Source organism: Streptomyces sp. NBC_00377 (assembly GCF_036075115.1).
GTDB lineage: Bacteria > Actinomycetota > Actinomycetes > Streptomycetales > Streptomycetaceae > Streptomyces.
Genome location: NZ_CP107958.1, coordinates 1547343 through 2005146 on the forward strand (window position 1 = coordinate 1547343; position 457804 = coordinate 2005146).

At 71.2% G+C, this 457804-nt stretch carries 409 protein-coding genes, 2 tRNA genes, 11 pseudogenes and 1 riboswitch (2 of these 423 only partly in view); of the genes and pseudogenes, 185 read left to right on the forward strand and 237 right to left on the reverse strand.

Annotation, left to right across the window (positions count from 1 at the left end; all coding sequences use genetic code 11):
* The 3 genes from OHS71_RS06825 to OHS71_RS06835 form a co-directional block, all read right to left on the reverse strand.
* Window positions 1-506 carry the beginning of an SDR family NAD(P)-dependent oxidoreductase gene (locus tag OHS71_RS06825; RefSeq protein ID WP_328477833.1) on the reverse strand. Its footprint begins 877 nt before the window's first position, so 506 of the gene's 1383 nt are visible here — the first part of the coding sequence; the start codon lies at window positions 504-506; its stop codon lies off the left edge, out of view.
* A gap of 44 nt (window positions 507-550) precedes the next feature.
* Window positions 551-622: transfer RNA gene (locus OHS71_RS06830), tRNA-Glu, on the reverse strand.
* A gap of 220 nt (window positions 623-842) precedes the next feature.
* The gene (locus OHS71_RS06835) at window positions 843-1088 is read right to left on the reverse strand and encodes a WhiB family transcriptional regulator (protein ID WP_328477835.1); all 246 of its coding nucleotides are present in this window, start codon (window positions 1086-1088) and stop codon (window positions 843-845) included.
* Between the two features lie 329 nt (window positions 1089-1417).
* Here OHS71_RS06835 and OHS71_RS06840 point away from each other — a divergent pair, with 329 nt between their 5' ends.
* Entirely contained in the window at window positions 1418-2209 is a 792-nt protein-coding gene (locus tag OHS71_RS06840) for a VOC family protein (protein ID WP_328484420.1), read from the forward strand.
* Between the two features lie 79 nt (window positions 2210-2288).
* Here OHS71_RS06840 and OHS71_RS06845 read toward each other — a convergent pair whose 3' ends face one another.
* Both OHS71_RS06845 and OHS71_RS06850 read right to left on the reverse strand, forming a co-directional pair.
* Entirely contained in the window at window positions 2289-3314 is a 1026-nt protein-coding gene (locus OHS71_RS06845; RefSeq protein ID WP_328477837.1) for a LacI family DNA-binding transcriptional regulator, read from the reverse strand.
* Between the two features lie 199 nt (window positions 3315-3513).
* Window positions 3514-4608: a multicopper oxidase domain-containing protein gene (locus tag OHS71_RS06850; protein ID WP_328477840.1), complete on the reverse strand. Its 1095-nt coding sequence runs from the start codon at window positions 4606-4608 to the stop codon at window positions 3514-3516.
* 199 nt (window positions 4609-4807) lie between these two features.
* On the opposite strand from OHS71_RS06850, the gene OHS71_RS06855 reads away from it, so the two are divergent.
* Window positions 4808-7285 (forward strand): ThuA domain-containing protein, encoded by a 2478-nt coding sequence (locus OHS71_RS06855; RefSeq protein WP_328477842.1) that lies wholly within the window; start codon window positions 4808-4810, stop codon window positions 7283-7285.
* Between the two features lie 89 nt (window positions 7286-7374).
* A complete protein-coding gene (locus tag OHS71_RS06860; protein WP_328484421.1) occupies window positions 7375-9519 on the forward strand; it encodes an OmpL47-type beta-barrel domain-containing protein in 2145 nt (714 codons plus the stop codon).
* 10 nt (window positions 9520-9529) lie between these two features.
* On the opposite strand, the gene ligD (OHS71_RS06865) is transcribed toward OHS71_RS06860, so the two are convergent.
* The gene (gene ligD / locus OHS71_RS06865) at window positions 9530-10567 is read right to left on the reverse strand and encodes a non-homologous end-joining DNA ligase (protein ID WP_328477844.1); all 1038 of its coding nucleotides are present in this window, start codon (window positions 10565-10567) and stop codon (window positions 9530-9532) included.
* Window positions 10568-10683: 116 nt separating this feature from the next.
* On the opposite strand from ligD (OHS71_RS06865), the gene OHS71_RS06870 reads away from it, so the two are divergent.
* Window positions 10684-11760, forward strand: coding sequence for an ATP-dependent DNA ligase (locus OHS71_RS06870; RefSeq protein ID WP_328477846.1), 1077 nt, complete (start codon window positions 10684-10686; stop codon window positions 11758-11760).
* Between the two features lie 163 nt (window positions 11761-11923).
* Here OHS71_RS06870 and OHS71_RS06875 read toward each other — a convergent pair whose 3' ends face one another.
* Complete coding sequence (locus tag OHS71_RS06875) at window positions 11924-13114, reverse strand: zinc-dependent alcohol dehydrogenase (protein ID WP_328477847.1); 1191 nt, start codon at window positions 13112-13114, stop codon at window positions 11924-11926.
* Window positions 13115-13317: 203 nt separating this feature from the next.
* On the opposite strand from OHS71_RS06875, the gene OHS71_RS06880 reads away from it, so the two are divergent.
* On the forward strand, window positions 13318-14331 hold the full coding sequence (locus tag OHS71_RS06880) for a DUF3048 domain-containing protein (RefSeq protein ID WP_328477848.1): 1014 nt from the start codon (window positions 13318-13320) through the stop codon (window positions 14329-14331).
* 124 nt (window positions 14332-14455) lie between these two features.
* On the opposite strand, the gene OHS71_RS06885 is transcribed toward OHS71_RS06880, so the two are convergent.
* Window positions 14456-14920: a MarR family winged helix-turn-helix transcriptional regulator gene (locus OHS71_RS06885; protein ID WP_328477850.1), complete on the reverse strand. Its 465-nt coding sequence runs from the start codon at window positions 14918-14920 to the stop codon at window positions 14456-14458.
* Between the two features lie 212 nt (window positions 14921-15132).
* Here OHS71_RS06885 and OHS71_RS06890 point away from each other — a divergent pair, with 212 nt between their 5' ends.
* Genes OHS71_RS06890 through pcaDC (OHS71_RS06910) form a run of 5 tightly spaced genes read left to right on the forward strand, consistent with a single transcriptional unit; the run spans window position 15133 to window position 19253 of the window.
* A complete protein-coding gene (locus OHS71_RS06890) occupies window positions 15133-15402 on the forward strand; it encodes a hypothetical protein (RefSeq protein WP_328477852.1) in 270 nt (89 codons plus the stop codon).
* A 16-nt stretch (window positions 15403-15418) separates the two neighbouring features.
* Window positions 15419-16192, forward strand: a complete 774-nt coding sequence (gene pcaH, locus OHS71_RS06895; RefSeq protein ID WP_328477854.1) for a protocatechuate 3,4-dioxygenase subunit beta — start codon at window positions 15419-15421, stop codon at window positions 16190-16192.
* Window positions 16193-16198: 6 nt separating this feature from the next.
* Window positions 16199-16804 carry a protocatechuate 3,4-dioxygenase subunit alpha gene (gene pcaG, locus OHS71_RS06900; protein WP_328477856.1) on the forward strand — a complete coding sequence of 202 codons (606 nt, stop codon included), beginning with the start codon at window positions 16199-16201 and terminating at the stop codon, window positions 16802-16804.
* Window positions 16801-18132, forward strand: coding sequence for a 3-carboxy-cis,cis-muconate cycloisomerase (gene pcaB / locus OHS71_RS06905; protein ID WP_328477858.1), 1332 nt, complete (start codon window positions 16801-16803; stop codon window positions 18130-18132). The genes pcaG and pcaB overlap by 4 nt, the downstream gene beginning before the upstream one ends.
* Window positions 18129-19253 (forward strand): bifunctional 3-oxoadipate enol-lactonase/4-carboxymuconolactone decarboxylase PcaDC, encoded by a 1125-nt coding sequence (pcaDC, locus tag OHS71_RS06910; protein ID WP_328477860.1) that lies wholly within the window; start codon window positions 18129-18131, stop codon window positions 19251-19253. The genes pcaB and pcaDC (OHS71_RS06910) overlap by 4 nt, the downstream gene beginning before the upstream one ends.
* 529 nt (window positions 19254-19782) lie before the next feature.
* On the opposite strand, the gene OHS71_RS06915 is transcribed toward pcaDC (OHS71_RS06910), so the two are convergent.
* Window positions 19783-22497 (reverse strand): ATP-binding protein, encoded by a 2715-nt coding sequence (locus OHS71_RS06915; protein WP_328477862.1) that lies wholly within the window; start codon window positions 22495-22497, stop codon window positions 19783-19785.
* 285 nt (window positions 22498-22782) lie between these two features.
* Between OHS71_RS06915 and OHS71_RS06920 the strand changes: the two genes are divergently transcribed.
* Entirely contained in the window at window positions 22783-23793 is a 1011-nt protein-coding gene (locus tag OHS71_RS06920; protein ID WP_328477864.1) for a DUF2510 domain-containing protein, read from the forward strand.
* 182 nt (window positions 23794-23975) lie between these two features.
* Here OHS71_RS06920 and OHS71_RS06925 read toward each other — a convergent pair whose 3' ends face one another.
* The gene (locus tag OHS71_RS06925; protein ID WP_328477866.1) at window positions 23976-24590 is read right to left on the reverse strand and encodes a TetR/AcrR family transcriptional regulator; all 615 of its coding nucleotides are present in this window, start codon (window positions 24588-24590) and stop codon (window positions 23976-23978) included.
* 222 nt (window positions 24591-24812) lie between these two features.
* Here OHS71_RS06925 and OHS71_RS06930 point away from each other — a divergent pair, with 222 nt between their 5' ends.
* Together OHS71_RS06930 and OHS71_RS06935 are read left to right on the forward strand one after the other, a co-directional pair.
* Window positions 24813-25616 carry a phosphatase PAP2 family protein gene (locus OHS71_RS06930; protein ID WP_328477868.1) on the forward strand — a complete coding sequence of 268 codons (804 nt, stop codon included), beginning with the start codon at window positions 24813-24815 and terminating at the stop codon, window positions 25614-25616.
* Entirely contained in the window at window positions 25613-26560 is a 948-nt protein-coding gene (locus OHS71_RS06935) for a hypothetical protein (RefSeq protein ID WP_328477870.1), read from the forward strand. Before OHS71_RS06930 ends, OHS71_RS06935 begins: the two co-directional genes overlap by 4 nt.
* A gap of 67 nt (window positions 26561-26627) precedes the next feature.
* Here the strand turns inward: OHS71_RS06935 and OHS71_RS06940 are convergent, their stop codons facing one another.
* Together OHS71_RS06940 and OHS71_RS06945 are read right to left on the reverse strand one after the other, a co-directional pair.
* A complete protein-coding gene (locus OHS71_RS06940; protein WP_328477872.1) occupies window positions 26628-27446 on the reverse strand; it encodes a phospholipid scramblase-related protein in 819 nt (272 codons plus the stop codon).
* Between the two features lie 91 nt (window positions 27447-27537).
* On the reverse strand, window positions 27538-29592 hold the full coding sequence (locus tag OHS71_RS06945; RefSeq protein ID WP_328477874.1) for a phosphocholine-specific phospholipase C: 2055 nt from the start codon (window positions 29590-29592) through the stop codon (window positions 27538-27540).
* Window positions 29593-29993: 401 nt separating this feature from the next.
* On the opposite strand from OHS71_RS06945, the gene OHS71_RS06950 reads away from it, so the two are divergent.
* Entirely contained in the window at window positions 29994-30767 is a 774-nt protein-coding gene (locus OHS71_RS06950) for an SDR family NAD(P)-dependent oxidoreductase (RefSeq protein ID WP_328477876.1), read from the forward strand.
* Between the two features lie 104 nt (window positions 30768-30871).
* Here the strand turns inward: OHS71_RS06950 and OHS71_RS06955 are convergent, their stop codons facing one another.
* Entirely contained in the window at window positions 30872-31240 is a 369-nt protein-coding gene (locus tag OHS71_RS06955) for a glycosyl hydrolase 53 family protein (protein ID WP_328477878.1), read from the reverse strand.
* Window positions 31241-31696: 456 nt separating this feature from the next.
* Between OHS71_RS06955 and OHS71_RS06960 the strand changes: the two genes are divergently transcribed.
* A complete protein-coding gene (locus tag OHS71_RS06960; RefSeq protein ID WP_328477880.1) occupies window positions 31697-32413 on the forward strand; it encodes a FadR/GntR family transcriptional regulator in 717 nt (238 codons plus the stop codon).
* Window positions 32414-32649: 236 nt separating this feature from the next.
* Here the strand turns inward: OHS71_RS06960 and OHS71_RS06965 are convergent, their stop codons facing one another.
* Window positions 32650-34113: an aldehyde dehydrogenase family protein gene (locus OHS71_RS06965; protein ID WP_328477882.1), complete on the reverse strand. Its 1464-nt coding sequence runs from the start codon at window positions 34111-34113 to the stop codon at window positions 32650-32652.
* A gap of 145 nt (window positions 34114-34258) precedes the next feature.
* On the opposite strand from OHS71_RS06965, the gene OHS71_RS06970 reads away from it, so the two are divergent.
* The 5 genes from OHS71_RS06970 (at window position 34259) to OHS71_RS06990 (ending at window position 39727) form a co-directional block, all read left to right on the forward strand.
* Entirely contained in the window at window positions 34259-36703 is a 2445-nt protein-coding gene (locus OHS71_RS06970; RefSeq protein WP_443046870.1) for a SpoIIE family protein phosphatase, read from the forward strand.
* Between the two features lie 165 nt (window positions 36704-36868).
* Window positions 36869-37204: a response regulator gene (locus OHS71_RS06975; RefSeq protein ID WP_328477886.1), complete on the forward strand. Its 336-nt coding sequence runs from the start codon at window positions 36869-36871 to the stop codon at window positions 37202-37204.
* 353 nt (window positions 37205-37557) lie between these two features.
* Window positions 37558-38625: an aromatic ring-hydroxylating dioxygenase subunit alpha gene (locus OHS71_RS06980; protein ID WP_328477888.1), complete on the forward strand. Its 1068-nt coding sequence runs from the start codon at window positions 37558-37560 to the stop codon at window positions 38623-38625.
* Entirely contained in the window at window positions 38622-38795 is a 174-nt protein-coding gene (locus OHS71_RS06985; protein WP_328477890.1) for a hypothetical protein, read from the forward strand. The genes OHS71_RS06980 and OHS71_RS06985 overlap by 4 nt, the downstream gene beginning before the upstream one ends.
* Window positions 38792-39727, forward strand: a complete 936-nt coding sequence (locus tag OHS71_RS06990; RefSeq protein WP_328477892.1) for a PDR/VanB family oxidoreductase — start codon at window positions 38792-38794, stop codon at window positions 39725-39727. Before OHS71_RS06985 ends, OHS71_RS06990 begins: the two co-directional genes overlap by 4 nt.
* Before the next feature lie 385 nt (window positions 39728-40112).
* Here the strand turns inward: OHS71_RS06990 and OHS71_RS06995 are convergent, their stop codons facing one another.
* Window positions 40113-40781, reverse strand: coding sequence for an MmyB family transcriptional regulator (locus OHS71_RS06995; RefSeq protein ID WP_328477894.1), 669 nt, complete (start codon window positions 40779-40781; stop codon window positions 40113-40115).
* A gap of 243 nt (window positions 40782-41024) precedes the next feature.
* On the opposite strand from OHS71_RS06995, the gene OHS71_RS07000 reads away from it, so the two are divergent.
* Both OHS71_RS07000 and OHS71_RS07005 read left to right on the forward strand, forming a co-directional pair.
* Complete coding sequence (locus tag OHS71_RS07000; RefSeq protein ID WP_328477896.1) at window positions 41025-41678, forward strand: helix-turn-helix domain-containing protein; 654 nt, start codon at window positions 41025-41027, stop codon at window positions 41676-41678.
* Between the two features lie 32 nt (window positions 41679-41710).
* A complete protein-coding gene (locus OHS71_RS07005) occupies window positions 41711-42241 on the forward strand; it encodes a toxin-antitoxin system, toxin component (protein WP_328484422.1) in 531 nt (176 codons plus the stop codon).
* A 40-nt stretch (window positions 42242-42281) separates the two neighbouring features.
* Here the strand turns inward: OHS71_RS07005 and OHS71_RS07010 are convergent, their stop codons facing one another.
* Complete coding sequence (locus tag OHS71_RS07010) at window positions 42282-43313, reverse strand: alpha/beta fold hydrolase (RefSeq protein ID WP_328477898.1); 1032 nt, start codon at window positions 43311-43313, stop codon at window positions 42282-42284.
* Window positions 43314-43552: 239 nt separating this feature from the next.
* On the opposite strand from OHS71_RS07010, the gene OHS71_RS07015 reads away from it, so the two are divergent.
* A complete protein-coding gene (locus OHS71_RS07015; RefSeq protein WP_328477900.1) occupies window positions 43553-43813 on the forward strand; it encodes a hypothetical protein in 261 nt (86 codons plus the stop codon).
* 18 nt (window positions 43814-43831) lie between these two features.
* Here the strand turns inward: OHS71_RS07015 and OHS71_RS07020 are convergent, their stop codons facing one another.
* A complete protein-coding gene (locus OHS71_RS07020) occupies window positions 43832-44542 on the reverse strand; it encodes a 4'-phosphopantetheinyl transferase family protein (RefSeq protein ID WP_328477902.1) in 711 nt (236 codons plus the stop codon).
* On the reverse strand, window positions 44539-45399 hold the full coding sequence (locus OHS71_RS07025; protein WP_328477904.1) for a metallophosphoesterase family protein: 861 nt from the start codon (window positions 45397-45399) through the stop codon (window positions 44539-44541). Before OHS71_RS07025 ends, OHS71_RS07020 begins: the two co-directional genes overlap by 4 nt.
* Before the next feature lie 349 nt (window positions 45400-45748).
* Between OHS71_RS07025 and OHS71_RS07030 the strand changes: the two genes are divergently transcribed.
* Entirely contained in the window at window positions 45749-46900 is a 1152-nt protein-coding gene (locus tag OHS71_RS07030) for an ATP-grasp domain-containing protein (protein ID WP_328477906.1), read from the forward strand.
* Between the two features lie 146 nt (window positions 46901-47046).
* Window positions 47047-48738, forward strand: a complete 1692-nt coding sequence (locus tag OHS71_RS07035) for a carbohydrate binding domain-containing protein (protein ID WP_328477908.1) — start codon at window positions 47047-47049, stop codon at window positions 48736-48738.
* A gap of 273 nt (window positions 48739-49011) precedes the next feature.
* On the opposite strand, the gene OHS71_RS07040 is transcribed toward OHS71_RS07035, so the two are convergent.
* The 4 genes from OHS71_RS07040 to OHS71_RS07055 form a co-directional block, all read right to left on the reverse strand.
* Complete coding sequence (locus tag OHS71_RS07040; protein WP_328477909.1) at window positions 49012-50262, reverse strand: alpha-L-fucosidase; 1251 nt, start codon at window positions 50260-50262, stop codon at window positions 49012-49014.
* A 157-nt stretch (window positions 50263-50419) separates the two neighbouring features.
* Window positions 50420-53506, reverse strand: coding sequence for an alpha-mannosidase (locus OHS71_RS07045; protein ID WP_328477911.1), 3087 nt, complete (start codon window positions 53504-53506; stop codon window positions 50420-50422).
* A 132-nt stretch (window positions 53507-53638) separates the two neighbouring features.
* A complete protein-coding gene (locus OHS71_RS07050; RefSeq protein ID WP_328477913.1) occupies window positions 53639-54976 on the reverse strand; it encodes a 6-phospho-beta-glucosidase in 1338 nt (445 codons plus the stop codon).
* On the reverse strand, window positions 54973-55737 hold the full coding sequence (locus tag OHS71_RS07055) for a DeoR/GlpR family DNA-binding transcription regulator (RefSeq protein WP_328484423.1): 765 nt from the start codon (window positions 55735-55737) through the stop codon (window positions 54973-54975). Before OHS71_RS07055 ends, OHS71_RS07050 begins: the two co-directional genes overlap by 4 nt.
* A gap of 159 nt (window positions 55738-55896) precedes the next feature.
* Here OHS71_RS07055 and OHS71_RS07060 point away from each other — a divergent pair, with 159 nt between their 5' ends.
* The 7 genes from OHS71_RS07060 (at window position 55897) to OHS71_RS07090 (ending at window position 66649) form a co-directional block, all read left to right on the forward strand.
* Entirely contained in the window at window positions 55897-56916 is a 1020-nt protein-coding gene (locus OHS71_RS07060) for a carbohydrate kinase family protein (protein ID WP_328477915.1), read from the forward strand.
* Between the two features lie 92 nt (window positions 56917-57008).
* Entirely contained in the window at window positions 57009-58295 is a 1287-nt protein-coding gene (locus tag OHS71_RS07065) for an ABC transporter substrate-binding protein (protein WP_328477917.1), read from the forward strand.
* On the forward strand, window positions 58295-59260 hold the full coding sequence (locus tag OHS71_RS07070; RefSeq protein ID WP_328477919.1) for a carbohydrate ABC transporter permease: 966 nt from the start codon (window positions 58295-58297) through the stop codon (window positions 59258-59260). Before OHS71_RS07065 ends, OHS71_RS07070 begins: the two co-directional genes overlap by 1 nt.
* A gap of 14 nt (window positions 59261-59274) precedes the next feature.
* Window positions 59275-60138: a carbohydrate ABC transporter permease gene (locus OHS71_RS07075; protein ID WP_328477921.1), complete on the forward strand. Its 864-nt coding sequence runs from the start codon at window positions 59275-59277 to the stop codon at window positions 60136-60138.
* Window positions 60135-63062 (forward strand): glycoside hydrolase family 2 TIM barrel-domain containing protein, encoded by a 2928-nt coding sequence (locus OHS71_RS07080; protein WP_328477923.1) that lies wholly within the window; start codon window positions 60135-60137, stop codon window positions 63060-63062. The genes OHS71_RS07075 and OHS71_RS07080 overlap by 4 nt, the downstream gene beginning before the upstream one ends.
* Window positions 63063-63101: 39 nt before the next feature.
* Window positions 63102-64964 carry a LamG-like jellyroll fold domain-containing protein gene (locus tag OHS71_RS07085; protein ID WP_328477925.1) on the forward strand — a complete coding sequence of 621 codons (1863 nt, stop codon included), beginning with the start codon at window positions 63102-63104 and terminating at the stop codon, window positions 64962-64964.
* A gap of 17 nt (window positions 64965-64981) precedes the next feature.
* Complete coding sequence (locus OHS71_RS07090) at window positions 64982-66649, forward strand: histidinol-phosphatase (RefSeq protein WP_328477927.1); 1668 nt, start codon at window positions 64982-64984, stop codon at window positions 66647-66649.
* 94 nt (window positions 66650-66743) lie between these two features.
* Here the strand turns inward: OHS71_RS07090 and OHS71_RS07095 are convergent, their stop codons facing one another.
* Genes OHS71_RS07095 through OHS71_RS07110 form a run of 4 tightly spaced genes read right to left on the reverse strand, consistent with a single transcriptional unit; the run spans window position 66744 to window position 70546 of the window.
* Window positions 66744-67199 (reverse strand): MaoC family dehydratase, encoded by a 456-nt coding sequence (locus OHS71_RS07095; RefSeq protein WP_328477929.1) that lies wholly within the window; start codon window positions 67197-67199, stop codon window positions 66744-66746.
* Between the two features lie 14 nt (window positions 67200-67213).
* The gene (locus OHS71_RS07100; RefSeq protein WP_328477931.1) at window positions 67214-68719 is read right to left on the reverse strand and encodes an acyl-CoA synthetase; all 1506 of its coding nucleotides are present in this window, start codon (window positions 68717-68719) and stop codon (window positions 67214-67216) included.
* Between the two features lie 10 nt (window positions 68720-68729).
* On the reverse strand, window positions 68730-69605 hold the full coding sequence (locus tag OHS71_RS07105; RefSeq protein WP_328484424.1) for an amidohydrolase family protein: 876 nt from the start codon (window positions 69603-69605) through the stop codon (window positions 68730-68732).
* A 23-nt stretch (window positions 69606-69628) separates the two neighbouring features.
* Window positions 69629-70546: an SDR family oxidoreductase gene (locus OHS71_RS07110; protein ID WP_328477933.1), complete on the reverse strand. Its 918-nt coding sequence runs from the start codon at window positions 70544-70546 to the stop codon at window positions 69629-69631.
* A gap of 227 nt (window positions 70547-70773) precedes the next feature.
* On the opposite strand from OHS71_RS07110, the gene OHS71_RS07115 reads away from it, so the two are divergent.
* The 4 genes and pseudogenes from OHS71_RS07115 to OHS71_RS07130 all read left to right on the forward strand — a co-directional run bounded on the left by OHS71_RS07115 (window position 70774) and on the right by OHS71_RS07130 (window position 73966).
* Window positions 70774-71199, forward strand: coding sequence for a MarR family winged helix-turn-helix transcriptional regulator (locus OHS71_RS07115; RefSeq protein WP_328484425.1), 426 nt, complete (start codon window positions 70774-70776; stop codon window positions 71197-71199).
* A 39-nt stretch (window positions 71200-71238) separates the two neighbouring features.
* Window positions 71239-71997, forward strand: coding sequence for an IclR family transcriptional regulator (locus tag OHS71_RS07120; protein ID WP_328484426.1), 759 nt, complete (start codon window positions 71239-71241; stop codon window positions 71995-71997).
* Between the two features lie 143 nt (window positions 71998-72140).
* Window positions 72141-72428, forward strand: a pseudogene (locus OHS71_RS07125) (hypothetical protein); the annotation flags it as partial.
* A 146-nt stretch (window positions 72429-72574) separates the two neighbouring features.
* A complete protein-coding gene (locus tag OHS71_RS07130; protein WP_328477935.1) occupies window positions 72575-73966 on the forward strand; it encodes a glycoside hydrolase family 16 protein in 1392 nt (463 codons plus the stop codon).
* A gap of 169 nt (window positions 73967-74135) precedes the next feature.
* Here OHS71_RS07130 and OHS71_RS07135 read toward each other — a convergent pair whose 3' ends face one another.
* Together OHS71_RS07135 and OHS71_RS07140 are read right to left on the reverse strand one after the other, a co-directional pair.
* Entirely contained in the window at window positions 74136-74552 is a 417-nt protein-coding gene (locus OHS71_RS07135) for a LysR substrate-binding domain-containing protein (protein ID WP_328477937.1), read from the reverse strand.
* Window positions 74553-74617: 65 nt separating this feature from the next.
* Entirely contained in the window at window positions 74618-75520 is a 903-nt protein-coding gene (locus tag OHS71_RS07140) for a helix-turn-helix domain-containing protein (RefSeq protein ID WP_328477939.1), read from the reverse strand.
* 167 nt (window positions 75521-75687) lie between these two features.
* Between OHS71_RS07140 and tkt the strand changes: the two genes are divergently transcribed.
* Genes tkt through OHS71_RS07180 form a run of 8 tightly spaced genes read left to right on the forward strand, consistent with a single transcriptional unit; the run spans window position 75688 to window position 86072 of the window.
* Window positions 75688-77763, forward strand: a complete 2076-nt coding sequence (gene tkt, locus OHS71_RS07145) for a transketolase (protein WP_328477941.1) — start codon at window positions 75688-75690, stop codon at window positions 77761-77763.
* 19 nt (window positions 77764-77782) lie between these two features.
* The gene (tal, locus tag OHS71_RS07150; RefSeq protein WP_328477943.1) at window positions 77783-78952 is read left to right on the forward strand and encodes a transaldolase; all 1170 of its coding nucleotides are present in this window, start codon (window positions 77783-77785) and stop codon (window positions 78950-78952) included.
* Window positions 78949-80493 carry a glucose-6-phosphate dehydrogenase gene (gene zwf, locus OHS71_RS07155; protein ID WP_328477945.1) on the forward strand — a complete coding sequence of 515 codons (1545 nt, stop codon included), beginning with the start codon at window positions 78949-78951 and terminating at the stop codon, window positions 80491-80493. The genes tal and zwf overlap by 4 nt, the downstream gene beginning before the upstream one ends.
* Entirely contained in the window at window positions 80490-81428 is a 939-nt protein-coding gene (gene opcA / locus OHS71_RS07160; RefSeq protein ID WP_328477947.1) for a glucose-6-phosphate dehydrogenase assembly protein OpcA, read from the forward strand. Before zwf ends, opcA begins: the two co-directional genes overlap by 4 nt.
* Window positions 81421-83070 carry a glucose-6-phosphate isomerase gene (gene pgi / locus OHS71_RS07165; RefSeq protein ID WP_328477949.1) on the forward strand — a complete coding sequence of 550 codons (1650 nt, stop codon included), beginning with the start codon at window positions 81421-81423 and terminating at the stop codon, window positions 83068-83070. The genes opcA and pgi overlap by 8 nt, the downstream gene beginning before the upstream one ends.
* Before the next feature lie 18 nt (window positions 83071-83088).
* The gene (gnd, locus tag OHS71_RS07170) at window positions 83089-83970 is read left to right on the forward strand and encodes a phosphogluconate dehydrogenase (NAD(+)-dependent, decarboxylating) (protein WP_328484427.1); all 882 of its coding nucleotides are present in this window, start codon (window positions 83089-83091) and stop codon (window positions 83968-83970) included.
* Between the two features lie 8 nt (window positions 83971-83978).
* On the forward strand, window positions 83979-84572 hold the full coding sequence (locus OHS71_RS07175) for a histidine phosphatase family protein (RefSeq protein ID WP_328477951.1): 594 nt from the start codon (window positions 83979-83981) through the stop codon (window positions 84570-84572).
* Window positions 84573-84614: 42 nt separating this feature from the next.
* A complete protein-coding gene (locus OHS71_RS07180; RefSeq protein WP_328477953.1) occupies window positions 84615-86072 on the forward strand; it encodes a membrane-associated oxidoreductase in 1458 nt (485 codons plus the stop codon).
* 1 nt (window position 86073) lies between these two features.
* Here OHS71_RS07180 and OHS71_RS07185 read toward each other — a convergent pair whose 3' ends face one another.
* Window positions 86074-87930, reverse strand: a complete 1857-nt coding sequence (locus tag OHS71_RS07185) for a bifunctional sugar phosphate isomerase/epimerase/4-hydroxyphenylpyruvate dioxygenase family protein (protein ID WP_328477955.1) — start codon at window positions 87928-87930, stop codon at window positions 86074-86076.
* 178 nt (window positions 87931-88108) lie between these two features.
* On the reverse strand, window positions 88109-89005 hold the full coding sequence (locus tag OHS71_RS07190) for a shikimate dehydrogenase (RefSeq protein WP_328477957.1): 897 nt from the start codon (window positions 89003-89005) through the stop codon (window positions 88109-88111).
* A gap of 150 nt (window positions 89006-89155) precedes the next feature.
* Between OHS71_RS07190 and OHS71_RS07195 the strand changes: the two genes are divergently transcribed.
* Both OHS71_RS07195 and OHS71_RS07200 read left to right on the forward strand, forming a co-directional pair.
* Complete coding sequence (locus tag OHS71_RS07195; protein WP_328477959.1) at window positions 89156-89827, forward strand: TetR/AcrR family transcriptional regulator; 672 nt, start codon at window positions 89156-89158, stop codon at window positions 89825-89827.
* 262 nt (window positions 89828-90089) lie between these two features.
* A complete protein-coding gene (locus tag OHS71_RS07200; RefSeq protein WP_328477961.1) occupies window positions 90090-91430 on the forward strand; it encodes an MFS transporter in 1341 nt (446 codons plus the stop codon).
* Here OHS71_RS07200 and OHS71_RS07205 read toward each other — a convergent pair.
* Both OHS71_RS07205 and OHS71_RS07215 read right to left on the reverse strand, forming a co-directional pair.
* Window positions 91420-91677, reverse strand: a complete 258-nt coding sequence (locus OHS71_RS07205; protein ID WP_328477964.1) for a hypothetical protein — start codon at window positions 91675-91677, stop codon at window positions 91420-91422. The genes OHS71_RS07200 and OHS71_RS07205 overlap by 11 nt on opposite strands.
* Window positions 91678-92053: 376 nt before the next feature.
* A complete protein-coding gene (locus tag OHS71_RS07215; protein ID WP_328477966.1) occupies window positions 92054-92494 on the reverse strand; it encodes a VOC family protein in 441 nt (146 codons plus the stop codon).
* Between the two features lie 463 nt (window positions 92495-92957).
* Here OHS71_RS07215 and OHS71_RS07220 point away from each other — a divergent pair, with 463 nt between their 5' ends.
* Together OHS71_RS07220 and OHS71_RS07225 are read left to right on the forward strand one after the other, a co-directional pair.
* On the forward strand, window positions 92958-94829 hold the full coding sequence (locus OHS71_RS07220) for an N-acetylmuramoyl-L-alanine amidase (RefSeq protein ID WP_328484428.1): 1872 nt from the start codon (window positions 92958-92960) through the stop codon (window positions 94827-94829).
* A gap of 125 nt (window positions 94830-94954) precedes the next feature.
* Window positions 94955-95695, forward strand: coding sequence for a hypothetical protein (locus OHS71_RS07225; RefSeq protein WP_328477968.1), 741 nt, complete (start codon window positions 94955-94957; stop codon window positions 95693-95695).
* Between the two features lie 128 nt (window positions 95696-95823).
* Here OHS71_RS07225 and OHS71_RS07230 read toward each other — a convergent pair whose 3' ends face one another.
* Window positions 95824-96273, reverse strand: a complete 450-nt coding sequence (locus OHS71_RS07230) for a PPOX class F420-dependent oxidoreductase (protein WP_328477970.1) — start codon at window positions 96271-96273, stop codon at window positions 95824-95826.
* 145 nt (window positions 96274-96418) lie between these two features.
* Between OHS71_RS07230 and OHS71_RS07235 the strand changes: the two genes are divergently transcribed.
* From OHS71_RS07235 to OHS71_RS07245, 3 genes are all read left to right on the forward strand, one after another.
* Window positions 96419-97015, forward strand: a complete 597-nt coding sequence (locus tag OHS71_RS07235; RefSeq protein ID WP_328477972.1) for a TetR/AcrR family transcriptional regulator — start codon at window positions 96419-96421, stop codon at window positions 97013-97015.
* 65 nt (window positions 97016-97080) lie between these two features.
* Window positions 97081-98445: an MFS transporter gene (locus OHS71_RS07240; protein ID WP_328484429.1), complete on the forward strand. Its 1365-nt coding sequence runs from the start codon at window positions 97081-97083 to the stop codon at window positions 98443-98445.
* Window positions 98446-98504: 59 nt separating this feature from the next.
* Complete coding sequence (locus OHS71_RS07245) at window positions 98505-99734, forward strand: serine hydrolase domain-containing protein (RefSeq protein WP_328477974.1); 1230 nt, start codon at window positions 98505-98507, stop codon at window positions 99732-99734.
* A gap of 26 nt (window positions 99735-99760) precedes the next feature.
* Here the strand turns inward: OHS71_RS07245 and OHS71_RS07250 are convergent, their stop codons facing one another.
* The 4 genes from OHS71_RS07250 to ribA all read right to left on the reverse strand — a co-directional run bounded on the left by OHS71_RS07250 (window position 99761) and on the right by ribA (window position 103984).
* Complete coding sequence (locus tag OHS71_RS07250) at window positions 99761-100993, reverse strand: saccharopine dehydrogenase family protein (protein ID WP_328477976.1); 1233 nt, start codon at window positions 100991-100993, stop codon at window positions 99761-99763.
* A gap of 42 nt (window positions 100994-101035) precedes the next feature.
* On the reverse strand, window positions 101036-102073 hold the full coding sequence (locus OHS71_RS07255) for a saccharopine dehydrogenase (protein WP_328477978.1): 1038 nt from the start codon (window positions 102071-102073) through the stop codon (window positions 101036-101038).
* Entirely contained in the window at window positions 102070-103215 is a 1146-nt protein-coding gene (locus OHS71_RS07260) for an NAD(P)/FAD-dependent oxidoreductase (RefSeq protein ID WP_328477980.1), read from the reverse strand. Before OHS71_RS07260 ends, OHS71_RS07255 begins: the two co-directional genes overlap by 4 nt.
* Window positions 103216-103324: 109 nt before the next feature.
* Window positions 103325-103984, reverse strand: coding sequence for a GTP cyclohydrolase II (ribA, locus tag OHS71_RS07265; protein ID WP_328477982.1), 660 nt, complete (start codon window positions 103982-103984; stop codon window positions 103325-103327).
* A 38-nt stretch (window positions 103985-104022) separates the two neighbouring features.
* On the opposite strand from ribA, the gene OHS71_RS07270 reads away from it, so the two are divergent.
* Window positions 104023-104835 carry a creatininase family protein gene (locus OHS71_RS07270; RefSeq protein WP_328477984.1) on the forward strand — a complete coding sequence of 271 codons (813 nt, stop codon included), beginning with the start codon at window positions 104023-104025 and terminating at the stop codon, window positions 104833-104835.
* Between the two features lie 95 nt (window positions 104836-104930).
* Here the strand turns inward: OHS71_RS07270 and OHS71_RS07275 are convergent.
* The 5 genes and pseudogenes from OHS71_RS07275 to OHS71_RS07295 all read right to left on the reverse strand — a co-directional run.
* A pseudogene (locus OHS71_RS07275) lies at window positions 104931-105995 on the reverse strand (lysylphosphatidylglycerol synthase transmembrane domain-containing protein); the annotation flags it as partial.
* Window positions 105992-107125 (reverse strand): trans-aconitate methyltransferase, encoded by a 1134-nt coding sequence (locus OHS71_RS07280; protein ID WP_328477986.1) that lies wholly within the window; start codon window positions 107123-107125, stop codon window positions 105992-105994. The gene OHS71_RS07280 and the pseudogene OHS71_RS07275, both read right to left, overlap by 4 nt.
* Window positions 107122-108318, reverse strand: coding sequence for a glycosyltransferase family 4 protein (locus tag OHS71_RS07285; protein WP_443046873.1), 1197 nt, complete (start codon window positions 108316-108318; stop codon window positions 107122-107124). Before OHS71_RS07285 ends, OHS71_RS07280 begins: the two co-directional genes overlap by 4 nt.
* Window positions 108315-108713, reverse strand: coding sequence for a 6-pyruvoyl trahydropterin synthase family protein (locus OHS71_RS07290; RefSeq protein ID WP_328477988.1), 399 nt, complete (start codon window positions 108711-108713; stop codon window positions 108315-108317). Before OHS71_RS07290 ends, OHS71_RS07285 begins: the two co-directional genes overlap by 4 nt.
* 111 nt (window positions 108714-108824) lie before the next feature.
* On the reverse strand, window positions 108825-109814 hold the full coding sequence (locus OHS71_RS07295; RefSeq protein ID WP_328477990.1) for a zinc-dependent alcohol dehydrogenase: 990 nt from the start codon (window positions 109812-109814) through the stop codon (window positions 108825-108827).
* 108 nt (window positions 109815-109922) lie between these two features.
* Here OHS71_RS07295 and OHS71_RS07300 point away from each other — a divergent pair, with 108 nt between their 5' ends.
* Entirely contained in the window at window positions 109923-110678 is a 756-nt protein-coding gene (locus OHS71_RS07300; RefSeq protein WP_328477992.1) for a CDP-alcohol phosphatidyltransferase family protein, read from the forward strand.
* 79 nt (window positions 110679-110757) lie between these two features.
* On the opposite strand, the gene OHS71_RS07305 is transcribed toward OHS71_RS07300, so the two are convergent.
* The 5 genes from OHS71_RS07305 to OHS71_RS07325 form a co-directional block, all read right to left on the reverse strand.
* Window positions 110758-111507, reverse strand: a complete 750-nt coding sequence (locus OHS71_RS07305; RefSeq protein ID WP_328477994.1) for a YcnI family protein — start codon at window positions 111505-111507, stop codon at window positions 110758-110760.
* A gap of 55 nt (window positions 111508-111562) precedes the next feature.
* The gene (locus tag OHS71_RS07310) at window positions 111563-112165 is read right to left on the reverse strand and encodes a hypothetical protein (RefSeq protein ID WP_328477996.1); all 603 of its coding nucleotides are present in this window, start codon (window positions 112163-112165) and stop codon (window positions 111563-111565) included.
* Between the two features lie 115 nt (window positions 112166-112280).
* Window positions 112281-112661: a hypothetical protein gene (locus OHS71_RS07315; protein WP_328477997.1), complete on the reverse strand. Its 381-nt coding sequence runs from the start codon at window positions 112659-112661 to the stop codon at window positions 112281-112283.
* A complete protein-coding gene (locus OHS71_RS07320; RefSeq protein WP_328477999.1) occupies window positions 112658-112915 on the reverse strand; it encodes a hypothetical protein in 258 nt (85 codons plus the stop codon). The genes OHS71_RS07315 and OHS71_RS07320 overlap by 4 nt, the downstream gene beginning before the upstream one ends.
* A 423-nt stretch (window positions 112916-113338) precedes the next feature.
* Window positions 113339-113536, reverse strand: a complete 198-nt coding sequence (locus OHS71_RS07325) for a hypothetical protein (RefSeq protein WP_328478001.1) — start codon at window positions 113534-113536, stop codon at window positions 113339-113341.
* Here OHS71_RS07325 and OHS71_RS07330 point away from each other — a divergent pair.
* Entirely contained in the window at window positions 113535-113927 is a 393-nt protein-coding gene (locus tag OHS71_RS07330; protein ID WP_328478003.1) for an SCO5389 family protein, read from the forward strand. The two genes, OHS71_RS07325 and OHS71_RS07330, sit on opposite strands and share 2 nt — an antisense overlap.
* A gap of 121 nt (window positions 113928-114048) precedes the next feature.
* Here OHS71_RS07330 and OHS71_RS07335 read toward each other — a convergent pair whose 3' ends face one another.
* The 5 genes from OHS71_RS07335 to OHS71_RS07355 all read right to left on the reverse strand — a co-directional run bounded on the left by OHS71_RS07335 (window position 114049) and on the right by OHS71_RS07355 (window position 119780).
* Window positions 114049-114897 carry an alpha/beta fold hydrolase gene (locus tag OHS71_RS07335; protein WP_328478005.1) on the reverse strand — a complete coding sequence of 283 codons (849 nt, stop codon included), beginning with the start codon at window positions 114895-114897 and terminating at the stop codon, window positions 114049-114051.
* Between the two features lie 325 nt (window positions 114898-115222).
* The gene (locus OHS71_RS07340) at window positions 115223-116581 is read right to left on the reverse strand and encodes a GH1 family beta-glucosidase (protein ID WP_328478007.1); all 1359 of its coding nucleotides are present in this window, start codon (window positions 116579-116581) and stop codon (window positions 115223-115225) included.
* 29 nt (window positions 116582-116610) lie between these two features.
* Window positions 116611-117450 (reverse strand): carbohydrate ABC transporter permease, encoded by an 840-nt coding sequence (locus OHS71_RS07345; RefSeq protein WP_328478009.1) that lies wholly within the window; start codon window positions 117448-117450, stop codon window positions 116611-116613.
* Between the two features lie 7 nt (window positions 117451-117457).
* Window positions 117458-118450: a carbohydrate ABC transporter permease gene (locus OHS71_RS07350; RefSeq protein ID WP_328478011.1), complete on the reverse strand. Its 993-nt coding sequence runs from the start codon at window positions 118448-118450 to the stop codon at window positions 117458-117460.
* 10 nt (window positions 118451-118460) lie between these two features.
* Entirely contained in the window at window positions 118461-119780 is a 1320-nt protein-coding gene (locus OHS71_RS07355; protein ID WP_328478013.1) for an ABC transporter substrate-binding protein, read from the reverse strand.
* Between the two features lie 232 nt (window positions 119781-120012).
* Here OHS71_RS07355 and OHS71_RS07360 point away from each other — a divergent pair, with 232 nt between their 5' ends.
* Window positions 120013-121806: a coagulation factor 5/8 type domain-containing protein gene (locus OHS71_RS07360; protein ID WP_328478015.1), complete on the forward strand. Its 1794-nt coding sequence runs from the start codon at window positions 120013-120015 to the stop codon at window positions 121804-121806.
* 211 nt (window positions 121807-122017) lie between these two features.
* On the opposite strand, the gene fusA is transcribed toward OHS71_RS07360, so the two are convergent.
* Both fusA and OHS71_RS07370 read right to left on the reverse strand, forming a co-directional pair.
* Window positions 122018-124084: an elongation factor G gene (gene fusA, locus OHS71_RS07365; protein ID WP_328478017.1), complete on the reverse strand. Its 2067-nt coding sequence runs from the start codon at window positions 124082-124084 to the stop codon at window positions 122018-122020.
* Between the two features lie 471 nt (window positions 124085-124555).
* Window positions 124556-125254, reverse strand: coding sequence for a nucleotidyltransferase domain-containing protein (locus OHS71_RS07370; protein ID WP_328478019.1), 699 nt, complete (start codon window positions 125252-125254; stop codon window positions 124556-124558).
* A 462-nt stretch (window positions 125255-125716) separates the two neighbouring features.
* On the opposite strand from OHS71_RS07370, the gene OHS71_RS07375 reads away from it, so the two are divergent.
* The 8 genes from OHS71_RS07375 (at window position 125717) to OHS71_RS07410 (ending at window position 133937) form a co-directional block, all read left to right on the forward strand.
* A complete protein-coding gene (locus OHS71_RS07375) occupies window positions 125717-126511 on the forward strand; it encodes a hypothetical protein (RefSeq protein ID WP_328484431.1) in 795 nt (264 codons plus the stop codon).
* A gap of 77 nt (window positions 126512-126588) precedes the next feature.
* The gene (locus OHS71_RS07380) at window positions 126589-127770 is read left to right on the forward strand and encodes an NAD(P)/FAD-dependent oxidoreductase (RefSeq protein ID WP_328478021.1); all 1182 of its coding nucleotides are present in this window, start codon (window positions 126589-126591) and stop codon (window positions 127768-127770) included.
* A complete protein-coding gene (locus OHS71_RS07385) occupies window positions 127767-128066 on the forward strand; it encodes a (2Fe-2S)-binding protein (protein ID WP_328478023.1) in 300 nt (99 codons plus the stop codon). Before OHS71_RS07380 ends, OHS71_RS07385 begins: the two co-directional genes overlap by 4 nt.
* Window positions 128059-129471, forward strand: coding sequence for an FAD/NAD(P)-dependent oxidoreductase (locus OHS71_RS07390; protein WP_328478025.1), 1413 nt, complete (start codon window positions 128059-128061; stop codon window positions 129469-129471). Before OHS71_RS07385 ends, OHS71_RS07390 begins: the two co-directional genes overlap by 8 nt.
* Before the next feature lie 43 nt (window positions 129472-129514).
* Window positions 129515-130444 carry a dihydrodipicolinate synthase family protein gene (locus tag OHS71_RS07395; protein ID WP_328478027.1) on the forward strand — a complete coding sequence of 310 codons (930 nt, stop codon included), beginning with the start codon at window positions 129515-129517 and terminating at the stop codon, window positions 130442-130444.
* 43 nt (window positions 130445-130487) lie between these two features.
* Window positions 130488-131489: a proline racemase family protein gene (locus OHS71_RS07400; RefSeq protein ID WP_328478029.1), complete on the forward strand. Its 1002-nt coding sequence runs from the start codon at window positions 130488-130490 to the stop codon at window positions 131487-131489.
* A gap of 195 nt (window positions 131490-131684) precedes the next feature.
* Complete coding sequence (locus OHS71_RS07405) at window positions 131685-132386, forward strand: GntR family transcriptional regulator (protein ID WP_328478031.1); 702 nt, start codon at window positions 131685-131687, stop codon at window positions 132384-132386.
* Window positions 132387-132650: 264 nt separating this feature from the next.
* A complete protein-coding gene (locus OHS71_RS07410) occupies window positions 132651-133937 on the forward strand; it encodes a flavin-containing monooxygenase (protein WP_328484432.1) in 1287 nt (428 codons plus the stop codon).
* 168 nt (window positions 133938-134105) lie between these two features.
* On the opposite strand, the gene OHS71_RS07415 is transcribed toward OHS71_RS07410, so the two are convergent.
* The 26 genes from OHS71_RS07415 to OHS71_RS07540 all read right to left on the reverse strand — a co-directional run bounded on the left by OHS71_RS07415 (window position 134106) and on the right by OHS71_RS07540 (window position 163457).
* The gene (locus OHS71_RS07415; protein WP_328478033.1) at window positions 134106-135446 is read right to left on the reverse strand and encodes a cytochrome P450; all 1341 of its coding nucleotides are present in this window, start codon (window positions 135444-135446) and stop codon (window positions 134106-134108) included.
* A gap of 8 nt (window positions 135447-135454) precedes the next feature.
* Window positions 135455-136048, reverse strand: a complete 594-nt coding sequence (locus OHS71_RS07420) for a GTP-binding protein (RefSeq protein ID WP_328478035.1) — start codon at window positions 136046-136048, stop codon at window positions 135455-135457.
* The gene (locus OHS71_RS07425) at window positions 136023-136400 is read right to left on the reverse strand and encodes a DUF742 domain-containing protein (protein ID WP_328478039.1); all 378 of its coding nucleotides are present in this window, start codon (window positions 136398-136400) and stop codon (window positions 136023-136025) included. The genes OHS71_RS07420 and OHS71_RS07425 overlap by 26 nt, the downstream gene beginning before the upstream one ends.
* Window positions 136397-136798 (reverse strand): roadblock/LC7 domain-containing protein, encoded by a 402-nt coding sequence (locus OHS71_RS07430; RefSeq protein ID WP_328478041.1) that lies wholly within the window; start codon window positions 136796-136798, stop codon window positions 136397-136399. Before OHS71_RS07430 ends, OHS71_RS07425 begins: the two co-directional genes overlap by 4 nt.
* A complete protein-coding gene (locus tag OHS71_RS07435) occupies window positions 136795-137970 on the reverse strand; it encodes an ATP-binding protein (RefSeq protein ID WP_328484433.1) in 1176 nt (391 codons plus the stop codon). Before OHS71_RS07435 ends, OHS71_RS07430 begins: the two co-directional genes overlap by 4 nt.
* A gap of 419 nt (window positions 137971-138389) precedes the next feature.
* Window positions 138390-138474: transfer RNA gene (locus OHS71_RS07440), tRNA-Leu, on the reverse strand.
* A 333-nt stretch (window positions 138475-138807) separates the two neighbouring features.
* Entirely contained in the window at window positions 138808-139854 is a 1047-nt protein-coding gene (locus tag OHS71_RS07445) for a sugar phosphate isomerase/epimerase family protein (RefSeq protein WP_328478043.1), read from the reverse strand.
* A gap of 71 nt (window positions 139855-139925) precedes the next feature.
* Window positions 139926-141374: a nucleotide pyrophosphatase/phosphodiesterase family protein gene (locus tag OHS71_RS07450; RefSeq protein ID WP_328478045.1), complete on the reverse strand. Its 1449-nt coding sequence runs from the start codon at window positions 141372-141374 to the stop codon at window positions 139926-139928.
* The gene (gene eboE / locus OHS71_RS07455; RefSeq protein WP_328478047.1) at window positions 141371-142540 is read right to left on the reverse strand and encodes a metabolite traffic protein EboE; all 1170 of its coding nucleotides are present in this window, start codon (window positions 142538-142540) and stop codon (window positions 141371-141373) included. Before eboE ends, OHS71_RS07450 begins: the two co-directional genes overlap by 4 nt.
* Window positions 142541-142543: 3 nt before the next feature.
* On the reverse strand, window positions 142544-143392 hold the full coding sequence (locus OHS71_RS07460; RefSeq protein WP_328478049.1) for a TatD family hydrolase: 849 nt from the start codon (window positions 143390-143392) through the stop codon (window positions 142544-142546).
* A complete protein-coding gene (locus OHS71_RS07465) occupies window positions 143392-144267 on the reverse strand; it encodes an EboA domain-containing protein (protein ID WP_443046874.1) in 876 nt (291 codons plus the stop codon). Before OHS71_RS07465 ends, OHS71_RS07460 begins: the two co-directional genes overlap by 1 nt.
* Complete coding sequence (locus tag OHS71_RS07470) at window positions 144264-145403, reverse strand: sugar phosphate isomerase/epimerase family protein (RefSeq protein WP_328484434.1); 1140 nt, start codon at window positions 145401-145403, stop codon at window positions 144264-144266. The genes OHS71_RS07465 and OHS71_RS07470 overlap by 4 nt, the downstream gene beginning before the upstream one ends.
* A 50-nt stretch (window positions 145404-145453) precedes the next feature.
* Window positions 145454-146455, reverse strand: coding sequence for an SCO3242 family prenyltransferase (locus OHS71_RS07475; RefSeq protein WP_328478051.1), 1002 nt, complete (start codon window positions 146453-146455; stop codon window positions 145454-145456).
* A gap of 281 nt (window positions 146456-146736) precedes the next feature.
* Window positions 146737-147942 carry an inositol-3-phosphate synthase gene (locus tag OHS71_RS07480; protein WP_328478053.1) on the reverse strand — a complete coding sequence of 402 codons (1206 nt, stop codon included), beginning with the start codon at window positions 147940-147942 and terminating at the stop codon, window positions 146737-146739.
* 164 nt (window positions 147943-148106) lie between these two features.
* Window positions 148107-149477 carry a ThuA domain-containing protein gene (locus OHS71_RS07485; RefSeq protein ID WP_328478055.1) on the reverse strand — a complete coding sequence of 457 codons (1371 nt, stop codon included), beginning with the start codon at window positions 149475-149477 and terminating at the stop codon, window positions 148107-148109.
* An 11-nt stretch (window positions 149478-149488) separates the two neighbouring features.
* Window positions 149489-151987 (reverse strand): PQQ-dependent sugar dehydrogenase, encoded by a 2499-nt coding sequence (locus OHS71_RS07490; RefSeq protein WP_328478057.1) that lies wholly within the window; start codon window positions 151985-151987, stop codon window positions 149489-149491.
* Window positions 151988-152188: 201 nt separating this feature from the next.
* The gene (locus OHS71_RS07495; RefSeq protein ID WP_328478059.1) at window positions 152189-153187 is read right to left on the reverse strand and encodes a sugar phosphate isomerase/epimerase family protein; all 999 of its coding nucleotides are present in this window, start codon (window positions 153185-153187) and stop codon (window positions 152189-152191) included.
* Between the two features lie 21 nt (window positions 153188-153208).
* Window positions 153209-154417, reverse strand: a complete 1209-nt coding sequence (locus OHS71_RS07500) for a Gfo/Idh/MocA family protein (RefSeq protein ID WP_328478061.1) — start codon at window positions 154415-154417, stop codon at window positions 153209-153211.
* Between the two features lie 294 nt (window positions 154418-154711).
* Window positions 154712-155773: a substrate-binding domain-containing protein gene (locus OHS71_RS07505; protein WP_328478063.1), complete on the reverse strand. Its 1062-nt coding sequence runs from the start codon at window positions 155771-155773 to the stop codon at window positions 154712-154714.
* 17 nt (window positions 155774-155790) lie between these two features.
* Entirely contained in the window at window positions 155791-156807 is a 1017-nt protein-coding gene (locus OHS71_RS07510; protein ID WP_328478065.1) for an ABC transporter permease, read from the reverse strand.
* Window positions 156804-158384 carry a sugar ABC transporter ATP-binding protein gene (locus OHS71_RS07515; RefSeq protein ID WP_328478067.1) on the reverse strand — a complete coding sequence of 527 codons (1581 nt, stop codon included), beginning with the start codon at window positions 158382-158384 and terminating at the stop codon, window positions 156804-156806. Before OHS71_RS07515 ends, OHS71_RS07510 begins: the two co-directional genes overlap by 4 nt.
* A gap of 144 nt (window positions 158385-158528) precedes the next feature.
* Window positions 158529-159710 carry an ROK family transcriptional regulator gene (locus OHS71_RS07520; RefSeq protein ID WP_328484435.1) on the reverse strand — a complete coding sequence of 394 codons (1182 nt, stop codon included), beginning with the start codon at window positions 159708-159710 and terminating at the stop codon, window positions 158529-158531.
* Window positions 159711-159986: 276 nt separating this feature from the next.
* A complete protein-coding gene (locus OHS71_RS07525) occupies window positions 159987-160664 on the reverse strand; it encodes a GntR family transcriptional regulator (protein WP_328478069.1) in 678 nt (225 codons plus the stop codon).
* A 226-nt stretch (window positions 160665-160890) separates the two neighbouring features.
* Entirely contained in the window at window positions 160891-161838 is a 948-nt protein-coding gene (locus OHS71_RS07530; protein WP_328478071.1) for a beta-ketoacyl-ACP synthase III, read from the reverse strand.
* Between the two features lie 181 nt (window positions 161839-162019).
* Entirely contained in the window at window positions 162020-162157 is a 138-nt protein-coding gene (locus tag OHS71_RS07535; RefSeq protein ID WP_328478073.1) for an MFS transporter small subunit, read from the reverse strand.
* The gene (locus tag OHS71_RS07540) at window positions 162123-163457 is read right to left on the reverse strand and encodes an OFA family MFS transporter (protein WP_328478075.1); all 1335 of its coding nucleotides are present in this window, start codon (window positions 163455-163457) and stop codon (window positions 162123-162125) included. The genes OHS71_RS07535 and OHS71_RS07540 overlap by 35 nt, the downstream gene beginning before the upstream one ends.
* A 158-nt stretch (window positions 163458-163615) precedes the next feature.
* Here OHS71_RS07540 and OHS71_RS07545 point away from each other — a divergent pair.
* Window positions 163616-163870: pseudogene (locus tag OHS71_RS07545) on the forward strand (2Fe-2S iron-sulfur cluster-binding protein); the annotation flags it as partial.
* Window positions 163871-163877: 7 nt separating this feature from the next.
* Window positions 163878-164726 (forward strand): formate dehydrogenase accessory sulfurtransferase FdhD, encoded by an 849-nt coding sequence (gene fdhD / locus OHS71_RS07550; protein WP_328478077.1) that lies wholly within the window; start codon window positions 163878-163880, stop codon window positions 164724-164726.
* 126 nt (window positions 164727-164852) lie between these two features.
* Here the strand turns inward: fdhD and OHS71_RS07555 are convergent, their stop codons facing one another.
* Both OHS71_RS07555 and OHS71_RS07560 read right to left on the reverse strand, forming a co-directional pair.
* Window positions 164853-165380, reverse strand: a complete 528-nt coding sequence (locus OHS71_RS07555) for an isochorismatase family protein (RefSeq protein ID WP_328478079.1) — start codon at window positions 165378-165380, stop codon at window positions 164853-164855.
* A 172-nt stretch (window positions 165381-165552) separates the two neighbouring features.
* Window positions 165553-166542 (reverse strand): bile acid:sodium symporter family protein, encoded by a 990-nt coding sequence (locus OHS71_RS07560; RefSeq protein WP_328478081.1) that lies wholly within the window; start codon window positions 166540-166542, stop codon window positions 165553-165555.
* A 178-nt stretch (window positions 166543-166720) separates the two neighbouring features.
* Between OHS71_RS07560 and OHS71_RS07565 the strand changes: the two genes are divergently transcribed.
* From OHS71_RS07565 to OHS71_RS07575, 3 genes are all read left to right on the forward strand, one after another.
* Window positions 166721-167632, forward strand: coding sequence for a LysR substrate-binding domain-containing protein (locus OHS71_RS07565; protein WP_328478083.1), 912 nt, complete (start codon window positions 166721-166723; stop codon window positions 167630-167632).
* A 400-nt stretch (window positions 167633-168032) separates the two neighbouring features.
* Window positions 168033-169859, forward strand: a complete 1827-nt coding sequence (locus OHS71_RS07570) for an AMP-dependent synthetase/ligase (RefSeq protein WP_328478085.1) — start codon at window positions 168033-168035, stop codon at window positions 169857-169859.
* A 156-nt stretch (window positions 169860-170015) separates the two neighbouring features.
* The gene (locus tag OHS71_RS07575) at window positions 170016-170852 is read left to right on the forward strand and encodes an aldo/keto reductase (protein WP_328478087.1); all 837 of its coding nucleotides are present in this window, start codon (window positions 170016-170018) and stop codon (window positions 170850-170852) included.
* Between the two features lie 68 nt (window positions 170853-170920).
* Here OHS71_RS07575 and OHS71_RS07580 read toward each other — a convergent pair whose 3' ends face one another.
* The 4 genes from OHS71_RS07580 to OHS71_RS07595 form a co-directional block, all read right to left on the reverse strand.
* A complete protein-coding gene (locus OHS71_RS07580; protein ID WP_328478089.1) occupies window positions 170921-171655 on the reverse strand; it encodes an SDR family oxidoreductase in 735 nt (244 codons plus the stop codon).
* Between the two features lie 164 nt (window positions 171656-171819).
* A complete protein-coding gene (locus tag OHS71_RS07585; protein ID WP_328478091.1) occupies window positions 171820-172770 on the reverse strand; it encodes a class I SAM-dependent methyltransferase in 951 nt (316 codons plus the stop codon).
* A gap of 270 nt (window positions 172771-173040) precedes the next feature.
* Window positions 173041-174765 (reverse strand): glycoside hydrolase family 6 protein, encoded by a 1725-nt coding sequence (locus OHS71_RS07590; protein WP_328478093.1) that lies wholly within the window; start codon window positions 174763-174765, stop codon window positions 173041-173043.
* An 89-nt stretch (window positions 174766-174854) separates the two neighbouring features.
* Window positions 174855-176378, reverse strand: a complete 1524-nt coding sequence (locus OHS71_RS07595; RefSeq protein ID WP_328478095.1) for a cellulase family glycosylhydrolase — start codon at window positions 176376-176378, stop codon at window positions 174855-174857.
* A gap of 264 nt (window positions 176379-176642) precedes the next feature.
* On the opposite strand from OHS71_RS07595, the gene OHS71_RS07600 reads away from it, so the two are divergent.
* The 3 genes from OHS71_RS07600 (at window position 176643) to OHS71_RS07610 (ending at window position 183120) form a co-directional block, all read left to right on the forward strand.
* Window positions 176643-179558, forward strand: coding sequence for a glycoside hydrolase family 48 protein (locus OHS71_RS07600; protein WP_328478097.1), 2916 nt, complete (start codon window positions 176643-176645; stop codon window positions 179556-179558).
* A gap of 394 nt (window positions 179559-179952) precedes the next feature.
* Complete coding sequence (locus tag OHS71_RS07605) at window positions 179953-182616, forward strand: cellulose binding domain-containing protein (protein WP_328478099.1); 2664 nt, start codon at window positions 179953-179955, stop codon at window positions 182614-182616.
* 108 nt (window positions 182617-182724) lie between these two features.
* A complete protein-coding gene (locus OHS71_RS07610; protein ID WP_328478101.1) occupies window positions 182725-183120 on the forward strand; it encodes a hypothetical protein in 396 nt (131 codons plus the stop codon).
* 147 nt (window positions 183121-183267) lie between these two features.
* Here OHS71_RS07610 and OHS71_RS07615 read toward each other — a convergent pair whose 3' ends face one another.
* Both OHS71_RS07615 and OHS71_RS07620 read right to left on the reverse strand, forming a co-directional pair.
* Window positions 183268-184032: a class I SAM-dependent methyltransferase gene (locus OHS71_RS07615; RefSeq protein ID WP_328478103.1), complete on the reverse strand. Its 765-nt coding sequence runs from the start codon at window positions 184030-184032 to the stop codon at window positions 183268-183270.
* An 86-nt stretch (window positions 184033-184118) separates the two neighbouring features.
* Entirely contained in the window at window positions 184119-184424 is a 306-nt protein-coding gene (locus tag OHS71_RS07620) for a 4a-hydroxytetrahydrobiopterin dehydratase (RefSeq protein WP_328478104.1), read from the reverse strand.
* Window positions 184425-184783: 359 nt separating this feature from the next.
* Between OHS71_RS07620 and OHS71_RS07625 the strand changes: the two genes are divergently transcribed.
* The 4 genes from OHS71_RS07625 to OHS71_RS07640 all read left to right on the forward strand — a co-directional run bounded on the left by OHS71_RS07625 (window position 184784) and on the right by OHS71_RS07640 (window position 189170).
* Complete coding sequence (locus OHS71_RS07625) at window positions 184784-185632, forward strand: helix-turn-helix domain-containing protein (protein ID WP_328478106.1); 849 nt, start codon at window positions 184784-184786, stop codon at window positions 185630-185632.
* A 110-nt stretch (window positions 185633-185742) separates the two neighbouring features.
* On the forward strand, window positions 185743-186606 hold the full coding sequence (locus OHS71_RS07630; protein WP_328478108.1) for a helix-turn-helix domain-containing protein: 864 nt from the start codon (window positions 185743-185745) through the stop codon (window positions 186604-186606).
* 369 nt (window positions 186607-186975) lie between these two features.
* Window positions 186976-188763: a right-handed parallel beta-helix repeat-containing protein gene (locus OHS71_RS07635; protein ID WP_328478110.1), complete on the forward strand. Its 1788-nt coding sequence runs from the start codon at window positions 186976-186978 to the stop codon at window positions 188761-188763.
* Window positions 188760-189170, forward strand: a complete 411-nt coding sequence (locus OHS71_RS07640) for a hypothetical protein (RefSeq protein WP_328478112.1) — start codon at window positions 188760-188762, stop codon at window positions 189168-189170. Before OHS71_RS07635 ends, OHS71_RS07640 begins: the two co-directional genes overlap by 4 nt.
* Before the next feature lie 72 nt (window positions 189171-189242).
* Here OHS71_RS07640 and OHS71_RS07645 read toward each other — a convergent pair whose 3' ends face one another.
* The 3 genes from OHS71_RS07645 to OHS71_RS07655 form a co-directional block, all read right to left on the reverse strand.
* Window positions 189243-189668: an OsmC family peroxiredoxin gene (locus tag OHS71_RS07645; protein WP_020125610.1), complete on the reverse strand. Its 426-nt coding sequence runs from the start codon at window positions 189666-189668 to the stop codon at window positions 189243-189245.
* A gap of 218 nt (window positions 189669-189886) precedes the next feature.
* The gene (locus tag OHS71_RS07650) at window positions 189887-191998 is read right to left on the reverse strand and encodes a phage holin family protein (protein WP_328478114.1); all 2112 of its coding nucleotides are present in this window, start codon (window positions 191996-191998) and stop codon (window positions 189887-189889) included.
* 84 nt (window positions 191999-192082) lie between these two features.
* Entirely contained in the window at window positions 192083-192493 is a 411-nt protein-coding gene (locus tag OHS71_RS07655; RefSeq protein WP_328478116.1) for a hypothetical protein, read from the reverse strand.
* Window positions 192494-192577: 84 nt separating this feature from the next.
* On the opposite strand from OHS71_RS07655, the gene OHS71_RS07660 reads away from it, so the two are divergent.
* Together OHS71_RS07660 and OHS71_RS07665 are read left to right on the forward strand one after the other, a co-directional pair.
* On the forward strand, window positions 192578-193351 hold the full coding sequence (locus tag OHS71_RS07660) for an MBL fold metallo-hydrolase (RefSeq protein ID WP_328478118.1): 774 nt from the start codon (window positions 192578-192580) through the stop codon (window positions 193349-193351).
* Complete coding sequence (locus OHS71_RS07665) at window positions 193348-193977, forward strand: DedA family protein (protein ID WP_328478120.1); 630 nt, start codon at window positions 193348-193350, stop codon at window positions 193975-193977. The genes OHS71_RS07660 and OHS71_RS07665 overlap by 4 nt, the downstream gene beginning before the upstream one ends.
* 506 nt (window positions 193978-194483) lie before the next feature.
* Here the strand turns inward: OHS71_RS07665 and OHS71_RS07670 are convergent.
* The 4 genes from OHS71_RS07670 to OHS71_RS07685 form a co-directional block, all read right to left on the reverse strand.
* On the reverse strand, window positions 194484-195545 hold the full coding sequence (locus OHS71_RS07670) for an MBL fold metallo-hydrolase (protein WP_328478122.1): 1062 nt from the start codon (window positions 195543-195545) through the stop codon (window positions 194484-194486).
* Window positions 195542-196789, reverse strand: coding sequence for an aminotransferase class I/II-fold pyridoxal phosphate-dependent enzyme (locus OHS71_RS07675; protein WP_328478124.1), 1248 nt, complete (start codon window positions 196787-196789; stop codon window positions 195542-195544). The genes OHS71_RS07670 and OHS71_RS07675 overlap by 4 nt, the downstream gene beginning before the upstream one ends.
* A gap of 390 nt (window positions 196790-197179) precedes the next feature.
* Complete coding sequence (locus tag OHS71_RS07680; protein ID WP_328478126.1) at window positions 197180-197926, reverse strand: hypothetical protein; 747 nt, start codon at window positions 197924-197926, stop codon at window positions 197180-197182.
* A gap of 159 nt (window positions 197927-198085) precedes the next feature.
* A complete protein-coding gene (locus OHS71_RS07685) occupies window positions 198086-198880 on the reverse strand; it encodes an RNA polymerase sigma factor SigF (RefSeq protein ID WP_328478128.1) in 795 nt (264 codons plus the stop codon).
* A gap of 258 nt (window positions 198881-199138) precedes the next feature.
* Between OHS71_RS07685 and OHS71_RS07690 the strand changes: the two genes are divergently transcribed.
* The 3 genes from OHS71_RS07690 to OHS71_RS07700 all read left to right on the forward strand — a co-directional run bounded on the left by OHS71_RS07690 (window position 199139) and on the right by OHS71_RS07700 (window position 202050).
* The gene (locus tag OHS71_RS07690; protein WP_328478130.1) at window positions 199139-200935 is read left to right on the forward strand and encodes a thiamine pyrophosphate-requiring protein; all 1797 of its coding nucleotides are present in this window, start codon (window positions 199139-199141) and stop codon (window positions 200933-200935) included.
* Window positions 200936-201004: 69 nt separating this feature from the next.
* Window positions 201005-201385 (forward strand): DUF2795 domain-containing protein, encoded by a 381-nt coding sequence (locus OHS71_RS07695; protein ID WP_328478132.1) that lies wholly within the window; start codon window positions 201005-201007, stop codon window positions 201383-201385.
* Between the two features lie 122 nt (window positions 201386-201507).
* A complete protein-coding gene (locus OHS71_RS07700) occupies window positions 201508-202050 on the forward strand; it encodes a type 1 glutamine amidotransferase domain-containing protein (protein WP_328478134.1) in 543 nt (180 codons plus the stop codon).
* A 254-nt stretch (window positions 202051-202304) separates the two neighbouring features.
* Here OHS71_RS07700 and OHS71_RS07705 read toward each other — a convergent pair.
* The 3 genes and pseudogenes from OHS71_RS07705 to OHS71_RS07715 form a co-directional block, all read right to left on the reverse strand.
* Window positions 202305-202559 (reverse strand): annotated as a pseudogene (locus OHS71_RS07705) (DUF6158 family protein); the annotation flags it as partial.
* 204 nt (window positions 202560-202763) lie between these two features.
* The gene (locus OHS71_RS07710) at window positions 202764-204383 is read right to left on the reverse strand and encodes an ABC-F family ATP-binding cassette domain-containing protein (RefSeq protein WP_328478136.1); all 1620 of its coding nucleotides are present in this window, start codon (window positions 204381-204383) and stop codon (window positions 202764-202766) included.
* A 69-nt stretch (window positions 204384-204452) separates the two neighbouring features.
* Complete coding sequence (locus tag OHS71_RS07715) at window positions 204453-205112, reverse strand: histidine phosphatase family protein (RefSeq protein ID WP_328478138.1); 660 nt, start codon at window positions 205110-205112, stop codon at window positions 204453-204455.
* Window positions 205113-205179: 67 nt separating this feature from the next.
* Here OHS71_RS07715 and OHS71_RS07720 point away from each other — a divergent pair.
* The 3 genes and pseudogenes from OHS71_RS07720 to OHS71_RS07730 form a co-directional block, all read left to right on the forward strand.
* Window positions 205180-205748 (forward strand): annotated as a pseudogene (locus OHS71_RS07720) (phosphatase PAP2 family protein); the annotation flags it as partial.
* A gap of 116 nt (window positions 205749-205864) precedes the next feature.
* The gene (locus OHS71_RS07725; RefSeq protein ID WP_328478140.1) at window positions 205865-206686 is read left to right on the forward strand and encodes a class I SAM-dependent methyltransferase; all 822 of its coding nucleotides are present in this window, start codon (window positions 205865-205867) and stop codon (window positions 206684-206686) included.
* Window positions 206687-206902: 216 nt separating this feature from the next.
* Window positions 206903-207073 (forward strand): hydrophobic protein, encoded by a 171-nt coding sequence (locus OHS71_RS07730; RefSeq protein WP_328478142.1) that lies wholly within the window; start codon window positions 206903-206905, stop codon window positions 207071-207073.
* A gap of 65 nt (window positions 207074-207138) precedes the next feature.
* Here the strand turns inward: OHS71_RS07730 and OHS71_RS07735 are convergent, their stop codons facing one another.
* The 13 genes from OHS71_RS07735 to OHS71_RS07795 form a co-directional block, all read right to left on the reverse strand.
* Window positions 207139-207423 carry a gas vesicle protein K gene (locus OHS71_RS07735; RefSeq protein ID WP_328478144.1) on the reverse strand — a complete coding sequence of 95 codons (285 nt, stop codon included), beginning with the start codon at window positions 207421-207423 and terminating at the stop codon, window positions 207139-207141.
* Complete coding sequence (locus OHS71_RS07740) at window positions 207420-207608, reverse strand: gas vesicle protein (RefSeq protein ID WP_319170330.1); 189 nt, start codon at window positions 207606-207608, stop codon at window positions 207420-207422. Before OHS71_RS07740 ends, OHS71_RS07735 begins: the two co-directional genes overlap by 4 nt.
* Window positions 207605-208420, reverse strand: coding sequence for a GvpL/GvpF family gas vesicle protein (locus tag OHS71_RS07745; RefSeq protein WP_328478149.1), 816 nt, complete (start codon window positions 208418-208420; stop codon window positions 207605-207607). The genes OHS71_RS07740 and OHS71_RS07745 overlap by 4 nt, the downstream gene beginning before the upstream one ends.
* Window positions 208417-208764 (reverse strand): gas vesicle protein, encoded by a 348-nt coding sequence (locus OHS71_RS07750; protein ID WP_328478151.1) that lies wholly within the window; start codon window positions 208762-208764, stop codon window positions 208417-208419. Before OHS71_RS07750 ends, OHS71_RS07745 begins: the two co-directional genes overlap by 4 nt.
* Complete coding sequence (locus tag OHS71_RS07755; RefSeq protein ID WP_328478153.1) at window positions 208761-209957, reverse strand: SRPBCC family protein; 1197 nt, start codon at window positions 209955-209957, stop codon at window positions 208761-208763. Before OHS71_RS07755 ends, OHS71_RS07750 begins: the two co-directional genes overlap by 4 nt.
* Window positions 209954-210673: a DNA primase gene (locus OHS71_RS07760; RefSeq protein ID WP_328478155.1), complete on the reverse strand. Its 720-nt coding sequence runs from the start codon at window positions 210671-210673 to the stop codon at window positions 209954-209956. Before OHS71_RS07760 ends, OHS71_RS07755 begins: the two co-directional genes overlap by 4 nt.
* On the reverse strand, window positions 210670-210933 hold the full coding sequence (locus tag OHS71_RS07765) for a gas vesicle protein GvpG (RefSeq protein WP_328478157.1): 264 nt from the start codon (window positions 210931-210933) through the stop codon (window positions 210670-210672). Before OHS71_RS07765 ends, OHS71_RS07760 begins: the two co-directional genes overlap by 4 nt.
* A 7-nt stretch (window positions 210934-210940) precedes the next feature.
* A complete protein-coding gene (locus tag OHS71_RS07770; protein WP_328478159.1) occupies window positions 210941-211690 on the reverse strand; it encodes a GvpL/GvpF family gas vesicle protein in 750 nt (249 codons plus the stop codon).
* Window positions 211687-212121, reverse strand: a complete 435-nt coding sequence (locus tag OHS71_RS07775; RefSeq protein ID WP_328478161.1) for a gas vesicle structural protein GvpA — start codon at window positions 212119-212121, stop codon at window positions 211687-211689. The genes OHS71_RS07770 and OHS71_RS07775 overlap by 4 nt, the downstream gene beginning before the upstream one ends.
* 61 nt (window positions 212122-212182) lie before the next feature.
* On the reverse strand, window positions 212183-212596 hold the full coding sequence (locus OHS71_RS07780) for a gas vesicle protein GvpO (protein ID WP_328478164.1): 414 nt from the start codon (window positions 212594-212596) through the stop codon (window positions 212183-212185).
* Between the two features lie 45 nt (window positions 212597-212641).
* Window positions 212642-213571 (reverse strand): non-homologous end-joining DNA ligase, encoded by a 930-nt coding sequence (ligD, locus tag OHS71_RS07785; protein ID WP_328478166.1) that lies wholly within the window; start codon window positions 213569-213571, stop codon window positions 212642-212644.
* Complete coding sequence (locus tag OHS71_RS07790; RefSeq protein WP_328478168.1) at window positions 213568-215424, reverse strand: transketolase; 1857 nt, start codon at window positions 215422-215424, stop codon at window positions 213568-213570. Before OHS71_RS07790 ends, ligD (OHS71_RS07785) begins: the two co-directional genes overlap by 4 nt.
* A gap of 4 nt (window positions 215425-215428) precedes the next feature.
* Window positions 215429-217222 (reverse strand): NAD(P)/FAD-dependent oxidoreductase, encoded by a 1794-nt coding sequence (locus tag OHS71_RS07795; RefSeq protein ID WP_328478170.1) that lies wholly within the window; start codon window positions 217220-217222, stop codon window positions 215429-215431.
* 148 nt (window positions 217223-217370) lie between these two features.
* Between OHS71_RS07795 and OHS71_RS07800 the strand changes: the two genes are divergently transcribed.
* Window positions 217371-218324 (forward strand): LLM class F420-dependent oxidoreductase, encoded by a 954-nt coding sequence (locus OHS71_RS07800; protein WP_328478173.1) that lies wholly within the window; start codon window positions 217371-217373, stop codon window positions 218322-218324.
* Window positions 218325-218453: 129 nt separating this feature from the next.
* Here the strand turns inward: OHS71_RS07800 and OHS71_RS07805 are convergent, their stop codons facing one another.
* Window positions 218454-218957 (reverse strand): phage holin family protein, encoded by a 504-nt coding sequence (locus OHS71_RS07805; RefSeq protein ID WP_328478175.1) that lies wholly within the window; start codon window positions 218955-218957, stop codon window positions 218454-218456.
* A gap of 179 nt (window positions 218958-219136) precedes the next feature.
* On the opposite strand from OHS71_RS07805, the gene OHS71_RS07810 reads away from it, so the two are divergent.
* Together OHS71_RS07810 and OHS71_RS07815 are read left to right on the forward strand one after the other, a co-directional pair.
* Complete coding sequence (locus OHS71_RS07810; RefSeq protein WP_328478177.1) at window positions 219137-219487, forward strand: VOC family protein; 351 nt, start codon at window positions 219137-219139, stop codon at window positions 219485-219487.
* Between the two features lie 131 nt (window positions 219488-219618).
* Window positions 219619-219966: a DUF6204 family protein gene (locus tag OHS71_RS07815; protein ID WP_328478179.1), complete on the forward strand. Its 348-nt coding sequence runs from the start codon at window positions 219619-219621 to the stop codon at window positions 219964-219966.
* Here the strand turns inward: OHS71_RS07815 and OHS71_RS07820 are convergent.
* The 9 genes from OHS71_RS07820 to OHS71_RS07860 form a co-directional block, all read right to left on the reverse strand.
* A complete protein-coding gene (locus OHS71_RS07820) occupies window positions 219944-220489 on the reverse strand; it encodes a GNAT family N-acetyltransferase (protein ID WP_328478181.1) in 546 nt (181 codons plus the stop codon). The two genes, OHS71_RS07815 and OHS71_RS07820, sit on opposite strands and share 23 nt — an antisense overlap.
* Before the next feature lie 35 nt (window positions 220490-220524).
* Window positions 220525-220803, reverse strand: a complete 279-nt coding sequence (locus OHS71_RS07825; RefSeq protein ID WP_328478183.1) for a DUF1049 domain-containing protein — start codon at window positions 220801-220803, stop codon at window positions 220525-220527.
* 194 nt (window positions 220804-220997) lie between these two features.
* Window positions 220998-221939 carry a S66 peptidase family protein gene (locus tag OHS71_RS07830; protein ID WP_328478185.1) on the reverse strand — a complete coding sequence of 314 codons (942 nt, stop codon included), beginning with the start codon at window positions 221937-221939 and terminating at the stop codon, window positions 220998-221000.
* Window positions 221936-223984 carry a S9 family peptidase gene (locus tag OHS71_RS07835; RefSeq protein WP_328478187.1) on the reverse strand — a complete coding sequence of 683 codons (2049 nt, stop codon included), beginning with the start codon at window positions 223982-223984 and terminating at the stop codon, window positions 221936-221938. Before OHS71_RS07835 ends, OHS71_RS07830 begins: the two co-directional genes overlap by 4 nt.
* Window positions 223985-224000: 16 nt before the next feature.
* Window positions 224001-225305 (reverse strand): M20/M25/M40 family metallo-hydrolase, encoded by a 1305-nt coding sequence (locus tag OHS71_RS07840; protein ID WP_328478189.1) that lies wholly within the window; start codon window positions 225303-225305, stop codon window positions 224001-224003.
* Window positions 225298-226131, reverse strand: coding sequence for a M55 family metallopeptidase (locus OHS71_RS07845; RefSeq protein ID WP_328478191.1), 834 nt, complete (start codon window positions 226129-226131; stop codon window positions 225298-225300). The genes OHS71_RS07840 and OHS71_RS07845 overlap by 8 nt, the downstream gene beginning before the upstream one ends.
* A gap of 439 nt (window positions 226132-226570) precedes the next feature.
* Entirely contained in the window at window positions 226571-227296 is a 726-nt protein-coding gene (locus OHS71_RS07850; RefSeq protein ID WP_328478193.1) for a class I SAM-dependent methyltransferase, read from the reverse strand.
* A 151-nt stretch (window positions 227297-227447) separates the two neighbouring features.
* Window positions 227448-229979 carry an ATP-binding SpoIIE family protein phosphatase gene (locus tag OHS71_RS07855; protein WP_328478195.1) on the reverse strand — a complete coding sequence of 844 codons (2532 nt, stop codon included), beginning with the start codon at window positions 229977-229979 and terminating at the stop codon, window positions 227448-227450.
* 419 nt (window positions 229980-230398) lie between these two features.
* On the reverse strand, window positions 230399-230842 hold the full coding sequence (locus OHS71_RS07860; protein ID WP_328478197.1) for an SRPBCC family protein: 444 nt from the start codon (window positions 230840-230842) through the stop codon (window positions 230399-230401).
* Between the two features lie 212 nt (window positions 230843-231054).
* On the opposite strand from OHS71_RS07860, the gene OHS71_RS07865 reads away from it, so the two are divergent.
* Both OHS71_RS07865 and OHS71_RS07870 read left to right on the forward strand, forming a co-directional pair.
* Window positions 231055-232104, forward strand: coding sequence for an Rv2578c family radical SAM protein (locus OHS71_RS07865; protein ID WP_328478199.1), 1050 nt, complete (start codon window positions 231055-231057; stop codon window positions 232102-232104).
* A gap of 147 nt (window positions 232105-232251) precedes the next feature.
* Window positions 232252-233829 carry an alpha/beta hydrolase gene (locus OHS71_RS07870; protein ID WP_328478201.1) on the forward strand — a complete coding sequence of 526 codons (1578 nt, stop codon included), beginning with the start codon at window positions 232252-232254 and terminating at the stop codon, window positions 233827-233829.
* A gap of 197 nt (window positions 233830-234026) precedes the next feature.
* Here OHS71_RS07870 and OHS71_RS07875 read toward each other — a convergent pair whose 3' ends face one another.
* Window positions 234027-235154: a tryptophan dimethylallyltransferase family protein gene (locus OHS71_RS07875; RefSeq protein ID WP_328478203.1), complete on the reverse strand. Its 1128-nt coding sequence runs from the start codon at window positions 235152-235154 to the stop codon at window positions 234027-234029.
* Between the two features lie 222 nt (window positions 235155-235376).
* Entirely contained in the window at window positions 235377-235952 is a 576-nt protein-coding gene (locus tag OHS71_RS07880; RefSeq protein WP_328478205.1) for an adenylosuccinate lyase, read from the reverse strand.
* A 476-nt stretch (window positions 235953-236428) separates the two neighbouring features.
* Between OHS71_RS07880 and OHS71_RS07885 the strand changes: the two genes are divergently transcribed.
* The 10 genes from OHS71_RS07885 to OHS71_RS07930 all read left to right on the forward strand — a co-directional run bounded on the left by OHS71_RS07885 (window position 236429) and on the right by OHS71_RS07930 (window position 248789).
* Complete coding sequence (locus OHS71_RS07885; protein WP_328478207.1) at window positions 236429-238234, forward strand: 3-hydroxyacyl-CoA dehydrogenase family protein; 1806 nt, start codon at window positions 236429-236431, stop codon at window positions 238232-238234.
* Between the two features lie 136 nt (window positions 238235-238370).
* The gene (locus tag OHS71_RS07890) at window positions 238371-239186 is read left to right on the forward strand and encodes a TetR family transcriptional regulator (RefSeq protein WP_328478209.1); all 816 of its coding nucleotides are present in this window, start codon (window positions 238371-238373) and stop codon (window positions 239184-239186) included.
* Between the two features lie 425 nt (window positions 239187-239611).
* Window positions 239612-240955, forward strand: a complete 1344-nt coding sequence (ccrA, locus tag OHS71_RS07895; protein WP_328478211.1) for a crotonyl-CoA carboxylase/reductase — start codon at window positions 239612-239614, stop codon at window positions 240953-240955.
* Between the two features lie 17 nt (window positions 240956-240972).
* Complete coding sequence (locus tag OHS71_RS07900; RefSeq protein ID WP_328478213.1) at window positions 240973-243000, forward strand: protein meaA; 2028 nt, start codon at window positions 240973-240975, stop codon at window positions 242998-243000.
* Window positions 242997-243962, forward strand: coding sequence for an HpcH/HpaI aldolase/citrate lyase family protein (locus tag OHS71_RS07905; protein ID WP_328478215.1), 966 nt, complete (start codon window positions 242997-242999; stop codon window positions 243960-243962). Before OHS71_RS07900 ends, OHS71_RS07905 begins: the two co-directional genes overlap by 4 nt.
* Window positions 243963-243967: 5 nt before the next feature.
* Entirely contained in the window at window positions 243968-244480 is a 513-nt protein-coding gene (locus OHS71_RS07910; protein WP_328478217.1) for a MaoC family dehydratase, read from the forward strand.
* Window positions 244481-244482: 2 nt separating this feature from the next.
* Entirely contained in the window at window positions 244483-245688 is a 1206-nt protein-coding gene (locus OHS71_RS07915) for an acyl-CoA dehydrogenase family protein (protein WP_328478219.1), read from the forward strand.
* A gap of 170 nt (window positions 245689-245858) precedes the next feature.
* Window positions 245859-246515: a phosphatidylserine decarboxylase gene (locus OHS71_RS07920; protein ID WP_189925758.1), complete on the forward strand. Its 657-nt coding sequence runs from the start codon at window positions 245859-245861 to the stop codon at window positions 246513-246515.
* Window positions 246516-246537: 22 nt separating this feature from the next.
* On the forward strand, window positions 246538-247356 hold the full coding sequence (gene pssA, locus OHS71_RS07925; protein WP_328484436.1) for a CDP-diacylglycerol--serine O-phosphatidyltransferase: 819 nt from the start codon (window positions 246538-246540) through the stop codon (window positions 247354-247356).
* Window positions 247357-247559: 203 nt separating this feature from the next.
* On the forward strand, window positions 247560-248789 hold the full coding sequence (locus tag OHS71_RS07930; protein ID WP_328478224.1) for an alpha/beta hydrolase: 1230 nt from the start codon (window positions 247560-247562) through the stop codon (window positions 248787-248789).
* Between the two features lie 6 nt (window positions 248790-248795).
* Here OHS71_RS07930 and OHS71_RS07935 read toward each other — a convergent pair whose 3' ends face one another.
* Window positions 248796-249914, reverse strand: a complete 1119-nt coding sequence (locus tag OHS71_RS07935) for a glycerate kinase (protein ID WP_328484437.1) — start codon at window positions 249912-249914, stop codon at window positions 248796-248798.
* 211 nt (window positions 249915-250125) lie between these two features.
* Between OHS71_RS07935 and OHS71_RS07940 the strand changes: the two genes are divergently transcribed.
* Together OHS71_RS07940 and OHS71_RS07945 are read left to right on the forward strand one after the other, a co-directional pair.
* Window positions 250126-251214 (forward strand): ADP-ribosylglycohydrolase family protein, encoded by a 1089-nt coding sequence (locus OHS71_RS07940; protein ID WP_328478226.1) that lies wholly within the window; start codon window positions 250126-250128, stop codon window positions 251212-251214.
* A gap of 40 nt (window positions 251215-251254) precedes the next feature.
* Window positions 251255-251755, forward strand: a complete 501-nt coding sequence (locus tag OHS71_RS07945) for an NUDIX hydrolase (RefSeq protein ID WP_328478228.1) — start codon at window positions 251255-251257, stop codon at window positions 251753-251755.
* Between the two features lie 58 nt (window positions 251756-251813).
* Here OHS71_RS07945 and OHS71_RS07950 read toward each other — a convergent pair whose 3' ends face one another.
* The gene (locus OHS71_RS07950) at window positions 251814-252014 is read right to left on the reverse strand and encodes a DUF2191 domain-containing protein (protein ID WP_328478230.1); all 201 of its coding nucleotides are present in this window, start codon (window positions 252012-252014) and stop codon (window positions 251814-251816) included.
* A gap of 211 nt (window positions 252015-252225) precedes the next feature.
* Here OHS71_RS07950 and OHS71_RS07955 point away from each other — a divergent pair, with 211 nt between their 5' ends.
* The 3 genes from OHS71_RS07955 to OHS71_RS07965 all read left to right on the forward strand — a co-directional run bounded on the left by OHS71_RS07955 (window position 252226) and on the right by OHS71_RS07965 (window position 254588).
* The gene (locus OHS71_RS07955; protein WP_328478232.1) at window positions 252226-252633 is read left to right on the forward strand and encodes a YciI family protein; all 408 of its coding nucleotides are present in this window, start codon (window positions 252226-252228) and stop codon (window positions 252631-252633) included.
* A gap of 8 nt (window positions 252634-252641) precedes the next feature.
* The gene (locus OHS71_RS07960) at window positions 252642-253787 is read left to right on the forward strand and encodes an RNA polymerase sigma factor (RefSeq protein WP_328484438.1); all 1146 of its coding nucleotides are present in this window, start codon (window positions 252642-252644) and stop codon (window positions 253785-253787) included.
* 66 nt (window positions 253788-253853) lie between these two features.
* Entirely contained in the window at window positions 253854-254588 is a 735-nt protein-coding gene (locus OHS71_RS07965; protein WP_328478234.1) for an SIR2 family NAD-dependent protein deacylase, read from the forward strand.
* Between the two features lie 45 nt (window positions 254589-254633).
* Here the strand turns inward: OHS71_RS07965 and OHS71_RS07970 are convergent, their stop codons facing one another.
* The 27 genes and pseudogenes from OHS71_RS07970 to OHS71_RS08100 all read right to left on the reverse strand — a co-directional run bounded on the left by OHS71_RS07970 (window position 254634) and on the right by OHS71_RS08100 (window position 289630).
* A complete protein-coding gene (locus tag OHS71_RS07970; protein ID WP_328478236.1) occupies window positions 254634-255656 on the reverse strand; it encodes a TolB family protein in 1023 nt (340 codons plus the stop codon).
* Window positions 255653-256921, reverse strand: coding sequence for an MFS transporter (locus OHS71_RS07975; protein WP_328478238.1), 1269 nt, complete (start codon window positions 256919-256921; stop codon window positions 255653-255655). The genes OHS71_RS07970 and OHS71_RS07975 overlap by 4 nt, the downstream gene beginning before the upstream one ends.
* 5 nt (window positions 256922-256926) lie before the next feature.
* Window positions 256927-257817 (reverse strand): alkaline phosphatase family protein, encoded by an 891-nt coding sequence (locus OHS71_RS07980; protein WP_328478240.1) that lies wholly within the window; start codon window positions 257815-257817, stop codon window positions 256927-256929.
* 183 nt (window positions 257818-258000) lie between these two features.
* Window positions 258001-258492 (reverse strand): methylated-DNA--[protein]-cysteine S-methyltransferase, encoded by a 492-nt coding sequence (locus tag OHS71_RS07985; RefSeq protein WP_328478244.1) that lies wholly within the window; start codon window positions 258490-258492, stop codon window positions 258001-258003.
* Between the two features lie 10 nt (window positions 258493-258502).
* Window positions 258503-259993: an AlkA N-terminal domain-containing protein gene (locus tag OHS71_RS07990; protein WP_328478246.1), complete on the reverse strand. Its 1491-nt coding sequence runs from the start codon at window positions 259991-259993 to the stop codon at window positions 258503-258505.
* 163 nt (window positions 259994-260156) lie between these two features.
* Window positions 260157-260639, reverse strand: a complete 483-nt coding sequence (locus tag OHS71_RS07995; RefSeq protein WP_328478248.1) for a DUF7144 family membrane protein — start codon at window positions 260637-260639, stop codon at window positions 260157-260159.
* A complete protein-coding gene (locus OHS71_RS08000) occupies window positions 260636-261937 on the reverse strand; it encodes a hypothetical protein (RefSeq protein WP_328478250.1) in 1302 nt (433 codons plus the stop codon). The genes OHS71_RS07995 and OHS71_RS08000 overlap by 4 nt, the downstream gene beginning before the upstream one ends.
* Window positions 261938-262075: 138 nt before the next feature.
* Window positions 262076-263488 (reverse strand): dihydrolipoyl dehydrogenase, encoded by a 1413-nt coding sequence (gene lpdA, locus OHS71_RS08005; protein WP_328478251.1) that lies wholly within the window; start codon window positions 263486-263488, stop codon window positions 262076-262078.
* A 163-nt stretch (window positions 263489-263651) separates the two neighbouring features.
* On the reverse strand, window positions 263652-267584 hold the full coding sequence (locus OHS71_RS08010; RefSeq protein ID WP_328478253.1) for a glycoside hydrolase family 2 TIM barrel-domain containing protein: 3933 nt from the start codon (window positions 267582-267584) through the stop codon (window positions 263652-263654).
* Between the two features lie 179 nt (window positions 267585-267763).
* Window positions 267764-271930 (reverse strand): molybdopterin-dependent oxidoreductase, encoded by a 4167-nt coding sequence (locus tag OHS71_RS08015; protein WP_443047158.1) that lies wholly within the window; start codon window positions 271928-271930, stop codon window positions 267764-267766.
* A 471-nt stretch (window positions 271931-272401) separates the two neighbouring features.
* Window positions 272402-274216, reverse strand: a complete 1815-nt coding sequence (locus tag OHS71_RS08020; protein WP_328478257.1) for a peptide MFS transporter — start codon at window positions 274214-274216, stop codon at window positions 272402-272404.
* Between the two features lie 5 nt (window positions 274217-274221).
* Window positions 274222-275040 carry an SAM-dependent methyltransferase gene (locus OHS71_RS08025; protein ID WP_328478259.1) on the reverse strand — a complete coding sequence of 273 codons (819 nt, stop codon included), beginning with the start codon at window positions 275038-275040 and terminating at the stop codon, window positions 274222-274224.
* Window positions 275041-275143: 103 nt separating this feature from the next.
* Window positions 275144-276415 carry a cytochrome P450 family protein gene (locus tag OHS71_RS08030; protein WP_328478261.1) on the reverse strand — a complete coding sequence of 424 codons (1272 nt, stop codon included), beginning with the start codon at window positions 276413-276415 and terminating at the stop codon, window positions 275144-275146.
* The gene (locus tag OHS71_RS08035) at window positions 276412-276759 is read right to left on the reverse strand and encodes an antibiotic biosynthesis monooxygenase family protein (protein ID WP_328478263.1); all 348 of its coding nucleotides are present in this window, start codon (window positions 276757-276759) and stop codon (window positions 276412-276414) included. The genes OHS71_RS08030 and OHS71_RS08035 overlap by 4 nt, the downstream gene beginning before the upstream one ends.
* Window positions 276756-277082: an antibiotic biosynthesis monooxygenase family protein gene (locus tag OHS71_RS08040; RefSeq protein ID WP_328478265.1), complete on the reverse strand. Its 327-nt coding sequence runs from the start codon at window positions 277080-277082 to the stop codon at window positions 276756-276758. Before OHS71_RS08040 ends, OHS71_RS08035 begins: the two co-directional genes overlap by 4 nt.
* Window position 277083: 1 nt before the next feature.
* Window positions 277084-277833 (reverse strand): SDR family NAD(P)-dependent oxidoreductase, encoded by a 750-nt coding sequence (locus tag OHS71_RS08045; protein ID WP_328478267.1) that lies wholly within the window; start codon window positions 277831-277833, stop codon window positions 277084-277086.
* 29 nt (window positions 277834-277862) lie between these two features.
* Window positions 277863-278579, reverse strand: coding sequence for an SDR family NAD(P)-dependent oxidoreductase (locus tag OHS71_RS08050; RefSeq protein ID WP_328484439.1), 717 nt, complete (start codon window positions 278577-278579; stop codon window positions 277863-277865).
* Between the two features lie 24 nt (window positions 278580-278603).
* Window positions 278604-279059: pseudogene (locus OHS71_RS08055) on the reverse strand (SRPBCC family protein); the annotation flags it as partial.
* The gene (locus OHS71_RS08060) at window positions 279059-279322 is read right to left on the reverse strand and encodes an acyl carrier protein (protein ID WP_328478269.1); all 264 of its coding nucleotides are present in this window, start codon (window positions 279320-279322) and stop codon (window positions 279059-279061) included. The gene OHS71_RS08060 and the pseudogene OHS71_RS08055, both read right to left, overlap by 1 nt.
* Window positions 279323-279439: 117 nt before the next feature.
* A complete protein-coding gene (locus OHS71_RS08065) occupies window positions 279440-280777 on the reverse strand; it encodes a ketosynthase chain-length factor (RefSeq protein WP_328478271.1) in 1338 nt (445 codons plus the stop codon).
* Entirely contained in the window at window positions 280774-282120 is a 1347-nt protein-coding gene (locus tag OHS71_RS08070; RefSeq protein ID WP_328478273.1) for a beta-ketoacyl-[acyl-carrier-protein] synthase family protein, read from the reverse strand. The genes OHS71_RS08065 and OHS71_RS08070 overlap by 4 nt, the downstream gene beginning before the upstream one ends.
* On the reverse strand, window positions 282117-282545 hold the full coding sequence (locus tag OHS71_RS08075; RefSeq protein WP_328478275.1) for a cupin domain-containing protein: 429 nt from the start codon (window positions 282543-282545) through the stop codon (window positions 282117-282119). Before OHS71_RS08075 ends, OHS71_RS08070 begins: the two co-directional genes overlap by 4 nt.
* Window positions 282542-282913 carry a TcmI family type II polyketide cyclase gene (locus OHS71_RS08080; protein WP_328478277.1) on the reverse strand — a complete coding sequence of 124 codons (372 nt, stop codon included), beginning with the start codon at window positions 282911-282913 and terminating at the stop codon, window positions 282542-282544. Before OHS71_RS08080 ends, OHS71_RS08075 begins: the two co-directional genes overlap by 4 nt.
* 1523 nt (window positions 282914-284436) lie before the next feature.
* The gene (locus OHS71_RS08085; RefSeq protein ID WP_328478279.1) at window positions 284437-286446 is read right to left on the reverse strand and encodes an AfsR/SARP family transcriptional regulator; all 2010 of its coding nucleotides are present in this window, start codon (window positions 286444-286446) and stop codon (window positions 284437-284439) included.
* A gap of 354 nt (window positions 286447-286800) precedes the next feature.
* Window positions 286801-288675 carry an asparagine synthase (glutamine-hydrolyzing) gene (asnB, locus tag OHS71_RS08090; protein WP_328478281.1) on the reverse strand — a complete coding sequence of 625 codons (1875 nt, stop codon included), beginning with the start codon at window positions 288673-288675 and terminating at the stop codon, window positions 286801-286803.
* Window positions 288672-289184 (reverse strand): hypothetical protein, encoded by a 513-nt coding sequence (locus tag OHS71_RS08095; protein ID WP_328478283.1) that lies wholly within the window; start codon window positions 289182-289184, stop codon window positions 288672-288674. Before OHS71_RS08095 ends, asnB begins: the two co-directional genes overlap by 4 nt.
* The gene (locus OHS71_RS08100) at window positions 289181-289630 is read right to left on the reverse strand and encodes an anthrone oxygenase family protein (protein ID WP_328478285.1); all 450 of its coding nucleotides are present in this window, start codon (window positions 289628-289630) and stop codon (window positions 289181-289183) included. The genes OHS71_RS08095 and OHS71_RS08100 overlap by 4 nt, the downstream gene beginning before the upstream one ends.
* A gap of 211 nt (window positions 289631-289841) precedes the next feature.
* Here OHS71_RS08100 and OHS71_RS08105 point away from each other — a divergent pair, with 211 nt between their 5' ends.
* Window positions 289842-291446, forward strand: coding sequence for an FAD-dependent monooxygenase (locus OHS71_RS08105; protein ID WP_328478287.1), 1605 nt, complete (start codon window positions 289842-289844; stop codon window positions 291444-291446).
* A gap of 543 nt (window positions 291447-291989) precedes the next feature.
* Here OHS71_RS08105 and OHS71_RS08110 read toward each other — a convergent pair.
* From OHS71_RS08110 to OHS71_RS08140, 7 genes are all read right to left on the reverse strand, one after another.
* Window positions 291990-293597 carry an FAD-dependent oxidoreductase gene (locus OHS71_RS08110; RefSeq protein WP_328478289.1) on the reverse strand — a complete coding sequence of 536 codons (1608 nt, stop codon included), beginning with the start codon at window positions 293595-293597 and terminating at the stop codon, window positions 291990-291992.
* Window positions 293594-294640: a methyltransferase gene (locus tag OHS71_RS08115; protein ID WP_328478291.1), complete on the reverse strand. Its 1047-nt coding sequence runs from the start codon at window positions 294638-294640 to the stop codon at window positions 293594-293596. The genes OHS71_RS08110 and OHS71_RS08115 overlap by 4 nt, the downstream gene beginning before the upstream one ends.
* 523 nt (window positions 294641-295163) lie before the next feature.
* The gene (locus tag OHS71_RS08120; protein ID WP_328478293.1) at window positions 295164-296762 is read right to left on the reverse strand and encodes an MDR family MFS transporter; all 1599 of its coding nucleotides are present in this window, start codon (window positions 296760-296762) and stop codon (window positions 295164-295166) included.
* A gap of 226 nt (window positions 296763-296988) precedes the next feature.
* A complete protein-coding gene (locus OHS71_RS08125; protein ID WP_328478295.1) occupies window positions 296989-297966 on the reverse strand; it encodes a quinone oxidoreductase family protein in 978 nt (325 codons plus the stop codon).
* Between the two features lie 303 nt (window positions 297967-298269).
* Window positions 298270-299247, reverse strand: a complete 978-nt coding sequence (locus OHS71_RS08130; RefSeq protein WP_328478297.1) for a quinone oxidoreductase family protein — start codon at window positions 299245-299247, stop codon at window positions 298270-298272.
* A 318-nt stretch (window positions 299248-299565) separates the two neighbouring features.
* Entirely contained in the window at window positions 299566-300567 is a 1002-nt protein-coding gene (locus OHS71_RS08135; RefSeq protein WP_328478299.1) for a methyltransferase, read from the reverse strand.
* A gap of 52 nt (window positions 300568-300619) precedes the next feature.
* Window positions 300620-302149, reverse strand: a complete 1530-nt coding sequence (locus tag OHS71_RS08140) for an FAD-dependent monooxygenase (RefSeq protein WP_328478301.1) — start codon at window positions 302147-302149, stop codon at window positions 300620-300622.
* 143 nt (window positions 302150-302292) lie between these two features.
* Here OHS71_RS08140 and OHS71_RS08145 point away from each other — a divergent pair, with 143 nt between their 5' ends.
* Window positions 302293-302784 (forward strand): MarR family winged helix-turn-helix transcriptional regulator, encoded by a 492-nt coding sequence (locus OHS71_RS08145; protein ID WP_328478303.1) that lies wholly within the window; start codon window positions 302293-302295, stop codon window positions 302782-302784.
* 66 nt (window positions 302785-302850) lie between these two features.
* On the opposite strand, the gene OHS71_RS08150 is transcribed toward OHS71_RS08145, so the two are convergent.
* The 15 genes from OHS71_RS08150 to OHS71_RS08220 all read right to left on the reverse strand — a co-directional run bounded on the left by OHS71_RS08150 (window position 302851) and on the right by OHS71_RS08220 (window position 317692).
* A complete protein-coding gene (locus OHS71_RS08150; protein ID WP_328478305.1) occupies window positions 302851-304482 on the reverse strand; it encodes an FAD-dependent oxidoreductase in 1632 nt (543 codons plus the stop codon).
* Between the two features lie 37 nt (window positions 304483-304519).
* Window positions 304520-305389, reverse strand: a complete 870-nt coding sequence (locus tag OHS71_RS08155) for an ester cyclase family protein (protein WP_328478307.1) — start codon at window positions 305387-305389, stop codon at window positions 304520-304522.
* Between the two features lie 127 nt (window positions 305390-305516).
* Entirely contained in the window at window positions 305517-306476 is a 960-nt protein-coding gene (locus OHS71_RS08160; protein WP_328478309.1) for a GNAT family N-acetyltransferase, read from the reverse strand.
* A gap of 83 nt (window positions 306477-306559) precedes the next feature.
* Window positions 306560-306754: a ferredoxin gene (locus tag OHS71_RS08165; RefSeq protein WP_443047159.1), complete on the reverse strand. Its 195-nt coding sequence runs from the start codon at window positions 306752-306754 to the stop codon at window positions 306560-306562.
* Window positions 306755-306768: 14 nt separating this feature from the next.
* Window positions 306769-307998, reverse strand: coding sequence for a cytochrome P450 (locus OHS71_RS08170; protein WP_328478313.1), 1230 nt, complete (start codon window positions 307996-307998; stop codon window positions 306769-306771).
* A 108-nt stretch (window positions 307999-308106) separates the two neighbouring features.
* Window positions 308107-308880, reverse strand: coding sequence for an SDR family NAD(P)-dependent oxidoreductase (locus OHS71_RS08175; RefSeq protein WP_328478315.1), 774 nt, complete (start codon window positions 308878-308880; stop codon window positions 308107-308109).
* Complete coding sequence (locus OHS71_RS08180; protein WP_328478317.1) at window positions 308877-310316, reverse strand: FAD-binding oxidoreductase; 1440 nt, start codon at window positions 310314-310316, stop codon at window positions 308877-308879. Before OHS71_RS08180 ends, OHS71_RS08175 begins: the two co-directional genes overlap by 4 nt.
* Entirely contained in the window at window positions 310316-310684 is a 369-nt protein-coding gene (locus OHS71_RS08185) for a hypothetical protein (protein ID WP_328478319.1), read from the reverse strand. Before OHS71_RS08185 ends, OHS71_RS08180 begins: the two co-directional genes overlap by 1 nt.
* 32 nt (window positions 310685-310716) lie before the next feature.
* Window positions 310717-310947, reverse strand: coding sequence for a hypothetical protein (locus OHS71_RS08190; protein WP_328478322.1), 231 nt, complete (start codon window positions 310945-310947; stop codon window positions 310717-310719).
* Window positions 310947-311171, reverse strand: coding sequence for a hypothetical protein (locus OHS71_RS08195; RefSeq protein ID WP_328478324.1), 225 nt, complete (start codon window positions 311169-311171; stop codon window positions 310947-310949). Before OHS71_RS08195 ends, OHS71_RS08190 begins: the two co-directional genes overlap by 1 nt.
* Window positions 311172-311272: 101 nt before the next feature.
* Entirely contained in the window at window positions 311273-311827 is a 555-nt protein-coding gene (locus OHS71_RS08200) for a class I SAM-dependent methyltransferase (protein WP_328478326.1), read from the reverse strand.
* 909 nt (window positions 311828-312736) lie between these two features.
* Window positions 312737-313246: an O-acetyl-ADP-ribose deacetylase gene (locus OHS71_RS08205; protein WP_328478328.1), complete on the reverse strand. Its 510-nt coding sequence runs from the start codon at window positions 313244-313246 to the stop codon at window positions 312737-312739.
* A gap of 35 nt (window positions 313247-313281) precedes the next feature.
* Window positions 313282-314694 (reverse strand): phytoene desaturase family protein, encoded by a 1413-nt coding sequence (locus OHS71_RS08210; protein ID WP_328478330.1) that lies wholly within the window; start codon window positions 314692-314694, stop codon window positions 313282-313284.
* Window positions 314695-314884: 190 nt separating this feature from the next.
* Window positions 314885-315742 carry an inositol monophosphatase family protein gene (locus OHS71_RS08215; protein ID WP_328478332.1) on the reverse strand — a complete coding sequence of 286 codons (858 nt, stop codon included), beginning with the start codon at window positions 315740-315742 and terminating at the stop codon, window positions 314885-314887.
* Between the two features lie 123 nt (window positions 315743-315865).
* Window positions 315866-317692, reverse strand: a complete 1827-nt coding sequence (locus OHS71_RS08220) for a gamma-glutamyltransferase family protein (protein WP_328478334.1) — start codon at window positions 317690-317692, stop codon at window positions 315866-315868.
* 234 nt (window positions 317693-317926) lie between these two features.
* On the opposite strand from OHS71_RS08220, the gene OHS71_RS08225 reads away from it, so the two are divergent.
* On the forward strand, window positions 317927-318595 hold the full coding sequence (locus tag OHS71_RS08225; RefSeq protein ID WP_328478336.1) for a hypothetical protein: 669 nt from the start codon (window positions 317927-317929) through the stop codon (window positions 318593-318595).
* A 104-nt stretch (window positions 318596-318699) separates the two neighbouring features.
* Here the strand turns inward: OHS71_RS08225 and OHS71_RS08230 are convergent, their stop codons facing one another.
* The 9 genes from OHS71_RS08230 to OHS71_RS08270 all read right to left on the reverse strand — a co-directional run bounded on the left by OHS71_RS08230 (window position 318700) and on the right by OHS71_RS08270 (window position 330090).
* Window positions 318700-320235, reverse strand: a complete 1536-nt coding sequence (locus tag OHS71_RS08230; protein WP_328478338.1) for an NCS1 family nucleobase:cation symporter-1 — start codon at window positions 320233-320235, stop codon at window positions 318700-318702.
* Window positions 320236-320396: 161 nt separating this feature from the next.
* A complete protein-coding gene (locus OHS71_RS08235; RefSeq protein WP_328478340.1) occupies window positions 320397-321416 on the reverse strand; it encodes a TIGR03842 family LLM class F420-dependent oxidoreductase in 1020 nt (339 codons plus the stop codon).
* An 11-nt stretch (window positions 321417-321427) separates the two neighbouring features.
* Window positions 321428-322831 (reverse strand): dihydropyrimidinase, encoded by a 1404-nt coding sequence (hydA, locus tag OHS71_RS08240; protein WP_328478342.1) that lies wholly within the window; start codon window positions 322829-322831, stop codon window positions 321428-321430.
* A 94-nt stretch (window positions 322832-322925) separates the two neighbouring features.
* Entirely contained in the window at window positions 322926-323768 is an 843-nt protein-coding gene (locus OHS71_RS08245) for a nitrilase-related carbon-nitrogen hydrolase (protein ID WP_328478344.1), read from the reverse strand.
* A gap of 179 nt (window positions 323769-323947) precedes the next feature.
* Window positions 323948-325564, reverse strand: a complete 1617-nt coding sequence (locus OHS71_RS08250) for a PucR family transcriptional regulator (protein WP_328478346.1) — start codon at window positions 325562-325564, stop codon at window positions 323948-323950.
* Window positions 325565-325593: 29 nt separating this feature from the next.
* A complete protein-coding gene (locus OHS71_RS08255) occupies window positions 325594-326877 on the reverse strand; it encodes an aspartate aminotransferase family protein (protein WP_328478348.1) in 1284 nt (427 codons plus the stop codon).
* Window positions 326874-327716, reverse strand: coding sequence for a nitrilase-related carbon-nitrogen hydrolase (locus OHS71_RS08260; protein WP_328478350.1), 843 nt, complete (start codon window positions 327714-327716; stop codon window positions 326874-326876). The genes OHS71_RS08255 and OHS71_RS08260 overlap by 4 nt, the downstream gene beginning before the upstream one ends.
* A 181-nt stretch (window positions 327717-327897) precedes the next feature.
* A complete protein-coding gene (locus tag OHS71_RS08265) occupies window positions 327898-329694 on the reverse strand; it encodes a hypothetical protein (protein ID WP_328478352.1) in 1797 nt (598 codons plus the stop codon).
* Window positions 329695-329838: 144 nt separating this feature from the next.
* Entirely contained in the window at window positions 329839-330090 is a 252-nt protein-coding gene (locus OHS71_RS08270; protein ID WP_328478354.1) for a helix-turn-helix domain-containing protein, read from the reverse strand.
* A 32-nt stretch (window positions 330091-330122) separates the two neighbouring features.
* On the opposite strand from OHS71_RS08270, the gene map reads away from it, so the two are divergent.
* Window positions 330123-330893 (forward strand): type I methionyl aminopeptidase, encoded by a 771-nt coding sequence (gene map / locus OHS71_RS08275; RefSeq protein WP_328478356.1) that lies wholly within the window; start codon window positions 330123-330125, stop codon window positions 330891-330893.
* A gap of 456 nt (window positions 330894-331349) precedes the next feature.
* Window positions 331350-333902 carry an ATP-dependent Clp protease ATP-binding subunit gene (locus OHS71_RS08280; RefSeq protein ID WP_328478358.1) on the forward strand — a complete coding sequence of 851 codons (2553 nt, stop codon included), beginning with the start codon at window positions 331350-331352 and terminating at the stop codon, window positions 333900-333902.
* A gap of 39 nt (window positions 333903-333941) precedes the next feature.
* Here OHS71_RS08280 and ggt read toward each other — a convergent pair whose 3' ends face one another.
* Window positions 333942-335753, reverse strand: a complete 1812-nt coding sequence (gene ggt / locus OHS71_RS08285; RefSeq protein ID WP_328478360.1) for a gamma-glutamyltransferase — start codon at window positions 335751-335753, stop codon at window positions 333942-333944.
* A 143-nt stretch (window positions 335754-335896) separates the two neighbouring features.
* Here ggt and OHS71_RS08290 point away from each other — a divergent pair, with 143 nt between their 5' ends.
* Window positions 335897-336643, forward strand: a complete 747-nt coding sequence (locus OHS71_RS08290; RefSeq protein ID WP_328478362.1) for a hypothetical protein — start codon at window positions 335897-335899, stop codon at window positions 336641-336643.
* Window positions 336644-336745: 102 nt separating this feature from the next.
* Window positions 336746-338293 carry an alpha/beta fold hydrolase gene (locus OHS71_RS08295; protein ID WP_328484440.1) on the forward strand — a complete coding sequence of 516 codons (1548 nt, stop codon included), beginning with the start codon at window positions 336746-336748 and terminating at the stop codon, window positions 338291-338293.
* A 49-nt stretch (window positions 338294-338342) separates the two neighbouring features.
* Here OHS71_RS08295 and OHS71_RS08300 read toward each other — a convergent pair whose 3' ends face one another.
* From OHS71_RS08300 to OHS71_RS08325, 6 genes are all read right to left on the reverse strand, one after another.
* Window positions 338343-339086 (reverse strand): amino acid ABC transporter ATP-binding protein, encoded by a 744-nt coding sequence (locus OHS71_RS08300; RefSeq protein ID WP_328478364.1) that lies wholly within the window; start codon window positions 339084-339086, stop codon window positions 338343-338345.
* Window positions 339087-339236: 150 nt separating this feature from the next.
* Window positions 339237-339659, reverse strand: a complete 423-nt coding sequence (locus OHS71_RS08305; RefSeq protein WP_328478366.1) for a DUF6278 family protein — start codon at window positions 339657-339659, stop codon at window positions 339237-339239.
* A 113-nt stretch (window positions 339660-339772) separates the two neighbouring features.
* Window positions 339773-340552 (reverse strand): exodeoxyribonuclease III, encoded by a 780-nt coding sequence (locus OHS71_RS08310; protein WP_328478368.1) that lies wholly within the window; start codon window positions 340550-340552, stop codon window positions 339773-339775.
* A 38-nt stretch (window positions 340553-340590) separates the two neighbouring features.
* Entirely contained in the window at window positions 340591-341226 is a 636-nt protein-coding gene (locus OHS71_RS08315) for an MBL fold metallo-hydrolase (RefSeq protein WP_328484441.1), read from the reverse strand.
* A gap of 76 nt (window positions 341227-341302) precedes the next feature.
* Window positions 341303-342613 (reverse strand): bifunctional 3-oxoadipate enol-lactonase/4-carboxymuconolactone decarboxylase PcaDC, encoded by a 1311-nt coding sequence (gene pcaDC, locus OHS71_RS08320; protein WP_328478370.1) that lies wholly within the window; start codon window positions 342611-342613, stop codon window positions 341303-341305.
* Window positions 342614-343069: 456 nt separating this feature from the next.
* The gene (locus OHS71_RS08325) at window positions 343070-344275 is read right to left on the reverse strand and encodes a tyrosine-type recombinase/integrase (protein WP_328478372.1); all 1206 of its coding nucleotides are present in this window, start codon (window positions 344273-344275) and stop codon (window positions 343070-343072) included.
* Window positions 344276-345181: 906 nt separating this feature from the next.
* Here OHS71_RS08325 and OHS71_RS08330 point away from each other — a divergent pair.
* The gene (locus tag OHS71_RS08330) at window positions 345182-345946 is read left to right on the forward strand and encodes an IS5 family transposase (RefSeq protein WP_328478374.1); all 765 of its coding nucleotides are present in this window, start codon (window positions 345182-345184) and stop codon (window positions 345944-345946) included.
* 2 nt (window positions 345947-345948) lie between these two features.
* Here OHS71_RS08330 and OHS71_RS08335 read toward each other — a convergent pair whose 3' ends face one another.
* The 3 genes from OHS71_RS08335 to OHS71_RS08345 form a co-directional block, all read right to left on the reverse strand.
* Window positions 345949-346320, reverse strand: coding sequence for a hypothetical protein (locus OHS71_RS08335; protein ID WP_328478376.1), 372 nt, complete (start codon window positions 346318-346320; stop codon window positions 345949-345951).
* Window positions 346321-346863: 543 nt separating this feature from the next.
* Window positions 346864-348258, reverse strand: coding sequence for a heavy metal translocating P-type ATPase (locus OHS71_RS08340; protein WP_328478378.1), 1395 nt, complete (start codon window positions 348256-348258; stop codon window positions 346864-346866).
* A 195-nt stretch (window positions 348259-348453) separates the two neighbouring features.
* Window positions 348454-348663, reverse strand: a complete 210-nt coding sequence (locus OHS71_RS08345; protein ID WP_328478380.1) for a hypothetical protein — start codon at window positions 348661-348663, stop codon at window positions 348454-348456.
* An 819-nt stretch (window positions 348664-349482) separates the two neighbouring features.
* Between OHS71_RS08345 and OHS71_RS08350 the strand changes: the two genes are divergently transcribed.
* Window positions 349483-350355, forward strand: coding sequence for a universal stress protein (locus OHS71_RS08350; RefSeq protein WP_328478382.1), 873 nt, complete (start codon window positions 349483-349485; stop codon window positions 350353-350355).
* Between the two features lie 165 nt (window positions 350356-350520).
* On the opposite strand, the gene OHS71_RS08355 is transcribed toward OHS71_RS08350, so the two are convergent.
* The gene (locus OHS71_RS08355; RefSeq protein ID WP_328478384.1) at window positions 350521-351000 is read right to left on the reverse strand and encodes a general stress protein; all 480 of its coding nucleotides are present in this window, start codon (window positions 350998-351000) and stop codon (window positions 350521-350523) included.
* Window positions 351001-351333: 333 nt separating this feature from the next.
* Here OHS71_RS08355 and OHS71_RS08360 point away from each other — a divergent pair, with 333 nt between their 5' ends.
* The 4 genes from OHS71_RS08360 (at window position 351334) to pspAB (ending at window position 353815) form a co-directional block, all read left to right on the forward strand.
* Window positions 351334-352110, forward strand: a complete 777-nt coding sequence (locus OHS71_RS08360) for a PspA/IM30 family protein (protein ID WP_328478386.1) — start codon at window positions 351334-351336, stop codon at window positions 352108-352110.
* The gene (gene pspAA, locus OHS71_RS08365) at window positions 352107-352385 is read left to right on the forward strand and encodes a PspA-associated protein PspAA (RefSeq protein WP_328478389.1); all 279 of its coding nucleotides are present in this window, start codon (window positions 352107-352109) and stop codon (window positions 352383-352385) included. The genes OHS71_RS08360 and pspAA overlap by 4 nt, the downstream gene beginning before the upstream one ends.
* Before the next feature lie 5 nt (window positions 352386-352390).
* Window positions 352391-353293: a zinc metalloprotease HtpX gene (gene htpX, locus OHS71_RS08370; RefSeq protein WP_328478391.1), complete on the forward strand. Its 903-nt coding sequence runs from the start codon at window positions 352391-352393 to the stop codon at window positions 353291-353293.
* 78 nt (window positions 353294-353371) lie between these two features.
* Window positions 353372-353815: a PspA-associated protein PspAB gene (gene pspAB / locus OHS71_RS08375; RefSeq protein ID WP_328478393.1), complete on the forward strand. Its 444-nt coding sequence runs from the start codon at window positions 353372-353374 to the stop codon at window positions 353813-353815.
* 377 nt (window positions 353816-354192) lie between these two features.
* On the opposite strand, the gene OHS71_RS08380 is transcribed toward pspAB, so the two are convergent.
* From OHS71_RS08380 to OHS71_RS08400, 5 genes and pseudogenes are all read right to left on the reverse strand, one after another.
* Window positions 354193-354381, reverse strand: a complete 189-nt coding sequence (locus OHS71_RS08380; protein ID WP_328484817.1) for a hypothetical protein — start codon at window positions 354379-354381, stop codon at window positions 354193-354195.
* 16 nt (window positions 354382-354397) lie between these two features.
* A pseudogene (locus OHS71_RS08385) lies at window positions 354398-354856 on the reverse strand (multicopper oxidase domain-containing protein); the annotation flags it as partial.
* A gap of 74 nt (window positions 354857-354930) precedes the next feature.
* A complete protein-coding gene (locus tag OHS71_RS08390) occupies window positions 354931-355377 on the reverse strand; it encodes a hypothetical protein (protein ID WP_328478395.1) in 447 nt (148 codons plus the stop codon).
* Between the two features lie 104 nt (window positions 355378-355481).
* Entirely contained in the window at window positions 355482-355817 is a 336-nt protein-coding gene (locus tag OHS71_RS08395) for a metal-sensitive transcriptional regulator (protein ID WP_328478397.1), read from the reverse strand.
* Entirely contained in the window at window positions 355814-358636 is a 2823-nt protein-coding gene (locus OHS71_RS08400) for a heavy metal translocating P-type ATPase (RefSeq protein WP_328478399.1), read from the reverse strand. Before OHS71_RS08400 ends, OHS71_RS08395 begins: the two co-directional genes overlap by 4 nt.
* A gap of 243 nt (window positions 358637-358879) precedes the next feature.
* Here OHS71_RS08400 and OHS71_RS08405 point away from each other — a divergent pair, with 243 nt between their 5' ends.
* From OHS71_RS08405 to OHS71_RS08445, 9 genes are all read left to right on the forward strand, one after another.
* Window positions 358880-359116: an SHOCT domain-containing protein gene (locus tag OHS71_RS08405; protein WP_328478401.1), complete on the forward strand. Its 237-nt coding sequence runs from the start codon at window positions 358880-358882 to the stop codon at window positions 359114-359116.
* Window positions 359117-359184: 68 nt separating this feature from the next.
* Entirely contained in the window at window positions 359185-359454 is a 270-nt protein-coding gene (locus tag OHS71_RS08410) for a YgaP family membrane protein (RefSeq protein WP_328478403.1), read from the forward strand.
* Window positions 359451-359696, forward strand: a complete 246-nt coding sequence (locus tag OHS71_RS08415) for a hypothetical protein (protein ID WP_328478405.1) — start codon at window positions 359451-359453, stop codon at window positions 359694-359696. The genes OHS71_RS08410 and OHS71_RS08415 overlap by 4 nt, the downstream gene beginning before the upstream one ends.
* A gap of 16 nt (window positions 359697-359712) precedes the next feature.
* Window positions 359713-359973: a hypothetical protein gene (locus OHS71_RS08420; protein WP_328478407.1), complete on the forward strand. Its 261-nt coding sequence runs from the start codon at window positions 359713-359715 to the stop codon at window positions 359971-359973.
* A 14-nt stretch (window positions 359974-359987) separates the two neighbouring features.
* Complete coding sequence (locus OHS71_RS08425; RefSeq protein ID WP_328478409.1) at window positions 359988-360695, forward strand: methyltransferase family protein; 708 nt, start codon at window positions 359988-359990, stop codon at window positions 360693-360695.
* A gap of 6 nt (window positions 360696-360701) precedes the next feature.
* Window positions 360702-361013, forward strand: coding sequence for a hypothetical protein (locus tag OHS71_RS08430; RefSeq protein WP_328478411.1), 312 nt, complete (start codon window positions 360702-360704; stop codon window positions 361011-361013).
* Window positions 361014-361078: 65 nt separating this feature from the next.
* Entirely contained in the window at window positions 361079-361741 is a 663-nt protein-coding gene (locus OHS71_RS08435; protein WP_328478413.1) for an ABC transporter ATP-binding protein, read from the forward strand.
* Window positions 361738-363231: an ABC transporter permease gene (locus OHS71_RS08440; RefSeq protein ID WP_328478415.1), complete on the forward strand. Its 1494-nt coding sequence runs from the start codon at window positions 361738-361740 to the stop codon at window positions 363229-363231. Before OHS71_RS08435 ends, OHS71_RS08440 begins: the two co-directional genes overlap by 4 nt.
* Window positions 363232-363448: 217 nt before the next feature.
* Complete coding sequence (locus tag OHS71_RS08445) at window positions 363449-363811, forward strand: cupredoxin domain-containing protein (protein WP_328478417.1); 363 nt, start codon at window positions 363449-363451, stop codon at window positions 363809-363811.
* 521 nt (window positions 363812-364332) lie between these two features.
* On the opposite strand, the gene OHS71_RS08450 is transcribed toward OHS71_RS08445, so the two are convergent.
* The 7 genes from OHS71_RS08450 to OHS71_RS08480 all read right to left on the reverse strand — a co-directional run bounded on the left by OHS71_RS08450 (window position 364333) and on the right by OHS71_RS08480 (window position 373232).
* Window positions 364333-365460 (reverse strand): hypothetical protein, encoded by a 1128-nt coding sequence (locus OHS71_RS08450; protein WP_328478419.1) that lies wholly within the window; start codon window positions 365458-365460, stop codon window positions 364333-364335.
* 87 nt (window positions 365461-365547) lie between these two features.
* Window positions 365548-367638 (reverse strand): methyltransferase, FxLD system, encoded by a 2091-nt coding sequence (gene fxlM, locus OHS71_RS08455; RefSeq protein ID WP_328478421.1) that lies wholly within the window; start codon window positions 367636-367638, stop codon window positions 365548-365550.
* Window positions 367639-367662: 24 nt separating this feature from the next.
* Window positions 367663-368931: a lanthionine synthetase C family protein gene (locus OHS71_RS08460; protein ID WP_328478423.1), complete on the reverse strand. Its 1269-nt coding sequence runs from the start codon at window positions 368929-368931 to the stop codon at window positions 367663-367665.
* A complete protein-coding gene (locus tag OHS71_RS08465) occupies window positions 368928-371864 on the reverse strand; it encodes a lantibiotic dehydratase (protein ID WP_328484442.1) in 2937 nt (978 codons plus the stop codon). Before OHS71_RS08465 ends, OHS71_RS08460 begins: the two co-directional genes overlap by 4 nt.
* Window positions 371865-372100: 236 nt before the next feature.
* Window positions 372101-372280, reverse strand: coding sequence for an FxLD family lanthipeptide (locus tag OHS71_RS08470; RefSeq protein ID WP_030661977.1), 180 nt, complete (start codon window positions 372278-372280; stop codon window positions 372101-372103).
* Between the two features lie 93 nt (window positions 372281-372373).
* On the reverse strand, window positions 372374-372574 hold the full coding sequence (locus tag OHS71_RS08475) for a hypothetical protein (protein WP_443046880.1): 201 nt from the start codon (window positions 372572-372574) through the stop codon (window positions 372374-372376).
* Between the two features lie 211 nt (window positions 372575-372785).
* Window positions 372786-373232, reverse strand: coding sequence for an ATP-binding protein (locus OHS71_RS08480; protein WP_328478428.1), 447 nt, complete (start codon window positions 373230-373232; stop codon window positions 372786-372788).
* 241 nt (window positions 373233-373473) lie between these two features.
* On the opposite strand from OHS71_RS08480, the gene OHS71_RS08485 reads away from it, so the two are divergent.
* The 4 genes and pseudogenes from OHS71_RS08485 to OHS71_RS08500 all read left to right on the forward strand — a co-directional run.
* Window positions 373474-374772 carry an XRE family transcriptional regulator gene (locus OHS71_RS08485; RefSeq protein ID WP_328478430.1) on the forward strand — a complete coding sequence of 433 codons (1299 nt, stop codon included), beginning with the start codon at window positions 373474-373476 and terminating at the stop codon, window positions 374770-374772.
* Entirely contained in the window at window positions 374769-375308 is a 540-nt protein-coding gene (locus OHS71_RS08490; RefSeq protein WP_328478432.1) for a GNAT family N-acetyltransferase, read from the forward strand. Before OHS71_RS08485 ends, OHS71_RS08490 begins: the two co-directional genes overlap by 4 nt.
* A gap of 140 nt (window positions 375309-375448) precedes the next feature.
* Window positions 375449-375583 carry a hypothetical protein gene (locus OHS71_RS08495; protein WP_328478434.1) on the forward strand — a complete coding sequence of 45 codons (135 nt, stop codon included), beginning with the start codon at window positions 375449-375451 and terminating at the stop codon, window positions 375581-375583.
* Window positions 375584-375875: 292 nt separating this feature from the next.
* Window positions 375876-376070: pseudogene (locus OHS71_RS08500) on the forward strand (ATP-binding protein); the annotation flags it as partial.
* Window positions 376071-376392: 322 nt separating this feature from the next.
* Here OHS71_RS08500 and OHS71_RS08505 read toward each other — a convergent pair.
* On the reverse strand, window positions 376393-377625 hold the full coding sequence (locus tag OHS71_RS08505) for a DUF418 domain-containing protein (protein WP_443046881.1): 1233 nt from the start codon (window positions 377623-377625) through the stop codon (window positions 376393-376395).
* Between the two features lie 172 nt (window positions 377626-377797).
* Here OHS71_RS08505 and OHS71_RS08510 point away from each other — a divergent pair, with 172 nt between their 5' ends.
* The 7 genes from OHS71_RS08510 (at window position 377798) to OHS71_RS08540 (ending at window position 383644) form a co-directional block, all read left to right on the forward strand.
* A complete protein-coding gene (locus OHS71_RS08510) occupies window positions 377798-378451 on the forward strand; it encodes a response regulator transcription factor (RefSeq protein ID WP_328478435.1) in 654 nt (217 codons plus the stop codon).
* Window positions 378448-379560, forward strand: coding sequence for a sensor histidine kinase (locus OHS71_RS08515; protein WP_328478437.1), 1113 nt, complete (start codon window positions 378448-378450; stop codon window positions 379558-379560). Before OHS71_RS08510 ends, OHS71_RS08515 begins: the two co-directional genes overlap by 4 nt.
* Before the next feature lie 233 nt (window positions 379561-379793).
* Window positions 379794-380165, forward strand: a complete 372-nt coding sequence (locus OHS71_RS08520) for a BlaI/MecI/CopY family transcriptional regulator (RefSeq protein ID WP_328478439.1) — start codon at window positions 379794-379796, stop codon at window positions 380163-380165.
* The gene (locus tag OHS71_RS08525; protein WP_328478442.1) at window positions 380162-381139 is read left to right on the forward strand and encodes a M56 family metallopeptidase; all 978 of its coding nucleotides are present in this window, start codon (window positions 380162-380164) and stop codon (window positions 381137-381139) included. Before OHS71_RS08520 ends, OHS71_RS08525 begins: the two co-directional genes overlap by 4 nt.
* A 143-nt stretch (window positions 381140-381282) precedes the next feature.
* Window positions 381283-381489, forward strand: coding sequence for a hypothetical protein (locus tag OHS71_RS08530; RefSeq protein ID WP_328478444.1), 207 nt, complete (start codon window positions 381283-381285; stop codon window positions 381487-381489).
* Window positions 381486-381710, forward strand: coding sequence for a hypothetical protein (locus OHS71_RS08535; protein WP_328478446.1), 225 nt, complete (start codon window positions 381486-381488; stop codon window positions 381708-381710). Before OHS71_RS08530 ends, OHS71_RS08535 begins: the two co-directional genes overlap by 4 nt.
* Entirely contained in the window at window positions 381707-383644 is a 1938-nt protein-coding gene (locus tag OHS71_RS08540) for a copper resistance protein CopC (RefSeq protein WP_328478448.1), read from the forward strand. Before OHS71_RS08535 ends, OHS71_RS08540 begins: the two co-directional genes overlap by 4 nt.
* 18 nt (window positions 383645-383662) lie before the next feature.
* Here the strand turns inward: OHS71_RS08540 and OHS71_RS08545 are convergent, their stop codons facing one another.
* Both OHS71_RS08545 and OHS71_RS08550 read right to left on the reverse strand, forming a co-directional pair.
* On the reverse strand, window positions 383663-384307 hold the full coding sequence (locus OHS71_RS08545) for a class I SAM-dependent methyltransferase (protein ID WP_328478450.1): 645 nt from the start codon (window positions 384305-384307) through the stop codon (window positions 383663-383665).
* 75 nt (window positions 384308-384382) lie between these two features.
* A complete protein-coding gene (locus OHS71_RS08550; RefSeq protein ID WP_328478452.1) occupies window positions 384383-384541 on the reverse strand; it encodes a hypothetical protein in 159 nt (52 codons plus the stop codon).
* A 528-nt stretch (window positions 384542-385069) separates the two neighbouring features.
* On the opposite strand from OHS71_RS08550, the gene OHS71_RS08560 reads away from it, so the two are divergent.
* From OHS71_RS08560 to OHS71_RS08570, 3 genes are all read left to right on the forward strand, one after another.
* Entirely contained in the window at window positions 385070-385504 is a 435-nt protein-coding gene (locus OHS71_RS08560; RefSeq protein WP_328478454.1) for a hypothetical protein, read from the forward strand.
* Window positions 385505-385585: 81 nt separating this feature from the next.
* Complete coding sequence (locus tag OHS71_RS08565) at window positions 385586-386242, forward strand: DUF3105 domain-containing protein (RefSeq protein ID WP_328478456.1); 657 nt, start codon at window positions 385586-385588, stop codon at window positions 386240-386242.
* Complete coding sequence (locus OHS71_RS08570; RefSeq protein ID WP_328478458.1) at window positions 386239-386922, forward strand: DUF305 domain-containing protein; 684 nt, start codon at window positions 386239-386241, stop codon at window positions 386920-386922. Before OHS71_RS08565 ends, OHS71_RS08570 begins: the two co-directional genes overlap by 4 nt.
* 168 nt (window positions 386923-387090) lie before the next feature.
* Here the strand turns inward: OHS71_RS08570 and OHS71_RS08575 are convergent, their stop codons facing one another.
* The 6 genes from OHS71_RS08575 to OHS71_RS08600 all read right to left on the reverse strand — a co-directional run bounded on the left by OHS71_RS08575 (window position 387091) and on the right by OHS71_RS08600 (window position 393256).
* Window positions 387091-387813: a cation transporter gene (locus OHS71_RS08575; RefSeq protein ID WP_328478460.1), complete on the reverse strand. Its 723-nt coding sequence runs from the start codon at window positions 387811-387813 to the stop codon at window positions 387091-387093.
* Complete coding sequence (locus tag OHS71_RS08580) at window positions 387813-388148, reverse strand: ArsR/SmtB family transcription factor (RefSeq protein WP_328478462.1); 336 nt, start codon at window positions 388146-388148, stop codon at window positions 387813-387815. Before OHS71_RS08580 ends, OHS71_RS08575 begins: the two co-directional genes overlap by 1 nt.
* Before the next feature lie 125 nt (window positions 388149-388273).
* The gene (locus OHS71_RS08585; protein ID WP_443046882.1) at window positions 388274-389563 is read right to left on the reverse strand and encodes an MFS transporter; all 1290 of its coding nucleotides are present in this window, start codon (window positions 389561-389563) and stop codon (window positions 388274-388276) included.
* Window positions 389564-389568: 5 nt separating this feature from the next.
* Window positions 389569-390678 (reverse strand): PLP-dependent cysteine synthase family protein, encoded by a 1110-nt coding sequence (locus tag OHS71_RS08590; protein ID WP_328484445.1) that lies wholly within the window; start codon window positions 390676-390678, stop codon window positions 389569-389571.
* A 1461-nt stretch (window positions 390679-392139) separates the two neighbouring features.
* A complete protein-coding gene (locus OHS71_RS08595) occupies window positions 392140-392775 on the reverse strand; it encodes a DUF305 domain-containing protein (protein ID WP_328478466.1) in 636 nt (211 codons plus the stop codon).
* A gap of 88 nt (window positions 392776-392863) precedes the next feature.
* Window positions 392864-393256 carry a DUF6153 family protein gene (locus OHS71_RS08600; protein ID WP_328484446.1) on the reverse strand — a complete coding sequence of 131 codons (393 nt, stop codon included), beginning with the start codon at window positions 393254-393256 and terminating at the stop codon, window positions 392864-392866.
* 232 nt (window positions 393257-393488) lie between these two features.
* On the opposite strand from OHS71_RS08600, the gene OHS71_RS08605 reads away from it, so the two are divergent.
* The 6 genes from OHS71_RS08605 to OHS71_RS08630 all read left to right on the forward strand — a co-directional run bounded on the left by OHS71_RS08605 (window position 393489) and on the right by OHS71_RS08630 (window position 398928).
* A complete protein-coding gene (locus tag OHS71_RS08605) occupies window positions 393489-393863 on the forward strand; it encodes a BlaI/MecI/CopY family transcriptional regulator (RefSeq protein WP_328478468.1) in 375 nt (124 codons plus the stop codon).
* Window positions 393860-394771, forward strand: a complete 912-nt coding sequence (locus OHS71_RS08610) for a M56 family metallopeptidase (RefSeq protein ID WP_328478470.1) — start codon at window positions 393860-393862, stop codon at window positions 394769-394771. Before OHS71_RS08605 ends, OHS71_RS08610 begins: the two co-directional genes overlap by 4 nt.
* Before the next feature lie 158 nt (window positions 394772-394929).
* Window positions 394930-395955, forward strand: coding sequence for a C40 family peptidase (locus tag OHS71_RS08615; RefSeq protein WP_328478472.1), 1026 nt, complete (start codon window positions 394930-394932; stop codon window positions 395953-395955).
* Between the two features lie 32 nt (window positions 395956-395987).
* Window positions 395988-396851: a F510_1955 family glycosylhydrolase gene (locus OHS71_RS08620; protein WP_328478474.1), complete on the forward strand. Its 864-nt coding sequence runs from the start codon at window positions 395988-395990 to the stop codon at window positions 396849-396851.
* 54 nt (window positions 396852-396905) lie between these two features.
* Window positions 396906-398225 carry a type II restriction endonuclease gene (locus tag OHS71_RS08625; protein WP_328478475.1) on the forward strand — a complete coding sequence of 440 codons (1320 nt, stop codon included), beginning with the start codon at window positions 396906-396908 and terminating at the stop codon, window positions 398223-398225.
* A 142-nt stretch (window positions 398226-398367) separates the two neighbouring features.
* The gene (locus tag OHS71_RS08630) at window positions 398368-398928 is read left to right on the forward strand and encodes a hypothetical protein (RefSeq protein WP_328478477.1); all 561 of its coding nucleotides are present in this window, start codon (window positions 398368-398370) and stop codon (window positions 398926-398928) included.
* Between the two features lie 49 nt (window positions 398929-398977).
* Here the strand turns inward: OHS71_RS08630 and OHS71_RS08635 are convergent, their stop codons facing one another.
* Together OHS71_RS08635 and OHS71_RS08640 are read right to left on the reverse strand one after the other, a co-directional pair.
* Window positions 398978-399529 carry a hypothetical protein gene (locus OHS71_RS08635; protein ID WP_328478479.1) on the reverse strand — a complete coding sequence of 184 codons (552 nt, stop codon included), beginning with the start codon at window positions 399527-399529 and terminating at the stop codon, window positions 398978-398980.
* Between the two features lie 11 nt (window positions 399530-399540).
* Window positions 399541-399705: a hypothetical protein gene (locus OHS71_RS08640; RefSeq protein ID WP_328478481.1), complete on the reverse strand. Its 165-nt coding sequence runs from the start codon at window positions 399703-399705 to the stop codon at window positions 399541-399543.
* 113 nt (window positions 399706-399818) lie between these two features.
* Here OHS71_RS08640 and OHS71_RS08645 point away from each other — a divergent pair, with 113 nt between their 5' ends.
* The 3 genes from OHS71_RS08645 (at window position 399819) to OHS71_RS08655 (ending at window position 402623) form a co-directional block, all read left to right on the forward strand.
* Window positions 399819-400466: a TetR/AcrR family transcriptional regulator gene (locus OHS71_RS08645; RefSeq protein ID WP_328478483.1), complete on the forward strand. Its 648-nt coding sequence runs from the start codon at window positions 399819-399821 to the stop codon at window positions 400464-400466.
* Window positions 400467-400606: 140 nt separating this feature from the next.
* Window positions 400607-401731: a HoxN/HupN/NixA family nickel/cobalt transporter gene (locus tag OHS71_RS08650; protein ID WP_328478485.1), complete on the forward strand. Its 1125-nt coding sequence runs from the start codon at window positions 400607-400609 to the stop codon at window positions 401729-401731.
* Between the two features lie 79 nt (window positions 401732-401810).
* Window positions 401811-402623: an aminoglycoside adenylyltransferase domain-containing protein gene (locus OHS71_RS08655; RefSeq protein WP_328478487.1), complete on the forward strand. Its 813-nt coding sequence runs from the start codon at window positions 401811-401813 to the stop codon at window positions 402621-402623.
* 113 nt (window positions 402624-402736) lie between these two features.
* On the opposite strand, the gene OHS71_RS08660 is transcribed toward OHS71_RS08655, so the two are convergent.
* The 4 genes from OHS71_RS08660 to OHS71_RS08675 all read right to left on the reverse strand — a co-directional run bounded on the left by OHS71_RS08660 (window position 402737) and on the right by OHS71_RS08675 (window position 405085).
* The gene (locus OHS71_RS08660) at window positions 402737-403201 is read right to left on the reverse strand and encodes a DUF5990 family protein (RefSeq protein ID WP_328478489.1); all 465 of its coding nucleotides are present in this window, start codon (window positions 403199-403201) and stop codon (window positions 402737-402739) included.
* 173 nt (window positions 403202-403374) lie between these two features.
* Window positions 403375-403992, reverse strand: coding sequence for a DUF2218 domain-containing protein (locus OHS71_RS08665; RefSeq protein WP_328478491.1), 618 nt, complete (start codon window positions 403990-403992; stop codon window positions 403375-403377).
* A gap of 30 nt (window positions 403993-404022) precedes the next feature.
* Window positions 404023-404655: a class I SAM-dependent methyltransferase gene (locus OHS71_RS08670; protein ID WP_328478493.1), complete on the reverse strand. Its 633-nt coding sequence runs from the start codon at window positions 404653-404655 to the stop codon at window positions 404023-404025.
* 100 nt (window positions 404656-404755) lie between these two features.
* The gene (locus OHS71_RS08675) at window positions 404756-405085 is read right to left on the reverse strand and encodes a hypothetical protein (RefSeq protein WP_328478495.1); all 330 of its coding nucleotides are present in this window, start codon (window positions 405083-405085) and stop codon (window positions 404756-404758) included.
* A gap of 410 nt (window positions 405086-405495) precedes the next feature.
* Here OHS71_RS08675 and OHS71_RS08680 point away from each other — a divergent pair, with 410 nt between their 5' ends.
* The 6 genes and pseudogenes from OHS71_RS08680 (at window position 405496) to OHS71_RS08705 (ending at window position 408686) form a co-directional block, all read left to right on the forward strand.
* Window positions 405496-406227, forward strand: a complete 732-nt coding sequence (locus OHS71_RS08680) for a hypothetical protein (RefSeq protein ID WP_328478497.1) — start codon at window positions 405496-405498, stop codon at window positions 406225-406227.
* Between the two features lie 100 nt (window positions 406228-406327).
* Window positions 406328-406585 carry a hypothetical protein gene (locus tag OHS71_RS08685; RefSeq protein WP_328478499.1) on the forward strand — a complete coding sequence of 86 codons (258 nt, stop codon included), beginning with the start codon at window positions 406328-406330 and terminating at the stop codon, window positions 406583-406585.
* 226 nt (window positions 406586-406811) lie between these two features.
* Window positions 406812-407066 carry a hypothetical protein gene (locus tag OHS71_RS08690; protein ID WP_328478501.1) on the forward strand — a complete coding sequence of 85 codons (255 nt, stop codon included), beginning with the start codon at window positions 406812-406814 and terminating at the stop codon, window positions 407064-407066.
* 180 nt (window positions 407067-407246) lie between these two features.
* Window positions 407247-407720: pseudogene (locus tag OHS71_RS08695) on the forward strand (carbonic anhydrase); the annotation flags it as partial.
* 192 nt (window positions 407721-407912) lie between these two features.
* Window positions 407913-408473, forward strand: coding sequence for a DUF2752 domain-containing protein (locus OHS71_RS08700; protein WP_328478503.1), 561 nt, complete (start codon window positions 407913-407915; stop codon window positions 408471-408473).
* A gap of 78 nt (window positions 408474-408551) precedes the next feature.
* A complete protein-coding gene (locus tag OHS71_RS08705; protein ID WP_328478505.1) occupies window positions 408552-408686 on the forward strand; it encodes a hypothetical protein in 135 nt (44 codons plus the stop codon).
* A gap of 6 nt (window positions 408687-408692) precedes the next feature.
* Here the strand turns inward: OHS71_RS08705 and OHS71_RS08710 are convergent.
* The 4 genes and pseudogenes from OHS71_RS08710 to OHS71_RS08725 all read right to left on the reverse strand — a co-directional run bounded on the left by OHS71_RS08710 (window position 408693) and on the right by OHS71_RS08725 (window position 413483).
* Window positions 408693-409510 (reverse strand): annotated as a pseudogene (locus OHS71_RS08710) (IS5 family transposase).
* Window positions 409511-409612: 102 nt separating this feature from the next.
* Window positions 409613-411382, reverse strand: coding sequence for a VanW family protein (locus OHS71_RS08715; RefSeq protein WP_443046883.1), 1770 nt, complete (start codon window positions 411380-411382; stop codon window positions 409613-409615).
* A gap of 575 nt (window positions 411383-411957) precedes the next feature.
* Window positions 411958-412512: a hypothetical protein gene (locus OHS71_RS08720; protein WP_328478509.1), complete on the reverse strand. Its 555-nt coding sequence runs from the start codon at window positions 412510-412512 to the stop codon at window positions 411958-411960.
* On the reverse strand, window positions 412509-413483 hold the full coding sequence (locus tag OHS71_RS08725) for a WD40/YVTN/BNR-like repeat-containing protein (RefSeq protein ID WP_328478511.1): 975 nt from the start codon (window positions 413481-413483) through the stop codon (window positions 412509-412511). Before OHS71_RS08725 ends, OHS71_RS08720 begins: the two co-directional genes overlap by 4 nt.
* Before the next feature lie 266 nt (window positions 413484-413749).
* Here OHS71_RS08725 and OHS71_RS08730 point away from each other — a divergent pair, with 266 nt between their 5' ends.
* The 4 genes from OHS71_RS08730 (at window position 413750) to OHS71_RS08745 (ending at window position 416952) form a co-directional block, all read left to right on the forward strand.
* Window positions 413750-414106, forward strand: a complete 357-nt coding sequence (locus OHS71_RS08730; protein WP_328478513.1) for a BlaI/MecI/CopY family transcriptional regulator — start codon at window positions 413750-413752, stop codon at window positions 414104-414106.
* Window positions 414103-415008, forward strand: a complete 906-nt coding sequence (locus tag OHS71_RS08735; protein ID WP_328478515.1) for a M56 family metallopeptidase — start codon at window positions 414103-414105, stop codon at window positions 415006-415008. The genes OHS71_RS08730 and OHS71_RS08735 overlap by 4 nt, the downstream gene beginning before the upstream one ends.
* A gap of 83 nt (window positions 415009-415091) precedes the next feature.
* Window positions 415092-415751: a class I SAM-dependent methyltransferase gene (locus OHS71_RS08740; protein WP_328478517.1), complete on the forward strand. Its 660-nt coding sequence runs from the start codon at window positions 415092-415094 to the stop codon at window positions 415749-415751.
* Between the two features lie 391 nt (window positions 415752-416142).
* A complete protein-coding gene (locus OHS71_RS08745) occupies window positions 416143-416952 on the forward strand; it encodes a C40 family peptidase (RefSeq protein ID WP_328478519.1) in 810 nt (269 codons plus the stop codon).
* 107 nt (window positions 416953-417059) lie between these two features.
* On the opposite strand, the gene OHS71_RS08750 is transcribed toward OHS71_RS08745, so the two are convergent.
* The 3 genes and pseudogenes from OHS71_RS08750 to ccsB form a co-directional block, all read right to left on the reverse strand.
* Window positions 417060-418688: a multicopper oxidase family protein gene (locus OHS71_RS08750; protein WP_328478521.1), complete on the reverse strand. Its 1629-nt coding sequence runs from the start codon at window positions 418686-418688 to the stop codon at window positions 417060-417062.
* A gap of 76 nt (window positions 418689-418764) precedes the next feature.
* Entirely contained in the window at window positions 418765-419193 is a 429-nt protein-coding gene (locus OHS71_RS08755) for a hypothetical protein (RefSeq protein WP_328478523.1), read from the reverse strand.
* 83 nt (window positions 419194-419276) lie between these two features.
* Window positions 419277-420385 (reverse strand): annotated as a pseudogene (ccsB, locus tag OHS71_RS08760) (c-type cytochrome biogenesis protein CcsB).
* Between the two features lie 308 nt (window positions 420386-420693).
* Here ccsB and OHS71_RS08765 point away from each other — a divergent pair.
* The 5 genes from OHS71_RS08765 (at window position 420694) to OHS71_RS08785 (ending at window position 427025) form a co-directional block, all read left to right on the forward strand.
* Window positions 420694-421908 (forward strand): L,D-transpeptidase, encoded by a 1215-nt coding sequence (locus OHS71_RS08765; RefSeq protein WP_328478525.1) that lies wholly within the window; start codon window positions 420694-420696, stop codon window positions 421906-421908.
* Window positions 421909-421986: 78 nt separating this feature from the next.
* Window positions 421987-423414, forward strand: coding sequence for a hypothetical protein (locus OHS71_RS08770; protein ID WP_328478526.1), 1428 nt, complete (start codon window positions 421987-421989; stop codon window positions 423412-423414).
* Window positions 423415-424166: 752 nt separating this feature from the next.
* Entirely contained in the window at window positions 424167-424835 is a 669-nt protein-coding gene (locus OHS71_RS08775) for a M23 family metallopeptidase (RefSeq protein WP_328478528.1), read from the forward strand.
* A 124-nt stretch (window positions 424836-424959) separates the two neighbouring features.
* The gene (locus tag OHS71_RS08780) at window positions 424960-425940 is read left to right on the forward strand and encodes a hypothetical protein (RefSeq protein WP_328478530.1); all 981 of its coding nucleotides are present in this window, start codon (window positions 424960-424962) and stop codon (window positions 425938-425940) included.
* Between the two features lie 215 nt (window positions 425941-426155).
* Window positions 426156-427025, forward strand: a complete 870-nt coding sequence (locus tag OHS71_RS08785; protein WP_328478532.1) for a DUF5134 domain-containing protein — start codon at window positions 426156-426158, stop codon at window positions 427023-427025.
* Window positions 427026-427382: 357 nt separating this feature from the next.
* Here the strand turns inward: OHS71_RS08785 and OHS71_RS08790 are convergent, their stop codons facing one another.
* Window positions 427383-428138: a CbtA family protein gene (locus OHS71_RS08790; protein WP_328478534.1), complete on the reverse strand. Its 756-nt coding sequence runs from the start codon at window positions 428136-428138 to the stop codon at window positions 427383-427385.
* 11 nt (window positions 428139-428149) lie between these two features.
* A complete protein-coding gene (locus OHS71_RS08795; protein WP_328478536.1) occupies window positions 428150-428386 on the reverse strand; it encodes a hypothetical protein in 237 nt (78 codons plus the stop codon).
* Between the two features lie 31 nt (window positions 428387-428417).
* Window positions 428418-428563: riboswitch (cobalamin riboswitch) on the reverse strand.
* A 160-nt stretch (window positions 428564-428723) separates the two neighbouring features.
* On the opposite strand from OHS71_RS08795, the gene OHS71_RS08800 reads away from it, so the two are divergent.
* The gene (locus OHS71_RS08800) at window positions 428724-429035 is read left to right on the forward strand and encodes a heavy-metal-associated domain-containing protein (protein ID WP_328478538.1); all 312 of its coding nucleotides are present in this window, start codon (window positions 428724-428726) and stop codon (window positions 429033-429035) included.
* A 113-nt stretch (window positions 429036-429148) separates the two neighbouring features.
* Window positions 429149-431431, forward strand: a complete 2283-nt coding sequence (locus OHS71_RS08805) for a heavy metal translocating P-type ATPase (protein WP_328478540.1) — start codon at window positions 429149-429151, stop codon at window positions 431429-431431.
* 1018 nt (window positions 431432-432449) lie between these two features.
* On the opposite strand, the gene OHS71_RS08810 is transcribed toward OHS71_RS08805, so the two are convergent.
* The gene (locus OHS71_RS08810) at window positions 432450-432767 is read right to left on the reverse strand and encodes a metal-sensitive transcriptional regulator (RefSeq protein ID WP_328478542.1); all 318 of its coding nucleotides are present in this window, start codon (window positions 432765-432767) and stop codon (window positions 432450-432452) included.
* Window positions 432768-432958: 191 nt separating this feature from the next.
* On the opposite strand from OHS71_RS08810, the gene OHS71_RS08815 reads away from it, so the two are divergent.
* From OHS71_RS08815 to OHS71_RS08875, 12 genes are all read left to right on the forward strand, one after another.
* Window positions 432959-433744, forward strand: coding sequence for a sulfite exporter TauE/SafE family protein (locus tag OHS71_RS08815; protein WP_328478544.1), 786 nt, complete (start codon window positions 432959-432961; stop codon window positions 433742-433744).
* A gap of 283 nt (window positions 433745-434027) precedes the next feature.
* Window positions 434028-435887 (forward strand): PA domain-containing protein, encoded by a 1860-nt coding sequence (locus OHS71_RS08820; protein WP_328478546.1) that lies wholly within the window; start codon window positions 434028-434030, stop codon window positions 435885-435887.
* Between the two features lie 483 nt (window positions 435888-436370).
* The gene (locus OHS71_RS08825; RefSeq protein WP_328478548.1) at window positions 436371-436949 is read left to right on the forward strand and encodes a TlpA family protein disulfide reductase; all 579 of its coding nucleotides are present in this window, start codon (window positions 436371-436373) and stop codon (window positions 436947-436949) included.
* A complete protein-coding gene (locus OHS71_RS08830) occupies window positions 436946-437719 on the forward strand; it encodes a cytochrome c biogenesis CcdA family protein (protein WP_328478550.1) in 774 nt (257 codons plus the stop codon). The genes OHS71_RS08825 and OHS71_RS08830 overlap by 4 nt, the downstream gene beginning before the upstream one ends.
* Before the next feature lie 113 nt (window positions 437720-437832).
* Complete coding sequence (locus OHS71_RS08835; RefSeq protein WP_328478552.1) at window positions 437833-438033, forward strand: hypothetical protein; 201 nt, start codon at window positions 437833-437835, stop codon at window positions 438031-438033.
* Window positions 438034-438083: 50 nt separating this feature from the next.
* Window positions 438084-438860 carry a methyltransferase domain-containing protein gene (locus OHS71_RS08840; protein ID WP_328478554.1) on the forward strand — a complete coding sequence of 259 codons (777 nt, stop codon included), beginning with the start codon at window positions 438084-438086 and terminating at the stop codon, window positions 438858-438860.
* A 410-nt stretch (window positions 438861-439270) separates the two neighbouring features.
* Window positions 439271-439726: a hypothetical protein gene (locus tag OHS71_RS08845; protein ID WP_328478556.1), complete on the forward strand. Its 456-nt coding sequence runs from the start codon at window positions 439271-439273 to the stop codon at window positions 439724-439726.
* A gap of 360 nt (window positions 439727-440086) precedes the next feature.
* The gene (locus OHS71_RS41300) at window positions 440087-441391 is read left to right on the forward strand and encodes a nitrilase-related carbon-nitrogen hydrolase (RefSeq protein WP_443046886.1); all 1305 of its coding nucleotides are present in this window, start codon (window positions 440087-440089) and stop codon (window positions 441389-441391) included.
* A complete protein-coding gene (gene lgt / locus OHS71_RS08860; RefSeq protein ID WP_328478562.1) occupies window positions 441328-442191 on the forward strand; it encodes a prolipoprotein diacylglyceryl transferase in 864 nt (287 codons plus the stop codon). Before OHS71_RS41300 ends, lgt begins: the two co-directional genes overlap by 64 nt.
* Window positions 442188-442439, forward strand: a complete 252-nt coding sequence (locus OHS71_RS08865) for a hypothetical protein (protein WP_328478564.1) — start codon at window positions 442188-442190, stop codon at window positions 442437-442439. The genes lgt and OHS71_RS08865 overlap by 4 nt, the downstream gene beginning before the upstream one ends.
* Window positions 442440-442563: 124 nt before the next feature.
* Entirely contained in the window at window positions 442564-442980 is a 417-nt protein-coding gene (locus OHS71_RS08870; protein ID WP_328478566.1) for a plastocyanin/azurin family copper-binding protein, read from the forward strand.
* A gap of 140 nt (window positions 442981-443120) precedes the next feature.
* Complete coding sequence (locus tag OHS71_RS08875; protein WP_328478568.1) at window positions 443121-443477, forward strand: NADH-quinone oxidoreductase subunit A; 357 nt, start codon at window positions 443121-443123, stop codon at window positions 443475-443477.
* A 263-nt stretch (window positions 443478-443740) separates the two neighbouring features.
* Here OHS71_RS08875 and OHS71_RS08880 read toward each other — a convergent pair whose 3' ends face one another.
* A complete protein-coding gene (locus OHS71_RS08880; protein WP_328478570.1) occupies window positions 443741-444271 on the reverse strand; it encodes a hypothetical protein in 531 nt (176 codons plus the stop codon).
* Window positions 444272-444298: 27 nt separating this feature from the next.
* Here OHS71_RS08880 and OHS71_RS08885 point away from each other — a divergent pair, with 27 nt between their 5' ends.
* The 8 genes from OHS71_RS08885 to OHS71_RS08920 all read left to right on the forward strand — a co-directional run bounded on the left by OHS71_RS08885 (window position 444299) and on the right by OHS71_RS08920 (window position 452823).
* Entirely contained in the window at window positions 444299-445075 is a 777-nt protein-coding gene (locus OHS71_RS08885) for a hypothetical protein (RefSeq protein WP_328478572.1), read from the forward strand.
* Window positions 445068-446012, forward strand: a complete 945-nt coding sequence (locus OHS71_RS08890) for an NADH-quinone oxidoreductase subunit H (RefSeq protein WP_328478574.1) — start codon at window positions 445068-445070, stop codon at window positions 446010-446012. The genes OHS71_RS08885 and OHS71_RS08890 overlap by 8 nt, the downstream gene beginning before the upstream one ends.
* A gap of 23 nt (window positions 446013-446035) precedes the next feature.
* Entirely contained in the window at window positions 446036-446596 is a 561-nt protein-coding gene (locus OHS71_RS08895; protein ID WP_328478576.1) for an NADH-quinone oxidoreductase subunit J, read from the forward strand.
* Window positions 446593-446898, forward strand: coding sequence for an NADH-quinone oxidoreductase subunit NuoK (locus OHS71_RS08900; protein ID WP_328478578.1), 306 nt, complete (start codon window positions 446593-446595; stop codon window positions 446896-446898). The genes OHS71_RS08895 and OHS71_RS08900 overlap by 4 nt, the downstream gene beginning before the upstream one ends.
* Window positions 446895-448742 carry an NADH-quinone oxidoreductase subunit 5 family protein gene (locus OHS71_RS08905; protein WP_328478580.1) on the forward strand — a complete coding sequence of 616 codons (1848 nt, stop codon included), beginning with the start codon at window positions 446895-446897 and terminating at the stop codon, window positions 448740-448742. Before OHS71_RS08900 ends, OHS71_RS08905 begins: the two co-directional genes overlap by 4 nt.
* Before the next feature lie 5 nt (window positions 448743-448747).
* Window positions 448748-450253, forward strand: a complete 1506-nt coding sequence (locus OHS71_RS08910) for a complex I subunit 4 family protein (RefSeq protein ID WP_328478582.1) — start codon at window positions 448748-448750, stop codon at window positions 450251-450253.
* Window positions 450250-451668 carry an NADH-quinone oxidoreductase subunit N gene (locus tag OHS71_RS08915; RefSeq protein WP_328478584.1) on the forward strand — a complete coding sequence of 473 codons (1419 nt, stop codon included), beginning with the start codon at window positions 450250-450252 and terminating at the stop codon, window positions 451666-451668. Before OHS71_RS08910 ends, OHS71_RS08915 begins: the two co-directional genes overlap by 4 nt.
* 396 nt (window positions 451669-452064) lie before the next feature.
* The gene (locus tag OHS71_RS08920; protein WP_328478586.1) at window positions 452065-452823 is read left to right on the forward strand and encodes a hypothetical protein; all 759 of its coding nucleotides are present in this window, start codon (window positions 452065-452067) and stop codon (window positions 452821-452823) included.
* A 151-nt stretch (window positions 452824-452974) separates the two neighbouring features.
* On the opposite strand, the gene OHS71_RS08925 is transcribed toward OHS71_RS08920, so the two are convergent.
* From OHS71_RS08925 to OHS71_RS08945, 5 genes are all read right to left on the reverse strand, one after another.
* Window positions 452975-454015, reverse strand: coding sequence for a tyrosinase family protein (locus OHS71_RS08925; protein ID WP_328478588.1), 1041 nt, complete (start codon window positions 454013-454015; stop codon window positions 452975-452977).
* 239 nt (window positions 454016-454254) lie between these two features.
* Entirely contained in the window at window positions 454255-454674 is a 420-nt protein-coding gene (locus OHS71_RS08930; protein WP_328484448.1) for a phage terminase large subunit family protein, read from the reverse strand.
* A 235-nt stretch (window positions 454675-454909) separates the two neighbouring features.
* Entirely contained in the window at window positions 454910-456085 is a 1176-nt protein-coding gene (locus OHS71_RS08935; RefSeq protein ID WP_328478590.1) for an NAD(P)-binding domain-containing protein, read from the reverse strand.
* Window positions 456086-456186: 101 nt separating this feature from the next.
* The gene (locus OHS71_RS08940; RefSeq protein ID WP_328478592.1) at window positions 456187-456708 is read right to left on the reverse strand and encodes a hypothetical protein; all 522 of its coding nucleotides are present in this window, start codon (window positions 456706-456708) and stop codon (window positions 456187-456189) included.
* Window positions 456709-457027: 319 nt separating this feature from the next.
* Window positions 457028-457804, reverse strand: partial view of an amidase family protein gene (locus OHS71_RS08945; protein ID WP_328478594.1) — the 3' portion only. 636 nt of this gene lie beyond the right edge of the window; 777 of the gene's 1413 nt are visible here — the last part of the coding sequence; its start codon lies beyond the right edge, outside the window — the gene reads right to left on this strand; the stop codon is at window positions 457028-457030.

The window sequence follows — 457804 nt, forward strand, 5'->3', positions numbered from 1 at the left end:
CGGAGCATCATCAGCGCCAGCCGGAAGCCGATCTTCACCCGGCCGCCGGTCAGCAGGACGCGCCGTCCGCTCAGGTCGGTGCTCAGGGAGCGGCGGGCGGTGTTGTCGGCGGCACAGGCGGGACAGAGCCGGTGATAGAAGGTGTCGACATCTCGGTAGGGCGACTTGCAGACGTAGCAGGTGCGCGGCCGATGGAAGCGCCCTCCCTGCCCCGCGCGCCCTCCGTGCCCCGTGTCCGGCAGGGGTGCGTCCTCACGCCGGTCCAGGGCGCCGGTCGCGGTCGCCGCCATCGCCGCCGCGTCGGCCGCCGCCACCTCGGCGCCCCGCTCCTTGCGCCGCCGCAGCCGTCCGTCGCGCGCGAAGGAGGCGGCGACCTGCTCGGCCCGCAGCCGTACGGGATCGTCGACGGGCAGCGCGCGCAGCTTGCCCAGGACCTCGTGGAAGGCGGTCAGCTCCGCCTCGGTGACCGACGAGCCGAACGCCGCCCCTCCGGTGTGCTCGCCCATCCGTCCCCGCCCCGCCCGGTCCCCGCCCTGTGTTCGCCGTACCGTGGTCCCGACCGGATTCGAACCGGCGTATCCGCCCTGAGAAGGCGGCGAGTCTGCCTCTGCTCTACGGGACCGCACACGTGTCCGGACGACGGAATCGGACCGGCGTGGGCCGCCGGGCCGGGAGTCCCCCGCTCGAGCGAAGCCGAGAGTGGGGGAGGTGTGCCCGCCTCTGCGCCACGCCCGGACGCGCTCCCGGATCCTAACCGCACCCCCGCGACGCGGTCATTCGAATTCCGGGGCGCCTCCCCCGCAGCCCGCCCCGACCTCACAGGCGGGCGGGCAGAGCGCCGGTCAGTGTGCCGTGCGCCGGAGGTTCAGGCGCTCCTTCTCGGACAGGCCGCCCCAGACGCCGAAGCGTTCGTCGTTGGCCAGGGCGTAGTCGAGACAGGCGGTGCGCATCTCGCACATGCCGCAGATGCGCTTGGCCTCCCGTACCGAACTGCCGGGCTCGGGGAAGAAGAAGTCCGCCCCGGTCTGTGCGCACAGCGCCTCCCGCTGCCAGCCGAGGTCGGGGGTCGGAATCGTGTCGGTGTACATGGCCAGGATCGTGCCCTGCGGCGCAAAACGTTCGATCAACGCCGGATATACGCGGCGCCGCGAGGCTCCCGGCCGCCCGATGATGCTCCTGGCGGGCACCCCGACGCACGGCGGCGCGCGGCACGCCCCGGCACGCTCACGAACTCCCGGCCCGGCGCACGGAACATTCGGCGTGAGCGGCGGACCCGGAGCGACCACCGCCCACCTCCCCGCCCGCGGCAGGACCGCACGGCGCTTTCGCGCCCGTGGCCGTGCTCCGGCAGCGTTTGTCAGTGGGCGGTGCGAGACTCGGCAGTGCACAGGACGGGACCCCTTCGAGGAGGGCAATGATGCTCACCACCCGTTTCGTCAACGGCGCTCCCAACTGGATCGAAGTCGGCACGCCCGACATCGACGGCTCCACCTCCTTCTACGGCGCTCTCTTCGGCTGGCGGTTCCGGTCGGCGGGGCCCGACGCCGGCGGCTACGGCTTCTTCCAGCTGGACGGGAGGACCGTGGCGGGCGGCATGCAGACCACCCCCGCACAGGGCCCGCCGTCATGGACGGTCTACTTCCGGACGCAGGACGCACAGGCCACGGCCAAGGCCGCGGAGCAGACACACGGCCGCGTGCTCCTCGCGCCGATGGACGTGATGGGCCAGGGCACGATGGCGGTCCTCGCCGATCAGGCAGGCGTGCCGTTCGGCCTGTGGCAGCCGGGACACACCAAGGGCGTGGACGTGGCCGGTGAACCCGGCTCGCTGTGCTGGGTCGAGCTCTACACCCCGGACATCGCCGCGGCGGCCGCCTTCTACCACGCGACGCTGGGCCTCGAGACCTCCGCCGTCCCCTTCCCCGGCGGCACCTACACCTGCGTCAACCCGGCCGGTGCCGGGGAGGACGCGATGTTCGGCGGGATCGTCCCGCTGGCCGACGATCCCGTGGAGGCGGAGTCCGGCGCCTACTGGCTGCCCTACGTCGAGGTCGCCGACGCGGACGCGGTCGTGGCCAGGGCACAGGAGCTGGGCGGCAGCGTGCGGATGCCCGCCACGGACGTCGAGGGCGTCGGCCGGGTGGCCAGGCTCGCCGACCCGTACGGGGCGCGTTTCGCGGTGATCAAGAGCCTGCCACAGGAGATGTGAGACGGCTCGGGAGGGTCGGCGTCCGAGCGGGGGGCCAGCGGGACGGTCCCGCCGGGTCGGGCCGAGGCGAGCCGCCGGCCTAGGCCGAGGCGCGGCGCACCAGGGTGGTCGGCAGCACCACGCCGCCCGGTTCCTCGTCGGCGAGGCGTCGGTCGACGCGGCGCAGCAGGAGGCGGGCCATGATCCGGCCCATCTCCTCGATGTCCTGACGGACCGTCGTCAGCGGCGGGTCGGTCTGCTCGGCGACGGGCAGCATGTCGTCGAAGCCGACCACGGCGACGTCCTCGGGCACCCGCCGTCCGCGTTCACGCAGGACGCGCAGGGCTCCCGAGGCGGCGAGGTCGTTGGCGGCGAACACGGCGTCCAGGTCGGGGCAGCGGTCCAGCAGCTCCCGCATGGCCCGCTCGGCGCCACCGGGCGTGAAGTCGCTCTCGACGACGAGCCCCGGGTCGGCGTCGCCCATGACCTCCCGGTATCCGTCCAGCCGGTCCGCCGCGGAGGTCTGGTCCAGGGGCCCGGTGATGTGCGCGATGCGGGTACGGCCCAGCCCGGCCAGGAGGCGCACGGCCTCGCGGGCGCCACCGCGGTTGTCGCTGTCGACGTAGACCACGTCCCGTGTGCCGTCGCTCCAGCCGGGACGGCCGCCGAAGACGGTGGGCACGCCGGCGCCCTGGATCAGACCGGGGAGCGGGTCGTCGAGGTGCAACGAGAAGACCAGCGCCCCGTCGACGTGTCCGCCGGCGAGGTAGCGGGCGACCCGGGCATGGTCGTCACGGCCCTCGGTGAGCAGCAGCACCAGCTGATTGTCATGAGCCGTCAGTTCCTTGCTGATGCCACGGAGCTGGAGCGCGAAGAAGGGGTCGGCGAAGACCCGGGTCTCCGGTTCGGCGATGACCACGGCGACCGCGTCGTGCCGCTTCGTCACCAGGCTGCGCGCCGCCTGGTTGGGGACGTAGCCGAGCTCGTCCACGGCCCGCCGGACCCGCTCCACGAGCGGCTCCCGGACCCCGTCCCCGCCGTTGACGACCCGCGACACGGTCGCCCGGGAGACCCCGGCCCGTGCGGCCACGGCCTCCAGCGTGGGACGTGAAGCTGTCTCGGTCACTTCGGAGCTCCTCCTGGCCGGCTGCGGATCAGGATAGCTCCGGGGGACGGCCGGGATGAGAGCGCTCTCCGAGCTCGTGACGAGCAGGACGGTTCCCCCGTCCTCGCGGTTCGGGAACCGGCTCACCCCGCTCGGTACCGTAGGTGCCTCAGGTGCCGGGCGCCTCAGGCCCCTCAGGCTGGCTGGTCTCTCACATCGCTCAGTGCTGGTGAGTGCCGGCGGCCTCGTTCGCCGCATCGGACGTGTGCGCCTTCTGCGGTCCGTCCGTCTCGGACGACCGCTGCGACTTCCCCGACTCCGGCGGCTTCCCCGCCTCCTGCGGCTCCTGCGACTGCGACCCGTGCGGCGCGTGCGGTTCGTAGCCGGGGATCGTGCCGTCGGGCTTCTTCACCAGGAACAGACCGACCATCCCCATGTCGGAGTGGCTCTGCACATGGCAGTGGTACATCCATGCGCCGGCGCCCACCCCCTCGCCCGCGATCACCTGGAAGCCGAAGGAGTCGGCCGGCCCCACGATCTTGTTGTCGACGACCTGACTGGGGTCGTCCGGGCCGGTGAGCAGGCCGGTGCGGTTGTCGGCCCAGCGGTGACCGTGCATATGGAAGGTGTGGTAGTACTCGCCATGCGTGATCACCACGAACTCGACCCGATCGCCCACTGTGGCCTCGAAGTCGGGGCCCTGGTGGCCCGAGTGGGCCGGTCTGTTGTTGATCGTCATGTCGTTGAAGACGATCGTGTGGGTGGCATCGGGGAGGACGTCGCCCTTGCGCCGGACGATCACCGGCCCGTACAGACCCTTGCGGATGCCGCCGGTGCCGTGTTCCGTGCCGACGACATGGTCGTGGTAATGCCAGTAGCCGGCGCTGCCCGCACGCCAGGTGCCGTCGGCGCGGCGGCCCGGGGCGTGGGTGCGCCAGGTGTAGGTGCGCGTGCCACCGGGCTCGATGTCACTGCGGTTCACCTTCGTTCCGTCGCTGGACACTTCGTAGTCCAGGCCGTGGACGTGCAGGCTCGCGGCGACGTCCAGGGTGTTCTCCACCTCGATGTGGACGGTGTCGCCCTCGTCGAGTTCGATCAGCGGTCCGGGGATGGTCGCCTTCCCCTTCTCCAGGCCGTAGCCGAGCTGCCCGTCCGCGAGCTTCTCCGCGTACAGCTTGAGGTGTCTGACGGCTCCCCCGGGCGGCGCGGTCTTCACCGGCCCTTCGGCGCTCGCCGCCCTCGGGCCGAGAGACAACGATGTCGCGGCGGCGGCTCCGCCCAGCAGCACCCGGCGGTTGAACCCGCGTCTGTCCATGCCGAACTCCCCACCCTGGTACGGAATGTACGACGACGATGAAGACGAGCCTGTGATGAACCTGTGAGACGGTACCGGTGGTTCCGCAGTTTCTCCACACCCAGGACAAAGTTCGTGCCATTGCGGTCATAGCCCTTGGCGAGCCGTGCACATGGGGTCTAGCTTCCTTGGCGCTGCCGCTGTGACCGAGGAGGTGCCCATGCACTTACGAGGGTTGAGTACGGGAAAACGGATCCGGGTGGCCGCCGTGGCGTGCGGAACGCTCGTCGCCGGCCTGCTCTCCGCGCCCGCCGCGGACGCCCGCCCGGCTCCGGAACCACCCCTGACAACGATGTCCGTCAAGTCGCCGCCGGGCGACGCGAATGTACGGGTTCTGATCTTCCACGGTTCCGCCGCGGCCGGGGACGAGTCGCCGGTGGTCAACGCCGGTATCGAGGCCGTCGAACGGATCGGCCTGTCCGGGCCGGCCGGCGAGCGCTTCGAGGTGGAGGCCACCGACGACGCCTCGGTCTTCACCGACGGGACGCGGCTGGGCCGTTACAACGCGGTCGTGTTCCTGACCGGGGGCGGTGACGTCCTCGACCCGGAGCAGGAAGCGGGCCTGGAAACCTATATGGAGGCCGGCGGCGGGTTCGTCGGCGTGCACGACGCCGCACGCGCGGAACCGTACTCGGACTGGTTCACCGGACTGATCGGCGCCCGTCCGGCCGCCTCGAGCCCGACGACCGTACAGCGGGCGACCGTCGAGGTCGGGGACAGGCGGCATCCGGCCACCGGGAAGCTGCCGCTGGAGTGGAAGCGCCCGGACCTGTGGCCGAACTGGGTGAAGAACCCGTCCGGCGAGGTGCACACCGTGGCCCGGGTGCGCGAGTCGACGTACCAGCCGGGCACCAGCGCCAACGGCTCGGATCACCCGGTCAGTTGGTGCCGCGACTACGACGGCGGCCGCTCCTTCTACACCGGCATGGGCGGCACGGCCTCCTCCTACGACGAGGCGGACTTCCGCACGCACCTGCGCGGCGCCCTGCTGTGGACGACCCGACTGGTGCAGGCCGACTGCAAGGCGACCATCACCGGCAACTACAAGGCCGAGCGGCTGACCGCCCCCAACCAGCCAGGGCGCAACGACCAGATCGGCGAGCCGCACGGCCTGGTCACCGCGCCCGACGGCCGGGTGCTCTACATCGGACGGGGCGGCGCCGACTCCTCCCAGCCGGTGATCACCGACTGGAACAACCCGGACGTCGGCAAGGGCAAGGGCCAGATCCACGTCTACGACCCGGCGACCAAGAAGGTGACCCTGGCCGGGGAGCTGACGGTCTTCGGCAACAAGGGCGGCGGCGACGAGCTCGTCAAGGTCGAGGAAGGCCTGCTCGGTATCGAGCTCGATCCGCGCTTCGCGCAGAACGGCTGGGTGTACCTGCACTACACGCCCCACTCGGGCGTCGACCGGGACACCCGGACGGCCGAGCGGCGCGTGTCCCGCTTCACGCTCGACCCCGCCACGAACAAGCTCGACCTCGGCAGCGAGAAGGTGCTGCTCAAGTGGCCGGTTCAGGTGCACAGTTGCTGTCACGCCGGGGGCGGGCTGGCCTGGGACTCCAAGGGCAACCTGTACATCGCCACCGGTGACAACAACTCCAGTGGTTTCAGCGACGGTTACTCCGGCAACAACCCGCAGCCGAACTTCAAGGGCGTCTCCTTCGCCGACGCCCGCCGGACGGCCGGAAACACGCACAACCTCAACGGCAAGATCCTGCGCATCCATCCGGAGCCCGACGGAACGTACACGCTTCCCCCGGGGAACCTGTTCACCGGCCGGGAGACCGAGGAGGGCGGCGGCAAGACACGCGGCGAGATCTACGTGATGGGCGTCCGCAACCCCGCGCGCATCTTCGTCGACCGCACGACCGACATCCTGTACGCGGGCTGGGTCGGTCCGGACGCGGGCGAGCCGTCGCCGACGTGGGGACCGGCGAAGTACGACACGTTCGCCGTCATCACCGGGGCGAGCAACCGGGGCTGGCCGTACTGCATGGGCAACAAGCAGCCCTACCGCGACCGCAATCTGCCCGATCCCTCGAAACCGCTGGGCTGGTACGACTGCGACCACCCGAAGAACGAGTCACCGAACAACGACGGTCTGGTCAACCTGCCGCCCGTCACCGGGAACAACATCTGGTACTCGCCGCAGGGCGGCGCACCCGACTACCCGCGTGACGCGAACGGCGTCCCCTCCTACCGGAAGGACCAGGCGACGTACCGGCTGCCGTGGCTCAAGGGCGGTGGGCAGGCGGCGATGAACGGTCCGGTCTACCGCTACGACGCCACGAACGCGAGCGCGGCCAAGTGGCCCGCGTACTGGGACGGCAAGTGGTTCGTCGGCGACTTCTACGACGCCGACCAGCCGCGCAACGCGGTGCTCATGGATCCGAGGACGCAGGGCTCGGGCGGTCTGCCGGTCCACTCGGAGTCCCTGAAGAAGATCGTGCCGGTCGGCAACGACGGCATCAAGAACCTCATGGACTGGAAGTTCGGCCCGGACGGGTCCCTGTACGTCCTCGACTACGGACGGGGCTTCTTCACCTCGGACGCCAAGTCGGCGCTGTGGAGGGTCACTTACACGGGCGGCGGCCCGACTCCGGCCGCCGGCCGACTGGCGAGGGGGGCACAGTGACACGGCGAACCGGGCAGACGGGCCGGACAGGACGAACACTGCCGGCACGCCGACGAAGAGTCCTGACGGCCCTGCTGGCCGCCGTACTGATGACGCTCGGGCTCCAGGCCGCGCCGACCGCGGCGCAGTCCGCCCCGGCGGCCGCGGCGCAGGTGCTCACCTGGACCGCGGGCGACGACATCACCCGGTACGGGTCGGCGCCGACGACAGCGGTGGCGGGCGGGGCGACGATCGTCTTCGAGAACAGCGTGGCGACCGGCAACAGCACCGGGATGCCGCACACGCTGACGTTCGTGACCAGCGACCCCGAGTTCAACGGCGACGTCCCGCTGAACATCCTGGCCAACCCGAACGACGACATGGGCGGCCGCCACACCGCCGAGGTCACCCTCACCCCCGGCCGGTACTTCTACCACTGCACGATCCCCGGCCACGGCCAGATGCAGGGCATCCTCGTGGTGACCGAGGGCGGCGGCGGGGACACCACCCCGCCCCGGGCCTCGGCCCAGGTCAGCGGGACACAGAACGCGCAGGGCGAGTACGTCGGCTCGGCGAGTGTCGCCATCGGGGCGAGTGACGACGGCGGGTCGGGTGTCGACCGCATCCAGTACGCGGTCGGCAGCGCGGACGACTGGATCCCGTACACCGCGCCGGTCGTCGTCGACCGGGTCGGCAGCCACCGGATCCGCTACCGGGCGTTCGACAAGGCCGGCAACGTCTCCGCGGAGCAGACCGCCGCGTTCACGGTCGTCGCGCCGCCCTCCGACGACACCACACCCCCGGACACCTCCGGGACGGTGGCCGGCGAGCGCAACCCCGACGGCACGTACATCGACATGGCGACCGTCACCGTCTCGGCCTCCGACACCGGGTCCGGGGTGAACACCGTCGAGTACGCACTCGGCTCCGGTGCCTGGCAGCCGTACACCGCTCCCGTGATGGTGCACCAGGTCGGGACCCACACCGTGCGCTACCGGGCCACGGACAGGGCGGGCAACATGTCCGCCGAGAAGAGCGTCGGCTTCACCGTGGTCGCGGCGGCCCCGCAGGACACCACGCCACCGGTGACCGGCGTGACGCTCGAGGGCACCAGGAACGCCGCCGGGGCCTACGTCGGCAGCGCCAGGGTGACCGTGAGCGCGACGGACGAGCACGGGACCGGTGTCGACCGGATCGAGTACTCACTCGACGGCGGACCGTACCTCGCGTACACCGCTGCGGTGGTCGTCGACCGGGCCGGCCCGCACACCCTGGCCTACCGGGCCACCGACAAGGCGGGCAACACCGCGACCGCCCGCACGGTGACCTTCGCGGTCGTGGCGAGCCAGGTCCCGGCCCCCGACTGCCCCGAGTACGACGAACGGCTGACGGTGATCGTCGGCACGGTCGACTCGGGTGTGCCGAACCGGCTGACCGACAAGCGGTGCCGCATCAACGAGCTGATCGAGGACGAGCGGGAGTGGACCTCCCACGCCCTGTTCCTCAAGCATGTGAAGACGGTGATGGACGGCCTGTTCGGTGCGGGAGTCGTCGACCGGCGCGAGTACGACGCCGTCGAGGAGGCCGCCCGCCTTTCGGGGATCGGCAGGCCCGGCCAGACCGAGGGCTACCGCACGATCCTGGACGGCAGCGCGGACTCGTTCGCCAAGTGGCGCCAGGTGGGCGGCGGTTCGTTCGCACCGAACCCCGACGGGTCGATCACCAGTGGCACCACGCGCGAGGGACTGGGCATGCTGTGGTTCCCCGAGCGCAAGTACGGCGACTTCTCGCTGAAGCTCCAGTGGCGCGACGACGCCCCGGGCTCCGGCAACGCCAACTCCGGTGTGTTCGTGCGCTTCCCGTGGGTCCACGACCACCCCGAGGAGCCGCGTCCGGAGTGGGTCGCCATCAAGTACGGGCACGAGGTGCAGGTGCTGGACCGGCCGGACGGCGACATGTACAAGACCGGGTCGGTGTACGGCTTCGACCGGGTCGGACTCGCCGGCGCCGGCGTCACCCAGAAGGGCACCTGGAACGACTACGAGATCAGGGTGGTCGACCAGCACTACTCGGTCTTCCGCAACGGTGTGCTGATCAACGAGTTCGACAACACCGGCGGTCAGGAGTTCTCCCCGCCGCGCGCGGACGACCCGGGAACGGACGGGCGGCGGTTCGCCTCCGGCTACCTCGGGTTGCAGGTACACAGCACGACGGACGTCGTCTCGTACCGGGACATCCGTATCAAGGAGCTGTGACAGGAGCGGTCTAGGGCGCCCCGGGTCCGCCCGGGGCGCCCTCGTGCCGTGCCCGGCTCGGCTGCACCCGCTTCGGCTCGCCGGGCATCTTCGGGTACTCCGGCGGATAGGGCAGGTCGCCCAGGCCGTGGTCGTGTTCGTCGCGGCGGGCGAGTTCGAGGAGCGGCTCCAGGGAGAAGGCGTGGTCGTCCATGTCGGCGTGTACGTCGCCGAGTTCGGCGTAGCGGGCGGGCATGGTCGCGAGGTCGAAGTCACGGGGGTGGGCGTCGCCGACCTCCTCCCAGCGCAGTGGCGCCGAGACGGGCGCGTGCGGGCGGGGCCGTACGGAGTAGGCGGAGGCGATGGTGCGGTCACGGGCGGTCTGGTTGTAGTCGATGAAGATGCGCTCGCCCCGCTCCTCCTTCCACCACTTGATCGTCACGCGTTCCGGCAGCCGTCGTTCCATCTCCCGGCCGACGGCGATGGCGGCGCGGCGGACCTGGGTGAAGGTCCAGCGCGGCTCGATCGGTACGAACACGTGCAGGCCGCGCCCGCCGGAGGTCTTGGGCCATCCGCGCAGTCCGCCGAACTCGTGGAGCACGGCGCGCAGTTCATGGGCGGCGCGGACGGCGTCGTCGTAGTCGGTGCCGGGCTGCGGGTCGAGATCGATGCGCAGTTCGTCCGGGCTGTCGACGTCGGTGCGGCGCACGGGCCACGGATGGAAGGTGAGGGTGCCGTACTGGGCGGCCCACAGGACGGCCGCCTCCTCCGTCGGGCACATCTCGTCGGCGCTGCGTCCGCTGGGGAAGGTGATGTGAGCGGTCGGGATCCAGTCGGGCATGTTCTTCGGCGCCCGCTTCTGGAAGAAGGACTCGCCTCCCACGCCGTCCGGGTAGCGCTCCAGGGTGGTGGGACGGTCGCGCAGGGCACGCAGGATGCCGGGGGCGACCGCCTGGTAGTAGTGGGCGAGGTCCAGCTTGGTGAAGCCGCGCTCCGGGAAGAAGACCTTGTCCGGGCTGGACAGCCGTACCGTCCGGCCCGCCACTTCCAGTTCCACCGCATCGCCCATGCGAGCCACGGTAGACACACCCCCGACAGCTCGCATCAGCTCGCGACGGCGCCGACGTCGACGCGCGGCGGCCCGCACACCGGGCGGTCCTCGCGATCCTCGCGCAGAATCGGACCATGGATCTGCCGGTGATGCCGCCCGTGAAGCCGATGCTCGCCAAGTCGGTGGCGGCGATCCCGCCGGGCATGCAGTACGAGGCGAAGTGGGACGGGTTCCGGGCGATCGTGTTCCGCGACGGGGCCGAGATCGAGCTGGGCAGCCGCACCGGAAGGCCGTTGACCAGGTATTTCCCCGAGCTGGTGGGGGCCTTGCGGGAGCGGTTGCCTGAGCGGTGTGTGCTGGACGGGGAGATCGTGATCGCGCGGGAGGGGCGGCTCGACTTCGACGCCCTCACCGAGCGCATCCACCCGGCGGACTCCCGGGTGCGCACACTCGCCGAGCGGACCCCGGCGTCGTTCGTCGCCTTCGACCTGCTGGCGCTCGCCGACCGCTCGCTCGTCGACGTCCCGCTGAGCGACCGGCGTGAGCTGCTGACCGGGTCGCTCGCGGGGGTGACGGCCCCCGTGCATGTGGCGCCTGCGACGACCGACGCCGAGGTGGCGCGGCAGTGGTTCGAGGAGTACGAGGGAGCGGGCCTGGACGGCGTGATCGCCAAGCCGCTCACCCTGCGCTACCTCCAGAACGAGCGCGCCATGTTCAAGATCAAGCACGAGCGCACCGCGGACGTGGTCGTCGCCGGGTACCGCCTCCACAAGAGCGGGCCGGTGGTGGGCTCACTGCTGCTGGGTCTCCACGACGAGGGGGGCGTGCTCCAGCACGTCGGCGTGTCCGCCGCTTTCCCCATGAAGCGCCGGGCGGAACTGGTCGAGGAGCTGGAGCCGCTGCGCATGGAGGACGCGTCGGGCCATCCGTGGGCGGCCTGGTCGCAGGAGGCCGCCCACGAGACGGCACGGCTGCCCGGCGCGCCGAGCCGCTGGTCGGGCAAGAAGGACCTGTCCTGGGTGCCGTTGCGGCCGGAGCGGGTGGCCGAGGTGGCGTACGACCACATGGAGAACGGGGCGCGGTTCCGGCACACCGCCCGCTTCCGCCGGTGGCGCCCGGACCGCACCGCCGACAGCTGCACGTTCGCGCAACTGGACGAACCGGTGCGCTACGACCTGGCGCAGATCCTCGGAACGCCTCCCCGGACGTGACCCGGGCCCGGCTGCGGGGTTCCGGCAGCCGGGCCCGCGACCGGTATCACGTCGGGCGTCCGCACGCCGGGCCTCCGGGGGGTCACAGGACTCGCGCCCCGGACCCGGCCCCCGGGGGCCGCCCTCATGTGCTCGCCTGCACCGGCGGGCCCGGCGACCGGTGTCACGGCGTCATGAGCATCTTCACCGCGCCGTCCCGCTTGTGCTGGAACGTCTCGTACGCCTGCGGGGCCTCCGAGAGCGGCACGCGGTGGGTGGCGAAGTCGTCGACGCCGAGCGGGTCCTCGTCGGTGAGGTACGGCAGGATGTCGTCGACCCAGCGGCGCACATTGGCCTGGCCCATGCGGATCTGGAGCTGCTTGTCGAACATGGTGAGCATCGGCAGCGGGTCGGCCATGCCGCCGTAGACGCCGACCAGGGACAGGGTGCCGCCACGGCGCACCAGTTCGATGGCGGTGTGCAGGGCGGCGAGGCGGTCGACGCTGAAGCGTTCGGCGAGCGGGCCGCTGAGTTTGCGCGGCAGCAGCGCGGAGGCGTTCTGCACCATGCGGGCGGCGGCGCTGCCGTGCGCCTCGGTGCCGACCGCGTCGATCACGGCGTCGGGGCCGCGGCCGTCGGTCTCGTCGCGGATCGCGGCGACGAGTTCCTTCTCGCTGTCGAAGCTGCGGAGGTCGTACGTCTCCACGCCCCGCGCGCGGGCCCGGCGCAGGCGGTCACCGACCAGGTCCACGCCGAAGACCCGTCCCGCGCCGCGCGCCTGTGCGACACGGCAGGCCATGTCGCCGATGGGGCCGAGGCCGAGCACGGCGACGCTGCCACCCTGGGGGATGTCGGCGTAGGCGACGGCCTGCCAGGCGGTGGGAAGGACGTCGGAGAGATAGACGAACCGGTCGTCGGGCGGCCCCTCGGGCACCTTGATGGGGCCGAACTGGGCCTGCGGGACCCGCAGGTACTCGGCCTGGGCGCCGGGCACCGCTCCGTACAGGCGGGTGTAGCCGAACAGGGCCGCGCCCATGCCCTCGCCGGTGACCTGGGTCGTCTCGCACTGGGTGGGCAGTGCGTTCAGGCACATCCAGCAGTTGCCGCAGGCGATCTGGAAGGGCACGACGACCCGGTCGCCGGCCTTGAGGTCGGGGACCGCGGCGCCGACCTCCTCGACGATGCCCATGGGCTCGTGGCCGAGGATGTCGCCCGGGGTCATGAACGGCGTGAGCACCTCGTACAGATGCAGGTCGGAGCCGCACAGGCCGCTGGACGTGATGCGGATGACGGCATCCGTCGGTTCCTGGATGGTCGGGTCGGGAACGGTGTCCACCCGTACGTCCCGCTTGCCCTGCCAGGTCACTGCCTTCATCGTGCCGCGCTCCCTCCGCCGACCCGTCCCTCCCGGCGGGTCCGGGGTGCCGGGCCTGGCTGCGGGCCGGGTACCCGACCGCCCGGCCCCGAACCGCTCTCCCGGCCGTCCTTCGTCCACCGCGCTGCGCGCGTCCGTCGCCGTCACGCGTGGCCACTCTCGAACGGACGAGCGCACAATCGAGACAGGGAACGGGGGTGTCCATGACGGGCACGAACGGTTCGAGACGTCCGGCGCGCGCCGTGCGCGCCGCGCACTCCGCGGTGGTGGCAGCGCTGCTGACCACCGCCCTGGCGATATCCCTCGCGGCGGGCTGCACGACGGGCCGCGAGCCCCCGACGGACGACGGCCGGACCGCGTCGGTGAAGCCGAGCCCGAGCGGCACCGGCCCCACCGCCGTCGCCGGACCGGTGCTCGCCGTGAAGATCGACAACGCGCCCGACGCCCGGCCGCAGACGGGCCTGGACTCCGCGGACATCGTGTACGCCGAGCAGGTCGAGGGCGGGCTGAGCCGGCTGATGGCGGTGTACGCCTCGAAGCTGCCGGCGGCCGTCGGCCCCGTCCGCAGTGCGCGCGAGTCGGATCTGGAGCTGCTGCGCCAGTTCCACGAGCCGGTCCTGGCGTTCTCCGGGGCGCAGGGCAAACTGCTGCCGCTGATCGACCGGGCGCCGCTGGACGCCGTCACCCCCGGGGATGCGACCGGCGCCTACTACCGCGGCACGGACCGGGCCGCGCCGCACAACCTCTTCCTCCGCCCGGGCCGCCTGCTGCCCTCCGCGCCGGGTGCCGCGGCTCTGACCACGGGGTTCCGTTACGGCGCCGCGCCCGCCGGCGGCACGGCCGCACCCTCGCTCACCGTGCGCTACCCGGCGGCCCGCTTCACCTTCACCTGGTCCGCGGGCCGGGCGCGCTGGCTGGTCTCGACCGACGGGGCGCCGACCGTGACGGCCGACGGGCAGCGGGTGGCCCCGGCCACCGTGGTGGTGCAGTACGTGAAGGTGCGTGCGTCGGGCTTCCACGACTTCCTCGGCAACAACACGCCGTACACCGAGACGGTGGGAGCGGGGAAGGCACGGGTGCTGCGCGACGGGCGGGCCTACGACGTGCACTGGGAGCGGCCGACGGCCGGGGCCGGCACGGAGTTCACGACCGACGACGGCAGCCCGGTCGACTTCGCGCAGGGCCAGGTGTGGGTGGTGTTCGCGCAGGCGCCGTGAACCGGGCGCCGGGGCCGGGAAGCGCTCCCGGCCGGCACGGGGGCGGGGCGATCAGGAAGGGGTCGGTACGGGGACGCCGCGGTCAGGACGGGGAAGCGTCGCGGCCAGGACAGGAAGGGGAGCGTCAGGACCGGGCCACGAGGGTCTCCCCCGGATTGCGCAGCCCCTCGGCCGCGTCCGAGACCCGTTGGATGAGCTCGAGGAACTGGGTCTGCTCCGTGGCCGAGAGCGGGGACAGGAAGACCTGGTTCATCCGGGCCGTGCGCACGGTCAGTCTGCGGTGGGTGCGCAGTCCCTCGTCGGTGAGCCCCAGCAGGAAGCGGCGGCCGTCCTGCGGGTCGCGGACCTTGTCGAGGAGCCCCCGGCGGATCAGCCTGCTGATCACCTCGGCGATGGTGGAGCGGTCGAGGCCCACCCGCTCCCCCGCCGTCCGCTGGTCGAGGCCCGGCTCGGCGACGAGCGCGTTGAGGACGGCGAACTGCGGCGAGGTGATCTCCTCGGAGACCATCGTGTTCCACAGCAGGTAGTGCGCCTGCTGGAGCCGCCGGGCCAGGTGCCCGGGGTGGCTGGTGAGGTCCACCGCCGCCATATGCGCTCCTCAGCGTGAGATTTCATCGGTGCACTGAACGATAGCGCGTACGACCCATCGCGTCTCGCGTGCGGGTGACCCCGCTCTGACCTCCTGCCTGGGGTCTTGACTGGTTCCGTCTCCGGTGGCAGCGTGAGGCCGACCTCGAATGAATAGTCAGTGCCCTGATTAATCGGCCGGGCCCAGGACACGCGGGAGAGGGGGCTGGACGGATGGACGAGATGGCCGCCACGGCCCAGCGGGCGGTGGCGCGCGTGCCGGACGGCGCGTCCCCGGCGGTGATCGCCCCCGTCGCGGCGGCCGACCGCGCGCTCGCCGGGGCGGACACGGGATGCGGTGGCGCGTCGGCACCGGAGCCCGGCACCGGGACCGCCCGACGGCCCGTCCACCGGCTCACCCACCGGGGTGTCGGCGCCTGCACCGCCTCCCTCGGCATCGGCGCGGGCCAGAGCCTCGCCCCTGCCCCTGCCCTCGACTGCTAGGAACCCGGGAACCCCCATGACTCTCACGCAAGCCGACATCGACGAGGAGATCGCGGCCGAGCACGCCGCGTACGGGAAGCGCCTCGCCGACGGCGCGCCCGTCGAGCACCAGCCGCGCCGCGACTACGCGCCGTACCGCTCCTCGGTGCTGCGCCACCCGAAGCAGCCTCCGATCACCATCGACGTGACGCAGGACCCCGAGCTGGTGGAGCTGGCCTCCCCCGCCTTCGGCGAACGGGACATCACCGAGATCGACAACGACCTCACCCGGCAGCACCAAGGCGAACCGATCGGTGAGCGGATCACGGTCTCCGGCCGGCTGCTCGACCGCGACGGGCGCCCGGTCCGCGGCCAGCTGGTCGAGATCTGGCAGGCCAACTCGGCGGGCCGCTACGCCCACCAGCGCGAGCAGCACGACGCCCCGCTGGACCCGAACTTCACGGGTGTCGGCCGCACCCTGACGGACGACAGCGGCTTCTACCGCTTCACCACCGTCCAGCCGGGCCCCTACCCGTGGCGTCAGCACCTCAACGCCTGGCGGCCGGCCCACATCCACTTCTCCCTGTTCGGCTCGGCGTTCACCCAGCGGCTGGTGACGCAGATGTACTTCCCGAGCGACCCGCTGTTCCCCTACGACCCGATCATCCAGTCGGTGACGGACGACGCGGCCCGGCAGCGACTGGTCGCCACCTACGACCACAGCCTGTCCGTCCCCGAGTTCTCCATGGGCTACCACTGGGACATCGTGCTCGACGGGCCGCATGCCACCTGGATCGAAGAAGGACGCTGACCTGCCATGACGAAGATCGACCCGAGCCGTCCCGAGACGGTGCTCCCCACTCCGTCGCACACGGTCGGCCCGTTCTACGGACATGCCCTGCCGTTCCCCGGTGGCGGCGACATCGCCCCGCTCGGCCATCCGGACACCATCACGCTCCAGGGCCATGTCTACGACGGCGCGGGCGACCCGCTGCCGGACGCGTTCCTGGAGCTGTGGGGACCGGACCCCGAGGGCGGCCTGCCGCAGGTGGACGGCTCGATGCGGCGCGACGCGGCGAGCGGCGGCTTCCTCGGCCGCAACGGCGTGGAGTTCACCGGCTGGGGCCGCGTCCAGACGGATGCGGGCGGCCACTGGTCGGCGCGGACGCTGCGGCCGGGCGCGCGGGGCAACAGCGCCCCGTACCTGAGCGTCTGCGTGTTCGCCCGCGGGCTGCTGGTGCACCTGTTCACCCGGATCTACCTGCCGGACGACGAGGCCGCGCTGGCCGTCGACCCGCTGCTGGCGCGGGTCGACCCGGCGCGGCGCGGCACGCTCGTCGCCACCCGGGGCGAGCTGGGGACCTACCGTTTCGACATCCGCCTTCAGGGCGAAGGCGAAACGGTCTTCCTGGAGTTCCAGTGACACCTGTCCACGACGACGCCGGTCTGCTCGCCCCCGGTTGGACCGGCTCCGCCGCCGCGTCCGCGACCGGTGACCGCGCCTACCTGCGGGCCCTGCTCGACGCGGAGGCCGCGCTGACCCGCGCCCAGGAGTCGCTGGGCCTCGCCCCGCCGGGAGCCGGATCGGCGGTCACCTCGGCGGCCGACGACGGCGACTTCGACCCGCGCTCCCTCGCCGAGCGGGCCCGCGGCGGCGGAAACCCGGTGATCCCGCTGGTCGCCGACCTGACGAAGGCCGCCGGAGAGAGTTACGGCCCGTACGTCCACCGGGGTGCGACCAGCCAGGACATCATGGACACGGCGACGATGCTGGTCGCGGTGCGCAGCCTCGGCCTCCTCCTGGCCGACCTCGACCGGGTGCAGCGGGCGCTGGCCCGGCTGGCCGCCGAGCACCGCGACACGCCGATGCCGGGCCGCACGCTCACCCAGCACGCCGTGCCGACGACCTTCGGCCTGAAGGCGGCCGGCTGGCGATCGCTGGTGCTGGACGCGCGGGACCGGGTGACGGCGGTACGGGACTCCCTGCCCGCGCAGCTCGGCGGCGCGGCCGGGACCCTGGCGGCCTTCACCGCGTACGGCGCCACCGACGCGACCGCGCTGCCCGCCGCGTTCGCCCGTGAACTCGGGTTGCGCGCACCCCTGTTGCCCTGGCACACCCTGCGCACACCGATCGCCGACCTCGCCGGCTGCCTGGCCCTCACGGCGGGCGCGCTGGGGAAGGTCGCGACGGATGTGCTCACGCTGGCGCGTACCGAGATCGCCGAGCTGACGGAGGGCAGTGGCGGGGGTTCCTCGGCCATGCCGCACAAGGCCAACCCGGTGCGGTCCACGCTGATCGCGGCCGCCGCCCGGCGCGCCCCGCAGCTCGCGGCCACGCTGTACGGGGCCCTGACGGCGCAGGACGAGCGGCCGGCCGGCGCCTGGCACGCCGAGTGGGAGCCGCTCAGGGACCTGCTGCGGCTGGTCGGCGGGGCGGCCCGGGACGCGGCCGAGGCGGCCGAAGGGCTGCGGGTGGACGCGGACGCGATGCGCGCACACCTCGGGCTCACCCACGGGCTCATCGTCTCCGAGCGGCTGTCGGCCGCACTGTCGGCGGTGCTCGGCCGCGCCCGCGCAAAGGAACTCCTCACCGAGCTCGCCCGCCGCACGTACACCGAGGACCGCACGCTCGGCGAACTCCTCTCCGAGGAACCCGACTTGAAGGACGTCGACCTCGACGAACTCACCGACCCCGCCCGCTACACCGGCTCCGCCGGGGCCCTCACCGACCGTGCTCTGGAGCGACGTTGACCGAGAAGCTGCTCAACCACCGTGCCGAGGGCCCGGCTTCCGCTCCCACGTTGCTGCTGGGGCCCTCGCTCGGCACCTCGTACGCCCTGTGGGACAAGGTCGCGCCAGAACTGTCCATCACCCACCGGGTGGTCCGCTGGGATCTGCCGGGGCACGGGGGTTCGGCTGCCGGGCTCATCGGTCCGGGGGCCACCGTGGACGACCTCGCCGGCCTGGTGCTGGCGCTCGCCGACTCGCTCGGCCTGGAGCGGTTCGCGTACGCGGGCGTTTCCCTGGGCGGCGCGGTCGGCCTGCACCTGGCGCTGCACCACCCGGAGCGGGTGTCGTCGCTGGCGGTGATCTGCTCGTCGGCCCACTTCAACGGGTCCGCGCCGTGGCAGGAGCGGGCCGCGCTGGTGCGCCGTGAAGGACTGGCCGGGCTCGCCGAGAGCGCGAACGCCCGCTGGTTCACTCCCGGGTTCACGGTGCCGGAACTGGTCGCCGACCACCGCGACGCCGACCCGGAGGCCTACGCGGCGTGCTGTGACGCGCTGGCCGCCTTCGACCTGCGCGAGCGGCTGGCGGAGATCGCCGTTCCGACCCTGCTGGTCGCGGGGCGCGAGGATCCTGCGACCCCGCCCGCACACCTGCGGGAGATCGCGGACGCGGTGCCGGGCGCCGCGCTGGTCGAGCTTCCGGGCGCCTCGCACCTGGCGCCCGCCCAGTGCCCCGAGGCCGTGCTGACCGTGCTGCGCGCGCATCTCGACGGCGGGGCGAAGCGCGGCATGGAGGTACGGCGCGAGGTGCTCGGGGATGCGCACGTGGACCGGGCGCAGGCACGGCAGAACGCGTTCACCGCGCGCTACCAGGACTTCATCTCCCGCTATGCCTGGGGCGAGATCTGGACCGACCCGACGCTCAGCCGCCGTGAGCGCAGCATGATCACGCTGACCGCGCTGGTGGCGCACGGCCACTACGACGAGTTGGCCATGCACGTACGGGCCGCCCGGCGCAACGGGCTGACGCCCGAGGAGATCGGCGCCGTCCTGCTCCAGACGGCCGTCTACTGCGGGGTCCCGGCGGCGAACTCGGCGTTCGCAACGGCCCAGCGGGTCCTGGCGGAGGAGGAAGGCACAGCCTGAGACGCCCGAGCGTCGACCCGTCCACCGGACCGCCCCCGGTGATACCGGCCCGCCCCGCGCTGCCCGCCGCCCACGACGGCCGGGCGTCGACCCGCCGCCCGGACCGCCCCGGTGCTGCCGGTCCGCCCCGCGCTGCCGGTGTCCACGACGGCCGGCGGACCGGTCCGACCCGCGCTACCACCTTCCACACGTACGCGGGGCCCGAGCACGGGCGGGATGGACCCTGCCCTCCGGCGCCGGCCCGACGGCACCGCCCGCCACCGCAGGCAGCCGCCACCCCAGGACACTCCACACGCCATACGACCCATGAACGCGGCTCAGGCCCAAGCCACCAACCTGCCATCCAACCCCGGGCCGCCGACACCACCCGGCACCAAAGACAGACGCCAGCCCGGGGCACGCGAGGCGCTGTGGGACGCGCCGACGCAGCCCGGGGGCCGGAGCCGCCGAGGCTTCGGGGGGCGGCCGCTGATGCTCGCCTCGGCTTCGGCGTGCCGTCGGCGGCTCTGCCGCCGGCGGCGTCCGCCGGCTATCTCCGGGTTTGGCCGGGGACCAGGCCCACCTGGGGTGAGCCGAGTCCCTGGAGGGCCTGCTGGGCTCGGTCCGCCAGGCCGTCCGCTCCGCAGGAGCGTGCCAAGGTCAGGCCCCGGCCGAGTTCGGAGACCGAGCGCGAGAGGATGCCGTACTCGACGCGGGCGGCGGCGTGCTCGTACTGGCAGGGTGAGGACTCCAGGAGGGTGACGGCCTGCTGGGCCAGCCGGACCGCGCGCTGGCCGGTCTCCAGGGCGGCGGCGCAGCGCAGGGCCTCCCCGATGGCGGTGTCGGTGCCGAAGCGCTCGGCCTGCCGGCGGGCCTCGGAGACGAGCCGGTTCGCACGGGCCGGATCCTCGGTGGCCAGGGCCCTGGCCAGGTCGACGGCCCACGGGACCATCACCGGGTTGAGGTGGCCGCGGACGGCGGCCGCCTTCTCCGCCGCCTCCAGCTCGTTGATGCCGTCCTTGACGCGGCCGACGGCCAGCAGCAGGCGGCCGCGCACCGAGCGGGGGTCGGGCAGCACGATCGTCGACGGGTAGGGCGGTGCGAAACCGTACTGTTCCGCCGCCTCCCACGCCTCGGCGACATGGCCGCGGACCAGCAGCGTGTCGATGAGGTTGCAGGTCGCCGACCAGTACAGGGGCAGGCCGCGGCCGACGCGTTCGGCGATGCGCAGGGACTCCCTGAGGGACTTCTCGGCCTCCTTCAGACGTCCCCGGCGGCGCAGCCCCAGCCCGAGGTAGGCGTGGGCCAGGGCGAGGTGGCCGCCGCTCCAGCCGGCGGACACATAGGCGCGCAGGGCCTCGTTGAAGAGGGCGTCGGCGCGGTCCAGCCGGTCGGTGTAGGCGTAGGAGCTGGCCAGCATCATCAGCAGTTCGATGCCCCACTCCTGATCGGTCCAGCCGAGCCCGGGAGCGAGACCGCCGTTGACGAGGGCGCGGTCGCAGAACTCGACGACCTCCTCGGCGTTCTCACCGTGGGTCATGGCGTCGAAGCCGCGCAGGATGAGCAGGGCACGCTCGGCGTTGTCCCGGCCGGTGCAGGTCGAGGCGAGCTGGGCGAGTTTCTCCGAGCGGCGCGGTGTGATGCTCTCCCCGGCATGGACGCCCTCCCACATGAACTGCACGGCCTGGAGTCGCAGCCGTGCGGGGCCGGGGGCGTGCCGGGCGGCCTCCGCCTCGACCGTGCGGACGGCCTCCTCCAGTTGGTCGTTGTGCAGGAGGGCCTGGGAGAGCCGGTAGACGGCGTCGACGCGCTCGGGCCCGTCGAGGCCCGGCAGGGCGAGTGCGGTGCGCAGGTGGTCGATGGTCCTGGCGGGCGCGGTGAGGAGGGTGGCGCAGCCCAGTTCGTAGAGCACGTGCGCGTGGACGTCGTGAGCCGGCGGTTCGCGCAGCGCGCGCTCCAGACACCGGCGGGCCGCGTCGGGGGCGCCGACGGCGAGGTGTTCACGGGCCGCCTCGCGCAACTGCTCGACGAGTTCCTCGTCGCCCTCCTCGTGGACCTGGAGGAGGTGCCGGGAGGCGGCCGCGAGACCCTTGCCCGCGTCCGTGACGACCTGGGCGGCGATGCCGTGCATCGCGGTGCGCAGACCTGCGGGGATGGAGTCGTAGACGGCTGAGGCGATCAGCGGGTGGACGAACTCCAGATCGCCGTCGCCCGCGGGGACCGCGCCGGGGACGGGTTCGGTGAGGATGCGGGCGTTGCGCAGCAGTTCGGCGCAGCGCACCGCTTCGGCGGGGCCGAGTCCGGCGAGCCGGGCCGCCTGGGTGATGGAGATGTCGGCGCCGAGGATCGCGGCGGCCATGGCGAACTTGGTGGCGTCGACGCCCAGTTTCTCCAGGCGGTCGACGAGGCCGCCGCCGCGGGCTGCGCGGTTCAGGGCGCGCAGCTCGCCCGCCGAGGACTCGCTCGCCTCCAGTTGCCTGTCGCGGACCTTGGCGAGGAGTTCGACGGTCTCGTAAGGGTTGCCGTCGGTGACGGCCCATACTTCGCGGCAGAACGCTGCGTCGGCGTGCGGGCCGAGGGTGACGCGGGTGAGGCCGGCGACGGCGGCCGGGGTCAGGGCGCTGAGGCTGGTGACGGCGCGGCCCGCGGCCTGGCCGATGGCGTCGAGGTGCCGGGCGGCGTCGCCCGTGACCTCGCCGGGCCTGCGGGCCACCACGACCAGGACGGACAGTTCGTCGAGGCGTTCGACGAAGGCGACGAGCCAGCGCAGGGTCTCCTGGTCGACCCAGTGCGCGTCGTCGATCAGCAGCACGAGCGGGTAGTCGCGCCTGGCCAGCCGGGTCACCGCGGCGACGAGGCCGTCGCACACGCCCTGCGGGTCGGCGTGGCCTTCACCGGGCTCCGCGATACCGAGGGCGGGGCCCGCGATGTCGTACCAGTCGCCGAGGTACTCGCGGGCCTCTTCGGGGTGCAGGGACAGCAGTGCGGGCTGGAGCAGCTGCCGCACCACGTTGAAGGGGACGGACCTCAGTGTCTCGCCGCCGCGGGCCGACCAGACCGTGCAGCCGCGGTTCTCGGCGATACGACGTGTCTCGGCCAATAACGCGGTCTTGCCGAACCCCGCCTCGCCCCGGAGCACCAGAAGGTGACCGGACGAGGAGTGGTCGGCGCAGAGCGTCTCCACCGCCTGCACGATGGCGGTGACCTCGTGCTCGCGCTCCCACAGGGAAGCCGAGGTGGCCGTCGCCGGCCTGACCTCCGTCATCCCGCTACCTCCCCAAGTCGCCCGAACGACGTACCGACGTCGAGCGTAGCCCTCCGAGGGGCCCGGCGGAGGGCTGTCCGGGCAGGTCCGCATCGACGAGTGAAGCGGGACGGCCCGGGCCGCCCCGGCGGGCCTGCGAAAGTGGCCCCTGACGTCAACGGCGAGTGACGGGACCCGAATTGACGTCGACTTCACGCCAGTCGGGGAACAGGACGCCCGCAACGGATCTCACCGAAGTGGCCTCCCTCTCATCCGGCTTTCACCGACGCCTCATACGGTGGGGACATGACGCAGGTGACTCCTCCCGGGTGGTATCCCGACCCGGGGCAGACAAGTGACGGTCCCGCCACCGAACGCTGGTGGGACGGCAGGGCATGGACGGACCGGACCCGCGCCGCGGGCTCGGCCGCCGTATGGGGTCCGCCGGCGCAGACGCCGGCGGACGGCGCGTACCCGGCGTACCCGCAGCAACCCGGGTATCCGGGGTACCAGCCCGCGCCGGCGGGCACGGGCCGGCACGGCGGACTGCGGACCGGCATAGCCGTCGCCGCGGCCGTCGCGGTCCTCGCCGGCATCGGGGTGGGCGTGTACGCGCTGGGCAGGGACGACGGCTCGGGCAGCGGCACGGCGCAGGGGCCGGGCGGACAGGGCCGGCCCGGCGGCACCGGTGGACAGGGCGGGCCCTTCGGCGACTCGGGGGGCTCCGGCGGTTCGGGGGGCTCGGGCGGGGCTTCGCCTTCCCCCGAGGGCTCCGAGCCGCCGAAGATCAAGAGCGGTTCGGTGACCGACGCGCTCAACGGGATCAGCATCCCGATCCCGGCCGGCTGGACCGGCCAGGAGATGAACGTGGGCGCGCAGGTAACCTCCGACTCCTCCTACAAGTGCCCGGGCGACACTTCCAAGACCTGCACCAAGGGGGGCGTGTACTCGGCGCCCGCGGAGGTGCTGAAGGCCAAGGGCGCCACGGCCGAGGAGGTCGCCAAGGCGGACATCGCGGCCAACGCCGAGGAGTCCTACGGCGGTACGACGTACGGCGCGATCACCTCGCACCAGGTGCTCGCCTCCCAGGCGGTGACGGTGGCCGGACAGAAGGGGTATCTGGTGCGCTGGAAGGCGGTCACGAGCAAGGGCGCGGACGGCTTTGTCGAGTCGCTGGCGTTCCCGGCGCCCGCGGACGGCAAGCGGCTGGTGGTCCTCCGCTTCGGCCTCGACGCCGATCAGAGCGTGTCGGTCCTCGACACGATCACCAAGGGCATCAAGGTGTCGACGGGCGGCGGCAGCGGAACGGACGTCTGACACGGTCGGCCGGGTGGTGCGCCCCTCCGCTCGAGAGGCGCACCACCCGGCCGGGTGGTGCGCGCCGCCCCCGTCCCCACGGTGCGGCGCGAGACAGGTCGCCGTCCAGTCATCCCGTGGACGGCGGCCTGAGTCATGTGCTGATCGCTGTGCCGGTCTCTTCGCCGGTCCTCCGCCGGCCCCTACGTGAGGCCGAGCGCCGGCAGTACGGCGGCCTCCACGAAGCGGACCAGGTACGCCTGGTCGGCGTACTCCCCGTCGACGACGGGACGGGCGCGGATCACTCCGAACATCTGGGCCGGGATGTACTCGAGCGCCGGGTGGTCGGCGGCGACCTCGCCGCGTTCGACCCCGCGCCGCAGGATCTCCCGCAGCGCCTCGATCTCGGGGGCGACGATCGCCTCCCGCAGCGCTCGCGCGAGGTCCTCGTGACCGGTGACGGCGTGACCGAGGGCCTGGAGCAGCTTGGTGTCGTTGGTGGACCAGCGGCCGGTGGCCCGGGCGGCCTCGCGCAGGTCCTCGGCGAGCGAGCCGGTGTCGATGCCGGTGAGCCTGGCCTCCCGGCGGGAGCGCAGGGCGGCCACCACGAACTGCGGCTTGGTCTTCCACTGCCGGTACAGCGTGGACTTGCTGCACCGCGTGCTGGCGGCGATGCCCTCCATGGTGACGGCTTCGTACCCGCATTCACGGACCTGGTCGAGGACGGCGTCGAAGAACTCCTGCTCACGTTCGGGCGTGAGCTTGGAGCGACTCGTGGCGGCGACCGATTCGGGTCCGTCCGCTGCCTGCGACGTCATCTGCCGTCCTCTCCTTCTCTTCCGTTTCTCCGGCTGGTTCCGAGGCGACCGCGGGAGCCTTCGTCCAGTGTGGCGCAGATCAATCGATACGTCAGTGTACCGGTACGCATGCGTATCGGTACACTGACGTATCGGTACGACATCGTATCGATGGTGTATGCACACGTCACGAGTACGGCAGCACCACCTCACACGCACCACCGTCAGTGAAGGGGCCGGGGGATGAATGCCCGCACCGAGCCTGCACAAGCGGAGCCGGCCACGCCGGCGCGGCCGCCGATAGTCCGCGAGCTCCTGCTGGTCGCAGGGCTCTTTCTCGTCTACAAGGTCGGCCGGCAGCTCGCTGCCGGCCACACCGGCGAGGCCTTCCGCAACGCACACGACGTGTGGCACGTCGAACGCCTGCTGCGGCTGCCCGCGGAAGGGTCCGTGCAGTCCCTGCTGCTGCACGGCGACACCCTGGCCGAGGCCGCGAACACCTACTACGCGACCGTGCACTTCCCCGCCACCCTGGCGTTCCTGATCTGGCTGTACCTGCGCCGCCCGGCCCACTACGTGTGGGCCCGCCGGGTGCTGGCCGCGGTCACCGCCGCCGCCCTGGTAGTGCACCTCGTCTTCCCGCTCGCCCCGCCGCGGATGCTGGCGGCGACGGGGCTGGTCGACACCGCGCACGTGTACGGGCCGTCGGTGTACGGCCCTCCGCAGACCGACCACCTGTCGAACCAGTTCGCGGCGATGCCCTCGCTGCACTTCGGCTGGGCCCTCATGGTCGCGATCGGTCTCGTGGTCGCCACCCGGTCGCGGTGGCGGTGGCTGTGGCTGCTGCATCCACTGCTGACCCTGCTGGTGATCGTGGGCACGGCCAACCACTACTGGCTGGACGCGGTCGTGGCGGGCGCGCTGCTCGGTATCGCGCTCGCGCTGATCCGCGCCCCGCGGCGGACGGCCGCCACGGCCGGGCGCGGCGCGCCCGCCCTCGTCTCCGTCCCGGCCGAGAAGCCGGTCCTCGTGGGAGCGGGCCGATGAACGCCACCCTGGCAGCGGTCGTCCTGTCCCTCTTCTCGGCCGCCGCCTACGCGGCCGCCGCCGTCGCCCAGGAACGGCTGGCCTCCCGGCACCCCGGCACCGGACTGACCCGACTGCTCGGCAACGGCGCCTGGTGGTGCTCGGTGGGGCTGAACGCGGGAGCCGCGCTGTTGCACGTGATCGCCCTCAAGTACGGACCGCTCACCGTCGTGCAACCCCTCGGCGCGCTCACCCTGGTCGCGGCCGTGCCGATGGGCGCGCGGGTCGCGGGGCGCCGGGTCGGCGCCGCCGAGTGGCGGGGCACCGCCTTCACCCTGGCGGGCCTGGCCCTCATCCTCGTCACGGCGTCGGGTCCGGCTCCCGAGGACGTCCTGAGCATGCCGGAGGCGGTCGCCGTGGCGGGCGCGACCGCGGCGCTGATCGGGCTGCTGGCCCGGCGCGGCGCCAAGCCCGGGCTGCGGCACGCGACCGCGTCCGGCTTCGCCTCGGGGGTGGCCTCGGCACTCACCCAGACCGTCACGGTGGCGGCGACGGACCGTTCGGGCCCGCTGCTCAGTGTGCAGGTGATCGGGGTGGCGCTGCTGGTGGCGGCCTTCGCGACGGGCGGGCTGCTGCTGTCGCAGACCGCCTACCGGGACGGCCTCGGCGCACCGCTGGCGATGGTCACCCTGGCGAACCCGGTGGCCGCCGCGGCGATCGGCCTCGCCCTCCTCGGCGAACGTCTCCAGGGCGGGGCGGCGGGAGTACTCCTCGCCCTGGCCGGAGCCGGACTCGCGGGGTGGGGTGTGGTGCTGCTGTCACGGACCGCGCCCGCACAGGCCGCCGTCCACGACGAGGATCACCCGGTGGCGGCGGTGCTGGCCCTGAGGCCGGAGACCGCGTCCGCCGAACCGGCGCTGCTGCCGCGGCCGAAGACCGGGCCTGAGCACCTCACCCCGCTGTAGCCCCGGCGCGAGAGGTGACGCTCCCCCGGGGCACCCCGGGAAAGCGTCACCTCTCGTGCGGAGGGCGTCAGCCGAGACCGCGCGCGTCCTGCTTCAGCGCGGTGTCCACCGTCAGGGCCGTGGCGACGACCAGGCTCAGCAGCGGCTCGGGCAGCTGGTAGTGGATCTGCATGACGTAGTTGTCCGCCGTGGTGAACATCGTCTTGGCGAGACCTTCCCAGGTCTTGGTGATCCGGGCGACCTCGTTGTCGGCGTGGTCGACGATCGCGAAGTTCCACGCCCGCCAGTTCTCCGCCTTGATCGCGCCGATCTGCCGGCCCTCCGCGTTGATCGCGAAGTTGATCTTCCCGAAGACGTTCTGCTGGACGATCTCACCGACCGGCTGACCGTCCGGGCGCGTCACGACCACCCGCGACTTGAGGATCTTCGCCGGACGCGTCAGCAGCAGTACCGGCTGCCCGTGCACGTCGCGGATCTCCAGCCGGTGCGTCAGGTACTGGTCGATGCTGGCGACGAAGCGCAGGATCTTGCGCAGCGCGCTCTGACCGACCTGGATGACCGAACCGAGCTGGTTGCCCTGCTGGTCCATCACCTTGTACTCGTTGGTCAGCTCGATCAGCTTGGCCTTCTGGTTCACCACCAGCACCGGCTCGCTGAACAGCGTGCCGCCGCCGGGGCCGCTCGCCGCGACCCCGGCCTGCTGCTGCACCTGGCGCCGCACCCGCTCGTCGGGGCCCGCCTGCTGGGGCACCTGCGGCGCGGGCCGGCCCTTGCCGTCCGCGTGCGTGTGCTCGGTCCACTGGGCGCCGTCCCAGTAGCGCAGGGTCTCGACCGCCCCGTGCGGGTCCGGGTACCAACCTGAAGGTGTGTTCGAATGCGTGGTCACCGGGGCACATTACCCCGAGCTCACCGGGACCTGACCAGTCCCTACGACCCGGTGTTCACCGCGCATTCACCGCGGCGCAGGCGCAGGCGCCTCACTCCGTGACGATGGCCGGGTCGCTGACTCCGGGGAGCCCGTTCTCGACGTGTCCGGCGAACCGCCTCAGGAACGCCGGGTCGGCGGCGGACGTGACGGTGAGGTCGTACCACCGCCGGCTCGCCCGCAGATCCAGGGTGCGCCTGTGCACGGCGCCGGGCCGCAGCCTGACGGTCGTGGGCTTGCCGCCGTACCCGTCGGTCACCTTCAGCTCCACCGTGCCCCGACCCCGGTGGGTGAAGCTCAGTTCGAGGCCGTCGCCGACGTGCCGGGCGGCCACCTCGACGCCGGCCGCCCCGGCCTTCCCCCTGAAGGCGCGCAGAAAGCCGTTGGGGCCGTGCACGGTCAGGTCGTGCGAACCGCCGGAGTACGCCGGGTTCCAGGTGTCGGAGACGGTCCGGCCCGCCTCCGTGGTGTAACTCCACGGCCCGTCGGTGCGGTTGCCGGAAGTGACAAGGAAGGCCGCGCCGGCCTTCGCCCCCGAGGCGAAGGCGAGGGTGAGCTTCCCGGTCGTCGCGTCCACCGAAGCGTCCACGTACGGGGCGTACTTGAGCGGGCGCGTCGGCCGCGTGCCCCGCTCCTGCTTCGGCAGGACGGGGTGGGCGGGCGGCACGGGTACGTAGTCGGGGTGGCGGTCCTTGTCCGGGGGCCGGTAGCCGTCGGTGTCGGGCAGGCCGACCGGTCGGGTGTCCCTGCGGGAGAAGTCGAACGCGGAGGTCAGATCGCCGCAGACGGCGCGCCGCCACGGGGAGATGTTCGGCTCGTGGACGCCGAAGCGGCGTTCCATGAACCGGATGACCGAGGTGTGGTCGAGCGTCTCGGAGCAGACGTAACCGCCCTTGCTCCAGGGCGAGATGACCAGCATGGGCACGCGCTGGCCGAGCCCGTAGGGGCCCGCGGTGTGTCCGCTGTCGCCCTTGAAGAGATCCGGGCCGACGTCGACGGTGGACCGGCCCTGCGCGTCCGAGGCCGGGGGGAAGGGCGGCAGAAGGTGGTCGAAGAAGCCGTCGTTCTCGTCGTAGGTGACGAACAGGGCGGTCTTCGCCCACACCTGCGGGTCGGCGGTGAGCGCGTCGAGGACCTGGGCGACGTACCAGGCTCCGTAGTTCGCGGGCCAGTTGGGGTGCTCGGTGAAGGCCTCGGGGGCGACGATCCAGGAGATCTGCGGCAGCTTCCCGCCCTTGACGTCCGCCTTCAGCCGGTCGAAGAAGCCCTCGCCCCTGCGGGCGTCGGTGCCGGTGCGGGCCTTGTCGTACAGCGGGTCGCCGGGCTGCGCGTTCTGGTACTGCTTGAAGTACAGCAGCGAGTTGTCGCCGTAGTTGCCCCGGTAGGCGTCCTGGATCCAGCCCCAGCTGCCGTTCGCGTCCAGGCCGTCGCCGACGTCCTGGTAGATCTTCCAGGAGACCCCGGCCTTCTCCAGGCGTTCGGGGTACGTCGTCCAGCTGTAACCGGCCTCGTCGTTGCCGAGGACCGGGCCGCCTCCCTTGCCGTCGTTGCCGGTGTAACCGCTCCACAGGTAGTAGCGGTTGGGGTCGGTCGAGCCGATGAAGGAGCAGTGGTAGGCGTCGCAGACGGTGAAGGTGTCGGCCAGCGCGTAGTGGAACGGGATGTCCTCGCGGGTCAGATACGCCATCGTCGTGGCGCTCTTGGCGGGGACCCACTTGTCGTACCTGCCGCCGTCGAAAGCGACATGGCCGTCGTTCCAGCCGTGCGGGAGGTCCTGGAGGAAGGCGAGACCCAGGTCGTCGGCGTCGGGGTGGAACGGCAGGACGTCCTTGCCCGTCCCGTCCGCCTGGTGCCAGACCGACTTGCCGTTGGCGAGGGTGACCGGACGCGGGTCGCCGAAGCCTCTGACGCCCCGCAACTTGCCGAAGTAGTGGTCGAAGGAGCGGTTCTCCTGCATCAGGACGACGATGTGCTCGACGTCCTCGATGGACCTCGTGCGGTGGTTCGCGGGCAACGCCGCGGCGCGTTCGATGCTGTCGGAGAGGGCGGTGAACGTCGTGGTGGCACCCGCCAGTTGGAGGAATCGGCGCCGGTTGACTTCGGCCATGGGTGAGGCACCTCTCGTACGGAAGGGCTGCGCCTGCCGGTTCGTGACGCAATGCGCGCGCCACGAAGTGTTCCAAGGGCACCGAACGTCAGGGAAGGGTCGGGTGACGCGAGTGTGAAAGTCGAGGGTACGAGGGGGTGCGGCGGGCCAAGAGATGGCCAAGCGCCGCGGTCACGCCGGCCCGGGACCGGAAACGACCGGTGGGCAGCCGCCTCTCGTCCCACGCGCACGTGGACGCGGGCAAGACCGCTGACAGCCCTGCCGCAGGACGATGCGACCCCGCCTGTCGTGGGGCACACGCACACTCTTGGCCGAGGCCATTAATTCATATTTAATGGTGTGGCCGGTGCGTCCGTGCCCGGCCCCTGCCCCGAACACCGCACCACAGCCGGGAGTCGCGCGTGAACTCGCACCATCCATTCCAGGACCGTTTCGCGGGCCGTTGCTTCGTCGTCACCGGTGCCGCGTCCGGGATCGGAGCCGCAACGGCACACCGACTGGCGGCCGAGGGAGGCGCTGTCGTCCTGGTCGACGTCATGGACGACGCCGGCGAGGAGACGGCCAAAGCCATCCGGTCCCACGGAGGAAGGGCCGTGTACCAGCATGGCGACGTGTCGGACGAGACGGCGTGGGCCGCAGTCGTCGGAACGGCCCGTGAGACGTTCGGGCGGGTCTCCGGGCTCGTCAGCAACGCGTACACGGTGCGTATGGGCGCTGCCGATGCGATCGGCCGGGCCGAGTGGGACCGCCAGCTCGCCGTGAACCTCACCGGAGCGTTCCTGGGCTTCCGAGCCTGCCTCGAGGACCTGCGTGACACGTCCGGCAGCGCCGTGTTCGTCTCGTCGGTGCACGCACTCGTCGGAATGCCAGGACGCCCGGCCTACGCAGCGAGCAAGGCCGCCCTGACCGGGCTGATGCGACAGCTGGCCGTCGAGTACGGCGATCGGGTGCGGGTCAACGCCGTGCTCCCCGGGCCCGTCCTGACGCGGGCCTGGGACGACATCGGTGAGGCCGACCGGCAGGCCAGCGCCGAGCAGACCGCCCTCGGCCGGATCGGCCGCCCCGAGGAGGTGGCCGGTCCGATCACCTTCCTGCTGAGCGAGGACGCGTCGTCCATCACCGGCGCCTCCCTTGTCGTCGACGGGGGATGGAGCGTGCTGAAGACATCCGCCTAGGGATCTGGTCCTGAGTGCACGTTTCGCCACGTGGGTCGACGTTCGCCGATGTTGCCGGCCGGGATCGAGCAGTCGTCCCCGGCCGGCTCCTGATCAGTCGAGTCTCACCAGGTACGGAAGGCGCTCAGTCCAGGGAGTGCCCTGTGGGTCCGGCCGTAGTCGAACAAGGACGCGTCCTCGACCTCGTTGTCGCCGCCGACGATCCAGCCGTTCGGGTCGGCCCCGTCGGCGAAGTCGATCGCGATCGGGTCCCAGTACGAGATGCCCACCACCTTGCCCGTGTCGTACATGGCGCGGAAGAACTCGCGGGTCCACCTCAACTGCCCGTCGGGGGTGGCTCCGTAGTTCTCGGGACCATCGGGGGCGAGGTGACTCTTCTGGATCAGGGTCACCTCGCCCGGACCGCTCGCCCTGGGTGTCCAGGGTGAGGCTGTCTCGACCGCCATGACCGGCTTCCCGCTCGCCGATCCCACCCAGCTCGCGAAGTTCGCCAGGGATGCGATTCGACATGTTCGTCCAGGAGGCGTACAGCGAGACGCCCATGATGTCGTAGTCGAGGCCGTTCGCCCGTGCCGAGCGGGTGGGAATCACGGTCCCGCTGTGGACCGCGACGGGCTGAGGCGCGGCGGACGGTACGGGACGCCTCCCCGACGAGCAAGATCGTCATCCACCTCACCACCCCGGACCGCGCCACCTACGCCGGCTGGATCGACGGGGTTTCCGGGTATGCAGCGTCAACATGACAGGCGGCTGCTGCGTGGCGGCTGTGGATTGGGCTTCATCGTCTGGTCGGCCCACACCCCTGTCAATAAGTATTCATAAATAATGTTCACCGGTAGACTTGGGCACAATGGCACGTCAAGCTCGCCGAAGGCTCGCCCACCAGCCCGGCAGGCGTCCGTCAGCCCTCTCGATCCGAGGAGAACCGCATGGCGTCCTATTCCGGCCGTGGTGTGCACGGACACGTCGTGCACACACTCGGCGCGCGCATCGTCAGAGGCGAGATAGGCGAGGGCGCGATCCTGGACGTCAGCGCCCTCGGAGCCGAGCTCGACGTGAGCCTGACCGTCATGCGCGAAGCGCTCAAGGTTCTCGCCGGCAAGGGCCTGACGGACGCGCGGCCGAAGCGCGGCACCTTCGTCAGGGAGCGGGCACAGTGGAATCTTCTCGACGCCGATGTCATCCACTGGCGCATGGAGGCCGGTGACGGCGCCCAACTGCTGCGCGACCTCGCCGATGTGCGCTCCATCGTCGAGCCCGCCGCGGCGCACCGGGCCGCCCTCCACCGCACGGACGCCGACCTGGCCTCCCTCGAAGCCGCCCTGCAAGCCATGGGGCAGGCGAAGGTGGACTCCGCGGCCGCCGCCGAGGCCGACGCGGCCTTCCATCGCGCGCTGCTCGCCTCCACCGGCAACGAACTGCTGCGGCGGATGGACATGTTGCTGGAACCCGGCCTGAAGGAACGCGACCGCATGGTCCACGGCCACGGCGACGCCGACGACCCGGTTCCCAGCCACCGCGCGGTGTTCGATGCCGTCCGCGACCAAGACCCCACCCGCGCCGAACTCGCCATGCTCACCCTGCTCGCCAAGGCTCTCGCAGACCTCGACCAACTCGCGCGGGCACAGACCGCGGCGCGATCGTGAGGACAGCCGCCCACCAGCGTGCATGGGCAGGGGCGGCGCCCGCGGCGGTGAGGAGCGGCGCCCTGCCCGACGTGACCGGCTGACCGTCCTCTCGGCCGGGGAAGCCGGCCGGGCGCCCACCGGCCTGGTCCGTCGGTTGACGAGAGCGTCGGCCCCCGAGCTGGGCCGGTGGCCGCCGGTACCGTGGGCGGTTGACTCCACCACGGCAACGCCTGGTTGCGTCGATCGCCCCGCCATCACGCGGAACCCAGGACCGTCATCCAGCGCCACTGGGTGAACTGCTCCAGATTGGCGGTGCCGCCGATGCGGGAGCCGTTGCCCGACGCCCCCATCCCGCCGAAGGGGGCGTTCGCGGCGTCCTTGGCGGAGACGTCGTTGACGTGCACCATGCCGGTGCGCAACTGCTCGGCGACGGCCGCGGCCCTCGACATCGAACCGGAGTGCACAGCCGCCGTCAGACCGTATTCGGTGTCGTTGGCGATCTCGACGGCCTCATGGTCGGTACGGAACGCGACGAGGGGAGCGACCGGCCCGAAGATCTCCTCGGTGAAGGCGGGCATGGTCCGCTCGACGCGGTCCAGAACCGTGGGCGGGTAGAACAGCCCGTCGCGGCGTCCGCCCGCCAGTACCCGTGCGCCGGCGGCCACGCTCTCGTCCACAATGCGTTCGATCCTCGCGGCCTGGCGCTCGCTGATCACAGGGCCGAGGGCCACGCCCTCCTCGCGCGGGTCGCCGACCCGCAGTTCACCGGCCTGCCTGATCAGCGCCTCCGTGTAGGGCTCCACGACGTCGGCGTGCACCAGATGACGTCCGGCGGCGACGCATGCCTGCCCCTGATAGCCGAAGGAGCTCATCGCCCCTGCTGCCGCGGCGGAGTCGATGTCCGCGTCGTCGAGCACGACGATCGAGTTCTTGCCGCCCAGTTCCAGGGCCACCCGCTTGAGCCCGTCGCCCGCGGCGCGGGCGACCGCCCGTCCCGCCTCGGTGGAGCCGGTGAAAACGACCATGGCGACGTGGGGATCGGCCACGACCGCCTCACCGGTGCCGGGGCCTCCGGGCAGGACGTGGAGCAGCCCCTCGGGCAGTCCGGCCTCCTCGAACAACCGCGCCACGACGACACCGCCGGACACAGGTGTGTGGGGATCGGGCTTGAGCAGAACGGCGTTGCCCAGCACGAGTGCGGGCGCCAGGGCCCGCATGGCGAACAGCAGGGGGGCGTTCCAGGGGTTGACGACGCCGACCACCCCCAGAGGTACCCGCCATGCGTAACTGGTCCGGGCGGGTGCCGACGGGCTCAGGATCTCGCCGCGGGGCAGCGACGCGAGGCCGGCGGCCTGCGCAAGCTGGCTGAGTCCGGCCGCGATCTCGTAGTCGCCCTTCGCCGGGACGCCTCCGGACTCCCTGACAATCCACTCGCGAATCGCCCGGCGGTTGTCGTGCAGCGCCCGGGCGGCGCGGAGCAGGACCTCGGCGCGCTCCTGGGGCGCCGTCTCGGCCCAGGCCCGCTGGGCTCGGGCGGCCAGGGCCCCGGCCCGGGCGACATCCGCGGGCGCTGCCACACCCACCTCGGCCAGCCGCTCCCCCGTGGCGGGTTCGTTCACCGGCTGGACGCCGCCCTCGGACTGCCGCCAAACGCCGCTGAAGATCTTCCCGGTCCATTCGGCCGCGTCCGGCCACGTCTCCTCGTCGGTGACGGTCATGGCACGACCCTCCAGCCCCGATGCTTGGTCCGTCCCTTGCATTTATGCCCTTATTGAGGATATATGTCCGACCATCTCCCCTGGGTTGCCCGTGGCCGGGCCGGGACGCACGGTGGAAAGACCGAAGTGAGGGCGGATGAACGCGATGACGAGTTCGGACACCGCCGGCGACGACCGGGCGGCGTGGCGGCCGGACGACCCCATCGACGAGTCGGCCACGGCCGGTGCCCGTGTGGACTCGAACGGCATCGTGACCGCGTGGAGCGAGGGAGCACGGCGGCTGCTCGGCTACCGGTCCACGGAGGTCATCGGCCGGCCCGCGGCATCACTGCTCGCAGGGGAGCCGCCCGTCGAGACGCTTCGTTCCCTGAAAACACTGCCGCGGTGGAACGGGACGGCGACTCTCCTGCACCGGGACGGCCACCATCTCGCAGTGAACCTGCTGGCCCACCGCCGGGAGCCCGACGGCGAGGAGAAGGGAGGCGGCGAGTGGCTCGTGGTCTCCCCCCTGGACCGGCCGGCGTCGCCGCTCCACGACGAGTCGCTGGTGATGTGGGCGTTCACCCGGTCCCCGTTCACGACGGCGCTCTACGACACCGGCCTGCGGCTGCGCCGGGCGAACGCGGACATGGAGCGGGTGATCGGCATGCCCGAAACGGCGATGCAGGGGCTGCGCGTATCGGAGATCGTGGTCGACCCGGAGAGCGACCGGACGGAACAGTGCATGCGGCGGGCGTTGGAGACCGGCGAACAGCAGCATCTTCAGCAGTCCCTGCACCTGGCGGGCCATGAGAGCGACAGCGTCTGGACGACGTTGCTCACCCCCGTGCGGGACTCCGAGGGAACGATAGGAGGAGTGCTCCTTTCCGCGTACGACGTGACCGAGGAGCACCTGGCCCGGGGGCGCCTGGCCCTGCTCAACGAGGCCAGCATCCGCATCGGCAGCACCCTGGACCTCGCCCGGACCGCGCAGGAACTCGCCGATGTGGCCACCCCTCAACTCGCGGACTTCGTCACCGTCGACCTGCTTCCCGCCATCGAGGGCGGCGACGACCCGCGCGCCGGCTCGCCGGCCGGCCCCGTCATGCTGCGCCGTGTCGCCTACCAGTCCGTCCTGGAGGGTTGCCCCGAGGTCGTGGTGGAGCGCGGAGCAGTGGCCGCGTACCCGGACGATTCGACTGCGGCCAGATGCCTGACCACCGGCCGGCCGCTGATCGAGAACGTGACAGCTTCCGCGATGGACCGGGTGGCGAGCCAGACCCCGGACCGGGCCGAACGGATGCGACGCTACGGCTTTCACTCCGTGCTGGCCGTGCCGATGCGCGCCCGCGGCATCACCCTCGGCGTGGCCACGTTCTCCCGCCACCGGCACCCGGAACCCTTCGAGCAGGACGACCTGCTCCTGGGCGAGGAGATCACCGCCAGGGCCGCCGTCTGCATCGACAACGCCCGCCGCTACAGCCGCGAGCGCCGCACCTCCCTCACCCTTCAGAGCAGTCTCCTGCCGCAGCGGCTGCCCTCGCAGGCCGCCGTCGACGTCGCTTCCCGCTATCTTCCCGCCAGCACGCAAGCCGGTGTCGGCGGTGACTGGTTCGACGTGATCCCGCTGTCCGGCGCCCGGGTCGCCCTCGTCGTCGGCGACGTCGTCGGCCACGGCGTCCAGGCGTCGGCCGCCATGGGACGACTGCGTACCGCCGTGCGCACCCTTGCCGATGTCGACCTTCCGCCCGACGAGCTGCTGACCCACCTGGACGACCTGGTCATCCACCTGTCCGCCGAGGTCGAAAGCGCGGCCGGCATCGTCGGCACCGTCGGCGACATCGGTGCGACCTGTCTGTACGCCGTCTACGACCCGGTCTCCCGGCGCTGCGCCATGGCTCGCGCGGGCCACCCCGTACCCGCGGTGGTGACCCCGGACGGCGCCGTGGAGTTTCCCGACATCCCCGCGGGTCCGCCGCTGGGGCTCGGCGGCCTGCCCTTCGAAGCCACGGAGATCGAACTGCCCGAAGGCAGCCTCCTCGTGCTGTACACCGACGGTCTCGTCGAGGACCGTGGCCGCGACATCGACGAAGGCCTCGACCTGCTGCGCGAGGTGCTGGCCCGGCCGGCTGCGTCCCTGGAGACCACCTGCGACACCGTGATCCGGACGCTTCTCCCCGACCACCCCGCCGACGATGTGGCGCTGCTGATAGCCCACACCCGCGCCCTGGACGCGGCACATGTCGCCACCTGGGACGTGCCGGCCGATCCCGCAGCGGTCGCCGAGACCCGTAGGAACACCCGTCGGCAGCTGGCCGCCTGGGGCCTGGACGAGGCCGCCTTCGTCACCGAACTGGTCGTCAGCGAACTCGTCACCAACGCCATCCGCTACGGCGGCGCCCCCATCCAGCTCCGGCTCATCCGGGACCGCAACCTCATCTGCGAAGTCTCCGACGCCAGCAGCACCGCCCCCCACCTGCGCCGTGCCCGCACCTTCGACGAAGGCGGCCGCGGCCTGCTCCTCGTCGCCCAGCTCACCCAGGGCTGGGGCACCCGCCAGACGTACGACGGAAAGACGATCTGGGCCGAACAGGCCCTCCCCACCGCCTGAAGCACCGTGCAGTCTTCTGTTCCCCGACGGCGTGGAGGTATCCGGTCCGGCACCGGGCGTTCCCGGGGCGGAGCGGCGGCTGCGCGCCCTCGCGGACGCCGCCGGCGGTACCCTCTCGACGACCGGCCGCGGTGCGGTACGCGTGTGGCTCCCGGAGGCGTTCCCATGGCGATCAGAGTGACCGTCGCGGACGACCAGGCCGTCGTACGGGCCGGGATCGCGGCGATCCTCGACGCGGAACCCGACCTGTGCGTCGTCGGGCAGGCGGCGGACGGCGACACGGCCATCTACCTCGCGCTGTCGGCGCGGCCGGACGTCGCGCTGATGGACGTCCGCATGCCGGGGATCGGCGGGCTCGCGGCGACAGCCGCGATCACCCAACGCAGCCCCGCGACCCGTGTCCTGGTGCTCACCACCTTCGGTCTCGACGAGTACCTGTTCGCCGCGCTGCGCGCCGGGCCGCGGATTTCCTGCTCAAGGACGCCGAGCCGGAGCGGGTGATCGACGCGGTACGGGTGGTCGGGTCGGGGGGAGCTTCGTGCGGGCCGTCGGCGCCTCCGGGCTCCAGGATCCGCGGTCCTGGAGACCGAGGCGGTCGTCCGGTGTTCAGCCGACGAGTGGTCACGCTCGCCGTCGCCCTCACCGGCTGCCCCGAGCGTGAACCGAACAGCAGCACCACCCGGCCCTCCACTCCGGCGACCAGGGCCTGCCAGGGCAGGGCTCTGACAAGCCTCTTCGCAGAAGTCCTTCCGTCTGGCAGAAGCCGTCTTGCCGAGCGGAGGCGAGCCTCACGACCCTGATTCCAACCACGGCACGCGGGGCGACGGCGCCCCGCACTCAGGGACGGGAACGCCATGCCTCACACCACCGCCTTCGCCAGGAACCAGTGGTACGTCGCCGCCTACAGCACCGAGGTCGGGCGCGAGGAGTTGCTCGGCCGGACGGTTCTCGGGGAGCCGCTCGTCCTCTACCGGACCGAGGAGGACGGGACGCCCGTCGTGCTGCACGACCGCTGCGTGCACCGCCGTTTCCCGCTGTCGGAGAGCCGGCTGGACGGCGACCGCATCGTCTGCGGCTATCACGGCTTCACGTACGACACGAGCGGCGCCTGCGTGTACGTGCCGGGGCAGAAACGCATCCCGCGCACCGCCCGGGTCACGGCGTACCCGGTCGTCGAGCAGGACTCCCTGGTGTGGGTGTGGATCGGCGACCCGTCGCTCGCCGACCCGCAGACCGTCCCGCGCGCCCGGCACCTGGACGCCCCCGGCTGGACGACCGTCCGCGGCATGGAACCCATCGACGCGGACTACGGGCTGCTCGTCGACAACCTCCTCGACCTCTCCCACGAGACCTATCTGCACGGCGGCTACATCGGCACCCCCGAGGTCGCCGAGACGCCCATCACCACCGAGGTCGACGAGGGCGCGGGGATCGTCCGGGTGAGCCGGCACATGGACGACGCCGAGTGCCCGCCGTTCTACGCCCGCTCGACCGGCATCGAGGGCCGGATCACCCGCTGGCAGGACATCGAGTACCACGCGCCCTGTCTGTACCTGCTGCACAGCAGGATCGCGCCGGTGGGCATCCTGCCCGAGGCGGACGGCACCGATCCGGGCGGCTTCCACACCGAGATCACGTACGCGATCACCCCGTCCGCCGACGGCAAGGTGTACGACTTCTGGATGGTCTCGCGGGACTGGGCGACGGACGACGAGGAGGTCACCGAGTTCCTGCGGGGCAACAACCACACGGTGGTCATGCAGGACGTGGACGCGCTCAACCTCCTTCAGCGGACCCTGGGTTCGGAGCGCACCGGCTACCAGGAGCTGAGCATCAACATCGACACCGGCGGCCTGGCCGCACGCCGCATCCTGGCCCGGCTGGTGGAGGAGGGCGACAAGCCCGTGGAGAAGGTCCTGTGAGCACCGGTCCCACCGGCGAGATCTACCGCATCGACTGGCTGCCGGGCACCGACGTACTGCACGGGACCTGTCACTGCGGCGCCGAGCACACCGCGCAGGATCCGATCGAGATGTGGGAGTGGATGCTCGGCCACCCCGAAGGACACCGGCCACGAGGAAGCGACTCATGAGCGTGTACGAATCCGAACTCGTCGTGTCGGAACGCGAGTTCGCTGCTGAGGGGGTGCTCGCACTCACCCTGCGCCACCCGCTGGGCGAGCCGCTCCCGGCGTGGGAGCCGGGAGCCCATGTGGACCTCGTGCTCGGCCCGGAGCTGGAGCGACAGTACTCGCTGTGCGGTGATCCGGCCGACCGTTCCGCCTGGCGGATCGCGGTGCTGCGCGAGCCGGCCGGGCGGGGCGGTTCCGCCCATGTGCACGCACAGTTGGGGCAGGGCGACAAGGTCAGGGTGCGCGGCCCGCGCAACCACTTCGCGCTGCGTCCGGCTCCCCGCTACCGCTTCGTCGCGGGCGGCATCGGGATCACCCCCATTCTGCCGATGCTGGCGGCGGCCGAGGCGGCGGGCGCCGAGTGGAGCCTGCTCTACGGGGGTCGCAGCCGCGAATCCATGGCGTTCGCCGAGGAGCTGGCGCGCTACGGCGACCGTGTGACCGTCGCCCCGCAGGACGAGACCGGTCTGCTCGACCTCGGTTCCGTGCTCGACGGGTTGCCCGAGGGCACCCTCGTCTACTGCTGCGGTCCGGGCCCGTTGCTGGACGCGGTGGAGGAGCGCTGTCCGGCCGGCGCGCTCCACGTCGAGCGGTTCCAGGCGAAGGAACAACCAGCGGGCACGGAGGCCGAGTTCGAGGTGGAGCTCGCACGGAGCGGCCGGACGCTGACCGTCGCGGCGGGCGTCTCGGTGCTGGACACCGTGCGCGCGGCGGGCGTCGAGGTGCTCTACTCCTGCACGGAGGGCACCTGCGGCACCTGCGAGACCGACGTCCTCGAGGGCATCCCGGAGCACCGGGACTCCGTCCTCGGTCCTGAGGAGCGGGAGGCCGGGGAGACGATGATGATCTGCGTGTCCCGGTGCCGGGGGAAGAAGCTCGTCCTGGATCTGTGACCTGAGGACGGGGCGCCCCCCCCGCCCGCTCGGGCGCCCGGGAGGGCGGGGCCGGCTCCCGCCCGCCCGGGCGCCCCGGAGGGCCGGGGACCCTCCCGGCCCGTCGGCGTCCTGGGCGAGGCGGCGCCGTGGCTCGGGCTGGTCGAAGAGGCCTGCGTACCACGGTCTGCGCGCATCCACCCGGCGGTCCCCGTGGCGCTCGCGAAGGGGCGTTCCATGCACCCGTGTCCCGCCGTGTCCGGCCATGTGTACGAGCAGATCCAGGCGGCGAAGCCAGGAACCCCGGTGGACCGCCTCGCGAAGTCGGACGCTCATGAGCCGCACTGAGCCCGCACGCGGCGCCGACCAGGGCGCCGTCGGCGACCTGAACGCCGACGGTGCCCGGTCAGGCCTCGGGGGCCGGGACCACGCTGAGGTGGCTCGCGGTGCGGCGTGCGCCACGGGGTCTGCGGGGCGCGGCGGCCGGGCGGGTGGCGCGCAGCACCATGGTCAGCCGGGTGTACCCCATGTCGTGCAGGGTCCTCGGGGTGTCGCCCACGATGCGGCACTCCGTGGCGCCCCAGCGCGGGTCGGGGTGCACCAGGGGGCGGACCGCGCCGTCGTGTTCGACGGCCTCCTCGCCGACCGCGCGGATCCAGTGCGGCAGCCCGTGGCGGTAGGCGGCTTCCATGATCGGGTCCTGGGCGATGTCGCGGCGGATCGCCTGGAGCCCGTGGTCGTGACCGTGGCGCTCCATGGCCGCGGCGAAGCGGGCGAGCATCGGCAGGCACCAGCCGGCCTCGTGGTCGCCGAGGACCGAGGGGGCGTCGGGATGGAAGAGGACGAACCGGAGGAAGTTCTCGCCCGGCAGGGCCGTCGGATGGGGGCTCACGTCCCGGAAAAGTGACGCGAAAGCGGCGTTGGAGAGCACGACGTCCCAGCGGTGGTCGAGGACGACGGACGGGAAGGGGACGGCCTCCAGGTACGTGGTGTAGTCCTGTAGGTACGCCTGGGCCTCGGGACTCTCGGGGACGGGCCGCGGTACGGACCGCTGCCCACCTGCCTGATATGCCATCGGGAGGTCACCCCTCTTGCCTCTGCGGCCTTCACGCGGCGCCTCGATCCTGCTGCCCCGACGCGAGCGGTGTCAACTATCGTGGCATTCCATGCTTGTTGACGGCTGAAATTGGCCACAGTTGTGGCGAGACCTGGATGTGAGTTCGAAAGACCGGCTACTCTCCACGCAGTTCACGGCGACCGTCTGTTCCGGTGATCGTGTGTCTGTGAGAGGGACGTGAGAGACCTAGGAGACCTGTCGGTGGCGGAGGATGGCTTCGAGGTTGCGGGCACCACGGCGGCGCTAGTGCTGCCGGCCGTCGTCGCTCGTGTCGCCGCGCTCGCCGACCGGCTCGGTGTGCCGCACGCGGAGGTCTTCGGCACCGGACGGCTGTCCGTCGCCTCCGGTGTCCCGGAGGTGGTGGTCAAGGCCCTGTTGAGCGGCCGGCCCGCCGGTGAGCCCGATGTCCAGGCCCGCTTCCTGCAACGTCTGGACCTGCTGCGCCGTACGCGGCTCAAGCCGAACGGCCGCAAGTACACCCAGCAGGAGATCGCCGACGGCGCCGGCATGTCGCGCCAGCAGGCGGGCGCCCTCATCAACGGCGACCGGCGCCCCACGATGGAGCACTGCGACGCGCTCCAGCGGTTCTTCCGCGTCCACGCCGGATTCCTCACGGCCGAGGACCCGGAGGCACTCGCGGGCGCGTTGCAGCACACCGAACAGGATCTGCTCCAGAAGCTGGCCGCGCGGGAGGCGGCCGCGGCCGCCGAGGATCCGCTGGAGCGGCTGCTCCAGGACCACGGCGTACGCGGGATCGCGTGGCGGGCCGCTCAGCTGCCCACCGACCAGCACCGCGACAAGGTCGCCGAGTGGCTGGACATGCTCCTGGAGAGCGTGAAGCGGCCCGAGTCGTGATCCGGGGGAGAAGCGTGAGCATCGCCAGGGAAATGCGCCGTCTGAGCGGCCAGTTGGTCTCGGAACTGAGCATCCCGGCCCCTGCCCCGCCGACCGACCTCTACACCGCGCTGTGCGACGGGATGAGCAGACGGCGCGGCCGCCCGGTGCACTTCCGCATGGCCTGCTTCCCGACCGACACGGCCAGCGGCCTGTGGCTCGACATGGCCGACCAGGACCTCGTCGTCATCGAGGAACGCACCGCCCCCGACCACCAGTTGGTGATCCTGGGCCACGAGCTGTGGCACATGAAGGCGGGCCACTGCGGCCAGCACGTGGAGGGTGCCGCGGTCGCGGCCCGTTTACTCACCGACGGGGCGGATCTCCAGGCGACGGTGCGCAGCGTCGCCGCCCGTACCCGTTTCGACCTGGCCGACGAGCGGGAGGCCGAGAGCTTCGGGCTGCTGCTGGCGAGCAAGTGCCGTGCCTGGCTGCCCGGTTCATCACCCCGGGGACGGGGCCAGCGCGACCATCTGGCCGGCCGGATCGAGGCGTCGCTGGGCTATCTGGGGCCGCAGAACTGAGCTCCCGGACGGCCGTGAGCGGGTCCGTCCGGTACGGCGGTCAGGTCGCGCTGCGCTCGCTCGCCCCGCGCAGGTCCCGCTCCGCGGGGTCCGCTCCTGCCGCCTTCCCCGTTGCGGGTCTGCCCTCGCGCAGGAGCCGGCGCCAGTGCTCGCGGCTCCAGTCGGCCGGGGCCGTGGTGCGGGTGAACTCCTCGACGAGTGAACGGAAGCGGCCGGGGTCGGTGTGGAACGGGAAGTGGCCCGCTCCTTCGAAGATCTCCAGTCGGCTGCCGGGCATCGCCTCGTGGGCGCCGTACGCGTGCCGCACGGGCACCACGCTGTCCCGGTCGCCCCACAGCAGCATCGTCGGCATGCCGGCCGTCAGATAGCAGCGGTCGAGCATGGTCACGACCTGGCCGCGCCAGTCGACGACCGCGCGCAGGGTGCGGACGAAGGCGTTGCGGGCGGTCTCGTCCGGCAGCGCGTCGACGAGGTGGAGCAGATCGGGGGCGTCCTGGCCGAGGTCGGTGTCCAGCAGCTTCATCAGGCCCACGGCCAGGCCGACCTGGAACCGTGCGCCCGGCAACCGCAGCGCGGACAGCGCCAGATGGGCGCCGGGCAGGGAGACCAGTCGCAGGGCGGGATTGACCTCCCGGCCGACGCCGCCCGCGCTGACGAGGATCAGCCGTTCGGTGCGCTCGGGGAACTGGTAGGCGAACTGCATCGCCACTCCCCCGCCCAGCGAGTGCCCGACCAGCGTCGCCGACTCGATGCCCAGGGTGCTGAGCAGATCCCGCAGGCCGTTGGCGTACGCGGCCACCGAGTAGTCGGCGCGGGGTTTGTCGGAGGCGCCGTGGCCGAGGAGGTCGGGGGCGATGACGGTGTGGGTGCGGGCGAGGCCGGGGATCAGTTCGGCCCAGGTCGCCGAGGAGTCGCCGATGCCGTGGATGAGGACCAGCGCCGGGCCGTCGCCGGCCAGGCGGAAGGCCCGCCGGTATCCGTGCACGACCCGGTAGTGCAACTCCGGTTCACCGGCACCGACCGGGCGCAGCCGGGGTGCGCGCGCCGGGCGCCGCTGCGGGACGTCGACCACCCGCTCGCCTCCTGTTCTCCTGGCCGTCGGCGGTCCGCCGAGAGCCCTTCCCACCAGCGTAGGAGCCCTTTCCGCCAGGGGATTTCGAGGAGGTTTCACCTCCGCTAAGCGGGCGAACGAAGCCCTGGTCGGGCCGGATTGTCAGTGGTGGGCGGCAAGCTGGGGGTGCGCCACCGTACGGGGGCGTACGCGCCGTCGGGGCGCGGGGGACACGACGCCGACACGGGGAGAGCCGACCGATGCCCACTGCCGTACTGACCGACCGCGAGCGCACCGCCGTACAGGCGTACCTGCGGCTGCTGCACACCGTGCGTGCCGCCTTCGGCGACGAGGGGGACAGCCGGGGCGCCGGCGCCCCCGGCCCGCGGTACGACCGGCTGCCTCCGGTGGTCCCGCCCGCCGTCCTGGCCGAGGCCGAGCAGGCGTTGGCCGACGCCGGTCTGGCGGGCAACGAGGAGGAGTTCTTCCGGCTGCTGCACAGCTGGTGCCCGGGCCCGTGACCTCCGTAGGCGGTCGCCTCAGCCGTGGTGCACCGTGACGGCGGTGGCCACCAGCCCTCGCCGTACGGTCCAGCGCCCGTCGAAGTGTGCGAGCCGGCGGCCGCCGATCACCGGTCCGGGGACGAGCAGCCGGGCGCGGAAGACACCGTGCGGGCCTTCGGCGGGGGCGGCCGAGAGGGCAGGGGTGACGGGGGTGAGGTCGATGTCGGCCTCGCTGAAGTCCAGCCACTTGCGGGTGAGGGGGAACCACGCTTTGTAGACGGACTCCTTGGCGCTGAACAGGAGCCGGTCCCAGTGGACCTCGGGGCGTTCCGCGGCCAGCGTGCCGAGCCGCTCCGCCTCCGTGGGCAGCGCGACGGCGGACAGCACACCCTCGGGCAGGGGCGCGTGGGGTTCGGCGTCGATGCCGAGCGAGGCCAGGTCGGCGGCCCGGACCAGAGCGGCCGAGCAGTAGCCCTCGCAGTGGGTCATGCTGCCCGTCAGGCCGTCGGGCCACTGCGGGGCACCGCGCTCGCCGGGCAGTACGGGCTGCGGGGGCACACCGAGCTTCTCCATGGCGTGCCGGGCGCAGGAGCGTACGACGGTGAACTCGCGGCGGCGCTTGGTGACCGCCCGCGCCACGAGCGCCTCCTCCTGCGGGTACAGCGGGGCGTCCCCGAACTCGCGGACGCCTTCCTCGCCGAAGGCCTCCACCGCCACGACCGACTCCGGCAACAGTGCCCCGATCACCGGGTCCCGGCCTCCCCGGGCAGGATGCGGCGCAGCCGGCCCGGCGGCTGCGCGCGCTTGCGCCATTCCCGGGGGTAGCCCACCGACACCTCCTCGAAGCGGACGCCCTCGTGCCAGGTGGTCCGCGGGATGTGGAGGTGGCCGTAGACCATCGTCTCGATCCGGAACCTGCGGTGCCAGTCGGCGGTCAGCCCGGTGCCGCACCACATGGCGAACTCGGGGTGCCACAGCACGTCCATCGGGTGCCGGTGCAGGGGGTAGTGGTTGACGGGGACGACGGGCAGGCCGTCGGGGATCTCGGCGAGCCGCCGTTGCGTCTCGGCGACGCGGGCCCGGCACCAGGCCTCACGGGTCGGATACGGGTCGGGGTGCAGCAGGTACTCGTCGTTGCAGACGATGCCGGTGCCCTTCGCGTACGCCAGTCCCTCCTCCTTGGTGGCGCAGCCTGCCGGGAGGAACGAGTAGTCGTAGAGCAGGAACAGCGGCGCGACGGCCACCGGACCGCCGGGGCCCTCCCACACCGGGTAGGGGTCCTCGGGTGTGGTGACGCCCAGGTCGCGGCAGATGTCGACGAGGTGCTCGTAGCGGGCGACTCCGCGCAGGGTGACCGGGTCCGAGGGGTGGGTCCACAGTTCGTGGTTGCCGGGGACCCAGACGACCTTGCGGAAGCGCCCGGCGAGGGTCTTCAGCGCCCAGCGGATGTCGGCCACGTTCTCCGAGACGTCGCCGGCGACCAGCAGCCAGTCCTCGTCCGTCTCCGGGGCCATGGCCTCGACGAGGGCGCGGTTCTCCGGATATCCGATGTGCAGATCGCTGATGGCCAGCAGCCGTCCGGCGTCTTCGGCCGTCGACGTCACCTCGCGCCCCCGCTCACTCGCCCACGCTCCGCATCCTCACGAACACACCAGTGCCACCACGAGAACACATTCACGCGTGCGGTACAAGGTCGGATCGGGTCGCCTGCCGGGGCCGGACCCGTCCCCACCTGCGCCGGAACACGCCTCTACCCGAACATGCGCCTCACGTGAACAAGATCGGCAAATCCGTAACACGCGCGTTGCACGCCGCACCCCCGGGAAGCCGTATGATCGCCCCAACACCACCGCCATGGACGTCCCTTCCGCAGGGCGGTTTGGTGACCCACCAATCCCCCTGCCCGGGCCGGGCTCGCTTTGCCCTGCCCGCGAACCGTGAAAGGCGGCCTGCATGGTCTCTCGCGTACGCGTCTGGCTCAACCGCACGTACGCGGAGAACGTGTTCTTCACGGATCAGCTGCGACGAAATCCCAGTGATCGCGCGGTCGAGATCCACGCCACGCACGGTGACGCCGACTCCCCCGTGCTGGCCGCCGCGGACACCGCCGAGCTGGAGCCGGAGGGCCTCTCCCCGGCCGCGTACGTCGAGTACGCCCTCGCACAGTGCAAGCGCCGGAGCATCGACGTGTTCGTGCCCCGGCTGCACCAGGCGGCCGTCGTGGCGCACCGCGCCGACTTCGACTCGGTGGGCACCGCGCTGCTGGCGCCGCCGCCGGAGGCCGTCGCGGTCTTCCACGACAAGGTGATCGCGTACGAGGCCGTGCAGGCGATCGGCGTGCCGGTGCCGCCGTGGTACCGGGTCCGGTCGGCCGACGAACTCATCGCCGCTGTCGAGGAGTTGGAGGAGGCCGGCCACCGGGCGTGCTTCAAGCCGGCCTCCGGCGCGGGCGGGGTGGGCTTCCGGGTGATCACCCGTGCGCCCTTCTCGCTGACGCATCTCAGTGGCTTCCCGAGCCCGTACGTCCAGCTCGACATGGTGGTCGAGGCGCTGAGGCAGGCCGAGGACCTGGGCGAGGAGCAGGTCGACTGGCTGGTCATGCCGCGCCTCGAGCAGCCGGAGGTGTCCGTGGACTGCCTCACCGGCCCGGACAACATGCTGCGGATGGCCATCGGCCGCACGAAGAACGGCCGCCGCCGGGGCTTCACCCTGCACGAGCAGTGGCTGGAGCCCGCGCGGCTCATCGCCGAGGGCTTCGGGCTGCACTACCTGTCCAACATCCAGTTCCGGATGTTCGGCGACCGGCCGGTCCTGATGGACGTCAACACCCGCCCGGCCGGCGGCCTGCACCAGCTGGCGCTGTGCGGGGTCAACGCACCGTGGGCGGCCGTGCAGCTGGCGCTCGGCGAGGACCCGGGCGAGATCGTCCCGCCGTTCCTGGGGCAGGACTACACGGTGGTCTCGGGACCGCGGCCGCTCCGTACGGTCACCCTCCCGCACCAGCGGGTGGAGGAGGCCGCCGAGCCGCTGCTGCCGGCCGTGCCCGCGCCTGCCGGATCCGTCGAGGTGACCACGGCGGGCGCCGCGCAGGCACTGCCGCTCTAGGTGGAACGAAACAGACATTAAGTTCACCGGTATGGACCAATTCCGTCTCTCGTCTTGACAGGCAGATTGGTCCATACCAACTTTGTTGCGCACCCTCTTGCACTCCCCTGCACTCCCGAACACCCCCATTCCTTCAGGGAGATCGCGTGCGCACGACACCCCTCGGACGCCCATGGCGTCGCTTCCTCGCCCTGCTCGGCACGGCCGGTCTGGCCCTCGCCGGGGCCGTGGCCCTGCCGGGCACCGCACAGGCGGCCAACATCCTCACCAACCCCGGTCTCGAGTCGGGCTCCCTCTCGCCCTGGTCCTGTACGGGCAACCTCGGCTCCGTCGTCTCCTCGCCCGCCCACAGCGGCTCCAAGGCGCTGGCCGGGGCGGTGAGTTCGAGCGACATCGCCCAGTGCAGCCAGACCGTCACCGTCCAGCCGAACACCACGTACGCGCTGACCGGCTGGGTGCGCGGCTCCTACGTCTACCTCGGCGTCGACGGCGGCGCCTCCACCTGGACGTCGTCGCCGTCGGCGTACAGCCGGCTGTCGGTGTCCTTCACCACCGGCGCCTCGCAGACCAGCGCCACGATCTATGTCCACGGCTGGTACGCCCAGGGCACCTACTACGCCGACGACATCAGTCTCGACGGGCCGGGCGGCGGGGGCGGCGGCTCGGACACCCAGGCGCCGACCACGCCCGGCGGCCTGACCTCGGCCGGCAAGACCTCCTCCAGCGTGTCGCTGTCCTGGAACGCCGCGACCGACAACGTCGGCGTCACGGGATACGACGTGTACAGCGGGTCGGCGAAGGTGCTCACCGTCTCCGGTACGGCCGCCACGGTCAGCGGGCTGTCCCCGAGCACGGGGTACACCTTCACCGTGCGGGCGCGCGACGCGGCCGGGAACACCTCCGGTGCCTCCAACTCCGTGACTGTCACCACCAACGCGGGCAGCGGCGGCGGAACCGGGTTCAAGCAGGCCGCGCCCTATCTGTTCGAGGGCTGGGGCGATCCGCCCAGCGTGTCCACGGTGATGAGCTCGACCGGCGTCAAGTGGTTCACGATGGCGTTCGTGCTGGACGGCGGCGGCTGCAACCCGATGTGGGACGGCAACCGGCCACTGACCGGCGGGGTCGACCAGAGCGTCATCAACCAGGTCCGCTCGGCGGGTGGTGACATCGTGCCCTCGTTCGGCGGCTGGCAGGGCAGCAAGCTCGGCGCCAACTGCTCCTCGGCGAGCGCGCTGGCCGCCGCGCTCCAGAAGGTGATCAACGCCTACTCGCTCAAGGCGATCGACATGGACATCGAGAACACGGACGAGTTCGAGAACGAGGCCGTGCAGGCGAGGATCCTCACCGCGCTCAAGACCGTGAAGGCCAACAACCCCGGCCTGAAGACCATCGTCACCTTCGGCACGTCCACGACCGGGCCGACCTACTACGGCAACCGACTCGTCGAGCAGGCCAAGTCGCTCGGCGCCGACATCGACGTCTTCACCATCATGCCGTTCGACTTCGGCGGCGGCTCGGACATGTACGGCAACACCGTCAACGCCACGGAAGGGCTGAAGAACAAGCTGAAGTCCACCTTCGGCTGGGACGACGCCACCGCGTACGCCCACATCGGCATCTCCGGCATGAACGGTCTGTCCGACCAGCAGGAGAACACCACCCCGGCGATCTGGACCCAGATCCGCGACTGGTCCAACTCCCACCACATCGCCCGGCTCGCCTACTGGGCCGTCAACCGCGACCGGCCGTGCCCGGGCGGTGGCGTGGTGAGCAACTGCTCCGGCATCAGCCAGAGCACCTGGCAGTTCACCTCGATCACGGCCGGCTTCACCGGCTGACCCGCCTCGGACGTGAGCGAGAGTCCCCCGGATCCCGGTCCGGGGGACTTTTTTCGACGAGAGGTGTATCAGGATCCCGGTAGCCCGCTCCTAAGAACGAAGGGCCCCACGGGGGAACGACAGGGGAAGACCGGGGCCCGGGGGGAAGCACAGGATCAACGGGGGAAAGACCGGGAATCGACGGGGGATTCCCGGCGGCACCAGGGATCGGGTCGGTCGGCCGCTGTCACGGGGAGCGGCCGGCCGGCCCGAACCCGTGCCCGCCACGGTGCCTCAGAAGCGTCCGGAACCCCGGTACAGCTCCAGCTCGCCGTCGAGTTCCACCGCGAGGACCGTGGCGTGCGGGTCGAGGTCCGACCCGGCCGGCGGGTCGATCCACAGCACACCGACCGCCTCGTGCAGGCCGCCCACGACACGGTGGGCGAGTTCCGTTCCGGTGCCGAGCACGGTGACCTTGCGGACCGGTGTGACCAGACCCCGGACACCGACCTCGGAGCGCGGGATGTCGAACAGGGTGAGGTAGAGAGTGCGCCGGTCGGCGGAGAGGGTGCTGGGCCCGTAGTGGTGCCCGGCCGGGAGCCCCCGTACCGTCCCGTAGACGGCCTGCTCGTGCTTGCGGATCCACTCCCCCAGTCCTTCGAGGCGCTCGACCTGCGGCTGCGGGACGGTGCCGTCCTCCCTCGGGCCGACATCGAGCAGCAGGTTGCCGCCGCCCCCGATGGTCTCCGTGAAGTAGCGGATCAGCTGGGTGAGCGACTTGTGGTGGTGGTCGTGATGCTGATATCCCCACGAGTCGTTGATGGTGAGGCACAACTCCCAGGGCCCTGCCGGAGGTTCGATGGGCGCGCCCTGTTCGGGCGTGGCGTAGTCGCCCTCGCTGAGCATGCGGGCGTTGAAGACGACGTCCGGTGAGTACGAGCGGATCAGCGCGGCGAGTTCCCTGATGCGCCACTGTTCCTCGCTGCGGTCCCACTCCCCGTCGAACCACATCAGGTCGGGCCGGTAGCGGGAGGCCAACTCGCGGATCTGGCCGTCCCGGTAGGCGAGGAACCGCTCCCAGGCCGCCAGGTCCTCGTCCTCGGCGGAGCACTCGGAGTAGCGGTTGTCCTCCATCTCGGGCGGGCGGCCGGGCTTGCGGGTGGTGGCGTAGTCCGGGTGGTTCCAGTCGGAGTGCGAGTAGTACAGACCGACCTTGAGGCCCTTCTCGCGGAGTGCGTCGGCGTAGCCGGTGAGGTAGTCGCGCCCCAGGTTCAGATCTCCGTACGCGGTGTCCCACAGGGCGACGCCGTCGTGGTGGCGGCTGGTGAGGACGGCGTACCGGGCCCCGGCGCGGGCGAACAGGTCGGCCCAGGCCCGGGGATCGTAGTGGGCGCCGGTGAAGCGGTCGAGCTGGGACATGTACCGGTCGTGCGGCACGATGTCGTCGTAGAACGACCAGGACTCCTGGACGCCGTCGACGGCGTAGATCCCCCAGTGGACGAAGATCCCCAACTTGGCCTCGGTGAACCAGGGTTGCATGGGCACGGCTGAACTCCTGTGCAGGGCGGAGCACTTCGGGGGTGGGGCGGCGCGCCGAGAGGTCGCGTCCGCCCCGGGGCGGCCGGTGCTGGTGGCCGGACGGCGCTTCCGGGCGGGGCGGACGAGCTCCGAGAGCGCGCCCGCCCCGGGCAGGACGGTGCCGCTAACGGCCGCCGGCCGCGCGTTCCAGACGGAGCGTCAGGATCTGGAAGGGCCGCAGCACCACGTCGACCGCGCCGTCCTCGCCGACCGGTGCGGGCTCCAGCGGCCGCTCCAGCAGGTCGGTCACCTGGGCACCCGCGAGCGGGAAGCCCGTGCGCAGGGCGCCGGTGGCCCGGCCGCCGCGGGACTCGTAGAGCCGCACGACGACGTCCCCGGACTCGTCGTCGGCGAGCTTCACGGCCTCGACGGTGACGCCGTCGCCGTCCACCGAGACGACGGGGCCGGGGGCGGCGTCCGGCGCCTTCGCCACGCGCAGCGGGAGGTTGAGGGAGTAGCCCTCGGCGACCGCGTCCTCGATGCTCGCGCCGGGGAGCAGCGCGTAGGTGAAGCGGTGCCTGCCCTGGTCGGCCTCGGGGTCCGGGACACGCGGGGCGCGGACCAGGCTGAGGCGGACGGTCGTGGTCGTACCACCGTCCTCGCGGACCGTGCGGGAGACGTCGTGGCCGTAGGTGGAGTCGTTGATGACGGCTACGCCGTAGCCGGGCTCGCCGATGTGCACCCAGCGGTGGCCAGAGACCTCGAACCGGGCCGCCTCCCAGCTGGTGTTGGTGTGGGTGGGACGCTGGATGTGACCGAACTGGATCTCGGCGGAGGAGTGCGGCGCCCGGATGTCCACCGGGAAGGCCGCCTTGAGGATCTTCTCCGCCTCGTGCCAGTCGATGTCGGTCTCGAAGTCGATACGGGGGCTGCCGGCGCGCAGGGTGATGGTCTGGGTGATCGTCGAACCCTTGCCGAAGGAGCGCGTGACCCGGATGGCGCCGACGAGCGGGTCCTCCTCGACGACCGTCACGGACTCCGGCTCCAGCAGGTCGGTGTACCGGTTCTGGTAGTGCTTGTCGATGTCCCAGGCGTCCCAGTAGTTGGGGAGGTCGGTGTGCAGGCGCAGCAGGTTTCCCCGGTCGGCGAGGACCTCGCGGTTCGCCCGGAGATCGCGGACGGACGACAGTGTTCCGTCTTCCGCGACCTGTACCCGGACCAGCCCGTTGTCCAGGACCCGCCCGGCGACCGTCACGGCCTGCGGCGGCTCCGCGCCGGTCAGCGACGCGGAGCCGCTCGCCGGCACCTCGACGTACGCCGGCGCGCCCTCGGGCGGGCGGACCACCTCGGCACGGCCGTACGGGCTCGTGTTGAAGACCCGCAGCGCGCCGCTGCGCCGGTCGTCGCCCGGCTGTCCGCCGCCGAGCGCGGCGACCGCCTCGGCGGTCAGCACCTCCAGTTCCTCGGCGACCCGCGCGTACTCGGCCTCCGCCTCGCGGTGCACCCAGGCGATGGAGGAGCCCGGCAGGATGTCGTGGAACTGGTGCAGCAGCACCGTCTTCCAGAGCCGGTCGAGCTTCGCGTACGGGTAGGCGTAGCCCGGCGCGTGCAGGGCGGCCGTGGTCGCCCACAACTCCGCCTCGCGCAGCTTGTGTTCGCTGCGCCGGTTGCCCTGCTTGGTGCGTGCCTGGGTGGTGTACGTGGCCCGGTGCAGCTCCAGGTACAGCTCGCCGACCCAGACGGGCGCGTCCGGGTACTCGGCGCGGGCCTTGGCGAAGAAGGTGTCGGGGTGTTCGACGACGACCTTCGGCGAACCCTCCAGGTCTGCCAGCCTGCGGGCCCGTTCCATGATCTCGCGGGTGGGGCCGCCACCGCCGTCGCCCCAGCCGAAGGGGGCCAGGGACCGGGAGCCGCCGCCCTTCTCCGCGTAGTTGCGCACGGCGCGGTCCATCTCCTCGCCGCTGAACCGCGCGTTGTAGGTGTCGACGGGCGGGAAGTGCGTGAAGATGCGGGTGCCGTCGATGCCCTCCCACCAGAAGGTGTGATGGGGGAACTTGTTCGTCTGGTTCCAGGAGATCTTCTGGGTGAGGAACCACTCGTTCCCGGCGAGCTTGGCGAGCTGCGGGTAGGCGGCGTTGTAGCCGAAGGAGTCCGGCAGCCAGACTCCCTTGGTCTCGATGCCGAAGTGCTCGATGAAGAACCGCTTGCCGTGGACCAGTTGGCGTGCGATCGCCTCGCCGCCGGGCAGGTTGCCGTCGGACTCGACCCACATGCCGCCGACCGGCACCCACTGCCCGTTCTTCACCGACTGCTGGATGCGCGCCCACACCTGCGGATAGTTGTCGCGCACCCACTCGTACTGCTGGGCCTGTGAGCAGGCGAAGATGAAGTCGTCGTACTCCTCGGCGAGGGAGGTGACGTTGGAGAACGTGCGGGAGGTCTTGCGCTTCGTCTCGCGGATCGGCCAGAGCCAGGCGGAGTCGATGTGCGCGTGCCCGACACCGGAGATGGTGTGGGCGCTGGCGTGGGCGGGGCTGGCCAGTACGGGCGCGAGGACCGCGCGGACGGCCGCGGCGCTGCCGGAGACGTCGTCGAGGTCGAGGGCGTCCATGGCGCGGTCCAGGGCGTGCATGATCTCGTGGCGGCGCGGTTCGTGCTCGCCGAGGTGGACCATGAGTTCGCGCAGCACCTGGAGGTCGAGGTCGAGGTGCCAGACCTCCTCGTCGAGCACGGCGATGTCGGCCCGGCGGAAGGTGTAAAGGGGCCGGTCGCCCGCCGTCAGCACGTCGCCCAGCGGGGTGGGGCCCGCGAAGTCGTTGGCCAGGATGTCCGGGTTGGAGGCCGCCTCGACCAGGTAGTCGATGCTCTCCCCGCCCGCCGCGGGGTTGGCGATGGGCACGTACTGGTTGAGCGGGTTGACCGCCTTCAGCGGCGTTCCGTCGGTGAAGTGCACGAGGGCCTCTGCCTGGCTGCCGGGCCAGTCGCCCACGAAGCCGAGGTCGATGACGGCCTCGACGCGCTTGCCGGCCCACTCCGCGGGCACCTGTCCGCGCATCCGGAACCAGGTGGTGCCCCACGGCGGGCCCCACGGGGTGTCCAGCGCGAAGGGCGCGTAGGCGGCGGCCGCGGCCTCCTCGAAGGGGACGGGCTCCCCCGGCGCCTGCCAGGCCTCGACCTCGAAAGGCACGGAGGCGGCGTAGATCGCCGGCTTGATGCGCTGGTTGTGGGCGCGCTCGACGCGCTCCTCGATGCGGCGGCGTTCGTCATGCATGGGACATCTCCAGAGAGGGACCACGAGGGGCGGGGGGCCCGGGGGCCGGGGGCGGTGCAGCCGGAGGGAAGGAGGAGGGGACACGGAGGTCAAGGAGGGAGAGCGTTGGGGAAAGCGCTTTCCCTCCGGTGCTCACCTAAGGTACGCCAGGCCGGGATGGACCTCGGTGTACCCCTCGACCAGCTTGCGGGCCACGTTCACCGAGTCGACCAGCGGATGCAGTGCGAACGCCTTCACGGCGGTCGGGCGGGAGCCGGACTCGGCGGCGGCCAGCACCTCGCGCTCGACACCCTTGACCGCGCAGACCAGCCCGGTGGCGTGCTCGGGCAGCGGGGCCACGGCCACCGGATGCGCGCCGTTGGCGTCGACCAGGCAGGGCACCTCGATGACGGCGTCGGCGTCCAGCACCGAGAGGGTGCCCTGGTTGCGGACGTTGAGGATCAGGGTGGTGCGCTCGTCGCGGGCGATGGCACGCATCAGGGCGAGGGCCACCTTCTCGTAGCCTCCGGAGAGGTCGTCGGCGTCGCGTTCGCCGGCGCCCGCCGTCTCCCGGTTCTCGGCCATGTAGGTGGCCTCGCGCTCCGCGCGGGTGCGGTCCCAGGCGGTGAGGGCCGCGGCGTCGGGGCGCTTCATCTCCTCGTAGAAGCGGGCCTGCTGGCCGGCCAGGAACGCGCCGCGGGTCTTCTCGACCTGCTGGTAGGCGCGTACGGCCTCCCGGTTGAAGTAGTAGTAGTGCAGATACTCGTTGGGGATCGCGCCGAGGGACTGAAGCCAGTCGACGCCGAACAGCTTGCCCTCCTCGAAGGAGCCGAGCAGGTCGGGGTCGGCGAGCAGCCGCGGGAGTTCGTCGCGGCCGGCGACCCTCAGGCCGCGGACCCAGCCGAGGTGGTTGAGGCCGACGTAGTCGATCCACGCCTCCTTCGGGTCCGCGCCGAGCACCCGGGCGATACGGCGGCCGAGCCCGACCGGGGAGTCGCAGATGCCGATCACCCGGTCGCCGAGGTGGCGGGACATGGCCTCGGTGACCAGTCCCGCCGGGTTGGTGAAGTTGATGACCCAGGCGTCCGGGGCCAGGCGGGCCACCCGCCGGGCGATGTCGACGGCGACGGGGACGGTCCGCAGACCGTAGGCGATCCCGCCGGCGCCGACCGTCTCCTGCCCGAGCACCCCCTCGGCCAGGGCCACCCGCTCGTCGTTCGCTCGGCCCTCCAGGCCGCCGACACGGATCGCGGAGAAGACGAAGTCGGCGCCGCGCAGAGCCTCGTCGAGGTCGGTGGTGGCGGTCACCCGGGGCGCGTCCGCGACGGCGGACGCCTGCTCGTCCAGTACACGGGCGACCGCATAAAGCCGACTGTCGTCCAGATCATGCAGTACGACTTCCGTGACCCGACCCTCGGCGCGGTCCGTCAGGAGCGCCCCGTACACGAGCGGCACCCGGAACCCGCCGCCGCCCAGAATCGTCAGTTTCACGCTTGCACCTTTCCTGCCACGACCACCTCGACGCCCGCCTCCTCGAAGGAGGACCGGGTCGCCGGGTCGACCGGCGTGTCCGTCACCACCACGTCCAGGTCCTCGGGACCGCAGACCTTCGCCATGCCCGTACCCGGGAACTTCGCCGAGTCGGCGAGCAGGACGACCTTGTCACCGGCCTTGATCATGGCCCGTTTCACCGGCACCTCGACGACCGTCGTGTCCATCACCTGCCCGCCCGGGCGCACTCCACTGGTGCCGAGGAAGAGCCAGTCCGCGTGCAGCTGGCGCAGGTTGTCCTCGGTGAGGAAGCCGACCAGGGAGCGGTACTCGCGGCGGACCATGCCGCCGAGCAGCACCAGCTCGATGCCCTCGTCGTCGGCGAGTTCCTCGTAGACCACGAGGTTGCTGGTGATGACGGTGAGCCTGCGGCCGTGCAGCTGCCGGGCCAGCCGGTACGCGGTGGTGCCGATGTCGAGGAGGACCGACTGACCGTCGGCGACCATCGCCGCGGCATGCGCGGCTATGGCGTCCTTCTCCCCCACGCGCACCTCGGCGACCTCGGCGAAGGGCTGGTCGCCCTCCTCCGCGACGGCGCCGCCGTGCACCCGGGTGAGGAGCCCGTCGTCCTCGAGTTTCACCAGGTCGCGCCTGATGGTGGCCGGGCTCACACCCAGCTGCTCGGAGAGATCGGTCACGGCCGCGGGGCCTCCGGCGCGCAGGGCCCGCAGGATGAGTTGATGTCGTCGTTCTGCCAGCACGGCGTGAACACTACTCGTCATCTTCAATCAAATCCATGCTCACTTCTGCTGAGGTATTGACCAATCTCGCCGAGGGGCGCACGATTCCGGTCACCGAATTGAAGAGATCTGACGAGCTCCCCCGGCACGGGACGGAGCTCCCCGACGAGGAGGATGTACGTGGACGACGACCGGCCCGAGGTGCTGCTCACCGGGCTGCTCTTCTACGACCTCGTCCTCACGGGGCTCGGCGGTCCGCCGACCCCCGGCGAGGAGATCTGGACGGCCGGCATGGGCTGCGGCCCCGGCGGCATCGCCAACCTCGCGGTGGCCGCCTCCCGCTTCGGCCTGAGGACCTCGCTGGCCACGGTCTTCGGTGACGACTTCTACGGCGCCCACTGCCACGAGGTCCTGGCCGCCCAGGAGGGCGTCGACCTCGGCCTGTCCCGCGTGGCGGCAGGCTGGCACACGCCGGTCACCGTCGCCCTCGCGCAGGGCCAGGACCGCGCTCTCGTCACCCACGGCCAGGAGCCGCCGTACTCGCAGGACGTGCTGATGGGCGACCCGCCCGACGCGCTCACGGCCCTCGTGCACCTCGAGGCCGAGCCGCGCGCCTGGCTCGCCAAGGCGGCCGCGAACGGCACCCGGATCTACGCCGACGTCGGATGGGACCCCACCTCGCAGTGGTCCACCGACCTGCTCGACCAGCTCGCCCTGTGTCACGCCTTCCTGCCCAACGAGACCGAGGCGATGGCGTACACCCGCACCGACAGCGCGGTCGCCGCACTCGGCACACTCGCGGAGCTGGTGCCGGTGGCCGTGGTCACCCGGGGCGCCGACGGCGCGGTGGCCGTGGACCAGGTGACCGGGGAGTACGCCGAGGTCCCCGCCCTTGACATCGATGTCCTGGACGCGACGGGCGCGGGCGACGTGTTCGGCGCCGGCTTCGTCGCCGCCTCGCTCGGCGGCTGGCCGCTCGTGGAACGGCTGCGGTTCGCCGCCCTCGCCGCCGGGCTCTCGGTCCAGCACCACGGCGGCGCGCTCGCGGCTCCCGGCTGGTACGGCGTCGACCGCTGGTGGCGCGCGCTGCGCGACCCCGGGCTCAAGCGGGCGTACGGCTTCCTCGCCGACCGCATCCCGGCGGACGTGGGCCCGCCCGTGCGGTACGCCCCGGTCACCCCGCCCGCCCAGCGGCCCTGACCGCGCCCGCATCCGGAAGACACCCCCATGCGTGCTCCTCGCATTGACCCCGTCTGCGAAGACGCGAACAGATCCGAAAGGCGGTGGGAGCTGTGCGGCTCTCACGTAGAGGCCTGCTCCGCGCGGGCCTGGCCGGTTCGGCCGCCACGGCGCTCGGCGGCCTGGCGTCCGGCTGTGCCGTTCCGACCGGCTCCACCGGCCGGAACATGGTCCTGTGGTACTGGGACGGAGGACTGGGCGACACGGTCGTCAAGAACGCCAGGGCCCGCTACGACAGCTCGGTCGACCTCCAGGCCATCAAGATCGGCGGCTACTACCGCTCGAAACTGATCACCACGATGGCCGGCCGCGCCCACATCCCCGACATCGCGGGCCTGAAGGGCGAGGACATGGCGTCCTACCTGCCCAACGCCGACCAGTTCGTGGACCTGCGCACGCTCGGCGCGGACACGTACAGGTCCCGGTACCTGCCCTGGAAGTGGGAGCAGGGCATCGCGGACGACGGCAGGATGGTCGGCTTCCCGATCGACTGCGGCCCGGTGGCGCACTTCTACCAGTACGCCGTCTTCCGGAAGGCGGGGCTGCCCTACGAACCCGCCGACGTGTCGAAGGAGCTCGACACCTGGGAGAAGTTCTTCACGGCGGGCGAGCGGCTCCGGCAGCGGATACCGGGGACCTTCCTGCTCACCGACATCAACAGCGTCTTCGAGAACGTGGTCCAGCAGGGCAGCGCGCGCTACGTGGACAAGGACCGCCATTTCATCGGCGACCAGGAACATGTGCGCCACGCCTGGGCCCTCGCCGTCGAGGCCAAACGTCGCAAGATCGTGTCGAACCTGGTCAACGGCACCCCCGACCAGCTGTCCGCCGTCGAGGACGGCAAGCTGCCGAGCCAGCTGGGCGCCTCCTGGGCCACCAGTGACATCAAGAACGGCGTGCCCAGGACCAAGGGCCGCTGGCGGGTGGCCGACATGCCCGTGCGGCCCTCGAACAACGGCGGCTCCTTCCTGTCCGTCACCAAGGCGTGCCGCGAACCCGAGCGGGCGTTCCAGATCATCAGCTGGATGCTCGACTCGGGGAACCAGGCGCAGGGGTTCGTGGACGCCGGGCTCTTTCCCTCCACCCCCGCCTCCTACGACCTGAAGCAGGTGCGCCGGCCGGACGAGTTCTTCGGCGGGCAGGTCACGATGGACGTCTTCGGCCCGGCCGCGCAGAAGATCGTGGTCGCCTACAACAGCCCGTTCGACGTCGCGCTCGGGCAGCCCGTCAAGGACGAGATCAAGAACGTCGGCGTCCTCGGCAAGGACCCTGAGCAGGCCTGGAGTGACGCCATGAGCAAATGCCGGCGCATCGCGAAGCACCTGGGGGTGAGCTACTGATGGCCACCCCGCGCACCCTGGAGAAGCCCCCGGCGGTCGTGGCGGAGGCTGCCCCCGTCGCGCAGCCCCGCAGCGGCTTCCGCAGGTACTGGCACCTCTACGCCGCGATCTCCCCCTTCTACCTGCTCTTCCTCTGCTTCGGCCTGATCCCGGTCGGCTTCTCGCTCTACCTCTCCTTCCACCGCTGGGACGGCCTCGGCTCGATGGAGTGGGCGGGGCTGTCGCAGTACCGGTACCTGCTGAGCGACTCCGAGTTCTGGAGCTCGATCGGGACCACGATCGTCATCTGGGCGCTGGCCACCTTCCCCATGATCTTCCTGGCGATGGTGACGGCCGTGATGCTCAACTCGGCGGTCCGGTTCAAGAACCTCTACCGGGTCGCCTACTTCCTGCCGAACGTCACCTCGGTCGTGGCGATCGCGATCATCTTCGGCTCGGTCTTCTCCACCAACTTCGGCCTGGTGAACGCGTTCCTCCAGGCGATCGGCCTCGACCAGATCGCCTGGCTGAACACACCGTGGGGCATCAAGATCGCCATCGCGACGCTGATGACCTGGCAGTGGACCGGCTACAACGCGATCATTTTCCTCGCCGGCCTCCAGACCGTGCCGAGCGAGCTGTACGAGGCGGCGCGCATGGACGGCGCGGGTCCGGTGCAGACCTTCTTCCGGATCACGCTGCCGATGATGCGGCCGGTGCTGGTGTTCGTGCTCGTCGTGTCGACGGTCACCGGTCTGCAGAGTTTCTCCGAGCCGCAGGTCCTGCTCCAGAACACCTCGAACGACTCGACGTTCTCCGGCGGTCCCGGCCACGCCGGCCGGACGATGGTCCTCTACTTCTTCCAGCAGACCTTCGACAACAACGACTTCGGCTACGGCGCCGCCGTGGCATGGGGGATCTTCCTCGTCGTCGTCCTCTTCTCGATCATCAACTGGCGCCTGGTGCAGCGCCGGGGCGAAGACTAGGAGGCCCGCACACCATGGCATCCATCCAAGGAACCCGGCGTACCAAGCGGATCGACGGGACCGCCCGCAGGGGGGTCGCGCTGCACGCCGGCCTCGTCGTCGGCGTCCTGCTCTCGGCCTTCCCGTTCTACTGGGCCGTGATCATGTCGACGCACACGTCGTCGGAGATCTTCTCCTACCCGCCGAAGCTGCTGCCGGGCACGCACTTCCTGGAGAACGTGCGCAGCCTCTTCGACAACATCGACTTCTTCGGCTCGATGTTCAACTCGCTGCTGGTGGCGGGATCGGTGACCTTCCTGGTCCTGTTCTTCGACTCGCTGGCCGCCTTCGTCTTCGCCAAGTTCGAGTTCCCGGGCAAGCAACTGCTGTTCGTGCTGCTCATGTTCATCTTCATGGTCCCGGCGCAGCTCCAGGCCATCCCCCAGTTCGTCATCATGGCGAAGCTCGGCTGGATCGGTTCGATGACGGCGCTGATCGTGCCGGCCGCCGCCAACGCGTTCGGCATCTTCTGGATGCGCCAGTACATGAAGGGCGCGATCCACGACGAACTCCTCGACGCCTCCCGCATCGACGGCGCGAACTTCCTGCGCCAGTACTGGCACGTGGCCCTCCCCGTGGTCCGGCCCGGTCTGGCCTTCCTCGGCATCTTCACCTTCATGGGCCAGTGGAACGACTACGCCTGGCCCCTGATCGCGCTCACCAACCCGGACAACGTGACCCTCCAGGTCGCGTTGTCCCAGCTCAACGGCACCCATGGCACCACGGACTACGGAATGGTCATGACCGGCGCACTGCTCGCCCTCGTCCCCCTGCTCATCGTGTTCGCGATCGGGGCCCGCCAGATGATCGGCGACCTCGCGAAGGGAGCGATCAAGTGAGTGACCCGCTGCTGACCCTCCGCCCCTGGGAGGCACCCGAGGTGACCTCCTGGGGACGGCTCCCCATGAACGCCGTCGACCGGCGCTCCGGAGCACACTCCCTGGACGGCGACTGGCGTTTTCGGTTGCTGTCCGCTCCGGACGCGCCGGTCGGCGGTCCCTGGTCGACGGCTGCCGTGCCCGGCGTTTGGACCATGCAGACCATCGAGGGCAGCGTCGACCTTCCGCAGTACCTGAACATCCGTATGCCGTTCGAGGACGTCCCGCCGCTGTCGCCCGCCGGCAATCCGACGGGTGTCTACGAGCGGGACGTCGACATCCCCGCCGAGTGGGCCGGGCGCCGGATCGTGCTCCAGGTCGGGGCCGCCGAGAGCGTGCTGCTGGTACATGTGGACGGGCGGCCCGTCGGCGTCTCCAAGGACTCGCATCTGGCCGCCGAGTTCGATCTGTCGGGTGTCGTCCGCCCGGGCGGCCGGTCCGTCGTGCGGCTGACGGTCGTCAAGTGGTCGGACGCCTCGCACATCGAGGACCAGGACCAGTGGTGGCACGGCGGGATCACGCGCTCGGTGCTGCTGTACGCCACCGACCCGCTGCGACTGGCCGACGTCACCGTGCGGGCGGCGCACGACGGTGAGCTGCGGGTCGACTGTCTGGTGCGGGACGCCGGCGGGGCGCTCCCCGAGGGGTGGTACGTCGACGGGGAACTGGACGGGCTGCCGCTGACCCGGGACACCGGGTTCGACCTGGCCAACGCCGAGGAGGAGCGCGTCTCCGCCTTCCTCGGCGAGGCCCGGCTGCGCGCGCGGGTGCCCGAGGTGCGGGCCTGGACGGCCGAGACGCCCGAGCTGTACGGGCTGACGGTCCGGCTGCACCGGGCCGACGGCACCGTCGCGGACACCTCCCGCCACCGGGTCGGCTTCCGCGATGTGAGCATCGTCGGCCGGGATCTGCTGGTCAACGGCGAGCGGGTCTTCATCCGGGGGGTGAACCGCCACGACTTCCACCCGCTCACGGGGCGGACGGTGTCGTCCGAGGACATGCGCGCGGACCTGGTACTGCTGAAGCGCTTCGGCTTCAACGCGATCCGCACCGCGCACTACCCCAACGACCCGGGGCTCTACGACCTCGCCGACGAACTCGGCTTCTACGTCGTCGACGAGGCGGACATCGAGTCCCACGACCACGCCCACGAGATCGCCGACGACCCGCGCTATCTGGGCGCCTTCGTCGACCGGGTCTCGCGGATGGTGCTGCGGGACAAGAACCACCCGTCCGTGATCATCTGGTCACTGGGCAACGAGTCCGACTACGGCGCCAACCACGACGCGGCCGCGGGCTGGGTGCGCCGGCACGACCCGACCCGGCCGGTGCAGTACGAGGGGGCCGCCAAGCGCGGCTGGGCCGATCCGCAGGTCGCCTCCGACATCGCCTGCCCGATGTACGCACCCCTGGAGGACTGCGTGGCGCACGCGCTGTCCGGGCGGCAGACCAAGCCGCTCATCCAGTGCGAGTACTCCCACGCCATGGGCAACAGCAACGGCACGCTGGCCGACCACTGGGCCGCCATCGAGGCCACCCCGGGTCTTCAGGGCGGGTTCATCTGGGAGTTCTGGGACCACGGCATTCTTCAGCGTGTGAACGACGGAAGACCGGTCGGGCGTGGGGGCGCCGGGCTCTATGACAACGGTGTCGCCGCACCCGGATACCGCTGGGCGTACGGCGGCGACTTCGGCGAGAAGGACCACGACGGCGCGTTCATCGCGGACGGTGTCGTCCTCCCGGACCGCACCCCGAAGCCGGTGATGCACGAGCACCGCGAACTCGCGGCGCCCGTACGGCTCCAGGGCGTCGGCCCCGAGGGTCTGGTCCTCACCAACCACCAGCACTTCCGCGGCCTGGAGTGGCTCACGGGCGAGTGGGAGCTGTCGCTCGCCCACGGCGGGACACTGACCGCCTCGGCCGAACTGCCCGAGCTGCGGCCGGGCGGGACGGCCGTGGTGCCACTGCCGTTCGCACTGCCGGAGGACGGCGGCGAGGCCTGGCTGACGCTGCGGGTCACCACGGCACAGGATCTGCCGTGGGCTCCGCGGGGCACCGAGGTGTGCGCGCCTCAGGTGCGGCTGCGGGCGCCGGCGCCGGTCGAGGACCGCGCGGGTGCCGGCCGCGTCGAGATCGACGCCGACGGACTCCTGGTCCACCCCCTGCTGAGCGCCGCGCCCACGCTGTCCCTGTGGCGGGCGCCCACCGACAACGACGAGCTGGGCGGCATGGCGCGGCGCTGGCGGACCTGGGGCCTGGACGCCCCGGTGCGCAGACTGGTGTCCGTGCACCAGGAGGGCGACGGGGTGAGCGTGCTCGCGGAGTACGCGGGCAGCACCGGCACCGTCCGCCACCGGCAGGTCATCACCCCGGTCGAGGGCGGCATCCGGATCGACGAACAGGCCGAACTCCCGCCGGAGTTCGACGACGTGGCACGCGTCGGCTCGGTCTTCGAGACGATCGCGGGACCGGACCTGCTGGAGTGGTTCGGCCAGGGGCCCTGGGAGTCGTACCCCGACCGGAGTGCAGGTGCCCCGGTGGGCCATCACCGCGTCGGCGTCGACGAGTTGTTCACCCCGTATCTGCGTCCGCAGGAGAGCGGCGGCCGGCACGGTGTGCGGCACTTCACGCTCTCGGCGCCGGACGCCACCGGCCTCGCCGTCACTCTGGACGAACCGCGCCAGGTATCCGTCACGCGCTACCGCGCCGAGGACCTGGCGGCGGTCACCCACCACGACGAACTCGTGCCGCGCGCCGGCTGCGTGGTCCACCTCGACGCGGCGCACCGCGGCCTCGGCACGGCGTCGTGCGGCCCCGACACCTTCCCCTCCTACCTCGTCGCAGCGGGTGTCCACCGCTGGAGCTGGACCCTGCGCGTCCTTTGAACCACCGATCCCAGCAACGGACTTCCCTACGGAGCGCACGTGTGTACTTCGCATGCCCACGAACAGGGCGAGGCCCCCCAGGCCGGTGCCGGAAGACGCGGATTCCTCCGCGCCACCGCACTGCTCGGCGCCGCCGCCACGGTCGGCCTCGCACTGCCGGCCACCGCGGAAGCGGCCACCGCGGAAGCGGCCTCCGCCAAGTGGCGGCCGGACCCCGACAGCCGCCGCTTCACCCTCGCCGTCATGCCCGACACCCAGTACCTCTTCGACGGCCCGAGCATCGACAAGGCGCCGGTCGAGGCGTCCTTGCGCTACCTCCTGGAGCGCGACGACGAAGGCGGCGCAGGAAACCTGGTGTTCCTGGCCCACCTCGGCGACCTCACCCAGAACGGGGCGAAGGCCGAAGTAGCGGCGATCAGCGAGGCGTTCGGCCTGCTCGACCGGCGCGGGGTCGGCTACAGCGTGCTGGTCGGCAACCACGACGTGAAGTCGTCGACCACCGACCAGCGCGGCGCGACCCCGTACCTGGACGCCTTCGGTCCGCAGCGCTTCCGGGGCAAGCCCACGTTCGGCGGGTCCTCCCCCGACGGCTACAACACCTTCCACCTGTTCCGGGCGGGCGGCCGGGAGTGGATGGTGCTGGCGCTGGACTGGCGGCTGTCGGAACAGGGGTACGCCTGGGCCGCCGACGTCCTCGCCCGGCACCCACGGACGCCGGTCGTCCTGACCACGCACGAACTGGTCGTCGAGGACGACTCCCTGTCGGCGTACGGGCAGCAGCTGTGGGACCGGCTGATCGACAACCACGACCAGATCTTCCTGACCCTCAACGGGCACTACTGGCCCGCCGGACGGGCAACGCGCAGGAACGCGGCCGGACACGACGTCCATCTGCACCTGACGAACTACCAGAACCGCTACTTCGGCGGCGCAGCCATGATCCGCCTCTACCACTTCGACCTCGACCGAGGCGCCATCGACGTGGAGACGGTCTCCCCCTGGATCCTCGGCCGGGCCGCGAAAGGGCTCAACGAGCTGGAGCGGCAGGAGATGGAACTGAGCGGCGACGCCGACCGGTTCACGGTCGACATCGACTTCGACCGGCGCTTCGCGGGTTTCGACCCGCTGCCCGTGCGCGCCGCCCGCCCCGTGGCGAAGGTGCTGGTGCGCGGCACGGTCGCCTACTGGCGCTTCGACGGCCACGCCGACGGTACGGCGGTCGGCGGAACCGTCCGGGACCTGTCCGGACGCGGCAACGACCTCGCCCTCGTCACCGTCGGCGGCGGCGCCCTCAACTGGTCGTCCGACCACCACCCCGACCAACCCGGCCACGGCAGCCTGGAGTTCCAGGGCTTCAAGTCCCCGCTCAAGGGCGCCTATCTGCGCACGGTCGAGGGTGCACCCCTCAACTCGGCCACGTTCAAGGACGGTTACACCATCGAGGCGTTCTACCGCCTCCCCGCCGACTGGGATCCGTCGCACCACGCATGGTCGGGTCTGGTCAGCAGGACCGGCACCGGCGGCGCCGCGGGCAAGACCGGCGACGACCCCGACGAACCGCTGGCCACACTCTCCCTGTCCAACGACCGGGAACCGCAGTGGGCGATGCGTCCGCTGAACCAGCAGGGCATCGCCACCAACTGGGGTCAGGAGACACCGCTGGAGACCTGGTGGCACCTCGCGGTCGTCAACGACGGCCGGCACACCACTCTGTACGTCGAGGGCTGCCCGGTGGTGCGCAACCCGAAGGCGGCGGCCGTCGGTGTCGCCTCCGTCGGGCTGCCGTGGCTGCTCGGCGGTTACGAGTACGGCGGGCAGATCGACCAGATTTTCCACGGCCGCCTCGGCGACGTGCGGATCGTCGAACGTGCGCTGCCCGTCACGTCCTTCATGACCCACTGACCCCGGCGAGGACCACCATGACCGAGCAGCAAATGCCCACCTGGGCCGACCCGTCCGTCCCGCCCGCCGCCCTCGACGCGCAGGGCGTCTCCCGACGCGCCCTCATGCGCCGCGCGGGCCTGTTCGGCGCCGCCTTCGCCCTGGGGTCGGCGGCCGTCCCCGCGGCGGCCGCGTCCGGCCGGGGCTTCGGCGGCGACGACCCGCGCCTCGCCTACCTCGTCGGCGACCACCACATCCACAGCGTGTACAGCCACGACGCCAAGTACACCTTCTCCCAACTGGCCACCGCGGCAGCCACCTACGGTCTCGACTGGATGGTGTTCAACGAGCACTCCAACTTCGGGCACGCCTCCTACGGCGCCGCGCTGGAGCACCAGGAGATCCTCAAGGCCCGCGCCGAGAACCCGCGCCAGCTGATCTTCCAGGGCCTGGAGTGGTACATCCCGGCCGCCGAGCACTGCACGGTCTTCGCCGCCCCCGGCCCGCACGAGGTCGACCTGCTCACCCGGTTCGAACTCGCCTACGACGGCAAGCTGCTCGGCTACGCCGACGGTGCCCCGGACCATCCGAACACCGCACGCAACGAGGCGCACGCGGTCAAGGCCATCCAGTGGCTGGCCGAACAGCGCCGTACCGGTTACGTCGACGACGTGCTCGTCCTCGCCAACCACCCGCTGCGCCTGGGCATCGACTCCCCGCACGAGATGCGCAACTGGCGGGACGCCGCACCCGAGATCATGATCGGCATGGAGGGCGCCCCCGGCGCGCAGGGCGGCGGCATCCCCGGATGGGAGGGCCCCGACTCGCAGCGCGGCGAGTACACCAACAAGCCGTCAGCCAACTCCTGGCCCGGCTATCCGGAGAACGCGTACGTGCTGTACGGCGGCTTCGACTGGATGACCGCGACGGTCGGTGGCATGTGGGACGCGATGCTCGCGGAGGGCAAGCTGTTCACGATCACCACCAACTCCGACGTGCACCGGGTCGTGTTCGACACCTGGAAGAACGGCGACTGGCTGCCGGGCCGGAACTTCGACAACACCGGCCACATCCCGGACCCGGTGAACACCGATTCGCCCCAGCCGGGCGGCGACTTCTGGCCCGGCCAGTTCAGCCGCACCCACGTCGGCGTCACCCGCTACGGCTACCGGGCGGTGATGGCCGGCCTGCGCGCGGGCCGCGTCTGGCTCGACCACGGGCACCTGCTCGACGGGCTCGACGTCCGGCTGAAGCGCGACTGCGACCACGGCCGGGGCGTCACCCTCGGCGGCCGGCTGCGGGTGCGCAAGGGCGAGAAGCTCACCCTGAACGTGACGGTGACCACCGCCTCTCGCCCCAACTCCCACGGAGTCCTGCCGCAGTTGGCGCACGTGGACGTGATCCGCGGCGCGGTGCGCGGCGCGGTGGCCGACCGTGACACGTGGCGGGCGCCCGACACCAGGGTCGTCCACACGAAGGACGTCCAGGGCCGCAAGGGGACGTACACCCTGCGTATCCCGCTGACCGCGGGCGACGAGTCGTTCTACGTCCGGCTGCGCGGCAGCGACGGGAACCGGCACGCGGCCGGTTACCTGGGCGCCTCCGTGGACCCCCACGGCCCGATCCCGCACGAGCCCGGCAACGGCGACCCGTGGGCCGACACCTGGTTCTACGCCAACCCGGTCTTCGTGGACGTCGTGAGCTGACCGCCCCGTGAGAGGCGCGGGGAACCGCGCGACCAGCCACGACGGTCGCGTGGTTCTCCACGGCCTCAGCGGCTACGGCGCCGCGGACACCGGCTCACGCGTAGAAGCGCGACAGACTTTGCAGCACCGCCGCCGGCTTCGCACCGCCCTCGATCTCGATCGCGCCGTCGACGGTGATCTGCACCCCGCCCGGCACCTCCTGGACCTCGGCCAGCTTGGCGACGAGGCGGATCCGCGAACCGACTTTCACCGGCGAGGGGAACCGCACCTTGTTCAGCCCGTAGTTGACCTTCGTCGTGACGCCCTGGACGTCCAGCAACTCGGTGAAGAGCGGGATGAAGAGGGAGAGGGTGAGGTAGCCGTGGGCGATCGGGGCACCGAAGGGTCCCGCTGCGGCCTTCTCCGGGTCCACATGGATCCACTGGTGGTCGCCCGTGGCGTCGGCGAAGGTGTTGACGCGCTCCTGTGTCACCTCGATCCACTCGCTGGTGCCGAGGTCGCTGCCGGCGAGCTTCTTGAGTTCGTCCAGGCCGTTGACGGTGATGCCCATATGGCTTTCCTTAGCTAGGAGTTGGTGCCGTAGCGCTTGCGCACCCGGGACTTGAGGAGCTTTCCGGAGGCGGTGCGGGGAAGGTCGTCGGCCAGCACCACCGACTTGGGGATCTTGTACTTGGCGAGCCGGCCGGCCAGGGAGGCGAGCACCTCGTCCGGGTCGAGCCGGGCGCCCTCGCGGGGTACCACCACCGCGCGCGGCACCTCGCCCCACTTGTCGTCCGGCACGCCGATCACCGCGCACTCGACGACGTCCGGGTGGGCCAGGAGCAGATCCTCGATCTCGGCGGGGTAGATGTTCTCGCCGCCCGAGATGATCATGTCCTTGATGCGGTCGACGATGTGGACGTATCCGTCCTCGTCGATCCGGGCCGCGTCACCGCTGCGGAACCATCCGTCCGCGAAGGACGCGGCCGTCTCCTCGGGCAGCCCCCAGTAGCCCGGCATGACGTGCGGTCCGCGCACCACGACCTCGCCCGTCTCGTCGACGTCCACCGGGGAGAGATCCGGCCGAAGCACCCGTACGTCGCTGAAGAAGTGCGGTACCCCGGCCGAGCCCGCCTTGCTCACGGCGTGCTCGGCGTCCAGGAACAGCGTGCCGGGGGACGCCTCCGTCATGCCGTAGCCCTGGAGGAAGGTCAGACCGCGTTCCTGGTAGGCGGCGATCAGCGGGGTCGGTACCGGGGAGCCGCCGCAGGTCAGGATGCGCAGCGAGGACAGGTCGGCGTCCTTCCAGCGCGGATGCCGGGCCACCTGGTCGAACATCGCCGGGACACCGAACATGAAGGTGATCCGGTGCTCCTCGATCAGGTCGAAGGTCCCCTGCGGGTCGAAGGCGTCGACCAGGACGCAGGTGCCGCCCTTGAGCAGCACCGGCAGGGTGAGCATGTTCAGGCCCGCCGTGTGGAACAACGGGGCGGAGACCAGAGCGCGTTCGTCTGCGATCAGGTCGGTGTCGACGAGTACGTTGATCGCGTTCCAGGTCAGGTTGCCGTGGGTGAGCATGGCGCCCTTGGGGCGGCCGGTCGTGCCCGAGGTGTACATGATGATGCAGGTGTCGTCGGGGGCGACCGGTTCGTCGATCGGCTCGGCCGGCGCCGACGTCAGTGCCTCCTCGTACTCGGCGCCGACCTCGACGTACGTCCGCACGTCGGTGTTGCCCGGGAGGCCGGCGACCAGGCCCGCGTGCCCGGGGCCGTAGACGAGGACCTTGGCGCCGGAGTCGGCCAGCTGGTAGGCGATCTCCGGGCCGGCCAGGCGGGTGTTGAGCGGGACGAAGACCGCGCCGAGGGTGCCGGCGGCGAAGAGGGTCTCCAGGTAGGAGGGGTGGTTGGGACCGAGGTAGGCGATGCGGTCACCGCGGCGCAGGCCCCGTAGGCGCAGGGCGTGGGCGAGCCGGGTCGTGCGTGCATACAGTGTGCGGTAGTCGGTCGACTGCCCGCCGTGGACCAGTGCGGTGCGGTGCGGGGTCTTGCGGGCCCGGCGTGCGGGCCAGGACCCGAGTCCCTCGTTGCGCATCTGGCGCCCCTTACGGTTTCGTCAGCCCGAGCAGGCGGGCGGCGTTCTCCTTGAGGATCTTCGGCCGGACCTCGTCCTTGATCGGCAGCTTCGCGAAGTCCGCGAGCCAGCGGTCGGGCGTGAGCACGGGGAAGTCCGAGCCGAAGAGGACCTTGTCCTTCAGCAGCGTGTTGGCGTACTGCACGAGCTGCGGCGGGAAGTACTTCGGCGACCAGCCGGACAGGTCGATGTGCACGCCCGGCTTGTGGGTGGCGACGGCGAGGGCCTCGTCCTGCCAGGGGAAGGACGGGTGCGCCAGGATGATCTTGAGGTGCGGGAAGTCGGCCGCCACGTCGTCCACGTGCAGCGGGTTGGAGTACTTGAGCCTGATCCCGCCGCCGCCCGGGACCCCTGCGCCGATGCCCGTCTGACCGGTGTGGAAGAGGGCGATGGTCCCCGTCTCCTCGATCACCTCGTAGAGGTCGTACGCCACCGAGCGGTCGTTGGGGAAGAAGCCCTGGATGCTGGGGTGGAACTTGAAGCCCTTCACCCCGTACTCCTCGACCAGGCGCCGGGCCTGCTTCACGCCGGCCTTCCCCCGGAAGGGGTCGATGGAAGCGAAGGGGATCAGGACGTCGGCGTTGGCGGCGGCCGCCTCGGCGACCTCCTCGTTGGGGACCGGCGCGGTTCCGGTCGCGGACTCGGCGTCCACCGTGAAGATCACGGCGGCCATCCTCCGCTCGCGGTAGTAGCGGGCCGTCTCCTCCAGGGTGGGCTTCCGCTTGCCCTCGACCTTGAAGTACGCGGAGGAGGCGTCGTGCAGGTCGTCGTCCAGCGAGGAATGGCCCTTGGAGGACACCTCGGCGTGGGTGTGGACGTCGATCGCGACCAGTTCGTCGACGTTCATGGAGGGGGTCGCGGCGGAACTCATCACGCCTCCGGGAACTTGGGGGCCGGAATGCCGACCGTCTGGAGCTCGGCGCCGACCGACGTGGGGAAGACGTCGGCCAGGGTCTCGGGCGTCCAGCCGCCGTCTGCGTAGGCCGCGCGGATCTCCTGCGGATGCGACCAGAGTGCCACCTTGTCGCCGCCGATGCCGATGGCCTGGCCGGTGATGGACCGGGCGGCCTCCGAGGCGAGGAAGGGCACCAGGGCCGCACAGTCCTCGGGGGTCCCGAAACCCTCGCCCTTGCGCAGGAAGTCCGGGAACGGCTCACCGTTCTTCAGGGCCTCGACGTACGGGGCGAAGGCGGGGATGGTCTCGGTCATCGCGGTCGCGGCCACCGGGACGATCGCGTTGACCGTGATGCCCGCGCGGCCCAGCTCCATCGACCAGGTACGGGCGAAGGCCGCGATGCCGGCCTTGGCGGCCGCGTAGTTCGTCTGGCCGAAGTTGCCGCGCTGGCCGGCCGGCGATCCGACGAGGATCAGCGTGCCCCCCTCGCCCTGCTCCCGCATCCGTACGGCGGCGGCACGGGCGCAGGTGAAGGTGCCCTTGAGGTGGGTGGTGATCACCGCGTCGAAGTCGTCGTCGCTCATCTTCCACAGCACCTTGTCGCGCAGGATGCCCGCGTTGGTGACCAGGACGTCCAGCCGGCCGAACTCCTCCACAGCCCGGTTCACCAGGCGGTCGGCGGCCTCCGTGGTGCCGACCGGGACCACCTCCGCGACGGCCCTGCCACCGGCCTCGACGAGGGACTTCACGGCCTGCTCGGCGACCTCCTCGTCGACGTCGTTGACGACCACGGACGCGCCGTGGGCGGCCAGGGCATGAGCGTAGGCGAGGCCGAGGCCCCGGCCGCTGCCGGTGACGACGGCGACCTTGCCGGTGAGATCGATGCTGGGCACGACGGTGTCCCTTCACATGGGGTGCGGAGGTGCGAGTACGAGATTGAAGCTAAGAGCAATAATTGTTGTCGTCAATAGTTGTTGTCATCCTGTGGGTGCGTCATGCTGGAATCTGCTGCACGCAGTACGTCGCACCGCCCCGGAAGGGGACCGAGCCCAGGGAGTCCGCCATCGCCCGCCAGGACAACGCAGTGAACGCCGCCCCGATCGACGTGGACGAGCCGTGGATGCGCGGGCTGCACGCGGACACGGGCTACCTGCTCTACCGCCTCGGGCTGCGCTCGGGTCAGCTGTTCAACACCGTCCTCCAGGAGTCGGGAGTGCGGCTGCGCCACTACGCGGTACTGCGCTTCCTGGCCACCTCCGAGGGCGCGCTCCAGCGCGAGCTGAGCACCCGGCTCGGGTACGACCCCAGCGCCATCGTTGGCCTCGTCGACGATCTGGAGAAGCTGGGCTTCGCCGAGCGCCGCCCGGCCCCCGACGACCGCCGCAGCCGGATCGTCGCCCTCACCGAGGACGGCCGCACGTTCCTGCGCGGCACCGACGAGGCGGGCCTGCGGGTGACGAACGAGTTGCTGGACCCCCTCGAACCGGCCGAGCGCGAGACACTGCACACACTGCTGCGGCGGATCGCCGAGGACGGACTCGGCTGATGCCCTGAGGAGGACCTGATGGAACGGGGCACCCTCGCCATGACCGCCCGCTCCGCGCCCGGCCGGCTGCTGGCCGTGCTCGCCGCGTTCGACCACACCCACCCCGCGCTGTCCCTGACCGACATCAGCCGCCGGGCCGGCCTGACGCTCACCACTGCTCACCGGCTGGTGAGCGCGCTGACCGAGTGGGGCGCCCTGGAGCGGGATCCGTCCGGCGTGTACCACGTCGGGCTGCGCCTGTGGGAGGTCGCGGCACTGGCGCCGCGCGGTCTGGCGCTGCGGCAGGTCGCGCTGCCGTTCCTGGAGGACCTGTACGAAGCCACGCACGAGAACGTGCAGTTGGCGGTGCGGGACGGCTCCGAGGTCGTCTACACCGAATGGCTGTCGGGCCGTTCGGCCGTCGGCGTCCACATCCGGGTGGGAGCCCGCTGGCCGCTGCACGTCACCGGCGTCGGGCTCGCGCTTCTCGCGCACGGCGACCCGGAGTTCCAAGAGGCCTACTGCGCCAGGCCGTTGGCGTCCTACACGGCACACACCGTCACCGAACCGGTGCAGTTGCGCCGGATGCTGGCCGAAGTACGGCGCACCGGTGTGGCGGTGAGCAGCCGTCAGGTCACCGAGGACGCCCTGTCGGTGGCCGCGCCGGTGCGCGGTCCGGGCGGCGCGGTCGTGGCCGCCGTGTCGGTCGTCGTCCCGCACGCCGACGCCCAGGTCCCGGTCCTGGCTCCGGCGGTACGCCTCGCGGCCCGCGGAATCTCCCGGGCCCTCGGCTGGCAACCCGAGCACCGGCCCACCTGACCTCCGCACACCGAGCCACCTCCCACCGGCGAGACCGGCGCCCTCTCCCACCTCCGGCGGCCCCGGCACTCCGGTGGCTCCGGCGCCTGGCCGGCGGCCCCGCCCGCGGGCGTGGGTGCGGGGGCGTGGGTGCGTCGCCCGGGGCCCCGGCCTCGGTGTTCGGCAGCCGGAACACCAGCCACGGCCGCCTCGGCCCGCACGACGCCAAGGGCGCGAACGACAGCGCCGTCGCCGGCTATGAGTTCTGTGCGAGCTCGATGCTCGGCGACGTGGTGGTCGTGAAGAACTCGGGCGGGAGGACCGTCGGCGCGGCCAACGGCCTCAACGGCTGGAACCTGTCCTGGGTGAACTGGCGGGCTGGCGGGCTGGCGGGCTGGCGGGCTGGCGGGCTGGCGGCGCGCTTTAGCACTTTTGCGTGCTTCAAGCGGTGAACATCCCTGCCCCGAAAGGACTTTCCTTGCTTTAAGTCTTGACGGCCTTCGGGACGGAGAGCACATTGGGCCCACTTTGAGAGCGCTCTCAAAGGCTTTCGAAGACACCCGCGCCCATCACTCCGTACCCGAGAGGCACCCCTCCCATGAGTGCAACCTCCGGCATCCCCCGACGGCGACGCGCGCTCGTCGCCGTGCTCAGCACGCTCGGGCTGGCGGCCGCCGCCGCGGCGGCCGTCACCCTGCCCGCGAACGCCTCCGCTCCCACGCCCCCGACCGGCTGGTCGCAGGTCTTCCTCGACGACTTCACCGGCGCCGCCGGCACAGCCGTCAGCTCCACCAACTGGCAGTACAGCACCGGTACTTCCTATCCCGGCGGGCCTGCCAACTGGGGCACCGGCGAGGTCGAGACGATGACCAACAGCACGAACAACGTCTCGCTCGACGGCAACGGCAACCTGCGCATCACCCCGCTGCGCGACTCCGCGGGCAACTGGACCTCGGGCCGCATCGAGACCAAGCGGACCGACTTCCAGCCCCCGTCCGGCGGCAAGCTGCGGGTGGAGGCCCGGATCCAGATGCCGAACGTGACCGGCACCGCCGCCGAGGGCTACTGGCCCGCGTTCTGGGCGCTCGGCGCGCCCTACCGCGGCAACTACCAGAACTGGCCGGGCGTCGGCGAGCTGGACATCATGGAGAACGTCCAGGGCCTGAACAAGGTGTGGGCGACGATGCACTGCGGCACCAACCCGGGCGGCCCGTGCAACGAGACCACCGGCATCGGCAACTCCGTCGCGTGCCCCGGCACGACCTGCCAGTCCGGCTTCCACACCTACGCGATGGAGTGGGACCGCTCGGTGACCCCCGAGGCGATCCGCTTCTACGTCGACGGCGTCAACTACCACACCGTCACCGCGAACCAGGTCGACGCGACGACCTGGGCCAACGCCACGAACCACGGCTACTTCGTCATCCTGAACGTGGCGATGGGCGGCGCCTTCCCGGACGCCTTCGGCGGCGGTCTCGACGGCGCCACCGAGCCGGGCCACCCGATGGTGGTGGACTACGTGCAGGTACTCCAGGCCGCAGGCGGTGGGAGCGGTACCACGCCTCCGCCGTCCGGCAGCCGTGACGCCTACGGCACGATCCAGGCCGAGTCGTACGACAGCCAGTCCGGCACATCCACCGAGACGACGACCGACGCGGGCGGCGGCCAGAACATCGGCTCCCTCGCGAACGGCGACTGGGCGCTGTACAAGGGCGTGACCTTCGGCTCCACGGCGGCGACCCAGTTCAGCGCGCGGGTCGCCGGCGGTGCGGCGGGCGGGGTCAGCGGACTGGTGGAGGTGCGCCTCGACAGCCGCAGCGCCACACCCGTCGGCAGCTTCGCGGTCGGCAACACCGGTGGCTGGCAGTCCTGGCGGACGATCCCGGCGAACATCAGCTCCGTCACCGGCACCCATGACGTCTACCTGACCTTCACCAGCGGCCAGCCCGCGGACTTCGTGAACGTCAACTGGTTCACTTTCGGCCACTGACGCCGGCGACCGGACGGCGCCGGGCGGCCCACCTCGACGGAGTGGTCGGCCCCCGGCGCCGCGTGTGCGGGACGCCCCCGTGACACGGCGCGCCCACGGTCAGCGGCGGGTCTGCTCCCGCGCCACCGGCCGCCCGGCAGATGCGTGCGGGCCGCCCGGCGGAAGGCGGTCACCAGGCGGCTGCGGTCGTCCTCGCGGGTCGCCAGGGCCACATGGCTCGGCCGACGCCTTCGAGGGCAACCATGGCGAGGTCGGGACGCAGGACGAATCCGGGAGCGGCCGCCGACACCGGCACCGTCTGTCCCGCCGCGGCGAGCTCGAACTTGTCCTCGGCCTCGTCCACGTACGGTCCGTCCGGTACGGGGAGCCCGTCGGCACGTGGTTCCAGCCGCCAGAACGCGTTCCAGGCGGGGTCGGAGCCCCGCATCCGGGGCATGGGCTCACCGGCCAGGTCCTCGACGGTGACGGACTCCCGGCCGGCCAGCCGGTGGTCGAGGGGGACGACCAGCACACGGGGCTCGTCGTAGAGGACGGTGACGTGCAGCCCGTCCGTCGGGCACGGCATCCGGGCGGCGAGGACGTCCACCCGGTGGTCGAGCAGGGCCTGACACTGCCTGACAGCCAGGTCGGGCGCGGTGCACCCCGGTCGCCTCAGCGCAGTTCCGCGCGGAAGGCCACCGGGGTGTTTCCCGTGTGCAGTTGGAAGAACTTGGAGAAGTTCGCCGGGTCGGGGAAGCCCACCGCCGCACCGACCCGGCCGATCGGCAGGCCGGTGTGGGCCAGGAGCCGCTTCGCCTCCAGGACGACCCGCTTGTCGATGAAGCCCTTGGGTGTCTCCCCGGTGGCCGCGCGGACCGCGCGCACGAGGGTGCGGCGGGAGTACCCGAGGGCGTCGGCGTAGGCGCTGACGCTGTGGTTGGTGGCGAAATCCCGCTCCACGGCCTCCCGGAAGATCGTGAACGTGGTGTCGGCCTGGCGGCGCGCCGCCTCCGCGCTGCTCGCCGCGAGGTGCGCGAGACGCAGCAGGAACGCGGTCAGGGAGTGCCGCAGCACCGCCGTGTGCAGACTCAGGGGCAGGGTTCCGCCGGCGCCGCCGTCGTCGTACTCCCCGCGCAGATACGTGAGCGCCGCGCGCAGGCCCGCGAGCTGCGGCCCGTCGGGGCGCAGCAGCGGCGGTACGTCGTGGCGGTACAGGCCGGTGGCCTCGACGGTGGCGCGCGGCAGGAAGCCGGGCTGCATGGTGAGGACCGTTCCGCGGTACTCGCTCGACTTCGAGAAGCGGTGGACCTGGCCCGGACGGATCCACAGCACGTCGCCGGACGTCGCCTCGTGCTCGGCGAAGTCGATCATGTGGTGGACGGGACCGCCGTCGAAGAGCATCACCACATGGAAGTCGATGCGGTGGACGCGGTCGAGCGGGGCATCCGTGTGCCAGGTGCGGCCGGCGCCCATGGGCCCGATCTGCATGCCGACGCCGCCGACGCTGTGCTCGACGGGGAAAGGAAACGTTCTGATGCCCTCACCGGCACCGTCTTGGCTGCTTGTGTCCACCATGTCCTTCTCGTACCGCCCACTTGCCGCCCTCTGGCGCTCAGTGTCGCCCGCGGGTGTCCCACATTCACCACAGGCTGACACAAGAAGACCTTCCCCCTTAAAAGTCAGACTTTTAGGTTTGAACACATAAGAGCTTCTGAACCGCTCCCATCGAGGATTTCCTGAAGATGAGCACGCAGACACCGAACGCCTTCGAGTGGACCGAAATCGACCGGCGTGCCGTCGACACCGCACGCCTGCTGGCCGCGGATGCCGTGCAGCGGGTCGGCAACGGCCACCCCGGAACCGCCATGAGCCTGGCACCGGTCGCGTACACGATCTTTCAGAAGGTGATGCGGCACGATCCTGCGGATCCCGAGTGGACGGGCCGCGACCGCTTCGTCCTCTCCCCGGGGCACACCTCCCTGACCCTTTACACCCAGCTCTACCTCTCCGGTTACGAGCTGGAGCTCGAGGACCTCAGGCGCTTCCGCACCCACGGCTCGAAGACGCCCGGTCACCCCGAGTACGGGCACACCGCCGGTGTGGAGACCACCACCGGACCGCTCGGCCAGGGTGTCGCCAACGCCGTGGGCATGGCGATGGCCGCCCGCTACGAGCGCGGCCTGTTCGACCCGGAGGCCCCGGCCGGCGACTCGCCGTTCGACCACACGGTCTGGGCGATCGTCTCCGACGGCGACCTCGAGGAAGGCGTCTCCGCCGAGGCGTCCTCCCTGGCCGGCCACCAGAAGCTCGGCAACCTCGTCTTCGTCTACGACGACAACCACATCTCCATCGAGGGCGACACCGCCACCGCGTTCTCCGAGGACGTGCTGAAGCGGTACGAGGCCTACGGCTGGCACACCCAGCGCGTCGTGCCGACCGAGGAGGGCGACGTCGACGTCCCCGCCCTGTACGCGGCCCTGAAGACGGCGCAGGCCGAGACCGGGCGGCCCTCGATCATCGCGCTGCGCACGATCATCGCCTGGCCCGCGCCGAACGCCCGTGACACCGAGGCCGCCCACGGCTCGGCCCTCGGCGCGGACGAGGTCGCCGCCACCAAGCGCCTCCTCGGTTTCGACCCGGAGCAGAGCTTCGAGGTCGCCGACGAGGTCCTCGCCCACACCCGCGCCGCCCTCGACCGGGGCGCGGAGGCCCACGCGGCCTGGGACAAGCGACTGGCCGAGTGGCGCGGCGCCGATTCAGGGCGTGCCGAGCTGTTCGACCGGGTCCTGGCCGGTCAGCTGCCCGAGGGCTGGGAGGACGCGCTGCCGGTGTTCGAGCCCGGCAAGCCGGTCGCCACGCGCGCCGCCTCCGGCAAGGTGCTCCAGTCGCTCGGCGAGGTCCTGCCCGAGCTGTGGGGCGGCTCCGCCGACCTCGCCGGCTCGAACAACACGACCATCGACAAGTCCTCCTCCTTCCTCCCCGAGGGCAACCCGCTGCCCGGGGCGAGCCCGTACGGCCGCACCGTCCACTTCGGCATCCGCGAGTTCTCGATGGCGGCCGAGATGAACGGCATCGCGCTGCACGGCAACACCCGCATCTACGGCGGCACCTTCCTGGTGTTCTCCGACTACATGCGCAACGCCGTCCGCATGGCGGCGCTGATGCAGCTGCCGGTGACGTACGTGTGGACGCACGACTCCATCGGCCTCGGCGAGGACGGCCCCACCCACCAGCCGGTGGAGCACCTGGCCTCGCTGCGTGCCGTCCCCGGTCTGAACGTCGTCCGCCCCGCCGACGCCAACGAGACGGCGATCGCCTGGGCCGAGATCCTGAAGCGCCACGCCACCCGGCCGGCCCCGCACGGTCTGGTCCTCACCCGGCAGGGCGTCCCCACGTACGCGCCGAACCCGGAGGCGGCGAAGGGCGGTTACGTCATGGCGGAGTCCTCGACCGGGACCCCCGACGTCGTCATCGTCGCCACCGGTTCCGAGGTGCAGCTCGCCGTAGCCGCCCGGGAGGCGCTGGAGGCCGAGGGCATCGGCGTCCGGGTGGTGTCGATGCCGTCCGTGGAGTGGTTCGAGGAGCAGCCGCGCGAGTACCGCGACCGCGTCCTTGCGCCGTCGGTGCGGGCCCGGGTCGCGGTCGAGGCGGGCATCGGCCTCACCTGGCACCGGTTCGTCGGGGACGCCGGACGCATCGTCTCCCTCGAGCACTTCGGCGCCTCCGCCGACGCGGAAACCCTGTTCGCCGAATACGGCTTCACCGCCGACAACGTAGCCGCCGCGGCCCGGGAATCCCTTGCCGCGGCGCGTGGTTGATCCGAGCGCCAGAAAGAAGATGATCGAAGTGAGCGAAGCAACCGCGAGAGCGGGAGCGCTGGACCGCCTGTCCGAGGAGGGCGTCTCCGTCTGGCTGGACGACCTCTCGCGCGAGCGGATCGCCTCCGGCGACCTCGCCCGGCTCGTCGGTACGAGGAACGTCGTCGGCGTCACCACCAACCCGTCCATCTTCCAGGCCGCGATCGGCTCGGGGGAAGGGTACGAGGAGCAGCTCGCCGAGCTGGCGGTGCGGGGCGTCACGGTCGACGAGGCCGTGCGCATGCTGACGACGGCCGATGTGCGTGCCACAGCAGATGTCCTGCATTCTGTATACAAGGCGACGGACGGCCGCGACGGACGGGTCTCCATCGAGGTCGACCCCCGTCTGGCCCACGACACCGCCGCCACGATCGCCGAGGCCAAGCAGCTCGCCTGGCTGGTCGACCGCCCCAACGTGATGATCAAGATCCCGGCGACGAGAGCCGGCCTCCCGGCGATCACCGAGGTCATCGGCCTCGGGATCAGCGTCAACGTCACGCTGATCTTCTCGCTGGAGCGATACCGCGAGGTCATGGACGCCTATCTGGCGGGCCTGGAGAAGGCCGCGGCGGGCGGCCTGGACCTCTCCCGGATCCACTCGGTGGCCTCCTTCTTCGTCTCGCGCGTCGACGCCGAGATCGACAAGCGGCTCACGCTGCTCGGCACCGGGCGGGCCCTCGTGCTGAAGGGCAGGGCTGCGCTCGCCAACGCGCGGCTGGCCTACGAGGCGTACGAGGAGGTGTTCGGGTCCACAGGGCGTGAGACCCGGCCCGGCGACCGCTGGAGGGCCCTCGCGGGTGCCCGGGCGAACCGGCAGCGTCCACTGTGGGCATCCACCGGCGTGAAGGATCCTGACTACAAGGACACGCTGTACGTGGACGGCCTCGTCGCACCGGGCACGGTCAACACCATGCCCGAGGCCACGCTGAACGCCACCGCCGACCACGGCGACATCACCGGTGACACGGTCACGGGCGGCTACGCCCGGGCGCGCGCCGACCTCGCCGCCGTGGAGGCGCTCGGCATCTCCTACGACGAGGTGGTCACCCGTTTGGAGGAGGAGGGCGTCGCCAAGTTCGCGGTGGCGTGGCAGGACCTTCTGGACGCGGTCACCAAGTCGCTGATGAGCAAGGGAGTTGACGCGGAATGAGTAGCAGCAGTCTCGGCGCGGCCTGGGAGAACCCCCTGCGGGACCCCCGCGACCGGCGCCTGCCCCGTATCGCGGGACCGTCCGGCCTCGTCATCTTCGGCGTGACCGGCGACCTGTCCCGCAAGAAGCTGATGCCGGCGGTCTACGACCTCGCCAACCGCGGTCTGCTCCCGCCGGGCTTCTCGCTCGTCGGCTTCGCCCGCCGCGACTGGGAGGACCAGGACTTCGCACAGGTCGTCCACGACGCGGTGCGCGAGCACTCCCGGACGCCGTTCCGCGAGGAGGTCTGGCAGCAGCTCGCCGAGGGCATGCGGTTCGTCCCGGGCGACTTCGACGACGACACGGCGTTCAAGCAGCTGAAGAAGGCGGTCGAGGAGCTGGACGCCTCGCGCGGCACGGGCGGCAACTTCGCCTTCTACCTCTCCGTGCCGCCGAAGTTCTTCCCCAAGGTGGTCGAGCAGCTCAAGAAGCACGGGCTGGCGAAGGGGCCGGAGGGCTCCTGGCGGCGTGGGGTCATCGAGAAGCCGTTCGGGCACGACCTGGAGAGCGCGCGGGAACTGAACGCGGTCGTGCACGACGTGTTCGAGCCGGACCAGGTCTTCCGCATCGACCACTACCTCGGCAAGGAGACCGTCCAGAACATCCTGGCGCTCCGCTTCGCCAACACCATGTTCGAACCGATCTGGAACCGGTCCTTCGTCGACCACGTGCAGATCACCATGGCCGAGGACATCGGCATCGGCGGCCGGGCCGGCTACTACGACGGCATCGGCGCCGCCCGCGACGTCATCCAGAACCACCTGCTCCAGCTCATGGCCCTCACCGCCATGGAGGAACCCGCCTCCTTCGACGCCGACGCGCTGCTCACCGAGAAGCTCAAGGTGCTCAGGGCCGTCAAGTTGCCCGAGGAACTGGGGATGCACACCGTGCGGGGGCAGTACGCGGCCGGGTGGCAGGGCGGCGAGAAGGTGCGCGGCTACCTGGAGGAGGACGGCATCGACCCCCACTCCACCACGGACACGTACGCCGCCGTGAAGCTGAACGTCGACAACCGCCGCTGGGCCGGCGTGCCGTTCTACCTGCGCACCGGCAAGCGCCTCGGCCGCCGGGTCACCGAGATCGCGGTGGTCTTCCAGCGGGCACCGCACTCCCCCTTCGACTCCACGGCCACCGAGGAGCTCGGCGCCAACGCGATCGTCATCCGCGTCCAGCCGGACGAGGGCATCACGGTCCGCTTCGGCTCCAAGGTGCCCGGCACCTCCATGGAGATCCGGGACGTCACCATGGACTTCGCCTACGGCGAGTCCTTCACCGAGTCCAGCCCCGAGGCGTACGAACGCCTCATCCTGGACGTGCTGCTCGGCGACGCCAACCTGTTCCCGCGCCACCAGGAAGTGGAAGAGTCCTGGAAGATCCTCGACCCGATCGAGGAGTACTGGGCACGGCACGGCAGGCCCGCGCAGTACCCCTCGGGCAGCTGGGGACCCGAGGAAGCCGACGAGATGCTCGCACGAGACGGACGGAGCTGGCGCAGGCCATGAAGATCGACCTGACCGACACCACGGCAAGCAAGATCAACAAGGCGCTGGTGCATGGTCGCCGCGCCATCGGCACACCAGCCGTGGGCATGGTCCTGACGATGGTCATCGTCACGGACGAGGAGAACGCCTACGACTCGATCAAGGCGGCCGAGGAGGCCTCGCACGAGCACCCCTCGCGCACCCTGGTCGTCATCAAGCGGCACGCCCGCACCCCGCGCGACCGCACCAACTCCCACCTCGACGCCGAGGTCCGCGTCGGTGCCGACGCCGGCACCGGGGAGACGGTCATCCTGCGGACGTACGGCGAGGTGTCCGACCACGCCGACTCCGTCGTCCTGCCGCTGCTGCTGCCGGACGCACCGGTCGTCGTGTGGTGGCCGGTGAACGCGCCCGAGAACCCCGCCAAGGACCCGCTGGGCGCCCTCGCGCAGCGCAGGATCACCGACATGTACGCCGTCGAGCGGCCGCTGACGGCTCTGGCCGCACGCGTGAAGTCGTACGCTCCCGGCGACACCGACCTCGCCTGGACCCGGCTCACCCCGTGGCGCTCGATGCTCGCGGCGGCCCTGGACCAGGCCCAGGTGCCGATCACCACGGCGGCCGTCGAGAGCGAGGCCGACAACCCCAGCGCCGAGCTGCTCGCCCGCTGGCTGGAGGCCCGGCTGAACGTCACGGTCGACCGGGTCGTCACCGCGGGACCCGTCGTCACGGCCGTGCGCCTCGGCACCGGGAACGGCGAGATCGTCATCGACCGCCCCGAAGGCCCGCTCGCCACGCTCACCCTGCCCGGGCAGCCCCCGCGCACCCTCGCGCTGAAGGTCCGTGCCACCTCCGAACTCATCGCCGAGGAGCTCAGGCGCCTCGACGCGGACGAGATGTACGCCATCGCCCTGCAACAGGGCGAGGGCACCAAGGAGACCCCCTCCCATGTCTGACACCCCCCGGCTCGACCAGCGGCCCGAGTGGACCGCGCTCAAGGACCACCGCACGCGGTGGCAGGCACACCTGCGGGAGCTGTTCGCGGCGGACCCGGGGCGCGCGGAGCGGTACGTGGTGCGCGTCGGCGACCTGCGCATCGACTACTCCAAGAACCTGGTCACCGACGAGACCCTCGCCCTGCTGCGCGAACTCGCCGCCGCCACCGATGTGTTCGGGCTGCGTGACGCCATGTTCCGCGGCGAGAGGATCAACGTCACCGAGGACCGCGCGGTCCTGCACACCGCGTTGCGGGCCCCCGCGGACGCCGTCGTCGAGGTCGCCGGCGGGAACGGCGAGAACGTCGTCCCCCAGGTCCACGCCGTCCTGGACAGGATGGCCGGCTTCGCCGAGCGGGTGCGCTCCGGTGAGTGGACCGGGTACACGGGCCGCCGCATCCGCAACGTCGTGAACATCGGCATCGGCGGCTCCGACCTGGGGCCCGCCATGGCCTACGAGGCGCTGCGGGCGTACACGGACCGCTCGCTGACCGTCCGGTTCGTCTCCAATATCGACGGCGCCGACCTCCACGAGGCGGTCCGCGACCTGGATCCCGCCGAGACGCTGTTCGTCGTCGCCTCCAAGACCTTCACCACGATCGAGACGATCACCAACGCCACCTCGGCCCGCTCCTGGCTGCTCCAGAGGTTCGACGGCGAGGAGAAGGCGGTCGCCAAGCACTTCGTCGCCCTGTCGACGAACGCCGAGAAGGTGGCCGAGTTCGGCATCGACACGGCCAACATGTTCGAGTTCTGGGACTGGGTCGGCGGCCGCTACTCCTTCGACTCGGCGATCGGCCTGTCGCTGATGATCGCCATCGGACCGGAGCGGTTCCGGGAACTGCTCGACGGGTTCAGGACCGTCGACGACCACTTCCGCAACGCACCCGCAGAGGCCAATGCCCCGTTGCTCCTGGGCCTGTTGGGCATCTGGTACGGAAACTTCTTCGATGCGCAGTCGCAGGCCGTGCTGCCCTACAGCCACTACCTGTCGAAGTTCACCGCTTACCTCCAGCAGCTCGACATGGAGTCCAACGGCAAGTCGGTGGACCGCGAGGGCCGGCCCGTGCAGTGGCAGACCGGGCCGGTGGTGTGGGGCACCCCGGGGACCAACGGCCAGCACGCCTACTACCAGTTGATCCACCAGGGCACGAAGCTGATCCCGGCCGACCTGATCGGCTTCGCCCGGCCCGTCGACGAGCTGAGCGACGAACTCAAGGCGCAGCACGACCTGTTGATGGCCAACATGTTCGCGCAGGGCCAAGCCCTCGCCTTCGGCAAGACCGCCGAGGAGGTCCGGGCGGAGGGGGTGCCCGAGGAGCAGGTGGCGCCCCGCACCTTCCCGGGCAACCGCCCCACCACCACGATCCTCGCCCCCCAGCTCACCCCGTCGGTGCTGGGCCAGCTGATCGCGCTCTACGAGCACAAGGTGTTCGTACAGGGCGCCGTCTGGGACATCGACTCCTTCGACCAGTGGGGAGTGGAGCTCGGCAAGGTGCTCGCCAAGCGCATCGAACCCGCCCTCACCCGGGGCGACGAGGTGCCCGGCCTCGACCCCTCCACCGCCGCTCTCGTCGCCGCCTACCGCGAACTCAGGAAGTAGTGAACTGACATGACATCGATGCAGCTGGGCCTGATCGGTCTCGGCAAGATGGGCGGCAACATGCGCGAGCGCATCCGCCGCGCCGGCCACACCGTCATCGGCTACGACCGCAACCCCGAGGTCTCCGACGTCAGCAGCCTCGCCGAACTCGTCGAAAAGCTCGAAGCGCCGCGCACCGTCTGGGTGATGGTCCCCGCCGGCGCGCCCACCCAGTCCGTCATCGACGAACTCGGCGATCTGCTCCAGACCGGCGACACGGTCGTGGACGGCGGCAACTCCCGCTGGACGGACGACGAGAAGCACGCCGAGGAGCTCGCCGCCAAGGGCATCGGCTTCGTCGACGCCGGTGTCTCCGGCGGCGTCTGGGGTCTGCAGAACGGCTACGCCCTGATGGTCGGCGGCGAGGCCGAGCACGTCGCCCGGGTGCAGCCGGTCTTCGACGCGCTCAAGCCCGAGGGTCCCTACGGCTACGTCCACGCGGGCAAGGTCGGCGCCGGGCACTTCTCGAAGATGGTCCACAACGGGATCGAGTACGCCATGATGCAGGCGTACGCCGAGGGCTGGGAGCTCCTCGAGAAGGTGGACTCCGTGGAGAACGTGCGCGAGGTCCTCCGCTCCTGGCAGGAGGGGACCGTCATCCGCTCCTGGCTGCTCGACCTGGCGGTCAACGCCCTCGACGAGGACGTGCACCTCGACAGGCTGCGCGGCTACGCGGAGGACTCCGGCGAGGGCCGCTGGACGGTCGAGGCCGCCATCGACAACGCCGTGCCGCTGCCCGCGATCACGGCCTCGCTGTTCGCGCGGTTCGCGTCCCGTCAGGACGACTCGCCGCAGATGAAGATGATCGCGGCGCTGCGCAACCAGTTCGGCGGCCATGCCGTCGAGTCGGCGGAGAAGTAGGCCAGGCCATGGGGGATCTGCTGCTGGTCCGCCATGGCGAGACGGAGTGGAGCGTGTCGGGGCAGCACACCAGCTGGACCGACCTGCCGCTCACCGCACACGGTGAGGAGCAGGCCAAGTCCCTCGCTCCGCTCCTCTCCGGCCGGCCCCTCTCGCTGGCCCTGACCAGCCCGCTGCACCGCGCAATACACACCGCCGACCTCGCCGGCATCACCGGAGCGCTGCCGGAACCGGATCTGCACGAGTGGGACTACGGCGGCTACGAGGGCGTCACCACCGTCGAGATCCACCGCAGCCGTCCCGGCTGGGACCTGTGGACCGACGGGGTGCCCGCCGGACCGGACGGCCATCCCGGCGAGTCGCCCGAGGAGATCGGACGGCGTGCCGACCGGGTGCTGGCCCGGGTGGACTCAGCCCTGGCGCGCGACGACGGTGACGTCGTGCTCGTCGCCCACGGCCATCTCCTCCGGGTGCTGACGGCCCGTCGGCTCGGACTGCCCCCTGCCGAAGGCAGGTTGTTCCAGCTGGCCACGGGCACGGTCAGCCGTCTGTCGACCGAGCACGGGCGGCCCGTGATAGCCGAATGGAACGTGCGGGCATAGCCGGTTGACACCGCCCGACCAGGCCCGCCAGAGTCGCGGCTGATGGAGATCAACGATCTGACACCGGCCGAACAGCGACTGTGGCGGGCCTTCCCCACGGGGGCGACCGTCGACTTCCGTACGGCCCCCGACGAGGCCGTGTCGCCCGACTGGGGCCCCGAACGGACCGTACGGGGCGTCGTGTTGCGTGCGCTTCTCCTCAACGGGCCCCGTGAACCGGGGGAGATAGCCGCCCTCAAGGTCGCCGGCGCACGCGTCACCGGTCTCCTCGACCTGCGGCAGGCGGTCGTCGACAGCATGTTCCGCCTGACGCACTGCCGCTTCGACGAGGCCCCGCGGATGGTCGGAGCCCAGCTCAACTACGTCAGCCTGCGCGACTCCGAGCTGCCCGGTCTGGACGCGTCGCACACCCGGACGGAGGGCGGGCTACGGCTGACCCGCTGCCGCATCGGCGGCCCCGTGCACCTCAGCAGGGCGCAGATCTCGGGTGCGTTGTACCTGGACGGCGCGGAGGTCACCGCGGCCGACCCCGCGGACCCCGTCCTCCAGCTCAACCAGATCACCATCGACGACGACCTCTGTGCCCGCGGCCTGCGCACCCAGGGCCTGATCCGGCTCGACGGCGCCTCCGTCACCGGCTCCATCGACCTGGAGGACGCCGATCTGAGCAACCCCGGCGGCTGTGTGCTGGCGGCGGAGTCCCTCGACGTGGGCGCCAATCTGCTGGCCCGGCGGATGCGCGCCCGGGGCCGGGTCGATCTGCGGGGCTCCCGTGTCCCCGGCCGGGTGGATCTGCTGCGCTCCAGCCTGTCCAACCCGGGTGGCACCGCCCTGCGGGCCAGCAGTTGCGTCATAGGGGAGATCTGGCTGCGCGAGGGCACCCCGATCGAGGGCAGGCTCAACCTGCGGCGGGCCGAGGTGGGGCAGCTCCAGCTGGAGCCGAGGATGCTGCCGGAGCAGGTGCGGCTGCTGGATCTCACGTACACCTTCCTCACCCCGCACGAGCCCGCCGAGCGGCGGCTGCCGATGCTGGAGCGCGACGACGGCGCGTTCGACCCGCACGCCTACGAACAGCTGACGGCCGCCTACCGCCGCATCGGCGACGACCGGGCGGCCCGGGTCGTACAGCTCGCCAAGCAGCGCCGGCACCGTGGCACCCTGCCCTGGTACGGGCGGGTGTGGGGCCATCTCCAGGACGCGGCCGTGGGTTACGGGTTCCGTCCGCTGCGCGCGGCCGTGTGGCTGCTGTCCCTGCTGGCCGCCGGTTCGATCGCTTACGCCGGGCACCACCCGCCCGCGCTCAAGGCGGGCGAGGCGCCCCCCTTCGACCCGGTCTTCTACACCCTCGACCTGCTGCTGCCCGTGATCTCCTTCGGGCAGGAGAGCGCGTTCGCGCCGACCGGCTGGTACCAGAGCCTGTCGTACGTCCTCATCGTGACCGGCTGGATCCTGGCCACGACCGTCGTCGCCGGCGTGACGAGGACGGTCAGCCGGCAGTAGGTCAGCGCAGGGCACGCTGGGCGGCCAGGCGCACCGGCGCGTTGGCGGCGCCGTAGCCCTGGTAGCCGCCGTCACGCTGGACGAGTTCGAGGAAGACGCGGCCGACGGTGTGCGTGTAGCAGTGCCGGAAGACGCCGCATGCGTCCCGGTCGTAGAGGATGCCGAGTTCGCGGTAGGTCTCCAGCTCGCCTTCGGCGAACTCGAAACGGGCCGCGAGGTCGTCGTAGTAGTTCGCCGGGACGGGCAGCAGCCGGCCGCCCGCGTCGGTGAGACGGCGGGCCGCGGCGACCACGTCGTCGGTGGCCAGCGCGATGTGCCGGGCGTGCGCGGTGTCGTCACCGGGGGCCGCGCCGACGGTGAGCGGCAGCCGGACGCTGCCGTCGGCGTTGGTGACGGCGCGGCTGCGCAGCAGCCCGTAGGGGTCGGCGACGTCGACGCTCTCCTGGGGGTCGAGACCGAGGACGCCGCGGTGGAAGAGGACCGCCTCGTCGAAGTGGTGCCAGGGCTGGGTGAGGGCCACATGGTCGATGCGGAAACCGCCGGAGTCGGCGGCGGGGGCGGAGCGCCCCGGGGCTGCGGGGACGGGCTGCGTCACGTCCTCGAAGTCGGCGCGCCAGTCGGGCAGTCCGGGCCGGTTCGTCGCGCACAGGAAGAGTTCCGTGCCGTCGGGGGCGGCCACGGCGTCCAGCGGAGCTTCGCCGGGGGCGCGGCGGCGGGGCAGGACCGGGGCGAGCAGCGCCTCGGCGCGGCGGGCGGCCGCGGCCGGGTCGGGTGACTCGAGGCCGACGGCGGTGAGGACCGTGCCGTCGAGGTGGTTCCCCCCGCGCGAGCGAAGCCGGGTGTGGGGGTGGGCGGCCGGATCCGTGTTGACCAGGACACGGGCCTCGCCCCGCTCCCACAGCTCGACCGGTTTGCCGCGGTGGCGGGCGGTGCGGGCGAAGCCGAGGCCCGCCAGGAGCGCGGCGACCGGCTCGGCGTCATGGGTGACCAGCTCGGCGAAGGCGATCCCGGTCGGGACCGCGGGTGCGGGCAGGGTCCGGATGCCGGCCTCCTCCTGGAGGAGCAGCAGGGAGCGGCGGGCGTCCACGGCGGTCGGGCCGGCCTCGGCCTGCCGGAAGACGTCGTTGAAGACCTCCAGCGAGAGCGGGCCCTCGTACCCGGTGCGCAGGACGTGTCGCACGAGCCCTGCGACGTCGAAGCCGCCCTGGCCGGGGAAGCAGCGGTGGTGACGGCTCCACTGGAGGACGTCCATGCCGAGCAGCGGGGCGTCGGCCAGCTGGAGGAAGAAGATCTTCTCGCCCGGGATGTCCTCGATGCCCGCGAGGTCCTTCGGGCCGGAGCTGCGGGAGAGGATGTGGAAGCTGTCCAGGCAGGTGCCGAGCGCGGGGTGCCCGGCTGTCTCGACGATGCGCCAGGCGTGGTCGTAGGTGCTGACGTGCCGTCCCCAGGCGAGCGCCTCGTAGGCGACTCGGATGCCGTGGTCCCGGGCGAGGTCGGCGAGTTCGCTGAGCTGCGCGGCGGCGAGCGCGTCGTCGTCCACGGCGAGCGGGGAGACGCTGGAGCAGACCAGGACGGTGTCCGCGCCGAGCCTGCTCATCACCTCGAACTTGTGCCGGGCACGGCGCAGGCCACGGGCGAACTCCCCGGCCGGCAGCGCCTCGACGTCGCGCATCGGCTGGTAGAGATCGATGCCCAGACCGAGGTCGGCGCAGCGGGCGCGGATCTCCTCCGGGGTGAGAGGGCTGGCGAGCAGATCGTTCTCGAAGATCTCGACGCCGTCGAACCCGGCCCGGGCGGCGGCCGTGAGCTTCTCGGTGAGGGATCCGCTGAGGGAGACGGTGGCTATGGACGTACGCACGGTCCTGCTCCTTCGGAAGCTGTGGCGCGCCTGCTCAGGGGCGCGGGGAGGGGCGTCCCGGGGCCGGGCCGCGGGGCCGGGCCGGGCCGCGGGGCCAGGGCGGGCCGCGGGGCCGGGCCGGGCCGCGGGGCCAGGGCGGGCCGCGGGGCCGGGGCGGGCCGCGGACGGTCCGCGACCGTCACAGGGCGTGGCCCGCGGAGTGCTCGGCACCGCGGGCCAGCTCCGAGAAGTCGGCCAGCATGGCGCGGCTGTCGGGCTCCCGACCGGTGAACAGACGGAAGGCGTCCACGGCCTGGAAGACGGCCATGCCGCCCCCGTCCAGGACGGCGCAGCCGACCGCGCGGGCGGTGCGCAGGAGCTCGGTCTCCAGCGGCCGGTAGACGACGTCGGCGACCCAGAGGCCGGGACGGAGCAGTTCGGCCGGGAAGGGCAGGCCCGGGTGGGCCGCCATGCCGGTGGGGGTGGCGTGCACGACGCCGTCGGCCCGCGCGAGCAGACCGGCCAGCCGGTCCGGTCCGGCGGCCGCCGCCCGGCCCGGGCCGAAGTGACGGTTCAGGGAAGCGGCGAGGCCGGCGGCCCGGTCGGACAGCGCGTCCACGACGGTGACCTGCCCCGCGCCCAGGGTGAGTGTGGCGTGCGCGACCGCCGCCCCCGCGCCTCCGGCGCCCAGCTGCACGACCCGTTCCAGCGGGACGTCGGGCAGACCGCGCGCGAAGGAGGCGGCGAAACCGGTCACGTCGGTGTTGTGGCCCACGGCCCGGCCGTCCTCGAGGACGACGGTGTTGACCGCGCCGAGCGCCTCGGCCTGCGGGGCGAGCCCGTCGAGGTGCGGGACGACCAGTTGCTTGCAGGGGTGCGTGATGTTGAGCCCGTCGAAGCCGAGGTCGCGGGCGGCGCGCACCAGATCGCCCACCGCCTCGGGTCCGACCCCCAGGGCGTCGATGTCGACGAGGCGGTACACGTACCGCAGGCCCTGCCGGTCCGCCTCCCGCTCGTGCAGCGCCGGGCTGAGCGAGGGACCGATGCCGGAACCGATCAGGCCGACGACATACGAGTCCTTGAAGACGACGGCCACGGCGGACCTCCCGATCGGCTGACTAATGTACGAACTGGTGAGTTAGTCATAGCATCGAGTCGCCTCCCGGGGGAAGCCCTTCCGGGCCACGGGACACAGGCGGGCTTCTAGAATCGCGGCACTGCACCCACGCGGCCCGAAGGAACCCCGATGACCAGCGTCGACGAACCGGCACGACCCCACGGCAACGGCCGCCTGCGCGACGCCGTCCGGACCCGGGCCGAGATCCTCGACGTGGCGACCCAGGAGTTCGCCCGGGTCGGCTACGCCGGCGCCCGGGTCGACGACATCGCCGCCCGCACCAGCACCACGAAGCGGATGATCTACTACTACTTCGGCGGCAAGGAGCAGCTTTTCACCGCCGTCCTGGAGCGGGCGTACGGCGTGATCCGGGAGACCGAGCAGCAGCTCGACGTCGAGCACCTCGACCCGGTCGCGGCCATCCGCCGGCTGGCGGAGCTGACCTTCGACCACCATGAGCAGCACCCGGACTTCATCCGGCTGGTGAGCATCGAGAACATCCACGAGGCCGAGCACATCGCCGCCTCCGAGAAGCTGGGGCGGATCGGCTCTCCCGCGCTCGACGTGATCCGCCGCATCCTCGCCTCCGGGCGGGAGTCCGGCCTGTTCACGGCCGAGGTGGACGCCGTGGACCTGCACGCGATGATCAGCTCGTTCTGCTTCTTCCGGGTCGCCAACCGGCACACGTTCGGCGCCTTGTTCGGCCGCGACCTGGTCGATCCGGCCCAGCGCGAGCACTACCGCACCATGCTCGGCGACATGGTGATCGCCTATCTGACGGCGGAGCGCACGGCGGACTGAGGCCGCGCGGAGCCGGCCCGGTTCCTCCTGGGCCCAGGGCTGCCTTCCGGCCGGGCACGTGGTCCGCGCCGAAGATCGTCCGACGCGGCCTATTGACACAGGTGAAACATCGGCGCAGCATCCCTAGCCATCCGCTACTAACTACCCAGTGGGTTAATTAGCCGGGCACGCACCCGGCGCAGCCGCCCCGCACCCCAGGGAACCGGCCCTACTCCCCTTGCCTCACTCCACGTACGTTGGAGTTCCCTCGAAGGAGCACGCCGTGTCCGTCCCCGCCGCACCTCCCGGCCAGCCGAAGAAAGCCGCCATGGCGGCCTGGATCGGCAGTGCTCTGGAGTACTACGACTTCTTCATCTACGGCAGCGCGGCAGCACTGATCTTCCCGAAGGTCTTCTTCGACGAGTCCGATCCGGCCACCGCGACCCTGCTGTCCCTGGCCACCTTCGGCGTCGCCTACGCGGCCCGTCCCGTCGGCGCGCTCTTCCTCGGCCACTTCGGCGACCGCGTGGGCCGCAAGAAGATCATGGTCTTCACGCTCGTCCTGATGGGCATCTCGACGTTCCTCATCGGCTGCCTGCCGACCCGCGCCCAGGTCGGCACCCTCGCGCCCGTCCTGCTGGTGCTGTGCCGCGTCCTCCAGGGCATCTCCGCCGCCGGCGAGCAGGCCAGCGCCAACAGCATGACGCTGGAACACGCGCCGTCGCAGCGGCGGGGCTTCTTCACCAGCTTCACCCTCAGCGGCACCCAGGGCGGTCAGCTCCTCGCCACGCTCGTGTTCATCCCGATCGCGGCCCTCCCCGAGGAGCAACTGCTGTCCTGGGGCTGGCGGGTCCCGTTCTGGCTGAGCATCGCGGTCGCCGGCGTCGGCTACGTCATTCGCCGCACACTGGAGGAGACCCCGGCCTTCGCCGCCCAGCAGGCCACCGGTGAGGTCGTCAAGCTGCCGCTGGCGGTGCTGCTGCGCGAGCACTGGGCGGACGTCCTGCGGGTGGTCGCGGGCGCGCTCGTCGCCTCGGTCAGCACCATCTTCACCGTGTGGGCGCTGGCGTACGCGACCAGCGACTCGGTGGGAATGAGCCGCACCTCCATGCTGTGGGTGGGCGCGCTGGCCAACCTGGTCGCGCTCGCGGCCATCCCCGCGTGGGCCACGCTCTCCGACCGCATCGGACGCCGGCCGGTGTACCTGATCGGCGCGGCCGGCAGCGCCGTGATGATGTTCGCCTACCTGTGGGCGATCTCCACCGGCTCGTACCCGCTGATCCTGCTGCTGGGCATCGCCACCTTCGGAGTGGTCTACAGCGCCGCGAACGGCGTGTGGCCCTCGTTCTACGGGGAGATGTTCTCCACCCGCGTCCGACTGTCCGGCATGGCCATCGGCACGCAGATCGGCTTCGCCGTCGCCGGCTTCGCGGTCACCTTCGCCGCGCAGATCGCCGGCCCGGACGGCGACGGCTGGTCCTCGGTCGCCCTCTTCACGGCGGCCCTGTGCGTCCCGCCGGTGATCGCGGCCCTGTCGGCCCGGGAGACCGCGAAGATCCCCACGGAGCGGCTGGGCGAGCGGGACGCACGCAAGACCGCACAGCCGGAAACGGTCACCGCCTGACCCACTCCACGCCCGCCCAGGGGGTGAACTCCCCCGGAACTCCGCGCCCCCCGAGCCTCCTGGACGCGTTCGCCGCGCCGGGGGGCTCGGGTGCGCCGGGGCGGGTGCTGTAGCGGTCCTTGGCGGTGGCGGTGGCGGTGGCGGTGGCGGTGGCGCGCCGCAGGGTCACTGCCCACCGGCCACCGGCTACCAGCCACCGGCCACCGGCCACCGGCCACCGGCCACCGGCCACCGGCGGGAAAGGCATGGCAGGTCTCACGCCTGGGGAAACCTCATTCCACAGCCCCGTCCAGCAAAGGACCCACGTCTGATCGCCGGGGCGGCGCGTGCGTCGGGACTGGCGTCCCCCTGCTCGACACCTGCCACGCCCTGTTCGAGGAGACCGTGGCGCTGGGCCACGCGGGAGCGGACATGATCGCCGTACTGCACGCCCTTCGAGCCCGCGGCGCCGACAGCGACCATGGCGACGGCGACGACCGGCCCCCGTCGAGCGGTGCGTCGACCGCCTCGGGCAGTGGCGCGGCCCGGCCACACGAACCGACGGACTCACGAGCGCCCACCGGGCCGCACTCCACGTCACGAGCATCCTCGTCCGGACCCGACGCCGGCCGAGGAGAGGGAACCTAGCCGATGCGTTCGGCCAGAGCGACGATGATCCCCGAGGGGCCGCGGAGATTGCAGAGCCGGTAGACGTTCTCGTAGTTCGCCACCTCGCCGAGGAGTTCGGCGCCATGGCGGCGCAGGCGGGTGATCGTGTCGTCGATGTCGTCGACGGCGAACATGACACGGTGCAGGCCCAGGGTGTTGGGCGGCGGGTCGAGAGGTCCGGCAGTGACCGCCGCGGGGGTGTGGAACTTGGTCAGCTCCAGCTTGCCGTGGCCGTCCGGCGTGCGCATCATCGCGATGGCGCTGCGGACCCCGTCGAGGCCGACCATCCGGTCTGCCGAGATCCCCTCGATCTGCGCTTCGCCTTCCAGCTCCATGCCGAGCTCGGTGAAGAAGGCGACGGCGGCCTCCAGGTCGTCGACGACGATGCCCACGTTGTCCATCCGCCGAATCGTCAAGGGGTGCTCCTTCTTCGTCGCGCAGTCCGTTGTGGCTACTGGTACCCCAGGGACGGAGCCGGTGCCGCGTTCTCGACACCCGGACGTGTCGATGTCTTGCCCGGCATTCGGTATCCCATCTGCCGGCGTTTCGGCCGAACTCCTGCTGTCTGCGGCAGGGTTGGCGCGGCGCGACGGGCGATCACGAGGAATGCGGGGTCTGCTAGATTCGCGACGAACTCGGCCCTGGGCCGGGTGTGGCCGGATGTCGGCTGCACTTCGGCGTGAGCAGGCGGCGAGGGCATTCGCGTGACGGCTCCGCACGCCTTCGCAACGGCCAGTGCCGTGTCGATCAGCACTATCGAGGGGCCGAAGTGCTCCTTCAGTTGAGATTCGGGGATCCTTGGTGACGACAGAGGCAGGGCTACGCCGTCGGGACGTAACTCCGCGTCGGCCGCTCGTACTGGCGGCGGCGGTGCTCGCGATGGCCGGGAGCATCGCCGTTCCTGCGGCAGCACAGGCGACGGCAGGGAAGACCCCGGCCGCGATGGTGCGGCAGGGGGATTTCGCGGCCGCGGCGGCGGAGTTCGACGTGCCGGAACAGGTGTTGCTGGCGGTGGCCTACCAGGAGTCGGCGTGGGACGCGCACGCCGGTGAATACAGCGCCGGCGGCGGATACGGTCCGATGCATCTGACGGACGTGACGGCATCCATGCTGGCCGCCGGGGACGCCGGCGCGGCGGGCCGGGCGGATCTGGCGAGGACCGCCGCGGATCCGGCGTTGCACACGTTGCAGGCGGCGGCACGGCTGACCGGGCTTTCGGAACAGCGGCTGCGCACCGACGCGGCGGCGAACATCCGCGGTGGGGCGGCACTTCTGGCGTCGTACCAGAAGACGGTCGGCGACCGGTCCTCAGCCGATCCGGGGCAGTGGTACGCAGCCGTGGCGCGCTACAGCCAGCCGACCGGGCGGCAAGGCGCGCGGGCCTTCGCCGACCGCGTCTTCGCCACCCTGAAGAAGGGCGCCGGGCGCACCACGTCGGACGGGCAGCGCGTGACGCTGACGGCCGACCCCCAGGTCAGCCCGGACACCGGCCAGTTGTCCCGGCTGCCCTTGACGTCGGCGACGGTGGCTAGCACCGAGTGCCCCACGACGGTGGACTGCACGTTCGTGCCGGCGGCGGCCTCCAACGGCCAGGTGTCCAACCGGCCGGCCAACGGCATCAGGATCGACTCGATCGTCATCCACGACACCGAGTCCTCGTACGCCTCGACCATCACCACCTTCCAGACCCCCGGCGGCGGAGCCGCGCACTACGTGATGCGGTCCGCGGACGGCGCGGTGACGCAGATGGTTCCCCTGAAGGACCTCGCCTTCCACGCGGGCAACTACTCGACGAACATGCACTCCGTCGGCATCGAGCACGAGGGGTACGCCGCGCACGGCGCGACCTGGTACACCGAGGCGCAGTACGAGGCGACCGCGGACCTGGTGACCTATCTGGCGGGGCGGTTCGGTATCCCGCTGGACCGGCAGCACGTCATCGGCCACGACAACGTGGTCGGCCCGACCTCGGGGACCGTGTCCGGAATGCACTGGGACCCGGGCCCGTCCTGGGACTGGGAGCACTTCATGGCCCTGCTCGGCGCCCCGGTCACCGGTCAGCACGGAGTCGGCGATGCCGGGTCGGTGGTGACCATCGCCCCCGGCTTCGCCGACAACCGGCAGAGCGTCCAGATCTGCCCCGCCGACGATCCGACCGGCGCCATCACCACGTGCACGCGCGGAGAGCAGCCGTCCAACTTCGTCTACCTGCGCACCGCCCCCAGCGACGCGGCACCGCTCTTCGGCGACCAGGCGGTCCACCCCGGCGCCGCCGGCACCGACCGCATCAACGACTGGGGCAGCACCGCCCAGGCCGGCCAGCAGTTCGTCGTCGCCGACAACAGCGGCGACTGGACCGCCATCTGGTACAGCGGCACCCAGGTCTGGTTCGACAACCCGGGCGGAGCCAACACCGTCCCCGCCCACGGCGTGACCGTCGTCGAGAGCGGCCGGACGCCCTCCGACCCGCCCGTCAAGGTCTACGGCTCCAGCTACCCCGACGCCGCCGAGTACCCCACGGGCCTGTCACCCTCCACCCAGGCCCCGTTGAGCATGTACACCATCCCGTCGGGCCAGGCCTACGTCGCCACCGCGCCCGCCGCTCCCACCGACGACTACTTCAAGTCCAGCGGCACCGTCGTCATCGGCGGCAAGTCCATGTACACCATCCAGTACAACCACCGCACCGCCCTCGTCTACGAGGGCGACGTCACCGCCACCACCGTCCCTGCCGACACACCGGCCTCCTGACCCACCGCTGATCCCGAGCCACCGCGGAGGTGCCCTCGGGGGACTCGCAGAACCGCCCCCAGACGGCGATCCCGCGAAATGGCCCTCGCACGGGCGGACGAGAATCAGGGCTTACGCTGCGCGGCATGACCAAGTTCTTCGCCACTGTGTGCCTGCCGCCGACGGCGCCCCGGCAGGTTCCACAGGCGATAGCCGCCGCCATGGCGCCCTACAACGCCGACCTCGACGACGCATGGAATCCGGTCGGCCGATGGGACTGGTGGGCCATCCACTCCGGTCCGGGCAACGCCTACCTCGTACTGCCTCCGTACGAGCGCGACCGCAGGCTCGTCACGGCGAAGACCGTGCCGCGCAGGAAGGCCAGGCTCGATGCCCTCGGGCCGCTGGAGTGCTACGGCGGGCCCCGGGGGCTGCTCGACTTCGACGGTATGCGCAGGCGGGCGGCACACAGCCATGACGCCCTGGCCGCCGCGTGGAACGAGCTGACCGCGATGCATCCGCCCGCCCGACCGCTGACCGACTTCCTCGCCCGCCACGAGGCCGAGCCCGAGGAGTACTCCGCGGCAGACGCCAGAGAGGACCATCTGGCCCAGCCGCTGGTGCAGGACGTGGCGCAGCGCGCCGTCGCGGGAGACCCGCACTTCGACATGTCGTTCCTGCTCAACGACCCGGTCGCCTTCTTCGCGCAGGACCACGAGGAAGCCCGGTCGCGGTCGGTGCAGGGCGCCGTGCCCGGCTTCGCCCTGCTCGCCCTCGACGGCTCGTGGACGGACGCGGACACGGACGGCCACTGGGAACGGGCCAACCGCTACCTGGACGGCCTCGACGCCGACACCGTCGTTCTCGACGTGCTCTGCCACTGCTGAGCCGCCAGGCCGGGCCGGCCCGCACGGCCCACCCGGCGCGGCTGCGCGGCGGGATCCGTGATCGCCCGAACACCGTGATGCCCCGAACACCGTGGCCGCCCGCGGACCGGTGATCGCCCGCACGTCCTCTAAGCGTCGCCCGTCCCCCTGGGGATGCCGTACGCCCGCTCCACCCGCAGGCGCAGGACCAGGCGGCGGTCGCGGACCATGGCGGCGCGGTAGTCGTCCCAGTCGGGATGCTCGCCCTGGACGTCGCGGTAGAGCCTGACGAGTTCCTCGACGGTGGCGTCGTAGGGGTCCTTCGCGGCCGGCGTGAGGTCGGCGGTGGCCTCGGCGACCGTGTAGGCGCGGTGGTCGGGGGCGGTGACGTGGTAGGAGGCGCGGGGATCACGGCGCAGGTTGCGGGTCTTGGCGCGGTCGTCCGTCACGGAGATCCGGATGAGGCCCTCGTCCGGATAGTAGCGGTGGGTCACGTTCGACAGCTGGGGGCGGCCGTCGCGCTTGAGGGTGACCAGTACTCCGACACGGCTCTCGGAGAGGAGTGCGAGCAGCGCGTTCTGCGTCATGTCCTGAGTCATGTACGACACAACCGGTGCCACCCCGGATGACATTCCCCCCATCCCGACCTGCCGGGCGCACAGGCACACAGAGGCGGCCAGAGGCAGGCAGAGGTGCAGAAGAGAAGGGTAGACACTGTCTACAGCCTTCTGGTAGACAGTGTCTATGAGTGTGACCGAGAAGCCTGACCCGGACCCCGGCCTGCGCACCCGTCTGGTGGACGTCGGCGTGGACCTGCTCTCCCGCGAGGGCGTAGGAGCGCTCACGCTGCGCGAGATCGCCCGCAGGGCCGGCGTCTCGCACGGTGCGCCCCGCCGCTACTTCCCCACGCACCTGGAGCTGCTGTCGGCCATCGCCCACCGCGGATTCGCCGACCTGGGCGCCCTGGTGACCGCCACCCCCGGCGACGGCACCGCCGGGCCTCGCGCCCGACTGCGCGAACTGGCCCGCGTCTACATGGAGTTCGCGGCGGACAACCCCGGCATGTACGAGCTGATGTTCCGTCACGATCTGCTGGAGAGCGGTCATCTGCGGCTGCGGGACACCAGCCTTCCGCTGTTCGGCGTCCTGGTGGACCTGGTCGGCCAGGTCCGGCCCGGCCGTGACGCACGGACCGTCGCGGGCGCGTTGTGGGCGAACCTGCACGGCATCGCCCAGCTCTGGCGCTGGGGAAGTCTCCAACTCGCCACGGGCTCCGACGACTTCGCGCCCCTTCTGCGCACGGTGCTGGACGCGCATCTCGGCCCCGAGGACGACCGGTGAGACGCCGGTCCCCGTCCCGGTCCCGCTGCCTGCCGCTGACGCTCGCGAGCAGCGTGGCCGGCGCCATGGTCGTCGCCCTGGACGGCACCGTGCTCACGGTCGCGCAGCCCGCCCTGCGCCGCGACCTGCACGCCACGTTCCCCCAGGTGCAGTGGACCAGCACCGGGTATCTCGTCGCGGTGGCCGGCCTGTTGGTGTTCGCCGGACGGCTCGGCGACCGCTTCGGACACCGGCGCACCTTCGCCCTGGGCATGCTCGGCTTCGGCGCCGCCTCGGCGGGCATCGCGCTGGCGCCGGACATCGGCTGGGTGATCGCGCTCCGGGTCGTGCAGGGCGTGTTCGGCGCGCTGTTGCAGCCCGCCACCCTGGGGATGCTGCGGGCCGCCTACCCGCCGGAGCGACTGCGGGCGCCGATCGCGGTGCGCACCGCTGCCATCGGGGTGGCAGCGGCGGCGGGGCCCGTGGTGGGCGGGGCGCTGGCCACGGAGTTCGGCTGGCGGACCGTGTTCCTCCTCAACATCGTGCCCGCCCTGCTGTTCGGTGTGCTCGCCCTCGCCTCCCGGGACCGCCCGGGGCCGCGCACCGACGTGCCGCTCGACCTGCCCGGCGCCCTGCTGCTCGCCGTAGCCCTGGCCTGTCTGGTGCACGCGCTCGTCACCCTGCCCGCCCTGGCATGGTCGGCGCCGGTCGCCCTGCTCACGGGGGCCGCCTTCGTACGGCACGAGCGCCGCACCCGTTCCCCGCTGCTGCCGCCGGAGGTGGTCGGCTCGCCGGCGGTGGGCGGGGCGCTCGGGGTGCTCGTCGTCGCGTCGGCTGCCCTCAATGGCGGGCTTCTGACCTGCGTCTACGTCCTCCAGGACGGCCTGGGGCTGACCCCGTTGCACAGCGCACTGCTCAGCCTGCCGCTGGCCGCGTCGCTGGTGGCCGCCGCGCCCGCCTCAGCCGTCCTGCTGCGCCGCTCCGGCGCCCGCGTCACCGTCGTGACAGCACTGGTCGTCCTCGCCGCCGGCCTGCTCCTGCTCGCCCGGGCCTCCGGGGCGGTCTCCTTCTGCGCCGGCTTCGCGCTGGTGGGCTGGGGCTTCGGCACGGTGATGGTCGTGGCGACGCATGTGGTGGTACGACAGGCTCCCGCGGAGTCGGCCGGGGTGGCGGGCGGACTTCAGCAGACGGCGATGAACGTCGGGCCGGTGCTGGGCGTGGCGTCGGCGACCGTGCTCATGGGCTTCGGCGCCGCGCGCTCGCCCCTCGTCCTGTCGGCGTTCGCGGTGGCGGCGGCCCTGCCGGTCTGCCGGGCGCTGCCCGGCCGTCCCCGTCCCGCACCGTCCGCCCGCCCGGTCGGCACACGTCCGGGTGGAAGCGACGCAACGCACACCGATCATGACGTCGAAAGGGGTCCGCACACGCGTTCCCTGCGCGACCATGAGGTCTGAGGGCGTCCGGGCGGGGTAGGCCGGGACCGCACCTTGAACGATCGCACCGGAGGAAACCGATGGCACTGCTGCGGCAAGAGGTCGACCCGAGCGAGGTCGGACTGGACGCGAAGGCGCTGGACCGTCTCGATCAGCACGTCGCCCACTTCGTCGACGAGGGGCGCCTGCCCGGGTTCCTCATGGCCGTCTCCCGCGGCGGCCGGGTCGCCCACCTCACCACGCACGGGCACCGCGACCTCGCCGCCGGACTGCCCGTCGAGGCCGACACCCTCTACCGGATCTACTCGATGACCAAGCCGGTCACCTCGGTCGCCGCGCTGATACTGGTCGAGGAGGGCGGACTCGGCCTCGACGACCCGGTGGCCGACCACCTCCCGGCCTTCGCCGACCAGCGGGTGTACACCGGCGGCTCGGGCGCCGGCCTCACCACCCGCCCGGTCGGTCAGCCCCTGCTCGTGAGGCATCTGATGACCCACACGGCCGGGCTGACCTTCGCCTTCTACCACTGCCATCCCGTCGACGCCCTGTACCGCGAGGCCGGTCTGGAGTCGGCGGTGCTGCCGGGCTCCGACCTGGCCGGGACGGTGGAGGCGTACGCGCGGCTACCGCTCCAGTTCGAGCCGGGCACACAGTGGAACTACTCGGTCGCCACGAACGTCCTCGGCCGGATCATCGAGGTCGTCTCCGGCCGTCCCCTCGACGAGTTCATCGCCGAGCGGATCTTCCGCCCGCTCGGCATGCCGGACGCCGGTTTCCAGGTCACGGACGAGCAGGCCGGGCGGCTGGCGGAGCTGTACGGCGACACCGACAGCGGCGGTATCGAGCCGATCCCCGGCCTGCCGCTGTTCGGCCGCCCCCGCTTCCTGTCGGGAAGCGGCGGCATGGTGGCGACCGCATACGATGTTCACCGTTTCAGCGAGCTGCTGCGCCGCCGCGGCGAGCTCGACGGCGTGCGGCTGCTCGCTCCCGAGACCGTCGATCTGATGACCCGCAACCATCTTCCCGGGGGCGCCGACCTGCGCTCGTTCGGCAGCCGCCCCGCCCACGACGAGCCCGGCAACGACGGCGTCGGCTTCGGTCTCGGGGTCTCCGTGGTCATCGACCCGAGCCGCGCCCAGGCCCCCTGCGGCCTCGGCACCTACGGCTGGAGCGGTGTCGCCACGACGACGTTCTGGGTCGACCCGGGCCGTGATCTGACCGTCCAGTTCCTGACCCAGCTGAGGCCGCGCAGATCCCTGAAGCTCTACCCGGACCTCAAGCGACTGGTCCACGAGGCCGTCGTCGGCTGACGAGACCGTCGTCGGTCGGCGACCTCTCAGTCGTCGATCCGCAGCGTGAACCCGAGCCCCTCGTCGCCGAGTTCGCGCAGCCACTGTTCGGAGCGCGCGGCCGTCCCTGCCGCCCGGTTCAGCCCGGACGGCAGGTTGCCGTCCATGATGTGCCGGACGCCCAGGGCGAGCGGCCGGGAGACGCAGCGTGCCATCGCGCTCTCCTTCTCGTCGCCCTCCAGGTCCAGGAGGTAACTCCCCGACCAGGAGGCGCTGTTACCCGCCCCCTCGGACACGCCGCCGCTGTCGTCGTCGCCCTCGCCGCCGACGTTGTCTCCGCTGCCTTCGCCCTCGCCGGCCGCGTGCACCTCGAGTGAGACGGCGAGGACCACACGGTCACGATCGGTCTCGGTGGTGGGGTGGGCCGCCGCCAGTTCCTGTGCCAGCGCGGCGATTTCCCGGTCACCGCCCGTCCTCAGCTGTTCGAAGACGGGGGCCCACGCCCGCAGCCAGCCGTCCAGGCGCAGGGTGCCGCGCACGAAGGTCCGCGCCGCCCAGGCCCGCGGCAGCCCGTACTGCCGGATGAAGGGAACGCTGTCGCGGTTGGGATAGACCTCGAAGTTCTCGCCGCCGACGAGGTGCTCCCGTGTGGCCTCCCAGGGCCGGTCGGCCACGGTCTCGACGCCGTTCTCGACGTAACGCGCGGGAGAGCGCAGGGCGTTGAGGACGCCGAAGGGCGCCCAGCTGAAGCGGTACCTGAAGTCGTTGGGTACCGCGGGGACGCCTCCGCAGTAGGAGGTGAGGCGGTACGAGGCCGCGGTGTCGTCGCCGATCGCCTTGCGGGCGCGGGCGACGAGGCTGTGCGCGAAGAGGTGGTCGACACCGGGGTCGAGGCCGGCCTCGGTGAGCACGACGATCCCGGCGGCGGAGGCCGCGGGCACCTGCTCCAGTACCGCGTCGGAGACATAGCTGGAACACGCGAAGTGCGCCCCTCGGGCCACGCACGCCGCCAGCAGGTCCGCGTGCCCGGTCGCGGGCAGCATCGACACCACGACATCACCGGGGACCAGTCGGGCCGTGAGCGCGTCGAGGGTGTACGCGCACGGCTCGGCTCGTCCGGTCAGGCCCAGCCGGTCGAGGGCCTCGGCCGCCCGCTCCTTCGTGCGGTGCCACAGGCGTACGCCGTCGGTGTGCTCGCACAGGGCGGCCAGGCCGCTGCCCGTGGACAGACCGGCGCCGACCCAGTGGACGGTGCCGGACGCCGGTACCAGATCGGACATGGCCGGACTCCCCTTCTCATAGGCCGAGTTGGCAGGACGGTCCTATAGACCGAGTTCGCGGGACACGCGATGGAAGAGTTCCAGGCAGCGGGCCCACGGTGCACCCGAGCCGAAGTCCAGCAGCTGGGGGGTGAGGGCCGCCGAGAAGTCGACGCTGGACTCGCGCGGCAGCAGCGACGGCAGATTGTCGATGGCGATCAGGTCGAGCGGGGGTTCCTTGCGCAGGCGGCGCACGGGGTCCGTCCACTCGGTGGTGCGGTCGTACACCGGGAGGACGTTGAGCGGCGAGCCCACGTCGCAGGTGACGTCGGAAAGGGTGCGCAGCCGGCGGGCCGGGTCATCCAGGTCCTCCTCGCGGACGAACGGGGGCACCGGGCTCGTCGCGAGGACACAGTTGACCATCACGTCGTGGGCCAGCAGGGCGGCGCGGTCCAGGTCGAGTGTCTCCGCCAGGTCCCAGCCGGTGGGGTCGACCCCGGCGGTGGCGAACGCGGCCCGTGCGCCCCGGCCGCTGCGGCCCAGCGCGCCGACGACGAGGGCGGTGAACTCCCCGTCGCCGGGGGCCGGACGCAGCGTCTCGTCCAGCTCGTCCTTGGCGGTGGGCACCAGGGGCGCGACCAGCCTGCCCCGATGCTGGAGCACCGCCAGGGCCGCGCCCAGGTAGCCCGCCCAGAAGCCGAACGCGGCGAGGCGGCGGCCGTCGTCGTCGACCAGGTACTCCAGGTCGAGCAGCGCCCCTCCGCCTGCGGCGAACCGGCGCAACAGCGCCGCCGCGCCCGGCTGTTGCTTGTAGGCGTGCCCGAAGAGGATGTGCCGGTGCGTCAACCGGTCCGGTTCGTCAGGAAGTTCCTTCAGACCGAGGACGACGGCGTCGCGGGGCGCGGACACCCAGGAACCGGGGGACGCGATCCGGGCGCCGACGGCCTCGTACTCGCGCGCCGGGAAGACGCGCTGCGGGGAGTCCTCGACGGTCAGTTCCACGCCGGCCCCGACGAGGCGGCGGGCGTCGTCGGGGACGACCGGGGTGCGCCGTTCGGTGGTGCGGGCCTCGTGCCGCAGCCACAGATGCAGTTCGGTCATACGCGGTTGGCCTCCGGACGCGGGGCGTCGGCCGCGAAACGGTCGGCGCTCAGGGGGGTGACGTCCACGAAGGGTACGCGGCCGAGATACAGGTCGCGTACGACCTCGCCGACGGCCGGTCCCTGGAGGAAGCCATGGCCGGAGAAGCCGGTCGCGTACAGAAAGCGGGATACCGAGGACGCCTCCCCGATCAGCGCGTTGTGGTCCGGGGTCACCTCGTACAGTCCCGCCCAGCCACCCGTGCGGCGCAGGTCGAGGAGGGCGGGGGCGCGGTGTTCCATGGCGGCGGCGAGGCGGGGGATCCACCGGTCGTGGGTGTCGGTGGCGAAGCCGGGCCGTTCGTCGGGGTCGGACATCCCGACCAGGAGGCCGGGGCCCTCGGCGTGGAAGTACAGGCTGGTGGTGAAGTCGATGGTCATGGGGAGGCCGGGCGGCAGGCCGGGGACCGGTTCGGTGACCGCGATCTGGCGGCGCAGCGGCTGCACCGGCAGCTCCACCCCGGCCATCGCGCCGACCCCCCGGGACCAGGCGCCGGCCGCGCAGACCACCGTGCCGGTGCTGACGCGGCCGAGGGTGGTCTGCACGGCGGTGATCGTGTCGCCCCGGCGTTCGATGCCGGTGACCGCGGTGTGCCGCAGGATGCGCGCCCCGCACTGGCGGGCGGCGGCCGCGTACCCGTGGACGACGGCCTCAGGAGTGCAGTGGCCGTCGTCGGGCGAGTACGCGGCCGCGAGTAACCCGTCGGTGCGGATCAGCGGGGACAGGCGCCGTGCCTCGGCCGGGTCGATCATCCGGCTGGGCACACCGAGTGCGTTCTGAAGCCGCACGCCCGCCTCGAAGGAGGCGACCTCCTCGGGCGTGGACAGCAGGAAGAGGTAGCCGACGCGGTGCAGCCCGATGTCGTGTCCGATCTCCTCGCCGAACCGCCCGAACGCCTCCAGGCTGCGCGCCCCGAGCCGGATGTTCAGCTCGTCGGAGAACTGGGCGCGTACCCCGCCGGCGGCTTTCGAGGTGGATCCGGCGGCGAGTTCGTCGCGTTCGACCAACAGGACGTCCGGCACGCCGACGGCGGCGAGGTGGTAGGCGATGCTCGTGCCCATCACCCCGCCGCCGATGACGACGACCGAGGCATGCGTGTTCACCGGGGCGGCTCCTTGTCACGGCGGCCCCGGCCCGTACGCCGGGACCGGGGCTGTCGTACGCCGGTACCGCCACGATCCCTACCCGTCGGGGTGGCGGTCCCAAGCGGTTTCAGGACCAGTGCGCCACCGCGTCGAGGTGGGGCAGCCGGTGGTCCAGACGCTCCCGCTTGGTACGCAGATAGGTGATGTTGTTCTCGCACGGCTCGATCAGCAGCGGGACCTCCTCGGCGACGCGGATGCCGTTGTCGACGAGCGCCTCGCGCTTGCGCGGGTTGTTCGACATCAGGCGGACGGACTCCACGCCCAGGTCGCGCAGGATGTCGGCGGCCACCTTGTAGTCGCGGGCGTCGACCGGAAAGCCGAGTGCCACGTTCGCCTCGACGGTGTCCAGGCCCTCCGCCTGCAACGCCATCGCCCGCAGCTTGCCCAGCAGCCCTATCCCCCGGCCCTCGTGTCCGCGCAGGTAGACGACGATGCCGCGGCCCTCGGTGACGACCGCCCGCAGCGCGGACGCCAGCTGGTCGCCGCACTCGCAGTGCTGGGAGCCGAAGGCGTCGCCGGTCAGGCACTCCGAGTGCAGCCGGGTGAGCACGTCCTCGGTGCCGATCTCGCCGTAGACCAGGGCGACTTGCTCGTCACCGCGGTCATGGTCCATGTAACCGATCGCCTGGAATTTCCCGTACACGGTGGGGAGGGGTGCATTCACCACGCGTTCCACACCGGTGCGCTGCGGGGTCTTCGTGCCGAGTACGCCAATTTTTTCTGTCATGATCTGGTTCCTAAGCAGAGACGAAGGGCCGGGAAGAAATGAGTGGTTCGGAAATACGGTCGGCGGCGTACGGACTGGTGCCGACGGACACTACCGAAGACGTGCGGACCCGGGGCGCCGGCGTCTCGGCACAGGTGGCTGTCCTGCCCGTCGGAAGCTTCGAACAGCACGGTGCGTACCTGCCGTTGGCCACGGACACGCTGGTCGCCTGTGCCATCGCCCGGGAGATCGCCGGGGCGTACCCGGTGCACCTCCTCCCGCCGGTGACCATCGCCTGCTCGCACGAGCACGCGGCCTGGCCGGGAACCGTCAGCATCTCCTCCGTGACCCTTCACGCGGTGGTACGGGACATCGCGGCGTCGTTGCGCCGCTCGGGCGTCGAGGCCCTGGTGCTGGTCAACGGACACGGCGGGAACTACGTCCTGGGCAACGTCGTCCAGGAGTCCTCCGCCGCAGGTGAGCGGATGGCGCTCTTCCCGGCCCCGGAGGACTGGGAGGCGGCGCTGGAGCGGTCCGGGGTGTCGACCTCGCTGCTCACCGACATGCACGCCGGGGAGATCGAGACCTCGATCCTGCTGCACGCCCACCCCGAAATGGTCCGGCCCGGTTATGAGTCGGCCGATTTCGTCGCGGACGACCGCCGTCATCTGCTCACGCTGGGAATGTCCGCCTATACCGATTCGGGCGTCATCGGCCGTCCTTCCCTGGGGTCCGCGGAAAAGGGGAAGGAACTCCTCGCGAGCCTGGCGGATTCCTTCGGTGCGTATTTCTCATTGCTGACTTCGGGGGCTCGGGCGGCCTCGGCAGGCGAAACACGGGACTCCGGGGCGGATGACGCGGCGTCGTCCTGACGCCGCTCCTCGGGCCGGGGGCCGGCGCCGTCGGCGGTCCCGGCCCGCAGTCCCGCGTACCAGCGGACGACCAGCACGACCGCGCCCGGCAGCGCCGCCACGAAGCTGAGCACCCCGTACACGACGGCCACCGCGAGGCCGGTGCTTGCGCCGAGTCCGGCGGCGCCGAACGCCCAGGCGGTGACACCCTCGCGGGGGCCCCAGCCGCCGACGTTCAGCGGCAGGCCCATGGCGAGCAGGGCGAGTACGGCGATCGGCAGCAGCGTGAGGACGGAGGCGTCCGAGCCGGCGACCCGCGCGGCCACGACGAACATCCCGAGGTGCCCGGCCAGCACCACAGCCGACGACACGGCGACGCCCGGCCCGTTGCGCCGGGACAGCAGCCCTTCGCGCGCCTCGGCCAGTCCCGCCCGCAGCCGTCCGCCGCGGCGCGGCGCGGCGGAGTTCATCCGGACGGCGAGGACGACGGCGAGCGCGCCCAGGGCCGCCAGCAGGACCAGCGGGGCGATGTGCCGGACGTCCTGCATGACCGGGGAGGGCAGGATCAGCAGGACCGTTACGCCTGCCACGGCCAGCACGAGCTGACCCGCGGTGCGCTCCAGGACCACGGCCCGCACGCCGCGTCCGACGTCCCCGGCGCTCTGCCCGTGCCGGACCGCGCGGTGCACGTCGCCGAGGACGCCGCCGGGCAGGGCCGCGTTGAGGAACAGGGCGCGGTAGTAGTCGGCGACGGCCGGGCCGAGGGGCAGCCGGATGCGCAGCCCGCGGGCCACCAGCGCCCACCGCCAGGCGCTGAACACCGTGGTGACCGCGCCGATCCCGAGCCCCACCAGCAGCGTCTGTCCGTCGATCCGGCGCAGTCCGTCCAGCAGGACGCCGGTGCCCATCCGCCACAGCAGCACGCCGAGGATGACGACCCCGGCGACCGTCCCGACGTGCGTGCGCAGGGCACGGCTGCCGAGCAGGGTCCGCAGCCGGGAGGGCTTCGCCGCGCGCCCCTCGGTCACGATGACGCCGATACGCGCCTCGGACACGGCGGCGCCGGTGCGGGCCACGGACGGGGTGCGCGCAGGCCGTCGTGCGACGGCGGCCCTGGCCCCTTCCGCCCACACCACCGGCGGCGCGGCCGTCACCCGGGGGCCCGCCGTCTCCGCGCTCATCCGTTTCCGCCCGTCGGCCGGGCCAGGGCCAGCAGGTCGCTGTGGTGGACGGTGACGTGCAGATCGCCCGCCGCGCAGGCCGCCAGCCGGGCGGCCAGGTAGGCCTCGGCGCGCTCGGCCAGTGCGGGGCGCTCCTCCACGGCCGCGCCGACCCAGCCCCGCAGCCACTGGGCGGTCAGGCCCACGTTCTCGGGGCCGAGGCGCCAGGGACTCGGGTGCACCTTGACGGTCGCGCCGTGGGCCGCGAACGCCTCGCAGGCGACGGTCACCGCGTCCGGGCCGAGGAGGCCGCCGTGCCGCTGGTGGTCGTTGAACGCGGCGGCGATCTCGTCGTCCAGCGGGTCCGGCGTGCTGAACTCGACGCGGCCGGCGACCGAGAGGGTCAGCAGCGCCGGGCAGCCGGCGCCCGCGCAGGCCGCGGCGAGCGTCTCGATCTCCTCGCGGGTGAGGACGTCGAGCAGTGCGGAGGCGGTGACCAGCGAGGCGCCGAGCAGCGCGTCCGGGGTGAGGCGGGCGACGTCGCCGCGCCGCGTCTCTACGGTGACCCGGCTGCCGTCGGCGGCCGCCCGGGGGGAGGCGACGGCCGCGAAGTGCAGGAGGTAGGGGTCACGGTCGTGCAGGATCCAGTGCTGGGGGCCGTCCAGGCGGGGGGCCAGCCAGCGGCCCATCGAGCCGGTGCCGCATCCCAGGTCGTGGATGGCCAGCCCGCTGCGGCCGGGCAGGTTGGCGAGCCGGATGCGCAGCGGGTCCAGCAGCTCCATCGCCCGGGCGGCGGCGTCGGCGGGCTCGCGCAGCTCCAGCCACTCGGGGGCGTAACGGGGCTGCTCCTCCGGCCCGGCGTCCCGCAGTCGCACGGTGGGCCGCTCACCGGACCGGCTGACCGGCCCGGCCCCGGCGATGACGTCGTCCGCGGCGCGGTCGTCACCGTCGTGCGCACCGGAACCGGCAGCGGGCGTCGCCGCCTGAGCGGAGCCGGCCGACCGGGTGACGGACTCCGCACCCGGGGCCACGGGTCCGTCACCGGGGCGCAGGGCCTCCGCCACGGAACCGGTCTCCGACCGGACCGGCTGTGCCGGTATGCCGCCCATGCGCCGCGCCACGTCGGCCGGGGTCGCCGTCGTCTTCCTCATGCCGCCCTCCGGGGTTCGCTGGGAAACCGGCCGAGGACACCGGCCAGGCTCTGGGCGGTCGTCGCCCAGCCGTTCAGGGCCGCCCGGCGGCCGCGCGCGGCGGCCTTGAGACGACGTCGTACATCGGCCTCGCCGAACCAGCCGCGCAGCTCGACCGCGAGGGCGGCCGGGTCCTCCGGCGGGACGAGGATGCCGGGGACACCGCCGTCGGGGGCGCGGCCGACCGCCTCGGGCAGTCCGCCGACGTCCGTCGCGAGGACGGGGATGCCACGGGCGAGCGCCTCGGTGACGGCCATGCCGTACGTCTCCGCGTAGGAGGTGAGGACCATCAGGTCGGCGGAGGCGTAGGCGGCGTCGAGCTCCGCGCCGGCCTTCGGGCCCGCCAGCTCCAGCCGGTCCTGAAGGCCGTGCTTCGCGATGAGGCCGCGCAGGTGGGCCACGTACTCGGGGTCCTGTTCGAGGCCGCCCACGCACACGCAGCTCCACGGCAGGTCCCGTGCCGCGGCCAGCGCCTCCACCAGCCTGTGCTGGCCCTTGCGCGGGGTCACGGCGGCCACGCACAGCAGGCGGGAGAGGCCGTCGGTGCCGGAGGCCAGCGGGGCGATGTCGGCGCCGGGAGCGGCGGCGTGCACGCGCTCGGGGGCGAGGCCGTGATGGGAGACGAGACGGCGCACCGCCCAGTCGCTGGTCGCGACGACGGCCGGGACGGCCCGCAGCACGGCCCGCTCCTTGGCGTCGAGCTCGGCCGCCACCTCGGGCGCGAGCCCGCGCTCGTCACCGAGCGGCAGGTGGACGAGGACGACGAGCCGCAGCCGCTCCGCCTCGGGGGTGATGATCTCCGGTACCCCGCAGGCCACGAGCCCGTCGAGGAGGACGACCGTGCCGTCGGGGAACGCGCTCAGCGTCCGCGCCAGCTCCGCGCGGGCGGCCGCCTCGGGGCGGGGCCAGGAACCCGACACCTGGTGCTTGTGCACCTGCCAGCCGAAGCCGGGCAGGTCCAGGCAGAGGCGCCGGTCGTAGGCGTTGCCGCCGCTCGGGTTCGCCGGGTCGTCGACGCCGCCCGGCATCACGAACTGCACGGAGCGCAGAGACATGGGGATGATCCCGCCCATCTTGGGAAGCGCGGCCTGCGCGGGCACGTACGCGAGCGGGGCCGTGGGCACGGCGGCCTTCTCCAGGGTCGCATCGGTCACAGCGCACGCTCATAACTCGCCCAGGCGACGTGCGACTCGTGCAGGGCGACCGCGATGGCGGCGATGCCACGGGCGCCCTCGCCGAGCGCTCCCTTGTGGATCCGCTCCGCGAGCCGGTCGGCGATGACCTTGGCCAGGAACTCGGTCGAGGTGTTGACCCCGGCGAAATCGGGCTCGTTGTCGAGATTGCGGTAGTTCAGCTCGCTGACCACCGCACCGAGTTCCTGCGTGGCGAGCCCGATGTCGACGACGATGTTGTCGTCGTCCAGCTGCTCGCGGCGGAACGTGGCGTCCACCAGGAACGTGGCTCCGTGCAGGCGCTGCGCGGGTCCGAAGACCTCGCCGCGGAAGCTGTGGGCGATCATGATGTGATCGCGGACGGTGACACTGAACAACGGACGACCCTCCAGGTGCGGCGCCTTCGCTCCCCCGGCCGCTGACCGCCGGGGGATGCCGTGTAGTACGGCCCTACGCTTCCCCCTGTTCAGCCGGATCTCACTCTTTTCTCAGGTCAGGCGCTCCTGTTCGTACCCGACCCGGTGGCAGAGGGCCGGAATCTCGCCCGCCGCGAGCCTCGGCATGACCTCCGGCAGCTCCTCGAAAGCGCTGTCTCCGGTGACCAGGGCGTCGAGCGCCGGATCGGCAAGCAGCTCCAGGGCGAGCGCGAGCCGGTCGGCGTACGTACGGCTGGAGCGGCGGGCCGGGGAGACGGTGCCGACCTGGCTGCTGCGCACGACCAGCCGCCGGGAATGGAAGTCCTCGCCCAGCGGGAGGGAGACCTTGCGGTCGCCGTACCAGCTCAGTTCCAGCACCGTGCCCTCGGCGGCCAGCAGCTCCAGTGACCGGGCGAGCCCCTGTTCGGTGGCGCTGGCGTGCACGACGAGGTCGAGGCCGTCGCGGGCGTCCTCGGGGAGGGCGAAGTCCACGCCGAGTGCCTCGGCGACCTTCGCCCGCGCCGGGTCGGCGTCCACCAGCTGCACCCGGACACCGGGGAAGCGGGCCAGCAGGGCGGCCACCGAGCAGCCGACCATGCCCCCGCCGACCACCGCGATCCGGTCGCCGACCAGCGGGGCCGCGTCCCACAGCGCGTTGACGGCCGTCTCGACGGTGCCGGCCAGGACGGCCCGCGGCGCGGGCACCGAGTCCGGCAGGACCGTCACGGCCGTCGCCGGGACGACGTACCGCGTCTGGTGCGGGTAGAGGCAGAAGACGGTGCGCCCGACGAGCGCCGCCGGGCCCCGCTCCACCACGCCGACGTTGAGGTACCCGTACTTCACGGGCGCCGGGAAGTCGCCCTCCTGGAACGGCGCCCGCATCGCCGCGTGCTGGCTCTCGGGCACCCCGCCGCGGAAGACGAGGGTCTCCGTGCCGCGGCTGACGCCGGACCACAGCGAGCGCACCAGCACCTCGCCCTCGGCCGGGTCGGGAACGACCACGTCGCGGATCTCCCCCTGACCCGGGGAACTGACCCAGAACGCACGAGCGGTGACAGACATCCGCATCCTCCTGAACGATCGGCAACCGGCCCACGTACCGAGGTGTGCACAGTCCGCGCACAGTACGCGGCACTGATCATCTCTGTCATCTGGCCGGAGGAACGTGCGGTGGCCCTGAACAACACTTACGACGCAAGGCTCGTCCAGCAGGAGACCGCTGTGGGAGCGGGCGTTCAGATCCTGTTGCTGGCCCTGCTCGGCTCGGCGATAGGCCTGGGGCCGGCGGGCTGGGTGACCGGTCTCGTCTTCGCCATCGCCACCTGGGCGGTCCTCTCCCGGGCACTGCACCGCTCCGCCCTGCGCTCCTTCGGCCCGGCCAACCGGGTCACCCTCGGCCGCGCGACCCTGGTCGGCGGGGTGACCGCGCTGGTCGCGGACTCCTTCGAGAGCACGCCGCCGGTGACCCTGCTCGTCGGCCTGACGGCCGTGGCCCTGATCCTCGACGGCGTCGACGGCAAGGTCGCCCGCCGCACCGGGACCTCGACGGCGCTGGGTGCGCGCTTCGACATGGAGGTCGACGCGTTCCTGATCCTGGTGCTCAGCGTGTACGTCTCGATGGCGCTGGGCCCGTGGGTCCTCCTGATCGGCGGCATGCGCTACGTGTTCGTCGCGGCGGCCCGCTTCGCGCCCTGGCTGAACGCGCCTCTCCCGCCGAGCACCGCCCGCAAGACGGTCGCCGCGCTCCAGGGCGTTCTGCTGCTCCTGGCGGGCGCGGACCTGCTGCCCCACGCGGCAAACTTCGCCGTGGTGCTCCTGGCGCTGGGCTCCCTGGTGTGGTCGTTCGGCCGCGATGTGCTGTGGCTGTGGCGGACCTCGCGCCTGGCGGAGCAGGCTCCAGCGGCGAAGGTGCTGGAGCTCGTGTGACTCCTGACTTCCGTTCCCACGGGGAAGGGCCCGGACCGGGTTCACGGTCCGGGCCCTTCCCCGTGGGCTGCCCTCGTGGTTACGACCGGGCCGAGCGCGTGCGTACGACGGCGAAGGCGGCTGCCGCGAGGCCCAGGACGCCGACGACCAGCCCGGCGGCACCGAGCCCGCGGGCGGTGGAGTCATCGGCGTCGGTGGCGCCGGCCTGTGCCGTGCCGCTCTTGGTGCTCGCCGTGCCGGCCGTGCTGTCCGTGCCCTGGGCGGGGGTGTCGGCGGCGCCGTCGTCCGCCGCCGCGGTCAGCTTCAGCACCGGCGCCGGGTTCTCCGGCTCGTCCACGCCCGCCGCGGCCTCCTCGATCCAGCGGACGGTCTTGCCGTCGGAGTAGGTCTGGAGCGTCTTGAACGTCAACTGACCTATATCGTCGGGGAGTTGACCGAAGGCGACGTCGAAGTCCTGGTACTGGCCGGCACCGATCCGTCCGCCGGTCCAGGTGATCTCGGAAGCGGCCTCGGTGATCGTTCCGTCGTCGGTCTTGACGGGGGTCTTGAGCTTGGTGGTGGTCACCTTCGCGGTCCAGCCGTCCTGCGGGTGGACCAGCACACCGAGCACGGGGTGGTCGGTGGGCAGGAAGACCTGGACCTTGGTGGTGTTCGCGGTGTCCTCGTTGGGGACCCGGAAGCTGAGCACGCCGTCGGTGGCGCCCTTGGCGTAGCTCTCGGGGTGCACGGTGACGTGCGCGGAGGCGACAGAGGCAGCGGCGAGAACCGCGGCCGCGGCGAGCACGGTGCCCAGACCGGCGCGGCGCAGGGCGGGGTGTGTCGTGGACATGGGTGGGTGATCTCCGTACAGGAAGGGGTGGGTCCGGACCGGGTCCGGCTCGGGGTCAGATCGCGTACGGGACCGGGGCGGGCGGACCGCGACGGCTCACCGCGTGACGCAGCAGCAGCCGGGGGCGGAAGGGGGCCGGGGCGGCGGGGCGGATCGACGGCACGGGCAGCGGGACAGGGGTCCCCCGCCACCAGGCCGCGAGGCCCGGCAGGAAGGCGACCGCCCAGCGCAGCAGCGACCACAGGGCGGCCTCTCCGCGCCGCAGCCACCAGGAGGCGGCGAGGGCGGCGAGGACGTGGGCCGCCGTGGCGTGCGGCGACATCGCCGTGGCGTGGGTGTGCAGGTGCGTACCGTGCGCGGACGTCATGTGCATCCGCATCGCGGGCATGGTGCGCGCGGCCGCACGGGAGTGGGCCGCGCCGAAGGCGACATGCAGGGCCGCCTGGGTGGTCAGCATGGCCGCGCCGATCCCGGGCAGCGAGCGTTCCCGGGCGCCGAGCAGCCACCCGGCGGCGAAGACGGCCAGGAAGCCGGCGCCGTCCGCCCACGGCGGCGGCATGTCACCCGTGGCGAGTCCGTGTCCGGCCGCCGCCAGCAGCACGCACACCGCGGCGAACACCGCGGCGCGCAGGCTCCGGACGGCCGGGGACGCACTCATGGTGAGGGATCCTCCCATGGCCGCCTGTACGTCGGCCGACGAGAACGCCTTCGCTGATGAAGCACTGCGGGCCCCGCCGGATTCTGGCGGGGCCCGCAGACGTCTGCTGCTGTGATCAGGGGGTGAGGTCCAGTACGCGGACCGGTTCACCTGCCCACCGGTGCGGGGCAGTGGTCGCGACGATCGCGCCGTCCGGACGGTCCGGGGTCGGCTGCGCCGCGTACTGGCTGTGCGCCGCGGCCCAGGTCTCCTGCCGTGCGACGGCCAGGGCGGCAGCCAGGTCCAGATCGAGGACGGTGACGCCGGGAAGGGAAGCCAGGTGCTCGGCTGTGCCAGGCCGGGCGCGATCGGCTTCCACTAACGCGCAAGCCGGGGCGTACAGGAACCAGCCCGATTCGGCATGGGCGCGGTGGATCAGACGGGAAGCAAGGACGTTGCCCTGGCCGGCTGCGGCCATCGCGGTGTCGTCCAGGACGATGTGCACAGCGTCGCTCACCGGCTGGTCACCCGGGCCAGACGCCGGTCCAGCTCGCTGTCCAGGTCCTGCTCCTCGGCAGCAGTCGGCGCGTAGCCGTTCCACTCCTTCAACGCGGCCAGGGCCTTCTCCGCCCGCTCGGCACGCTCGGCCGGAGTCAGCAGCGTCTCCGCGAGACGGGCAAGATACGCGCGCAGCGACAGACCCTCCGCGGCAGCTATAGCGGCCAGCCGGTCCTTGGCTTCCTCGGGGATACGGACGTTGGCATCGGACATCGTCGTGCTCCTTCCCATCCCGCAAGGATACGGGTACGTACCCGTACCCATCATGCGACTGATTCCGGTCACGACCCTGTTGTCTGGCCGAATCCAGTGCAATGCTGTGGCGGCGGTGATCCTCCAACCCCCGTGGAGGCCCCACCTCTGGCCCCGCCCGTGCGCTGTCACCTGGGCGGGGCCGCGCCGTCCCTCCCGGCCCTCCTCACGGGAGGGCCGACGCCCGCCGGAACGGCCCTCGGCCTGCCACGGACCGACTCCAACATCGTCGCTTGGCCCTGAGCCGGGGCGCGTTCATCGTCGCCATGTACTTCCTCGGACACGCCCCCTGGCTGAACAGGAAGACAGCGCAGCGGCCGACACCGGCCAAGGCCACGGCCACGGCCAGCGAGGGAACCGGGCGGCCAGGGGCCGGCGCTCCCCTCAGTCCGCAGTGCGGCGTTCGTCGTCCAGATGAGCCATGGCGTAGCCGCGCTCATCCGGATGACAGGCCAGGCGCGCCATCACCCACGCAGTGCGGGCGTCCATCCCTTCGCCATGATCGGCGGCCAGGCGGCGCGCCTGCCACGTCGTGTGTGGGGCGAGCACCCACTTCAACAGAACGAGAAAGAGGACACACATGTCTCTCGACGTCTCCCCGAAGCTCCTCTCCGAGGCCGAAGCCGGCGACATCCGCGAGGAGAACTTCGTGGACACGATCCGTACGTCCCTCCCCTACGCCTACGACCTCGTCGCCTCCCTCGCCACCGGACTGCACGCAGGCATCGCCGAGTTCACCGACAACCGGACCCCTCCCGCCTCCGAACAGGAGCGCGGCCAGCTCCTGCGCGCCCTCGCCAGCGACGCCATCCGCGGCAGCCTGGAACGCCACTTCGACGTGACGCTCGCCTTCCAGAACTGCCACCGGGTCGCGGCCTTCCGCCCCGGGGCGAAGGGCGGCGAGACGTACACGCGGTTCACCTCCACGCGCGCGCAGGTGCTGAACCAGTCGGCGGAGCTGCGGGACTGCTGACAGAGCTGCCGGCCGCCGCCGGTGTCGTCTGCGACCTCGTGTCGGCGACACCGGCGGCGGCACACACAGACCCGCCGAGCCGGCCGCGCCTCCCCCGCACCGTGACGGCTGCGGCAGTGCCTCAGACAGGCCCGTTCAGGAAGCCCTCCACACGCGCCACGAACCCGGCGGCGTCGTCCCGCCAGGGGAAGTGTCCGGCGTCCGGCTGCACCGTGAGTTCGCCCTTCGGAAACAGCTCGGCGAACTCACCCATCACCCGCGGCGGAGCCGCCGGGTCCCACTGCCCGGCGAGCAGGAGCACCGGAGAGGAGAAGGCGGAGAGGGAGCGGCGGGTGTCGTCGGGTGCGAAGGCGCCGTCGGCCGTGTGCACCGCCGCCGCCTCCTGGTTCTTGGCCCGCTCGCCGGCCTCGTCGAAGGCGCGGGCCGAGTCGTCCCAGCGGGCGTGCCAGAAGGGGGCGACCGCCTGCCAGGAGCCGGCCGTGGCGCGGCCCGCGGTGACTGCCTCCAGAGCCTCGTACGCGGGCTCGAACCACGGCTCCTCACGTCGCAGGCGGGCGATCGTCAGCCGGTCCTCGGCGGTGATGTCGAGCCCGACCGCGAAGACGCTCGGGGTGATCAGCAGGAGGCGGTCGACACGGTCGGGGTGGCGGGCGGCGTACAGCACCGCGAGGTTGGCTCCGCCGGAGTGCGCGAGCAGGTCGACGCGGTCGAGTCCGAGATGCCCGCGCAGCGCCTCGACGTCATCGACGAGACGATCGCAGCGGTACGACGTCTCGTCCTCGGGGATCGCCGACTCCCCCGTGCCCCTCGGATCCAGCCCGATCAGCCGTCGGCGGGAGGTGAGGCCGCCCAGGTCCCCCAGGTAGGCGGCGGACTGCATGGGGCCGCCGGGCAGACAGACCAGAGGCGGACCGTCTCCCGACTCGTGGTAGGCGAGGCGCGTTCCGTCGGGGGCGGTGAAGGTGGGCATGAGCGCGAGCGTTCCAGGACGGCTGCGACGGAACAAGCGAATTCCCTGCCGGCTCGCCTGCCCCGCCCACCCCTGCTGTTCCGCACCTCGACAACGCGGACCGCGCGCCCATGTGAGGGCGCGTCACGGCCTCGGAGCCCCTGACACACACCGCATGCTCCGCACGGGCGACCTCGCCGCGACCGTCACCCGGCTGCCGCTGAAGCCGGACGTGAACCAGGTCGGTTCCGTCGTGCTCATGGCTCTCCTCGCAGTCGCTCCGGCAGACCCCGGGAGTCGCGGCAGGCACGGGCTCCCGCACCCGGACCCGCCGCGCCCCGCACCCTCAGGCGGCCTTCGCCACCCCCTCCCGGTGACTGCGGATGATCTCCGCGTAATGGCGTCCGGTGCCCTTGATCGTGCGGGTCTGGGTGCGGTAGTCGACGTGGACGAGGCCGAAACGCTTGTCGTAGCCGTACGCCCACTCGAAGTTGTCCAGCAGGGACCAGGCGAAGTAGCCGGCCAGGGGTGCGCCCTTGCGGGCGGCGGAGGCGCAGGCTGCCAGGTGGCCGGTCAGGTAGGCCCGGCGTTCGGGGTCGTCGACGGTGCCGTCGGGCCCCACGACGTCCGGGTAGCTGGAACCGTTCTCCGTGACGTACAGGCGACGGACGCCGTACTCGTCGGTCAGGCGCAGCAGCAGCGTCTCGATGCCGCTCGGGTCGACCTCCCAGTCCATGCCGGTGCGCGGGACACCGGCCCGGCGGACGGAACGGGCGTGCGGGGCGGGACCGCCGGGGTCGTCGGTCACGGTGGCCGGGAAGTAGTAGTTCAGGCCCAGCCAGTCCAGCGGTGCGGCGATCGTGTCCAGGTCGCCTCGCTGTTCCGGGAGTTCGACGCCGTACACCTCCCGCATGTCGGCCGGGAAGCCCCGGCCGTGCACCGGGTCGAGCCACCAGCGGTTGGTGTGGCCGTCCACGCGGCGGGCGGCGGCGATGTCCTCGGGGCGGTCGGTGGCGGGGTGGACGGTGGAGAGGTTGTTGACGATGCCGATCTCGGCGCGTGGGACCGCCGCCCGGACGGCCTGGACGGCGAGCCCGTGGCCGAGGAGCAGATGGTACGAGGCGCGGACGGCGGCCGTGAGGTCCGTCAGACCGGGGGCCATCGTGCCTTCGAGGTGGCCGATCCACGCCGAGCACAGGGGTTCGTTCAGGGTGGCCCAGTGGGTGACACGGTCGCCCAGCCGCTCGGCGACGATCGAGGCGTAGGCGGCGAAGTGCTCCGCGGTGCTCCGCTCGGGCCAGCCGCCGCGGTCCTGGAGAGCCTGCGGCAGGTCCCAGTGGTAGAGGGTGACGGACGGCGTGATGCCCGCCCTGAGCAGACCGTCGATCAACCGGTCGTAGAAGTCCAGGCCCTTGGGGTTCACAGGACCGTCGCCGCCCTGCATCACCCGTGGCCACGAGATCGACAGCCGGTACGCGTTGGTGCCGAGCCGGCGCATCAGTTCGATGTCCTCGCGCCAGCGGTGGTAGTGGTCACAGGCGACGTCGCCGTGGTCGTCGCCCGCGATCTTGCCGGGTGTGTGGGAGAAGGTGTCCCAGATCGACGGCGAGCGGCCGTCCTCCGCCGCGGCTCCCTCGATCTGGTACGCCGAGGTGGCGGTCCCCCAGAGGAAGTCCTGGGGCAGGGCGGCGAGGTCGATGGTCACTGAAGTCCCTTCGGGATCGGGGTGGTTGCTCACTTCACGGCTCCGGCTGTCAGTCCGGCGACGAGGTAGCGCTGGAGCAGCAGGAAGCCGGCCACCACGGGCACGCTGACGACCAGCGAGGCGGCCATGATCTGGTTCCAGTAGACGTCGTTGAGGGTGGAGTAGCCCTGGAGTCCGACGGCGAGTGTGCGGGTGGTGTCGTTGGTCATGACAGAGGCGAAGAGGACCTCTCCCCAAGCGGTCATGAAGGCGTAGACGGCGACCGCCACGATGCCGGGGACCGCGGCCGGGACGACGATCCGCAAGAGCGCGCCGAGCGGACCGCAGCCGTCGACCAGCGCCGCCTCGTCGAGGTCGCGCGGCACGGAGTCGAAGTATCCGATCAGCATCCAGATCGAGAAGGGAAGGGAGAACGTCAGGTACGTCAGGATCAGCCCGCCGCGCGAGCCGAACAGCGCGATGCCGGTGGCGTTGCCGATGTTGACGTAGAGCAGGAACAGCGGGAGCAGGAAGAGGATGCCGGGGAACATCTGCGTCGACAGCACGGTGACCGTGAAGACCCGCTTCCCGCGGAACTCGTAGCGGCTCACCGCGTAGGCGCTGAACACGGCGATCACCACCGAGCAGACCGTGGCGGCGCCCGCCACGATCAGCGAGTTCACGAAATAGCGGGCGAGCGGGACCGTGGACCAGATGTCGATGTACGGGCGGACGGTCAGGCCGCTGGGCAGCCAGCGGAACTCGCCCGTGACGTCCGCGAGCGGCTTCAGCGAGCTGGAGACCATCACGTACACCGGCAGCAGTACGAAGCCGGTGAGCAGGGTGAGGAAGATCCGCCGGGACCAGAGGAAGGAACTCGGTGGTGACATGGGCGAGTTATTGCGCATGGGAAGCCCTCCGCCCGCGCGAGGTGACCGCCAGGTAGACGCCCGTGACAGCCAGCAGGAAGACCAGCAGCAGGACCGACATGGCCGAGCCCGTGCCGAAGTTCCACGTCACGAAGGACGCTTGGTAGATGTGGACGGAGATGAGGTCCGCGGCCTCCGGGGCGGCCCTGCCGAACAGCACGAACGGTGTGTTGAAGTCGTTGAACGTCCAGAGGAACAGGACCAGGACCAGGACCTGGTTGACCGGGCCCAGGGACGGCAGGGTGATGCGGCGGATCCGCTGCCACATGCCTGCGCCGTCGAGCGCGGCGGCCTCGTACAGCTCACCCGGGATGTTCTGAAGGCCGGCCATGACGATGAGGAAGGCGAACGGCCAGCCCTTCCACACCGACACGGTCAGCAGGGCGTAGAAACTGTTGTCGCCGATCAGCCAGAAGGAGCGCTCGTCGGTGAGGTGCAGTTGGTCGTGCAGGACGTGGTTCACCAGTCCGTTGTCGTGCTGGAACATGAACACCCAGGTGATCACGGCCGCGTAGACCGGCAGGGCGTAGGGCACCAGGAAGAGTGCCCGCAGCAGCCCCCGCCCGCGGAAGGTGTCCTGCATGAAGATCGCCGCCGCGGTGCCGATGAGCCAGCACAGGCCGACCGAGAGCAGGGTGAAGCCGACGGTGACGAAGAACGAGTGCAGCATGGCCTCGCCGACGGGAGCGTCGAAGTCCACCGACATCCGGTAGTTGTCGAGCCCGGACCAGGGGGCCGTGCCCCAGTCGCGGATGTAGAACTGGGTCAGCTCCTTGAAACTCATCACGATGCCGATCACCATCGGCACCAGATGGACGAGGAGTTCGAGGGCCAACGCCGGCAGGAGCAGCAGGTAGGGCAGTCCGATCCGGCGGATCCTGCCGGGGCGCGGGTGCGGTTCCCGGCCGGCGTCGGTGCGTACGCGAGGTTTCTCGACCTCGGCTGTGGTGGTCCCGCTCACTTCGTCGCCGTCACTTCGCCGGCATCTGCTGCTGGGCCTTGGCGAGTTCGGCCTTCACGGAGTCGGTGGTCACCGGCCGGCCTGCGGCCGCGTCGGCGAACAGTTCCTTGACGGCCGTTCCGACCACCGTCTCGAACTGGGACTCGTCGGCGACCTGCGGCAGCGCGGCGGCGCTCTTGGCGAGGGTGTCCTTGAGGACCGCGTTCGCCGGGGAGTTGAACGCGGCGTCCGACTGCGCGGAGGCGACCGGCGGGATGGTGCTGTAGGCCGTGTTGAGGATCTTCTGCTCCTCGTCGCCGGTCATGAACTTCACGAATTCGCTCGCACCGCCGAGGTTGTCGGTGTTCTTGAAGACGGCCAGGTTGATGCCCGCGACCATCGAGTTGACCTGGGCGCCGGCGCCGGGAGCACCGGACTGCACCGGCACGGGGGCGATGCCGTACTTGTCCTCGCTCATGCCCTGGGACTTGAGGTTGGCGGACGCGGACTGCCACAGCAGCATCGCCGTCCTGCCCTTGGCGAAGTCGCTCACGGACTGGTTCTGCGCGTACTCGGCGTTGCCCTGCGGGATGGCCTTGTCCTTCGCCATCAGGTCGACGTACTGCTTGACCGCCGAGACCGCGCCGTCGGACGTGAAGTCGGGCTTGCCGTCGGCGGTGAAGAAGTCGGCGCCGTGCTGTTTGGCGAAGACGAAGGCGTGGTGGATGTTCTCCGAGACGTTCGCGCCCTCGGCGCCCAGGACCTGCTTCCCCTTCGCCTGGATCTTCTTGCCGTCGGCCACCAGCTCGGCCCAGGTGGCCGGTGGGTGCGTGATACCGGCGTCGGCGAAGATCTGCTTGTTGTAGTAGAGCGCGTAGGCCATCGAGTACAGCGGCACGGCCGCCGGGTCCTTGCCCTGCGCTCCTGTCGAGCCGAGCGCGGAGGCGACGAAGCGGTCCTTGCCGCCGATCTTCGTGAACTCCGCGTCGCTCCACGGCAGCAACGCGCCCGTGGCCTGGAGCGACGCCGACCAGGTGTTGCCGATATTGAGCACGTCGGGGCCCTGACCGGAGGTGGCCGCCGTCAGGATGCGGTTGAGCAGGTCCGACCAGGGGACGACCTCCAGCTTCACCTTGATCCCGGTCCGCTTCTCGAACTTGTCGAGTTCCGGCTGGAGGACCTTCTTGTCCGCCTCGATGCTCGCGCCCTGGTTGGAGGCCCAGTACGTCAGCGTCTTCGGCGAGTCGTCGGAGCCCCCGCCGTCCGTCGAGCTGCCGCCTCCACAGCCCGTGGCCGCGAGGGCGAGTGACATGACGACGGCTCCTGTGGCCGCGGCTCGGATGGTGCGCATGGGTCGGCTCCCGGTGTCATCAGGGCTTAATTTAGGACGTGAGTTAAACCTCGGAAGAGGACGGCGTCAAGAGCTCCGGCACAGTCCGGGGAACTCCGGTCCCACCACTTGACGCGCACGTTCGGGTAGTTGAAGCATTCAGCGCTGAGAGAGCGCTCTCAGCTCAGCGACCGTTCACTTCCTTAAATCAGCCGTTCACCTGTCGAGCGGCCTGGACCGAGGAGAGCCGCCCATGCCCCACACCCCGCCGCTCAGGACACCCGCCGTGCGCCGCCGAGCAGTCCTGGCGGCCGCCGCCACGGCCGCGGCCGCCCCCGCCCTCGCCGGACTCGCCTCCACCCCGGCCTCCGCCGCCCCGCGCGGCAAGCGTCCGCGCGCCCTGCCGGGCGGCGGCGACCTCGGCCCGAACGTGCTCGTCTTCGACCCCTCGACCCCGGACATCCAGGCCCGGCTGGACGCGGTGTTCCGTGAGCAGGAGTCGGCCCAGTTCGGCACCGGACGCTACGCGTTGCTGTTCAAGCCCGGCACCTACCACGGCCTCAACGCCCAACTCGGCTTCTACACCTCGATCGCGGGCCTCGGTCTCTCCCCCGACGACACGACCATCAACGGGGACGTGACCGTCGACGCGGGCTGGTTCGGCGGCAACGCCACCCAGAACTTCTGGCGGTCGGCGGAGAACCTGGCGCTCGTCCCGGTCAGCGGCACCAACCGATGGGCCGTCGCCCAGGCGGCTCCCTTCCGCCGGATGCACATCCGCGGCGGCCTCAACCTCGCCCCGTCCGGGTACGGTTGGGCCAGCGGCGGCTACATCGCCGACAGCCGAATCGAAGGCGAGATCGGCCCGTACTCGCAACAGCAGTGGTACACCCGGGACAGCGCGATAGGCAGCTGGCTCAACGGCGTGTGGAACATGGTGTTCTCGGGGGTCGAGGGCGCCCCCGCCCAGAGTTTCCCCAACCCGCCCTACACCACACTCGACACCACCCCGGTCTCACGGGAGAAGCCGTTCCTGTACGTCGACGGCGGCGGGTACCGCGTGTTCCTGCCCGCGAAGCGGACCGACGCACGCGGCGTCAGCTGGGGCAACGGCACACCGCGCGGCAGCTCACTGCCCCTGTCACGGTTCTACGTCGCCAGGCCGGGCGTGTCCGCCGACACCCTCAACCAGGCGCTCGCACAGGGGCTGAATCTGCTGCTGACTCCGGGGATCTACCACCTCGACCAGCCGATCCGGGTGACCCGCGCCAACACCGTTGTGCTGGGCCTCGGTTACGCCACCCTGATCCCGGACAACGGCGTCACCGCGCTGAAGGTGGCCGACGTCGACGGGGTCCGGCTGGCCGGCTTCCTCGTCGACGCCGGACCGGTGAACTCCGCGACCCTGCTGGAAGTCGGTCCGCCCGGAGCCTGGCGCGACCACTCCGCGAACCCGACGACCGTCCAGGACGTGTTCGTCCGGATCGGCGGGGCGGGCCCCGGCAAGGCCACCACCAGCATGGTGGTCAACAACCGTCACACGATCGTCGACCACACCTGGGTCTGGCGCGCCGACCACGGCGAGGGCGTCGGCTGGGAGACCAACCGCGCCGACTACGGCGTCGTCGTCAACGGCCACTACGTGCTGGCCACGGGCCTGTTCGTGGAACACTTCAACAAGTACGACGTGCAGTGGAACGGCCAGCGCGGCCGCACCATCTTCTTCCAGAACGAGAAGGCATACGACGCGCCGAACCAGGCCGCGATCCAGAACGGCACGGTGAAGGGCTACGCCGCCTACAAGGTCGGCGCCGGCGTCACCACCCACGAGGGCTGGGGCCTCGGCAGCTACTGCTACTACAACGTCGACCCGACCATCGTCCAGCATCATGGCTTCGCCGCCCCGAACGTCCCGGGGGTGAAGTTCCACGACCTGCTGGTGGTCTCGCTGGGCGGCCAAGGACAGTACGAGCACGTCATCAATGACCTCGGGGCGCCGACCTCGGGCACCTCGACGGTGCCCTCGACCGTGGTGTCCTACCCCTGACCCCTGTCCCCTGGCCACCCGCCACCTGGTCCCCGACCTGCCGCTGAGCCGCGCGTTCCGATGTCCGCCCCCCGGTCCGTACCCCGTACGCCAGGCGTACGCGGCACGAACCGGCAGGCGGACCCCGCGCCCCACGACCTCGCGAAGGCGGGGTCGTGGGGCGGCCGGGGGCCACTGCCTCGCGGGGTGGCGTCGCAGGCCCCGTCAGGAGCTACTGCCTCGCCGCCACCGGCGCCGGGGCGTAGCCCGTCGGCCGGGCCGAGAAGGTGCCCCGGCCCTGCGTCCGGCTCCGCAACCGGGTCGCGTAGCCGAACAGTTCGGCCAGCGGCACGGTGGCGGTGACCACCGCCGAGCCGCCGCGGACCGCCGAGTCGGTGACCCGCCCGCGCCGGGCGGCCAGGTCTCCGAGGACCCCGCCCACCGCATCCTCGGGGACGGTGACCGTCACCTCGACGACCGGTTCCAGCACGACCATCGCACAGCCGCGCAGGGCCTCCCGCAGCCCGAGCCGGCCGGCCGTGCGGAACGCCATCTCCGAGGAGTCCTTCACATGGGTCGCCCCGTCCGTCAGGGTGACCCGCAGCCCGGTGACCGGATGACCGCCCACGGGACCCTCGGCGAGGGCGTCCCGGCAGCCGGCCTCGACCGCACGGACGTACTCCTGCGGCACCCGTCCCCCGACGACGGCCGAGCGGAACGCGAAACCCGTGTCCGCACCGCCTTCGCCGGAATCCGCGCCGAGCGGCTCCACGTCGAGAACGACATGTGCGAACTGGCCCGCCCCGCCGTCCTGTTTGACATGCCGGAAGACCAGACCGGACACCCCGCGGGCGACCGTCTCCCGGTACGTCACCCTCGGACGGCCGACGTTGACCTCCAGACCGAGGCTGCGGCGGATCTTCTCCACCGCGACCTCCAGATGCAGTTCACCCATGCCCGACAGGACCGTCTGACCGGTCTCCGGGTCGGTCCGGACCACCAGCGACGGGTCCTCCTCGGCCAGTCGGCCAAGTGCCGAGGCCAGCCGGTCGGCTTCGGTGCTCGTGCGCGACTCCACCGCCACGGAGACGACCGGGTCGGCGACCCCCGGCGGCTCCAGGACGACCGGCGCCTCCGGCGCGCTCAGAGTCGACCCCGCACGGGCCGACTTCAGCCCGACCACGGCCACGATGTCCCCCGCGACCGCGCGCTCCAGCTGGGCATGCCGGTCGGCCTGCACCCGCAGGATCCGGCCGACCCGCTCGGTACGCCGCGCGCCCGACTCCCACACCACGTCTCCCTTCTCGAGGGTGCCCGAGTACACCCGCAGGTAGGTGAGCCGACCGGTGGCGGTGGCGGCCACCTTGAACGCGAGAGCCGCGAACGGGGCCGCCGGGTCGGCGGGCCGCAGTTCGTCACCGCCAGGCACACCGCGTACGGGCGGCACGTCCAGCGGCGACGGCAGATAGGCGACGACGGCGTCGAGCAGCGGCTCGATGCCACGGTTGCGGTAGGCCGAGCCGCACAGCACGACCACTGCGTCACCCGTGCGCGTCAGATCGCGCAGCGCACCGGAGAGGGTCTCGGCACAGAGCGTCTCGCGGTCGCAGAACTCCTCCAGTGCGGCCGGGTGGCGCTCCGCCACCGCCTCCTCCAGCAGCCGGCGGCGACGCAGCGCCTCCTCCCGCAGGTCCTCCGGTACGGCGTCCTCCACTGCGCTCTCGCCGCCGTCGCCCCAGGTCAGTGCCCGCATGCGCAGCAGGTCGACGACGCCGGTGAAGCCGTCTTCGGAGCCGATCGGCAGCTGCACCACCAGGGGAACCGGATGGAGACGTTCACGGATCGACGTCACTGCGGCGTCGAGGTCGGCGCCCACCCGGTCCAGCTTGTTGACGAACGCGATCCTCGGCACGCCGTGCCGGTCGGCCTGCCGCCACACGGACTCGCTCTGCGGCTCCACGCCCGCGACGGCGTCGAACACCGCCACCGCCCCGTCGAGCACCCGCAGCGAGCGTTCCACCTCGTCGGCGAAGTCGACGTGCCCGGGGGTGTCGATCAGGTTGACGCGGTGACCGTCCCAGTCGCAGCTGACGGCCGCGGCGAAGATGGTGATCCCACGGTCACGCTCCTGGGGGTCGAAGTCGGTGACGGTCGTGCCGTCGTGGACCTCGCCGCGCTTGTGCGTGGTCCCGGTGGCGTACAGGATCCGCTCGGTGACGGTGGTCTTGCCGGCGTCGACGTGGGCGAGGATGCCCAGGTTGCGGACTACGGAGAGCTGACGGTCGAGGTTGTTGCGCACGGCCCTTGGCCTTTCGGGGTGTTCCGAGAACGGGCAGCGCGATTTCCCGACGAATGCCGGAGCACGGAGTTGACGCACCGCCAGACGCACTGCCTGCGCAGTGCGTCAAGGGCGCGTTGCCGTGTTCAGGGCTTCGTCAGGACGCCCGGTGCAGGCCGCGCAGCGAGCACCGGACGGCCGAAGACACGAGGATCACCTCGTAGCGGGAGCGGGGAGCGACGACAGCGGTGTGGACACGCATGGCCGGGCTCCCCTCGTTCGTCTCGGTCCGGCGCCGCCCATGTCGTGGGCCGCACTCGGTGTGGGCGAGTGTAGGGGGCAACTCGCACATGCCGCAGGTGATTTATCGCGACCGTGCCCCACGGCCTCCGCGTCGCTCGCGGCACCCCCGGCGCCGCTCCGGCACCCCTCGGCGCATCCCCGCGCATCCCCGGCACCCCGGCGCGCCCCCGCCCGGAGCGCGCCCGGCGTTCAGGCCGGTGTGCTCTGCGCCTGTGTGTAGAACTGCCTCCGCACCCGGCGCAGCCAGGCGTCTGCGGCGGTCTCGTCCGGCTGCTCGGGCAGTGCGCTGCGCGTCTCGGCGAACGCCTCCTCGAAGTGGCGCAGCAGCGGCGCAGCGGCTTGAGGATCGGCGGCGACCGACTCGCCGAACCTGTGGTAGCTCTCCGGGTCGTCGACACGGATCGACAACCGCCCGGTGGCGTAGAGCTCGTAGCCCTGGGTGCACAGCCGCTTGAGGTGGCGGGCGTGCTTGGCGATCCGCTTGTCCGAGGACAGGGGGGCTTCACTGCGGTTCTGAAGTTTCCGGAACTGCTGTGTGGCATAGCCGAGATAGGCGTCGCGGACCCGCCGGGCGCTGAGCAACGTCGTGCGCAGGCCGATGAGTTCGTCGCCGAGCGGGGTCCGCACCTCGTACAGCTCGTCGGGCAGCCAGACGAGTTCCATCACGGTCGGATTGCCGCCGAGGGCGAGCCTGCACCACTTCGCCGCCTCGTGCACGGTGCGGTCGGGTGCCGTGCTGACGTGCGACTCCTTCGGCTGGTGCAGACCGAGCAGTTCGTCGGTGGGGGCGGCGAACATGCCGAGGCGGTCCACGTCGGAGCCTTCGTGGGCGAGCCCGTAGGCGGTCGAACCGACGATTCCGGACAGCAGGATGTTGGTGACGGTCACAGGTGCCCCCGGTGGTTCCCCTGATGGTGTGCGCGTGCCCCCGTGGCCGGGTTGCAGGACCGCCATGATGCCCCGGCTCCCGTCTCCGGGACCACCTCGTTTTTCCCGCCGCGCCCGGCCGCCACCGTCCGTTCCCCGCGCGTCCCGCTCCGCCCGCCGGTCACCCGTACGGCTCAGTGCGCTGGTCGAGCGGCCCGGCCGGTGGTGCCGTGGAGGGGCAGAGACAGCGCCACCAGAGCTCAGACAGTGCCCGGGAAGCATCCAGGTCGACGAGAGGAAACCCTCGGGAACCCGCCCGGGGCGCGTCCACGCGGGGACCGGCCCCGCCCCGCCCCGTCCCCGAACCGTCCTCAGGAGGTATCCGTGACCAGTCCTCGCCAGTCGTCCCGCCCGTCCACCCCGGCCCGTCCCTCCGGCCCGTCCGGTCCTGCCGGTCCGACGCGTCCCGGCCGGCCGACCCGGGTGCTGGCCGCCGCTCTGGCTGTCGGGACGCTGCTCGCCACGGCGGCGGCCTGTTCCGACGGGGACGACAGCGCGTCGAGCGCGTCGAGCGCCTCGACCTCGCCGACGGGCACACGGACCGCCGCCCCGTCCCCCACCGTCACGCCGCTCACCCAGGCCGGCGCGCAGACGGCACTGATCACCGAGGGGGACCTGGAGGACGACTGGACGCAGGTCAAGAGCGCGGCGAGCTGGCGGGACCGGATGCTCATCGGCACGGTCGACGCCGCCCAGTTCCTCACCGGCAAGACGCAGGCCGCCGACTGCCAGCGCCTGCTGGACGGGCTCTACGACGAAGACCTCCTCGGGGCCCCGCCCGGCCCCTCGGCCCTCACCGGATTCACCGAGGGCAACTCCCGGCTGCTCTACCAGGTCGCGGCCTACCGGTCGGCCTCCCTGGACGACTCGCTGGACTGGCTGAAGTCCCTGCCGACCGCGTGCGACCAGTTCAACGCGGTCGCCTCCGACGGGACCACCCGTACCGTGCAGGTCGTCGAGGCGTCCCTGCCCGACGCGGGCGACGCCCGGCAGGGCCTCACCGTGACGGTGGCGGGTCCCTCCGGCGGCACCCCGGTCACGCTCACCATGGACGTCGCCGTCGTACGGGTCGGCGACGACGCGATCACGGTCACCAACGGCGGTTCGGACGGCGCGGATCACGACAGCACCAAGGCCGCGGTCAGCCATGGCACCACACGGCTCAAGGACGTACGGGAAGGCCGTTCCCCGGCGCCCGAGCCCAGCGAGTTCGACTGAGCGTGCCGGAGCACTCGGGCCTCTCCCCCCGCTCCGGCCTTCTTCCCCGCCTCGGGACCATGTGACATATTACTGCCGTGACCAAGCGACCGAGCGGTGACGTCGTGGTCGTCGGCGCCGGCATGGTGGGCGCCGCCTGCGCGCTGTACGCGGCCCGTGCCGGGCTGGACGTGATCCTGGTCGACCGTGGCCCGGTGGCCGGCGGCACGACCGGCGCCGGTGAGGGCAACCTCCTCGTCTCCGACAAGGAGCCCGGCCCCGAACTGCAACTGGCTCTGCTGTCGGCCCGGTTGTGGAGCGAACTGGCCCAGGAGCTGGGCGGGGCCGTCGAGTACGAGCCGAAGGGCGGTCTCGTCGTCGCCTCCACGCCCCGGTCGCTCACCGCTCTGACGGAGCTGGCGTCCCGGCAGCGCGCGGCCGGTGTGACGACGGCCCAGGTGGACACGGAACAACTCCGCGAGCTGGAGCCCTGCTTGGCGCCCGGGTTCGCCGGTGGCGTGCTGTATCCGCAGGACGCCCAGGTCATGCCCACCCTGGCCGCGGCCCGCCTCGTCCGGGCCTCGGGTGCACGTCTGGAGACCGGCCGCACGGTGACCCGGGTCCTGCGCGACACCGACGGCGCCGTACGGGGCGTACGCACCGACCGGGGCGACATCCTGGCGCCGGTCGTGGTGAACGCGGCCGGCACCTGGGGGGCCGAGGTCGCCGCGCTCGCGGGGGTACGGCTGCCGGTGCTCCCCCGCCGCGGTTTCGTGCTGGTCACGGAGCCGCTGCCGCGCCGGGTGCGGCACAAGGTGTACGCAGCCGACTACGTGGCCGACGTGGCGAGCGACTCGGCGGCCCTCCAGACGTCACCGGTCGTCGAGGGGACCGCCGCCGGCCCCCTCCTGATCGGCGCGAGCCGTGAACGGGTCGGCTTCGACCGGTCCTTCTCGCTACCGGTCGTGCGCGCCCTGGCGGCGGGCGCGACAGGTCTGTTCCCGTTCCTGGAGCACGTACGGGCCATGCGCACCTACCTCGGCTTCCGCCCCTATCTGCCCGACCACCTGCCCGCCGTCGGGCCCGACCCCCGGGTGCCCGGGCTGTTCCACGCCTGCGGACACGAGGGCGCCGGCATCGGGCTCGCGACCGGCACCGGCCACCTCGTCGCGCAGACACTCACCGGCAAACGCCCCGAGGTGGACCTGAGCCCGTTCCGTCCCGACCGCTTCGACCACCCCGAGCATCGTGACCGCTTCGCCGAGGAGGCCGCGCCATGAATCCCCTGAAACCGGCCCGCGCGCACCCGGGCGCTCCGTTCACCCTCACCTTCGACAGCCGGGAGATCGAGGCGCTGCCCGGCCAGACGATCGCCGCCGCGTTGTGGGCGTCCGGCGTCACCTCGTGGCGCACCACACGGGACGGAGGGCGGGCACGTGGCGTCTTCTGCGGCATCGGCGTGTGCTTCGACTGCCTGGTGACCGTCGACGGCCGTCCGAACCTACGGGCCTGCCTGGTACCGGCGGCGCCGGGCACGGACGTCCGGACACAGGAGGGGACGGGTCACGATGACTGAGCACCGCCCGGTGCTGGCGGTGATCGGCGCGGGCCCGGCCGGCCTCGCCGCCGCCCTGGCAGCCGGGAGCCGGGGGGTGCGCGTGGTACTGATCGACTCCGCCGCCGAGGCGCGCGGCCAGTTCTACCGGCAGCCCGCACCGGGACTCGGCGCCCGGCGCCCACAGGCCCTTCATCACCAGCGGCGCACCTGGGAACGACTGCGTGCAGGGCTGGACACCCACCTCGCCGCCGACCGCGTGACACACCTGAGCGACCGTCATGTGTGGTGCGTGGAACGTGATTCGACCCGCTTCACCGTGCACGCGCTGGTCGGTCCGGAGCAGGAGCGGTCCGTGGCGGTCCGCGCCGACGGGGTACTGCTGGCGACCGGCGGTTACGAGAAGGTCCTGCCGTTCCCCGGCTGGACGCTGCCCGGCGTGGTCGCCGCGGGCGGCGCTCAGGCGCTGCTGAAGGGCGGGCTCGTACTGCCCGGCCGTACGGCGGTCGTGGCCGGCACGGGCCCGCTGCTGCTTCCCGTCGCCACGGGCCTGTCGGCCGCGGGCGCGCGGGTCGCCGCCCTGGTGGAGTCCACCGCTCCGGGAGCGTTCGTACGCCACACCCGGCTGTGGTCGACCGCCCCGGCGAAACTCACCGAGGGCGTCGTCCACGCGACGCGACTCCTGCGCGACAAGGTGTCCGTGCTGACCCGTCATACGGTGTCGGAGGCGCACGGTACCGAGCGGCTGGAGTCCGTCACCGTCGCCGCACTGGACGCCGAAGGCCGACCGGTACCCGGCACGGAACGGCGTATCGCCTGCGACATTCTCGCCGTCGGGCACGGCATGCTGCCGCACACCGACCTCGCGGACGGACTCGGCTGTCGCCTCGACGGGCCGCGCGTGTACGCGGACGACGAGCAGCGCACCGACGTCCCGGGCGTCTGGGCCGCCGGCGAGACCACGGGGATCGGCGGCGCGGCCCTGTCGCTCGCCGAGGGGCACATCGCGGGACGGTCGGCGGCGGCGAGGCTGGCGGGCGGTGTTCCCGACCCGCGGGAGTGGGCCCCGGCCGCCCGGGCCCGTACGCGGTCGCGGTCGTTCTTCGCGGCACTCGAATCCGCGTACGCCACCCGGCCGGTCCGCTGGACGGAGCAGGTGACCGACGAGACCGTCGTGTGCCGCTGCGAGGAGGTGACCGCCGGCGCCGTCCGTGAGGCTGTCGGGACGCTCGGCGCGGGTGACCTGCGCACGGTGAAGCTGCTGACCCGGGCCGGAATGGGCTGGTGTCAGGGCCGTATGTGCGAGCCCGGGGTGGCAGGCGTCGCGGGATGCGAACTCCTTCCCGCCCGGAGAATGCTGGCCCGCCCCGTGCCACTGGGCGTGCTGGCCGCGTCGGCCGAGCACACGGCGACACCCGGACAGTGATATGTCACATAGGACCAGGACCACATCCCGAAGGGACCGCCGCATGACCGATTCCACCGCCTCCATCCCTGCCCCCGCCGGTATCGTCCCCGAGCGCCCCTGGCGAGGCGTGCTCGTCGCCACCGCGCTCCCGCTGCGGGACGACCTCTCCGTGGACTACGACCGGTACGCCGACCACTGCTCCTGGCTGGTGGCGAACGGCTGCGACGGCGTCGTGCCCAACGGTTCGCTGGGCGAGTACCAGGTGCTGACGCCCGGGGAACGGGCCCAGGTGGTCGAGACGGCGGTGGCCGCGATCGGCGGAGCACGCGTGATGCCCGGCGTCGCCGCCTACGGGTCGGCGGAGGCGCGCCGCTGGACCGAGCAGGCGGCCGAAGCGGGCTGCGCGGCGGTGATGCTGCTCCCGCCCAACGCCTATCGCGCGGACGAGCGTTCCGTCATGGCGCACTACGCGGAGGTCGCGGCCGCGGGCCTGCCGGTCGTGGCGTACAACAACCCCATCGACACCAAGGTCGACCTGGTGCCCGAACTCCTGGCCAGGCTGCACGGCGAGGGGTACGTCCAGGGCGTCAAGGAGTTCTCGGGTGACGTCCGCCGCGCCTACCGGATCGCTGAACTGGCGCCCGAGCTGGACCTGTTGATCGGCGCCGACGACGTGCTGCTGGAGCTGGCGGTGGCGGGCGCCAAAGGCTGGGTGGCCGGATACCCCAACGCCCTGCCGAAATCCTCGGTCGAGCTCTACCGGGCTGCCGTGGCCGCCGACCTCACCACCGCGCTCACCCTCTACCGTCAGCTCCACCCGCTGCTGCGCTGGGACTCGCGCGTCGAGTTCGTCCAGGCGATCAAGCTGTCGATGGACATCATGGGCCGCCACGGCGGCGGCTGCCGCCCGCCACGGCTCCCGCTGCTGCCGGACCAGGAGGCGACCGTCCGCGCGGCCACCGAGAAGGCCGTCGCGGCCGGGCTGGCGTAGCGGCCGCCGCCCTGACCGACTCCCGTACAGAGAAGGAGACTTCGTGCGCAGCAAGCTCGTCCTGCACGCCGTCGACTCGCACACCGAGGGCATGCCCACCCGTGTGATCACCGGCGGGATCGGCGCCATCCCCGGTGCGACGATGAACGAGCGCCGACTGTACTTCCGTGAACACCGCGACGACATCAAGCAGTTGCTGATGAACGAGCCGCGGGGTCACTCCGCGATGAGCGGCGCGATCCTCCAGCCGCCCACCCGGCCCGACTGCGACTGGGGCGTCGTCTACATCGAGGTCTCGGGCTATCTGCCGATGTGCGGGCACGGCACGATCGGGGTGGCGACGGTGCTCGTGGAGACGGGCATGGTCGAGGTCGTCGAACCGGTCACCACGATCCGTCTGGACACCCCGGCCGGCCCGGTCGTCGCCGAGGTGGCGGTCGAGAACGGCGCGGCCACGTCCGTGACCTTGCGCAACGTTCCCTCCTTCGCGGTCGCGCTGGACCGGAGGGCGACACTGCCCGACGGACGTACGGTGACGTACGACCTGGCGTACGGCGGCAACTTCTACGCGATCCTGCCGCTGACGGAGTTCGGACTGCCCTTCGACCGCGCCCGCAAGGACGACATCCTGCAAGCCGGACTGTCTCTGATGGAGACGATCAACGCCGAGGACGAGCCGGTCCACCCGGAAGACCCGTCCATCCGCGGCTGTCATCACGTCCACCTGTACGCGCCCGGCGCCACCGCCCGCCGTTCCCGGCACGCGATGGCCATCCACCCGGGCTGGTTCGACCGCTCGCCCTGCGGTACCGGCACGAGCGCGCGCATGGCACAGCTGCACGCGCGAGGTGAACTGCCGCTGCACACCGAGTTCGTCAACGAGTCCTTCATCGGCACGCGCTTCACGGGCCGGCTCCTCGGCACGGCGGACGTCGCCGGTCATCCGGCGGTGCTGCCCAGTTTCACCGGCCGCGCGTGGATCACGGGGACGGCCCAGTACCTGCTCGACCCGACGGACCCGTTCCCGGCGGGGTTCGTCCTGTGACACCGGGCGTTGCCTCGCCGGACACGGGCTCCGGCGGACAGCGGCACGGGCGTCTGCCGTCTGCCGTCCGCCGTCTGCCGTCTGCCGTCTGCCGTCTGCCGTCTGCCGGGACATTGGGACAATGGTGAGACGTGATATTGCACAGGTGCCCATGACACGCTGACATGGCACAGCCCGCATCCGAGGAGATCCACGATGGCCGCCCTGCCCGAGAGCAGCAGCCAGCAGCCCGCCCCTCCGTCGCTCCCCGTGCTCGGCGGTAGGTCCAGCAGCTATCGCGAGCGGGTCGCCGACGCCCTGCGCGCGGCGCTGATCGCGGGTGAACTGAGGCCCCGTGAGGTGTACTCCGCGCCCGCGCTGGCCGCCCGATTCGGCGTCTCGGCGACGCCGGTGCGCGAGGCGATGCTCGACCTCGCCAAGGAGGGGCTGGTATCCGCCGTACCCAACAAGGGGTTCCGCGTCACCGAGGTATCCGACAGGCAACTCGACGAGTACACACAGGTCCGCGCGCTCATCGAGATCCCCACCGTGGTGGCGCTGGCGACGACCGCGGACCCGGTGTCGCTGGAGGCGCTGCGCCCGGCCGCCCGGGAGATCGTCGCCGCCGCGGTCGCCGGCGACCTCATCGCCTACGTCGAGGCCGACACCCGGTTCCACCTCGGCCTGCTCGCGCTCGCCGGCAACGCGCACCTCGTCGAGGTCGTTCGCGGCCTGCGCGGCCGTGCCCGGCTCTACGGACTGACCGCTCTGTCCGCGTCCGGCCGTCTGCTGTCCTCCGCCGAGGAACACCTGGAGCTCCTGGACGCCCTGCTGGCTCGGGATGAGCGGGCGGTGCGCGAGGTCATGACCCGGCATCTGGGCCATGTGCGGCAGTTGTGGGCGTCCGCCGGGGAGTGACCGCAACGGAGCGCGCGGGGCGAATGGAGTGGCTGCCGGTGGACCTCGACGGAACCACCTGAAGCAGATCGACCGCCACCGCTGTTCCCGCAGCCCGCCCCCGCACCCGCCGTCCCCGTTCGCTTCCTTTCCTTCCTCCTACCCGACCCGTGCACGGAGCACGCTGTGATCCTTGTCGCGGACGTGCCAAGAGTGCCGCGCGCACGGAATGGGCAGTTACTCGCCGGTTCACAAGAGGATGGTGTGTCACCTGTGGGGGAATCGGTGCGGTTGTGCGTGATCGGTGCGGGGCTGTCGGGGCTGGCTACGGCACACGCCCTGAACAGAGCCGGCGTCGACTTCGTCTGCCTGGAACAGGCCGCCGACGTCGGCGGGATCTGGCGTCGGCCGCAGGCGGGCGAGCGCGGCCCCGGCTATCTGTCGCTGCACCTCAACACCTCGAAACAGACCACCGGTTACTCGGACTACCCGATGCCCGCCTCGTACCCGCTCTACCCCCGGCACAGTCAGATCGCGGCCTACCTGCGCTCGTTCGCCGAATGGGCCGGGGTACTGGACCGCATCGAGTTCCAAACGACCGTGGATTCCGTACGGCAGGAGCCCGACGGTGGCTGGACGGTCGTCGGCCGGGACGCCGACGGCACGATCTCGGCCCGCAGGTTCACATACGTGGTCGTCGCTTCGGGGCACAACTCGGAGCCGTCGATGCCCGCTCTGCCCAGGGGCGCCGAAACGTTCACGGGACCGATCCGCCATTCCCTCGACTACCTGGACGGGGACGAGTACGCCGGACAGCGCGTCGTCGTCGTGGGGCTGGGCCCCTCGGCCGTGGACATCGCCGCGGACCTCTCCCGGCACGCCGAGCAGACGGTCCTCTCAGTACGCCGGGGGCTGCACATCGTGCCCAAGCAGCTGTTCGGCATGGCCCTCGACGAGATCGCCGACGCCTCGTGGTGGATCGACATGTCCCTCTCCGAGCAGCGCCGTTTCGTCGAACAGGCGCTGCTCGTCGCCCGAGGCAGGCTCAGTGACTACGGCCTGCCCGAGCCGGACCATCCGATCTTCGCCTCGGCCATCACCATCTCCGACGAGATCCTCAGCCGTATCCGCCATGGCGCGGTGACGCCGAAGCCCGCGATCGACGTCATCGAGGGCGACCGGGTCTCCTTCACCGACGGTACGTCGATGAAGGCCGACGCCCTCGTGTACTGCACCGGGTACCGGATGGCCTTCCCGTTCCTGGAGCCGGGCTGCCCGGTCGGCGTCGAGGGCTCGGTCGAGCTGTACAAACGGGTCGCCGCTCCGGATCGTCCCGGTCTCTTCTTCGCCGGCCTGATCCGCCCCGTCGGTTCGATCACGCGGCTGGTGGAGGCCCAGGCACGGTGGATCACGCGGCTCGTCACCGGCGAGGCGGTGCTGCCGGAGGCGGAGGCCATGCGCAAGGAGATCGCCACCTACCTGGGCGGTGTCGCGGGCCAGTACGGGCAGCGGGAGGGAGCGTCGACCCAGGTCAACGTGGCACCCTACCTCGCCGAGTTGCGCGAGGAGTGAACTCGGGACGCAGAATGCCGGGCTCGTGCCTCGGCCCGAAACAGGGCATACCCGCCCCGAAGGACGGGTATCGATCGGCGTCGAACCCTGGCCGCCCCCTGCCGTGGCCGCCTCCGTCGTGACGCTGAGGTCACGCCATCGGCGGTGAGGCCGTGCACGGGGCGCACATCACTTGGTCAGCCAGGTGAGGAACTTGCTCCACACTCCCGCCTGATCCTGGCGGGCCGCTCCGGCGCTGCCCGGCGCCGAGGCTGCCTGGGTGGTGTTCTGCCGCGGCCGGCCGACCGACTTGACCGGGGTGAACCGCGCGGGGAGCGTGACGAGGCCACGGCTGAAGGCCCCCGGACGCCAGGTCAGGCTTTCCTCGGGAACGCTGAGTTCGACGTCGGGCAACCGGTTGAGGAGGTTCTCGATGGCCGATACGGCAATCTGCCGCGCGGGCTCCTTGGAGGGGCAGGCGTGTGGGCCGGCGCCCCAGGCGAGGTGGGCCCGGTTGCTGCCGGCCTCACGGGCCGCCGACAGCGCGGGGCCGGTGTTGGCGGCGGCGAAGCTCACCAGCATCAGGTCACCGGCGATGAGCTTCTGGTCGGCGAACGCCATGTCGGACACCGGGTAGTGGGCAGCGTAGTTCGTCATGGGCGGGTTCTCCCACAACGTGTCGTCCATGGCCTCGTCGATCAGCCCGCCCTCGTGGGCGTACCGGTCATCGGTGAGCAACCGATGCAGGGTGTTGCCGATCAGGTTGACCAGCGCCTCGGCTCCCGCGCCCAGCAGCAGGGAGACCTGGTGGAGCATCTCCTCGTCGGTCAGGGCGGTGTGATGCTGCAACAGCCAGGAGGTCACGTCGTCGCCCGGCTTGCGCCGCTTGAGGGCGACCAGCTCGCCGACGGCCTGGAAAAGCACCCCGATGGCCCTGTCGGCATTGACTCCGTCGAACATGCCGGAGACGCCGAAGAAGACGCGGTCGCCGATGTCGGCGGTGCAACCGAAGAGTTCGTTGAAGACGAGCAGCGGCAGCTGCTTGGCGTAGGAGCCGATCAGGTCGGCCGAACCGCGTTCGTTGAACTGGGAGATGAGGAAGTCGGAGATGCGCTCGACGCTCTTGCTCAGCCGCAGCTGGTCGATGCGCGCCATGCTTTCCGTGACGGACTGACGCAACCTCAGGTGTTCGGCGCCGTCGGTGAACATGCAGGCCGGCCGGTACGAAAGCAGGGGGAGAGCGGCGCTGTCGGGGCTGATCCGGCCCTCGTTGAGGTCCCGCCAGCGGCGCGCGTCCTTACGGAAGGAGCCCGAGTCCTGGAGGAGTTGGAGGGCCGCGGCGTAGTCGGTGACGAGGGTGGCCTCGACTCCCGGGGTGATCTCGACGGGCGCGGTGGGCCCGTAGTGGCGCAGGTAGGTGTAGTAGGCCTGCGGGTCGGCCGCGAACTCCGGCCCGTACAACGGCACTCTGCCGCCGGCCTGGTGCGCCGGGCACCCGGGCGGGGGCACGGGTGCGGTGGGTTGGTCCATGTCTGCTCCTAGTGTGCACGGTCCTGCAGATGGCGGACGAGGGTGATCAGCGCGTCGGCCGAAGACCGTTCGTCTCGCGCGTCGCAGGTGACGACGGGGGTGTCGTCGAGCAGGTCCAGTGCGTCGCGCAGAGCCATCTCGTCCCGCGGCGGGGCACCGTCGAAGTGGTTGACGGCGATGGCGTAGTCGAGTCCGTACTGCTCGATCAGGTCGATCACGGCGAAGGAGTCCGCGAGCCGCTCGGGGTCGACGAGTACCAGCGCGCCGAGGGCGCCGCGCGCCATGTCCTCCCACATCTGGACGAAACGCTGCTGGCCCGGCGTTCCGAACAGGTACAGCACGACCCGCTCGCTGATGGTCAGACGGCCGAAGTCCATGGCGACCGTGGTGGTGCTCTTGCCCTGGACCCCCTTGAGGTCGTCGACGGACTCGGCGGCCCGGGTCATCGTCTCTTCGGTGGTCAGCGGCTCGATCTCGGAGATCGCCCCGATGAACGTGGTCTTGCCGACCGCGAAGTGACCCACGACGAGGATCTTGACCGCCGTCTGTGTGGCCCCGTCGCGGACGTATGCCTGCTCATCCAAACTTGGCCCTGAGACCATTCAGCACCTCCTCCAGGATGTCCCTGTCGGCGAGCGGGGCCCGCTGCACCGGCGGACGGGTGATGAGGTAGCCGCCTTCGGTGAGGGCGGCGAGGAGGATCTTGACCACGCCCAGGGGCAGTTGGGTGTGCCCGGCGATCTCGGCGACCGAGAGGTAGCCGGCCGAGCACAGATCCAACAGGTTCTGTTCCTCGGGGGACAGCCGGGTCGGCCGCTGCTCGTGATCGGCGGCCGCCGTGACCAGGGTGATGAGGGAGAGCTGCCCTTCTTCGGGCAGCCCGCGTCCCTTGGTGATGACGTACGGTCGCACTAACTCCGGCGTCTGCGGCTCCAGTTCGTTGAAGCCGTTCATGACCGCACACCGAGGTTCTCGCGCGGCGGGGTCGTCAGGGCCTTGCCGAGCTGGCCGACGATCTGCTGCATCCGGAAGGTGATGTCCGCCATGTCGACGTCCGGCGAGGCGGAGACGCCGAGGTAGGCGCCCTCGCCCGCGGAGATCAGGAAGACCCATCCCCCGTCGAACTCGACCAGGGTCTGCCGCCACCGCATCTGCGGGTCCTCGCAGAAGAAGGCGAGCGAGCGGCTGAGCGACTGCACCCCGCTCATCGCGGCCGCCACCCGGTCCGCGTCGTCCTTGTCGAAGTCCTGCGTCCGGGCCATCAGCAGGCCGTCGGCGGATATCAGGACGGCGTGCAGAGCCCCAGGTATCTCCAAGGCACTGTCAAGCATCCATGACAGATCGTCGTTCACGAGACCTCATGCCCTTCGCTGCCAGCACCACGGGTGCTGCTCGACTTTTCCGCGGGATTCGCAGGCGGCGTGGCCCGGCCCGACTGGGTGCCCCGCTGGAAGGCGCCCATGATCGCCGCCGTCTCGGCGCCCGTGCGGGCGGAAGTGGGCGAGGACGTGCTGCCGGGCACGATGGCCATGGGCCGCTTGCGACGCCGCTTCGGCAGGCCGTCGGCGGTCGTGGTGGTGCTGGTGGACTGACCGGCTTCGGGACCGCCGCGTCCGCTGGAGGCGACGGCGGGGACGACCGGAGCCGGCTCCTTCTGCTCGGGCGCGTTGGTGAGCAGGTCGTGCGGCAGGAGGAGGACCGCCCGGACTCCTCCGTAGGGTGAGGTGGAGTCCACCGACACCTCGAAGCCGAAGCGCTCGCTGAGCACACCGATCACCGCGAAACCGAACTGCGGCGGATTGCCGAGTGCCGAGACGCCCGAGACCCGCTGGCTCGACAGGAGTTTGTCGGCACGGGCGCGTTCTTCGTCGTTCATCCCGACACCGGCGTCGTCGACGACGATGCAGATGCCCTTGGGCACCGTACGGATATTGATTTCGACGACGGTGTCCGGGCTCGAGTAACTCGTCGCGTTGTCGAGGAGTTCGGCGAGGGCCAGTGCGACCGGTTCCACCGCACGGCTGGTGATGCCGAAGTCGACCTGCGAGAGAATTTCCACCCGCCGGTAATGGCGGACCCTGCCCTGCGCGCTGCGCACCACGTCGTACACGGAGGCGACATCACGTGCCCGCCCCAGCCAGCCGTCGCAGAGCACCGCGATGGACTGGGCACGCCGCCCGAACTGCGAATTGGTGTGGTCGATCTCCAGAAGGTCCTGGAGAATAACCGACTCACCGTATTTGTTCTGCAGCCGGGAGACAATCAACTGCTGTTCCGCGGCAAGGCCCTGGAGGGTCCGCATCGCGGACTTGAGGACCGTTTTCGTAGCCTCTTCGGCGCGTTCTCGAGCTGCCTCGACGGATTGCGCGTACTCGTTTTCCAACGCGGAGTAGTGAGACCTGAGCCCCGCGATCTCCTGCCTCAGAGCACGCGCCGTCCTGCGCTGGCGCACTATGAGGACGACTGCGACGAGTACGGCCACGAGGAGAGCCCAGAGTACCGGGTTCTGTATGTAATGCGTCATAAGACTCTCTTCAGGCGACTGACGGCCAGTTGCTGAATTCCCGTCGACGCGGGTGGACCGGCGGACCGCCCGCACCGGGTGACCGCCCGGACTGTCCCCGTAGCCGGAGATGTCGTCTTGCACCCATCCGCCCGCTCTACAAGCGAGCGTGATCGTATCACCACAAGATGGAGTCATAGACCGCCAACATGGGTACCAAAGTTGAATATTGACGGATCGTCAGTACCGTCGGCGGGCGACAGGCAAAGGGCAGCCCAAGGGGCTGTCGGCCCACCCCGACAGGACAACCGATAAACGGGCTTCCGCGACATTACGGCGGCAATGGATACGGAAACAACAAAACCCGCACCCGGCATGACGCCGGATACGGGCATTCGCTTGCTCACCGAGCGGATTGCGCTCGATACGGAGGGTGAGAGTGTCCGAGGGGGGACTTGAACCCCCACGCCCGATAAAGGGCACTAGCACCTCAAGCTAGCGCGTCTGCCATTCCGCCACCCGGACCAGGTGTAGCCGCAGCGTGAGCTTCCCGCGGCGACGAGGACAACAATACCAAGCTTTCGGAGTGGGCTTCACCTGCATATCCGCTGGCCGCAGGGGTGAGGGACCGCGGCGCGGGCAGTCCGCCCCCGGGCGGCCGGAGGGTCACTTCATCCGTCGGGTCCCCCACGCCGAGCGGGTCGCGCTGAGCACGGTCCACGTTTCGGCGAGGAGACGGCCTGACCCCGGCTGACGACGCACGCGCGTGTGAAGGCCCACCGCGTCGCCGCGTCGCCTTCTGGGGGGGTGGGCCTCCACACGCGCGTGCGCCCGATCAGCGCGACCGGAGCCCGATGCTCAGCACTTCTCGCGCAGCGAGTGCAGGTGCGCGCTCGACTTCCGTGCGAACGCGAACGACTCGACCGGGTTGTCGTGCTCGACCTGCCAGTGGTGGGCCAGACGCTCGCCGCGCAGCCGGGTGACGGCGGAGAGGAACCGCCGGTAGTCGATGTCGCCGTCACCGACGTCGACCATCCGGTACCCGAACTGGTTCGCGGGGTCGCTGACGCCGTCCTTCACATGGAACAGCGGATAGCGGTGCGGCTGCTTCAGTACGTAGTCCAGCGGCTCGAAGGGCGCGGCCGTACCGTCGGCCCGCCTCGAGAAACGGAACTGGCCGGCGTACGCCCAGAAGATGTCCATCTCCAGGAACACCAGGTCGGGGTCGGTCTCGGCGAGCAGTACGTCGTAGAGCCGCACCTTGGGGTTGTCGGTCGCGAAGCCGAACTCGTCGGAGTGGTTGTGCTGGTAGAACTTCATGCCGCGGGCCCTCGCCGCCGCCCCGTACGTGTTGAACTCCTCGGCCGCGCGCTTCCAGGCGTCGACGGTGGAGCCGTAGCGGAAGGGCCCGGAGGCGGTGCCGATGTGCCTGAGGCCGAGGGCCTGGGCGTCGTCGAGGACCTTGGTGAGGTTCTGGGCGAAGGTGTAGGCGTTCGGGTCGTCGGCGTAGTAGCCGACGTGGCTGCCGATCGGCGTCAGACCGTGGTCACGGGCCAGCCGCTTCAGCTGGGTCAGGGTGATGGGGCCCGCGGATCCCTGGGTGTAGCCGGCGAACTCCACCTCGTCGTAGCCGTACTTCTCCAACTCGGCGAAGACGGGGGCGAAGCCCAGCGTGGAGACCTTGTCGCGCAGGCTGTAGAGCTGGATGCCGAGACGGCCGGGGGGCAGGACCGGACGGCCGCGGCCGGTCGCGGAGGCATCGGCGGCGGTGGCGGGCGCCGCACCGGCCGGCGAGGCGGCGGCCCCCAGCAGCGCGGCCGCGGTGGCACCGGCGGCGACGCCGAGCATGCCTCGTCTGGTCAGGCGGTGGGTGAGTTCGGGGTCGATGTCGGAGATGCGGCTCATGTCTGGAACTCCTCGGGATCGCGGGGCGTTGTCGGTGGTGAGTGCTTCACCTGCGGCCGGTCGGCAACCAGTCAGGACAGACCGGCCAGTTGGAGCAGCAGTGCTTTCACGTCGGTGGCCGCGACGCGGTCGCCGAGCGAACGGGGGGTGGAGCAGATGAGGAGCGGACCGTCGTCGTCGCTCGTGGGAAGGCGGCCGTGGCTGCCGCGGACAGGTGACGGATCGAGAGGCACCACGGCCATGCGGTAGCGCAGGCCCATCTTCTTGCGGGCCAGGGCGGTGGCAGCCCTGACCTTCACATAGGGATCGAGCGGGTCCATGAACAGCTCGACCGGGTCGTAGCCGGGTTTGCGGTGGATCTCGACGAGCTGCGCGAAGTCGGGCGCGCGGGCGTCGTCGAGCCAGTAGTAGTACGTGAACCAGGCGTCCGGTTCCGCCACGGCGACGAGTTCGCCGGAGCGCGGATGGTCGAGGTGGTGCGCCTTCTTGCCCTCGTCGTCGAGGAGCAGCTCGATGCCGGGCAGTCCGTTGAGTGCGGACCGGGTGACCTCCAGATCCTCGGGACGGCGTACGTAGACGTGGGCGAGCTGGTGGTCCGCGACCGCGAAGGCACGGGACGCCATCGGGTCGAGGTACTCCATGCCGTCCTGGGTGTGCACCTCGAGCAGGCCCGCCCGGCGCAGGGCACGGTTGATGTCGACGGGCCGGCTCACCCGGGTGATGCCGTACTCGGAGAGGGCGACGACGGTACGGCCCTGCGCCCGGGCGTCGTCCAGGAGCGGGGCCACGGCCGTGTCCAGAGCGGTGGCCGCCCGCAGGGAGCGCGGGTCGTCGGGGCCGAAGCGCTGGAGGTCGTAGTCGAGGTGAGGGAGGTAGCACAGGGCCAGGTCCGGGTGGCGGGTGCGCAGGATGTGGCGGGTCGCGTCGATGATCCATCGGCTGGAGACCAGGTCCGCTCCCGGGCCCCAGAAGTGGAAGAGGGGGAACGTGCCGAGCTGCGCGGTGAGTTCGTCGTGCAGGGCCGGGGGGCGGGTGTAGCAGTCGGGCTCCTTGCGGCCGTCGGAGTAGTAGATCGGACGGGGGGTGACGGTGAAGTCGGTGTCGGCGCCCATGGCGTACCACCAGCAGATGTTGGCGACCGTGTAGCCGGGGTGCGCCCTGCGGGCGGCGTCCCACAGCTTGTCCCCGGCGACGAGACCGTTGTGCTGGCGCCACAGCAGGACGTCGCCGAGCTCGCGGAAGTACCAGCCGTTGCCGACGATGCCGTGTTCCGCGGGGAACGTACCGGTGAGGAAGGTGGACTGGGCGGCGCAGGTGACGGCCGGCAGGACGGTCCCGAGCGGTGCGCGGGAGCCTGCCCGGGCGAGGGCCTTGAGGTGGGGCATGTGGTCGAGCAGACGGGGGGTGAGGCCGACGACGTCGAGGACGAGAAGGGGGACCGGGGCTGTCCGGTCCGGGCCGGGGGTGCCGGCTGCGGGCCGGATCCGGGGCCCGGCGCCGGGGGACGCGGAGCTGCTCATGGGAGCTCCTTGAGGCCGAGGTCGGTCAGGAGGTCACGTGCGAGGGCGAGTTCGGCGGCGATGCCGTCGGCGAGGTGGGCCCGGCCGCGGGGGCGCAGTGCGGGCGGGAGGGCCTGCCAGGTGTAGGTCTCGACCTCCAGGTGGCGGGTGAGCGGATGCGGGCCGCCGACCAGGCGGGTGAGCGTGCCCTTCAGCACGTCGAGCGTGGAGGTGAGGGGTGCGTCGGGTGCCGCGTGCAGCGGGACGTGGAAGTGGGCGCGCCAGGGGCCGGCCTCGGGCAGGACCGTGCCGGTGAGGGCCTCGCCGAGGTCGTCGGTGCCGCGCAGGCCGGCGGCGGTGAGGGTGCGGGTCTGGTGCAGGAAGCGGGGTTCGTCGAACGCGGCGAGGGCGTCGCGGACGGCGGGGAGATGGGGGTGTTCGGCGTGCAGGGCGGCTGACAGCTGCGATTTGACGAGGGGGACGCGGGCTTCGGCGAGCGCGTCCAGGGCCGCGGGCGCGTCTTCGAAGGAGGTGGCGAGATGGCAGGTGTCGACGCAGACACCGATACGGGGATGGCCGACTGCCGCGAGGGGGGCGAGGGCGTCGGCGGTGGTCTCGACGATGCAGCCGGGTTCCGGTTCCAGACCGACGCGGATGGAGCGGCCCGTCAGCTCCGCCAGCGCGTCCAGACGCTCGGCGAGGGTGCGCAGGGCGGACCTGGCCGTCGCGTCGCGGTCGCCGTCCCATGCGGTGCGCCAGCCGAGGGGGAGGGTGGAGATGCTGCCCTCGGTGACGTCGTCGGGGAGGAGTCCGGTGAGGACACGGGCCAGCGCGGTGGTGTGCTCGAGGCGTTCACCGTCGGCCCAGTCGGGCTTGTAGACCCGGTACTTGACCTCCTCGGCGCCGAATCCCTCGTACGGGAACCCGTTGAGGGTGACGACCTCCAGGCCGCGCCGGTCGAGTGCGGTGCGCAGGGTGCGCAGAGCCGCCGGGTCGGTGTCGAGTGCCCGGGCGGCGTCCGCGGCGAGCCACAGGCCTATGCCGAGCCGGTCGCGGCCCAGGCGGCGCCGTACCGGTTCACAGTGGTCCCGCAGTTGCGCGAGGACGCCGTCGAGGGTCTCGGCGGGGTGGACATTGGTGCAGTAGGCGAGATGGACGGTGGTGCCGTCGGGGTGCCGGAAGCGCATCGGTCACTCCCCGCCGCGCAGGATGGAGTTGCCCGCGTGGGTGGCGTCGGGGGCCGTCACGTCGAGGGTGAGCCGGCCGCTGAGTCCGTAGAAGGCCACGGGGTTGCGCCACAGGACGAGGTCGACGTCGTCCTCGGTGAAGCCCTGCTCGAGCATCAGGTCGGCGACCCTGCGGGTCTTGAGCGGGTCGCTTTTGCCCCAGTCCGCCGCGGAGTTGACGAGGATCTTCTCCGGGCCGTACAGACGGAGGATCTCGGTCATGCGGGTCTCGTCCATCTTGGTGTCGGGATAGACGGAGAAGCCCAGCCAGCAGTCGGCGTCCTTCGCCTCTTTCACGGTGGTCTCATTGAGGTGGTCGAGCAGGACCCGGTCGGCGGGCACGGCGGATTCACGGACGACGTCGAGGGTGCGGCGCAGTCCGGCGAGCTTGTCGCGGTGCGGGGTGTGCACGAGGGCGGGCAGGGCGTGATCGGCGGCCAGCTGGAGCTGGGCGGCCAGGGCGTTGTCCTCGGCGGGGGTCATCGAGTCGTAGCCGATCTCGCCGACGGCGACGACGTGGTCCTTGACGAGATACCGCGGCAACTCCTCCAGGACGGCGGCGCAGCGCGGGTCGTTGGCCTCTTTGGGATTGAGGGCGAGCGCGCAGTGATGGGCGATGCCGTACTGCGCGGCCCGGAAGGGTTCCCAGCCGAGCAGCGAGTCGAAGTAGTCGAGGAACGAGGCGGACGAGGTACGGGGCTGCCCCAGCCAGAAGGCCGGCTCGACGACGGCACGGACGCCCGCCGAGTGCATCGCCTGGTAGTCGTCGGTGGTGCGCGAGGTCATGTGGATGTGGGGGTCGAAGATGCGCATCAGGACTCCTTGCCGTGGGGGTGGGCCGGGCGAGGGGAACTGCCCGTGCCAGGGGGGTCCGTGCGGTGAGGGTCTGTGGGGCGGGGATGTGCGGGGTGGAGGTTCGTGGGGTGGAGGTCCGGGTTTCTCGGGGTGGGCCGTTCGGGGCCGGTCGGTCCCGCCGGCCTTCTGGTCGGCGGCGAGGTCGGGGGCGCGGCGGATGGGGCGGATGATTCCGCGCGGGTCAGGGTCAGGACCCGGTGCAGGTCCGGGGGGACGGGGCGGCCCGCGGCGGTGCGTTCGGAGGCGTAGTCGCGGAGCATGCGGGCGAGTTCGGCGTCGCCGCGGGCGCGTTGTCCGAGACCCGCCACCTCCTCGACGGGCACTCCGGCGAACAGGCACTTCAGGACGGCGTGGCGCCAGGCGTGGGCGTCGAGGTGGCGGGCGGCGTAGGGGCCGACGGCGGCGGCCAGGAGCCGCGTGTCGTGGGTGCGCAGCGCGTCCTCCACCAGCGGGAGGGCATCGGGTCCGGGCACGAGGTGGGACAGGGCGTGCAGGACCGCGCGACGCTCGTCGGCGGTGCCCTGGGCGTAGACGCGGGCCAGGGAGTCCGGGTCGGCGCGGGCGGCGCGCAGGATGAGCACCCGGGCGGCGTCGGCGTACCGGGCGCCGCAGCGGCGCCCGGCCTCGGCGAGACGCAACTCCCAGACCGAGATGGGGCCATGGGTGCCCGGGTGGGCGGCGGCCTCGGCGAGCGCCTGCCCGAACCAGTCACGGGCGGCGGGGTCGAGGTGGACGTCGAGGTGCCTGTGCAGGGCGTCGAGGGGCGTGAGGGCCGGGGTGGTGCCCTCGTGTCCCGCATCCGGGGCCGCCGGGGCGACGTGGGGAGGGGTCATGAGGTGCTGCTCCCTTCTGGGGTGACGGAGGGCTCGTCGGGTGGTGCGACGGTCGGGTCCGCGGCCGGGGAGGACCGGTGCGGGCGGCGGGCGGCCGAAGGAGGCCGCTGCCGGTCCCCGGCACCTGAGGCCGGGCAGACGGTGGAAGGACCGGCACCGGCACTCGTACCGCCACCACCGCCACCGCCACCACCACCGGCAGTCGGAGCGGTGGCCGGGAGGGAGGAGGTGGGCGACTGCGGGCCGGGACGGCCGAGCGCTTCGGCGGCTGCCGCCGCGCGGCGGAGGAACGGGAGGGAGGCTTCGGCGTGGTGAGGGCCGGCATGGGAATGACGGGGCAGTTCGACCACCGTCAGTCCGCGGTAGCCCGTGTCGGCGAGGGCGGCGAGGACGGGCAGGAAGTCGATCTCGCCGTCTCCCAGGGGAAGGTGTTCGTGAACGTCACGGCGCATGTCCTCGATCTGGACGTGGCACAGCCAGGGCGCCGCGGCGCGTACGCAGTCGGCGGGCGCGAGCGGCTCGAGGCACTGGCAGTGGCCGATGTCCAGGGTGAGCCCGAGGAACGCGGGATCGTCCAGGGTGCGGCGGAGCCGATGGAAGTCGGCGAGGGTCGCGAGCAGGTGACCGGGTTCGGGTTCGACGGCGAGGGGGATGCCGGCGCAGGTCGCGGCGTCCAGGACGGGGGCGATGGCGTCGGCGAGGCGCTGCCATGCGGCGTCCGGATCCGTTCCCGGCGGGAGGGTGCCGCTGAAGCAGTGGACGGCGTGCGCACCGAGATCGCCCGCGATCCGAACGGCCCGGAGGAGCAGGTCGACGCGGCGGGCGCGGTCGTCCGGTTCGGCATCCAGGAGGGAGGGGCCGTGCTTGCGGCGCGGGTCGAGGACATAGCGCGCACCTGTCTCCACGGTGACGTCCAGCCCGAGCGCGTCCAGTCGGCGCGCTGTGCGGCGGGTGCGGGCGGCGACGTCCGGGGCGAGCGGGTCGAGGTGCATGTGGTCGAGCGTCAGTCCGACGCCGTCGTAGCCGAGATCGGCCAGCAGGGCGAGCGCGTCGTCGAGGCGCAGATCGGCGAGGCCGTTGGTGCCGTAGCCGAAGCGGAGTGGTGGCAGGGGCGCGCGCGGGGGCGGGGCTTTCAGCTGCCGGGTGCGCTCCCGGGTATCGCTCCCGTGGCCTCGGTGTCCGAGGTTCAAGTGATGCTCACCCGCCTCGCGAGTCGTCGGGCGACCGGCGCCAGGGCTGCCGTGATCAGCGCGGTGGCGGTGGCTCCGGAGCGGGCCATGAGGGCTGCCTGGAGGGGAATGGTGGCGCGGATGCCGGCGCCGACGGCCCGCTGGGTGAGCGGGGGTGACGGATTGAGGGAGGCGTGCAGATAGGCACGGGCCGTGGCGGCGGCGTAGGCGGTGGCGAGCACGGAGGTGAGGGGCGCGGACGAGTGGTGGGCCGGGCGGTGGCCTGCCCGGCCTCGCGGCTGATGACGGCCGGGTGCCTCTTCACCGGGTGACCGGCGGTTCGACGACCGGCGGTTCGACGACCGGCAGTTCCGCGACAGGTGGTTCTGCGACAGGTGGTGCGGTGGCCCGCCGGGTGGCAGTGGGCGGTGCAACAGCCAGGTCAATGCCCCTGTGGTGGCCAGCGCCGCCAGGGCGGCCGTCGGCGTGCCCTCATGGGTCTCCTGGCGGGACAGGTTCGTGACCGCGCACGTGTGTGTGGCGAGGAGAGCCGCGGAGGCGAGGGCCGGGCGGGTGCGGCCCCCGGTGGCCGCGGCACCGAGGAGAAGGTCCAGGCCCCGGGCGGCCGCCATGGCGAACGGGCCCGCGGGCGTGTGCTTCAGGGCGAGGTCGTAGGACCAGACGGTCACTGCGAGGGGAGCCGCGATCGTCAGGGCGGGGCGGCCTGCCCGTGCGGCGAGGGCGAGGCCGGCCGCGGTGAAGGCGCAGGCCACGGTGAAGGCGGTGGTGGGGCTGACGCGGCCGGAGGGAAGGGGACGGTGGGGGCGCTCGGCAGCGTCCTCCGCCCGGTCCGCCCAGTCGTTGAGCACCATGCCGGCCTCGTACAGGCAGAGGGAGGAGCCGATGGCGAGCAGGGTCCGGTGGCCGGGGGGCGCGCAGAGCGCGCCCGCGCCCGCCAGTGCGTCGCCGGGCACCGTGAACAGCGCGGGCACCCGCAGCAGTTCGGCCCAGGCCCGCACGCGGGCACGGCCGGTCGCCGCGGCATCGCCCGTCGCGGCCGCCTGCCCGTGCGACGTCCCGGAAGCCGAAGCCCCCCGGCTGCCGGTCTGCGCGTCCGCCGTACAGGCTCCCGATGCCGCCCGGCTGTCACTGGCGCACTCGTCCGCCGTCCCCCCGTCCCTCTCCACCCGACCGTCAGCCGTACCGGCGCCCGGAGCTGCCCGACCGTCGGCCCGTCCCTGCGGTCCGGTGGCGGCCGGGATCACCCGTCCGACGGCTCGACGCACCGCTCGGTCCCGGCTCATTCCGCGTCCACGCCGGACCTCGTGGCGTGATCGCGCCGTGCCGCGGGCGTCTGTGCTCGGTCGGGCTCCCCGGCCGCGGCGCGGCCGGCGGTCAGCCGTCGGGCGAACCGTTCCAGTTGCGCGTGCTGTTCCGCCAGGGCCGAGGGCGCCTCGCCCACGGGGTCCTTGAAGAAGAAGGCGAGTTCGGTGAGCGGTCCGGACAAACCGGCTTCGTGGGCCCGGGCGGCGAGGCGGGCCAGATCGAGGACGAGGGGGGCCGCCAGCGCGGAGTCGCAGCCCTGCCAGATGGTCTGGAGGATCATGCGGGTGCCCAGGAATCCGTCGAAGGCGACGTGGTCCCAGGCGGTCTTCCAGTCCCCCAGTGCCGGGACGTCGTCGATGTGGACCCGGCCCTCCGGGGTGGTGCCGAGGGTGTCGGCGAGGACGCGTTCCTTGCCGGCGTTCTTCGCCTCGGCGGCCGCCGGGTCGGCCAGGGCGGCTCCGTCACCGCCGCCGAGGAGGTTGGTGCCGGACCAGGCCCGGACAGCGAGCGCCCGCTGGGTGAACATGGGTCCCAGGGCGGAACGCAGCAGAGTCTGGCCGGTCTTCCCGTCGCGGCCGGCGTACGGCAGACCGCTCGACTCCGCCGGGCCCGCAAGGGCCGGGTGGTGCAGTCCCGTGGAGGGCGTGAAGTTCACGTACGCGCAGCCGGCGCGGAGAGCGGCGGCCGCGTACAGCGAGCTCGGCGGCAGCGTGGGGCCGGTCGCCGCCGGTTCCGTGGAGGCCACGTTCACCACCACGGCGCGTGCCAGACCGCACCGGCGCACGAAGTCACGCAGGTCCGCGGCGAACGCCCCGATCAGTTGCTCGTCGTCGCGGGTGTCCCCGGGCGCAGGGCCTCCCGGTCTGATCTCCCGGTCGGCGGCGTCGAGTTCGGCCGCGACGGCCGCGGGAAGGCCCACCGGGAGGACTCCCCCGGCCGCGAGCTGCTCGGCACGTTTGGGCAGAGGACAGTCGCTGGTGTCGTGTCCGCCGAAGACGAGGGAGGACAGGTCGGGCAAGCCGCTTCCGGCGAAGACGGGCGCCTCGGTGACCAGGCCCGTCGGAGGGTGCAGGCCGGCCGTCAGGGCGGCGCACCCCGCGACCACCGTGGTGGCCACGGAACCGCGGGCTCCGACCAGCCAGACGCCGACACGCGGGGGACGGGAAAGGGACGCGGACATGGGCAGCCTCCTTGTCGTGCGTGAACCCCGGAGAACGAGAGGGGAGGAACGAGAGGGGAGGAAGGGAGAAGGCGGACGGGTGGGAGAGGGCCGGAGGCGGCGCCGCGAAGCGCCGGTGGGTGGAGACGGCGGGCGGGGGTCCGGCGTCCCCCGCCCGCCGCCGTTCAGCCGCCCTCGACGGGCAGTTCCTTGATCCGGACGTCGCGGAAGGACACCTGGTCGTCGGCTCCGTGGTTCTGCAAGCCGAGGTGTCCGTCGCGCAGACTCCGCGACGGGTCCGTGTTGGTGAAATCGTTGATCTTGACGCCGTTGAGCCAGACCCGCAGACGTTCGCCCTCCACCCGGATCTCGAAGGTGTTCCACTCCCCGGGCGGGTTCAGCGCACGGTCCCGTTTCTTCAGGTCCGCGGAGGCGAAGCCGTACACCGAGCCGGTGGTCTTCTCCGGGACGTCCGTGGCGTCGATCTGGATCTCGTAGCCGTTGTCCACGGCGGACCACGGGTCGTCCGACGGCGGGAAGCCCACGAACACACCGGAGTTGTCGTCACCGGAGTCGCCCGGACCGCCGACCGTGGTCTTCCAGTCGAGCTTCAGGGAGTACGCCCCGAAGCTCCGACCGGCGTACCAGAGGAGGCCCATGCCGCCGGTCGACGTCAGGGTGCCGTCGTCGGACAGGGTGAAGGAGCCGGGCCCGGCCTGCCGCCAGCCTTCCAGGGTGGTGCCGTCGAAGAGCGGACGGTATCCGTTCTCCGGTCGGCAGTCCGCCTGCACCTCGGCGGCCGCGTACCGGATACCGCCCAGCAGATGACCGCGGAACGCCGGATCCGCGTAGGACTCCTTCGTGTGGCCGCCGCCGGTGTAGAAGGCGCGGCCGCCCTGATAGGGCCGGCACCAGGCGATCGGGTGATCGCCGTTCATGGTGCCGCCCGTGTAGGAATCCTCGTCGAGCGAGGCCAGGACGTGCACCTCCTCGCGTGGGTTGGAGCGGTAGTCGTACCACTCGTCGGTGCGGTTCCAGGTGCGGGCGAGGCCCGAGGTCGCCGGGTGGGCCCGGTCCTCGACGACGACCCTCGCGGGCTGGATCGCCGGGTGCGAGCGGAACCAGGCGCCGACGAGCCCGCCGTAGAACGCCCAGTCGTACTCGGTGTCGGTCGCCGCGTGGACCCCGACATAGCCGCCGCCTTGCCGGATGTACGCCTCGAACGCCCGCTGCTGGGCCGCGTCGAGGACGTCTCCGGTCGTCGACAGGAACACGACGGCGTCGTAGCGCCGCAGGTTCGCCGGCGTGAACGCTCCCGCGTCCTCGGTGGCGTCGACTGCGAAACCGTCCGCCGCGCCGAGTTCGCGTACCGCGGTGACGCCGTCCGAGATCGAGTCGTGGCGGAATCCGGCGGTCTTGGAGAAGACCAGCACCCGTTTTCCGTTGCCCGGTTTCCCGCCGTCACCGGAGTGTGAGGCGGCGGGGCCCGAGACACCGCCGAGGAGCAGCGCCGCACCCGCGGCGACGGTGGCGATGGCGCGAAGTCTGCGTGTCATGTGCCCTCCTCTCAGCCGGTCGTGAAGGTGAAGTCGTCCACGTCGAAGAGGGCGCCGGAGCCGCCCTTGAAGACGAGGTGGAGCGTGGTCGTGCCGCGCGGTGCGCGGGACAGGTCGGCGCTGACGTCCTGGAAGTCGTCCCAGCCGCCGGTCACGGGGACGGTGGCCTTGCCGAGCAGGGTGCCGGTCGGCGAGCCGGTGCGGATCTCCAGCGTTCCGCCGGCGCCGCCCGAGGAGACGCGTGCCGTGATCTTCTTGGCGTTGCCGACGACGTACGGCGTGAAGGAGATCCAGTCGCCGTTGTCGATGTCACCGACCGTCCTGCCGCCGTGGGCTGCGTCCTTGGTGATGACGGAGACACCGGAGGAGCCGCCGAAGTGTTCGGCCTGCCGGTGGCGGGGCTGGAGGACGCTCTGGTCGTGCGAGGTGAGCGGGACCTGGCCGCCGCCTCCGCCGTCGGTGTACTGGGCGTCGAGGACGCCGAAGATGTCGGCGTCCTCGTCATGGCCGCCGTCGGCGCTGGTCCGGAGCGTGCCGCTGCACCCCTTCGCCGAGGTCACCGGGTGTCCGTGGCTGTCGTGGCCGAGGATGAAGGTGACCTCGACCCTGGAGCAGTCGACCGCCTTGCCGTCCTCCGGGTCGGTGACCCTCACCTTGAACGGGATCGCGTCACCGAAGCTGAACAGCTGCCCGTCCCCGGGTGTCTCCAGCACCACCTTCGGGGCCGTGTTCCCCACCACGATCTGCACGCTCGCGCTGCCGGTGCGACCGGAGCCGTCCCCGGCGGTCAGGGTCGCGGTGTACGTGCCGTTCTTCCTGTACCTGTGCGTGGGGTCGGCCGCCGTCGAGGTGCCGCCGTCGCCGAAGTCCCAGCGGTAGGTGACCGCGTCGCCGTCCTGATCGGTGGTGCCGGCGGAGGAGAAACGTACCTTCAGAGGGGCCTGGCCCGAGGTGCGGTCGGCCGCGGCCTGGGCGACCGGGGAGTGGCCGTCGGTGGCGTTCTCGATGCGGTACAGACCGGAGTGCTCGTCCCCGCCGAACCAGGCGGTGCCGTAGTCGAGGACGTACAGCGCCCCGTCGGGACCGAACGCCATGTCCATCACCTGGGTGCCGGTCCACGGGACGGGACTGATCGACTGCACGGAGCCGTCGGCGTCGCTGGCGATCCGTTTGATCCAGCGGCGGCCGAACTCTCCGGCGAAGAAGTTCCCGTCGTACGCCTGCGGGAACTTCACGGGCGAGTCGAGGGCGGCGTCGTAGTGGTAGACCGGACCGCCCATCGGGGATTCGGAACCGTCGCCGAACTCGGGCACCGACGCTCCGTCGTAAGGGATCCAGGCGGACTGGGCCGGGGGCAGGTCGGTGAGCCCGGTGTTGTGCGGCGAGGTGTTCTTCGGGGCGGCGCAGTCGAAGGGGGCGCCGGAGACGCCGGTCGCGAAGTCGTAGGCGGTGTACGGATCGTTGTCCCCCGTGCAGAACGGCCATCCGAAGTTGCCGGGAGCGGTGACACGTGCGAACTCGACCTGTCCGGCCGGTCCGCGAGCCGGGTCGGCCGCACCGGCGTCGGGGCCGTAGTCGCCGACGTAGAGAATGCCGGTCGCCCTGTCGACGCTGAAACGGAACGGGTTGCGGAAGCCCATCGCGTAGATCTCGGGCCGTGTCCGGTCCGTACCGGGTGCGAAGAGGTTGCCGTCCGGGACGGCGTAGGAGCCGTCCGGGTTCACCTTGATGCGCAGGATCTTGCCGCGCAGGTCGTTGGTGTTGCCGGCCGAACGGCGGGCGTCGAAGGCGGGGTTGCGTCCGTCGCGTGCGTCGATGGGCGTGAAGCCGTCCGACTGGAAGGGGTTGGTGTCGTCCCCGGTGGACAGGTAGAGGTTCCCCGCCGCGTCGAAGTCGATGTCTCCGCCGACATGGCAGCACAGGCCGCGTGAGGCGGGCACGTCGAGGATCTTCGTCTCGCTCGCGGTGTCGAGCGTCCCGTCCGTCCTCAGCACGAAGCGGGAGAGTCGGTTGACTCCGTCGAAGGGTGCGAAGTCGGCCGCCGTCCCGGTTTCGGGCGCGTCGCCCGCCGGGGTGTTCAACGGCGGTGCGTAGTAGAGGTAGATGAAGCGGTTGGTCGCGAACGCCGGGTCGACTCCGACGCCTTGGAGACCCTCCTCGTCGTGGGAGTAGACATCGAGTGTGCCGGCCAGCCGCGTGTTGCCGGCGGCGTCGGTGAGCCGGAGCTCGCCGTCGCGCGAGGTGTGCAGCACGGACCGGTCCGGCAGCACGGCGAGCGACATGGGCTCGCCGACCTCGGTCTCGCCCTTGGCGAGGGTGACCTGCTGGAAGTCCTCGGCCACCGCGGCCGCCGGGTCGGCGACGGCTGCGCCGGCCCGGGGTACGGCGAGGGTGAGTGACGCGCCGGCCAGCAGGGCGCCGCTCAGCAGGGCGACGGTCTTGCGCAGCCAGGGGCGCCGCCTGTGCGTCTCGGCTCTACGGGTACCGGTGGTGGGGTCGTTCCCGTGCACGGATGCCTCCAGAGTGGGGCTGGTCGTACGGGCGGTTGCGTGCGCCGGGATGCGCCGTCATCCCGGTGACTGGTGGGTGGTGACTGGTGGGTGGTGCGTGGTGAGTGGCCGGATCGCGCCGTGGGGGACACGGTCGGGTCGGTGGCCCGGGTGGGCCGGTCGGCAGGCGCGGCTGGGATCAGCTCGCGCGGAGCGCGGGGTTCAGTTGCCGAACGCCGCGTCGAAGGAGGCCGACGGCGGCTCGAAGTCGTAGGCCCGCAGACGGTTCAGGGCCTCGGGGGCGCCTTGGAGCCGGTCCATGCCGGCGTCCTCCCATTCGACGGAGACCGGGCCCCGGTAGTCGATGGAGCGCAGCATGCGGAAGACGTCCTCCCAGGGGACGTCACCGTGGCCCGCGGAGACGAAGTCCCAGCCGCGTCGCGGGTCGCCCCAGGGCAGATGGGAGCCGAGGCGCCCGTTGCGGCCGTCGAGACGCTTGCGGGCCTCCTTGCAGTCCACGTGGTAGATGCGATCACGGAAGTCCCACAGGAAGCCGACCGGGTCGAGGTCCTGCCACACGAAGTGGCTGGGGTCGAAGTTGAGGCCGAAGGCCGGTCGGCGGTCGACCGCTTCCAGGGTGCGTACGGTCGTCCAGTAGTCGTAGGCGATCTCGCTGGGGTGGACCTCGTGCGCGAAGCGCACGCCCTGCTCGTCGAACACGTCGAGGATGGGGTTCCAGCGCTCGGCGAAGTCCTCGTAGCCGCGCGCGATCATCGACTCGGGCGCCGGCGGGAACATGGCGACCAGATGCCAGATGGCGGAGCCGGTGAAGCCGATCACCGTGTCGACGCCGAAGGCCGCCGCGGCCCTCGCGGTGTCGGCGATCTCCGCGGCGGCCCGCCGGCGGACGCCCTCCGGCTCACCGTCGCCCCAGATGCGCGCGGGCAGGATCGCCCGGTGGCGTTCGTCGATGATGGCGTCGCAGACCGCCTGCCCGACCAGGTGGTTGGAGACGGCCCAGCACTTCAGACCGTACTTGTCGAGAAGCTGGTGGCGGGACTTCACGTACCCGGGGTCGGCGAGTGCCTTGTCGACCTCGAAGTGGTCTCCCCAGCAGGCGAGTTCGAGTCCGTCGTAGCCGAAGTCGCGGGCGAGGCGGCAGACCTCCTCCAGGGGCAGGTCGGCCCACTGGCCGGTGAAGAGTGTGAACGTACGAGGCATGCTCCGGGCCCTCCTTGGTCCTCAGTCGGCGATCGGGGTGTAGACGGAGTTCTTCTCGGCGCTCTCCTCGACGGCCGCCAGGACGCGCTGGACCTGGAGTCCGTCGGCGAAGGAGGGTTCGGGGCGGCGGCCCTCGGCGACGGCGAGCACCAGGTCGCGGGCCTGGTGGACGAAAGTGTGCTCGTATCCGAGGCCGTGGCCCGGCGGCCACCAGGCGTCCAGGTAGGGGTGGTCCGGTTCGGTGACGAGGATGCGGCGGAAGCCCGCGTGCATCCCGGGCTCGGTGGCGTCGTGGAACCAGAGTTCGTTGAGGCGTTCGAGGTCGAAGGCCAGCGACCCGCGTTCGCCGTTGAGTTCGAGACGCAGCGCGTTCTTGCGCCCGGTGGCGAACCGGGTCGCCTCGAAGGAGGCGAGCGCCCCGGAGGCGAAGCGGCCGGTGAACAGGGCGGCGTCGTCGACGGTGACCGTGCCGCTACCGTCCGCGGAGGCCGCGCTCAGGCCGCTCGTCGGCCCTGCGGGCAGCGGCCGCTGCCGCACGAAGGTCTCGGTGATCGCGGAGACGCCCGCCAGCCGCTCCCCCGACAGGTGTTGTGCGAGGTCGACGATGTGCGCACCCAGGTCGCCGAGGGAACCGGAGCCGGCCAGCTCCCTGCGAAGCCGCCAGGTCAGCGGGAACTCCGGGTCCACCAGCCAGTCCTGAAGGTACGTCACCCGCACGTGCCGCAGCGTTCCCAACCGGCCCTCGGCGACCATGCGACGGGCCAGGGCGGTGGCCGGGACCCGGCGGTAGTTGAAGCCGACCATGGCCAGCTGCCCCCGCGCGAAGGCGCTCTCGGCGGCCCGGGCCATCGTCTCCGCCTCCTCCACGGTGTTGGCGAGGGGTTTCTCGCACAGGACGTGCTTGCCTGCGGCCAGGGCCGCCACGGCGATCTCGGCATGGGAGTCACCGGGGGTGCAGATGTCGACCAGGTCGACGTCGTCCCGGGTGATCAGAGCGCGCCAGTCGGTCTCGGTCGCCGCCCAGCCGTGCCGGTCCGCCGCGGCCCGCACGGCGGAGGCGTCCCGGCCGCAGATCACGGCGAGGACCGGGCGCCGGGGAAGGTCGAAGACCCGGCCCGCGGTGCGCCAGCCCTGGGAGTGGGCGGCGCCCATGAACGCGTATCCGATCATCCCCACGCGGAGCGGCCGCTTGCCGGCCTCCGGTCCCGCCGACTGATACGGCTGTTCCATACGGTGGTCCTCCTTGTCGTCGTGGCACGGTGGGGGGTGGGACACCGGCGGGCGCACGGGCGGGACCGTCCGGCGGATCACCAGGGGGAGCCGGTGGCGGCCGACGGGCCCGATCCGGTCCTGCGGGTCGGCACGCGTGCGTGGGGCAGCCGCCCGCCGCGTGCAGCCCGTGCCCCGTGGCCACGTCGTTCGGCAGGCCGTGGCCCGCCGGCCCACTGCCGACGGCCCGGTGGGTACAGGCCCCCGTGGCCCCGGGCCCGGTGGCGCGCTCCCGCCCACCGGACGGAGCGCGCCCTACTTGAAACCGGTGGACATGTACTGGTCGACGTTGGTCTTGTCGACGACCGCGGAGTAGAGGGTGATCGAGGCGGGGATCTCGTACTCGGCGAGGCCGCCGATGCCCTTGCCCTGGCCGAGGGCGCGGGCGAGGTCGATCGCGGAGCCGGCCATGGTCGGCGGGTAGAGGACGGTGGCCTTGAGGACACCGTTGTCCTGCTTGATGGCCTGGAAGGCGGCGAGCGCGCCGGCGCCGCCGACCATGAGGAAGTCGTCACGTCCGGCCTGCTCGATGGCGCGCAGCGCCCCCACGCCCTGGTCGTCGTCGTGGTTCCACAGTGCGTCGAACTTGGACTGCGCCTGGAGGAGTTGAGCCATCTTGGCCTGCCCCGACTCGACCGTGAACTCGGCGGCCTGCCGGGCGACCTTCTTGACGTTGGGGTAGTTCTTGAGGGCGTCGTCGAAGCCCTGGGTGCGCTGTTTGGTGAGTTCCAGGTTGTCCAGGCCGGCCAGCTCGATGACGCGGGCGTCGGCCTTCCCCTTGAGTTTCTCCCCGATGTAGTGGCCGGCGTTGAGACCCATGCCGTAGTTGTCGCCGCCCACCCAACACCGGTAGGCCTGAGGGGTGTTGAAGATCCGGTCGAGGTTGACGACGGGGATGCCCGCGCGCATCGCCTTGAGTCCGACCTGGGTGAGGGCCTTGCCGTCCGCGGGCAGTACGACGAGGACGTCGACCTTCTTGTTGATGAGGGTCTCGATCTGGCCGATCTGCTGGGCGGTGTCGTTCGAGCCCTCGGTGATCTCCAGGGTCACGTCGGAGTACTTCTTCGCGCGCTTCTCGGCGTTGTCGTTGATGGCGTTGAGCCAGCCGTGGTCGGCCTGCGGTCCGGCGAAGCCGATGGTGACCTGCTTGCCGGGCTTGTCGTCGGCGGCCGGCTGGTCCTTCGCGGCCGGCTCCTCGTCCTTGGAATCATTGCTGGTGCAACCCGCAAGGAAAGTACCGGCGGAGACCGCGGCGGCTCCGAAGAGCATTCCTCTGCGACTGGTGAAGCGGTGCGTGAAAGGTGTCGGCTCTGGCATGGCGGTGAACCCTTTCCTCAGGTCGTGCTCGCGGTACGGCGCTGGACCAGCACGGCGGCGACGATGATCGCGCCCTTGGCGATCTGCTGGACGTCGCTCTGTAGGTTGTTCAGGGCGAAGATGTTGGTGATCGTGGTGAAGATCAGCACCCCCAGCACGGATCCGGTGATGGTGCCGCGCCCACCGCTGAGCAGGGTGCCGCCGATGATCGCGGCCGCGATGGCGTCGAGTTCGTAGAGATTGCCGTTGGTGTTCTGGCCCGAGCCGGACAGGATGATCAGCAGGAAGGCGGCGATGCCGCAGCACAGCCCCGACAGCAGGTAGAGGTACAGCCGCTGACGCCGTACGTCGATACCGGCGAGCCGGGCGGCCTCCGCGTTGCCGCCGACGGCCACCGTGCGGCGACCGAAGGTGGTGCGGTTCAGCACCAACCAGCCGATGACCGTCACGATCGCGAAGACGATCACGAGCGGCGGGACGCCGAGCACATACGCGTCACGCTCGCCGAGGTTCAGGACGCCGTCCACGGTGACGATCTGCGTCCGGCCGTCCGTGATCTGGAGCGCCAGTCCGCGGGCGGAGGCCAGCATGGCGAGCGTCGCGATGAAGGGCACCATCCCGCCGTACGCGATGAGCAGACCGTTGACGAGGCCGCAGCCCACTCCGACGATCATCGCCGTGAAGAGGATGCCCACGAACCCGTAGTCCTGGGTGGCGACCGTGGTCGCCCACACCGATGCCAGTGCGACGATCGCGCCGACCGAGAGGTCGATGCCCCCGGAGGTGATGACGAAGGTCATGCCCACGGTGACGACACCGATCACCGACCCCTGGGTGAGGACGAGTTGCAGGTTGCGGGTGTCGAGGAACTCGTCGGGTTTGGTGATTCCGCCGATCACGACGAGCGCGGCGAGCACGCCGAGCAGGGAGAGGGTGCGGACGTCGGCGCGGCCGAGCACGGTGCGCCAGGCGGGGAGCGGGATCTGCGGCACCTTGCCGGTGCTGTCCCGCGGCGGGGAGACGGGCTGCGTCATGACGCCGGGCTTCCTTCCATGACGAGATCGAGTACGCGGTGTTCATCCAGCTCCCGGGCCGGCGCCGTGTGGACGACGCGGCCCTCGCGGAGCACCAGTACGCGGTCGGCCAGGCCGAGGACCTCGGGGACCTCGCTGGAGACCAGCAGTACGGCGAGACCTTCGTCGGCCAGTCGGCGGACCACTGCGTACAGTTCGGCGCGGGCGCCGACGTCGACGCCGCGTGTCGGCTCGTCGAGGAGCAGGACCCGGCATCCACGCAGCAGCCAGCGGGCCAGGACGGCCTTCTGCTGGTTGCCGCCGGACAACGTGCGCACGGGGGCGGAGGGGTTGTCGGGGCGCAGGGACAGCTCACGTGTCGCCGCCCGCGCCGCCTCGCGTTCGGCACGCCGGTCGATCCAGCCCCCGCGCGAGAAGCGGGACATGGAGGAGACGGACACGTTTCGGGTGACGGACTCCAGCATCAGCAGGGCCTGTGCCTTGCGTTCCTCCGGCGCGAGCCCGAGCCCGGCGCGTACGGCGGCGCGCACGCTGCCCGGACGCAACGGGGTTCCACCGATGAGGACTTGGCCTTCGCTCGGCTTTCGCGCCCCGTAGATCGTCTCCAGGATCTCCGAGCGACCCGAGCCGACCAGTCCGGCGAGTCCGACGATCTCTCCGGGCCGCACGATCAGGTCGAGGGGCGCGAACTCGCCCTGCCGGGCCAGTCCCCGCACCTCCAGCACCGGTGTCCCGCTGGTCCCGGCATCGCTCACGCCCTGGAACCCGGCCCCGCCGCAGGCCGCGGCCGCGGCTGTGACCACGTCACCCGAGCGCCGCTCCGGGAAGACGTACTCGACGTTGCGTCCCGTCATCAGCGCGACGACCTCGCGGGTCGGGGTCGTCTTCGCCGGCAGTCCCCCGGCCACGGCGCGGCCGTCCTTCAGTACGGTCACGCGGTCGCCGATGCGCCGGATCTCCTCCAGCCGGTGCGAGATGTAGACGACGGCGACCCCGTCGGCGGTCAGGTCGCCGACGATGCGGAACAGGTTGTCGACCTCGTCCGGGTCGAGGGCGGCGGACGGTTCGTCCATGACGATGAGGCGTACGTCGTGGGAGAGCGCCCGCGCCATGGAGACGATCTGCTGCTGTGCCGCCGACAACTCGCCCACCAGTCGGGCCGGGTCGATCTCCGCATGCCCGAGCCGTAACAGCAGGGCGGCCGTTGCCGCCCGGGCCGTCTTTCCCCGTACGACGAATCCGGCGGCCGTGGGTTCATGCCCCAGATGGACGTTCTCGGCCACCGACAGGTGCTCCACCAGGTCGAGTTCCTGGTAGATGGTGGCGATCCCGAGGCGCATGGCGGCGATCGGCGAGCGCAGGGTGACGGGATCGCCCTGCCAGCGGATGACGCCGTCGTCGGGCTGGTGGGCGCCGGCCAGGACCTTGATGAGCGTGGACTTCCCGGCGCCGTTCTGGCCGAGCAGGCAGTGCACCTCGCCGGCCTGGACGGCGAGGTCGACGCCGTCCAACGCCCGTACTCCGGGGAAGGATTTGGTGATGCCGGACATGCTGAGCAGGGGTGGATTCGTTGCCATGTGGGTTCCCCTCGGCGGACGTGCGGGCCGGACTCAGGGCAGAGCAGGTCGTTGGTCCCAGGGCGGGACGCCGTACGGCGGATCGGGACGGGACAGGGCAGGGCGGAGCGACGTCGTGCTGTGAGACCGTGTCGGGCTGCGGGTCTACGCGGGTGAGAACAGGTGGTCGCTGATCAGCCGGGCCGCGCCGATGACACCGGCGGTGGGGCCCAACTCCCCTAGGACGATGGGCAGATTGCCGGTCGCGAGTGGCAGTGACTGGCGGTACACCTGGGTACGGATCGCGGCGAGCAGGGTGTGGCCGAGGCCGGTCACCCCGCCGCCGATCACCACCAGGCCGGGGTTGAAGAACGAGACGAGTGCGGCGATGACCTGACCGACGCGGTTGCCGCCTTCCCGGATCATCTCCAGGGAGGTGGCGTCTCCCGCGGCGGCCGCGGCGGCGACGTCGATCGCGGTGAGAGCGCCGCTCGTCGCCAGCCGTGCCGCGAGTTCCGCGGACAGGCCCTGCTGGGCCGCCTCCAGCGCGTCACGGGCCAGGGCCGCGCCGCTGAAGTGGGCCTCCAGGCAGCCCCGGTTGCCGCAGGCACACGGACGGCCGTCGGGCACGGCCTGGATGTGCCCGATGTCGCCCGCGCTGCCGGTCGTACCGCGGTAGACCTGACCGCCGACGACGATGCCGCAGCCGATTCCGGTGCCGATCTTCACGCACAGGAAGTCGGCGACGGTGCGGGCGACGCCCGCGTGCTGCTCCCCCATGGCCATGAGGTTCACGTCGTTGTCGACCATCACCGGGCAGCCGAGTTCCTGGCTGAGCGCCTCCCGCACGGGGAAACCGTCCCAGCCGGGCATGATCGGCGGCGCCACCGGCACCCCTTCGGGGAAACGGACCGGACCGGGTACGCCGATGCCGGCGCCGTCGAAGCCCTCGGCGAGTCCCGTCGCCCTCAGCTTCACGGCCATGGACAGGACCTGCTCGAAGACCGCGACCGGTCCCTCGCGGACGTCGAGGGGCTGGTTGAGGTGTCCGAGCGTCTCCAGTTCGGCGTTGGTGACCGCGACGTCGACCGAGGTCGCGCCGATGTCGACGCCGAGGAAGCGCAGTCCCGGATGGAGGCGGACGTTGTGCGAGCGGCGGCCGCCGCGCGAGGCGGCGAGTCCGTCGGCCACGACCAGCCCCGTCTCCAGGAGCCGGTCCACCTCCACGGCCAGTTTGGACCGCGACAGGTCGACCTGGTCACCCAGTTGGGCGCGGGAGTTGGGGCCGCCGTCCCGCAACAGCTTGAGCAGACGGGCCTGGTGAGCGTTCGCGGGGCGTGCCGTCATACGTCTCACGAGCCCCTCCCGCCTCAGTTCGGCCACCAGTGTCGGGCTTTCGAAGGGAACGTAGCAGCGCCCGCCGAACCTGGGAAGAAGCTGTGCATGGATTGCCGTCAACTTTCTCCACTCGCAGGACAAAGCGTCGGACCGAGGCATACCGAACCGGCCGGGACCCCTTCACGGGGCCCCGGCCGCAGAAGTACCGCGTTCGGAGTGGGGCGGCCGGACGGTCGGACCGCGTGCCGACGGCCGGCCCCGGTGGGACGTACGCCCGGAAGGGGCTCAGGACTCGGCGCGGGCGTGATACGAGCGTCGGGTGTGCTCGGTGTGCTCCCGCATCAGCCGGGTCGCCGCCTGCTCGTCACGGGCGACGATCGCGGCGATCAGGTCCCGGTGCTCGATCCATGACTGGTGGCCGCGCCGGCGGGCCACCGGCGTGTGGTACCAGCGCACCCGGCGATCGACCTGGGCCGCGAGTTCCGCGAGGACCGCGTTGCCCGCGAGCTCGATGATCTTCGCGTGGAAACGGGCGTTCAACGCGACCGCGGTGTCCACGTCGTCATCGGCCACGGCCAGCATGCCCTGCGCCAGGATCTCCTCCAGGGCCTCGATGCCGGCCTTGTCCGCGTGCGCCGCCGCCAGTCGCGCGGCCTCCGCCTCCAGCAGCGTACGGACGGTGAGGAGCTGGTCCGCCTCGTCCTCGGTCGGCTCGTGCACGAACGCGCCCTGGGCGGGCCGCAGATCCACCCAGCCCTCGGTGTTGAGCCGCTGAAGCGCCTCGCGCACCGGCTGCCGTGAGACGCCGAGATGGGTGGCGAGTTCGCTCTCGACGAGGTGCTGGCCGGGCTGGAGGGCGCGCGTCGTGATGAGTTCGAGCAGCGCCTCGTAGACACGGTCGCGCAGCGGGCCGGGCCGTTCGAGTCTGGGCACCGCACCCTGCGGCAGTCCTCTCGACAACATCGGTCGGTCCCCCTCCTGGGCGACACCGGGCAACTGCGACCGGAAAGCCACCATCGATTGACGTACTCGGCCGGCCGCAGCCGATCGACCGTCCTGGGCCGGGTATCGATTGTCTTTCGTCTACAGTCTACGGCGCGCAGGAGCCGGAGCCCGGCCCAGTCGATCGCGTCACCCTATGCCGCGCACCCCCCGCGCCCTTCCCTCCCGGCGGCACCCCGCCCTTCGCTCACGGGCAGCGCACGACCTGGCCCGCATAGGACAGGTTGCCGCCGAAGCCGAACAGCAGTACCGGGTCGCCCGTGGAGACGGCGCCGCGCTCGACCAGCTTGGAGAAGGCGAGCGGGATGCTGGCGGCCGAGGTGTTACCCGATTCGGTGACGTCACGGGCGACCACCGCGTTGACGGCGCCGATCTTCTGCGCGAGGGGTTCGATGATGCGCAGGTTCGCCTGGTGCAGGACGACGGCGGCGAGGTCCTCGGGGGTGAGGCCCGCCCGCTCGCAGGCCTTCCGCGCCAGGGGCGGCAGCTGGGTGGTGGCCCAGCGGTAGACGCTCTGCCCCTCCTGCGCGAACCGCGCCGGCTGCCCCTCGATGCGCACCGCGTGCCCCATCTCGGGCAGCGAACCCCACAGCACCGGCGAGATGCCGGGCTCGGCGCCGTCGGGACAGGCCTCGACCACGGCGGCGCCCGCGCCGTCGCCGACGAGCACACAGGTGGTGCGGTCGCTCCAGTCGGTCACCTCGGACATCTTGTCGGCGCCGATGACCAGGGCGCGGGTGGCGGCGCCCGCCCGGACGGTGTGGTCGGCGGTGGCCAGCGCATGGGTGAAACCGGCGCAGACGACGTTGATGTCCATCGCGGCCGGCTGCGGGATACCGAGACGGGCGGCGACCCGGGCGGCCATGTTCGGCGAACGGTCGACGGCCGTGGAGGTCGCGACCAGCACCAGGTCGATGTCGCCCGGCGCGAGGCCGGCCGCCGCGAGCGCCTTGGCGGCGGCGTGCGCGGCCAGCTCGTCCACGGGCTCGTCGGGGCCCGCGATGTGGCGCGTGCGGATGCCCACTCGGCTCCTGATCCACTCGTCACTGGTGTCGACCAGGCCCGCCAGGTCCTCGTTGGTGAGTACCTTGGCGGGCTGGTAGTGGCCGACGGCGGCGATGCGCGAGCCGTTCATTGGGGGGTCCCCCTCGTTGCCTTGGGTAGCGGGATCCACCAGTCTGATCAGTGACTCACGGGTACGAGGGCGCGTGAAGCGACAGGAAACGCGTTCTGTGGTTGTCGGCTTCCCCATAGCCCTCGGACGCCCGGGCAACCGCCGAACACGCTCCCGCCGGACACCCGCCCCGCGAACGCCGCTATCCGGTGAACAGCTGCGTCGCCTTCTGTACCAGCTCGTACAGTCCGTAGGCGAGCGGCGCCCCCACCCACAGCCAGGCGAGGGCGATCAGCGGCCGCCGGTCAGGCTGCGGACTCGGGCTGCTGTCGTTCGACATCGGCGGCCTCCCTCTGGGCGGGGATGTGGTGACGGGCGTGGACGGGCCGGACGAGTTCGTTGGCGACGAAACCGACGGCCAGCAGCCCGATCATGATGAACAGGGACAGGGTGTACAGCGACGAGCCGTGTTTTCCGGCCTCCTCCTGCCGGTCGGCGATCCAGTTCACGATCAGCGGACCGAGCACGCCCGCGGTGGACCAGGCGGTCAGCAGCCGCCCGTGGATCGCGCCGACCTGGTACGTCCCGAACAGGTCCTTGAGGTAGGCGGGGATCGTCGCGAAACCGCCGCCGTAGAAGGAGAGGATCACCAGGGCACACAGGACGAACAGGGGTTTCGACGAATCGCCGATCAGCGCGATGAGGGCGTACATCAGGGCGCCGACGCCCAGGTACACCCGGTAGATGTTCTTGCGCCCGATCAGGTCGGAGGTCGAGGACCAGCCGATCCGGCCCGCCATGTTCGCCGCGGACAGCAGGGCGACGAAGCCGGCGGCCGCGGAGACCGAGACCGGCGTGGAGGTGTCGGCGAAGAAGTCCTTGATCATCGGGGCGGCCTTCTCCAGGATGCCGATGCCCGCGGTCACGTTCATACAGAGCACGACCCACAGGCACCAGAACTGCGGAGTGCGCACCGCACTGCTCGCCGAGACCTGTACTCCCCCGGCGGCGCCGGGCCCGGCCGCGGTCGGCTGCGCGCCGCGTGGCACCCGCACCAGCAGTACCCCCAGCGTCATGAACACGGCGTACGACAGCCCGTGCACGAGAAACGCGACGGCGATGCCGGAGCTGTCGGAACCGAACGACTCGAGCATCTGCGCCGACCAGGGCGAGGCGATGAGCGCGCCGCCGCCGAAGCCCATGATGGCGATTCCGGTGGCCATTCCGGGCCGGTCGGGGAACCACTTGATCAGGGTGGAGACGGGCGAGATGTAACCGATGCCGAGGCCGATGCCGCCGACGAACCCGTAGCCGAGGACGATCAGCCAGTACTGCTCGGTGGCGGCGCCGAGCGCGGAGATGAGGAAGCCGGACGAGAAGCAGACCAGGGCGACGGTCATCGCCCAGCGCGGCCCGTTGCGCTCCACCAGCGTGCCGCCGAAGGCGGCGGACAGGCCGAGCATGACGATGGCGAGCTGGAACGGCAGCGCGCTCTGTGTGCCGCTGAGACCGAGGGCGGATTCCAGCGGCGGCTTGAACACGGACCACGCGTAGGCCTGACCGATGGACAGATGGACCGAGAGGGCGGCCGGGGGAACGAGCCAACGGCTCCAGCCGGCCGGTGCGACGGGGGGACTCATGAATCCTGAAAGGTAGGAACCCACAGGCGCGTGGGAAAGGCGGCGCGTCGACTGTATGCGGTGAACGGTATCCAGCCTGCGCCGAACGGTCTCCAGCGGAGCTCGGACAGGCCCCGCCGGAGCTCGGGTCGGTGCGCGGGCCCTTGTCGCCTCCACTTCCACAGGGAGCGCTGTCGTCCAAATCCAAGTCCAAGTCCGAGTACGACCGGCGGGCGGCCGGGAACTGGGACGAGTCGGCGCAGACCCGGACCACGACCGTGTGCGCCCACTGCGGGGTGGGCTGCAACCTCACGCTCCATGTGCAGGACAATGACATCGTGAAGGTCACCTCACCGCACGACAACCCGGTGACCCACGGGAACCTCCGCATCAAGGGCCGCTTCGGCTACCAGCACGTACAGAACCGGGGCTGATCACGACATGGGACGATTCACCGAACGACGCAAGGTGATCCGCATCAGGGACGGAGCGGTCTCCACCCGCCCGGACACCCTGGTCGCCGAGGAACCACTGGAGATCCGGCTCAACGGCAAGCCGCTGGCCATCACCATGCGCACGCCCGGTGACGACTTCGCGCTGGCCGCCGGTTTCCTGGTGAGCGAGGGCGTCCTGGCCTCGGCGTCGGATCTGCTGAACATCGTCTACTGCGCGGGGGCGACCGCCGACGGTTCCAACACCTACAACGTGGTGGACGTCCGGACGGCACCCGGCGTGACGATCCCAGACATCACCCTCGAGCGGAACGTCTACACCACCTCCTCCTGCGGCATCTGCGGCAAGGCGAGCCTCGACGCCGTACGGACGGCCACCCGCTGGCCGATCGCCGACACGCCCCCGCTCCGGATCGCACCCGAACTCCTCGCGAGCCTCCCCGACCGGCTCCGCGAGGCCCAGCGGGTCTTCGACCGGACCGGAGGGCTCCACGCGGCCGCCCTGTTCTCCGAGGACGGCGAGCTGCTGGACGCGCGGGAGGACGTGGGCCGGCACAACGCGGTCGACAAGCTGGTCGGACGTGCCCTACAGAACGGGGACCTGCCCCTGTCGCGGACGATCCTCCTGGTGTCGGGCCGGGCCTCGTTCGAACTGGCGCAGAAGGCCGCGATGGCGGGCATCCCGGTGCTGGCGGCGGTCTCGGCGCCCTCTTCGCTGGCCGTGGACCTGGCCGCGGAGACCGGGCTGACCCTGGTGGGCTTCCTGCGCGGGAGCTCCATGAACGTGTACGCGGGTGAGGACCGCATCACCCTGCGGACCGCGGCCGCCCAGGGCTGACCCGGTTCCCCGCGGCACGGCGGCGGGGCCCCGACGGGCGGGGAGCGCCCCCTGCGCCGCACGGGCCCCGCCTCAGCTCACCCACGCCCCTCCCGCGTCCCGGCCCACGCCCCTTTCGGTCGCCTCTCAACCGCTCGTGAAGCGCACGTCGGCCGCCCGCGTCACCGTCCCCAGCCGGGGGAAGTCCAGCTTCACCGACGCCTCGTGCTCGGCCGCGGTGAGAGCGGACATGGCGTCCTCGACGAAGACCAGGTCGTAACCGAGGTCGCCGGCGGCACGGGCGGTGGACTCGACGCCGAGGTTGGTAGCGATACCGCCGAACACGAGCGTCGTCACACCTCGTTCGCGGAGCCGATCGTCCAGACCCGTCCCCTGGAAGGCGCCGATGGTCCGCTTGACGATCTCCAAGTCACCCTCTTGGAGCAGCCCTTGCACCAGACCGCTGCCGGGCGGCTGGTCGGTGACGCCGGGACGTTCGACGCGGACGAGGACGACGAGCGCGCCGGCCGACCGGAACGCCGCCGCCAACTCCTCGGCGGCGGCCAGCACTTCGGTGCCCTTGTGGGGCTCGAGGGGCAGGGCGACGATGCGGTCCATCAGGTCGACGAGAACGAGGGCGCTGCGCGCGGGGACTGACGGGAGAGCTGCGGTCATGACAGAACGTTATCCGCCGTCGGCCCTGCGTACCGGAGATCCGGATCAACCACGGGGAGTTCGCCCGCAAGGACGCGCCCCACGCGTACGCGACACCGCCCCGCGCCCCGCGGCCCTCGCGGTCCGCGGCGGCGAACCGGCGGGCCGGCTCACGCCGTGGCCGGTGGCTCCGTCAGGCCGCGGCCGTCGACCGCCCGTCGGCGTGTTCCTTCGACGTCTCCAGCGGATCCCTGGCCCGGCGCTTGGCGATGACCGCGCACACCATCAGCTGCATCTGATGGAAGAGCATCAGGGGCAGCACCGCCAGCGAGGCGTGCGCGCCGAACAGGACGCTCGCCATGGGCAGCCCCGAGGCGAGGGACTTCTTGGAGCCCGCGAACTGGATCGCGACGCGGTCCTCACGGCCGAACCGCAACGCCTTGCCGCCGTACCAGGTCAGGGTGAGCATCACCGCGAGCACGACGGCCTCGACGACGAGCAGCCCACCCAGCCGTACGGCGCTGACCTGGTGCCAGATGCCCTGCACCACGCCCTCGCTGAACGCGGTGTAGACGACGAGGAGGATCGAGCCGCGGTCGACCAGCCCCAGCACCTTCTTGTGCCGGGTGACGAACCCGCCGATCCAGCGCCGCAGCAGCTGCCCCGCGAGGAACGGTACGAGCAGTTGCAGCACGATCTCGACCAGCGAGTCCGCGGAGAAGCCGCCGCCGCTGCTGCCCAGCAGGGCGGCCGCCAGCAACGGGGTGACGACGATGCCGACCAGCGAGGAGAAGGAACCCGCGCAGATGGCGGCCGGCACGTTGCCCCGGGCGATGGAGGTGAAGGCGATCGACGACTGGATGGTCGACGGCACGAGGGTGAGGAAGAGCAGACCCTGGTAGAGCGGCTGGGTGAGGATCACCGGCACCAGACCGCGCGCGGCGAGGCCCAGCAGCGGGAAGACGAGGAAAGTGCAGGCCAGGACGGTGACGTGTAGCCGCCAGTGCTTCAGTCCCGCCAGCGCCTCACCGGTGGACAGCCGGGCGCCGTACAGGAAGAAGAGGAACGCGATCGCAGCCGTGGAGGCGCCGGAGGCCACGTCGGCGCCCGCGCCGCGCGCCGGGAACAGCGCCGCGAGCCCGACGGTCCCGAGCAGCATCAGGATGTAGGGGTCGACCGGCATCCGACTCGGCCAGTGCAGGCGTTTCACAGTGCTCCACGTGCGGTTCGATGGGTCGCGCGGGGCCCGGAGAGCCCCTCCCCATCGTCCTCCTGCCCGCCGTGATCGGGAATCCGGTATACCGCTCTCACTGTCATCGTGAAATGCGATAGCAGGACAGCGAAGGGCTACTGTGGCGGACGTGTACGACCCCTCTCATCTGCGGACCTTCCTGGCCGTCGCCCAGACGCTGAGTTTCACGCAGGCAGCACGGCGCCTGGGTCTGCGCCAGTCCACGGTCAGCCAGCACGTGCGGCGCCTCGAGGACGTGACCGGGCGGGCACTGTTCACCCGGGACACGCATTCCGTGGAGCTGACCGAGGACGGTGAGGCGATGCTCGGCTTCGCGCGCCGGATCCTGGACGTCCACGAGCAGGCCGCGGCGTTCTTCACCGGCACCCGCCTGCGCGGGCGGCTGCGGTTCGGCGCCTCCGAGGACTTCGTGCTGACGCGGCTGCCGGAGATCCTGGAGGGATTCCGCCACGACCATCCCGAGGTCGATCTCGAACTGACGGTGGAGCTGTCGGGCACCCTGCACGAACAGCTCGCCGTCGGGAGGCTGGACCTGGTCCTGGCCAAGCGGCGCCCCGAGGACCAGGGGGGCGAGCTGGTGTGGCACGACGGACTGGTGTGGATCGGCGCGAAACGGCTGCGCCTGGACGCCGACCGCCCGGTCCCGCTCATCGTGTTCCCGCCCCCGGGCATCACCCGCGCTCTGGCCTTGGAGGCGCTGGAGCGGCAGGGGCGGGCCTGGCGGATCGTGTGCACGAGCGGCAGCCTCAACGGCCTCATCGCGGCGGCCCGGGCCGGCCTCGGCGTGATGGCGCACTCACGGGGGCTGATCCCACCGGGCCTGGTACGCGTCCCGGAGCGGGCGGGGCTGCCCGAACTGGGGCGGGTCGACTTCGTGCTGGTGCACGGACGCCGACGCACCTCGGCCCAGGGCGCGGCGGACGCGCTGGCGGCCGCGATCCTGGCGGGCGGCGACCGGCTGCACCGACGGCCGACGGGATCCGGGCGACGGCTCGACCCGACGGGAGACAGCGCCGGCTGAACGGCGGCCCGCCGTGCCGCCTCTCACGGCTCTCTCCGGGATCGGCCGGCTGCACGGAAGGGGACGCTTCGGTGCAGCCGGAAGGGGACGCTTCGGTGCAGCCGGGAGGCGAGGCGGCCTCCCGCTCCCGACCTCGGGACGGGGCCGCTGCGGCGCCGGCCGTGACGGGCTCCGGCCGGGGCCGGACTCCGTAAGCGGTACGGGCAGATTCGGTGGAGATTACGGGTGCCGATACTTACTCGTCCGTCAGTTTTGTGTCCGACCCTTCCCCATGTGAGCCCATTTTCCGGCACTGACCAGCGCAGACGAGAGCATCGTTCGCTTTCCGCCCCCCTCCCTTCCCGTCGTCGGGTGGGGTAGCTTTCACGCGCTGTGCGGCCACGAGAGGCGGGGTGCGGGTTTGCGTGAGTTCACCAACCCTCCGTTGGCGTCGGCACCGCCGGTGGGCGGTCTGGCCGACGTCGTGTTCACGCACGCCCAGGAGGACCCGCAGTACGTCGCTCTCGGACGCAAGGACGAGGCGGGCGAGTGGCGGGACGTGACCACCGGCGAGTTCCGCGACGAGGTCCTCGCCCTGGCCAAGGGGCTCCTCGCGCAGGGCATCCGCTTCGGCGACCGCGTGGCGATCATGTCCCGCACCCGCTACGAGTGGACGCTGTTCGACTTCGCCCTGTGGACCATCGGCGCCCAGGTGGTGCCGGTCTACCCGACCTCGTCGGCCGAGCAGTGTTTCTGGATGCTGTACGACGCCGAGTGCACGGCCGCGGTCGTCGAGCACGAGGACCACTCGATGACCATCGCCACCGTCATCGACCGCCTCCCCCGGCTGCGGCAGCTGTGGCAGCTGGACTCGGGGTGCGTGCAGGAGCTGTACGACGCCGGCGCCTCCATCGAGGACGACGTGGTGCACCGCCATCGGGAAGCGGTCACCCCCGACTCGACCGCGACGATCATCTACACGTCCGGCACGACGGGCCGCCCCAAGGGCTGTGTCATCTCCCACGGCAACTTCATGTTCGAGGCGGACACGGTCATCGAGCGCTGGGAGCCGGTGTTCCACTCCCGGAAGGGCGACGAGGCGGCGACCCTGCTGTTCCTGCCGCTCGCGCACGTCTTCGGGCGGATGGTGCAGATCGCCGCGATCCGCGGCAGGGTCCGCTTCGGCCACCAGCCGCAGCTGCACGCGGCCGCCCTGCTCCCCGACCTGGCCGCTTTCCGGCCCACGTTCTTCCTGGCCGTGCCGTACATCTTCGAGAAGGTCTTCAACGCGGCCCGCCGCAGGGCGGAGCGCGAAGGCCGGGCAGGGCCGTTCGAGAAGGCCGTCGACGTGGCCGTGAACTACGCCGAGGCGGTCGAGGCGAAGGCCTGGGACATCGGACCGGGCCCCTCGGCGGGTCTGCGAATGCAGCACCAGCTGTTCGACAAGCTCGTCTACTCCAAGGTCCGGGCGGCGATGGGCGGCCGGGTGCGGCACGCCATGTCCGGCGGTTCGGCCATGGACCGCAGGCTCGGCCTGTTCTTCGCCGGCGCCGGCGTACAGATCTACGAGGGCTACGGCCTGACCGAGACGACGGCCGCCGCGACCGCCAACCCGCCCGGGCGCACCAGATACGGCACGGTCGGCCAGGCCATCCCCGGCATGACCGTGCACATCGCGGACGACAACGAGATCTGGCTGCGCGGCGACAACGTGTTCCAGGGCTATCTCAACAACCCCAAGGCCACCGACGAGAGCCTGCACGAAGGCTGGCTGGCCACCGGTGACCTGGGATCGCTCGACGAGGACGGCTACCTCACCATCACCGGCCGCAAGAAGGAGATCCTCGTCACCTCCGGCGGCAAGAGCGTCTCGCCCGGGCTGCTGGAGGAGCGGGTGCGTGACCATCCGCTGGTCAACCAGTGCATCGTCGTCGGCAACGACCGGCCGTTCATCGCCGCCCTCGTCACCCTCGACCAGGAAGCCGTCGAGCACTGGCTGCAGATGCGCGGCAAACCGCAGATGCCGCCGGTCGAGCTGGTCAGCGACCCGGATCTGGAGGCGGAGGTGCGCCGGTCCGTCGTGGCGGCCAACACGCTGGTCTCGAAGGCCGAGTCGATCCGTACCTTCCGTATCCTCGCCCAGCCCTTCACCGAGGAGCACGGACTGCTGACCCCGTCACTGAAGCTGAAGCGCAAGGCCATCGAGACCGCCTACGCGAACGAGGTCGACGCGCTGTACCGCTCGTGAGGTTCCCGGCGATTTCCCGGCAGATTCCCGGCGGCGGCGTGAGACGGCGTTCGGACGGGTACGCGAAGAGGGATCCGGGGGTCAGGAATGCATCACTCGCCGTGATCGTTGACGATGGAGTACCACTTTGACGGACAACCGAAGGATCAAGAGCTCGTGAGCAGCAAGGTCCCCCCGATCATCCTCAACAACGGCGTCGAGATGCCCCAGCTGGGCTTCGGTGTCTGGCAGGTGCCGGACGACGAGGCGGAGCAGGCCGTCTCCACCGCGCTGGAGGCCGGGTACCGCAGCATCGACACAGCGGCGATCTACGGCAACGAGGAGGGCACCGGCAAGGCCATCACCTCCTCCGGCGTGCCCCGCAAGGACATCTTCGTCACCACCAAGCTCTGGAACAGCGACCAGGGGTACGACTCGACGCTCCGCGCGTTCGACACCTCGCTGGAGAAGCTCGGTCTGGACTACCTGGACCTGTACCTCATCCACTGGCCGCTGCCGACCCGCGGCACCTATGTGGACACATACAGGGCGTTCGAGAAGCTCCTCGCGGACGGCCGGGTACGCGCCATCGGCGTGTCCAACTTCCTGCCGGAGCATCTGGAGCGCCTGATCGGCGAGACGTCGGTCGTCCCGGCCGTCAACCAGATCGAGCTGCACCCGCACCTCCAGCAGCAGGCCTCGCGCGAGATCCACACGGACCGGGGCATCGCCACGGAGGCCTGGTCCCCGCTGGGCCAGGGCAAGGGCCTGCTCGAGGTCCCGGCGATCGTGGCCATCGCCCGCAAGCACGACCGCACCCCGGCCCAGGTCGTGCTGCGCTGGCACCTCCAGCTCGGCAACGTCGTGATCCCGAAGTCCGTGACGCCGTCGCGGATCAAGGAGAACATCGACGTGTTCGACTTCAGCCTGGACACCGAGGACCTGGCTGCCATCAGCGCCCTCGACGAGGACCGGCGTATCGGTCCGGACCCGGCGACGTTCGACGTCGGCTGAAGTTCCTCCCGCTCGCCTGCGAGGGCGCTCCCCGGCCGGGAAGCGCCCTCGACGCGTCGGAGCGCTCGTCAGTTGGGCTGCCCGACCGGCCGCACGACGACCGTGTTGACGTCGACTCCCGCGGGTTGCCGGATGGCCCACACGACGGAGTCGGCGATCTGGTCGGCGGTCAGCAGGTGCCCGGGCGGCAGGCTGCCGTAGCTGTCCCAGAACGGGGTCTCGACCCGGCCGGGCGCGATCAGCGTCACGCCGACACCCCACTCGGTGACCTGGCGGCGGGTGTTCTCGGCGAGGCCGGTCACCGCCCACTTCGTCGCCCCGTAGAGATTGCCCGGCGTGGGCACGAAGCCCGCGACGCTGCCGACCAGGACGATCCGCCCGCGGGTCTCCTTCAGCGCGTCGATCGACGCCCGGACGAGGAGCGCGGGGCCGAGCACGTTGGTCAGCACCATGTCGGTCCACCCGGCCGGGTCGCCCTCGGCGACCGAGTCGTGGGTGGCGGTCCCCGCATTGGCGACGACCGTGTCCAGCCGGCCATATGCCTCGAGCGTACGGTCGACCGCGGACCGTACGCCGTCGTAGTCGGCGGCGTTCCCCACCACCGTCAGCAGCTCCTTCGGCTCGCCGAGTCCCGCGGCGAAGGCGCGCAGCCGCTCCTCCCCGCGTCCGGTGACGGTCACCCGGTACCCGGCGTCCAGCAGCTGCCGCGCGACGGCCGCGCCGATGCCGCTGCCGCCTCCGGTGATCAGTGCGACCGGAGATTCCGCGGCCGGAGAATGCGAAGCGCCCGGTGTGTTGGCCATGATGTGTCCCCCATGTGCGTCGGCCGTGCGGATCGGCCGCACACGCCTGCTGCGTGCGCGGCCGCGCTCGACGTGCGTCGCGCGGCACGCAGTCCATCACTTGGAGAGCTCTCCAAGTCAAGTGACACCGGACCGACGTGAAGGCCGGCTCGCCCCGGCGGGGTCTAGCGGACGGGCTTGACCGCCGTGTGCACGGTGTGGGCCGCGAGCACGAACACGTCCGCCCTGCGATGCACGCCCGCCTCGTCCTTCGGGTCGAGCAGCCGGTCCACCACGGCTCGGTCGTCGGGGTCGAGGGAGTCGCCGTAGACGTCCCGCAGCCGGGCCAGGGACGCGGTGATGTAGGCGCGGGCCCGTTCGGAGGCGGGCGCGGGCAGGTCGAGCAGGAAGCTGCGGGTACGGGTGTGCTTCAGGCCGGCCGCGTCGAGCAGTGCCGCCCAGTTCTCGGACTCGTCGACGGAGCCGGGCAGATCTGCCCTCATCCGCGCGAACCACTCCTCCTGCAACGCGTCGAGCCGTGCCTCGAGGCCGGGCCGGCCGAAGCCGAGGTCCCGCGGCAGGAACCGGGTCGGCAGACCGCCTTCCATGATCGCCAGCGTCCCGCCCGGCGCGAGCCGCTCGGCGAAGGCGGCCAGGGCGGCGCGCTGGTCGCCCAGGTGGTGCAGACTGCGGCCGGCCCACATCAGGTCGGCCGGGTAGTCCAGCTCGCCCAGCGCCGCCGGGAGTTCTCCGGCCAGCGTGCCGAAGCGGTCGCCGTACCCGAGCCGGTCGGCGCGCTGCCGCGCCCGCTCCAGCAACGGCGCGGAGCCGTCGACCGCCATGACCCGCGCACCGGGGAACGTCTCGGCGAACAGGCAGGAGACGACCCCGGGGCCGCTGCCCACGTCCACGATCAGGCCGGGCTCGGTCACCTCCTTCCCGAGCCAGGACAGGGCCCGCTCGTACAGGGGCGTGAACAGTTCCGCCTGCGCTTCGAGGTGCGGGGCCATCTCGGCCCAGTCGATGGCCGTGCCGTCGCCGTGGCCGTGCTTATGGCCGTCGGCAGCCGGGCCGTGATCATGACCGTGGCCCTCGGTGTGCTGGTCGGCGTGGGGCTCGTGCGGGTGGTGCGCCATGGTCTCAGCCTCTCGTCCGGTGTGTCGCCAGCGTGCGCCGACCCACCGGTCCGGGGCCACTTTTGTTGCCGCAGCGGCAAAAAATCGGCTGCCGACGGCAAACCCGGTCGCGCCTGTCCGGCCGCTCCCGTCAAGCTGGAGCGGCCGGACAGGAACTGCTCGGCAGCACGGTCGGCGGTCCCGCGGAGCCGGCCCCGCCCCGAAGGGCGATCACCGGCCCCGGCGGATCACCGTCGCCTCACCGCGCCGTCCGCGGATCGGCCCACCGGCCTACAGCGGCGGGTAGGCGTTCTGCATCAGTTGCTGGAACTGGGCCGAGAACCAGTGCCCGGACAGCGGCGCGTTGGGCAGGGCGCCCGACATGCTGTTGCCGTTGCGCGGGTTGCCCGTGTACGTCGGGTCGCACATGCGGTCGAAGCCCTTGCCCTCGTCGTTGGAGATGGCGGAGCTCGAGCCGTCGGACTCCCCCGGCGGCTTCATCCAGACGTAGGCGTCGATCCCGGTCGCCGGGGCGGTCCTCGGCCGCTCGCCGAGGCCGGCGCCGGACTGGTTGCACCAGTTGCCGATGTGGATACGGCGGTCGTAGCGGCCGCCGTTGACATAGGTGTCCACGCTGGTCGTGGCTCCCGGGCCGGTGGGCCGGGCGGTGCCGCCCCAGCCGTTGCGGGAGGTGTCGATCAGCATGCCGATTCCGGAGTTGAAGCCGACCGAGACGAGCTGGGTGCGGAACGCCTGGGCGTACGACAGCTCGTCGACGTACCGGTTCCAGTCGACCCACTTCGACTCGCGGACCGACTTGCCGGCCACGGAGTCGTTGATGGTGAAGTTGTTCTCCTTCAGGGCGCTGTAGTTGGCCGTGTTGGTGATGAACCCGTGGACGTCGTTGACCGTGGCGCCCTCGGCCGTGGCGGCCTGCTTGAACAGGGTCGCCGACGGGGCGAAGTTGTCGTCCCAGCCGAGCCAGCCGTGGTGACCGGCGTCGATGTAGTTGTAGACGTTGGGGATCGCGCCGAGCTTGTGCAGCGCGTACCCGACGCCCTTCACGTAGTTGCCGTTGGCGAGCATCGTGTCGCAGGCCGGTGTGGCGGTGGCCCGGCTGCCGGTGTTGGTGACCAGGTTGGGCAGCGAGTCGATCTCGATGGTGGTGACGATCCGCAGGCCGGCGTACTTGCTGTCGGCGAGGATCGTCGCGATCGGGTCGATGAACTGCGTCTTGTACTTGTCGATCTCCGTCGGGCCGAGCTCGCCGTTGGAGGCCAGAGCCGAGCAGTCCCGTCCGGGAAGGTCGTAGACGACCAGCTGGACAACTTCCTCGCCGCTGCCCTTCTGGGCGAGCGCCGCGTCCAGGTGGGCGCGCAGTCCCATCCCGCCGTTCGCACCGTTGATGGCGGCGATGCGGTCGAGCCAGACACCGGTGGGCTGGTTGGAGATACGGCTGCCGCCCGTCTCGGCGGCGGCCTTCGCCGACCATTCGGGGTTCACGTACACCTTGGCGCCGGCGTAGGGGTTGTCGACCTTGGCGGAGGGGGTTCCGGGGTCGGTCGGGGTGCCGGGGTCGGTGGGCCCGCCGGTCCCGCTGTCGACGTTGCAGGTCACGCCGTCGAGGGTGAACGCGGTCGGGATCGCGTTGGTGCCGGTGTAGGTGCCCTGGAATCCGAAGCTGACCGAACCGCCGGTCGCCAGCGTCCCGTTGTAGCTCTCGTTGGCGGCGGTGACGGCCATGCCGGACTGGGTGACCTTCGCGTTCCACGCGTTGGTCACCTTCTGGGTTCCGGCGTAGGACCACTTGACCGACCAACTCGACTTGGCGGTCGAATTGTTGGTCACGGTGACGGCGGTGGTGAAGCCGGTGCCCCAGTCGTTCTGCACCTTGTAGTCGACGCTGCACGGGATGGCGGCGATGCCCGGATCTCCGGGGACGACGGCGAGCGCCGTCCCGGAGGCGCCGGCCACCAGCGCCAGCGCGGCGAGTACCGCTGTTCTGCTACGGCTCATGAGTGCGGGTTTCCTTCTCGGTCGCGGGTGTGGTCCGTTGTCTCGGCTGCTCTTTCCGGTGGTTCGGCCCGCCGGTCCGGTCCGTTGGTTCAGGACCGGTCGTCCGGTCGGGTTGGCGCCTGTCCGTGGAGTGCGCGCAGGTGGTCGCGCAGGCCGGTGCCGTACGCGGTGGGCGTCCCGTCGTAGGCGGAGATCAGGGACGGGCCGGTGGAGCAGTCCCAGGTGTTCCAGGTCCAGCCCAGGTACGACAGGCCGCGGTCGTCGAACCACTTCATGACCTGGTCGACGAAGCCGTGCGAGCAGGTGTTCTCCCCGATCTCCCCGGCCACGAGCGGCACCTGGGCCGCGACCGGTGCCAGGGTGGAGTTCCAGCAGCTCTCGTTCGCGCAGCTGTTGAAGTTGTAGACGTGGTAGGCGGCGGCGAGATTGCCGGTCGGGTCGGCGGGCTTGTACGTCAGCCACTGGCTCAGGTCGTTGGAGTACGCGAGTCCGCCGGCCAGGACCACGTTCCTGGCGCCGGTCGCCCGGACTGAGTCGACGAGATCCTGCATACCGGCGACCTCGTACCCGATGCCGGGGCAGGTACCGCCGTCCCGCCAGCACTGCCACGCCTGGGTGGTGGTGGAGGTGGCACGGTCCGGGTAGGGCTCGTTGAACAGGTCGAACACGACGGCCTGGTCGTTCTTGAAGGCGTTGGCCACCGAGGTCCAGAACGACGGGGTGTACTGCATGTCGGGCATCGGCTTCTGGCAACTGGCGTGCACGTCCGGGCATCCGGCCGAGTTGCCGGTGTACTGCCCGTACGTCCAGTGCAGTTCGACGATCGGCGTCATGCCGTGTGCTTCGACGCGGGCCACCAGGTCCTTGACGGCGTTGACGTAGTTGGCGCCGCCGTACGCGGAGTTGATGTTCGACAGGCCGAGCCAGCACTCCTCGTTGAGCGGGATGCGGACGGTGTCGACGTTCCAGTCGGCGATCGCCTGGACGGCGGCGTCGTCGACGGGACCGTCCCAGATGCCGCGCCCCTGCACGCACATGAACTCGCCGCCGGAGCGGTTCACGCCGAGCAGACGGCGGGTCTTTCCGCCGGTGTCCAGCAGCTTGTTGCCCGAGACGTGCAGTGCGGGTGGCCCGTCACCGGTGCCGGGCGGGTCCGTCGTGGGTGGCGCGGTCGGGGTGGGGGTGGGGGTGGGTTGGGTGTCGGCGTTGCAGGTCGTTCCGTTGAGCTTGAACGTGGTCGGTACGGCGTTCGCCCCCGACGCGGAGGCGATGAAGCCCGCGCTGACGCTCGCGCCCGTGCCGAGGGAGCCGTTCCAGCTCTCGTTCGCCGCGGTGACGGTGGTTCCGGACTGGGACCACTTGGCGCTCCACCCCTGGGTGACCTTCTGGCCGTTCGCGAAATCGAAGGTCAGTTTCCAACTGCTCACGGGGGTTGCGTTGTTGGTGATCTTCACGGCGCTCTGGAAGCCGGCGTCCCACCGGCCGGTGACCGAGTACTCCACCGTGCACGCGGGCGTGGCTCCCTGAGCCGTGACGACCGGCAGCAGGGCGCCCGCGACGAGGGCGACCGTGCCGGCGAAGGCTGAGAGTACTGAACGCGGGGGGTGTCGCATGAGCGACTCCTTGCAGATCAGGCGCGTCGTGACGGACGCGTCGACTGATGGAATCGCTCCCACTGGTGTCTCGAAGCTAGCGCCAAGCACCGGCAAAGAACAGAGGCGTTGCTGACTTTTACTCAACGCCCGTCGTCGAATCTTTTCGACTCTTCAAGCACCTTGACCGCCACCACCCCCATCCCCACTATGGGAGCGCTCCCACTGGTTCAAGGCTTGTTGCTCCTCCCCCACTTCTCCGAGCCGCAAGGAGGAACCAGCACCATGGAACCTTCAAGCAGACGCCGCGGGGCGCGGCGCCTGTGGACCGCCGCCCTGGCGGCCCTCGCGCTTCCCCTCGCCATGCTGAGCACGAGCACGACTCCCGCCCAGGCGGCCGCGCTCCAGTGCAGCGTGGACTACAAGACCAATGACTGGGGCTCGGGGTTCACCGCGGACCTGACCCTCACCAACCGCGGCACCGACCCGATCAGCGGCTGGACCCTGACGTACTCCTACGCGGGCAACCAGAAACTCACCAACGGATGGAACGGCAGCTGGTCGCAGTCCGGTCAGCAGATCACGGTGAACAACGCCTCGTACAACGGGACGATCGCCGCGGGCGCGGCGGTCGGCACGGGTGCGCAGTTCACCTACAGCGGGACGAACGCCGCGCCCGCGGGTTTCGCGGTCAACGGCACCACCTGTGCCGGTGCGCACCAGCCGCCGGTGACGGTGCTGACCAGCCCGACCGCGGGCGCCGTCTACACGCAGGGGAACGCGGTGCCGCTCGCCGCGACCGCCGCGGCCGCCGACGGCGCGACCATCAGCAAGATCGAGTTCTATGACGACACGACCCTGCTGGGCACGGACACGAGCGCGCCGTACGCCCTGTCCGCCACCGGGTTGTCCGTGGGCAGCCACTCCCTGGTCGCCAAGGCCTACGACAGCCTGGGCGCGTCGGCCTCGTCGACCCCGGTCGGCATCACGGTCGCCTCGGGACCGGCCGTGGTCGCCTCGGCGAATCAACTGGCCGTCCAGCAGGGCAAGACGGGCACCTACACGCTGAAGCTGTCGACCCAGCCCTCGGCGAACGTGACCGTCACGACCGCCCGGACCACCGGAAACACGGGTCTGACGGTGACGGGCGGCGCCGGCCTCACCTTCACCCCGTCGAACTGGAACACCGCCCAGACCGTGACCATCACGGCCAACGCCTCAGGCACGGGCGCCGCGACCTTCGAGTCGACGGCCACCGGGCATGCGAAGGCCTCGGTCACGGCCACCGAGATCGCGGGCACCAAGGCCTACGACGCCCGGTTCCTCGACCTCTACGGCAAGATCACCAACCCGGCGAACGGCTACTTCTCCCCCGAGGGCATCCCGTACCACTCGGTCGAGACACTGATCGTCGAGGCTCCGGACCAGGGGCACGAGACGACGTCGGAGGCGTACAGCTACCTTCTCTGGCTCCAGGCGATGTACGGGAAGATCACGGGCGACTGGACCAAGTTCAACGGCGCCTGGGACATCATGGAGAAGTACATGATCCCCACCCACGCCGACCAGCCGACCAACTCGTTCTACAACGCGTCCAAACCGGCGACGTACGCGCCCGAGCTGGACACTCCGAACGAGTATCCGGCGAAGCTGGACACCGGTGTGTCCGTGGGATCGGACCCACTGGCCGGTGAACTGAAGACCGCCTACGGCACGGACGACGTCTACGGAATGCACTGGCTCCAGGACGTCGACAACACCTACGGCTACGGCAACGCACCGGGCAAGTGCGAGGCCGGCCCGACCGACACCGGCCCGTCGTACATCAACACCTTCCAGCGCGGCGCGCAGGAGTCGGTGTGGGAGACGGTGCCGCAGCCCACCTGTGACGCCTTCAAGTACGGCGGCACGAACGGCTATCTGGACCTGTTCACCGGAGACGCCTCCTACGCGAAGCAGTGGAAGTTCACCAACGCCCCCGACGCCGACGCACGGGTCGTCCAGGCCGCGTACTGGGCGGACATCTGGGCCAAGGCCCAGGGCAAGGGCGGTGACGTCTCCGCGGCAGTCGGCAAGGCCGCGAAGATGGGCGACTACCTGCGCTACGCGATGTACGACAAGTACTTCAAGAAGATCGGCAACTGCGTCGGACCGACCGCGTGTGCGGCCGGCACCGGCAAGGACGCCTCGCACTACCTGCTGTCCTGGTACTACGCCTGGGGCGGCGCCACGGACACCAGCGCCGGCTGGGCCTGGCGCATCGGCTCCAGTCACACCCACGGCGGCTACCAGAACCCCCTGGCCGCCTACGCGCTCAGCAGCTACGCGGACCTGAAGCCCAAGTCGGCGACGGGCCAGGCGGACTGGGCGAAGTCGCTGACGCGGCAGCTGGAGTTCTACCGCTGGCTCCAGTCCAGCGAAGGCGCCATCGCCGGCGGGGCGACGAACAGCTGGGCGGGACGCTACGCGACTCCTCCGGCCGGCACGTCGACCTTCTACGGGATGTACTACGACCAGCAGCCCGTCTACCACGACCCGCCGTCCAACCAGTGGTTCGGCTTCCAGGCGTGGTCGATGGAGCGGGTCGCCGAGTACTACCAGCAGACGGGGAACGCGAACGCGAAGGCGGTCCTCGACAAGTGGGTCGACTGGGCGCTGTCCAAGACCACGATCAACCCGGACGGCACCTTCCTCATCCCCTCCACGCTCCAGTGGACGGGTCAGCCCGACACCTGGAACGCGTCGAGTCCCGGCTCCAACACGGGACTTCATGTCACCGTCGCCGACTACACCAACGACGTGGGCGTGGCCGCCGCGTACGCCAAGACCCTGACGTACTACGCCGCCAAGTCAGGTGACACGGAGGCGAGGACGACCGCGAAGGCGCTCCTGGACGGGATGTGGGCACACAACCAGGACGCCCTCGGCATCGCGGTCCCGGAGACCCGCGCCGACTACAACCGCTTCGACGACGCCGTGTACGTCCCGAGCGGCTTCAGCGGCAAGATGCCGAACGGCGACACGGTCAACTCCTCCTCGACCTTCGCCTCGCTGCGTTCCTTCTACAAGAACGACCCGGCCTGGTCGAAGATCGAGGGCTATCTCGCGGGCGGAGCCGCGCCCGTGTTCACGTACCACCGGTTCTGGGCCCAGGCGGACATCGCCCTGGCCATGGGCTCGTACGCGGAGCTACTCGAATAAACCCCCGCTGAGCGCTCCGCGGGTCGGGCGGTGTCCGTCTGCGGGCCGGATGCGGCCGACCGCATGGTTGTCCGCGCCCCCTCGCCCTTCGGGGCGCGGGGATGCGGGGTGGCGCCGCCCTCCGGCGGAGCGCTCGAGGTTCCGCGTACGTGGCCCCGTCACCTGACGACGGGGTCCCGCCGGGCGGCCCCCACCCGCACAGGGGGCCGCCCGGCAGTCGCACGTCCTGCCACATACCGCCCCGCCCGGCCTCGCCCGGCGACCGCACCTCTGGCGACCGCACCTCCTCAACACCCTGAACGCCCTGCACTTCCCGAACGTCCCGCGCGTCCCGCTCTCTCCCCCCGCACCCTGTCCCCTCCCCATGGCGTTTCGCGAGGAAGGACCCCCCACCGTGCGAAGAACCCGCATCCTCACGGCCGTACTGGCGCTCGCCGCCGGTCTGGTTGCCGGCAGTCCGCCCGTGGTGGCCGCGGACGGCAGTCCGCGCACGACCCTGGCGGCAGAGTCGTACACCTGGAAGAACGCCCGGATCGACGGCGGCGGCTTCGTGCCGGGCATCGTCTTCAACCGCAAGGAGAAGAACCTCGCCTACGCGCGCACCGACATCGGCGGCGCGTACCGCTGGCAGGAGTCGAGCAAGACCTGGACGCCCCTGCTGGACTCGGTCGGCTGGGCGGACTGGGGGCACACGGGGGTGGTGAGCCTGGCCTCCGACTCCGTCGACCCGAACAAGGTGTACGCGGCCGTCGGCACGTACACCAACAGCTGGGACCCGGGGAACGGGGCCGTGCTGCGCTCCGGTGACCGGGGCGCGAGCTGGCAGAAGACGGACCTGCCCTTCAAGCTGGGCGGCAACATGCCCGGACGCGGGATGGGCGAACGACTCGCGGTCGACCCGAACAGGAACAGTGTCCTGTACCTCGGCGCGCCGAGCGGCAAGGGCCTGTGGCGGTCGACGGACTCGGGCGTCACGTGGTCGCAGGTGGCGAACTTCCCGAACGTCGGCAACTACCAGCAGGATCCGACCGACACGAGCGGGTACGCGTCCGACAACCAGGGCATCGTCTGGGTCACCTTCGACGAGTCCACGGGCACGTCCGGCACCGCCACGAAGACGGTCTACGTCGGGGTGGCGGACAAGGACAACGCGGTGTACCGCTCGACGGACGCCGGCGCGACCTGGTCGCGGCTGGCCGGGCAGCCGACGGGATATCTGGCGCACAAGGGCGTGCTGGACACCGTCAACGGCTATCTGTACCTGGCCTACAGCGACAAGGGCGGGCCGTACGACGGCGGCAAGGGCCGGCTGTGGCGCTATGCGACGGCCACCGGGAGCTGGACGGACATCTCCCCGGTGGCGGAGGCCGACACCTACTACGGCTTCAGCGGGCTGACGATCGACCGGCAGAAGCCGGGCACCGTCATGGCCACCGCCTACAGTGCCTGGTGGCCGGACACCCAGATCTTCCGGTCCACGAACAGCGGCGGAGCCTGGACGAAGGCCTGGGACTACACCTCGTATCCCAGCCGCGCCAACCGCTTCACGATGGACGTCTCCTCGTCGCCGTGGCTGACCTGGGGCGCCAACCCGTCACCTCCGGAGCAGACACCCAAACTCGGCTGGATGACCGAGGCGCTGGAGATCGACCCGTTCAACTCCAGTCGCATGATGTACGGGACGGGCGCGACGATCTACGGCACGGAGAACCTCGCGAACTGGGACAGCGGCGGCCAGTTCACCGTCAGGCCGATGGTGCAGGGGCTGGAGGAGACGGCGGTCAACGACATCGTCTCTCCCCCGGCCGGCGCCCCGCTGCTGAGCGCGCTCGGCGACATCGGCGGCTTCCGCCACACGGACCTGACCAAGGTGCCGTCGATGATGTTCACCTCCCCGAACTTCACGACGACGACGAGCCTGGACTACGCCGAGACGAACCCCAGCACCGTGGTACGGGTCGGCAATCTCGACTCGGGGCCGCATGTGGCGTTCTCGACGGACAACGGCGCCAACTGGTTCGCGGGCACCGATCCTTCGGGCGTCAGCGGCGGCGGCACGGTCGCCGCGTCCGCGGACGGCGGCCGCTTCGTGTGGAGTCCGGCGGGCGCGGGCGTGCAGTACACCACCGGGTACGGCACCTCGTGGTCGGCGTCGAGCGGCATCCCCGCCGGTGCGGTCGTCGAGTCCGACCGGGTCGACGCAAAAACCTTCTACGGCTTCAAGTCCGGCAGGTTCTATGTGAGTTCGGACGGCGGCGCGACCTTCACCGCGTCCGCCGCGAGCGGCCTGCCCAGCGCGGACAGCGTGCGGTTCAAAGCGCTGCCCGGCGGCAAGGGCGACGTCTGGCTGGCCGGCGGGGCGAGCGACGGGGCGTACGGGCTGTGGCACTCCACCGACTCCGGAGCCACGTTCACCAAGCTGTCGTCCGTGGAGCAGGCCGACACGATCGGCTTCGGCAAGGCGGCTGCGGGCGCCTCGTACCAGACGCTCTACGCCGGCGCGAAGATCGCCGGGGTTCGTGGCGTCTTCCGCTCGACGGACAAGGGCGTCACCTGGACCCGCGTCAACGACGACGCCCACCAATGGGGTTGGACGGGCGCGGCGATCACCGGTGACCCGCGGGTGTACGGGCGCGTGTACGTCTCGACCAACGGCCGGGGTGTGATCTACGGAGACACCTCCGACACCGGGGGCGGGGGCGGGGGCGGCGGCACGGACCCGACTCCCACCCCGACGGGCGCCTGCGCGGTGACGTACACGATCACCAACCAGTGGTCGGGCGGATTCCAGGCGGACGTCAAGCTCGCCAACACCGGCACGAGCGCCTGGTCCGGCTGGAGCCTCAACTGGGCTTTCGCCAACGGGCAGGGCGTCTCCCAGCTCTGGAACGCCGACTACACCCAGGCGGGTCCGACGGTGACGGCGAAGAACATCGGCTGGAACGGCAACGTGGCGGCCGGGTCGTCCGTCAGCTTCGGCTTCACGGGCAGTTGGTCGGGCACGAACGCCAAACCGATGGCGTTCGGACTCGGCGACCAGAGCTGCACGGTGGGGTGAGCCCGGCAGCTCCAACCGGACGAACTCGTTCAGCACCACAGCCCCCTTTTCGCCCATACGCTCGATCCTGCCTCCGTCCCGGGGGCAGGAGAACGGGGAGGGGAAGCCATGGGAGTGTCCAGACGTGCCCTGTTGGGCTATTCGAGTTCGGCCGCGGCGGGCGCGGTGCTCACGTCCGCCGGATCCGCCCGGGCCGAGGAGGCCGACGTGAGCGACCGGACCGCCGCGGCCCGGCAGGGCGGCGTCACCGAGCAGGGCTCCGTCGCCCGGCAGGCCTCCGATGCGGACGAGGAATGGGGCGGAAGCACCCAGTTCCGCGGTACCACCCCGCCGGGTCCGGAGGAGGGCTACATCACCATGACCTTCAGCATCGACCGGATGCCCTCGCCCACGTTGCAGAAGGTCACCGCCCTGGACGTCGCCGAAGCGCTCAACGAACTGCTCATCTCGCGCGGTTGGCCCGCCATCAAGTTCTACGGGGACGTGCCCAAGGCTCTGAACTGACCTGCGCACGACGGTGAGGAGGCGGCTCCGCCCGAACCGGGCGGGGCCGCCTCACCGCTTCCGTCACGGGGTGTGGACCGCCGGCCTGGGCGCGGTGGCCATGCCGTCACCGAGGAAGAAACTCGCTGACGAACTGGGTCATGGACTTCAGCCGCCCGGGGGCGGCCCGTGGACCGGCTTCCCGAACGCCCTCAGGGTGAACACGGGGTCCGGGCGGGGCCGGTCCTGGTCGGGCAGGGCCGCGAGCCGGGCGGCGAACTCGTCGGCCCGGGGATGACCGGGCGGCAGGGTGACGAACCAACCGCGCCGCAGGTCCGCGATGGCCCGGCGCGGGCTGCGGCCCTGCCCCCGCCCGGTGAAACCCGCCCGAGCGGCCGGGACCAGGCCCGCTCCGACGGCGTACGACTCCACCAGCGCCGCGGCGTCGGACGCCGGCCGGGGCGGGCGCGAGGACAGCACGACATCGATGTCGCTGCCCACGTTGTGGGAGGCGCCCTTGTCGACCGTGGTGACGTACGTCCCGCCGGGCCGCAGCACCCGGGCGCACTCGGCGACGATCCGGCGCGCGTCCACGACGTCCTCGACCAGGTGCAGCAGCCACACGCTGCTGACGGCGTCGAACTCGCCGTTGCGGAACGGGAGCCGGCGGCAGTCGGCGAGGACCACCGCTCCGGGGAGCCGGGCGGCGGCGTGCCGGGCCATGGCGGGCGACCGGTCCAGTCCCGTCACCCGCAGGCCCGGCCGCCCGGCCGCCAGACGCCGGGTGACGATGCCCGTGCCGCAGGCCACGTCGAGCAGACTGCGCGCCCGGCCCGGCACGAGGCCGAGGACGGCATCCGCGGCGGCCGCCGCCCTGGGCTCGCCGCCGCGCCAGACGTCGTACCGTTCGGCTTCCTCGTCGTAGTCCAGCAAGCGCGTTCCCCCCGGTTCGGTGACCGCCGTGTCTCCCCCGTACAGCCGGTGCGGCCGCGCGGAGCCCCCCGCCCGTCCGTCGCTGGTCAGCGCGCGCCGTGCGCGTGAGCCGCGGCCTCCACCCGGCGGGCGAGTTCGACGTCGAGGTCGGTGACGGCGCCGCCCGCGCTGTGGGTGTTCACGGCGAGGGACACCCTGTCGTAACCGAGAGTGAGCTCGGAGTGGTGATCGAGCTCCTCCTGGATCCGGGCGACGTGGACGACCAGTGCGGTCGCGGCGAAGTGGGAGTCCAGCCGGTAGGTGCGGGTGAGCCGGTCGCCGTCCAGGGACCAGCCGGGCAGCTCCGACAGACGGTCCTCGATCTCCTTCTGCGACAGCGGTTCGACGGCCATGGCACGGCTCCCTTCCTGGTGTCGCGTACCTGTCCAGCGTGCCACAGGAAGGCCGTGGCGGCCCTGGTCAGAAGGGCTCGGGAAGGGCTCGGCAGGGGTGCCGGCCGGCTCGGGCGCGGAACCGTCCGGCCGCCGGGTCGTCCGCCGGTGCGGCGATCGCGGCCCGGCCCTGCACCTGCTCCACCCACGCGCGCGGCAGCCCGGCGCCGCCGCACGGCCGTGCGCGGGACGCCTGCGCGGACCGGCCCCGTGGAGTCGCCGGCGTCCGACCGGTGCACGCCGGCGCGTCGCCGAGGGGGCCGAGCACGTCGCCCTCCCGCAGCCGTGGGAACCCGGGGCGACCGGCTACGGTCGCAGGCATGACCCTTCTCGCGACCGGTACGGACGCCGCCTCCGCCAGCCCCGTCGGCCAGGGTGTGGGCCCGCTGCTGCGGGCCTGGCGGGAGCGGCGGCGGCTGAGTCAGCTCGAGCTGGCGCTGCGCGCCGACTCCTCGGCCCGGCACATCAGTTTCGTCGAGACGGGCCGGTCCCGGCCCAGCGAGGAGATGGTGCTGCGGCTCGCCGAGCACCTCGACGTGCCCGTCCGTGAGCGCAACGCGCTGCTCCTGGCGGCCGGTCACGCCCCGCGCTACCCGCAGACCCCACTGGACGATCCGGCGCTGGACGCGTTGCGCGCCGGCCTGGAAAGGCTGCTCCGGGGCTACGAGCCGTATCCGGCGCTGGTGATGGACGCGCGGTACGACGTAGTGGCGGCCAACCGCGGGATCACCATGCTGCTGGACGGCATCCCGGAGTCGTTGCTCGAGCCGCCGCTCAACGCGATGCGTCTGACCCTCCACCCGCGGGGTCTCGCACCGCGCATCCGCAACCTGCGGGAGTGGCGCGGTCACCTGCTCGCCCAGATGGAGCGGCAGATCGCCCTGTACCGGTCGGCGCCGCTGCGGGAGTTGTACGAGGAGGTCGCCGGGTACCCGGTGGCGGAGGGCCGGCCGGCGGCGGAAGCCGGGCGGGCGGCCGAACCGGCTGAGCCCGTCCCCCACTTCGCGCTGCCGATGCTGATCGAGCACGAGGGGCGGGTGCTCTCCTTCATCTCGTCCGTCTCCACCTTCAACACCCCCATGGACGTGACCGTGGCCGAGCTGGCCGTCGAGACGTTCCTGCCCGCGGACCCGGCCACGGTCAAGTACCTGCGTTCGCTGATCGACTGATGAATGATCAGCTTCCGTTTTCCGATGAACGTTCGACTCCGTTCCGGTGGCAACGGGGCCTGGACGTGACACACTGGCCCGCGTGTCTCGACGCGTAGGGGAGACGTGGGGTGAGTGAGCGACGGCCCGCACCCACGGTGGGCCAGGTGGTGCTGGGCAGGCGGCTCCAGGAGCTGCGCGAGGCGGCGGGGCTGGGCCGCGACGAGGCGGCCCGCGCACTGCGGGTGGCCCCCGCGACCGTACGGCGGATGGAAACGGCCGACGTCGCCCTCAAGGTGCCCTACGTGCAGGTGCTGTTGAACGCGTACGGCGTCTCCGCCGCGGAGACCGAGGCGTTCGTCTCTCTCACCGAGGAGGCGAACCGGCCCGGCTGGTGGCAGCGCTACCACGACGTGCTGCCGGAGTGGTTCAGCCTGTACGTCAGCCTGGAGGGCGCGGCCCGGCTGATCCGCTCGTACGAACCGCACTTCGTCCCCGGGCTGCTCCAGACGGAGGCGTACGCCCGGGCGGTCCTGGAGGCGGGGACCGTGGGGCAGACGACCCCGGAGTCGATCGAGCGGCACGTGTCGCTGCGGCTGGCGCGCCAGCGGCTGCTGGAGAGCGACGACCCGCCCCATCTGTGGGTGGTCATGGACGAGACGGTGCTGCGCCGGCCGGTGAGCGTCGACGCCACCGTGATGGCCGAACAGCTCGACAGACTCGTCGAGTTCGCCGAGCGGGACCGGATCACCCTTCAGGTGTCCGAGTTCGCGGCCGGCCCGCATCCGGGAACGTCAGCGCCGTTCTCCCTGTTCCGCTTCGCCGAACCCGAACTGCCGGACATGGTCGTGACGGAGTACCTGACCGGCGCCCTGTACCTCGACGACCGCAAGGAGGTCTCCGCGCATCTGGAGGTCCTCGACCACATGACGACGCACGCCGCGTCCGCGCACCGCACGAAGAAGATCCTGCGGGACGCCCGCGGAAGCCTCTGAACACCCGCCCCCGCCCTGCTCGCCGAACTCCTGACTCCCTCCTTTCGCCGTCCCGGTCGCCGGTCGGCGACCGGACCCCCGAAGACGTGGCGGTCCCGGCCGAGGGCATCGTGCCCGTGTACGCGGGAGTCGCCCGTAGGCCGTGAGGCCCTACACCGTCCCGCCCGCGAGGTCGGGGCCGTACCCGGGTCGCGCTCGCGGGCTGCGAGGCCGTACGGGGTCTCGCCCGGCTCCGCGGGACGCGGGCGGGACCGTCGGGAGGTCCCGTGAAGGCACCGCTCGCACACCGGCCTCTGCGGCCCGCTCCGGTAGCATCGGTGACCGCGAGTCGACGTGGCTTCACTGTCGGGCACTGCGGGGGAAGCGGGCATGGTCAAGAGGTACCTGGTGTCGCCGCGCGGGGGCCGGGGCGCCCACCCCGACATCGGGTCCGCGCTGCGCGCCGCGAGCGCCCGGGGCCGGCCGGCCCGGGTGGAGATCGCTCCCGGCCGGTACGAGGAGTCGCTCACCGTGCGGGGCGAGATCGAGCTCACGGCCCTCGGTGACGCCGGCTCCGTCGTGGTGACCCGGCCCCGCGGCACGGTGCTGGACGTCTCGGGGTCGGTCGTGGTCCGCGGCCTCGTGCTGGTCGGCCGTGACGCCGACGCGGGCGTCGTCGACTGCCACGCGGGCGCCCTCACCCTCGACCGGGTGGAGATCCGGGCGCACAACGGGGTCTGCGCGCACGCCCGGCCGGGCACCTCCATGACGTTGACCGACAGCGGATTCCGGTACGGCCGCACGGTCTTCGCGGGTTCCTCGGGGCGCGTCGAACGCTGTCTGTTCACCGCCGCCGCCGACAACGCGGTCGCGGTGATCGAGAGCGCCCGGGTGACGGTCCTCGACAGCCGGATCGACGGCAGCCGGATCCACGGCGTACGCGTCAGCGACGCCTGGGCCCACCTTTCCGGATGCGACCTCACCGGCACCGAGAAGGCGGCCGTCATGGCGGACACGCAGGCGGAGCTGACCGTCGAGGGGTGCACGGTCCACGGCGTGCACATGGCGGGACTGGCCTTCGTCGAACAGTCCCGGGGTGCGGTGCGCGGCACGCGTGTCACCGACGCCGAGAACGGCATCCTGGTGGCGAGCGGCGCCGACCCTTCGGTGCACGGCTGTGTGTTCGCCGACTGCCGCGACACCGGCATCCATGTGCAGGACTCGGGCCGTGGCACGTTCGAGGACTGCGAGATCCTCGGCGCGGGGAACGTCGGGGTGCTGTCGACCCGGGGCGGCGCCCCGCAGGTGAACGGCTGCCGCGTCTCGGGAGGCAATGTCGGCGTCGCCGTCACCGAGAAGGCCAGGGGCCGGTTCAGCCGCCTCGACGTCCGGGACCTGACCGGCATCGCACTGCGGGTCTGGGACGAGAGCAAGGCCGGGTTCACACAGGTCCGCGTCGAGCGCTGCCCGTTCGGCCTGGAGACCCGCGGCAACGGGGGCACGACGGCCGAGCTCACCGACGCGAGGCTCCTCGACTTCGACATGGCCGCCGTGGCGGCCGTCGGCCAGTCCCGTGTGACGCTGAAGGGGGTTTCGGCGGAGCGCGGGCTGCTGGGGTTCGGGGTCGGCGAGGAGGCACAGCTGCACGTGCACGACAGCGAGGTCTCGGCCGTGAGCACCGGTGGGGCGCTGGCGTTCGGCACCGCGCGGCTCGTGGCGCGCAACCTCACCGTCACCGGCGCGGAGTCGTACGGCCTGTGCGGAACAGGGTCCGCGTACCTGGACGTCGCCGACAGCCGTTTCGACGACTGCGCGGCCACCGGCCTGCGCTTCGACGACGCCTGCGGCGGGCGGCTGGCGGACTGTGACGTGGCCGGGACGACGGGACTGGCCGTGCAGCACAACGGCCGCGTCAAACTCGTCGGGCTCCGCACCTCGCTGCCGGTCAGGGAGATCACGGAGCCGGCCCCGCCGCCGACCGTCGTCAACCACTACCACGGCCCGGTCTTCGTCGAGGCCGTCCACAGCGCCCAGTTGGCGTGGAACAACACCAACGTCGTCCAGCAGCAGGGCACCGCGGGCGAGCACGGCGGTCGGGGCACACCGAGCGCGCAGGACACCCAGAGCCACCAGAGCGCCCAGAGCGCCCAGAGCGACAAGGACGGAGCCGGCCGATGAACGACCCGCAGCAGGTGCACCATTACGACGGTCCCGTGTTCAACGGGGGCGTGTCGAACTCCCAGTTCGCCTGGAACAACGAGACGGCCACCCAGAACCAGCAGCTCAACAACAACGCGGTCGCCGAGGGGCACGAGGCCCTCGCGACGCTGGTGACCGAACTGCTCCGGCAACTGCCCGCGGCCGGTCTCGGCGACCGGGAGCGCGAGGACGCCGAGAGCGCGGCACAGGAGGTCCTCGCGGAGATCACCGGCCCGGAGTCACCCGAGCCGGGAAGGCTCCGCCGCGCGGTGACCATGCTCAAGGGCGCCCTGGCGCCCGTCGCGACCGGCCTCGCGGCCGGGACGGCGGTGGGAGCGCAGGAGTGGGCCCAGTCGGCGATCAGGGGGCTCACGGGGCTCGTCTGAACGCACGCCGGGGCGCGGCGGCCGGGTACCACCGGGTACCGGCTCCCGCGCCCCGGATCCCGGAGCGGTGGCTCAGGCGAGCTTGGCCGACAGGGTGATGGTCGTGCCGGTGAGCGCCTGGCTGACCGGGCAGTTCTTCTTGGCGTCCTCGGCAGCGGCGGCGAACGCGTCGTCGTCGAGGCCCGGAACGGTGCCCTCCACCGTCAGGTGGATGCCGGTGATGCCCTCTCCCGGCTGGAAGGTGACGTCCGCCGAGGTGACGAGCTTGGTGGGCGGGGTGCCCGCGCCGGCCAGGCCGTGCGACAGCGCCATGGAGAAGCAGCTGGAGTGGGCGGCGGCGATCAGCTCCTCCGGGCTGGTCTTGCCGTTCGCCTGCTCGGCGCGCGACGGCCACGACACCGGCTGCTGACCGATGCCGGAGGAGTCGAAGGTCACGACCCCGTTGCCCTCGAGCAGGTTGCCTTCCCAGACCGTGTGTGCGGAGCGCGTGGTAGCCACGGTTCTTCCTTTCGCATGGGGGTGTGCAGGGGGATCCCGTCGGGCGGGTTTCCGTGCCCCATCCGATCACACTCCGCGTCACCGCACCCTGAACACCGGCCCCAACGCGGTGAACGGCAGCCGTCGGCCCTGCGGGATCAGGTACACGTGCTCGCGCCGGACCCGCAGCACGTCGCACCGGCCGTCGGTGAGGACGAGCGGCGGCGCGCAGCCAGTTTTCAGGCGGCGCGTTCCTCCGGTGCCGTCCCGAGCGGTATTTGGGGTCCGTCGGACTCGCGCAGCCAGCGGCGCAGGACGCGGTGCACGTGCTCCGCGCCGGCCAGTTCCTCGTGGTCCTCGACGGGTGCGGACAGCTCGAGCGGGGACAGCAGGAACGGCCGGGACTGGGCGCCGCCGAGGCCGCCGTGGGAGCCGATCTGCTCCTCGAAGGCGAGGACCTCGCCGTCGGCCGGGTCATGGAAGGAGTTGACCATGATGTCGGCGGTGTGCGGGAAGGAGTGGGTGCGGCGCACCGCGTCGGCGGCGCCGGGCCCGAACGCGGCCAGCGGGCCGGGCGTCCGGTCGAGTCGGTCCAGCGGGATCTCCGCGCCGTGCGCGCCGAGGACGACGCCCCCGTGGTCCTCGCTGCGCACGAGGAGGAAGCCGATGCCGGGGTGGTTGGCGAGGGTGGTCAGCAGGCCGGGGTGGCGGGCGTCGATCTCCTCCCTGCTCATCCGGTGGGGCACGTCCGGGAAGGAGATCAGGCCGAGGTTCCCCGAGGCCAGCACGATCGGCTCCGAGCGGCGGCCGGACGGACGGTGGCGGCCGCCGCCCTCCTCGACGGGCCGGCGCAGCGCGGCGCGGACGGCAGCCCGGGCCTCGGCTCCGCTGTGGGTGCGTTCCGCCCTGCGCGGCACGGGCAGCCCGCAGCCGGCCCGCACCAGGTCGCCGAGGGTGAGGCCGTAGCGGGTGCGGAACGTTTCGCCCGGGCTCTGGCCGTGGTCGGAGAGGACGACGATCCGGTAGGGGCGGGGTGCGTGCTCGGCGACGTTCTCGAGCAGCGACAGCGCCCGGTCGAGACGGCCGAGGACCTGCTCGGTGTCGCGGCCCAGCGGCCCGGAGTGGTGAGCAACCTCGTCGTACGCCACGAGGTCTGCGTAGACGGCGGTGCGCCCGGCGAGCATGTCCCCGGTCACGGCGGCCACCACGACGTCACGTTCGACGACGGTCGCGAAGGCCCGGACGAACGGGTAGAGGCCGCCGCGCCCCACGCGGGGGCGTTCCCTGCGCAGTCGGGCCCGGGTGGACTGGAATATCTCGCGGACGACCTCCGCGACGAACGACAGGGCGGTGCGCACGGCGTTGGCGGGGTCGGAGAAGTAGGCGAAGTACCCGGCCCGGGAACGGGTCTCGCGGCTGCGCCGACGGGCGGCTATGGACAGCACGAGGGCCTGTTCGTCGGCGCCGCCGCTGAAGAGGTTGCCCCGGCTCGCTCCGTCGGCGGACAGCAGCCCGCCGTCACCGGTGTGTTCGACCGCGCGGCGCTGGAGTTCGGCGGCGCTGGTGGGACGGTTGCAGACCATCACCTCGCCGGTGTCCTTCTCGTACCAGCGGAAGGCGGGCACGTCGTGGTTGCTGCCGTGCAGGATTCCGAGCTGGCTGGCACCGGTCTGACTGGACCAGTCCGTGCGCCAGGAGGTGAGCCGGTGGCTCGGCCGGGGGACCTCTCCCGCGCGGCCCTGCCCGCCCTCCGGTTCCGGGGCGCCGCCCAGCCACCTGGCGACGGTCGGCATCAGACCCTTGCGCACCGCCAGGGACAGCACGTCGTGGCCGACGCCGTCCAGTTGGAGGAAGACCGTGCCGGGCGTGGTGGGGCAGGCGGGGCCGCGTCTTCGGCGGCGGTCGGCGAGCCGGTACAGGCGGCGGCGGTAGGCGTCGTCGTCGCGTACGGCCAGGGCGCCGCCGGTCGCGGAGGCGACGGCGGACATCACGGCCGCGACGATGACGGCGGTCTCCGGGGCCACCTCGCTCTGCCCGGAGGGGTTCAGACGCAGGGCGAGCAGCAGCAGTGAGCCGTTGAGGAAGAACACCAGCAGACCGATGACGAGCGCCGGTACGAGCAGCAGGAGACGCACCAGCAGGGGCCAGAACAGGGCCGAGAGCAGACCGAACACCCCGGCGCCGACGGCCGCGGTCCTCGCGATGGTGGTCGCGCTGTCGCCGTCGGGCGACTGGAGCCGGAAGTCCGGCAGGATCCCCGCCAGCACCAGCATGGTGAGCGTGGAGACACCCCACACCGCGATGCTCCGCCCGATCTGACTGGCGGCCCGCCGCCAACGCACCCCACGCACGCCCCGTACACCTCACGTTCCGGCCCCGACGCCCGCGGCGACCGCCTTCCACCCTGTCATACCGCGGTGGAGGGCCGGCCGGGTCTACCTTCCGTCGTAGCCGGCCGTCGGCATCGACAGCCGGCGGTGCACGCGGGCCTTCATCTGGGCGTCGTAGGCGGGCTCGGCGGTGCCGACCGTCTCCACCCGTACGCCGCGCCGCGCGCACTCCGCGGAGAACTCCTCCACGGACGACAGCGCGCTCTCGAGCACCCGGCGGCTGGGCGCGACGAACAGGTCGACGCCGGCCCTGACCCCGTCCCACAGCACGCAGTGGTCGGCGCGCAGCCCGCGCACCAGCAGTTCCCGGCCGACGACGTAGCCGCGCTCCGCGGCCCACCGCGCGCACATGGCGTGCTGACTGCGGGAATCGACCAGGAAGGGATCGGCGTCCAGTTCCTCGAGCGGCGTCAGACTCGCGATCGCCGTGACCCGCATGACCCGCACCGGTCCCATGGCGTCCCCCTCACCTCCGGGTTTCGCCGCCGACCCTACTCCTGCCCGTAGGCTTCGGGGGAGTCGCGCGAAGGAGGCAAAGAGGTGGCGGTGGAGATCACGTGGTGGGGGCACGCCACCTGCACGGTCGAGGATTCGGACGTGCGTGTGCTCACCGATCCCCTGTTCGCCCGACGCCTCGCGCATCTGCGCCGGCGCCGGGGCGCGCCGCCCCCGCCCGAGGCCTGGCGCGCCGACGTGGTGCTGGTCTCGCACCTGCACGCCGACCATCTGCACGTGCCCTCGCTGGAGCGCCTCGCGCCGGGCACGCGCCTGCTGGTGCCCCGGGGCGCGCCGCGCGCGGTACCCGGGCTGCGCCGCCTGCGGCATCTGCGGCTGAGCGAGATGGAGCCGGGCGACGAGAGCACCGTCGACGGAGTGCGGATACGGGCCGTGCCCGCGCGCCACGACGGGCGGCGGCTGCCGGTCGGACGGCACCGCTCCCCCGCGCTCGGGTACGTCGTCGAGGGCGAGGCCAGGACGTACTTCGCCGGGGACACCGGCCTGTTCGAGGACATGGCCGAGGAGGTCGGGCCGGTCGACGTGGCGCTGCTGCCGGTGGGCGGCTGGGGGCCGCATCTCGGCGAGGAGCACCTGGACGCGGGGCGCGCGGCCGAGGCACTGGCCCGGCTGGCGCCGCGCAGCGCGGTGCCGGTGCACTACGGCACGTACTGGCCGATCGGCATGGACGCCGTGCGCCCTCATGAATTCCATGCTCCCGGTGAGGAGTTCGTACGGCTCGCGGCGGAACGCGCGCCGGGGGTCGCGGTGCACCGGCTGGGGCACGGCGAGAGCGTGCGCCCGGAGGTCGCCCGGTGAGATGGTGGCTCGCCGCGACCGTGACGGTCGTGCCCACGCAGGCCACTCAGCAGGCCCTCGGCTATCCGTCGCTGTTCCTGCTGGTGCTGATCGGGGCGCTGGTGCCGGTGGTGCCGACCGGGGCGCTGGTGAGTACGGCGGCGGCGGTCGCCGTCCATCAGACGGTGCCGTACGCGCTGGCGATGGTGTTCCTGACGGCGTCCCTGGCGGCGTTCTGCGGTGACGCGGCGCTGTACTGGCTGGGGCGGCGCGGGATGCGGTCGAAGAACGGCTCGCGCTGGCTGGAGGCGATCCGTTCGCGGGCGCCCGAGGAGCGGCTGGCCCAGGCGCAGGACAAGCTCAGCGACCACGGCACGGCCGTGCTGGTGCTGTCCCGGCTGGTGCCGGCGGGCCGGATACCCGTGATGCTGGCCTGTCTGATGGCGCAGTGGCCGCTGCGCCGCTTCGCGCGGGGCAACCTCCCGGCCTGTCTGGCCTGGGCGGTGACGTATCAGCTGATCGGGATACTCGGCGGCTCGCTCTTCCCCGAGCCCTGGGAGGGCGTGGTCGCCGCGATCGCGCTGACCGTCCTGATCAGCGCGGCCCCGAGCCTGTGGCGCCGGATCAGGGGGACCCGGGCAGCCTAAGGGCTGTCCCGCAATCCCTGGCGGGCGCGCGACGACAGCTACGGCACCTCGCCGCGTTGTCGGAACGCCCGAATACATCCGGTATGCGGACGTGCCTCCGCCTTGCGATGCACCGCATCTGACGCCGCGCACTGATCCACCAGGGATTACGGGACAGCCCTTAGGGCCTGACGTTCGGATCAAGTCGCGCGTCGCGGGGTGTCGCACGCACTTCTGCGGCGTTGTCGTCGGTCGCCGACTCCCCCACTCTCGGCTTCGCTCGACCGGGGGGGACCCCCATCGCGTCGGCTCCCTCCGCCGCCTTGCGGCCGCACGCACCACACCCCGCTCGGGCCGGCCCACAAGGCACCGTGAGTCAGGCCGACTTGATCCGAACGACAGGCCCTGTTCCGAAGCTCCGGCCGGGGCGTCCGGCCGTACGGCTGCCGTGCGGGGCCGCCGTCCGCTCGTGCACCGGCAGCGCCCCGGTGTCCCGGGGCCCGGATACTCGTCCCCTTCGGTACGTCCTACTCCAGCACCCGCGCGCCTCCCACCGGCAGGTCCCACAGATCGTCCCGCTCCAGGCCCGCCTTCTGCCAGGCCGCACGCACCCGGGTGAGGGGTTCGAGGACGGGTTCGGCGGACAGCACGAAGGTGCCCCAGTGCATCGGGGCCATCCGGCGCGCACCGAGGTCGAGGGTGGCGCGGACCGCCTCCTCCGGATCGCAGTGGACGTCGCTGAGCCACCAGCGGGGGTCGTAGGCGCCGATGGGAAGGAGGGCGAGGTCGATGCCGGGGTGGCGCTGTCCGATGCGGGAGAACCAGTGGCCGTAGCCGGTGTCCCCGGCGAAGTAGAGGCGCCGGCCGTCGGGCGCGGTGAGCACCCAGCCGCCCCAGAGGGAGTGGCAGGTGTCGGTGAGAGACCGCTTGGACCAGTGGTGGGACGGCACGAAGTCGAAGCGGACGCCGGACAGTTCGGACGCCTCCCACCAGTCCAGCTCGGTGACCCGGGTGAACCTCCGCCGCAGGAACCAGCGCCCGAGCCCGGCCGGGACGAACACGGGTGTGTCCCGCGGGAGTCGGCGAAGTGTGGGGGCGTCCAGATGGTCGTAGTGGTTGTGGCTGACGACGACCGCGTCGACCCGCGGCAGCGCGTCCCAGGGGACGCCGACGGGGGTGATCCGGGCCGGGGTGCCGAGGATCCGGCGGGACCAGACCGGGTCGGTCAGGACGGTGAGGCCGCCGATGCTGATCACCCAACTGGCGTGTCCCGCCCAGGAGACGGCGACCGTCCGGGAGTCCACGCGGGGCAGCGGGGCGGGCGCGTACGGCAGTCGGGGAATGTCGGCGAGGCCTTCCCTGCCGGGCCGCACCGAGCCCTCGCGGGCGAACCGGGCGAGGGCCTTCAGGCCGGGCAGGGGCGAGGTCAGCCGGTCGTGGAAGGTGCGCGGCCACACCCGGCGCTCACCCGGCGGGCGGGGCTCGGTGAGCGGCGGGACGGCGGGGGCGAGCGGGGACAGGAGGGCCGGCGCGTCGGCGTCCTCGGTGGTCACCGTGCCGGGGGTGGTCGACTCGGACCGCTGCGTCATCGAGGAGGCTCCCGTCGCTGAGCGTCGTCACGGAGATCGTCGAAAACCGACCTCACAAGCGCCAACGCGCGTTGCACATGGGGCAGTCGCAGCGGCGCGGGTGCCGTGAGGCATTCCATGCGCTGCGCCTTCGTACCGTGCAGCAGCATGCCGGTGGACAGTCGCACGCGCAGCGCCCCGAGGTCGTCCCCGAAGCGGTGACCGCCCGGCGCGGGCATGCCGAGCCGGGCGGAGAGGAAGTCCTCCAGCTCCTGTGCGTCGCCGACGCCGTGCGCGGCGAGCGCGGTGCGCAGCGGGTCGAGATCGGCGTACAGGTGTCGGCCGGCCCGGGGCGGGAGGGCGAGGCCGCCCGCGGCGACCACGGTGGCGTGCACGGCGTCCGCCACCCGCGCGTGCAGCCGTACGGCGGCGGCGACGCGCGCGGTGACCGGCTCGGGCTCGGTCAGGGCGTACGCGGCCGCGGCGGCGACCGGGGCGGCCACCCGTGCGCCGAGCGCGGTGAGGACGTCGAGCACGCGCGCGTGCAGGTCGTCACCGGTGGCCGAGGCGGGGAACCGGGCGACGGCTGCCGGCCAGCCGGGGGGCAGCAGCGCACCGGCGAGGTCGCTGACGACGGTGACGTGCTCCGGCAGCATCTCGGCGGGGCCGACCAGCACGGTGTCGTGCGGGGCGTGCAGCGTGTCGCGCCAGGTCTCGTCGCTGACCAGGTGCAGGCCCTCGCCCGCGGCGGCCTCCACCGCCTCGTGCAGCACCTCCGGCGGCGCGACCGTCGCGGTGGGGTCGTCGGCGACGGACAGCACCAGCAGCCGCGGGTCGCCGCCCTCTGCCCGCACCCGGCGCACGGTCTCCAGCAGGGCGTAGGGGTCCGGGACGCCGCCGCACTCGGCGGGGGTCGCCACGTGGAAGACGGGTCTTCCCAACAGGCGTGCGTACGGCGCCCACCAGGCCGCGCAGGGGCGGGGCACCAGGACGTCACCGCCGAGGGCGGCGGTCAGCGCGAGCAGCAGCGCGGGGGCGCCGGGTCCGGCCACGACCCGCTCCGGGCCGACGGGCGTGCCGCGCCGCTCCCAGTAGCCGCAGGCTGCGTCGAGGAGGGCGGGGCCACCGCCGACCGGCTCGGCGTCGGCGCGGCCGGCCGCCCCGGCGAGCACCGAGGCGAGTTCGGGCAGTACCGGCAGGCCGTCCGAGGGCAGCGGCGGGCCGTAGCGGACGGGCCCGTGGTCCACCGCTTCCGTCCGCCGCATGTGAGCCTCCGCGCAGTCCGTCCCTGGTGCCGTGCCGCCTGCCGCCTTGCCTGCCGCTCTGCCCGCCCTGCTGCCTCACCGCCCTGCCGCGCCCTACTGCCCTGCGGCCTGCTGCCTCTACGGCCTGCTGCTTGCTGCCTGCTGCCCTGCATATCGCCGTGCCCGGGTCGTGCCCGGGGCCGTGTGCCGTACCCGTTCGCCCGGCGCCGTCGTGAGGCGTGCGGTGCCTTACGTTCCGTCCGCGTCCGGGCGCGGTCCCGTGGGGACCGCAGGCTCGTACGGGGCGGATCGTGCCCCACGGGAAGAGGAGTACCCCGTGGGACCTCACCCCATGGCCGTCTCCTCGCACGGCGTCCGTCACAGCGCGGGCCCGGCCGGTTTCCGGCCCGGTCAGACGTCGCCCGCGGGGTTCCGGCGGCGCAGCCGGTGCAAGGCCGCGCCGAACGCGCCGGCGATCAGCAGTGCACCGGCGGCGAGCGCGGGCACGGAGTCGTTGAAGGCGCCGCCCTCACCCGCCTGGACACCGTGCCCGAGGGTGGCGGGGAGGCAGCCGGGATCGTAGGACGCGGGGGTCCGGGGCTGCGGCTCGGGCGGGGCGCACGGACGGCCGGTGGGACAGGCGTCGCCGTGCGGGGACGGGGTGCCCCGGTCCTGCGGGCAGGGGTGCCCGGTGGCGCAGGACGCGGCGGTCGCCGACCCGCAGGGCTGCGTTTCGCCGCGCGCGACGTCCAGGGTCGCGCTCCATGGCTTGTCCTGTCCGCCGGGCGCCGCCGGACAGGTGCCGTCGATGGTCCAGGCGGCGTCCGGCCCGACCGCGTCCGGAGCGACCTCGAGGTCGGCGGCCGGCGCGATCCGGGCCGTGCCCCGGTAGACGGGACCGGACCGGGCGTCGTCGGCGCCGGTGACCCTGCCGAGTTCGACGGTGCCCTCGGCGAACGCCTGGGACGTGGCTCCGAGGCTCGTGGGAGCGGCGCCGGCGAAGGGGCCGCAGGAGACGGACACGGTGACATCGCCGCCCGGGGCGACACTGCCCGGGCTGACCTCCGCCGCCGGATCCGCGAACGCGGCCGGAGCGACGGCGACCAGGAGAGCACCGGCCACGGCGAGGGCGGAGAGGAAGGGGGCGGTGCGACGCATGGGACGGTTCCTTCGGCCGACGGCTGCGGGGCGGGGCGTTTCCCGCCCCATCGCCATCAGAGCCCGGGGACCCGCCGAGCGCGCGCGGCCGGAGGCCATTGGCGGGACGCGGGCCGCCAACCGGGTGACCGCCGGCCTCCTCGCCGCCGCGGGCTCCTCCTACGCCACGTCCTTCAGGACCTGTTCCCTCAACCGCTTGCAGCACCGGTTGATGAGCCGGGACACATGCATCTGCGAGATGCCCAGCTGCTCGGCTATCCGGCTCTGCGTCATGTCCCGGAAGAACCTCATGTACAAGATCGCCCGCTCCCGCTCGGGCAGCGCGGCGAGCCTCAACCTGACGGCCTCCCGGTCGACGACCGTGTCCAGCGCCGGGTCCGCCGCCCCGAGCGCGTCGCTCAGCGAGTACCCGTCCTCGCTGCCCGGCAGCTCCGCGTCCAGGGACAGCGCGGTGAAGCTCTCCAGCGCCTCCAGTCCGGTACGAACGTCCTCCTCGCTCAGCTGCGCCCGCTCGGCGATCTCGGTGACGGTGGGCCGCCTCCCGGAGACGGTCCCCGCCAGGTCCTGGCCGGCGAAGCGCACCCGGTTGCGCAGGTCCTGCACGCGGCGCGGCACGTGCAGCGCCCACATGTGGTCGCGGAAGTGCCGCTTGATCTCACCGGTGACGGTGGGAACGGCGTAGCTCTCGAAGGCGTTCCCGAGTCCGGGGTCGTAGCGGTCGACGGCCTTGACCAGGCCGAGGGCGGCGACCTGGCGCAGGTCGTCCAGGGATTCGCCGCGGCTGCGGAAGCGTCCGGCGAGGCGGTCGGCCATGGGCAGCCAGGCTTCGACGATCCGGTCGCGAAGCGTGTCGCGCTCCGGTCCCGGGGGGAGGGTGGCGAGCCTGCGGAAGGCGTCCTCGGTGTCGGGGGCGTCGTCGTGCGGGTGTCGCTTGGCGTTCACTCGGTTCGGCATGGGGTGTGGCAACTCCCTGGGGAAGTGTTCGGGTCGGCCGGTCACCGGGGAGGTGCGGCAGCGGCCCTGCCGGGCCTGCCGGGGTCCGCGCAGTCGCGTCCTCCCCCGGGGGTGCCTACGGTCCGAAGCACTGTGGCTGCGCCTGCCCAGGGCCCGGGCGGCCAAACACCGTCCAGGTTTTCCGGCGGCTGCGGCGGTCACTCGTAGGGGGCCGGGCTCCACCCCGTGCCCGTGTCCCCTGCGCAGGAGGTCCCTCCCATGAGCACCAAGGTCTCCGACCACGTTCTTCGGCGACTGCGGGAGTGGGGTGTGGAGCAGGTCTTCGGCTACCCCGGCGACGGTATCAACGGCCTGCTCGCCGCCTGGGGCCGGGCCGAGGACCGACCCCGCTTCGTGCAGTCCCGGCACGAGGAGATGTCCGCGCTCCAGGCGGTCGGCTACGCGAAGTTCAGCGGACGCCTCGGGGTGTGCGTGGCGACCTCGGGTCCCGGCGCGATCCACCTCCTCAACGGCCTGTACGACGCCAAGCTCGACCATGTGCCGGTGCTCGCGATCGTCGGCCAGACGCATCGCACGGCGATGGGCGGCTCGTACCAGCAGGAGGTGGACCTGCATGCGCTGTTCAAGGACGTCGCCTCGGAGTTCGTGGAGACGGTGACGGTCCCCGAGCAGCTGCCGAACGTCCTGGACCGGGCGATCCGCACCGCGTACGCCCGCCGCTGCCCGACCGCGGTCATCATCCCCGGGGACGTGCAGGAGCTCGACTACGCGGCGCCCACCCACGAGTTCAAGATGGTGCCGTCCAGTCTCGGCCTGAGCGGTTCGACGACGATCCCGTCCGACGAGCCGCTTCGGCAGGCCGCGGAGATCCTCAACTCCGGTGACAAGGTGGCGATCCTGGCCGGCCAGGGCGCGGCCGGAGCCCGGGCCGAGGTCGAGCGGATCGCCGAACTGCTGGGCGCGGGGGTCGCGAAGGCGCTGCTCGGCAAGGACGTCCTGAGCGACGAACTCCCTTACGTCACCGGGTCGATCGGGCTCCTCGGCACCCGGCCGTCCTACGAGCTGATGCGCGACTGCGACACCCTGCTGACGATCGGCTCGTCCTTTCCGTACTCGCAGTTCCTTCCGGAGTTCGGCAAGGCCCGGGGCGTGCAGATCGACATCGATCCGCAGATGGTCGGCATGCGCTACCCGTACGAGGTGAACCTGGTCGGCGACGCGAAGGAGACCCTGCGCCGGCTGATCCCGATGATCAGGGGCGAGGAACGCGGCCGGGAGTGGTTCGACACCGTCTGCGACAACGTACGGCGCTGGAACGACGTGCTGGACCGGCGGGCGGCGCTGTCGGCCGACCCGATCAACCCCGAGTACGTGGCCCGCGCCCTGGACCCGCTGCTGCCGGCCGACGCGATCATCACCTCGGACTCGGGCTCGGTGGCGAACTGGTACGCCCGCCACCTCACGATGCGCCCCGGCATGCGCGCCTCCCTCTCCGGCACGCTGGCGACGATGGGCTGCGGCGTGCCGTACGCGATCGGCGCCAAGTTCGCCCACCCGGACCGGCCCGTGATCGCCCTGGTCGGGGACGGGGCGATGCAGATGAACGGGCTCGCGGAACTCGTCACGGCGGCGAAGTACCGGGACCGCTGGCTGGACCCCCGGCTGGTCGTCGCGGTGTGGAACAACCGTGACCTGAACCAGGTCACCTGGGAGATGCGCGCGATGGGCGGAGCCCCGTCGTTCCTGCCCTCGCAGGAATTGCCGGACGTGCAGTACGCGGCGTTCGCCCGGTCCCTCGGGCTGACCGGGGTGCGCGTGGAGGAGCCGGGGGACGTGGAGGCGGCCTGGCGCACGGCCCTGGAGGCGGACGGCCCCGCGGTCGTCGAGTTCCTCACCGACCCGGCCGTGCCACCGGTTCCGCCGCACGCGACCTGGGAGCAGATGGAGGCCACCGCCGCGTCGGTCCTGAAGGGCGATGCCGACCGGGGATCCATGATCAGGCAGGGCTTCAAGGCGAAGCTCCAGGAGTTCCTGCCGGAGCACCGGACGAAGTAGCGCGGCCCTGTGTCGGCTCCCTGTCCTCGGGTACGCGGTGGCCACCGCCGAAGATCTGGGAGGAGAGACATGCAGCGAGGCAGCGACCGGCTGAACGTGCACCGGGACGACGAGATGAAGCACGAGTTGCAGGGCCTGCTGAGGTCCGGACACCCTACGCGGACGGAGGAGTGGCACGACCCCGAGCCGTCGGCCGAGGACGACCCCGAGATCTGGGGCGGGCCGGTGGTCCCGGGCAATCCGCGGGCCACGCTGGAGACGGTACGGCTGGAGCTCGCCCGGATCCTGGGACGGAGTTCCTTCCCCGCGAACGCGGAGGCCCTGGCCGTGAGCCTGCGCCGCAAGAACGCGCCGGACGCGCTCGTGGAGGCGGTACGGCGGCTACCGGGCAAGGACCGCTACGCCACCGTCCAGGAGCTGGCCGAGGCGCTGGTCGAGCGCGGCCGGTGACCACCCGGCCCCGACCGCCGGGACCGCCGCGCGCGAGTACCGCACGGGCGGCGAGAACCCCGTAGGGCCCCCGCACGAGCCGCAAGGACACGGACAAGGACACGGAAAGGACGTTGAACCCCATGCGCATCGCGTTTCTGACGGCACCCGAAGGCGTCGAACAGGTCGAGCTCACCGAGCCCTGGCAGGCGGCGGTGGACGCGGGTCACGAGCCCGTCCTGGTGTCGACCGCGTCGGGCGAGGTCCAGGCCTTCAACCATCTCGACAAGGCGGACACCTTCCGGGTGGACGAGGTCGTCGGCGAGGCGTCCGTGGAGTCCTTCGGCGGACTGGTCCTGCCGGGCGGCGTGGCGAACCCGGACTTCCTGCGCACCGACGACAAGGCCGTGGCGTTCGTCAGGGCCTTCTTCGAGCAGGGCCGTCCGGTCGCCGCGATCTGCCACGCCCCGTGGACCCTCATCGAGGCGGACGTCGTAAGGGGCCGGGTGCTGACGTCGTGGCCGAGCCTGCGGACGGACCTGCGCAACGCCGGCGCCACCTGGGTCGACGAGCAGGTGAAGATCTGCGACCACGGCTCCGGCAAGCTGGTCACCAGCCGCAAGCCGGACGACCTGAAGGCCTTCTGCGAGACGTACCTGGAGGTGTTCGCACAGGAGGCGGACTGAGGCCGGCCGGCGGCGACGCCACCGGTGGTCGCCCGGCGGCCGCGGTCGCCGGGCGGCCACGGACGTCACAGGCAGCACAGGCAGCACAGGCAGCACAGGCAGCACAGGCAGCACAGGCGGAGCGGACGGCTCCGGTGGGCTCAGGCTCCGCCGGGGCCGCCCGTCGTTCCCGGGCCCCACTTGCCGACCGGAGTGCCCTGGTCTCCCTCCCCCGTCGACCCGGTTCCGGCCCGGGTCCGGTGCGAGCCGACGGCGCCGACGGCCCTTTCCCTCGCGCCCTCGCGGGTGCGGCCCGGGGACACGAAGCGGCCAGGGTTGCGGCGCAGGTACTCGCCCTCCAGCCGGGCCATGCGGTCGTTGTGGGCGCGCAGAGCGTCGTTCGAGCCGTGCAGCAGGGTGTCGTGGCGCGTGCGGTGGATCGTCTCCAGCTCTTTCATCAGCTGCTGGTCGTCCAGCCTGTCCGGGTCGACTCCGGTCATGGTGGTGCCCCGCTCGTCGTGTTCGTCCATACGGTCCGGGTACCCGCCCGGGAGCATGGTGAGCACTCCCCCGAGCGGCATCCGGGCGGGAGCCGTGGATCTCGCGTTACTGCATCCACTGTACGAACATTCCGGTGGACGAACATTCCGGCCGCCGGGGAGGGCCCCTGGCCGGCCCACGCCCCCTCCGGCCCTCCGGGCCCATGGCGGGGGCCCGGCCCCTGGCAGACGCCCCTACCGGGCCCGCTCCACGCGCCGCTCGTCCCAGACCGGCTCCGCGGTCTCCCGCACCCGGCCGTCGCTGCCGAAGACGAGGTAGCGGTCGAAGGAACGGGCGAACCAGCGGTCGTGGGTGACGGCGAGGACCGTGCCGTCGAAGGCCTCCAGGCCCTCCTGAAGGGCTTCGGCGGACTCCAGGTCGAGGTTGTCGGTCGGCTCGTCGAGGAGCAGGGCGGTGACGCCCTGGAGCTCGAGCAGCAGGATCTGGAAGCGGGCCTGCTGGCCGCCGGAGAGGCGGTCGAACGTCTGCTCCGCCTGCTGGGTCAGCTCGTAGCGGCGCAGTCGGGACATGGCGGCGCCCCGGTCCTGGGAGTGCTCGCTCCACAGGATGTCCAGGAGGGTACGGCCCTGGAGCTCGGGGTGGGCGTGGGTCTGGGCGAAGTGCCCGGGCACGACGCGCGCGCCGAGCTTCCACTCCCCCGTGTGCGCCACATCGTCGCCGGCCAGCAGCCGCAGGAAGTGCGACTTGCCCGAGCCGTTGGAGCCGAGGACGGCGACCCGCTCGCCGTAGAAGACCTCCAGGTCGAAGGGCTTCATCAGACCGGTGAGCTCGAGTCCCTTGCAGGTGACCGCCCGCACGCCGGTGCGGCCTCCCTTGAGACGCATGGTGATGTCCTGCTCGCGGGGCGGCTCCGGCGGCGGGCCCGCCTCCTCGAACTTGCGCAGCCGGGTCTGGGCGGCCTGATAGCGGGAGGCCAGCTCATGGCTGATGGAGGCGGCCTGACGGAGGTTCAGGACGAGCTTCTTCAGCTGGGCGTGCTTCTCGTCCCAGCGGCGGCGCAACTCCTCGAAGCGGGCGAAGCGCTCACGACGGGCCTCGTGGTAGGTGTCGAAGCCGCCGCCGTGCACCCAGGCGTCGGCGCCGGCCGGTCCGGGCTCGACGGAGACGATCTTCTCGGCGGCGCGGGAGAGGAGTTCGCGGTCGTGGGAGACGAAGAGGACCGTCTTACGGGTCTCCTTCAGCCGTTCCTCCAGCCACCGCTTGCCGGGCACGTCGAGGTAGTTGTCCGGCTCGTCCAGCAGCAGCACCTCGTCGGTGCCCCGCAGCAGCGCCTCCAGGACGAGCCGCTTCTGCTCGCCCCCGGAGAGGGTCCGCACGAGACGGAACTGAGCCTTGTCGTAGGGGACGCCGAGCGCGGCCGTGGTGCACATGTCCCACAGCGTCTCGGCCTCGTACCCGCGCACCTCGGCCCAGTCGGCGAGGGCCTGCGCGTACCGGAGCTGGGCGGCCTCGTCGTCGACGGTCATGATCTCGTGCTCGGCCTTGTCGACGGCCTGCGCGACCTCCTGGATGCGGGGCGCGGCCACCGACACGAGCAGGTCGCGTACGGTCGTCTCGTCCCGCACGGAGCCCACGAACTGGCGCATCACGCCGAGGCCGCCGGACACGGTGACGGTCCCGCCGTGGGGTTTCAGTTCACCCGAGATCAGCCGCAGCAGGGTCGTCTTGCCGGCGCCGTTGGGTCCGACCAGCGCCACCACGGCCCCTTCGCCCACCCGGAAGGACACGTCGCCGAGCAACGCCCTCCCGTCGGGGAGGTAGTACTCGAGGTGCGCGGCTTCCAGGTGTCCCATGAGGCGCATTCTGCGGGCCGCCCCCGGGATGCGGCAAACCGTTATGCGCGCGGGCCGCGCGCAGCGCCCTCAGGCGCCGTGGTCCGCCAGCGGCTGCCCCGCCGGGCCGGCCTCTCCCGCGGGCGCGACCGTCGCGCCGGCCCAGGACAGGGCCTTCCAGCCGTCGGCCGGGGTGCCCTCGAGGACGACCGTGCCGGTGTTGGCGAGGGGGTGGGCCGCCGCGAAGGGGATGTCGACGTTGTCGGCGCGGGCGGCCACCCACGTACGGATCGCCGCGCCGTGGCTGACCATCGCGACGGTCCCCGCGCCGCTCGCCGCCGCCTCGGCCACCACCGCGTCGTACCGCGCCAGGAACTCGGCGCCGCTCTCGCCGCCCGGCATGCGCAGCCCGACGTCGCCCGCGGCCCAGGCGAACACCGTGCGCATGTAGAGCTCGCCGCGCTCCGAGCCGCCCGGCAGCATCTCGAGATCGCCGGCGGCGATCTCGCGGATGCCGTCGCGGACCAGGACGTCGAGACCGCGGGCGGTGGCCAGCGGGGCGGCGGTGAGCCGGGTGCGCACGAGGGTGGAGGCGTAGAGCGCCTCGACGTCCTCGCCGACGAGGGCCTGCGGCAGGGCGGCGGCCTGCCGCTCGCCCAGCTCGGTGAGACCGGGGCCGGGGACGGCGGTGTCGAGCAGGAAGTCCACGTTCGAGGGGGTCTGGCCGTGGCGGACGAGCAGCAGTCGCATGCAGCAACCCTTCGGTGTCGACGGCCGCCCCGCACAAGAAACGGCCACCTCAGGGTATCGGCAGCACATGCTGCCCGATATCGGTCACCCTGTCCGGAAGCGCGCCCGGCACGGCCTGCGCGGCCGGCTTCTCGGCCTCGACGGCCGGCTGTTCGAGTTCGCCGCCGAGCGGCGCCGGCCGGCCGCCGGGCCGGTCCTGCCGCGGCTGAGCCGCAGCGCGAACCACGGGGTGCTGTGGTTCGCGGCAGTGGCGGCCCTCGCGGCGTCCGGCACCCACCGCGGCCGCCGCGCCGCCGTGCACGGGCCGACCTCCCTGGGCCTGGCCCCCCTCACCGTCAACACCCTCGGCAAACGCTCGGTGCGCCGGGACCGGCCCCTGCCGGACGCGGTGCCGCGAAGGCGACGGCTGAAGCGGCAGCCGATCACCACGTCCTTCCCGTCCGGCCACTCGGCGTCGGCGGCGGCCTTCGCGGCCGGGGTCGCCCTGGAGCCGCCGGCCTGGTGGCGCCTGTGGCGTTCTCGGTGGTGATGTCCCGCGTCTGCACCGGCGTCCACTTCCCGGGCGGTGTGCTCGCGGGCGCGGCGTTCGCCGTCCGGCACGCCCCTCGCCCCCGGCGGCGGTGGGACCCACCGGCACCCGAAGGTTCCTGATGCCCCGTCAGTCCGCATCCCGATACTGATCGTCTCACCATTCGGCTACGGGCGTACGGTGAGCACACCGGGGATCCGGTTGGTCGAGAAGGGGTGGAGCCATGTCGAAGGCACAGGAGACGGCCGTCTACACGCACGGACACCATGAGTCGGTGCTGCGTTCGCACACCTGGCGGACCGCCGCCAACTCCGCGGCCTACCTGCTCGGTTCGCTGAAGCCCCATATGAGGATCCTGGACATCGGCTGCGGCCCCGGCACCATCACCGCCGACCTGGCCGCCCTGGTCCCCGACGGACACGTCACCGGCGTCGACCGGGCGCCGGGCGTCCTCGACCAGGCGCGGGCCACGGCCGCCGAGCGGGGTCTGACGAACATCGACTTCGCGGTCGCGGACGTGCACGACCTGGCCTACCCGGACGACACGTTCTGCGTCGTCCACGCCCACCAGGTGCTCCAGCACGTCGGCGACCCGGTGGGGGCCCTGCGCGAGATGCTGCGGGTGACCAGGCCCGGCGGCTGCATCGCGGTCCGCGACTCGGACTACGGGGCGATGACCTGGTACCCGGCGTCGCCCGGGATGGACGAGTGGCTGGACCTGTACCGCCGGGTGGCCCGGGCCAACGGCGGCGAACCGGACGCCGGGCGACGACTGAAGTCCTGGGCGCTGGCCGCGGGGTTCGCCGACATCACGGCCACGTCCGCCACCTGGACCTTCAGCACACCCGAGGAGCGGGCCTGGTGGAGCGGCCTGTGGGCGGACCGCACCCTGGCCTCGGCGTACGCGGAGCGCGCCACCCGGGGCGGGCACGCCACCGTGGAGCAGCTGCGCGCCGTGTCGCAGGCCTGGCGGGAGTGGGGGCGGCGGGAGGACGGCTGGTTCGGCGTCCTGCACGCGGAGATCCTCTGCCGCAAGGCCGGCTGATCAAAGCCCCGCCTCCTGGCGGGGCGGGTGGACGCGGGAGCCGACCACGAAAGGGAATCACCGGAAGGGAATCACCGGAACGGACCGCACGGAAATCGCGGCGGCGGGCCGCAAGGAAATCATGAACGGATCCCGCACGGTTCACGCACGGATCGTAAAGGAAACGCGAATGATTCCGGGAATCCGGGAAACACGCATGGGCAGGAGGTTGAGACTATGGTTCCCGTCCTGCTGGTACTGCTGCTGGTACTGATTCTTTTCGGTGCCGGATTCGCGGTGAAGTTGCTCTGGTGGATCGCACTCGCGGTTCTGGTCCTCTGGCTGCTCGGATTCCTGGCTCGCGGAACGAACGCCTCGGGAGGCAGGGGACGCTGGTACAGGTGGTGACCTGAAGCGGAACGTGCCATACCACTTGCTCCCCGGGCACGGGCGGCCCGCCTCCCGTGAGCGACTCACTCCCGGGGAAGCAGCGGTCCCAGCGGCCCGAGGTCCAGATTGAGGTCCTCGGGCCGCAGTCCGTAGCGCTCGCGCAGCTCGGTCATGCGGTCGTCGAGCAGCATCAGCGTGAGCCCGATGCGCTCCTCCTGCTCCTCGCTGAGATCGCCCGTGTCGAAGCGGCGCAGCGCCTGCCGTTCCATCAGCTGGCGCAGCAGCTCCACGACGGTCAGCACGAGTTTCACCAGGTCGCGCTCGACGGTGTCGGGTTCGAGATCCAGGTGCTTGCGTCGTTCCGTCACAGCAGATCCCCCCAGGGCGACGGCACCTGTTCGTTGACCGAGCTGATCAGCGCGTTCAGATCGATGCGGACGAGGTCGACGTCCGCGATGCGCAGGGTGATGTCTCCGGTGATGACGACCCCGCCGGCCAGCAGCCGGTCGAGCAGGTCGACGAGGGCGACCTCGCGGCGCTCCACCACCGTCATGCCTTCTCACCCTCCCCCGGGCTCCCCGCTCCGGAGGCCGCGGCCGCGGACTCGCCCTCTCCTGCGGATTCCACGAAGGAATAGGCGGCCCACGGCCCCGTGAGTTCCACCCGCATTCCGGGTTCCTCCCCCTTGGTCCGATCCACGATTTCCACGAATTCCTCGGATTCCGCGCGCGGAACGAGATAGGCGGCGTTCAACACGTTCTGGCCGGACGCCTGCGAGAGTGCGGAGTTCTGCGGCGGGTGGAGGCGTGCGTCGTCGGCACGCCCGGACAGCGTCGTGTGCAGACGTCCGGCGAACCGCTCGGCCCGCTGCCAGGTGTCCTCGTGGGCCTGGGCCTTCCTGCGGCGCTGCATCAGGTAGTCCCGGCCCGAGGCCGGCTTCGTCACGGCCGGCTCGGGCTCGCCCGCCTCCGACTCGACGTAGACCTTCACTCCCCACTCGACCCGCCCCGCGAGCCGGTCCAGGGTGCGCCGGAAGTCGTCCTCGCGCTCCTCCATCATCACGCGGACGCCGCTGTCGTCCCGGAAGACGGTGGCGAGCCGGAGCGGCAGCGGTGTGCTGACGGCCGTGAGCGCGTCTATCACCTGCTGGTGGGCGCGGGCGGTCTCCGTCAGCCAGTCCAGGTCCTCCAGGTGGCGGCGGAGCGGCTCCTCGGCGAAGTCCCGCTCCGGCACATGGCTGACCACGGCGATGAGGCCGTGGTGGCTGAGCAGTCTGGGCGGATCGCCCGCCACCCCCGACAGGGCGGCCTGGAGGGGCGCGCCGAGGGGGCGGCAGACGGCGTACACGTAACGCAGTCCGGTCATGGGGACTCCTCACGGACGTCCTGCGGGGCGCGGCCCGGCGCCAGCTCCTCCAGGCGCGCCAACCGCTCACGCAACTCGGCGTTCTCACGCGCGAGTTCGTTGCGGCGCGCACCGGAGGACAGGGCCGGGTCGTCCTCCCACCAGTCGATGCCCATCTCCTTCGCCTTGTCGACGGAGGCGACGATGAGGCGGAGCTTGATCGTGAGCAGCTCGATGTCGAGCAGGTTGATCCGGATGTCGCCGGCGATCACGACGCCCTTGTCGAGGACGCGTTCCAGGATGTCGGCGAGGTTGGATCCGCCGCCCTGGCCGTACGGCTCCGGCAGCCGACTCGGCATGCTCATCGCCGGCTCCTGCGCTCGTCCTCGTCGCGGGGCTCCTCCTCCGGCTCCTCCTCGGGCTGCTCCTCCTCGTCGTACTCCTCGTACTCGTCCTCGGCGGCCTCGCCGTCGCCGTCCTGCGCGGGCTCTCCCTCCTCGTCGTACTCCTCGTCGTCCTCGGGGGCCTCGTCCTCGGCGTACGGGGCCTCTTCCCCGTACTCCTCATCGTCCTCCCGGCCGCCGTCCTCGGCATCCTGCGGCTCGTCGCCCTCCTCGGGCTCGCCGTTCTCGCCGTCCTCCGCGTCCTCGGAGTTCTGGGCCTCCTCCTCCTCGGCGACGGCGTCCTCGTGGGATTTGACGACCTCGCCGTCGCGGATCTCTCCGCGCCAGGAGTCTTCCGCCTCCCCCTTGATGGTGATGAAGCGCGCGAAGTTCTTCAGGTCGAGGCGGACACGGCGGCCCTGGGCGCGCCAGATGTTGCCGGTCTTCTCGAACAGGCCCGTCGGGTAGTACTCGATGACCAGCAGGACGCGGGTGAGGCTCTCGGTGAGCTCGTGGAAGGAGACGACGCCCTTCGTGGTGCCCTTCGCGCCCTCCGACGTCCAGGCGATCCGGTCGTCCGGCACCTGTTCGGTGGTCTTCCCCTTCCAGCTGCGGTTCGACCAGAAGATTTTCCCCTGCCAGTCGCTGGTGGTGTCGTCGGCGCGGTTCGCGCTCTTGACGCCCTTGGCGAAGGTGCTGAAGTCCTGGTACTGCGTCCACTGGTCGTAGGCGGTGCGCAGCGGCACGCCGACGTCGATCGTCTCCATGATCACGGTCGGCTTCTTGCCGGCGCTCTTCTTGCCCTTGCCGCCCTTGCCGCCGCCGAGGTTCTTCAGGGCGCCGGTCACCTTGTCCTTGGCGTGCGAGGCGCCGAGCTCCAGGGCGGAGCGGACCGGTCCCTTGCCCTCGGCGATCTTCTTGCCGCCGTCCAGGGCGAGTTTGGCGAAGCCCGGGCTGTTGCCCTCGGCGATGTCGTTCAGTTTGTTCGTGGTCTCGCCCAGCTTGTGGCCGACACCGGTCAGCAGGCGCGTGGCCTGTGCGGCGAGGTACTCCTGCACCTCTTCCTTGAGCCGGTCGACGGCTTCGCTGTGCACCACTTCGGAGAGCGGGTTGCCACCGGCCGCCTCGCCCGCGTTCGAAGCCGCGGACTTCGCGGATCCCAGGGTCTCGGTCATCGGTCGCCGCCTCCCTTCGGTCGCCGGGCCGCCCGGCCGGCACCCGAGGCGGTCCTCGCGCCCGTCCTCTGGGCCGACGCGGTCTTCTTCGCTGCCGTTCCGCGAGCAGGAGCCTTCTTGGCGGGCGCCTTCTTCGCGGGGGCCTTCTTGGCCGTCTTCTTCGCCGGCGCCTTCTTCGCCGCGGTCTTCCTCGGCGGTTCCTCTTCCTCCGGCTCGTCCTCCTCGTCGGCGTCCTGCGGCTCCTCGTCCTCGTCGGCGTCCTGCGGCTCCTCGTCCTCGTCGGCGTCCTGCGGCTCCTCGTCCTCGTCGGCGTCCTGAGGCTCCTCGTACTCCTCGTCCGCCTCGTCGGACTCATCGGCCTCGTCGTCGGCGGACCGCCCGCCGTTCCCGCCGGGCACGACGCCCGCGAGCTGGTCGCGCACCTCGGAGGTACGACCGTGCAGCCTGTCCGCGAGCGCATCGATCTGCCGCTCGACCATGGCACCGGAGGCGGCCTTGCCGACTCCGCGCAGGTCCTGGCGCAGCTGGTCCCCGATCTCCTTGAACTGCGGGTTGTCCCGCAGCTGCTGGGAGAGCAGGTCCGCCACGCCCTTGGGGGTCAGGTTCAGCCGCTTGCCGGCCACCAACGAGCCGACGGCGACGGCCAGTTTCAGTTTCTTGGTACGTCCCAGGAAATACCCGGCCCCCACTGCGAGGCCCAGTCCCATTCGGTTCATCCTGTCCACCCGTCGTCCGTTCCCGCGCTCTTGCGCGTCGCGCTCTCCAGCCGGTCCAGGAGCGTGTCCTCCTCCCGGTCGAACTCCTCCTCGGTGATTTCCCCGGCGTCCAACCGCTCCTCCAGCCGGGCCAGTTCGGCCCGGATGGTGCCGGGGTCGTAGTAGATCCGCTCGGCCTCCTGGACCACCTGCTGGATCACCCAGCCGCTGCCGCGCACCGGGGCGAACGGCAGCAGCAGCACCTCTGAGATGAGTCCCATGACGCACCTACCCTGTGGTACCCGCCGGTTCGGCCGGGCCCGGTTCGACGAAGCTGTACGGCGGCAGCGGCCCGTTGATCCGCAGCTCGAGGTGCGGACGGCCCTTGCGGAGCTCCTCCGCGGCCTCCAGGAATCCGGCCGCCGAGTCGCGGTCCACCAGGAACGAGACGTTGACCAGCCAGCCCGTGGACTCGGGGCCCACACTGGTGGCCGCTGCCAGCGGCTGGAGGTTCTGCTGCACGTCGGCCGCGTCCTCGGCCTCCTTGGCCTTGACCGCGGCGGCCACCATCTCGCCGAGCTGGAGCCGCTGGTCGTGGCTGCCACCGCCCGCTTTCCGGTTGGCCTCGGCGAGGGACCGCAGCTCGGGGCTCTCGGCCATCACGAGGTGCAGGACGGCTTCCTCGACATGGGACGCCTTGACGTTGTACTCGACCTTGTTGTCGAGGGCGCGCAACCGCTCCTCGTAGTGCTCGGTGCGCTCGGCGAGCACCCCGGTGACGGAACTGTCGTCGGGGGCGACGCTGCCGAACCGCATGGGCAGCACGCAGCCCTCGGCGCCGGCCTCGGCCAGCACGGTCTGGTGGGCGAGCAGTTCCCTGCGCTTGGGCCGCAGCCCCTCCGGGGCGTCGCTGACGACGGCCGCCAGCGCGCCCTCCTTCAGGACGCGCACCGGCAGGGGCGGCTGGCCCACGCCGACCAGCCCGTCGGGAAGGTCCGGGTGCGAGCTCGCGACGATGCCGTACACGTACGTGCTCACTCCTGCTCCTCCTTCCTGCGCGCCGCGGTGCTCTTGCGCGCCCGCGGCCTGGGCTCGCGCTCCTGGGAGGAGCCGTCGTCACGGGCCTGCTTGAAGGCGTCGGAGATGGTCTCCGCGGCGCCGGACAGCGCGCCCTTGGACTTGCCGCGCGCGCCGGACTCGGTCATCTCGCCGACCAGGTCGGGCAGGCCCGGGTCCTTGCGGGGCCCCGCCTCGAGGTCCAGCCGGTTGCACGCCTCGGCGAAGCGCAGATAGGTGTCGACGCTGGCCACCACGACCCGTACGTCGATCTTGAGGATCTCGATGCCGACCAGGGACACCCGTACGAACGCGTCGATGACGAGACCCCTGTCGAGGACGAGCTCCAGCACGTCGTAGAGGCCGCTGGAACCGCCTCCACCGCCGGACTGTTGTGCCGGGACAACGGTCATGTCGACCGCGCCTCCTTGTCTCGGATTGGATGATGATCGGGCAGTGCTGCGAGCCGGCGGCCTAACGGCCGCCGGACCTGTGTGGGTCCGCGCGCCCGCGCTCGTAGCGGCGAACGCGCCGGTAGCCGGTGAGCTGCCCGTCCGGATCGAGGTCGACCTGGTAGCTCGCCATCAGACTCATCGTGTCGGGCACACGGGCGAGCTCCAGGACCTCGATCTCCAGGGACCAGCCGTCCTGTGTCTGCTCGAAGGAGGAGACGCTCTCCGCGGTCATGCCGGTCAGCTCGGTGAGCTGGCCGCGCGCCTGGCGCAGCACCTCCATCGGGCCCGGCCGGTTCTCCGCCACGTCGTCCTTTCCTTCCGTGTCCGTCGACTCCGCACACGCGTCGTGCGACTCGCGCGGTTCGTCTGATCCGTGTGATACGTGCGATTCATGTGACGTATGTGACTGTGCTGAGCTTTTTGTGTTCACCATGGCCACCTCTACTTCCGGGTGGCCCGAGAGTTCTTGGCCAAACCTTCACGCGCCTCGAAGTACGTCGAGCCGCCGCCGGGCCGGGCCCAGTGCCCGCCCGCGGCCCAGCCCGGACCAAGGGCCGGTGCGGCCCTGTTCGGCGGCGTCCGCGATGGTCCAGCGGCGCGGTCCCAGCTCCGGATCGCGCAGCTGCTCCCAGGTGATCGGCGTGGCGACGGGCGCTCCGGGCAACGCCCGCACCGTGAAGGGGGCGACCGCGGTCTGGGCGTAGGCGTTGCGCTGGACGTCCAGGTAGAGCCGGTCTCCGCGGTCCTTCTTGCGGGCGGCGGTGGTGAGCCGGCCGGGATGCCGGTCGACGAGCAGGTCGGCTGCGTCCCGGGCGAATCCGCGCACCTCGTCGAAGTCCTGGTGCCCGTCGAGCGGGATGACGACGTGCAGTCCGCGTGAACCCGTCGTCATCAGCGCCGAGGGCAGCCGCAGCTCGTCGAGGAGCTCGCCCAGCCATCCGGCGGCCTCCCGGACGGCATCGAAACCCGAGCCGTCGGCGGGGTCCAGGTCGAAGATCATCACATCCGGACGGTCGATCCGGCCGGCCCGCGACAGCCAGCGGTGCCGGGTGAGGCAGGCCTGGTCGGCGAGGAGGACGAGGGTGGCGGAGTCGTCGCAGACCGTGTGGCGGACGGTGCCGTCCTCCTTGGCCACCTCGACCCGTCTGACCCACTGCGGATAGTGCTCGGGGGTGTTCTTCTGCATGAAGCGGGGTCCGTCGATCCCGTCCGGATGCCGCTCCAGCATCAGCGGGCGCCCGCGCAGGTGCGGCAGCATGAACGCGGCGACCGACCGGTAGTACGCGACGAGGTCGCCCTTCGTGTACTCCTTCGCGTCCCTCCCTCCCGGGAAGAGCACCTTGTCCGTCCGGTGGACCTCGACGGTGTGCCGGCCCACCCGCAGTTTCCGTACGTCGCCGCCGCTCACGGCACGATCGCCTGCTCCACGAGCAGCCGGGCGGACGCGGCGATCGACTCGGCGTCGATGCCCGCCGCGTGCAGCTGTTCGGCCGGGTTCGCCGAGCCGGGCATCGTCCGGACGGCGAGGCGCACCAGCCGGGGTACCGGCCGGCCGTCGAGGAAGGCGTCGAGGACCGCGTCCCCCAGTCCGCCCTGTTCGTGGTGGTCCTCCACGCTCATCAGCAGCCCGGTCTCCTCCGCGGCCCGCCGTAGCGTGGCCCGGTCGACGGGCTTGACCGAGTACAGGTCGACGACCCGGACCGCGATGCCCTGCGCGTCGAGCGCCTCGGCTGCCTTCAGCGCCTCGTGCACGGTGACGCCGGCCGCGACGATCGTCAGCCGGTCCCGGTCCGAGGAGCGCAGCACCTTGCTGCCGCCGACCGGGAACTCCTCGTCCGGTCCGTAGAGCACCGGGTAGGCGCCGCGCGAGGTGCGCAGGTAGCGGACGCCGTCAAGGCCGGCCATGGCGGCGACGAGCCGGGCGGTCTGGTGGGGGTCGCAGGGGTACAGCACGGTCGAGCCGTGCACGGCCCGGAACATCGCCAGGTCCTCCAGACCCATCTGCGAGGGCCCGTCCTGTCCGATGGCGACTCCGGCGTGCGAGCCGACGAGGTTGATGCCGGCACCGCTGACCGCGGCCATGCGGACGAAATCGTGCGCCCGGGTCAGGAACGCCGCGAACGTGGAGGCGTACGGCACCCAGCCGCGGGTCGCGAGGCCGACCGCGTTCGCGACGAGCTGCTGTTCGGCGATGTAGCACTCGAAGAACCGGTCGTGGTGCTCCTTGGCGAACACCTCGGTACGGGTGGAGTCGCCGACCTCGCCGTCGAGGGCGACGATGTCGCCGCGTGCGGCGCCGAGAGCGGCGAGGGCCCGGCCGTAGGCGTCACGGGTCGCCACGCCCTTTTCGCGGTCGGCCCCCTCCCAGCGGGGCAGTTCGAGGGAACCGGTCGGCACGGAGCGCAGCATCCGGGCCTCGACGGGCCCGTGCACGCGCACGCGCAGGTCCCGGATGCCGCCCAGCTCCTCGATCGCCCCGTCGGCGTCGGGCAGCGGCTTGCCGTGCAGGCCCTCGCGGTCCTGGACGGCCGCCACGCCCTTGCCCTTGAGGGTGCGGGCCAGGATCGCCGTCGGCTGCCGGGCGGTGGAGGCAGCCTCGCCGCAGGCACGGTCGACGGCGTCCACGTCGTGTCCGTCGATCTCGATCGTGTGCCAGCCGAACGCCTGGAACCGGCGGGCGTAGGCGTCCAGGTCGTGGCCGTGCCGGGTGGGGCCGCGCTGGCCGAGCCGGTTGACGTCGACGATCACCGTGAGGTTGTCGAGGCGTTCGTGTCCCGCGTACTCGGCGGCCTCCCACCCGGAGCCCTCGGCGAGTTCGCCGTCCCCGCACAGCACCCACACGCGGTATCCGGCACGGTCCAGCCGCTGCCCGGCCAGCGCGATCCCGACGGCCACCGGGAGGCCCTGGCCGAGCGATCCGGTGGCCGTCTCGACCCACGGCAGCCGCTGCGGGGTGGGATGCCCCTCCAGCCGGCTGCCGAGTGTGCGGAAGGTCAGCAGCTCCTCGTCGTCGATGGCGCCGACGGCCTTGTAGGCCGCGTACATCAGCGGGGAGGCGTGGCCCTTCGACAGGACGAAGCGGTCGTTGCCCGGGTGGGCCGGGCGGTCGAAGTCATAGCGGAAGTGGTGCGCGAACAGCACGGCCACCAGGTCCGCGGCCGACATCGAGGACGTCGGATGCCCGGACCCCGCGGCGGCGGAGGCGCGCACGCTGTCGACCCGCAACTGCCGGCCGAGTTCGACGAGTTCGGCGGTGTCCATCGGGCTACCGGTCTCCCTCCCCGCGGGCCTTCCCGGACCCGTCGGCGGTCTCGTCCTCGCGCCCGGCGGCCGGTCCGGAACTGTGCTGCCCCACCTCGGGTGTCGGCGCGGTGATCGACCGGGAGCCGTCCTCAGGCGAGGACTGACCTTGACGGGCCCCGTCCTCACCCCCGCCGTGCCGTCCCACCTCGGGTGTCGGCGCGGTGATCGACTGCGAGTCGTCCTCCGGGGAGGGGTGCTGCTCGCCGGACCCACCGTTCGTCTGGTTCACGTCGTTCACGTCCTTCGCCTCATTCCTGTCGTCCTTGCCGTCGGCGTCCTTGCCGTCGTCCTTGCCGTCGGCGTCCTTGCCGTGGGCGTTCATGCCGTCGGTGTTCTTGTCGTCGGTGTTCCTGTCGTGCGCGACGTTCCCGGCGTCACCGGCGTTCACGTCCGCCCGGGTGGCCGCTCCGGGGCCGGGGGCCGCCGTCTCGCGCTCGCGGCCGTCCGGCACCCGCGCCAGCTCCGGCGACGCTGTGTCCAGCGGTACCGACCAGGACCGGACGAGGCCCAACTGGACGTCCTGGCGCGGGAGTACGGCGTCCAGCAGCCAGTCGGCGGCGACGCGGACGCGATTGCCGGGCATCGCGGCGAGATGGTAACCGCGGGTGACCAGAGCGGCGGCGGGACCGGACAGATGGACACCGAGCGGATTGGCCGCGGCCTGCACGCCGCCCAGGTCCACGACGAACCCCAGGTCCTTGTGCCGGTACGGTCGCAGACCGGCCGCGCCGCCGCCCGCGCCGAGCGAGGCGGCGACGTTCTGCCCGGCCACCTTGCCCTGCCGCCACGCGTGCTGCGCGGTCATCGGCGTGTACTCCCCGGGCCTCTCCAGGTCGGGCACGGCGGCCGCGTCACCGCACGCGAACACCTCCGGCCTGCCGGGGACCTGCAACGTCGGCTCGACGAGCAGCCGCCCGCGTTCCAGGGGAAGTCCGAGCGACTCGGCCAGCGGATCGGGCCGTACGCCCACGCACCACACCAGGGTGCGGGTGTCGACGAACTCGCCGTCGGTGAGCAGGACCCCGTCACGCGTGGCCTCCTTCACCGAGGTTCCCATGCGCACCTCGACGCCCCGTTCCCTCAGCACCCGGTCGGCGGTGCGGGAGAGCCGTCCGTCGAGTTCGGGCAGGACGCGCGACGCGACATCCAGCAGCAGCCAGCGCGGCCGCATGCCGGTGCGCGAGGGGTGGGCGCGGACCAGGGCGTCGGTGAACAGCTTTCCCTGCGCCGCGACCTCGGTACCGGTGTAGCCCGCGCCGACCACGACGAACGTGGAACGTGCCGCGCGCTCGGTCGCGTCGGCGCCGGACGCGGCCAACTCCACCTGCCGGGTCAGGTGATCGCGCAGATACAGGGCTTCGGGCAGGCTGCGGAACCCGTGCGCGTGCTCGGCGACCCCGGGGATGGGCAGCAGCTTGTTGACGCTGCCCGCGGCGAGCACGAGCCGGTCGTAGCCGAGCGTGCGCGTGTCGCCCTCGGGGTTCGTGCAGTGGACGGTGCGCGCGTCGAGGTCGATGCGACCGGCCTCGCCGAGCACCAGCCGCACCTGACGCAGGCTGCCCGACAGGGGGACCGTGACCCGGCGCGGTTCCAGGATGCCCGCCGCCACCTGGGGCAGCAGAGGCACGTAGAGGAAGTGGTCGGTCGGGTTGAGCAGGGTGATGTCGGCGCGGCCCCTGGCCTCCCGCGCCAGGGTGCGGGCGGCCCGGTACCCGGCGAATCCGGCTCCGACGATCACGATGCGGGGGCGACTCACGGTGGGCCTCCGGAGGGGGTGCGGACGGTCGTCGTACGAAGGTGTCCGCGTCCCCCGGGCAGGGCCGGCCAAACGTCCGCCGGTTTCCCGTCCGGGCTCCGGGTACCCGGAGCCCGACCCGACCCGCCCAGTCGCGGAGGTATACCCCATGCCCGAATACGGCTATTTCCTGTCCTGCGAGGAGTTCGGCCCCGCAGACCTCGTCGAGCAGGCCCGGATGGCCGAGCAGGCCGGTTTCCAGGCGCTGTGGATCTCCGACCACTACCACCCGTGGAACGACGCACAGGGCCAGAGCCCGTTCGTCTGGTCGGTGATCGGCGCACTGTCGGAGGCGGTGTCGCTGCCGATCGAGACGGCCGTGACCTGCCCGACCGTGCGGATCCACCCGGCGGTGGTCGCGCAGGCCGCCGCCACGTCCGCGGTGATGACGAACGGCCGATTCCGCCTCGGCGTCGGCTCGGGCGAGGCCCTGAACGAGCACATCCTCGGCGACGCCTGGCCCCCGGCGAACGTACGCCTGGAGATGCTGGAGGAGGCGGTGCAGATCATGCGCCGGCTGTTCACGGGCGAGGAGGTCACCCACTACGGCACGCACTACAAGGTGGAGAACGCCCGCCTCTACACCGTCCCCGACGAGCCCGTCCCGATCGACATCTCCGGCTTCGGCCCCAAGGCGACCTCGCTCGCGGCCCGCGTGGGCGACGGCTTCATCACGATGATGCCGGACGAGGCGATGGTCGAGCAGTACCGCAAGGGCGGCGGCGGCTCCAAGCCGGTCAGCGGCGGCACGAAGGTCTGCTACGGCACGGACCGCGCCGAAGCCGTCCGTACGGTCCACCGGCTGTGGTCGAATCAGCTGCTGCCCGGCGAGATGGGGCAGATCCTGCCCACGCCGAGTCACTTCGAGCAGTTGCAGCCGCTGGTCAGCGAGGAGATGGTCGGCGAGAACACGGTGTGCGGCGACGACGTCGACGAGCACGTCGAAGCCCTCACCGCCTTCGCCGACGCGGGCTTCGACCGGATCTACGTCAACCAGATCGGCCCCGACCAGCGCGGCTTCTTCGACTTCTACCGCACGAAGGTGCTGCCGCGCCTCCAGTGAGCCCGGCCGTCGTCACAGGAGAGGCCCCGGTCGCCACGCAGGGGCGGCCCTGCGGCAGCAGCTGCCGCAGGGCCGCCCGGGCGCCGGGCTCGTGGCGTGGTACGTCACTTCGGGTGCGCTGCGCGCGCGTCAGGCCCGGTGGTGCGGGCCCTCGGGGTCGATGTCGTCCGCGCGCGGCGCCTCGCCCGGCCCCGGCACCTGGGCGCCGGGCGCGGTCGGCGGCATCGGCGGGTACGGCATGCCCAGGCCGCTGGGCGGGGCGGCCGGCGACGTTCCGCCCACGACGCGACCGGGGTCCCCGTGCGTCCCCGCTTCACCCGCGGACGCGGGACGGGACGGCGAGTGCGGCTTGGCGGCGCCGCGCAGCAGGTACGCGACGGCCCCGAGGATCGCGGCGGTGATCAGCGCCGCGGCCCAGCCCGGCAGTCCGGTGTCCAGGGCGAGTCCCACCGCGAGGGCCACGGCCGCGCCGGCGTAGAGGGCGACGGCGCCGGAAGCCGCGTACAGCATCGCCGTGCGGCGCTGCTTGCGGGTCTGCTCGCGCAGCTCCTCGCGGATGGTCTCGCGTGCCACCTGCGCCAGTTCGTCGACCAGGTGCTTGTCCAGATGCTCCAGATGCTCCATGCGCTCCATGACCTGCGGGTACCCGCTGTCATGAACGCTTAACGCCACGGGACCGGCCGCCGGACGGGACGAGGCCCCGGCGCGGGGCAGGGCGCGAAGTGGGGCGCGAGGTGCGGCCGGAGCACGGCGGGGAGGGGATCGGGTGAAGGGATCACCTCGCCGCGGCCGCCCCAACTAGGCTCGCCTGCATGGACATTCTGGGAGCCACACTGCGTGTCTGTGTCGACGATCTGGAGGCCTCGGTCTCCTTCTACGAGCGGCTGGCGGGCACCGGTGCGCTCCGCTTCGAGCGCGGCGGGGTACACGTGGCCGCCGTCGGCTGCTTCCTGCTGATGAGCGGGCCTCCGGCCGAACTGGAGCTGCTGCGCAAGGTGGCCGCGACGATCGCCGTCACCGACGTCGAGGAGGCCCACCGGACCCTCACCGAGCTGGGCGCCGACGTCATCGCGGGGCCGGTGCCGACGCCGGTGGGCCGCAACCTGATCGTCCGGCACCCGGACGGAGCGGTGTACGAGTACGCGGACCGGCGCGGGTCGTGAGACGCCGGGCGCGTGGACCGGCGGCGGTCCGGTGAGGCGCCCGGGTCGCCCGCGGCGCCGAAAATGCCGTGTGCGGCGTGCCGTCACCGACGTATCGTCGGGCGTTCGACGGCAGTCCTGAAGGAGCGGCAGTGAGTGAGCAGCACACCTACCGGGTGATCGTCCGGGGCACCTGGGACGCCCTCACCGACGAGGCCCGGGCCCGCCTCGTCGCCGAGGCCGCCGACCACGGACTGACGAGCATGCGGTTCACCGAGGAGGGCACGTTGTCGTACGAGCCGTCGCCGCTGAAGCACTTCTCGATGCGCTACGTGGTGGTCTCGGACGCGGTGGACGGCGAGGAGATGGCGGGGGCGCTCGCCGAGGAGCGCGCCGAGGCGGAGCTGCGGGAGCTCGGTTACGGCTGCACCGGGCTGCGGTCGACGGTCACGGACCTCGACACGATGAAGATCAACTTCAAGCCCGCATCTCGGCGGTGACCGCCCACCTCTCGTGGTCCCGCCACGCCCCGTCGACGTAGATCATCTTCGGGGAGAAGCCCTCGTGGCGGAAGCCGCAGGCGCGGGCGAGGGCGATCGAGGCGTCGTTGCCGGGTTGTGCGTTGATCTCCAGCCGGTGCAGTCGCATGGGCCCGAACGCGTAGTCCACCACCAGGTCGAGCGCCTCACGCATCAGCCCGCGCCCGGCCGCGTGCGCGAAGGCTCCGTAGCCGAGCGCGCCGCACTGGAAACCCCCCTGGACGATGTTGTTGATGTTGATGAACCCGGCGACCGCGCCGTCCTGCACCGTGCACACGAGGAAGCCGGCCTTGGTCGGATCCTCGATCAGCCGCCCCGCGTAGGCCGTGTACGCGTCGGCGGTGGCCGGCGGGAACAGCCATGGGTGGTGCAGGTCCTTGCTCTCCCGCGCACGGGCGGTGAACTCCGGCCCGTCCGCGTAGGTGAAGTGGCGTATGCCCACGCGGGGGCCCTCGGCGAGATGACGGGATGCATTGTGCGGCATCCGGCCACCTTAAGCCGCCGGGCCGGGCCCGGTCCTCAGCTCCGGCGCCTCCTGGCGTACGCCCCGCACAACGCGCCGATGATCCCCGTGGCGAGCAGGGCCATCCACAGCGGCATCGTGACCTCGGGCACGAGCAACCGGATCTTGGTGGCGCGGGTGTTCTCGAAGATGAAGATCAGGGCGAGGACGGCGAGCGTCAGGACGACGATCCGGCCCGGCGTCAGCGCGCCGCCCCGGGCGCCGCTCTTCTCAGCGCCCTTTCCGCCGCCCTTGGCGCCGCTCTTTCCACCGCTCCCGGAGGTCTTCGGGCTCATAGGACCAGGGTGTGCCCTGAGCCGCGCTCACGCACGGTGGATCGCGCCCTCCGGGTGATCCACGCCCCCGGGCCGGCACGCGGCGGGAGCTTCCGGGCGGCCCCGGAGCGTCGGAGGCCAGCACACGCCAGGAGGTCCGGCGTCAGCCCAGAGCCGAAGCCGCCGGCGTCAGCTCAGAGCCGGAGCGTCCCGCGTCAGCGCAGGGCCGGGGTGTCGAGGGTCAGCGTGCCCTCGTCGGCGTCGAGGGTGGCGGGCACGCCGAGGGGCACGGTCAGCGCTCCCTCACAGTGACCGAATCCGAACTCCTCGACCACGGGCACGCCGAGGCCGCCGAGCCGGTCGGCGAGGACCGGCCGCAGTTCCTCGTAGGGACCGCATCCGTGCCACGAGCCGAGCACGACGCCCGCCACGCCGTCCAGCCATCCGCTGCGCAGGAGCTGGGTGAGTGCCCGGTCGACGGCGTACGGCCGTTCTCCCACGTCCTCGATCAGGAGCAGCCCGCCGCGGGCGCCGGCGCGGGTGTGCGGTGTGCCGTACCCGGTGGCGAGCAGTGTGAGACAGCCGCCCGAGGTGACGCCCCGTGCCCGCCCCGGCACCAGGGCGGTGCCGGTGGAGGGGCCGGAGCGGGCGGAGCCGATCGTCCGGACCGTCTCCGGGGCGAACAGGGTGGCTCTGAGGTGCTCCTGGGCGCGGGCGTTCTTGATGAAGTCGATGCCGGCGGCCACCGGCCCGTACAGCGTGACCAGGCCCAGCCGGACGGCGAACGCCTCGTGCAGGGTGGTGGCGTCACTGAAGCCGACGAACACCTTCGGCCCGGCCGCCCGCATGGCGTCCCAGTCGAGCAGGTCGACGACGCGCTGGGCGCCGTAGCCGCCGCGCGCGCACAGCACGGCGTCGACGCCCGGATCGCACCAGGCCCGCTGGAGGTCGGCGGCCCGGTCGGCGTCGGTGCCCGCGAGGTGCGGCAGACGCTCGTGCCGGTCCAGGACGTGGGGCGCGATCACCGGGTCGAGGTCCCAGCCGCGCAGCAGGTCGACTCCGGCCTGCACCCGCTCCTCGGCCACAGGACCGCTGGGCGCGACGACCGCGACCCGGGCGCCTGGGGCCAGCCGGGACGGCCGCACGAGTTCCTTCACTGCACCAGCTCCAACCTCGGGATTCCGGGCGGGCGCAGCCCGAACACCTGAGCGTACAGCGACAGCTCGGCCTCCAGGGCGCGCACCATCGTCGCCGCCTGCCGGAACCCGTGCCCCTCCCCCTCGAACGCGAGGTACGCCCGCGGCACGGGTCGCCCTGCCAGCCGGGCCAGGAACCGCTCGCACTGCGCGGGCGGGCAGATCACGTCGTCCAGCCCCTGGAGCAGCAGGAACGGCACGGTGATGCGGTCCGCGTGCTCGATCGGAGAGCGCTCCGCGTACCGGGCGGGCACCTCGTCGAGCCGGCCGACGAGGCTGTCCGGGTAACGCGACTCGAAGTCGTGGGTCTCCCCCGTCGCCCAGCCCACCAGGTCGAGGACGGGGTAGCGGATCGTGCCGCAGGCGTAGACGTCGGCGGAGGTCAGCGAGGAGGCGGCGGTCCAGCCGCCCGCACTGCCGCCGCGGACGGCCAGCCGCCGGCGGTCGGCGGTGCCCTCGTCCGCGAGCGCCAGGGCGACGGCCGCGCAGTCCTCGACGTCGACCACCCCCCACTGCTCGCGCAGCCGTTCCCGGTACTCCCGCCCGTATCCGGTCGAGCCGCCGTAGTCGACCTCGGCGACCCCGATGCCCCGGGACGTGAAGTAGGCGATCTCCAGGTCCAGTACGAGGGGGGCGCGATCGGTGGGGCCGCCGTGCGCCCGTACGACGTAGGGCGGCAGTTCATGGCCGGGGGCGACATGTCCGGGGTGGTGGGGTGGGTAGACGTGCGCGTGGATGTCACGGCCGTCGGGACCGGCGAAGGTACGGATCTGGGGCTCGGGGTAGTAGGCCGGGTCGACCGCGTCGTCGTGGGCGGCTCCGACCACCCGTGCGCGCCCGGTCCTGACGTCCAGCTCCACCACCTCATAGGCGCTGCGGGGGCTGGCCGCGACGGCGACGACGCGGTCACCGCGCACCGCGAGGGCGGGCGCGAACTCGGTCCACGGTCCGGCCGCGTCGACGAGTCCGCCGGTCTCCGGGTCGAGGACCCCGAGCACGGCGGCCCCACGGCCGTGCACGACGGCGACGAGGCCGTTGTCCAGCGGCGCGAACCACCGCTGCCCGAGCTTCCACAGGGCGCCGCCGAACTCCTCCTCGCGGGGGCAGACGGGCTGATGGTCGCGGTACAGGTTCCACCAGCCGCTGCGGTCGCTCGTATACAGCAGACAGTCGCCCGCCGGCTGTCCCGTGTCGCGCGGCGACCTCCGATCGTCGACGGGCGACCGTCCGCCGTCGTCCGGGCCCGGTTGCCCGTAGCCTGCCGACCGCATCCAGTCGACCTGCGCGATCGACTCCCCCGGCCCGCCCGCCACCACCCGGGCGCCGCTCAGTTTGCCGTCACTCGTGACGTCGGCGACGACCACCTCCGTTCCCTCCCAGGGCATCAGCGGGTGGTCCCAGGCCAGCCAGGCTGCCCGGCGGCCGTCGGACGAGAGGCGGGCTCCGGTGACGAACCTGCGCCGGTCGTCACCGAGTTCACGCACGGCGGTGCGGTCCTCGGCGGCCGAGCCGTCCAGCGGCACCGCGGCCGGGACCCGGCGTACGTCGGTCGGCTTCTCCCCCGTGAACTCCTCGAGCACGCACCAGACTTCACTCCGCCCGAGCAGCAACTGCGGTTCCACCCAACGCAGTCCGCCGCCCACCGGCGACAGGGGAGTGAGCGGACGCGGCGCGTCACCCGACTCGGGCTCGTACACGTACAGCCGCTGGTCGGCGAAGTGCACGAACACCACCAGCGGCCGGCCGTCGCGCACGGCGCCGGCCCATGGCTGTCCGCCGTATTCGACGACCCGGCTGCGGACGTTCCAGGGCGCCGGCAGGACGGACTCCTCCGTGCCGTCCGTGCGCCGTCTGACGAGCGTGCGGCGGCCCTGCTCGGCGGGCCGGGGCGCGGTCCACCACACCTCGTCGCCGACGAAGCCGACATACTCGGGGCGCCCGTCGTGCGTGGCCGCGAGGGCCGCGTCGATGGGCGAGGGCCAGGAACCGTAGGGCAGGACCCGCACGTTCTCCCCCGCTCGCCTAGGCCGTCCGCAGGAACCGGTCGAGCACGCGGACGCCGAAGTGCAGCGCCTCGACCGGGACCCGTTCGTCGACGCCGTGGAAGAGGGCCTGGTAGTCGAAGTCCGCGGGGAGCTTCAGCGGTGCGAAGCCGTAGCCGGTGATGCCGAGCCGGGAGAACTGCTTGGCGTCCGTGCCGCCGGACATGCAGTACGGCACCACGTGCCCCTCGGGCGCGAACTCCTCCACGGCGGCTCGCATGCGGGCGTAGAGGGGGGCGTCCACGGGTGCCTGGAGGGCGACTTCGCGGTGGCGGAACTCCCAGTCGACGTCGGGGCCGGTGAGTCGGTCGAGCGTCGAGCGGAACTCCTCCTCGCCGCCCGGCAGGTAGCGCCCGTCGACGAAGGCGACGGCGTCCCCCGGGATCACGTTCACCTTGTAACCGGCGTCCAGCATGGTGGGGTTGGCGCTGTTACGGACAGTCGCCTCCACCAGGGCGGCCGCAGGGCCGAGCTTCGTCAGCAGCCCGTCCACGTCGTTCAGATCGGGATCGACTCCGTAGAGCGCCGCGAGTTCGGTGAGGGCGGCACGGACGGTCGGGGTGAGCCGCAGCGGCCACACGTGTTCACCGATGCGCGTGACGGCAGCGGCCAGGCGGGTGACCGCGTTTTCCCGGTTGACCTTGGAGCCGTGTCCGGCGCGTCCGCGTGCGGTGAGCTTCAGCCATCCGGTGCCGCGCTCCCCGGCGGCGATGGGGTAGATCTCGCGCCCCGCCCCGTCGTGGAAGGTGAACGCTCCCGATTCGCCGATGGCCTCGGTGCAACCCTCGAACAGGCGGGGATGCCGGTCGGCGAGGAACCCCGAGCCGTCCTCGGCACTGGCCTCCTCGTCGGCGGTGAAGGCGATGACGAGGTCGCGCCGGGGCCGGACGCCCTGCCGGGCCCAGCCCCGCAGCACGGCCAGGATCATCGCGTCCATGTTCTTCATGTCGACCGCGCCGCGCCCCCAGACGACCCCGTCGCGCACCTCGCCGGAGAACGGGTGGACGCTCCAGTCGGCGGCCTCGGCGGGGACGACGTCGAGGTGACCGTGGACGAGCAGCGCGTCCGCGCCCGGGTCGGTGCCCTCGATCCGGCCGACGACGTTGGTCCGCCCGGGGGTGCGCTCCAGGAGGGTCGGTTCGATGCCCGCCTCCGCGAGCAGCGCGGCAGCGTACTCGGCGGCGGGCCGTTCCCGGCAGTCGCCGCCGCCGCGGTTGGTGGTGTCGATGCGGATGAGGTCGGAGGTGAAGCGGACCACCTCGTCCCGCGCCTGCACGTCAGCCATACTGCTCCTCGATCGCGGCCGAGACGATGGTGGTGACCGCCTTGAAGGTACGGATGCCCTCGTACATGGTGCCGTTGGTGTACGCGATCCTCCGCTCGCCGATGCGGGCGACGCCGGGCACGACGGTGGCCGCCATCGCGAGATGCTCGGCGTCGAACTCCACCTCCACGGTGAACGGACCACCCCGTACCGGTTCCTGACGGAGCGCCAGCCGCGTCGCCTCCTTGGCGGCCGCCCGGATGTCGGCGGCGGTGCGGGCCGGGGTACGGCATACGGCCGCATACCGGGAGACGTGGTCCTTGACCGCGACCTTCAGCGCCTCGGGCGCGTATCCGAGCGCGTCCTCGCAGGTGACGTCGTCGCCGGTGACGAGGACGACCGGCACGCCGTACTCGGCGACGACGTGCGCGTTGAGCAGCCCCTCGCTGGCCCGTACGTCGTTCAGCCAGACCCCGGTGAGGGAGTTGGCGAGGTAGGTGTGGGCGAGGACGCCCTCCATGCCGGCGCCGCCGTGGTAGCCGACGAACGCGATGCCGTCGATGTCGCCGTGCTGGACGCCCTCCACCATGGAGAGGGACTTGTGCCGCCCGGTGAGCATCTCCACCCGCTCGTCGAGCCGCTCGAGCAGCAGATTGCGCATGGTCGAGTGGGCCTCGTTGACCAGGACCTCGTCCGCCCCGCCGTCGAAGAAGCCCAGCACGGCGGCGTTGACGTCCGAGGTGAACATCGACCGGCACCGCTCCCACTGAGGCGTCCCCGGCAGTACGTCGGCCGGCCAGGTGACGCCGGTGGCGCCCTCCATGTCGGCGCTGATGAGGATCTTCACGTCCGGCCCCCGTCCTCTCAAGGAAACCCGAGCCTAGCGGGCCGTACCCCGTTTTCCCGGGGAGCGACTCCGCTCGTACGCGCGCTTCCGCACACCGGCAGGGCACGAACGGCCCGGCCACAGGCCGGCCGCACCCACGGCCTCGGCAGCGCCGAGCCGGGGCCACCACGAGCGCGGCACTCCGTGATCGGCCGGCGGCTTCAGCGTCCGGCCGGCGCCGAGGAAGACCGAGGCGGCCGAGAAGCCCGCCATGAGGGCTCCCCGCGCGGCCGCGGCCACCCCGCTCGGGACCGGGGCAGCCCCTGCGCGGGGCGGGTGCCAGGCAGTGGACATATCGACAGCCCCTCAGGGCGTCCGGGCCAACGCCCTTCCTTCACCCCCTGACAGGGGCGCCGCCGGGGTGTGACAGCGGCGGCAGCCGCTTTCGCCGTGACCGCGGTCACCCGACGCGAGCGGCCACCAGCCACGTCGACGGCAGCTCGATGCGGGTGCCGTCTGAGGCGAACTCGGCTGTGACGAGCGGGAGTTCGCCCGAAGCCAGCACGGTGAGGCCGGCGGCGCCCAGATACGCCGGCATCGCCTCGTCGGCCACTTCACCGGGGGCGATGCCGTGCCGGAAGACAGGCGCGAGTTTCGGCGGCGGACCGGCCGGGTCCTGTGCCAGCGCACCGAGGACGGGACGGGCGGCCTCCGACAGTTCGACGAGGAAGGCCCGGCCGCGCTCCCCCACCAGTGCCGCGATCCCATCTACCAGCGGCTGCCGGTCGTCGGGCTCGCACTGGTGCAGGACGCCCCTCATATAGACGTTGGCGTCGCCGAGTTCGGCGTGCAGCGTCTCGGCCGCGCCCTTCTCGGCCGCGTCCAGCAGCCGGTACGTCGCCTGTCCGGCCAGGTCCGCGCGGCGCGCGTGGTCGAGGGCCGCGGCGGACAGGTCGGCGCCGACGACATGCGGGAAACGGTCGGCGAAGTACCGGGTCTGGGTGCCGTTTCCGCAGCCGAGGTCCACCAACGCCAGGCCGGGGTCGGTCAGATGGCGTTCGAAGAGAGCCAGGTGGAGGGCGGCGGTGACCTTCGGTTCCGCGTCCCAGAACACACCGCCCGGGCCGTCCGGCGCCTCGCGCCAGAAGCCCTCCCACGCCTCCCGGTACCGACTCGTCACGCTCATGCACAACCCCCCAGGTGCAATGCCGATCCGCCGTGAGTGACGGGCGAGTACGGTCTATCGTTCCCCGGTCGGCGCGACAAGCACGGTACGCATACCTTCACGCCGCGTTCGAGACCGTACGCCGTTCCGTTCCGCCCGGGTCCGGCCGCGCTCAGCGGCGCGGCAGCGTCAGTTCGAACCACACGGACTTGCCCGCGCCCGTACGGCTTGCGCCCCACTCCCGGGCCAGTGTGCTCACCACGCGCAGCCCCCGCCCGGACTCGTCGCCGGGTCCGGCGCTCAGCAGGGTCGGCAGGTCGTGATCGTCGTCCTCGACCTCGCACAGCAGCGTGTCGCCCCGTACGAGGCGCAGGGCCACGGGGCTCCGGCGGGAGTGCCGTACGGCGTTGGTGACGAGTTCGCTCACCATGAGCTCGGCGGCCTCGACGAGTTTCGGCAGGCCCCAGTCGTGGAGCTGTTCGCGGACCACGGCGCGGGCCCGGCCGACCTCCGACGGGCCGAGCGGGAACCGCCATTCGGCGACGTCCTGCGGTGCGATGCCGTTGAGGCGGGCCAGGAGCAGGGCCACGTCGTCCTTGCGGCCGCCACGGGTGTTGAGCGCGCGGATGATGGTGTCGCAGGCCGCGTCCATGGAGGCCGCCGGGTGGGCTGCGGACTCGCAGAGGGTCGCGAGCCCCACGCCGATGTCCTCGCCGCGCACCTCCACCAGACCGTCGGTGCACATCACCAGCCGGTCGCCCGGCTCCACGCGCACGCGTACCGCCTCGAAGGGCACGCCGCCGACGCCGATGGGCGCGCCGGTGGGCAGCTCGAGCAGCTCACTGCGGCCGTCGGCGGCACGCACCAGCACCGGCGGGATGTGGCCCGCGTTGGCGAGGTGCAGCTCGCCCTCGATGGGGTCGTAGACGGCGTAGAGGCAGGTGGCGAGGTAGGTGTCGCCCAGCCGTTGTGCCAAGTCGTCGAGATTGCGCAGGAGTTGGGCGGGCGGCAGGTCGAGGGCGGCCATGGTCTGCACGGCGGTGCGCAACTGACCCATCATGGCCGCGGAGTTGAGGCCGTGCCCCATGACGTCGCCGACCACGAGGGCGGTGCGCGAGCCGGGCAGCTTCACCGAGTCGAACCAGTCGCCGCCGACCCGCCCCAGCAGGGTGCCCGGCAGATAGCGGGTGGCGATGTCGCAGCCCGCCATGCGCGGCGGGATGTGCGGCAGCATGCTGTCCTGGAGGGTCTCGGCGACGCTCTCCTGGTAGGTGTACATGCGCGCGTTGTCGAGCACCAGGCCCGCGCGGGCGGCAAGTTCGGCGCCGGTGACCCGGTCCATGTCGTTGAAGAGGGCCCGCTCGGGGTGGCGCAGCAGGATCATGAAGCCGAGGACGACGTCACGGGCCTTCAGCGGGACGACCAGCATGGAACGGCCGGTGATCAGGGGCCGGATGTCACGCTTGTCGAACTGCGAGGCGATGGCGTGGCCCATCTGCTCGCTGATGCGCGGCACGAGGACGGGCTGTCCGGTCGTCATGCACTGGAAGAACGGCGTGTGCGCGGGGAACGGCATGGCCTCGCCGACGGGTACGACGTCGTCCCAGCGGCCGGGTTCGTCGGTGTGCTCGAGGGCGACCCGGTGCCACATGGTGGTCGTGTCCGGCACGCCGTCGGGGAACCCCTCCCCGGCGACGACCTGTTCACGCAGATAGGTGCCGGCGACGTCGGTGAAGCGCGGGACGACGGCCTTGCTGACCTCGACGATGGTGCGGGAGAGGTCGAGGGAGGTGCCGATCCTTCCGCTGACCTCGTTGAGGAACTCCAGCCGCTCACGGACGGCGACGTACTCGAGGTCCTCGCCGTCGTCGTCGGACTCACGCGATATGGGCGCCCCTTCGGCGACGGCGCGGGCGGCCCGCTCACGGCGGGCTCGTCGCTCGACGCGCAGGGCCACGCCCCAGTCGGGGGTCACGGGCACCCGGTCGTTCTGGCTGAACTCCAGGACGGGGTAGCCGAGTTCGAGGACCTGGGCGACGATGCGGGCGCTCTCGCCGACACTCATGCTGGGCAGGATCTCGGGCAGCCGGCGGGCGAGTTCCGGGGCGCCGGGGAAGTCGGTGTGCAGGGCGAATGCGGGCGCGACGCGTTCGACGGCGAGGGGGTCGGCCGGGTCGTCCTGACGCAGGGCGGCCGCGTCCGCGGCCAGCACCAGCAGCCGTTCGGTGCCGGGACCGACCAGCGGGTAGGCCCACCACAGCACATCGACCCTGGCCCGGTCCCGGTCCCGGTCGGGCACGGTCAGTCTCGCGCGCCCGGCGGCCGGGTAGCCGAAGCCCCGGTCCAGGGAGGAGTCGAGGCCGGGCCCGAGACCGTCGTAGGCCGCGTAGTCCTCGTAGCCGCCGTAGCCGCCGTCCAGGAGGTCGTCGTCCGGCTCGGGGAGCGCGCCGGAGACGGGGAGCAGGTCGATGGCGGGCCGGCCGATCGCCTCTTCCTTGCCGACTCCGAAGAGCCGGCGTGCGCCGGTGCTCCAGTGCGAGACGAGGCCCTCACGGTCCACCACGACCACGGCGAGCGGGACGCATCCCGCGTCGGCGGGCTCTCCGCCACCCGCCGGGCGGGAGGATCCCTGTCCCGCTTCGCCCGGCGCGCCATCGGCGGCTCCGCGGCTGGGAGGTTCGTCCCTCTCGGTGCCACGGTCCATGGCCCAGGCCCTCTCTCCCCAGAGCTGTGCAAGATCTGTCCCGCCGTCACCACCGTACGGCGCACGTCCGCCGGCATGTGCGGCAATTCTGGAATTGGTTTCACCGGGGCGCGCCGGGGTACGCCGCACGTCCCGGCGCCGTCTCGCGGCACGGCCGGCCCCCGTGGGCGGGGCGCGGACCGCGTTTCGCGCCCCCGCCGCCGGCCCTGCGCAGGGCGGTGGCGACCGGCGAGGTGACCGGCGACGACTGTGGTGTTCCCGGCCATGTGCCGCTCCTCTCGTCGCGCCTGCCGGACAGTTGCCGCGTGAAGCCACAACCACGAGCAGGCGCGACGGGTCACGGCGCCGTGACGGTCACCGGTGAGATCCACTCGAAGCGGTGAGAGGAGCCGGGGCGCCGCGGGAGCACGGGGGTCGGTCTACTTCTCCACCTCGGCGGCGAGGTTGGCGAGGATCAGGTCGTAGATCCGGTTGAGGCCCTTGGGCGCGAACGTCCTCTCGAAGAAGCCCCCGATGCCGCCGGCGCCGTTCCACGTGGTGGTGACCACGACGCGGGACCTGCCCTCGCCGGCCGGGGTGACGCGCCAGACGGTGACCATCGAGGAGTTGCGGTCCTTCTCGACGAGTTCGCCGTCCGTCGGCTCGGTGACCTCCAGGAGGCAGTCCCGGACGCGCTTGCTGGTGGCCTGGAGCTTCCAGTGGACGAGGCTGCCCTCGCCGTCGCCACCCTCGCGCACCTCGTACTCGCTGAAGTGCTGGGGCAGCAGTTTCCCGCGCGCGCCGCTGTAGTCGGCGATGGTGTCGAACACCTTCTCCGGGTCCGCAGCGACGACCCGCTCGGTGGTGGCCTCGACCTGCGCCATGGGGTTCCTCCAGGTCCGTGTTGCTCAGGGTTGTTCGGGGTTCCGCACGTTCGGGGCAAGCCAACCACCCCGGTCCACGGCCGCCCAAATCGGGGTCCCGCAAGCGCCCCGGAAGCGATCGCGGGGCGGTCGGAAACGGCTGCCGAAAGGTCCGCCGCACGATCATGGGAACAGATGTTCTATTGTGGGGGCAGTGCTACCGAGGAGGCGTCATGCGCTGGGACAACCTCACCGCCGAGACCCGCCACGACCGGCCGGCGGACGCCGCGCTGTTCGGCGCGGACGCGGTCACGACCAGGACGTTCGACACGCCCGAGTTCGCCGGCGTCACCTTCCACGAGATCCGGGCCCGCTCGATCCTGAACCGGGTGCCGGGCGCCTCCCGGATGCCGTTCGAGTGGACGGTGAACCCTTACCGGGGTTGCACGCACGCGTGCGTGTACTGCTTCGCGCGCAAGACGCACAGCTATCTCGACCTCGACACCGGGATCGGCTTCGACACGCAGATCGTCGTCAAGGTGAACGCGCCGGAGCTGCTGCGCCGCCAGCTGGCCTCGCCCCGCTGGCACGGGGAGCACGTCGCGATGGGCACGAACGTCGACTGCTACCAGCGTGCCGAGGGCCGCTACCGGCTGATGCCGGGCATCCTCTCCGCCCTGGGCGAGCGGGCGAACCCCTTCTCCATCCTGACCAAGGGCACCCTGATCCTGCGCGACCTCGATCTGCTCCGGAAGGCCGCCGAGGTGACCGACGTCGGTGTCTCGGTCTCCGTCGGCTTCACCGACACCGAGCTGTGGCGCACCGTGGAGCCGGGCACCCCCGCTCCCCAGCGGCGCCTGGACGTCGTACGGACCCTCACCGACCACGGCATCGGCTGCGGGGTGCTGATGGCCCCGGTGATCCCGTTCCTCGGCGACGAGCCCTCCCAGCTGCGCGCCACCGTGCGGGCGATCGCGGCCGCCGGGGCCACCTCGGTCACCCCGCTCGCGCTGCATCTGCGCCCCGGGGCACGCGAGTGGTTCATGGCCTGGCTCGGGGAGCACCACCCCTCTCTGGTGCGCCGGTACGAGCGGCTGTACGCGGACGGCGCCTACGCCCCCAAGTGGTACCAGCGGCGGATCACCCGTCAGGTGCACGAACTGGCCGAGGAGTACGGCATCGGCCCCACGCGCGCGGGGATGCCCCGCCGGACGCCGCAGCCGGAGCCCGAGCCGGTGGCGGAGCCGGCCGGGCCCGGGCCGGTCCAGCTGTCGCTGATCTGAGCGCGTTCGAGCGGATCCGGCGACCCGAACGGGTCAAGTAACGCCGGAACAGGTTCTGCCGGACGCTCTTCCCGGGACGATGCGGCGAGGGCCGTGACCTGCGCGGTCCGGCCGTCCTCGGTCTGTTCGTCGCCCCGGGAGCACTGTATGAACCCACGTGCAGCCGCGCTGTGCGCTGCCGTCGCCGTCGTGGCCGGGACGGTCACGGCCGTGCCCGCCGACGCGAGTCCGCCGCACCCCGCGCAACGTGCCCGCGCGGCGGCGCTCAGCTGGAAGGGCTGCGGCATCACGGGTCAGCCGAAGCTCCAGTGCGCCTCCCTGAAGGTGCCGCTCGACCACGAGGAGCCGGGCGGGGAGCAGATCACGCTGGCGCTGTCCCGCGTCCCGCACACCGCGAAGAAGTACCAGGGCCCGCTGCTGGTCAACCCGGGCGGCCCCGGCGGCCGGGGGCTGAGCCTCGCCGGATACGTGGCGTCGGCGCTGCCCAAGGCCGTGTCGGCCCAGTACGACGTGATCGGCTTCGACCCGCGCGGGGTGGGCAGGAGCACGCCGGCGCTGGACTGCCAGCCCGGCCACTTCGGCCCCGCCCGCCCGGACTCGGTGCCGGGCACCGAGGCGGTCGAGCAGGCGAACGTCGCACGCGCGAAGTCCTTCGCCGCGGCCTGCGTCAAGAAGTACGCGCGCGTGCTGCCCCACATCGACACGCTGAGCACCGTGCGGGACATGGACGCGATCCGGGCCGCGGTCGGCGCCCCGCAGCTGAACTACTTCGGCTACTCGTACGGCACCTACCTCGGCGCGGTGTACGCCAAGCTCTACCCGCAGCGGGTGCGGCGCCTGGTCCTGGACTCGATCGTCGACCCCACGGGCGTCTGGTACGAGGACAACCTCACCCAGGACCTGGCCTTCAACGACCGTCACCGGGCCCTGATGGCCTGGATCGCCAAGTACGACAAGACGTACAAGCTCGGTACCGACCCGGCCCAGGTCGAGACCAAGTGGTACGCGATGCGGGCCGCCCTCGCCGCGAAGCCGGCCGACGGCCGGGTGGGCGCCTCCGAGCTCGAGGACACCTTCCTGCCCGGCGGGTACTACAACGGCTACTGGCCCCACCTCGCCGAGGCGTTCGCGGCGTACGTGAACGGCAAGGACTCCGCCCCGCTGGTCGAGGCGTACGAGAACTTCGCCGCCGTCGACGCCGCGGGGGACAACGGGTACAGCGTCTACACGGCGGTGCAGTGCCGTGACGCGTCCTGGCCGCGGGACTGGGACGAGTGGCGCGCGGACAACTGGTCGATGTACGGGAAGGCGCCGTTCATGACCTGGAACAACGCCTGGTACAACGCGCCGTGCGCGTTCTGGCCCGACGAGCCGGTGGGACCGGTGAGCGTCGCCAACGGCGGGCTGCCCCCGGTCCTGCTGTTCCAGGCGACGGACGACGCGGCCACCCCGTACGAGGGTGGCGCGACGGTCCACGCGCTGCTGCGGGATTCCAGCCTGGTCGTCGAGGAGGGCGGCCAGAACCACGGCATCACGCTGAGCGGCAACTCCTGCCTGGACAAGCACCTGGCCACGTATCTGACGGACGGCACGGTGCCGCGCGGGAGCGGCGGGGTCGACGCGGTGTGCAAGGCGCAGCCCGACCCGAAGCCACCGACCTCGAAGGTCGCGGCACGCACCGCCCACGGCTCGACGCTGCACGGGCTGCTGGGGTTCCGCGGCTAGACGGTGGGGGGACCGACGGCCGTCCGGGGCTCCGCCCACGGGGCGGCCGTGCCCGGCCCGTCCGGAAAAGGGCTCCGAGGGGTCGTCCTCGACTTCACGGAGCCTGCGCGCCGCTCCCGGAGCGGCGGCCCGGGCCGCCGCATCGGACACGCGGTACGCGATGCCGCCGCGGACTGGCCGGCGGGGCTTCTCCCCGCTCAGACCACCGGGCCGTCATACGTGCTGAACCGCAGGTACACCCCGATGTCCGCGGGCAGCTCCGGTGAGATCGTCCGGTAGCTGCACAGCTCCTGAAGCCCCCCGGTGTCCGTCCCGCGCCCGGCCGTCAGCCGCCGCACGATCTCGGCGTGGGGACGCGGGTCGATCCCCTCCAGTTCCATCAGCCGGGCGATGCGTGCGGCGGCTTCCGCGTCGGAACCGGTGTTGTCCGGCAGCCGCAGATAGATGTTGGCCTCCTGGGGGCCCGACGTGCCCTCCCGGAACGCCAGGCAGGTCATCGGCTCGTTGCTCACGAGGCCGCTTTCCCGCGAGTAGATGACGGAACGCGCCCGGGCAGCCCGGCCCTGCTCGTAGCGGTGGGCCAGCTCCGCCACGGTGTCCAGCTCCTCCATCTGCATCGGGCGGTGCCGGTAGTAGACCTTCACCCGCGGAGCGCTCCCGCCGTCCAGGTCGAGAGCCATGAGCTCCAACTCGTGCCCCCGCCGGGCGAGTTCCGCCCCGCGCTGTCCCACCGGCTCCCAGGCCTCCGCCAGGCCCAGGCGGTGCATGGCTTCCGCCATGACGTCGTACGCGCGGTCCAGGCCGTGTACCTGCGGGTTGAGGTAGACCTTGTAGTGGGGCTGTTCCCCCGGTCTCCAGGCCAGGGAGTGCCAGAGGGTCGCCCGGTAGCGATCGGGGGCGGACGTGATGAACAGGTCCTCGATACCGAGGTACCGCGCGATGTCGGCGCCGGGTCTGCCGGCCAGTCGGCGCGTCAGCTCGCGGCCGGCCTCCTGGCAGCCGAGCGGGGTGCGGTCGGAGCCGAGCGACTCGAAGAGGATGCGGATCTCGGGACGGCCGCCCTTCCAGCTGACGGAGAGTTCGGCGGGGAATCCGTCCGCCGAGACGAACGAGGGGGGTTCGCAACGCGTTCCGACAGGGCGCGATCCCCACGGGTGGATCACTTCCCGCAGGTCACGCAGTACGGTCTCGGTCTCCCACCCCTCGACCCCCAGGCCGCCGCAGACCGCCGTCCACTTCTCCTCCAGGAACCGTCCGAACGTTCCTTCCGCTCCTTGACGCAGGAACAAGTCGGATATGTTGTCGGGGAGTTGCGCACTGGTCACTGTCGATCACCCTCCATAGCCGGACCAATTCGGCCTCGTCCGCGGTCACTTCGGCAGCCCGACGGCCGCGCCAAGCCATCGCAGTTCGGCGGAGGGCGATCTTCCCCACGTGAAGGTATTCGAATCACGAACCAATAAGCGACACGTACTCACCTCCCGGAACGCCAGTGAATGGCGCTTTTGTCCTTGCGTGCCGACCCGGGCGGCCGCCGGTCCGGCCCGTCAGCGCTGCCTCGGGATCCGCGCCAGCGCGTGCACGGCCGCCTCCGCGAGCACGGGATGGGCGAGGGCGTCCTTCAGCACCGGCCGGGCGCGGTCGTCGCCCAGGGTGCCCAGACCCTCCACGCAGGCGAGGGCCACCCGCCGGTAGGGGTCGTGCGGCCGCAGTCTCCGCCGCAGCGTCGTGATCAGTGCGGGCACGGACTCGGGTGCGCGCAGTTCCACCAGCAGCCGGACGGGGTGCAGGGCGTAGGCGACGCGCCGTTCGTTGGTGGCGAGAGTGGCCGCGGCTCGGGCGGTGCGCGGGTCGTCGAGGCGCGCCAGCGCGTAGGCGGCGGACGAGCAGCGCGGCGGGTCACGGTGGTTGAGCAGCAGGACGAGCGCCTCGAAGGCGCGCGGGTCCCCGGCGAGGCCCAACCGGAACGCGGCCAGTTCGCGGGCCCAGAGCGGCTGCCCCGACTCGGTGAGCACGTCCGCGAGTTCGTCGAGGTCCGTGGCGCCCGCCAGCCGCTCGTACGCCGCCGTCGCTCCGGACTCGCGCCGTAAGCGCTCCGTGAGTGATCGCAACTCTTCGTCCATGTGCCGAGCCTAGGGGCTGGGTCACGCGGGCAAGGGCGGGCCGGGACAACCGGGCGCCCGGCCCGTCCGCCGCCGCGGCGCCGACCGGGGGCCGACGGCCGAAGAGGGCGCGGCGGAGCGGATTACGTCACAGGAACAGGGGCTGGCGTGCTCGTTACCCACCGGTTAAGCTCATAAGAGCGAGTTACCCACTCGCCTCACCTCCTCGTGGTGGCCTGGTGACGCAGTCGCCGCGAGCGAAGTCGGTTCGGTACTCCGTGTACCGCTGTACGACCCGGCCACGGGACAGGGCCGGTCGGATCTCTCCGTTCGTCTTCCGGGCGTGTGCGCGCCCGCGGCGACGGCACCGGGCGTGTGCGCTTGCAGCCCGTCAACACCCGCAACTCTTCTCCGCACCCGGTGCGTCCGGGCCTCCTCCGAGGCCGCCAGGCGCACCGGGGGCGTTCCCAGTCGTCACTCATTCCTGGAGTCCCGCGATGGCCGCTCCCCTGTCCGACACCCCTCTGTCCCCGTTCCAGACGATCGCCGTCATCGGCCTCGGCACCATGGGCACCGGCATCGCCGAGGTCCTCGCGAAGGCCGGGCGGGAGGTGGTCGGCATCGACATCAGCGAGGCACAGGCCGCGCGGTCCCTCGCCGCGCTGGAGGCCTCCACAGCCCGCGCCGTGCAGCGCGGGCGGCTCACCGAGCAGGAGCGCACGGCCGCGCTGGCCCGCGTCCGCGTCTCCACCGACCTGGCCACGGCGGCCGACGCCGACCTGGTCATCGAGGTGGCGCCGGAGTCGTACGAGATCAAGCAGCAGATCTTCCGCGAGCTGGACGGGCTGGTGCGGCCCGAGACCATCCTCGCCACCGGCACCAACGCACTCTCCGTGACCCGGCTCGCCGCGGAGTCGGCCCGCCCGGAGCGCGTGCTGGGCCTGCACTTCTTCAACCCGGCGCCGGCGATGAAGCTGGTCGAGGTCGTCTCCTCGGTGCTGACCGCGCCCACCGCGGTCACCGCCGTCACCAACCTCGCCCTCGACCTCGGCAAGGAGCCCGTCGCGGTCGGCGACCGCCCCGGCTTCGTCGCCGACGGCCTGCTGTTCGGCTACCTCAACCAGGCCGCCGCGATGTACGAGGCCCGGTACGCCTCCCGCGAGGACATCGACGCGGCGATGCGGCTGGGCTGCGGACTGCCGATGGGACCCCTCGCGCTGCTCGACCTGATCGGCGTCGACACGGCCCGTACGGTCCTGGAGGCCATGTACGCCGAGTCCCACGACCGGCTGCACGCCCCCGCGCCGATCCTCAAGCAGCTCAGCGAAGCGGGCCTGACCGGCCGCAAGTCGGGCCGCGGCTTCTACACCTACGAGGCGCCCGGCAGTGCGACGGTCGTCCCGGACGCGCTGACGCCGCTCACCGGCGGGGCGGGGGCCGAAGGCCGCACGGTCGCCTCGGTCGGCGTCGCGGGCTCCGGCACCATGGCCTCGGGTATCGCCGAGGTGTTCGCCAAGGCCGGCTACGACGTCGTCCTCGCCGCCCGCAGCGAGGAGAAGGCGCAGACCGCCAAGGCCCGGATCGGCAAGTCGCTCGCCCGCTCCGTGGACAAGGGCCGGCTGACCGCCGAGGCCGCCGCCCTGATCCTGGAGCGGATCACCCCGGCCGGCTCCTACGAGGCCTTCGCCGACGTCGACCTGGCGCTGGAGGCGGTCGCCGAGGACCTCGAGGTCAAGCAGCAGCTCTTCGCGACCCTGGACAAGGTGTGCAAGCCCGGCGCGGTCCTCGCCACGACGACCTCCTCGCTGCCGGTCGTCGCCTGCGCCCGCGCCACCTCGCGCCCGCAGGACGTGATCGGGATGCACTTCTTCAACCCGGCGCCGGCGATGAAGCTGGTCGAGGTCGTCCGCACGGTGCTGACGGCCGACGACGTGCACGCGACGGTCCGCGAGGTGTGCGGGCGGATCAAGAAGCACGCGGTCGACTGCGGCGACCGCGCCGGCTTCATCGTGAACGCGCTGCTGTTCCCGTACCTCAACAACGCGATCAAGATGGTGCAGGAGCACTACGCCACCCTGGACGACATCGACGCCGCGATGAAGCTCGGCGGCGGCTATCCGATGGGCCCCTTCGAGCTGCTGGACGTCGTCGGACTCGACGTCTCCCTCGCGATCGAGAAGGTCCTGCACCGCGAGTTCCGCGACCCGGGCCTGGCGCCGGCCCCGCTTCTGGAGCACCTGGTGGCCGCGGGCTGCCTCGGTCGCAAGACCGGCCGCGGCTTCCGCGAATATGCCCGCCGCTGACGGCGTCGGCGACTGGTTCCGAGGAGAAGAGGACTGGGGCGGACTGCTCGACCCCGCAGGCGCGCCCCCGTCCGTCCAGGGCGGGGGAAACCCCGGACAGGCGCACCGAGCTGCGCACATGCAGTACGTTCGGGTCATGCCCCAGCCCGCCAGGTCCTCACGTACACCAGCCACGCCCGACGCGCCGGAGAGTGCCGCGGGAAGCCGCGCGGCCGCCCAGCGGCTCAAGATGCGCCGAGAACTGGCGGCCGCGGCGATGGAGCTGTTCTCGACCAAGGGGTACGAGGCGACCACCGTCGACGAGATCGCGGCCGCGGCCGGGGTAGCCCGCCGGACCTTCTTCCGCCACTTCCGCTCCAAGGAAGAGGCGATCTTCCCCGACCACGACGACACGTTGATCCGGGCGGAGGCGGTGCTCAACGCGGCCCCGGCGCACGAGCATCCGCTCGACACGGTGTGCCGCGGCATCAAGGAGGTCATGAAGATGTACGCGGCCCGGCCGGAGATCTCGGTCGCCCGCTACAAGCTGACGCGCGAGGTGCCCACCCTGCGCGAGGCGGAGATCGCCTCGGTGGCCCGCTACGAGCGTCTCTTCACCCGCTATCTGCTCGGTCACTTCGACGAGCACGCGCACGACGACGACGCCAACGACGACCCGCTGCTCGCCGAGGTGGCGGCGTCCGCCGTGGTGACCGCCCACAACCACGTCCTGCGGCGCTGGCTCAGGGCGGGCGGCCAGGGCGATGTGGAGGCCCAGCTCGACCATGCCTTCGCGATCGTGCGCAAGACGTTCGGGACCGGCATCGGAGCGGGCCGCAGCAGCGCCGGCTCCGCTCAGCAGGCCCCGGCGACGATCTCCGCGCAGGGCGAGGTCCTGGTGACGGTCGCCCGCACCGACGCCCCGCTCGACGAGGTCATGCGCGCCATCGAACAGGCGCTCAAGGAGCGCTGAGCACCGCTCGCAGTCCCTTCACGCTGTGATGACGGCCACCCCACGGGGTGGCCGTTTTGCCATGTCAGAGCCCCTTTTCGCGTGGATTTCAGGACGCGTTCGATCGATCATCGCTCATTTGTTACGTAAAGATTTCAGCTGAGACCAAGTTCTGGCACTCAGTGCCTTGCGGGGTGACACGCGGTGTCATACGTTGAAGGTGTCCGGGCGGCCGGCGTGCAGAGACCATACGTACGCCGGCTGTCCCCGCAAGCTCATGGTTTGCGCGCCCGGACGCCTGCGTCACAGGCACCCTCCCGCGCCACAAAGCGCTGCCGAACAGCACCACCCCGCCGAACCGACGGCATCTCCCAAGACCCTCAGCAGCACACCGACGTAACCCTCAGCGCCCCGCCCTCAGGGCGCTCATCGCCGGAGGCAACACCGTGACCACACAGGCCATTCTCGACGCGATCCAGTCGCCGGACTCCACGTCGGCCGACTTCGCCGCTCTGCCGCTCCCCGAGTCGTACCGCGCGATCACCGTCCACAAGGACGAGACGGAGATGTTCGCGGGTCTGGAGACCCGCGACAAGGACCCGCGCAAGTCGATCCACCTCGACGAGGTCCCCCTTCCCGAGCTCGGCCCGGGCGAGGCCCTGGTGGCCGTCATGGCCTCCTCGGTGAACTACAACTCCGTGTGGACCTCGATCTTCGAGCCGGTGTCGACGTTCAGCTTCCTGGAGCGCTACGGCAGGCTCAGCGAGCTGACCAAGCGGCACGACCTGCCGTACCACATCATCGGTTCCGACCTCTCGGGCGTCGTCCTGCGCACCGGCCCCGGTGTCAACGCCTGGAAGCCGGGCGACGAGGTCGTCGCGCACTGTCTGTCCGTCGAGCTCGAGTCGTCCGACGGCCACAACGACACGATGCTCGACCCCGAGCAGCGCATCTGGGGCTTCGAGACCAACTTCGGCGGCCTCGCGGAGATCGCGCTGGTCAAGTCCAACCAGCTGATGCCGAAGCCGGACCACCTGTCGTGGGAGGAGGCGGCGGCCCCGGGCCTCGTCAACTCCACCGCCTACCGGCAGTTGGTGTCCCGCAACGGCGCCGGCATGAAGCAGGGCGACAACGTCCTGATCTGGGGCGCCAGCGGTGGCCTCGGCAGCTACGCCACGCAGTTCGCGCTGGCCGGCGGAGCCAACCCGATCTGTGTCGTCTCCTCCCCCGACAAGGCGGACATCTGCCGGGCCATGGGCGCCGAGGCGGTCATCGACCGCAACGCCGAGGGCTACAGGTTCTGGAAGGACGAGCAGACCCAGGACCCGAAGGAGTGGAAGCGCTTCGGCAAGCGCATCCGCGAGTTCACCGGCGGCGAGGACATCGACATCGTCTTCGAGCACCCGGGTCGCGAGACCTTCGGCGCCTCGGTCTACGTCACCCGCAAGGGCGGCACCATCACCACCTGCGCCTCGACCTCCGGCTACATGCACGAGTACGACAACCGCTACCTGTGGATGTCCCTGAAGCGGATCATCGGGTCGCACTTCGCCAACTACCGCGAAGCCTGGGAGGCCAACCGGCTGGTCGCGAAGGGCAAGATCCACCCGACGCTGTCGAAGGTCTACTCCCTGGAGGAGACCGGCCAGGCCGCCTACGACGTGCACCGCAACCTCCACCAGGGCAAGGTCGGCGTCCTCGCGCTGGCCCCCGTGGAGGGTCTGGGCGTGCGCGACGAGGAGAAGCGCGCCCAGCACATCGACGCCATCAACCGCTTCCGCAACATCTGAGACACCCGGGGTCATAGATGACTGAGCGTCAGAAGGACCGGCCGTGGCTCATGCGCACGTACGCCGGTCACTCCACGGCAGAGGCGTCCAACGAGCTGTACCGGCGCAACCTCGCCAAGGGCCAGACGGGTCTGTCGGTCGCGTTCGACCTGCCCACCCAGACCGGCTACGACTCCGACCACGTCCTCGCCCGCGGCGAGGTCGGCCGGGTCGGCGTGCCGGTGGCCCATCTCGGTGACATGCGCAGGCTGTTCCAGGACATCCCCCTGGACCAGATGAACACCTCGATGACGATCAACGCCACCGCCATGTGGCTGCTGGCGCTCTACCAGGTCGTCGCCGAGGAGCAGGGTGTGGACATCACCCTGCTCCAGGGCACGACCCAGAACGACATCGTCAAGGAGTACCTGTCCCGGGGGACGCACGTCTTCCCCCCGGGGCCGAGCCTGCGCCTGACGACGGACATGATCGCGTACACGGTCTCCCACATCCCGAAGTGGAACCCGATCAACATATGCAGCTACCACCTGCAGGAGGCCGGGGCCACACCGGTGCAGGAGATCGCCTACGCGATGTCCACGGCGATCGCCGTGCTGGACGCCGTCCGGGACTCCGGGCAGGTGCCGGAGGAGAAGTTCGGCGACGTCGTCGCCCGTATCTCCTTCTTCGTGAACGCGGGCGTCCGCTTCGTCGAGGAGATGTGCAAGATGCGCGCCTTCGGCCGCATCTGGGACCAGATCACCCGCGAGCGCTACGGCATCGAGAACCCCAAGCAGCGCCGCTTCCGCTACGGCGTCCAGGTCAACTCCCTGGGACTGACCGAGGCTCAGCCGGAGAACAACGTCCAGCGGATCGTGCTGGAGATGCTCGCCGTGACGCTGTCGAAGGACGCACGCGCGCGTGCCGTGCAGCTCCCCGCCTGGAACGAGGCGCTGGGCCTGCCCCGGCCCTGGGACCAGCAGTGGTCGCTGCGCATCCAGCAGGTCCTCGCCCTGGAGAGCGATCTGCTGGAGTACGAGGACATCTTCGAGGGCTCGCACGTCATCGAGGCGAAGGTCGCCGAGCTGGTCGAGGAGTCCCTCACGGAGATCGAGCGGATCCAGGAGATGGGCGGCGCGATGGCCGCCGTCGAGTCCGGCTACCTCAAGTCGCAGCTGGTCTCCTCGCACGCCGAGCGCAGGGCCCGGATCGAATCCGGGCAGGAGAAGATCATCGGCGTCAACATCTTCGAGACGACCGAGCCCAACCCGCTGACCGCGGACCTCGACACGGCCATCCAGACGGTCGATCCGGCGGTCGAGGCCCGCGTCATCGCCTCCCTCCAGAACTGGCGCGACACCCGCTACCAGCCGCCCTTCAACCACCCGCGCCCCTGCAAGGCGCTGGAGAAGCTGAAGGAGGCCGCCAAGGGCACCGCCAACCTCATGGAGGCCACCCTGGAGTGCGCCCGCGCCGGGGTCACGACCGGCGAGTGGGCCGGGGCGCTGCGCGAGGTGTTCGGCGAGTTCCGGGCCCCGACGGGGGTGTCGTCGGCTCCGGTGGCGGTCCCGGCGGAGGAGGGCTCAGCCATGGCCGACGTCCGCCGCCGGGTCGACGCGACCGCGAAGGACATGGGTGTCGGCAAGCTCCGCTTCCTGGTCGGCAAGCCGGGCCTGGACGGGCACTCCAACGGCGCCGAGCAGATAGCCGTACGGGCCCGGGACGCCGGCTTCGAGGTGGTCTACCAGGGCATCCGGCTGACGCCCGAGCAGATCGTGGACGCCGCGCTGGAGGAGGACGTGCACGCCGTGGGCCTGTCCATCCTCTCCGGCTCGCACGCCCAACTGGTGCCGGACGTCCTCGAACGGCTCCGTGTGGCCGGTGCCACAGACATCCCGGTGATCGCCGGTGGCATCATCCCGAATGGAGACGCCGAACAGCTGAGGGCTGCCGGCGTGGCCGCGGTCTTCACCCCGAAGGACTTCGACATCACCGGAATCATCGGCCGCATCGTCGACGAGATCCGCAAAGCGAACAAGCTCGACCCCCTGGAGGTCCCCGCATGACCACGCCCGTCAACCGTCTGCGTCCGCGACGCTCCTGCCTCGCGGTCCCCGGGAGCAACCCCCGCTTCCTGGAGAAGGCGCAGGGCCTCCCGGCCGACCAGGTCTTCCTCGACCTCGAGGACGCGTGCGCGCCGCTCGCCAAGCCCGAGGCACGGCACACCATCGTCAAGTTCCTCAACGAGGGCGACTGGACGGGCAAGACGCGGGTCGTCCGGGTCAACGACTGGACGACCGAATGGACGTACCGCGACGTCGTGACGGTGGTCGAGGGAGCCGGCCCCAACCTCGACTGCATCATGCTGCCGAAGGTGCAGAACGCGCAGCAGATCGTCGCGCTGGACCTGCTCCTGACGCAGATCGAGAAGACCATGGGCTTCGAGGCCGGCCGGATCGGCATCGAGGCGCAGATCGAGAACGCCCAGGGCCTGAACAACGTCAACGAGATCGCGCAGGCCTCCCCGCGCATCGAGACGATCATCTTCGGGCCGGCCGACTTCATGGCGTCGATCAACATGAAGTCGCTGGTCGTGGGCGAGCAGCCACCCGGCTACCCGGCGGACGCCTACCACTACATCCTGATGAAGATCCTGATGGCCGCCCGCGCCAACGACCTCCAGGCGATCGACGGTCCGTACCTCCAGATCCGCAACGTCGACGGCTACCGCGAGGTCGCCGGGCGTGCCGCCGCCCTCGGTTTCGACGGCAAGTGGGTGCTGCACCCGGGTCAGGTCGAGGCGTCCAACGAGATCTTCTCGCCGTCGCAGGAGGACTACGACCACGCCGAGCTGATCCTGGACGCGTACGACTACTACACGTCCGAGGCGGGCGGCAAGAAGGGCTCGGCGATGCTCGGCGACGAGATGATCGACGAGGCCAGCCGCAAGATGGCGCTGGTCATCTCCGGCAAGGGACGCGCCGCCGGCATGCAGCGCACCGGCAAGTTCGAGATCCCGGAGGGCTGAGCGCCATGCAGTTCGGACGCACCTACGAGGAGTTCGAGGTCGGGGCGACGTACAAGCACTGGCCGGGAAAGACGGTCACGGAGTACGACGACCACCTGTTCTGTCTCCTCACCATGAACCACCACCCGCTCCACATGGACGCGAACTACGCGGAGAAGACGACCGACTTCGGCCGCAACGTCGTGGTGGGCAACTACATCTACTCCCTGCTGCTCGGCATGTCCGTGCCGGACATCTCCGGCAAGGCGATCGCCAACCTGGAGATCGAGTCGCTCAAGCACGTGGCGCCGACCTTCCACGGCGACACGCTCTACGGGCAGACGACCGTGCTCGACAAGTGGCCGTCGAAGTCGAAGAACGACCGCGGCATCGTCTACGTCGAGACCAAGGGCTACAAGCAGGACGGCACGCTGGTCTGCGTGTTCCGCCGCAAGGTGATGGTGCCGACCGAGACGTACATCAAGGAGCGCGGCGGCGAGCAGCCGGGCCGCCCCGAGCTCAAGGAGCAGGAGAAGTAGCCATGGCGCGACTTGCCCAGACCGCCGGTCTGACCGACATCCAGCAGGAGATCCTCTCCACCGTCCGCGACTTCGTGGACAAGGAGATCATCCCGGTCGCGACCGAGCTGGAGCACCGCGACGAGTACCCGCAAGCGATCGTCGACGGCCTCAAGGAGTTGGGTCTGTTCGGCCTGATGATCCCCGAGGAGTACGGCGGTCTGGGCGAGTCGCTCCTGACGTACGCCCTGTGCGTCGAGGAGATCGCCCGCGGCTGGATGTCGGTCTCCGGCATCATCAACACGCACTTCATCGTGGCGTACATGCTCAAGCAGCACGGCACGCAGGAGCAGAAGGACCACTATCTGCCGAGGATGGCGGCCGGCGACATCCGCGGCGCCTTCTCCATGTCGGAGCCCGCCCTCGGCTCGGACGTGTCGGCGATCACGTCGAAGGCGGTGAAGGACGGCGACGAGTACGTCCTCAACGGCCAGAAGATGTGGCTGACCAACGGCGGAACGTCCTCGCTGGTGGCCGTTCTGGTCCGAAGTGACGAAGGACACCCCGAGGGCACGGCGCCCCACAAGTCGATGACGACCTTCCTGATCGAGAAGGAGCCCGGCTTCGGTCAGGTCCGGCCCGGCCTGACCATCCCCGGCAAGATCGACAAGATGGGTTACAAGGGGGTGGACACCACCGAGATGATCATGGACGGCCTGCGCCTTCCCGCCGATCGGGTGCTCGGCGGGGTCACCGGCCGAGGTTTTTACCAAATGATGGACGGAGTCGAGGTTGGGCGCGTGAATGTCGCGGCCCGTGGCTGCGGCGTCGCCCAGCGTGCCTTCGAACTCGGGGTCCGGTACGCCCAGCAGCGCCACACGTTCGGCAAGCAGATCGCCCAGCACCAGGCCATTCAGTTCAAGCTCGCCGAGATGGCTACCAAGGTCGAGGCCGCCCATGCGATGATGGTGAACGCCGCGCGCAAAAAGGACTCCGGTGAACGAAACGACCTTGAGGCAGGGATGGCGAAGTACCTCGCCTCCGAGTACTGCAAGGAGGTCGTGGAGGACGCCTTCCGGATCCACGGTGGCTACGGCTTCTCCAAGGAGTACGAGATCGAGCGCCTCTACCGCGAGGCCCCGATGCTGCTGATCGGTGAAGGCACCGCAGAAATCCAGAAAATGATCATCGGGCGCAGATTGCTCGAGGAGTATCGGTTCCAGGGCTGATTGTCCGGGTTGGGGGTGTTTTCTTCGAGAAGAAGATCACACCCTGTCAACTTCCCGCAGCCGTCGACTCGGCTTCCTTGCTTACCCAGTTGTGGCCCCGAACCGCTACGATCGCGGAAAGCCGCCGTCCCCCCGTCGAAGCGCGGCATCATCCGCTACGAAGGTCATCCATGCCCCACAGCCAAACCTCTGCACACCGCGACAGCCTGGTAGGCGCACGCCTCGCGCGCGGAGCATCGCCGTGGCTTCTGCCGACCGTCGCCACCGCAGCCGTCAGCCTGCTGCGCGCCCGCCGCTCGGGTGCCGCCAAGGCCGTCGCCGTGCCCGCCACCGCTCTCGCGGCGGGCATGCTGTGGTTCTTCCGCGACCCCGAGCGCGAGATCGCTCCGGGCCGGGTCATCTCCCCCGCCGACGGTGTGGTGCAGAGCATCATGCCGTGGAAGGACGGACGCACCCGGGTCGCGATCTTCATGAGCCCGCTCAACGTCCACGTCAACCGCGCGCCGCTGGCCGGCACCGTGACGTCGGTCGAGCACATCCCCGGCGGGTTCGTGCCGGCGTTCAACAAGGAGAGCGAGAACAACGAGCGCGTCGTCTGGCACTTCGACACCGAGCTCGGTGACATCGAGATGATCCAGATCGCCGGAGCCGTGGCCCGCCGCATCGTCCCCTACATCCCCGAGGGCACGAAGGTCGAGCAGGGCGAGCGGATCGGCCTGATCCGCTTCGGCTCGCGCGTCGACATCTACCTGCCCGAGGGCGTGGACGTCGCGGTCGAGGTGGGGCAGAAGACGGTGGCAGGGGTGACTCGCATTGACCGTGATTGACCCGGAGCCCCAGGCGGGCTGGGTGCCCGAGGCCGACGACGTGGACGAAGAAGAGGAGATGCCCCTCTCCCTGCGTCTGTCGATAGCGGACACGCTCACCCTCGGCAACGCAACGTGCGGCTTCATGGCGGTGTACTTCACCACCACCGGCATCCTGATCCCGCACCTCACCGGCAGCCAGGAATCCGGCATGGCCCGCCACAGCGCGGCCACGGCGGTCATCCTGATGCTCTGCGCGGCGGTCTTCGACCTCTTCGACGGCCTGGTCGCACGCAAGCTCCGCTCCTCGCCGATGGGCGCGGAACTGGACAACCTCTCGGACCTGATCAGCTTCGGGCTGGCCCCGGCCTACTTCGTCCTGGTCTACGGCATGGTCGCCGACGACGCCCACCAGCGGGTGGCGGCGGTCGGCGCGATCGTGGTGCTGCTCGCGGTGGTGCTCAGGCTCGCCAGATTCTCGTGCGTCACCGTCAAGGACGGCACCTTCCAGGGCATGCCGTCGCCGTTCGGCGCGCTGACGGTCGTCTCGATCGTGCTGCTCGAGCTGCCCTTCGTGGCGACCCTGATGGCCATCCTGGGCACCGCCTGGCTGATGGTGAGCCGGGTCGAGTACCCGAAGCCGCGGGGCCGCCTCGCCGGCGCGATGCTCGCCTGGATCGTGCTGTCGATGGGTCTGCTGGCGGCCTGGGCGTTCGACGCCCCGAGCGGTCAGCTGCTGCTCCAGACCGGATGTGCGCTCCAGCTGGTCATGGGCGCGGTCATCCCGCTGTTCGCCACGGCCCGCCGGGTGAACAACTTCCGCGGCAACCGGCGTGAGGCCCGGGCGGCGCAGCTGCCCTGACCTCCACTCCACCGCTTGACGGGTGCGGCCCGGACCTTCGAGGTCCGGGCCGCACCCGTTTCGCGTTCAAGGGCGTCTGTTCTACCTCTTGACCAGGTAACTACCTGCCGCTCACGCCCAGTTGCAGTGAGCGAGGGAGAAGAGGACGGTGGAATCAGGGGGATCAGCGGTGATTTGTCCCGCTTCATGGAGGGAGAACGACCATGCCTGTCCCTGCCCCCAAGGACCACCTTGTCCCGCACATCTCGAAGATCCCGGCCAACGAGGGCGACGCCGTGAAACTCTTCGTCCGGGAGTACAACGGCACTCAGGGCAACCAGCCCCGCTCACCGGTGCTGATGCTCCACGGCCGGAGCGTGCCGGTACTCGCCGGGTACGACCTGACCGGCTCCGGGTCCGACATCGCGTACAGCTGGGCACAGCAGCTGGCCTCGCACCACTACGACGTCTTCCTGATGGACCTCCAGGGCAACGGACGGTCCCCGCGTCCGAAGATGGACGAACCCCGCAACGCCAACCCGGCACAGCGAGACATCCTGGCCCCCAACCCGCTGCCGGTCCCGTACACCGGCACGCCGCTGTATCCGCACGAGCTGGGCAACTCCGAGAGCGAGTGGGCGGAGCTGGCCACCGTGATCGCCTTCATCAAGGCGCTGCCCCATATGACCACACCGATCGACTTCATCGGCTGGTCCGCCGCCGGGCCGGTCATGGGGCCCTACACTCTCCAGCACCCCGAGGACGTCAAGAGCCTGTTCCTGCTCGCCCCGATCTTCCCGCCTCTGGGACGGTGGTCGGGCGACCTCATGAGGCCTTTCGGACGCCCGGAGGAGGCCGCCACGTTGCCTGTGTCCCAACCTCCCTCCGTCTTCGGCTTCCCGATGCACGTCAGCAGCAAGAAGAACTTCGAGGACGCATGGGACCGCGAGCAGGGCAGCCCGTCCCAGCGGGATCCCGGCATGGTGGACCGGGTGTGGGCCGCCATGATGGCGAACGACGCCGTGGGCAGTACCTGGGGGAAGGAGCTGTCGCCGGGCGTGTTCCAGGGCATCCACCGATACCGCAACTCCTACTGGTGGGGCTGGAACAACGAGACGGCGCCCTTCGAGAACCCGGAGGGCACCCATGTCCTCGGTGACCGGGTGCCCCTCGTCATCGTCCACGGCGAACTGGACAAGACGGTGAACACCCCCGCGACCTCCCCGGCCCCACCGGTCCAGCGCTTCTCCGTGCCCGCCCTGTACGCGGCCGTCAAGGGGCAACGGAAGCTGATGTTCCAGCTCGAGGGCGCGGGGCACTCCGTGGTCTGGGAGCGCCGCGCCGACGTCGTGCACGAGATCTCGAAGCACTGGCTCCAGAACAAGTACAAGGTGTGGGGCCTCACCAGCGGCAGCTACTACCGGGACGTGAACGGCGAACTCTTCCCGCTGTAGCCCCGCTCAGCTCAGGAAGTCGCGGCCGATCTGTTCCGCCACCCGCTCCAGGATCGGCCCGGCGTCGGAGATGCACCTGGCGATGTCCGGCTCGGCATCCGTCAGCGGATACGCCCGGCGGATCCCGGCCCGGCCCAGCTCCACCGGCGGCAGGGCGAGGCGGCCGCAGACGGCGACGACCTCCTTGCCGGCCGCCCGGGCGGCCGCGGCGACACCCGCGGGGGCCTTGCCGTGCAGGGTCTGCTCGTCCAGCGAGCCCTCACCGGTGATCACCAGCTCGGCCCGTTCGAGCGCCGGCGCGAAGCCCAGCACGTCGAGCATGACCTCGATGCCGGCGCGGAACCGGGCGCCGATGAGCAGGGCCCCGTAGCCGATGCCGCCGGCGGCGCCCGCGCCCGGCGCGGTGGCGTACTCCGCCGCCTTCGGGCCGACCGACGCGTGAAGCACCTGCGCGTAGTGCGCGAGTGCCGCGTCCAGTGTCTTCACGTCGTCCGGCGAGGCGCCCTTCTGCGGGCCGTACACCGCCGGTGCGCCCTTGGGGCCGGTCAGCGGGTTGTCGACGTCGCTGGCCAGGATCAGTTCCACGGAGGTCAGCCGGGGGTCCAGCTCCGACAGATCGGCGCGGACCACGTCCGCGAGGCCGCCGCCGCCCGGCGCCACCGGCTCGCCGTCGGCGTCCAGGAACCGCGCGCCGAGCGCGGACAGCATGCCCGCGCCGCCGTCCGTGGTGGCACTGCCTCCGACCCCGAACACGATCGTCCGCACGCCCGCGTCCAGCGCGGCGCGCAGCAGCTCTCCGGAGCCGTACGTCGACGCCGTGAGGGGGGCGAGGACACCGGCCGGGAGCCGTTGCAGACCGCTGGCCTCCGCCATCTCCACGACCGCGGTGTCACCGCGCACGGCGAAGGCGGCGGTGATCTCCTGGCCGAGGGGGCCGGCGACCCGTACCTCCCGGCGTTCGAACCCGGCCGCGACAGCGGCGGCGACGGTCCCGTCACCTCCGTCGGCGACGGGCAGGGCCTCCACCTCGACGTCCGCCACGACCCGGCGCAGCCCGGCCGTCACCCGCTCGGCGACCTCCACGGCCGTCAGTGAGCCCTTGAACTTGTCCGCCGCCACGAGCACCCGTCGGGTGCCCCGCGCTGGAACGTCCGTCACCTTGCCATCCCCTTGCTCTCCGGGCCCCGCGCACGTCAGGGCCAGTCGCGCCGCTGTGACCATAACCTCAACGCGCCCCCGGCGTCATGCGGTGCCGGACCCCGGAGGAACCCTGAGCCGCCGCTGTGGCGCCGTCGGAGCCCTCGCGCGTGTCCGCGCGATCCGGTAGACCGGACGTATGACTCCTGTGGGCGGCGGGCCCGAGTTCGCCGACCGCGTCCTCGGGGGCTGGCTGGGCCGGATCGCGGGCAACATGCTCGGCAAACCGGTCGAGCAGGGCGACGTGTGGACGCGCGAGCGCATCGACGGCTACCTGCGGCGGGCCGCCGCCCTGCCGCTCACCGACTACCTGCCCGAGCCGGCCACCGAGGAGGACGGTCTGCGGCTGCGCCCGGAGTGGCGCGCCTGCGTGCGTGGCCGCATCCACGGCAGCTGCCGTGACGACGACGTCGACTACGCCATCCTCGGCCTCGACCTCCTGGAGACGCACGGCTTCGGCTTCAGCACCGAGGAGGTGGGCGACCTGTGGCTGCGGCGGCTGCCGTATCTCCAGACGTTCACCGCCGAACGGGCCGCCTACCGCAATCTCACGGCCGGCCTGAAGCCGCCGCTGACGGCGACGTACGACAACCCGTACCAGGAGTGGATCGGCGCCCTGATCCGCGCCGACATCCACGGCTGGACCTGTCCGGGCCTGCCCCGCCGCGCCGCCTCCCTGGCCCGCCGGGACGCGGTGCTCTCGCACACCGGCAACGGGGTGTACGGCGCGATGTTCGCGGCGGCGCTGATCGCGGCGGCGTTCACCGCGCCGACGGTGCGCGGCGCGCTCGACGAGGCGCTGGCCGTCGTCCCGGCGAGCAGTCGCCTCGCCCGTGCCGTACGCCGGGTCGCCTCCCTGCACGGCGCCGGTATGACCTGGGAGGACACCCTCACGACGGTGACGCAGGAGACGGCGGGCCTGGGATGGATCCACACCGTCCCGAACGTCGCCGTCCTCACCGCGGGACTGCTGTACGGCGACGGCGACTTCACCCGGACCGTCACGCTCACCGTGCGCGGCGGCCTGGACACCGACTCCAACGGCGCGACGGCCGGCTCCGTGGCCGGCGTCCTCACCGGGGCCTCGGCGATCCCGCGCCGGTGGACGGAGCCGCTGGAGGACACCGTGCGCAGCGCCGTGTTCGGTTTCGACGGCGCGCGTATCAGCGACCTGGCGCGCCGGACGACGCGGCTGGCCGGGACCCGGGACCGGCCGCAGGAGAACTGACCCGACACGCGGCCTGCCCGCCGCCGCTTACGCTTTCCGGATGAGCAACCCCAGCACGACCGACTTCGCGGCGTACATCGCCTCCCTGCCCCGTGTCCTGGCCGGCGCCGCCGCTCTCTTCCGTGACGCCGAGGGGCGCGTCCTGCTCGTCGAGCCCAACTACCGGGCGGGCTGGGCCCTTCCGGGCGGCACGATCGAGTCCGACGAGGGCGAGGGACCCCGGCAGGCCGCGCGTCGCGAGACGCTCGAGGAGATCGGCCTCGACCGCGAACTCGGCCGGCTGCTCGCGGTGGACTGGTCGCTCGGCCCGGACCGGCCGCCGCTGGTGGCGTACGTCTACGACGGCGGGGTCCTCGACGAGGACGACCTCAAGGCGATCCGGTTGCAGGAGGCCGAGCTGCTCTCCTGGCGGCTGGTCGCGCGCGAGGAGATCACCGACCATCTGCTCGGTTCGCTGGGCCGCCGGGTCCTGGCCGCCCTGGACGCGCTCGCGGACAGCTCTACGACAGCCGAGCTGGAGAACGGCCGCCCGGCGCACTGACCCGAGCCCTGGCCCCTGGCCTCCGGTGATCCCCGGTCGGCGTCGCCCCGCGGTCCGCTCAGCCCTGCACGTCGCGCGGTGCGGCGTCCACCTCGCGCAGGACCTCGTCCCGGACGGCGGTCCTGGCCTCCGTGCGGTGGCCGCGCTCGATGTAGTCGCGCACCACGAGTTCGACGGCGTCCTGCGGGCTGCCCACACCGGTGAGCACCATGACCTCGACGACGAGTTCGGCGTCGAGCGAGACAGCGACCTTGGCCATGTCGGGACGGTAGCACCGGCACGGCCGGTCCGGCATCGGCTCGCACCGGCCGGATCGTCCGGGGCCCGCGGGCGCCGGGCCGGGTCCATCGGCGAAGGCCGGGAAAGTCGCGAAGAAAAGTCCGGACGAGGATGTCGAGAACCCGGGGCCGGCTTCGTCCCCGTGGTGAACGCGCCCACAATGGGTCGCACCGGTACCGAGGAGAACCACGATGGCCAAGTACCTGCTGCTGAAGCACTACCGAGGCGCCCCGGAAGCGGTCAACTGCGTCCCGATGGACCAGTGGACGCCGGAGGAGATCTCGGCGCACGTGCAGTACATGAACGACTTCGCGGCCCGGCTGGAGAAGAGCGGCGAGTTCGTCGACGGCCAGGCGCTCGCTCCCGAGGGGACGTGGGTCCGCTACGACGGCGAGGGCCGCCCGCCGGTCACCGACGGCCCGTTCGCCGAGACCAAGGACCTCATCGCCGGCTGGATGGTGATCGACGTCGACAGCCACGAGCGGGCCGTCGAGCTGGCGGGGGAACTGTCGGCCGCCCCCGGGGCGGGCGGGAAGCCGATCCACGAGTGGCTCGAGCTGCGCCCGTTCCTGGGCGCGCACGCCACCGTCACGGAGTGACCTCGTCGATGAACGAGGCCCTGCTCCGGAGCCTCACGCCGAGCGTGCTCGGCATCCTCGTCCGCCGCGGAGCCGACTTCGCGGCGGCCGAGGACGCCGTGCAGGACGCGCTGGTCGAGGCGGTCCGCGTCTGGCCGGCCGATCCGCCCCGGGACCCGAAGGGCTGGCTGGTCACCGTGGCCTGGCGCCGGTTCCTCGACGCGACCCGGGCGGAGACCGCCCGCCGCCGGCGTGAGGACCTCGTCGACGAGGAGCCGGCGCCCGGGCCGGCGCCCGCGGTGGACGACACCCTCCAGCTGTACTTCCTGTGCGCCCACCCGTCGCTGACGCCGTCGTCCGCGGCCGCGCTCACACTGCGCGCCGTCGGCGGGCTGACCACCCGCCAGATCGCCCGGGCCTATCTGGTGCCCGAGGCGACCATGGCGCAACGCATCAGCCGGGCCAAGCGCACCGTCTCCGAGGTGCGCCTCGACCGGCCCGGCGATGTCGCCACCGTGCTGCGCGTCCTCTACCTGGTGTTCAACGAGGGCTATTCCGGCGATGTCGACCTCGTCGCCGAGGCCATCCGGCTCACCCGGCAGCTCGCGGCCGTCGTCGACCACCCCGAGGTGGCCGGTCTGCTCGCCCTGATGCTGCTCCACCACGCCCGGCGTGCCGCCCGGACCGCGTCCGACGGCAGCCTGGTGCCGCTCGCCGAGCAGGACCGCTCCCGGTGGGACACCGTGGCGATCGCCGAGGGCGTCCGGATCCTCCAGGCGGCCCTCGCCCGCGACCGGCTCGGCGAGTTCCAGGCCCAGGCCGCCGTCGCGGCGCTCCACGCCGACGCGCTCACCGCCGAGGAGACCGACTGGGTGCAGATCGTCGAGTGGTACGACGAACTCGTGGGCCTGACCGACAGCCCGGTCGTCCGGCTCAACCGCGCGGTCGCCGTCGGCGAGGCCGACGGACCGCGCGCCGGGCTGGCGGAGCTGGCGGCCCTGGACGCGACGCTGCCCCGTCACACCGCGGTGGCGGCGTACCTCCACGAGCGCGACGGCGACCTGACGACGGCGGCGCGGCTCTACGCCGAGGCCGCCCACCGGGCGCCGGACCTCGCCGAGCGAGACCATCTGACCCGCCAGGCCGCCCGGCTCAACGCCCGCGGGAGCCGCTGACGGGAGGCGCCCGCCCCCGGTCAAAACCGTTCGCCCGGCGCAGAAGGCCGGGCCTACCCTCGGCCCATGGGAAAGCCTCTCGTCGCCATCCTCAGCGGTGCCGGTGTCTCCACCGACTCCGGGATCCCCGACTACCGTGGTCCGAACGGGCTGTGGCGCAGGGATCCCGAGGCCGAGAAGCTCGTGACGTACGAGCACTACATGGGCGACCCGGAGATCCGGCGGAGGTCCTGGCAGATGCGGCGCGGGATCGGGGCCCTGGGCGCGGAGCCGAACGCGGCGCACCGGGCCGTGGCCGAGCTGGAGCGGTCCGGGGTGCCGGTGCGGGTGATCACCCAGAACGTGGACGGGCTCCATCAGCTCGCCGGGATGCCGGCCCGCAAGGTCCTGGAACTGCACGGCACCGCACGCGGTGTCGTGTGCACGCGGTGCCCGGCGCGCGGCCCGATGGAGGACGCTCTCGCCCGTCTCGACGCAGGCGAGGAGGACCCGCCGTGCCTGGAGTGCGGCGGGATCCTCAAGCCGGCCACGGTGATGTTCGGCCAGCGCCTCGACCCCGTGGTGCTGGGCGACGCCCTCGCCATCGCCAAGGCCTGCCACGTGTTCGTCGCCGTCGGCACCAGCCTGCGGGTGCAGCCGGCGGCCGGGCTGGCCGGCGTCGCCGCCGACCACGGGGCCCGGCTGATCGTCGTCAACGCCGAGCCGACGCCGTACGACGAGATCGCCGACGAGGTCGTCCGGGAGCCGATCGGGGCGGCGCTGCCGAAGCTGCTGGCCGGTCTCACGGCGGCGCGGTCGTGAAGGCGGGTCTGCTCGGGTCGGCGGTCACCGTGTCCGCCCCGTGCGTCATCCGAGGTAGGCGGGGGCGACGGCGGAGGTCATGAGGGTGCGGGCGGTGCCGCCGCCGTCGGCGGGGACGGTCCACAGGTCCGAGCCGTAGTCGCCGGGAAGGGCGTAGACGAGGGTGGAGTCGTCGGCCCACAGGGCCTGGTCGTCGACGTTGCGCCGTTCGGCGGTCGCGGTCTCCTTCATGGTGCGCAGATCGAGGACGTACAGCCGCCAGGGGGCGTCGGGCGAGGCTCCCGCGACGCGTCTCTTGTAGGCGATCCGGGTGCCGTCGGGCGAGAGGGAGGGGCATTCGACGTTGTCGTGCAGGGTGGTGAGGGTGCGGGTCGTGAGGTCGCCCCGTACGAGGTGGGTCCGGCCGCCGGTCGCCAGCGTGGCGTAGAAGCGGGTGTCGTCGGCGAAGGTGACGCCCCAGATGTTGATGTCCGCGGCGCGGTAGGTGCGGCCGTCCTCGATGACGCGGAAGGTCTCCAGGTTGTCGTCGATCGTCCAGGTCCGGGTGTCGACGACGGCGGTGCGGGTGGAGAAGTCGGTGCCGGCGTAGGAGTCGCCGCTGACGAAGACCGTCCAGGCCACCAGGTGGCCGGAGGGCGAGACCCGGGCGCGGGTGGGGATGCCGGAGACGGGGAAGCGGTGCAGCTCGCGCAGGTGCGGATCGAGCACCACCGCCCGGTAGGTGTCCTGGAGCGCGCCGTGCGCGGCCTGGAGGCAGATGCCGGTGCCGGCCGCCGCGTGGAAGCGCAGGCACTTGACGCCCGACGCGGTGCGCGGCCCCTGCGGGTCGTCGGCGGGAACGGTGGTGAGTTCGTCGCGGTGCGGGCCCCAGGCCAGGTTGCGGACCACGAGCCGTCTGCCGGTCGTGGGCCGGAGCGAGACGGCGCCGGTCCGCACGGTCGGGCCGTTCGCCTGCTGCTGGTCGCGCCGTCCCGACCGGTGGGCGGAGTACAGCACCGCCGCGGTGCCGACGGCGCCGAGCAGCACGACGGCGACCGTCAGGATCAGCAGGCGGGTCGTCCTGGTCATGCGCGCACCTCACCGGTGGGACGGAGAACGAACGAGGCGACGACGACACCGGCGGCGAGCGCGCCGGCGGCGACGGCGAGCGCCGGCCGTCCGCCCCACAGGCTCCAGGCCGCGCCGAAGGCGAGCGAGCAGACGAAGCGGGCCAGCGCCTGGCCGGTGCCGACCAGGGCCTGCCCGGCTCCCTGGTGCCGCGCCGGCACGGCGCTGGCGGTGGCGGCCGCGAGGACTCCGTCGGTGGCGGCGTAGAAGGCGCCGTGCAGGAGGAGGACGGCGGCCACCGCGGGGGCGCCGTGCCAGGGGGACAGCACCAGGGCGTAGCCGAGCAGCAGGACGCCGTGGCCGGCCAGGAAGAGGCGGCGGCTGCCGACGCGGTCGGCGAGGGCGCCGAACGGCAGGGCGAGCAGCAGGAAGACCGCGGCGGTGCCGAGCGGCAGCAGCGGGAAGAGGTGGGCGGGCAGGTCGCCTTCGCGCTGGAGCAGGAGATAGAGGAAGGAGTCGCTGACGGTGGTCAGGCCGAGCAGGGTGGCGCACACGGTGAGCCTGCGCAGTTCCGGACGGCGCAGCAGTGCGAGAGCGTCCCGCAGCGCCGGCCGGGCCGGTTCGGGCAGGGGCGCGGCGCCCGCAGGGGCGATGCGGCGGGGCACGAAGAGCACCAGCACCAGGACCCCGAGCACGGCGACGCAGCCGCTGACCGCGAAGACCGCGTCATAGCCGTCGACGGTGGCCCGCAGCACGGCGAAGGCGACGAGCGGGCCGAGCAGCGCGCCGGTGGTGTCCATGGCCCGGTGCACGCCGAACGCCCGTCCCCGGTGCTCGGGTTCGGTGGCCAGCGAGATCATCGCGTCCCGGGGCGCGGTGCGCAGCCCCTTGCCGGTGCGGTCGGCCGCGAGCACGACGCCGATCGCGGGGAGGGTGTGCGCGAGCAGCAGCAGCGGCTTGCACAGGGCCGAGAGGCCGTAGCCGAGGCCCGCCACCGCCTTGTGCCGGTGGCCTCCCCGGTCGGCGAGATGGCCTCCGGCGAGCCGGACCAGGGCTCCGACGCCGTTGTTGATGCCGTCGAGGACGCCGAATCCGAGCGGTGAGAGACCGAGCCCCGCGACGACGTAGAGGGGCAGCACGGCCGTGACCATCTCCGAGGAGACGTCCGTGATCAGGCTGACGGCGCCCAGGGCCAGCACGGTGCCGGGCACCGCGGCCGGCCGTCGCCCCGGACGGGGGTCCGGGGCGACGGCGGCCCCCGTGCCGCGGGAGTCCGCGAGATACACGGGCGTCAGTTCCAGATGCCGGTGATGTCGGACGCCGAGGCGGCGTTGCCCGCGTGCGTGCTCAGACCGGCCAGGTCCTCCACGGTCCGCAGGACGTTGTAGTGGTTGTAGGTGGTGGAGCTGGAGCTGCCGGGGGTGACGTGCTGTCCGTACAGGACGGTGGGGATCCGGTTGCCGGACAGCTTGTTGTCCTCGTCGAAGGTGACGGCGAGGATGCTGTTGTGGGTACTGGCCCAGGTGGCGTAGGCGCCCAGGTTGTTCTTGATCCAGGTGTCGCCGGTGGAGACCGAGCAGTCGTGCATGTCGCTGCACAGGTTCGGTACGACGAAGGAGACCTTGGGCAGGGTCGTGTAGTCGGCCGGGAACTGCGTCATGGTCTTGGCGGTGCTCGTCGGCACGTTGGAGAACCCGAACCAGGGGTTGTGTTTCTGTGCGTACTTACCGCTGCTGCACGTCGTGGAACCCTGGCTCGGCAGCGACTCGTTGTAGCTGGCCCAGGTCTTGCCGGCGGCGATCAGCTCCGAGGCGAGGTTGGGTGCGGAGAGGGACCCGACCGGCACGCAACTGTCGTCGGTGCGGCCCTGGTTGGAGCCCGAGAACAGCATGTAGTAGTTCGGCTCGCTGGGGTGGGTGAGGCCGTACGACTGGGTGAGGCTCGCGCCGCCCGCCTTGAGGGTGTTGTTGAGGTAGGGCGCGCTGGAGCTGCCGATCACCTGTGAGTAGGCGTGGTTCTCCATCACCACGACCACCATGTGGTCGGGGGCGGGGAGAGCTGCGGCCTGGGCGGTGGTGGCCGTGGCGGCCCACGCGCCGATCGAGGTGGCGGTGAGGGCGAGGGCCCCGGCGAGGGCGGCGAGGGGACGTCTGTTGCGCTGGGAAGCCTTGACGGCGGCCATGACTGTCCTCCGGACAGTAGTGACGGACGTACGGGGGTGCGGCGCCGCCACCCTAGAAGCCCTGGGCCTGTCCTGGGTGAAGGCCAGACGAACGGTGGGCCCCGCCAGGCAAACATCCCACCAGAGACAGGTCATGTACAGGTCACAAACAACGGCCGTGGCCGGCGGCCGCGGACAGCGGTGCTAGAAAAGGGCGGGCGCGCGTGTCGCGCCCTCGAACTCCAGCAGGCGCTGCTTGCGTTCCAGTCCGCCGCCGTAGCCGGTGAGGCCGCCGCCGGCGCCGATCACGCGGTGGCAGGGCACGATGATGCCGACAGGGTTCTTCCCGTTGGCGAGGCCCACCGCGCGGGAGGCGCTCGGGCTGCCCAGGGCCACGGCGAGTTCGCCGTAGGTGCGGGTCTCGCCGTAGGGGATCTTCCGCAGTTCGTCCCAGACCGAGCGCTGGAACGGGGTGCCGTGCAGGCGCAGTTCGAGGCCGAACTCCTTGAGTTCTCCGGCGAAGTAGGCCTTCAGCTGGTCCTCGGCGTCCCCGAAGAGGGTCTCGTCGCGCGGGCCGAAGTTCTCCTCGGGCGGGCGGTGGCGTTGCCCTGTCATGTAGAGGCCGCACAGGACGCCGTCGTCGGCGACGAGGGTGAGGGGGCCGTACGGGCTGTCGGTGATCGTGTGCTGTTTCAAGGCGGGTTCCTTATACGGGCAGGAAGTTGATGGGGTGGCTGTCGGTCGCCCAGAGGTACTGGACGGCGTACGCCCGCCAGGGACGCCAGCCCGCCGCGCGGGCGGTGAGCGCCGCCGGGGTGGAGGGCAGTCCCCACCGTTGTGCGGCACGGCGGATTCCGAGGTCGGTGGGCAGGAAGGCGTCGGGGTCGCCGAGGGCGCGCATCGCGATGACGTCGACCGTCCACGGCCCGAAGCCGGGCAGCGAGAGGAGCCGGGCACGGGCCTCGGACCAGTCGCTCTCCACTCCCAGGTGGATGGTTCCGTCGGCGAGTCGTCCGACAAGGGTGGTGAAGGTGGTGCGGCGGGTGCGGGGCATCGCCAGTGTCCCGGGGTCGACGGCGGCGAGTGCCTCGACGGTCGGGAAGAGGTGGGTGAGGCCGCCCTCCGGGTCGTCGACCGGCTCGCCGTGCGCGGTGACCAGGCGGGCGGCGTGGGTGCGGGCGGCCGCCGTGGAGACCTGCTGCCCCAGCACGGCGCGCACGGCGAACTCCGACTCGTCGACCGTGCGGGGCACCCGGCGGCCCGGCGCCTTGTCCACGAGGGGCGCGAGCAGCGGATCCGTGCGCAGCCGGTCGTCGACGGCGACCGGGTCGGCGTCCAGGTCGAGCATGCGCCGGCAGCGGCTGATCGCGACGGTGAGGTCCCGCAGGTCGCTGAGGCCGAGGCGGCAGCCGATGTGGTCGGGGTGCGGGGTGAGCGCCACGACGCCGTGCCCGTACGGCAGCCGCAGGGTCCGCCGGTACGCCCCGTCCCGCCACTCCTCGACCCCCGGGACGCCGGTCGCGGCGAGATGGCCGAAGAGGTTGTCGGGGTTGAGCGGGGCACGGAAGGGCAGGCGCAGGGCGAGCGTGCCGGGCGCGGCCGGGCGGGCCGAGGGGTCCCTGCGCGGGACCCGGGCGCGCAGTTCCGTCGGGGAGAGCGCGAAGACCTCGCGCACGGTGTCGTTGAAGGTGCGGATGGAGGAGAACCCGGACGCGAACGCGGCCTGTGCCATGGGCAGTCCGGTCGTCTCGATGAGGAGGCGCGCTGTCTGTGCCCGCTGCGCCCGCGCCAGCGCCAGCGGTCCCGCGCCGAGTTCGGCGAGGAGCTGGCGTTCGACCTGACGGGTGCTGTAGCCGAGGCGGGACGCGAGTCCCGGCACCCCTTCGCGGTCGACGACGCCGTCGGCGATCAGCCGCATGGCACGGGCGACCAGATCGGCCCGCTGGTTCCACTCGGGCGAGCCCGGGGTGGTGTCGGGGCGGCAGCGCTTGCAGGCGCGGAAGCCCGCCTGCTGGCAGGCCGCCGCGCTCGGGTGGAAGACCATGTTCCGCGGCTTGGGCGGCACGACCGGGCAGCTGGGCCGGCAGTAGATGCCCGTGGTCAGGACCGCCGTGAAGAACCAGCCGTCGAACCGGGCGTCCTTGGACTGCACGGCGCGCACACAACGCTCGCGATCGGTGTACATCCCGTTCTGCATACGTCCAGCATCGTCTCGCGGCGGACGGGGTGCTGGCGAGAATCCGACATGGAGGCCGGTGTCCGCGCACCGCTGCACCGGCCCGGCCCCGGGGGCTGCGCCGGCACCGCCCGCCCGGGCCCCCGCCCTTCCGCCGCCGGGCAGTCGTACGTGACGGCCGGGGTCACTCCCCTGCCGTCCGGCGGCCCGGCTCCTCCTGCCACGTCACCAGCGACCAGATGACGAAGACGTCGATCCCCATGACGGCGATCGACCAGAGCGGCTCGTAGGGCAGGAACAGGAACTGGGCGACCAGGCTCAGCGCGGCGAGGAAGACGCCCGTGAAGCGCGCCCAGGTCACTCTCCTGAGGAGGGCCGCGCCGGTCGACGCCGCGAGCACGCCGAGGACGAGGTGGATCCAGCCCCACCCGGTGAGGTCGAGCTCGTAGACGTAACTGCCGACGCGGGCGTAGACGTCGTCCTCGGCGAGGGCCGCGATGCCCTGGAGGACGGCGAGCACACCGCTGCACAGCATCAGGACGCCGGCGAACACGACGCCGTCGGCCCGGCCGGTGTGCGGGGTGGGCCGGGGCGGTCCGCCGGGCGGGGCGGACCAGGCGGTGCCTATCTCGCCCGGCGGCTCTCCGGTCGGGGAGTGCGAGGTCATGCGGGGCTGTCCTTCCGGGAGGGCTGGGTCGCGAGGAAGTCGACGACTCCGAGCGCGAAGAGCAGGGCGAGGGCGAGCCCGACCACGACCCAGCCGGTCGGGTACGGCCACAGGACGAAGGCCAGGACGGCTCCGGCGACCAGGATCCAGGTGATCCAGGTGCGGTAGCGGTCGACGAACGGGCCGACGGGGCCGGTGCGCAGCCCGGCGTGATCGGCGGTCGCGCGCACGGCGTCGATGGCCGAGTGCCACAGCCGCCGCACCAGGGCGGCATGGCGGCCGGGTCCGGTCAGCCAGGCGGCGACGGCGATCACCACCCCGAGAGCGACCACCGACCGCACGGAGGTGCGCAGGAACCGGGTGAGCGTGTCGTACAGGGATCCGGCGGCGGGCTGGGAGACCCCGGACGGGAGGGCGTCCAGATAGACGACCCGGAAGACGGTCAGCGCCACGCCGAGGAGAAGGGTGGCGAAGGCGAAACAGAGCGAGGCGACGATCAGGACGCGCCGGCGGTGGGTGGAGACCAGCACGCCGGCCACCACCAGCAGGACCGCGACGACGGGCAGCCAGAAGCCGACCAGTTGCAGCACCCGGAAGTAGGTCTTGACCTTGCCGATGTCCTCGGACTCGACGATCGTGAAGTCGGTGTGGATCTCGGGGATCTTCCCCGCGACCGTCATCCCGGAGTCGACGAGGCGTTGCTTGACCTGCTCGACGACCGGGGCGAGGTCGAGGGTCACCGTGTCGTTCTCGATCTTCACCGCGCCGCCGCCGCTGCCGGTGAGGGCCTTGTCGACAGCGCTGTGGATTCTGCGGTTGGCGTCGGTCCAGATCTTCTCGAAGGCGTCGGAGGCCACGACCGCCTCCGCCTTGTCGTGCACGAAGCTGCGGACGGCGCTTTCGAGCGAGGGGCCGAGCTTGCCCAGGGCCTTCTCCAGCAGGGGGCGCTGGGCCGGGGCGGCGTCCTGGAGGAGCGCGGTCAGGTCGAGGCGCTCCATCAGGGCGTTCGTGACGCGGTTGGCGGCCGCGTTCTGAATGTCCTTGTCCGAGGCCAGCGGGCGGACGGTGTCGACGTAGCGGTCGGTGTCGCCCACGATGCTGGAGGTCCAGGCCGCCACCACGCCCAGCGGGGCGAGGACGCAGCCGAGGACGATGAGGACGACCGCGACGATCGAGCGGACGCGGTGGTGGGCGGGCCGACGCGCCCGCTCGGTCCGGGCCCGCTCGGCCTCCAGTGCCGCGATGCGGCCTCTGAGTGCCTCGAGCTCCGCGTCAGCGGGTACACCGCTCTCCGCCATGGCGGACTCCCTCGCCGTCGGTCCGGTTGCGGCCCGGGGCCGGTCCGGTGGAGACCCAGCACATCCCGAACGTGCGGCGGCGGCGAGCGAGGCGGGTCCGTCCGGGTGAACGGGCCCGCCCCGTGCGGTGCGCGGGAGCTACATGTTGATCATGTGGCCGGCCAGGCCGTGGACGGCCTCCTTCACGGCCTCGCCCAGCGTCGGGTGGGCGTGGACGTTGCGGGCGACCTCGTGGACGGTGAGGTCCCACTGCTGGGCGAGGGTCAGCTCGGGCAGGAGCTCGGTGACGTCGGGGCCGATCAGATGACCGCCGATGAGCTCGCCGTACCTGGCGTCGCTGATCAGTTTCACGAAGCCGGTGGTGTCGCCGAGGCCGTGCGACTTGCCGTTCGCGGTGAACGGGAACTTCGCCACCTTGACGTCGTAGCCCTTCTCGCGCGCCTGGGCCTCGGTGTAGCCGAAGCTGGCGATCTGGGGCTGGCAGTAGGTGGCGCGCGGGATCATGGCGTAGTCCAGTTCCATGGTCTCCGCGTCGGCGAGGGTCTCGGCGGCGATGATGCCCATGGCCTCGGCGGCGTGCGCGAGCATGAGCTTCGCGGTGACGTCGCCGATGGCGTAGATGTGCGGGACGGAGGTGCGGCAGCGGCCGTCGACGTCGATCGCGCCGCGCTCGGTGACCCGCACCCCTGTGTTCTCCAGGCCGTAGCCGGTGACGTTCGGGGCGAAGCCGATCGCCTGGAGCACCTTGTCGGCCTCCAGGACCTGCTGGGCGCCGTCCTTCCCGGTGACCGTGACGCGGACCTGCGGACCGGACTCGTCGATGGACTCCACCCGGGTGGAGGTGAGTACGTCGATGCCAAGCTTCCGGTACTGCTTGGCGAGTTCGGCCGACACCTCGGCGTCCTCCAGGGGCGCGACCCGGTCCAGGAACTCGACGATCGTGACCTTCACGCCGTAGTTGTGCAGGACGTAAGCGAACTCGATGCCGATGGCACCGGCTCCGGCGATGACGACGGACTGCGGAAGGTCGTCGGCCAGGATCTGCTCCTCGTACGTCACCACGCGGGCGCTGCGCTTGGTGCCGGGGAGCAGCCGGGGCGTGGCGCCGGTGGCGACGATGCAGTGGTCGAAGCCGATGGTGCGGGTGTCGCCCTCGTAGCCGGCCACCTGGAGGGTGTGGTCGTCGACGAAGGTGCCGCGGCCGTCGACCTCGGTGATCTTGTTCTTCTTCATCAGGTAATGGACGCCCTTGACCCGGCCGTCGGCGACCTTGCGGCTGCGGCGGTACGCCTCCCCGTAGTCGAAGGAGACCTGGCCGTCGACCTTGATGCCGAAGGTCTTCGCCTCGTGGGTGAAGATGTGGGCGAGTTCGGCGTTGCGCAGGAGGGCCTTGGTGGGGATGCAGCCCACGTTGAGACAGACGCCGCCCCAGTACTTCTCCTCGACGACGGCGACGCGCTTGCCCAGCTGGGCGGCTCGGACCGCGGCGACGTAGCCGCCCGGACCGGCCCCGAGGACCACGACGTCGAAGCGTTCGTCCTGCTCGGTCATGGGTTCATTTCCTTTTCCGTCGAGTGCGTCACGGGTGATGCGTGCTGCCGATCCGATTCTCGCGCGCCGACGGGCGGAATGCGTGGGTGATCGCGCCGCCGGCGGTACGGGCGGGGCCGGCCCGCCCGGCCGTGCCCGCCCGTACCGCCGACGGCGGTCGCGGTTATCCGGAGGTCGCCGTGGGCCGCCGGGACGCGGCCGTCGCCCGGTCGACGTCGGTCAACGGCCGCAGGCGGTAGGTGTAGGCGTAGTCGCGGTCGGCGAACAGCTTGTACTCGTCGTGCGTGTGTGCGCCCCAGCTGTTGTCACCGCCGACGCCCATCTGCCGGTGACTCAGGCGCAGTACGACCTCCTTGCGGGGTGTGAGCTGGTAGTCGTGGCGGGCGCCGACGGAGAGGTCCTCGGGCGTGAAGTGCGAGGCGTTGACCTCGAGCAGGGGTTCGCCCGAGACCAGCAGGCCGTTCCCGTCGCCGTCGGTGAGGGCCACCCAGCGGACGTCGGTCTTGTTGCCGTTCTCCTGGGGCCGCAGGTAGGAGGTCCACTGCCCGGTGACGGTGCCGGAGTAACGGCCCACGTCGGTGGCGTCGTTGCGGTCCCAGTGGTTCTCCTCGGGGCCACGGCCGTAGTAGTGCAGGTGCTCGAGCCGGGCGGGCAGGAACAGCAGCGTGCCGACCTCCGGGATGTAGGGCAGGGAGGCGGAGCCCGGGTGCAGGGTGTTGTCGACCTTGATCTCGCCGTTCCCGAACACGGTGTAGGTGGTGGTGTACGTCGACTCCGCCGTGGTGGGCAGTGTGCCGGCGACCACGATCTCGACGGCCCGGTCGCGCAGCGCCCGCACGGCGACGCCGGTCACCGTGCGGCGCGCGCCGGCGTCGCGCCAGGTCTGGTTGCGGGTGTGCTGGCCGTTGCCCCGGTCGTTGTCCGTGGGCGCACGCCAGAAGTTGGGGGCCGGTCCTGAGGAGATCAGCCGGACACCGCCGGCCTTGTAGGAGGTGATGACGCCGGACTTCTTGTCGACGGTGAGGGAGAAGTCCTTACCCCTGACGGTCACCGCGGCTTCGCCGTCGTCATGGCTGAGCGCCGGCACGCGGTCCAGCGGCACGGGGACGACCGCGGGGCTCCCGGCGTCGACGGCGAGCTGATTCCTCGCCACCTCGAAGCCGGACCTCGCCCACTGCGTCGTCTCCCTGGTGGTGAACGACAGTTGGAGGAAGTACTCCGCGCCCGGCGCCGGGTCGTCCGGCAGGTCGAAGGGCACGGTGATGTCCTTGGCGGACAGGGGTGGCACATTCAGCTGGGACCGGCTCAGCTTCCCGCGCCGCACCACCTCGCCGTCCCTGACGAGTTCCCAACGTCCGTCGAACTCGCGGAGGTCGGTGAACAGGTACTCGTTGGTGAGGGTGACGGCCCCTCCCGGGGCGAGCCGGGCGCCGGTTGCCGGTGCGGCGTCGATGGCCTGGTAGATCCGCTTGACCTCGGCGGACTTGCCGGTGAGTCCGCGGTCGGCGGTGACGATGCCGTCGCCGGAGAAGGCCCCGTCGTTGGGGTTGTCGCCCCAGTCGCCGCCGTAGGCGCGGAACGACTTCTCGCGGGGGCGTTTCTCGGTGAGGCCGACGGTGGCGGCGTCGAACCAGAACCGGACGCCGTCGTCGCCGGGACCACGCTGCGTGGAGGCCAGTTCGACGGCGCTCAGCGCCCGGGCGTACACGCGGGCCCGCCGGACGGTGCCGCTGAACTCCCGGGTCGGGTTGTCGACGTCGGTGGCCAGGGACAGCGGCGCGGTGTTGTTCGCGGGCCGCACCGTGGTGGTGCGGGTGGCCCGTACCGCGCCGTCGACGTGGAGGGTCAGCGTGCCGGTCGCCGCGTCGAAGACACCCGCGACATGGTGCTCCGCGCCGGTCCAGTCGTCCGGCAGCGGCCAGCTCGCGGTGATCCACTGACCGCTGCCGTAGATGAAGAACTCGAGGGTCCGGTTCGTCTGCTTCAGGGCGTACTGGGTGTCGCCCTTGGCGAGGACCGGCTGGTGGTATCCGGTCACGTGCGGGGTGATCCAGGCCTCCAGGGTGAGAGAGCCGGTGAGGTCGAGCGCGGTGTCGCGGGCGAAGACGGTTCCGCCCGAGACTCCCTCGTCGCGGGTGAACGCGCCGCTGGGGGCGATGAGTTCGCCCGTGAGCGCGGCGGGACCGGCCTCGGTGAACAGCTTGCGGCGGGGGGTGGGCCAGTCGAGGGCCTGGTCGACGAAGTCCCAGATCCAGCCGCCCTGGAGGACCTCGTGACGCCGGATCAGGTCCCAGTACTTCTTGAAGTTCCCGCTGGAGTTCCCCATCGCGTGGGAGTACTCGATCATCACGTACGGCCGGGTGTCGGCGGAGTCCTTCGCCCGCTGCTCGACGCGCGCGGGACTGTCGTACATCTCGGAGCGGATGTCGCTGATCCCCGGGCGGTCGTCGCCCTCGTACTGGATGACACGGGTGGTGTCGTAGGAGCGGATCCAGTCGTGCATGGCGTGGAAGGTGCTGCCGCCGCCCGCCTCGTTGCCGAGGGACCAGATGACGACCGAGGCGTGGTTCTTGTCCCGGTGGACCATGTTCTGGGCGCGGGCCACGCACGCGGTGGTCCACTCGGCGTGGTCGCCGGGGTACTCGCCCCGGATGCCGTGGGTCTCGAGGTTGGTCTCGTCCACGAGGTACAGGCCGTACTCGTCGGCGAGTTCCAGCCACTGGGGGTTGTTGGGGTAGTGCGAGGTGCGGACGGAGTTGATGTTCAGCCGCTTGATGATGCGGATGTCCTCGACCAGGTCGGCGCGGGTGAGGGCCGAGCCGCGGACCGGGTGCATCTCGTGCCGGTTGGTGCCCCGCAGGGAGACCGGTTTGCCGTTGATGCGCATCAGGCCGTCCTTCAGCGCGAACTCGCGCAGGCCGACGCGGTGCGAGAGGGTCTCGACGACCTTTCCCGCCGGGTCGCGCAGACGGAGCACGGCGGTGTACAGATACGGGTGTTCGGCCGACCACAGGCGCGGCGCGGGCACGGCCCTCACGGCCTGTACGGTCGTCTCCTCCCCGGAGCCGAGCACGACAGCCTGTTGCAGCGGCCGGGGCCACACCGGGTGACCCTCGGCGTCGTGGAGCTGGGTCTCGACGGAGTACCGGCCGGCGCCCTGTCCGCCGTAGTCCCGCACACTCGCGGTGACCGACAGCCCGGCCGCGGTGTGGTCGTCGCTCAGCGGGGTGTCCAGCCTGAAGTCACGCAGGTGCACCGCGGGGGTGGAGTACAGGTAGACCGAGCGGAAGATGCCGCTCAGCCGGATCATGTCCTGGTCCTCCAGCCAGTCGCCGTCCGAGTAGCGGTAGACCTCCACCGCGATCTGGTTGGCGCCGGGCCTGAGGTGCTCGGTGATGTCGTACTCGGCGGGGTCGTAGGAATCCTCGTGGTAGCCGACCAGCTCGCCGTTGATCCACACGTAGTGGGCGGACTTGACCCCTTCGAAGTGCAGGAACGTCCGCCGTCCCGCCCAGCCGCGCGGGACGGTGAAGGTGCGGCGGTACTGGCCCACGGGGTTGTAGCGGGTGGGCGCGGCCGGCGGCTGCGCCTCCTCCCCCAGGCCGTTGGCACCCCACCAGGGGTAGGTGATGTTGATGTAGATCGGGCGGTCGTAACCGTGCAGCTGCCAGGCGGAGGGGACGGGGATGGTGTCCCAGTCGCTGTCGTCGACGTCGGTCCGGTGGAAGTCGGGGTCCCGGTCGTCGGGACGGTCGGCGTGGGCGAACCGCCAGGTGCCGTCGAGGCTCAGCCGGTAGGGCGAGCGGGTCCGGTCGGCGGCGAGGGCCTGGGGGACGTCCGCGTACGGCATGAGGGTGGTGTGCGGGGCTTCCGTGCCGAGCCGGAAGACGTCGATGGCGCCGTTCCACTGCGGGGCGCCGTCCGCCGCGACGGCCCGGTGGGCGGTGGACGGCGCGGACAGGGCGAGCGCGCCGAGGACGGCGGCGGACCCTTCGAGCAGACGACGGCGGCTGACGGCCGTCCGCCGGAGGTGGTCCGGTTCCACCCGCTGGGGGCGGTCCGGCCGGTCCATGGGCGACACGTGCGGGTGCGACATGACCACGACCTTCCTCGGGGCGAACCGTGCGGCTTCGCACGGACGGAGGGTGCGTCAGATCTTGTCCACTCCTGTTTGGAAAACGAACACAGACGCGCCGCGATGACCGAATATCAACTCTCTTCGGCGCAACACCACTTGGTGCCCCTTACCCCCACGGGTTGTTTTGGTGACTCCCGTCAGTAGACGTCCCGCACGTACCGCTTGTCGGAGGCGAGCTGCTTGACGTAGGCGGCCGCCTCCGGCTCGCTCAGGCCCCCGTGCACGACGGCGACCTCGCGCAGGGCGAGATCGACGTCCTTGGCCATCCGGGAGGCGTCTCCGCAGACGTAGAAGTGGGCGCCGTCCCGGAGCCAGGACCACAGCTGGGAACCGTGCTCACGGATCCGGTCCTGGACGTAGACCTTGGCACGCTGATCGCGGGAGAAGGCGGTGTCCAGACGGGCGAGCGTGCCGTCGTCCCTGAGGCCGGTCAGCTCCTCCTCGTAGTAGAAGTCCGTCGCCCGGTGCTGTTCGCCGAAGAACAGCCAGTTGGGAGCCCGGTGCCCACGCGCCCGGCGCTCCTCGAGGAAGCCGACGAACGGCGCCACGCCCGTGCCGGGGCCGACCATCACCATCGGGGTCGCCGGGTTCACCGGCGGGCGGAAGTGCGGGGAGCGCTGCACCTGGACCTCGACCTCGGTGCCGGGCCCGGCGTCGGCCAGGAAGGGTGAGCACACGCCCTGGCGGGGGCGGCCGGCCAGGTTCTCGTACCGCACCACGGAGACGGTGAGCGAGACGAGGCGGGGATCGGTCAGCGGGCTGGACGAGATCGAGTACAGGCGCGGTTGCAGCCGTCCCAGCAGGTCGGCCCACTCCTGCGCGTCGGCGCGCACCCGGAACTCGGCGGCCACGTCGACGGCCTGGCGGCCCCAGGACCACTTCGCCAGCTCGCCCTTGTTGTCGGGCCGCAGCAGCTTGCGCAGTTCCCGCGGGTCGCGGGTGCGGTCGGCGGTGAAGCGCAGCAGCGCCGGGGTGATCCGGGTGATGTCGAGGTGGCGCAGGAACGCCTCGCCGAGAGCGACCTCACCGACGCCGTTCACGCGCACGCGCGCGTGCGCGTCGAGGCCGGTGACGCCCAGCCACTCCGTCACCAGGGCGGACGAGTTGAGCGGCCGCACGGCCAGGGCGTCGCCCGCCTCGTAGAGGAGCGGGGTCTCGCTGTCGCGGGTGTCGAAGGTGAAGCGGCGGACCTCCTTGCCGGAACCCGGCAGGCTCAGCAGCCGGTTACCGGTCAGCCGGGCGGTGACGGGGTCGGGGCGCCTGACGCGGGGGGACGCCGGGGCCGTGGTGAGCGGGGCCGTGGTGAGCGCGGGCTTCGTGGCGGGACCGGGTTGCCCTGCCGTCACCCCCGCCCGAGCGGAGGAAGGAGCCGGGGCCGGTGCCTGGGCCGGGGCTTCGGAGGGGGCCGCGGCTGCCGGTTCCGTGGCCTGCGAGGCGTCCTTGAGGGCCGTGGCCACCAGGTCCAGCCAGGCCTCCGCCTCCGTCTCGTAGTCCGGCTCGCAGTCGGTGCGCGGGGCCAGCCGGACCGCGCCGAGCTCGTCCATCCGACGGTCCAGCCGCCGGCCGTGCCCGCAGAAGTCGTCGTAGGAGGAGTCCCCGAACGCGAGGACGGCGAAGCGGTGGCCTTCCAGGCGGCCGGTGTCCAGCGCGCCGAGGCCGTCCCAGAACCCCGCGCCGTTGTCGGGGGCGTCTCCGTCACCGAAGGTGCTGGTGATCAGCAGCAGGTCGGCGTCGGAGGGCAGCGCTGCGGGGTCGGCCTCGTCCATGGCGAGGAGGGAGGCCGAGTGACCGCCCTCGGTGAGCCGCTCGGCGGTGGTCGCGGCGAAGTCCTCGGCGGTGCCCGTCTGGGAGGCCCACAGGATCACGACCCGGCGCGCCGGGTTCTGTGCCGGAACGGCGGAGGTGCGGGAGTACATGCCGGCGAGGGTGCCGTTGACCCACAGCGCGTGCTCGGGGCTGAAGGGCGCGTCGGGCGGCAGCACCGGCACGCCGGGGGCGCCGGCCGGGACACCCGCGAGGAACCCGACCAGGTACTGCCGTTCGCTCTCGGTCAGGACCGGCGGCGGGGCGGGCCGCAGCCCGAAGACCGCCGCAGCGGCAGCGGCGGCGGGCTGGACGGCGGTCGGCACCAGGACGGGCCCGGGTGCGCCCCGCACCGGCGCGTCCGTGGAGGGTGCGGGGGCGGACGCCGGGGCGCGCGTCGCCGGCGGCTGCACGCTGACCGGTGTCGACACCTTCGTCAGGGACACCGCGCACACCTTCAGCTCTGGCTGGAAGGACAGCGGGTCGACGGCGTCGCTGGTGACCGCGTTGACGCTGAGGTACTCGCCGAACAGGTCGTTCCAGTGGAACGGCGCGAAGCAGGAGCCGGGCAGCACGCGGTCGGTGACGACGGCAGGCAGCACGGCCCGTCCGCGCCGCGAGGCGACCTCGACGGAGTCGCCGTCGGTGATGCCGAGCGCGGCCGCGTCCTCGGGGTGCACCTCGACGAACGGGCCGGGGTCGAGCTTGTTGAGCTTGGCCACCTTCGCGGTCTTCGTCAGGGTGTGCCACTGGTGCTGAAGACGGCCGGTGTTCAGGAAGAACGGGTAGTCGTCGTCCGGCATCTCGGCGGGCGGGACATGCGGACGCGGGTGGAAGACGGCACGGCCCGACGCGGTGGGGAAGGTGAGCGAGCCGTCGTCGTTCACATAGCGGACCGGGTTGCGGTCGGGGCCGTCGGCGCTGCCGGCCGGCCACTGCACGGGGGTGGCGCGCAGCCGGTCGTACGTCACTCCGCGCAGGTCGTAGCCGGTCTGCGGGTTGTGGGCGCGCTTGATCTCCTCGAAGATCTGCTCGGCGCTGTCGTAGGTGAACCCGCTCTCGTAGCCCATCGCCCGGGCGACGGCCGCGATGATCCGCCAGTCGGCCATGGCCTCGCCGGGCGGGTCGGCGGCGGGCCGCGCGAGGGTGAGGTTGCGCTCGCTGTTGATGAGGACGCCCTCGGTCTCCGTCCAGAGCGCGCCCGGCAGGACGACGTCGGCGTAGGCGTTCGTCTCGGTGTCGGCGAAGACGTCCTGCGCGACGACGAACTCGGCGGCCTCCAGCCCCTCGATGACCGTCCTGCGGTTGGCGACGGAGGCGACCGGGTTGGTGCAGATGATCCAGCAGGCCCTGATGTCGCCGTCGGCCATCTTCCGGAACATCTCGACGGTGCCCCTGCCGACGCCGTCGGCCCTGATCGTGCCCGGCTCGAGCCCCCACAGTTCCTCGACGAAGGCACGGTCGCCGTCGACGAGGACGGAACGCTGGCCGGGCAGCCCCGGGCCCATGTAGCCCATCTCCCGGCCGCCCATGGCGTTGGGCTGGCCGGTGAGGGAGAAGGGACCGCTGCCCGGGCGGCAGATCGCGCCGGTCGCCAGGTGGAGGTTGATCAGGGCGTTCGTGTTCCAGGTGCCGTGCGTGGACTGGTTGAGGCCCATGGTCCAGCAACTGGTCCACTCCCCCGCCTCGCCGATCAGCCGGGCGGCCTCGCGCAGGTCGCCCTCGGATATGCCGGTGATCTCCGCGACGGCGCCCGGGGCGTAGTCGGCGAGGAACGCAGGCATGGCCTCCCAGCCCTCGGTGTACGCGGCGACGAAGTCGGGGTCGGTGCGGCCGTCGTCGTGCAGGAGGCGCAGCAGGCCGTTGAGGAGGGCGAGGTCGGTGCCGGGCCGGACCTGGAGGAACAGGTCGGCCTTCGCGGCGGTGGCGGTGCGGCGCGGGTCGACGACGATCAGCTTGGCGCCCGCCTTCACCCGGTCCATCATCCGCAGGAAGAGAATCGGGTGGCAGTCGGCCATGTTGGAGCCGATGACGAGGAAGACGTCCGCCTTGTCGAGGTCCTCGTACGAGCCGGGCGGGCCGTCGGCGCCGAGCGACAGCTTGTAACCGGTCCCGGCGCTCGCCATGCACAGCCGGGAGTTCGACTCGATCTGGTTGGTGCGCAGATATCCCTTGGCCAGCTTGTTGGCCAGGTACTGGGCTTCGAGGCTCATCTGACCGGACACGTAGAGGGCGACCGCGTCGGGGCCGTGTTCGTCGACGATCGCCCGCAGCCGCCGTGCCGTCTCGGCGATCGCCGCGTCCACGGGGGTGGGCTCCGGTTCCTCGCCCCGGTCCGGGCGGACGAGGGCGCCGGTCAGCCGGCCGGGTGCGGCGAGCAGGTCGGCGGTGGTCGCGCCCTTGGTGCACAGCCGGCCGAAGTTGGCCGGGTGCTGCTTGTCCCCGGACGCCTTCAGGACCGTACGGCGCCCGTCCGGTCCGCTGCCGATGTCCAGGACCATGCCGCAGCCCACACCGCAGTACGAGCAGACCGTGCGCACCCTGGTCGTGGTCGCGCTGTCGGTCCGCGGGTCCAACGCGGCCACGGGCGCCCCTTTCCCTCTGACGATCGGCCTGGTGAGAGCCTCTGCAAGCCTCTGCGACGGTACGAACCGTGCATTACACAGGTGTCTCCCGGACCGGCCGCCGGGAGTTAAGCCCGGCGCACAGCGAGGGGCGGGCGGGTGTGAGCGGCCAACCGGGGCGGGCGTGCGCGGCCCCACAGGGGTGTGCGCGACACGATGCCCGGTGCGCGGCCAGGATCCCACGGACGACTGCCGACACGACGCCCGGCATCGTGGGCAGCCGCCCCGACGTCGGGGGTCTCGGCTGGCCGGTGGCGATTGGGGTGGGCGTGCGGTGGCCCGGCGGTCGGGCCGGCCGTGCTGGACGGTCGGCCCGGCCGTCGGGCCGGGAGTCGGCGCCTTCGGCGGTCAGCCGGCGGCGAGCCGGCGGGTGAGGCTGCGGGCGCCGAGAGCGACCGCCGTGCCGACGCCGAGCACGAAGACGCCCACCAGCAGGAAGTAGACGGACAGCGGCAGCACCGCGGTGAGGCGGTAGAGCTGGCCGCCGACCACCACGCCGACCGCGCCGAACAGTCCGTTCACGGCCAGGAACCGGCTGGTGCTGCCGGGCGGGGCGACGGCCGCGGCGAGGGCCAGCCCGGCCGGGGCCAACGCGATCTCGCCGCACGAGTAGAGCAGGTAGACCAGCACCAGCCAGTACGGACCGACGGGGCCGTCCTCGGCCAGCCGGGCGGCCACCGCCATCAGTACGAAGCTGGTACCGGCGGCGGCCAGCGCCCCCGCGAACTTCATGGGCGTCCCGACGCGTTGCCAGGCGCCCACCCGCAGACGGGCCAGGAACGGGGCGACGAGCAGCACGAACAGCGGATGCAGCGACTGGAACCAGCTGGCCGGGACCTCGAACCCGAGCAGCGCGCGGTCGGTGTGGCGATCGGCGAAGAGGCTCAGCGCCGAACCGCCCTGAGCGAAGATCATCCAGAAGGCCGCGGAAGCCGCCATCATGGCGGTGAAGGCCCCGAGCCGGGCGCGCGCCCCCTGCCCACCCGCGCCGGCGTACTCGTCGGCGTCCGCGCCGGGGTGTACGCGGGTCCCTGCCCCGGAGTGCGAGCCGGTGGCCGCGCCCGCGTACACGTCGGTGCCGGCGCCCGCGTACTCCTCGGTGCACTCGCCGGTCCGGGTGCCGGTGCCGAGACCGGTTCCCGTCCGGGGGTGAACGTCGGTGCCCGTGTCGCTGTCCGCGCCGGGCTTCGTGCCGGGGCGCACACCGGCCCTCGGGACGGTGTCCCCGGCGCGTGTCCGGCCGTCGGTGTCCTCGGCCCGGCGGCCGCTGCCGTCCTCGGCGGTGTCCCCGCGCCCGGTACCGGGCGCGGCACGCGGTGTCTCCGTCCGGCGGCGCAGCGCGCGCAGGTAGGCGAACGGCAGTCCGACCGTGGTCAGGCCCAGGACGGCGAGCACCCCGTTGACCGGGAGCGCGCCCAAGACCGCCAGGGGCGCCGCCACCGCGCCGAGCAGACCGAGGACGGCGCAGACCTTGCGGAGCACCGCCGCGAGTGCGGCGCGTCCGACGGGACGGGGCGGGCGCACGCCCACCTCGCCGAAGGCGCGCATGCCGAGCGTGAACTGGAGGAGACCGGCCAGCATCCCGACGGCGGCGGCCGCGAAGCCGAGGTGCCAGGCGATCCGCTCCGCGAGCAGCCCGGTGACCACGGGTGCCACGAGCGCGCTCACCTGGATGCACACGTAGAACAGGGAGAAGGCGGCCTCGCGGCGGCCGGGCCCCTCGCCGCCGAGTTCGGCGACCATCGCGGCCATGGCCGGTTTGACCAGGCCGGTGCCCGCGACGACCAGCAGCAGACCGGGGTACAGCGAGCCCGCCCAGGGCGCCGCGAGCACCAGGTGCCCGCAGGCGATGAGCGACCCGCCGAGCAGCACCGCGCGGCGGGCGCCCAGCACCCGGTCGGCCAGCCACCCCCCGGGCAGCCCGGCCATGAAGCTCAGCGACATGTACGCCGCGAAGACGGCGGTGGCCGACTGGGGCGCCATGGCCATGCCGCCGCGTGCCTTCGACGCGGTCAGATACAGGACGAGGATCGCCGCCATCCCGAAGAAGCTGAAGCGCTCCCACAGGTCGACCGCGAGGAGTGTGCCGAACCCCCGGCGCCGGCCGGGGCCCGCGATCCGGGACCCGGCCGGCGCCGGCGGCGCCGTCAGCGATGTGTCCACCCGGCTCACCCAGCCGGTTTGATCGCCACTCCGGCCAGCATGGCCAGCTCCGGGTCGGGGCGCTCCCCCGGCTCCGGGCGCCACAGCGGGGCGCGCACCACTCCGGGTGAGAGCAGGTCGAAGCCCTCGAAGAGTGCGTCGACCTCCGCCCGGCTGCGCCAGATGACCTGGCTGACGGCGCCCCGGTACTGCTCGGCCGCCTCCGGAGCGGCCTGCGGGACCTCGTCGGCCCCGGCGTGCGAGACGACCAGCGCGCTGCCCGGCACCAGGGGCTCGGTGTACTGCCGGATCAGCTCGAGCGGGTCGTCGCCGTCCGGTACGAAGTGCAGGACGGCGGCGAGGATCAGCGCCACCGGGCGGTCGAAGTCGATCAGCCGGCGGGTGTCCTCGGCATGGAGGATCTCCCGCGACTTGTACAGGTCGCCCTGGAACACCGCGGCGCGGGGCTCGTCCGCGAGCAGGGCACGGCCGTGCGCGACCGCCACCGGGTCGATGTCGACGTACACCACCGTGCTGTCCGGGTGGGCGCCGAGCGCGACGTCGTGGACGTTGCCCTCGGCGGGGATGCCGGAGCCGATGTCCAGGAACTGGCGTATGCCGAGCGCCGACAGCTCGCGTACCGAGCGGCGCAGGAAGGCGCGGTTGGCCCGGAGGGTGGAGACGATGTCGGGGTTGCCGGCCGAGACCCGCTGGGCGAGTTCACGGTCGACGGGGAAGTTGTGGGTGCCGCCGATCCAGTAGTCGTACACCCGGGCGATGCTCGGGGTGTCGATGTCCACTTCCGGCGGCGCCCAGCTGGGACGTTCGGTGTCCAGACGTTCCACGTGTCTCTCCTGAGGTCTCGGGTGGCGGGTCGGGGCGGGCGGCGGCGCGCCCCGGGTCGGGACTGTCCCGGCGGTGTCGCCGGGGGCGGCGGGAGCGGCGGTCTCAGGCGGTGGCCCGGCCGGTGACCACCGGGAGCCGTTCCAGACCGCGCATCATCAGGCTGCTGCGCCAGCGCAGTTCGGTGGAGTCCACGGCGAGCCGCAGCCCGGGGAAGCGGGCGAACAGCCGGCTGAGGACGAGCTGTCCTTCGAGACGGGCGAGCGGGGCGCCCAGGCAGTGGTGGATGCCGTGTCCGAAGGCGACCGAGGCGCTGTGGGTACGGGTGATGTCGAGCCGGTCGGGGTCGGGGTAGCGGGCCGGGTCGCGGCCCGCCGCGCTCAGTGAGATCGTCACGAACTCGCCCTCGGGGATGACCACCGAACCGACCTCGACCGGCTCGGTGGTGAAGCGCCAGGTGGCGTTGGTGACGGGCCCGTCGTAGCGCAGGAACTCCTCGACGGCCGCGGGCCACAGCGAGGGGTCGGCGTCGAGCTGCTTGCGTACCTCCGGGTGGCCGAGCAGCGCGAGCGTGCCGTTGCCGATGAGGTTGACCGTCGTCTCGTGGCCGGCGACCAGCAGCAGGAACGCCATGGAGATCAGCTCGTCGGCGGACAGCTGCTCGCCCTGGTCGCCCGCGTGGACGAGATCGCTCAGCAGGTCGTCGGCGGGCTCGGCGCGCTTGGCGTCGATCAGCGCCCGCAGGTAGGCGATCATCTCGACGCTGGCGTCCCGTACCTCCTCGGTGCCCGCGCCGGAGACGAGCAGGTTGGACCAGGTGCGGAAGTTCGCCCGGTCGTCCGGCGGCACGCCGAGCAGCCAGCAGATGACCGTGAACGGTACCGGGAACGCCAGCTCCTCCATCAGGTCCAGCGGCTCGCTCCCGGCCGCGACGCCGTCCAGGAGTTCGTCGGTGAGTTCTACGATCCTCGGCCGCAGCGATTCCACCCGGCGGGCGGTGAACGCCCGCCCCACCAGGCGCCGCAGCCGGGTGTGGTCGGGCGGATCGCTGTCGAGCATGTGCACGCTGAGGACGTGGGGGAACTGGCTGCGTTCCCCCGACTCGGCGAGGAACGCCCGCTGTTTCTCCGGGTCGGCGAAGTTGCGGGGGATGAGGTCCTTGCCCACCCGCATGTCCTTGCTGAGGCGGGGGTCGGCGAGCAGCGCCCTGGCGTGCTCGTACCCGGTGACCAGCCAGGTGCGCAGACCGTTCGGGGTGATCACGGCGACGGCCGGGGCCTGTCGGCGCAGTTCCGCCAGCGCGTGGTGCGGGTCCTGGTGGAAGGCCGGGGTGAACAGCTCGGCCGGCGGCGGGGCCGGACGCTGCGAGGTGGTCATCCTCGGGCTCCTTCGGCGGCGGGCACCGGGTGCCCGCCCTCGTAGTGGGCGACTTCGCGGTAGATCTCGAACGGCCGGTCGCGTTCCAGGTCGCGGAACGGCCGCAGCGGCGCGGTCTGCTCCTTGTGGGCCTCGCCGCGCTCCCAGGACTCGAATGCCTCCCAGTCGCTCCACCGGCTCACCACGACCAGCGCGCGCGGGTCGCCGACCGAGTGCAGCAGCCGGTTGCCGAGGAGGCCGGGCGTGCCCGCCATCCGCCGGCTGGCCTCGTGGTAGGCGCGCTCCACCTGCGGTGCGTCGTCGCTGAGGTGGTGCAGCACCACCTCGACGGGGGCGGCGGTCACCGGGCCGCTCCGGCGGCGCCGCTGAGGGCGGCCACGACGTGCATCGTCGTCATGGAGCCGCCGGTGCGGTACGGGTGCAGTTTGCGGCGGTGCTGTACATGGCTCTCGCCGGTCTCGAACTCGCGGAACAGCGGCTCGCTCACCCAGTCGCTGACGATGTAGTAGATACCGTTCTCCTCGGCGCTGCGGGACAGCCACTGGCCGAGGTTGGCCGGGTGGCCGGTGACCGAGTCGCCGACCTCCTGCCAGACCTTCTCGAACTCCGCCTCCACGCCGGGCTTGATCTCCATGCGGAGCATGACGCGGAAGACCTCGCCGGCCATGTCAGATACCTCCGTCGACGTTGAGCGTCTCGCCGGTGATGTAGGCGGAGTGGTCGCTGAGCAGGAAGAGGACGGGGCCGGCCAGCTCGTCGACGGTGCCGAGCCGGGCGAGCGCCGTCTTCTGGGCGTAGGTGGCGCGCAGGCCGGCGGCACGCTCGGCGGGCATGGCGTCGAAGGCCTCGGTCTCGATGACGCCGGGTGCGACAACGTTCACCCGGACCCCCCGGGGGCCGAGCTCCTTGGCGAGGGAGCGGGTCAGGCCCGTCATCGCCGCCTTGGCGGCGGTGTAGTGGGCGCGCAGTGGGATGCCCGCGGCGGCGCCGCGCGAGCCGATGTTGACGACCGACGAGCCGGCGCCGAGCAGCGGCAGCGCCTGCTGGATGATCCGGTAGGCGGCGGTGAGGTTGGTGTCGATGATCCTGGACCACTCCTCGGCGGGCAGTTCGCCGAACGGGATGTGGCTGATCACACCGGCGTTGTTGACGACGCCGTGGAGTTGTCCGAAGCGGTCCTTGGCCTCCTGGACCAGCCGGTCGACCTCGGCGATCTCACCGACGTCGGCGCGCACCACGTGGTGGTCGCCGGCGGTCTCCTTCAGGGCCGCGGTCAGGGTGTCGACGGCCTCGCTCTCCTGCCGGTAGCAGGTGAGGACGTCGGCGCCCGCGCGGGCGGCGGCGAGTACGACGCCGCGTCCGATGCCCCTGGTCCCGCCGGTGACGAGCAGCTTCTTGCCGTGCAGTGCGAATTCCACTGGGTGTCCCTCCGTGGCTGGGCTGCGGGTCACACGCAGCCGTCGACGTGGATGTTCTGGCCGGTGATGTAGGTGGCTCGGTCGCTGACGAGGAACAGCACGGTGGCGGCGACGTCGTCGACGGTGCCGAGCCGGCCGAGCGCGGTGAAGGAGGAGAACATCCGGCGTTCCCGCTCGGCCGCCTCGGCGGGCTGTTCGTCGAGTGCCTCGGTGGCGATCCGGCCGGGCGAGACGGTGTTGACGCGGATGCCGCGCGGGCCGAGTTCACGAGCCAGCGAGCGGGTCATGCCGACCAGCGCCGACTTCACCGCGGTGTAGTGGACGCCGCCCGCCATGCCGAGGAAGGCCACCGTGGAGCCGATGTTGACGACGCTGGAGCCGTCGCCGAGCAACGGCAGGGTCCGCCGGGTCACCAGGTGGGCGGCGGTCAGGTTGCCCCGCAGGGTGGCGTCCCACTCGTCGGGTTCCAGGTCCGCGTACGGCTTGGGCAGGAAGGAGCCCGCGTTGTTGACGACCGCGTCGAGCCCGTCGAGGCTGGCCTCGCACTCGGCGACCAGCCGGTCCACCTCCGCCGGGTCGGCGACGTCGGCCCGCACCACCTGGTGCTTGCCCGGGGTCCGGGCGAGTTCCTGCTCCAGGGAGGCGACGGACTCGCCGGGCGTGCGGTAGCAGGTGACGACATCCGCGCCGGCGCGGGCCGCGGCCAGCACGATGCCCCGTCCGATGCCCCTGGTCCCGCCGGTCACCAGCAGGCGCCTGCCCAGCAGTGTCCGGCCGGCCCGGGCCGCCTCCTCGACCTTGCCCTTGATCAGCCGCATCTGGACGGCGGTGTTGCGGTTGAGGCGTTCGGTCATCGCGGCGTCGTCGACCGGGGCGTCCGGTTTCATCGCGAAGTCCTGGATCCAGCGCATCCGCACCCCGCCGGGCTGCTCCTCGTACTCCCAGCGGATGTTCATGTAGGCGAAGGGGCCGGTCTCCACCCGGCGGGCCCGGACCGTACGGGTGGCGGGGTCCGGGGTGCGCTCGGAGACCCAGCTCCACACCGTGCCGTTCTCGTCCGGGTGCAGGGCGAGCCGGAAGGTGACCGTGTCCCCGTCACTGCTCAGGATGTCGGCGGAGGAGTACTCGGTGAACAGCGTCGGCCAGGAGGCGACGTCGTTGGTCATCGACCACACCAGGTCCATCGGGGCGTCGACGACGATCGCGTTGTCGGTGTGTCCGGCCATCAGACGCGCGCCTCCGTGAGCCGGGCCAGGACGTAGGCGAGGGTCTCGCGGGGCGTCTGGGTGTGCGTCAGGTCGCCGTCCGGGATCTGGATGCCGTACTCGCGCTCGAGACGGTTGACCAGCTCCAGCAGGGCGAGGGAGTCGTACCCGTGGTCCACGAACGCCGTGTCGGCGAAGTCCTCGCTGTCCAGGTCCGACTGTTCGTCGACGCCCCCGCTCGCGCGCAGCAGCCGTTTGATGTCGTCGAGAGTGAAATCTGCCATGGTGTACCGCCTTTCGGTCGTCGTGCGGTCGTCATGCGGTCGTCGTGGATCGTCGTGCGGTCGTCGTGCGGCCGGGACCGGGCGGGGCCTGGCCCCGGGACGGGCGCGGGTCCGCGGTCATCCGCCGAGCGGGCTCCGGTCGGCGGCGCCCACCACCAGCGCGGAGGTGAATCCGCCGTGTCCGCGGGCCAGGACCAGGGCGGTGCGCGGATCGGTCTGGCGAGGGCGGTCCAGGACGAGGTCGATCTCGCAGCCGTCGGCGGTGCGCCCGAGGCCCGCGGTGTGCGGGACGACGCCGGCGCGCAGGGCGAGCAGCGCGGTCGCCACGTCCAGCGCGGCTCCGCCCGCGTACATGCGTCCGGTGAGCGTCTTCGGCGCGGTCACCGCGACCCCGCCGGCGCCGAAGACCTCGGTGATCGCCCGGGCCTCGGCGAGGTCCTCGGCGGGCACCCCGGAGGCGTCCGCGAAGACCGCGTCGATCTCGCCGGGGGCGAGCCGGGCGTCGGCGAGTGCCCGCCGGATGACGCTCACGAGCACGGCGGGGCGCCCTGCGCGGACGGGCCCGGAGCCTCGCGAGGTGTCCCCCGCCTCCGACGGCGGCTCCCCGGCCGCCTCCCCGGCCCGCGCGGGTGCGCCCGGATCGAAGCCGGCCGCGTAGCCGAGCAGTTCGCCGTAGGCCGGGACACCGCGCTCGCGCGCCGACTCGGCGCTCTCCACGACGAGCATGGCGCCGCCCTCACCGGGCACGAAGCCGGACGCGGCGGCGTCGAAGGGCAGATAGGCGCGGGCCGGGTCGTCCTCGGTCGACAGCTTGCCCGAGGACAGCTGGGCGACCAGCCCGTACGGGCAGAGGGAGGCGTCGGTGCCGCCGCTGAGGACCAGCCGCGAGCCGCTGTTGAGCAGCCGGCGGGACTGGCCGAGGGCGTCGAGGCCGCCCGCCTGCTCGCAGCAGATCACCCCGCAGGGACCGCGCATGCCGTGCCGGATGGAGACCTGGCCGGTGGTGGCCGCGTAGAACCAGGCGATCGACTGGTAGGCGCCCACCCAGGAGGAACCCTGCCGGTAGAGGTTCTCCATCTCGTGCTGACCGAACTCGGTGCCGCCGGAGGAGGCGGCCGTGACCACCGCCATCTCGTACTCGGGCAGGGTCGCCGGGTCGGCCTCCGCGTCGGCCAGGGCCGCCTGGGCGGCGGCCAGGGCGAAGTGCGTGAAACGGTCGGTCTGCGGGACCAGCCGTCCGGGAACCTGCTCGTCGGCCCGGAAGCCCGGCACCTCGCCCGCGATCCGGACGGGGTAGCCGGTGGGGTCGAAGCGGGTGATCCGGCCCAGCCCGCTCTTGCCGGCGAGGACCGACTCCCAGTGCCGCGTGGCGCCGATGCCGGTCGGCGCGACCACACCCAGCCCGGTGACCACGGCCCGCCTCGGGCTGCCCGGGCGTATACCGGAGGCGCTCATGCCGCCTTCTTCCTGGCGGGCGCACCGGATCGGGCCGGCCGGGAGGCCGTCGTGGTCCGGCGGGGGCCGGACCTCGCCTCCGTGGGCAGGCCCAGCACCATCGCCGTCTGAAAGCCGCCGAAGCCGCTGCCGACGCTGAGCACGTGGTCCATCCGGTGTTCACGGGCCGTCACCGGTACGTAGTCGAGGTCGCACTCGGGGTCGGAGACGGACAGGTTCGCGGTGGGCGGGACGACCTGGTGGCGCAGGGCGAGCGCGCAGGCGGCGATCTCCAGCGAGCCGATCGCGCCGAGCGAGTGGCCGATCATCGACTTGATGGAGCTGACGGGCACCTCGTGGGCGCGCTGCCCGAGGCTGCGCTTGAACGCCGCCGTCTCGTGCCGGTCGTTCTGCTTGGTGCCGGAGCCGTGCGCGTTGATGTAGTCGATCTCCCCCGGGTCGATCCGGGCCCGGTCGAGGGCGACCCTGATGGCCTCGGCCATCTCGCGGCCGTCGGGCTTGAGTCCGGTCATGTGGAAGGCGTTGCTGCGTCCGGCGAAGCCGAGGATCTCGGCGTAGACGCGGGCGCCGCGGCGCCGCGCGGACTCGGCCTCTTCGATCACCAGCACCGCCGAGCCCTCACCGAGGACGAAACCGTCGCGCCGCCCGTCGAAGGGGCGCGAGGCGTGCTCGGGATCGTCGTTGTTGGCTGTGGTGGCCTTGATGGCGTCGAAGCAGGCGGAGGTGATCGGGGACAGGGGCGCGTCGGTCGCCCCGGCCAGCACGGCGTCGACGCTGCCCTCCTCGATCAGCTGGACCCCGTGCCCGATGGCGTCGAGGCCCGAGGTGCAGCCGGTGGAGATCAGCGCGACCGGGCCCTCCGCGCCGGCCTGCCGGGCCACCTCGACGGCGAGGGTGCTGGGCACCATGTGGCCGTACAGGTGGGGCACGCCGTAGCTGTGGTCGACGAGCCAGTGCCGGCCCGCGTCGGAGAGCACCGCGTACTCCTCCTCCAGGCCCATCGTGCAGCCGACGGCGCTGCCGATGCTCACCCCGACCCGGCCCGGGTCGGTGCCCGGCAGGTCGAGGCCGCTGTCCTCGACCGCCTCACGGGCGGCGACGACCGCGAACTGGCCCGCACGGTCCATACGGCGGACCTCCTGGGGGGTGAGCCCCGCGGCGATCGGGTCGAAGTCGCACTCGGCGGCCACCCGGGAACGGAACCCGGAGGAGTCGAACAGACTGATCCGGCGGGTGGCGGTGCGTCCGGCCGTGAGCAGGTCCCAGTAGGCGTCGCGGCCGTGGCCGCCGGGGGCGACGGCGCCCACTCCGGTGATGACGGCGCGGCGTTGCGGTCCGCTCATCGGGCCTCTCCGACGTCCGGGTTGCCCGCGGCCGCGTCGAGCGGCTGCTCCGTGTCGACATGGCCGAGCTCGGGGCGCGGGGCCAGCGGCGAGAGGTGGAAGACCACCTGCGCGGGCACGGTGCCGGTGTTCACCAGGCGGTGGCGCACCCCGATGGGCACCAACAGGGCGTCTCCAGGACCGAGTTCGACGGGGACGCCGTCCAGGGTCATCTCCAGCCGGCCCTGGACCACGTGCAGGAACTCCTCGGAGTACGGGTGGAGGTGCTCGGTGACGTACTCACCGGGCGCCAGCCGTAGGGTTCCGCCGAATCCGGAGGTGCAGCCCACCGTCTTCGGGCTGAGTGTGACCCGGATGTCGCCACCGCGCTTGGTGTTGGCGGCGACCTCTTCCACGTGCACCTTGGGGGTCGTGGGGGCGCTCATCGGTCACCGCCGAGGTTCGCGGCGGTCGGCACGGTGACGGCGGGGCCCTGCTGAGGGGTCCAGGAGTAGAAGGGCACGGCCATGGCGTCCTTCGGCTCCTGCCAGTTCGGGTCGTAGGGCGAGATGAACTCGCCGAGGCGGGTGTTGATCTCGTTGTAGAGGGGGTGGCTGCGCGCCTTGTACAGGTTCGGCGCGATGTCCTGCTCCGCCTCCACCAGGTGGAAGTAGAGGTTGTGGAAGGCGAAGAGCGTCCGCCTCGACACCCCGACCAGGTGAGGGAGTTCGGTGCTGTCGGAGTCGGCGAAGACCTGCGCGACGCCCTCGGCGTCGGCGAGGTCCATCCTCGCCACGATCAGCGTTCGGTGCACGTTGTCCTCCCGGGCTTGTCGCTGGTGGGGCCACCCTGTTGGGCACGGGTCGAGCCCGTCTCGAAGCCCCCTGGAGAACCACTGACGCCCGCCGCTCGTCCACGCCGCCACCGGTACCGCCGCCGCCTCCGCCAGACCCCGGACACGGGGGCCGCCGGCCGGCCGCCACGGACTCGGGGCCCGCCGGAGCGGGGCGGCCACCACCGGACGCGGAGCCGGGCGAGGGGCCCCGGGCAGAAGACCGTCAGGAGCCGGAGCCGCGAGGTCCGGAGCCGCAGCCGACCGGCGCACGAGCCGACAGACACGCAAGCCGACCGGCGCACGAGCCGACAGACACGCAAACAGCCGGGGCGCGAGCCGACAGACGCGCAAGCAGGCGGGGCCGCCGTGACGGCGAATGCCGGGAGTTGGGGTCGGCGGGGCCGTCGGCCAGGGCGGGGAACCGTCACGACCGGCAGCGGCTGGTACCTGGGGCCGGTGGTGACACAGGGGCAGGTGTGGTGGGGCCCGGCGACGCGGTGTTCCTCCGCCTCCTGGGACCGCGACGGGCCGGGTTCCGCGGCCGGCCTCCGGCCGCGAGGGACGCGGGTGCTGCCGGGGCTGCCGGGCGGGGGCGTTGTCACCTTGACCCCTCAGGGACGGGTCCGACACGGGATCCGAGGGCACCTGAGCCGTTCGACGGTCGTGCGGGCCGACCGCCCGTCGCAGGCGGACCGACGGGTGAAGCCGTGGTTGCCGACGCGATGCTGCGGGGCCAGGGACCGGCGAGGCGTGCAAGGGCTGTCACCGGACGGGAGCACCGGTGAGCCGCGGGCCCGGGGGCGAAGCAGCCGGCGCTTGCCCGGAACGGCCTGCCTTCGGCACGGGAGGCGGAAGAAGTGGCTCGCTCACGCCGGCCTGCCCCGGACCGTGAGGCGAAGGTGGCCCGAGGCAGGCCGGCCTGCGGCTCGGCAGGAGTGCGACCGACCTGCGGTCACCCTCGACGAGGTCATTCGGCAGGCGGGCCCGGACACAGGGCGGGCAAGATGGCGCGTTGTGCGCGCACCGGGCGCCGGTGCTCTCCGCGACGGACGGCGGGACGGGCGGGGCGACACGGCCGATCTCGCGGCGTCGGCCTGTCACCGGGCCGGGCCGGCGACCGCGAGGCGGAGCGCCCCGCGCACCGGCGAACCGGCCACGGTCCCGCCGGGGCCGCCCGACGGGTCTGCCGGAGCGGACCGACGGCAGATCCCGTGGCGCACGCGACGACGTCCTCCGCGAGACCGCACACCTCGCGAAGGACGTCGTCGCCCCCCTTCACCGGGCCGGAGCGCGTCGGGCTCCGGCCGATCGGCCCGCCCGAACGCACCGGCCCCCCGGCCGGCGTCTTCGGGCCGCCCCGCTCCACCGGCCGTTCGGGTCCGCCCGCCGCCGTGGGCCGTCGCGTGAGCGTCCGGCGCGTCGGCCGGACGCCGGGCCGGCCGGACCCACGGGGAACGGTTGCGCGCAGGCGGCGGTGTGCGCGGATGGCGCGCACGCTCCGGTCAGGAGGCCTGTCGTGGAGCTGTGGCCTTTGCGAGCACCACGTTCCCCCGAGGGCGGTCGACGGTGTCACCCGGGCATTCCGCGTGGACGCCGCCGCGGCCGGGCAGCAGCTGGAGCAGCGCCTGACGGGTGAGCGTCGGCACGGTGTAGACGGGGTCGGCGGCCGACGGGATGGTCTCCTCCACCAGATGGACGTCGACCAGGTACTCCAGGAGGGTCTCCGTGTCGCCGGCGCGTCCGGGCATCAACGCCCGTACCTCGCCGATGCTCCAGCGCGGCCGGCCGAGCCTGAGCAGCAGGTGCAGCAGTTCGCGGGACGGTTCGGGCAGATGCCGGTAGCTGGAGGCCACCGTACTCATCAACGACTGGGTTCCGGCCGGGAGTTCCAGCAGCAGCCGCTGGTTGCCCCGCAGCCGGTCGACCAGCCGGCCGGCCGACCAGGACGGCCGGGCGGCCACCCGTCCGGCCACCGCCCGCACCGCGAGCGGCAGCCCCTCGCACATGTGGATCAGTTCCCGGACCGCCGGCCGGTCCTGTGCCGGGGAGCGGTCCTCGGCGACCCGGTCGTACAGCTCGAGGGCCTCGTCGGCGGAGAGGGTGGGCAGTGTGATCTTGCGGCCGGTGGAGAGGCTGTGCGCCCGGTAGCGGTTGGTGGCGACGACCGCGCAGCCCGCGCCGCCGGGCATGACGGCGCGCAGCTGGGAGGCGGCGAGCACGTCGTCGACGACCACCAGCACCCGGCGGTCGGCGGTCCAGCTGCGGAAGAGGCGGCTGAGCTCGTCGAGGCCCGTGGGCTGTTTCTCCCGCTCGATCCCGCAGGCGCTGAGGCAGGCGGACAGCACGTCGGTGAGCTGTTGCGAGCCGTCGCCGACCGTGGAGAGGTCGACGAACAGCTGCCCGTCGGGGAAGCGGGGGCGGAGCCGGTGCGCGGCTCGGATGGCGAAGGCGCTCTTGCCGACGCCCGGCGGGCCGTGCACCTCCACCACCCGCATGCCGGTGCAGGCCCGGTTGCCGCCGAGGAAGGCCTCGAGCTGGGCCAGTTCGTCCTCCCGCCCGACGAAGTCGCCTATGTCGGCGGGAAGCTGGGCCGGCGCGGGCGAGTTCGGCCGTGCGCCGGGTCCGGCCGGTCCCCCGGTCCTGGTCGTCCGTCCGACGGCCGCGGCGGGCTGCCGGCGGTCCGCCAGCACCTCCTGGTGGAGCCGCTGGAGCTGGAGCGAGGGCTCGAGGCCCAGCTCGTCCACCAGGTGGCAGCGCAGGGTGCGGAAGACCTCGAGGGCGTCGGGCCTGCGGCCGCACCGGTGCAGGGCCTTCATCAGCTGTCCGGCGAAGGCCTCGTGGGTCGGATGGTCACGGAACGCGCCCGCCAGCTCGTCCAGCACCGCGTTGTGCCGGCCGAGTTCGAGCTCCAAGGAGAATCGTTGCTCCTGGACGTTCTTACGGCGCCCTTCGAGCTGCGTCGACCAGGCCGAGAGGCGTCGGCCGGCGCTGACGTCGACCAGGGCCGGCCCCCGCCACACGTCGAGGGCCTCCGCCAGCGTGCGGGCCGCCTCCTCGGGGGCGCCGCTCCGCTCCTCCGCCTTGCCACGCTCGACCAGGCGTTCGAACTGGTAGGCGTCCACCGCCTGCTTGTCCTGCAACCGGAGCTCGTAACCGCCGACCCGGGTGAGCAGGGCGGGAGTTCCGTGCGGCGGGCGGGTCCCGAAGGGGGCGCCCTGCTGCCCGGTGGCGAGAAGCAGTCTGCGCCGTAGCTGATAAATGTAGGTTTGCAGGGTGGTCAATGCGCTGAACGGCGGGTGGTCCTCCCACAGCTCCTCACACAACTGGTCCACACTGACCAGCGAGTTCGCATTGAGCACCAGCAGGGCCAGCACCCGACGCAGTTTCGGGGCGGACGGGGTCACGTCCTCCCCGTTCCTGAGCACCCGCAGTGAACCCAGCAGACCGATCTCTATCACAAGTCCCCCTGATTTAGCCGCGTTATCGGCGGCGGCCATCGTCGAGCTCGGCATCCCGGAAGTCTGCCAGCTATTCACCTCCATGGGCCAGAATGCTTTTCGGCAAACATGCACCCCGCGAAATCCGGTCGACCTGCGACTTCAAAGCGCGGGTAAAATCTCCGGCTACCCTATCGGGCCGATTGGAAATCCGCGGTGAAGCAAGCGCTTCATTCAATTCGCGGTCGCAAACGGAGACATAAGGAGGGGTGAGGGATTACGGAACGAAGGCGTTCCCGGGGTCGGCGGACATGACCGTCACGCGGACCGGATTCGGTCAAACTATGTACCCACCGGCATCATATTGCCATTGGCATATGGATGACAAGTGACACATGTCTCAGTTGGCCGGCCGGAACCGGCGCGATCTCACAGCCTCAGCTCCACCCCGTACTCCGTCAGCCAGGTGTCGAGCTGGAGCACCATCTCCATGCTGGCCCGCTCCACCCAGGCGAAGGCTCCGCTGGGGGCTCCCGCGGTGTCCAGCGCCGCGCTCGTCGCCTTGGTGTCCAGCAGCGGGGCGACCGCGGTCGTCCCGTCCTTCGCCAGCTCCGTGAAGCGGCGCCGCACGAACTCCCCGTAGGCCGCCTCCTGCACGGTCGGGTACGCGCTCTTCGGCCGCTCCAGCACCTGCTTCGGCAGCAGATCCGCCACCGCCGCCCGCAGCAGGCTCTTCTCCTGGCCGTTCACCCGCTTCAGTTCGGCCGGCACGTTGTACACGTACTCCACCAGCGCCCGGTCGCAGAACGGCGGACGCAGCTGGACGCCGTGCGCCATGCTCATCCGGTCCGCCCGGTCCAGGTGCGTGGGCGCCCATCGCGTCAGCGCGAGATAGGTGATCTCCCGCGCCCTGCGCTCCGCGGGGCCTTCGCCCGCCACCTGGGGCACCTCGGCCAGGGCGTCCCGGTAGTGCTGGTCGGCGTACTCCATGAAGGCGAGTTCGCGGCGCAGGTTCCGGTCCACCAGCGAGCAGCCGAGTCCCCCGGCGGCGGCGTCGTGGCCGCGTTCGAAGGAGACCCAGGGGAACGTCGTCGAGTTGCTGTGGCGGGGGTCGTACGACCAGAAATAGCCGTTGAACACCTCGTCGGCGGTCTCCCCGGAGAGCACGGCCGTGACTCCCGCCCCACGCAGCGCCTCGAAGAACAGCAGCAGGGAGACATCCATGTCGCCGAGCGGGGAGGGCGCGTCCTGGCTGCGCAGGGCGGCAGCGTGCGCCCGCGGGTCGGAGAGCGCCGCGGTGTCCAGCAGGATCTCGGTGTGGTCGCTGCCGATGTGCTTGGACGCCAGGGCCGCGTAGGGCGCGTCGGGGGTGGCGCGCATCGTGGGGTGCGGTTCGAAGTTCTCCGCGTATCCGGCGAAGTTGACCGAGAAGGACCGCAGCGTACCCCCGCCCGTCTCGGACACCGTGCGGGCGGCGAGCGCCGTCAGAGCACTGGAGTCGATCCCCCCGGAGAGCATCGCGCCGACCGGAACGTCCGCCCGCAGATGCGAGGCCACCGCCTCGGCGAGCAGCCGGCGCACCGTGGCGACGGTGGCCTCCGCCGTGTCCTCGTGCCGTCGGGCGGGCAGCGACCAGTAGCGCCGCTGGCCGGTGCCGGCCCTGCGGACGGTCATCGCGTGGCCGGGCAGCACCTCGCGCATCCCGCGGAAGACGCCCGTGCCGGGCTTGCGGCTGTGCGCGAACAACTCGCGCAGCCCGTCGGCGTCCACCACCGGCCGGACGGCGGGATGTGCCAGCAACGCCTTGGGCTCGGAGCCGAACAGCACGCCCGACTCGGTCAGGACGTAGCACAGCGGCTTCACCCCGAGCCGGTCACGGACCAGGAGCAGTTCCTGACGCCTGACGTCCCACACGGCGAGGGCGAACAGGCCCTCCAGCCGCGCGGGGAAGTCCGCACCCCATTCCAGGAACGCCCGCACCGCCACCTCGGCGTCACCGTGGCCGGTGAACCGGTGCCCCCGGCCGACCAGTTCGCGCCTGAGTTCCGCGGCGTTGGTGACCGCGCCGTCGAGGACCGCCACGGCCAGGGGGCGCCCGCCGTCCGCCGTCCCCACCGCGGGCTGCTGCCCGTGCTCGGGGTCGAGCAGCGCGAGCCGCCGGTGTGCCAGCGCCGCATGCCCCTCGATCCAGTCGCCCGAACCGTCCGGCCCCCGGTGGGACAGGGTGTCCGCCATCGTCCTTACGGTGGGGGCCTCGGGCACCAGGTCCCGCTCGAAGTCCACCCAGCCGGCCAGTCCGCTCATCGTGAGGTCCTCTCGTTCGCTGTGTCGATCGCCTCGGGCAGTCCGGGCGAGACGGTCACCAGGGACAGGCGGTGCCCCGCCACCGCGGCACGGAACTCGGGGAGCCCGGGGTTTCCTTCGCCGCGCACCGCGATGCCCAGCCGCCGGGGCGCCGCGTCCTCGTACCGCCGGTAGAGCTCCAGGTAGCCTCGGGCCACCCGTGCCTCGTCGGTCACCAACTCGAAGCGGACCGGTCGGTGTTCGCCGCGCCAGGTCAGGGCGCCGTCCGCGCCGCCCGCGAAGTTCAGCCGCCAGGCGCTGCCGGTCGCGACGACCAGTTCCCCGTCCAGCGTGTGCACCCCGGCCGGCACCGTGTAGGCCCGTCCGGTACGGCGGCCGGTGAAGTGCAGCAGCGCGACCCGGGCGGCGACCGGTCCCGGATCGGGCCGGGAGAGCAGTTCCCGCATCCGGGCGTCGGCGGCCGTGCGTTCCGGGCCGTCCGGCAGGTCGCGTACGACGACGGGGCTCATGACATCACCACCGCGGCAGCCGTCAGCGCGCAGCCGGCCACCGCGCAGCAGGTCCGCACCAGGTGCCAGTCCCGCCAGGCCGGCCGCGGGTCCCGCCAGTCGGGCCCCAGGTCCTGCGGGCGGGTCCGCTTGACCACTCTGTTCATGGGAACGTTCCGGGTCTGCGACACCACGGCCACCCCGGCCATGCACACCGCGGCGACCGCGAACAGCGGCCTGGACGTGCCCGTGGCGTGGATCGCGAAGCCCACGTCGATGGCGATGGAACCGGTGACGATGAACGGCATGATCCGGTCGTAGCGCCGGCCGAGCAGCCGGTGCGTGTCCACATACCGTTCCGGGGTCATCGCGATCAGTGCGGGCATCACGCTCAGCGCGACCGCGAACAGCACCCCCGCCACCAGACCGGTGCCCAGCAGCACCAGCACACTCAACGCCTCCACCATGTCCGGTCCCTCCTCTCAGCCCGGGCCGTCGCTTCGGGCTCGGCCGGCTCGAACCTGTCAGCCGGGCCTCGGACGCCGCTCGAATCCGCCTGGGAGCGTTCCGCTCCGCGGCCGCCGGTCTCTGGCGGTGCACCAGCCCACCTCGAGGAGGCGGGTGTTGCATCGGGCCCGCTCCGTGTCGGAGCACCTCCGCACTCATCCGGGAGCCGGTATGGCAGAAGAGACGACCGACGTACTGATCGTGGGCGGCAGCATGGTGGGGCTCGCCCAGGCACTGTTCCTGGCCCGGCAGGGCATCCGCGCGATCCTCGTGGAACGCCACCCCGAGATATCCGCCCATCCCCGTGCCCAGGCGGCGAGCCCGCGCACGATGGAGCTGATGCGGGCGCTCGGACTCGAGGACGCCGTGCGCGCCCAGGAGAACCCGTACGCGCAGTACGGGGACATCCTCCAGGCGGAATCCCTCGCGGGCGCCGAACTGGGCCGGTTCGACGGGCCGTTCCGGCACGACCCGAACGACGTGGGCACCACCGGCTGGACCCTGATCGGGCAGGACCGCTTCGAGCCGGTGCTGCTGGCACGGGCCGAGGAGCTGGGGGCGGACATCCGGTTCGGCACCGAGATGACCGGGTTCGAGCAGGACGAGGACGGCGTCACCGCCGTACTGCGCGATCTGCGAGTCGACGGCGGGCGGGGCGAGTACCGGGTACGCGCCCGCTACCTGGTCGCCGCGGACGGTTCACGGGCGCCGGTGCGGGAGTCGCTGGGCATCGGTCACCACGGGCAGGGAGTCTTCGGCGGACAGATGAACGTGATCTTCCACGCCGATCTCGACCCGTACGTCGCCGGACGCACCTTCTTCCTCTGCTTCGTCAACAACGACCGGGTCAAGGGGGTGCTCGGCAAGCTGGGCGGCGACGACTCCGACCGGTGGGTGCTGGCGCCCAGCCTGCCGCCCGGGGCCAGCCACCGGGAGTTCGGGACCGAGGACTGTGTGCGGCTGGTGCGCGACGCGGTCGGGGTGGCCGATCTGCCGGTCGAGGTGGAGACGGCGACGAGCTGGGAGATCGCCGCCTGGGTGGCGGACCGCTTCCGCTGCGGCCGGGTGCTGCTCGCCGGCGACAGCGCGCACGTCATGCCGCCCACCGGGGGCTTCGGCGGCAACATGGGCGTCCAGGACGCGCACAACCTGGCCTGGAAGCTCACCCTGGTGCTGCGCGGCCAGGCGGGTCCGCGGCTGCTGGAGAGCTACGAGGAGGAGCGGGCGCCGGTCGCCGAGTTCACCGTCGACCAGGGCGTGATCCGCTACCTCCAGCGCAGCGGTCTCGACGAGGCGGCGGCGGCCCGCCACCGGCCCGAGACGACCGTCCTGTTCGGCCACGTCTACCGCTCGGGCGCCGTGCTGGTCGAGGACGGCCCCGACGACGGTGCACCCGTCGAGGACCCGACCCTCCCGTCGGGCCGGCCGGGAACCCGCGCTCCCCACCTGCCGCTGGTCCGGGCGGGCAAGGAGGCGCCGCTGCACGATCTGCTCGACGGCGACTTCTGGCTGCTGGCCGGGCCGGAGGGTGCGCCCTGGGAGGCGGCCTGCGCGGCGGCGGGCGCCGCGCCCGGCATCTCCTACCACCGGGTGGGCGCCGACGAACCCCGCGAGACGGCCGAGGCCTTCCTCAGCCGGTACGGAGTGGCGGCCTCCGGCGCCGTGCTGATCCGCCCCGACGGCTTCATCGCCTGGCGCGCCCGGGAGTTGCCGGCCGAGCCTGCGACGGCCCTGTCGACCGCGCTCGACGCGGTCCTGTCCCGTTCCGCGGTCTGACCCCGGCACCACACACGTTCGCGGTGTGCTCCCTCTCCGGGAGCACACCGCGAACGTGGTCCCAGGGGCGGTGGGACGGCGGGAAGGACGGCGTCCGTGCGGGCGGTGGATGCGGGTGCCCGGCGGCCGCGAACACCGAAGCCCGGTCCCGTGGGCGGAGCCCACGGGGCGGGGGCCTACGGGGCGGGGCCCACGGGGCGGGGCCGCCTCGACCGCTGAACAACCAGGACGGCGGCACCTGTCGGGGTGTGCGCGCGGGTCGGTGCACACAGGCACGGGGCGCGGCCCCGCGGGTGAACCCACAGGACGACGCCCCGACCGCTCGCCGACCGAGGGCACCCGTCCGGGCGGGCACACGGGCGCCCACGCGGGTCGGTGCACACAGGCACGGGGCGCGGCCCCACGGGTGAACCCACAGGACGACGCCCCGGCCGCTCGACCAGAGCGGGGGCGGTGCCCGTCCGGTCCGAGGCGCGGGCGGACGCGGCGCGCCGGGGTGCTGGGACGGCAGGGGCGCTTCCCCCGGGGGGACGCCGCCGGCTGTTACAGGCGGTCCAGGAGCGCCCGCAGGGCCTGGGCGGCGGCGCGGTCGTGGGGGCCCGGGGCCGTGCCGGTGGTGCGCCAGGCGACGAATCCGTCGGGGCGGACGAGCACGGCGCCGCCGGGGTGGAGGCCGTAGCGCCGGGGGAACGCGCCGTCCGGGTCGCGCAGATGCCCGTCGGGTCCCACACGGACCGTCCTGAGGCTGACGCCGAGCGCCTCGGCCTCGCCCTCGACCGCAGCCGGCCAGGCGTCCGCCGTCCCGTCGACGAGGAGCGTGAACCCGTCGCCGTAGAGGTCGATGACCGACTGCGGGCCCTGGGGGCCGTCCAGGACCAGGTGCGGGGCGCGGGCGCCGGGGCGGGCGCTCGGCTGCTCCGGGTCCTCGACCAGCGCGCCCGGGTCGCCGTCCTCGGCCGTGAACGCGCCGGACGGGTAGCGGTAGCCGAAGGTCATGGCGGCCTCGCTGAGCAGGTCCGCCGCGACGTCCTTGTACTGCTTGCCGTCACGGACCGCGAACCGCAGCATCGCCTGCCGGACGGTCTCCTCCGCCACCGGACGCCGCTCCGCGTCGTAGCTCGCCAGCAGTCCGGGGCCGGCCGCTCCGGACAGCACCAGGGCCAGCTTCCACGCCAGGTTGTACGCGTCCTGGATGCCGGTGCTGGCGCCGAACGCGCCGGTCGGCGGCATGACGTGCGCGGCGTCCCCGGCGACGAAGACCCGGCGGGTCGCGAAGGCGTCCGCCACCCGGGCGGAGATGTCCCACGCCGGCATGTCCACCGACTCGATCTTCAACTGGAGGTCCGGGACGCCCACCGCCGCGCGGACCAGGGCGACGCAGCGCTCCTCGGTGAAGTCCTCGGCGCTCTGCCCCTGCTCGGGGAAGAAGGACACGTTGATGACCCAGCGACGGTCGTTGTCGATGGGGATGATCGTGCCGCGCACCTCGGGGTTGTTGACGTAGGCGGCGATGATCCGCCGCCCGCGCAGCGCCTCGTCGAGGTCGGCCTCGAAGAAGAAGCTGATCAGGTTGGTGATGGTGCCGCGACCGTGGCCGCCGATGCCGAGCATCCCGCGCAGTGGGCTGCGGCTGCCGTCCGCCGCGATCACGTAGGCGGCGCGGATCTCCGTCTCGGTGTCCGAGGCGAGGTCCCTGACCCGCACCAGGACACCTTCTTCGTCCTCCCGGACCGTCTCGACCCGCGTGTGGAAGCGGACGTCGGCACCGGCCTCCACAGCCCGTTCCCGCAGGATCGGCTCCAGCTGGTTCTGGTCGATGAGAGTCCACTGGGTGGGGCTGATGCGTCCGATGTCGTCGGGCGAGGCGTTCGGCATCCGTACGCGTTCCTGGCCCGCCAGTGTCTCCACGTGCACCAGGTCGGTGTTGCCGGAGATGGGCGACCGTCCGGCCCGGACCCGCTCCTCCATGCCGACGGCGCGGTACAGCTCCATGGTGCGCGGGTTGATCGCGCGGGCCTTGGGGTGGGAGGAGGTGTCGGCGTGCCGCTCCACCAGCGTGGCGCGCACCCCGTGCCGGGCCAGGAAGACCGCGGCCGAGAGTCCCGTCAGCCCGCCGCCGACGATGAGGACGGACGTCTGCTCCTGCTTCATGCTGCTGCCTCCTTGTGGGCCGTCACGAGGGTGTGGGTACCGAGCAGCGGCTCGGCGGCGCCGTCGGCGAACCCGGCGTCGCGCAGCCACTCCTGGCAGTCCGCGATCCGGTACTCGGAACCGTCGGGGCTGACCAGCCGCATGTGCAGACTGCTCAGGAGCCGCTCGGGATCGCTGCGGTCGTCGTCGATCATGCGGTCGTAGACCACGATCGTGCCGCCCGGGTTGAGCGCGTCGAAGACCCGGCCGAGGAGGGTGCGCCGCCGCTCGGTGTCGAACCCGTGCAGGATGTGACCGAGCACGAACACGTCCGCCCCGGGCAGCGGGTCGGCGAAGAAGTCCCCGCCGACGAAGGACACCCGGTCGCCGAGCGCCAGGCCGGCGATGTGCTCGGTGAAGAGGGGCCGGGTGCGCTCCAGGTCGAAGCAGGTCGCCCGCAGGTGGGGGTGGGCCTGGGCGAGGACGGCGGCGAGGTTGCCGCGGGCTCCGCCGAGGTCGGTGAACGAGGTGTGCCGGCTCCAGTCGACCCGGCGGGCCAACTCGGCGCCCATCCGGTCGCTGTACGCGTCGAGCCCGGCCAGGAACCGCTTCATCTTCGCGGGGTCCTGGTGCCGGTTCCCGACGAAGCCGCCCTTGTCGGGGTCGAGATGCTGGGGTTCGCCGGTGCGCAGCGCCTCGGTGAGACGGCCCCAGGTCCCGTACAGGGTCTCGTTGGTGAGTTCGACGAACCCGCCGAGGTAGGAGGTGGAGTCCGGCACGAGGTACGCCTGCGCCAGCAGGGAGTTGCGGTACCGGCCGTCGCTGCGCTCCAGCAGGCCGAGCCCCGCCAGGGCGTCGAGGAAGTCGGGCGCCATGCGGGAGTGCATGCCGGTGCGCCGAACCACGTGGTCCGCGTCGCGGGGGCCGTCGGCGAGCGCGGCGAACACGCCGAGCGACACGGCGCTGTGCAGTACCTTCGCGGCGCAGTCGGCGATGGTCAGTTTGATGAGCGGGCCCGGGTCGACCGCCGCTGCCGTCGTGGTCGGGTCCTCGGTCGTCGTCACACAAGCCTCCTGGTCGCCCTTGGCGTCTGCATGGGTGCGGTGCTGCCGACGATGTCCTCGGCAGGTCCAGCGGGGCTCGAAGAGTGCTGAAGCGCTCCGCGCGGGCCAGGTGTCCGGCGAGCTCAGGTGCGCCTCGCCCCTGGACCGCGACGGGCGACCGGTGACCGGTGACAGGTGACCGGCGAGGCAAGCAGGACGGAGGAGCTCACGGCCCGCCTCCGGATCGGCGCACGCCGAGGGGCGTCCGTGGCGTCGGTTGCGTCAGTCGCCTCAGGTGCGTCGGGTGCGTCAGGTGTGTCGGGGCCCAACTGCCGCTTCGACTCCACCGGTTGACGAGCAGCCATCGTGCGGGCGGGCGACGTCGGAGGCGGTTTCCCGGGGAGGCGGGTCGGCCGCGGCGGACGGCGGTGCGGGGGCGGGCGGCGGCCCGCGGGGCGGAACAGGTGGAGGCCGCCCTCCCGTGGTTGCGTGGTACGCACGGGAGAGCGGCCGGTCGGGACGGCCCGACAGGTCGGGCGGCGGGTCAGTGGTCGGCGGGCTGGTGCTCGCGGGCCTGCTCGTCGCCGCCCGAGTCACCGTGGTCGCCGTGTCCCCCGTGGTCCCACGACCGCAGCGGCAGGTTCTTCATCCGCAGGGCGACGGCGAGGCCGACGATCAGCACCGGCACCGCGGCGAGGAAGACGGGGTTGAGGGCGGCGACGTAGGCCTGCTCGACCGCGTCACGCACGGGCGCGGAGAGCCGGTCGAGGACTTCCTGCGAGGAGAGCGCGTCCTGGTCGATGCCGTTGAGGGCGCCGGCGGGGACGCGGTCGGCGAGTTCGCGGGTGAGACGGTCGTAGAAGAGGGAGGCGAACACCGAGATGCCGATGGTGCTGCCGAGCTGACGGGAGAAGGAGACGGTGGCGTGCACGGCGCCGATGTCGTCGCGTGGAGCGGTGTTCTGCGCGGCCATCGTCAGGACCTGCATGTTGAGGCCCGCGGCGATGCCGAACAGCAGCATGTACGCGATGACGACGGCCCGCGGGGTGTCGACGTCCATCGTGGAGAACAGCAGTGCGCCGACGATGCCGACGGTCATGCTCATCACCGGGTACCACTTGTAGCGGCCGGTCTGGGTGATGATGCGGCCGCTGACCACGGAGGAGGCGACGAGTCCGAACATCATCGGCAGCAGCACCACGCCGGACATGGTGGGGCTGGCGCCGGTGACGACCTGCACGTACAGCGCGAGGAAGTTGACCGCGCCGAGGAAGACGACGCCGGCCATGAAGCTGACGGCCGCGCTGACGCTGAAGGTGGAGTCGCGGAACAGGTGCAGGGGGATGACCGGTTCGGCGGCCCGGCGCTCGACGGCCAGGAACAGCGCGCCCATGACGACGGCCGCGACGCCGAGGCCGAGGATCTGCGGCGAGGTCCAGTCGTACTTCGCCCCGCCCCAGCTGGCGAGCAGCGTCAGCGCGACGATGGCGAGGCTCAGGGTGATGAATCCGGGATAGTCGATCTGAGCGCGCCGTGCCTTGGGCGGCAGGTGCAGGAAGCTGGTGATCAGGACCAGGACGATCAGCCCGAGGGGCAGGTTGATCAGGAACACCCAGTGCCAGCTGAGCAGGTCGGTGAGGAGTCCTCCGACCGCCGGTCCTGCGAGGGCGGCCGCGGCGAAGACGATGCCGAAGAGGTTGAAGTACTTGGCGCCCTCACGCGGGCTGAACAGCTCGCCGATGATGGCGAGCACGGAGACGAACAGACCACCCGCTCCGATGCCCTGGACGACGCGGAAGACGATGAGCTGTTCCATGGACTGCGCGGCGCCGGAGACCGCGGAGCCCGCCAGGAACAGCACGATGGCGACCACGAAGACCTTCTTGCGGCCGTAGAGGTCGCCGAGCTTTCCGTAGATCGGTGTGGTGACGCTGCTGGCGATGATGTACGCCGTGGTGACCCAGGCGAACAGGTCGAGGTCGCCCAGGTCGCCGACGATGCGCGGCAGGGCGGTGGCGATGATCTGTGCGTCGAGCATCGCGAGGAAGATCGTCAGCATGCAGGCCGCGATCACGATCTTGATGCGGGTGTCGGGAGCGGCACCCGCGCCCGGGTTGTGCGACTCGGTCGGCGGCGATGACATGGCAGTGGCCTTTCGGGTGAGGGATCAGGTGTCCCGCGTGGGGCGCGCGCCCCTACGTGTGGTGTTCCGTCCCCGTCCCACCGACTCCGAGAGGAGGGCCGGCGTCATGCGCTGTCCTTAAAGGGGATCTTCACGTCGTGGTGCGGGTGGAGGGTGGGTGGCCGGCCGCAACGGGGGATGATGCGGCCGGCCACGTCCGAGGGAGGATGGCCGATGAAACGGCCGGTCAGGGAACCAGGACGACCTTGCCGAGCTGGGCCCGTGCCTCCATGAGTTCGTGTGCCTTGACGGCGTCCACGAGGGGGAGCCGCTCGTGCACGACAGGCCGCACCTTGCCGGTGCTGATCATGTCGAGCAGGTCCCGCTGGCCCGCGGCGATGGCCTCGGGCCTGTTGTAGAGCATGGCGTAGAGCGCGAAGCCGGCCACGGTCTTCATGCGGCTGAGCATGAGCGGGTTGACCGACTGGATGTCGCCGCTGGCCGAACCGTAGAAGACCAGACGGCCGAACTGCGCGGTCAGGGCGACGCTCTTGATGAGGATGTCACCGCCGACCGTCTCCAGGACGACGTCCGCACCGCGGCCGTCGGTGGCGGCCTTGACCTGCTCGTCCCAGTCGTCGTCGGTGTAGTTGACGGTGACGTCGGCGCCCAGCCCCCGGACGAAGTCCAGCTTGGCCTGGGTGCTGGCGGTCGCGATGACCTTGCCCGCGCCCATCGCCTTGGCGATCTGCACGGCGAGGTGTCCGACGCCGCCGGATGCGGCGTCGATCAGCACGGTCTCGCCGGGCTTGAGCTGGCCGGACTCCTTCAGCGCGTGGTACGCGGTCTGGGCCGGGCTGGGCAGCAGGGTCGCCTCGGCGGCGTCCATGGAGTCGGGGATGCGGATGGCCCAGGCAGCGTCGGCGACGACGTGATCGGCGTAGGCACTGTGGTCCACGTCGACGACGATTCGGTCGCCGACGCTGAGGTCGGTGACGCCCTCACCGAGGGCCTCGACCGTGCCGGCGACGTCGCCGCCGGGAGCGCCGGGCAGACCGGCGTGTCCGCCGATCGGGATGCCCTGGCGGCGTTGCACCTCGGCGAAGGTGACGCCGATGGCCTCGGAGCGGATCAGCACTTCGCCCGGTCCGGGCTGCGGCGTCTCCGCCTCTTCGACACGCAGCACCGAGGGGCCGCCGTGCTCGTAGTGGCGGATGATTCGCATGGTTTTCTCCCAACGTGGAGGGGTTTTCGAGCCGCGAGGAACTGCGGCTCCGCCCAGGAGCCCGGGTTACTACTTACATGCTGTCACACATTTACATGTTGGTCCACACATTATTCGGCCCATGGCGACTTCCGATTTCCACAGGGACGCGGCCCGATGGGTCATCGGTGAAAGACAGCCCCAAAGGTCGCCCCCGGGGAGCGCCCTTGGGGGGCGCTCCCCGGGGGCGACCGACGGAGTGCACCCCTCGGAAGACCGGCATCCGAGGGGTGCACTCCGAAGGCTGTCCTGCGAGGGGTGTCCTCAGGGGACGAGGACCACCCGGCCGAGTTGGGCGCGCGCTTCCATCAGCCCATGGGCGGCGGCCGCCTCTTCCAGCGGCAGCTCGGCGTGCACGACGGGGCGAACCGCGCCGGAGGCCACCATGTCCAGCAGTTCCCGTGCGCCCCGGGCCATGTCGTCGGGCCGGTGGCGCATCACGCCCCACATGCTGAAGCCCATGACGGCCCGGTTGTCGAAGATGTCGCCGACCTCGATCGCCGGGACGTCGCCGCCGGCCGTGCCGTAGACCACGGTCCGGCCGAAGGCCGCGGTGAGGTTGACGCTCTTGGTGAGGATGTCGCCGCCGACCGTCTCCAGGACGAGGTCGACGCCCTGTCCGCCGGTGGCGGCCCGCACCTTCTCCTCCCAGCCGTCCTGGCTGTAGTCGACGGTGAAGTCGGCGCCGAGGGAGGCGACGAAGTCCAGCTTGGCCTGACTGCCGACGGCCGCCAGCACCTTGCCCGCACCCAGCGCCCTGGCCATCTGCACCAGCAGATGGCCGATGCCGCCCGCCGCGGCCGTGACGAGGACCGACTCCCCCGGCTGGAGCCGGCCCGCCGTGACGATCACGTGGTAGGCGGTCTGCGCGGGGATCGGCAGCGAGGTGGCCTGTCCGGCGTCGATCCCCTCGGGGATGACGAACAGCCAGTCGGCGCGGGTGACCACGTACTCGGCGTAGCCGTCGGAGCCGACGCCGGTGACCACCCGGTCGCCGGCGCGGACCCCGGTCACGCCCTCGCCGACCGCCTCGACCGTGCCGGCCACGTCGCCGCCCGGGGAGCCGGGGAGGGTGGCGGGTCCGCCGACGGGGATGCCCTGACGGCGCTGGCACTCGGCGAAGTTGACGCCGATCGCCTCGGCCCGGATCAGGACCTCCCCGGGACCCGGCGACGGTTTCTCCGCCTCTTCGACCCTCAGCACCGACGGGGCGCCGAACTCGTGGTGACGGACAATACGCATGAACTTGCTCCTCTTGCTTGTGGGGGGCTTGCTGATGTGGGGGCTTGCCGATGTGGGGGCTTGCCGATGTGTGCGATCGGACTGATCGGGCTGGTGGAACCGCGGCCGCCCGGACCCGGACCCCGCCCCGGACCGACCGGCCCGCTTCGGACGCCGGGCCGGGCCGAACCGGACCGGCACGGCGCGCCCCGAACCAGGCCGAGGCGCCACGGTTCGTGCCGGACCGATCGGACCCGAACCGGACCCGGTCGGACAGGCGCCGGCCGCACAGGACCGGCTCCACCGGCCCGAGTCGGACCGGTACCGGACCGACCGTGGTCAGGACGGGGTGAACTCGGCCAGTGAGCGCACCGGGCCCAGGCCGACCACCCGGCGCAGTGAGAGGCCCGCCCCGGCCGCGAGTGCGGACAGGCCGGCGCTGGTGCGCATCTGTCCGCCGAGGTAGACGAGCATCCGCAGGTCCAGGTCGGTCTGGTCGGTCTGTACGTCGAGCAGTCCTTCCACGACCATGACCCGCCCGCCCTCGGCGACGGCCTCGGCGCAGCGGCGCAGGATGGCGGTCGCCTGCTCGTCCGGCCAGTTCAGCAGGACGTTGGCCAGCAGGTACACGTCGGCGCCGGCCGGCAGCGGGTCGAAGAAGCTGCCCACGACCGCCTGGCAGCGGTCCTCCAGGCCCGCCGCGGCGAACTCGGGTCCGGCCGCGGCGGCGGGCCGTTCGAGGTCGACGAGGGTGCCCCGGGCGCCTGGTACGGCGGCGACGACAGCCGCGAGCAGCGCTCCGCTGCCGCCGCCGACGTCGACGACATGCCGTACGCCCTGCCACTCCCCCTGTGCCAGCAGCGCGGGGAGCACCCAGCGCATGCTGGCCGCCATCCTCGCGGCGAAGGCCTCTGCGAGCGCCGGCTCGGCCTCGACGTCCTCCCAGAAGTCCCGGCCGTGCAGGGAGGCATAGACGGGGCGGCCGGCGCGGACGGCGTCGAGCAGGCGCAGGAAGGCGAGTTCGCCCCGGCCGGTCGGCCCGTCCAGGCCGAGCCAGTCGCGGCCCGAGCCCTCGACGTCGCCGCGCAGCATGGCGCCGAGCGGGGTCGGTTCGTAGCCGCCCCCGGGCAGCGGCCGGTAGAGGCCCGCCGTCACCAGGTGGTCGAGGAGGCGGCGCAGCGCCGAGGGGTCCGCGTCCGTCGCCTCCGCCAGCGCCTCGGCGGTGACCGTGCCGGCCGCCATGTGGTCGGACAGCCGCAGGGTGGCGGCCACCCGGATGGCCATCGGAGTGATCAGGTCGCTCTTGGCCAGTAGTTCCCTGGACCAGGGTGGTGCACTCACAGGTCTCCTCGAAGCGGTGGCGGTCGGGCGGAGCCGATCGTCGGGCGGCCGGTCAGACGGTGCCGAACCACGTGGCGAGCGCGGTGGCCAGCGAGTCGCGGACCTCCGCTTCGGACGCGTCCCGGTCCACGGCCCAGGCGACGTAGCCGTCGGGGCGGACCAGCACGCCGGCCAGTTCGGACTCGGCGGCGCACTGCGCGCGCACGTGGCGCACCCGTCCGGCCCAGGAGACGTCCGCTCCCCACTTCTCGTAGGCCTGGGCGATCTCCGGGCGGCCGGCCAGGTCCAGCAGCACGCCGGTGCCACGCTTCAGGTAGCGGGCAAGGGTCTTCTCGCCCTCGTCCGTGGTGAGTTCGAAGTCGCGGGCGAAGTCGCCCAGCATCCGGTGCGCGGGGCCGTCGAGGTCGTAGCGGACAGTGACGCCGCTCAGCATCTCGGCGAGGTACAGGTTCACCTGGTCCCTGCGCATCAGGTCGGTGAACAGGTCGCGCAGCGGGGTGACGTACGGGTCCGGGTTCATCAGCGCGATCTGGGCGCGGGTGTTGGCCAGGACCTTGCGGGCCGGGGCCTGGCGTTCCTTGTCGTAGGTGTCGAGCAGCCCGTCGGGCGCCCAGCCGTGGACGGCGGCGGCGAGTTTCCAGCCGAGGTTGAAGGCGTCCTGGAGACCGAGGTTGACGCCCTGGCCGCCTACCGGGAAGTGGGTGTGGGCGGCGTCGCCCGCGATGAGGACACGGCCCTCGCGGTAGCGGTCGGCCTGGCAGGCGGAGTCGGTGAAGACGGACAGCCAGCGCGGGTCGTGGGCGCCGAGGTCGCTGCCCCAGATCTCGCGCAGGCTGGTGAGGAACTCGTCCATGGTGAGTTCGGCGCCCGGCTCGCGTTCGGCGGCGAAGTCGAAGGTGGACACGCGGTGGTAGGTGTCGTCCAGCGGCACGCAGAAGAGCAGGCCGCGCTCGGTGCGCTCCATGCCCATCGGCGCGTTCTCCCGGTCGGCGAGTATCACGTCGGCGAGGCGGGCGGTGACCCGGCCGCCGGTGCCGGGGAAGTCGATGCCGGCCTGCCGGCGGACCAGGCTGCGTCCACCGTCGCAGCCCACTACGTAGCGGGCGCGCAGGGTGTAGGGCCCGTCCGGGCCGGTGACGTCGGCCTCGACGCCGTCGGCCTGCTGGCGGATCGCGGTGACCTCGTGGCCCCGCCGGATCTCGGTGCCCACCTCGACGGCACGCTCCTCCAGCAGGCGTTCGGTGCGGGTCTGCTCGGAGAGCAGGGCGTAGGCGTGGCTGCTGTCCAGGGCGGAGAAGTCGACCCACTCGTCGAGCCCCGCGAAGTGGCCGTTGTTCCAGGAGCGGGCGCCGTCGCGGAAGCGGTCGACCAGGCCGCGCCGGTCGAGGGACTCCAGGGAGCGGGCGTGCAGCCCGAACGCCTTGGAGTGCGGGGTGGGTTCGGACAGGCGCTCGAGCACCACCGCGCGGACGCGGGAGATGCGCAGCTCCGCGGCGAGCAGCATGCCGACGGGGCCACCGCCGACGACGAGCACGTCGATGTCGTCGGGTCCGGTCGGCCCGGTGGTCTGCTGGGGTGTCATGGCGAGTTTCCTCCGCGTCTTCGTCCTTCCGTCGAGCGAAGGACAATTATGTGTTCACTGACAGATATGTGCTTGACCACATGCAGTGGATTGACAGCATACAGATGCTCGTTTGCCGGAATCAACTCGCTTAAGATGGGCTCATGGAGACTTCGACCCAGAGCCAGCCGCGAGCAGCCGAACTGCTCGATGCCGTCGGCCCCGCCTTCTCGCGACTGCGGCGCACGCAGGCGCTGAGCGTCGAGAAACAGGTGTCCCGCAAGGACATGACCCGCACTCTGGTGCTCAACCTCGTGAAGGACGGGCCCGAGCACGAGGGGCAGGAGATCACCGTCGGCGTGGTCGGCGAGCGGCTGGCCGTGGACCCGTCCGTGGCGAGCCGCATGGTCTCCGACTGCATCGGCGCCGGCTACCTCGTGCGCGCCGCCTCGCAGCGCGACGGACGCCGGACGATCCTCCAGCTCACCCCGGAGGGCGAGGAGATGCTGGTCCGCTTCCGCAGCCACCAGCGCTCGGCGTTCGAACGCATCACCCAGGGCTGGCCCGAGGAGGACCGGCTGGAGTTCGCCCGGCTGCTCATCAAGTACGTCGACTCCATCGGCGAGTTGCAGCACGAGGCCGCCGACCCGGCCTGACCGGCGGCGCCTCGCCCGGCGGGCCGGGGCCCGCGGCAGGTCCGCCGCGGGCCCCGGCCCGTCGTCTCATCCCCGGGCGAGCAGCGCCCGCATCACCGCTGTCAGGGCGGCCCGCTCCCGACCGGCCGGCTCCGCCCCGCGCGAGCGCCAGGCGACCACTCCGTCGGGCCGCACCAGCACCGCCCCCTCGGGGGCCAGACCGCCGTAGAGCTCGGCCCAGCGGCCTTCCGGGTCGGCCAGGGTGCCCGCCCCGCCGCCCGTGCCCGGCACCACCCGGCGCGCGGTGATCTTCACGCCCAGCTCGGCGGCGGCGCCGGCGGTGGCCGACATCCACTCCCCGCCCCGCTCCCCGGCCAGCAGGACGAAGCCGCCGCCGAACAGGTCGAGGGTGGAGAGCGGGCCGCCGTCCCGCGACAGCACCGCGTACGGTGCTCGGGTGCCCGGTCCGCCGCGCAGCGAGCGCGGATCCGCCGGGGCCGGCAGCGCCTCCTCGCCCGGCTCCGGGACCACCGCGGCCGACCGGTAGGCCTGGCCCATGGTCACGGTCAGCGCGTCCGCCACCGCGGCCCGCTGCTCGGCGGTGGCGTCGCCGGAGCGCACCGCGAGCTGGAGAGAGCCCTGCTCGGCCGTGAACGCCGCGACCGGACGGCGCTCGGCGTCGTAGGTGTCGAGCAGCTCCTCCCCCGCGACGCCGTCGGCCACCAGCGCCAGCTTCCAGGCGAGGTTGTGGGCGTCGGCGATACCGGTGTTCGCGCCGTAGCCGCCGGTCGGCGGGATCACATGGGCCGCGTCGCCGGCCAGCAGCACCCGCCCGTGGACGAATCCCTCGGCGACCTGTTCCGCCATGTCCCAGGGGAAGCGGGAGCGGATCGTCACGCCCGCCTCGGGGGAGCCGACGGCCGCGGTCACCAGCTCGGTGCAACGGGCGTCGGTGAAGTCGTCGAGGCTCTCGCCGTCCTCGGGGCGGTATCCGACGATGAGGGTGCCGCCGGTCAGGGTGTCGTCGTGCACGAGAATGCCGGTGACCTCGGGGTTCTGCACATGCACCACGCTGTAGCGGCGGGCCCCGAGCACCGGGCGCAGATCCGCGGCGAAGGCGATGCTCACGTGGTGCGACAGCACTCCGCGCCCGTGGCGGGGCACCTTGAGCGCCTCCCGGACGGTGCTGCGCGGCCCGTCGCAGGCCACCAGGTGGCCGCAGCGGAAGGTGCTGGTGCCCTCGTCGTCACCGAGGACCGCGGTGACCCCCTCCGGGTCCTCCGCGAAGGACAGCAGTTCGGTGCCGAAGCGCAGATCGGCGCCCAGCTGTTCGGCCCGCTCGCGCAGCAGCGGCTCCAGCCGGTCCTGCGGCAGCAGCAGCAACCGGGAGGGGGTGAGGTCGCCCAGTTCGTCGTCGCCCGCCAGCTCCTCCTTGCTGAACAGCACCTCGCCCGCGAGCGAGGTGACCCCGGCCCGCGTGCGGTGCGTCTCGAAGCCCGCGGCCTCCTTGAGGGCGGCGTCCTCGACGCCCGCCTGGCGCAGCAGTTCGGCGGTGCGGGGGTAGTAGCCGACGGCCCTCGGGTGGACGGACGTGCCCGGATGGCGTTCCACCAGGGTGCAGCGCACCCCGTGGTGGGCGAGGAACAAGGCGGTGGACAGACCGACCAGACTGCCGCCGACGATCAGTACGGGTGCGTCAGTGGAACGCGTCGCGGACATCGTGGAACCCCTCTCTCGTGGAATGGACGGCCGGCGTTCACGGGGTCGGCAGTCCGGCCCGGCGCAGCGCCAGGTAGTCGACGACCTCCCAGTGCTCGGCCACCTTGCCGTCCTCGATCCGGAACTGGTCGCAGGTGCGCATCCGCAGCGGCCGGTCGGAGGGGCCGCCGCCGCTCCACGCCCCGGTGAGGGTGCCGGTCCACGTCACGAAGACCATCACCCGGTCACCCGCGGCGACGATGTGGTCGACGGTGGTCACCAGGTCCGGGAAGGCCGCGATGTTGTCCGCGAAGAACGCCTTGAAGGCCTCGAGCCCGTCCGGCACCGCGGCGGTGCGCATGTTGTGGTGGCGGTAGTCGTGGTGGTAGTAGGCGTCGGCGCGGTCCAGCTTGTGCTCGCTGAACACCTCGCGGTAGGCCCCGAGCACCAGGTCGGCGTTGGCCTTCTCGGTTTCGCTGTGCGGGCCGTGCAGACCGGGTGCGGACGGCTGCTCGCCGTCGCCCTCCAGCCCGTCCACGCCGTGTGCGGCGAGCACGTCCCGGTCGGTGACGTTCCAGTGTTCGGCGATCCGGCCGTCGTGGGTGCGGTACAGCTCGGCGGTGTGCAGGCGGACGTCCTCGCCGGAGCGGGTGCGTCCGGTCCAGGTCACGAACAGCATGACCCGGTCGTGGTCCGCGACCAGGTGGTCGATGTCCGCGCGCAGACCCGGGAAGTGGCCGGTCAGCGTCCTGAAGTGGCCGACGAGACGGTCCGTTCCCGGCCCGGCCGAGGGGTCGTGGTCGACGAGGTCGGGGTGCAGGAACCGGCCGGCCTCCTCGAACCGGTGCTCGCGGTACAGCACGTCGTACAGGGCGCCGACGAGTTCGGCGTTGCGTTCACGCTGCCCGGCGGGGCTGACAGTGGTCATGAGGTCCTCTCGGATGTACTCGCGTCGGGCTCGGGTGCGGTGCGGTGCGGGATCGGTCTCCGGGTGGTGCAGGGGTGAGGGGGATCGGTCTCCGGGTGGTGCAGGGGTGAGGGGGATCGGTCGGGGCTCAGACCTTGAGGGTGTACGTCGTCCAGTGGGAGTCGGCCTCGAATCCGAGCCGCCTGTTGAGCGCGACGACTGCGGTGTTGTCGACGTCGTTGAAGACCTGGACCAGCGCCAGGTGGCCGTTCTCCCGCACCGCCCGCAGCAGCAGCTCCGCCTTGACCCAGGTGCCCAGGCCCCGTCGCCGGTGCCCCGGCAGCACCAGCGTCTCGCCCGCGTCCGCCATCGGACTGTCCCGTACGAAGAGGGTGCTGTAGGCGACGATGCCGCCGTCCTCGGCGAGCGCCGCCGTGACGAGGGGCCGGTGTCCCGCCCGCGCGGCCTCCGCCTCGCGCGCCCGTACGTCGGCGACCGACGGACGGCGCACCCGGGCCTGGCCGTTGACCCGCTCGTCCAGGCCGCTCCAGGCACGGGCGTAGGACTCGACGAGGTCGTCGGGGCAGGCGCCGTCCCAGTGCGCCAGGTGGTGGCCGGGCACCGGCCGGCCCGCCGCGGCTTCGAGCAGCGCGCGGGCCGGACCGGCCGGCCGCAGCCGGTTGCGCACGGTCTCGCCCGTACGGTCCGCGCCGAGGCCGTCGGCGAAGCGTTCGGCGGCCTCGCCCTTGGGGGCGTCCACCAGCAGCGGGCCGCGCCCCAGGTCACGCAGGGCGCTGCGGCCCGCCGCGGCGAGAGCCCGGCCCGCGCCGCGGCGGCGGAAGCCGGGGAACACCCAGAGGGAGCCGTGCCCGGGGCCCGTCGGATCGCCCAGGTCGAGGCCGAGTTTGAGCACTCCCGCCGGGACGCCCGCGTCGAAGGCGGCGAGGACGATCCGCGTCGTCCCGTGGCGGCGCTGGAACAGCCGCGCGAGCAGCGCCTGTGTCACCGGCGGATCCGTGGGCAGTTCCAGGCGCATGGTCTCCCGGAAGCCCGGGAGGAGGGTGGCGATGGTCGCCGGGTCGTCACCGTCGAGGCTGCGAATCTCCATGGCCGACACCCTGTCCCGCCGTTCTCGAAGCCCCGTCGAAGACTCCTCGACCGGGCGGCGCGGGAACGACGGGACGGGCAGGGTCAGTCCTCGGAGACGGTGATGGCCTGGACCGGGCAGGCCCTGGCCGCCTCCCGGACCGGAGAGCTCCGGGCGCGCTGCGGTCCGTCGGGCAGCAGGCGGCTGACACCGTCGTCGTCCTGGGTGAACACCTCCGGTGCGGTCAGCGCGCACAGGGCGGCGCCGATGCAGCGGTCCGTGGCGATGCTGATGCTCAGCCCCGGGCCCGCGTTCACCACTCCACCGGGAGTTCGGCGACGCCCTGGAGCACGTAGGGGGCGTTGAGGGGCAACCGGTCGGAGCGGACCGGAACCCTCAGGCCGGGGATGCGCCGGAAGAGGGTGCGGAAGGCGATCTCCATCTCCGCCCTGGCGAGGTTCTGCCCGATGCACTGGTGGATTCCGTAGCCGAACGCGACGTGACGGCCGGCGGAGCGCCGGATGTCGAAGGCGTCGGGGTCGTCCCAGGCGTGCGGGTCGCGGTTCATCAGCATGGTGGACATGGCGACGCCGTCGCCGGCCCGGATGGTCTGCCCGGCGATCTCGATGTCCTCTGCCGCCACCCGCATCAGCACGTCACCGATCGAGGTGAACCGCATCAACTCCTCGACGGCGCCCGGCAGCAGCGCCTCGTCCGCCCGCAACAGCTCCAGCTGCTCGGGGTGTTCGAGCAGGGTCACGGTGCCCAGCGCGATCATGTTGGCGGTGGTCTCGTGGCCCGACACCAGCAACAGCGAGCAGATCATGGCGAGTTCGTGGTGGTCGACCGAGCCGTCCTCGAGCTGGTGGGCGATCAGCTCGTCGATCAGGCCGTCGCCCGGCTGCTTCTCCTTCTGGCGGATCAGGTCGTGCAGGTAGCCGAGGATCTCGGTGAAGGCCGTGCGGGCCAGCTCGGCCTCGCCCTCCCCGGAGGAGGACAGGACGTGCCGGGAACGCTCGTCGAAGTAGCCGCGGTCCTCGAACGGCACACCGAGCAGCGCGCAGATCGCCGCCGAGGGCAGCGGCAGCGCGTAGTGGGCCAGCAGTTCGGCGGGGCTGCCCCGGTCGAGCATCTCGTCGACGAGCCCCTCCGCGATGCGCTCGATCTCGGGACGCAGTGCCGCCACCCGGCGGATACCGAAGCCGGGGATCACCATGCGCCGCTGCCGGCCGTGCTCGGGATCGTCCACGCCCACCAGCGGCGGCGCGGCCCGCTGCTGTGTCTGGGCGGCGATCCGGGGCGCCAGGAAGGGGTAGTTGGGGTGCAGGACGTCGGAGGAGAGCCGCGGGTCGGGGAAAAGGGCCCGGCCCACCTCGTTCCCGGTGACCAGCCACACCTGGCGTCCGTCGTACAGGGTGACCTTCGTGAGCGGGCCGCGCTCGCGCAACTCCTCATAGCCCACCGGCATCTGGTACGGGCAGCGCCTGGTCATCGGATAGGCCGGCGCCTGGCTCCCGGCGGGTGGACTGGTGGTCTCCGTCATGTCGTGCCTCCTGAGTCGTATCCCGACGCACGCCATTGAGCCCCGCCGTTCTCGAGAGGGGTTGGAAGATCCCTCGAGAACGGCGGGGCTCGTCGGGCGGCGAACGGGTCATGCCCCGCCCGTGACCCGGAGGGTCTCGCCGTTGCTGTTGCCGTTGGCCGCGGAACCGAGGAAGACCACCGCGTTGGCGACGTCCTGCGGCTCGGACATCCGGCCGGACGGCAGGCTTTTGCCCTTCTCCTCCAGGAAGGCGGCGGGCACGTTCGCCCGTACCGTCTCGGTGGCGGTCTGCCCCGGCACCACCATGTTGACCAGGATGCCCTCGGGGCCCAGCTCCCAGGCGAGGCTGCGCATCAGGCCGAACAGCGCCGACTTGCCCGCGCCGTAGGCGCCCGCGCCCGGCTTGCCCGCGTCCGCGAGACCCGCGCCGATCAGCACGATCCGGCCCCAGTCGCGCCCGCGCATCTCCGGCAGGACCGCCTGCACGGTGTGGAAGACCGCCTCGACGGACGTGTGCAGCACCTCCTGCCACTGCTTCGCCGGTACGTCCTCGAAGCGCGGGACGGGCCTGCCGGGCCGCGGGATCGCCTCGCTCCACACCACGGCGTTGGCCACCAGGACGTCGAGGCCGCCCCACTCCTCGGCGACCCGGCCGACGGCGTCCCGCACGGACTGCTCGTCGGCGAGGTCGTAGCGCACCACGAGGGGCGTGCCGCCCGCCTCTGTCACCAGCCTGGCGGTCTCCTCGGCGCCCGCCTCGTTGGTGTGGTAGGTGATCGCGACCCGGGCCCCTTCGGCGCCGTAGGTCACCGCCGTGGCCCGGCCGATCCCCGAGGAGGCCCCGGTGACGAGCACCACCTTGTCGTGCAGATCCGTCCTCATGAAGCCGCCTTGGTCGTCAGGGGCCGGCCGCCGATGCTCTGCGCGTGCCGGAAGAAGTCGTCCGGGTCGTACGCCCGCTTCACCTCGCGCAGACGCGCCCGGTTCTCGCCGAAGAAGTCCTTCTCCCAGTCCTGACCCACCCGCGAACTGGGGAAGTTGACGTACGAGCCGCAGGCCAGCGGCTCGAGGGCCGCGGCCGCCCGGTCGGCCCAGGCGGTGAGGCGGCCCGGTGCGCCCGGGTCGGCCGCCAGGTCACGACAGGCCATCTGATAGCCGATCAGGAACTGGGCGTCCCGGTGCGCGTACGCCGTGGCCGTCGGGGACACCCGGTTGGCCGCGCCGCCCACCGCGATGCACAGCAGGTACCGCTCCCGGCCCTCCTGGTCCAGCGCCGGGTCCCAGGCGTCCAGCAGGGCCGCCGACTCCGCCCGGGTGGCGGCGCGTCCGGTCAGCCGGTAGCTCTGCCGGGTGTAGGGGTGGCGGTGGCCCTCGGCCTCCTCGCCCGTGCCGGTCCGGTGGCACTGTGCCACGGTCAGCGACCCGCACAGCGCCTCGTGCATGACGTCGGCGTACGGGCCCGGGGCCCCGACGGTCCGGCTCAGCGGCTTGGCCGCGGCCCGCTCGGTGAGGGCGTCGAGCTCCGCCTCCGCCTGCGCGGGCGCGCCCAGGTGGACGCCCCACACCCGGACCACCGGACGGCCGCCCGGGCCGAACATGCCGGGCAGCACGACCAGGGAGGTTCCCAGCTCCTCCGGCCCGCTGACGCACCACTCCTGCCAGGCGGTCAGGACGTCGACCGCGTCCTCGTACGCCCACAGCGTCTCGAAGGCGGTCAGGGTCGGGGCGTCGACCGGCAGCACCTCGAACTCCGTGACCACTCCGAAGCTGCCGCCGCCGCCGCCGCGCAGCGCCCAGTACAGGTCGGGCTCCTCGGCCGCGGAGCAGCGCACGACGCGGCCGTCGGCCAGGACGACGCGGGCCGCGGCGATCCGGTCGCTGCCGGTGCCGAACCTCCGGGTCTGCCAGCCGATGCCGCCGCCGGTCAGGAACCCGCCCACGCTCACGGTGGGGAAGGTGCCGGTGACGATCTGGCGGCGCTGCGGCTTCAGGGAGGCCAGCGCGTCTAGGGACTGGACGCCGGCCCCGAGCCGTACGTGCGGTCCGTCGGCCACGGCGTGGTTCATCCGGGACAGGTCGACGACGAGCCCTTCGCCGGTCGACCAGCCGTTCATGCTGTGGCCGTTGCCCCGGATGTGCACCCGCAGTCCCTGCTCCCGCGCATGGCGGAGACAGGCGACGACGTCGTCCTCGCCGGCGCAGTAGGCGACCGCGTGCGGCCGGACCGTGTCGTACTCGGTGTTCTGGAGCTGTCGGGCCAGGGCGAAGCCGGGGTCGGACGGCTCGACCAGTTCGCCCCGCAGGCGATCGCGCAGCATCAGTCGTCGACGCCGAACTTGTCGGCGGTCACCTTGGAACCGGCGTGGCCGCGCAGTTCGGCGCCCTGCGGGTCGTAGAACTTGGCGCCGCCCGAGCCCTGCCAGCGGGTGTCGGAGACGAACTCGCCCTCCACCCGGACATGGGCCTCGCCCACATGGTTGCCCTCGGGGTCCGCCGCGAGGATGTGGAACCCGTACTCGAAGGTGCCCGGGCCGGTGGATTTCCAGGTGCCCAGTCCGATGTTCTTGGTGTTCAGCTGGGTCGAGACGACCCCGCCGTCGGCCGAGAAGGAGACCAGCCCGGGGACGGCCTTGCCGTCGTCGTCCAGCTGGGTGGTCCAGGTGCCGACCAGTCGTTCATCGCTCATCGCAGCTCTCCTCGGAAAGGTCGCAGGGGGTGTCAGCGCCAGGCTTCCGGTTCGCTCTGGAACCGTGCTCGAGACGTCCTGGAGGGAGGACGGTCGCCGGAGGGGCCCGGCCCGTCGGGCGGGTCGGCGGGCGGCCAGGGGGCGGGGCCGAGTTCGGGATGCCAGAAGGTGGCGACGTGCATGCTTCCGTAGGCGATCAGCGAGCGCAGTACCGGACGCAGGCAGTAACGGACCAGTGCCTGTCGCACGGTTCCCGGCGCCATCAGCGGTTCTCCGCGTCGCTGCGGGCGCCGGCGCGGCCGGCGGGCCCGTGACCGGGTCCGCCGTACGGGGCCGGGCGGTGGTGGATCAGCCGGAGCAGGTCGAGGGCGCTGGTGATCGCGGCCGGGTCCCTGCCCGGCGGCACGTCGGACGGGGTGTCACCGGCCGGGTCGCCGGCCTGGCCGCCCGACGGGACGGCGGTCGGGACGGCGGTCGGGACGGTCATCGGAGGGGGGCGCCCCTCGGCGAGGGACTGGGGGACGGCAGGGCTTGACACATCGCTCCTCTCGGTCGCACAGGGTGCGGTGGCGGGCGACACGACGGTGGTCAGGAGGCGCGGACGGCCATCTCCAGGCCGGCGCCGAACGGCAGGGGCAGCGAGACGTAGCCGCTGCCGGGCAGCCGGAGGTGCGCCAGGAACTCCGCGCACCGCGTGGCGAAACGGCGTACTCCGTACGCCAGGACCACCGCTCCCGGCAGCATGCGGGGTTCCAGCAGTCTGAGCAGCGGCAGATGCGACTCCGGCACACCGCCGAGCAGCAGCAGATCGACCGGCCCGGGCACGGAAGGCAGCACCCGCTCGGGGCTGCCGGACCGCACCTGCCCGTACCCGGTCAGGCCCGCCCGCTCGATTGCCGCTGCCGCCCTCTGCGACCGCGCGGTGTCCGCGTCGCAGCACATGACCCGGCCCCGCCCGTTCTCGTTCAGCGCCGCCGCGAGCTGGACGGCGAGGGATTCGTGCGGGCATCCCGCCTGGAGCACGTTGAGCGGGCCGACGGCCAGCACCAACTGGCGCAGCAGGGTGCCCAGGGCGGCTTCCTCGTCCTCCTGCGCCGGGTCGGCGCCGAGGGGGCGGTGAACGGACAACGCGGAGTTGGGCATGCGGAACTCCCTCTCAGGGATTTCGAGAGACCGGCGACGGTTTCTCCCGGCCCGCTGTATCTCCGGTCGAGCGTTGCAGACCCGGGCACCACGGGCCACGGCCGTGGACGCCCGTGCGAGCGAGAATCCAGCCCGCCTCCAAACGACCCCGCGCCACCGCGCCACGCAGCGCCTCGGCACCGGAGCAGCCCGAGCACCGGATACGGCCCGGACTCCGCGACCAGCCCGAGCACGGGGGCACCGGGTGACCCCGGCGCCATGAGCGGCCCGAGCGGCGCGAGCGACCGGGAGCGGCCCGCGCGACCCGAGCGCGATGACGGACCCGAGCGCCTGAACAGCCGAACACGGTGCGGCGCTAGCACCGTGCGCGGCGAGCGACCCGAGCACAGTGAAACAGCCCCAGCACCGTTCAGCCCGCGCACCGTTCAGCCCGAGCGGCGCGAGCGCTGTGAGCGGCCCGCACGGCCCGAGCGCGATGACGGACCCGAGCGCCTGAACAGCCGAACACGGTGCGGCGCTAGCACCGTGCGCGGCGAGCGACCCGAGCACAGTGAAACAGCCCCAGCACCGTTCAGCCCGCGCACCGTTCAGCCCGAGCGGCGCGAGCGCTGTGAGCGGCCCGCACGGCCCGAGCGCGATGACGGACCCGAGCGCCTGAACAGCCGAACACGGTGCGGCGCTAGCACCGTGCGCGGCGAGCGACCCGAGCACAGTGAAACAGCCCCAGCACCGTTCAGCCCGAAGCAACGTTCAGCCCGCGCACCGTTCAGCCCGAGCGGCGCGAGCGCTGTGAGCGGCCCGCACCACCCGAGCGCGACGAGGAACCCGAGCGCTGAACAGCCGAGCACCGTGCACCTCGAGCGCCGGTGCACCCCGGGCCGGCGGCCGGCGGAGTCGTGCCGGGGCGCTTCAGTGCGGCTGGGCGGCGAACGCGTCGTACGCCCGCTCGTCGAAGAGGACGAACGTGATCTTCTCGACGGCCGTCTGCGTCACCCGTACCGTCTCCACGGCGATGCGGGCGGCGTCGTCCATCGGCCAGCCGTAGATGCCCGCGGAGACGGCCGGGAAGGCGACGGTCCGGGCGCCGAGTTCGTCCGCGACCCGCAGCGACTCGCGATAGCAGGAGGCCAGCAGCTCGGAGCGGTCCTCGGTGGCGCTGTACACCGGGCCCACGGTGTGGATCACCCAGCGCGCGTCCAGCTCACCGGCGGTCGTGGCGACCGCCCGGCCGGTGGCGAGGCCCTTGCCGTAGTGGGAGGCGCGCAGGCGGCGGCAGTCGGCGAGGATCTCGGGGCCGCCCCGGCGGTGGATGGCGCCGTCGACGCCACCGCCGCCGAGCAGGGAGGAGTTGGCCGCGTTGACGATGGCGTCCACGGACTGGCGGGTGATGTCGCCCCGGACGAAGGTGATCGTGGTCATGGCTGTGTGTATACCAACGGGAACGCGCCGCCCCGTCACTTTTGTTGCCGCAGCCTGCGCCACACCGCCTTCGCCGCGTTGTGACCCGACATCCCGTGCACGCCCGGGCCGGGCGGGGTCGCCGACGAGCAGAGGAAGACCGCCGGGTGCGGAGTGGCGTAGGGGAACGCCGTCAGCTTGGGCCGCAGCAGGATCTGGAGCCCGGAGACCGCGCCGGTGGCGATGTCTCCGCCCACGTAGTTGGCGTTGTGCGCGGCGAGTTCGGCGGGGCCCGCGGTCCGCCGGGCGAGGACCCGGTCGCGGAACCCGGGGGCGAAGCGCTCCAGTTGGCGTTCCATGACGTCGGTGAGGTCGCCGGTCCAGCCGTTGGGCACATGGCCGTACGCCCAGAAGACGTGCTTTCCGGCCGGGGCGCGGGTGGGGTCGACGACACTGGGCTGCACCGTGATCATGAATGGCCTGTCGGGCGCCCGGCCCTCCCGGGAGGCCGCTCGCAGCGCGGCGCCGATCTCCGCGCTGTCCGCGCCGATCTGCACGGTGCCGGCTGCACGGGCCTCCTTCGCGGTCCACGGCACCGGGCCGTCGAGCGCGTAGTCGATCTTGAAGACGCCGGGGCCGTACCGGTATCCCCCGTAGTAGTCGCCGAAGCCGGCGATGCGGCCGAGCGCCGTGGGTGAGGTGTCGAAGACATAGGCGCGGGCCGGGGGCAGGTCGTCGAGGCGCTTGACCTCGTAGTCGGTGTGAACGCTGCCACCGAGGTCCTCGAGGTAGGCGGCGAGCGCGTCCGAGAGCGACTGGGAGCCGCCGCGGGCCACCGGCCAGCCCCGGGCGTGCGCGGCGAGGGCGAAGACCAGTCCGACGGCGCCGGTGGCGAACCCGCTCAGCGGGGCCATGACATGCCCGACAAGACCGGCGAACAGGGTCTTGGCCCGCTCGTCACGGAAGCGGCGGCTGAGCCAGGTGGACGGGGGCAGGCCGACCAGGCCGAAACGGGCCAGCGTGACCGGGTCGCGGGGCAGCGCGGTCAGGGGCAGTGACATGAAGTCGCGGACCAGTGTGTCCCACTTGGGCAGAAAGGGCTCGACCAGGCGGCGGTACGCGCCCGCGTCACGCGGCCCGAAGGAGGCGGCCGTCTCGGCGACCGACCTCGACAGCACCGCGGCACTGCCGTCGAGGAAGGGGTGGGCCATCGGCAGCTCGGCGTGCAGCCACTCCAGGCCGTACCGCTCGAGGGGCAGCGCGCGGAACGCGGGTGAGTTGATGCCGAGGGGATGCGCGGCGGAGCACGGGTCGTGGCGGAAGCCCGGCAGGGTGAGTTCCTCGGTGCGGGCTCCTCCGCCCACGGTGTCCCGCGCCTCGAACAGCGCCACGGAGAAGCCGCGCCTGGCCAGCTCCACCGCCGCGGTCAGCCCGTTGGGCCCCGCTCCCACCACGACCGCATCGAGCATCGACGGCACTTCGACCCCTTCGTCAGCCGGTGACCTCCGTAGACCGGTGGCCCCGGCATGCAGGATATGCCGGGGGTACGACAACACCGGCGGCGCGGGGCCCTCGAAACATCGCGGGTCGAAACCGTCCCCCGGACGCCCCCGTCGGAACCGGGGCTTCCCCGGGGGTGCGCGTCAGCCCGTCAGCCCGTCAGCCCGTCAGGGGACCGGTGCCCGCCAGCAGTCCCGCCACCCGGCGGGCCGTCGCCGCGTCCCGGGCCGCCGTGAACGGCAGTGAGTTGCCGCCCGTGACACGGAACGGCTCGCCCGTGAGCGTGAGGTGGGCGCCGCCCGCCTCCTCGACCAGCAGCAGTCCGGCCGCGTGGTCCCAGGCCGCCTCCCAGGAGAACGCCGTCGCGTCCGACTCGCCCCGGGCTATGGCGAGATACTCGAGCCCGGCCGACCCGCACGCACGCGGTGCGACCCCGTCCGTCCGCAGCGCGAGCAGGGCACGCTTCTGGTCCTCGGTCGTGTAGTCGGGGTGGGAGGTGGCCACCCTCAGGTCGCGGCCGGGCTCGGGCGGGCCGGCGAACAGGCGCTCGCCGTCCAGGAAGGCGCCGCCGCCCCGGACGGCCGTGGCCAGCTGGTCACGGGCCGGAGCGTAGGTCCAGGAGGCGTGCAGGACGCCGTGCCGGACGAGCGCCACCAGCGTGCAGAAGCCGTCGTTGCCGTGCACGAACTGCCGTGTCCCGTCGACGGGGTCGACGATCCAGACGGGGGCGTCGCCCTGTATCGCCTCGTAGGTGGCCGGGTTGGCGTGCACCGCCTCCTCGCCGACGACGACCGAGCCGGGCAGGAGGGCGCCGAGGACCTGCGTGAGGTACAGCTCGGCGTTGCGGTCGGCGTCCGTCACCAGGTCGTGCGGTCCGGCCTTCTGCTCGATCTCGTGCGCGGCGAGCCGGCGGAAACGAGGCATGATCTCGGCCGCGGCGACCTTGCGGACCGCCTCCTCCACGTCGGTCGAGTGGCGGGCGAGAAACTCGTCGATGGTTTCCGTGTCTTCGATCATGCCTCCATGAGAGCACGCCCCACTGACAATCCCCACCCGCCCGGTGCATCACGGGTGGAATCGGGATGAAGAAGCGGAGAGCGGCCTCCACGCACTCGCCCCGCGAACGACCGCGCTCCCGGGTCAGCGGCCGACCGCGTATCCCTGCATCCCGCGCGGGTTCGCCGCCGCGAGCAGGATTTCGGTGTCCGGGTCGCGGGCCACCGCGCAGAGCCGGCCCTCGGACCACGGGTCGCCGACGGTGACGTCGTGACCGCGCCGCCGCAGCTCCCGCACCACCTCCGCCGGCATACGGGACTCGACGGTGACGCTGCCCGGCCGCATGCCGCGCGGATAGAAGGAGCCGGGGAAGCCGTCGTTGTGCCAGTTCGGGGCGTCGATGGCGCCCTGGAGGTCCAGGCCGCCACGCACCCGCGCGCGCAGGGCGACGGCCAGCAGGAAGTGCAGCTGCCACTGGTCCTGCTGGTCACCGCCGGGCGTGCCGAACGCCAGCACCGGCACGCCGTCGCGCAGCGCGATCGAGGGGGTGAGGGTGGTGCGGGGGCGGCGTCCGGGCGTCAGCGAGTTCGGCAGGCCCTCCTCCAGCCAGGTCATCTGGAGCCGGGTGCCGAGCGGGAAGCCCAGCTCGGGCACGACCGGGTTGGACTGGAGCCAGCCGCCGCTGGGCGTGGCCGCGACCATGTTGCCCCAGCGGTCGACGACGTCGAGGTGGCAGGTGTCGCCGCGGGTGGCCCCCTGCGGCCCGGTCTGCGGTTCGCCCGGCACGGGGGACGTCGGGCTCTTGGCGACCGTCGGCTCACCGGCGCCCATCGGACCGGAGGCAGGGTCGTCGGTGACGACCGTGTACGCGTGCGTGCTGAGCCGCGGGCTACGCCCGCCGGGGCTGCCCGGCCGCAGCTCCCAGGACGCCTTGTCGCCGATCAGCCGCCGCCGGTCCGCGTTGTAGCCGTCGGCGAGCAGTTCCCGCAGCGGGACGTCGGCCGCGTCGCCGTACCAGGCCTCGCGGTCGGCCATGGCGAGCTTGCAGCCCTCGATCAGGAGGTGGACGTAGTCGGCGGAGCCGTACGCGGGCAGTTCGGGCGGGAGCAGGGCGAGTTGCTGGAGGAGGGACGGGCCCTGGCTCCAGGGGCCGGCCTTGCACACGGTCCAGCCGTTCCAGTCGTGGGTCGCCGGGGCCTCGTAGGACGCGGACCAGGCGGCGAGGTCGGCGGCCTCGAGGGTGCCGGTGTGCCGCTCCCCGCTGGTGTCCAGGGTGGGCCGGGCGGCCTGCCGGACGAGCGCCTCGGCGACGAACCCGGTGCGCCAGACCTCCCGCGCGGCGTCGATCCGCGCCTCCCGGTCGCCCGCTCCGGCGGTCTCGGCGAGCAGCCGCTTCCAGGTGGCGGCGAGGGCGGGGTTGCGCAGCAGGGTGCCGGGACGCGGCGGCTCCCCGCCCGGCAGGTACACCTCCGCCGACGTCGTCCACTCCGTCTCGAACAGTTCCCGGACGGTCGCGACGGTCGCGCCGACGTTCTCCACGGGCGCGTGTCCGTGCTCGGCGTACCCGATGGCGTACTTCAGCACCTCGTCGAGGGACCTGGTGCCGTGGTCGCGCAGCAGGAGCATCCAGGCGTCGAACGCGCCGGGCACGGCCGCGGCCAGCGGCCCCGTGCCGGGGACGAGGTCCAGGCCGAGCGCCCGGTAGTGGGCGACCGTCGCACCCGCAGGCGCCACTCCCTGTCCGCACAGCACCTGCACCTCGCCACGGGCCGGGGCGAGGAGGACGGGGACCTCGCCCGCAGGCCCGTTGAGGTGCGGTTCGACGACGTGCAGCACGAAGGCTCCGGCCACGGCCGCGTCGTAGGCGTTGCCGCCGCCCTCCAGGACGGCCATCGCCGACTGCGAGGCCAGCCAGTGCGTGGAGGACACCATGCCGAAGGTCCCCTGAAGGGTGGGGCGGGTGGTGAACACGGAAACGCTCCTCACTGCGCGGCGGCCGGTCCGGCGATCGTACGGCCGGCACTGATGACCTTTTTCTGCACATCCGCGCCAATTACCCGGCAATGCCGGGGAGCTGGCGCGGCCCTTCGTCACCACCCGTGCACACAGCGAGTTTTCGCTTCCGCCCCACAGGCAGTCGTGTGAGACTGGCGTCCTTGTCCGCACTGCGGACTCCGTCCGCACCGTCCCCCACGAAAGTGCGTCGTGCGCTCTCTTCCACTGCCGCTCGCCCTCACCGCGCGTCTGACCCCCGTGGTCGTGCTCGCCTGTGCGGGCTGGGCGATGTCCTCGGGCCCGCTCACCGAAACGCAGGACACCGCGGCCAAGGACACGCGGAAGACCGAGTCCGAGAAGTCGTCCGGCCCCTCCACCACGGCCGTGTCCAAGACGTACTCCGCGGCGCCCGCCCCCTGCACCGGCGTGACCGCGAAGACGGTCGCCGCCCTCGTGCCGGGCGCCAAGGCGGCGGGCAAGGAGATCCCGTCGACGGACACCGCCCTGCGCCGCACCTGCTCCTGGAACGCGCTCAAGGGGTACGACTACCGGTGGCTCGACGTCTCCTTCGAGCTCACGGACTCCGACCAGGCGGCACAGAGTTCGTACAAGGAGCGCACCGCTGAGAAGAGCGGCGGCGGGGCGGTGCCCGGGCTCGGCGACGCGGCCTACTCGGTGGTGAACCTCACCACGCAGGACAAGCAGCAGACGCGTGAGGGCATCGTCATCGCCCAGGTGTCCAACGCGCTGGTCATCGTCAACTACAACGGCAGCGACTTCGAGACGAAGAAGGCGCCCAGCACCGACGAGATCAACAAGGGTGCGATCAAGGCGGCGAAGGAAGTGGTCGCCGCCCTGGTGAACGGCAAAAAGAGCTGAACGCCCCGCGGGACGGCGGCAAGAGCTGAACGGCGTACGAGAAACGGCCGGAAGAGGCAGTTCACTCTTCCGGCCGTTTCTCGTTCCCGTCGGCGTGCCACGGGTCAGACGGCGTCCTCCCGCTCCTGCCGCGGGGGCGCCAGCAGCATCAGGGCCAGATACAGCACCATCGAGGTGCCGAGTCCGACCGCCCAGCCGTAGTCGGCGAGGGTTTCCAGCGCCGGGATCGGCCGTCCGTCGATCAGCGGTTTGAAGCTGGCGCCGCCGACGGCCAGCACTCCGCCGGTCAGGAAGGCCACCACGGCCCGCCAGTTCCAGCCGCCGTCGTACCAGTAGCGGCCTCCCGCGCGGTACAGGTCGGTCAGGTCGAGCCTGCCGCGGCGCAGGACCCAGTAGTCGGCGATGAGAATGCCGGCGACGGTGCCCAGCAGACCGCCGACCAGCCCGAGCCAGGTGAAGATGTAGCCCTGCGGGTCGGAGTACAGCTTCCACGGGAAGATCAGCACCCCGAGGACACAGGTGGCGAGGGCGCCGGTACGGAAACTGATCTTCCGGGGAGCGACGTTGGAGAAGTCGAAGGCCGGCGAGACCAGGTTGGCCGCGACGTTCACCGACAGGGTCGCCACCAGCACGGTGACCAGCGCGAACAGCAGGCCGAAGACATTGTCCGTCTTCGCGGCGAGCTGTACCGGGTCCCAGATGGTCTCGCCGTACACCGCCTGGGAACCGGAGGTGACCATCACCGACAGCAGCGCGAACAGCGTCATGGTCGTGGGAAGACCGAGAGCCTGTCCCCAGGTCTGTGCCTTCTGCGACTTCCCGTACCGCGTGAAGTCGGGGATGTTCAGCGACAGCGTCGACCAGAAGCCGATCATGCCCATCAGGGACGGCCAGAACAGCTTCCAGAAGTCGCCGCCCCAGCCGAGCTTGGAGGGCTGGTCGAGCAACGGCCCGAATCCGCCCGCCTTGTCGCTCATCCAGACCAGCATCACCAGCGCGCCGACGAGCACGAAGGGCGCCGCCCAGTTCTCGAAGCGCCGGATCGTCTCCATGCCCCGGTAGATGATCGCGACCTGGAGCGCCCAGAAGATCGCGAACGACAGCCACATGGTCCAGGCGTAGCCGCCGATCTTCCCGGCGTCGGACCAGCCGTTGCCGATCAGCTTCCCGGCGAGGAAGTAGATCGCCTCACCGCCGATCCAGGTCTGGATGCCGAACCAGCCGCACGCCACCAACGCCCGTACGACGGCGGGCAGGTTGGCGCCGCGGACGCCGAAGGAGGCGCGGGCGAAGACCGGGAAGGGGATCCCGTACTTCGGCCCCGCGTGCCCGGTGAGCAGCATCGGGACCAGCACGATGAGGTTGGCCAGGGCGATGGTGAGCACCGCCTGCTTCCAGTCCATGCCGACGGCGATCAGACCGGAGGCCAGTGTCCACGACGCCGTGTTGTGGGCCATGCCGACCCACAGCGCGGAGAAGTTGTACGTGGTCCAGGTGCGCTTCTCCACCGGGACCGGGAGCAGGTCCTCGTTGGCGTAGGGGCCGCTGGGCTGCGGCGAACCAGGGGCGATCTCCACCCGGCCGTCGGCCAGGGTGACTTGAGAGGTCGGCGGTATGGCCGTGGGAGCGGTGTCGGTCATGGGCAGGCCAATCAAACGAGGGGCGGATCCGGAAAGGCCGTGCGGGGTCTCCGGGCCCCCTCCTCCGAGGTGCGGAGGAGGGGAGAACTGGAGTGGGGGGAGGGGAAGTCGAGCGGTGTGCCGGGGGGCCGCCGGGCCCTACGGCGGTCCGGGTGCGCAGGTCAGCCGTTGACGGCCGGGATCACCGTCGTGCCGTAGGCGTCGATGGTGGCCTCCCGCGCGTCGTGCATGTCGTAGACGGCGAACTGGTCCACGCCGAGCTCGCGCAGCGCGGTCAGCTTCTCGATGTGCTTCTCGGCCGGTCCGATCAGGCAGAACCGGTCGACGATCTCGTCGGGCACGAACGCGGTGTCGGGGTTGTCGGCCCGCCCGTGGTGCGAGTAGTCGTACCCCTCGCGGGACTTGATGTAGTCGGTGAGCTCGTCCGGTACGGCGGCCGAGTGCTCGCCGTACTTGGAGACGAGGTCGGCCACGTGGTTGCCGACCATTCCGCCGAACCACCGGCACTGCTCACGCGCGTGGGCGAGCGCCTCGGGCGAGTCGTCCTCGGTGACGTACGCCGGCGCGGCGACGCAGATCCTCACCTCGTCGGGGTCACGGCCGGCGGCGACGGCCGCGTCCTTGACGGCCTTCACCATGTACTCGGTGAGGTAGAGGTCGGCGAGCTGGAGGATGAAGCCGTCGGCCTCCTCGCCGGTCATCTTCAGCGCCTTCGGGCCGTAGGCGGCCATCCAGACGGGGAGCCGGGCGTCGTCCTTGATCCAGGGGAACCGGACGACGGTGCCGCCGAGGTCGGCCTCCTCGCCCGAGCCGAGGGCCCTGATGACCTTCATGGCCTGGCTGATCCGGGCGAGCGTGTTCGGGGCGCGGCCCGCGACGCGCATGGCGGAGTCGCCGCGGCCGATGCCGCACACCGTGCGGTTGCCGAACATGTCGTTGAGGGTGGCGAAGGTGGAGGCGGTGACCTCCCAGGTGCGGGTGCCGGGGTTGGTCACCATGGGGCCCACAGTGAGCCTGCTCGTGTTAGCCAGGATCTGGCTGTAGATCACGAACGGTTCCTGCCAGAGCACGGCCGAGTCGAAGGTCCAGCCGTAGGTGAAGCCGTTGTCCTCGGCGCGCTTCATCAGCTCGACGACCTTCGAGGCCGGGGGGTCGGTCTGGAGGACAAGTCCGAAGTCCATGTGCCTTGCTCCTAGTTGAGGTACTGACAGGTGGAGCGCGGGGTGTAGACGCCATGACCGGCGTGTCCGGTGTACTCCCGCTCGGTGATGACGGGTTCGCCCCGCGACAGGACCGTCTCGACGCGGCCGGTGAGCCGCTTGCCCTCGTACGCCGAGTAGTCGACGTTCATGTGGTGGGTCTCGGCGGAGACGGTCTGCTCGGCGTGCGGGTCGTAGATGACGACGTCGGCGTCGGCGCCCGGGGCGATGGTGCCCTTCTTGGGGTACATGCCGAACATGCGGGCCGGGGTGGCGCAGGCGATCTCGATCCAGCGGCGGCGGCTGATGTGCCCGTCGACGACGGCCTGGTGCAGCAGGTCCATCCGGTTCTCGACGCCCGGCAGACCGTTGGGGATCTTCGAGAAGTCGCCCCTGCCGAGTTCCTTCTGGCCCACGAAGCAGAAGGGGCAGTGGTCGGTGGAGACGACCTGGAGATCGTTCGTCCTGAGGCCCTGCCACAGCTTGGCCTGGTGCTCCCTGGGGCGCAGCGGCGTCGAGCACACGTACTTCGAGCCCTCGAAGCCGGGCTCCGCGAGGTTGTCCGTCGACAGGAACAGGTACTGCGGGCAGGTCTCGCCGAAGACGTTCAGCCCCTCGTCGCGCGCCCGCGCCAGTTCCGCGACCGCCTCCATCGCCGACACGTGCACCACGTACAGCGGGGCTCCGGCGACCTGGGCGAGCTTGATCGCGCGGTGGGTGGCCTCGGCCTCCAGGAGCGCCTTGCGGACCTCGCCGTGGTAGCGCGGGTCCGTCTCGCCGCGGGCCAGCGCCTGTTCGACGAGGACGTCGATGGCGATGCCGTTCTCCGCGTGCATCATGATCAGTCCGCCGTTGTCGGCGGAGCGCTGCATGGCGCGCAGGATCTGGCCGTCGTCGCTGTAGAAGACGCCGGGGTAGGCCATGAACTGCTTGAAGGAGGTGACGCCCTCCTCCACCAGCAGGTCCATCTCCTTCAGGGTGTCCTGGTTCACGTCGGAGACGATCATGTGGAAGCCGTAGTCGATCGCGCAGTTGCCCTCGGCCTTGGCGTGCCAGGCGTCGAGGCCCTCGCGCAGGCTGTGCCCGACGCTCTGCACGGCGAAGTCGACGATCGTCGTCGTGCCGCCCCAGGCGGCCGCCCGGGTACCGGTCTCGAAGGTGTCGGAGGCGAAGGTGCCGCCGAACGGCAGCTCCATGTGGGTGTGGACGTCGACCCCGCCCGGGATCACGTACTTCCCGGTGGCGTCGACGACCCTCTCGGCGGTCCAGGCCCCGGCGGCCGGGGTACCGGAGGCCGCGAGGGCGGCGATACGGCCGTCCTCGATCAGGACGTCGGCGTGGATCTCGTCGGACGCGGTGATGACGAGACCACCCCGGATGACGGTTCGGCTGCTCATTCTCCCTCTCCTGCCGTGTTCAACACTGGTGTCGTGCCTGAGGGGTGCCGCCGGTCCGGCCCCCGTGCACCGGACCGGCGACGGCCGCGGCCGACTAGGGCGCGGTCAGCGGGGGGTAGGCGTCGGGACGGCGGTCCCGGTAGAACTGCCAGCGGTCGCGCACCTCGCGCAGCTTGGCCATGTCGAGGTCGCGGACGACGAGTTCGCTCTCCTTGTCGCTCGCCACCTCCCCGACGAACTGCGCCTCCGGGTCCACGAAGTACGACGTCCCGTAGAAGTCGTTGTCGCCGAGTTCCTCGACGCCGACCCGGTTGATCGCGCCGACGAAGTACTCGTTGGCGACGGCCGCCGCCGGCTGCTCCAGCTGCCACAGGTACGCGGACAGTCCGCGCGAGGTCGCCGACGGGTTGAAGACGATCTCCGCGCCCTCCAGTCCCAGCGCGCGCCAGCCCTCCGGGAAGTGGCGGTCGTAGCAGATGTAGACGCCGACCTTGCCGACGGCCGTCTCGAAGACCGGCCAGCCCACGTTCCCGGGCCGGAAGTAGAACTTCTCCCAGAAGCCCTTCACCTGCGGGATGTGGTGCTTGCGGTACTTGCCGAGGTACGAGCCGTCCGCGTCGATCACGGCGGCGGTGTTGTAGAGGACGCCCGGCTGCTCCTCCTCGTACATCGGCAGCACCAGGACGATGCCGTGCTCCCTGGCGAGCGCCTGGAAACGCTTCACGATGGGGCCGTCCGGGATCTGTTCGGCGTACTCGTAGAACTGCGGGTCCTGGACCTGGCAGAAGTACGGTCCGTAGAACAGCTCCTGGAAGCACAGGACCTGAGCACCCTGCGCGGCCGCGTCGCGGACCGCCTGCTCGTGCACCTGGATCATCGATTCCTTGTCGCCGGTCCAGGCCGTCTGGAAGACGGCGGCACGGATCACTCTGCTCATCGGGACCTCCGGTCGCTCGGTGTACGAGGAGCCTAGGAAGCCGGCCGGTCCGCTTTGAGTTGCACGGTGTCACGCCTGCGGGCGTCCGGCGTGCCACCGTGTCACGTCTTCCCGGACCCATGTTTCACCACCGTTTTCCCTGGTCGTCCTGTGTTTCGAGGGTGTTGCCCGCAGCCCGGTCAGCTCTGCTGCGCATCGTGTGCGAGGAGCGCGATGTGCACCGAGGCGGCCTGTTCGAAGTCGTCGAGGTCCACGCCGAGCCGTCCCTCTATCGCCTCCAGCCGGCGGTACAGCGCGGGCCGCGAGACGTGGTGGAGCTGGGCGGTGCGGGATTTGTTGCGGCCGGTCGAGAGATAGGTCCGCAGGACGGCGAGCAGGTCGTCCCCTGCCGCGCACAGCAGCCCGTCCAGCTCCCGTTCGGCGAACGACTGCACATGCGGGTCGTCGCGCAGCAGCCGGACCAGTCCGCGCAGATGGACGTCCTTGAGGCGGACGACGGCCGGGAGGTCGAGGGCGGCCGAGGAGTCGGCCACGGCGTCCGCGACATGCTGGGCCTCGCGCAGCCCGGCGGACACGTCGTCCCAGACGGTGCGCGGGTCGGCCGCCGCGACAACCGTGCGGCTCTCGCCCGACTCGGTCCGCAGCCGGGCCGCGAAGTGCGCGGCGAGTGCCTCGGCGTCCTGGTCGCGGGCGAGGCTGAGCAGCACGGCGGTGGCTCCGTCGGCGAGCTCGGCGACCAGCCCGGGCATTCCCAACAGGCGCAGCATCCGCTCCAGTTGGCCGGGATCGCCGTCGCGCACGACGAGCGGGACGAAGGTGCGCCGGTTGACCGGGAGCCCGGCGGCCCGGGCCCGGGGCAGCAGTTGCCTGGCCGGTACGACACCGGAGACCAGGTCGGTGAGCAGGCTCTGCGCGGACTGTTCCTCCCAGGTGTGGGCGGAGGTGCCGCCGAGCATGCGGTGCAGGACGAGGGCCTCGGCGGCCCGGTCGGCGAGCAGCCGTCCGCCCGCGGTGTCGCCGCGGTGGCCGCAGAGCATGATCTGCCCCCACCGCTCGCCGCGTCCGCCGAGCTCGGCGCGGATCCAGCCGTCGCCCTGGCTGCCTCCCCCAGTGCCTGAACGGCCTGGGTGGTGCCCCCATGCCTGGCGGGCGATGCGTTCCCAGTCCCGCAGCACGTCGTCGACCGCCGACCGCTCCCCCGCCGTCGCCAGCACCCGGTGGGCGAGGTTGGTGACGACGACGGGACAGGCAGCGTGCTGGGCGATCACGTCGAGCAGCAGCTGGAGCGGGGCGCCCGCGGTGATCAGTCCGGTGAGGGCGGTGCGTACGGCCTCCGACAGGCTGACGGCGGCGAACTTGCGCCGGACCAGCCGGGACTGCACCTCCTCCGTCAACTCGGCGAAGGGGAAGGGGCGGTGCAGCACGACCATGGGCAGCCCGCACCGCTCGGCGGCGCGCCGCATCACTCCCGGGGTGGCGGGGAACGCCCGTCCGAGGCCCAGCACCACGGCCGCGGCCTCCGCGCGGTGCAGGGACTGGATGTACTCGGTCTGCGCGTTCTCGTCACCGGCGAGCAGCACTCCGGTGGTGAGGACCATCTCGCCGCCGCTGAGCATCACGCCGACGTCGGAGGCCTCGGCGACGTGCACCCAGCGCACCGGCCGGTCGAGCTGGCCCGCGCCGGCCACCACTTCGGGCTCCCCGGCCAGCACCCTTTCCAGGGCCAGGACCTGACGGACCGACAGGGCGGGTTCCAGGGGGTCTACGGCCCCCCAGGGCTCCTGGGTGAGGGTCATGGCGTTGCGTTCCCTTGCTCAGACCTGCGCTACTGCGTGCTCCTCAGCGCGCCTTCGAGGACGGCGGCGCCCTCCTCGGCCTCCGCCACCGTCAGGGACAGCGGCGGGGCGACGCGCAGGGCGCTGGTGTCGTGGCCGCCGCCCTTGCCGATCAGCAGCCCGCCGGCGCGGGCCGCCTCCAGTACGGCGGCCGCCCGGTCCGGGTCCGCCCGGTCGGTGCCGGGCCTGGTCAGCTCGACGCCGATCATCAGCCCGCGCCCGCGCACCTCCCGTACCCCCGGATCCTGGGCGGCGACGGCCCGCAGCCGCTCGATGAGCAGGCCGCCGACCCGCCGGGCGTTGCCCTGGAGGTCGTGTTCCAGGAGGTAGGAGAGGTTGGCGAGGCCGGCCGCCATGGTGACCTGGGTGCCGCCGAACGTGGAGATGCTGTTGGCGTCCAGGCAGTTCATGATCTCCGCGGGGGCGATGACACCGCCGATGGCCATGCCGTTGCCGATGCCCTTGGCGAACGTGACGATGTCCGGCGGACCGTTGCGACCGTGCGCCTGCCAGCCCCAGAAGTGCTCGCCGGTGCGGCCCCAGCCGGTCTGCACCTCGTCGGCGATCCACAGGATCCCGTGTTCGTCCAGCACCTCGCGGAAGGCCGCGTACAGGCCGTCCGGCGGTGAGGTGAACCCGCCGACGCCCTGGATCGGCTCGGCGATCAGGGCCGCGGGCGCGCGGGTGTGGCCGAGGAGGTCCTTCAGGTCCGCGACACAGGCGTCGATGAACTCCGCGTCGCCGAGACCGGCGAAGGGGCCACGGCCCCGCACCCCGCCGTGCACGTACAGCGTCTGGAGGGGGGACAGGGAGGTCGGCGACCAGCCGCGGTTGCCGGTGATGCCGACGGCGCTGAAGGAACGGCCGTGGTAGCTGTTGCGCATCGCGACGACGGTGTTGCTGCGCCGGTAGGTCGTCGCGAGCAGGAGGGCCGTGTCGTTGGCCTCGGTGCCCGAGGTGGTGAAGAAGACCCGGGCGTCGGGGATGCCGCTGACGTGGGCGATGCGCTCGGCGAGTTCGACCATGGGCCGGTTGAGGTAGAGCGTCGACGAATGGATGATCCGCCCTGCCTGCTCGCTCACGGCCTTGGTGACCTCGGGCAGCGCGTGCGCGGTCATGGTGGTGAGGATGCCGCCGAAGAAGTCGAGGTACTTGTTGCCCTCGGCGTCCCACACGTGCCGGCCCTCGCCGTGGGTGATCTCCAGCGGGTGCTCGTAGTAGAGGGCGAGCCAGTCGGGCAGGACGTTGCGATGGCGGGCGTGGAGTTCGCTCATGGCTGCACCAGCCCGTCGTAGGCGTCGGGACGGCGGTCACGGTAGAAGGCCCACTGCTGCCGGACCTCCTCGACCAGGTCGAAGTCGAGGTCGCGGACAACGAGTTCCTCGTCCTTGTCGCTCGCGACCTCGCCGACGAACTTTCCGCGCGGGTCGACGAAGTACGACGTCCCGTAGAAGTCGTTGTCCCCGTACTCCTCGACGCCGACGCGGTTGATCGCGGCGACGAAGTACTCGTTGGCGACGGCGGCCGCGGGCTGTTCCAGCTGCCAGAGGTGGGCGGAGAGGCCACGGTGGGTCGCGGACGGGTTGTATACCAGCTGGGCCCCGTTGAGGCCGAGTTGCCGCCAGCCCTCGGGGAAGTGCCGGTCGTAGCAGATGTAGACGCCGACCTTGCCGACGGCCGTGTCGAAGACGGGCCAGCCGAGGTTGCCGGGCTTGAAGTAGTACTTCTCCCAGAAGCCCTTCACCTGGGGGATGTGGTGCTTGCGGTATTTCCCGAGGTAGGAGCCGTCGGCGTCGATCACGGCGGCGGTGTTGAAGTAGAAACCGGACTGTTCGACCTCGAAGACCGGCACGACGACGACCATGCCCGTCTCGCGCGCGAGCTCCTGCATACGACGCACGGTCGGCCCGTCGGGAACCGGCTCGGCCCAGCGGTAGTGCTCCGGCTCCTGGACCTGACAGAAGTAGGGAGCGTTGAAGACCTCCTGGAACCCGATGATCTTCGCGCCCCGGCGGGCCGCCTCGCGGGCGTGCTCCTCGTGTTTCGCCACCATGGACTCGGTGTCACCGGTCCAGGTGGCCTGGACGAGTGCGGCACGTACGACGTTGGCCATGAGCTGCTCCTTCGACGGGACGTCAGAGCCTCTACGCCCGTAGACGAAGGTCGTAGAGGGACGAACGTAAGCCTCCGGGACGGGCTTGCCAAGACCATCGTCGTTAACCCGCCGAGTCGATCGCGTTTCACACTCCGGTGGGGCACCCGCGGGGCGTACGGCGTAAGGGAGGCGACCCGGGTCAGGCGGTGAAGCCGGCGACCCTCAGGGCGTGCACCAGGTCCCAGTGACGCTCCTCGGAGACGGTCTTGGCCGCCGCCAGCAGCAGCGGGACGAGGGTCTGCGGGGCCGGGGCAACGCTGCGGACCGCCTCCTCGGGGGTGCGGACCCGGACGTAGGCGTCGAGCAGTGCGCGGACCTCGCGCAGTCGGCCCGCCTCGACCAGGCCGAGGACGGCCTGTCCTATCTCGCCGGCCGGCCGGGCGACGCCCTGGCGCAGGATCTGTTCGCCGTCGGCCGTGCGCCCCACCGCGACCAGCGCGTCGGCCGCGGCGACGAGCCGGTCGGCGGGGAGGGAGGCGGCCTCCCAGAGCAGGGTGGTCCAGTCGGCGGTGAGCCCGGCGCGCTGGAGTTCGGCCGCGAGCAGCGGGATGCGGGCGGCCGGCCAGTACGCGAGCTCGACGAGCAGGGCGTGCGCCTCGCCGCTGCGGCCTTCGCCGCGCAGCCGCACCAGCCGCTCCACCGTCTCGACGGTCTCGCGCCGGGCCGCCCCGTCCAGCGGCTCGCGCTGCGGCTCGCGCTGCGGCTCGGAGCGCCGCTCGCCCTTTCCGGCGGCGGCCCCGGCGAAGCGCGCGCCGCGCGGGGTGCGGCGCGCGGTCGGGGCGGGCACGGGAGCCGCGGGCCGGCCGTCGGGCGGCACGGCGACGGCGGCGGTGTCCTCGTCCTCGGCCAGACCGGCGAAGCGGGCGCTGCCCCGTCGGCGCTTGCGCTGCTTGGGGACGGCGGCCGGGGCGGGGACGTCGCCGGCGTCCCCCACCGACCCGGGCCCGGAGGCGCCGGCCCCCGGTACCCCGGCCTCATGCCTGTCATCACCGCGACCGCCGGCGGACTCGGCGGCCCCGTCCCCGCCCGACACCGCGTGCGCCCCCGCCGCGGGGCGGGCCGCGGATGCGGCGGTGCCGTACCCGTCGAAAACTGCGTGCGCGTCGACCGTGGACCGGGCCGCGGGCTCGGCGGTGCCGTACCCGTCGGAAGCTTCGTACGCCCCCGCCGCGGGGTGGGCCGTGGGTTCTGCGGTGCCGTAAGCGGCCGATGCTTCGTGTGCGCCGACCGTGGGGCGGGCCGTCGGCTCGGCCGTGCCGTACCCGTCGGAAGCTTCGTACGCCCCCGCCGCGGGGCGGGCCGCCCGCCCGGCCGTGCCGTAAGCGGCCGGGGCCTCGTGTGCGGGGTCCGCCGCGGGGCGCCCGGTGGGGCCGGAGGCCGGGCTCGGGGCGGTGTGCGGGGTGTGCGCCCGGGTGGGGCCGGTGGCCGGGAGCCGGTCCGACTCCGCCATCCGGTGGCGGAGTTCGGCACACCGGGCGGTGGCCCGCTGGTGGTCGTCGTGGGCCCAGGCCAGGTCGAGACGGATGGCGTCGGTCTGCTCCTGGGTGTCCGCGGCCGGGAGCCGGCGGCTCAGCTCGGCCAACCGTTCGGCGGCGTAGCGCTGTTCACGGAGCATCACGTCGAGCCGGTCCCCGAGCGCGTCGCGGCCGCCGGGCCGGGCGTCATGGGCGGCGAGTGCGGCGGCGTGCAAGGGCCGCACCTGTGCGGCCTGCTGTGCGGCGACCGCGGTTCCGTACTCGGCGGCGAGGTCCTGGAGCACCGCCTCCACCACGTCCCAGGGCGGCATCTCGCGCCCCTCGAGGCATGCTTGCATACCCTCGGGATCGCGCTGCCAGAACACCCCGCACCAGCCGGCGCCCTGGTCGAGGCGCGACAGCAGTCTGTTCAGGTAGCTTGCGAACTCCCGCACCTCACCCGGGAGTTGATCCACAGCCATCGCTCGACTCCCGCCCAGACCGGAAACTTCCGGTTCGTAGAAAACACCAGCCGTGTTACAGCGCGGCTACGGCCGCTTTGCGAAGCTGACGCGACGGCGGGTTCCGCGTGATCCGGACCATGCGCGGACAGCGCCCCCAGGGTGTCACGCGGGGGCGGGCACGCACAGCCCCGCCAACTCGTCCATCGACAGGCCGAGCACGCGGGCGAGCGCGGCGACGGTGAAGAACGCCGGGGTCGGCGCGCGGCCGGTCTCGATCTTGCGGAGGGTCTCGGCGGAGATGCCGGCGCTCGCCGCGATCGCGGTCATGCTGTGGCCGCCGCGGGCCTCGCGCAGCAGCCGGCCGAGCCGCTCGCCGCGTTCTCGCTCTTCCGGGGTCAAGGGGGTGCGCACCATGCACCCATTCTAATACCGGTATAGTAATTGGCATGGTGGAACTGAAGACGGACACGTCGATCGAGGCCATGTACGAGGCGGGGCAGGTGGTCGCCCGGGCGCTGACAGCCGTGCGCGACGCCGCCGACGTGGGCGTATCCCTGCTGGAGCTGGACGAGCTGGCCCACGACGTACTGAGGGCGGCGGGGGCGACGTCGCCTTTCCTCGGCTACCGCCCGTCCTTCGCCATGACGCCCTTCCCCGCGGTGCTCTGCGCCTCCGTGAACGACGCCATCGTGCACGGCATCCCCACCGGCTACCGGCTGCGCGACGGCGACCTCGTCTCGATGGACTTCGGCGCCGCGCTGAACGGCTGGGTCGGCGACTCCGCGATCAGCTTCACCGTGGGCACGCCGCGTGCGGCGGACGTCCGGCTGATCGAGACCGCCGAGCGCGCCCTCGCGGCCGGCATCGAGGCGGCGGTCGTCGGCAACCGCATCGGCGACATCGCGCACGCGATCGGCACCGTGTGCCGGACCGCGGGCTACGGCATCCCGGACGGCTTCGGGGGCCACGGAATCGGCCGCCACATGCACGAGGACCCGGGGGTCCCCAACGAGGGCCGCCCCGGGCGCGGCTACCCGCTGCGCCCCGGTATGGCCCTCGCGATCGAACCGATGCTGATCGCCGGCGGCGGGGACGGCTATCACGAGGCGCCCGACGGCTGGACCCTGCGGACGAACGACGGCTCGAGGGCGGCCCACGTGGAACACACCGTGGCGATCACCGAGGCAGGCCCCAGGATCCTCACCGAGCGACGGTAGGACCGTCCCGGCGCGCCGTGCGCGGCCGGACCGCCCGGCGGGCTCCCCCACGGTCACCCCTCGCCACGGCCCAACCGAGCGGGGGTGCGAGCGACTCCGACGGGCGCCGGGCCGCCTGAGCCGGGCTCCTCCACCCCGCCGGTGCGACCGCGCCGAAGGATGCGGGACCGCGTCGAACAGCGGCTCCCCCTCGTCACGAGCAATGCCGACGGCCGGGCTCCACCTCAACCGGTGCCCGGCCACCACACCGGCGGCGAGAGGGCCGCATGGCCCGGGCCCGCCGGACGGCGACTGCGTGAGGACGCGGGTGTCCGGCGAGGGGCGGCGCGGCCCCGGACCCGTGGCCGTCGCTGCGCATGCCCACGGTGGACGATCGTGCGAAGGTGGGTGTAATCGCCCCCAGCCGAGGGCACCCGGCACCGGCACCGGCATCGCCCGTCGATCGAACGGAACGCCATGACCAGCGGTTTCACCGGCCCGGAGGGCTACGGCGACCCCTTCGGCGAGTTCCTGGCCCGCTTCTTCGGCGGACCTCGCCCCGGCCCCCGTCAGATCAACATCGGCCAACTCCTCAGCCGGCCGGCGAGGGACCTCGTGCGCGACGCGGCCCAGTACGCCGCCGAGCACGGCAGCCGTGACCTGGACACCGAGCACCTGCTGCGCGCGGCCCTCACCGCGGAGCCGACGCGTGGTCTGCTCAGCCGGGCCGGGGCCGACCCGGACGCCCTCGCGACGGAGATCGACGAGCGGTCGGGTCCCGTCCAGCACCCGCCGGGCGAGGCGCCACCGCCGACGTCGCTCTCCCTGACCCCGGCCGCCAAACGCGCCCTGCTGGACGCGCACGACCTGGCCCGCTCCCGCGGCGCGGGGTACATCGGCCCGGAGCACGTGCTCAGCGCCCTCGCCGCGAACCCGGACTCCGCGGCCGGCCACATCCTCAACGCGGCCCGCTTCGCCGCCTCGAGCCTGCCGCCCGAGCCGCCGGAGGCCGCGCAGACGGTCCGCACCGGCGACCGGCAGCGGCCCACCGGCACCCCCACCCTGGACAAGTACGGCAGCGATCTCACGGAACTGGCCCGCCAGGGCCGCATCGACCCGGTGATCGGGCGTGACGACGAGATCGAGCAGACCATCGAGGTGCTCTCCCGGCGCGGCAAGAACAACCCGGTGCTGATCGGCGACGCCGGCGTCGGCAAGACCGCCATCGTGGAGGGGCTGGCCCAGCGGATCGCGGACGGGGACGTGCCGGACGTCCTCGTCGCCCGGCGCGTGGTCTCCCTGGACCTGACGGGCGTGGTCGCGGGCACCCGCTACCGCGGCGACTTCGAGGAACGCCTGACCAACATCGTCGACGAGATACGGGCGCACTCCGACCAGCTGATCGTCTTCATCGACGAACTGCACACCGTCGTCGGCGCGGGCGGCGGGGGCGAGGGCGGGTCCATGGACGCCGGCAACATCCTCAAGCCGGCCCTGGCCCGCGGCGAACTGCACATCGTGGGCGCGACGACGCTGGAGGAGTACCGGCGGATCGAGAAGGACGCGGCGCTGGCCCGCCGTTTCCAGCCGATCCTCGTCCCCGAGCCGTCCGTCGCGGACGCGCTGGAGATCCTGCGCGGGCTGCGCGACCGCTACGAGGCCCACCATCAGGTCCGTTACACCGACGAGGCGCTGGTCGCGGCCGTGGAGCTGTCCGACCGCTACCTCACCGACCGGCGCCTGCCCGACAAGGCGATCGACCTGATCGACCAGAGCGGCGCGCGGGTGCGGCTCGGCGCCCGCACGAAGGGCACGGACGTACGGGCCATGGAACGCGAGGCCGAGGAGCTGGCCCGTGACAAGGACCAGGCGGTCGCGGACGAGAGTTACGAGCAGGCCACCCGGCTGCGGGACCGCATCACCGAGTTGAAGCAGCGCATCGCGGACGCCAGCGGCGAGAACACCTCGGACGAGGGCCGGCATCTGGAGGTCACCGCGGAGGCGATCGCCGAGGTGGTGTCCCGGCAGACCGGCATCCCGGTCGCCAGCCTCACCCAGGAGGAGAAGGACCGTCTGCTCGCCCTGGAGGAGCACCTGCACGAGCGGGTGGTCGGTCAGGAGGAGGCCGTACGGGTCGTCGCGGACGCGGTGCTGCGTTCGCGTGCCGGGCTCGCCAGTCCGGACCGGCCGATCGGCAGCTTCCTGTTCCTCGGTCCGACCGGCGTCGGCAAGACCGAACTGGCGCGCGCCCTGGCGGAGTCGCTGTTCGGCAGCGAGGAGCGCATGGTCCGGCTCGACATGAGCGAGTACCAGGAGCGGCACACGGTCAGCAGGCTGGTCGGCGCCCCGCCCGGCTACGTCGGCCACGAGGAGGCCGGGCAGCTGACGGAGGTCGTGCGCAGGCACCCGTACTCCCTGCTCCTGCTCGACGAGGTGGAGAAGGCGCACCCGGACGTCTTCAACATCCTGCTCCAGGTCCTCGACGACGGCCGGCTCACCGACTCCCAGGGCCGCACGGTCGACTTCACCAACACGGTCATCGTGATGACCAGCAACCTGGGTTCGGAGGCGATCACCCGGCGTGGCGCCGGCATCGGTTTCGGCTCGGGAGGCGCGGACGCCGACGAGGAGGCGCGGCGCGAGCAGATCCTGCGGCCGCTGCGTGAGCACTTCCGGCCGGAGTTCCTCAACCGGATCGACGAGATCGTCGTGTTCCGGCAGCTCACCGGAGAGCAACTGCGCCGGATCACCGACATGTTGCTGGCGAGGACGCGTCGCCTGACGCAGGCGCAGGGCATCTCGGTCGAGTTCACCGAGGCCGCCACGGGCTGGCTCGCCGAGCGCGGTTACCAGCCCGAGTACGGGGCCCGCCCGCTGCGTCGGACCATCCAGCGCGAGGTCGAAAACCAGCTGTCCCGGCTGCTGCTCGACGGGCGGCTCGAGGAGGGCGACCGGGTGACGGTGGACGTCGAGGACGGGCGGCTCGCGTTCCGTACGCGTACCGGCGAACCACCCGCCCCCGAACTCTGACGCCGCCCAAGTGCCCTTGCTGCTGCGGGCGTCAGTGCGTCACGCCGCCGGGTGCACCACCTGTGCCGAGCCGCCGCCGCGCCGCACGGTCTCGGCGGCGGCCAGCCACTTGCCGTTCGGCAGCCGCTGCACGCCCGTGGCGGCGCCGATCTCGGGGTTGAGCTTGAAGGAGTGCCCGATGGCCTCCAGTCGGGCGCGGAGCCCCTCGGGGGTGGTGTCGTTGTAGAGCGCGGGCTCCAACTCCGTCTGAGCGGCGTTGCGCTGGCTCGCTCGCGGCGCGGCGATCGCGTCGACGAGCGGCAGACCGCGGTCGAGGAACCCGGTCAGGGTCTGGAGCACGGTGGTGATGATGGTCGCGCCGCCGGGCGAACCCAGCGCCACCACGGGCTTGTTGTGACCGTCGAGCACGATCGTCGGCGAGATCGACGAGCGCGGCCGCTTGCCCGGGCCGGGCAGGTTGGGGTCGTGGACGGCCGGGTTGGCGGGGGCGAAGGAGAAGTCCGTCAGTTCGTTGTTGAGCAGGAAGCCGCGGCCGGGCACGGTGATGCCGCTGCCGCCGGTCTGCTCGATGGTGAGCGTGTAGGAGACGACGTTGCCCCACTTGTCGGCGACGGTCAGGTGCGTGGTGTTCTCGCCCTCGTAGGTCGTCGGAGCCGCCGTGCCGCCCGTGCCGCAGGCGGCCGGGTGACGCGGGTCGCCCGGCGCGACCGGGCTGGTGAGGACGGCGTCGTCCTTGATGAGGCACGCGCGTGAGTCGGCGTACTTCTGCGACAGCAGCTGCCGGGTGGGCACGTCCTCGAAGGCGGGGTCGCCGACCCAGCGCCCGCGGTCGGCGAACGCGATGCGGCTGGCTTCGAGGTAGTGGTGCAGGTACTGGACGTCGCTCGCCTTCGAGAGGTCGGTCCTCTCCAGGATGTTGAGGGCTTCGCCGACCGTCGTCCCGCCCGAGGAGGAGGGCGCGATGGAGTAGACGCCCAGGCCGCGGTACGAGGTCCTCGTGGGCGCCTGGAGCTTGGCGCGGTAGGCCGCGAGATCCTTGCCCGACAGCGCGCCCGGCCGGGCGTTCCATCCCGAACCCGGGTCCACCGGCGGCTTGTTGACCGTGGCGACGATGTCCTCGCCGAGGTCGCCCCGGTAGATCGCGCCGACGCCCTTGCGGGCCAGTTCCTCGTAGGTGCGGGCGAGGTCGGGGTTCTTGAACGTCGAGCCGACGACGGGGAGCCGGCCGCCGGGCAGGAACAGCTCGGCGGTGTCCGGGAAGTAGCGGAAACGGGTCTCGTTGGCGGCGGTCTGGGTGCGGAAGGTCTCGTCGACGGTGAATCCGTCGCGCGCGATGCGCTGGGCGGGCTTCAGGACCGTGCCGAGCTTTTCGCTGCCCCACTCCTTCAGCGCGGTCGCCCACGTGGCGGGTGTCCCGGGCGTGCCGACCGCCAGACCGCTGCTCACGGCATCGGCGAAGGCGAGCGGCTTGCCGTTCTCCAGGAAGAGACCGGAGTCCGCCGTCAGCGGGGCGGTCTCGCGCCCGTCGATGGTGTGCACCGTACGGGATCTGGCGTCGTAGTAGACGAAGTAGCCGCCTCCGCCGATGCCGGAGGAGTAGGGCTCGGTGACTCCGAGGGCGGCGGCCGTCGCGACGGCCGCGTCGACGGCGTTGCCCCCCTTGCGCAGCACCTCGATACCGGCCGCGGAGGCGTCCGCGTCGACGCTGGCGACGGCACCGCCGTACCCGACGGCGACCGGTGCCTTCCCAACAGGGGCCCTCCCGGCGGCGGGTGGCGCGGCGGCCCCCACCGTGACCACGGCGGCCGAGACGGCCAGGACCGACAGTTTCCGCGCGACAGGGCGACGCATCCGTACCTCCAGTCCGGGACAGTCCGCGCAGCGTAACCAGATTCAGGGGGCCCCGACAGCCTCCTTCCGGGCACTGTCATACGAACGCCACACCTCGAACACGGGTACGCTCCGGTCGCGCTCGCCCGCTAGCATGCGCGCCCATGAACGACGACGTGCGCAACATCGTGCTGGGCGTGGTGGCGGCCGGCATCAGTGCCGCGCTGGGCTGGCTGACCCGCACCTACCTGTGGAAGCGCAGACTCCGGCGCAAGCAGGCGTTCTTCGGGCTGCCCGAGAACTCGGAGTGCCTGCTCGTGGTCAACCGCGACGCGGGCAGCGCCGATCTCGCGGTGCACCGCCACGACGTGTTCGCGTTGCTGGAACTCGCCGCGCTCATCAAGGACTGCGGCGCGGGGGCCGAGGTCGTCACCCAGGACGCGGCCCGGCAGGGTTTCGGGGAGCGTACGGAGTTCTGCGTCGGCGGCCCGGGGTCGAACCGGCGGATGGCCGCTCACATCCAGGCCATGCTGCCGGGGGTGCGCGTGAACACCGACCACGAACCGGGCCCCGACCGGCTGGCGTTCCAGATCGGCGACGAGCACTTCCGCATGGACCCGGGCGTCACCGAGTACGTCCTGCTGGCCCGTCTCACGGCCGGTCAACGACGCGGCGGACGGCCGGTGTTCCTGTTCTGCGGCCAGCGTGCGATCAACAACCAGGCCGCCACCCGCTATCTCGTCCGCAACCACGAGCGGCTGGCCCGCAAACACGGGAACGGCTCCTTCGTCCTGCTGCTGAAGGTGATCAACTCCCAGGCGTACGGCCCCGATGTGGTCGAACTGGTCGAGGACGTGACCCGGGCGGCGCAGGCTCCGCTGCCGCCCGCGACAATCGTTACTCCCACGTAACTTACCGAAGGTTACCCTCAGTGGGACAGGAAGGTTACCGTCGGGTCACTTTGCGATGGCGCAGACAGGCTCGAGGAGTGACCCGTGGGACGACCGCACCGCATGGCCCTTCGTACGACCGCCGTGGGCGCCGTCTGCGCGACCCTGGCCGCCGGCGGAGCACTGGACCTCGCCCCCGCCGCGCAGGCCGCCGCGGGGAGCGTGCGGTACGTCGACATCGCCGGGGACGGCGGCACGGTCCTCAAGGCCAACGTGGTCACCCCGGCCGACGGCACCCGCCGCCACCCGCTGATCGTGCTGCCGACCAGCTGGGGCTTCCCGCAGGTCGAGTACCTCGTGCAGGCGCAGCGGCTCGCCGACGCCGGTTACGTGGTGGTCGGTTACAACGTGCGCGGCTTCTGGCAGTCCGGCGGCGACATCGACGTGGCCGGGCCGCACGACGTCGCCGACGCCGCCGAGGTCGTGGACTGGGCGCTCGCCCACACCCCCAGCGACCCGGAGCACATCGGCATGGCGGGCGTCTCCTACGGCGCCGGGATCAGCCTGCTGGCCGCGGCCCACGACCCACGGGTCAAGGCCGTCGCCTCCCTCAGCGGCTGGGGCGACCTGATCGACTCGATCTACTCCGGCCGTACCCAGCACGTCCAGGCCGCCGCCGTCCTCGACACCGTGGGCACGGTGGTCGGCCGTCAGAGCCCCGAGTCCCGGCGGGTGTTCTCGGCCTTCTACTCCTCCGACCTGTCGAAGGAGAAGGACATCCTCGCCTGGGGGAAGAAACGTTCCCCCGCTACGTTCCTGGACCAGCTCAACAAGAACGGGGCGGCCATCATGCTCGCCGGCTCCTGGGGAGACACGATCTTCCCGCCCAACCAGTCGGCCGCCCTCTACGAGAAGCTGACCGGCCCCAAGCGGCTGGAGTTCCGCCCCGGCGACCATGCGACCGCCGAACTCACCGGGCTGTTCGGGCTGCCCAACGACGTGTGGACCGACACCGGGCGCTGGTTCGACCACTACCTCAAGGGCGAGGACAACGGCGTCGACCGCGAGCAGCCCGTCCGGCTCAAGTCCCGTTCCACCAGCGGCTACGAGGGCTACCCGGACTGGAAGTCGGTGAACGCGAACCGCACCGGGTTCGACCTCGCGGGCTCCACCTCGATCCACACCGGCGTGGACTCGGGCGCGGACGGCGGGATCGTCTTCCTGTCCAGCATCCTCGACCAGGTGGCCAGGATGCCCCCGGTGGCGGCCGTCCCGCTCCTCCCCCGCCGCTGGGCCGCCGTGTGGCAGTCCGCCAAGTACGCCACCGCACAGCGGGTGCGCGGAACGGCGAAGCTGCACACCACCGTCACCCCGACCGACGAGAGCGGCACCCTCGTCGCCTACCTGTACGACGTGGGGCCGCTCGGCATCGGCAAGCTGGTCGCCCACGCTCCGTACACCTTCCACGCACGCACGCCCGGCAAGCCGTTCGGTCTCGACCTGGATCTGTTCTCCACGGCCTACGACGTCCCCGCGGGGCACCGGCTCGCCCTGGTGGTCGACACGGTCGACCCGCTTTACATCGAGCACAACCCGTCCGGCGCACGGCTGACCTTCTCCTCACCGGCGGACGACCCGTCGTACGTGTCGGTTCCGCTGCGCGAACAGTGATCTCCGGCCGTCGCCGAAGCGGTGGGGCTCCGCGGGCCGGCGCCGTCGGTCAGTGCTTGAGGATCTTGGAGAGGAAGTCCTTGGCGCGGTCGCTGCGCGGGGCGGTGAAGAACTCCTCGGGCGTGCGGTCCTCGACGATGCGGCCGTCGGCCATGAAGACGACCCGGTTGGCGGCCGAGCGCGCGAAACCCATCTCGTGGGTGACCACGACCATCGTCATGCCCTCCTGGGCGAGCTGCTGCATGACCTCGAGGACCTCGGTGATCATCTCGGGATCCAGGGCGGAGGTGGGCTCGTCGAACAGGAGCGCCTTGGGATCCATGGCGAGGGCGCGGGCGATGGCCACGCGCTGCTGCTGGCCCCCGGAGAGCTGCGCCGGGAACTTGTCGGCCTGATCGGCGAGGCCCACGCGGTCGAGCAGTTCGCGGGAGCGCCGGTCGGCCTCGTCCTTCTTGCGTCTGCGGACCTTCACCTGGCCCAGCGAGATGTTCTGGAGCACCGTCTTGTGGGCGAAGAGGTTGAAGGACTGGAAGACCATCCCGACCTCGGAACGCAGTCCCGCCAGCGTCTTTCCCTCCTCGGGCAGCGGCTGTCCGTCGAGCGTGATCGAGCCCGACCGGATGGGCTCCAGGCGGTTGATCACGCGGCACAGTGTCGACTTCCCCGACCCCGAGGGGCCGATCACCACGACCACCTCCCCCCTGCCGACGGTGAGATCGATGTCCTGAAGGACATGCAGCTCCCCGAAGTACTTGTTGACGTCACGCAGCTCGATCAACGGATCGACGGCCATGCGCAGCCCTACTCACTCTCAGCCGTGTCGTGGTCGCCGCAAACTATCCGGACAGGGAAAGCATCCGGGGACGACACGCACCCTCGCGTCATTAGCCGTATTTACGCCCGCTCCAGGTCCCTGCCCCGGTTGCGGCTTCGGTCGCCGGTCTCAGTTCTCGGCCACCTCGGCGTAGAGCTGGGACAGTTCGGGCGTGCCGGTCGCGGCCCAGTCGCGGCCGGCGGTGACCACGTCGACCTCCCGGCCGGACGCCAGCCGGACGACCGGCTCGCCCTCGGGCCAGACCGCCCACACCGCACCGGGGACCGTGCGCACGACGACCGTGCCCAGGTAGAGCCCCGCGTCGTGACCGAACCAGGGCAGGGTCTCCTCGTCCTCGCGCCAGCGCGGCGGAAGCTGGTCCAGCGCCTCCAGCGACGCGGCCGTGTCGTCGAGTCCGACCCCGGCCCGAGCGGCGTGAGAACGCAACAGCTCGCATTCGGAGAGGAGTTGGGCGATCCCCTCCGAGTCCTCCTCGGCCAGCACCGCCGCACGGTACTTCTTGCTCCTGTTGCCCAGGAAAGGGATGTTCATAAGCCCAGCGTGACATTCACACCGGCGTGCACACCACAGGCGCGCGGGCACCGGCTGACGACCGGACGGCCGTTCCGGTCGGGCAGGGCACGTCTGCGGACGGGCCCTGCCCGCTACACCTCGAGGTCGACGACGACCGGAGCATGGTCGGAAGCGCCCTTGCCCTTGCGCTCCTCGCGGTCCACATAGGCGTCCTTCACCGCTGCGGCGAACGGCGCGTTGCCGTACACCAGGTCGATGCGCATGCCCCGGTTCTTGGGGAAGCAGAGCTGGCGGTAGTCCCAGTACGTGAAGGGGTGGTCGTACTTCAGCGGGCGCGGGACGACGTCCGACAGACCGGCCTCGCGCAGGGACGCCAGGGCGGCGCGCTCGGCCGGGGTGACATGGGTGGAGCCCTCGAAGGCCGCCGGGTCGTGGACGTCGTCGTCGGTCGGCGCCACGTTGTAGTCGCCCAGGACCGCGAACGGGCGGCCGCCCGCCGCGTCGCCCGCGACGGCCGCCTTGAGGGCCTCGAACCACTGGAGCTTGTAGGCGTAGTGCGGGTGGTCGACCTCGCGGCCGTTCGGCACGTACACCGACCAGACGCGGACCGGGCCACAGGTCGCCGAGACGGCGCGGGGCTCCTGCGCGCCCTCGTAGCCGGGATCGCCGGGCAGGCCCTTGACGACGTCCTCCAGGCCGACGCGGGAGAGGACCGCCACGCCGTTCCACCGGCCCGTGGCGTGCACCGCCGCCTCGTAGCCCAGCTCGCGCAGCTGCTCGAGCGGGAACTGCGCCTCGGCGACCTTGGCCTCCTGGAGGCAGAGCACGTCGGTGCCACTGCTCTCCAGCCAGGCGAGGAGCCTCGGCAGGCGGGCGGTGATCGAGTTCACGTTCCAGGTCGCGATACGCATGTCTCACAACCTACCCGGAGGGTCCGACAACGCGACCCTCACAGCCGGGCGGACGCTCCCGGCGCCAGCCGGCCGTGCTCGGCGCCGCCGAGGTTGCCCAGGTGGGTGTCGTAGATCGGGCGGGCGAGGTCGGTGAGGAGGGCGTCGTGGATGTCGTAGACGCGCTGCGGCCGGACCTCGCGGACGTACTCGATGACCTCGGAGATCTTGTTCCAGGGAGCCTGGACCGGGGCCAGCAGGGTCTCCACCGGGTGCCCGGGGACGGTGAGCGCGTCACCGGGGTGGAAGACACGGCCCCCGTCGACGAGGAAGCCGACGTTGGTGACGCGCGGGAGGTCGGGGTGGATGACCGCGTGCAGCTCGCCGTGGACCTGGACGTCGAAGCCGGCGGCGGTGAACGTGTCGCCGTGGCCGACTGTGTGCACACGGCCCGGGAACGCGGCGGAGAGCTTCTCCGCGACGGACCTCAGGGTCCAGAGCTCCGTGGCCGGGTCGGCCTCCAGGGCGGCCCGCAGGCGGTTCCCGTCGAAGTGGTCGGGGTGCTCGTGCGTGACCAGGATCGCGTCCGCGCCGAGCGCGGCGTCCGCCTCGCTGAACGCGCCGGGGTCGAGAACGAGCGTGCGCCCGTCCTTCTCCAGGCGCACGCACGCGTGCGCCTTCTTGGTGAGTGTCAGAGCCGTCATGGGGTCCATCCTGCCCCCGCGTCCGCAACGGGGCCCACCCGGCCGGGCGTCCCCGGCCGGTGAGGGCTCACTCGGTGGGCGTGGTCTCCTCGCGGATGACCTGCTGGGCCACCTTGAACGCGCTGTTCGCCGCGGGCACACCGCAGTACACGGCCGCCTGCAGCAGCACCTCCTTGATCTCATCGGGGGTGAGACCGTTGCGCAGTGCGGCGCGGACGTGGAAGGCGAGCTCCTCCAGGTGCCCCCCGGCGACCAGCGCGGTGAGCGTCACGCAGGAACGGGCCCGCCGGTCGAGTCCGGGCCGGTCCCAGATCTCGCCCCAGGCGTAGCGGGTGACGAACTCCTGGAAGTCGCCGGAGAAGTCGTCGGCCTGCGACAGCGCCCGGTCCACGTGGGCGTCCCCGAGGACCTCCCGGCGCACCTTCAGACCGGCGTCGTAGGGATCGGGACGGCCCATGACCTGTACCGGTTCGAGGACCGGCGCGGGCGCGATCTCCGCGATGGCCAGCGGCTGCAACGGCTGCTGGGGCGCCGCCACGACCGCTCTGACGGGGATGCCCGGGACCGCCGTCTGTCCGGTGGCGGAGTCGTAGGCGGGCTGCCAGGCGGTGGAGAAGTGGCGGACCAGCAGGTCGGTGACGGCCGCGGGCTGCTCCACCGGGACCAGGTGCGAGGCGCCCGGCACGACGGCCAGCCGGGCGTCCGGGATGCCGGCCACCAGGGTGCGCGCCTCGGCGGGGCCGGTGACCTGGTCGTCCGAGCCGACGAGGACGAGCGTCGGCACACCGATCAGCCCGATCTCGGCCCGCACGTCGAACGCGGCGAGCGCTTCACAGGCGGCTATGTAGCAGCCGGGATCCGTGGTGCGCACCATCTGCACGGCCCACTCGGTGATCGCGGGCTGCGCGGCCGCGAAGCCGCTGGTGAACCAGCGGTCGGGCGAGCTGCGGGCGATCGGGTCGAGGCCGTTCGTGCGGACGATGACGCCGCGCTGCCGGAACTCGTCGGCGGTCCCGAACCGCGGCGACGCCGCGATCAGGGCGAGCGAGGCGACACGCTCCGGGTGCCGCAGCGCCAGCTCCACGCCGACCGCGCCGCCGAACGCGCAGCCCGCGTAGCCGAAGCGCTGCACGCCGAGCGCGTCGAGGGTGGCGAGCAGCCGCCCGGCGAGGTCGGAGACCGAACCCGCCGGATAGGCGGGGGCGCCGCCGTGCCCGGGAAGGTCGAACCGGAACACCCGCCACTGCATGGCGAGCTCGGGAACCTGACGGTCCCACATGTGCCATGTGGTACCCAGGGAGGGTCCCAAGATCAGGACCGGCGCGTCTTCTGGCCCGTCAAAGCGGTATTGCAGGGTGTTCGGTGGTGTCTCGCTCACCCGTCTGAGCCTCTCATCTGTCACGAGATGTCACATCGCCGGGGTGGGCGTAGCGGGCCTTGCCTCGCTCCGGTCCTGCCGACCAGAACCCAGGTATACATTCTCCGGCATGTACTCGTGGCGGTGTCGACAGGAGGCCCTCCGGGCGCGTGCCCTCCTTCAGCCGCTACGAGCAACGCATTCCTCTTTGATCACGGCCTCCAGGCGGTTCAGGAAGCAGCATCAAGTGTGGTGGCACGAACGAGGCTCGGCGTGATCCACCTGGAAACATTCCGAAATCCCGCCCAACAGCAGCTTAATCACCACACGGTGAACGCTTGGTAGAAGGCTTGGCCGTAGCCGGACGCTCTCAGTTACAGCCACGAATCCAAAGCCAGCAAGCGGACTCCGAAGCACCTCGCCCCAATCCTGCAGGCCATACGGCGCGCAAGTCGCTCGGCTCATAGTCCGGGTGGCTCACTCTTGCCCCTCTGCCGCACCCCCGTGGAGGCCATCCCAAGTGGTGGCGGCTCCGCGAAGATCTTCTACATCCGGCTTGACGTACCACCGCTTGGTCGTCTTTACGTTCGTATGTCCGGCCCATCGCGCGAGGATGTGGTCCGGGACGCCGTTGTTGGCGAGGAAGGTGAAGCACGACGAGCGTGCGTCGTAGAGCCTGACTCGACGGAGCCCTAGCAACTCCATAAGCCGGTACGCGCGTCGGCGAAGTTGCTTGATCGTGAAGGCGTCGCCCCCCTCATGCGCCAGCACGTAGCCCGACACCGTGTACGCCTCCCCCAGAGCGAGCCTCTCCTCGGCTTGGAGAGCCCGGAATGCCTTGAGGGCTCCCAGCACCAGCGCCGGCAGCGGCAGATCCCGCTCACCCGCAAGAGACTTGGTGTCCTTCTCCACCACGTACCGGTTGCCCATCATCGTGCGCGTGTTGGCAATGACGATCGTGGCGTTCTCCAAGTCAACGTCTTCCCACCGGAGGCCGCAGACTTCAGCTGGACGAAGCCCCATCAGCGAAAGAAGAAGCGCAGCATAGAGACGCTCACCCTTGATTCCATGGATGAATTTCTGAACCTCCTGGACGTTCCAGGGCGGCACCTCCTCTTTAGTCTTCCGCTCTTCCTTGCGCGCTCTCCGGGGAATGGTCACGTGCGCAGCGACATTGACGTACACCAACCGCCGGGTAACGGCTCTCCCCAGTGCTTCCTTCAGCCTAGCGAGGCTCATATCCACACTCGTGACACTGAGTGGCGTCCCGGCCCTTTTACCACGCACGCGGCCATGCGCCAGCGCCCAGTCCCTCCACTCTTCCACGTGCTCTTCAGTAAGGTCCTGGAGACGGATATTGCCGAGCCTCCCTCGAACTCGTTCCAGGGTAATCGTGTAGTTGTAGATGGTGGTTTCTTCGAGGTCCTCCGCTTTCATGGCCAGCCATCGGTCGAGCCACTCATTCACGGTGATCCTGTTGGGCGGCACAAGTGACCCATCATGCCGCCGGTTAGTTATGTTCGCGTACTCAGCCCTAGCTTCCTTCAACGAGTCGAAGGTGCGCCTCAATTGCTTGCGCTTCCCGGTTTCGGGGTCGATTCCTGCGTCGACAACAAACCGGTATCGAACCTTCCCCTTCGAGTTCGGCGGAAGTTTCTTGATGGGATCGGGCAGAATACTCACTCTCCTCGAATAGGCGGACATAACTTCACAACGCCACGTCTACCGATCGATGTAGGCAAACTGGCGGCACTATTCGCTACGGCTCCACCGCCAAGCACAGCCGGGTACGAACACCATTAATGCTCCACACGATCCCCGGTTTCGGTAACCGGGGATCGTCTGCTAGGCATCGCACCCTGCACTACGGGAACCTGCCTTCATCCCTTTCTCCGCCTCGGCCAGGCGGTACAAGCGGAGGGCGGGGGTCACGCCATGGGTGACAAGCACCAGTAGCCCGTCGCCGGTGAGGCGGTCGAGGTTGCGGGCCACGACACGCTCGATGCGCCAACGGCCCTGGAAATGTGGGGAGTTATGGGACCGGGATGTACCACGATGTACGCGTGGACCTCTCGGTCACAGTGGTAGCCGCGTTGTAGTAAGCCCTCACCGAACATGCCTGCCGCGCAGACGAAGAAGCACAGCGCCGTAGACAGAGCGGCATAGTCCTCCGTCACCTGGGCGGTCCACGCGTTAGCGGCGCCAAGCGCCATGAGGGTGGGGGCGGTGAAGACGGGCAGATCGGACTGAGAGAATCTGCAGGTGGACCTCCTTGGGACTGCGCTCGTTCACGAGACCGAGTGGCGCGGGCTGTGGCCTGGGGACGGCCGACCGTCTGCCGGTTCGGCTCGGATGCCCGCATCCCTTTGCCGACCAGGCGTTTTCCCGGTTCGTTGTACGTTGACATGATCCCGGAGGAGGTTCCAGTCCGTTGGGGCACTTTCCCGTCTGCCGTGAGCTGAAGGTTTCCGGCAGACACTGAACCCTTTCCAACCTCACGTGCCAGCCGGGCAGTTGGGCTGACAGACAGATGAAGCCCCTGGTAGATGGGTTTTCGACCAAGAGAACCGTCTCCACCAGGGGCTTCGCATGCTTGTCTACCCGTCCGGCGTCGACGTGTCCAGCTCTACCCTGCGCTTCCTCGCCGCCCGCCTGAGGGAACACCGCCGCGCTCTCGGAACCCGATGGCGGCGCCTGAACGCAGGCCGACAGGCCCTGCTCACCCTCGCCCACTTGCGCAACGGCCAGCCCTACGCCCAGCTCGCGGCCGGATTCGGGATCGCAACCACCACCGCCTACCGATACATCACCGAGGCCGTCAACCTCCTGGCCGCCCTCGCCCCCACCCTCACCGAAGCCGCACGAGCGGCGTCGACGAAGGCGTACGTGATCCTGGACGGGACCTTCCTGCCCATCGACCGAATCGCTGCCGACCGCCCGTTCTATTCGGGAAAACACAAGAAGCACGGCATGAACGTGCAGGTCATAGCCGACCCGAAGGGGCGTCTGATGTGGGCTTCACCAGCCTTGGCCGGCGCCATCCACGACGTCCGAGCCGCGCGCGAGCACGGCATCATCGACGCCCTCGCCGAGGCCGGCATCAGCTGCTGGGCCGACAAGGGCTACCAGGGCGCAGGCGGCACAGTCCGCCTCCCTTACCGCGGCCGATGGGACAGCCTCTCCACCGGCCAGCAGGCCGTCAACCGGTCCCACGCAAAGATCCGTGCACTGGTCGAACAAGCCATCGCCACCCTCAAGTCCTGGCGGCTCCTCCGCAAACTCCGCTGCTCGACGACTCGGATCACGAGCCTCGTCCAAGCCGTCCTGGTCCTCCAGCTCGCTGCCACGGGCTGAGATCAACCCGCAGCATTCACCAGAACCGTCAATTCGGCCTCCGTCGTCCCAGCCCGCAGACGAACGTCGAAGGTGTAGCCCTCATCGCAGAACACCAGGTCGAGGTCCACGGGTGTCAGTCTGCGGAAGACGATCGCCAACCAGATCGCGTCTTCCTCCCAGACGTCCATGTACAGGCAGGTACTGTCCTCGTGCAGATACGCCTCACCTGGGCCGTTCTCCGTCTCGAACTGCCATATGAGGCTGCGTACTTCGCTGCGGTGCACCGAGTCGATCTCGACCCCAGACCACCGGGCACGGATCGCGTCAGTCAGCGCCTCTCGATCGATGCGCCATCCGCCCGCATCACCCTCGACCACCGCCAGAAGCGTCATAGCCAGGGTCTACCAGATGCCCGTGACACAGCGCCGATCGGCTGTCGCCTGAAGTTGGAATGGGCTCACTTACTCACTGCTCGGGCCCGACTGCTTGTGCATGGACGCGCGCTGGTCCACTCCCGTACAACCTGCGACAGCCACCTCTCCGCCACGGCCGCAGCCGACCCGGCAGCGCTGATCACGACCGTATGGGCATTCTGGGCGGTTGTTCCCGCTTAACGACGGTGTTGCTTTCTGTCTGACACCCCGGCTGACCTGCTCGTTTGCTTGTTGCACTCAGCCAGGTTGCATTGATACTCATCGGCCATGCACCAATCGACGTACACATCAGCAGGCTGAGAGTCCTGGGGACTTGCGTTCAGGCCGGCGATCCCGGATGGGATGCCGCTGCTGTTCGACGACGACCTCCTCTTCGAAGACAGCAACGGCGTCCGTCCCACCACCGTGATCAACTGCTGGGCCTGCGAGCTGCCAGCGAATGGATGCCCATCGCCAAATTCGTGGCACTACTACGTGCGTACGGTGCGTGAGTGGCTGGTGTTAATATCCGGGCACGGGGTCGCCTTGTTCGACACGCGGCGTCGCCTGAAAGCAGCGTTTAGCGCGTACTAGGTCTATCGAGCCCAGGGTCCCATCAAGCACCGCTTCGAGGCGTCCACGTGGAACCAGAACATGGGGATCCTGGCGGGGTTTTACAAGTGGGCGAAGGACGAGGAGTACGCAGACTCCGAGCCGTTCACGTACCGCCGTGTCCGAGCCGACCTTGGTAGCGCGCACCCGCAACGTGCCGTTGGCGTTGATCGTCGCGCCGACGACCTGCGAGCCGGGGGCCTTATGTACCGGAAGGCTCTCCCCGGTGACCATCGACTCGTCGACCTCGCTCTCACCCTCCTCCACGATCCCGTCGACGGCGATCTTGGCTCCGGGGCGGACCAGCAGCAGATCACCCGCCACGACCTTTGTGGTGGGCACCTCGATCGGCTCGCCGTCGCGTACGACGAGTGCCTTGGGAGGGGCGAGGTCGAGCAGGGTGCCGATGGCGTCGTTGGCGCCGCCCCGGGCGCGCATCTCGAACCAGTGGCCGAGCAGCACGAACGAGGCCAGCACGGTGGCCGCCTCGTAGAAGACGTCACCGCCCCCGGTGAGCGTGATGATCAGGGAGTACAGCCAGCCGGAGCCGACGGCGACCGAAACCAGCACCATCATGTCCAGGGTGCGGGGGCGCAGGGCCCGTACGGCGCCGTCGAAGAAGATCGAGCACGCGTAGAAGATCACAGGAAGGCTCAGCAGCAGCGCCCAGACATCCTGGCGCAGCCCGAAGGGAACGGGGACGTCCAGGCCGAAGACGTCCTCGCCGATCGGCGACCAGATGACGATGGGGATCGAGAACAACAGCGCCACCAGGAAGCGGTTGCGCATGTCGGCCACCATCGCTGCCATCGACATGGCCTCGCGCCCGCCGTGCCCCATCAGCTCGTGCGGCGTCGGCATCCCCTCGGCCTCGGCGGGAGCCTCGGGTGCCGCGTGCTCGATGTGCTCTGTGGGCGCGGTCGGAGCGGCCACCGGCGCGGCATGGCTCTCATGAGCCGCGTGCCGGTCCTCCGTCTCAACGACGAGGGGATCGGATTCGGCCATCGGATCGCAGACATGGGACGGTACCGACTGGCCCGCGCAGTGGTAGCCGCATTCCTCCACCCAGCGGCGCAGCTCGGCCAGCGACGTACGCCGCGGATCGAAGACCACGGTCGCCGACTGCGCGACCGGGTTGACCTCAACCTCAATTACGCCAGGGCGCCGCCCCAACACGGTCGCGACGGTGCTCTGCTGCGACGCCCACGCCAGGCCGCGCACATCCAAGACCGCAGTACTGCGCTCCTTACCGGGACCCTCGCGGTGAGTCGCGTCATGATCGTGATGATCGGCGTGATGAGGCACGGTCACCCCTCCTTCGACGGGTGAGACCGGGACAGTCGTCGGGCGGAGCGCCGGTGGTGAGATCCTGCGGCCGATTGTCCCCCGGCCGCACGCCTGGGCAACAGCCGGAGCCGGGACGGGGCGGTGAGCGCGGCCAGGATCCGGGCCGCCTGGACGACCGACGCGGCCCGCCGCTCGGCGATGTCTGGTCGGCTGTCATGGCCTCTTGCCCTTCTGCCGGGCGGCTTGGCGCTGGAGCTCACGGATCCTGTGCGGGGGACGCATCCTGTGCGAGAGCCACAGCCCGCTGATGACAGCGGCGAGGGCCAGGCCGAGCAGGACCGTGTCCCCGGCGTCGGCAATGCCGCGCGCGGGCCGGAATTCGGCGTCGGCAATGCCGCGCGCGGGCCGGAACTCGTCCAGCACCGCGCTCGTGCCGGTCTCGGTTCCCGTCGCGAACGGCCGCTCTGCGGGGAGGAGGGCAGCTTCCCGCCGAGCGCGTCCAGCAGGAGGACGCGCGCCCGTGGGAAGGCAGTCTCGTCCGGCCCCGGACCCTCCACGACTTCGAGAGCCTGACGGCCGAGACCAAGGTCGACGCCCTCCTTGTCCGGGGCCTCCAGGGCGTCTTCGATACGTTCGCCCACCCGCTCCTCGCCTGCGTCGTTGGCGGTCAGGGCGATGGCCTGCTCGATGAGTACCGGCGCTTCCCGGCTCTCTTCCTCATCCGCCCGGGCCTGCCCAGGGAACACTGGGATGAGGACCAGGACGAGCACCGTGACGGCCAGCGCCACGGCACTCCGGAGGTCGAGGCTGCCGTACCGCCTCGACCGCGGGCTTCTTCTCCGGGCGGGTGGGTCCTCACCCATGAGTGTCTCCGCGGCTGCCTGACCAGCGCCGCTGTCTCCCTAGAGACTGGTGGGTACCGGGAGGGATCCGGCTCCGTGACCCGCCGAGACCCTGAGGTCATCACTCCTCCGCGTACCGACGGCGACGTGTGACGGCCCGCCGGTCCCATCAGGCAGCAACACGTATGCGCCCCGGTCAGTAGTGGGCCATGCCGTCACGCGGGGACGACGGGTGCTTCCGCGGGCTACTCGGGAATGCGGAGGATTTCCGGACGATGGATGCTGGTCGGGCAAGGAGCAGGGAGGCTGGCCATGCGCCAGGGCGTGCCCCCTGCCGCCTCGGTTCGATGCGGGAAGCCTGTCCGCCATGCCGAGGTCGTGCCCCACGGAGGTACCGGCCATGGAAGCAGTCGTCACCGCGGGCCTCGACGGTTCCCCGGAGAGCCGATCCGCCGCGCGCTGGGCGGCAGATGAGGCGGCGCGGCGCGGGCTGTCGCTGCGGCTGGTCCATGCGTCGGTGCCGCTCGCGCCCACGGCGGCGGACATCCCTTCCAAGAACACGCAACGCCACTGGGCCCAGCGCCTCCTGCGCGATACGGAGAGCGAACTGCGCGAGCTCCACCCAGGTCTGCCCATCACCACGGAGCTGATCTCGGAGGAAACCACCGACGCACTGCTCACTGCCGGGGAAGCCTGCGCGATGCTGGTGCTCGGCTCACGAGGCATCGGCCCGGTCGCGGGCTTCTTCCTCGGCGACATCGGCCTGCACGTGGTGGCACGAGCCGACCGTCCCGTCGTTCTGGTCCGCGCCGGCGAGCAGCAGAACGATCAGGCATCCCGTGCTGAAGCCACCAGCGTGGTTGTGGGCCTGAGCCTGCGCCGGCGGTGTGAAGAGGTGCTGGAGTTCGCCTTCGCTGCCGCGGCCCGGCGCGGCACCGTACTCCGTGCCGTCCACTGCAGGAGTCTGCCGGTCCCGGCCTCCGCGTTGTGGTATCCGAGCCCCGAGGCCGCCGAAGCCGTCGCGCGTGCGGTGAGCCAGGAACTGCGCACGGTCCTGCGCCCATGGCAGGAGAGGTTCCCCGGAGTGCGGGTCATCGATGAAGTCATGTTCGACAGCGCCGCACGGGCCATGGCGACCGTGGCGTCAGGATCCACCCTCCTAGTCATGGGCCGTCGGCGGGACCGCCCCGCCCTTGCACCGGACATCGGTCCAGTAGCCCACGCCGCCATTCACCACGCCATATGCCCGGTCGCTGTCGTCGCTCACGACTGATCTGGTGAATCCGTGCCGTTCACGGGCCGCACCCGCGCCAGGCGTGTCCTCATCAGGGCGGACACAGCCGGTCAGCGGCCGACGGAACCGGCGAAAGCGCCAACAAACCACCAGAGGAGAATGGAGCGTCCGCCGCCCTGCCCAGTGCGACCAGGGCGGTGGGGGTCAGTCTTCGCGCCAGCCGAGTTTGATCAGCATGTTCTTGGCCTCCTCGGCGACCTCGGCGTCGGCGACCACGTCGTAACGGGCGGCCACGATCTGGCTGCGGGAGGAGAAGTCGCGGTGGCCACCGCTGAGGGCATGACCGGCGAAGCCGAAGACCGCGCCGAAGACGGCGCCGTAGGCCAGCCCGCTTAGCATCAGGACCAAGACGTGGTGGTTGCCGGCGGCGAACACCGACAGCAGCAACCCGACCAGCAGCCCGAACCAGGCGCCAGTGCCTGCCCCCGCCAGGGCGGCCCGGCCGCGGGTGAGACGGCCGAGGACGGTCTCGACCGTGCGCAGGTCGGTACCGATGATCGCGGTGCGTTCCACCGGAAATCTGTTGTCGGACAGGAAGTCGACGGCGCGTTGGGCGCCGTTGTAGGTCGGGTACGAGCCGACAACCGGACGGTCGACCTGCGCAGTGGGCGGGTGCTGGGTCATCGAAGGACTCCCTTCATCATCAAGCAGCCTGCGCCAGTGCCACCTCTCGTGCAACGCCCACTGGCGTGGGTGAGCGCATGCAGAGCGGCGACGTCGGGGATCTGCAGAACGCGGGTGGCTTCGTCGAGCCTGCTCGTGGGGTGCGGACCCGGTACAGGGCCCGACCGGCCCCGAGTGGGGGCCGGCCGGTCCCTACCCCGCTGGGTATCGCGGGGCGAGGATGGCCGGGAGCACCAGGGATCGCGGTTGCGGCCCGGACCACCGGGCCGGAGTCTGAAGGTGTCCGCCGAGTGGCCTGGCTGATTCCTCACCCCTCGAGAGGAGGCGGCCTTAATGAGCAGCATCGCTCACCGCATCGCCGCCCTGTTCCGGATCAAGGCGAACAAGGCCCTGGACAAGGCCGAGGACCCCCGCGAGGTCCTGGACTACTCCTACGAGCAGCAGCTCCAGATGTTGCAGAAGGTGCGGCGCGGCGTGGCCGATGTGGCCACCAGCCGCAAACGCCTCGACTTGCAGATCAGCCAGTTGCAGCAGTCCGGCGGCAAGCTGGAGGGACAGGCCCAGCAGGCACTCGCCGCCGGGCGCGAGGATCTCGCCCGCGAAGCCCTGACCCGGCGCACAGCCGTGTCCTCCCAGATCACCGACCTGCAGACCCAGCAGGCGTCGCTGCAGGACCAGGAGGAGAAGCTCACCCTCGCCACGCAGCGCCTGCAGGCGAAGGTCGACTCGTTCCGTACCCGCAAGGAGACGATCAAGGCCACTTACACCGCGGCCGAGGCGCAGACCCGTATCACCGAGGCCGTCACCGGCATCGGTGAGGAGATGGGCGATGTCGGCTTGGCCATGCAGCGTGCCCAGGACAAGACCGAGCAGCTGCAGGCCCGCGCCGGCGCACTGGACGAGCTGATCGCCTCCGGCGCGCTGGAGGACGCCACCCTGCCAGCCGGCCGTGACGACATCCAGGCCGAACTCGAACGCGTCACCGCAGGCGGCGACGTGGACAAGGAACTGGCCATGATGAAGGCGCAGCTCCCGGCGGCTTCCACCCCGCCGGCCGTGGAGGGCGGCGGGGCCAGGCAGGCACCGCCGGACCAGGAGGCGACGTCATGATCATGCGGATTCTCGGCGAGGGCCAGTACGAGATCACCGAAGAGCACCTGGACCGGCTCAACGAGCTGGACGCGGCGCTGCAGTCGGCCGCCGACGCGGACGACGAGACCGCGTTCACCGCCGCCCTGTCAGCCCTGCTGGACGCCGTACGCAGCCTCGGCACACCACTGCCGGACGAAAGGATCACACCGTCCGATCTGGTGCTGCCCGACGCGGACACCAGCCTCACGCAGGTGCGCGAACTGCTCTCCGACGAGGGCCTGATCCCGGGGTGATGACGATGCGCAGCCGTTTCGAGCCCGACCGGCAGCTGACCGCCCGCATGGCGGTCACGATGTTCCTGCTCGGGCTGTTGTACGTGGCGTTCATCGCCGCGCTGATCGTGCTGCTCAAGTCCGTCGTCCTGGTGGTCGTCATCGCCGCCGCCCTGCTCGTCGCGCAGTTCTGGTTCTCCGACCGGATCGCCCTGTACGCCATGCACGGCCGCCTCGTCAGCCGCGAGGAACAGCCCGAGCTGCACGGGGTCATCGACCGGCTCTGCGCCACCGCGGACATGCCCAAACCCCGGGTGGCCATCTCCGAGATGGACCTGCCCAACGCGTTCGCCACCGGCCGCAACGCCGACCACGCCGTCGTCTGCGTGACCACCGGGCTACTGCGCCGCCTGGAGACCGATGAACTTGAAGGCGTCCTCGCCCACGAGCTCTCCCATGTCGCACACCGCGACGTCGCGGTGATCACCATCGCCTCGTTCCTGGGCGTGATCGCCGGGCTCATCGTCCGCTTCGCCTTCTACTCCCAGCTGTTCGGCGGACGCAACCGCGACCAGAACACCGCCGCCCTGCTCGCCATCGTCATGGCGGTGTCCGCGCTCGTCTACGCCCTCAGCTTCCTGCTCATCCGGGCCCTGTCCCGCTACCGCGAACTGGCCGCCGACCGCGCCGCGGCCATGCTCACCGGGAAACCCTCGGTACTGGCGTCGGCGCTGACCAAGGTCAGCGGCGACATCGCCCGCATTCCCACCCAGGATCTGCGCACCGCCCAGGCGTTCAACGCGTTCTTCTTCACCCCCGCGCTCGGGCCCGGCACGGCGCTGGCCACCATGTTCTCCACCCACCCCAGCCTGGAACGCCGTCTGGAGGCGCTCGCGGCCATCTCAGTGGAGCTGGGTGAGGCGGCATGACCACCCACCACCGCCCCGGCCGCCCGCCCCGGCGTATCCCGCCCGAGCCGGGCATGGACAGAAGGAGCTGACGGCCCCGTGGGTTTCCTGGACGTCCTGTTCGGCCGGACCAGGCCGGTCAAGCCCGACCTGGACCAGCTCTTCGGCCTGCCCTCGGCCGCGATCACCCTCCAGGCCGCGAGCGGCTTCACCCCGACCGGAGCGGGCTCGGTGTGCTTCGCCGCCATCGAGGGCGGGGCCTTCACCCAAGTCCAGCAAGACGTCCGGGCCCTGCTGGATGCGGACTCCGAACGGGCCGGCGTGCCGGTGGAGTTCAGCCGTGACAGCTACGGCTACTCATGGCTGCTCTCCCGTCGCGACCCCGACGACCTGCCCGCCCTCGTGAGCGACCTGCACGCGGTGAACACCGCCCTGCAGGACAGCGGCTTCGGCCCCACAATCAAGGCCACGGTCAAGGACAACCTGCGCGTCGAGGAGGACCTGACCCGCTGGTTCCCGCTGTGGGGAGCCCCCAGCCTATGAATCCCTGGGGCCCATCACCTGGCAGCGCCCGGCTCCGAGAGGCCGACCCCTGCGGCCTCGCGCCGCGGGGTCGGTGTCGTGAGCGACCGGCCAACCGCAGCCATCAGCGTGGCCGCACACACGGCTCCCGGGTATTCGGGGGTTCATGAACACTCCGATCGGTCGGTGGCATAGTGCCGATGACCGCATTTCTCGCAATACACCAGTAACCTGGACAAATTCGCGTGAATCATTCGAATGCCTGGGGTGTCCCACTCGCACAGCGCCATCAAAGCGCCTCCAGCGGGCGCACATGCGGGCGGCATCCTGGCGTACCGGCACGTCGAGAAGGCTCGATGGCCATCCACTCCCAGCGCCTGACCTGCACCGCCCCGAGGTCAGCCTTCCGTCGCTGCGGTCTGGCCGAGCTCGTGGTACCCGGCGTTGGGGAGCAATCCGGTGGCGGTGGCCAGGCGCACGTTGTAGTTGAAGATCGCCGTGACTTCCACGATGTGCAGGATGTCCGCGTCGGTGAACCCGACGTCCCGCAGGCGAACGATGTCGTCTTCCTCGCACACCTCTGGCATCTGGGTGAGCTTGACAGTACGTGCCCGGGGCGTCCGCGATGAACCGGTAGGTGAAGTTGGCGCCGGCCCGGACGGCGGTCTGAGTGGCCGGGGGCACACCGTCCATGTGGTTGCGCAGGGCGATTCCGTGCCAGTGGATCGAGGTGGTGATCTTGCCCGGCAACTGGTTGGACAGCTCAGCGGCCAGGATGTCTCCGGCGGAGAGCCGGATCTCCTTGCCGGGGGTCTGCCCGTCGAAGGCCCAGGTCTTGGCCCGGACGCCGCCGCCCAGGTCGAGCATGGCGGGCGCCTCGGTCAGGGTGATCTTCTGCTCCCTTCCGGTGCCGACCCGCTTCTTCTCGGCGCGGGTGACTTGGGAGCCGGACGGGCTGACCAGGGCGGGAGTGCTGCCGGACGTGCTGCAGGCGGCGAGCGCGCCCGCGCCGGCGGCGCCGAGTCCGGCGAGCAGGACGGAACGGCGGTTGGTGCTGTTCACGATGTGAGTCCTCTTGTTCGAGCTGCATGCGGGGTCGCGGACGCAAGACGGCACACGGGTGCCGTGGGCGCGGCCTAGATGCGCAGCTGGGAGAGGACCGACAGGTCAGGTGGCGCGCGGCCGATCGTCCCGGCGGGCACCGGGCCGGATCGGGCCTGGTATGGGTTTGCCGACTGCCAGGCAAGCCCCTGCGGCGGCTCAGCGAGCTTGATCACCTCGACGCTCGCAGTAGTGCAGTGCTGCATGCCCGCGGTGGAGCAGGCGCTGTGGGGAGAACTGTGCGCGAACGCACTCGCGCCGGGCACGTCCGTGTGGCCGACGGAAGAACTCATCGGCATCGCGTCGGCGGGCGAGGACGCCATGCCCGGCATGACGTGCCCGGCATGCGGGGCGGAGGGCGCGGAGGTGACAGCGATCGCGGCGGTCTCATGGTGGACCAGCACGGCCAGGGCGGCGCACAGGGCGATGACGACGCCGCGCGCCCAGCGCACGGCGCCCGCGCGAGCTGACTGTGTCGCCATCGCCTCCACCCGAGCTTCTGCTTTTCGAGCCCCGTGGGTGGGAGCTCGCCGCGCGCCCAATATACCCCCGTGGGGTTTATCCGGCCTTTGGGCCGCGGAGGCGGTCACAGGCGCAGTGTGCGGCGCAGGGCGAGGGCGAGTTCGCCGAGCTTGGCCTCGCCCGCCGCCGGGTCCGAGCGGGCGGCGTCGGTCACGCAGTGCCGCACGTGGTCGTTGAGTAGGCCGAGTGCGACTTCCTGCAGGGCTCGGGTGACGGCGCTGATCTGGGTGAGGACGTCGATGCAGTACCGGTCGTCGTCGACCATGCGGGTCACCCCGCGCACCTGGCCCTCGATCTTGTGCAGCCGGGCGAGATGGTCGGACTTGCGGTCGGCGTAGCCGTGCGGGGTCACGCCCGGTGCCGGGCCCGGAGTACCTGCGGGGCCGGAGATGGTGGTCACCTGATCTCATCTCCTCGTGGCGTGCCGTGCGCAGCAGATGCCCGGTAGCGGTCCGGGTCGGCGCAGAAGGTGGCAGCGCATCCGGCGGAGCAGAAGTAGTACCACTCTCCGTCCATCACGTGACGCTCCGCTGCGGTCTCCGGGTTGACCTGCATGCCGCACACCGGATCTGTGACAGCGGTGGCGGACTCGTGCTGATGGTCGTGGCTGGGGCGCTTGTCGCTCACTTCGCCCTCCGGTGTCGTGGCGGGCTGGGGCGTGTGTTCGGCCGGTGTCTCCGTCCGCGGCTCGGCCGCCGGTTCGACCGCTGCCGCTGCGGCGGGCGGCAGCGGGCTGGTGTGCCAGCGCCGCAGGCGGGAGGCGTTGGTGACCACCGACAGGGAGGACAGGGCCATGGCGGCGGCGGCGATGATCGGGCTGAGGCGGATGCCCCACACCGGGTACAGGGCTCCTGCGGCGAGGGGGACGCCGACGGCGTTGTAGACGAGGGCGAAGAACAGGTTCTGCCGGATGTTGCGCATGGTGGCGCGGGAGAGCCGGATCGCGGTGACGACTCCGGTCAGGGAGCCGGAGATGAGGGTGATGTCGGCGGCCTCGATCGCCACGTCGGTGCCGGTGCCGATCGCCAGCCCGACATCGGCGGCTGCGAGGGCCGGGGCGTCGTTGATGCCGTCGCCGACCATGCCCACCGTGCGACCCTCGCTCTGCAGGCGGCGGATCTCGTCCGCCTTGTGCTCGGGGAGCACCTCGGCCAGGACACGGTCCACGCCGACCTGGGCGGCGATCGCGGCCGCGGTACGGGCGTTGTCGCCGGTGAGGATGACTACGTCGATGCCGAGCCTTCGCAGGGCTGCGATGGCCTGGGTGGAGTCGTCCTTGACGGTGTCGGCGACGGCGAGCACTCCGGCCGCGCGGCCGTCGACGGCCGCGAGTATGGAGGTCTTGCCCTGGGAGGACAGCTCGGCCGCGACCGGGGCCAGCGCGGTGGTGTCGATGCCAGCGTCGGAGAGCAGCCTGGCGGTGCCGACCAGGACGGCACGGCCGTCGACGGTGGCCTGTACTCCCTTGCCGGTGACCGAGTCGAAGCCGCCCGCCGCACGTGGGGTGAGGCCGCGTTCCCGGGCCCCGGCGACGATCGCCGCCGCGAGCGGGTGCTCGCTGTCCGCCTCGGCCGCGGCGACCAGGGCCAGCAGTTCGTTCTCCTGGAAGCCTTCGGCCGTGTGCACGTCGGTGAGCACGGGCTTCCCAGCGGTGACGGTGCCCGTCTTGTCCAGCACCACGGTATCCAGCTTGTGGGCGGTCTCCAGCGCCTCGGCGGAACGGATGAGGATGCCTGCCTGGGCGCCCTTGCCGGTGCCGACCATGACCGACAGCGGGGTCGCCAGGCCCAGGGCGCACGGGCAGGCGATGATCAGAACGGCGACCGCGGAGACCAGCGCGAGGGTGAGCGCCGGTGCCGGTCCCACCGTGTACCAGAGCGCGAACGTGGCGATGGCGATGGCGATGACGGCGGGCACGAAGTAGGCGGAGACCGCGTCGGCGAGTCGCTGGATGGGCGCCTTGGACGCCTGGGCCTGCTGCACCAGACGGACGATCTGCGCGAGCATGGTGTCGGCGCCGACCTTGCTCGCGCGCACCCGCAGGGATCCGGTGCCGTTGACCGTGGCCCCGATCACCGTGTCCCCGGCGCGTTTGGTGACCGGCATCGGCTCGCCGGTCACCATCGACTCGTCCACCGCCGAGGAACCCGACAACACCTCCGCGTCGACCGGCACCTTCTCCCCGGGCCGGATCAGCACCTCATCGCCGACCGCCACGGCCTCCACCGGGATCTCGGTCTCGGTGCCGTCGCGGATCACGCGGGCGGTGCGGGCCTGCAGCCCGAGCAGTGCGCGGATGGCCTCACCGGTGCCGGCCTTGGCACGCGCCTCCAGCAACCTGCCGAGCAGGATCAGGGTGAGGATCACCCCGACCGCTTCGAAGTACACCTCGCGCACGTTCTCGGGCAGCAGGGTGGGGGCGAGCGTGACGACCAGGCTGTAGCCGTACGCGGCCGTGGTGCCCAGCGTGATGAGGGAGTTCATGTCCGCGCCGCGGTGGCGCAAGGTGAGCCAGCCGGTCAAGTGGATCGGCCAGCCGGTGTAGAGCATCACCGGCGTGATCAGAGCCAGCTGCAGCCAGTGGTTCAGCAGCCAGCCAGGCACCCAGTCGGCGCCGAAGAGTTCGTGCGCCATGACGGCGAAGAGCACCGGGGCGGTCAGCACCGCGCCGAGGGCGACCCGCCGGGTCAGGTCGGCGATCTCCGCGAGCCGCTCGGCGGACTCCGCGGCCTCCGCCTCGGCTGCCGCGGCCTCGCCGCCCGGCAAACTGCTCGTCGGCCCATCCGCGGTAGTGGTGGCAGCCGCTGTCCGACCTCCACCGTCCGAGGCGGCATCCGTGCCACTGGCCGGTTCGACCAGCAGCGTGCCGTGGATCATGTTCATCCCGCACGCGAAGCCGAACGAACCGGCCTGATCCGGGCTGAGGTGCACGGTGGTGCGCGCGTACGCCGGGAGCCCGGCGCTGACCCGCAGGTCGGGGAAGACGACTCGGGAGGTGCACTCCCCGCTCTCCTGCCGGTCGAAGACCAGCTCCACCGGCACTCCCTGGCGGACCTTGATGACGTCGGGGCTGTAGCCACCCCGCACGGTCACCTCGATCCGCTGCATCCCGCCCTCGATCAGCGCGGTGCGGGCCCTGCGCGGGCCGAAGAAGAACCAGCCCAGACCGGCGATCAGCACGGCCGCGGAGACCATCACGACGACATCGGCAACATCCATGGCAGATCGGCCTCCCTGCGTGTTCACTCCCTCCAGCCTCGCTCGCGGCTACCCCAACCAGGTAGGGGCTGACCGGCCCCACCGCCCGGGACCAGTGGACCCTGTGCCCTCAGGCCAGAACGGGAGGACCCTGGAAGCAACACAAGAACGAAGCCGGACAGCGCGGGCCCTGCGCCCGCCGGCCGGGTGACCTGGGGACGTGATGGCGATGATGTTCTGGTACGACCACCACAACGTCAACGGGTGGGGCTGGCTAGCGATGTCGGCCAGCATGATCCTGTTCTGGGCGTTGATCATCACCGCCGCCGTCCTGCTCTTCCGGGCACTGGGCCGCCCCACGAGCACACGCACAGCCCGGCCGGTCCCTCGCCCGAGCAGTTGCTCGCCGAGCGGTTCGTCCGCGGCGAGATCAACGAGGAGGAGTACCAGCGACGCCTGGCGGCACTGCGAGCCTCTCCGCCCTCCACGAAACCTGGATAACGCCCCAGCCTCAACGCGGGACCAGACGAATTAAACGGCGTGATCGCTCTCGACGAGAAGGAATCGCCATGACGATCCGACCTACAGCGGTGCACACGCCCCGCTGGCGCACCATCAACATCACCCCCGCCGAGCGCATCGGCCGCATCGCCCTCGGCCTCGCCGGGATCATCGTCGGCCTCGTCCTGCTCACCAGCGCGGGATCCGCCCTCGCCGTCATCCTGGAGGTGCTGCTCATCGCCGCCGGACTCGACCTCCTGGTCACCGGCGCGCTCGGCCACTGCCCGCTGTACGCAAAACTCGGCCACGTGCCCAAGTCCCTACGGAGCCCGCGATGAGCGACCACGACCCGCGCCACCACCCACCGGACCTGTCCAAGTCCCCAGCTCCCCAGCAAGGCGGCCGCCCCGGCGGCCACGGCTGGATGATGATTGCCTGCTGCATCCCGATGATCGCCATCGCCGTCGTCCTCGTGGCTACCGGAGTCGTCGGCATTGGCTTCATCTTCGTCGCGATCGCCTGCACGGGGATGATGGCCGTGATGATGCGCGGCATGGGTGGCAGCAGCGGCGGCCACTGACGGCTCGGAGCCCGCGATGGTCGCCGTGACAGCCACACTGATCGGCACGCTGATTATGGCCACCCTCTCGTACGACATTGTGCGCCGGATCACGCCGCACGAGAGCCGCTGCCCTCCCCTGGCACGCCTTCGGGGTCGGCGCGCCGCTCTGGAAGACGCTGAGCGATGGTGCGTCGGCCTGCGCCTGCACGGCCGGATCGACGCGTCCACCTACCAGCACCGGATGAGCGGCCTCGCCCGCGGCCGACGCAGACCAGTCACCAATCGCACAGCCTGACCGAGGAGGACGTGATGGCGGATGCCGCATACGGCCTGTGGCCGCTGGTGGTGCTCAACACCCTGCTGTTCATCGTCTTCGCCGCGAGCTTCTTCCACCCGAAAAGCAAGCGGGACTGGCGGGCGATGGGCGCCTACAGCGCCTTCCTGGTGGCGCTGTTCACCGAGATGTACGGCACCCCGCTGACCATCTACCTGCTGGGCAGCTGGCTCGGCAGCCAGTTCCCGCTGCTCAAGGACACCCACGCCGGCGGCCACCTGTGGAACGACCTGACCGGCTGGACAGGGGATCCGCACCTGAGCCCCTTCCACCTCGCCAGCTACGTCGCCATCGGCGTCGGCTTCTGGCTGATCGCCGCCGCCTGGAAGGTGCTGCACGAGGCCGCACAGCACGACCACCTCGCCACCACCGGCCCCTACGCCTGGGTGCGCCACCCGCAGTACGACGGCTTCCTCCTCATCATGATCGGGTTCCTGCTGCAGTGGCCCACCATCCCCACCCTGATCATGTTCCCGGTCCTGGTGTACGTGTACGCCCGCCTCGCCCGCAGCGAGGAACGCGAGGTCGCAGACCGGTTCGGCGAGCAGTGGACCGCCTACTCCGCCAGCACCCCCGCCTTCTGGCCCAGGCGGCCCCACAGGACGCCGCCCGCCACGAAGCACGGCACCCCCAGCACCCCCGGGTCCGCGAGCGGACCCGACTCACGAGCCACGCGGAGGTGACCTGGCATGGAAGCCCTCGTCTGGACTCTGATCGTCCTCGGGGACCTGGCCACCGCCGCGTGCGCGGTGCATCTCACCCGGCGCCACAGGCGCGACGCCGCGAACCTGGTCCGCTTCATCCACCGCACCGCCCCCGTCCTCCTCGCGGCCGGCCTGCTTCCCCTTCCCGCACTCCTTGCCGCTGACGCGTCCGCGGCAGCCTGGGGTCTGTGGGGCGCCACCACCATCACCGCCGCCCTGGTCTACGCCTACGCCGACACCCTCCGCGACCTGCCGCCGCACGCACGGACGGCATCCCCGACCGGGAGCAGGCCGTGAGCGGCCAGGACCGGCGGGAAACACCGAACAGCGGCCCCAAGCCAACCGATGCACCGCACACCAGCGTGATCGAACCCGCCCGGCCGACCACCGACCGCGCCGTCCTGGAGGCAAACGGGGTCGAGAAGACCTACCGGCGCGGCCTGTGGCCGGCCTCGCGCCGGACACCGGTGCTGAATGGCGTGGACCTCACCCTGGCCCCCGGCGAAGTGGTCGGCCTGGTCGGGGAGAATGGCTCCGGCAAGAGCACCCTGATGAAAATCCTGGTCGGCGCGCTGGCCGCGGACGCCGGCACCGTCACCCGCAGCGGGCGGCTGGGCTACTGCCCGCAGGAGCCGATCATCTACGAACGCCTCACCTGCGACGAGCACTTCGAGCTCTTCGGCCGGGCCTACCGCCTGCCCCAGGAGGCGGAGCGGCGCTCGCGCAAGGACATCTACGCATCGCTCGACTTCGAACGCTACGCCGCCACCCGCGCGGACCAACTGTCCGGCGGGACCCTGTCCAAGCTGAACCTGGGCCTGGCGCTGCTGGCCGACCCCGAGGTGCTGCTGCTGGACGAACCGTACGCAGGCTTCGACTTCGACACCTACCTCAAGTTCTGGGACCTGGTCGGCCAGCGCCGCCAGGCGGGCCGCTCCGTGCTGATCATCAGTCACTTCGTGACCGACCAGGAGCGTTTCGACCGGGTCGTTCAGCTGCGGGACGGGCGGGCGGTGCCCCGGTGACCGCCGCGCCGTTCACCCGCAGGTTCCTCGTCGAGGCCGCCCGGACCCCGGTCAACCTGCTCGTGCTGGTCCTGGTCCCAGTGGCGTTCGTGGTCGTGGCCGCCGGACCGATGGCGGATGCCGCCGAGCTGCTCGGCGGCCCCGGCGGTCCCGCGGTGCAGACCGCCACCGCCGGGTGGGCCGCCGCCTTCATCGCCGCGATCGCCATGTACTTCCAGATGCGCGGCGCCCGCACGGCCGACCGCCGCCTGGTCCTGGCCGGGCTGGCCCCCTCCCGTCTGGCCGCCTCCCGTATGACCACCGGCCTGGCACTGGCCCTGCTGGCCGCAGCCGCTGCCCTGCTGGCCCTTCAATTGCGGACCGGACTCGGTGACAATCCGGGGCGGGTACTGGCCGGGACGCTTATGTTCGCGGTGATCTACCTGGCGATCGGTGCGCTCATCGGCGTCCTGGTCGCGAACCCGGTCAACGGCACCGTGCTGGTCCTGTTCGTGTGGATCCTGGATGTATTCTTCGGTCCCGCGATCGGCGCGGCGGACCGTCCGGTGACCCGCATCCTGCCGACCCACTTCGTGACGCTGTGGATGATCGACCTGCCTTCCCACCACGCGGGCCGGATCGGCGATCTCGGCTGGGCCCTGGCCTGGGTTGTCGTCGCGACCGCCGCCGGCTGGACGGTGATCATCGCCACCAGCCGCGTCGCCCGGCCCCGCCGCCATGCCGGACCCGGCTCGGCCGTCGACCAGGTGGCGGCAGGCGTGCGGATGGGCCTGCGGGAGACGGGGCGCAACCGCGTGCTGTGGGCGCTGCTCGTCGCCGTACCCGTGGTCTTCGTCCTCCTCGCAGTGGCCACCACCCCCGACGAGTTCACCTCCATGACGGTGCGCGAGCACGGCCGCGCCCTCTCCCCACAGGTCTGGCTTCCCAACGTTCACGGCGGCACCATGGCTCCGATCGCCATCGCCTCACTGGCCACCCTCGCCGGACTGTTCACCGTCCTGAACGCCCGCTCCGCCGACCAGCGCCTGGCCCTGGCCGGCTTCCGCCCCGGCAGCCTGCTCGCCTCCCGGCTGGTCGTCGTCACCGTGCTGGCGTTGCTCGCGACCGCCGCCTCCCTCGCCGTCACCGCAACCGTGTTCGATGCCCGCCAGTGGGGCCTCTACATCGCCGCCAACACCCTGATCGCCCTCACCTACGCCCTGATCGGCGTCTTGATCGGCCCGATCTTCGGCCGCGTCGGCGGCGTCCTCATCGCCTTCCTGGTGCCCTTCCTCGACATCGGCATCGAACAGAGCCCGATGCTGCACCCGCAGCCCCCAACCTGGGCCCACGCCCTGCCCGGCTACGGCCCCGGCCGCGTCCTCATCGACGCAGCCCTCACCCCCACCTTCGACGAAACCGGCGCCCTGCTCCTCGGCATCGCCTGGCTGGCCGCCCTCACCACCGCCGCGGCTCTCCTGTTCCGCCGCGCCGCCACCGCGCCCCGCTGACACCCACACCCGCACCCGTATTGCGCCGGGCCTCACGCCGGCTTTCAGGCAAGCAGACGACGCGGACGGCCGTACCGCCATGGCGAGCGCCGACTTGGACGGCGAACCTGAGTGCGATGGCCGACCTACGGCCGCGCTCTGACCCCACAGCCCTCGTCCGAAAGGCCGCCCCGCATGTCACCCACCCGTCCGCACCGGGGCCGTGCCGCTTCGCGCCGTGGCAGGAGTGTTCACCCTGCTCGCCCTGGCCGGCTGCTCAAATGGCGGCAACGGCACCGCCCCCGCCACCAGCCCCTCATCCGCCGCAACCAGTGACGGCCCCGGCACGGCGCGCATCGTGATCGAGAACGTCACCTTCAGCTCGGCGGTTCTTCAGGTACGCCCCGGTGCGAAGATCACCGTCGTGAACCGTGACTCGGCCGCGCACACCGTGACCGCCACCGGGGACAAGACGACGTTCGACACCGGCAACATCACAGGAGGCACAACAGTCACCTTCACCGCTCCGTCCACAACCGGCAGCTACTCCTACATCTGCACCATCCACCGGAACATGAAGGGCACCCTCACCGTGCGCTGAAACCACGGCTGCAACCCCGCGGACCTCGCCTTATATGACGCTGTGAGCCCGAGCACGCCGACGTCGTCTTCGCGGTCGCAGCCGACTCTGCGGCTGCCGGAGCTCACGGTGCCGGTCGCTGGGGAGCCAGCTGCGCTTCCTGGAACACTCGCGAACTCATCCGAGCCCAGCGCCTGCTGAACGCCACGCTCTGGCCACTGCTCCTCGGAGACTGCCACATCGCTCGTGATACGCAAGTGGCCATCACACGGCGGGGAACTGGGTTGATCGTCGGCCCGACTCCCAGGCAGCGCGCTCGCTAGAGTGTGGGCTTCATCACGTGCTGGCCCGGGGAAAGCGACACGATGAGCTGCGTGAATGCGACACGAGCCAAACCACCAGCTCGGCTGCAGAGTGACACGGCCTGTGGGGGACACGGTCTCTGCGGAAACAAGCATCCTGTCGCCGATCACCGGGTCCGCGGCGTCCGTGCGTACCTCAGCCGCACAACGAGCCGCCAGCGGGCGGCCATCAGGCTCTCTTCATAGAGAGGGTGTATGTCCGGGGTCGAAGGGCCGCGCGAGACTCGTCCGGATCACGCTGTCGCTGGCGCGCAAAGCCGATGCCAGTTCTCCATGCAGCTTGTCGGGGATGGACCCTGCCCCGAGGGCACAGGCGCGAACCAGAGCGCGGCAGTCCTGCGCTTGCCGGTCCGTGGCAAGCGCGGTGAACAGAGAGTGCTGCAGATTCTCGCGGGCCGCGTAGCCGTCCTCAGCCTGCGTCATCCTGCGGTGCAGCTGCTCGACAATGTAGTGGGCTCCGGGCGCCTCTGCGGAACCGATCGCGTCAAGGATGGTAAGGCCGAGCCGGATGTCGAAGACGGTCATCCCGGGTTCGGCTTTCCGCTCGGAGTAGGCCGTCACCAAATCCGCCAGGTGGCCGTCGACCCGCCGCCCGGCATCTCGGCGGCACAGGACGGTGAGGCAGGCCGTGACGGCTTGCTCCCACGGATCGCCGGGCACCGTGTCGGCGAGGAGAGCAGCGGCCCATGTCGTGTCACCCTCAACGAGGGTGGCGAGTACGGCTACTTGGCGCCCATCGAGCATCCGCTTGCCTACTCCGCGGTGAACTTCGATATGTGCTTTGGCCTCGGCCCAACGTCCCCTGGTGGTGAGGGTGCGGGTCCCATCAGCGAGGAGCACGCGCCACAGCCACGCGCGGACCTCGTGGCGGTCCTCGTCGGTCGCAGTGAGGTCGGCCGGTACGGCGACGCCCTCGAAACGGGCAGCTGTGCCTGCCTCGACGGCCTTGTACAGGTCGAGTAGGTGCTGACGTCCCTCGTCGCCGTGGCCGGCGCGGATCTGGAGGCGGGCGAGGTTGACGACCGGTTCCAGCCCTCGGATTGCGCTCATGCCGGGCAGGGGGCACGCGTCGAGGTAGGCGGCGGCGTGCTGGTGGCACATCTGGCGGGCTAGGCCGGGTAGGCCGAGATCGGAGGCGATGAGCGCGGCCTGGTTGTAGACGGCGGATGCGAGCCCTTGGTCGCCCTTCTTCACCGCTGTCTGGGCGAGGTCGACGAGGCGTCCCACGCGTTCGGGCAGGGGCAGACAGGCGGGCCGGAATCGGGCGACGAGCGGGAAGCGCTGGGCTATGGGTCCGTGCGGGTCCATGGGTTCCCCGGGCGTGAGTGAGAAGTGCTGGGGCGACGGTGCCCGCGAGCCGTACGCCGGCGGGCACCGTCCGCTATGCAAGGGGCGTCACCGCCAGTCGACGACGATGCGGTTCAGCGGGGTGTCGAGAGCGAAGAGTCCGGGGCGCTGCTCGATGGCGGGGGCGTCGAGGGGCTGGATTTCGAACGTGGCCTCGCGGCCGCGGTATGCGCGGTCCCAGGTGCGGATGGCGTCGGCGACCTTCGTGGCGAGCTCGTCGCTGCCGGGGCCGTGGCCGATGACGCCGAACTCCCAGAGCTTGTCGCCCTCGGGGGTCTTCTTCTCCGACACGCGTCGCGCCAGGTAGGTGACGGCGCCCTTGTCGACGGCCGCAGTCGACGAGGGGTAGGGGTCTTCTGTCAGCAGAGTGCTCTTGGCGTTCTGGGGGAACAGCATCCGGATGAGGCCGGAAGGGAGGGAACAGGTGACGAACAGTTCCATCCACTCCGGCGACTCCATGGCGCGGACCATCATGCCGGTCCACTCCTCGGTGCGCGGCTGGTCCAGGACTTCGGCGAGGGCATCGGCGTCGATGTTCTGCCCAGCGGGGGCCTGAAGCCGGACGGTGCCGTCTGCGCTGAGCGGGATGACGCGGCGGTCGTCGTCGGCGATGCCCCGACGGAGCGGCATGAAGGTGTTCATCTCGCTGCCGAGAGACACCCATCGGCCGTCGCGCTGCTCGTAGGCGATGGACCGGGAGACGGTGCCCTTCAGGCGTTGGGGGACGAGGAGCCGGCCGCCGGGGGCGAGCTGTTGCATCCAGGCGTGGGGTACGCCGTGGGCGCCTACGGTGGCGATGATCCGGTCGTACGGCGCTCCTTCGGCGTAGCCGAGGGCCCCGTCGCGGGTCACGGCCTCGACGTTGGTGAGACCGGCTGCGGCCAGGTGTGCGCGAGCGCCCTCTACGAGGTCGTCGTCGACATCGAGGGTGGTCACGTGCCCGCTCTCCCCGACCAGGTGGGCGAGGAGAGCGGCGTTGTAGCCGGTGCCGGCGCCGAGTTCGAGGATGCGCTCGCCGGGCTGGGCGTCGAGCTGGTCCAGCATGAGGGCGACGACGCCCGGCTGGGATGCGCACGAGATCGATGTGCCGTCGGTGTCGTACTTGATGTGCACTGGTGCGTTGGCGTAGGCGTCTTCGAGCGACGCATCCGGCACGAACACGTGACGGGGCACAGTCCGCAGCGCATTCTCGACTGCGGCCGTGCGGGCGTGCCCGCCCGCGCGAAGCTGGTCGACCAGGGCGTTGCGGAGGCGTTCGGCGGCAGCCGTGGGAGCGGCGATCGTGTCGGTGTTCACCGCCCTGACGCTATGCGTCTCGGCCGTTGCCTCGTCGGTCGACGCGGTGTTGTCACTCGTTCCCATGATTACCTCTCGTGCGATGTTGGCCATGGCGCTTTGGTCGTCCCGGAGGAGACCGGCGCGGTTGGCGTGAAAGATCATGTGGTGGGCAATGACGGCTCGCAGACCACGGGCGAGGGCGCCGCGGCCTGCAAGGTCGGCGAGCGCGGTACCCGCCCACTCGAAAGCGGCGACCCACTCGTTGTGCTCGGCGAGCGGGCCGTTCGGGCGACATAGGCTATGGGCGTCGACCGTCATCAGCTTCCGCATCGCGGGCGCCAGTTCGGCGGCCCGCGCAGCAGGCAAAAGGCCGGTGGCCGGTCGGAGGGCGGCGACCTTTGCCCATACGTCGCCCTGCTCCAACCAGTCCAGGCCAGCCGCTCGCATCATCACGCTTGCCAGCAGCACGGCGGTTTCCCGGCGTCCCAGCTGCTCCGGGCCTGGTTCGTAGGTGAGCAGGTGGCGGCTGTCCATGTGAAACAGGTCATGGGCGACGTCCATGGCCTGGGCCCCGCCGAAGGCGTGGGTCTCGGGTTCGTAGATGTAGGGCAGCCATGACACGGCCGTGCCGTCCTTGACGAGGTCGCTCAGCAGCGCTTCGACGGCGGGTGAAGGCTCGTCGGCGCGGTACCGCAGCGGCCAGGGATGCTTGTTCATGAACCACCAGCTGGTGAGCTGCCCGTCCCTTTCTGCGGCGAGGAGGACAGGGGCGATGCGTTCGACGATGGCGCGCTGGGCGCTCTCGCGGTCAGCGAAGGTGATGTTGTGTTGCTGCCAGCGGTCGGAGCGGTCCGGGGGCATGCGGGTGTCCTTCGGTCGATGGGGTCAGGCGATGAGCAGGCAGGCGTCCCAGGTGGATCGGGGCGGTGCGGCGGTGCTGGGCGCGAGGAGGGCCAGTGCGATACCGGCTGCGCCGTCGAGGAGGCCGGGGCCGCGCTCCTCGTCTTGCATGAGCGTCGTGGCGGCGTGGGCGGGGTCGGTGCCCGGCGGTTGGACTGCGGCTAGGAGTGCCGGGATCGTGGCGCGGAGCTGTCCGGCGGTAGAGGGGTGGGCGTCGTCGGCCGCGCGGGCGGCGACGTGGGCGAGGCCGGCGAAGCCGTGGCACAGGGCGTTGTCCGTCGTGGCCTTGAGCTGAACGGGGTCGGTGAGGGCGGCCACGAGCGCGTTCTCGACGTCCAGCTGGCGGCCGTCGTCGTCGTGGGCGAGCGCGGCGAGTTGCTGGGCGCGGGCGAGGCCTGCGGTGCCGTAGCACCATGACGGCCGCCTCGGCGTGGACGAGGTGAGGCGGCCGGTGCGCAGCTCGTCCCGGGTGACCCAGTACGGCCACGCCGGGCCTCGGCCGGTGTCCTCTCGGCATCGGTCCAGCCACACCAGGATTCGGTCCAGTGCGTCCTCGTGGCCGTCGACGAAGGTGCCCTGCCTGGCGGCGAGCGCCAGCAGCGCGAGCACGCCGCCGATACCGTGCGCCATGCCGTTGTTGGCGTGTCCGCCTCGAAAGCGGTCGTCCGGGCGGCCCGAGGGCCCCGTGCCCGTCCACCAACCGGGCAAGTTCTCGCCGTCGTGGGTGATCGGTTGGGTGAGGCGTACGCAGTAGTCGAGTACGGCACGCAGGGCGGCGCTGCCAGGGTCGCGGCGCAGGAGGTAGGAGCCGTATCCGCTCAGGCCGCGAATGGTGTCGAACTCCGCGAGCGCTGGGAGGAGTCCGGCGTCGATGCGCCGGTGTGCGACGTCGACGCGGCGGCTCACGTCGTTAGCCATTTGTCGGTCGAGAGTGTCGAGTGCGCGCTGGTAGGCGCCGGGTAGGTGATGGGCGGCGCAGGCCAGAGCGTGCGCGAAGGCGGGCGCCCCGTAGAAGGGGTGGCTGTCGGGGCCGCTGGTGAGTGGTTCGCGGGATGCGGCGGCGAGCCAGTCGTGGGCGCGCTGCCAGGGCCCCAGGCCGGCCGCAGCCCGTTCGATGTGCAGGAGTGCGATGCCGGGCAAGCCATAGGCAAGGTGCTGCCGATGAGAGACCGCTGGCCCAAGGTACGCCGTGTGGGGGTCGGCGAGCTGCTCGGCTACGGCTTCGGCCAGGTCGAGCACGGCCTGTGCGGTCATGGTGTCCTCCCAGTGGTGCGGGCGATCCAGGCCAGGGAGGCAGCGCGAGCGAGGTAGAGGCAGACCTCTTCTTCGGGGAAGTTCACCGCGATGTGCCGTACGAAGTGGACATGCAGCAGCGAGGTCAGGACGTCATCGAGGGCGATGCCCTGCGTGTGGGGACCTGGCAGGTGCCGGTGGTACGCGGCGAGCGCCGCGTCGCGATCGGCCCATGCCGACATGATCGCCGCTCCTCCAGGGGCGCCGCGCAATGCCGCCCAGTCGTCGCCAGGGTCGGCCAGACGTACGGCATCGGTGAGCTGCGGGCGCGGTACGGACAGGGGCGCTGTGGGCGGGATGTGGTCGATCAGCCAGCGCATCCCGGCTTGGGTGCTGCCGAGGAACGCGGAGGCGATAGAGACGGTGTGTGCGGCCACCAGCGTGCGCTCGTGTGGGCGCCGCGGCTGCGAGAGCTGGGCCAGGATGGCTCGCGAGTCCGCCCGGAACACTTCCTCGGCCGCGTCCCAGGCAGGGCCGGATCCCCAACGGCCCATCTCCCGATAGGAGGTGGGGTACCGCAAGTCCGCCAGCAGACCGGCGCCGCGCAGCTCGTCGGCCCACGCGCTCACGGTTCGAGCCGTCTCGGCGAATGCCTCCGGCGTGGGTAGCGCGATGCGCAGACGCAGGTGCTGCTCGGGGTCGCGGAAGCGGATGAACCACCACGGCGGGCCACCGAGCCGTTCGAGCAGATCCGGCAAGTGGCAGGAGAGCAGGGTGTCCTGGCGGCGAGCGTCTCCATACAAGGTGGCCAGCAACACCGACGAAGCGGCCGGGGTCTGCATCTGGGCTGGGGAGAGGGCGCGAGCCGGGGTGGGGGCGGGAAGCGCCGGCCACGTCGGCGGCCGGATCGCCTTGAGCGGCACCACTACCTCGTGGGCGCGACCGTCGCACCAACCGAACGCCCCCGGTTCCGCCGCCTCGACGAGCACGGCCAGGCCCGCTCGGTCGAGGTGCTGGCGCAGCAACGTCCGGTGGCCGGCCTCGTCGAGGTCGAGGAAGAGACGCCGGTCGTCCTCCACGAGGTAGACCCGCCGAGGTAGCCGCCGCCGAGCCCGCCAGTCGGTGAGGGCGGCGTCCCATTCGGCCCAAGGGCGTGCGCGACCAGGCTGCTCGGTTGCCTCCAACCGCCAGCGGGCCGGGGAAAGCACCGTGCGCCCGCACCGCAGGCGCGGTAGGAACGGCATCGCCGCCGCAGCGCCCCAGTCGAAGACGGTGACCTGCGCGCATTGAGCACGCGACAATTCGGTGAGGAATCGCACCAGCGGCGGAGTGTGCGCGCGGAGGTTAAGCGCGTGCATCCCGACGGCCTCGATGCGCTGGCCACGCTCGGGGGCAGCCAGGTACATGCGGCGGCCGTCGCAGCCCACCGCCAGGTCCGCAGGTGTGAGGGCATCGTCTGCGGGAGCCCGGATTTCCTGGAGGCTGATCACGGTGGGCAGGACTCGCGGGGCGCGCGTGACGTGGGCGCTCTCGGGCAGGAGCGGTGGAAAGGACAGCTGCGCAGGCACGGTGTTGCTGTCGGTGGTCGGAAGGTCAGCCAGCTCGGCGGCCAGGTCCTCACGGGCGGCGGAGGCCAGGACACTGAGGAACCGGCCTGTGGAGACGCCGACGCCGCGAGACACGCTCACGACCTCCAGCCGGAACCGCCTGCGCTGCAGCTCGCCGACGCTTGCCGCATGGACGCGCACCCCCACCTCCAGGTGTGGCGGCACACGGGGTTCGTCAGGCCCTACGTCCAGGGCGTCGATCAACTCGTCGGTGAGGACCACCTCGTCGCGGCCGTCGAGCGCGGCGGCCTGCGCCAGCCGTACGAGGGCGTCATCCCGAGCTGAGACCCGAGGTCGACGGGCGCCGGGCGAGGTGCCTGGGTAGCCGTCGGGGTAGCCAGTGCCGCTGTCCGCGACGACTTCCTGGAGGGGCACCATCGTGCCGATGCCATACCGCTCGTAGAACCGCTGGTGGTACGCGCCCCACACCGCGGTGCCGTACGGGCGGGCGCTGACTCGGGTCAGGATCAAGGCGGCTCGCTCGATCTCGCGGGCGACCACGTACGGCAGTACGAGCTGCGCGTCCAGGCGCAGGTCGAGCGCGACAGGGTGGCGGCGCAGGCCCGGCACGAAAGCCCTCATCTGCGCTGCGACGCCATCCCGCCCGCCCGGCGAAGTGCACTCCTCCAAACCGGTCCGGATCGCCCGCAGCTCGCGCACGATCTCTGCGACCGGAGGGAGGGTATCGGCATCGATCGCCTCGAGCTGATCGAGTAGATACCCGAGGGCGTCGGTCTCGGTGCTCGGCGCGTGCAGACTCGTGATCAGCACACGGCGCTGGATCAGCTCCGCCAGCAGCCGGTGCACCTTCTCCGGCCCGGCCTCGGGGAATTCGGCCTGGAGCTTGCCCGCGAGTGCACCGAACCGGATTGGCGCCCGTGTCGCGGCGCGGACCGCGCGCACGGGCTCGGTCAAAGCCAGGGACGCCTCAACCGGGCGAGTCCGATCGTCTTGGGCATCGGATTGGAACGGCACGATGAGCCGGTCCCCGCGGCTCGTCACGGTGTTGTTGACGACCACCGGCAGCCGTTCGAGGAGGTCGGGGCAGGACTCCAGCCTCTCGACGACGGCGGCCAACCACTCTGCGCCCGCATGGCCGACGGCCACGTGCTCCACACCCCAGCGTGCGCCCGCCCGCGGACCGAACTCCGCGACGGTCACACCGGCGAAGAGACCGAACGGCGTCGCCCGGTGCTGGGAGCGCAGCAGGTAGCGGGCCACGGACAGTGCCGCACGCCGGACATCGCGCGTTGACGGCTCATCGGCCGTGCACACGGTCCCTACCTGCGCGGCCAGGACCGGGCTGGCGTGTTCCAGGGCTTCGGCGAGGTCGCCGTTCGCCCAGATCTCTCGCAGCCAGGCGACACAGGTGGCGGACCCGTTGGGAGAGTGATCGTTGAGATCCGGAAGCGGAGGACACGGCAGTGTCGGCCGGGCAACGGCTCGTACGAGAGCGGTCGTGCCGGTTCGGAACGCTGGGCGCGGAGCAGCCACCACTACCTCCGTAGGTGAGGGACGGGCGGCTGGTGCCGCCACGCCACAGGGCGCGGCGGCACCAGCCCGGAGCGACGTGAAGCCTCGGGTCAGGCGACGTTGGTGGTGCAGGCGCCGCAGGTGGTTCCGCAGTTGTCGTCGGTCAGGTTGACCAGACCTGCGGGATCGGCGACCTCGACGAGGGACACGTCCAGGTCGAATCCGTCAGACGTCCTCGGGGTCTGCTGGCTCACATGAGTACTGCTCGGTACTACGGTGCTGCGTGTCATGCCAACTCCTCTGGGTGGTTGGGATGTTGTTGTGCGGTGGTGCCCGCCTCCGGCCATACGGCACAGTCCGCACGGCCGGAGGCGGGAGTCTGGTCAGACGGCAGCGGGCCGCCGCTCCATGAAGTAGGCGAGCGCCTGAGCCTTGAGCCGGTCGAGGCACGGCCTGCAGGCGTGGACCGGGGCGTGCTGCCCGTCCCACTGCAGTGGGCCGAGCCAGATCACGGGAACTCCGGTGCGCTCGCACCCGAGCCAGCAGTCACCCGTGACCCAGTGCTCATGCACGCGAGGGGTCACGTTTGAGCTCCCGTCCGCGGTCCAGGGGTGGGCGACCGGCAGGTGGGCCCGCACACCCAGAGCCGGAACAGCAGGCCCCGATGACGTACATCGCCCAAGATCTCGCCGCTCGCTCCCAGATACCGGGCACAGCGTGCGCACTCCATGGCCATCTGCTGGCGAGGACGGAGGCGGGCGACGTCCGGCATGGGCGGGGTAGCCACGGCCGGCTTCACTCGTCGCCCTTCATGAAGAGTTCGGCCCAGACCTCTTTGCACCGTGGGCGCTCGTCCGAGCCATACAGGTCATAGCCCCAGCGGTCGGCGATGCCATCGATCAGGAGCAGGCCACGGCCTGACTCGCCGTCTTCCCCGACCTGCCCGAGCACCGGCTTGCGCGATGGCGCCCGGTCCACGACCCCCACGCGCACCCGCGTCGCGCTCGGCCGCCCAATAATCAGGCGGATCGAGTCGCACGGGGTGTGCCTGACGGCGTTCGCGATCAGCTCCGAGATGATCAGCGCGGCGACGTCGGCAAGGTTGTCGAGGTGCCATACGCCGAGGACGTCACGGACGAGCTCGCGGCCGATTTTGGCCGTGGACGGCTCGCACGGGAAGGTCTGGCTGTAGGCGGGCTGGCCGGTGATGGCGGCCTGAACTGGCTTCATGAGACTCGTCATTGGGGTTGAGCCTTCGCGTCGTCTCGGCGCCCGGCCCACCCCCGCGGGGGAACCTCAGGGGCGGGCCGGGCCGTCAACAGCCGCCCGCACGGTGGGCGTGGCGGGCGACCGACAACAAGACAACTCCCCTCCCGCGCAAGGTGATTAGGGCGATCAGCCGTCCGTCTGCCGGAAGGACCTAGGATGATTTGACCTTCTCTTTGCCTGGCGGGTCAGGGGAGGTGAGGGCTACCGTGCGGACATGGACACCACGCGCAACACCGTTCTTGAGGCGTGGATGGCCGAACACGGCTACAGCTCCAACAGCCTGGCTGACGCTGTGAACAGGGCCTTAGAGGATCTGACCGGGAGACATGGCGGCCTCGACGGTTCATCGGTCCGGGACTGGAAAGCAGGCCGGGTCACGTGGCCCAAATCGGCTACTCGCAAGGCACTTGAGGACGTCAGCGGCCTGCCCGCCATCGCTCTAGGGTTCGTGCCACGGGGCCGGACTCCGTCCGCCCCAGCCCCATCGCAGCAGGAGGACCCCGACATGAAGCGCCGTACCCTCGTCGGCGGGATCGCGGCGGCTACCGCCGCGGCCGCCGCCGCGGCCGCCGCCGCTCCCGGCACCGCATCCCAGCGCCGCATCGGCATGAGCGACGTCGACCGCCTACAGAAGCGCTTCGCCGAGGTCATCGCCAGCGACCACCGCCATGGCGGACAACTCGGCATCGAGCAGCGTGCCGCCGCTCTCGCCGACGAGGCCCTGAATCTCCAGAACGCGGGCAGCGCCAGCCAACGGGTACGCAGCAGCCTCTACGCCTCCGCAGCGGCGTTCCGTTCCTCAGCGATGTGGGCCGCCATCGACGGCCGGCGCTACGACATCGCCAAGGCGCACATGCGTGAGGCCCAGGCCCTCGCCGAGATGTCCGGCGACCAGGCGATCAAGTTCCGCATCTGGAGCCACGCAGGCACCATGTACCGCCACATGGGCCGTCCCGCGGACGCGTTCGCCGCCAACGACGTCGCCCGCAACCTGCACCTCACCCGCCGAGACCCTCTGTTCGCCTCCCTCGGCCTGGCCCGCCAGGGCGCCATCCACGGCGCGGCGCAGGACAGCACCGGCACCCGCCGGGCCTTCGAGCAGGCACAGGACGCCATGCTGCGCGCCGACCCCGCTGACTACCGACCGATGTGGATGCTCGCCTTCTACGACCAGGCAGAACTGGACTCCCTGGCCCTGTCAGCGCACTTGGCGCTCGGAGACTATTCGACCGCCGAGTACCACGCCCACCGTTGTCTGTCCGCCCTCCGGCCCCACATGGTCCGGTCCCGGGCCATCACCACGACCCGGCTCGCGCACGCTCAGCTCGCCCAGGGTGCCCCCGAAGCCGCCACACTCACCGCGATGAAGGTCCCCGCCGAGGCCGCTACCCAGCACGCCCGGGTCACGCGCATGCTGCAGGAGTTCGGGTCCGCGCTGCGCGCCACCGCGCCGGGCAGCTCCAGCGTGCAGACCTGGACCCAGCACGCCGCCACCTGGAGGATGGCCGCATGACCACGGCTCCCGCCATCGAACTGCGCACGTTCACCACCCTCGACACCGCCCGCGGCGACCTCCTCGACGTGTACGCCGAAGTGCGCGCCCCGCTCCTCCACCTGCCGAACTACGCGGTCACCGCATTCGGCGAACGCCTGGACCGACACGGCACCGAGCCGGGTTTCGCGGCTGTCCTCGCATACGCGAGCGGGCATCCGGTCGGCTACGCCTACGGCAACACCATCGAGCACGGCGACCGGTACTGGCAGCGCACCAGCCCGGCCCCGGCGGAGAAGTACACCCATCGACCGGCCGTTGCCCTGAAGGAGATCGGCGTCCGGCCAGCTTGGCGGAAGACCGGCACTGCCCGGCTTATCCACGACGCCCTGCTCGCCACACGCGACGAGCCCTTCGTCACCCTCATGGTCAACCCGGCCGCTGGGGACGGAAAGGTCCAAGCGCTCTACAAGTCGTGGGGGTACGAGGACATCGGGCAGAGCCAGCCGTCAGTGGCCTCGCCCGTCCTCACCGTGATGATCCGCGCAGCCCGCTGAACAGCAGCCACGGGCCCACCGGCTGGAACTCCTCCCCCGAGCATTACAAGATCGCCGCCTCGGGGTTTCGGGCAAGGCGGTGAGTTACGACGAGTTCCCGACGGCCAGAGCCTGCAACAGCAGTGATCCCGTGGATTTCGGTGCCAACGGATGCTCGGGGCGCTGAAACGCGCGTCCTCGACCTGCCCCCGCTGCTGCTGGACGCCGACGCGACCAGCCAGTCCGCCTACGACTGGTTCAAAGTCGCCCAGGCCGCCGGCTTCGAGATCCCCTAGAACCTGGTTGTCGAGCGGTACCGGCTTCGCGCCAAGGGCTACCCGCCCGACCTCACCCCGCCCCATGCAGAGGCGCCATGAGCGGGCAGCCAGACCAATTGCCGCTGGGCTCCCTCGCTGCCCAAGGCTCAGCGCCGCACCGGGTGCCCGAACAGCTTTACTCCCACACTGTCCGACGCCACTTCGCCACATCGGCCCCTGCCATGTCGTCGGCGGCTGGCTGTTCGCCCTCGGCTGGCTGGGCGTGTGCCTGTGCGCAGTGGCCTGGTGGCTGCCCGAGCGATTGATACACGTCGACGACGGGCCCGGCGTACCGCCCCGGTTCGCCGGACAGCTCTTCGAGCCCGGTCAACGGGCGGACACGGACGACGGACACAGCGGAGTCGGCCTGGGACTTCCCCTGGCACGCTCCGCCGGCGGCGAGGTGACACACGACCCGGGGCACGCACCAGGCGCACGCTTCGTGGTCAGCCTCCCTGCCAGGTGAACCGCTCCGGGTCTGATGGACCTCCACCGATCCCAGAGCGCTTCAATGCAGTTCCTCCGCCTGGTGCTGGCATTGGCGGTTGGCTTGTTCGTTCAGCGCCTCGTCGTGTATTCGACGTTGGAGGCAGACGACCGCCTCGATGTCGGTGATGTCAGCAGTCAGATGCACTCAGGCCCATAGGAGGCGGACGGGAGCATTGACGAGGTTGTGTGAAGTGCCGAGTCGGCTCCCGGCGACACCACGACCCCGCGCCGCAGCCGCCCACCCTATGGACTGAACATCTGTCACAAGCTGCTCGTGGTGAGAACCCTTACCACTGAGGTCACTTGATGTATCGAGCAGCCCGTGTGGTGACATGGAGCAAGTACTCCAGGGGGCCACGGCGGAACCGTCGCGTCCATGCGGTCGCCAGCAGCATGGCGACCGCGATGAAGCCGAGCAGCGCGGCCAGCGCCGGCACGGTCTCCTCCTCCATACCGACGGCGCGGATGGCGATGATGTGCAGGACGTAGGCCGTCAGCGCGACCATGCCGACGGCTGCGACAGGGGTGGCCCAGCGGGTGAGTCGCGGCATCCGGGCTGTGATGGTGACGCAGACGGCCACGACGAGCAGGGAGACTCCCGTGTTGCCGATGATCGAGAAGGTCGTCTGGCTGTGCGGCGCGCCCACCAGCAGCCACGCGACCGGTGTGTTGTCACTGAGGTCACCGACGGTGTCGGACCACCAGGCCGAGGAGGCCGAACCGCCGTCCGTGGCGCCGGCGACGGTCGTGAGTGCGTTCGGGACGAGGTGCAGGGCCAGCCACGAGCCGCCGTAACCGAGTACGGCCAAGGCCGCACCGGTGAGGGCCAGGCGGGCGCGGATGCCGGCCCGAGCAAGGTCGAGCCGGGCCACTGCCATTCCCGCAATCATGAAGGGCATCCAGGTGAGGACGGGGTACTCACCGGTGAACAACAGCTCCATGAGGCCGTCGGTGTCACTGACCCGGGCCAGCGGATCCCAGGCGATGACGGTGTCCGCCCAGCTTCCCCCGTCGATCGCCCGGCGCACCAGGTACAGCACCAGCGGCATGACGAGCGCACCCGCCGCGGCGACGAGCGCGAGGGTGCGGGCCCGCAGCCGGTACAGCGGGAGGACTGCCAGGAAGATGAGCCCGTAGAAGGAGAGAATCACGTCGATGTCGGTGCCCAGAGCGGTCAGGGCATAGCCCATCGCGATCAGGACGACGGCACGGATGACCATCCTGACCACCGCCTGCCGGCCGGCACGCCCGGTCCGCGGGTGCGGACGACCGGTGATCAGTACGAGCGTGAACCCTGCGAGCAGAGCGAACAGCGCGGAGGAGCGGCCGCGTGCCAACTCCAGCACGAAGCCCAGCGGTCCGCCTACCGTGGGCTCGGGGCCGACGTGGGCGGCGTACATGCCGAAGACGGCCAGTCCCCGCGCCAGGTCGAGTCCCACCAGTCGCCCCGTTGACGGCGTATGAGAGTCAGCGGAAGGTCGATCCGTCTTGACGGAGATGCCGAACACGGCCGGCGTCGTGTCTTGTGTCATGGACTCCAGGGTCGGGAGGACGCGGGCCACAACCCATCCGGCGGGCGGCCGGAACCACCCCCGCCGAGCGGCTGGAGTCACCCGGCCGGGTGGAGGGAAGCGGCGCCGAGAACCCCCGGGCCGAAGTCGAGCGTGGTAGGAATCGGGCAGCGGTCCCAGGGGAGGAGCGCAGATGATCCGAGTACTGGTAGTCGACGACGAAGCTCTCGTCCGGACGGGCTTTACGCACATCCTCAACGCCGCGGACGATATCGAGGTGGTGGCCGCGGTGTCCGGCGGTCAAGCGGTCCGCGCCGTACGGGAGTTACGCCCCGCCGTCGTGCTCCTGGACATCCGGATGCCGGACGTGGACGGACTGACCGTCCTGGCCGAGTTGCGCCGACTGAGGCAGCCGCCCGTGGTGGCAATGCTCACCACGTTCGACATGGACGAGTACGTGGCGGCCGCGCTGCGTTCGGGTGCCGCCGGTTTCCTGCTCAAGGACACCGATCCCCGGCAACTTCCGGATCTGGTGCGCACCTTGGCCCACGACGACGTGGTCCTGTCGTCTCAGGTCACTCGCACCGTCGTCAACGGCTACCTGGCGCGTGGACCCCAGGAAGCCGCCGCCCGCCTCGTCAACCGGCTCACCGACCGCGAACGCGCTGTCCTGCTCCTCATCGCCGACGGACTGTCCAACACCGACATCGGACGCCGAATGCACCTGAGCATGGGCACGGTCAAAGATCACGTCAGCGCCCTCCTCACCAAAATGGAGGTGAGCAGCCGAGTCCAGGCCGCCCTGCTCGCCGAACGCGCCGGCCTGCTCAGGGAGGAAAGCGGATGAGGCCCCGTGGCCTACCGGGCCCACTCCTCGATGTGATGCTCGTGGCGGTCTCGCTGCTGGACGTGGGAGTCCATGTGGACACGGAGGACCGGTCAGCCCTCGCCTGTGCCCTTCTCGCCGCCTTCGCCCTCGCCCTGCGCCGCCATCTACCGCTGGTGACATTTCTCCTCACCCTGCCAACCACCCTGGTCACGGACGCCGTCTTCGCCACGCTGGCGGCGCTGTACACGCTGGCCTCCCATACCCGTCATCGAGTTCTGCTGGCCGTCTGTGCCCTGGTGTTCACAGTCGGCGACACTACGGCGTGGTCGTGGCCGGAGCCGGAGTTCACCCATCTTTCGGACTCCTCGGACCTGGTCACGGTCACCTACAGCCTGGCGACGGCGACCGCGCCGGTCTTCCTGGGCCAACTGGTGCAGGCCCGGAGAGAGTTGTCGCTGCGGCTCACCGAGATATCCGAGGCACGCGAGCACGAACGCCTTCTGTTGGCTCACAAGGTTCTGGCTCAGGAGCGCACGCAACTCGCCCGGGAGATGCACGATGTCGTCTCCCACCAGGTCAGCCTGATCGCCGTACGCGCCGGATCGCTGCAGGTCGCCAGCCGTGATCCGGAGACGGAGGAAGCCGCGAACACGATCCGGAAACTCAGCGTGCAAACCCTGGATGAACTGCGGCACATGGTCAGCGTTCTGCGCGCTGCAGGCAGCGGCCCCACAGAACTGACCCCTCAGCCGTCCCTCGACGACCTCCAACGCCTGGTCGACTCCAGCGGCATCGACACCGAGCTGCGGACCGACCTGCCGGACGGAATCCCGCCGCCTGTGCAGCGCGCCGTCTACCGCACCATCCAGGAAGCCCTGACCAACGTGCGCAAACACGCACCCGGCGCCACAGCGACCATCAGCCTCCAGCATAAAGACGGCACTGTCCACGCCACCATCACCAACACCGCCCCCACCCGCCCCGCACTCCCCCTGCCCGGCGCCCACCACGGCCTCATCGGTCTGCGCCAACGAGCCGAACTCCTCGGCGGCACAGTCGCCGCCGGCCCCACTCCCACCGGCGGCTACGAACTTCGCCTGCGACTCCCGGTCGAGGACGTTCGGTGAGTCCGGCTGACCCAGCCGAGGTCCATTGTTGACCTGACCCCTGGGGCCGGGGTCTAGCGCGTCTGTGGCGTACGCAAAGGCGAGGTCTACCGCTGCCCCGACGCCGGCTGCGGGCGGCATGATCAAAAGGGCGGCTGAGAGGCTTGACGGCACTTCCGGTCGGGCCACGACGGCGAAAGTGGCACCTAGGCAGCTTAGGATATGCCTGGTGTGTCGCACCGTGAGGAGGGCGAATGACGCAGTTCGGCGAGCTGGAGGCCGCGATCATGGACGCGGTGTGGGCGGCGGGCCGACCGCTGCGTGTCCGCGAGGTACTGGAGCGCCTCGGCCGCGATCCCGAGCCCGCATACAACACCGTGCACACAGTCACCGAGATCCTTTACCGCAAAGGCTGGCTGTCGAAGGAAAAGGACGGGCGGGCCTTCCGTTACGACGCAACGAAAAGCCGCGAGGACTACGTCGCCGGCCTGATGGACGAGGCCCTGTCCGTGGCTGAGGACCGTCACGCGACGCTGGCCCGGTTCGTGCAGCAGATGCAGCCCAGCGAGGCCGAGGAACTGCACCGTCTGCTCGGACAGGCCGTGGCCAGGGAGGCGTCGGAATGATCGTCGCTGCCGCTCTCTTCACGTACGCCGTCCTGCTGAGCACGCTGGCTCCACGACTGTTGCGCGGCGCGCACTGGGCCGAGCGGGCCCCGCGCCTGGGCATCGTGGTCTGGCAGGTGCTCGGCGTCTCGGCGCTCACCGCCGCAGTCCTGGCCGGTCTCGCGTTGACCGTACCCACGGTCCGCGTCAGCGCCGACCTCGCCGAGCTGCTCCAGGCGTGTGCGATGGCGCTGGCGGCACAGTACGCCTCCCCTGGCGGCGCGGCCGCGGGCGCCGCCGGAGCCGTACTCGCCCTCGCGGTGCTGGGGCGTACGGCCTGGTGCGTTGGGCAGGCGGTTCTGCGGATCCGCCGCGAGCGGCGCGCGCACCGCGAGGTCCTCGACTTGGTCGGGCGGCCGGACACCGCCCGCGGCGTGGTCGTCCTCGATCACGAGGAACCCGCCGCGTACTGCCTGCCCGGCCGCCACCGACGCACCGTGATCACCACCGGCGCTCTGCGCACTCTCGGCGACGACCAGCTTGTGGCCGTCCTCGCTCACGAGCGCGCTCACCAGTCTGAACGCCACGACGCTGTGCTGGCCTGGGCGCAGGCGCTGGCCCGCGCCTTCCCCCAGGTCCCTCTGTTCCGTATCGCCGAGGGCGAGATCGCACGACTGGTGGAGATGCGCGCCGACGACGTGGCCGCCGCCCGCTCCGGGCGCCTGACCACCGCCGCCGCACTTCTGGCGGTCGCCGGCGGGCGCGCTCCAGCCGTCGCTCTCGCCGCCGGTGGCTCTACCGCCGCCCGGCGGGTGCGCCGCCTCATCGAACCGCACCGCCCCCTCGGCCGCCTGCGTATCGCGGCAGGTTCACTGACGGCGGCGGCCGTACTCGCCGCTCCGCTGCTGATCGTCGGAGGACCCGCGGCAGCCGCGACCCAGTTGAACTACTGCCCGGAGGGCACACCGACCACGCAGGTCACAACGATGCGCTGACGGTTCCCGAGGAATCGCCACTGGACGTAGTCATCTCCCACGACCTAATCTCCTTAGTAAGTAAGGTCGAAGGTGATCGCCTCCGCCCGTGCGCCGCGAGCTGAGCCGCCTCCCCCAGACCTGACCAGACAAGGAGTCCCGCCGTGGAAAACCTGCTCTACATCCTCCCCGCCCTCGCCTGCCCCATCGGCATGGGCCTGATGATGTGGCTCATGATGCGCCCCAAGCACGGTGCGCAGACCGACTCCACCGCGGACCGCCAGGAGCTCGTGCGCCTCCGCAAGGAGATCGACGCCCTGCGCGATGAGCGGATGCCGCAGGACACCACCCCGCAGGACCGTCCGGCGTGACCGGCATCTGGCTCCCGCTCGCCGCGACGGCGGTCGCCGCCGCCCTGACCTGGTGGTGCTGTACACGCCCGATGGTCAGGAACCGCTCCTGCCACGGCACACCCGACGCCGCCGGGCTGCAGGAAGAACTGCGCGCCGCCCGCGCGGAACTCCTGCACCTGCGCGACGAGACCACCCCGCCTGCTCGGCGCGCGGAAGGACCGGAGATCCTCGTCAGGTGACCTCTTGTGCTCCGACGGTCCGGCGCTCCGCCGTCGCGATCGGTTCCTTCGTCCTGCTGGTTCTGGCCGTGCTGCTCGGCACCGCCGCCCCCGCCTCCGCGCACGCCACCCTGCTCTTCACCGGCCCGGCCGCGGACGCCACGGTGGCGGATTCGCCGAAGTCACTGGTCCTGGTCTTCGACCAGCCGGTCAGCCTGCGCGGAACGTCGGTACGCCTGGAACCCTCGGCCCGCCTCGGCACCGCCACGCTCAGCCGGGCCGACCAAGCGGTCACCGTCCCCGTCCGCACCATCCTGACGGAGGGCGTGCACACCGTCGACTGGCAAGTCACCGCCCGCGACGGCGACATCATGACCGGCAGCTACCGCTTCGCCGTCGGCCCCCGCACTCTCGCCCTTGCCTCCGGCCAGACCACCGCCGCCAAGGACGCCACCCCCACCACGGTCCTGCGCTGGCTGCTTTTCGCGGCCCTCGCCGTCGTACTCGGCGAGTGGACAGGCCGACGCCTCACAGCTCGCGTGCCCGACACGCCCGCCCATCGCCCCCGTTCATGGGCACTGCCGGGCGCGCTCGTGGGTACGGCCTCCGCTCTTGCGCTGGCCGGGCTGCAACTCGGGGACGGATCGCTCTCCTCCCTGACCGGCTCGCGCCCCGGGGTGCTGTCCCTGGTCGAGGTCGCGGGCTTCGGCCTCGCCGCAGTGGCCGTACTGGTGCGCCGCCGGGCCTGGGCGCTGCTTCCGCTCGCCGCCGTTCTGATCGCCGAGGCGCTCCGGGCCCACCCGCAGGCCGAACAGGCCGTTGCGGGCCCGCTGTTGACGTTCGTCCACCTCACGGCCGCCGCGCTGTGGGCCGGGACCCTGCTGTACGTGCTGCGCACGCTGGTCGCGTGGCGTGGCGAGCGGCCCCCCGTTCGCGGGCTGTTTCTCCCCTATGCCCGACTCGCCGCCTGGCTGTTCGCCGTCGTCGTCGTCACCGGGCTGATCTCCGCGCTGCTCCTGGTTCCGCTGGACGACCTGACCACGACAACGTACGGGCAGGTCCTGTTGGTGAAGACCGGCCTGGTCGCGGTCGTCGCCGTGTTCGCACTGGCCGCTCGCCATCGTCTGCGACGCGGCGGAACGGGGTCACCGAAGCGCCCGGCCCGTGCGGAGAACGGCATGCTCGCCGTGGTCCTCGCCTTCTCCGCCACCCTCACCGTGCTGTCCGTACCCGCCGACGCCAACCGCTCCCTCCCCTTCGCACCGCCGCTCGAAGGTCCGGTGGTCCCCGCGGGCACGCGTGCCGGGGAGATCGGCGTCAGCGCCCGCGCCGCGGCCGGTCAGCTGGTCATCGACCTCACCGCGCCGCAGATCAGCGGCGGCGAGAAGCAGTCGTACGGCCTGAAGGCCACCCTCGCCGATCCGGGCGGCACCCGGCGGGCCCTGAAGCTGCGCGGCTGCGGCACCGGCTGCTTCTACACCCCCGTCACCTGGCGAAAGGGCACCAGCCGTCTGACGCTGACCGCCTCCGCGGGCGAGGAATGGGCCGGCGGCCGCGCGGGCCTGGCCGTCACCTGGCCGCCCCGCCCGGACGCGAGCCTCCTGCGCGAGACTGTCTCGGCGATGAAGCAGGTGCCGCGCTTCACCCTGCACGAGCTGGTGACCAGCAACACCGTCCGCGGCCTCGGCGATCTCAGGCAGCTCCCGCTCACCGGGAAGGAGTTCCTCGCCTCGGAGCCGTACGGCAGTGGCACCGCGCCCGTCCTGACCCGCCTGCCGGACGAGAGCGGCCACCGCCGCCTCGCCCTCGCCTATCCCGCCGAGCACACCCAACTCGACCTCACCCTCGACGAGACCGGCCGCATCCTGCACGAGACCCTGACCGCGCCCAACCACCTCGTCACCCGAACCTTCGTCTATCCCGAGGCGGGTGTTGGCGTCAGGGGCCGGGGGTGAGGCCGACAGTTTGCGAACTCATCCGTGCATCGGCAGCATGGCGCGGTCATGGCGGTCATTGGGGACGTGTCTGGGTGACTCGCCACAGGCGCCGTGGCAGTTCGCCTTCCTCGAAGGCGTGGACCTCGTTGAGGGTCCAGCCCTCGGCAAGGGAGTCGACGAGGTGACGGGGGAAGAAGTGCACGGCGAAGCCGCCGTGTTCGTAGATGTCATCGCCGTGCGCGGTGCCGGCACCGTAATGGGCGTCGCCAGTGTGGCGGACGGTGTCTCCTTCGTGGACAGGGCCATGCACAGCAGCATGTGCGCGAAGACGCCGTCGACGCAGGCGTCGGGCAGCGGCAGTGCTTCGCGGACGTCGTGCACCGCGGTGGTGACGCGCTCGGTGACGTCCTGGGCCCGTGTGGCCCCATTCAGCTGTTCAAGGCCCGTGTCGCTGAAGTCGGTGGCCTGGACGGTAAAGCCCTCGCGGGCGAAGTGCAGGGCGTCGCGACCGTGGCCCGCGCCCAGCTCCAGCACGTCTTGGGCGCTGTGCGCGTGGAAGACCGTGGCGGCGTGAACGGCCGCAGCGGAGGGCTCCTCGCCGTACATGGCGGGATGTCCGGCGTAGGTGCGTTGCCAGTGGTCCTGCTGGTTGGCGGCGAGGTCGCCGTCGTTGTGGTGCATGGCCTCTCCCGCAGAAGCTGCTGCTGGGGCTGTGTCTGTCGCCGACGCCGATTTTTCCATGCGGGGCCGGTGGGCTCAGGCGGCGAGCTCGGCAGGTGTGACGGCGGCGAGGCGTTCGATGGCGCCAAGGCCGCGTGCGTCTTGATCGGGGTGGTCCACGGCGGTGTGCGCGTCGGCGCGGGCGATGTGTGCCGCCAGGTTGCCGCCCGGCCGGGCCGGAGGCGACCGCTGCATGCGGCGGCGGTCGGGGATGTGGTTCAGGAGCAGGTGCAACCGGGCTGGCAGCCGCAGGTGTCAACCGCTGTATCAGTGGGCGCGAAGGGGGCCGACGGACCACAGCAGCCCTCGCCTTGCCAGGCGTCGCGGCCCTCCTTTACCGCGACGGCGGCGATCGCCAATGCGGCAACGGGGTCGGCCCAGGACCGTCTGAACAGACGGTTGGCCAGCTGTCTGACCAGCAGCCCGGCGGACAGGTAGGTACACAGCAGGGTCTGGGAGTCGGCGACCACAGACGCCCTCGTCGGCAGCTCCTGACTCAGCGATCTGTTCGCAGATCCCAATCAGCGACCGAATCGCCGCGGGGCGCGAGGCGGCCAGCCATGGGAAGCCACAGTCGCCAGACCACTGAAAGCCACACCTCACGCCCCTCGGATGTCCCAACCCTACGAATGGCTGGACAAAACCAATGACCACCGTAGGGACCACTGAGTGTCCGGGCGAAGGTGACAGCCTGGCCACAGGGACCGCCTAAAATCACTGGTGATGGGGACCTCAAGACAGCACATGCTCAGGGCCGCGGACCGGACCACGCGGCTCGCCGTGCTGTGCCCCGCCCTGGCGGTACTGCTTGCCGTCCTGGTGATGGGCCTCGGGGACGTGACCCATGGGCACGGCGGCACCCCGACCGCCACCGCCATGAACACCATGTCCGCCCCACCGATCGCGATGGACACCTCGGACGGTCACCACACGACCGCGACCACACACCCGGCCGGCTGCCCTCCTGGTGACGTGTGCTGCGGACCGGCCACCGAAGGCGTACGAGCCGTACTCGCCACACCCGCCCAGCCACTGCCTGCAGTCCTGCCCCGGGCGCCGGGCCTGCCGAGGCCGCCGACGGCATGCTCGCGGGCCACTCCGTCCCCGCCGACCGACCGCGCTCCCGATCTCCACGTCCTCCAGGTGCAACGGACCTGAGTCGGACCGTGCCACACGCGCTCCGACATCCACCCACACCTGCACTCACCGCCGTACGGCGAGGACGAGGACACCACAGCCATGAGCAAGACCAGCAAGAAGAAGGCCACCGCAGACCGCCGTGCCCGCATAGAGGAGATGCGCCGCGCCGAGAAGGCTCGTGACCGGCGCAACCGCATCATCACCATCACGATCAGCTCGGTCATCGTCGCCGGGCTGGTCGGCTGGGGCGCCTGGGCCATCAACGACGCCAACGAGAAGCAGGACCAGAAAGCCGCCGCGGCCAAGAAGCCCGTCCAGGGCGAGAAGACCTGGAACGCCAAGAAGCTCGGCCGCAACCACGTCACCGGCACCGTCAAGTACCCGGTGAACCCGCCGGTCGGCGGCGACCACAACCAGGCTTGGATGACCTGCGACGGCACCGTCTACACCAAGGCCATCGCCAACGTGAACGCCGTGCACTCCATGGAGCACGGCGCGGTTTGGGTCACGTACAACGACAAGGCCACCGCCGCAGACGTCAAGACGCTGAGCGACAAGGTCTCCAAGACGCCCTACACCCTGCTGAGCCCGGACAAGACCCAGTCCGGGACGATCACGCTGTCGGCCTGGGGAGTCCAGCTCAGCGTGAACAAGGCCTCCGACCCCAGGGTCGAGCAGTTCCTCACCAAGTACGTCCAGGGCGCGCAGACCCCGGAGCCGGGCGCCGCCTGCACGGGCGGACTGACCGCCTCATGAGGGCCACCACGGTGGCAGCACACGCCGTGACGGACTCCGAGGCCGCACCCACCCGCAGCTCCTCCACGGTCCCGTGGGTCGTCGTGGCCGCGTCCCTGGCTGCCCTCGGCCTGATCCTCTGGTTCGTGGTTCCTGGCGACGAGGCCACCTCCGAGGTGCCGACGGCCGCCTCCGCCGACGCGGGCTTCGCCCGCGACATGGCCGTCCACCACCAGCAGGCCGTCGAGATGTCCTTCATCGTCCGCGACGGTACGGACCACGAGGACGTGCGCCGTCTCGCGTACGACATCGCGCAGACCCAGGCCAACCAGCGCGGCATGCTGCTGGGCTGGCTCGACCTCTGGGGCCTGCCGAAGACGTCCACCGACGGCTACATGGCTTGGATGAAGGGCGACGCCCACATGGGCCATCAGGTGGAGGACGGCTCCCTCATGCCCGGTATGGCCACCAACAGCGAAATCGACCAGCTCCGCAAGGCCGGCGGCAAGCAGGCCGAGATCCTCTACCTCCAGTTGCTGACCGACCACCACATGGGCGGTGTCACCATGGCCCGCGCCTGCGCCGAACAGTGCACGGTCCCGCAGGAGCAGAAACTGGCCCAGGGCATGGTCGAGGCCCAGCAGTCGGAGACGCAACTCATGGCGGACATGCTCAAGGAGCGCGGGGCGGCACCCCGCTGATCCGAATGCCCGTCATGCCAGAAGCGGGGTGGCGCCAGTCCACGGACCCGGCTGCCGCCTCGCTTCATGTCGTGGACGACGACGGCGGCCCGTCCTCCGGAGAGAGGTGCCGCCGGAACTCGTACAGGACCAGTGCCACTCCGGCTCAGCCACGCACCAGCAGCTCGCCTACTTCGCCTGAGTGCAGCACGAACACCCCGGCCCGCAGCCGCCCCCGTCCTTCTCCACGGCTTCACCAGCGATCCCGTCGACCGGTACCGCACAGCAGGCGTCGCCGCGCCATGCCTCCCGCCCCTCCTTGAGCGCGACGGCGGCTATCACGAAGGCGGCAATCGGGTCGGCCCAGCTCCAGCCGAGCAGAGAGTTGGCGAGCAGGCCGACGAGGAGTACGGCGGACAGGTAGGTGCACAGCAGGGTCTGTTTCGAGTCGGCGACCGCCGAGGCGGAGCCGAGTTCGCGTCCGGCGCGGCGCTGGGCGGCGGAGAGGAACGGCATGACCATCAGGGAGAGGGCAGCCAGCACGATGCCCGGCGTGGAGTGCTCGGCCTCGCCGGTTCCGGCTAGGGCACGGACGGAATCGACGGTCACGTAGGCGGCGAGGGCGAAGAACGACAGGGCAATGACGCGCAGCGCCGTCTTCTCCCGGGCGTCGCGTGCAGCATGGTCGGCGGCGGAGAACTGCCAGGCGACAGCTGCCGCCGAGGAGACCTCAATGACGGAGTCCAGGCCGAAGCCGATCAGTGCGGTCGAAGAGGCGAGGGTGCCCGCGGTGATGGCGACGATCGCCTCGATGACGTTGTAGGTGATGGTCGCGGCGACCAGCAGGCGTATGCGCCGGGCCAGTTGGGCGCGGCGGGCCGGTGCCGGCCCCAGGGACATTGAGGTCGCCATCAGCAGCAGCCCTTCTCCTCCGCGTCCACGCAGGTGCGGTCGGCCTCGACGGCGAGGACCGCTCCGCGCAGGTCGTCCAGGGCGTGGCCGAGCCGGGCGTCTGCCAGCTCGTAACGCACACGGCGTCCTTCGGGGACGGCGACGACGATGCCGCAGTCGCGTAGGCAGGCGAGGTGGTTCGACAGCCGGGTGCGGGAGACCTCAAGCCGTTCGGCCAGGTCCGCCGGATGCGCCGGCGCTTCTCGGAGGGCGAGCAGGATCCGACAGCGGATCGGGTCGGCGAGGGCACGGCCGAAGCGGGCCAGGGCTTCGACGTCGGAGGCGATAGTCAGCACACCATCGACGGTACATGAATTCCTGAATTCAGGAATTCATGTACCACAAGAGAGCGACAGGCGAGCTGCCCCGCGGTCGAGCGAGAAGGCATCGGGCCGCTCGTCCGACCGCAAGGACAGCCCGGTCAGGCCACGGCCGGTTCCGGCTCAGCGATCGTGCGCGTCAGGCGGCCGCTGCGGTGCAGTCCGTAGAGGGACCCGGCACAGGCCAGTCCGAGGGCGAGCAGCGCCAGCCAGGGCAGCGCGGACATGCCGGCCGACCGGGCGGCGTCGAGAGCCACGCCGGTGAGCAGGTTACCCAGCGTGATGCCGATACCGCAGATGGTGTTGTACAGCCCGTAGTGGGTGGCGACGAGACGGCCGCCGGAGAGCCGGACAATGGTGTCCATCTCGAAGGGGTACGCGATCATCGTGCCGAGCGCCAGCAGCAACGCGGCCAGGGTCGGCGGTACGGCGGCAAGCAGCCAGCGCCCGATTCCCTCATCCGGTACGGGCACGGCCGTCGACGCGAGCAGCGGCACGAACGCGAGCCCCATGCTCAACAGCCCCCACGCCAGGGCCTGTCCGGGCTCGCACCGCGCCTTGCACCACGCCGTCACCCGGGTCTGGCCGAAGATCGTGGACAGACCGGAGGCGGCGAACAGCAGCGCCACGGCCGCCGTACCGAACTCGCCGTCGCCGCCCAGGCGTCGGACCTCCAGCGGAAGCGCCAGATAGACCTGGAAGGACAGGACGTACGAGCCGATCATCGCCGTCGCGAACAGCAGGAACGCGCGGTTGCGCAGGATGCCCCGCCACTGCGTCAGCACACTCTCCCGCTCCCCCGCGTCCGTGGCCGTGGCCTGGTCCGCCCGGCGGGCCGGCAGTGAGCGGATCTGTACGACGCTCAGCAGCGCGAAGATGGCCGCTGAGACCAGGCAGGTGATCCGGAAGTCGAAGCCGGTCAGCAGCATCCCCACCAGCGGTCCCAGCAGGATCCCCGCCTGGTAGAAGACGTTGAACAGCGCGAAGGCCTCGACCCGCCGCTCCCCCGCGTCGGCCGCGAGATACGCCCGGACGGCCGGGTTGAACAACGCGCCCGCGAAGCCAGTAGCCGCCGACGCGGCCAGCAGCGCCGGGACCGAGTCGACCAGACCGAGCGCGGCGAAGCCGACGGTGCGCAGTACGCATCCGGCGACGATCAGCGGCTTGTAGCCGAACCGGTCGGCGAGGGTGCCCCCGACGAGGAACATGCCCTGCTGGCTGAAGTTCCGTACGCCTAGCACAAGCCCGACCAGCCAGCCCGCCAGGCCGAGGGTGCCGGACAGGTGGGCGGCCAGGTACGGCATCAGCATGTAGAAGCCGAGGTTGATGGTGAACTGGTTCAGCAGAAGCAGCTGGACGCTCCGCTCGTAGGAGCGGATCTGCGTGAGCATCGCCTTCACTTGGCGCCGCCCTCCGCACCGGCCGTCTCTGCCATCAGGGAGAGCGGGTCGCTCACCGCCGTGCAGCGGGTCCAGCGGGTGACCTCCTTCTCGTCGGGGCGCCCGACGACCTCCGGTTCGGGCGCTGGTGTCACGTCCGACAACCCGTGCTCGGCACAGTATTGGTCGTCGTACACGGTCTCCAGATAACGCTGCGGCCCGTCCGGGAAGATCGCCACGATGCGCTTGCTCAAGGGGCTTGTGCGGGCGAGCCAGCCGGCCACGAGTGCGACCGCGCCGACGCTCCAGCCGCCCGTGGCGTAGTGCGAGGCGGCCAACTGCCTGCAGGCCCACACCGATTCGCCGGGTGCCACCCAGTGCACCTCGCTGAAGTTCTCGTACGCCACGTTGCGCGGGTAGATGCTGGAGCCGAGACCACGCATGAGGCGAGGCCGGGCGGGTTGGCCGAAGATGGTCGAGCCGACGGTGTCGACGCCCACGAGCCGCATGCCGGGGTACAGCTGGCGCAGCACGCGCGAGATGCCGGCTGAGTGGCCTCCGGTGCCGACGCTGCAGACGAGGACGTCGATGTGGCCCAGCTGGGAGGCGAGTTCGAGGGCGAGCGGGGTGTAGGCGGCGACGTTGTCGGGGTTGCTGTACTGGTCGGGGCACCAGGCGCCGGGGCTCTGAGCCAGCAGCTCGGCGACACGCTCGCGGCGCGCCTCCTGCCAGCCGCCGGTCGGGTGCGGCTCGGTCACCATGTCGACGGTCGCTCCGTAGGCGGCGAGCAAACGGTTCATCGACGGTTCGAGGCCCGGGTCGGTGACGAGCGTGACGGGGTGGCCGTACACCATTCCGGCCAAGGCGAGGCCGAGTCCGAGTGTCCCGCTGGTCGACTCGATGATCGGCCGGCCGGGCTGCAACTCATCGCGAGACCGTGCTCGTTCGACCATGTGCAGGGCCGGACGGTCCTTGATTCCGCCGGGGTTGAAGCCCTCCAGCTTGGCCCAGAACCCGCGGTCGGCCGGGGTGAAGGGCTGGGAGACGCGCAGGACGGGGGTGTTGCCGACGAGCCCTTGGAGGGTGGAGCCGGCGGGGGTGAAGTCACTCGTGGTCAGGGAGTGCATGTTCTTCGCTCTCGTTCGGTATCGACGCATGCGGATGCTCATCTCGCGCGGCGCCCAAGCCCCAGGGCGGGACGCGCGGCAGGTCGGCCGGGGCCGACCTGCGGGACGGCATCTATATGCGCCACCGGCACGTGGTGGTGAGAGCGGACCGACTGCCGCACTGCGGCAGTCTTCGCACGGCATCGGAGAGTTCGGTCGAGGAACTGTCCGTCGTGCCCGTGGCAGCCGCAGTGGTGAGGGCGGGCGGCGGGATACGAGCCGAGGACTGCGGGCGTGCGACGGCCCCGGAGCGGGCGCCAAGGCAACTGTCCGGGGACTCGGATGCGTCGAGGACCTCACCCTCGGAGTTCCCCTCGGGGCGGGGAGCTTCACTCGACGCGACGGCTAAGCGATCGGAAGGCTGATCCGGCCCGTGGAGCCGGTCACCGAGGCACGCCAGCAGCATGAACAGCAGGGCATAGAGCGTGCTCCGGGCAAGTCGGCTCCTGCGGAGCGAACGGGCCCAGGTGAAATGGGCGCTGGCAGTGACAGGGGTAGGCGGCACACGTCCTCCGCGCGGCTGCTGCCCTCGCCGGAACACGCTCGGCGGGGACAGAGATCAGTGGGGGGTTAGGGGAGAAGTCGTCGACCATCCCCGCGCCGCACTGTGGAACGCCATGCGCAGGAGGTCAGACGCCGTGGACCGGCCGCGGAGGGGAGGGACGGTCACGGCCTTGAGCCGAGTCCGGGAACCCCTGCGACGTCAACCGGTCCGGGAAGCCTGACCTAGATACGAAGAACCGCTGAGTCCGCCGCATGCGCTATCGGGGCCGCGGCGTCCCGTGCTGCGGAGTGGCGGGAGTGCGCCGGCCGGGGCGCAGCACCGTTGTCACCGGTCTCCGAGTGCAGCGGCGACAGGCAGGGCAGGGCCACGGCGGGGCCCTGCGGAGGTTGTCCCAGCGCGCAGTCCTCGCCGGTGTGCTGCTGCCCATGGCCGTCGTGGTGGTCGGCTGGGCGCCCCTCCGCAGGCTGCGCCACAGTGGCACTCGCAACGCTTTCGCCTTCGGCAGTGGGCTCGAAATAGGTACCGGAGGACGAGACGCCCCCTTCGGTCACGAGGTGACTCACCGTCGCATCGGGGCTGACAGCATGCGTATACAGCAGGCCGAAGAGGAACAGGCCCAGTCCCAGCACGCGCCACAGAACCGCTGATGAGCGGCTCCGTCGCGTGACGGAGGGAGACCAGGACGTAATCACGCCGTGATCCTAACCTGGCGCGACGGCCTTGGCATTCCGGGCATGGGGAACGGTGTGTGAACAAGCCACATGCCGACACCGGCGCCACCCGGTAGGCGCAAGCCCGTGGAAACGCTGGTCACTTCACCGAAAGCAAACGGTCCGGTCGACCTCCTGCGGGGACATGGAAAACGGTGCGGTCGACGGCGATCCGCGCCGTCGGCCACACCGTCTCCTGGCGATGCGTCAGCTCTTGCCGAGCATCTTGTTCATTTCCTCGATCTCGGCGGTCTGAGCCGAGATCACGTCATCCGCCAGCTTCGTGGCCGGGCCGTACTTGCCGTCAGCCTTCTCCGTCTTGGCCATCTCGACGGCACCCGTGTGGTGCTCGACCATCATCTCGAGGAACATCTTGTCGAACTCGGTGCCGGACGCCTTCTCCAGCTTGTCCATGTCCTCGCTGCTCATCATGCCGGGCATGCCGGAGGACATGTCGTGGCCCTCCATGCCGGACATGTCCGCGGGGACCTCCTCGCCCCACGAGGTGAGCCAGCCGGACATCGTCTTGATCTCCGGGTCCTGCGCGCCCTTGATCTTCGTGGCGAGGTCCTTGACGTCCTGCGAGGAGGCACGGTCGGCGGCCAGCTCGGCCATCTCCACGGCCTGACGGTGGTGCTGGATCATCTCCGTGGCGAAGGAGACATCCTGACCGTTGTGGTCCCCGGCCTTGGCCGAGGCGGTCGCGGACGGGCTGGAGTCGGAGTTCATCGACCCCATGTCATGACCGCCACCGCCGCTGCTACAGGCGGCCAGCACGAGGGTGGCCGCACCGGCGGTGACGGCGAGGGCGGTACGACGGACGATCTTGCGGCGTGCAGTCATGGTTGAACTCCTGTGCTCGGATCTGGTGAATGGCATGCCGAAGCTCCTCGCCCCACGCGCGTGAGCGGGCGGCGAGGCGCGGGCCGCTCTAGATCCGCAGGAGCTGGAGCTCGGAGAGTGAGGGCGGGGCGCGGCCGCCGTCGGGGCCGCTGCCGGCCGACGACGTAAGCGCCTGTGACGCGGCACGGGCCACGGCGTCGGGCAGGAGCACCGGCACCACCAGGGGAGTCCCTGCGACGGACGCGGAGGCGCACGCCGGATCCGCGTGGTCCGTGTGGCCCGTACAACCGCCTCCGCCGTGATCGCATTCACCCGGCATGGACGCCGTCACATCCGTGTGCGCAACCACGGCCATCTGCTCGTGCGCGGACGAGCTGGCGGTGACCCCGGGCATCGGGCCGAGCCCATGCATGCCAAGCAGGCCCAGGAGCAACGCGCACACGAGCAACCCACAGGACCGCACCATCGAGTGCGGTCGCATGAGCTGTCCGAGGCGCGTCACGGCCTCATCCTAGGCATGGTCATCGGCCTCTTGCTTCTCGGGCGACACTGGAGTAGACACTGGGAACGGATACCCGCCCAGGGTATTGCAGCGACGAGGCGGGCCGCCAGCTCGACCGGACCCTGTGACTCCCCGCCTTTACCCCAGTGGCCTCATAGAGCGGGCGTCTACTATGGCCTTGCGTATTCGGTGGCGAAAAGGAGTCGGGGCCATGCGGCGGCTGGGGGATCTTGAGGCAGAGATCATGGATCGTCTCTGGACGTGGAACCGTCCGGCGACGGTGCGCGAGGTAGTGGATGACATCAATAAGGTTCGCCCCGTCGCGTACACCACGGTGATGACCGTCACCAACATCCTGTACGGCAAGGGCTGGCTGCTGCGTGGCAAGCACGGCCGGGCCTGGCTGTACTCGCCGGTCCGCAGCCGTGAGGCGTACGCCGCCGCGCTGATGGAGGACGGTTTGGGGGAGAGCAAGGACCGCTCGACCGCGCTGGTCCACTTCGTCGAGAACATGTCCGAGGAAGAGGTGGCCGCCCTGCGCAAGGCACTGCGGAACGTGAATCGGCAGGCAAAGGCGGAGTCGTGAACGCGGCCCCGGCACTGGTCGGCTACACGACGGCAGTGGGTTTCGTGGCTCCGCGACTGCTGCTGCGCAGCGGCTGGCCGCACCGGGCCCCGGCGCTGGCGGCGGCGGTCTGGCACGCGCTGGCGGTCTCGTTCTCGATCGGCGTCGCGCTCTCCGCCGCCAGCCTGGCCATGCCGACGGAGCACCTGCACGCGGGGCTGGTGGGTCTGCTGCACACCTGCGGGCTGGCCGTCGGCGCGGGGCAGCCCGACCCGGACATGGCGGACCGCCTGGCAGTCGGTGTCCCTGCCGTGATCGGGATCGCTCTCGTCGCCAGCTTCGCCTTTCACGTCATTCGCGCCCACCGGGCGCGCGCGGAGCACCGGGAAGCCGTGGACCTGGTCGGCCGCCGCTCGGCCCGGCTGTGCGCCACCGTGCTGCCGTACGACACCCCCGCCGCCTACTGCCTGCCCGGCCGTCACGCCCGGATCGTGATCAGCGACGCGGCCGTACGTCAGCTGACCCCGGAGCAACTCGGTGCCGTGCTGGAGCATGAGCAGGCTCACATCGCGGGTCGGCACCATCTGGTCCTGGCCGCCGCGGAAGCATTCCACTCGGTCTTCCGGTGGGCCCCACTGGCCCGCCACGCGCGGGAGCAGACGGCACTGCTACTGGAGATGATCGCGGACGACCGCGCGCTGCGCAGCCATTCCCATGAGGCTCTGGCCACCGCGATGTACGAGATGGCCGCGGCCCGCGCACCGAAGGGCGCGCTGGCGGCGGGCGGCCCGAACGCGCTGATCCGCCTGAAGCGGGTCCTCGGTCCGCGCAAGGCCCCGCACCCCGCCCTGTGGGGCTCGGTCGCGGCCGTGGCGCTGGCGGTACCGCTGCTGCCGCTCCTGGTCGCCTGCCCGCCCGGACTCGGCTGAGTGCCTCCTGGTGGGGCTCCTGTGATTCGGATTCGCTTGCGATGTCATCTACGAAGCTACTAAGTTCTGACTCGCTTGCCCCGGCCGTTGCCGCGGCACCGACCCGACGGCCACCACCCGTCGCTCGGTCCACAGACGCGCTAAGGAGTCACCCCGCGATGGGAACGCACCGTCGGCCGAAGCCCCCCAGCCGTGCCCGGATCGCCACGCTCGGGATGGCGGCCGGCGCGGTCAGCCTCCTGCCGACGCAGAGCCAGGCGGCGCCGAACCCCTCGGTGGACGAGGTGCGCAAGCAGGTGGAGAAGCTCTACGAGGAGGCCGAGGCCCCCACCGAGGAGTACAACGGCGTCCTGGAGAAGCAGCAGAAGCTGCAGGACGAGGTCGACAGCGCCCAGGACCGGCTGGCCCGCAAGCAGCAGGAGATCAACGAGCTGCGCGAGAAGATAGGTCCCTTGGCGGCGGAGCAGTACCGCACCGGCGCCGTCGATCCGAGCGTGCAGCTGTTCCTCTCCAGTGACCCGGACGACTATCTGGGGAAGGCCGAGGCCCTGGGCCGCACCAGTGACCGGCAGGCCTCCGCGCTGCGGGCACTGGAGAGCAAGCAGCGTGAGCTCGCCCAAGAACGCGCGGCCGCAGCCGAGCAGTTGAGGTCCCTGCAAGAGGCGCGCACGAAGGCCAAAGAGAAGAAGGACCAGGTCACGGCCAAGCTGACCAAGGCGCGGAAGCTCCTGAACAGCCTGACCGCCGCGCAGCGCGCCAAGATGGAGGCTGACCAGGAACGCGACGACGTCGCCGCGGGTACCAGCGACGCGCCTGCCTCGTACAACGGCCCGGCCAGCGGTCGGGCGAAGACCGCCATCGAGTTCGCGTACGCCCAGCTCGGCAAACCGTACGAGTGGGGTTCGACCGGCCCCAACTCCTACGACTGCTCGGGCCTGGTGGGCGCGGCCTGGCGCTCGGCGGGCGTCTCCCTGCCCCGCACTGTCAAGCAGATGTACGACGCCGGCCGCAAGGTGTCCCAGGCCGACCTGCAGCCCGGCGACATCATTTACTGGTACAACGACAGCCAGCACAACGGCATGTACATCGGCAACGGCAAGGCCATCCACGCCCCGCGCACCGGCAAGAACATCGAGATCACCCAGGTGAGCTATATGCCCTTCTATGCCGCAAGCAGGCCCTGAGCGTCAACTCCCATACTTTTCAAGGAACTTCTGTGACATCCCGCCCCATCCCCCGCGCCCTGCTCGCCACTGCGGGAACCGCATTCGCTTCACTCGTTCTCGCCGCCTGCGGGGGCGGATCGTCCGACACGGGCGAGACTGCGGCGGCAACGGCGGAGGCGCTCTCGCATGTGCACGGGCTGGGCGTCGATCCGGCCGACGGCCGGGTGTATATCGCGACCCACAGCGGCCTGTACACGGTCACCGAGGGCGAGAAGCCGAAGCTCGTCGGCGACCGCCGGGACGACTTCATGGGCTTCACCGTGACGGGCAAGAACACCTTCATCGCCAGCGGACACGGCGCACCGGGCAGCGGCCGCCCAGGCAATCTCGGCCTGGTCGAGACCCACGACGCGGGCCACAAGTGGACGTCCTGGTCGCTCTCCGGAAAGGCCGACTTCCATTCCCTGGAATCGGCCAAGGGCATCGTCTACGGGTACGAGGGCGGGCGGATCCGGGTCAGTGATGACCTGAAGAGCTGGGACGACCGGGCGACGCTGGAAGCCCTTGACCTCGCGGTGAACCCCGGCGGAGACACGCTGCTGGCGACGACGGCGGAGGGCGTCGTCACCAGCACCGACGGGGGCCGGACATTCGGCGAGGGCTCCGGGCAGGTCCAGGCGTTTGTGTCCTGGCCCGCCGAGAAGTCCCTGTTCGGCATCGACACATCCGGGAAGCTGAGCGGCAGCGGGGACGGCGGCAAGAGCTGGAAGCAGCTCACCACCGTGCCCGGCGGGCAGCCCCAGGCACTGACCGCCGTCGACGCCGACCACATCCTCGCCGCGACGATGACCGGCGTGTACGAGTCACGCGACAGCGGCAGGACCTTCACCCAACTCGCGCCGCTCGCTTCCTGAGTTGTCGTACCGCTGCGAGACGCATCGTGAAGTCCGGTGCCACAATGCTCTGTTGTGACGATCTCTCCCTCTTCCTCCGCTTCGTCCGCCGTGCTCAGCCTGGACCACGAGGCTGTCGGTGCCCTCATTCGCCGGTGGCGGGACGACCCCGGCAGCACCTACCGCACGTGGTTCCTGTGGGAGGAGCGTACGAAGAACTTCCGGTCCATCCGGCGCGGGATCGAGCAGGTCGTACGGGAGATCGAGGCGGACACCTTCGGGGTCGCCTACAAGGGATCGTCGCTGGAGACCGTCGTCGGCTCGATCGCGGAGCAGCGCCAGATGTTCAAGGGCGCCGACCACGCCTTCCTGTGGAAGCCGAAGCTGCGCATCCCCGACATCTACGAGGACCGGGAGAACCAGCTCGCGTTCGCCCGGATGCTGGAGACGTGCCGGTGCTGCACCACCGAGGCACAGGTCCTGGGTGCGATACGCACACTGGCCGGGCAGGGCATCAAGGGGCTCGGCCCGGCGGCGGCGAACCTGCTGTATTTCCTGCACCCCACCATCGCCTCACCCTTCAACACGGCCATCGTCAACGGCTACAACGCCCTGACCGGCGCGAGGGTCAAGCTCGGGAAGTGGGACGAGTACCTCGCGATGCGCGAGGGGATCCTGGCGATCAACGCAACCCACCGCAATCTGCTCTCCAACGATCTGGGCGCGGTCGCCGGACTGCTCTTCGATCTGGGCTCCGGCCGTTACGTCGCACCGCCGCGCGGCGACGAGGACACGGCGGCGGCCCGTGCCGCCTGGCAAGCGGACCTGGAGCAGGTCCGTTCGGATGCGAAGGCCGAGAAGGTCCGGGCGGAGGCCGAGCGGCAGGACGTGTCGCACACCGAGGTGCAGGCGTGGCTGCGTGACCTCGGCAGGGCACTGGGCTTCCAGGTCTGGATCGCCGCCAACGACCGCAACCGCCAGCACGAGGGCCGGCGGCTCGCGGACGGGTGTCTCATCAAACTTCCGTCGGAGCTGGCGAAGGGGCCTGCGGGCGAGGCGATCAGTCTCATCGACGTGCTGTGGCTGGAGCCGGAGGGCAAGGTGGCCGCGGCCTTCGAGGTGGAACACACCACATCCATCTACTCCGGCATCGTGCGCATGCTCGACCTGGCGCTCAGCGGCGACCCGGACGCCGCGCACGGCATGTATCTCGTCGCGCCGGACGCGCGCGAGGCCGAGGTCCGCGCCCAGATCCGGCGGCCCGCGTTCAGCCGGGTCGCGGACCTGAAGGTGCGGTATCTGCCCTACGGCGAGCTGCGGACCAACCGGGAGGCGATCATGCGGTTCGGCAAGGGGCTGCATCCCATCGAGGCCCTGGCGCGCGACCTGAGCTGAGCCGGTTCGGAGGTGCCTCGCCGATGCGGGCGCCGCCGATGGTCAAGACTCCGTCATGTGCCACCTGTGGCTGAACGGGGCCGGAGTTCCCGGACGTACTAAGGGAGTAAGTAGAACCGACTCCCAACGAAGGGACAACTCCGTGTTCCGGCAACGCATCGTCCTCACCGCGGCCGCAGGCCTCGCCTCCACGCTCCTGCTGGCCGCCTGCGGCTCCTCGACGGACAACGCGTCCGATACGAGCCCTGGCAGCGCCGCCCCGGCCGCCACGGCCAGTTCGGCTCCCGCGACGTCCGCACCGGCCGAAAGCGGTGACTCCGGCAGCGGGGACATGGCCACGACCACCATGGTGATGGCCAAGGAGATCCAGGGCATGGGGAGCCTGGTCACCGACGACAAGGGGATGACGCTCTACCGCTCCGACATGGACCAGGCAACCCCGTCCATGTCGATGTGCACCGACGACTGCACGAAGACCTGGATGCCGGTCATGGCCCAGGACTCCGTACAGACCATGGGCGTCGAGAAGAGCCTCCTCGGCTCGGTCGACCGCTCGGACGGCATGAAACAGCTCACTCTTGGCGGCTGGCCGCTGTACCGATACATGGGCGACACGAAGGCCGGGCAGATGAACGGCCAGGCCAAGGACAAGATGTGGTTCGCCGTCACCCCGTCCGGCAAGAAGTCCGCAATGACGGGCTGAGCGGAGTTCTGTGGCCGCCGGGCTCCCCACCGGGGGGTGTCAGTGGCCGTCAAGCCGCGACGGCCGGGTCCTCCTGGACGGCAAGCCGCTGCCGAGCCCGCGACTCGTGCTGCCTGTGCCACCCGTACCGGGTCAGCCCCTTGGGCTTGTACACCGACAGCGCCACCGCCACGACCAGTACGAGCAAAGCCGCGGCGGCGTCGGCCAGCAACTGAATCCTCATACCCACGAGGTCTCCGCCGGAGAGCGTCGCCCGGGCAGCGGCATCGGCGACGTGGCCGACGACCCGCATGTGCACCAGCAGCAGCACGGTGGCCACCACATTGATCAGCAGCTTGAACACGACCCAGTAGTGGCGGAACAGGCCCCATGCGGTCCCCAGCGCCTGGACCAGGCCGGTGAGCAGCGAGGCGAAGCTCAGCGGCACCAGGGCGAACCAGCCGGTCAGCTCCATCGCGAAGTAGGCCCCGCGCACTGTCTGGGCGTCCTGGCCGGTCAGGCCGACGACGGCGAGGACGACGAAGACAGCGACGGCGCCGAGCCAGCCGACCGAGGAGGTCACGTGCGCGGTGAGGGCGAGCTTACGAAGGCGTGGACTCATAGCCATGGCGATCAGTGGCCGCCCATTCCGCCACCGACCGTGTGCATGAGCACGAACGCCACCAGCAGTGCGGATCCGGCGACGGTACCGAACACCTTCACCCAGCGGGGCACGCCGGGATGCGCCGGGACATCAGAACCGTAGTCGGCGTCGGGGCGCGATTGTGAGTCAGCCATGAGTGAGTCCTTCAGTGCTCGTTTACGGACAGGCGACCCCCGCACTTTACGAGACACCGTGTCTACGGTGTCAAGCAGAGTGTATGGACATCGCCGCCCCGTACACTGATCCGGTGCCGAAGCTGTGGAACGAGACGATCGAGGCGCATCGCCGCGCGGTGCGCGACGCGATCCTGAACACCACGGCGGAGCTGGCCGCCGAACACGGGGTGCGGTCGGTGACGATGTCGCAGATCGCCGAGCAGGCCGGCATCGGCCGAGCCACGCTGTACAAGTACTTCTCGGACGTCGAGACGATCCTGCTCGCCTGGCACGACCGCCAGATCACCGAACACCTCGGACAGCTCGCCGAGGTCCGGGACCAGGTCGACGGGGCCGCCGAAAAACTCGAGGCGGTCCTGCGGACGTTCGCCCACATCTCACGTCACACCCGCGGGCGCCACGGCACGGAACTCGGAGCGTTCCTCCACGGGGACGAACGGGTCGACCGGGCAGAGCGGCAGCTCCATGACATGATCCGTGAGCTGCTGGCCCAGGGCGCAGAGGACGGCAGCTGCCGCGACGACGTCACACCCGACGAGCTGGCGACGTACTGCCTTCACGCCCTGACGGCCGCCGCCGCCCTGCCCTCCGAAGCGGCGACCGACCGGCTCGTCACGGTGATCCTGTCCGGGCTGCGCACAGGGCCCTCCGTTCCGGACGACCGACGGCAGAAGGACCGGCACGGGCACCACGACGGCCACCGACACCCGGGGCACTGAGCTCGCACCGCTGCCCTCATCACCTCCGCATCTACTGAGCAGCAGCCTCGTCCAAGTTGTTGCTAATAAGTTGCATCTGACTACTAGTCTCCATAGAGAATGGGCTGCGACCTGAGCACGACCCGATCAAGGACACCACCATGACCGCTGCGCCCCAGCCCCAGCCCGGCCTCCTCCGGCGTATACGGGGAGCACTCACTCCGCGCGAATGGGCCCGGGCCGGCGGACTGGCCGCCGCGATCCTCGCTCTGCACGTCATCGGCTGGGGCACGCTCCTGCTCATCGTCGTCCCGCAGCACTTCGACATGGGCAGCCAGGGAGCGTTCGGCGTCGGCCTCGGTGTCACCGCTTATGTGCTCGGCATGCGGCATGCCTTCGACGCCGACCACATCGCGGCGATCGACAACACCACCCGCAAACTGATCTCCGACGGGCAACGGCCCCTGTCGGTCGGCTTTTTCTTCTCGCTCGGCCACTCCTCGGTCGTGTTCCTGCTCGCCCTGTTCTTCGCGCTCGGCGTGCGCTCACTCGCCGGACCGGTGCAGGACGGCGGCTCCAGCCTGCACGCGACGCTCGGCGTCATCGGCACCTCGGTCTCCGGCGTCTTCCTGTACGTCATCGCCGCCTTCAACCTCGTCGCCCTGGTCTCGATCCTCCGGGTCTTCCGCCGGATGCGTTCCGGCGGCCACACCGAGGCGGACCTGGAAGCGCAACTGAACGCCGGCGGCGGCGTGATGACCCGGATCCTGGGCCGGGCGACCCGGGCCGTCGGCAAGCCCTGGCACATGTATCCGCTGGGCTTCCTCTTCGGCCTCGGCTTCGACACCGCCACCGAGGTATCCCTGCTCTTCCTCGCGGCTGGCGCCGCGGGCGCCGGGATCCCCTGGTACGCGATCCTGTGTCTGCCGGTGCTGTTCGCGGCCGGGATGAGCCTGCTCGACACGATCGACGGTTCGTTCATGAACTTCGCGTACTCCTGGGCCTTCTCCAACCCGGTCCGCAAGGTCTTCTACAACATCACCATCACGGGACTGTCGGTCGCCGCCGCCCTCATCATCGGGACGGTCGAGCTGCTGTCGATCGCCGCCGAGAAGCTCTCCCTGCACGGCGCCTTCTGGGAGTGGGTCGGCGGCATCGACCTCAACAGCGTCGGGTACGCAGTCGTCCTGCTGTTCGTCGTCACCTGGGCGGCCGCGCTGCTCATCTGGCGCTACGGCCGCATCGAAGAGAAGCGGGCGCTCACCCCGCAGACCGCGGACGACTGACCGGGGCGACTGGCCGGGGGCGCGGATCCACGGAATGCGTACTGGCGCCGACGCCTCCCGAGGTGCAGGCTCTGCCGCCATGATTCTGGATTCCTCCGTCTATGTCGTCGTCCAGACCTATCTGCACGCCCTCGACATAGAGGCCCCAGGGCTCATTCAGGGGCTGTATCTCGTGGGCTCGGTGGCCCTGCAGGACTTCCATCCCGGGGCCAGCGACGTCGACTTCGTCGCCGTGACAGCGGCGCCCCTGGACGACCAGCAGGTCGACGTCGTACAGCGGGCGCACACGCGCCTGGCCGACGCACACCCCCGGCCCTACTTCGACGGCTCCTACGTCACCTGGGCAGACCTCGCCGCCGATCCGCTTCAGGCCGTGCCGGGGCCGCACGTCCATGAGCACCGGTTCAGCCGCGCGACCCGCGGCGACCGCCACCTGGTGACCTGGCACACCCTGGCCGATCACGGCGCCGCGCTGCGCGGGCCACTTCCAGGCGACTTCGCCATCCACACGGACCCTGCCGCTCTCGCCGCGTGGACGCACCAGAACCTGGGCACCTACTGGCGGCCCTGGTGGCACCGCGCGTCACGACTTCCCTCGCCGCTGGGCCTGGCCTGCCTGGGCACTTGGGGGCCCGCCTGGGGTGTTCTCAGTGTCAGTCGCCTGCACTACACCCTGGCCTCGGGCAGGATCACTTCCAAGCAGGGCGCCGGGGAGTACGCGCTCACGCGGTTCGACGACAGCTGGCACCGCATCGTCGAGGAGTGTCTGCGCATCAGGTGCGGCACCTCCGGGAGATCCCTCTACCGCAGCCCCTTCGAACGCCGGACGCAGGCACTCGGGTTCATCGACATGGCCATCCACGACGCCCAGCAAAGTGGGTACGTCTCCTAAGTACTTTCGTGGAGCCGAGCACGGTACAGAACGCCGATTCGAGGGGCAGCGCGGGGTGGACACGCCCCGCATCGCATGCCTGCCCCTCCTCGCGCCTTCGGCTCTGAACGCCGCTAGGCGGTGCGTTCGGCGATCCAGGCGATTCGTGACGGCACGACCCGTGCGCACAGCGCGGTGCCCCGGGCGTCGGTGAGGCCGAGGCGTCCGACCAGCAGGCCGCTGCGTGCGGCCGCATCGAGGATCTCGGCGGGGATGGCGTCGAGCATGAGCTTGCCCCGGCGGAACATCGTGAAAGTGCCGCCCTCGTCGAGGGTGCCCCAGGACAGGTAGACGAACCGCCGGCCCGGGTAGCCCTGCACGTACGGTCCGCGCACATCTGTGCCGCTCGGCGACGGGGTCGTGGTGCACTCCGGGGTCCACGTCGCGGAGCCGGCGTCACCGGGCTGTGGTTCGAGGAGATCGGCTGGACGATCACGGCGTTGTACAGCGGCGTGGATATTGCGGTACACCCGCTCGGTGCCGTCGGCGGGTGGGCGAGTGAGGCCGGGCAGGTCGTCGGCGTCGATGCGGATGCGCATGCCGGTCATCATCCTCGCCCGTCGACCGGCTGCGCCCCCACTCGCAGGGGGGCCGAAGATGGACCGTCCCAGGACTTCGGCGCGCGCCTGGCCGACGGCTAGAACCCCACCCGGCACAGAAACTTGCTTGCGGCGGGTCCTTCTTGATGGGCGGGCAGGGCCGTTCGCCCGCGTCATAGAGCCCGCCTCCGGCGGCGGTGGGCGAGAAGACCGCCCATACCGACGACCTTCACCAAAACGACTGCCACAACAACGGCGCCCGCGCCCCAGCCCCACCACCGCGAGGCCGCCAACACAGAGCCGCCCAGCGCCAGATGCGCCACCACAAGCAGCGCCCCCGCTCCAACGAGTGCCTTGACGCCCCACCGGCGAGTCGCGCTGCCCGCGTGACCGTGCGCCATCAGGTGCGGCCGGTGTGGCTGGACGGCTGCGCCGGAAGGATCCCCGGGCGCCGCAGGCTGTTGCCACGCCACCGCCAATTGGTCGCGCCTACCGATCGTTTCGATGCGGTCCGCGATGAGATCCCGCATCCGTTGCAGGTCCTCCTCGGTGTCGGCCTCGATACGCAGCACGAGCGCATCCGGTGTGGCCTGCAAGGTCCACAGCCCCAGGCTCAGGTGGGCGGTCCCCTCGGTGTCGGACCACTCGACGTCGTGCACTTGGGGAGGCCGGTGCACGCCACCATCCCGTCCATAGTGGGGGTGGTCTCCCATCTGCTGGACGTGTCGGCAGAGTTGGCCGAGGTAGCGGCTCGCGCGGTCGGTCTCGACGCGGGCTTCATCGGTTGGCATGGCGTTCTACCTTTCCGGGCTGCTCGGGGCTCAAATCCTGGTCGCGGCAGCGAGCCACGCCTGGATGCCATTCGGGTCGACGGTGATGTCGATCGTGGCCGGGGCGACCGAGTCGATCCGCCACCCCTCGGCGAACGCGGCTTCGATCCGATCGCGGGTGAGTTTGTGCACCCTCCCCCACTCGCTGGGTTCCCGGTCGCTGAAGCAGAGCATGTAGTACCGGCCCCCAGGCCGGATCACAGCCCGCACGCTCTCGACGTAAGCGGCGCGGTCGTCATCGCCAAAGATGTGAAAGAGCCCGCAGTCGAGAACCGTGTCGAAGGCCTCCCCCAGGTCGGGCAGGCTCAGGGCGTTCCGCTTGAGGAACCGGGCCGTCAGGCCCCGCTCGCGCGCCTTCTCCTCGGCGGCACGCAGGGCCCGGGCGGCGAGGTCGACGCCCGTGACGTCCAGACCGAGGCCGGCGCACATGAGCACGTGTTCGCCGGTCCCGCAGCCGACATCCAGGACCTGGCCCCGGATCGCCTCCGCTTCGGCGAGGGCGAGAAAGGCAGGCTGCGGTCGGCCGATGTTCCAGGGCGGCGGGGTGGCATACAGGTCGTCGGGCGTCGGCGGCTCCTCGGAATCGGGGTGGAGGTGATGGGGATAGCGGAGTGGGCCGGGCATGCCGGGGTCCTTCCGTCGCGTCGGGCGCTCCGGACAGCCGTCGGAGCTATGACGGCCACGAGCTTTATCGAGACAGTGTGTCTATGTCAATGCATCATGTCTATAAAATGGCGCGCGGCATTCCCACCCGGACAGAACCCAAAGGCGTGACGACCCGGCCGTGGCGCGGAGCCGAAAACGGGGCAACGACACGCCCTTGTTCCGGAATGGCTATGATCACGCTGTGCTCACGCAACAGACGGCCGCGGCCACGCCGCGAGCCCACACGGCGGCCCTCCGGCCGCTCCGTCTGTTGCTGCTCGCGGCATTGCTGCTCAGCTTGCTGTTCGCGCACGGCCTGCACGGCGAAAGCACTGCCGGCCACCTCGAAGCGGGTGTTGCCGCCGCGGTCGCCACGGACGGCCCAGAGTTCCCCGCGGATCACGATCACGGCCAGTCCGAGGACAGCGAGTCCGTGGAATCCGCGCACAACTGCGCACCGGGCCAGCCGAACGGCTCCCTCGACGCACCTCCCCCGAGCACCTCACCTCTCGAAGTGACCTGCCACTGCGCGTTGTTGGCGCGCTCCGGGAGGCACGCCGCCATCGCGAGCCCCGACATCGGCTCCCTTCACCCGGCATCCGTGTTGCGCATTTAGGCAGGCGGAAACCCCCTTCAGCCTGCCGAGCCGTCCTTCACCGGCGCCTCTCCGGCTACGAGGAACCCCCCGCGTCCGAGACGTCGATGCGGCACCTCATGCCCCCTCGGTCGTGGCCGAGCGTCCGGCGACCGCCCCCTGCCCGGCTCCGCCGTGCCATCGCCCCTCCACCTGAATCCTTCGAGTCGCCGAAAGGCCCTCCCTTGTCCCTTGTCACCGACCGCCCCGCACCGTCGACACCCCAACCGAACCCCGAAGGCGGCCGAGCCGCCGCCCGTCGGGCCCGCAAGCGTCACCGTGCCCGCAGACCGGCTCCGCTGGCGGGCCGCTACATCGGCTACGTGCTGTATTTCGTCGGCGCGGGCCTGATCAGCGGCGCCGTGGTGCACCACCCGCTGGACCCCGCCCGGTACACGAAGATCGCCATCATCGGCGTGCTGGTGTTCCTGGTCGCCACGGTGGTCAACGAGTTCCTGCTCACCGCCGAGCGCCCCGCGCTGCCGCGCGCGATCCTCATCATCGTGGCGTCGTTGCTGCTCTCGTTCGGCATCGGCATGCTCAGCGGCGGCCTGCAGCACTTCGAGGACTTCCCAGCTCGGGGTGCCGTACTCGTCCCGCTCGGGATAACCGTCTCCTTCATCGCGTTCGTCCTCAAGGACACGCAGTCCACGTGGCGCCGCATCTTCGGCCCGGTGGGGCTGGCCGTCCTCCTCACCGCGGCCGTCAGCTTCTTCGGCCTGCGCGCGATCGCGGACGGGCTCGCCGAGACCTCCGGCGAGAGCGGGCACAGCCACGGCGACGGCGCGGAAGAGCAGGCGGAGGAGCACGACGCCGAGGAGGAGACGCCTGCGTCAACTACGGAGTCGGGGAGCTCGGAGCCGACCGCTTCCCCCGATGCGAGTCGGGGGCACTCCGACGACGGCCACAGCCACTGACGACCGGAGCCCTCGACCTCAGGCAATCTACTAAGACACTTAGAATAAATCGGGTAACGTAGATGTCGCACCCCGCGCAAGCGCGATCCGAAGGGGGGACATGCCCGGATACAGCGACGCCTACGCCCCGAGCAGCCTCGCCGACGCCATCCATATGGCATCAGACATCAAAGAGGACCAGAGCGTGTTCAGCTCATGGTCCTCCATAGCCAACATCGTCGCGATCTTCCTGGTCATTGGCCTAGTGGTGTTCTTGACCATAGAGCTGGCCTGGCGGGACAGACGGCAGCGCCTACGGGAGGCGGAGGCGAAGTCGGGCTCCGAGTCCGACCCCCACAAGGGTGAATCCTCGCCGTAACCACAGCGGTCGGCAAGTGCGGTTAATTTACTAATGCCCTTAGCGGGGTACTGATCGTCTCCGCCGCCGCAGCCTCACGCTGCGCGAAACGACGTACGACCAGGAGCTGAACGCCGTGACACGAGGCAAGTTGGTCCAGGCCGTGTTCGCGACCCTCGCCGCCGTGTAGCTCGGCCTTCAGCTGTTCACGCATACGGCTCCCCTGGGCGCGGCCCACGAGCAGACGATGGCGACGTCCCAGGGCGAAGCCCTGATCTGCGACGACTCGCACGCCCCCAAGGAGACGTCCGAGCACTTTCTGACCCGGGACCGTCAGCGGGCTGATGAGCATGCCGCGGACGGTCCCGCTTGCGCCGTCGCGACGGTGACCACCTCGATGGCTGCGGCATCGTCGGCGCCCTCGCCGCCCACCCGCGCACTGCGCTGGTCAAAACCGGTCATGGACCTGTCTCCGGCGGCGGTTCAGGTCTTCCGCTGCTGATCGAGCCCCCGGGCAAGAGCCACTCCGGACGGCTGACGCCGTACGTCCAGCCGCCATGCGCCCTCGCGCCCTCAAGCCGCGCCACGGACGCTGTCTCCTGCCCGCCACTGTGCCATTCCGTACCTGAACGCACCTGAGAACCGACGCGCCGTCGCGGCGCGCACCCAGGAGGCACTTCGTATGCAGCCCCTCATCGACCACGCCCGGTCCTTCCACCAGAAGACCGCGGTACGACCCGAGGAGTTCGCCCGCCTGGCCGAGGGCCAGGCCCCGCAGGCCCTGTTCATCACCTGCTCCGACTCGCGGGTCATCCCATCCCTGATCACCGGCGCCCGCCCGGGCGAGCTCTTCGAGCTGTGCACCGCGGGCAACATCGTCCCCCCGCACACCCCGAGGCTGCCGACCAGTGAGGCCGCTACCATCAAGTACGCCGTGGAAGTGCTCGGCGTCACTGACGTGGTCGTCTGCGGCCACTCGCACTGCGGCGCCGTCGGCGCCCTCGTACGCGGCGACGACCTGACCGCCGTACCCGCCGTACGCGACTGGCTCGCCCACACCGCACACCCGTCCGGCAGCACGGCGCCCCCGGACGACCCGGCGATCGCCGACGCAGTGCAGTCCCACGTGCTGGCTCAGATCCTGAGGCTGACATCGGCCGCATGAGGGAGCGACCGCGCTGCGGTACCGGGGGGATTTCCGATACCGCAGCTCGTCTCGCCGCCTTCCCGGGCGAGGCGTAAAGACGTCTCCAGAGCCGTCACCAGCCACCGGTCGCAGCCACAATGAGCTCATGGCCGTCGAGTGCCGGCGGCTCTCGGCGGACGCCACGGGCAAGGAGATGACGGGATGAGTGAGGCAGTGAGAGAGCGCCGGCGGTGGCCGGTCCTCCGGATGGTCTGGGAGGAGCACGACCGGCACCGGTGGGCCGGGCCGCTGGCGGTCGTCGGCCTCGTGTCGGGTGGGCTGCTGGCCGTTCTCGGGCTGCCGCCGGTGGATCTGCACGGCCCGCCGCACTACGCGGGCGTGATGGACCCACTGTGCGGCGCCACCAGGGGGGTTCACGCGGCGATGCTCGGAGACTTCGCCGAGGCGTGGCGCTACAACCCGCTCAGCCTCGTGCTCGTCCTGGGAGCCGCCGGGGCGCTGGTGCGCGAGGCGGCCGGCCGGTTGCGGGGGAGGTGGCCGAACCTCCGGATCGCCCATCGCCCCACCGTGGTCGTGGCCGCAGTGGCTCTCCTCGCCGTATTGGAGGCCAACCAGCAGGCACACGCCAACCTGCTGCGCTCCGCCCCGGGCACCACGCCGTCCGCCTGGTTGCTGCTGTCGATCGGGTTGCCGCTGGGTGCGGCCCTAGCACTGCTGGCCTTCTGGTTGGTACGGCGGGCCAGTCACGCGCCGAACCCTTAGAGCCTGCCGGGCGACCGATTCCCCATACCCGCAGGCAAACCCGACCCGCTCCGCACAGGAACTCCTGGCCTCACTCGTATGACGGAAACAACCTGTCCACTCGTAGTGGCCGCAGCGGCGGCAGCCGCGCTCGCCCTGCCGCCGGCCCTGGCTCTCGCCCCGGCAGCCGCGCTCGCGGGCACCGCCCACTGCGCCATCGCCTGCCAGGACTAACTGGCCCTAACAAAGCCTCTGGACGTGCCGGTGGGTGATCAGGCAGACGGCAAGTCCGAGGAAGGCCTCGTGGATGTCGTCGCGTCGTTCCCAGCGGATCCGTAAGCGGCGGAAGCCGTGCAGCCAGGAGATCGTCCGCTCAACGACCCAGCGGAAGGTGCCCAGTCCCGTCCCGTGCGGCTGGCCACGCTCGGCGATCGCGGGCCTGATGCCGCGCTGCCGCAAGAGCCGTCGGTACTTGTCGTGGTCGTAGCCGCGGTCGGCGAAGAGCATGTCCGGCCGCCGACGCGGCCGGCCGACAACTCCGGCCACTGCCGGGATCTTGTCCAACAGGGGCAGCAGTTGGGTGACATCGTTGCGGTTTCCACCGGTCAGAGACACCGCGAGCGGGATCCCCTGGCCGTCGGTGATGATGTGGTGCTTGCTGCCCGGCCGTGCGCGGTCGACCGGGCTGGGCCCGCTTTTGGGCCCCTGCGCGCGGCCCGGACATGGGAGGAGTCGATCACCGCCCGCGACCAGTCCAGCTGGTTCTTCGAGCGCAGCTTGTTCAACAGCAACTGGTGCAGCTGGTCCCAGACGCCGGCCTCGTTCCAGACCGCCAGGCGCCTCCAGCACGTCATGCCCGAGCCGAAGCCCAGCTCCTGCGGGAGGTACTCCCACTGGATGCCGGTGTGCAGGACGAACAAGATCCCGCACAGGGCTTGACGATCGGGCACTCGAGGTCTGCCCTCAACCTGCTTCGGGGGCGACTCGGGCAGCAACGGCTCGATGAGTGACCACAGTTCATCCGACACGATCCACGGTCGCGACTGACGCTTCCCCATGCCCACACCAACGAGCGATCAAGCGGACAGTCACATGATCAACCCGCTTTTGTTAGAGCCAGTAAGACCCAGAGCGGACATGGCCCTGGCGACCGCCAAGGGTCAGTCAGCGGTTTCTCCAGCGCAGGTGACTTCGTCGCGGGGCACGTAACGGGTCTTGAAGGTCTCCCGCTTGACCTCCGTGCCGTCGTTCTTGAAGATCCGGTCGACCGCGACGTCGAAGCCTTCGAGCGGGGTCTGCGGTACGCACTTCTCCCCGGAGCCCTCCCGGGTCCCCGGCTGCTTCACATTCGTACGCGGGCCCTTGACTGCTTCCACCGAGTCGTACTTCTTCGTGCCGAGGAAGTTGACCTTGACGGAAGTGTCCGTGGCCTGCGCATCGATGTAGATGGCATTGCCAGAGTCGTTCCTGAACCTCAGGTCGAGGCTCCCCCAGGCCACGGTCGCCTCCCGGCCCTCCGGGTAACGCTCGATGTAGAACGAGTGCGCCCCGTACTCCACCGGCTTCACGCCGGCGAAGAAGACGGCGTTGAAGACCGTGGTGGCGACCGTGGAGACGCCTCCCCCGGCCGCCTTCTCGAACTGGTTGTTGTTGATGATGATGCCTTCCACAAAGCCGTTGGCCTCGGTCCGCTCGCCCACGGTGCCGTTCAGGCTCCAGGTCTTGCCCGGCAGCACGACCGAGCCGTCGATCAGCTCCGCTGCGCGACCTATGTTCGTTACGCGGTAGGCGGCGGGCTCGAAGTCGACCGTGAACGTGGACATCTTCTCCTTGATGCCCAGTCGGCCGACGTTGTCGCGGGTCAGCTCGGGCGACACCTTCTCGGTGGCCACGGCCGCAGTGCGGGCCGCCCCCGTTTTCGTCAGCAACGGCAGTACGGCTTTCTCCAGTGCCTGGGCCGTGACCTCCTGCCCGGGCTTGCCGTCCGAGGCCACCACCGCCCGCCCGCCGTCCAGACGCAGCTTCGCGTTGACCGCCTTGTCGGTGGCCGAGGCAAGCAGGCCGGACACCGCAGGATCAGCCCGGAGCCCCTCGCCGTCGAGCACCGGCTGCAACTGGTTCGCCTCGTCCGGCTTCATCGTCAGGTGCTTACCGATCGTCACCGGACTGATCTGGATCTTCCGGCCGCCCGTGGTGAGCTTGACCGGGGCCGACATCGCGGGGGTGGCGAAATCACGCATCGCCCGGTTCACCTCCGCGGCATCGACCTTGGGTTCGGCGGTACGTATCGGCAGACGAATCGCTTCCGCGCCCTGGCCGGGCACGGTCGAGGCGAGAATCTTGAGCGCGCCTTCCACGTCCAGGGACTGCCCAGGCACCGGCTTCGCGGACACCGGCTCACCCGCGTGAAACGTGACGCCGCCCTCCCTCACCTTCCGGGCGTGCGCCTTCGCCGTCCCCGCAAGCGCGGCTCGGGCCTTCGCCTCGTCCACACGGACCACCGGCTCGACTTCGCGATCACCGCTGGTGAACAGGCGCCCGATCACGGTGACCGGGTCGGACCCCACTTGTGCGGCGTCCACCACGGTCTGCTCGCCGTCCAGCGAGAAGCCGTCTGCGTCGATGGCCATTGTGCGGTCGCCGATGCGTACCTTCACCGGCTCCGACCAGGCTCCACCGAGGGCACTGTCCAGCTTCTCCCGCGCCTGCGAACGGCTCATCCCTCCGATGTCCACACCACTCACCCGGGTGCCTCCGGGCACCTCGTCGTCGTCGGCCAGCAGGCCCACCGCATACAGCCCGCCGAAACCGAATCCCGCCGCACCGGCCGCCACGAGGGCTACGCGGCCGGCGCGGCCTATTCGGCGGCGACCGGCCGGCGTGGTGTCGGTGGCGTCAGCGGACGGGCCGAGAAGGGATGAGCGAACCACTGGTTCTCCTCGTCTTTGACTGCGGCGGGCGCGGGAAAGACCCGCGCAGCGGGCCACGGGCCGGGTGATGATATGGGGACTTTTACGGTGTTTCCGTTAGCTACGTCACCGGGGCCCTCGACGGAACAGCCGTCGAGACCTGCCAGAGCGTCGATTCACCACGGACAGCCCAACGGGTGCACAGCTTATCTCCTAGCTAACTAAGTCTCTTAGTTACTGAAGTGCTCGTGCTCGTCGGCCGTGGCAGCGGCTCCCGAACAGCAGCGCGCGAACACCCGTCTTTCTCACACATTCCCGGGTGCACCGCACCACGTCCGGCGGCGCCGCGGAGGCTCCGCGGCAGGGAGCAGCTGAGGCAGGGCATCACGGAGTAGCCGGACGGCACCTGGGCCTCGGCTCGGCGCGCCGGGTGCGACGAGAGAAGGTGAGGCCGCATGCCGAGTCCCGATAGCGAGGTGTCACGAGATCCGCGAGTGGCTCGGGGTGTATCTGATCGGGGCGCTGGAGCCCGAGGAGGATGCGCTGCAGAGAACCTCTGCCACCACCACCATCGCCCGGATCGCGACCACACCCCGTCACGAGTCCGCCAGGGCGGCGTCGCGGTAGTCGGGCGGCAGCGCCCGGTCGACGCGGATCGCGAGGCCCGGCGCGCACTCACGCATGCTCTGCCGGGTGACCAGGAGCAGGGACAGGGTGCTCCCGGTCTCGTCGTCGATCGGGAAGCGGGCCTCGGGATAGCGCCGGGAGAAGTCGATGATCGTGTCGACGTTATGAGTGAGCGATGTCCGCTCGCCGTCTCTGGCCTTGGCACGGCATGTGGCGTCGATGTCGTGGAGGGCTTGATGCACGGGCCGAACCTGGGCTGCGGGCGGGGTGGCGAAGGACCCGGTGGGAGTCGGCTCGGCGACGGTGGAGGATCCGCTGCCGCGACCGGACCCGCCCCACCTGGCCACCACTGCCGCGGCGGCCAGGGCGACCACCACGGCTGCCGCCACCGCCCACAGCAGCAGGCGCGGCCTGCGTCGGTCCGGTCGGGCGTCAGCCCTGGTCGCAGTGTCGTCCGCCGGATCGGGTGTTCCGTCCGGAGCGGTGGCATGGTCGCCGTCGCCCTCGTCATGGCGCCTCGTCACGAGGTGGCCTTCCAGGTGATGCCGCCATCGGTGCTGCGGTAGGTGCGGGCACTCTGGCCGTCCAGCGCCCCCGCGTACAGGGTGCTGCCGGTGGCGTCGTAGCCGAGCGCGCTGGCGCCGTTGGGCAGGTTGGCCTGCTTCCAGGCCTTGCCGCCGTCGGTGCTCAGCTGGGCGCCGTCCATCCCGACGGCGATGATCCGGCTCATGTCCTTGGGGTTCCAGGCGACGGCCATCGCGCCCATCGGGCCACCCAGGCTCTTCCAGGTCTTGCCCCCGTCGGCGCTGGTCTGCAGCCCGCTAGACATGTCGGGTGCGATCAGCCGCTGAGGGTCCTTCGGGTCGACCAGGATGGTGCCCATGAAGGAACGGCCCGCCTCGGCATTGACCGTCTTCCAGGTCTGGCCGCTGTCGGTGGAGGCGAGCAGGCCGGACTCGGGGGAACCGATATAGACCGTCTTGCCGGTGCCGCCGATGGCGTGCACGTCACCGACCGCACCCGCGCCGCTCACCTTGGTGAACGTCGCCCCGCCGTCGGTCGACCGGTACAACCCCGGATGCCCGCCCACCAGCACGGCGTCCGATGTCGAGGCCCACCCCATGGCGTCCGCGCCGCGCAGCGAAGGCACGTCCCGCCAGGTGCGGCCGCCGTTGCCGGAGACGGCGACCGCCTCGTGCCCGCCGACGAAGAGCCGGTCGTCGACGACGGACACGGTGTGCAGATCCCCGCCCACCCGGGGCAGTCCCGCCGCAGATCCACTCGCGTCATCCCCTCCGCGGGTGATCAGGAAGATCCCTCCCGCTGTGACCACCACCAGGGCCAGGCCCGCACCGCCCCAGCGCAGTCGCTGTGCCCGCTGCTCGGCGCGACGCACTTCGGCAGCCCTCTCAGCCGCTGCCTGGCGTCGCTCGGCCTTGGTCTGCTTGGGGGCGCCTGCCGACGGCTTCGCATTGCGAGACGGTGTGGAGGTCATGAACGCGCTTCCTTCTCAAGAGGTCGTGCCGGAGAGCGGGGGGAAGGGGTGGACGAGGGCACCCTCCCGAAACGACATGACGCAAGCAACGCACCAAACAGCGCCACAGCCCCCGCATGCCTGCCGTCAAGAATGACAATCACGAATACTACTAGGTACCTAAGATTCTTAGGTGGACAAGTCGAGGTCGAGGGACTCGAATGCCTATTCCCGAACTGCAGGAACGCGTACTACGCTTGCATAGTAGGAACGATCCCAAGAGGGTGATGACGGTGGTCCTGGGGGCGCTCGAGGGCGAGGTCATGCGGGTTTGCTGGGGTGCCGCGAACCCGATGACCGTCCGACAGGTGCTGGACGAGCTGAGCACGGATCGAGCCCAGCCGCTCGCGTACACGACCGTGATGACCGTGATGAGCCGGCTCGCAGAGAAGGGCGTCCTCAACCGCACCCCGCAGGGCCGTGGTTACGCCTACTCCCCCGCCGTCCCGGACGAGGCCGCCCTCGCCGTACGCGAGGTACTGCGCGACCACGGCGACGCCGCGGTCGCCCACTTCGCCGCCGAGGCCGGCCACGATCCGGACCTCCGCGACCGTCTGCTGCGGCTGCTCAGGGAACCGCCGTGACCGGCGCGGCATCGTTCGATCGCGGAAACCGCGCCTTCTGGACGCTGGTTGCCATCTCCGTGACCATCCGCGCCGCAGTGGTCTACGTCGCGTGCTGTCTGACGATGGCGCTCGCGTGGCAGTTGGAGCATCGCGGAACGGATCTTCTACGATCCGGTTCCGCCTGGGCAGGAGTCGCGCTATTGACCCTTTCTGTCGTCGGCGCCACGCGGTCGACCGTCCACCTCTGGAAAGGACTGCGTGCGACGCGAGCCGTGAGCGAGGAGGTCCGTGCTCGCGGCGACAGCATCGCCGCAGGCGCTTGTGAGGTCAGGAATGCGGCCAGACGCGCGGGGCTGGCCGGCGGCCAGGTCACGGTGGTCGAGTCTAAGGCGTTGTTCGCGTTCACATACGGCCTGTTGCGCCCCCGTGTAGCGGTCACCGGCGGCCTCGTGGCGACCGCCACCGAGCACGAGCTCAACGCGGTCCTGGCCCACGAGGCCGAGCACGTACGGGGCCGTGACCCGCTCCGGACGTTGATCGCCGGCGCCCTAGCCGCGCACCACTTCACCGTTCCCCTGCTGAGCCATCTGCGGGTCACCTTCGCCGCCGACCGCGAACTCACCGCCGATCGCCGGGCGGTCGCCCACTGCGGCACCCGGGCTGTGGCCGGGGCCCTGCTGAAAGTGTCCGGCATGCCCGGCTGGGCGCCGTCCGCACCGACCAGCACCATGGGCACCCCCGCGCTGCTCGACGCCCGGATCACCCAGCTCGAAGCCGGTCGCGCACCCCGCCCGGCACCACCGAGTCGGTGGCAAGTGGCGGCCTCCGTCACCGGGGTCGCCGCCTACACCTGGGCGCTCGCGGGCTCCGCAGCGCTCGTCGCCACGACCCCTTTGAGCTGCATGCCCGCCGCCCTCTGAACCGACCTACTACACAAGCATAGTATCTACTACATGGCCGTAGTAGCCTGACGGTGTCACCTCACCGACAAGGAGTGGCCTCCATGCCTACTGCCACAGCCAAGCGCCCCAAGGTGAAGCACCCTTTCTTCGCCCGGATCTATCCACGTATCAACGCTTTCGCGGAGGCCCATGGCGGCCTCGACCACCGCAAGGAGCTCCTCGCCGAGACCGAAGGCCGCGTCGTCGAGGTGGGCGCGGGAACCGGTGCGAACTTCGCCCACTACCCCGCCGCAGTGGAGAAGGTCATCGCCGTCGAGCCCGAACCTCGACTGCGCGGGCTCGCCACACAAGCGGCGGCCGACTCGCCCACCCACATAGAGGTGCGCGAGGGGCGGGCGGAAGAACTGCCGATGGCGGACGGCTCTGTCGACGGAGTCGTTGCCTCGCTCGTTCTGTGCAGCATCGCCGACGTACCCGCCACCCTGGCGGAGGCGGCTCGGGTGCTGCGGCCCGGCGGGCGCCTGTACTTCTACGAGCACATCCGCTCCGCCGACCCCCGGTTCGCCCGCAAGCAGCGCAGGATCAACATCGTCTGGCCGCTGCTGGGCGGCGGCTGCAACCTCGACCGGGACACTGAACAGGCCATCAGGGACGCCGGTTTCACCATCGAGCACGCACGCCACTTCGACTTCCTCGTCAACGGCCGTACGACGCCCAGCTCCCCGTGCGTGATCGGCGCCGCCCGCAAGCCGGAGAACTGAGGCGGCATATCCACGCCCGCGGTTCCGTTTCCGGGCGCCAGACCGGCGACGTGGATAGCCCGGTACGCGTGCCATCAGAGGCGCGCCGGCAGCGTGGCGGCTCCAGCCCCCACAAGACCCATCACGCAGGGCTGTTTCATGACCTGCATCACACTCAGGGCATCTCACAGACGGCGGGATTGGCCACCAACTCCGGTCGGCGGTAGTGGGCGGTGCAATTCGGACGTAACAACGAAGGTCCTTAGTTGTGAGCCTGCGCATGGAGTCCGCAACGCCCGTTATGGCGTCAATAAGGGGGCGCCCTCCCGGAGATTCGGGTCTCAATCGAGCAAATGTGGCGCACCACACGTTCCTTGAAGATTTGCAGGAGACCCTGATACCGGTTGTTCTCATGTCCCACACCGCTCACATACCAAGCCACCGGAAACGCCGCCGCAACCCGTCGCGAATGGCCATGCGAGCCAGGGTCGCCGGTGGAGTCCTCGGCACGCTGGCGGTGGCTGGCGCGTCCGCCGCCTCGGCGAACGCCGCTGAGCCGACGACCCAGACGCTGGAGCTGCCCACCCTCACGGCTGACCTGACCGCGCAGGTCGCACGATCTGCGGATGCCACGCAGCAGGCCGCGGCCAACTACGAACTCCAGGCCGAGCGTGACGCGGCCGCCGCCAAGGCCGCCAAGCAGGCGAAGCAGGACCTCGCCCAGGCCAAGCAGAAGGCTGAAGCCGCGCGGAAAGCCGAGGCCGAACGCAAGACGGCCGCCGCCTCGCGCTCCTCCGAGCGGACCACTTTGGCCTCGTCCGCCGACGGCACCACCACAGCCCCGAGTACCTCCTCCTCCACCGCGAGCGGTTCGGCGGCGGCGGTCATCGCCTTCGCCCGGGCGCAAATCGGCGACGCCTATGTCCTCGGCGCGACCGGCCCCAACTCCTGGGACTGCTCCAGCCTTCTCCAAGCAGCGTTCAAGCAGGCGGGCGTCAGCCTCCCCAGGGTGTCGCAGGACCAGTCGACCGTGGGTACTCCGGTCTCACTGAGCAGCCTCCAGCCGGGCGACATCCTCTACTGGGGCAGCGCGGGCAACGCGTACCACACGGCGCTCTACGTCGGCGATGGCAAGTTCGTCGGGGCCGAGAACCCGTCCACGGGCATCGTCGAGAAGCCGCTTTCGTGGGACCCGCCGACCGGTGCAGTACGTGTGCTCTGACGCGCGGGCAGGGTGTTGACCGGCCCGGCAACGCGAACCACTGGTACGCCGCTTCGGTCGGACCTGCCGAAAGCAGGCGGGCCCGACCGCGAGACGTACGGAGAACGTCAGGCCTTGTAGGCCACGTTCGCCATCATCCCGGCCTCGCCGTGGTAGGCGTTGTGGCAGTGCAGCATCCACTGGCCCGGGTTGTCGGCGTCGAAGAAGACGGACAGCTTCTTCTTCGGCAGCACGATCGCGGTGTCCTTGCGCGGGCCGGAGTCACCGAGCTGGTAGGTGTGGCCGTGCAGGTGCATCGGGTGCCACATGTCGGTGTCGTTGACAAAGTCCAGCCGTACCCGCTGGCCCTCCTCGATGACGATGGGGCTCGCCTCTGGATTCTTCATGTCGAACGGCGTGCCGTTGATGGCCCAGTTGTACTTGTCCATGCCGCCGGTCAGCTTGATCTGGTGCGTGACGTCGGTCTTGGCCGACTTCAGACGCACCTCGTCGGCGGCGCGCAGCTGGGACGCCGTCATGATCATGCCGTCGAGTTCCTTCGGGCGGACGGTCGCGGACGGCTTGCTCCCCGAGCCCGTGCGCACCAGGGCCAGGCCGTTGGCGTTCTTGCCCTCGGCCAGGGCGACGAGCGGGAAGACGCCGTCTTCGAGGGTGACGAGGACGTCGTAACGTTCGCCCATGCCGACGAGCAGCGCGTCCACCTCCTGGTGCTGGACCGGGAAGCCGTCGGTGTGGGTGATGGTCAGCTTGTGACCGCCGAGGGCGACCCGGTAGGCCGTGTCGCCACCGGCATTGATGATGCGCAGCCGCACCTTCTTGCCGGGCTTGCCGGTGTAGACGTCCGGGTCGGCCGCCACCCGGCCGTTGATCAGGTGGTGCGGGTACTTCACGTCGCCGGCGTCGCCGCCGAGCAGCTTGCTGGTGGCGCCCATGAGCATGAACTTCATCGACATGCCGTCGGAGTCGGACGAGGCGGAGGCGGATGGGGAGGCCGAGTCACCGCCCATGTCCATCCCGCCCATGTCACCCATGTCGTGGCCCTCCATGCCGCTGGAACTGGGGCTGGGGCTCTCCCCCATGTCCATGCCGCCCATGCCCTGCTTCAGCTCGGCGAAGACCTCGTCGGGGGTGCCGCTGACTCCGTCGACCCAGTCGTCAAGGAGGACGACCCACTCGTCGTCGTAGTCGAGGGTCTCCTTGGGGTCCTCGACGATCAGCGGCGCGTACAGGCCGCGGTCGAGCTGGACGCCGACGTGCGGGTGGAAGAAGTATGTGCCCGGGGCGTCGGCGACGAACCGGTAGGTGAAGGTGGAGCCGGCCCGGACGGCGGTCTGGGTGGCGGGCGGTACGCCGTCCATGTCGTTGCGCAGCGCGATGCCGTGCCAGTGGATCGACGTGGCCGTCTTGTTCGGGAGCTGGTTCGACAGTTCGGCGATCAAGGTGTCACCGACGGAGAGCCGTACTTCCTTGCCGGGGGTGCGGCCGTCGAAGGCCCAGGTCTTGGGCATGACGCCGCCGCCCAGGTCGATCATCGCGGGCGCCGCGGTCAGGGTGAGCTTCTGCTGCCGTCCCGTGCCCTTGCGCTTCTTCTCGGCGGCGGCGACCGCCGAGCCGGAAGGGTTGATCAGAGCGGCGTCACTGCCGGAGCCGCTTCCGCTGCTGCACGCGGCAAGCGCGCCCGCGCCGGCGACTCCCAGCCCGGCGAGCAGGACGGAGCGACGGTTGATGCTGTTCATGGGGTTGTGTCCTCTGTTCTCGTTACTGCCGATGTGGTCGCGGAGGGACGGCACATCGTGCGCCGTCCGGCGCGGCCTATATGCGCAGTTGAGACAGGACGGACAGGTCGGGCGGGGCCCGGCCGACCGCGGCGGCGGGCGCGCGTCCTGCCATGGCCTCACGAAGATCCGCGAGGGGCGAGAACTCGTTCTCGGCGGGGACGGCGAGCTGTACGGAGTCGACACTCGCCGTGGCGCAGTGCTGCATGCCCGGTGTCGCACACCCGCCGGTTTCGTCGGTGTTCGGGGAGGAGGGTTCCCAGGAGGTCGGTGCCCCCACGTCCGGCATGACGTGTCCCGCATGCGCGGCGCCCGTCATGGACATGGATGAAGCGCGCGGCACAGAGGCGGTGGCCATCGCCGCCGTCTCGTGATGGACGAGCACGGCCAGCGCGGCGCACAGGGCGATGAACACCCCGCACACCCAGCGGACGGTGGTACCGCCGCGAGCTGTCCCTATCGTCATGGGCTCACCTGTCACGTGCCTTCGCCGAAGTGGCCACTATACCCCCGATGGGTATTTAGGGACGGCTGGAACTGATGCCGTTCTTATTTGGTCGGCAGCCCTCCGTACGAGTGCAGACCCGTGATGAAGATATTGACGCCGTAGTAGTTGAAGACGAACGTGGCGAACGCCACCAGGCCGAGCACCGCCGCGCGCCGCCCCTTCCACCCGGCGGTGGCCCGGGCGTGCAGGTACGCGGCGTAGGCGACCCAGGTGATGAAGGCCCAGGTCTCCTTGGGGTCCCAGCCCCAGTAGCGGCCCCATGCGGCCTCGGCCCACACCGCGCCCGCGATGACCGCGAAGGTCCACAGGGGGAAGACGAGGCCGGTCAGCCGGTACGCCAGCTTGTCCAGGGCCCGCGCGGACGGCAGCCGCCTCCACAGCCCGGCTCCTCGACCCTCGCCCCGTCCCGCGCCGGCCTCACGCTCCCAGCGGTCGCGGATCAGGTACAGGACGCTGACCACGGCCGCGGTATGGAACACGCCGCCGGAGATGATCGCGGCGGAGACGTGGATCCACAGCCAGTACGAGTGCAGTGCGGGCACGAGCTGGGCGGATTCGACGTACAGCACCGAGACCGCGAGGCCGAGGGTGAGCAGGACCGAGAAGAGGACCGGGACCCCCAGCCAGCGCACGGGCTTGCGGGCGGCGAGCAGGCCCACGTACGCGGCCGACGCCATCAGGGCAAACGCGGTGGAGAATTCGTACATGTTGCCCCATGGCGGACGGCTCACCGCCAGGCCGCGGGCCAGCACAGAGCTGAAGTGGAGCAGCAGCGCCAGCACGGTCAGCGAGACGCCGATCCTTCCGACGAGGTCGACCTTGGGGCTGCCACCGGCAGCTCCGGGACCGTCCCCCACCGGGACCTGGGGCTCTTCCGGAGACGCGGCCGCGGGCAGCGCCAGCACTTGCGTGCTGCTTCCTGTTGCGCCGCCCACGACCGCGCTCCTTGTCCGGCCGCTCTTGCGCGCGCCCGGAGTCTGGTGATCCGCCGACGAGGAGACGGTGGAGGGACGAAGGCCCAGGTTCATGCCTCCGAACGCCCACTCCCCACAGGCGGCGACGAAGGCCAGCAGGTAGACGGCGATCGCCGAGTACGCAGCCAGTTGGCGAGCTGGGCCAGGCTCTGGTCCGCGAGGGAGCTGCCGCTCATTTTGATCCTGTGCACGAGCGCCGTGCGCATCGTGGTCAGCGAGCGCCAGACCCAGCGCAGCCAGCCGACCGGGCCGAGCCCCTTGGGCTCGTCGATCCGCGGCGCGGATTGGCTCGTAGGGGCATAGACCTTGCACAGAAGGGTCGACGAGACTACGAAAATTGTTAGTAGCCACGGAGGGAGTCTGACACACGACCGAATCCGTTCCACAGTCACCCTCGTCACCCCCGAAACGAGGCCGGGAACCAAGAGGCCGAGTCGATCGTCTACGAAATTACTTAGCCCTTTGGGACATAGAGAGGGGTCTCATGCGACAGCGCCTGACAGCACGACTGAACCGCCGGACCGTACAGCCGCTCGCGCTTGCCTCGGCCGCCGCGGTCGTTCTCGCCGCATGCAGCGCCGGCGGCACGGCGGACAGCGGCTCGGACCTGTCGGCTGACGGCGGCAAGAACGGCGGACCGTCCGCGATAGTCATACAGCCCGGCGCCGACAGCGCGAAAGTGCCGGTCAACCGGAAAGTCATGGTGCGCGCCCAGGGCGGCGCCCTGGCATCGGTCGAGGTCAGCTCACCCGGCCCGGGCAAGCTCTCCGGCACCTGGTCCGAGGACAAGTCGGTGTGGACCTCCACGACGCCGCTCGCCCCGGGCGCCACCTACACGGTGAAGGCCGTGGGCGAGTCCTCCGGCGGGTCCACAGCGAACAAGACCACCTCGTTCACGACCGAGCCGGCCAAGAACTCCTTCGTCGGCGAGTACTACCCGGACAAGGGCTCCAAGGTCGGCGTGGCGATGCCGGTGTCCATAACGTTCAACAAGCCGATCCACGACAAGGCGGCCGTCGAACGGAAGCTCAAGGTCACCGCATCCCCCGCGGTCGTGGGCGCCTGGAGCTGGATGAAGGACCGCGACGGCAAGGACCGGATCGACTACCGCCCCGAGAAGTACTGGAAGCCCGGCACCGACGTCACCCTGCGCATGGACCTGGCGGGCGTCGACGCGGGCGGCGGGGTGTACGGCACCCAGCAGCGGGTCGTGAACTTCACCATCGGTGACGCCGTGACCAGCACTGTCGACGTCAAGAAGAAGACCATGACGGTCGCGAAGAACGGCGAGACGCTGCGGACCCTGAAAGTGTCCACCGGCAAGGAGGGCTTCGAGACCTGGAACGGCACCATGGTCGTGCTGAGCAAGGTGCCGACCATCCGCATGAACTCCGACACCGTCGGCATCTTCGGCCCCGAGGCGTACGACCTCGGCGCGGTGAAGTGGGACGTCCAGCTCACCCCGTCCGGCACCTACGCCCACGCGGCCCCCTGGAACGAGGGCAAGTTCGGCGTGGTCAACGGCAGTCACGGCTGCATCGGCATGAGCACGAGTGACGCCAAGTGGTTCTACGACCAGGTCCACCTCGGCGACCCGGTCACGGTCGTCAACTCCGTCGACACCGTGGCGACCAACAACGGCTACGGCGACTGGAACGTCGACTGGGCCGCATGGAAGCAGGGCAGTGCCCTGGACTGACCCAGCGGTTTCCTTATACCCCCCAGGAGTATAGCCTCCCCGTATTGGCCATCGTCGACCATGAAGGCGGACGGGGACATGAACCCGCTCATCACCGCGGCAGCCAGCGGCCTGTTGGCTCTGTTCAGCATGTACTGGGACGACTCCCTGCACACCGACGTGGGCCGGGACACCTTCTGGAGCGCACCGCACATGCTGCTCTACGGCTCTCTCACGGTGACCCTCGCCGGGACCGCATGGTGGGCGCTCGGGAGGATCAGGCGCCAGGGCCTCCGGGCGGCCGGGGCGGACCCGCTGGTGCGGTGGCCGATCGTGTCCGCCGCGTCCATCGGGATCTCGGCGCCCGCGGACGCGGCCTGGCACACCGCGTTCGGCCGAGACGCGGTGCTGTGGAGCCCGCCCCATCTGCTGGCCATTCTCGCCACCTTCACGCTGGCCATCACCCTGCTGCGGGCGATCGCCGCGGAGGGCGGTGGGTGGCCGATGATGCTCGGCGGCGGGCTCGTCCTCGCCGCCTCGCTGGCGCCGGTCATGGAGTACGAGTCCGACGTACCGCAGTACTCGGCCGTCTGGTTCCTGCCGGTCGCCGGGGCCGGAATCACCCTGGCTGTCGTACTGATTGGACGGTTCGACCCCCACGCCTGGGCGGTCACACGGGCCGCCTTGGTCGTCACCGCCGTACGACTGGCGGTGATCCCGGTCCTCGCGGGCCTCGGGCACTCCACGCCGATCGTGCCCCCCGTACTGATCGTCGCCCTCGCGGCCGACCTGGTCCGTAGGTGGCGTACGTCCCCCTGGTGGCTCGCACTCGTCGTCCCGCTCACCGTGCACGCGGCATACCTACCGCTGCTTCCCGTCCTCCCCCACGGCACGACCGTCACCGCCGCCCAGATCGTCCCGTCTCTGCTCGTCGCACTGGGCGGCTCGGCACTGGTCGTGCTCGCCGCCGAGGGACTGCCCCGCACCCGGCTCCCCCTCGTCCGGACGGCCGGGCTCGCGGTCGCCGCGCTGACGCTCGCGCTTCCTCTGCTGTCTGCCGGGCGAGCGGTTGCCCATGACCCGGGCCAAGGGACGGAGGCGGGCCAGGCCCACTGGCGAGCGACGGTGCACGGATCCCGGATCGAGGTCACTGTCGCTCCCGATTCGAGCGCGTCGAGTCGCGCCGCGCTCGTCGCGCGACGCGCCGGACAGAAGCTGACCGCACCGCTCACCTCATCCGGCGAAGGCGTCTACCGCGGGAGGATCACGGTGCCGGACTCCGGCCGCTGGTTCGTCTACGCCACCTTCCATGACATCGGGGCGCGAGCGACGGAGACCTGGATCCCGGTTGAGGCCGGCTCCTCCCAGGTCGTCCAGGAGGCCCGACCGCTGTACGTGCCTCCCGCTCCACAGAAGGGCGGCGCGGGCAGGACAGCCGCCACTGCCCTGCTCTACGGCCTGGCAGTTGCGATCCTGTTGGCCGTCGCGCGCTCAGGCCGCCGCGCACCGTCGCCGACGGCCGCCTGAACAGCCGTCAGGCGGGCCCCTTCGCCCCTGCCGAATCAAAGTCTACGTAGCAGATTAGTATCGGCTGGGGTACAGTCACCGCTCGACCTTCGGCTGTCCAGAGGAAAGAGAAGGTGCTGGTGGACGACCGTCACACGTCGGGGGGCTGGACCCCGGCAGCCTCCGTCGTCGGCGTCACACACGCACCATGGCCGGAGAGCCATCGGTGGGGAACCTCGTACGAGGTCTACGGCCACCCCGCCCACGGCCACGTGCTCGGGGAGCCCCACGCCGCGTATGCCGACACTGACCCTCTGTTCGGCCCGATGCCGGGTGCGTACGGCACTGGCACACCGGGTGGCGAACCCTGGGGCCACCCGGCGTGCCACTACGAGAACGTCGCCCACGCCACGGCCGTGTCGTGGGAGGCCTCCGCTTACTCGCCCGCCCCGAGGGACGAAGGGCACGGAGGCCAGTGGGCGGATACCACCGGTTATGGCCCCATCCCAGCGGATCCGGTCGGCTCCGACATGCTCGGTTCACAGGACACCGCCGTCATTGATGCCCCCGGCACCCCGGAAGCGGAGCCCGAAAGCCAAGTACCGTCCCACGATGAGACAACCGCGTCCGAAGGCACATCCGAGGTTGCCTCCAACTCCAGCACTCCCCGGGACCTTCCTGCGACGCGCCCAGCAGGCGGGCGGGGCCGCCGGGCGCCTCGCCGAGGATCCGCGTTCCTGACGGTCGTCGCCCCCTCCGTCGCGTTCGTGGGCATGGCCGGGATATCCGCGGCGTCTATCGGCATCGGCAACGGAGGCGAGGCCGTGCAGGCCGCCCCCGACCCGGCCGTCCAACCCTCCACGGTCAACAGCCAGTTCGACACCCAGCTCACCACGCTGAGCCGGGAAGCCGATGACTTCGCTGATCGTGCCACCCGCACGCAGGAGCGCGCTGACCTCGAACAGCAGCGGCGCGAGGAACAGCGACGCAGGGCAGCGGAAGCGGCTCGCAAGAAGGCGGAGACCGCACGCAGGGAAGCACTACGCCCGAAGTTCGTACTCCCCGTCACGCAGAAGGGAGTCGGCGAGCTGTTCGGAGCGGTCGGCTCCATGTGGTCGAGTCGCCACACCGGCCTCGATTTCCCGGTGCCCATGTACACGCCCGTGATGGCGGTGACCGACGGCACGGTCGTCGCCAAGTGGAATTCGTCCTACGGGAACATCGTCGAGGTGACCGGCCCCGACGGCACGCAGACCTGGTACGCCCATCTCGCCAGTGCCCGGCTCCGCTCCGGCTACGTGAAGGCGGGGACCGTCATCGGCTACGCCGGCAGCTCCGGCAACTCATCAGGCCCTCATCTCCACCTGGAAGTCCACCCGGGCGGTGGCGCCGCCGTGGACCCGCTGGCGTGGCTGCGCAGCCACGGCCTCGAGCCGACTTAGGAGAAGGTCCGTGCAGGATCGGGAACCGATGAACCGTAAGCGGTGTACACAGGATTGAAAGGGTTCTGTTGACGCGCGACCCAACGAAGGCGGGTGCCTCGTCGGGGAGGAGGCCGGCCGGAGCATGAGCGACGTTCTCAGCAGCGGCCCGGAGCGGCCGCCATGGAAACCACCGCGTTGGTTGATCCTGGCAGCGGTAGCCGCGATGGCGGTCGCGGCGCTTGCGGCGAGCCTCGTCGCGGTGAACGGGGAAGGCACCCCGAGGTCGGCGGCGTCCCGCAGCTCGCCGCCCTCACCTTCATCGCCCAACAGCAGCCCCTCCCCGGATGGTTCGGACGCCTCCGCCGCAGGCGATGACACCCCCGGTCTGGTCATCACGGGAGTCGAGTTGGGGCAGGGCTCGTTGAACCGGCACGACCGGACCGCGAATGCCGGCCCCTGGACGGTGACGGTACGGCGCTCGGGCGGCTCGCTGGCGCACAACGGCTCGGTGGTGACGTTCCCGGTGCCGAAGCCTCGATCCGGCCGCCCGATCCGGATCGGCGGCGCGGCGGGATGGGACCGCGACGGGGAGATCGTCTGGCCTCTGGCGGGATCGTACGCTCGAGTCCGAGGAGACCTGCCGCGCTCGCAACTGGTGGCAGTTGCCGTCGCGACCACGGTCACCTCCGGGCGTCCGGAGGTCAGAGCGCCGTCGGGACTCTCAGTGATATCGACGGGCCCCACGCGCACGCATGTCCTGCGCGAGGCGCGTTACGGCTCGGACGAAGTGGGTGAGTCCAAGGAACTCTCCACTGGCCTGACGTTCACCGGCGTGGCCCGCTGCGGCGGAATCGAGGACCAGTTGCACTCCGTGGGTAGGCAGTCCGCTGGCAAGGTGCACGGCAAGCCCGCCATCGTGACCACGGGACTCGGCGGCAACGCCGTGCTGGCCTGGGAGCCTGAGCCCGGCCTCGTCGCCTACGTCGGCTACAGCGGTGCCGTCCTCGACGACGACGCCGTCGCCGCCCTGCGCCGTATTGCCGAGCGCACCCGTCTGCTCAGCCCACGGCAGTGGCGGGACACCCGTCCTACGACACTCGACCAGGTGAACGACTTCGGTTGACCTGCCCTGGTCAGCGGCAGCAGTGACCACCGGAACATGCCATCAGGCGGGCATCCTCTGCACGAAACCCAGCGGCCACCTGAACACCGCCCACCCCCGAAACGTACTAAGGGCACTAGCAGTTGGCACCCACGCGGCGCCGCTTCGGCGCTTCGTACGCCGAGGCGGAGCCAGCAGTGCGGGACCGCCGTGTTCGGACGACCGGGAAGGTGAAGATGGGAACTCTGGCGCTCAGCTGGACCTTGGCGGTGATCGCCGCCCTGGTGGCCGCTGTCAGTGCGGTCCGAGTGGCAACCACGAGCGGTGAGGCCCGGTTCGCGGCGGGTGGTGACCTGCTGATGGGGCTTTGTATGGCCGCCATGGCGCTGCCGGCGACGGTCGGCTGGTACGCGGGCTACGGCATGGGGTGGGCGGTGGCGTTCGGCGTCCTTGGGCTCGGCGCCGTGGCGATGGCGGTCAAGCACACGCGCACGTGCGGGTGGAAGCACGGCCGCCACTGGGTCCACCTCATCGTCGGCAGCGTCGGCATGGTGATCATGACGCTCGCCATGACGAGCACGTCATCCGGACCGGTGCTCGCCCTGGGCGGCTCCTCCATGGCCAACATGCCGGGTATGGAGAACACCGCGAGCACGACCGGAGCACACGGGATGGCCGGGATGGACTCCATGGAGGGGATGGGCTCCATGCCGGGCATGGACATGTCCGGCATGGCGCATTCCGCTGCCGCCGCAGGTTCGTCCTCCGGATCCGGTTCAGCGTGGCGGTTCGTGATCGCGGCACTCGCTGTGTACTTCCTGCTGTCCATCGGCGCGTCCGTGTGGGCCAAGATCCGCGGCACGAACGACAAGGGCCCCAGGGCGAATACCAAATTCAGCCCGGTCCGCTGGCTGCTCGCCATGCCGGACACGGTGTTCGTCTTTCTGGCGTCGCTGACGATCTCGGTGTGGGACAAGAGCAGGACGGCGCAGCAGTCGAGGCATGGCCGGCGCCGCAAGCTCGGAGCCGCCCCGGACGCGGCGCTGGCCGCGCACATCGGCATGGGCGGGACCATGTCCGCGATGCTGCTGATGATGGCCGCGTGACAGCCGACCGGCGCTGACCGGCTCGATCGTCTGCTCCTGGAATCAGCTCCGGATCTGTGTAGCAGGTTCATATTCGGGCTCTGGAGCGGCGAGAACGGACCCACGCGATCCGCGTGCCCGGTCGGGCTCGGACTCCGCGAGTGCCGTCCAAGGGGCAGGTCGGATGTCGCCGGCACAGCTCCGCAGGCGTGCCCTCCCGTTGACACGCGAAGCAGCTTCCGTTCCGCCGCTCGCGCCTCCGTCTACACCTGCCGCCCGAACATGACCGGGCGCTCTGGTCTTCCGCTGAACCGCCCAAGCCCTCGGTCGGCGCCCAGCCCTGACGCGGACGCCGACCGAGGTCACGCCATCGAGGCGTCAGGCCACGGGCACGGTGGATGCCGCGGGCACGCCCGCCTCCGTCCGGCCGTGGGCCGCCCGGAGGCCGAGGAGCCCGAAGCCCACCGCCAGCCCGCCCCAGAGCAGGACCATGGACGCGGCCGAGAGCACCCGGAAGTCCCACACCAGCGTGGCGGGGGCGGTCACGGCGTCAGGGTTGTCCGGCAGTGCGAACAGTGACGCCAGCGCGGCGAGCACGATGGCCGTCACGGCCAGCTGACGCAGTGGCGCCGGACGGCCGCGCTCCGCCAGCCACCCGTGGATGCGCCAGGCCAGGACGACGGCGATCACGCCGATGCCGATGGCCGCGAGGCACGCGTTGACGCGGGTGTCGATCGTTCCCGGATCACCCACGCCCGGCGGATTGGCCGGGTAGCGGAGGAAGGGCAGCAGCCAGACCCCGGTGAATCCGGCGCCCGCCAGCATCAACGACCGGCGCCAGGGCGCGGCGTCCGGATCCCGGCGATGCAGGATCGCGTACACGATGGCGAAGAGGACCCCGATCGCCGCTCCGGTGAGGGCGGTGGCCACCAGGAGGCCGGCGTGCTGCGTAGGGCGGGAGAAGATCTCGGCCGCGGCCGATCCGCGGCCGCTCGCTTCCTCACGGGCCGCCTCCAGTCGCACCGCCTTGTCCAGTACCGGCTCGGCAAGCAGCCACGAGAATCCTCCGCTGACCACGCCGGCGGCTCCACCCGCGAGCGCGCCGCGCCCGAGCAGGGACAGAAGTGATGTCACGGTCGCCCCTCTCAGTGGCAGGGGGCACCGAGGAGGTGCCGCCCGTCGTGGGCGAACTCGTGGACGTAGTTGGCGGATGCCGCGACCTTGCCGAGCATCGGCGACAGCAGCGCGCCCTGGTCCAGGAAAATCGCGTCCAGTGCGACCAGGGCGAGGATCACCGCCGCGGCGGCTATCAGCCCGTCTCGCAGCGGGTGGACGACCAGCCCTGTGGCCGGTCGCGCCTCGGTGACAGCCGAAGCACTCATGGAACCTCCTCGCGGGGTGCACGCGCCCCGCCGTTCAGGAGGACGACGGGTCAGTGTCTGACTCCCGGGGCGACCCCGGTCACAGTGGCGGGACCGTCCCGGATTCTCACCGGGTTCCTGCTCACCGTCGCCTCGATGTGAAGTTGTCACCGCAGGTCGCGGCGCCTACTAAGTAAATTAGCGAACTGGACGCCTTTCAAACACATCGTGTGGGCAGGACCACAGGTAGCGGAAATACCCTGGGGGGGTATAGTGTTCTCATCGTCGGGCGGGGCTGAGGAAGCGGCGCCCCTCCCGGACGAATGACACCCACGCACCCAGACCTGAGGAAGTAGCCATGACCACCGAGACGAACACCAGCACGAGCTCCTGCTGCGGCTCTGGCGGCTCCTGCGGCTCCGGCGCCACGTCCGACGTCCAGATCGAGGGAACTGGCGCCACCACCACCGCCTACAAGGTGTCCGGCATGACCTGCGGCCACTGCGAGGGGGCCGTCTCGAAGGAGATCTCCGCGCTGGACGGCGTCACCGCGGTCACCGCCGTCGCCAAGACCGGAGAGGTGACCGTCACCTCCGCCGCCGCGCTCGACGAGGAGGCCGTCCGCGCCGCCGTCGACGAGGCGGGCTACGAGCTCGTCGGCCGCGCCTGACGGCTCAATCCGGGCCCACTCCGCCCGGACACGCGAATTCCTCCCCGCGCCGGGACGTACCGCTCCGCTGATACGGACGCCGTACGTCCCGGCCTCCCCCTGGAGATACGCACATGACCAGCACGGCTCCCGAGAAGGCCTCCCTCGACACAGCGCCCGCGCCCACCTTGGCGGTCGAGCTCTCCATCGGCGGCATGACCTGCGCCTCGTGCGCAGCCCGCATCGAGAAGAAGCTCAACCGCATGGACGGGGTCACCGCCACCGTGAACTACGCCACCGAGAAGGCGAGGGTCTCGTTCCCGGCAGACGTCGAGGTCGCCGACCTCATCGCCACCGTGGAGAAGACCGGCTACACCGCCGAGGAGCCGCCACCGCCGCCATCCGCCACGGCCGACGAGGGCGAGACCCAGGCCGCTCCCGCCGCGGACGGTGAACTCCTGTCGCTGCGGCAGCGGCTGTACGTGTCGCTGGTGCTCACCGTGCCCGTAGTCCTGATGGCGATGGTGCCGGCCCTGCAGTTCGACAACTGGCAGTGGCTGTCGCTGACTCTGGCGGCCCCGGTCGTCGTCTGGGGAGCCTTCCCCTTCCACAAGGCCGCGTGGACCAACGCCCGGCACGGCGCCGCGACCATGGACACGCTGGTGTCCATCGGCACGCTCGCCGCGTTCGGCTGGTCGGTGTGGGCACTGTTCTGGGGACACGCCGGAATGCCAGGGATGCGGCACGGCTTCGATTTCACCATCTCCCGTGGTGACGGATCGTCCTCGATCTATCTGGAGGCCGCGGCCGGGGTGACGACGTTCATCCTCGCCGGGCGGTATCTGGAGGCTCGCGCCAAGAGGAAGTCGGGCGCGGCCCTGCGGGCCCTGCTGGAGCTGGGCGCCAAGGACGTCTCCGTGCTGCGGGCCGGCCAGGAAGTACGTATCCCTGTCGCGCAGTTGGCCGTAGGTGACCGGTTCGTCGTACGCCCCGGCGAGAAGATCGCGACCGACGGCACCGTCATCGAGGGCGCGTCCGCGGTCGACGCCTCCATGCTGACCGGTGAGTCGGTGCCGGTGGACGTGACTGTCGGCGACGCCGTGACCGGCGCAACCGTCAACGCGGGCGGCCGTCTCGTCGTCGAGGCCACCCGCGTCGGCACCGACACCCAGCTCGCCCGGATGGCGAAGCTGGTCGAGGACGCACAGAACGGCAAGGCCGAGGTGCAACGGCTCGCCGACCGGATCTCCGGGATCTTCGTGCCGGTGGTCATCTTCATCGCCATCGCCACGTTCGGGGTGTGGTTCGGGGCCACCGGCGACACCGTCGCCGCCTTCACCGCCGCCATCTCCGTCCTGATCATCGCCTGCCCCTGCGCGCTCGGGCTCGCCACCCCGACCGCGCTCATGGTCGGCACCGGGCGTGGGGCTCAGCTCGGAATTCTGATCAAGGGCCCCGAGGTCCTGGAGTCCACGCGTCGCGTCGACACCGTCGTCCTGGACAAGACCGGCACGGTCACCACGGGCCGCATGCAGTTGCAGGACGTCTTCACCGCACCCGGTGTGGACAAGGACGAACTGCTGCGGCTGGCCGGCTCGTTGGAGCACGCTTCGGAGCACCCCATCGCCCAGGCGATCGCGGCCGGTGCAGCCGAGCGGGTCGGGAGGCTGCCGGTGCCGGAGAACTTCGAGAACGTCGTCGGCCTCGGCGTCCAGGGCGTCGTCGACGGACACGCGGTGCTCGTCGGCCGCGAGAAGCTCCTCAAGGAATGGGCCATCGAACTGCCCCGGGAGCTGGCCGAGTCCAAAGCCGCCGCGGAGGCAGAGGGACGTACGGCGGTCGCCGTCGCCTGGGACGGCCAGGCACGCGGTGTCCTCACCGTCGCCGACGCGATCAAGGACACGAGCGCGGAGGCCGTGGCTGAGCTGCGTCGACTGGGCCTGAAGCCGGTTTTGCTGACCGGCGACAACCAGCTCGTCGCCGAGTCCGTGGCCAAGGCCGTCGGTATCGACGAGGTGATCGCCGAGGTCCTGCCCCAGGACAAGGTGGACGTGGTCAAGCGGCTGCAGAGCGAGGGCCGTACGGTCGCCATGGTCGGTGACGGTGTCAACGACGCGGCCGCTCTCGCCACCGCCGACCTCGGCCTGGCGATGGGCACGGGCACCGACGCGGCGATCGAGGCCGGCGACCTGACCCTCGTACGCGGTGACCTGCGGGTGGCCGCCGACGCGATCCGTCTGTCCCGCAGGACCCTGGCCACCATCAAGGGCAACCTGTTCTGGGCCTTCGGCTACAACGTCGCCGCGCTGCCGCTTGCCGCCTTCGGCATGCTCAACCCGATGATCGCCGGCGCCGCGATGGCATTCTCCTCCGTCTTCGTGGTGACCAACAGCCTGCGGCTGCGGTCCTTCAAGTAGGCCCCTTACGTAACGCCGTTGACCGAGGCGCCCGGCTCCTGCCGGACGCCTCGGTTTCTTGGTAGGTCTCGCGAAGACGGCCGACCCGCCGTGGAGGCCGGGGCCTCACGGTCAACGAGCCGACGCAGCCTCTGTGTTCGCCGCAACACGACGGCGCAAGGAGTGGGGGGCGCGGGCAAGCTGAAGGTGCGCGCACGGGCAGACTCCTTTGGAGGACGTGGCACCTCCCTGCCCATGCGCGCAGCTCATGGGGTTACTTCACATCAGGACTCTGGCCGCCTGCGGCCTCGTCGGCCGACATTGCTTTCCGGCAACGGCTCCGAGCCCGTCGCCGCGCTGCTGGGGGCCGCCAGGCCAGAACCAGCGGCGGCCCACACAGCAGCACGGCTTGATGGGCCAGCATGTCCCATCCCTTTCGCACCGGGAATACTAACTTGGTTAATGGATGTACGCATCCCGATCGTCCACATCGCGGTCACGGTCCACCAGTTCAGGCGACATCGAGCCGCACATGACGTTGGGACGGAGGGTCCGCTTGAGCTGGTCAATCATGACGCCGACGAAGCCGGATGAATCTCCATGAGACGTGGCGATCCGCCGCAACCAGACCGCTCTCCGCCCCCTCAGCCCCTTGTAAATGCTGCGATTAGGGGGCGCTGGGTGTTGGCTGTAAAGACAGGCAGCGGCACGACGTGCGGTCACCATGGGCAGTCCGTCGGCGCAGCCGTCGCAGAGGGCGTGAGCGCAGCGAAGGCCGACGCGCCACCAGTCTGGTGACCACAGTCCGGGCCGCCGAGCCCGACTTCAGCGCCATCGCAATTATGTGGGCCCGCCAGTGATTACGTTTTTGCGCGGCCGCGCTTCGACCTCCAGCAACTGACCGCGCGTTGAGCGGAGGCCGCCCGTCAGCGGCTGCCGTTCCGCCCTTTCCGGCGTTCACTGACGTCGCCCGTCCCGCCAGGCAGAACGACGTCAGCCCTCAGCGCTTCGGAGCAGCGCGCGAGCCCCCATCGCAGGATCACGTACGCAGCAGCCGCGCGATGGCCTGCGACGCCTCGGTCACCTTGTCCCGGGCCACATCTCCCCCGGTCATCATGGCCTCGCGCACACAGTGCTCCAGATGCTTCTCCAGCAGTTGCATGGCCACCGCCTGCAGACCTTTGGTGGTCGCCGCGACCTGTGTGAGTACGTCGATGCAGTACTGGTCCTCCTCGACCAGGCGCTGCAGACCGCGCACCTGCCCCTCGATACGACGGAGTCGCTTGAGGACGGCTTCCTTGTCGTCGTGATAGCCGGGCGGCACGTGCTCGACCTCGACTTGCTCCACTTGCCTCATACCCCCCAAGGGTATGACATCGTGACGCGGAAGGCGAACGAACCACTGCGCTCCCGGCGCCGTATGCCACCGAACTGCGGTCGCTCGGGTCGCAGAATCTCGGCAGCTGGCAAGACCCAGGCGATCTACGCTGTCACGGGGAGTCGAGCGGGACTGGCCGACATGAACCGACTGCGGCGCGGAGGCATCGGGTGGAATGGCAGTCGGGGTTGGCCGGGCTTGGGGTCGGGATGCTGATAGCCGTGATGACCGCGCCGGTCGGAGTGTCGGGGGCCGTGTTCCTGCTCCCGGCGCAGCTCAGCATCTTCGCCGTGCCCAACCCGGCTGTCACGCCGACGAACCTGCTCTACAACCTGGTGGCGGGGCCCGGTGCCCTGCTGCGTTACCGGCGCGACGGCGCCCTGGGTGGCCCGCTGGCACGCCGTCTCATGCTGGGCACCCTGCCCGGCGTGATGCTCGGAGCGATCATCCGCATCTACGCCCTTCCGGGCCCGCAGGTCTTCCGTCTCCTGGTCGCCGCGCTGATGCTGCCTCTCGGCTCCTGGCTCATCACCCGGACGCTCCGCCCCGCGCCACGGTCAGCGCGAAGCCTCGAGCCCTCGCCTCGGACAGTTACCGGCCTGGCACTCGCAGTCGGAGTCCTTGGCGGTATCTACGGCATCGGCGGTGGCTCGATTCTTGGCCCCATCCTCGTCGGCCGCGGTGTCCCCGTTTCCAAGGTCGCCCCCGCCGCGCTCGCCGCCACTTTCGCCACGTCTCTGGTTGGCGCCGCCACCTATGCGCTGCTGTCCCTGGGCCACAGCGGCAGCATCGCCCCCAACTGGTTCCTGGGCCTGACCTGCGGCCTGGGCGGACTCATCGGCGGCTATCTCGGCGCCCGTCTGCAACCGCACATGCCCGAGACGTACCTCCGTCTGCTCCTCGGCACCCTGGCCGTCACACTCGGCACCCTCTACGCCATCAACGCACTGCGCTGATCGGCTCAACCGACCTTGACGGTCACGAAACGGCCCCATCAAGCATCGGAGGCACATGCTCGACGTTCGTCGTCACGGCCCCCAGGTCGCCGCCCCCGTAGGTGAGCGGAGTTGTCCGCGCCTCAGTCCCTGCTTCACCCCGTCAAGTCGCAACAAAATACAGTCTGGTTAAACGCCTATCGATTGAAGAAACCACTAAGTACCTTCGCGATGCCGGTCAGTTGGTGACCGGCATCATCTCGTCATGGGCCGGAGACCCCGGCCCCACGAGTGGAGGTCAAGCATGCGCAAGACCCACAGACGGGCCGGCGTGGGCGTGTTCGCGGCGATGCTCTTCGCCACGACCGCTCTCGCCGGTTCCGCACAGGCACATGACGGCGTCTCGGCGGACGACGGCGCCATCGACAATGCGGCGGCCACCCACGGCCACGACCAGCACGGCGGCACCGAAGGACACCTGCCGGCCACCCAGAAGAACGTCCGCCTGGTCAGCAAACTCAAGCTGAGTAACGTCGTCGAAGGGAAGATCGCCGACGTCGGCGTCTACAAGGGCTACGCCTATCTCGCTTCCTGGGGAGGCGTCGGCTGCGACAACACCGGCGTGCACGTCGTCGACATCCGCAAGCCCAGCAAGCCCAAGGAGGTCGGGTTCATCCCGGCCCCGGCGGGCAGCGCCCCGGGTGAGGGCATCCAGACCGTGCACATCTCCACGCCGTCCTTCAACGGCGACATCCTGGTCAGCAACAACGAGATCTGCGGCGACACCGGCGTCGGCGGCATGAACATCTACGACGTCACCGACCCAACCCAGCCGAAGACGCTGGCCGAGGGCGTGGGTGACTTCACCCTGGACGGCGAGACGACCGAGATCGCCCGCCAGATTCACAGCGTGTTCGCCTGGGACGCGGGCCGCAAGGCCTACGCCGTGATCGTCGACAACGAAGAGGGCACCGACGTCGACATCATGGACATCACCGACCCGACGAAGCCCCAACTCGTCGCCGAGTACGACCTCGACGAGACCTTCCCACAGATCCTCCAGGCCGCCCCGGAGAATCTCACCGAGGTCTTCCTGCACGACATGGTCGTCAAGAAGATCCGCGGCCGCCAGGTCTTGCTGGCCTCCTACTGGGACGCGGGCTACGTCGCCCTCGACGCGACCGATCCCAAGAACCTGAAGTACATCGGTGACACCGACTTCACGAAACCGGACCCCGAGGGCGCCCAGAGGGGCCGCACCGTGGCACCCGAAGGCAACGGCCACGAAGCCGAGTTCACCCTCGACAACCGCTACGTCATCGGAGCCGACGAGGACTTCGGCCCCTACGCCCTCTCCGCCCGCAACCTCGACGACGACACCGCCATCACCGCCGGGCAGGGCGTCCCCTTGGAGGCGGGCAAGACCATCACCGGCGGGACCACCTACGCCGGCCTGGCCTGCAACGGCGGACCCGCCGTCCCGGCGGGCGACCCGGCGGGCGTGGACATCGCCCTGGTCGAACGAGGCACCTGCACCTTCACCGAGAAGGTGGCCAACGTCGAGGCAGCGGGCGGCTACGACGCGATACTCGTCTTCAACCGCACCGGCTCGGACGCCTGCGACGTACAGAGCGGCATGACCGTCGAGGGCACGCTGCCGACCTTCGGCGTTGCCCCGCGCAGCCAGGGCTTCGCCGCCTTCGACCAGCCCTACAGCAACGCGGACTGCCTCGCCGGAACCGGCCCCGCCACGCTGCCGGTGGACATCGGCACCAAGGGCGACCGGCTGACCTTCTCGTCGTACTTCGACGGCTGGGGCTACGCACACCTCTACCGCAACAAGAGCGGCAAGATGACCGAACTGGACACCTACGCCATCCCGGAGGGCCAGGACCCCACCTACGCCTCGGGCTTCGGTGACCTGACCGTGCACGAGGTGGCGGCCTCCGGCGTCCGGCCCGACCTGGCGTACTTCGCCTACTACGCGGGCGGATTCCGGGTCACGAAGGTCAGGAACGACAAGCTCGTGGAAGTCGGCCGCTTCATCGACGAGGGCGGCAACAACTTCTGGGGCGTCCAGACCTTCACCTCGCACGGCAAGGAGTACGTGGCGGCGTCCGACCGGGACTTCGGGCTCTACATCTTCGAGTACACCGGCCACTGAGCCGACCTGAGCGCAATGGGGCCCCGGACACAGCAGGCTGCCGCGCCCGGGGCCCCACCCTCACCAAAGGTCGGCACGGCGATTACCCCGACGCCGACCACCTCGACACGGGGCAGTCGGCCGACACGATCAGTCGCACCTTGACGCACAGGCCCAATACCCGCTTGACCAGGATCACTTCGGCAGCCCCTGTGCGACACACCGAACGGCAGGGACCACCCGAATGAGACGACAGCAACTGCTGGATACCCATGGAACCCAATATACCCCCAGGGGGTAACTAGGCCAACAGCAGGACCCCGATGCAGGACACCGACGGCCATTACCTAAGCTACTTAGAAGCTTCTGACCAAGCCGTCGGCGAAGGAGACAGCCGTGGCCTCACCGGCACCCCCCGCGCAATCCGCCCCCACAGCACCAGCGACGGGCCGGAGCATCGACCGCACACGAGCACGGCTCCGGAGCCTGCGCGCAGCGGGCCTCGTGGCAGCGGCCGCCCTGCTGCTCGCCGCATGCGGGACGGGCACGACATCGGGTTCGCCGGACACCAAGAAGGCCGCCGGCTCCAGCACCCAGGCCCTTACCCGGTACACGGTCGGCAAGCGGCCCATTGCTCCCATGCTCCGCGGCAAGACGATCGACGGCGGCCGCCTGGACCTGGCCGACCTGCGCGGCAAGGTCATCGTGCTCAACGTATGGGGCTCATGGTGCGCACCGTGCCGGGCCGAGGCCCCCGCCCTGAAGAAGGCGTCCGAGGAGACGTACGACCTCGGCGTACGGTTCGTCGGCATCGACACACGCGACAACGACGGGGCGGCCAAGGCCTTCGAGCGGAGCTACGGCATCACGTACCCCAGCTTCCGCGATCCCGACGGCAAGCTGCTCCTGGGCTTCAACGGCCGCATCCCGCTGTCGGCGGTCCCCAGCACCGTGTTCATCGACCGCACCGGCCGGATCGCCGCGCGCATCATCGGCGCGACGACCTACACGACACTGAGCGAACTGGTGAAGGACCTCGCCGCGGAGCAGGCGGAGACGAACGCCGGAGGTGTGACCAAGTGACGCTCGCCGCCGGTGTCGGCGAAACGGTCATGGCAGGCCCACTCGCCGCCGCACTCCTCCTGGCGCTCGCCGCCGGGGCCCTTTCCTTCTTCTCGCCCTGCTGCCTCCCCCTGGTTCCGGGCTACCTCTCCTACGTCGCCGGAATGTCCGGCGCGGGTGCCGCCGAGGCGGCGAGGCGCACCGCGCGATGGCGGGTCATGGCCGGCTGTCTGCTCTTCGTGGTCGGCTTCGCGGCCGTCTTCACCAGTTACGGCGCGCTGTTCGGCGGAGCGGGCGCCGCCCTGCTGACACACCAGCGGACGCTGGGCATCGTGCTGGGCTCGCTCACGATCGTGCTGGGCCTGGTCTTCGCCGGGCTGCTCGACAAGCTGCCGTGGACCGGGTTCAGCTGGCGGCCCTCCTTCCGCCCCGGCGCTGGGCTCGCGGGGGCGCCGCTGCTCGGAGCCCTCTTCGCGATCGGCTGGACGCCGTGCATCGGCCCCACCCTCGCCGCCGTCCTGTCCCTGGCGGCCGACAGCGCGAGCGCGGGACGCGGAGCCGCCCTCTCGTTCACCTACAGCCTCGGTCTCGGCATCCCGTTTCTGCTCGCGGCGGCGTCGTTCGACGGCGCGATGCGGCGCTTCACCTGGGCCCGGCGCCACGCGCGAGCGGTGATGCGCTTCGGCGGAGTGCTGCTGGTGGCAGTAGGCGTCATGCAGGTGACGGGCTGGTGGGGACAGCTGATCGCCCGGCTCCAGACCCTCATCACCGGTTTTCAGCTTCCGCTGTGACCCCCGAGCCGCCCTGCTCGACCTGGCACCGGTTCCCGAGTTAATCTAAATTACTTAGTAGAAAAGTCGTTCGGCGGGCCCACGCGCGAGCCTCCGCCACCGGGAGGTCCCTCATGCCTCAGCTCCTGTATCCGCTGCTTCTGCTGGCCTGCCCGCTCGGCATGGGCCTGATGACCTGGCTGATGCTGCGCGGCGGCGCGCACAGGGGGCGAGCCGGGTCGCCCGTCACCCGCGCCGAACTGGACGAGCTGCGCAGGGAACTCGCCGATCTGCGCGCCGCCCGCGAGGACACCGGCCAACCACTGCGGAACTGAGAAGGTTTCCGCCACCCGAACGTGATCGTGTGGAGTCGACCAGGGGGGGCATGCCTGATGAGGGCAGCAGACAGGAGACGTCAGTGTTGAAGTCGGGGGTCAAGCGGCTCTTGGGACGTGCTGGATTCGACATCGTGCGCAGTACCAACAACCTGGGGGGCGTCGACGACTTCATCCCGTTCGAGGCAACGATGCGGGCTGCGCGGGCGGCCGGCCTGTCGGTCGGTGACCACATCGACGAGGTCATGAACGGGACGCCTGGCGCCACCCAGTCCACCATCGATGAACTACGCACTCTCGGCGTCTTCGCTGCCAACCCGAACACGGTGCTGGAGATCGGCCCCGGGTCCGGACGATACCTGGAGAAGACGCTGAAGGAGTGTTCACCAGACCGCTACGAGATCTACGAGACGGCAGCGCCCTGGGCCGACTACCTGGTGGACACATTCGGCGTGGTCGCCCAGCCGACCGCGGGATGCAGTCTCGCCCCGACACCCGGCGGCAGCATCGACCTCGTTCAGGCCCATAAGGTCTTCAACACCGTGACCTTCCTCTGCGCCGCCCGCTACTTCTACGAGATGGCACGCGTCACGCGACCCGGCGGTCGGATCGTCTTCGACGTAATGACAGAGACCTGCCTGGACACGGCCGCGGTACACACCTGGGCGACGCAGGGCGGAGACGGGCACGGCTCCTACCCAGCTGCCATGCCTCGCCGGACGTGCGTGGACCTCTTCGCGACCCTCGGCTGCAGCCTTGAGGCCAGCTTCCTTGCGCCCATGGGCATCGCCTCCACGGAGGTGCTTGTCTTCGGAAAGGGGGCTTGACTCTTGAGCCGGAGACCGACAGGTCGATGGCCGCGGCGGCAGTTATCGGGCGCAGCCCTGCTCTTCGCCACCGCCCTCTACGACCGCGCACGCCTGCTCACTGCGGCCAGACCCTCCTGCCCCTCCTCGCCGGCCTCGGGGACGGCACTCGGCGCCGGAGGCCGAGGAGCGGTGATGTACCGGCCCGCTCCGACACGGACGGATCGAGGGGTGCGGCTACCAGCAGATGAGCGGTCGTTCGGGGTCACCGCCTTGACCGGCCTCACCGACTGGGGTCACCTGACCGCCATTGTTACTAAGTTAGTTAGTGGATTACGATGGCGGTCGAGTCGTCGGCCGGGGGGCCGCTCCCAGGCGGACCCCCGTCGCCTGGTCCGCCGGTCGGCGACCCGATCATGAGGAGCAGTTCCATGCGTACCTGGCCAGCCCGCAGATGGGCCGTGGCAGCAGCTGTCACCGTGATTGCGGCACTGGTCATCGGAGTCCCGACGGGCGTAGTGCCGACTCCCTTCTACACGCGCATGACCCCGGTGCTGTGGTGGAACTACCCGGTGTGGCTGGTCAGCTCCGTGCTCGAGGGGCTCCTCGTGGCCACGTACTTGCGTGTCGGCTCGACCGAAACGGTCGGAACCGCGCCGCCCGAGCGCCCCCGCACGACGCGCGCTCTGGGCGCGGGTTTGCTGTCGGCCTTCGCGGTCGGCTGCCCGATCTGCAACAAGCTCGTGGTGCTGGCGATCGGGGTGAGCGGCGCTCTGTCGTACTTCGCGCCGATCCAGCCGGTGCTCGCGGCGGCCTCCGTGGCTCTGCTGGTCCACGCACTCCTGCGGCGGCTGCGCACCGCGAACGTCTGCCAAGTGGCTTCGTGAAGATAGGCCCTTCGCGCGCCCGGCGCCCCGGCCCGGCCACGCTCCGATCCTGGACGGCCGCTGCCACTGGCGGCCTCCTCCTCTACGCCACGTTCCCGCCGGTCGGCTTGTCGTTCCTGGCTCCGCTAGGCCCAGCCCTTCTGATCCTGGCGGTCCACGACCGCCGCGTCAGGTCCGCCTTCACCGCGGGCGCCCATCTTCGGTACGGCCCTCTTCGCCCCGCTGATCGTCTGGCTAACGAACCTCGGCGTACTGCCCTGGCTCGCCCTCATGGCGGTCCAAACCCTGTTCGTCGCGCTCGCCGCGACACTGCTCCCCGCCTGCTCTCACTGCCGGGCTGGCCGCTGCGCACCGCGGTGAGTGGCCCTGGAGGGGGTCCGCAGCCGGGCTCCGCTCGGCGGCTTCCCCTGGGGACGGCTCGCGTTCGCGCAGGCGGATGCCCTTCATGCCGGCTGGGCCGCTGTCGGTGGCGGCCCAGCCCTCTCCTTCGTCGTCGCATCCCTGGGGTCACTGCCGGTGTACGGCGTGACGCCCAGGCGGGGTGGCCGCCGAACAGTCGGCACGGTCGTATGTCCCGGCATGGCCGCCCTGGTCACGGCGCCGCTCACCCTCTCCGGCCCGGAGACATCAGGACCGAACGCCGTGGTCGCCGTCGTCCCGGCAACGTCGACCGCGAGCGCACGCTGGGAGAGCAGGCCCGGTGCGCGGCGTCGCGGAGAACCACGCCCGCGAAACCAGGGCCCTGGCCGACGCCGTACACCGGGGCGAGGTCCCGCCTCCGGCCGTCGTCCTGTGGCCGGAGAACTCCCTCGATGGCGATCCGGGACGCAGTCCGGAGCTCGGCTCCCCGGTCGCCGATTCGGTCCGGGAACTGGAAAGCCCGCTCCCGATCGGCGTGATGCTGGAAGCTCCCGGCCGCCGGGCCCACAACGCCGATCAGCTGTGGCTGCCCGGCCAGGGCCCGGTTTCCTCATACGCCAAGCGCCAGCTCGTCCCCTTCGGCGAGTACATCCCGGCCCGCTCGCTTCTGGGCGGCGTCGGCGCCCTCCAGCTGATCCCCGCGACCTCCTGCCGGGCACCTCGACGGCCCCGCTGGCGGCCAGGCGGGTGCGGCTCGGTGACGTGATCTGCTACGAGATCGCGTACGACGACCGGTTCTGCGACACCTTAGAGGCAGGTGCCAACCTCCTCGTCGTCCAGACCAACAACGCGACGTACGAGCGCGGCCTGCAAGCCGGGCAGTCCGAGCAGCAGCTCGCGATGACCCGGATCCGCGCGATCGAGTACGGCCGGGCCGTCGCGCTGGCGTCGACGAGCGGAATCAGCGCCGTCGTCGCGCCGGACGGGCGTGTCATGGACCGGCTGGGGACCTGGCGTGGCGGCCACCTGGTCGAGCGCGTGCCCCTCTCTTACGGGCTCGGCCTGTCCGATTGGCTCGGCGTGTGGCCCGAGGTGCTGCCGGGTGCGCCATTCTGGTCGGCCTGGCCCTCTCACTGCGTCGCTCGCGGCACGCCGCAACCGCACCTCAGAGCCCCATTTCCACGCCTGAGCATGACCAGCTATTTACTAATCTACTTAGCTGACTCTTCTATAGTGACGGTATGGAACTCGCCGCACTGCCCAGCCCCTCTACCGGGGTACTTCACCTGGGGCCGATCCCGCTGAGGGCGTACGCCTTCTGCATCATCCTGGGCGTATTCGTCGCCGTCTGGCTCGGCACACGGCGCTGGGTGGCACGCGGCGGCAAGAAGGAGACGATCGCCGACATCGCCATCTGGGCCGTGCCCTTCGGGATCATCGGTGGCCGCCTCTACCACGTGATCACCAGCCCTGACACATACTTCGGCGCAGGCGGCGAGCCCATCAAGGCTCTGTACGTCTGGGAGGGCGGCCTCGGCATCTGGGGCGCCATCGCGCTTGGCGGCTTCGGTGCCTGGATCGGATGCCGTCGGCACGGTGTCCCGTTCCCGGCGTACGCGGACGTGGTCGCGCCGGGTATCGCGCTCGCGCAGGCGATCGGGCGCTGGGGGAACTGGTTCAACCAGGAGCTCTTCGGGCAGCCGACCACGCTTCCGTGGGGCCTGGAGATCTCCCCGGACAAGCGACCGGAGGGCTACATGGACGTGGCGACGTTCCACCCCACCTTCCTCTACGAGTCGCTGTGGGACGTCGGCGTCGCGGTACTGGTCATCTGGGCGGGTGCGCGCTTCGCCCTGGGCCACGGGCGGACCTTCGCCCTCTACGTGGCCGCTTATACCGTCGGCCGGTTCTGGATCGAGTACCTGCGCATCGACGAGGCCCACCACTTTTGGGGCCTGCGACTCAACGACTGGACATCGATCGTCGTGTTCGCCGGCGCCGTCACGTACCTGGTGGTTTCGGCCCGGCGGCGCCCGGGCGTGGAGGACATCTCAGCGACTGACGCCGTGGCGGACGCCGCCGAAGCAGAGAAGGCGAGCGCATGAGTGGCAACAACAGCATCAGGCACAACAAACTCAAGGTCGGAAAGCTGCACACCCGGTCCGTGCCGAACCGGATCTTCGGCTGGTCTCTGTTCTGGCTGAGCATCGCGGTCGTCGTGGTGAACTGGATCGAGGAGTTCAGCGAGCTCGAAGTGCTCCCCGGCGGCCATTCCGTGTTCTACCTGGCGGGCGGCACCCTGGCGGCCGTCATCGGGCTCTGGCGGGCGGGCGTCATGGACGCGAAGTCGTAACCGAAGGCACGATCCGCCCCTGAACAAGGCGGACCATACATCCGTATCTCCCATAGAGGGCCTCTCGTGGCAGACAGAGACAAGCCCGGCGGCTCGCAAGCGGGCTCCGAAGGGGATGAGCCATATGGCGATCTCGACACGACTCGCACTCCGCACGACGGCGCTGGCGTTCTCCGGCGCTCTTGTCCTGGCAGCCTGCTCCAACGGCGGGGACGGAGGCGGCCAGGCGAACGAATCGGGCGGCGCGACCAAGACCGAACTCGCGACGCAGGTGACCGTCACCGAGACCGAATACGCGCTGAAGTTGTCTCGCACCTCCTTCGCGCCAGGCACGTACACCTTCACGGCCGACAACGCCGGCCGGGCCGCGCATGCTCTGGAGGTCGAGGGACCCGGTGTGTCGGAGGCCGAGACCAGGACGATCCAGGGCGGCGAGAAGGCGACAGTGACCGTGACGCTCCAGAAGGGCAGCTATGAGCTGTACTGCCCCGTGGGCGGCCACAAAGGGCTTGGCATGGAGCAGCGCATCGAGGTCGGCTGAGGCGCATCGGCCGCCGCCTCCTGGGCACTGAAGAAGGAACGGACGCTGATCGCGGTGTCGCGCATTCCTCCGCCAGCGTGTGCTTGGCATGATGCGTCACGGCGGTAACCGGGTGAGGGCCCATTACGGGAAGGGACCGCGTGGAGAGATCCGACTGGCAGCCAGTACTGGTGCTCTTCGTACTCATCGTCGCGGCGGTCGTTCTCCTGCACGCCGTCTCGATCGCGCTGCGAGCAATCCGTGAACCGCTGCGGACCGGCCCCTTCAGCGGAGGCCTCGAACCGGAGGAACACGCCCTGTCCCGGTTCCACGTGCGCTGGTACCCGGTCACGATGGTCTTCCTCGCCTTCGACATGGAGATGCTGTTCATGTACCCGTGGACGAAGGTGGTCTCGGCGGTCGGTACGAGCGCGGTCGTCGAGATGTTCCTCTTCCTGGGCATCCTGCTGGCGGGTGTCGGCTACGCCTGGCGCGAGGGGGCGTTCCGGTGGAGTTGAGGCCCGGGATGGTACGGGCGGCGGTGTCTCGGCCTGGAGTCCTGCTGGTCGTGGTCCCGGGGGCGACGCGGGAACGGCTCGTGGTCGAGGCCGAGTTGGTGCGGCGGGGCTGGCCCTGCGTTACGGTGCCGGCGGACGCGGATCTCCTCGTGCTCCTGGGTGATCTCGGTGTCGACGGGAGCGACTGGGTCGAGAACGTGTGGGGCGGCATTCCGGCGCCCAAGGCGCGGGTCCAGATCACGGATGCGGAGCAGGCCGCCGGCCTACTCGATCGCGGGCTGGCCGAACTTGGACGCGGTGTGCGTCCAGTGGCGGTGGCGAGTGGCCGGAACAGCGGGCCTGACGGTCAGGAATCCCATAGCGACCATGAGGCGCACGGTGTCGAGGGTGGCCACGCCGCGCACGTCGGACACGAAAACCATGGTTCGCACGAAGACCATGGTTCGCACGAGGACCGAAACGGTCACGGCGAACACGGTGACACTCCCCATCCGCGCCATCCCGATCACACCGCTCACGAGACACACGATCACACCGGCGGACATGCCCAGCACGCCCATGGCGGCACTCCCACCCAACACATGGGCCAGAGCGCACACGACGGCCATGCCGAACACGGCCAGCACAGCGAAGGCCACCCCGACGGGCATGGCGCACACGGAGACCACGGTCAGCCGCAGGGCCATGGCGGCCAGCACGACGACGGTGGACACGAGAACTATGACGGCCACGGAGGGCATGCGGGGCACGGCGAGCACGACATGCACGGGGGCCACGGCGACCACGCGGGACATGACATGGGAGTCGTGGACGGACTCCCCATGGCGGACCGAGCCGATGACCGCGACGAGCTGCGCCTGGACCGACTGCACATCCCGCTGGGGCCGGCTCTCGCCGACTGGCCCTCGGGTCTGGTGCTACGGCTCACTCTGCAGGGCGACATCGTCCAAGAGGCGACCGTGGAGCAGGTGCCGACTCCCCCGTCCCCACAACCGCCTTTCTGGAACGAACCGTTCCTCCACGCCGCCGCGGGCGAACGGATTCCGAAAGGTGACGCGGCACGACGGCTGTGTGCCGCGCATCTGGACAGTCTGGCCAGGTTTTTCGCGGTGGCAGGGTGGGCCGACATGGCGGCTCGTGCCGGATACGTGCGTGATCGCGCTCTCACAGGCGACGCGGCAGCCGAACTCTCGTCGCTCGTACGTCCCTTGATCCGTCGGGCCGAGCGTTCGCGGACGCTGCGCTGGCTGACCGCAGGTCTGGGACCGCTGCCTGCCGAGCAGGCCCGGCGGCACGGTGTCACCGGCCCCGCGCTGATCGCCGACGGGGACGCTCACGACCGCATGCTCGTGTGGCTCGACGCGGTCGGGTGGAACGCGGCAGCGGTCGACGGCGTGGAGGTCCTGGACGCGGCCCAAGTGGTCGGCCCCCGCGGTCACGTCCTGGGTGCGGTGCCCGGCTCGCGGGCTCTGTTGGACGTCCTGCCGGGACTGCTCGGCGGCGCCGAGTTCGCGTGTGCGCGGATCATCGTCGCGAGCCTCGACCCGGATCTCGACGAGCTGACTCATGTATCAGCAGCGGGGATGGTCCATGGCTGAGCGCACACCGCTGTGGGCGATATTCGTACTGCCCACGCTGCTGATCGTGGTGGCCGTGGTGGTGGCCGGTCTCGATGCGGTTCTGGCAGCCGGGGCTCGCAACGGGCGGTCCGCGTCCCTGCGGGAGACCGCCGTCCGTGCCTCACGGCCCGGCCGCGAGGCGCTGCGCCACCTCGTCCAACAGCCGCGTCGGACGCGGGCGTCCGATGTGCCGCTGACACGGATCGGAACCGCTCTCCTGCCCGTCGCCGCCACGCTGGCAGCCGTCGTCCTGCCGCTGGGCTTCCGGTCGGTGAGCGATCTGCCGGAGGGGATCGTCTGGTTCAACGCGATGGAGGCGTTGGCCTGGGCCGCAGTGTGGCTGGCGGGCTGGGGCCCGAACTCGGCGCTCTCGCTCATCGGCGGCTACCGGTTCCTCGCTCAGGGCCTGGCGTACGAGCTTCCCCACATGCTCGCGATCACCACCGCCGCACTCGGGGCGGAATCGCTACGGGTCGGTGAAGTCGTCGACGCCCAAGCGGGGTTGTGGTTCGCCCTGTGGATGCCGGCCGCCTTCGGGATCTACCTGCTCAGCGCCATGGCAATGGCGTTCTGGGGCCCGTTCGACCAGCCCGCCGGAGCAGACCTGGCCGGTGGCGCGGCCGCCGAGCTGTCGGGCGTCGACCGTGTGTTGTTCCTCGGCGGCCGGTGGCTGCTGCTGGTCGTCGCGGCGTCCTTCAGCGTGCCGTTGTTCCTGGGCGGCGGCCACGGGCCTGTGCTGCCCGGCTGGGCGTGGACGGTACTCAAGACCGTGGTCGTACTGGTCTTCCTGATCTGGATCCGCCGCAGGATTCCGACCCTGCGCATGGACCGCTATCTGGAGCTGACCTGGGTCGTGTTGACCCCGTTGGCCATCCTCCAGGCGCTGGTCGTGGCGGTCGTGGTCCTGAACCGATGACGAGAGCGAGGTGTCGGGCGTAAATGGAAGTCGCCGTCTTCTGGGTACTGGCGGTCCTCGCGATCGTCAGCGGCGCGATGGTGTTCCGCTTCGACTCCATGGCCCGCGCGACGTTCTCCCTGCTGACCTCGCTGCTGTGCGTGGGCGGCCTCGTCGTGCTGCTCGGGCTCGACTATCTCGGCATCGTCATCGTGCTGATGATGACGATCGAGATGGCCATCATGGCCGTCTTCATGGTGATGTACATGATGAACCCGGCCGGGCTCATGCCGATGACGATGATGCACAACAAGAAGGGCGCGGCCGTGGTGTGCGGGCTGCTGTTCGCACTGCTGGCCGCCGGGATCCTCCTCGCTCCCTGGCCCGGTCGCAGGGGCAGGCCCCCCAAGGACCCGACCATGGATCTCGGCATGTCCCTCATGGGCCCGCAGATGCTCACCATGATGACACTCGGCATGGCGCTGTTCGCGACGATCGTGGCCACCGTCCTCCTGGCCACCCGCCGGGGACGCTACGACCGGCTCGGCGACGACCTGCGGGCGCGGCGCCCGGACGATCCGGTACGAGGCGGTGTCGGCCGATGAGTCTGGAGCTTTTCCTGCTGCTGGCCGCCGCACTGTTCTGCGTCGGGCTGTTCGGCGCCCTCACCCAGCAGTCGATCGTGATGCTGATGATGGGCCTGGAACTGATGCTGGGCGGGGTGATCCTGGCCGCCGGCACCGTCTGGCACTACATCGCCCCAGCGACCGCCGACGGCCAGGTGCTGATCGTCGTAGCTGTCACGGCGATGGCCCTGGAGATGGCGATCGGATTCGCCGTGGTCACCGCCCTGTTCCGGTCGAGGGAGATCGACATGACCGACATGGCGGCGGAGATGAAGGAGTGAGCGGCCTGCTGTGGGCGCTGGTCGCCGTACCGCTCGGGGCCGGCGTCCTGCTGCTGGTGGCGGGACACAGGGCCAACCGTGCGGCCCCCGGCGTGGCTCTGGCCGTTTCGGCGGCCGCGACGGGTCTCGCCATCGCGGTGGCCTTCCGGCATACGTCCGTACAGGCGCCGCTTCTCGACGGTCTACCGGTCCGCCTGGCCGTGGACGGACTGTCCGGTCTGCTGGTCGTGACGGTCACCGTGGTCACCCTCGCCGTACTCCTGTTCAGCGCGGCCGAGTTCGGGGCGGACGAAGCTCGAGCCCGCTTCTTCGGGCTGATGCTGCTGTTCGCCGGGAGCATGCTGGTCACGGTCACGGCCGCGACCCTGCCGGTCCTGCTGATGGGCTGGGAGGTCATGGGCGCCACCTCGTGGGCGCTGATCGGCTACTGGTGGCGGGATCCAGTGCGCACGAGCGCGGCCGACACCGCGTTCCTCACCACCCGTACCGCGGATCTGGGCCTGTATCTGGCGGCGGGCGCGGCTCTGGCGAGCGGTCGGGACACCACGCTCTCCCTCGACGGGCTGGCCCGCGCGGACGACCCGTGGCTGTCGTTCGTCACGGCGGGGCTCGTCGTCGCCGCGTTTGGCAAGTCCGCCCAACTGCCCTTCAGTTTTTGGCTGTCGAAGGCGATGCAGGGCCCGAGCCCGGTCTCCGCGCTGCTGCACTCGGCGACGATGGTCATCGCGGGGGCGTATCTGCTGCTGCGGACCGGGCCGTTGCTGGACGCCTCCGGCTGGGGCGACGACCTCGTGGCCTGGGCCGGCGCCGCCACCGCGCTCTGCCTCGGGTTGGTCGCGGTGGCCCAGAGCGACCTCAAGCAGCTGCTCGCCGCGTCGACGTGCGCCCAGATCGGCTTCATGGTGCTGGCCGCCGGGACCGGCGCGACCACCGGTGGCACCCTACAACTCCTCACCCACGCGGCCGCGAAGAGCCTGCTGTTCCTGACCGCCGGGGCCTGGCTGACCGCCCTCGCCACGCAACGACTCCCCGAACTGCTGGGCGCCGCACGCCACCATCGCATCGCGGGCCTGGCCTTCACGGTGGGCGCGCTTTCCTTGGCCGGGTTGCCGCCTCTGTCGCTGTGGGCTGCCAAGGATGTGCTGCTCGCGGGGGCGTTGGAGACCAGTGGCTGGTTGTACGGCGTCGCGTTGTCCGCCGCCGTGTTGTCGGCGGTCTACAGTGCCAAGGCCCTGTGGTTCGTCTGGCGCCCGGCGGTGCCGCGGCCCGACGCGCGCCGCGTCCCGGTCGGTGCCGTGGGGCCCCTGGTGCTGCTGGCGCTGGCGTGTGTCGCGCTGACGCCGGTTGCGTTCCCGCCGCTGCGGGACAGTCTCGGGCGGGTACTGGCCCATTCCGGTCAGCCCGAGCCTCATATCTGGGAGTTCGCGCTCTCCGGGGCTCTTGCTCTGCTGGCGGCCGCGGTCACCTGGCTCTGGGGCACGCGCCCCCTGCCCGTGCCCGCCCGGGCCAAATCCGGGTTCGCGGACTGGCTGTTGCTGGAGCGCGCTGCCGACGTCCTCCTGGTCGCTCCTGTGTTGCGGCTCGCGCGGGCCGCCGCCGCGGTCGACGACCGCGTCCTGGACCGTGCCGTCGACGGCTCGGCCGCATCCGCCGTGCGGTTCGCCCGCTGGACGAACCGAGTCGTCGAACGGGCCATGGACGGCACGGTGTCGGGGGTCGCGTCCGGGACTCGCACGCTCGGCCGCTGGGCCCGTCGCCCGCAGACCGGGCAGCTGCACCAGTACCTCGCCCAGGCCGTCGCGGCCTTCACCGTCCTCGCCGTCGTGCTCGTCCTCGTGAGGTGACCCGTATGCTGACCGCCCTCGTCTTCGCGCCCACGGCCGTCGCACTGCTGCTCTTCGTCCTGCCCCGACGGACGACTCCGGCGTTCTTCCGCGGTATCTGGGTGGCGGTGTCGGCCATCGAACTCACTCTCGTCATCGTGATGTGGGCCGGATACGAAACCGGCGGCGGAATGCAGTACGAGGAACGCGCCCGCTGGATCCCCAGCGCAGGCGTCGGCTACCACGTCGGCGTCGACGGCCTGTCGCTCCCGCTGCTTGCCCTCACCTGCCTGCTGTTCCTGGCCTGCGCCCTCTACTCACTGCGCGAGAACCGTCGTATCCGCGAATTCGCCGCCCTGTTCCTCTTCCTCGAGACCACATGCCTCGGTCTGTTCGCGGCCCTGGACCTGATCCTCTTCTTCGTCTTCTTCGACCTGTCCATCGTGGCGATGTACTTCGTCATCGCCGGCTGGGGCCATCGGCAGGCGGCCCACGCCGCGCTGAAGTTCTTCCTGTACACGTTCATCGGCTCGCTCGCCCTGCTGCTCGGCTTCATCGGCCTGTACCTCGCCGCGTCCCCGCACACCTTCGACATGGTCGAACTGGCCCGGCAGAACCCGCTCGCCGGACGCTCCGTCTACGGCGGCCTCGTCCTGCTGGCCGTGGTGGTGGGTCTGGCGGTGAAGACTCCGACGGTGCCGTTCCACACATGGTTGCCGCCGGCCCATGTCGAAGCGCCGGCCGCCGGTTCGGCGATCCTGGCCGGGGTGCTGCTGAAGATGGGCACCTACGGTTTCATCCGCATCGCCATGCCGATGCTCCCCGAGTCCTGGCGCCGTTACGCTCTGGTGCTGGTGGTCGTCGGCGTCGTGTCCGTCCTGCACGGTGCCCTGGTCGCCCTCGCGCAGACCGACTTCAAACGGATGGTCGCCTACACCTCCGTCAACCACATGGGCTACATCGTCCTCGCAGTCGGCGCGGCCGCTGCGACCGCGGACAGCTCCGAGCAGGCCCGCTCCCTGGCCGTCACCGGGGCGGTGACACAGATGGTCAGCCACGGGCTGCTCACCGGCGCGCTGTTCCTGCTCGCCGGGGTGCTGTACGAGCGTGGACGGACGTACGACATGACCTCCTACTCGGGAGTCGCGGGTGCGGCCCCCGTGTTCGCGGCCATGACCGGCGTCGCGGCCTTCGCCTCGCTCGGTCTGCCCGGGTTCTCCGGCTTCATCGCCGAGTTCCAGATCTTCACCGGAAGTCTCGGACCACGGCCGGTCGCCACCGCGCTCTCGGTACTCGGCATCCTGCTCACGGCCGGGCTCTTCCTGCGGGCGCTGCGGCAGATCCTCACGGGGCCGCTGCGCCTGCCCGACGCCCCGGGCACCCCACGCGCCTTCCCGGACATGCGCGCGCACGAGAACCTCGCCGTCGTACCGCTGCTCGTCCTGGCCGTCGTGCTCGGCGTGGCACCACGCTTCCTGCTCGACGTCATCGAGCCGGCCTCGCGCTCCGTCCTGGAGCTGCTCGCCCGATGACCGAGATGAACGAGAACCCACTCGACCTACTGCCCGAGGTGCTCCTTGCCGCGTCGGCGGTGTTCGGCCTGCTGCTGGGCTCCTGGCTGCCGCGTGCCCGTCAGTGGCTGGTGGGGATGTTGGCGGTCATCGCATGTGTGGCGGGGATCGTCGCGGCGTCGGTAGCCGCAGCGGAGCCCTCCACCACCGCCTTCGGCGAGGCCTTCGCCGTCGACCCGGTCACGAGTACGTCCAGGATCGTCGTCCTCGGCGGCACTCTCCTGGTCCTCGCTGTCTCCTTCCGCCCACTGCGAGGGGACGCCCGCGAGAGCGAGTTCTACGTCCTGGTGCAACTGGCGTCCCTCGGCGCGCTGATGATGGCGGGCACCCAGGACCTGCTGCTGCTCGCTGCCGGCTACCTGCTGGCGAGCATCCCCGCCTATACTCTCGCCGGCTTCCGCAAGGACGGCCCGGGCACCGAGGCGGCCCTCAAGTACTACGTCGTCGGCGCCCTGTTGGGCGTACTGATGCTGGCCGGGATCACCGTCCTGTACGCGGCCGGGCGCGCCACCGGCTATCCGATGCTCGGGGAAGCGTTCCGCGACGCGCCCAAGGCGCTGCTCGCCGCCGGAGCCATCGGGTTGCTGGCGGGCGTGCTGTTCAAAGCCGGAGGCGTGCCCGCGCACTTCTGGGTGCCGGACGCCGTGCAGGGCAGCAGCCCGCCGGTGGCCGCACTGCTCACCACCATTCCGAAGATCGGAGCACTGGCCGCGCTGTTCCGCCTCGGCGACGTTGTGTTCGCAGACAGCACGCTGCCATGGCCCGCGCTCGTCGCCGTCCTCTCGGCCGCGTCGATGACGCTCGGCAACCTGGGCGCGTTCTTCCAGCAGGACACCAAACGGCTGCTCGCCTACTCGACGATCAGCCAGGTCGGATACCTGCTCATGCCCGTGGCGGTAGCCGGCCGCTCCGACCTCGCCCAACAGGCACTGCTGTACTACCTCGCGGCCTACACGGTCACCAACCTCGGCGCGTTCGCCGTGGTCTGCGCGCTCCCCCGCGCGCACACGCTGGACGACTACCGGGGACTCGCCAAGGAGCGCCCACTGCTCGCCGCAAGCCTCGTCATCTGCCTGCTGGGCCTGGTCGGCACCCCGCCGACGGCGGTCTTCCTCGGCAAACTCGAGGTATTCAGCGCCGCGCTCGAGGGCGGCTACGCCTGGCTCGCCGTCCTGGCCGCCGTCAACACCGTGGCCTCACTTTTCTACTACCTGCGCTGGATCGTGCCCGCCGTCTCCCGGACCGGGACACCGGGACCTGCCGAGGGTGACCGCGCGGCGCGCTACGTCGCGTACGGCGCCGCGGCGGTCTCACTCGGACTCGGCCTGGCGGGAGGGCCAGTACTCGACGCGTTGAGCGGACCGATCATCCGCTGACGCCGGGGCACAGATCAGCCACACGCCGGAACTGCCCTCCAGCGGCGTCCGGTTCGGCAACGGCTCCGGGGACGGCGCCAGGACGCCAGGCCGGTAACCGAGCGGCGCCACTCCGCTCTCGGAGCAGCAGGCACTTCTCCGCAGTCGAAGCGGTGGTGAATTTCGGGAGCCGCGTGCATGACAAATCTAGGATTGCTCCCCTAATCTACTTAGCGGTTGATCCCTCTGATCGACTGGAGCCCCACTGGCATGCCCGTGTCGCATGCCGTCCGGTCGAACGGTCAGTCACCAACGCAACACCTGCACGGTAGTTCGCGATCCTGGCTGCGCCGACGACGAAGGGGCTCATCCGGGGTCGCGTGTGGCTTTCATCCCCAACCACTGAGGAGACCCCTCGTGCGCATGAAGCTGCTCGCCGCCGTCACCGCCGCGGCCGCCGCCACTCTGACGTTCAGCACCTCCGCCCAGGCCAACCACTCCTGGGGCAGCTACCACTGGGCCCGAACGTCCAACCCCTTCACCCTCAAGCTCGGTGACAACCTCAGCTCGACCTGGAAGAGCTACCTGAGCACCGCCTCGTCCGACTGGTCCACGTCCCAGGTCCTCGACACCACCATCGTGACCGGCCAGTCCAACAACAGCTGCCGGGCCACCACCGGCCGCGTCGAGGTGTGCAACAGAACCTACGGCAACAACGGCTGGCTGGGCCTCGCCTCGATATCGACGACCGGCGGCAACCACATCAGCTCGGGAACGGTCAAGCTCAACGACACGTACTTCAACACGACGACGTACAACACACCGTCGTGGAGAACCATGGTGACGTGCCAGGAGGTCGGTCACACCTTCGGCCTCGACCACCAGGACACGACCCAGACCAACCCCAACCTGGGCACCTGCATGGACTACACCAACACCCCCGACGGCCCGCCCAGCAACCTCCACCCCAACCCGCACGACTACGACGAGCTGGCGACCATCTACGCCCACCTCGACTCCACCAGCACGGTCAACCAGTCCGCGGCCGCACCACAGGTCGGCAACGACAAGGCGAGCTGGGGCAAGCGCGTGGCACACTCCGCGCACGGTGACACCTACGTCCGCAACTTCGGCGGCGGCAAGTCGGTGATCACCTTCGTGATCTGGGCGAGCTGACGTCCCAACCACGTGGGCGGGGCCGGCCGCCCTCGCCCATCCAGGAGCCACCAGGCTTGTCAGAAGCACCTCAACAGGACGCCCCGGGCCTTCCGGCCCGGGGCGTCCTGCGTTGGCAGGCGTCATACGCTGCCGTGCCGATCAGCCACGCCTACTGGTAGGAGTAGCCCAGGACGGTGATGTCCTTGACGTCGTCGGTGGTGAGGCCGCCAGCCGCCTGCGACCACCAGGGGTCCAGTCCGGCGTCGACGCCGGTGACGCTGGGGCCGCCGCTGTGGGTCAGTTGCCACTGATCCCAGATCCGGTCCACGTTGGCGTGGAGCAGGAAGAAGATCGGGTCCTCCGCCGCGATCATCGGGTTGCCCAAGGTCCCCTGACACCAGTCGTGCACGTGGTTGTGGGCGACGAATTCCAGGCCGGGCACGATGCTGCCGCCCGCAGCGCTGGCGAACGTGAAGGCGGTGTAAGTGGGGCGCACCAGGAGGCTGTCGACGGTCGCCTGCGTCGGAAGGGACGCTGTCGGGTTTCCGTCCGGGTCGGTACCGGGCGTCGGACGGCTCACGCCGGGGGGCTGCCACACCCAGTCGGGACGGGCGTGGTCATTCGCGTAGTCCCAGTACGGAATGGTGACCGCAGGCCGGACGGTGCGGAGCAGGTCCTCGAACTTGAGGCCGTAGGCGCGGTGCCAGGGCAGGAAACGCTGCGCGGCGGACGGAGGCATGCCGGGCATCGCGCCGTGGTGCCGGTGGCCCATGTCCATGTGGGCGTCCACAAGCTCCTTGTACTCCCGCATGCCGTGGGCCTGCTGCAATGCGTCGTTGAAGAGGTCCCGCTCAGCCTGGGTCAACTGCCGATGGTCCTTGCGCACCCGCTGCGCTGCCCGCACCAGCCGGGTAACCAGGCCGCGTACCTGCTCCACCGGCATGGGCGCCGGCATGAAAGGCGCGCCCGCGGCCAGGCTCTGCGCGCCATCTGCGGCACCCGCCGGACCGGTGGCCAGACCGGGGTGGGGTGTGGGTGCCAAGGGGAAGCCCCCGGGCGGCCCTGCGTGCAGTACGTCCGCCATCATCCGACTCAGGCGGAGATCGACTTCCCCGCTGTCGATGAGCTGGTCAGGCGACCAGCTCGAGACGAGCGCCTGGGCTTCGTCGGCAGTGGGGAATCGGTCCGCCATGACGTTCTGGCTGGTCATACGCTGCTTTCTCCTCGCTCGCGGCCGCCCGCCCTCTCTTCGGCCGGGCACACCTCTCCCCACTCTGTGAGGCACATCGGCGGACGGCCACCGCGGGCGGGCCGAACGGACGACCCCCGCACGTCCGGCGGCCGGGCCTAGCGCCAACCAGCACACGCTGCGCATCGCGTCGGCTGCGCCGGAGGCCAGCACCGAGTACAGCGATCACGGCAAACTTGGGCGGAATCATCGAGCTCCGCTCATCGGCGGCCACTCAGCCGGTGGTCATCCCCGGTGCGCGGAGGCGGCATCGTGGGGTCGAGGAACAGGTCCCACAGCGCCCACACCGCCGAGTCCAGCAGGTCCGGGGAGTCTTCCGTTTCGCCCAGGCCGACGAAGGTGGTCATCTGCTCTTCCAGCTCTGCGAACGTCCGAGCCGACCCCACGCGGTGTATTCGGGCCTGCTCGTACAACTGCGCCGCCGGGGCCGCCCGAGCCCGCTTGACGCGCGTGGCGTGAACGATCGCCAGTTCACAGTCGGGTCCACCTGCTCCAGCAGGGCTGGCAGGTAGTCGCCGCCGTTGTTGGCCTCGATCACCACGCAGTCCGCCTGGTGCTCGTGGTACAGCGCCACGGCCCGCTTCATTGCCTGCGTCGGCATGTACCGGTCCTGCTCGCAGTGCAGCAGGTACCCGCTCGGCCGGTCATCGCCGTACAGCGACTCCACCGGATACTCGCGCCCGGCCACGGTGAAGGCGGTCATGTCCGCGTTCTCGTGGCTCTTGGTCGCCGGGTCCACCGCCACCACGAGCCGCTGCAAGTCCGGCAGGTGCTCCCGTTTCGACCGGAAGCCCTCGCCCTCCAGCATCCAGTCCTGCCGTCCCCCAGGCCCCGATCTGCTGACCGCCCTGCCTCTCAGCTCCTCGCCGCCACGGCCGCCGCCAGCCGCGGTGCCGCAAACTCCGTACCGCAGGTGAAGCGCAGCAGCGGCCCGAACGTCGCCGCCGCCTGGATCCCGGTGAAGTACAGGCCGGACACGGACGACTGAAGCCCGGCGTCGAGGTGCGGGAAGCCGGCGGTGCGGGTCAGCTCGGCGCGCAGTTCGGGGGCGAGGAAGTCCAGCGCGTCGAGCCGCACCTGGTAGCCGGTGGCAGCCAGGACGTGACCGGTCTCAAGGGTGTGGATCCGCCCGTCGGTGTCCCGGGTGGTGACGGTGACCCCGTCGCCGTTCCGTGCGGCCCCGGTGATGTGCCGCCCAAGGTGGACGGGCACCACGCCCTCCAGGCGCGGCTTGAGCCACCAGGAGCCGAACGGCCCCAGTACCCGCTTCACGAGCCGCAGCCGGGTGGCCGCGGGCAGGAAGCGGAAGGCCGCCGCGTGGCGGACGATGCCGTACAACCCCCAGGACCGGCCCAGCCCCGTGTCCGGCTGCCAGTGCGGTGGAGGAGTCGGAGCCGCGCCGAACACCAGCCGCCTGCCACGCACGAGCAGTTGCACCATCGCCCCGGCCTCACTCAACAGCGCCGCACCCTCCTGTGCCGACTGGCCGGCCCCCACCACGACAACGTCCTGCCCGGCGAACTCAGCGAGGTCGGCGTGCTGGGAGCTGTGCGAGACGAGCCCTTCCGGAGCGAGGGCGGCCAGCGGTTCGGGGACGTACGCGAAGCCGTCCATTCCGCTGGCGACCACCACGGTGGAGGCCCGCAACTCCTCACCGGAGGCGAGCTTGAGGTGGAATCCGTCGGCCTGCCGGTCGGCTCCCAGCACCCGGACGTTCTCGACCTCGGGCACCAACTGCTCGGCGAACCAGCGCCCGTACCGCACGAACATCTCGACCGGCACCGGGTCGTGCCCGGTCAGCCGCGACTCCCCCGTCTGCCGGGCATAGGCGTCCAGCGTGAAGCCGGGCTTCGGTGCGCACAGCACCGACGCGCTCGGCGGCGACTTCAGCAGCATGCCCGCGGGCATGTTCTCGGCCCAGCTCGCCATCGGCGAGCCGAACACCCTGACGTGCAGGCCGCGCGCCTTGAGATGCGCGGCGGTGGACAGGCCATACGGGCCCGCCCCGATCACGACGACCGTCGTGGACATGAATCCCCCCAGATGGCAGCCCGTCGAGCCGCCTGCGAACGTGCTCTGTCAGCCGGTGCGTGCGCGAACGCGCATAACGCCGCCCGGCCGTCTACGGCCGTTCAGGCAGCGGTGAGCGATACGCCGAGAGGGGGGCCTCGGCGTACAACACAGTGGGCCAGCGCGGGCTCGCGTGGTGAAGCGCGGGCCGGTACGTGACAGACGGGCGCCGCTTCAGGAGCCGCGACATCGACCTCGACGCCTTCCCGCGGAAACAGCAGGCGCCACAACCAGGCACACAGGGAATGCAGTTCGCCCGCCACCCGATGAAGACCGATCCGGCCGTCCTGAACGCCGTGCAGAAGGACGGCAAGCAGGACGGCCATGGCGAGATGGGCGATCACGAAGGGCCAGGCCGCGGACAGCCGCTCGTACGCGGGTGGTGTGGTCGTGGTGAACCAGCAAAACCCGAGCGCCTGCCCCCCAACGGCAAGCATCAACTGCCGTGAGAACTGGCTCGGTTGCCCGGAGCCGGGAAAGGCCACGGCGAACAGGAGTCCGGCCAGGACCCCACGGGCACCCCACGACGGCGACACGTCGAACACCACATGGTGCCCCGCGACCGCGAGCACCGTGCCCGCCACCGCGAACAGGGTCGCGCGGGCGCTCGCGATCCGTGCCGGAGCCGGTACACCACCGGAACGGCACAGGCGGGACACATGGGTTGAAGTCGTCATGACCCACTCATCATGAGGGCTGGGGCGGCGCCCTGTCACTACCGCGTTCGCGTCGCCTGCACGTAGAACAGCCAGGGTCGTACGTCACCGTGCTCGACGACCTCGAAGCCGGCTTCCGCGATCAGGCCGCCCAGCAGATCCACACGGTTGTGCGCCATGGCGTGACCTGCGCCGCCGTGCACCATGTGGCGGCCCAACCGGCTCTTTGGCGGCGACGGTTGCGTTCTCACTCAGAGACACAAAGCAGGGATGCCAGCCCGTCCGCCACCGCAAGCAGAACGCGGTCCGCATACGGCCGACCGATGATCTGAATGCCAATAGGCAGCCCCTGAGTGGTCGTAGTCACTGGTACGACCAGGCTAGGAAGGCCGATGTGGCTGGTGAGGTTGGCCCAGCCGGTCTGGTCGAAGAAGTTCTGTTCCTGGCCGCCGACCGCGAGGGTGCGACTGCCTGCCGGGATCGCGGCTGTGGGTGCGGCCGGTGTGACGAGGACGTCGTGTTCCGTGAAGAACCGCTGCCAGTCCGATCGGAGTTGGGCGCGTTCTTCGTTCGCCCGCAGCCAGGAACGGTGGGTTTGGGTCCGGTGGCGGAGAAAAATCGCGCGAGGGCTGGAGTCCTCGTCCCGCAGGTGTCGTGCAGCCGCGAGCTCAGTGTCAGCGGTTTCGTCGTTCGTGGTGGCCGTCGCGGTGGCGTGCAGAAGCCGTTCGAACAGGTGCGTGGAGTCGGCGAAGCCAACAGGTCCGGGCGTGTGTCGGACCAGGACTCCGGCTGCGATCAGAGCCTTCTCAACGGTGATGAGGGCCTGTGCGGTCTCGTGGTCGACGGGGCAGTTCGGGTCCTCGGCCCAGATCGCAATGCGCAGTTCGTCGATGCCCTTGCTGACCGTGGGCAGGTCTACGTGCCAGGGTGTGTCCTCGGCGGGTGCCGGTGTGGTGAGCGCGGTGAGGAGCAGGTCGAGGTCTCCGGGGTGGCGAGCCAGGGGGCCCGGCGTGACCATGTCGCT

Excerpts from the sequence above, each read along its gene's own strand:
- OHS71_RS06835 (WP_328477835.1), bottom strand. The coding sequence starts at position 1,088 with ATGTACACCGACACGATTCCGACCCCCGACCTCGGCTGGCAGCGGGAG.
- OHS71_RS06840 (WP_328484420.1), top strand. The coding sequence starts at position 1,418 with ATGCTCACCACCCGTTTCGTCAACGGCGCTCCCAACTGGATCGAAGTC.
- OHS71_RS06850 (WP_328477840.1), bottom strand. The coding sequence starts at position 4,608 with ATGGACAGACGCGGGTTCAACCGCCGGGTGCTGCTGGGCGGAGCCGCC.
- OHS71_RS06855 (WP_328477842.1), top strand. The coding sequence starts at position 4,808 with ATGCACTTACGAGGGTTGAGTACGGGAAAACGGATCCGGGTGGCCGCC.
- OHS71_RS06860 (WP_328484421.1), top strand. The coding sequence starts at position 7,375 with ATGACGCTCGGGCTCCAGGCCGCGCCGACCGCGGCGCAGTCCGCCCCG.
- ligD (WP_328477844.1), bottom strand. The coding sequence starts at position 10,567 with ATGGGCGATGCGGTGGAACTGGAAGTGGCGGGCCGGACGGTACGGCTG.
- OHS71_RS06870 (WP_328477846.1), top strand. The coding sequence starts at position 10,684 with ATGGATCTGCCGGTGATGCCGCCCGTGAAGCCGATGCTCGCCAAGTCG.
- OHS71_RS06875 (WP_328477847.1), bottom strand. The coding sequence starts at position 13,114 with ATGAAGGCAGTGACCTGGCAGGGCAAGCGGGACGTACGGGTGGACACC.
- OHS71_RS06880 (WP_328477848.1), top strand. The coding sequence starts at position 13,318 with ATGACGGGCACGAACGGTTCGAGACGTCCGGCGCGCGCCGTGCGCGCC.
- OHS71_RS06885 (WP_328477850.1), bottom strand. The coding sequence starts at position 14,920 with ATGGCGGCGGTGGACCTCACCAGCCACCCCGGGCACCTGGCCCGGCGG.
- OHS71_RS06890 (WP_328477852.1), top strand. The coding sequence starts at position 15,133 with ATGGACGAGATGGCCGCCACGGCCCAGCGGGCGGTGGCGCGCGTGCCG.
- pcaH (WP_328477854.1), top strand. The coding sequence starts at position 15,419 with ATGACTCTCACGCAAGCCGACATCGACGAGGAGATCGCGGCCGAGCAC.
- pcaG (WP_328477856.1), top strand. The coding sequence starts at position 16,199 with ATGACGAAGATCGACCCGAGCCGTCCCGAGACGGTGCTCCCCACTCCG.
- OHS71_RS06915 (WP_328477862.1), bottom strand. The coding sequence starts at position 22,497 with ATGACGGAGGTCAGGCCGGCGACGGCCACCTCGGCTTCCCTGTGGGAG.
- OHS71_RS06920 (WP_328477864.1), top strand. The coding sequence starts at position 22,783 with ATGACGCAGGTGACTCCTCCCGGGTGGTATCCCGACCCGGGGCAGACA.
- OHS71_RS06925 (WP_328477866.1), bottom strand. The coding sequence starts at position 24,590 with ATGACGTCGCAGGCAGCGGACGGACCCGAATCGGTCGCCGCCACGAGT.
- OHS71_RS06930 (WP_328477868.1), top strand. The coding sequence starts at position 24,813 with ATGAATGCCCGCACCGAGCCTGCACAAGCGGAGCCGGCCACGCCGGCG.
- OHS71_RS06935 (WP_328477870.1), top strand. The coding sequence starts at position 25,613 with ATGAACGCCACCCTGGCAGCGGTCGTCCTGTCCCTCTTCTCGGCCGCC.
- OHS71_RS06945 (WP_328477874.1), bottom strand. The coding sequence starts at position 29,592 with ATGGCCGAAGTCAACCGGCGCCGATTCCTCCAACTGGCGGGTGCCACC.
- OHS71_RS06960 (WP_328477880.1), top strand. The coding sequence starts at position 31,697 with ATGGCGTCCTATTCCGGCCGTGGTGTGCACGGACACGTCGTGCACACA.
- OHS71_RS06965 (WP_328477882.1), bottom strand. The coding sequence starts at position 34,113 with ATGACCGTCACCGACGAGGAGACGTGGCCGGACGCGGCCGAATGGACC.
- OHS71_RS06970 (WP_443046870.1), top strand. The coding sequence starts at position 34,259 with ATGACGAGTTCGGACACCGCCGGCGACGACCGGGCGGCGTGGCGGCCG.
- OHS71_RS06975 (WP_328477886.1), top strand. The coding sequence starts at position 36,869 with ATGGCGATCAGAGTGACCGTCGCGGACGACCAGGCCGTCGTACGGGCC.
- OHS71_RS06980 (WP_328477888.1), top strand. The coding sequence starts at position 37,558 with ATGCCTCACACCACCGCCTTCGCCAGGAACCAGTGGTACGTCGCCGCC.
- OHS71_RS06990 (WP_328477892.1), top strand. The coding sequence starts at position 38,792 with ATGAGCGTGTACGAATCCGAACTCGTCGTGTCGGAACGCGAGTTCGCT.
- OHS71_RS06995 (WP_328477894.1), bottom strand. The coding sequence starts at position 40,781 with ATGGCATATCAGGCAGGTGGGCAGCGGTCCGTACCGCGGCCCGTCCCC.
- OHS71_RS07005 (WP_328484422.1), top strand. The coding sequence starts at position 41,711 with ATGCGCCGTCTGAGCGGCCAGTTGGTCTCGGAACTGAGCATCCCGGCC.
- OHS71_RS07015 (WP_328477900.1), top strand. The coding sequence starts at position 43,553 with ATGCCCACTGCCGTACTGACCGACCGCGAGCGCACCGCCGTACAGGCG.
- OHS71_RS07030 (WP_328477906.1), top strand. The coding sequence starts at position 45,749 with ATGGTCTCTCGCGTACGCGTCTGGCTCAACCGCACGTACGCGGAGAAC.
- OHS71_RS07045 (WP_328477911.1), bottom strand. The coding sequence starts at position 53,506 with ATGCATGACGAACGCCGCCGCATCGAGGAGCGCGTCGAGCGCGCCCAC.
- OHS71_RS07070 (WP_328477919.1), top strand. The coding sequence starts at position 58,295 with ATGGCCACCCCGCGCACCCTGGAGAAGCCCCCGGCGGTCGTGGCGGAG.
- OHS71_RS07075 (WP_328477921.1), top strand. The coding sequence starts at position 59,275 with ATGGCATCCATCCAAGGAACCCGGCGTACCAAGCGGATCGACGGGACC.
- OHS71_RS07090 (WP_328477927.1), top strand. The coding sequence starts at position 64,982 with ATGACCGAGCAGCAAATGCCCACCTGGGCCGACCCGTCCGTCCCGCCC.
- OHS71_RS07095 (WP_328477929.1), bottom strand. The coding sequence starts at position 67,199 with ATGGGCATCACCGTCAACGGCCTGGACGAACTCAAGAAGCTCGCCGGC.
- OHS71_RS07100 (WP_328477931.1), bottom strand. The coding sequence starts at position 68,719 with ATGCGCAACGAGGGACTCGGGTCCTGGCCCGCACGCCGGGCCCGCAAG.
- OHS71_RS07105 (WP_328484424.1), bottom strand. The coding sequence starts at position 69,605 with ATGAACGTCGACGAACTGGTCGCGATCGACGTCCACACCCACGCCGAG.
- OHS71_RS07115 (WP_328484425.1), top strand. The coding sequence starts at position 70,774 with ATGCGCGGGCTGCACGCGGACACGGGCTACCTGCTCTACCGCCTCGGG.
- OHS71_RS07120 (WP_328484426.1), top strand. The coding sequence starts at position 71,239 with ATGACCGCCCGCTCCGCGCCCGGCCGGCTGCTGGCCGTGCTCGCCGCG.
- OHS71_RS07130 (WP_328477935.1), top strand. The coding sequence starts at position 72,575 with ATGAGTGCAACCTCCGGCATCCCCCGACGGCGACGCGCGCTCGTCGCC.
- OHS71_RS07140 (WP_328477939.1), bottom strand. The coding sequence starts at position 75,520 with ATGGTGGACACAAGCAGCCAAGACGGTGCCGGTGAGGGCATCAGAACG.
- tkt (WP_328477941.1), top strand. The coding sequence starts at position 75,688 with ATGAGCACGCAGACACCGAACGCCTTCGAGTGGACCGAAATCGACCGG.
- tal (WP_328477943.1), top strand. The coding sequence starts at position 77,783 with ATGATCGAAGTGAGCGAAGCAACCGCGAGAGCGGGAGCGCTGGACCGC.
- zwf (WP_328477945.1), top strand. The coding sequence starts at position 78,949 with ATGAGTAGCAGCAGTCTCGGCGCGGCCTGGGAGAACCCCCTGCGGGAC.
- opcA (WP_328477947.1), top strand. The coding sequence starts at position 80,490 with ATGAAGATCGACCTGACCGACACCACGGCAAGCAAGATCAACAAGGCG.
- pgi (WP_328477949.1), top strand. The coding sequence starts at position 81,421 with ATGTCTGACACCCCCCGGCTCGACCAGCGGCCCGAGTGGACCGCGCTC.
- gnd (WP_328484427.1), top strand. The coding sequence starts at position 83,089 with ATGCAGCTGGGCCTGATCGGTCTCGGCAAGATGGGCGGCAACATGCGC.
- OHS71_RS07175 (WP_328477951.1), top strand. The coding sequence starts at position 83,979 with ATGGGGGATCTGCTGCTGGTCCGCCATGGCGAGACGGAGTGGAGCGTG.
- OHS71_RS07180 (WP_328477953.1), top strand. The coding sequence starts at position 84,615 with ATGGAGATCAACGATCTGACACCGGCCGAACAGCGACTGTGGCGGGCC.
- OHS71_RS07195 (WP_328477959.1), top strand. The coding sequence starts at position 89,156 with ATGACCAGCGTCGACGAACCGGCACGACCCCACGGCAACGGCCGCCTG.
- OHS71_RS07205 (WP_328477964.1), bottom strand. The coding sequence starts at position 91,677 with ATGCCTTTCCCGCCGGTGGCCGGTGGCCGGTGGCCGGTGGCCGGTGGC.
- OHS71_RS07220 (WP_328484428.1), top strand. The coding sequence starts at position 92,958 with ATGGCCGGGAGCATCGCCGTTCCTGCGGCAGCACAGGCGACGGCAGGG.
- OHS71_RS07225 (WP_328477968.1), top strand. The coding sequence starts at position 94,955 with ATGACCAAGTTCTTCGCCACTGTGTGCCTGCCGCCGACGGCGCCCCGG.
- OHS71_RS07230 (WP_328477970.1), bottom strand. The coding sequence starts at position 96,273 with ATGACTCAGGACATGACGCAGAACGCGCTGCTCGCACTCCTCTCCGAG.
- OHS71_RS07235 (WP_328477972.1), top strand. The coding sequence starts at position 96,419 with ATGAGTGTGACCGAGAAGCCTGACCCGGACCCCGGCCTGCGCACCCGT.
- OHS71_RS07240 (WP_328484429.1), top strand. The coding sequence starts at position 97,081 with ATGGTCGTCGCCCTGGACGGCACCGTGCTCACGGTCGCGCAGCCCGCC.
- OHS71_RS07245 (WP_328477974.1), top strand. The coding sequence starts at position 98,505 with ATGGCACTGCTGCGGCAAGAGGTCGACCCGAGCGAGGTCGGACTGGAC.
- OHS71_RS07250 (WP_328477976.1), bottom strand. The coding sequence starts at position 100,993 with ATGTCCGATCTGGTACCGGCGTCCGGCACCGTCCACTGGGTCGGCGCC.
- OHS71_RS07255 (WP_328477978.1), bottom strand. The coding sequence starts at position 102,073 with ATGACCGAACTGCATCTGTGGCTGCGGCACGAGGCCCGCACCACCGAA.
- ribA (WP_328477982.1), bottom strand. The coding sequence starts at position 103,984 with ATGACAGAAAAAATTGGCGTACTCGGCACGAAGACCCCGCAGCGCACC.
- OHS71_RS07270 (WP_328477984.1), top strand. The coding sequence starts at position 104,023 with ATGAGTGGTTCGGAAATACGGTCGGCGGCGTACGGACTGGTGCCGACG.
- OHS71_RS07280 (WP_328477986.1), bottom strand. The coding sequence starts at position 107,125 with ATGAGGAAGACGACGGCGACCCCGGCCGACGTGGCGCGGCGCATGGGC.
- OHS71_RS07295 (WP_328477990.1), bottom strand. The coding sequence starts at position 109,814 with ATGTCTGTCACCGCTCGTGCGTTCTGGGTCAGTTCCCCGGGTCAGGGG.
- OHS71_RS07305 (WP_328477994.1), bottom strand. The coding sequence starts at position 111,507 with ATGTCCACGACACACCCCGCCCTGCGCCGCGCCGGTCTGGGCACCGTG.
- OHS71_RS07310 (WP_328477996.1), bottom strand. The coding sequence starts at position 112,165 with ATGAGTGCGTCCCCGGCCGTCCGGAGCCTGCGCGCCGCGGTGTTCGCC.
- OHS71_RS07320 (WP_328477999.1), bottom strand. The coding sequence starts at position 112,915 with ATGTCCGATGCCAACGTCCGTATCCCCGAGGAAGCCAAGGACCGGCTG.
- OHS71_RS07330 (WP_328478003.1), top strand. The coding sequence starts at position 113,535 with ATGTCTCTCGACGTCTCCCCGAAGCTCCTCTCCGAGGCCGAAGCCGGC.
- OHS71_RS07325 (WP_328478001.1), bottom strand. The coding sequence starts at position 113,536 with ATGTGTGTCCTCTTTCTCGTTCTGTTGAAGTGGGTGCTCGCCCCACAC.
- OHS71_RS07335 (WP_328478005.1), bottom strand. The coding sequence starts at position 114,897 with ATGCCCACCTTCACCGCCCCCGACGGAACGCGCCTCGCCTACCACGAG.
- OHS71_RS07345 (WP_328478009.1), bottom strand. The coding sequence starts at position 117,450 with ATGTCACCACCGAGTTCCTTCCTCTGGTCCCGGCGGATCTTCCTCACC.
- OHS71_RS07355 (WP_328478013.1), bottom strand. The coding sequence starts at position 119,780 with ATGCGCACCATCCGAGCCGCGGCCACAGGAGCCGTCGTCATGTCACTC.
- OHS71_RS07360 (WP_328478015.1), top strand. The coding sequence starts at position 120,013 with ATGCCCCACACCCCGCCGCTCAGGACACCCGCCGTGCGCCGCCGAGCA.
- OHS71_RS07385 (WP_328478023.1), top strand. The coding sequence starts at position 127,767 with ATGAATCCCCTGAAACCGGCCCGCGCGCACCCGGGCGCTCCGTTCACC.
- OHS71_RS07390 (WP_328478025.1), top strand. The coding sequence starts at position 128,059 with ATGACTGAGCACCGCCCGGTGCTGGCGGTGATCGGCGCGGGCCCGGCC.
- OHS71_RS07395 (WP_328478027.1), top strand. The coding sequence starts at position 129,515 with ATGACCGATTCCACCGCCTCCATCCCTGCCCCCGCCGGTATCGTCCCC.
- OHS71_RS07405 (WP_328478031.1), top strand. The coding sequence starts at position 131,685 with ATGGCCGCCCTGCCCGAGAGCAGCAGCCAGCAGCCCGCCCCTCCGTCG.
- OHS71_RS07415 (WP_328478033.1), bottom strand. The coding sequence starts at position 135,446 with ATGGACCAACCCACCGCACCCGTGCCCCCGCCCGGGTGCCCGGCGCAC.
- OHS71_RS07420 (WP_328478035.1), bottom strand. The coding sequence starts at position 136,048 with ATGGTCTCAGGGCCAAGTTTGGATGAGCAGGCATACGTCCGCGACGGG.
- OHS71_RS07425 (WP_328478039.1), bottom strand. The coding sequence starts at position 136,400 with ATGAACGGCTTCAACGAACTGGAGCCGCAGACGCCGGAGTTAGTGCGA.
- OHS71_RS07435 (WP_328484433.1), bottom strand. The coding sequence starts at position 137,970 with ATGACGCATTACATACAGAACCCGGTACTCTGGGCTCTCCTCGTGGCC.
- OHS71_RS07445 (WP_328478043.1), bottom strand. The coding sequence starts at position 139,854 with ATGAGCCGCATCTCCGACATCGACCCCGAACTCACCCACCGCCTGACC.
- OHS71_RS07450 (WP_328478045.1), bottom strand. The coding sequence starts at position 141,374 with ATGAGCAGCTCCGCGTCCCCCGGCGCCGGGCCCCGGATCCGGCCCGCA.
- eboE (WP_328478047.1), bottom strand. The coding sequence starts at position 142,540 with ATGCGCTTCCGGCACCCCGACGGCACCACCGTCCATCTCGCCTACTGC.
- OHS71_RS07460 (WP_328478049.1), bottom strand. The coding sequence starts at position 143,392 with ATGCGCATCTTCGACCCCCACATCCACATGACCTCGCGCACCACCGAC.
- OHS71_RS07465 (WP_443046874.1), bottom strand. The coding sequence starts at position 144,267 with ATGACCCCTCCCCACGTCGCCCCGGCGGCCCCGGATGCGGGACACGAG.
- OHS71_RS07480 (WP_328478053.1), bottom strand. The coding sequence starts at position 147,942 with ATGTCCGCGTCCCTTTCCCGTCCCCCGCGTGTCGGCGTCTGGCTGGTC.
- OHS71_RS07485 (WP_328478055.1), bottom strand. The coding sequence starts at position 149,477 with ATGACACGCAGACTTCGCGCCATCGCCACCGTCGCCGCGGGTGCGGCG.
- OHS71_RS07495 (WP_328478059.1), bottom strand. The coding sequence starts at position 153,187 with ATGCCTCGTACGTTCACACTCTTCACCGGCCAGTGGGCCGACCTGCCC.
- OHS71_RS07500 (WP_328478061.1), bottom strand. The coding sequence starts at position 154,417 with ATGGAACAGCCGTATCAGTCGGCGGGACCGGAGGCCGGCAAGCGGCCG.
- OHS71_RS07505 (WP_328478063.1), bottom strand. The coding sequence starts at position 155,773 with ATGCCAGAGCCGACACCTTTCACGCACCGCTTCACCAGTCGCAGAGGA.
- OHS71_RS07510 (WP_328478065.1), bottom strand. The coding sequence starts at position 156,807 with ATGACGCAGCCCGTCTCCCCGCCGCGGGACAGCACCGGCAAGGTGCCG.
- OHS71_RS07515 (WP_328478067.1), bottom strand. The coding sequence starts at position 158,384 with ATGGCAACGAATCCACCCCTGCTCAGCATGTCCGGCATCACCAAATCC.
- OHS71_RS07520 (WP_328484435.1), bottom strand. The coding sequence starts at position 159,710 with ATGACGGCACGCCCCGCGAACGCTCACCAGGCCCGTCTGCTCAAGCTG.
- OHS71_RS07525 (WP_328478069.1), bottom strand. The coding sequence starts at position 160,664 with ATGTTGTCGAGAGGACTGCCGCAGGGTGCGGTGCCCAGACTCGAACGG.
- OHS71_RS07530 (WP_328478071.1), bottom strand. The coding sequence starts at position 161,838 with ATGAACGGCTCGCGCATCGCCGCCGTCGGCCACTACCAGCCCGCCAAG.
- OHS71_RS07535 (WP_328478073.1), bottom strand. The coding sequence starts at position 162,157 with ATGTCGAACGACAGCAGCCCGAGTCCGCAGCCTGACCGGCGGCCGCTG.
- OHS71_RS07540 (WP_328478075.1), bottom strand. The coding sequence starts at position 163,457 with ATGAGTCCCCCCGTCGCACCGGCCGGCTGGAGCCGTTGGCTCGTTCCC.
- fdhD (WP_328478077.1), top strand. The coding sequence starts at position 163,878 with ATGGGACGATTCACCGAACGACGCAAGGTGATCCGCATCAGGGACGGA.
- OHS71_RS07555 (WP_328478079.1), bottom strand. The coding sequence starts at position 165,380 with ATGACCGCAGCTCTCCCGTCAGTCCCCGCGCGCAGCGCCCTCGTTCTC.
- OHS71_RS07560 (WP_328478081.1), bottom strand. The coding sequence starts at position 166,542 with ATGCCGGTCGACCCCTACATCCTGATGCTGCTCGGGACCGTCGGGCTC.
- OHS71_RS07580 (WP_328478089.1), bottom strand. The coding sequence starts at position 171,655 with ATGGCCAACACACCGGGCGCTTCGCATTCTCCGGCCGCGGAATCTCCG.
- OHS71_RS07585 (WP_328478091.1), bottom strand. The coding sequence starts at position 172,770 with ATGGCGCACCACCCGCACGAGCCCCACGCCGACCAGCACACCGAGGGC.
- OHS71_RS07590 (WP_328478093.1), bottom strand. The coding sequence starts at position 174,765 with ATGAGCCGTAGCAGAACAGCGGTACTCGCCGCGCTGGCGCTGGTGGCC.
- OHS71_RS07595 (WP_328478095.1), bottom strand. The coding sequence starts at position 176,378 with ATGCGACACCCCCCGCGTTCAGTACTCTCAGCCTTCGCCGGCACGGTC.
- OHS71_RS07600 (WP_328478097.1), top strand. The coding sequence starts at position 176,643 with ATGGAACCTTCAAGCAGACGCCGCGGGGCGCGGCGCCTGTGGACCGCC.
- OHS71_RS07610 (WP_328478101.1), top strand. The coding sequence starts at position 182,725 with ATGGGAGTGTCCAGACGTGCCCTGTTGGGCTATTCGAGTTCGGCCGCG.
- OHS71_RS07620 (WP_328478104.1), bottom strand. The coding sequence starts at position 184,424 with ATGGCCGTCGAACCGCTGTCGCAGAAGGAGATCGAGGACCGTCTGTCG.
- OHS71_RS07625 (WP_328478106.1), top strand. The coding sequence starts at position 184,784 with ATGACCCTTCTCGCGACCGGTACGGACGCCGCCTCCGCCAGCCCCGTC.
- OHS71_RS07635 (WP_328478110.1), top strand. The coding sequence starts at position 186,976 with ATGGTCAAGAGGTACCTGGTGTCGCCGCGCGGGGGCCGGGGCGCCCAC.
- OHS71_RS07640 (WP_328478112.1), top strand. The coding sequence starts at position 188,760 with ATGAACGACCCGCAGCAGGTGCACCATTACGACGGTCCCGTGTTCAAC.
- OHS71_RS07655 (WP_328478116.1), bottom strand. The coding sequence starts at position 192,493 with ATGGGACCGGTGCGGGTCATGCGGGTCACGGCGATCGCGAGTCTGACG.
- OHS71_RS07670 (WP_328478122.1), bottom strand. The coding sequence starts at position 195,545 with ATGACGCAGCGGTCCGAGTCGACCACCCCCGGCACGGTGACCACCGAG.
- OHS71_RS07675 (WP_328478124.1), bottom strand. The coding sequence starts at position 196,789 with ATGCGGCGGACGGAAGCGGTGGACCACGGGCCCGTCCGCTACGGCCCG.
- OHS71_RS07680 (WP_328478126.1), bottom strand. The coding sequence starts at position 197,926 with ATGCGTCGCACCGCCCCCTTCCTCTCCGCCCTCGCCGTGGCCGGTGCT.
- OHS71_RS07685 (WP_328478128.1), bottom strand. The coding sequence starts at position 198,880 with ATGCCGAACCGAGTGAACGCCAAGCGACACCCGCACGACGACGCCCCC.
- OHS71_RS07690 (WP_328478130.1), top strand. The coding sequence starts at position 199,139 with ATGAGCACCAAGGTCTCCGACCACGTTCTTCGGCGACTGCGGGAGTGG.
- OHS71_RS07695 (WP_328478132.1), top strand. The coding sequence starts at position 201,005 with ATGCAGCGAGGCAGCGACCGGCTGAACGTGCACCGGGACGACGAGATG.
- OHS71_RS07700 (WP_328478134.1), top strand. The coding sequence starts at position 201,508 with ATGCGCATCGCGTTTCTGACGGCACCCGAAGGCGTCGAACAGGTCGAG.
- OHS71_RS07710 (WP_328478136.1), bottom strand. The coding sequence starts at position 204,383 with ATGGGACACCTGGAAGCCGCGCACCTCGAGTACTACCTCCCCGACGGG.
- OHS71_RS07715 (WP_328478138.1), bottom strand. The coding sequence starts at position 205,112 with ATGCGACTGCTGCTCGTCCGCCACGGCCAGACCCCCTCGAACGTGGAC.
- OHS71_RS07725 (WP_328478140.1), top strand. The coding sequence starts at position 205,865 with ATGTCGAAGGCACAGGAGACGGCCGTCTACACGCACGGACACCATGAG.
- OHS71_RS07730 (WP_328478142.1), top strand. The coding sequence starts at position 206,903 with ATGGTTCCCGTCCTGCTGGTACTGCTGCTGGTACTGATTCTTTTCGGT.
- OHS71_RS07740 (WP_319170330.1), bottom strand. The coding sequence starts at position 207,608 with ATGACGGTGGTGGAGCGCCGCGAGGTCGCCCTCGTCGACCTGCTCGAC.
- OHS71_RS07745 (WP_328478149.1), bottom strand. The coding sequence starts at position 208,420 with ATGACCGGACTGCGTTACGTGTACGCCGTCTGCCGCCCCCTCGGCGCG.
- OHS71_RS07750 (WP_328478151.1), bottom strand. The coding sequence starts at position 208,764 with ATGAGCATGCCGAGTCGGCTGCCGGAGCCGTACGGCCAGGGCGGCGGA.
- OHS71_RS07755 (WP_328478153.1), bottom strand. The coding sequence starts at position 209,957 with ATGACCGAGACCCTGGGATCCGCGAAGTCCGCGGCTTCGAACGCGGGC.
- OHS71_RS07760 (WP_328478155.1), bottom strand. The coding sequence starts at position 210,673 with ATGAACCGAATGGGACTGGGCCTCGCAGTGGGGGCCGGGTATTTCCTG.
- OHS71_RS07765 (WP_328478157.1), bottom strand. The coding sequence starts at position 210,933 with ATGGGACTCATCTCAGAGGTGCTGCTGCTGCCGTTCGCCCCGGTGCGC.
- OHS71_RS07775 (WP_328478161.1), bottom strand. The coding sequence starts at position 212,121 with ATGACCGTTGTCCCGGCACAACAGTCCGGCGGTGGAGGCGGTTCCAGC.
- OHS71_RS07780 (WP_328478164.1), bottom strand. The coding sequence starts at position 212,596 with ATGGTGAACACAAAAAGCTCAGCACAGTCACATACGTCACATGAATCG.
- OHS71_RS07790 (WP_328478168.1), bottom strand. The coding sequence starts at position 215,424 with ATGGACACCGCCGAACTCGTCGAACTCGGCCGGCAGTTGCGGGTCGAC.
- OHS71_RS07800 (WP_328478173.1), top strand. The coding sequence starts at position 217,371 with ATGCCCGAATACGGCTATTTCCTGTCCTGCGAGGAGTTCGGCCCCGCA.
- OHS71_RS07805 (WP_328478175.1), bottom strand. The coding sequence starts at position 218,957 with ATGGAGCGCATGGAGCATCTGGAGCATCTGGACAAGCACCTGGTCGAC.
- OHS71_RS07810 (WP_328478177.1), top strand. The coding sequence starts at position 219,137 with ATGGACATTCTGGGAGCCACACTGCGTGTCTGTGTCGACGATCTGGAG.
- OHS71_RS07820 (WP_328478181.1), bottom strand. The coding sequence starts at position 220,489 with ATGCCGCACAATGCATCCCGTCATCTCGCCGAGGGCCCCCGCGTGGGC.
- OHS71_RS07825 (WP_328478183.1), bottom strand. The coding sequence starts at position 220,803 with ATGAGCCCGAAGACCTCCGGGAGCGGTGGAAAGAGCGGCGCCAAGGGC.
- OHS71_RS07840 (WP_328478189.1), bottom strand. The coding sequence starts at position 225,305 with ATGGCTGACGTGCAGGCGCGGGACGAGGTGGTCCGCTTCACCTCCGAC.
- OHS71_RS07850 (WP_328478193.1), bottom strand. The coding sequence starts at position 227,296 with ATGAGCGTGACGAGTCGGTACCGGGAGGCGTGGGAGGGCTTCTGGCGC.
- OHS71_RS07855 (WP_328478195.1), bottom strand. The coding sequence starts at position 229,979 with ATGGACCGTGGCACCGAGAGGGACGAACCTCCCAGCCGCGGAGCCGCC.
- OHS71_RS07860 (WP_328478197.1), bottom strand. The coding sequence starts at position 230,842 with ATGGCGCAGGTCGAGGCCACCACCGAGCGGGTCGTCGCTGCGGACCCG.
- OHS71_RS07865 (WP_328478199.1), top strand. The coding sequence starts at position 231,055 with ATGCGCTGGGACAACCTCACCGCCGAGACCCGCCACGACCGGCCGGCG.
- OHS71_RS07870 (WP_328478201.1), top strand. The coding sequence starts at position 232,252 with ATGAACCCACGTGCAGCCGCGCTGTGCGCTGCCGTCGCCGTCGTGGCC.
- OHS71_RS07880 (WP_328478205.1), bottom strand. The coding sequence starts at position 235,952 with ATGGACGAAGAGTTGCGATCACTCACGGAGCGCTTACGGCGCGAGTCC.
- OHS71_RS07885 (WP_328478207.1), top strand. The coding sequence starts at position 236,429 with ATGGCCGCTCCCCTGTCCGACACCCCTCTGTCCCCGTTCCAGACGATC.
- OHS71_RS07890 (WP_328478209.1), top strand. The coding sequence starts at position 238,371 with ATGCCCCAGCCCGCCAGGTCCTCACGTACACCAGCCACGCCCGACGCG.
- OHS71_RS07900 (WP_328478213.1), top strand. The coding sequence starts at position 240,973 with ATGACTGAGCGTCAGAAGGACCGGCCGTGGCTCATGCGCACGTACGCC.
- OHS71_RS07905 (WP_328478215.1), top strand. The coding sequence starts at position 242,997 with ATGACCACGCCCGTCAACCGTCTGCGTCCGCGACGCTCCTGCCTCGCG.
- OHS71_RS07910 (WP_328478217.1), top strand. The coding sequence starts at position 243,968 with ATGCAGTTCGGACGCACCTACGAGGAGTTCGAGGTCGGGGCGACGTAC.
- OHS71_RS07915 (WP_328478219.1), top strand. The coding sequence starts at position 244,483 with ATGGCGCGACTTGCCCAGACCGCCGGTCTGACCGACATCCAGCAGGAG.
- OHS71_RS07920 (WP_189925758.1), top strand. The coding sequence starts at position 245,859 with ATGCCCCACAGCCAAACCTCTGCACACCGCGACAGCCTGGTAGGCGCA.
- OHS71_RS07930 (WP_328478224.1), top strand. The coding sequence starts at position 247,560 with ATGCCTGTCCCTGCCCCCAAGGACCACCTTGTCCCGCACATCTCGAAG.
- OHS71_RS07940 (WP_328478226.1), top strand. The coding sequence starts at position 250,126 with ATGACTCCTGTGGGCGGCGGGCCCGAGTTCGCCGACCGCGTCCTCGGG.
- OHS71_RS07945 (WP_328478228.1), top strand. The coding sequence starts at position 251,255 with ATGAGCAACCCCAGCACGACCGACTTCGCGGCGTACATCGCCTCCCTG.
- OHS71_RS07950 (WP_328478230.1), bottom strand. The coding sequence starts at position 252,014 with ATGGCCAAGGTCGCTGTCTCGCTCGACGCCGAACTCGTCGTCGAGGTC.
- OHS71_RS07955 (WP_328478232.1), top strand. The coding sequence starts at position 252,226 with ATGGCCAAGTACCTGCTGCTGAAGCACTACCGAGGCGCCCCGGAAGCG.
- OHS71_RS07960 (WP_328484438.1), top strand. The coding sequence starts at position 252,642 with ATGAACGAGGCCCTGCTCCGGAGCCTCACGCCGAGCGTGCTCGGCATC.
- OHS71_RS07965 (WP_328478234.1), top strand. The coding sequence starts at position 253,854 with ATGGGAAAGCCTCTCGTCGCCATCCTCAGCGGTGCCGGTGTCTCCACC.
- OHS71_RS07970 (WP_328478236.1), bottom strand. The coding sequence starts at position 255,656 with ATGACCAGGACGACCCGCCTGCTGATCCTGACGGTCGCCGTCGTGCTG.
- OHS71_RS07980 (WP_328478240.1), bottom strand. The coding sequence starts at position 257,817 with ATGGCCGCCGTCAAGGCTTCCCAGCGCAACAGACGTCCCCTCGCCGCC.
- OHS71_RS07990 (WP_328478246.1), bottom strand. The coding sequence starts at position 259,993 with ATGCAGAACGGGATGTACACCGATCGCGAGCGTTGTGTGCGCGCCGTG.
- OHS71_RS07995 (WP_328478248.1), bottom strand. The coding sequence starts at position 260,639 with ATGACCTCGCACTCCCCGACCGGAGAGCCGCCGGGCGAGATAGGCACC.
- OHS71_RS08000 (WP_328478250.1), bottom strand. The coding sequence starts at position 261,937 with ATGGCGGAGAGCGGTGTACCCGCTGACGCGGAGCTCGAGGCACTCAGA.
- lpdA (WP_328478251.1), bottom strand. The coding sequence starts at position 263,488 with ATGACCGAGCAGGACGAACGCTTCGACGTCGTGGTCCTCGGGGCCGGT.
- OHS71_RS08010 (WP_328478253.1), bottom strand. The coding sequence starts at position 267,584 with ATGTCGCACCCGCACGTGTCGCCCATGGACCGGCCGGACCGCCCCCAG.
- OHS71_RS08015 (WP_443047158.1), bottom strand. The coding sequence starts at position 271,930 with ATGGTCCTGGACATCGGCAGCGGACCGGACGGGCGCCGTACGGTCCTG.
- OHS71_RS08030 (WP_328478261.1), bottom strand. The coding sequence starts at position 276,415 with ATGACCACCTCGCAGCGTCCGGCCCCGCCGCCGGCCGAGCTGTTCACC.
- OHS71_RS08040 (WP_328478265.1), bottom strand. The coding sequence starts at position 277,082 with ATGGCCGGCGAGGTCTTCCGCGTCATGCTCCGCATGGAGATCAAGCCC.
- OHS71_RS08060 (WP_328478269.1), bottom strand. The coding sequence starts at position 279,322 with ATGGCAGATTTCACTCTCGACGACATCAAACGGCTGCTGCGCGCGAGC.
- OHS71_RS08065 (WP_328478271.1), bottom strand. The coding sequence starts at position 280,777 with ATGAGCGCCTCCGGTATACGCCCGGGCAGCCCGAGGCGGGCCGTGGTC.
- OHS71_RS08070 (WP_328478273.1), bottom strand. The coding sequence starts at position 282,120 with ATGAGCGGACCGCAACGCCGCGCCGTCATCACCGGAGTGGGCGCCGTC.
- OHS71_RS08075 (WP_328478275.1), bottom strand. The coding sequence starts at position 282,545 with ATGAGCGCCCCCACGACCCCCAAGGTGCACGTGGAAGAGGTCGCCGCC.
- OHS71_RS08085 (WP_328478279.1), bottom strand. The coding sequence starts at position 286,446 with ATGCCGAGCTCGACGATGGCCGCCGCCGATAACGCGGCTAAATCAGGG.
- asnB (WP_328478281.1), bottom strand. The coding sequence starts at position 288,675 with ATGAGCGGACTGGCCGGCTGGGTGGACTTCGAGCGGGACCTGGTGCCC.
- OHS71_RS08095 (WP_328478283.1), bottom strand. The coding sequence starts at position 289,184 with ATGAGCCCCGTCGTCGTACGCGACCTGCCGGACGGCCCGGAACGCACG.
- OHS71_RS08100 (WP_328478285.1), bottom strand. The coding sequence starts at position 289,630 with ATGGTGGAGGCGTTGAGTGTGCTGGTGCTGCTGGGCACCGGTCTGGTG.
- OHS71_RS08105 (WP_328478287.1), top strand. The coding sequence starts at position 289,842 with ATGGCAGAAGAGACGACCGACGTACTGATCGTGGGCGGCAGCATGGTG.
- OHS71_RS08110 (WP_328478289.1), bottom strand. The coding sequence starts at position 293,597 with ATGAAGCAGGAGCAGACGTCCGTCCTCATCGTCGGCGGCGGGCTGACG.
- OHS71_RS08120 (WP_328478293.1), bottom strand. The coding sequence starts at position 296,762 with ATGTCATCGCCGCCGACCGAGTCGCACAACCCGGGCGCGGGTGCCGCT.
- OHS71_RS08125 (WP_328478295.1), bottom strand. The coding sequence starts at position 297,966 with ATGCGAATCATCCGCCACTACGAGCACGGCGGCCCCTCGGTGCTGCGT.
- OHS71_RS08130 (WP_328478297.1), bottom strand. The coding sequence starts at position 299,247 with ATGCGTATTGTCCGTCACCACGAGTTCGGCGCCCCGTCGGTGCTGAGG.
- OHS71_RS08140 (WP_328478301.1), bottom strand. The coding sequence starts at position 302,149 with ATGACACCCCAGCAGACCACCGGGCCGACCGGACCCGACGACATCGAC.
- OHS71_RS08145 (WP_328478303.1), top strand. The coding sequence starts at position 302,293 with ATGGAGACTTCGACCCAGAGCCAGCCGCGAGCAGCCGAACTGCTCGAT.
- OHS71_RS08150 (WP_328478305.1), bottom strand. The coding sequence starts at position 304,482 with ATGTCCGCGACGCGTTCCACTGACGCACCCGTACTGATCGTCGGCGGC.
- OHS71_RS08155 (WP_328478307.1), bottom strand. The coding sequence starts at position 305,389 with ATGACCACTGTCAGCCCCGCCGGGCAGCGTGAACGCAACGCCGAACTC.
- OHS71_RS08160 (WP_328478309.1), bottom strand. The coding sequence starts at position 306,476 with ATGGAGATTCGCAGCCTCGACGGTGACGACCCGGCGACCATCGCCACC.
- OHS71_RS08170 (WP_328478313.1), bottom strand. The coding sequence starts at position 307,998 with ATGACGGAGACCACCAGTCCACCCGCCGGGAGCCAGGCGCCGGCCTAT.
- OHS71_RS08175 (WP_328478315.1), bottom strand. The coding sequence starts at position 308,880 with ATGAGGACGGATCTGCACGACAAGGTGGTGCTCGTCACCGGGGCCTCC.
- OHS71_RS08180 (WP_328478317.1), bottom strand. The coding sequence starts at position 310,316 with ATGCTGCGCGATCGCCTGCGGGGCGAACTGGTCGAGCCGTCCGACCCC.
- OHS71_RS08185 (WP_328478319.1), bottom strand. The coding sequence starts at position 310,684 with ATGAGCGATGAACGACTGGTCGGCACCTGGACCACCCAGCTGGACGAC.
- OHS71_RS08190 (WP_328478322.1), bottom strand. The coding sequence starts at position 310,947 with ATGGCGCCGGGAACCGTGCGACAGGCACTGGTCCGTTACTGCCTGCGT.
- OHS71_RS08195 (WP_328478324.1), bottom strand. The coding sequence starts at position 311,171 with ATGACCGTCCCGACCGCCGTCCCGACCGCCGTCCCGTCGGGCGGCCAG.
- OHS71_RS08200 (WP_328478326.1), bottom strand. The coding sequence starts at position 311,827 with ATGCCCAACTCCGCGTTGTCCGTTCACCGCCCCCTCGGCGCCGACCCG.
- OHS71_RS08205 (WP_328478328.1), bottom strand. The coding sequence starts at position 313,246 with ATGACCACGATCACCTTCGTCCGGGGCGACATCACCCGCCAGTCCGTG.
- OHS71_RS08210 (WP_328478330.1), bottom strand. The coding sequence starts at position 314,694 with ATGCTCGATGCGGTCGTGGTGGGAGCGGGGCCCAACGGGCTGACCGCG.
- OHS71_RS08215 (WP_328478332.1), bottom strand. The coding sequence starts at position 315,742 with ATGATCGAAGACACGGAAACCATCGACGAGTTTCTCGCCCGCCACTCG.
- OHS71_RS08230 (WP_328478338.1), bottom strand. The coding sequence starts at position 320,235 with ATGACCGACACCGCTCCCACGGCCATACCGCCGACCTCTCAAGTCACC.
- OHS71_RS08235 (WP_328478340.1), bottom strand. The coding sequence starts at position 321,416 with ATGGACTTCGGACTTGTCCTCCAGACCGACCCCCCGGCCTCGAAGGTC.
- hydA (WP_328478342.1), bottom strand. The coding sequence starts at position 322,831 with ATGAGCAGCCGAACCGTCATCCGGGGTGGTCTCGTCATCACCGCGTCC.
- OHS71_RS08245 (WP_328478344.1), bottom strand. The coding sequence starts at position 323,768 with ATGAGCAGAGTGATCCGTGCCGCCGTCTTCCAGACGGCCTGGACCGGC.
- OHS71_RS08250 (WP_328478346.1), bottom strand. The coding sequence starts at position 325,564 with ATGACCCTCACCCAGGAGCCCTGGGGGGCCGTAGACCCCCTGGAACCC.
- OHS71_RS08255 (WP_328478348.1), bottom strand. The coding sequence starts at position 326,877 with ATGAGCGAACTCCACGCCCGCCATCGCAACGTCCTGCCCGACTGGCTC.
- OHS71_RS08260 (WP_328478350.1), bottom strand. The coding sequence starts at position 327,716 with ATGGCCAACGTCGTACGTGCCGCACTCGTCCAGGCCACCTGGACCGGT.
- OHS71_RS08265 (WP_328478352.1), bottom strand. The coding sequence starts at position 329,694 with ATGGCTGTGGATCAACTCCCGGGTGAGGTGCGGGAGTTCGCAAGCTAC.
- OHS71_RS08270 (WP_328478354.1), bottom strand. The coding sequence starts at position 330,090 with ATGGTGCGCACCCCCTTGACCCCGGAAGAGCGAGAACGCGGCGAGCGG.
- map (WP_328478356.1), top strand. The coding sequence starts at position 330,123 with ATGGTGGAACTGAAGACGGACACGTCGATCGAGGCCATGTACGAGGCG.
- OHS71_RS08280 (WP_328478358.1), top strand. The coding sequence starts at position 331,350 with ATGACCAGCGGTTTCACCGGCCCGGAGGGCTACGGCGACCCCTTCGGC.
- ggt (WP_328478360.1), bottom strand. The coding sequence starts at position 335,753 with ATGCGTCGCCCTGTCGCGCGGAAACTGTCGGTCCTGGCCGTCTCGGCC.
- OHS71_RS08290 (WP_328478362.1), top strand. The coding sequence starts at position 335,897 with ATGAACGACGACGTGCGCAACATCGTGCTGGGCGTGGTGGCGGCCGGC.
- OHS71_RS08295 (WP_328484440.1), top strand. The coding sequence starts at position 336,746 with ATGGCCCTTCGTACGACCGCCGTGGGCGCCGTCTGCGCGACCCTGGCC.
- OHS71_RS08300 (WP_328478364.1), bottom strand. The coding sequence starts at position 339,086 with ATGGCCGTCGATCCGTTGATCGAGCTGCGTGACGTCAACAAGTACTTC.
- OHS71_RS08305 (WP_328478366.1), bottom strand. The coding sequence starts at position 339,659 with ATGAACATCCCTTTCCTGGGCAACAGGAGCAAGAAGTACCGTGCGGCG.
- OHS71_RS08310 (WP_328478368.1), bottom strand. The coding sequence starts at position 340,552 with ATGCGTATCGCGACCTGGAACGTGAACTCGATCACCGCCCGCCTGCCG.
- OHS71_RS08330 (WP_328478374.1), top strand. The coding sequence starts at position 345,182 with ATGCTTGTCTACCCGTCCGGCGTCGACGTGTCCAGCTCTACCCTGCGC.
- OHS71_RS08335 (WP_328478376.1), bottom strand. The coding sequence starts at position 346,320 with ATGACGCTTCTGGCGGTGGTCGAGGGTGATGCGGGCGGATGGCGCATC.
- OHS71_RS08350 (WP_328478382.1), top strand. The coding sequence starts at position 349,483 with ATGGAAGCAGTCGTCACCGCGGGCCTCGACGGTTCCCCGGAGAGCCGA.
- OHS71_RS08355 (WP_328478384.1), bottom strand. The coding sequence starts at position 351,000 with ATGACCCAGCACCCGCCCACTGCGCAGGTCGACCGTCCGGTTGTCGGC.
- OHS71_RS08360 (WP_328478386.1), top strand. The coding sequence starts at position 351,334 with ATGAGCAGCATCGCTCACCGCATCGCCGCCCTGTTCCGGATCAAGGCG.
- pspAA (WP_328478389.1), top strand. The coding sequence starts at position 352,107 with ATGATCATGCGGATTCTCGGCGAGGGCCAGTACGAGATCACCGAAGAG.
- htpX (WP_328478391.1), top strand. The coding sequence starts at position 352,391 with ATGCGCAGCCGTTTCGAGCCCGACCGGCAGCTGACCGCCCGCATGGCG.
- OHS71_RS08380 (WP_328484817.1), bottom strand. The coding sequence starts at position 354,381 with ATGCCAGAGGTGTGCGAGGAAGACGACATCGTTCGCCTGCGGGACGTC.
- OHS71_RS08390 (WP_328478395.1), bottom strand. The coding sequence starts at position 355,377 with ATGGCGACACAGTCAGCTCGCGCGGGCGCCGTGCGCTGGGCGCGCGGC.
- OHS71_RS08400 (WP_328478399.1), bottom strand. The coding sequence starts at position 358,636 with ATGGATGTTGCCGATGTCGTCGTGATGGTCTCCGCGGCCGTGCTGATC.
- OHS71_RS08410 (WP_328478403.1), top strand. The coding sequence starts at position 359,185 with ATGACGATCCGACCTACAGCGGTGCACACGCCCCGCTGGCGCACCATC.
- OHS71_RS08415 (WP_328478405.1), top strand. The coding sequence starts at position 359,451 with ATGAGCGACCACGACCCGCGCCACCACCCACCGGACCTGTCCAAGTCC.
- OHS71_RS08420 (WP_328478407.1), top strand. The coding sequence starts at position 359,713 with ATGGTCGCCGTGACAGCCACACTGATCGGCACGCTGATTATGGCCACC.
- OHS71_RS08425 (WP_328478409.1), top strand. The coding sequence starts at position 359,988 with ATGGCGGATGCCGCATACGGCCTGTGGCCGCTGGTGGTGCTCAACACC.
- OHS71_RS08430 (WP_328478411.1), top strand. The coding sequence starts at position 360,702 with ATGGAAGCCCTCGTCTGGACTCTGATCGTCCTCGGGGACCTGGCCACC.
- OHS71_RS08450 (WP_328478419.1), bottom strand. The coding sequence starts at position 365,460 with ATGGACCCGCACGGACCCATAGCCCAGCGCTTCCCGCTCGTCGCCCGA.
- fxlM (WP_328478421.1), bottom strand. The coding sequence starts at position 367,638 with ATGCCCCCGGACCGCTCCGACCGCTGGCAGCAACACAACATCACCTTC.
- OHS71_RS08460 (WP_328478423.1), bottom strand. The coding sequence starts at position 368,931 with ATGACCGCACAGGCCGTGCTCGACCTGGCCGAAGCCGTAGCCGAGCAG.
- OHS71_RS08470 (WP_030661977.1), bottom strand. The coding sequence starts at position 372,280 with ATGACACGCAGCACCGTAGTACCGAGCAGTACTCATGTGAGCCAGCAG.
- OHS71_RS08480 (WP_328478428.1), bottom strand. The coding sequence starts at position 373,232 with ATGACGAGTCTCATGAAGCCAGTTCAGGCCGCCATCACCGGCCAGCCC.
- OHS71_RS08485 (WP_328478430.1), top strand. The coding sequence starts at position 373,474 with ATGGACACCACGCGCAACACCGTTCTTGAGGCGTGGATGGCCGAACAC.
- OHS71_RS08490 (WP_328478432.1), top strand. The coding sequence starts at position 374,769 with ATGACCACGGCTCCCGCCATCGAACTGCGCACGTTCACCACCCTCGAC.
- OHS71_RS08505 (WP_443046881.1), bottom strand. The coding sequence starts at position 377,625 with ATGACACAAGACACGACGCCGGCCGTGTTCGGCATCTCCGTCAAGACG.
- OHS71_RS08510 (WP_328478435.1), top strand. The coding sequence starts at position 377,798 with ATGATCCGAGTACTGGTAGTCGACGACGAAGCTCTCGTCCGGACGGGC.
- OHS71_RS08515 (WP_328478437.1), top strand. The coding sequence starts at position 378,448 with ATGAGGCCCCGTGGCCTACCGGGCCCACTCCTCGATGTGATGCTCGTG.
- OHS71_RS08520 (WP_328478439.1), top strand. The coding sequence starts at position 379,794 with ATGACGCAGTTCGGCGAGCTGGAGGCCGCGATCATGGACGCGGTGTGG.
- OHS71_RS08525 (WP_328478442.1), top strand. The coding sequence starts at position 380,162 with ATGATCGTCGCTGCCGCTCTCTTCACGTACGCCGTCCTGCTGAGCACG.
- OHS71_RS08545 (WP_328478450.1), bottom strand. The coding sequence starts at position 384,307 with ATGCACCACAACGACGGCGACCTCGCCGCCAACCAGCAGGACCACTGG.
- OHS71_RS08550 (WP_328478452.1), bottom strand. The coding sequence starts at position 384,541 with ATGCAGCGGTCGCCTCCGGCCCGGCCGGGCGGCAACCTGGCGGCACAC.
- OHS71_RS08560 (WP_328478454.1), top strand. The coding sequence starts at position 385,070 with ATGGGGACCTCAAGACAGCACATGCTCAGGGCCGCGGACCGGACCACG.
- OHS71_RS08565 (WP_328478456.1), top strand. The coding sequence starts at position 385,586 with ATGAGCAAGACCAGCAAGAAGAAGGCCACCGCAGACCGCCGTGCCCGC.
- OHS71_RS08570 (WP_328478458.1), top strand. The coding sequence starts at position 386,239 with ATGAGGGCCACCACGGTGGCAGCACACGCCGTGACGGACTCCGAGGCC.
- OHS71_RS08575 (WP_328478460.1), bottom strand. The coding sequence starts at position 387,813 with ATGGCGACCTCAATGTCCCTGGGGCCGGCACCGGCCCGCCGCGCCCAA.
- OHS71_RS08585 (WP_443046882.1), bottom strand. The coding sequence starts at position 389,563 with ATGCTCACGCAGATCCGCTCCTACGAGCGGAGCGTCCAGCTGCTTCTG.
- OHS71_RS08590 (WP_328484445.1), bottom strand. The coding sequence starts at position 390,678 with ATGCACTCCCTGACCACGAGTGACTTCACCCCCGCCGGCTCCACCCTC.
- OHS71_RS08595 (WP_328478466.1), bottom strand. The coding sequence starts at position 392,775 with ATGACTGCACGCCGCAAGATCGTCCGTCGTACCGCCCTCGCCGTCACC.
- OHS71_RS08600 (WP_328484446.1), bottom strand. The coding sequence starts at position 393,256 with ATGCGACCGCACTCGATGGTGCGGTCCTGTGGGTTGCTCGTGTGCGCG.
- OHS71_RS08605 (WP_328478468.1), top strand. The coding sequence starts at position 393,489 with ATGCGGCGGCTGGGGGATCTTGAGGCAGAGATCATGGATCGTCTCTGG.
- OHS71_RS08615 (WP_328478472.1), top strand. The coding sequence starts at position 394,930 with ATGGGAACGCACCGTCGGCCGAAGCCCCCCAGCCGTGCCCGGATCGCC.
- OHS71_RS08635 (WP_328478479.1), bottom strand. The coding sequence starts at position 399,529 with ATGAGTCCACGCCTTCGTAAGCTCGCCCTCACCGCGCACGTGACCTCC.
- OHS71_RS08640 (WP_328478481.1), bottom strand. The coding sequence starts at position 399,705 with ATGGCTGACTCACAATCGCGCCCCGACGCCGACTACGGTTCTGATGTC.
- OHS71_RS08650 (WP_328478485.1), top strand. The coding sequence starts at position 400,607 with ATGACCGCTGCGCCCCAGCCCCAGCCCGGCCTCCTCCGGCGTATACGG.
- OHS71_RS08655 (WP_328478487.1), top strand. The coding sequence starts at position 401,811 with ATGATTCTGGATTCCTCCGTCTATGTCGTCGTCCAGACCTATCTGCAC.
- OHS71_RS08660 (WP_328478489.1), bottom strand. The coding sequence starts at position 403,201 with ATGCGCATCCGCATCGACGCCGACGACCTGCCCGGCCTCACTCGCCCA.
- OHS71_RS08665 (WP_328478491.1), bottom strand. The coding sequence starts at position 403,992 with ATGCCAACCGATGAAGCCCGCGTCGAGACCGACCGCGCGAGCCGCTAC.
- OHS71_RS08670 (WP_328478493.1), bottom strand. The coding sequence starts at position 404,655 with ATGCCCGGCCCACTCCGCTATCCCCATCACCTCCACCCCGATTCCGAG.
- OHS71_RS08685 (WP_328478499.1), top strand. The coding sequence starts at position 406,328 with ATGCCCGGATACAGCGACGCCTACGCCCCGAGCAGCCTCGCCGACGCC.
- OHS71_RS08690 (WP_328478501.1), top strand. The coding sequence starts at position 406,812 with ATGGCGACGTCCCAGGGCGAAGCCCTGATCTGCGACGACTCGCACGCC.
- OHS71_RS08700 (WP_328478503.1), top strand. The coding sequence starts at position 407,913 with ATGAGTGAGGCAGTGAGAGAGCGCCGGCGGTGGCCGGTCCTCCGGATG.
- OHS71_RS08705 (WP_328478505.1), top strand. The coding sequence starts at position 408,552 with ATGACGGAAACAACCTGTCCACTCGTAGTGGCCGCAGCGGCGGCAGCC.
- OHS71_RS08725 (WP_328478511.1), bottom strand. The coding sequence starts at position 413,483 with ATGACCTCCACACCGTCTCGCAATGCGAAGCCGTCGGCAGGCGCCCCC.
- OHS71_RS08730 (WP_328478513.1), top strand. The coding sequence starts at position 413,750 with ATGACGGTGGTCCTGGGGGCGCTCGAGGGCGAGGTCATGCGGGTTTGC.
- OHS71_RS08740 (WP_328478517.1), top strand. The coding sequence starts at position 415,092 with ATGCCTACTGCCACAGCCAAGCGCCCCAAGGTGAAGCACCCTTTCTTC.
- OHS71_RS08745 (WP_328478519.1), top strand. The coding sequence starts at position 416,143 with ATGTCCCACACCGCTCACATACCAAGCCACCGGAAACGCCGCCGCAAC.
- OHS71_RS08750 (WP_328478521.1), bottom strand. The coding sequence starts at position 418,688 with ATGAACAGCATCAACCGTCGCTCCGTCCTGCTCGCCGGGCTGGGAGTC.
- OHS71_RS08755 (WP_328478523.1), bottom strand. The coding sequence starts at position 419,193 with ATGACGATAGGGACAGCTCGCGGCGGTACCACCGTCCGCTGGGTGTGC.
- OHS71_RS08765 (WP_328478525.1), top strand. The coding sequence starts at position 420,694 with ATGCGACAGCGCCTGACAGCACGACTGAACCGCCGGACCGTACAGCCG.
- OHS71_RS08770 (WP_328478526.1), top strand. The coding sequence starts at position 421,987 with ATGAACCCGCTCATCACCGCGGCAGCCAGCGGCCTGTTGGCTCTGTTC.
- OHS71_RS08775 (WP_328478528.1), top strand. The coding sequence starts at position 424,167 with ATGGCCGGGATATCCGCGGCGTCTATCGGCATCGGCAACGGAGGCGAG.
- OHS71_RS08780 (WP_328478530.1), top strand. The coding sequence starts at position 424,960 with ATGAGCGACGTTCTCAGCAGCGGCCCGGAGCGGCCGCCATGGAAACCA.
- OHS71_RS08785 (WP_328478532.1), top strand. The coding sequence starts at position 426,156 with ATGGGAACTCTGGCGCTCAGCTGGACCTTGGCGGTGATCGCCGCCCTG.
- OHS71_RS08795 (WP_328478536.1), bottom strand. The coding sequence starts at position 428,386 with ATGAGTGCTTCGGCTGTCACCGAGGCGCGACCGGCCACAGGGCTGGTC.
- OHS71_RS08800 (WP_328478538.1), top strand. The coding sequence starts at position 428,724 with ATGACCACCGAGACGAACACCAGCACGAGCTCCTGCTGCGGCTCTGGC.
- OHS71_RS08805 (WP_328478540.1), top strand. The coding sequence starts at position 429,149 with ATGACCAGCACGGCTCCCGAGAAGGCCTCCCTCGACACAGCGCCCGCG.
- OHS71_RS08810 (WP_328478542.1), bottom strand. The coding sequence starts at position 432,767 with ATGAGGCAAGTGGAGCAAGTCGAGGTCGAGCACGTGCCGCCCGGCTAT.
- OHS71_RS08820 (WP_328478546.1), top strand. The coding sequence starts at position 434,028 with ATGCGCAAGACCCACAGACGGGCCGGCGTGGGCGTGTTCGCGGCGATG.
- OHS71_RS08835 (WP_328478552.1), top strand. The coding sequence starts at position 437,833 with ATGCCTCAGCTCCTGTATCCGCTGCTTCTGCTGGCCTGCCCGCTCGGC.
- OHS71_RS08840 (WP_328478554.1), top strand. The coding sequence starts at position 438,084 with ATGCCTGATGAGGGCAGCAGACAGGAGACGTCAGTGTTGAAGTCGGGG.
- OHS71_RS08845 (WP_328478556.1), top strand. The coding sequence starts at position 439,271 with ATGCGTACCTGGCCAGCCCGCAGATGGGCCGTGGCAGCAGCTGTCACC.
- lgt (WP_328478562.1), top strand. The coding sequence starts at position 441,328 with ATGGAACTCGCCGCACTGCCCAGCCCCTCTACCGGGGTACTTCACCTG.
- OHS71_RS08865 (WP_328478564.1), top strand. The coding sequence starts at position 442,188 with ATGAGTGGCAACAACAGCATCAGGCACAACAAACTCAAGGTCGGAAAG.
- OHS71_RS08870 (WP_328478566.1), top strand. The coding sequence starts at position 442,564 with ATGGCGATCTCGACACGACTCGCACTCCGCACGACGGCGCTGGCGTTC.
- OHS71_RS08880 (WP_328478570.1), bottom strand. The coding sequence starts at position 444,271 with ATGTCCCGCGTGGTCGCCGTGGCCCCCGTGCATGTCGTGCTCGCCGTG.
- OHS71_RS08885 (WP_328478572.1), top strand. The coding sequence starts at position 444,299 with ATGGCGGACCGAGCCGATGACCGCGACGAGCTGCGCCTGGACCGACTG.
- OHS71_RS08890 (WP_328478574.1), top strand. The coding sequence starts at position 445,068 with ATGGCTGAGCGCACACCGCTGTGGGCGATATTCGTACTGCCCACGCTG.
- OHS71_RS08895 (WP_328478576.1), top strand. The coding sequence starts at position 446,036 with ATGGAAGTCGCCGTCTTCTGGGTACTGGCGGTCCTCGCGATCGTCAGC.
- OHS71_RS08900 (WP_328478578.1), top strand. The coding sequence starts at position 446,593 with ATGAGTCTGGAGCTTTTCCTGCTGCTGGCCGCCGCACTGTTCTGCGTC.
- OHS71_RS08910 (WP_328478582.1), top strand. The coding sequence starts at position 448,748 with ATGCTGACCGCCCTCGTCTTCGCGCCCACGGCCGTCGCACTGCTGCTC.
- OHS71_RS08915 (WP_328478584.1), top strand. The coding sequence starts at position 450,250 with ATGACCGAGATGAACGAGAACCCACTCGACCTACTGCCCGAGGTGCTC.
- OHS71_RS08925 (WP_328478588.1), bottom strand. The coding sequence starts at position 454,015 with ATGACCAGCCAGAACGTCATGGCGGACCGATTCCCCACTGCCGACGAA.
- OHS71_RS08935 (WP_328478590.1), bottom strand. The coding sequence starts at position 456,085 with ATGTCCACGACGGTCGTCGTGATCGGGGCGGGCCCGTATGGCCTGTCC.